General features: G+C 69.4%; 421 protein-coding genes, 2 tRNA genes and 2 pseudogenes (1 of these 425 running past the window's edge). 220 read left to right on the forward strand and 205 right to left on the reverse strand.

What is annotated here, in order from left to right:
* Positions 1-722: lytic polysaccharide monooxygenase auxiliary activity family 9 protein (locus tag AW272_RS14985; RefSeq protein WP_245657551.1), on the reverse strand; the 722-nt coding region annotated here is incomplete at its 3' end.
* 353 nt (positions 723-1,075) lie between these two features.
* Here AW272_RS14985 and ispG point away from each other — a divergent pair.
* The 3 genes from ispG to AW272_RS15000 all read left to right on the forward strand — a co-directional run bounded on the left by ispG (position 1,076) and on the right by AW272_RS15000 (position 4,895).
* Positions 1,076-2,242, forward strand: coding sequence for a flavodoxin-dependent (E)-4-hydroxy-3-methylbut-2-enyl-diphosphate synthase (gene ispG / locus AW272_RS14990; protein WP_066364814.1), 1,167 nt, complete (start codon positions 1,076-1,078; stop codon positions 2,240-2,242).
* Between the two features lie 90 nt (positions 2,243-2,332).
* Positions 2,333-4,018: an alpha/beta hydrolase gene (locus AW272_RS14995; protein WP_066364816.1), complete on the forward strand. Its 1,686-nt coding sequence runs from the start codon at positions 2,333-2,335 to the stop codon at positions 4,016-4,018.
* Between the two features lie 34 nt (positions 4,019-4,052).
* Positions 4,053-4,895 carry a GNAT family N-acetyltransferase gene (locus tag AW272_RS15000; RefSeq protein WP_066364818.1) on the forward strand — a complete coding sequence of 281 codons (843 nt, stop codon included), beginning with the start codon at positions 4,053-4,055 and terminating at the stop codon, positions 4,893-4,895.
* Positions 4,896-5,002: 107 nt separating this feature from the next.
* Here the strand turns inward: AW272_RS15000 and AW272_RS15005 are convergent, their stop codons facing one another.
* From AW272_RS15005 to AW272_RS15020, 4 genes are all read right to left on the reverse strand, one after another.
* The gene (locus AW272_RS15005) at positions 5,003-5,389 is read right to left on the reverse strand and encodes a DUF3037 domain-containing protein (RefSeq protein WP_066364819.1); all 387 of its coding nucleotides are present in this window, start codon (positions 5,387-5,389) and stop codon (positions 5,003-5,005) included.
* Positions 5,386-6,144 carry a HipA family kinase gene (locus tag AW272_RS15010; RefSeq protein WP_066364821.1) on the reverse strand — a complete coding sequence of 253 codons (759 nt, stop codon included), beginning with the start codon at positions 6,142-6,144 and terminating at the stop codon, positions 5,386-5,388. Before AW272_RS15010 ends, AW272_RS15005 begins: the two co-directional genes overlap by 4 nt.
* Before the next feature lie 189 nt (positions 6,145-6,333).
* A complete protein-coding gene (locus tag AW272_RS15015) occupies positions 6,334-7,662 on the reverse strand; it encodes an alkyl sulfatase dimerization domain-containing protein (RefSeq protein WP_066364822.1) in 1,329 nt (442 codons plus the stop codon).
* A gap of 48 nt (positions 7,663-7,710) precedes the next feature.
* A complete protein-coding gene (locus tag AW272_RS15020) occupies positions 7,711-10,314 on the reverse strand; it encodes an AAA family ATPase (protein WP_275527298.1) in 2,604 nt (867 codons plus the stop codon).
* A 253-nt stretch (positions 10,315-10,567) separates the two neighbouring features.
* Here AW272_RS15020 and AW272_RS15025 point away from each other — a divergent pair, with 253 nt between their 5' ends.
* Positions 10,568-11,446 carry a hypothetical protein gene (locus AW272_RS15025; RefSeq protein WP_066364824.1) on the forward strand — a complete coding sequence of 293 codons (879 nt, stop codon included), beginning with the start codon at positions 10,568-10,570 and terminating at the stop codon, positions 11,444-11,446.
* Here AW272_RS15025 and AW272_RS15030 read toward each other — a convergent pair.
* The gene (locus AW272_RS15030) at positions 11,434-12,816 is read right to left on the reverse strand and encodes a CHAP domain-containing protein (protein ID WP_218010905.1); all 1,383 of its coding nucleotides are present in this window, start codon (positions 12,814-12,816) and stop codon (positions 11,434-11,436) included. The genes AW272_RS15025 and AW272_RS15030 overlap by 13 nt on opposite strands.
* A 123-nt stretch (positions 12,817-12,939) precedes the next feature.
* On the reverse strand, positions 12,940-15,177 hold the full coding sequence (locus AW272_RS44155) for a serine/threonine-protein kinase (protein WP_066364827.1): 2,238 nt from the start codon (positions 15,175-15,177) through the stop codon (positions 12,940-12,942).
* A 359-nt stretch (positions 15,178-15,536) separates the two neighbouring features.
* Here AW272_RS44155 and AW272_RS15040 point away from each other — a divergent pair, with 359 nt between their 5' ends.
* From AW272_RS15040 to AW272_RS15050, 3 genes are all read left to right on the forward strand, one after another.
* A complete protein-coding gene (locus AW272_RS15040; protein ID WP_066364828.1) occupies positions 15,537-16,175 on the forward strand; it encodes a LuxR C-terminal-related transcriptional regulator in 639 nt (212 codons plus the stop codon).
* Between the two features lie 115 nt (positions 16,176-16,290).
* Positions 16,291-16,617, forward strand: coding sequence for a hypothetical protein (locus tag AW272_RS15045; RefSeq protein WP_157518567.1), 327 nt, complete (start codon positions 16,291-16,293; stop codon positions 16,615-16,617).
* Positions 16,618-16,621: 4 nt separating this feature from the next.
* A complete protein-coding gene (locus tag AW272_RS15050; protein WP_245657552.1) occupies positions 16,622-17,845 on the forward strand; it encodes an alpha/beta fold hydrolase in 1,224 nt (407 codons plus the stop codon).
* Here the strand turns inward: AW272_RS15050 and AW272_RS15055 are convergent.
* Complete coding sequence (locus AW272_RS15055) at positions 17,808-20,957, reverse strand: NACHT domain-containing protein (protein WP_066364833.1); 3,150 nt, start codon at positions 20,955-20,957, stop codon at positions 17,808-17,810. The two genes, AW272_RS15050 and AW272_RS15055, sit on opposite strands and share 38 nt — an antisense overlap.
* A gap of 36 nt (positions 20,958-20,993) precedes the next feature.
* Here AW272_RS15055 and AW272_RS15060 point away from each other — a divergent pair, with 36 nt between their 5' ends.
* A complete protein-coding gene (locus AW272_RS15060) occupies positions 20,994-21,668 on the forward strand; it encodes a ThuA domain-containing protein (RefSeq protein ID WP_066364835.1) in 675 nt (224 codons plus the stop codon).
* On the opposite strand, the gene AW272_RS15065 is transcribed toward AW272_RS15060, so the two are convergent.
* From AW272_RS15065 to AW272_RS15080, 4 genes are all read right to left on the reverse strand, one after another.
* The gene (locus tag AW272_RS15065) at positions 21,636-22,283 is read right to left on the reverse strand and encodes a MerR family transcriptional regulator (RefSeq protein WP_066364837.1); all 648 of its coding nucleotides are present in this window, start codon (positions 22,281-22,283) and stop codon (positions 21,636-21,638) included. The genes AW272_RS15060 and AW272_RS15065 overlap by 33 nt on opposite strands.
* Before the next feature lie 10 nt (positions 22,284-22,293).
* Entirely contained in the window at positions 22,294-23,112 is an 819-nt protein-coding gene (locus AW272_RS15070) for an SAM-dependent methyltransferase (RefSeq protein WP_083958339.1), read from the reverse strand.
* A gap of 209 nt (positions 23,113-23,321) precedes the next feature.
* A complete protein-coding gene (locus AW272_RS15075; protein ID WP_066364838.1) occupies positions 23,322-24,275 on the reverse strand; it encodes an SIS domain-containing protein in 954 nt (317 codons plus the stop codon).
* Between the two features lie 12 nt (positions 24,276-24,287).
* Positions 24,288-25,376, reverse strand: a complete 1,089-nt coding sequence (locus AW272_RS15080; protein ID WP_157518568.1) for an aminoglycoside phosphotransferase — start codon at positions 25,374-25,376, stop codon at positions 24,288-24,290.
* A gap of 122 nt (positions 25,377-25,498) precedes the next feature.
* Here AW272_RS15080 and AW272_RS15085 point away from each other — a divergent pair, with 122 nt between their 5' ends.
* Genes AW272_RS15085 through AW272_RS15095 form a run of 3 tightly spaced genes read left to right on the forward strand, consistent with a single transcriptional unit; the run spans position 25,499 to position 28,156 of the window.
* Entirely contained in the window at positions 25,499-26,353 is an 855-nt protein-coding gene (locus tag AW272_RS15085) for an ABC transporter permease (protein WP_066364842.1), read from the forward strand.
* On the forward strand, positions 26,346-27,125 hold the full coding sequence (locus tag AW272_RS15090; RefSeq protein ID WP_066364844.1) for an ABC transporter permease: 780 nt from the start codon (positions 26,346-26,348) through the stop codon (positions 27,123-27,125). The genes AW272_RS15085 and AW272_RS15090 overlap by 8 nt, the downstream gene beginning before the upstream one ends.
* The gene (locus AW272_RS15095) at positions 27,122-28,156 is read left to right on the forward strand and encodes an ABC transporter ATP-binding protein (protein ID WP_083958340.1); all 1,035 of its coding nucleotides are present in this window, start codon (positions 27,122-27,124) and stop codon (positions 28,154-28,156) included. The genes AW272_RS15090 and AW272_RS15095 overlap by 4 nt, the downstream gene beginning before the upstream one ends.
* A gap of 170 nt (positions 28,157-28,326) precedes the next feature.
* On the opposite strand, the gene AW272_RS15100 is transcribed toward AW272_RS15095, so the two are convergent.
* Positions 28,327-29,040: a TetR/AcrR family transcriptional regulator gene (locus AW272_RS15100; protein WP_157518569.1), complete on the reverse strand. Its 714-nt coding sequence runs from the start codon at positions 29,038-29,040 to the stop codon at positions 28,327-28,329.
* 108 nt (positions 29,041-29,148) lie between these two features.
* Between AW272_RS15100 and AW272_RS15105 the strand changes: the two genes are divergently transcribed.
* The 4 genes from AW272_RS15105 to AW272_RS15120 all read left to right on the forward strand — a co-directional run bounded on the left by AW272_RS15105 (position 29,149) and on the right by AW272_RS15120 (position 34,003).
* Positions 29,149-30,516, forward strand: coding sequence for an NAD(P)/FAD-dependent oxidoreductase (locus AW272_RS15105; protein WP_245657553.1), 1,368 nt, complete (start codon positions 29,149-29,151; stop codon positions 30,514-30,516).
* A 9-nt stretch (positions 30,517-30,525) separates the two neighbouring features.
* Positions 30,526-31,923, forward strand: a complete 1,398-nt coding sequence (locus AW272_RS15110) for an aminobutyraldehyde dehydrogenase (RefSeq protein ID WP_066364846.1) — start codon at positions 30,526-30,528, stop codon at positions 31,921-31,923.
* Between the two features lie 239 nt (positions 31,924-32,162).
* A complete protein-coding gene (locus AW272_RS15115) occupies positions 32,163-32,630 on the forward strand; it encodes a hypothetical protein (protein ID WP_066364847.1) in 468 nt (155 codons plus the stop codon).
* The gene (locus AW272_RS15120) at positions 32,627-34,003 is read left to right on the forward strand and encodes an SGNH/GDSL hydrolase family protein (protein WP_083958342.1); all 1,377 of its coding nucleotides are present in this window, start codon (positions 32,627-32,629) and stop codon (positions 34,001-34,003) included. Before AW272_RS15115 ends, AW272_RS15120 begins: the two co-directional genes overlap by 4 nt.
* Positions 34,004-34,021: 18 nt before the next feature.
* On the opposite strand, the gene AW272_RS15125 is transcribed toward AW272_RS15120, so the two are convergent.
* Entirely contained in the window at positions 34,022-34,756 is a 735-nt protein-coding gene (locus AW272_RS15125) for a GntR family transcriptional regulator (protein ID WP_245657554.1), read from the reverse strand.
* A 136-nt stretch (positions 34,757-34,892) separates the two neighbouring features.
* On the opposite strand from AW272_RS15125, the gene AW272_RS15130 reads away from it, so the two are divergent.
* The 5 genes from AW272_RS15130 (at position 34,893) to AW272_RS15150 (ending at position 40,753) form a co-directional block, all read left to right on the forward strand.
* On the forward strand, positions 34,893-36,155 hold the full coding sequence (locus AW272_RS15130; protein WP_066364849.1) for an extracellular solute-binding protein: 1,263 nt from the start codon (positions 34,893-34,895) through the stop codon (positions 36,153-36,155).
* A gap of 117 nt (positions 36,156-36,272) precedes the next feature.
* Positions 36,273-37,229 carry a carbohydrate ABC transporter permease gene (locus AW272_RS15135; protein WP_218010906.1) on the forward strand — a complete coding sequence of 319 codons (957 nt, stop codon included), beginning with the start codon at positions 36,273-36,275 and terminating at the stop codon, positions 37,227-37,229.
* The gene (locus AW272_RS15140) at positions 37,226-38,044 is read left to right on the forward strand and encodes a carbohydrate ABC transporter permease (protein WP_066364855.1); all 819 of its coding nucleotides are present in this window, start codon (positions 37,226-37,228) and stop codon (positions 38,042-38,044) included. Before AW272_RS15135 ends, AW272_RS15140 begins: the two co-directional genes overlap by 4 nt.
* A gap of 14 nt (positions 38,045-38,058) precedes the next feature.
* On the forward strand, positions 38,059-39,330 hold the full coding sequence (locus tag AW272_RS15145; RefSeq protein WP_066364857.1) for a beta-N-acetylhexosaminidase: 1,272 nt from the start codon (positions 38,059-38,061) through the stop codon (positions 39,328-39,330).
* Positions 39,331-39,343: 13 nt separating this feature from the next.
* Positions 39,344-40,753, forward strand: a complete 1,410-nt coding sequence (locus AW272_RS15150) for a cellulose binding domain-containing protein (RefSeq protein ID WP_245657555.1) — start codon at positions 39,344-39,346, stop codon at positions 40,751-40,753.
* 54 nt (positions 40,754-40,807) lie between these two features.
* Here AW272_RS15150 and AW272_RS15155 read toward each other — a convergent pair whose 3' ends face one another.
* From AW272_RS15155 to AW272_RS15170, 4 genes are read right to left on the reverse strand one after another with little or no spacing between them, the layout of a single operon-like run.
* Positions 40,808-41,071: a hypothetical protein gene (locus AW272_RS15155; protein ID WP_066364861.1), complete on the reverse strand. Its 264-nt coding sequence runs from the start codon at positions 41,069-41,071 to the stop codon at positions 40,808-40,810.
* The gene (locus AW272_RS15160) at positions 41,064-41,417 is read right to left on the reverse strand and encodes a DUF6247 family protein (RefSeq protein ID WP_066364863.1); all 354 of its coding nucleotides are present in this window, start codon (positions 41,415-41,417) and stop codon (positions 41,064-41,066) included. Before AW272_RS15160 ends, AW272_RS15155 begins: the two co-directional genes overlap by 8 nt.
* A gap of 27 nt (positions 41,418-41,444) precedes the next feature.
* A complete protein-coding gene (locus AW272_RS15165; protein WP_066364864.1) occupies positions 41,445-42,140 on the reverse strand; it encodes a DNA alkylation repair protein in 696 nt (231 codons plus the stop codon).
* Positions 42,137-42,790, reverse strand: a complete 654-nt coding sequence (locus AW272_RS15170) for a TetR/AcrR family transcriptional regulator (RefSeq protein WP_066364865.1) — start codon at positions 42,788-42,790, stop codon at positions 42,137-42,139. The genes AW272_RS15165 and AW272_RS15170 overlap by 4 nt, the downstream gene beginning before the upstream one ends.
* Before the next feature lie 65 nt (positions 42,791-42,855).
* On the opposite strand from AW272_RS15170, the gene AW272_RS15175 reads away from it, so the two are divergent.
* The 5 genes from AW272_RS15175 to AW272_RS15195 all read left to right on the forward strand — a co-directional run bounded on the left by AW272_RS15175 (position 42,856) and on the right by AW272_RS15195 (position 47,378).
* The gene (locus AW272_RS15175; RefSeq protein WP_066364866.1) at positions 42,856-44,154 is read left to right on the forward strand and encodes an alkaline phosphatase D family protein; all 1,299 of its coding nucleotides are present in this window, start codon (positions 42,856-42,858) and stop codon (positions 44,152-44,154) included.
* Between the two features lie 73 nt (positions 44,155-44,227).
* A complete protein-coding gene (locus tag AW272_RS15180) occupies positions 44,228-45,715 on the forward strand; it encodes a glycoside hydrolase family 3 protein (protein WP_066364867.1) in 1,488 nt (495 codons plus the stop codon).
* A 169-nt stretch (positions 45,716-45,884) separates the two neighbouring features.
* The gene (locus AW272_RS15185) at positions 45,885-46,142 is read left to right on the forward strand and encodes a hypothetical protein (RefSeq protein WP_030450924.1); all 258 of its coding nucleotides are present in this window, start codon (positions 45,885-45,887) and stop codon (positions 46,140-46,142) included.
* A gap of 47 nt (positions 46,143-46,189) precedes the next feature.
* Positions 46,190-46,450: a hypothetical protein gene (locus tag AW272_RS15190; protein WP_066364868.1), complete on the forward strand. Its 261-nt coding sequence runs from the start codon at positions 46,190-46,192 to the stop codon at positions 46,448-46,450.
* A 115-nt stretch (positions 46,451-46,565) separates the two neighbouring features.
* Positions 46,566-47,378, forward strand: a complete 813-nt coding sequence (locus AW272_RS15195) for an ATP-grasp domain-containing protein (protein WP_083958344.1) — start codon at positions 46,566-46,568, stop codon at positions 47,376-47,378.
* A 1-nt stretch (position 47,379) separates the two neighbouring features.
* On the opposite strand, the gene AW272_RS15200 is transcribed toward AW272_RS15195, so the two are convergent.
* Entirely contained in the window at positions 47,380-48,141 is a 762-nt protein-coding gene (locus AW272_RS15200) for a glucose 1-dehydrogenase (RefSeq protein WP_066364873.1), read from the reverse strand.
* Positions 48,142-48,468: 327 nt separating this feature from the next.
* Between AW272_RS15200 and thrS the strand changes: the two genes are divergently transcribed.
* The 3 genes from thrS to gad are packed head-to-tail and all read left to right on the forward strand — an operon-like array spanning position 48,469 to position 52,338.
* Positions 48,469-49,674 carry a threonine--tRNA ligase gene (thrS, locus tag AW272_RS15205; protein ID WP_066364874.1) on the forward strand — a complete coding sequence of 402 codons (1,206 nt, stop codon included), beginning with the start codon at positions 48,469-48,471 and terminating at the stop codon, positions 49,672-49,674.
* Positions 49,675-49,717: 43 nt separating this feature from the next.
* Positions 49,718-50,935 (forward strand): aspartate aminotransferase type Ic, encoded by a 1,218-nt coding sequence (locus AW272_RS15210; protein WP_066364875.1) that lies wholly within the window; start codon positions 49,718-49,720, stop codon positions 50,933-50,935.
* A 35-nt stretch (positions 50,936-50,970) separates the two neighbouring features.
* Complete coding sequence (gad, locus tag AW272_RS15215) at positions 50,971-52,338, forward strand: glutamate decarboxylase (protein WP_066364876.1); 1,368 nt, start codon at positions 50,971-50,973, stop codon at positions 52,336-52,338.
* Here the strand turns inward: gad and AW272_RS40600 are convergent.
* Together AW272_RS40600 and AW272_RS15220 are read right to left on the reverse strand one after the other, a co-directional pair.
* Positions 52,332-52,478, reverse strand: a complete 147-nt coding sequence (locus AW272_RS40600; RefSeq protein WP_174551821.1) for a hypothetical protein — start codon at positions 52,476-52,478, stop codon at positions 52,332-52,334. The genes gad and AW272_RS40600 overlap by 7 nt on opposite strands.
* Before the next feature lie 107 nt (positions 52,479-52,585).
* A complete protein-coding gene (locus tag AW272_RS15220; protein ID WP_066364879.1) occupies positions 52,586-53,137 on the reverse strand; it encodes a pyridoxamine 5'-phosphate oxidase family protein in 552 nt (183 codons plus the stop codon).
* Between the two features lie 400 nt (positions 53,138-53,537).
* On the opposite strand from AW272_RS15220, the gene AW272_RS15225 reads away from it, so the two are divergent.
* The 4 genes from AW272_RS15225 (at position 53,538) to AW272_RS15240 (ending at position 55,196) form a co-directional block, all read left to right on the forward strand.
* Entirely contained in the window at positions 53,538-54,059 is a 522-nt protein-coding gene (locus AW272_RS15225; RefSeq protein WP_066364881.1) for a phospholipase, read from the forward strand.
* 129 nt (positions 54,060-54,188) lie between these two features.
* The gene (locus AW272_RS15230; protein ID WP_066364883.1) at positions 54,189-54,515 is read left to right on the forward strand and encodes a PadR family transcriptional regulator; all 327 of its coding nucleotides are present in this window, start codon (positions 54,189-54,191) and stop codon (positions 54,513-54,515) included.
* Between the two features lie 14 nt (positions 54,516-54,529).
* The gene (locus tag AW272_RS15235; RefSeq protein WP_245657556.1) at positions 54,530-54,868 is read left to right on the forward strand and encodes a DUF1048 domain-containing protein; all 339 of its coding nucleotides are present in this window, start codon (positions 54,530-54,532) and stop codon (positions 54,866-54,868) included.
* 1 nt (position 54,869) lies between these two features.
* A complete protein-coding gene (locus AW272_RS15240; RefSeq protein ID WP_066364890.1) occupies positions 54,870-55,196 on the forward strand; it encodes a DUF1048 domain-containing protein in 327 nt (108 codons plus the stop codon).
* Between the two features lie 124 nt (positions 55,197-55,320).
* Here AW272_RS15240 and AW272_RS15245 read toward each other — a convergent pair whose 3' ends face one another.
* On the reverse strand, positions 55,321-55,998 hold the full coding sequence (locus AW272_RS15245; RefSeq protein ID WP_066364892.1) for a 2-phosphosulfolactate phosphatase: 678 nt from the start codon (positions 55,996-55,998) through the stop codon (positions 55,321-55,323).
* A gap of 159 nt (positions 55,999-56,157) precedes the next feature.
* Between AW272_RS15245 and AW272_RS15250 the strand changes: the two genes are divergently transcribed.
* Entirely contained in the window at positions 56,158-56,613 is a 456-nt protein-coding gene (locus AW272_RS15250) for a hypothetical protein (protein WP_157518570.1), read from the forward strand.
* Here AW272_RS15250 and AW272_RS15255 read toward each other — a convergent pair.
* Positions 56,574-56,942, reverse strand: a complete 369-nt coding sequence (locus AW272_RS15255) for a winged helix-turn-helix transcriptional regulator (protein ID WP_245657557.1) — start codon at positions 56,940-56,942, stop codon at positions 56,574-56,576. The two genes, AW272_RS15250 and AW272_RS15255, sit on opposite strands and share 40 nt — an antisense overlap.
* Before the next feature lie 114 nt (positions 56,943-57,056).
* Between AW272_RS15255 and AW272_RS15260 the strand changes: the two genes are divergently transcribed.
* Positions 57,057-57,887 (forward strand): NAD(P)H-binding protein, encoded by an 831-nt coding sequence (locus tag AW272_RS15260; protein WP_066364901.1) that lies wholly within the window; start codon positions 57,057-57,059, stop codon positions 57,885-57,887.
* A 123-nt stretch (positions 57,888-58,010) separates the two neighbouring features.
* On the opposite strand, the gene AW272_RS15265 is transcribed toward AW272_RS15260, so the two are convergent.
* The 8 genes from AW272_RS15265 to AW272_RS15300 form a co-directional block, all read right to left on the reverse strand.
* The gene (locus AW272_RS15265; RefSeq protein WP_083958346.1) at positions 58,011-58,706 is read right to left on the reverse strand and encodes a TIGR04282 family arsenosugar biosynthesis glycosyltransferase; all 696 of its coding nucleotides are present in this window, start codon (positions 58,704-58,706) and stop codon (positions 58,011-58,013) included.
* Positions 58,707-58,861: 155 nt separating this feature from the next.
* On the reverse strand, positions 58,862-59,926 hold the full coding sequence (locus AW272_RS15270) for an NAD-dependent epimerase/dehydratase family protein (RefSeq protein ID WP_066364902.1): 1,065 nt from the start codon (positions 59,924-59,926) through the stop codon (positions 58,862-58,864).
* A 48-nt stretch (positions 59,927-59,974) separates the two neighbouring features.
* Positions 59,975-61,231 (reverse strand): DUF6297 family protein, encoded by a 1,257-nt coding sequence (locus AW272_RS15275; RefSeq protein ID WP_066364903.1) that lies wholly within the window; start codon positions 61,229-61,231, stop codon positions 59,975-59,977.
* Entirely contained in the window at positions 61,228-61,833 is a 606-nt protein-coding gene (locus AW272_RS15280; protein ID WP_066364905.1) for an ABC transporter ATP-binding protein, read from the reverse strand. The genes AW272_RS15275 and AW272_RS15280 overlap by 4 nt, the downstream gene beginning before the upstream one ends.
* Positions 61,834-61,912: 79 nt before the next feature.
* A complete protein-coding gene (locus tag AW272_RS15285; RefSeq protein WP_066364906.1) occupies positions 61,913-66,004 on the reverse strand; it encodes a PQQ-dependent sugar dehydrogenase in 4,092 nt (1,363 codons plus the stop codon).
* An 11-nt stretch (positions 66,005-66,015) separates the two neighbouring features.
* A complete protein-coding gene (locus AW272_RS15290; RefSeq protein WP_083958347.1) occupies positions 66,016-67,497 on the reverse strand; it encodes a glycosyltransferase in 1,482 nt (493 codons plus the stop codon).
* A complete protein-coding gene (locus AW272_RS15295; RefSeq protein ID WP_218010907.1) occupies positions 67,494-69,737 on the reverse strand; it encodes a glycosyltransferase family 2 protein in 2,244 nt (747 codons plus the stop codon). Before AW272_RS15295 ends, AW272_RS15290 begins: the two co-directional genes overlap by 4 nt.
* Before the next feature lie 50 nt (positions 69,738-69,787).
* A complete protein-coding gene (locus AW272_RS15300) occupies positions 69,788-70,210 on the reverse strand; it encodes a GtrA family protein (protein WP_169807553.1) in 423 nt (140 codons plus the stop codon).
* Positions 70,211-71,035: 825 nt separating this feature from the next.
* Between AW272_RS15300 and AW272_RS15310 the strand changes: the two genes are divergently transcribed.
* From AW272_RS15310 to AW272_RS15320, 3 genes are all read left to right on the forward strand, one after another.
* The gene (locus AW272_RS15310) at positions 71,036-71,791 is read left to right on the forward strand and encodes a GntR family transcriptional regulator (protein ID WP_066364918.1); all 756 of its coding nucleotides are present in this window, start codon (positions 71,036-71,038) and stop codon (positions 71,789-71,791) included.
* 317 nt (positions 71,792-72,108) lie between these two features.
* Positions 72,109-72,705, forward strand: a complete 597-nt coding sequence (locus AW272_RS15315; protein WP_066364920.1) for a GNAT family N-acetyltransferase — start codon at positions 72,109-72,111, stop codon at positions 72,703-72,705.
* 32 nt (positions 72,706-72,737) lie between these two features.
* Positions 72,738-73,415, forward strand: coding sequence for a copper homeostasis protein CutC (locus tag AW272_RS15320; protein ID WP_066364927.1), 678 nt, complete (start codon positions 72,738-72,740; stop codon positions 73,413-73,415).
* Here AW272_RS15320 and AW272_RS15325 read toward each other — a convergent pair.
* Together AW272_RS15325 and AW272_RS15330 are read right to left on the reverse strand one after the other, a co-directional pair.
* Positions 73,362-74,513 (reverse strand): DUF6986 family protein, encoded by a 1,152-nt coding sequence (locus AW272_RS15325; protein ID WP_066364930.1) that lies wholly within the window; start codon positions 74,511-74,513, stop codon positions 73,362-73,364. The genes AW272_RS15320 and AW272_RS15325 overlap by 54 nt on opposite strands.
* Before the next feature lie 9 nt (positions 74,514-74,522).
* Positions 74,523-75,815 carry an FAD-dependent oxidoreductase gene (locus AW272_RS15330; RefSeq protein ID WP_083958349.1) on the reverse strand — a complete coding sequence of 431 codons (1,293 nt, stop codon included), beginning with the start codon at positions 75,813-75,815 and terminating at the stop codon, positions 74,523-74,525.
* 197 nt (positions 75,816-76,012) lie between these two features.
* Between AW272_RS15330 and AW272_RS15335 the strand changes: the two genes are divergently transcribed.
* The 3 genes from AW272_RS15335 to AW272_RS15345 are packed head-to-tail and all read left to right on the forward strand — an operon-like array spanning position 76,013 to position 78,938.
* Complete coding sequence (locus tag AW272_RS15335; RefSeq protein ID WP_245657558.1) at positions 76,013-76,435, forward strand: hypothetical protein; 423 nt, start codon at positions 76,013-76,015, stop codon at positions 76,433-76,435.
* Positions 76,436-76,494: 59 nt separating this feature from the next.
* The gene (locus tag AW272_RS15340) at positions 76,495-77,151 is read left to right on the forward strand and encodes a hypothetical protein (RefSeq protein WP_066364932.1); all 657 of its coding nucleotides are present in this window, start codon (positions 76,495-76,497) and stop codon (positions 77,149-77,151) included.
* A gap of 47 nt (positions 77,152-77,198) precedes the next feature.
* Entirely contained in the window at positions 77,199-78,938 is a 1,740-nt protein-coding gene (locus AW272_RS15345) for a proline--tRNA ligase (protein ID WP_157518571.1), read from the forward strand.
* A 216-nt stretch (positions 78,939-79,154) separates the two neighbouring features.
* On the opposite strand, the gene AW272_RS15350 is transcribed toward AW272_RS15345, so the two are convergent.
* The 3 genes from AW272_RS15350 to AW272_RS15360 form a co-directional block, all read right to left on the reverse strand.
* Entirely contained in the window at positions 79,155-79,349 is a 195-nt protein-coding gene (locus AW272_RS15350; protein ID WP_066364934.1) for a DUF4236 domain-containing protein, read from the reverse strand.
* 138 nt (positions 79,350-79,487) lie between these two features.
* Positions 79,488-80,021 carry a ferritin-like domain-containing protein gene (locus tag AW272_RS15355; protein WP_066364936.1) on the reverse strand — a complete coding sequence of 178 codons (534 nt, stop codon included), beginning with the start codon at positions 80,019-80,021 and terminating at the stop codon, positions 79,488-79,490.
* Positions 80,018-80,479 carry a hypothetical protein gene (locus AW272_RS15360; RefSeq protein WP_157518573.1) on the reverse strand — a complete coding sequence of 154 codons (462 nt, stop codon included), beginning with the start codon at positions 80,477-80,479 and terminating at the stop codon, positions 80,018-80,020. Before AW272_RS15360 ends, AW272_RS15355 begins: the two co-directional genes overlap by 4 nt.
* A 356-nt stretch (positions 80,480-80,835) precedes the next feature.
* Here AW272_RS15360 and rimP point away from each other — a divergent pair, with 356 nt between their 5' ends.
* From rimP to truB, 8 genes are all read left to right on the forward strand, one after another.
* Positions 80,836-81,336: a ribosome maturation factor RimP gene (gene rimP / locus AW272_RS15365; protein WP_066364946.1), complete on the forward strand. Its 501-nt coding sequence runs from the start codon at positions 80,836-80,838 to the stop codon at positions 81,334-81,336.
* 23 nt (positions 81,337-81,359) lie between these two features.
* Positions 81,360-82,349 carry a transcription termination factor NusA gene (gene nusA, locus AW272_RS15370; RefSeq protein WP_218010908.1) on the forward strand — a complete coding sequence of 330 codons (990 nt, stop codon included), beginning with the start codon at positions 81,360-81,362 and terminating at the stop codon, positions 82,347-82,349.
* Complete coding sequence (locus AW272_RS15375; RefSeq protein ID WP_083958392.1) at positions 82,333-82,635, forward strand: YlxR family protein; 303 nt, start codon at positions 82,333-82,335, stop codon at positions 82,633-82,635. Before nusA ends, AW272_RS15375 begins: the two co-directional genes overlap by 17 nt.
* A gap of 202 nt (positions 82,636-82,837) precedes the next feature.
* Entirely contained in the window at positions 82,838-86,026 is a 3,189-nt protein-coding gene (gene infB, locus AW272_RS40605; RefSeq protein WP_439649149.1) for a translation initiation factor IF-2, read from the forward strand.
* A 114-nt stretch (positions 86,027-86,140) separates the two neighbouring features.
* Complete coding sequence (locus AW272_RS15390; protein WP_066364957.1) at positions 86,141-86,437, forward strand: DUF503 domain-containing protein; 297 nt, start codon at positions 86,141-86,143, stop codon at positions 86,435-86,437.
* Between the two features lie 52 nt (positions 86,438-86,489).
* A complete protein-coding gene (gene rbfA / locus AW272_RS15395; protein WP_066364960.1) occupies positions 86,490-86,969 on the forward strand; it encodes a 30S ribosome-binding factor RbfA in 480 nt (159 codons plus the stop codon).
* Positions 86,966-87,952: a DHH family phosphoesterase gene (locus AW272_RS15400; protein ID WP_066364962.1), complete on the forward strand. Its 987-nt coding sequence runs from the start codon at positions 86,966-86,968 to the stop codon at positions 87,950-87,952. The genes rbfA and AW272_RS15400 overlap by 4 nt, the downstream gene beginning before the upstream one ends.
* Positions 87,949-88,833, forward strand: a complete 885-nt coding sequence (gene truB, locus AW272_RS15405) for a tRNA pseudouridine(55) synthase TruB (RefSeq protein ID WP_066364966.1) — start codon at positions 87,949-87,951, stop codon at positions 88,831-88,833. The genes AW272_RS15400 and truB overlap by 4 nt, the downstream gene beginning before the upstream one ends.
* A 105-nt stretch (positions 88,834-88,938) precedes the next feature.
* On the opposite strand, the gene AW272_RS15410 is transcribed toward truB, so the two are convergent.
* Positions 88,939-89,607, reverse strand: a complete 669-nt coding sequence (locus AW272_RS15410; RefSeq protein WP_066364968.1) for a hypothetical protein — start codon at positions 89,605-89,607, stop codon at positions 88,939-88,941.
* Entirely contained in the window at positions 89,607-90,119 is a 513-nt protein-coding gene (locus AW272_RS15415; protein WP_066364971.1) for a SigE family RNA polymerase sigma factor, read from the reverse strand. The genes AW272_RS15410 and AW272_RS15415 overlap by 1 nt, the downstream gene beginning before the upstream one ends.
* Positions 90,120-90,260: 141 nt before the next feature.
* Between AW272_RS15415 and AW272_RS15420 the strand changes: the two genes are divergently transcribed.
* From AW272_RS15420 to AW272_RS15445, 6 genes are all read left to right on the forward strand, one after another.
* Entirely contained in the window at positions 90,261-91,193 is a 933-nt protein-coding gene (locus tag AW272_RS15420; protein WP_066365857.1) for a bifunctional riboflavin kinase/FAD synthetase, read from the forward strand.
* Between the two features lie 128 nt (positions 91,194-91,321).
* A complete protein-coding gene (gene rpsO, locus AW272_RS15425; RefSeq protein WP_066364974.1) occupies positions 91,322-91,591 on the forward strand; it encodes a 30S ribosomal protein S15 in 270 nt (89 codons plus the stop codon).
* 243 nt (positions 91,592-91,834) lie between these two features.
* A complete protein-coding gene (locus tag AW272_RS15430; RefSeq protein ID WP_066364977.1) occupies positions 91,835-94,156 on the forward strand; it encodes a polyribonucleotide nucleotidyltransferase in 2,322 nt (773 codons plus the stop codon).
* On the forward strand, positions 94,156-95,463 hold the full coding sequence (locus tag AW272_RS15435) for a M16 family metallopeptidase (RefSeq protein ID WP_066365859.1): 1,308 nt from the start codon (positions 94,156-94,158) through the stop codon (positions 95,461-95,463). Before AW272_RS15430 ends, AW272_RS15435 begins: the two co-directional genes overlap by 1 nt.
* Positions 95,464-95,489: 26 nt before the next feature.
* Positions 95,490-96,230, forward strand: coding sequence for a 4-hydroxy-tetrahydrodipicolinate reductase (dapB, locus tag AW272_RS15440; protein WP_066364978.1), 741 nt, complete (start codon positions 95,490-95,492; stop codon positions 96,228-96,230).
* Between the two features lie 26 nt (positions 96,231-96,256).
* The gene (locus tag AW272_RS15445) at positions 96,257-96,655 is read left to right on the forward strand and encodes an HIT family protein (RefSeq protein ID WP_066364981.1); all 399 of its coding nucleotides are present in this window, start codon (positions 96,257-96,259) and stop codon (positions 96,653-96,655) included.
* Here the strand turns inward: AW272_RS15445 and AW272_RS15450 are convergent, their stop codons facing one another.
* The 8 genes from AW272_RS15450 to AW272_RS15480 form a co-directional block, all read right to left on the reverse strand.
* Positions 96,656-97,864, reverse strand: a complete 1,209-nt coding sequence (locus AW272_RS15450; protein WP_157518574.1) for a hypothetical protein — start codon at positions 97,862-97,864, stop codon at positions 96,656-96,658.
* Positions 97,864-98,484, reverse strand: coding sequence for an HIT family protein (locus AW272_RS42050; RefSeq protein ID WP_157518575.1), 621 nt, complete (start codon positions 98,482-98,484; stop codon positions 97,864-97,866). The genes AW272_RS15450 and AW272_RS42050 overlap by 1 nt, the downstream gene beginning before the upstream one ends.
* Positions 98,474-99,007, reverse strand: coding sequence for a nucleoside/nucleotide kinase family protein (locus tag AW272_RS15455; protein WP_157518576.1), 534 nt, complete (start codon positions 99,005-99,007; stop codon positions 98,474-98,476). Before AW272_RS15455 ends, AW272_RS42050 begins: the two co-directional genes overlap by 11 nt.
* 88 nt (positions 99,008-99,095) lie before the next feature.
* On the reverse strand, positions 99,096-99,539 hold the full coding sequence (locus AW272_RS15460) for an NUDIX domain-containing protein (RefSeq protein ID WP_066364989.1): 444 nt from the start codon (positions 99,537-99,539) through the stop codon (positions 99,096-99,098).
* 93 nt (positions 99,540-99,632) lie between these two features.
* Positions 99,633-100,502 (reverse strand): 1,4-dihydroxy-2-naphthoate polyprenyltransferase, encoded by an 870-nt coding sequence (locus AW272_RS15465; RefSeq protein WP_066364992.1) that lies wholly within the window; start codon positions 100,500-100,502, stop codon positions 99,633-99,635.
* Positions 100,499-101,116 carry a GNAT family N-acetyltransferase gene (locus AW272_RS15470; protein WP_066364995.1) on the reverse strand — a complete coding sequence of 206 codons (618 nt, stop codon included), beginning with the start codon at positions 101,114-101,116 and terminating at the stop codon, positions 100,499-100,501. The genes AW272_RS15465 and AW272_RS15470 overlap by 4 nt, the downstream gene beginning before the upstream one ends.
* Before the next feature lie 38 nt (positions 101,117-101,154).
* Positions 101,155-101,694: a CGNR zinc finger domain-containing protein gene (locus tag AW272_RS15475; RefSeq protein WP_245657559.1), complete on the reverse strand. Its 540-nt coding sequence runs from the start codon at positions 101,692-101,694 to the stop codon at positions 101,155-101,157.
* Positions 101,695-101,785: 91 nt separating this feature from the next.
* A complete protein-coding gene (locus tag AW272_RS15480) occupies positions 101,786-103,225 on the reverse strand; it encodes an aminotransferase-like domain-containing protein (RefSeq protein ID WP_066364998.1) in 1,440 nt (479 codons plus the stop codon).
* 421 nt (positions 103,226-103,646) lie between these two features.
* On the opposite strand from AW272_RS15480, the gene AW272_RS15485 reads away from it, so the two are divergent.
* Entirely contained in the window at positions 103,647-104,477 is an 831-nt protein-coding gene (locus tag AW272_RS15485; protein WP_066365000.1) for a DMT family transporter, read from the forward strand.
* 128 nt (positions 104,478-104,605) lie between these two features.
* Entirely contained in the window at positions 104,606-105,397 is a 792-nt protein-coding gene (locus tag AW272_RS15490; RefSeq protein ID WP_218010909.1) for a GNAT family N-acetyltransferase, read from the forward strand.
* Positions 105,398-105,653: 256 nt separating this feature from the next.
* Here AW272_RS15490 and AW272_RS15495 read toward each other — a convergent pair whose 3' ends face one another.
* From AW272_RS15495 to AW272_RS15505, 3 genes are all read right to left on the reverse strand, one after another.
* Complete coding sequence (locus AW272_RS15495; RefSeq protein ID WP_066365001.1) at positions 105,654-106,160, reverse strand: GntR family transcriptional regulator; 507 nt, start codon at positions 106,158-106,160, stop codon at positions 105,654-105,656.
* A 92-nt stretch (positions 106,161-106,252) separates the two neighbouring features.
* Entirely contained in the window at positions 106,253-106,912 is a 660-nt protein-coding gene (locus tag AW272_RS15500; RefSeq protein ID WP_245657560.1) for a JAB domain-containing protein, read from the reverse strand.
* A gap of 2,193 nt (positions 106,913-109,105) precedes the next feature.
* Positions 109,106-109,834, reverse strand: a complete 729-nt coding sequence (locus tag AW272_RS15505) for a GntR family transcriptional regulator (protein WP_066365004.1) — start codon at positions 109,832-109,834, stop codon at positions 109,106-109,108.
* 158 nt (positions 109,835-109,992) lie between these two features.
* Between AW272_RS15505 and AW272_RS40610 the strand changes: the two genes are divergently transcribed.
* A complete protein-coding gene (locus AW272_RS40610) occupies positions 109,993-110,502 on the forward strand; it encodes an ATP-binding protein (RefSeq protein ID WP_083958353.1) in 510 nt (169 codons plus the stop codon).
* Positions 110,503-110,914: 412 nt separating this feature from the next.
* On the opposite strand, the gene AW272_RS15515 is transcribed toward AW272_RS40610, so the two are convergent.
* Positions 110,915-111,724, reverse strand: coding sequence for an ArsR/SmtB family transcription factor (locus tag AW272_RS15515; RefSeq protein WP_245657561.1), 810 nt, complete (start codon positions 111,722-111,724; stop codon positions 110,915-110,917).
* Between the two features lie 229 nt (positions 111,725-111,953).
* Between AW272_RS15515 and dapA the strand changes: the two genes are divergently transcribed.
* Positions 111,954-112,874, forward strand: coding sequence for a 4-hydroxy-tetrahydrodipicolinate synthase (gene dapA, locus AW272_RS15520; protein ID WP_083958354.1), 921 nt, complete (start codon positions 111,954-111,956; stop codon positions 112,872-112,874).
* A 38-nt stretch (positions 112,875-112,912) separates the two neighbouring features.
* The gene (locus tag AW272_RS15525; protein ID WP_066365013.1) at positions 112,913-114,598 is read left to right on the forward strand and encodes a ribonuclease J; all 1,686 of its coding nucleotides are present in this window, start codon (positions 112,913-112,915) and stop codon (positions 114,596-114,598) included.
* Positions 114,599-114,923: 325 nt separating this feature from the next.
* On the opposite strand, the gene AW272_RS15530 is transcribed toward AW272_RS15525, so the two are convergent.
* Positions 114,924-116,486, reverse strand: coding sequence for a DHA2 family efflux MFS transporter permease subunit (locus AW272_RS15530; protein WP_066365020.1), 1,563 nt, complete (start codon positions 116,484-116,486; stop codon positions 114,924-114,926).
* A gap of 82 nt (positions 116,487-116,568) precedes the next feature.
* Complete coding sequence (locus AW272_RS15535; protein ID WP_066365022.1) at positions 116,569-119,808, reverse strand: AfsR/SARP family transcriptional regulator; 3,240 nt, start codon at positions 119,806-119,808, stop codon at positions 116,569-116,571.
* Between the two features lie 40 nt (positions 119,809-119,848).
* Here AW272_RS15535 and AW272_RS15540 point away from each other — a divergent pair, with 40 nt between their 5' ends.
* The gene (locus tag AW272_RS15540; RefSeq protein ID WP_066365025.1) at positions 119,849-120,361 is read left to right on the forward strand and encodes a DUF402 domain-containing protein; all 513 of its coding nucleotides are present in this window, start codon (positions 119,849-119,851) and stop codon (positions 120,359-120,361) included.
* Here the strand turns inward: AW272_RS15540 and AW272_RS15545 are convergent.
* From AW272_RS15545 to AW272_RS15555, 3 genes are read right to left on the reverse strand one after another with little or no spacing between them, the layout of a single operon-like run.
* Positions 120,354-121,847, reverse strand: a complete 1,494-nt coding sequence (locus AW272_RS15545; protein WP_066365028.1) for an MFS transporter — start codon at positions 121,845-121,847, stop codon at positions 120,354-120,356. The genes AW272_RS15540 and AW272_RS15545 overlap by 8 nt on opposite strands.
* 21 nt (positions 121,848-121,868) lie before the next feature.
* Positions 121,869-123,143, reverse strand: coding sequence for an RNA polymerase sigma factor (locus AW272_RS15550; RefSeq protein ID WP_083958355.1), 1,275 nt, complete (start codon positions 123,141-123,143; stop codon positions 121,869-121,871).
* On the reverse strand, positions 123,143-123,481 hold the full coding sequence (locus AW272_RS15555) for a YciI family protein (protein WP_066365030.1): 339 nt from the start codon (positions 123,479-123,481) through the stop codon (positions 123,143-123,145). Before AW272_RS15555 ends, AW272_RS15550 begins: the two co-directional genes overlap by 1 nt.
* A 120-nt stretch (positions 123,482-123,601) precedes the next feature.
* Here AW272_RS15555 and AW272_RS15560 point away from each other — a divergent pair, with 120 nt between their 5' ends.
* Positions 123,602-125,005: an aldehyde dehydrogenase (NADP(+)) gene (locus tag AW272_RS15560; RefSeq protein WP_245657562.1), complete on the forward strand. Its 1,404-nt coding sequence runs from the start codon at positions 123,602-123,604 to the stop codon at positions 125,003-125,005.
* A gap of 59 nt (positions 125,006-125,064) precedes the next feature.
* Here AW272_RS15560 and AW272_RS15565 read toward each other — a convergent pair whose 3' ends face one another.
* The 8 genes from AW272_RS15565 to AW272_RS15600 form a co-directional block, all read right to left on the reverse strand.
* Positions 125,065-126,282, reverse strand: coding sequence for a pectate lyase family protein (locus AW272_RS15565; protein WP_439649150.1), 1,218 nt, complete (start codon positions 126,280-126,282; stop codon positions 125,065-125,067).
* A 143-nt stretch (positions 126,283-126,425) separates the two neighbouring features.
* Positions 126,426-127,715 carry an ABC transporter substrate-binding protein gene (locus AW272_RS15570; protein WP_066365039.1) on the reverse strand — a complete coding sequence of 430 codons (1,290 nt, stop codon included), beginning with the start codon at positions 127,713-127,715 and terminating at the stop codon, positions 126,426-126,428.
* A 5-nt stretch (positions 127,716-127,720) separates the two neighbouring features.
* Complete coding sequence (locus AW272_RS46015) at positions 127,721-129,670, reverse strand: DUF6807 family protein (protein ID WP_066365044.1); 1,950 nt, start codon at positions 129,668-129,670, stop codon at positions 127,721-127,723.
* Positions 129,667-130,722 (reverse strand): mandelate racemase/muconate lactonizing enzyme family protein, encoded by a 1,056-nt coding sequence (locus tag AW272_RS15580; protein WP_066365046.1) that lies wholly within the window; start codon positions 130,720-130,722, stop codon positions 129,667-129,669. The genes AW272_RS46015 and AW272_RS15580 overlap by 4 nt, the downstream gene beginning before the upstream one ends.
* Entirely contained in the window at positions 130,719-131,573 is an 855-nt protein-coding gene (locus AW272_RS15585) for a 5-dehydro-4-deoxyglucarate dehydratase (RefSeq protein WP_066365050.1), read from the reverse strand. Before AW272_RS15585 ends, AW272_RS15580 begins: the two co-directional genes overlap by 4 nt.
* Position 131,574: 1 nt before the next feature.
* Positions 131,575-132,456: an NAD-dependent epimerase/dehydratase family protein gene (locus AW272_RS15590; protein WP_066365051.1), complete on the reverse strand. Its 882-nt coding sequence runs from the start codon at positions 132,454-132,456 to the stop codon at positions 131,575-131,577.
* On the reverse strand, positions 132,456-133,265 hold the full coding sequence (locus AW272_RS15595) for a carbohydrate ABC transporter permease (protein ID WP_066365052.1): 810 nt from the start codon (positions 133,263-133,265) through the stop codon (positions 132,456-132,458). Before AW272_RS15595 ends, AW272_RS15590 begins: the two co-directional genes overlap by 1 nt.
* Positions 133,262-134,143, reverse strand: coding sequence for a carbohydrate ABC transporter permease (locus AW272_RS15600; RefSeq protein WP_066365054.1), 882 nt, complete (start codon positions 134,141-134,143; stop codon positions 133,262-133,264). Before AW272_RS15600 ends, AW272_RS15595 begins: the two co-directional genes overlap by 4 nt.
* Before the next feature lie 141 nt (positions 134,144-134,284).
* Here AW272_RS15600 and AW272_RS15605 point away from each other — a divergent pair, with 141 nt between their 5' ends.
* The 3 genes from AW272_RS15605 to AW272_RS15615 are packed head-to-tail and all read left to right on the forward strand — an operon-like array spanning position 134,285 to position 137,012.
* Complete coding sequence (locus AW272_RS15605) at positions 134,285-135,280, forward strand: LacI family DNA-binding transcriptional regulator (protein WP_066365056.1); 996 nt, start codon at positions 134,285-134,287, stop codon at positions 135,278-135,280.
* Positions 135,258-136,238, forward strand: a complete 981-nt coding sequence (locus tag AW272_RS15610; RefSeq protein WP_066365058.1) for an aldose epimerase family protein — start codon at positions 135,258-135,260, stop codon at positions 136,236-136,238. Before AW272_RS15605 ends, AW272_RS15610 begins: the two co-directional genes overlap by 23 nt.
* Positions 136,239-136,250: 12 nt before the next feature.
* A complete protein-coding gene (locus tag AW272_RS15615) occupies positions 136,251-137,012 on the forward strand; it encodes an IclR family transcriptional regulator (RefSeq protein WP_083958356.1) in 762 nt (253 codons plus the stop codon).
* 52 nt (positions 137,013-137,064) lie between these two features.
* On the opposite strand, the gene AW272_RS15620 is transcribed toward AW272_RS15615, so the two are convergent.
* A complete protein-coding gene (locus AW272_RS15620; protein ID WP_218010910.1) occupies positions 137,065-138,021 on the reverse strand; it encodes a sugar kinase in 957 nt (318 codons plus the stop codon).
* A 222-nt stretch (positions 138,022-138,243) separates the two neighbouring features.
* On the opposite strand from AW272_RS15620, the gene AW272_RS15625 reads away from it, so the two are divergent.
* The gene (locus AW272_RS15625) at positions 138,244-139,707 is read left to right on the forward strand and encodes a pectate lyase family protein (protein ID WP_245657563.1); all 1,464 of its coding nucleotides are present in this window, start codon (positions 138,244-138,246) and stop codon (positions 139,705-139,707) included.
* 120 nt (positions 139,708-139,827) lie between these two features.
* Here AW272_RS15625 and AW272_RS45570 read toward each other — a convergent pair whose 3' ends face one another.
* Positions 139,828-139,962 (reverse strand): hypothetical protein, encoded by a 135-nt coding sequence (locus AW272_RS45570; RefSeq protein ID WP_275527297.1) that lies wholly within the window; start codon positions 139,960-139,962, stop codon positions 139,828-139,830.
* On the opposite strand from AW272_RS45570, the gene AW272_RS15630 reads away from it, so the two are divergent.
* From AW272_RS15630 to AW272_RS15655, 6 genes are all read left to right on the forward strand, one after another.
* Positions 139,955-142,471, forward strand: a complete 2,517-nt coding sequence (locus tag AW272_RS15630) for an FtsK/SpoIIIE family DNA translocase (RefSeq protein WP_066365876.1) — start codon at positions 139,955-139,957, stop codon at positions 142,469-142,471. The two genes, AW272_RS45570 and AW272_RS15630, sit on opposite strands and share 8 nt — an antisense overlap.
* Positions 142,472-142,530: 59 nt before the next feature.
* The gene (locus AW272_RS15635; RefSeq protein ID WP_066365060.1) at positions 142,531-143,256 is read left to right on the forward strand and encodes a helix-turn-helix domain-containing protein; all 726 of its coding nucleotides are present in this window, start codon (positions 142,531-142,533) and stop codon (positions 143,254-143,256) included.
* A gap of 29 nt (positions 143,257-143,285) precedes the next feature.
* Complete coding sequence (rimO, locus tag AW272_RS15640; RefSeq protein WP_066365878.1) at positions 143,286-144,692, forward strand: 30S ribosomal protein S12 methylthiotransferase RimO; 1,407 nt, start codon at positions 143,286-143,288, stop codon at positions 144,690-144,692.
* Positions 144,693-144,745: 53 nt separating this feature from the next.
* Positions 144,746-145,330, forward strand: coding sequence for a CDP-diacylglycerol--glycerol-3-phosphate 3-phosphatidyltransferase (gene pgsA / locus AW272_RS15645; protein ID WP_218010920.1), 585 nt, complete (start codon positions 144,746-144,748; stop codon positions 145,328-145,330).
* Positions 145,327-145,824: a CinA family protein gene (locus AW272_RS15650; RefSeq protein WP_066365062.1), complete on the forward strand. Its 498-nt coding sequence runs from the start codon at positions 145,327-145,329 to the stop codon at positions 145,822-145,824. Before pgsA ends, AW272_RS15650 begins: the two co-directional genes overlap by 4 nt.
* A 253-nt stretch (positions 145,825-146,077) precedes the next feature.
* Positions 146,078-146,434 carry a helix-turn-helix domain-containing protein gene (locus AW272_RS15655; RefSeq protein ID WP_066365064.1) on the forward strand — a complete coding sequence of 119 codons (357 nt, stop codon included), beginning with the start codon at positions 146,078-146,080 and terminating at the stop codon, positions 146,432-146,434.
* Here the strand turns inward: AW272_RS15655 and AW272_RS15660 are convergent.
* From AW272_RS15660 to AW272_RS15670, 3 genes are read right to left on the reverse strand one after another with little or no spacing between them, the layout of a single operon-like run.
* On the reverse strand, positions 146,431-147,210 hold the full coding sequence (locus AW272_RS15660) for a DNA-formamidopyrimidine glycosylase family protein (RefSeq protein WP_066365068.1): 780 nt from the start codon (positions 147,208-147,210) through the stop codon (positions 146,431-146,433). The genes AW272_RS15655 and AW272_RS15660 overlap by 4 nt on opposite strands.
* The gene (locus AW272_RS15665; protein ID WP_066365070.1) at positions 147,210-147,677 is read right to left on the reverse strand and encodes an RrF2 family transcriptional regulator; all 468 of its coding nucleotides are present in this window, start codon (positions 147,675-147,677) and stop codon (positions 147,210-147,212) included. Before AW272_RS15665 ends, AW272_RS15660 begins: the two co-directional genes overlap by 1 nt.
* A gap of 51 nt (positions 147,678-147,728) precedes the next feature.
* Complete coding sequence (locus tag AW272_RS15670) at positions 147,729-149,480, reverse strand: endonuclease/exonuclease/phosphatase family protein (protein WP_066365072.1); 1,752 nt, start codon at positions 149,478-149,480, stop codon at positions 147,729-147,731.
* Between the two features lie 127 nt (positions 149,481-149,607).
* On the opposite strand from AW272_RS15670, the gene AW272_RS15675 reads away from it, so the two are divergent.
* Positions 149,608-150,786, forward strand: a complete 1,179-nt coding sequence (locus AW272_RS15675; protein ID WP_066365074.1) for an ROK family transcriptional regulator — start codon at positions 149,608-149,610, stop codon at positions 150,784-150,786.
* A 125-nt stretch (positions 150,787-150,911) separates the two neighbouring features.
* Here the strand turns inward: AW272_RS15675 and AW272_RS15680 are convergent, their stop codons facing one another.
* The 4 genes from AW272_RS15680 to AW272_RS15695 all read right to left on the reverse strand — a co-directional run bounded on the left by AW272_RS15680 (position 150,912) and on the right by AW272_RS15695 (position 155,714).
* Positions 150,912-152,366 (reverse strand): glycoside hydrolase family 3 protein, encoded by a 1,455-nt coding sequence (locus tag AW272_RS15680; protein WP_066365076.1) that lies wholly within the window; start codon positions 152,364-152,366, stop codon positions 150,912-150,914.
* A 149-nt stretch (positions 152,367-152,515) separates the two neighbouring features.
* On the reverse strand, positions 152,516-153,397 hold the full coding sequence (locus AW272_RS15685) for a carbohydrate ABC transporter permease (protein WP_174551825.1): 882 nt from the start codon (positions 153,395-153,397) through the stop codon (positions 152,516-152,518).
* A gap of 5 nt (positions 153,398-153,402) precedes the next feature.
* Positions 153,403-154,383 (reverse strand): carbohydrate ABC transporter permease, encoded by a 981-nt coding sequence (locus tag AW272_RS15690; protein ID WP_066365082.1) that lies wholly within the window; start codon positions 154,381-154,383, stop codon positions 153,403-153,405.
* Positions 154,384-154,388: 5 nt separating this feature from the next.
* Positions 154,389-155,714: an extracellular solute-binding protein gene (locus AW272_RS15695; protein ID WP_066365084.1), complete on the reverse strand. Its 1,326-nt coding sequence runs from the start codon at positions 155,712-155,714 to the stop codon at positions 154,389-154,391.
* 204 nt (positions 155,715-155,918) lie between these two features.
* On the opposite strand from AW272_RS15695, the gene AW272_RS15700 reads away from it, so the two are divergent.
* Both AW272_RS15700 and AW272_RS15705 read left to right on the forward strand, forming a co-directional pair.
* A complete protein-coding gene (locus AW272_RS15700; protein ID WP_066365087.1) occupies positions 155,919-157,085 on the forward strand; it encodes an ROK family transcriptional regulator in 1,167 nt (388 codons plus the stop codon).
* Between the two features lie 4 nt (positions 157,086-157,089).
* Positions 157,090-157,728: a M15 family metallopeptidase gene (locus AW272_RS15705; RefSeq protein WP_066365090.1), complete on the forward strand. Its 639-nt coding sequence runs from the start codon at positions 157,090-157,092 to the stop codon at positions 157,726-157,728.
* 128 nt (positions 157,729-157,856) lie between these two features.
* On the opposite strand, the gene AW272_RS15710 is transcribed toward AW272_RS15705, so the two are convergent.
* Genes AW272_RS15710 through AW272_RS15725 form a run of 4 tightly spaced genes read right to left on the reverse strand, consistent with a single transcriptional unit; the run spans position 157,857 to position 166,306 of the window.
* Positions 157,857-159,692: a N,N-dimethylformamidase beta subunit family domain-containing protein gene (locus tag AW272_RS15710; protein ID WP_066365092.1), complete on the reverse strand. Its 1,836-nt coding sequence runs from the start codon at positions 159,690-159,692 to the stop codon at positions 157,857-157,859.
* Entirely contained in the window at positions 159,689-160,957 is a 1,269-nt protein-coding gene (locus AW272_RS15715; RefSeq protein WP_066365095.1) for a condensation domain-containing protein, read from the reverse strand. Before AW272_RS15715 ends, AW272_RS15710 begins: the two co-directional genes overlap by 4 nt.
* Positions 160,954-161,196: an acyl carrier protein gene (locus tag AW272_RS15720; protein WP_066365097.1), complete on the reverse strand. Its 243-nt coding sequence runs from the start codon at positions 161,194-161,196 to the stop codon at positions 160,954-160,956. The genes AW272_RS15715 and AW272_RS15720 overlap by 4 nt, the downstream gene beginning before the upstream one ends.
* Positions 161,156-166,306: a non-ribosomal peptide synthetase/MFS transporter gene (locus AW272_RS15725; RefSeq protein WP_066365098.1), complete on the reverse strand. Its 5,151-nt coding sequence runs from the start codon at positions 166,304-166,306 to the stop codon at positions 161,156-161,158. Before AW272_RS15725 ends, AW272_RS15720 begins: the two co-directional genes overlap by 41 nt.
* Before the next feature lie 282 nt (positions 166,307-166,588).
* Between AW272_RS15725 and AW272_RS15730 the strand changes: the two genes are divergently transcribed.
* Genes AW272_RS15730 through AW272_RS43785 form a run of 5 tightly spaced genes read left to right on the forward strand, consistent with a single transcriptional unit; the run spans position 166,589 to position 172,432 of the window.
* Entirely contained in the window at positions 166,589-167,962 is a 1,374-nt protein-coding gene (locus tag AW272_RS15730; protein ID WP_066365101.1) for a class I adenylate-forming enzyme family protein, read from the forward strand.
* Positions 167,959-169,371 carry a condensation domain-containing protein gene (locus AW272_RS15735; protein WP_066365103.1) on the forward strand — a complete coding sequence of 471 codons (1,413 nt, stop codon included), beginning with the start codon at positions 167,959-167,961 and terminating at the stop codon, positions 169,369-169,371. The genes AW272_RS15730 and AW272_RS15735 overlap by 4 nt, the downstream gene beginning before the upstream one ends.
* The gene (locus tag AW272_RS15740; protein WP_066365106.1) at positions 169,368-170,219 is read left to right on the forward strand and encodes a thiamine pyrophosphate-dependent dehydrogenase E1 component subunit alpha; all 852 of its coding nucleotides are present in this window, start codon (positions 169,368-169,370) and stop codon (positions 170,217-170,219) included. The genes AW272_RS15735 and AW272_RS15740 overlap by 4 nt, the downstream gene beginning before the upstream one ends.
* Positions 170,220-170,264: 45 nt before the next feature.
* Entirely contained in the window at positions 170,265-171,299 is a 1,035-nt protein-coding gene (locus AW272_RS43780; protein WP_245657565.1) for an alpha-ketoacid dehydrogenase subunit beta, read from the forward strand.
* The gene (locus tag AW272_RS43785) at positions 171,296-172,432 is read left to right on the forward strand and encodes a 2-oxo acid dehydrogenase subunit E2 (protein WP_066365109.1); all 1,137 of its coding nucleotides are present in this window, start codon (positions 171,296-171,298) and stop codon (positions 172,430-172,432) included. The genes AW272_RS43780 and AW272_RS43785 overlap by 4 nt, the downstream gene beginning before the upstream one ends.
* Here the strand turns inward: AW272_RS43785 and AW272_RS15755 are convergent.
* The 3 genes from AW272_RS15755 to AW272_RS15765 all read right to left on the reverse strand — a co-directional run bounded on the left by AW272_RS15755 (position 172,422) and on the right by AW272_RS15765 (position 178,610).
* Positions 172,422-172,850, reverse strand: a complete 429-nt coding sequence (locus AW272_RS15755) for a VOC family protein (protein WP_066365112.1) — start codon at positions 172,848-172,850, stop codon at positions 172,422-172,424. The genes AW272_RS43785 and AW272_RS15755 overlap by 11 nt on opposite strands.
* 205 nt (positions 172,851-173,055) lie before the next feature.
* Complete coding sequence (locus AW272_RS15760) at positions 173,056-173,982, reverse strand: oxidoreductase (protein ID WP_066365114.1); 927 nt, start codon at positions 173,980-173,982, stop codon at positions 173,056-173,058.
* Between the two features lie 47 nt (positions 173,983-174,029).
* Complete coding sequence (locus AW272_RS15765) at positions 174,030-178,610, reverse strand: ATP-dependent helicase (protein ID WP_066365117.1); 4,581 nt, start codon at positions 178,608-178,610, stop codon at positions 174,030-174,032.
* A 111-nt stretch (positions 178,611-178,721) separates the two neighbouring features.
* Between AW272_RS15765 and AW272_RS15770 the strand changes: the two genes are divergently transcribed.
* The 3 genes from AW272_RS15770 to AW272_RS15780 are packed head-to-tail and all read left to right on the forward strand — an operon-like array spanning position 178,722 to position 179,724.
* Positions 178,722-179,210, forward strand: a complete 489-nt coding sequence (locus AW272_RS15770; protein WP_066365120.1) for a VOC family protein — start codon at positions 178,722-178,724, stop codon at positions 179,208-179,210.
* 31 nt (positions 179,211-179,241) lie between these two features.
* A complete protein-coding gene (locus AW272_RS15775) occupies positions 179,242-179,436 on the forward strand; it encodes a DUF3046 domain-containing protein (protein WP_066365122.1) in 195 nt (64 codons plus the stop codon).
* Between the two features lie 12 nt (positions 179,437-179,448).
* Positions 179,449-179,724: a hypothetical protein gene (locus tag AW272_RS15780; protein WP_066365125.1), complete on the forward strand. Its 276-nt coding sequence runs from the start codon at positions 179,449-179,451 to the stop codon at positions 179,722-179,724.
* Between the two features lie 55 nt (positions 179,725-179,779).
* Here AW272_RS15780 and AW272_RS15785 read toward each other — a convergent pair whose 3' ends face one another.
* Both AW272_RS15785 and AW272_RS15790 read right to left on the reverse strand, forming a co-directional pair.
* Positions 179,780-180,532, reverse strand: coding sequence for an SDR family NAD(P)-dependent oxidoreductase (locus AW272_RS15785; protein WP_066365132.1), 753 nt, complete (start codon positions 180,530-180,532; stop codon positions 179,780-179,782).
* 68 nt (positions 180,533-180,600) lie between these two features.
* Positions 180,601-180,864, reverse strand: a complete 264-nt coding sequence (locus tag AW272_RS15790) for a hypothetical protein (RefSeq protein ID WP_066365135.1) — start codon at positions 180,862-180,864, stop codon at positions 180,601-180,603.
* A gap of 297 nt (positions 180,865-181,161) precedes the next feature.
* Here AW272_RS15790 and recA point away from each other — a divergent pair, with 297 nt between their 5' ends.
* The 4 genes from recA to AW272_RS15810 all read left to right on the forward strand — a co-directional run bounded on the left by recA (position 181,162) and on the right by AW272_RS15810 (position 187,822).
* Complete coding sequence (recA, locus tag AW272_RS15795) at positions 181,162-182,259, forward strand: recombinase RecA (RefSeq protein ID WP_066365137.1); 1,098 nt, start codon at positions 181,162-181,164, stop codon at positions 182,257-182,259.
* Positions 182,260-182,840: 581 nt separating this feature from the next.
* Positions 182,841-183,530 carry a recombination regulator RecX gene (gene recX / locus AW272_RS40620; RefSeq protein WP_218010911.1) on the forward strand — a complete coding sequence of 230 codons (690 nt, stop codon included), beginning with the start codon at positions 182,841-182,843 and terminating at the stop codon, positions 183,528-183,530.
* A gap of 1,306 nt (positions 183,531-184,836) precedes the next feature.
* Positions 184,837-186,477: a ribonuclease Y gene (gene rny, locus AW272_RS15805; RefSeq protein WP_066365139.1), complete on the forward strand. Its 1,641-nt coding sequence runs from the start codon at positions 184,837-184,839 to the stop codon at positions 186,475-186,477.
* Positions 186,478-187,027: 550 nt separating this feature from the next.
* Positions 187,028-187,822, forward strand: a complete 795-nt coding sequence (locus tag AW272_RS15810; protein ID WP_066365141.1) for an alpha/beta fold hydrolase — start codon at positions 187,028-187,030, stop codon at positions 187,820-187,822.
* 941 nt (positions 187,823-188,763) lie between these two features.
* Here the strand turns inward: AW272_RS15810 and AW272_RS15815 are convergent.
* Genes AW272_RS15815 through AW272_RS15840 form a run of 6 tightly spaced genes read right to left on the reverse strand, consistent with a single transcriptional unit; the run spans position 188,764 to position 194,560 of the window.
* Positions 188,764-190,578, reverse strand: a complete 1,815-nt coding sequence (locus tag AW272_RS15815) for a S9 family peptidase (RefSeq protein ID WP_066365149.1) — start codon at positions 190,576-190,578, stop codon at positions 188,764-188,766.
* A gap of 41 nt (positions 190,579-190,619) precedes the next feature.
* The gene (locus AW272_RS15820) at positions 190,620-191,354 is read right to left on the reverse strand and encodes a type 2 periplasmic-binding domain-containing protein (protein ID WP_066365153.1); all 735 of its coding nucleotides are present in this window, start codon (positions 191,352-191,354) and stop codon (positions 190,620-190,622) included.
* Between the two features lie 53 nt (positions 191,355-191,407).
* Positions 191,408-192,262: an amino acid ABC transporter permease gene (locus AW272_RS15825; RefSeq protein WP_066365155.1), complete on the reverse strand. Its 855-nt coding sequence runs from the start codon at positions 192,260-192,262 to the stop codon at positions 191,408-191,410.
* Positions 192,259-192,927 carry an amino acid ABC transporter permease gene (locus AW272_RS15830; RefSeq protein WP_066365163.1) on the reverse strand — a complete coding sequence of 223 codons (669 nt, stop codon included), beginning with the start codon at positions 192,925-192,927 and terminating at the stop codon, positions 192,259-192,261. The genes AW272_RS15825 and AW272_RS15830 overlap by 4 nt, the downstream gene beginning before the upstream one ends.
* A gap of 59 nt (positions 192,928-192,986) precedes the next feature.
* The gene (locus AW272_RS15835; protein ID WP_066365164.1) at positions 192,987-193,793 is read right to left on the reverse strand and encodes a glutamate ABC transporter substrate-binding protein; all 807 of its coding nucleotides are present in this window, start codon (positions 193,791-193,793) and stop codon (positions 192,987-192,989) included.
* Positions 193,794-193,804: 11 nt separating this feature from the next.
* The gene (locus AW272_RS15840; protein ID WP_066365890.1) at positions 193,805-194,560 is read right to left on the reverse strand and encodes an amino acid ABC transporter ATP-binding protein; all 756 of its coding nucleotides are present in this window, start codon (positions 194,558-194,560) and stop codon (positions 193,805-193,807) included.
* Positions 194,561-194,723: 163 nt separating this feature from the next.
* Here AW272_RS15840 and AW272_RS15845 point away from each other — a divergent pair, with 163 nt between their 5' ends.
* Positions 194,724-195,368 (forward strand): hypothetical protein, encoded by a 645-nt coding sequence (locus AW272_RS15845; protein ID WP_066365172.1) that lies wholly within the window; start codon positions 194,724-194,726, stop codon positions 195,366-195,368.
* On the opposite strand, the gene AW272_RS15850 is transcribed toward AW272_RS15845, so the two are convergent.
* Both AW272_RS15850 and AW272_RS15855 read right to left on the reverse strand, forming a co-directional pair.
* Positions 195,340-195,975 carry a response regulator transcription factor gene (locus AW272_RS15850; protein ID WP_066365176.1) on the reverse strand — a complete coding sequence of 212 codons (636 nt, stop codon included), beginning with the start codon at positions 195,973-195,975 and terminating at the stop codon, positions 195,340-195,342. The genes AW272_RS15845 and AW272_RS15850 overlap by 29 nt on opposite strands.
* Positions 195,976-197,877 carry a sensor histidine kinase gene (locus AW272_RS15855; protein ID WP_083958359.1) on the reverse strand — a complete coding sequence of 634 codons (1,902 nt, stop codon included), beginning with the start codon at positions 197,875-197,877 and terminating at the stop codon, positions 195,976-195,978. It abuts the gene before it with no gap.
* A 93-nt stretch (positions 197,878-197,970) separates the two neighbouring features.
* Here AW272_RS15855 and miaB point away from each other — a divergent pair, with 93 nt between their 5' ends.
* The 4 genes from miaB (at position 197,971) to AW272_RS15875 (ending at position 201,720) form a co-directional block, all read left to right on the forward strand.
* Positions 197,971-199,449, forward strand: a complete 1,479-nt coding sequence (miaB, locus tag AW272_RS15860) for a tRNA (N6-isopentenyl adenosine(37)-C2)-methylthiotransferase MiaB (RefSeq protein ID WP_066365180.1) — start codon at positions 197,971-197,973, stop codon at positions 199,447-199,449.
* A gap of 134 nt (positions 199,450-199,583) precedes the next feature.
* A complete protein-coding gene (locus tag AW272_RS15865) occupies positions 199,584-200,225 on the forward strand; it encodes a CAP domain-containing protein (protein ID WP_066365191.1) in 642 nt (213 codons plus the stop codon).
* An 89-nt stretch (positions 200,226-200,314) separates the two neighbouring features.
* Positions 200,315-200,809 (forward strand): hypothetical protein, encoded by a 495-nt coding sequence (locus tag AW272_RS15870; protein ID WP_066365194.1) that lies wholly within the window; start codon positions 200,315-200,317, stop codon positions 200,807-200,809.
* Between the two features lie 248 nt (positions 200,810-201,057).
* Positions 201,058-201,720, forward strand: coding sequence for a class III extradiol ring-cleavage dioxygenase family protein (locus tag AW272_RS15875; protein WP_066365197.1), 663 nt, complete (start codon positions 201,058-201,060; stop codon positions 201,718-201,720).
* 7 nt (positions 201,721-201,727) lie between these two features.
* Here AW272_RS15875 and AW272_RS15880 read toward each other — a convergent pair whose 3' ends face one another.
* On the reverse strand, positions 201,728-202,639 hold the full coding sequence (locus AW272_RS15880) for a ribonuclease Z (RefSeq protein ID WP_066365201.1): 912 nt from the start codon (positions 202,637-202,639) through the stop codon (positions 201,728-201,730).
* An 84-nt stretch (positions 202,640-202,723) separates the two neighbouring features.
* On the opposite strand from AW272_RS15880, the gene AW272_RS15885 reads away from it, so the two are divergent.
* A complete protein-coding gene (locus AW272_RS15885) occupies positions 202,724-203,263 on the forward strand; it encodes a methylated-DNA--[protein]-cysteine S-methyltransferase (protein WP_066365204.1) in 540 nt (179 codons plus the stop codon).
* A gap of 54 nt (positions 203,264-203,317) precedes the next feature.
* On the opposite strand, the gene AW272_RS15890 is transcribed toward AW272_RS15885, so the two are convergent.
* Complete coding sequence (locus AW272_RS15890) at positions 203,318-203,581, reverse strand: antitoxin (RefSeq protein WP_066365207.1); 264 nt, start codon at positions 203,579-203,581, stop codon at positions 203,318-203,320.
* Between the two features lie 11 nt (positions 203,582-203,592).
* Complete coding sequence (locus AW272_RS15895; RefSeq protein ID WP_245657566.1) at positions 203,593-203,820, reverse strand: antitoxin; 228 nt, start codon at positions 203,818-203,820, stop codon at positions 203,593-203,595.
* A gap of 40 nt (positions 203,821-203,860) precedes the next feature.
* On the opposite strand from AW272_RS15895, the gene miaA reads away from it, so the two are divergent.
* From miaA to AW272_RS15925, 6 genes are all read left to right on the forward strand, one after another.
* On the forward strand, positions 203,861-204,766 hold the full coding sequence (miaA, locus tag AW272_RS15900) for a tRNA (adenosine(37)-N6)-dimethylallyltransferase MiaA (protein ID WP_066365209.1): 906 nt from the start codon (positions 203,861-203,863) through the stop codon (positions 204,764-204,766).
* Entirely contained in the window at positions 204,754-205,560 is an 807-nt protein-coding gene (dapF, locus tag AW272_RS15905) for a diaminopimelate epimerase (RefSeq protein WP_066365212.1), read from the forward strand. Before miaA ends, dapF begins: the two co-directional genes overlap by 13 nt.
* A gap of 92 nt (positions 205,561-205,652) precedes the next feature.
* Positions 205,653-206,387: an SCO6745 family protein gene (locus AW272_RS15910; RefSeq protein ID WP_066365215.1), complete on the forward strand. Its 735-nt coding sequence runs from the start codon at positions 205,653-205,655 to the stop codon at positions 206,385-206,387.
* A 58-nt stretch (positions 206,388-206,445) separates the two neighbouring features.
* Positions 206,446-208,731: a hypothetical protein gene (locus AW272_RS15915; RefSeq protein ID WP_066365218.1), complete on the forward strand. Its 2,286-nt coding sequence runs from the start codon at positions 206,446-206,448 to the stop codon at positions 208,729-208,731.
* Between the two features lie 25 nt (positions 208,732-208,756).
* Positions 208,757-209,518 carry an SDR family NAD(P)-dependent oxidoreductase gene (locus tag AW272_RS15920; protein WP_245657567.1) on the forward strand — a complete coding sequence of 254 codons (762 nt, stop codon included), beginning with the start codon at positions 208,757-208,759 and terminating at the stop codon, positions 209,516-209,518.
* Positions 209,519-209,683: 165 nt separating this feature from the next.
* Complete coding sequence (locus AW272_RS15925) at positions 209,684-210,427, forward strand: HNH endonuclease family protein (protein WP_066365221.1); 744 nt, start codon at positions 209,684-209,686, stop codon at positions 210,425-210,427.
* 5 nt (positions 210,428-210,432) lie between these two features.
* On the opposite strand, the gene AW272_RS15930 is transcribed toward AW272_RS15925, so the two are convergent.
* Genes AW272_RS15930 through aceB form a run of 6 tightly spaced genes read right to left on the reverse strand, consistent with a single transcriptional unit; the run spans position 210,433 to position 216,769 of the window.
* A complete protein-coding gene (locus AW272_RS15930) occupies positions 210,433-210,648 on the reverse strand; it encodes a DUF2277 domain-containing protein (RefSeq protein WP_066365222.1) in 216 nt (71 codons plus the stop codon).
* Positions 210,649-210,657: 9 nt separating this feature from the next.
* Positions 210,658-211,428 carry an IclR family transcriptional regulator gene (locus tag AW272_RS15935; RefSeq protein ID WP_066365223.1) on the reverse strand — a complete coding sequence of 257 codons (771 nt, stop codon included), beginning with the start codon at positions 211,426-211,428 and terminating at the stop codon, positions 210,658-210,660.
* Positions 211,425-212,651, reverse strand: coding sequence for a (Fe-S)-binding protein (locus AW272_RS15940; RefSeq protein WP_066365230.1), 1,227 nt, complete (start codon positions 212,649-212,651; stop codon positions 211,425-211,427). The genes AW272_RS15935 and AW272_RS15940 overlap by 4 nt, the downstream gene beginning before the upstream one ends.
* A 1-nt stretch (position 212,652) precedes the next feature.
* Complete coding sequence (locus AW272_RS15945) at positions 212,653-213,765, reverse strand: FAD-binding oxidoreductase (RefSeq protein ID WP_066365233.1); 1,113 nt, start codon at positions 213,763-213,765, stop codon at positions 212,653-212,655.
* Positions 213,765-215,183, reverse strand: a complete 1,419-nt coding sequence (locus AW272_RS15950) for an FAD-linked oxidase C-terminal domain-containing protein (RefSeq protein WP_066365235.1) — start codon at positions 215,181-215,183, stop codon at positions 213,765-213,767. Before AW272_RS15950 ends, AW272_RS15945 begins: the two co-directional genes overlap by 1 nt.
* Complete coding sequence (gene aceB, locus AW272_RS15955; RefSeq protein ID WP_066365237.1) at positions 215,180-216,769, reverse strand: malate synthase A; 1,590 nt, start codon at positions 216,767-216,769, stop codon at positions 215,180-215,182. The genes AW272_RS15950 and aceB overlap by 4 nt, the downstream gene beginning before the upstream one ends.
* A gap of 139 nt (positions 216,770-216,908) precedes the next feature.
* Between aceB and AW272_RS15960 the strand changes: the two genes are divergently transcribed.
* The gene (locus tag AW272_RS15960; protein ID WP_245657568.1) at positions 216,909-217,595 is read left to right on the forward strand and encodes a DUF4097 family beta strand repeat-containing protein; all 687 of its coding nucleotides are present in this window, start codon (positions 216,909-216,911) and stop codon (positions 217,593-217,595) included.
* On the opposite strand, the gene AW272_RS15965 is transcribed toward AW272_RS15960, so the two are convergent.
* Complete coding sequence (locus tag AW272_RS15965) at positions 217,592-218,938, reverse strand: FAD-binding oxidoreductase (protein ID WP_066365250.1); 1,347 nt, start codon at positions 218,936-218,938, stop codon at positions 217,592-217,594. The two genes, AW272_RS15960 and AW272_RS15965, sit on opposite strands and share 4 nt — an antisense overlap.
* 141 nt (positions 218,939-219,079) lie before the next feature.
* Between AW272_RS15965 and AW272_RS15970 the strand changes: the two genes are divergently transcribed.
* On the forward strand, positions 219,080-222,355 hold the full coding sequence (locus AW272_RS15970) for an ATP-binding protein (RefSeq protein ID WP_066365252.1): 3,276 nt from the start codon (positions 219,080-219,082) through the stop codon (positions 222,353-222,355).
* Here AW272_RS15970 and AW272_RS15975 read toward each other — a convergent pair.
* Positions 222,337-223,671, reverse strand: coding sequence for an FAD-binding oxidoreductase (locus tag AW272_RS15975; RefSeq protein WP_066365253.1), 1,335 nt, complete (start codon positions 223,669-223,671; stop codon positions 222,337-222,339). The two genes, AW272_RS15970 and AW272_RS15975, sit on opposite strands and share 19 nt — an antisense overlap.
* Positions 223,672-223,749: 78 nt before the next feature.
* Here AW272_RS15975 and AW272_RS15980 point away from each other — a divergent pair, with 78 nt between their 5' ends.
* The 4 genes from AW272_RS15980 (at position 223,750) to AW272_RS15995 (ending at position 228,211) form a co-directional block, all read left to right on the forward strand.
* Positions 223,750-224,262, forward strand: a complete 513-nt coding sequence (locus tag AW272_RS15980) for an AfsR/SARP family transcriptional regulator (protein ID WP_066365256.1) — start codon at positions 223,750-223,752, stop codon at positions 224,260-224,262.
* Between the two features lie 84 nt (positions 224,263-224,346).
* Positions 224,347-225,744 (forward strand): GTPase HflX, encoded by a 1,398-nt coding sequence (gene hflX / locus AW272_RS15985; protein WP_245657569.1) that lies wholly within the window; start codon positions 224,347-224,349, stop codon positions 225,742-225,744.
* A gap of 418 nt (positions 225,745-226,162) precedes the next feature.
* Positions 226,163-227,371, forward strand: coding sequence for an imidazolonepropionase (gene hutI, locus AW272_RS15990; RefSeq protein ID WP_066365259.1), 1,209 nt, complete (start codon positions 226,163-226,165; stop codon positions 227,369-227,371).
* A complete protein-coding gene (locus AW272_RS15995; RefSeq protein WP_066365260.1) occupies positions 227,372-228,211 on the forward strand; it encodes a DegV family protein in 840 nt (279 codons plus the stop codon).
* 823 nt (positions 228,212-229,034) lie between these two features.
* Here the strand turns inward: AW272_RS15995 and AW272_RS16000 are convergent.
* Complete coding sequence (locus AW272_RS16000; protein WP_066365261.1) at positions 229,035-229,601, reverse strand: isochorismatase family protein; 567 nt, start codon at positions 229,599-229,601, stop codon at positions 229,035-229,037.
* A 651-nt stretch (positions 229,602-230,252) separates the two neighbouring features.
* Here AW272_RS16000 and AW272_RS16005 point away from each other — a divergent pair.
* The 4 genes from AW272_RS16005 to AW272_RS16020 all read left to right on the forward strand — a co-directional run bounded on the left by AW272_RS16005 (position 230,253) and on the right by AW272_RS16020 (position 236,135).
* Entirely contained in the window at positions 230,253-231,050 is a 798-nt protein-coding gene (locus AW272_RS16005) for a ComEA family DNA-binding protein (protein ID WP_083958397.1), read from the forward strand.
* A gap of 666 nt (positions 231,051-231,716) precedes the next feature.
* Positions 231,717-234,062, forward strand: coding sequence for a DNA internalization-related competence protein ComEC/Rec2 (locus AW272_RS16010; RefSeq protein WP_083958363.1), 2,346 nt, complete (start codon positions 231,717-231,719; stop codon positions 234,060-234,062).
* 17 nt (positions 234,063-234,079) lie between these two features.
* Positions 234,080-235,042 (forward strand): DNA polymerase III subunit delta, encoded by a 963-nt coding sequence (gene holA / locus AW272_RS16015; protein ID WP_066365270.1) that lies wholly within the window; start codon positions 234,080-234,082, stop codon positions 235,040-235,042.
* Positions 235,043-235,613: 571 nt separating this feature from the next.
* Positions 235,614-236,135, forward strand: a complete 522-nt coding sequence (locus AW272_RS16020; RefSeq protein ID WP_066365271.1) for an HAD domain-containing protein — start codon at positions 235,614-235,616, stop codon at positions 236,133-236,135.
* Here AW272_RS16020 and AW272_RS16025 read toward each other — a convergent pair.
* The 6 genes from AW272_RS16025 to AW272_RS16050 form a co-directional block, all read right to left on the reverse strand.
* Positions 236,065-236,751, reverse strand: a complete 687-nt coding sequence (locus tag AW272_RS16025; RefSeq protein ID WP_066365273.1) for an ABC transporter ATP-binding protein — start codon at positions 236,749-236,751, stop codon at positions 236,065-236,067. The two genes, AW272_RS16020 and AW272_RS16025, sit on opposite strands and share 71 nt — an antisense overlap.
* On the reverse strand, positions 236,748-237,671 hold the full coding sequence (locus AW272_RS16030) for an ABC transporter ATP-binding protein (protein WP_066365274.1): 924 nt from the start codon (positions 237,669-237,671) through the stop codon (positions 236,748-236,750). The genes AW272_RS16025 and AW272_RS16030 overlap by 4 nt, the downstream gene beginning before the upstream one ends.
* Positions 237,668-240,340 carry an ABC transporter permease family protein gene (locus tag AW272_RS16035; RefSeq protein WP_066365275.1) on the reverse strand — a complete coding sequence of 891 codons (2,673 nt, stop codon included), beginning with the start codon at positions 240,338-240,340 and terminating at the stop codon, positions 237,668-237,670. The genes AW272_RS16030 and AW272_RS16035 overlap by 4 nt, the downstream gene beginning before the upstream one ends.
* Positions 240,341-243,565, reverse strand: a complete 3,225-nt coding sequence (locus AW272_RS16040; protein ID WP_066365277.1) for an FtsX-like permease family protein — start codon at positions 243,563-243,565, stop codon at positions 240,341-240,343.
* A 229-nt stretch (positions 243,566-243,794) separates the two neighbouring features.
* Complete coding sequence (rpsT, locus tag AW272_RS16045; RefSeq protein ID WP_066365280.1) at positions 243,795-244,064, reverse strand: 30S ribosomal protein S20; 270 nt, start codon at positions 244,062-244,064, stop codon at positions 243,795-243,797.
* A 92-nt stretch (positions 244,065-244,156) separates the two neighbouring features.
* Positions 244,157-245,164: a glycoside hydrolase family 18 protein gene (locus AW272_RS16050; RefSeq protein ID WP_066365283.1), complete on the reverse strand. Its 1,008-nt coding sequence runs from the start codon at positions 245,162-245,164 to the stop codon at positions 244,157-244,159.
* A gap of 74 nt (positions 245,165-245,238) precedes the next feature.
* Between AW272_RS16050 and lepA the strand changes: the two genes are divergently transcribed.
* Together lepA and AW272_RS16060 are read left to right on the forward strand one after the other, a co-directional pair.
* On the forward strand, positions 245,239-247,068 hold the full coding sequence (lepA, locus tag AW272_RS16055) for a translation elongation factor 4 (protein WP_066365285.1): 1,830 nt from the start codon (positions 245,239-245,241) through the stop codon (positions 247,066-247,068).
* 230 nt (positions 247,069-247,298) lie between these two features.
* Positions 247,299-248,258: a methyltransferase gene (locus AW272_RS16060; RefSeq protein WP_066365287.1), complete on the forward strand. Its 960-nt coding sequence runs from the start codon at positions 247,299-247,301 to the stop codon at positions 248,256-248,258.
* A 66-nt stretch (positions 248,259-248,324) separates the two neighbouring features.
* On the opposite strand, the gene AW272_RS16065 is transcribed toward AW272_RS16060, so the two are convergent.
* The gene (locus tag AW272_RS16065; RefSeq protein ID WP_245657570.1) at positions 248,325-249,551 is read right to left on the reverse strand and encodes a glycoside hydrolase family 18 protein; all 1,227 of its coding nucleotides are present in this window, start codon (positions 249,549-249,551) and stop codon (positions 248,325-248,327) included.
* Between the two features lie 156 nt (positions 249,552-249,707).
* Between AW272_RS16065 and hemW the strand changes: the two genes are divergently transcribed.
* Positions 249,708-250,925, forward strand: coding sequence for a radical SAM family heme chaperone HemW (gene hemW, locus AW272_RS16070; RefSeq protein ID WP_066365299.1), 1,218 nt, complete (start codon positions 249,708-249,710; stop codon positions 250,923-250,925).
* On the opposite strand, the gene AW272_RS16075 is transcribed toward hemW, so the two are convergent.
* Both AW272_RS16075 and AW272_RS16080 read right to left on the reverse strand, forming a co-directional pair.
* Positions 250,909-251,715 carry a DUF3097 domain-containing protein gene (locus tag AW272_RS16075; protein ID WP_083958365.1) on the reverse strand — a complete coding sequence of 269 codons (807 nt, stop codon included), beginning with the start codon at positions 251,713-251,715 and terminating at the stop codon, positions 250,909-250,911. The genes hemW and AW272_RS16075 overlap by 17 nt on opposite strands.
* Before the next feature lie 10 nt (positions 251,716-251,725).
* Positions 251,726-252,226, reverse strand: coding sequence for a hypothetical protein (locus tag AW272_RS16080; protein WP_083958366.1), 501 nt, complete (start codon positions 252,224-252,226; stop codon positions 251,726-251,728).
* A gap of 271 nt (positions 252,227-252,497) precedes the next feature.
* Here AW272_RS16080 and hrcA point away from each other — a divergent pair, with 271 nt between their 5' ends.
* The 3 genes from hrcA to AW272_RS16095 all read left to right on the forward strand — a co-directional run bounded on the left by hrcA (position 252,498) and on the right by AW272_RS16095 (position 255,464).
* Complete coding sequence (gene hrcA / locus AW272_RS16085; RefSeq protein WP_066365307.1) at positions 252,498-253,511, forward strand: heat-inducible transcriptional repressor HrcA; 1,014 nt, start codon at positions 252,498-252,500, stop codon at positions 253,509-253,511.
* The gene (gene dnaJ / locus AW272_RS16090; protein WP_066365310.1) at positions 253,512-254,642 is read left to right on the forward strand and encodes a molecular chaperone DnaJ; all 1,131 of its coding nucleotides are present in this window, start codon (positions 253,512-253,514) and stop codon (positions 254,640-254,642) included.
* Positions 254,643-254,738: 96 nt separating this feature from the next.
* Complete coding sequence (locus tag AW272_RS16095; protein WP_066365312.1) at positions 254,739-255,464, forward strand: 16S rRNA (uracil(1498)-N(3))-methyltransferase; 726 nt, start codon at positions 254,739-254,741, stop codon at positions 255,462-255,464.
* A gap of 131 nt (positions 255,465-255,595) precedes the next feature.
* Here the strand turns inward: AW272_RS16095 and AW272_RS16100 are convergent, their stop codons facing one another.
* Positions 255,596-256,306: a hypothetical protein gene (locus AW272_RS16100; protein ID WP_066365315.1), complete on the reverse strand. Its 711-nt coding sequence runs from the start codon at positions 256,304-256,306 to the stop codon at positions 255,596-255,598.
* Complete coding sequence (locus AW272_RS16105; RefSeq protein ID WP_245657571.1) at positions 256,303-256,908, reverse strand: SigE family RNA polymerase sigma factor; 606 nt, start codon at positions 256,906-256,908, stop codon at positions 256,303-256,305. The genes AW272_RS16100 and AW272_RS16105 overlap by 4 nt, the downstream gene beginning before the upstream one ends.
* A gap of 143 nt (positions 256,909-257,051) precedes the next feature.
* Between AW272_RS16105 and AW272_RS16110 the strand changes: the two genes are divergently transcribed.
* The 4 genes from AW272_RS16110 to AW272_RS16125 are packed head-to-tail and all read left to right on the forward strand — an operon-like array spanning position 257,052 to position 260,197.
* The gene (locus AW272_RS16110; protein WP_245657572.1) at positions 257,052-257,378 is read left to right on the forward strand and encodes a histidine triad nucleotide-binding protein; all 327 of its coding nucleotides are present in this window, start codon (positions 257,052-257,054) and stop codon (positions 257,376-257,378) included.
* Between the two features lie 58 nt (positions 257,379-257,436).
* Complete coding sequence (locus AW272_RS16115; RefSeq protein WP_066365321.1) at positions 257,437-258,459, forward strand: PhoH family protein; 1,023 nt, start codon at positions 257,437-257,439, stop codon at positions 258,457-258,459.
* A complete protein-coding gene (gene ybeY / locus AW272_RS16120) occupies positions 258,456-258,920 on the forward strand; it encodes an rRNA maturation RNase YbeY (protein WP_066365323.1) in 465 nt (154 codons plus the stop codon). The genes AW272_RS16115 and ybeY overlap by 4 nt, the downstream gene beginning before the upstream one ends.
* Positions 258,921-258,925: 5 nt before the next feature.
* Complete coding sequence (locus tag AW272_RS16125) at positions 258,926-260,197, forward strand: hemolysin family protein (protein ID WP_066365325.1); 1,272 nt, start codon at positions 258,926-258,928, stop codon at positions 260,195-260,197.
* 6 nt (positions 260,198-260,203) lie between these two features.
* On the opposite strand, the gene AW272_RS16130 is transcribed toward AW272_RS16125, so the two are convergent.
* Entirely contained in the window at positions 260,204-260,593 is a 390-nt protein-coding gene (locus AW272_RS16130) for a pyridoxamine 5'-phosphate oxidase family protein (protein WP_157518577.1), read from the reverse strand.
* Positions 260,594-260,909: 316 nt separating this feature from the next.
* Here AW272_RS16130 and AW272_RS16135 point away from each other — a divergent pair, with 316 nt between their 5' ends.
* Genes AW272_RS16135 through era form a run of 3 tightly spaced genes read left to right on the forward strand, consistent with a single transcriptional unit; the run spans position 260,910 to position 262,796 of the window.
* Complete coding sequence (locus AW272_RS16135) at positions 260,910-261,563, forward strand: hypothetical protein (RefSeq protein ID WP_066365329.1); 654 nt, start codon at positions 260,910-260,912, stop codon at positions 261,561-261,563.
* The gene (locus AW272_RS16140; protein WP_066365332.1) at positions 261,560-261,889 is read left to right on the forward strand and encodes a cytidine deaminase-like protein; all 330 of its coding nucleotides are present in this window, start codon (positions 261,560-261,562) and stop codon (positions 261,887-261,889) included. The genes AW272_RS16135 and AW272_RS16140 overlap by 4 nt, the downstream gene beginning before the upstream one ends.
* Positions 261,882-262,796 carry a GTPase Era gene (gene era / locus AW272_RS16145; protein ID WP_066365334.1) on the forward strand — a complete coding sequence of 305 codons (915 nt, stop codon included), beginning with the start codon at positions 261,882-261,884 and terminating at the stop codon, positions 262,794-262,796. The genes AW272_RS16140 and era overlap by 8 nt, the downstream gene beginning before the upstream one ends.
* Here era and AW272_RS16150 read toward each other — a convergent pair.
* Genes AW272_RS16150 through AW272_RS16180 form a run of 7 tightly spaced genes read right to left on the reverse strand, consistent with a single transcriptional unit; the run spans position 262,787 to position 267,765 of the window.
* The gene (locus AW272_RS16150; RefSeq protein WP_157518578.1) at positions 262,787-263,275 is read right to left on the reverse strand and encodes a hypothetical protein; all 489 of its coding nucleotides are present in this window, start codon (positions 263,273-263,275) and stop codon (positions 262,787-262,789) included. The two genes, era and AW272_RS16150, sit on opposite strands and share 10 nt — an antisense overlap.
* A 9-nt stretch (positions 263,276-263,284) precedes the next feature.
* The gene (locus AW272_RS16155; RefSeq protein WP_066365338.1) at positions 263,285-264,058 is read right to left on the reverse strand and encodes an urease accessory protein UreD; all 774 of its coding nucleotides are present in this window, start codon (positions 264,056-264,058) and stop codon (positions 263,285-263,287) included.
* On the reverse strand, positions 264,055-264,744 hold the full coding sequence (gene ureG, locus AW272_RS16160; RefSeq protein ID WP_066365344.1) for an urease accessory protein UreG: 690 nt from the start codon (positions 264,742-264,744) through the stop codon (positions 264,055-264,057). Before ureG ends, AW272_RS16155 begins: the two co-directional genes overlap by 4 nt.
* Positions 264,734-265,402, reverse strand: coding sequence for an urease accessory protein UreF (locus tag AW272_RS16165; RefSeq protein ID WP_066365346.1), 669 nt, complete (start codon positions 265,400-265,402; stop codon positions 264,734-264,736). Before AW272_RS16165 ends, ureG begins: the two co-directional genes overlap by 11 nt.
* A 32-nt stretch (positions 265,403-265,434) precedes the next feature.
* Complete coding sequence (locus AW272_RS16170) at positions 265,435-267,147, reverse strand: urease subunit alpha (protein WP_066365351.1); 1,713 nt, start codon at positions 267,145-267,147, stop codon at positions 265,435-265,437.
* Positions 267,140-267,466 (reverse strand): urease subunit beta, encoded by a 327-nt coding sequence (locus tag AW272_RS16175; protein ID WP_066365353.1) that lies wholly within the window; start codon positions 267,464-267,466, stop codon positions 267,140-267,142. Before AW272_RS16175 ends, AW272_RS16170 begins: the two co-directional genes overlap by 8 nt.
* A complete protein-coding gene (locus AW272_RS16180) occupies positions 267,463-267,765 on the reverse strand; it encodes an urease subunit gamma (RefSeq protein ID WP_066365360.1) in 303 nt (100 codons plus the stop codon). Before AW272_RS16180 ends, AW272_RS16175 begins: the two co-directional genes overlap by 4 nt.
* A 230-nt stretch (positions 267,766-267,995) precedes the next feature.
* Here AW272_RS16180 and urtA point away from each other — a divergent pair, with 230 nt between their 5' ends.
* From urtA to urtE, 5 genes are read left to right on the forward strand one after another with little or no spacing between them, the layout of a single operon-like run.
* A complete protein-coding gene (urtA, locus tag AW272_RS16185) occupies positions 267,996-269,222 on the forward strand; it encodes an urea ABC transporter substrate-binding protein (RefSeq protein WP_066365364.1) in 1,227 nt (408 codons plus the stop codon).
* Positions 269,223-269,282: 60 nt separating this feature from the next.
* Positions 269,283-270,149 carry an urea ABC transporter permease subunit UrtB gene (gene urtB, locus AW272_RS16190; RefSeq protein WP_066365368.1) on the forward strand — a complete coding sequence of 289 codons (867 nt, stop codon included), beginning with the start codon at positions 269,283-269,285 and terminating at the stop codon, positions 270,147-270,149.
* On the forward strand, positions 270,146-271,243 hold the full coding sequence (gene urtC / locus AW272_RS16195) for an urea ABC transporter permease subunit UrtC (RefSeq protein ID WP_083958368.1): 1,098 nt from the start codon (positions 270,146-270,148) through the stop codon (positions 271,241-271,243). Before urtB ends, urtC begins: the two co-directional genes overlap by 4 nt.
* Positions 271,240-272,001, forward strand: coding sequence for an urea ABC transporter ATP-binding protein UrtD (gene urtD / locus AW272_RS16200; protein ID WP_066365369.1), 762 nt, complete (start codon positions 271,240-271,242; stop codon positions 271,999-272,001). The genes urtC and urtD overlap by 4 nt, the downstream gene beginning before the upstream one ends.
* Positions 271,988-272,677 carry an urea ABC transporter ATP-binding subunit UrtE gene (gene urtE, locus AW272_RS16205; RefSeq protein WP_066365374.1) on the forward strand — a complete coding sequence of 230 codons (690 nt, stop codon included), beginning with the start codon at positions 271,988-271,990 and terminating at the stop codon, positions 272,675-272,677. The genes urtD and urtE overlap by 14 nt, the downstream gene beginning before the upstream one ends.
* A gap of 131 nt (positions 272,678-272,808) precedes the next feature.
* Here urtE and AW272_RS16210 read toward each other — a convergent pair whose 3' ends face one another.
* The 3 genes from AW272_RS16210 to AW272_RS16220 form a co-directional block, all read right to left on the reverse strand.
* The gene (locus AW272_RS16210) at positions 272,809-273,081 is read right to left on the reverse strand and encodes a PaaI family thioesterase (RefSeq protein WP_218010912.1); all 273 of its coding nucleotides are present in this window, start codon (positions 273,079-273,081) and stop codon (positions 272,809-272,811) included.
* 92 nt (positions 273,082-273,173) lie between these two features.
* Positions 273,174-274,127 (reverse strand): GNAT family N-acetyltransferase, encoded by a 954-nt coding sequence (locus AW272_RS16215; RefSeq protein WP_066365376.1) that lies wholly within the window; start codon positions 274,125-274,127, stop codon positions 273,174-273,176.
* 41 nt (positions 274,128-274,168) lie between these two features.
* A complete protein-coding gene (locus AW272_RS16220) occupies positions 274,169-274,411 on the reverse strand; it encodes a DUF2630 family protein (protein WP_066365912.1) in 243 nt (80 codons plus the stop codon).
* Between the two features lie 191 nt (positions 274,412-274,602).
* Between AW272_RS16220 and leuA the strand changes: the two genes are divergently transcribed.
* On the forward strand, positions 274,603-276,318 hold the full coding sequence (gene leuA / locus AW272_RS16225) for a 2-isopropylmalate synthase (protein ID WP_066365381.1): 1,716 nt from the start codon (positions 274,603-274,605) through the stop codon (positions 276,316-276,318).
* A gap of 119 nt (positions 276,319-276,437) precedes the next feature.
* Here leuA and AW272_RS16230 read toward each other — a convergent pair whose 3' ends face one another.
* Positions 276,438-277,562, reverse strand: a complete 1,125-nt coding sequence (locus tag AW272_RS16230; RefSeq protein ID WP_066365386.1) for an NAD(P)/FAD-dependent oxidoreductase — start codon at positions 277,560-277,562, stop codon at positions 276,438-276,440.
* A gap of 69 nt (positions 277,563-277,631) precedes the next feature.
* On the opposite strand from AW272_RS16230, the gene AW272_RS16235 reads away from it, so the two are divergent.
* Positions 277,632-278,525, forward strand: coding sequence for a Gfo/Idh/MocA family protein (locus AW272_RS16235; RefSeq protein ID WP_066365388.1), 894 nt, complete (start codon positions 277,632-277,634; stop codon positions 278,523-278,525).
* Positions 278,526-278,540: 15 nt separating this feature from the next.
* Here the strand turns inward: AW272_RS16235 and AW272_RS16240 are convergent, their stop codons facing one another.
* Entirely contained in the window at positions 278,541-279,518 is a 978-nt protein-coding gene (locus AW272_RS16240; RefSeq protein WP_066365389.1) for a Glu/Leu/Phe/Val family dehydrogenase, read from the reverse strand.
* A 165-nt stretch (positions 279,519-279,683) separates the two neighbouring features.
* Positions 279,684-280,358: a TetR/AcrR family transcriptional regulator gene (locus tag AW272_RS16245; protein ID WP_066365395.1), complete on the reverse strand. Its 675-nt coding sequence runs from the start codon at positions 280,356-280,358 to the stop codon at positions 279,684-279,686.
* A 104-nt stretch (positions 280,359-280,462) separates the two neighbouring features.
* Here AW272_RS16245 and AW272_RS16250 point away from each other — a divergent pair, with 104 nt between their 5' ends.
* From AW272_RS16250 to AW272_RS16260, 3 genes are read left to right on the forward strand one after another with little or no spacing between them, the layout of a single operon-like run.
* Positions 280,463-280,924 (forward strand): SRPBCC family protein, encoded by a 462-nt coding sequence (locus AW272_RS16250; protein WP_066365399.1) that lies wholly within the window; start codon positions 280,463-280,465, stop codon positions 280,922-280,924.
* Complete coding sequence (locus AW272_RS16255) at positions 280,921-281,817, forward strand: NAD-dependent epimerase/dehydratase family protein (protein ID WP_066365402.1); 897 nt, start codon at positions 280,921-280,923, stop codon at positions 281,815-281,817. The genes AW272_RS16250 and AW272_RS16255 overlap by 4 nt, the downstream gene beginning before the upstream one ends.
* A gap of 17 nt (positions 281,818-281,834) precedes the next feature.
* Entirely contained in the window at positions 281,835-283,403 is a 1,569-nt protein-coding gene (locus AW272_RS16260) for an alkaline phosphatase D family protein (protein ID WP_066365410.1), read from the forward strand.
* On the opposite strand, the gene rocD is transcribed toward AW272_RS16260, so the two are convergent.
* From rocD to AW272_RS16280, 4 genes are all read right to left on the reverse strand, one after another.
* The gene (rocD, locus tag AW272_RS16265; protein WP_066365913.1) at positions 283,387-284,580 is read right to left on the reverse strand and encodes an ornithine--oxo-acid transaminase; all 1,194 of its coding nucleotides are present in this window, start codon (positions 284,578-284,580) and stop codon (positions 283,387-283,389) included. The genes AW272_RS16260 and rocD overlap by 17 nt on opposite strands.
* 11 nt (positions 284,581-284,591) lie before the next feature.
* Positions 284,592-285,365, reverse strand: coding sequence for a dimethylargininase (gene ddaH, locus AW272_RS16270; protein WP_066365411.1), 774 nt, complete (start codon positions 285,363-285,365; stop codon positions 284,592-284,594).
* A gap of 199 nt (positions 285,366-285,564) precedes the next feature.
* Entirely contained in the window at positions 285,565-285,996 is a 432-nt protein-coding gene (locus AW272_RS16275) for an Lrp/AsnC family transcriptional regulator (RefSeq protein WP_066365920.1), read from the reverse strand.
* A gap of 31 nt (positions 285,997-286,027) precedes the next feature.
* Complete coding sequence (locus AW272_RS16280) at positions 286,028-286,669, reverse strand: TetR/AcrR family transcriptional regulator (RefSeq protein WP_066365413.1); 642 nt, start codon at positions 286,667-286,669, stop codon at positions 286,028-286,030.
* A gap of 55 nt (positions 286,670-286,724) precedes the next feature.
* Here AW272_RS16280 and AW272_RS16285 point away from each other — a divergent pair, with 55 nt between their 5' ends.
* Both AW272_RS16285 and AW272_RS16290 read left to right on the forward strand, forming a co-directional pair.
* Positions 286,725-287,453 carry an ABC transporter ATP-binding protein gene (locus tag AW272_RS16285; RefSeq protein ID WP_066365415.1) on the forward strand — a complete coding sequence of 243 codons (729 nt, stop codon included), beginning with the start codon at positions 286,725-286,727 and terminating at the stop codon, positions 287,451-287,453.
* A 139-nt stretch (positions 287,454-287,592) separates the two neighbouring features.
* Positions 287,593-288,312: an ABC transporter permease gene (locus AW272_RS16290; RefSeq protein ID WP_066365417.1), complete on the forward strand. Its 720-nt coding sequence runs from the start codon at positions 287,593-287,595 to the stop codon at positions 288,310-288,312.
* On the opposite strand, the gene AW272_RS16295 is transcribed toward AW272_RS16290, so the two are convergent.
* The 4 genes from AW272_RS16295 to AW272_RS16310 form a co-directional block, all read right to left on the reverse strand.
* The gene (locus AW272_RS16295) at positions 288,309-288,491 is read right to left on the reverse strand and encodes a DUF397 domain-containing protein (protein ID WP_369408736.1); all 183 of its coding nucleotides are present in this window, start codon (positions 288,489-288,491) and stop codon (positions 288,309-288,311) included. The two genes, AW272_RS16290 and AW272_RS16295, sit on opposite strands and share 4 nt — an antisense overlap.
* A 104-nt stretch (positions 288,492-288,595) precedes the next feature.
* A complete protein-coding gene (locus tag AW272_RS16300; RefSeq protein WP_066365927.1) occupies positions 288,596-289,489 on the reverse strand; it encodes a Sco1979 family transcriptional regulator in 894 nt (297 codons plus the stop codon).
* 135 nt (positions 289,490-289,624) lie between these two features.
* Positions 289,625-291,730 carry an MMPL family transporter gene (locus AW272_RS16305; RefSeq protein WP_066365425.1) on the reverse strand — a complete coding sequence of 702 codons (2,106 nt, stop codon included), beginning with the start codon at positions 291,728-291,730 and terminating at the stop codon, positions 289,625-289,627.
* 96 nt (positions 291,731-291,826) lie between these two features.
* Positions 291,827-295,186 (reverse strand): ATP-binding protein, encoded by a 3,360-nt coding sequence (locus tag AW272_RS16310; RefSeq protein ID WP_174551822.1) that lies wholly within the window; start codon positions 295,184-295,186, stop codon positions 291,827-291,829.
* Between the two features lie 95 nt (positions 295,187-295,281).
* Between AW272_RS16310 and AW272_RS16315 the strand changes: the two genes are divergently transcribed.
* Entirely contained in the window at positions 295,282-295,794 is a 513-nt protein-coding gene (locus AW272_RS16315) for a hemerythrin domain-containing protein (protein ID WP_066365433.1), read from the forward strand.
* 34 nt (positions 295,795-295,828) lie between these two features.
* Positions 295,829-296,485, forward strand: coding sequence for a hemerythrin domain-containing protein (locus AW272_RS16320; protein WP_066365434.1), 657 nt, complete (start codon positions 295,829-295,831; stop codon positions 296,483-296,485).
* Between the two features lie 10 nt (positions 296,486-296,495).
* Here the strand turns inward: AW272_RS16320 and AW272_RS45575 are convergent, their stop codons facing one another.
* A complete protein-coding gene (locus tag AW272_RS45575; protein ID WP_066365436.1) occupies positions 296,496-297,212 on the reverse strand; it encodes a DUF5941 domain-containing protein in 717 nt (238 codons plus the stop codon).
* Positions 297,209-298,738, reverse strand: a complete 1,530-nt coding sequence (locus tag AW272_RS45580) for a CDP-alcohol phosphatidyltransferase family protein (protein ID WP_066365439.1) — start codon at positions 298,736-298,738, stop codon at positions 297,209-297,211. Before AW272_RS45580 ends, AW272_RS45575 begins: the two co-directional genes overlap by 4 nt.
* 170 nt (positions 298,739-298,908) lie before the next feature.
* Here AW272_RS45580 and recO point away from each other — a divergent pair, with 170 nt between their 5' ends.
* Both recO and AW272_RS16340 read left to right on the forward strand, forming a co-directional pair.
* Positions 298,909-299,649, forward strand: coding sequence for a DNA repair protein RecO (recO, locus tag AW272_RS16335; protein ID WP_066365929.1), 741 nt, complete (start codon positions 298,909-298,911; stop codon positions 299,647-299,649).
* A 50-nt stretch (positions 299,650-299,699) separates the two neighbouring features.
* On the forward strand, positions 299,700-300,470 hold the full coding sequence (locus AW272_RS16340) for an isoprenyl transferase (RefSeq protein ID WP_066365441.1): 771 nt from the start codon (positions 299,700-299,702) through the stop codon (positions 300,468-300,470).
* On the opposite strand, the gene AW272_RS16345 is transcribed toward AW272_RS16340, so the two are convergent.
* The 6 genes from AW272_RS16345 to AW272_RS16370 are packed head-to-tail and all read right to left on the reverse strand — an operon-like array spanning position 300,467 to position 304,397.
* Positions 300,467-300,991, reverse strand: coding sequence for a CGNR zinc finger domain-containing protein (locus AW272_RS16345; protein WP_066365443.1), 525 nt, complete (start codon positions 300,989-300,991; stop codon positions 300,467-300,469). The genes AW272_RS16340 and AW272_RS16345 overlap by 4 nt on opposite strands.
* 30 nt (positions 300,992-301,021) lie before the next feature.
* On the reverse strand, positions 301,022-301,399 hold the full coding sequence (locus AW272_RS16350; RefSeq protein WP_066365445.1) for a Fur family transcriptional regulator: 378 nt from the start codon (positions 301,397-301,399) through the stop codon (positions 301,022-301,024).
* A complete protein-coding gene (locus AW272_RS16355) occupies positions 301,396-302,226 on the reverse strand; it encodes a metal ABC transporter permease (protein WP_066365447.1) in 831 nt (276 codons plus the stop codon). The genes AW272_RS16350 and AW272_RS16355 overlap by 4 nt, the downstream gene beginning before the upstream one ends.
* Positions 302,223-303,005 carry a metal ABC transporter ATP-binding protein gene (locus AW272_RS16360; protein WP_066365450.1) on the reverse strand — a complete coding sequence of 261 codons (783 nt, stop codon included), beginning with the start codon at positions 303,003-303,005 and terminating at the stop codon, positions 302,223-302,225. The genes AW272_RS16355 and AW272_RS16360 overlap by 4 nt, the downstream gene beginning before the upstream one ends.
* Positions 303,006-303,019: 14 nt before the next feature.
* Positions 303,020-303,925: a metal ABC transporter substrate-binding protein gene (locus AW272_RS16365; protein ID WP_066365453.1), complete on the reverse strand. Its 906-nt coding sequence runs from the start codon at positions 303,923-303,925 to the stop codon at positions 303,020-303,022.
* Between the two features lie 46 nt (positions 303,926-303,971).
* The gene (locus AW272_RS16370; RefSeq protein WP_083958370.1) at positions 303,972-304,397 is read right to left on the reverse strand and encodes a DUF6703 family protein; all 426 of its coding nucleotides are present in this window, start codon (positions 304,395-304,397) and stop codon (positions 303,972-303,974) included.
* Between the two features lie 53 nt (positions 304,398-304,450).
* Between AW272_RS16370 and AW272_RS16375 the strand changes: the two genes are divergently transcribed.
* Both AW272_RS16375 and AW272_RS16380 read left to right on the forward strand, forming a co-directional pair.
* Positions 304,451-304,732, forward strand: a complete 282-nt coding sequence (locus AW272_RS16375; protein ID WP_066365456.1) for an antibiotic biosynthesis monooxygenase family protein — start codon at positions 304,451-304,453, stop codon at positions 304,730-304,732.
* 84 nt (positions 304,733-304,816) lie between these two features.
* Positions 304,817-306,181, forward strand: coding sequence for a glycine--tRNA ligase (locus tag AW272_RS16380; RefSeq protein WP_066365936.1), 1,365 nt, complete (start codon positions 304,817-304,819; stop codon positions 306,179-306,181).
* On the opposite strand, the gene AW272_RS16385 is transcribed toward AW272_RS16380, so the two are convergent.
* Entirely contained in the window at positions 306,178-307,599 is a 1,422-nt protein-coding gene (locus AW272_RS16385; RefSeq protein ID WP_066365459.1) for an alpha/beta hydrolase, read from the reverse strand. The genes AW272_RS16380 and AW272_RS16385 overlap by 4 nt on opposite strands.
* Before the next feature lie 299 nt (positions 307,600-307,898).
* Between AW272_RS16385 and ppdK the strand changes: the two genes are divergently transcribed.
* The 7 genes from ppdK (at position 307,899) to AW272_RS16420 (ending at position 317,678) form a co-directional block, all read left to right on the forward strand.
* A complete protein-coding gene (ppdK, locus tag AW272_RS16390; protein WP_066365461.1) occupies positions 307,899-310,496 on the forward strand; it encodes a pyruvate, phosphate dikinase in 2,598 nt (865 codons plus the stop codon).
* A 103-nt stretch (positions 310,497-310,599) separates the two neighbouring features.
* Positions 310,600-311,832, forward strand: coding sequence for a deoxyguanosinetriphosphate triphosphohydrolase (locus AW272_RS16395; RefSeq protein ID WP_083958371.1), 1,233 nt, complete (start codon positions 310,600-310,602; stop codon positions 311,830-311,832).
* Positions 311,833-311,843: 11 nt separating this feature from the next.
* On the forward strand, positions 311,844-313,037 hold the full coding sequence (locus AW272_RS16400; RefSeq protein WP_066365466.1) for an NAD(P)/FAD-dependent oxidoreductase: 1,194 nt from the start codon (positions 311,844-311,846) through the stop codon (positions 313,035-313,037).
* Positions 313,038-313,104: 67 nt separating this feature from the next.
* Positions 313,105-313,962: a M23 family metallopeptidase gene (locus tag AW272_RS16405; protein WP_066365939.1), complete on the forward strand. Its 858-nt coding sequence runs from the start codon at positions 313,105-313,107 to the stop codon at positions 313,960-313,962.
* A 9-nt stretch (positions 313,963-313,971) separates the two neighbouring features.
* Positions 313,972-315,810 (forward strand): DNA primase, encoded by a 1,839-nt coding sequence (dnaG, locus tag AW272_RS16410; protein WP_066365469.1) that lies wholly within the window; start codon positions 313,972-313,974, stop codon positions 315,808-315,810.
* Positions 315,811-315,987: 177 nt separating this feature from the next.
* The gene (gene rpoD, locus AW272_RS16415; protein WP_439649147.1) at positions 315,988-317,094 is read left to right on the forward strand and encodes an RNA polymerase sigma factor RpoD; all 1,107 of its coding nucleotides are present in this window, start codon (positions 315,988-315,990) and stop codon (positions 317,092-317,094) included.
* 173 nt (positions 317,095-317,267) lie between these two features.
* Positions 317,268-317,678 carry a hypothetical protein gene (locus AW272_RS16420; RefSeq protein ID WP_245657573.1) on the forward strand — a complete coding sequence of 137 codons (411 nt, stop codon included), beginning with the start codon at positions 317,268-317,270 and terminating at the stop codon, positions 317,676-317,678.
* A 68-nt stretch (positions 317,679-317,746) separates the two neighbouring features.
* Here AW272_RS16420 and AW272_RS16425 read toward each other — a convergent pair whose 3' ends face one another.
* Complete coding sequence (locus tag AW272_RS16425; protein WP_066365480.1) at positions 317,747-318,028, reverse strand: hypothetical protein; 282 nt, start codon at positions 318,026-318,028, stop codon at positions 317,747-317,749.
* 172 nt (positions 318,029-318,200) lie between these two features.
* Here AW272_RS16425 and AW272_RS16430 point away from each other — a divergent pair.
* The 4 genes from AW272_RS16430 to AW272_RS16445 all read left to right on the forward strand — a co-directional run bounded on the left by AW272_RS16430 (position 318,201) and on the right by AW272_RS16445 (position 321,411).
* Positions 318,201-318,273, forward strand: a tRNA-Asn gene (locus AW272_RS16430).
* Between the two features lie 324 nt (positions 318,274-318,597).
* Positions 318,598-319,710 (forward strand): nitric oxide synthase oxygenase, encoded by a 1,113-nt coding sequence (locus AW272_RS16435; RefSeq protein ID WP_066365483.1) that lies wholly within the window; start codon positions 318,598-318,600, stop codon positions 319,708-319,710.
* A gap of 13 nt (positions 319,711-319,723) precedes the next feature.
* Entirely contained in the window at positions 319,724-320,503 is a 780-nt protein-coding gene (locus AW272_RS16440) for an enoyl-CoA hydratase-related protein (RefSeq protein ID WP_066365485.1), read from the forward strand.
* A 23-nt stretch (positions 320,504-320,526) separates the two neighbouring features.
* Positions 320,527-321,411, forward strand: a complete 885-nt coding sequence (locus AW272_RS16445) for an alpha/beta fold hydrolase (protein ID WP_066365497.1) — start codon at positions 320,527-320,529, stop codon at positions 321,409-321,411.
* Here the strand turns inward: AW272_RS16445 and AW272_RS16450 are convergent.
* Both AW272_RS16450 and galK read right to left on the reverse strand, forming a co-directional pair.
* Positions 321,398-322,144, reverse strand: a complete 747-nt coding sequence (locus tag AW272_RS16450; protein WP_066365499.1) for an aminoglycoside 3'-phosphotransferase — start codon at positions 322,142-322,144, stop codon at positions 321,398-321,400. The genes AW272_RS16445 and AW272_RS16450 overlap by 14 nt on opposite strands.
* Positions 322,145-322,197: 53 nt before the next feature.
* Positions 322,198-323,301 carry a galactokinase gene (gene galK, locus AW272_RS16455; protein WP_066365501.1) on the reverse strand — a complete coding sequence of 368 codons (1,104 nt, stop codon included), beginning with the start codon at positions 323,299-323,301 and terminating at the stop codon, positions 322,198-322,200.
* An 18-nt stretch (positions 323,302-323,319) separates the two neighbouring features.
* Between galK and AW272_RS16460 the strand changes: the two genes are divergently transcribed.
* From AW272_RS16460 to trxA, 6 genes are read left to right on the forward strand one after another with little or no spacing between them, the layout of a single operon-like run.
* Positions 323,320-324,111, forward strand: coding sequence for a 1-aminocyclopropane-1-carboxylate deaminase/D-cysteine desulfhydrase (locus AW272_RS16460; protein WP_245657574.1), 792 nt, complete (start codon positions 323,320-323,322; stop codon positions 324,109-324,111).
* Between the two features lie 2 nt (positions 324,112-324,113).
* Complete coding sequence (gene pgeF / locus AW272_RS16465) at positions 324,114-324,827, forward strand: peptidoglycan editing factor PgeF (protein ID WP_066365506.1); 714 nt, start codon at positions 324,114-324,116, stop codon at positions 324,825-324,827.
* A 34-nt stretch (positions 324,828-324,861) separates the two neighbouring features.
* Positions 324,862-325,038: a DUF4236 domain-containing protein gene (locus tag AW272_RS40625; RefSeq protein ID WP_083958372.1), complete on the forward strand. Its 177-nt coding sequence runs from the start codon at positions 324,862-324,864 to the stop codon at positions 325,036-325,038.
* Between the two features lie 57 nt (positions 325,039-325,095).
* Positions 325,096-325,875, forward strand: a complete 780-nt coding sequence (locus AW272_RS16470; RefSeq protein ID WP_066365509.1) for a class I SAM-dependent methyltransferase — start codon at positions 325,096-325,098, stop codon at positions 325,873-325,875.
* A gap of 34 nt (positions 325,876-325,909) precedes the next feature.
* Positions 325,910-326,248 (forward strand): MerR family transcriptional regulator, encoded by a 339-nt coding sequence (locus tag AW272_RS16475; protein WP_066365512.1) that lies wholly within the window; start codon positions 325,910-325,912, stop codon positions 326,246-326,248.
* Positions 326,245-326,559 (forward strand): thioredoxin, encoded by a 315-nt coding sequence (gene trxA, locus AW272_RS16480; RefSeq protein WP_066365515.1) that lies wholly within the window; start codon positions 326,245-326,247, stop codon positions 326,557-326,559. The genes AW272_RS16475 and trxA overlap by 4 nt, the downstream gene beginning before the upstream one ends.
* Here the strand turns inward: trxA and AW272_RS16485 are convergent.
* A complete protein-coding gene (locus AW272_RS16485) occupies positions 326,550-327,053 on the reverse strand; it encodes an O-acetyl-ADP-ribose deacetylase (RefSeq protein ID WP_066365517.1) in 504 nt (167 codons plus the stop codon). The genes trxA and AW272_RS16485 overlap by 10 nt on opposite strands.
* Before the next feature lie 21 nt (positions 327,054-327,074).
* Positions 327,075-328,637, reverse strand: a complete 1,563-nt coding sequence (locus tag AW272_RS16490; RefSeq protein WP_066365518.1) for a GDSL-type esterase/lipase family protein — start codon at positions 328,635-328,637, stop codon at positions 327,075-327,077.
* 416 nt (positions 328,638-329,053) lie between these two features.
* On the opposite strand from AW272_RS16490, the gene AW272_RS16495 reads away from it, so the two are divergent.
* From AW272_RS16495 to AW272_RS16505, 3 genes are read left to right on the forward strand one after another with little or no spacing between them, the layout of a single operon-like run.
* Positions 329,054-330,091 carry an endonuclease domain-containing protein gene (locus AW272_RS16495; protein ID WP_169807555.1) on the forward strand — a complete coding sequence of 346 codons (1,038 nt, stop codon included), beginning with the start codon at positions 329,054-329,056 and terminating at the stop codon, positions 330,089-330,091.
* Positions 330,091-330,726, forward strand: a complete 636-nt coding sequence (locus AW272_RS16500; RefSeq protein WP_066365522.1) for a hypothetical protein — start codon at positions 330,091-330,093, stop codon at positions 330,724-330,726. The genes AW272_RS16495 and AW272_RS16500 overlap by 1 nt, the downstream gene beginning before the upstream one ends.
* Positions 330,726-333,941, forward strand: a complete 3,216-nt coding sequence (locus tag AW272_RS16505) for an ATP-binding protein (RefSeq protein WP_066365527.1) — start codon at positions 330,726-330,728, stop codon at positions 333,939-333,941. Before AW272_RS16500 ends, AW272_RS16505 begins: the two co-directional genes overlap by 1 nt.
* Here the strand turns inward: AW272_RS16505 and AW272_RS16510 are convergent.
* The gene (locus AW272_RS16510; RefSeq protein ID WP_245657580.1) at positions 333,919-335,598 is read right to left on the reverse strand and encodes a DUF2264 domain-containing protein; all 1,680 of its coding nucleotides are present in this window, start codon (positions 335,596-335,598) and stop codon (positions 333,919-333,921) included. The two genes, AW272_RS16505 and AW272_RS16510, sit on opposite strands and share 23 nt — an antisense overlap.
* Before the next feature lie 55 nt (positions 335,599-335,653).
* Between AW272_RS16510 and AW272_RS16515 the strand changes: the two genes are divergently transcribed.
* Positions 335,654-337,042, forward strand: coding sequence for an aldehyde dehydrogenase family protein (locus AW272_RS16515; RefSeq protein WP_066365533.1), 1,389 nt, complete (start codon positions 335,654-335,656; stop codon positions 337,040-337,042).
* Positions 337,039-337,977: a hydroxyacid dehydrogenase gene (locus AW272_RS16520; RefSeq protein ID WP_245657582.1), complete on the forward strand. Its 939-nt coding sequence runs from the start codon at positions 337,039-337,041 to the stop codon at positions 337,975-337,977. The genes AW272_RS16515 and AW272_RS16520 overlap by 4 nt, the downstream gene beginning before the upstream one ends.
* On the opposite strand, the gene AW272_RS16525 is transcribed toward AW272_RS16520, so the two are convergent.
* The 3 genes from AW272_RS16525 to AW272_RS16535 are packed head-to-tail and all read right to left on the reverse strand — an operon-like array spanning position 337,974 to position 341,042.
* Complete coding sequence (locus tag AW272_RS16525; RefSeq protein WP_083958374.1) at positions 337,974-338,819, reverse strand: carbohydrate ABC transporter permease; 846 nt, start codon at positions 338,817-338,819, stop codon at positions 337,974-337,976. The genes AW272_RS16520 and AW272_RS16525 overlap by 4 nt on opposite strands.
* On the reverse strand, positions 338,816-339,784 hold the full coding sequence (locus AW272_RS16530; protein WP_083958375.1) for a carbohydrate ABC transporter permease: 969 nt from the start codon (positions 339,782-339,784) through the stop codon (positions 338,816-338,818). The genes AW272_RS16525 and AW272_RS16530 overlap by 4 nt, the downstream gene beginning before the upstream one ends.
* A gap of 28 nt (positions 339,785-339,812) precedes the next feature.
* A complete protein-coding gene (locus tag AW272_RS16535) occupies positions 339,813-341,042 on the reverse strand; it encodes an ABC transporter substrate-binding protein (protein WP_169807556.1) in 1,230 nt (409 codons plus the stop codon).
* Between the two features lie 179 nt (positions 341,043-341,221).
* Between AW272_RS16535 and AW272_RS16540 the strand changes: the two genes are divergently transcribed.
* On the forward strand, positions 341,222-342,412 hold the full coding sequence (locus AW272_RS16540) for an ROK family protein (protein ID WP_066365536.1): 1,191 nt from the start codon (positions 341,222-341,224) through the stop codon (positions 342,410-342,412).
* 21 nt (positions 342,413-342,433) lie between these two features.
* Here AW272_RS16540 and AW272_RS16545 read toward each other — a convergent pair whose 3' ends face one another.
* Positions 342,434-343,831 carry a hypothetical protein gene (locus AW272_RS16545; RefSeq protein WP_157518579.1) on the reverse strand — a complete coding sequence of 466 codons (1,398 nt, stop codon included), beginning with the start codon at positions 343,829-343,831 and terminating at the stop codon, positions 342,434-342,436.
* 77 nt (positions 343,832-343,908) lie between these two features.
* Between AW272_RS16545 and AW272_RS16550 the strand changes: the two genes are divergently transcribed.
* Both AW272_RS16550 and AW272_RS44160 read left to right on the forward strand, forming a co-directional pair.
* Positions 343,909-344,217: an ArsR/SmtB family transcription factor gene (locus AW272_RS16550; protein WP_066365539.1), complete on the forward strand. Its 309-nt coding sequence runs from the start codon at positions 343,909-343,911 to the stop codon at positions 344,215-344,217.
* On the forward strand, positions 344,214-345,086 hold the full coding sequence (locus AW272_RS44160) for an SRPBCC domain-containing protein (protein WP_157518580.1): 873 nt from the start codon (positions 344,214-344,216) through the stop codon (positions 345,084-345,086). Before AW272_RS16550 ends, AW272_RS44160 begins: the two co-directional genes overlap by 4 nt.
* A gap of 14 nt (positions 345,087-345,100) precedes the next feature.
* Here AW272_RS44160 and AW272_RS16560 read toward each other — a convergent pair whose 3' ends face one another.
* Positions 345,101-345,307 carry a TOBE domain-containing protein gene (locus AW272_RS16560; RefSeq protein ID WP_066365542.1) on the reverse strand — a complete coding sequence of 69 codons (207 nt, stop codon included), beginning with the start codon at positions 345,305-345,307 and terminating at the stop codon, positions 345,101-345,103.
* Between the two features lie 75 nt (positions 345,308-345,382).
* On the opposite strand from AW272_RS16560, the gene AW272_RS16565 reads away from it, so the two are divergent.
* The 3 genes from AW272_RS16565 to AW272_RS16575 are packed head-to-tail and all read left to right on the forward strand — an operon-like array spanning position 345,383 to position 347,448.
* Positions 345,383-346,141 carry an SDR family NAD(P)-dependent oxidoreductase gene (locus AW272_RS16565; RefSeq protein WP_066365544.1) on the forward strand — a complete coding sequence of 253 codons (759 nt, stop codon included), beginning with the start codon at positions 345,383-345,385 and terminating at the stop codon, positions 346,139-346,141.
* Positions 346,142-346,157: 16 nt separating this feature from the next.
* Positions 346,158-347,072 carry an NADP-dependent oxidoreductase gene (locus AW272_RS16570; RefSeq protein ID WP_066365546.1) on the forward strand — a complete coding sequence of 305 codons (915 nt, stop codon included), beginning with the start codon at positions 346,158-346,160 and terminating at the stop codon, positions 347,070-347,072.
* A 19-nt stretch (positions 347,073-347,091) separates the two neighbouring features.
* Complete coding sequence (locus AW272_RS16575; protein ID WP_066365548.1) at positions 347,092-347,448, forward strand: TIGR03668 family PPOX class F420-dependent oxidoreductase; 357 nt, start codon at positions 347,092-347,094, stop codon at positions 347,446-347,448.
* On the opposite strand, the gene AW272_RS16580 is transcribed toward AW272_RS16575, so the two are convergent.
* Genes AW272_RS16580 through AW272_RS16590 form a run of 3 tightly spaced genes read right to left on the reverse strand, consistent with a single transcriptional unit; the run spans position 347,445 to position 350,319 of the window.
* Positions 347,445-347,723, reverse strand: coding sequence for a hypothetical protein (locus AW272_RS16580; protein ID WP_066365551.1), 279 nt, complete (start codon positions 347,721-347,723; stop codon positions 347,445-347,447). The two genes, AW272_RS16575 and AW272_RS16580, sit on opposite strands and share 4 nt — an antisense overlap.
* Entirely contained in the window at positions 347,720-349,342 is a 1,623-nt protein-coding gene (locus tag AW272_RS16585) for an AbeC-like domain-containing protein (protein ID WP_066365553.1), read from the reverse strand. The genes AW272_RS16580 and AW272_RS16585 overlap by 4 nt, the downstream gene beginning before the upstream one ends.
* A 41-nt stretch (positions 349,343-349,383) precedes the next feature.
* Positions 349,384-350,319, reverse strand: coding sequence for an alpha/beta hydrolase (locus tag AW272_RS16590; RefSeq protein WP_066365957.1), 936 nt, complete (start codon positions 350,317-350,319; stop codon positions 349,384-349,386).
* A 169-nt stretch (positions 350,320-350,488) separates the two neighbouring features.
* Here AW272_RS16590 and AW272_RS16595 point away from each other — a divergent pair.
* Positions 350,489-350,562, forward strand: a tRNA-Ile gene (locus AW272_RS16595).
* A 351-nt stretch (positions 350,563-350,913) separates the two neighbouring features.
* Positions 350,914-351,129 carry a hypothetical protein gene (locus AW272_RS16600; protein WP_066365557.1) on the forward strand — a complete coding sequence of 72 codons (216 nt, stop codon included), beginning with the start codon at positions 350,914-350,916 and terminating at the stop codon, positions 351,127-351,129.
* Here AW272_RS16600 and AW272_RS16605 read toward each other — a convergent pair.
* Positions 351,122-351,895, reverse strand: coding sequence for a peptidylprolyl isomerase (locus AW272_RS16605; protein WP_083958378.1), 774 nt, complete (start codon positions 351,893-351,895; stop codon positions 351,122-351,124). The genes AW272_RS16600 and AW272_RS16605 overlap by 8 nt on opposite strands.
* 144 nt (positions 351,896-352,039) lie before the next feature.
* Positions 352,040-352,567, reverse strand: coding sequence for a TetR/AcrR family transcriptional regulator (locus AW272_RS46020; RefSeq protein ID WP_083958400.1), 528 nt, complete (start codon positions 352,565-352,567; stop codon positions 352,040-352,042).
* 46 nt (positions 352,568-352,613) lie between these two features.
* On the opposite strand from AW272_RS46020, the pseudogene AW272_RS16615 reads away from it, so the two are divergent.
* From AW272_RS16615 to AW272_RS16625, 3 genes and pseudogenes are all read left to right on the forward strand, one after another.
* Positions 352,614-353,243: pseudogene (locus AW272_RS16615) on the forward strand (thiamine pyrophosphate-dependent dehydrogenase E1 component subunit alpha); the annotation flags it as partial.
* Positions 353,240-354,239 (forward strand): annotated as a pseudogene (locus AW272_RS16620) (alpha-ketoacid dehydrogenase subunit beta). The pseudogenes AW272_RS16615 and AW272_RS16620, both read left to right, overlap by 4 nt.
* Before the next feature lie 32 nt (positions 354,240-354,271).
* On the forward strand, positions 354,272-355,189 hold the full coding sequence (locus tag AW272_RS16625; protein ID WP_245657599.1) for a 2-oxo acid dehydrogenase subunit E2: 918 nt from the start codon (positions 354,272-354,274) through the stop codon (positions 355,187-355,189).
* A gap of 42 nt (positions 355,190-355,231) precedes the next feature.
* Here AW272_RS16625 and AW272_RS16630 read toward each other — a convergent pair whose 3' ends face one another.
* On the reverse strand, positions 355,232-355,771 hold the full coding sequence (locus tag AW272_RS16630; RefSeq protein ID WP_066365565.1) for a DinB family protein: 540 nt from the start codon (positions 355,769-355,771) through the stop codon (positions 355,232-355,234).
* A 77-nt stretch (positions 355,772-355,848) separates the two neighbouring features.
* Between AW272_RS16630 and AW272_RS16635 the strand changes: the two genes are divergently transcribed.
* Positions 355,849-356,220: a RidA family protein gene (locus AW272_RS16635; protein ID WP_066365960.1), complete on the forward strand. Its 372-nt coding sequence runs from the start codon at positions 355,849-355,851 to the stop codon at positions 356,218-356,220.
* Positions 356,221-356,347: 127 nt separating this feature from the next.
* Here AW272_RS16635 and AW272_RS16640 read toward each other — a convergent pair whose 3' ends face one another.
* Complete coding sequence (locus tag AW272_RS16640) at positions 356,348-356,902, reverse strand: TetR/AcrR family transcriptional regulator (RefSeq protein ID WP_083958380.1); 555 nt, start codon at positions 356,900-356,902, stop codon at positions 356,348-356,350.
* An 80-nt stretch (positions 356,903-356,982) separates the two neighbouring features.
* Between AW272_RS16640 and AW272_RS44165 the strand changes: the two genes are divergently transcribed.
* Positions 356,983-357,555 carry a VOC family protein gene (locus AW272_RS44165; RefSeq protein ID WP_218010913.1) on the forward strand — a complete coding sequence of 191 codons (573 nt, stop codon included), beginning with the start codon at positions 356,983-356,985 and terminating at the stop codon, positions 357,553-357,555.
* A gap of 4 nt (positions 357,556-357,559) precedes the next feature.
* Positions 357,560-358,114, forward strand: coding sequence for a GNAT family N-acetyltransferase (locus tag AW272_RS16650; protein WP_066365568.1), 555 nt, complete (start codon positions 357,560-357,562; stop codon positions 358,112-358,114).
* A gap of 43 nt (positions 358,115-358,157) precedes the next feature.
* Here AW272_RS16650 and AW272_RS16655 read toward each other — a convergent pair whose 3' ends face one another.
* The 3 genes from AW272_RS16655 to AW272_RS16665 all read right to left on the reverse strand — a co-directional run bounded on the left by AW272_RS16655 (position 358,158) and on the right by AW272_RS16665 (position 361,742).
* Entirely contained in the window at positions 358,158-359,144 is a 987-nt protein-coding gene (locus AW272_RS16655) for an ABC transporter permease (protein WP_066365571.1), read from the reverse strand.
* Positions 359,145-359,247: 103 nt separating this feature from the next.
* Positions 359,248-360,684 (reverse strand): S1 family peptidase, encoded by a 1,437-nt coding sequence (locus AW272_RS16660; RefSeq protein ID WP_066365574.1) that lies wholly within the window; start codon positions 360,682-360,684, stop codon positions 359,248-359,250.
* 98 nt (positions 360,685-360,782) lie between these two features.
* Positions 360,783-361,742, reverse strand: coding sequence for a LysR family transcriptional regulator (locus AW272_RS16665; protein WP_066365580.1), 960 nt, complete (start codon positions 361,740-361,742; stop codon positions 360,783-360,785).
* Positions 361,743-361,895: 153 nt separating this feature from the next.
* Here AW272_RS16665 and AW272_RS16670 point away from each other — a divergent pair, with 153 nt between their 5' ends.
* Positions 361,896-362,969 carry a sugar ABC transporter substrate-binding protein gene (locus tag AW272_RS16670; RefSeq protein ID WP_245657584.1) on the forward strand — a complete coding sequence of 358 codons (1,074 nt, stop codon included), beginning with the start codon at positions 361,896-361,898 and terminating at the stop codon, positions 362,967-362,969.
* On the opposite strand, the gene AW272_RS16675 is transcribed toward AW272_RS16670, so the two are convergent.
* The 4 genes from AW272_RS16675 to AW272_RS16690 are packed head-to-tail and all read right to left on the reverse strand — an operon-like array spanning position 362,955 to position 366,181.
* Complete coding sequence (locus AW272_RS16675; protein ID WP_066365585.1) at positions 362,955-363,188, reverse strand: hypothetical protein; 234 nt, start codon at positions 363,186-363,188, stop codon at positions 362,955-362,957. The two genes, AW272_RS16670 and AW272_RS16675, sit on opposite strands and share 15 nt — an antisense overlap.
* Before the next feature lie 10 nt (positions 363,189-363,198).
* On the reverse strand, positions 363,199-364,863 hold the full coding sequence (locus AW272_RS16680) for a sodium:solute symporter family protein (protein ID WP_066365594.1): 1,665 nt from the start codon (positions 364,861-364,863) through the stop codon (positions 363,199-363,201).
* 30 nt (positions 364,864-364,893) lie between these two features.
* On the reverse strand, positions 364,894-365,316 hold the full coding sequence (locus AW272_RS16685; RefSeq protein ID WP_066365596.1) for a nitroreductase/quinone reductase family protein: 423 nt from the start codon (positions 365,314-365,316) through the stop codon (positions 364,894-364,896).
* A 40-nt stretch (positions 365,317-365,356) separates the two neighbouring features.
* Entirely contained in the window at positions 365,357-366,181 is an 825-nt protein-coding gene (locus tag AW272_RS16690; RefSeq protein WP_066365599.1) for a patatin-like phospholipase family protein, read from the reverse strand.
* 385 nt (positions 366,182-366,566) lie between these two features.
* Between AW272_RS16690 and AW272_RS16695 the strand changes: the two genes are divergently transcribed.
* The gene (locus tag AW272_RS16695) at positions 366,567-369,302 is read left to right on the forward strand and encodes a cellulose binding domain-containing protein (RefSeq protein WP_066365602.1); all 2,736 of its coding nucleotides are present in this window, start codon (positions 366,567-366,569) and stop codon (positions 369,300-369,302) included.
* A 188-nt stretch (positions 369,303-369,490) separates the two neighbouring features.
* Here AW272_RS16695 and AW272_RS16700 read toward each other — a convergent pair whose 3' ends face one another.
* From AW272_RS16700 to AW272_RS16720, 5 genes are all read right to left on the reverse strand, one after another.
* Positions 369,491-370,096, reverse strand: a complete 606-nt coding sequence (locus AW272_RS16700) for a response regulator transcription factor (protein ID WP_066365604.1) — start codon at positions 370,094-370,096, stop codon at positions 369,491-369,493.
* Complete coding sequence (locus AW272_RS16705) at positions 370,093-371,214, reverse strand: sensor histidine kinase (RefSeq protein ID WP_083958381.1); 1,122 nt, start codon at positions 371,212-371,214, stop codon at positions 370,093-370,095. Before AW272_RS16705 ends, AW272_RS16700 begins: the two co-directional genes overlap by 4 nt.
* Positions 371,211-371,942: an ABC transporter permease gene (locus AW272_RS16710; RefSeq protein WP_066365607.1), complete on the reverse strand. Its 732-nt coding sequence runs from the start codon at positions 371,940-371,942 to the stop codon at positions 371,211-371,213. Before AW272_RS16710 ends, AW272_RS16705 begins: the two co-directional genes overlap by 4 nt.
* 11 nt (positions 371,943-371,953) lie before the next feature.
* Complete coding sequence (locus AW272_RS16715) at positions 371,954-372,838, reverse strand: ABC transporter ATP-binding protein (RefSeq protein ID WP_066365611.1); 885 nt, start codon at positions 372,836-372,838, stop codon at positions 371,954-371,956.
* 83 nt (positions 372,839-372,921) lie between these two features.
* Positions 372,922-373,893, reverse strand: coding sequence for an NAD-dependent epimerase/dehydratase family protein (locus AW272_RS16720; protein ID WP_066365615.1), 972 nt, complete (start codon positions 373,891-373,893; stop codon positions 372,922-372,924).
* A gap of 210 nt (positions 373,894-374,103) precedes the next feature.
* Here AW272_RS16720 and AW272_RS16725 point away from each other — a divergent pair, with 210 nt between their 5' ends.
* Both AW272_RS16725 and AW272_RS16730 read left to right on the forward strand, forming a co-directional pair.
* Positions 374,104-375,399 carry an enolase C-terminal domain-like protein gene (locus AW272_RS16725; protein ID WP_066365618.1) on the forward strand — a complete coding sequence of 432 codons (1,296 nt, stop codon included), beginning with the start codon at positions 374,104-374,106 and terminating at the stop codon, positions 375,397-375,399.
* A 10-nt stretch (positions 375,400-375,409) separates the two neighbouring features.
* A complete protein-coding gene (locus tag AW272_RS16730; RefSeq protein ID WP_066365620.1) occupies positions 375,410-376,135 on the forward strand; it encodes a FadR/GntR family transcriptional regulator in 726 nt (241 codons plus the stop codon).
* A gap of 30 nt (positions 376,136-376,165) precedes the next feature.
* On the opposite strand, the gene AW272_RS16735 is transcribed toward AW272_RS16730, so the two are convergent.
* From AW272_RS16735 to AW272_RS16745, 3 genes are read right to left on the reverse strand one after another with little or no spacing between them, the layout of a single operon-like run.
* Positions 376,166-377,203: an ABC transporter permease gene (locus AW272_RS16735; protein ID WP_066365622.1), complete on the reverse strand. Its 1,038-nt coding sequence runs from the start codon at positions 377,201-377,203 to the stop codon at positions 376,166-376,168.
* Positions 377,196-378,713 carry a sugar ABC transporter ATP-binding protein gene (locus AW272_RS16740; RefSeq protein WP_066365623.1) on the reverse strand — a complete coding sequence of 506 codons (1,518 nt, stop codon included), beginning with the start codon at positions 378,711-378,713 and terminating at the stop codon, positions 377,196-377,198. Before AW272_RS16740 ends, AW272_RS16735 begins: the two co-directional genes overlap by 8 nt.
* 11 nt (positions 378,714-378,724) lie before the next feature.
* Complete coding sequence (locus AW272_RS16745) at positions 378,725-379,792, reverse strand: sugar ABC transporter substrate-binding protein (protein WP_066365626.1); 1,068 nt, start codon at positions 379,790-379,792, stop codon at positions 378,725-378,727.
* A gap of 236 nt (positions 379,793-380,028) precedes the next feature.
* Here AW272_RS16745 and AW272_RS16750 point away from each other — a divergent pair, with 236 nt between their 5' ends.
* On the forward strand, positions 380,029-380,742 hold the full coding sequence (locus tag AW272_RS16750; RefSeq protein ID WP_066365629.1) for a FadR/GntR family transcriptional regulator: 714 nt from the start codon (positions 380,029-380,031) through the stop codon (positions 380,740-380,742).
* Between the two features lie 10 nt (positions 380,743-380,752).
* Here the strand turns inward: AW272_RS16750 and AW272_RS16755 are convergent, their stop codons facing one another.
* Positions 380,753-381,991: an ROK family transcriptional regulator gene (locus tag AW272_RS16755; protein ID WP_066365630.1), complete on the reverse strand. Its 1,239-nt coding sequence runs from the start codon at positions 381,989-381,991 to the stop codon at positions 380,753-380,755.
* Positions 381,992-382,173: 182 nt separating this feature from the next.
* Between AW272_RS16755 and mmsA the strand changes: the two genes are divergently transcribed.
* The 4 genes from mmsA to AW272_RS16775 all read left to right on the forward strand — a co-directional run bounded on the left by mmsA (position 382,174) and on the right by AW272_RS16775 (position 386,782).
* Entirely contained in the window at positions 382,174-383,721 is a 1,548-nt protein-coding gene (mmsA, locus tag AW272_RS16760) for a multiple monosaccharide ABC transporter ATP-binding protein (RefSeq protein ID WP_066365632.1), read from the forward strand.
* Positions 383,718-385,016: a multiple monosaccharide ABC transporter permease gene (gene mmsB, locus AW272_RS16765; RefSeq protein WP_066365634.1), complete on the forward strand. Its 1,299-nt coding sequence runs from the start codon at positions 383,718-383,720 to the stop codon at positions 385,014-385,016. Before mmsA ends, mmsB begins: the two co-directional genes overlap by 4 nt.
* A gap of 65 nt (positions 385,017-385,081) precedes the next feature.
* The gene (locus tag AW272_RS16770) at positions 385,082-386,203 is read left to right on the forward strand and encodes a substrate-binding domain-containing protein (RefSeq protein ID WP_066365635.1); all 1,122 of its coding nucleotides are present in this window, start codon (positions 385,082-385,084) and stop codon (positions 386,201-386,203) included.
* 108 nt (positions 386,204-386,311) lie between these two features.
* On the forward strand, positions 386,312-386,782 hold the full coding sequence (locus tag AW272_RS16775) for a TIGR02611 family protein (RefSeq protein WP_245657586.1): 471 nt from the start codon (positions 386,312-386,314) through the stop codon (positions 386,780-386,782).
* Here the strand turns inward: AW272_RS16775 and AW272_RS16780 are convergent.
* Positions 386,772-387,956 carry a M20 metallopeptidase family protein gene (locus AW272_RS16780; protein ID WP_066365643.1) on the reverse strand — a complete coding sequence of 395 codons (1,185 nt, stop codon included), beginning with the start codon at positions 387,954-387,956 and terminating at the stop codon, positions 386,772-386,774. The genes AW272_RS16775 and AW272_RS16780 overlap by 11 nt on opposite strands.
* Before the next feature lie 115 nt (positions 387,957-388,071).
* Here AW272_RS16780 and AW272_RS16785 point away from each other — a divergent pair, with 115 nt between their 5' ends.
* Entirely contained in the window at positions 388,072-388,590 is a 519-nt protein-coding gene (locus AW272_RS16785; RefSeq protein ID WP_066365645.1) for a hypothetical protein, read from the forward strand.
* Here AW272_RS16785 and AW272_RS16790 read toward each other — a convergent pair.
* Positions 388,544-389,395 carry a beta-keto acid cleavage family enzyme gene (locus AW272_RS16790; protein ID WP_066365648.1) on the reverse strand — a complete coding sequence of 284 codons (852 nt, stop codon included), beginning with the start codon at positions 389,393-389,395 and terminating at the stop codon, positions 388,544-388,546. The two genes, AW272_RS16785 and AW272_RS16790, sit on opposite strands and share 47 nt — an antisense overlap.
* A gap of 70 nt (positions 389,396-389,465) precedes the next feature.
* On the opposite strand from AW272_RS16790, the gene kdd reads away from it, so the two are divergent.
* From kdd to kal, 4 genes are read left to right on the forward strand one after another with little or no spacing between them, the layout of a single operon-like run.
* Positions 389,466-390,455 (forward strand): L-erythro-3,5-diaminohexanoate dehydrogenase, encoded by a 990-nt coding sequence (gene kdd, locus AW272_RS16795; protein ID WP_245657588.1) that lies wholly within the window; start codon positions 389,466-389,468, stop codon positions 390,453-390,455.
* A complete protein-coding gene (gene kamD / locus AW272_RS16800) occupies positions 390,452-391,951 on the forward strand; it encodes a lysine 5,6-aminomutase subunit alpha (protein WP_066365657.1) in 1,500 nt (499 codons plus the stop codon). Before kdd ends, kamD begins: the two co-directional genes overlap by 4 nt.
* Complete coding sequence (gene kamE, locus AW272_RS16805; RefSeq protein ID WP_066365659.1) at positions 391,948-392,712, forward strand: lysine 5,6-aminomutase subunit beta; 765 nt, start codon at positions 391,948-391,950, stop codon at positions 392,710-392,712. The genes kamD and kamE overlap by 4 nt, the downstream gene beginning before the upstream one ends.
* A complete protein-coding gene (kal, locus tag AW272_RS16810) occupies positions 392,709-393,110 on the forward strand; it encodes a 3-aminobutyryl-CoA ammonia lyase (protein WP_066365663.1) in 402 nt (133 codons plus the stop codon). The genes kamE and kal overlap by 4 nt, the downstream gene beginning before the upstream one ends.
* Here the strand turns inward: kal and AW272_RS16815 are convergent.
* Positions 393,107-393,715 carry an SHOCT domain-containing protein gene (locus tag AW272_RS16815; RefSeq protein ID WP_066365667.1) on the reverse strand — a complete coding sequence of 203 codons (609 nt, stop codon included), beginning with the start codon at positions 393,713-393,715 and terminating at the stop codon, positions 393,107-393,109. The genes kal and AW272_RS16815 overlap by 4 nt on opposite strands.
* A 132-nt stretch (positions 393,716-393,847) precedes the next feature.
* On the opposite strand from AW272_RS16815, the gene AW272_RS16820 reads away from it, so the two are divergent.
* The 4 genes from AW272_RS16820 (at position 393,848) to AW272_RS16835 (ending at position 398,338) form a co-directional block, all read left to right on the forward strand.
* Positions 393,848-394,780 (forward strand): acyl-ACP desaturase, encoded by a 933-nt coding sequence (locus tag AW272_RS16820; protein WP_066365669.1) that lies wholly within the window; start codon positions 393,848-393,850, stop codon positions 394,778-394,780.
* Positions 394,781-394,785: 5 nt separating this feature from the next.
* Positions 394,786-395,319: a DUF1349 domain-containing protein gene (locus tag AW272_RS16825; RefSeq protein ID WP_066365671.1), complete on the forward strand. Its 534-nt coding sequence runs from the start codon at positions 394,786-394,788 to the stop codon at positions 395,317-395,319.
* A 76-nt stretch (positions 395,320-395,395) separates the two neighbouring features.
* On the forward strand, positions 395,396-397,897 hold the full coding sequence (locus AW272_RS16830; RefSeq protein WP_157518583.1) for a penicillin acylase family protein: 2,502 nt from the start codon (positions 395,396-395,398) through the stop codon (positions 397,895-397,897).
* Between the two features lie 57 nt (positions 397,898-397,954).
* Positions 397,955-398,338, forward strand: coding sequence for a RidA family protein (locus tag AW272_RS16835; RefSeq protein ID WP_066365672.1), 384 nt, complete (start codon positions 397,955-397,957; stop codon positions 398,336-398,338).
* On the opposite strand, the gene AW272_RS16840 is transcribed toward AW272_RS16835, so the two are convergent.
* A complete protein-coding gene (locus tag AW272_RS16840) occupies positions 398,335-399,279 on the reverse strand; it encodes an alpha/beta hydrolase (RefSeq protein ID WP_066365674.1) in 945 nt (314 codons plus the stop codon). The genes AW272_RS16835 and AW272_RS16840 overlap by 4 nt on opposite strands.
* Positions 399,280-399,401: 122 nt before the next feature.
* A complete protein-coding gene (locus AW272_RS16845; RefSeq protein ID WP_066365679.1) occupies positions 399,402-399,719 on the reverse strand; it encodes a putative quinol monooxygenase in 318 nt (105 codons plus the stop codon).
* A gap of 122 nt (positions 399,720-399,841) precedes the next feature.
* Here AW272_RS16845 and AW272_RS16850 point away from each other — a divergent pair, with 122 nt between their 5' ends.
* Entirely contained in the window at positions 399,842-400,726 is an 885-nt protein-coding gene (locus AW272_RS16850) for an AraC family transcriptional regulator (protein ID WP_066365681.1), read from the forward strand.
* A gap of 147 nt (positions 400,727-400,873) precedes the next feature.
* On the opposite strand, the gene AW272_RS16855 is transcribed toward AW272_RS16850, so the two are convergent.
* Positions 400,874-403,249 (reverse strand): helicase-associated domain-containing protein, encoded by a 2,376-nt coding sequence (locus AW272_RS16855; protein WP_066365683.1) that lies wholly within the window; start codon positions 403,247-403,249, stop codon positions 400,874-400,876.
* A 292-nt stretch (positions 403,250-403,541) separates the two neighbouring features.
* A complete protein-coding gene (locus AW272_RS16860; protein WP_245657590.1) occupies positions 403,542-404,078 on the reverse strand; it encodes an ATP-binding protein in 537 nt (178 codons plus the stop codon).
* A gap of 151 nt (positions 404,079-404,229) precedes the next feature.
* Between AW272_RS16860 and AW272_RS16865 the strand changes: the two genes are divergently transcribed.
* The 3 genes from AW272_RS16865 (at position 404,230) to AW272_RS16875 (ending at position 405,636) form a co-directional block, all read left to right on the forward strand.
* Positions 404,230-405,066, forward strand: a complete 837-nt coding sequence (locus AW272_RS16865; RefSeq protein ID WP_066365983.1) for a Sco1979 family transcriptional regulator — start codon at positions 404,230-404,232, stop codon at positions 405,064-405,066.
* The gene (locus tag AW272_RS16870) at positions 405,053-405,286 is read left to right on the forward strand and encodes a DUF397 domain-containing protein (RefSeq protein ID WP_066365685.1); all 234 of its coding nucleotides are present in this window, start codon (positions 405,053-405,055) and stop codon (positions 405,284-405,286) included. The genes AW272_RS16865 and AW272_RS16870 overlap by 14 nt, the downstream gene beginning before the upstream one ends.
* Before the next feature lie 89 nt (positions 405,287-405,375).
* Entirely contained in the window at positions 405,376-405,636 is a 261-nt protein-coding gene (locus AW272_RS16875; RefSeq protein ID WP_245657592.1) for a hypothetical protein, read from the forward strand.
* Here the strand turns inward: AW272_RS16875 and AW272_RS16880 are convergent, their stop codons facing one another.
* Positions 405,637-406,233, reverse strand: coding sequence for a histidine phosphatase family protein (locus tag AW272_RS16880; RefSeq protein ID WP_066365985.1), 597 nt, complete (start codon positions 406,231-406,233; stop codon positions 405,637-405,639).
* A gap of 70 nt (positions 406,234-406,303) precedes the next feature.
* Here AW272_RS16880 and AW272_RS16885 point away from each other — a divergent pair, with 70 nt between their 5' ends.
* Complete coding sequence (locus AW272_RS16885; RefSeq protein WP_066365688.1) at positions 406,304-407,176, forward strand: Gfo/Idh/MocA family protein; 873 nt, start codon at positions 406,304-406,306, stop codon at positions 407,174-407,176.
* Here AW272_RS16885 and AW272_RS16890 read toward each other — a convergent pair.
* The 3 genes from AW272_RS16890 to AW272_RS16900 all read right to left on the reverse strand — a co-directional run bounded on the left by AW272_RS16890 (position 407,142) and on the right by AW272_RS16900 (position 410,348).
* Positions 407,142-408,389, reverse strand: a complete 1,248-nt coding sequence (locus tag AW272_RS16890) for an acyltransferase family protein (protein WP_066365690.1) — start codon at positions 408,387-408,389, stop codon at positions 407,142-407,144. The two genes, AW272_RS16885 and AW272_RS16890, sit on opposite strands and share 35 nt — an antisense overlap.
* 127 nt (positions 408,390-408,516) lie before the next feature.
* Positions 408,517-409,161, reverse strand: coding sequence for a response regulator (locus AW272_RS16895; RefSeq protein WP_066365691.1), 645 nt, complete (start codon positions 409,159-409,161; stop codon positions 408,517-408,519).
* On the reverse strand, positions 409,152-410,348 hold the full coding sequence (locus tag AW272_RS16900; RefSeq protein ID WP_066365694.1) for a sensor histidine kinase: 1,197 nt from the start codon (positions 410,346-410,348) through the stop codon (positions 409,152-409,154). The genes AW272_RS16895 and AW272_RS16900 overlap by 10 nt, the downstream gene beginning before the upstream one ends.
* Before the next feature lie 230 nt (positions 410,349-410,578).
* On the opposite strand from AW272_RS16900, the gene AW272_RS16905 reads away from it, so the two are divergent.
* From AW272_RS16905 to AW272_RS16915, 3 genes are all read left to right on the forward strand, one after another.
* Positions 410,579-411,511 (forward strand): ABC transporter substrate-binding protein, encoded by a 933-nt coding sequence (locus AW272_RS16905; protein ID WP_066365695.1) that lies wholly within the window; start codon positions 410,579-410,581, stop codon positions 411,509-411,511.
* 142 nt (positions 411,512-411,653) lie between these two features.
* Positions 411,654-412,661 carry a FecCD family ABC transporter permease gene (locus AW272_RS16910; RefSeq protein ID WP_066365697.1) on the forward strand — a complete coding sequence of 336 codons (1,008 nt, stop codon included), beginning with the start codon at positions 411,654-411,656 and terminating at the stop codon, positions 412,659-412,661.
* Positions 412,658-413,434, forward strand: coding sequence for an ABC transporter ATP-binding protein (locus AW272_RS16915; protein ID WP_066365698.1), 777 nt, complete (start codon positions 412,658-412,660; stop codon positions 413,432-413,434). The genes AW272_RS16910 and AW272_RS16915 overlap by 4 nt, the downstream gene beginning before the upstream one ends.
* On the opposite strand, the gene AW272_RS16920 is transcribed toward AW272_RS16915, so the two are convergent.
* Both AW272_RS16920 and AW272_RS16925 read right to left on the reverse strand, forming a co-directional pair.
* Positions 413,424-415,106 (reverse strand): serine/threonine-protein kinase, encoded by a 1,683-nt coding sequence (locus tag AW272_RS16920; protein WP_066365702.1) that lies wholly within the window; start codon positions 415,104-415,106, stop codon positions 413,424-413,426. The genes AW272_RS16915 and AW272_RS16920 overlap by 11 nt on opposite strands.
* Complete coding sequence (locus AW272_RS16925; RefSeq protein ID WP_157518584.1) at positions 415,103-416,566, reverse strand: S1C family serine protease; 1,464 nt, start codon at positions 416,564-416,566, stop codon at positions 415,103-415,105. Before AW272_RS16925 ends, AW272_RS16920 begins: the two co-directional genes overlap by 4 nt.
* A gap of 194 nt (positions 416,567-416,760) precedes the next feature.
* Here AW272_RS16925 and AW272_RS16930 point away from each other — a divergent pair, with 194 nt between their 5' ends.
* Positions 416,761-417,909: a sensor histidine kinase gene (locus AW272_RS16930; RefSeq protein WP_066365704.1), complete on the forward strand. Its 1,149-nt coding sequence runs from the start codon at positions 416,761-416,763 to the stop codon at positions 417,907-417,909.
* The gene (locus AW272_RS16935; protein WP_066365706.1) at positions 417,906-418,571 is read left to right on the forward strand and encodes a response regulator; all 666 of its coding nucleotides are present in this window, start codon (positions 417,906-417,908) and stop codon (positions 418,569-418,571) included. The genes AW272_RS16930 and AW272_RS16935 overlap by 4 nt, the downstream gene beginning before the upstream one ends.
* On the opposite strand, the gene AW272_RS16940 is transcribed toward AW272_RS16935, so the two are convergent.
* Positions 418,514-419,215: a hypothetical protein gene (locus AW272_RS16940; RefSeq protein WP_066365707.1), complete on the reverse strand. Its 702-nt coding sequence runs from the start codon at positions 419,213-419,215 to the stop codon at positions 418,514-418,516. The genes AW272_RS16935 and AW272_RS16940 overlap by 58 nt on opposite strands.
* Before the next feature lie 172 nt (positions 419,216-419,387).
* Here AW272_RS16940 and AW272_RS16945 point away from each other — a divergent pair, with 172 nt between their 5' ends.
* The 5 genes from AW272_RS16945 to AW272_RS40640 are packed head-to-tail and all read left to right on the forward strand — an operon-like array spanning position 419,388 to position 424,261.
* A complete protein-coding gene (locus tag AW272_RS16945; protein WP_066365710.1) occupies positions 419,388-421,415 on the forward strand; it encodes a DUF6421 family protein in 2,028 nt (675 codons plus the stop codon).
* A 1-nt stretch (position 421,416) separates the two neighbouring features.
* Positions 421,417-422,079: an SDR family NAD(P)-dependent oxidoreductase gene (locus AW272_RS16950; protein ID WP_066365713.1), complete on the forward strand. Its 663-nt coding sequence runs from the start codon at positions 421,417-421,419 to the stop codon at positions 422,077-422,079.
* Positions 422,069-423,121: a threonine aldolase family protein gene (locus AW272_RS16955; RefSeq protein ID WP_066365715.1), complete on the forward strand. Its 1,053-nt coding sequence runs from the start codon at positions 422,069-422,071 to the stop codon at positions 423,119-423,121. The genes AW272_RS16950 and AW272_RS16955 overlap by 11 nt, the downstream gene beginning before the upstream one ends.
* A 9-nt stretch (positions 423,122-423,130) precedes the next feature.
* Positions 423,131-423,799: a response regulator transcription factor gene (locus AW272_RS16960; protein WP_066365725.1), complete on the forward strand. Its 669-nt coding sequence runs from the start codon at positions 423,131-423,133 to the stop codon at positions 423,797-423,799.
* A gap of 42 nt (positions 423,800-423,841) precedes the next feature.
* Entirely contained in the window at positions 423,842-424,261 is a 420-nt protein-coding gene (locus tag AW272_RS40640; RefSeq protein WP_157518585.1) for a response regulator, read from the forward strand.
* Here AW272_RS40640 and AW272_RS16965 read toward each other — a convergent pair.
* The 7 genes from AW272_RS16965 to AW272_RS16995 all read right to left on the reverse strand — a co-directional run bounded on the left by AW272_RS16965 (position 424,147) and on the right by AW272_RS16995 (position 436,788).
* Positions 424,147-425,574 carry a phytoene desaturase family protein gene (locus AW272_RS16965; RefSeq protein ID WP_066365730.1) on the reverse strand — a complete coding sequence of 476 codons (1,428 nt, stop codon included), beginning with the start codon at positions 425,572-425,574 and terminating at the stop codon, positions 424,147-424,149. The genes AW272_RS40640 and AW272_RS16965 overlap by 115 nt on opposite strands.
* Positions 425,567-427,510, reverse strand: a complete 1,944-nt coding sequence (locus AW272_RS16970) for a GAF domain-containing sensor histidine kinase (protein WP_157518586.1) — start codon at positions 427,508-427,510, stop codon at positions 425,567-425,569. The genes AW272_RS16965 and AW272_RS16970 overlap by 8 nt, the downstream gene beginning before the upstream one ends.
* Positions 427,511-427,637: 127 nt before the next feature.
* The gene (locus AW272_RS45585; protein WP_066365734.1) at positions 427,638-429,968 is read right to left on the reverse strand and encodes an ABC transporter permease; all 2,331 of its coding nucleotides are present in this window, start codon (positions 429,966-429,968) and stop codon (positions 427,638-427,640) included.
* A gap of 52 nt (positions 429,969-430,020) precedes the next feature.
* A complete protein-coding gene (locus tag AW272_RS16980; RefSeq protein WP_157518587.1) occupies positions 430,021-432,414 on the reverse strand; it encodes an ABC transporter permease in 2,394 nt (797 codons plus the stop codon).
* The gene (locus AW272_RS16985; protein ID WP_066365739.1) at positions 432,411-434,816 is read right to left on the reverse strand and encodes an ABC transporter permease; all 2,406 of its coding nucleotides are present in this window, start codon (positions 434,814-434,816) and stop codon (positions 432,411-432,413) included. Before AW272_RS16985 ends, AW272_RS16980 begins: the two co-directional genes overlap by 4 nt.
* On the reverse strand, positions 434,813-435,505 hold the full coding sequence (locus AW272_RS16990) for an ABC transporter ATP-binding protein (RefSeq protein WP_066365741.1): 693 nt from the start codon (positions 435,503-435,505) through the stop codon (positions 434,813-434,815). The genes AW272_RS16985 and AW272_RS16990 overlap by 4 nt, the downstream gene beginning before the upstream one ends.
* Positions 435,505-436,788, reverse strand: a complete 1,284-nt coding sequence (locus AW272_RS16995) for an adenylate/guanylate cyclase domain-containing protein (protein ID WP_066365743.1) — start codon at positions 436,786-436,788, stop codon at positions 435,505-435,507. Before AW272_RS16995 ends, AW272_RS16990 begins: the two co-directional genes overlap by 1 nt.
* Positions 436,789-436,897: 109 nt before the next feature.
* Between AW272_RS16995 and AW272_RS17000 the strand changes: the two genes are divergently transcribed.
* Positions 436,898-437,878: a cyclic nucleotide-binding domain-containing protein gene (locus AW272_RS17000; protein WP_066365745.1), complete on the forward strand. Its 981-nt coding sequence runs from the start codon at positions 436,898-436,900 to the stop codon at positions 437,876-437,878.
* The gene (locus AW272_RS17005) at positions 437,875-438,648 is read left to right on the forward strand and encodes an MBL fold metallo-hydrolase (protein WP_066365749.1); all 774 of its coding nucleotides are present in this window, start codon (positions 437,875-437,877) and stop codon (positions 438,646-438,648) included. The genes AW272_RS17000 and AW272_RS17005 overlap by 4 nt, the downstream gene beginning before the upstream one ends.
* Positions 438,649-438,678: 30 nt before the next feature.
* Here the strand turns inward: AW272_RS17005 and AW272_RS17010 are convergent, their stop codons facing one another.
* Complete coding sequence (locus tag AW272_RS17010; protein WP_066365988.1) at positions 438,679-438,975, reverse strand: DUF3467 domain-containing protein; 297 nt, start codon at positions 438,973-438,975, stop codon at positions 438,679-438,681.
* 70 nt (positions 438,976-439,045) lie between these two features.
* A complete protein-coding gene (locus tag AW272_RS17015; protein WP_066365751.1) occupies positions 439,046-439,678 on the reverse strand; it encodes a DUF305 domain-containing protein in 633 nt (210 codons plus the stop codon).
* A gap of 97 nt (positions 439,679-439,775) precedes the next feature.
* Here AW272_RS17015 and AW272_RS17020 point away from each other — a divergent pair, with 97 nt between their 5' ends.
* Positions 439,776-440,504: a thioredoxin-like domain-containing protein gene (locus tag AW272_RS17020; RefSeq protein WP_066365753.1), complete on the forward strand. Its 729-nt coding sequence runs from the start codon at positions 439,776-439,778 to the stop codon at positions 440,502-440,504.
* A gap of 77 nt (positions 440,505-440,581) precedes the next feature.
* On the forward strand, positions 440,582-441,457 hold the full coding sequence (locus AW272_RS17025; RefSeq protein WP_083958386.1) for an excalibur calcium-binding domain-containing protein: 876 nt from the start codon (positions 440,582-440,584) through the stop codon (positions 441,455-441,457).
* 165 nt (positions 441,458-441,622) lie between these two features.
* On the opposite strand, the gene AW272_RS17030 is transcribed toward AW272_RS17025, so the two are convergent.
* A complete protein-coding gene (locus tag AW272_RS17030) occupies positions 441,623-443,836 on the reverse strand; it encodes a xanthine dehydrogenase family protein molybdopterin-binding subunit (RefSeq protein ID WP_066365758.1) in 2,214 nt (737 codons plus the stop codon).
* A 107-nt stretch (positions 443,837-443,943) separates the two neighbouring features.
* Between AW272_RS17030 and AW272_RS17035 the strand changes: the two genes are divergently transcribed.
* From AW272_RS17035 to AW272_RS17055, 5 genes are all read left to right on the forward strand, one after another.
* Positions 443,944-445,413: a PucR family transcriptional regulator gene (locus AW272_RS17035; RefSeq protein ID WP_066365760.1), complete on the forward strand. Its 1,470-nt coding sequence runs from the start codon at positions 443,944-443,946 to the stop codon at positions 445,411-445,413.
* Between the two features lie 1,178 nt (positions 445,414-446,591).
* Positions 446,592-447,866 (forward strand): helix-turn-helix domain-containing protein, encoded by a 1,275-nt coding sequence (locus AW272_RS17040; protein WP_245657602.1) that lies wholly within the window; start codon positions 446,592-446,594, stop codon positions 447,864-447,866.
* Positions 447,867-447,989: 123 nt separating this feature from the next.
* Positions 447,990-448,526: a copper resistance CopC family protein gene (locus AW272_RS17045; protein WP_066365766.1), complete on the forward strand. Its 537-nt coding sequence runs from the start codon at positions 447,990-447,992 to the stop codon at positions 448,524-448,526.
* 8 nt (positions 448,527-448,534) lie between these two features.
* On the forward strand, positions 448,535-450,553 hold the full coding sequence (locus AW272_RS17050; RefSeq protein ID WP_439649148.1) for a bifunctional copper resistance protein CopD/cytochrome c oxidase assembly protein: 2,019 nt from the start codon (positions 448,535-448,537) through the stop codon (positions 450,551-450,553).
* A 124-nt stretch (positions 450,554-450,677) separates the two neighbouring features.
* The gene (locus AW272_RS17055) at positions 450,678-451,097 is read left to right on the forward strand and encodes a sensor histidine kinase (protein WP_066365769.1); all 420 of its coding nucleotides are present in this window, start codon (positions 450,678-450,680) and stop codon (positions 451,095-451,097) included.
* 105 nt (positions 451,098-451,202) lie between these two features.
* On the opposite strand, the gene map is transcribed toward AW272_RS17055, so the two are convergent.
* On the reverse strand, positions 451,203-452,051 hold the full coding sequence (gene map, locus AW272_RS17060) for a type I methionyl aminopeptidase (RefSeq protein ID WP_066365772.1): 849 nt from the start codon (positions 452,049-452,051) through the stop codon (positions 451,203-451,205).
* 34 nt (positions 452,052-452,085) lie between these two features.
* Between map and AW272_RS17065 the strand changes: the two genes are divergently transcribed.
* Positions 452,086-452,283, forward strand: coding sequence for a hypothetical protein (locus tag AW272_RS17065; RefSeq protein WP_066365775.1), 198 nt, complete (start codon positions 452,086-452,088; stop codon positions 452,281-452,283).
* A gap of 139 nt (positions 452,284-452,422) precedes the next feature.
* On the opposite strand, the gene AW272_RS17070 is transcribed toward AW272_RS17065, so the two are convergent.
* Positions 452,423-453,052, reverse strand: a complete 630-nt coding sequence (locus tag AW272_RS17070) for a cyclase family protein (RefSeq protein ID WP_066365777.1) — start codon at positions 453,050-453,052, stop codon at positions 452,423-452,425.
* On the reverse strand, positions 453,049-453,384 hold the full coding sequence (locus tag AW272_RS17075; RefSeq protein ID WP_245657594.1) for a CBU_0592 family membrane protein: 336 nt from the start codon (positions 453,382-453,384) through the stop codon (positions 453,049-453,051). Before AW272_RS17075 ends, AW272_RS17070 begins: the two co-directional genes overlap by 4 nt.
* Here AW272_RS17075 and AW272_RS17080 point away from each other — a divergent pair.
* Positions 453,383-454,333 carry a LysR family transcriptional regulator gene (locus AW272_RS17080; RefSeq protein WP_066365780.1) on the forward strand — a complete coding sequence of 317 codons (951 nt, stop codon included), beginning with the start codon at positions 453,383-453,385 and terminating at the stop codon, positions 454,331-454,333. The two genes, AW272_RS17075 and AW272_RS17080, sit on opposite strands and share 2 nt — an antisense overlap.
* Before the next feature lie 7 nt (positions 454,334-454,340).
* Here AW272_RS17080 and AW272_RS17085 read toward each other — a convergent pair whose 3' ends face one another.
* A complete protein-coding gene (locus AW272_RS17085) occupies positions 454,341-454,916 on the reverse strand; it encodes a hypothetical protein (RefSeq protein WP_083958402.1) in 576 nt (191 codons plus the stop codon).
* A gap of 163 nt (positions 454,917-455,079) precedes the next feature.
* On the opposite strand from AW272_RS17085, the gene AW272_RS17090 reads away from it, so the two are divergent.
* A protein-coding gene (locus AW272_RS17090) for a lipase family protein (protein ID WP_066365796.1) crosses the window boundary here: on the forward strand, positions 455,080-455,550 show its 5' end (the start). It continues 672 nt past the right edge of the window; 471 of the gene's 1,143 nt are visible here — the first part of the coding sequence; its start codon is at positions 455,080-455,082; its stop codon lies beyond the right edge, outside the window.

The raw sequence follows: 455,550 nt of genomic DNA on the forward strand, positions 1-455,550 counted from the left end.
GTCGGCGTGGGGGTGGGGGTCGGCGTCGGGTTGGGCGACGGGCTCGAGGTGCCGCCGATGCCGGTCACCTGGCCGTTGCCGCCGTCGAAGACGACGTCGGAGCAGCCGTAGAACGTCTCGTTGCTGTCGGAGCGCTGCCACACCGAGTAGATGATGTGACGGCCGCTCTTGCCCGACGGCAGGTTGGCGTTCCAGTAGTAGTAGGCGTTCTCGTTGCCCGGCGAGCCGACGCTCGGCGGGTTGGTCGAGGAGTCGAACGGCGCCGACTCCAGGTCGCTCCACGCCAGCGGGCGGGTCGGGCTCCAGGAGTCCTTGGTGATGTAGAGGCGGAACGTGCCCGGGTGGGCGGCCCACTTGTTGTACCGCATCTGGAGGCTCGCACCCGAGGTCAGGTGCGTCACGGGCCAGTCGTTGCGGGCCAGGTCGAAGCCGCTGAAGTTGTAGACGACCGCCGCGCCGGAGCACAGGGAGCCGTCAGGGATGAACCCGGACATCCGGCCCGCGCCGTCGGAGCGCAGCGTCGCGAACCAGTTGTAGAGGGAGTTGGTCCCGCTCTGGTTGACCGCCGCCGCGCAGGCCGCGTTCTTGGGCTGGATGGCGCCGTTCTGGTTCAGGCCGTCCTTCCAGCACAGGTAGGTACGGCTGCCCGGCACCATCAACGCGCCGTGGGCCTGGGCGGGGCTGGAGGCCAGCACGGTCACCGCCATGGCTGCCAGCGCCACGATGGCGGTGGCTATGGCGGTGAGTCTGAATCTGATCGTTCTCTTACGCGGTCCGACCACGGATGTCCCTTTCACCTGGGCATGGCTCGCCGGGCCGGAGGCCATCCGGCCACTGCCAGCCTCTTATGGGGCGGCCAAACGCCGCATTGCCGCGGGAGCGCTCACGCGATTCGGAATGTAAACCGCGGTTTCCCGGGTGCCCAGGTCACGGCGGTCAGATGCGGCTTTTGCCCAGGTCGGGGATGAACGATTCATCGGAAGCTGGGGCAGCGGGTTGCCGCGAGGGTTTGGGTGATCCGCCGCCTGCCTAGACTGAGGGACGTCAGGGACGACCCTTAGCGCAAGGTGCTGAAATGTCTGTTGATCTCGGGATTCCCTCCCTACCGGTCAAGCCGATCTCCCCCCGGCGCCGCTCGCGTCAGATCATGGTGGGCTCGGTTCCGGTCGGCGGTGACGCCCCGATCTCCGTGCAGTCCATGACCACCACGCTGACCTCCGACGTCAACGCCACGCTCCAGCAGATCGCCGAACTGACCGCCTCGGGGTGCCAGATCGTCCGGGTCGCCGTCCCGTCGCAGGACGACGCCGACGCGCTCCCCGCGATCGCCAGGAAGTCCCAGATCCCGGTCATCGCCGACATCCACTTCCAGCCGAAATACGTCTTCGCCGCGATCGACGCCGGTTGCGCGGCGGTCCGCGTCAACCCGGGCAACATCAAGAAGTTCGACGACAAGGTCGGCGAGATCGCCAGGGCCGCCAAGGCGGCGGGCACCCCGATCCGCATCGGCGTCAACGCCGGCTCCCTCGACCCCCGCCTGCTCCAGAAATACGGCAAGGCCACCCCCGAGGCGCTCGTCGAGTCGGCCCTGTGGGAGTGCTCCCTGTTCGAGGAGCACGACTTCCGCGACATCAAGATCTCGGTCAAGCACAACGACCCGGTGGTCATGATCAAGGCCTACCGCCTGCTGGCCCAGCAGTGCGACTACCCGCTGCACCTGGGCGTGACCGAGGCCGGTCCGGCCTTCCAGGGCACGATCAAATCGGCCGTCGCGTTCGGCGCCCTGCTGGCCGAGGGCATCGGCGACACCATCCGGGTCTCGCTGTCGGCGCCGCCGGTCGAAGAGGTCAAGGTCGGCAACCAGATCCTCGAGTCGCTCAACCTGAAGACGCGCGGCCTGGAGATCGTCTCCTGCCCGTCGTGCGGCCGGGCCCAGGTCGACGTCTACACCCTGGCCGACCAGGTCACCGCCGGGCTCGACGGGCTCAAGGTGCCGCTGCGGGTGGCCGTCATGGGCTGCGTCGTCAACGGTCCCGGCGAGGCCCGCGAGGCCGACCTCGGCGTCGCCTCCGGCAACGGCAAGGGCCAGATCTTCGTGAAGGGCGTGGTCGTCAAGACCGTGCCCGAGTCGCAGATCGTCGAGACCCTGATCGAAGAGGCGCTGCGCCTGGCCGAGGAGATGGGCGTCGACGTCGACCTCGACGACGACGACGCTCCCGGTCCGCAGGTCATCGTGAGCTAATGATTCGGTAATCGCCCCTGACGACTCCGTGTAATCGCCCCATCACTTAGGGGAAGCTGGCCTCTGTCGTGTGAGCAGAGGAGAGAGCGCGTGAAGCGAGTCGTCGGGGTGGTCTCCGGTGTCGCGATCCTGTCCACCGGGCTGGTGACAGTACTGATGGCCGAGCCGGAGAAGGCCGATGCCACGCCGGCGATGCCTCCGATGCGGATCGCCTGGGGGCCGTGCGTCAGCGCGGCCGCCAAGCTGACCCCGCCTGCCACGCTGGCCGAGATCTTGAAGGAACTGACCGGGCCGGGCCTCGGGCAGACCATGCCCGCCCGGCGTGCCGGCGCCGCCGAGTGCGCGAACGTCCGGGTGCCGCTCGACCCGGCGCAGCCCGGCGGGCAGCAGATCACCCTGGCGCTGAACCGCATCAAGGGCACCGCGCCCCGCGACGGCAACCACCTGGGGCCTCTGCTGGTCAACCCGGGCGGGCCGGGGGCCTCCGGGCTCGCGCTGGCCCGCCACGTCGCGGCCTCGCTGCCGCCCGAGGTGGCCGCCCGCTACGACGTGATCGGCTTCGACCCGCGTGGCGTCGGGGCCAGCAGGCCCGCGCTGAACTGCGTCGACCCCAAGCGCTACTACGCGCCGCCGCGCGCCGACAACGTGCCGGCCGACGAGGCCGCCGAGCGGGTGCTGCTGACCAGGGCCGAGACCTACGCCGCCGGCTGCGGCAACAAGTACGCCTGGATGCTGCCGTACATGACCACCGAGAACGCGGCCCGCGACGTCGACGCCCTGCGCCGCGCCCTCGGCGAGGAGAAGATCAGCTGGCTCGGCTACTCCTACGGCACCTACCTGGGCACGGTCTACGCCACCCTGTTCCCCGACCGGGTGCGCCGTATGGTGCTCGACAGCGTGGTCGACCCCACCAAGATCTGGTACGACGCCAACCTCGACCAGAACGTCGCCTTCGACGAGCGCCACCGCGACTTCCTGGACTGGGTGTCCGACCACAACGACCTGTTCCGCCTGGGCGACACCGAGGACGAGGTCTCCTTCGCCTGGTACGGCATGCGCAAGCGCCTGGCCGAACGCCCGGCGGGCGGGATCGTCGGCCCCAGCGAGCTCGACGACACCTTCACCGTCGGCGGCTACAGCGACGCCGTCTGGGCCACGTTCGCCCGCGCCTTCTCCGACTACGTCCGCAAGGGCGACGTCACCGCCCTGGTGGCCGCCTACCGCCAGCACGGCGAGAACGACGCCGCCGACGAGAACGGCTACGCCGTCTACCTGGCCACCCAGTGCCGCGACGCCGCCTGGCCGCGCGACTGGAGCCGCTGGCGCGCCGACGCCCGCCGTCTCTACGCCAAGTCACCGTTCATGACCTGGAGCAACACCGTTTACAACCTGCCCTGCGCCTTCTGGCCGCACGCGGGCGGCCAGCCGGTGACCGTCGGCGGGGCCAAGAGCTTCGCGCCGGTCCTGATCCTCCAGTCGCGCCGCGACGCCGCCACGCCGCTGCGCGGGGCGCTGACCGTGCGCGACCGGTTCCCCTCGGCCCGGTTGCTGCTGGTCGGAGGGGGTAACCACGGGGTCAGCTTCGGCGGGAACTTCTGCGTCGACCGGCAGGTGGCGGCCTACCTGAAAGACGGGGTGCTGCCCGACCGGCGCCGCACCGGCGGCGAGGCCGACCTGACCTGTCCGGACTCCGGAGCCCGGACGGCCGTCCGCATGGCCTCCTCCGGCGGTGGTAACGATCACGCGCGGCTGACCGAAGTGCTCCTCGGTCGCTGACCAATCGGGGGGTCTGGCGTAGGCTGGGCGGGTGATGCTGCGTACGTCGGCGTCGCGCGTGCTGGACGACAACGATCGTGACGAGGTGCTCCGGATCCTCGACGCCGATCCGGTCGCCAACGTCTTCGTCGCCTCCCGGGTCAGGTCGGTCGGCCTGAATCCCTCCCGGTTGGGCGGCCAGATGTGGGGGTTCGGCCCGCGCGGCGGGCTGACCTCCCTCTGCTACGCCGGTGCGAACCTGGTGCCGGTCAACGCCTCCCGTGAGGCCGTCCACGCCTTCGCCGACAGGGCCCGCAAACAGGGCCGCCGCTGTTCCTCGATCGTCGGCCCCTCCCTCGCGGTGGAGCACCTCTGGGAAAGGCTGGAGCCCCATTGGGGTCCGGCGCGGGCGATCCGCTGGGCCCAGCCGGTCATGTCGATCAGCGCGGCCCCACAGGTCGCCACTGATCCGCTGGTCCGCCGGGTGCGCCCCGAGGAGTTCGGCACCGTCCTGCCGGCCTGCGTGGCGATGTTCACCGAAGAGGTCGGGGTCTCACCCGACAACGGCGACGGCGGCGCGCTCTACCGCTCCCGGGTGGCCGAACTGATCCGCATCGGCCGCTCCTACGCCCGCATCGACGAGGGCCGGGTGGTCTTCAAGGCCGAGGTCGGCGCGGTCACCCCGCAGGCCTGCCAGATCCAGGGCGTCTGGGTCGACCCCCTCTACCGGGGGCGCGGCCACGCGGCGGCCGGGATGGCGAGCGTGGTCGAACAGGCGCTCAAGTTCTTCGCCCCCGTGGTGACTCTCTACGTGAACGACTACAACCTGCCCGCCCGCGCGGCCTACCGCCGGGTGGGCTTCCGCGAGGTCGACACGTTCACCTCAGTGCTCTTTTAAGCCGGTTTCTGGACGAACTGGGCAAGCGGCCAGGCTGCTTCCGACTCGACGTGGCTTGATCGGGCGGCTCCGCCGCCCGACATTTCGGTATATCGACGCGGGGCGATCTACCTGGACGGGATCCTGACGAGCCGGTCGAGCAGCCGGTTGGTCGCGGCCTCCGGATCGTCGGTGAGGCCCGCGTGGACCGGGCCGGTGCGCACGATCGTCGAGCGCGGCGCGGTCAGCCAGCGGAACCGGCTGCCCAGCGATTCCTTGGTCAAGGGGCCGTCGTCGGCGGAGCAGCCGAGCTCGTAGGCGATGAGGGAATGCAGGACTCCGGCCACGTCCGCGGACGGGCAGATCGCGTTGAGGCGGCCGGCGTCCAGGTCGGTCCGGGCGCACAGGTAGTCGCGGGGCTGGCAGTAGACGATCACGCCGGCGTTGATCAGTTCGCCGCGCTCGATGTCCGGGACGACCTGGATCAGCGCGTACTCGTAGACGTCGCGGGTCATGAGCGCCAGAATCCGCCGATCGTGTTGGTCCGCACGTGAGTCTTGGGTGCCGCGGTCAGGTCGGGATGCCAGGCGGTCGAGGCGGCTCTCGTCAGCAGGTGGTCGACGTAGGCGTCGCGGGAGTCGTCGCCGAGCCACTCGTCGGGGACCTGGTCGACCGCGTGGCGCACCAACGCCTCGGTGACCGGCAGCGGGACCAGTTCCGTCGCGAAGCGGGTCATGACGTGGTCGCTCGCGTCGAACGGGCGCAGCGGGTCGGCGCGAGGCCAGTTGTGGTGGAACCAGAGGGCGGCGCCGTGGTCGATCAGCCTGATGGCGTCGTGCCAGACCAGCAGGTTCGGGTTGCGCCACGACCGGTCGACGTTGTGGATCAGGCCGTCGAACCAGATCAGCTTCCCGGCGAACTCGGGGTCGGGGTTCCAGACCGGCGGGTCGAAGCCCAGCGCGCCCGGGAGGAAGTCGATGGCCAGGTTGTCGCCCGCGCTGGCGTTGAGGAGGTCCTGGATCTCCTCGTCGGGTTCGCGGCGGCCGAGCTGCGGGTCGAGGTCGATCACCTTCAGCTCGGGGGTGGCGAAGCCCAGCCCCCTGGCCAGTTCGGCGCAGACGACCTCGGCGACCAGCACCCGACGGCCCTGCCCGGCGCCCCGGAACTTGACGACGTAGGTGCCGAGGTCATCGGCCTCCATCACGCCGGGCAGCGAGCCGCCCTCGCGTAGCGGCGTGACATAACGCGTCGCCGTGATCCGTTCCAGCACGCCGGACAGGGTAGCGGACAGGCGCGTACCGGGCGCTCGTAAGGGAGCCGATCGCCTGGACGCGCATCGTCCGGTCAGGTGCGGTGTTCCGGGCGTTCGGGGGAAGCCGATCGCCCGGGGTCGCGCAGGGGATGTGGTCGGTGGGTGGTGTGCCGGGCCGATCGCGTCGCAGCCGATCGGCCCGGGGTCTCACCGGTCCTGCTGACGGTCGTGGGCGGGGACCCACCACATGCGGCCGTCGGATACCTCGTGGTAGACGTCGAGCAGGTCGCAGCCGGTCACCTTGCTGCGCGACTCGGCGGCTGCCCAGGCGTAGACCCCCCGGGCCATCGCGCCGCGTTCCTGCTGGACGCGGAGGGCGTACACCCTCGCTCTTATCTCGTGGATCTTGTGGTCGTCGGGCTCCGCCTGGACGGCGAGTTCGGCGAGCTGGCAGGCCAGCCGAAGATCGCCCTCCGCCGCGGCGACCACCGCACGCCCCGCCACGGTTCCGGCGCCCGCCGCCAGGTCGGCGATGGCGCGGGCGAAGACGGCGTCCGGGGCGGGCTTGAGGCTCGCCGGGTTGCCGTCGTGCCAGCCGCCGTGCAGGCGCCAGATGTTGCGCACGATGAACTCGGGCTCGTCGTAGTAGGGCTGCAGATAGGGGCGCTGCGACAACTCCGGCGGTGGCTTCACGGTGTGCAGGATCTCGTCGAGGCGCGCCCCCGCGTTCATCAGGTCGAGCGTCTGCTCGACCAGACTGTCGAGGTAGTCGGCCGTGTCGATCAGGGCCCGGCGCACCCGCAGGGCGCCGGTGATCGGCAGGCCGTGGCCGGGCAGCAGGATCTCCGCGTCGAGGGTGGCCATCGTCCGCAGCGCGACGGCCCACTCGTCGGGGAAACGCTGTACCCGCTGCGGGTTGCCGGCGCTGGGCGTCACCCAGACGAACAGGTCGCCGGTCAGCAGGATGTTCCGTTCGGGGATGTGCGCCCACGTCGCGTCGTCGGTCTCGCCGCGCGCGTGGTGCAGTTCGAAGGTCAGGTCGCCGAGCGTCAGGGTCAGCCGGTCCTGGTAGGTCAGGTCGGGCACTCGGTAGGTGGCCGGCCACTGCATCTGGCCGAACCCGAACTGGCGCTGGTTGATGACCGAGTTGTATCCGGCGGTCCTGGCATATCGGGCGAACCGGTTCGCCACACCCTCATGTGCGACGACGATGGGCCGCGTCCCTTCTTCGTCGTCGAAGCACTCCATTCCCCCCACATGGTCGAAGTGCCCATGAGAAAAAACGGCGTAGCGAACCGGTTCCTCCGACCAGGCCCGGATGGCCTGGTGCATGGCTGGGGCGTCGATGGCGTTGCCCGTGTCGAACAGCGCCAGCCCCGCCTCCCCTTTGATCGCGTAGACGTTCCCGAAGGCCGGCCACATGGCCACGCCCTCGGCAACCTCCTGTACGCCGTCGGAACGGAGTTCGGCGAGCGGCACCTCGTGCGCCCGCACGGCTCCGCGCCACACTTTGTCGGCGTACTCCAGGATCCCCATGGGGCAGATCTTGTCGTGCTGGCTTCGTTTGTCGCAGTAGGGAGTTCCCTACAGCTCGCCCCGCTCGACGGCCAGGGCCACTTCGAGACGGGACCGCAGGCCCGTCTTGGCGTAGACGCGGCTCAGGTAGACCTCGACGGTCTTGCGGCTGTAGTGAAGTTCGTCGGCGATCTGCGGGTTCGACCGGCCCTCCGCGACGAGTTCGATGACGCGGCGTTCTGCCGGGGTGAGCGCGGCGGTGGGGGCGGGGGCGATGCCGGCCTCGCGCATGTGCTGGAGCGTGCGGTCGCGCCAGGGGGCGGCGCCGAGCGCGGTGAAGGCCGTGTGGGCCTTGGCGAGCTGCGCCGGGTCGGCGTACATGCCCAGGAGGAGGCGGGCGCGGGCCTCCTCGAAGGGGAGGCCGCGTGCCTTCTCCAGCGCCGCCTGGGCGCGCTCGGCGTCGCCGAAGGCCCAGGCCATACCGAGGTCGGCGGCCATCTTGCTGCGCGGGGTGCCGTTGCGGGCGGCGTCGTCGAGCCGTTCGGCGGCGGGACGGCCGCCGACCGCGTCACCCGCGACGGCGTGCCACAGGACCTCCACAGCCAGCGCCCGGTGCACGACCTCGGGGACGCCGGTGGCCTTGGCCCGCTCGATCGAGCGCAGCGAGGCGACCCGGTCACCGGTGCCGAGGAACAGCCGGGCGCTGTACATGTGGCGCAGGCCCGCCTGGGTCGCGCTCGCCGGGGGCGGGTCGGCCAGGATCGCCCGCGCCTCGTCGTAGTGGCCCTGGTCGAGCAGGATGTCGGCCTCGACGTTGCGCAGCAGCGCGTGGTTGACCAGCAGTCCGGCCTCGGTGAGGGGCCCGGCCGAGGCGCGGATGTCGGCCAGGGCCCGCTCCCACTCGCCGCTCAGCCGCCGCACCACGGCCGTGGTGCGGGCGTTCTGCCCGGCGATGTCGTGCCAGCCGAGGCCGCGGTGGATGTTCTCGGCCTCCTCGAGTAGTCGCAGCGGCCTGGCCAGTTCGCCGCCGGTCGACAGCACGTGCGCGGCAGACTCCAGCGCGGCCAGCCGGGCGCCCGGCGGCATCGCGGCGGCGAACGTCAGCAGGAACGACACGGCCCGCTCGGTCTGCGCCCAGTCGCCCTCGACCAGCGCCCACATGGCCAGCGCGCCTGCCGTGATGGCGCGGTCCTCCGGCGGGCAGCTCGGCAGGCCCGCCCACGCGCGGCGCGCGTCGTCCTCCTGCGGGCGGCCCAGCTCCGCGAGGAGCAGCGCCCGCTGGGCCTGCAGCGCGGTCGGGTCGTCGGCACGAGGGAGCTGGCGGGCCAGGATGGCGAGCGCGACGTCGTACCAGCCCATCGCGTGCGCGGCGCCGACCGCCACGTAGGAGGTCCGGGTGGCGCGGCGGCCCGGGGGGAGCAGCGCCAGCGCCCGCTGCGCGGAGTTGAGCGCCATCGCCGGGCGGGAGCCCTTCCAGAAGGACAGCGCCTGCGACGCCAGCAGTTCGCTCTTGTCCTCGCTGATCTCGATGGCCCGGCCGAACCAGTGGGCCGCCGACAGCGGGGCGGTCCAGCGGGTCACCTCGGCGGCCCGCAGCATCGCCGTGCGCGCCTCGTCGGGGGCGCCGCCCTCGGCCATGTGGGTGGCCCATTCGAGCACCCTTCTGGCGCCGCTGAGGCCCTGCCGCTGGAGCATCCCGGCGATGCGGACGTGCAGGCGGCGGCGTTCCCCGGCGTTGAGGTCGGCGTGCAGGGCCTCGGCCACCAGCGGGTGGGCGAAGGCGTAGCCGTCGCCGGTGTCGACCAGCACCTCGTCGCGCACGAGTGCGACCAGGGCGCGCTCGGCGGCGCGCTCGTCGAGCCCGGCGAGCTCGGCCACCGCCTCCAGCGTGCCCGGGGTGTCGATCGCGGTGGTGTCGCGGGTGCGGCCCAGCGTGGCCAGCACGCGGGCGAGGTCGCGGCCCGCCTTGTCGCGCTGGAAGATGCGGCTCAGGATCGCGCCCCTGCGGGCGCCCGGGTCGGGCGAGCTCACCGCTCCGCCCTGGACGAGCGCGAGCACCGCCTCCTGGACGAACCACGGGTTGCCCTGGCTGTCGGCCAGCACCCGGTCGAGCATGCTGTCGCTGGGCGCCCGGTCGAGCAGCGACGTGATCAGGTCTCTGACCTCGGCGCGGGACAGCGGGTCGAGCCCCACCGCCATGTCGACGTCGAACGCCGGCGGCCGGCGGCCGGTCACCACGATCGCGAGCCCGGGGCAGCTGCGCGGCAGCGACTTGAGCAGCCGGATGGTGTCGGCATCGGCGTGGTGCACGTCGTCGATCGCCAGCAGGGTCCGGCCCGGTAACCCGGCGATGAGCTGGGCGGCCAGCGCTCCCGGCGCGCCGACCGTGTGGCCGGTCTGCTGGCCGTGGCCCAGCGCGGCCCGGTCGATCGCGTCGTAGAGCTCCCACAGCCGCTGCTGCGCCCTCGGCTCGCGGCCGAGCGACTCCAGGGCGTCGACGAGCGGCGCGTAGGCCAGGCCCTCGTCGAGCTCGCGGGCCCTGCCTCTGAGCACGCGGAAACCCGCCGCCTGCGAGGTCAGCTCACCCAGCAGATGGGTCTTGCCGAGGCCCGCGGCACCGGTGATCAAAATGGTGCGCGGCGTTTCCCGCAGAGCCGATTCCAGCTCACGCAGGAGTTGGACACGGCCGAGGCCCCTGTCGACGGGACGTCACCCCCTTCACGTGCGTCACAGAGCTGACGCGGTGATCCGGTTGAACGTTCACCCGAGGTGTGCAGAAATCGTAGATTGCCACGCGGATCGTGACTAGCGCGAGAGGCGGGCGGCCGAAGTCCGACTGTGAATCCGTCCGAAGGAAGCGCCTCACGGTCAGATTCGGCGATTAGTGACATGGCGAACGGGTGCGCCGGAACGTACATGTCGAGACGTGGCTAACACCGATGAGCAACTCGGCCTGGCCGCCGTGGTACGGGCGGCCCTCACTCCGTTGCCGAAGGACGAATGGCTCCCAGGGTGGGCGGCCCTCGGCGCGACCGGCTTCCTCGGCTGTCTGGTGCCCAAGGTCTCAGGCGGTCTGGGGCTGCGGTTCGCCGACACGATCCCGGCGTTCACCGAGACGGGCCGCGCCGCGCTGGCGGGACCGCTGGTGGAGACCTGCGTGCTCGGCCCGCTGCTGCTGCCCGAGCGGTATCACGGCCCGCTCGCCCGCGGCGAGCTGCGGGTGTCCGCACGGATCGGAGACACCGTCTACGCGCCCGACGCCGACGCCGCCGACCTCCTCGTCGTCGAACGCCCCGGCGGCCTTCTGGAGGCCTTTCAGGCTTCCTCCGTACGGCTCACGCCCCGCCCCGGCCTCGACCCGCGGCGCCGCCTGTTCAGCGTGTCGACCGAGGCTCCCGGCATCCGCCTGGGCACCCGCGTCGCGGCCCTGCCCGCCTTGCGGATCGCGACGGTCGCGGTGGCCGCCCAGCTCGTCGGCCTGGCCCGGCACCTGTGCGCCGTGGCTGGCCTGCCACCCGGCGGGGCCGAGTGCGCGAGTGCTCTGGTGGACGAGGCCGCGACCGTTGCCGGCGACCACGAGGCCAGACCGGAGGACGAGGTCGTCAGGGCCGTCAGCGCCGCCAAGGCCGCCGCGGGAGAGGCGGCCGCGGAAGCGGCCCACGCGATCCAGCGGCAGGGAGCGCGTGGGCACGACATCTGGGTGGCAAGGGTGTGGTCACTCGGGTCGGCGTACGGAGACACCGGTCTGCACCGGGCGCGGCTGCGCGCCGCGAGCCTGGGGATTCCAGAGCTCTACCGCCGGTGACGGCCTCGATAGTCCTTCGGCGCCGAGGAGGACGCCGGGCGCCGGTGGCTCGTCAGGAAGGCCATCGCCAGGAGCACCACCAGCACGGGCGCCACCAGTCCCTGCGCGCTCAGGGCGAGCGGGGCGGGGTGGGGCGTGTGCTGGAACGCGGCCACCGGGAGGGTGCTGATCTCCGGGACCGGCTCGTCGTGGACGGATCGACTGCTGAGCGGCGACTCCGCCGCCATCTCCTTGAGAAGGATGACCTTCGGGGAGGGCAGCCGATGGAGCTTGGCGACCGGCTGGGCCACCTCGGTGCCGGCCTGGATGTCGGTCTGGATGTCGTCCTGGATGTCGGACGTGATGAGCGGACTGCGGCCGGGACAGATCCCGGTGTCGGAGCCGACACACCAGCCGACGTCGGGGCCGGTGTCCGATCCGGTGTCCGATCCGGGATCGGACCTGTTCCCCGGCCAGGAGTCGGAGCCGATGCCGGGCCGGTGCTCCGAGCCGCCACCGGACCTGGTGTCGGACCTGAGTCCCGGTCCGAGGTCGGACCGGGAGAAGAACCCGGTGCCGCTCTTGCTCTCGGATCGGGAGCCGGACTCGGTGTCGGACCTCAGCAGTGGCCCGATGTCCGATCCGGTGCCCGTTTCGCTCCCGGGCCCGGTGTCGGACCTGGTGAAAGGCCCGTGCTCGGGCCTGCTGTCCGAGCCGGTGTCGGACCTGTTCCAGGGCCCGCCGTCATCGATGCCCGGCCTGGGACCTGATTCGTCGTCCGGCCCGATTCCGGGCCTGGGGCCCGGACCATCGTGGGACCCGATGCCCGGTCTGGTGTCCGAGCCGCCGCCGGACCTGGTGTCGGACCCGGACCTGGAGTCTCTGCCGGAGTCGGTGCGTGGCGCCGCGCCGGAGTCCGTGTCGGCGGTGGTCTGCTCGAGGATCTTCTCCGGGTAGCCGAACCCGACGACCGCCCCGAGGTCGTGGGTCTGCTCCTTCACCATGTTGCCGCTGTTGCCCTCGATCGAGGTGAAATCCTCACCGTCCACCTTCGTCACGAGTCCTACGTGGTCGATGCCATCGACGCTCCCTCCGCCGTTCCAGTCGAAGAAGACGACCGCTCCCGGTTCCGGTTCGCGGCCCCAGGCCCCCTGTGCCTGAAACCACTGCGCATGCGCGACCGTGTAGGAGAACTCTCCGAACCACTTGCTGTAGCCGAGCTGGTTGGCTCCCCACGAGAGGAACATGTCGCACCAGGGCTGGTACGAGTAGTCACTGTCGGTCTCGACGGCGTTGTACCAGTCCCCGAACTTGGTGTAGCCGCCGCCTTGCTCTCGGTAACCGATCTCCTGTCTCAGCAACGTGATGATCTTCTGCATCTCTGGGGTCATATGCGACATCCATTACGCGTCGGGGTCAAACTGCGTGAAATGGATGTTCAAGTACCTTTAATGCATAGGTCAACCGACTTTACTCAAACATGACCAAACCGGACATGCGAGTGATGTGCCAGGTCAGAGGGCTCGGCCGCTCTGCGACTCCGACGGCGTAGGGGTTTCCGACTCCTCTTCCGCAGGACAGGCGGCGGAGTCGATCGTGACGGTCTGGGTGGCCGCGTCGCCACCGGGCGACGCCGTCACGCTCACCTGTCGGACATCCTTCGTCCCACAGGGAGCGGCCCGGTAGCCGGTCTGGAACTCCCGGGTGTAGTCCTTGTCGCCGCTCAGTTCCGCCGTCGAGGTGGTGACGATCGGGTTGGTCTCGCGTTCGCCGGAGCGGATCGTCCGGGTGAACGTCACCGTGAGCGTGATCGCCGTGGTGCTCCCCGAGGTCACCTTGACGGTCGCGAGTGAACCGTTCCAGCCCTGCAGGCTGACCGCCGGCGGCGCGCAGGCGGGTCCGGTGACCCGCTTCTGGCTGGTCTGCGGGCCGTTGCCCGACGCCGGTTCCGTGGTGATCTGGACCGCGTACGTCGACGTCTGGCCGCACGGCGGTTCGCCCAGGTCGGTGCGGGCGGTGAAGGAGTACTCCTGGTGCCCGGAGAGGGTCGTACGGGATGTCTTGGTGAACGCGCCGTCGCGGCCGAACCTGGCGGTCACCTTGACCGGCCCGGTGCCGGTGGTTTTGAGCTTCACGCCGGCCGCCTTGCCGTCCCAGGCGGTGATCGTCACGCCTTCGACCCCGGGAGGCGGGCACGGGGCGCCCTTGACCGAGACGGTCTTCGCCGCCGCCTTGCCCGAGGAGGGCGAGGTCTCGACGGTGACGCGGCGGTGGGAGGTCGTACCGCAGGCGGGGGCGGTGAAGGCCTGCTGCACGACGGGGGCGTAGGCGGTCGCGCCCGCGAGCGGGACCACCTGCGGCGGCAGCGAGTTCAGCGCCGACGCGTCGGGGCCCTCGGCGAACCGGACCGTCATGGTCACCGGCGCCGGGGTGTTCGTCACGATCCGGACCGTGGCCGACTGGCCGTCGAACGAGTGGATGCCCAGGCTGGAGACCTTGAGCGGCGGCGGGGGAGCGGTCGCCGTGGCGGTCGCGGTCACCGTGGGCGTGATGGTGCCCGGCGGCTGGACCGTCGACGGCTGCTCGGTGGTGGTCTCCTCCGACGGCTCCTCCGTCGTCGGCTGCTCCTCCGGGGTGGCGGGCGCGGTCGATTCCTCTGTCGGCAGGACCGGCGGCGCGGCCTCGGTGGGGGTCTGCGTGGGCGGTCGCAACGTGGTGCCGCCCGCGACCGGGGTCTGGCCGTTGGCCGCCACCACGATCGCGATCACCGCCGCCGCGACCAGCGATCCGGCGATGGCGAACCTCGGCGCGAACCGGGTCAGCCGCTGGCTCAGGATCGTGCGGGCCAGCGAGGTGTTCACCTGGGGCGGCGACGTGGGCTTGGCCAGCGGGAACATCAGCGCCATCAGCGTGGCGAGCTCGGCCAGGTGCCGCCTGCCGCGTTCCTCCCAGTCACGGCCGTAGGCCGCCAGCGCCGCGAGCTCCAGATCGGCGACGAACTGGTCGGCGGTCGGCGGCCGGGACATCGGGTCCTTGGCCATGCCCCGCCCGACCAGCGCCCGCACCGACGCCGGCACCTCCATCGTCGGGATCGGCGCCCCCTGGTGGGCCCGCCGCAGCAGCCCCACGTCGAGCGAGGTGAAAGGCCGATGGCCGGTCAGGCACTCGAAGAACACGCAGGTCGCGGCGTAGACGTCGGTCGCCGGGCTGGCCGGGTTCCCGGCCCACTGCTCCGGAGCCATGTACGGCGGCGTCCCCGTCGCCTGCCCCGCCTCGCCGACGTGGCTGGCGATGCCGAAGTCGGCCAGCTTGCTGCCGCCGTCGGCCTGCACGAGCACGTTCTCCGGCTTGTAGTCGCGGTGCACCACGCCATGGGCGTGCGCCGCGGAAAGACCTAACAGCGACCCCTTCAGCACGACCAGCGCCGCCTCGGGCGAGGTGTGGCCGTGCTCGGCCAGGATGCGCCGCAGCGACACGCCGTCGACCAGCTCCATCACGATGGCGGCGTCGCCTCGGGGGGACTGCACGTATTCGTACAGCCGTACCACGTTCGCGTTCTCCAGCTCGACCATGAGCCGGGCCTCACGCTGGAAGCTGGCCAGGAAGCCGGGGTCGCGTCGCAGCGTCTCGCTCAGGTATTTGATGGCGACGTAGGCTCCCGTCGACTCGTACGTCGCCAGCACGACCCGGCCGCCGCCCCCGGCACCGAGTTCGCGTACCTCCCGGTAACCCGGAACCGTCCACGTGCTCAACTGCGAAGCCCCCTCCATCGGGCACCCGGCGCTAAAAGTCACCTAACGCCGCGTACTCATACGAAGGTCTCACCGCATCGCCATCTTGTCACCGGACTAGAAATGTCACCTTGTCGCTGCAAACCCATTGGGCATGGGACGTAACCGACTGTGGCCGGCCGCCTGACCTGCTGCTTTGGCGCGAAGTTGACGAAGACGGCCCGAGCATTGATGTCCGATGGTGATACTGGATGACGTAGGTGACCGGTTTGCCCGGTCCGCGTCATGGACGCACGTAAATAGCCGAAAAAGTTCGTCCGGATATCCCCTTGTCCAGGGTCGTATCGCGTGTCCAGAATCTAATTTTGGGGGTGGGACACATGATCAAAGTCGCCGTTGCCGATGATCACCCGCATGCACAGGCCGGGATCCGGCGCCTGCTGGCCCGGATGCCGGAGGTGGGGTCCGTCGTCGGCGCCCCGTCCGCCGAGGCTCTGGCCCGCACCGGCGCCGAGGTCGACGTGCTCCTACTGGCTCTCTATCGCGAAGACCGGCAGCCGGCCCTCGCCGAGATCGAAGAGTGGACCGCCGGAGCCCGCGTGCTCGTCTTCTCCCACTCGCTCGGCATGACCGGCCACCCCTCCGACGTCGTCGAAGCGCTTCAGTCCGGCGCGTCCGGCTACCTCCTCAAGAACACCCAGCCCGACGAGTTCCGCGACGCGGTGCTGCACGTGGCGGCGGGCGGATTCGTCCTGGGACAAGGCCTGGCCACCGTGCTGCGCGGCGAGTTCGCCCTGGCGACCTCACTGCTCTGCCTGCGCCCCGCCCTGTCCCCGCGCGAGGCCGAGGTCCTGCGGCTGATCTCCAAGGGGTGCACGCACCCCGAGGCGGCGAAGTCGATGAACATCGAAGAGATGTCCGTCGACCAGTTGGTGGCCCGCATCCAGGTGAAACTCGGGTTCGGCCACCCCCGCGACCTGCGCCGCGTGACAGAAGACTTGGGGCTCCAGAAGCTCTGAGGGTTGCATGTGGCCTGGCACCGGAAGACGCTGGGACACAGTGACTTCGGACGAGTACGAGGAGCAGGCACGCCTGTACCTCGCGGCGATTGCACGTGGAGCGGCTGGCGCTGAGGTGGTCGACGCATTGCTGGCGCATGCCCGCGTCGCCCGGTCCCCCGCATCGGTGGACGGGGCCGTGCGCGCCGCCCGCTCCCTGTGCGAGCGTGACGCCTACGAGCATTCGGGGACGCTGGTGCGCGCCCTCCGATCGGGGGCGGACACCCTGATCCGACGCCCCGGCATCGCACTTCCCCTGGCGGAGGAGGCCGTGTCCGTCGCCCGCGGTCTCGGCGGCCCTCCCCTGATCGTGTCCCTGGCGACCCTGTCACGGGTACTCCGGGCGGCGGGACGAGTGGCCGACGCGGATGCGGCGGAGGCCGAGGCGGAGTCGCTATCGTGACGCGGTGACCGTTTCCATGCCCGGTGTCTCCCTGACGGACCACGTGTTCACCGTCCCGCTCGACCACTCCGATCTCTCTGCGGGGTTGATCGAGGTGTTCGCGCGGGAGGCGTGTGACCCCCGGCGGGTGGGCGAGGACCTGCCGTGGCTGGTGTTCCTGCAGGGCGGTCCGGGTGGGAGGTCACCCCGGCCTCTGGGCGGGGACGGCTGGCTCGGGTACGCCCTGCGCACTCACCGGGTGCTGCTGCTCGACCAGCGGGGGACGGGCCGCAGCAGCCCCGTGACGGCGAAGTCGCTGCCGCACCCTGACGGTCCCGAACTCGCCGCGTATCTGCGGCACTTCCGCGCCGACTCGATCGTGGACGACGCCGAACACATCCGCCGTTCTTTGGGCGTCGAGCGCTGGTCGACGCTGGGCCAGTCCTACGGCGGCTTCGTGACCCTGACGTATTTGTCGAAAGCACCCGACTCGCTGTCGGCCTGCTACGTGACCGGGGGACTGGCGGGTCTCCACGCCGATGCGGACGAGGTCTACTCCCGGACCTACCGGCGCGTGGAAGACAAACTCCGCCGCTACTTCATCCGCTATCCGGACGACCGCGCCCGCCTCGACGGCCTGCTCGCCTTCCTGGACCAGAACGACATCCGCCTCCCGGATGGCGACCGCCTCACGCCGCAGCGTCTCAAGTTCCTGGGTACGGAACTGGGCACCGGTACCGGTGCTGAATCCCTGCACTGGGTTCTGACCGAGGCCTGGGTCGGTGGCGAGCTCTCGGATGACTTCCTCTACCAGGTCATGGCCGCGACGTCTTTCGCCGGCAATCCCCTGTACGCGGTCATGCACGAGTCCATCTACTCGCAGGGCGCCCCGACGAACTGGGCTGCCGCCCGCCTGGCCCCGGACCTCCCTTTGACGGGGGAGATGATCTATCCGTGGATGTTCGACGAGATCAGGGCGCTGCGGCCGTTCAGGGAAACGGCGGAGTGCTTGGCCCAGATGACCTGGCCGACGTTGTATGACCCCGCTCGCCTGGCCACGAACGAGGTCCCGGTGGGAGCGGTCGTCTACTACGACGACATGTATGTGGACGAGGGATTGTCAGCCCAGACGGCACGTGAGGTCGCCAACGTGACGACGTGGGTCACGAACGAGTGGGAACACGACGGCCTGCGGGTGTCGGGCGAGACGGTCATTCGGAAGGTGCTGGGCTCGATCCAGGCCAGGTGAGGCGATAGCGACCGCCTTCGGCGCGGATGATGCGCCGGGCTCGGCGGAGGAGATGCGGGTCGGCGGACGCGATCTCGTCGAAGTCGTCGGGGCTCATCCGGCGCACCACGTCGAAGGCGAGCACCGGGGCGGCCGAGGGGTCGATCTCGAGCTCCATCAGCGTCACCGTCGCCAGGAGCGCGTCGGAGACTGTCGTGCCGTTGACCTTCATCAGCCGGTCGACCAGTTCGAGGTGGTCACGGTCCCGTGCGACCACGTACAGCACGCAGTCGAGCAGCACGCTGATGCGGGCCGAGCTGATCCGGAGCTGCCGGTCGCAGATCTCCGCGACGACCTCGATCGGCAGGTGGTGCCGATCGCTGTAGACCAGGTCGAGGAGACGGCGCTCCATCCACGGGCTGATCGTTTCGATGTTGTCGAGGGCCTGCTGGTCGGCGGGGAGCATGAGCCACGCTTCGAGCAGCGGGCCGAAGAACGAGTTAGCCGGCAGGCGCGAGCTCTTCTTGTAGGACGTCGCCAACGTCGGCTGATGGTAGAACACCATCCTGGCCAGGGCGTTGATGGGCTGGCGGCCGAGGCCGGTGTCGAGTGAGGTCTGGGCCGGACGAACATCCCAGTAGGCGTGGGCGTTCCGGGGCAGGACGTTGTGGGTCCAGGCGATGACGTCGCCGGTTCCCGAAAGGCCGTCGGCGACCGGCTGGTCGAAGCGGGTGACGGTGATCTCCCGTTGCTCGCCTTCCCACGTGCGGGCGATGGCCAGCCAGTCGTTGACGGCGGGCCATTCGTCGCCCGTGGTGCCCGCCCGCCAGAGGTCGACGAGGTTCTGCCACAACGCGATTCGCGGTTCCCGCCCGCCGAACAATTCCTTCGCCCGTGTCGGCCCGGTGAGGATGACGAGCAGCAGCACCAGATTGGCGGAGCGGCGGGCGACTCGATGCACACTGGAGACGGCGACCGGCTGATATTCGCTTTGTCCGGCCACGCTGCCGAAATAGGTGCTCTGCAGCATTCTCAGAAGGGCCGGCCGGATGCGTGGATCGTCGACCCGCATCTCTGCGAGGAATCGCAGAATCGGCGTTCGAACGGCCACGACCGCGAAGGAGAGTAATTCTTCGAGATTGGTGTGCGCCGGCGGGCGGAAGCGGCTGGGCCGGGCCTCCAGTTCCGCTTCTTCCTGCACCAGGTCCCTGATCAGCCGGGCCACGAGATACTCGCCGAAGGTCGCGTGCAGGAACTCATATGTGCTGACCGCGTCGGTGTCCTGCCGGGCCTGTGCCTGATGGACGAAGAAGAACCTGCCGAGCACTTTCTGCGCTGCGGTCAGGGGGCGCTGGAACCCTGTCGTCGTGGCCGGTGCCTCGGGCATCAGGGCGTTGAGATCGCGGTTCAGTTCGTCGTGCGTGACCCACTGCTGGCCCCGGTTGAACATGGCGAACGCGGCGACCGACAGACGCAGCAGTTCGAATTCGACGGCCGCGTCGAGGGCTTCGTGGGCAAGCCCCCGTTCGTGCTTGCGGATTTCCCGCACGGCGAATCGGCGCACCAGCCGTTCGTACAACTCCGACTGGAGCAGCCGGCCGGTCAGAACCGCTCCGTCAGAGTCGTAGAGGGCGAGCATCAGCAGGAGGAGTGGCTGCCTGGCCAGGTCGGGGTAGCAGAGCACGTCGTGGAGTGACAGATCGGCCCCGGTGCTGCGGTTCCATGAGCCGACCCACTCGGCGACCTGATCGTCGGAGAAGGGCTCAAGGCGGAGTGCCACCGATTCCGGCGGCACCCGGCAGCGGTCCGCCACGGCGGTCCGGGTGGTGATGATCACCGCGAGCGGGCGGCCCAACAAGGCCTCGCGTTCCTGGAACTCCATCGCCTGGCGCAGGTAGTCGGCCCGGTTGACGCCAGTGGCCTGGAGTAATTCGTCGAGACCGTCGAGGAGGACGACCGGCAGCGCCCCCTCGGCGGCTCGAGCCAGGTCGGGCCAGGAGAGCGTTTCACCGGTCGTCGCGTGGATGCCGGTCTCGATCTGTTCCTGGATGCCCGCGTCGGCGGGCACCTGCCGCAACGGCACTCGGATGGGCAGGAAATCGCTCTGCGGCAGCCGGGCGGCGAGCATCTGGGTCAGCACCGACTTGCCCGCGCCGGGCTGACCGAGGATGAGCAGCGGTGCCTGGACCGCCTCCGCCGAGGTCAGGTGTCCGGCCAGCACCTGTCCCAGGTCGCCGCGCGTCTCCTCCCGTTCCCAGGTGGACTCCAGGCTCAGATCGCTGCGCCCCGGATCGGCGAGTCGCCGGAAGAGCGGGACCACGTAGGCTTCGCCGAGGCTCGGCATGCCCAGGTCGCCGAGTTGGTCGTCGCTCTGGCTGATCGGCCGGATCGGCGCTGCCGCGTTGAGCGCGTGGATGCTCGCCACCTTCGCCGAAGGCGCCCGCCCGGCTGTCACCTCCATCAGCATCGACTCCAGCCCCGCGAGCCCCGCCTGAGCGGATTCGTGGGCCCGCATCTGGGCCCAGAAAGCGAATTCGGGGAAGTCGGTTGCCAGCCGGTAGTAGAGATCCTGGTAGCGGGCGACCGCGGCCTGGGGGAGGTCGTGGGAGAAGGCGTACATCAGCGCCTGCCAACGGTCGGAGTCGGCGCTGCTCTCAGGCAGAAATTCGATGATCTCCTGGAGTTGGACGCCCGCGAACGCGTAGTTCAGCATCAAGCTGTTGAGGTGTGCCGACGTCGGTGTCGTCGGATCGCTTCCGATCAGACAGCCGTGCAGCCGTCTCACTCGGCTCATCAGCTGGGCGGCAGGACCCTCGATCTTCAGATCCTTGAGGGGGACAGGGAGATCGAGGTTGTCCAGCGCCTCGAAGAACGCCGTCGTGATGATGACCTCATGGGCCGCGACCAGTCGTTCGGTCCGGGTCGCCCGGGGAACCCTGCTCACTTTCTCCCGCAGATCTCCGAAGATCTGATGCGCCAGCCGGAGCGCCTCGGTCTTCGCGTCGAACAGGCTCAACGTGATCGGTCCGCCCGCCAGCAGGCCTAATCCAAGAGCCGTATCGAGAGCCTTGATCGTGCGGGACTGCCCGCCCAGTAGCTTCACCGCGTCGGCGTAGGTCACCCGCTTGGCCATTCCCTGATCCTAGGGACCTGTGATGCAGTGGCGGGTATGGCGCGAAATCTCATTCTTTCCGGAGGGGTGGCGCATGACTTTGCGGCCACGTCACAAACCCTGGCCGAGGTCCTCCTCGAAGCGGGGATCGAGTCGGAGATCACCGAGGACATCGCGGGCGCCCTGGCCGAGCCCCCTCAGGTCGATCTGATCACGATCAACGCCCTGCGCTGGTGCCACCAGAGCGGTCACTTCGAGAGCCAGCGCGCATACTGGCACTTCGAGCTGAGCCAGGATGCGAGAGCGGTCCTGCTGGACCACCTGAACAAGGGCGGCGGAGTGCTCGCCATGCACAGCGCCTCCATCTGCTTCGACGACTGGCAGGGCTGGCCGCGTGTCCTCGGGGCGTCGTGGAAGTGGGGCAAGTCGCACCACCCGCCGATCGGCTGGACCGCCGTCCACGTCAACCGCGACCACGCGATCACCGATGGCTTACGCGACTTCGACGTCGTCGACGAGGTCTACAGCGACCTCGACATCCTCCCCGACGTCACCCCGCTGGCCACGTCGCTGGGCCAGCCGGTGCTCTGGGCCCGGAACGTCAGACGCGGGCGGCTCGTCTACGACGCGTTGGGGCACGACACGCGGTCCTACGACTCACCCGTACACAGGACGCTGCTGTGCCGGGCCGCCCAGTGGTTACTTCGGCAGCCCGTCGGGATCAGCGAGTAGCCGCGCCGACTCCGACTCCTCGGCGAGTCGCCGCACCACGTCCAGGACCCGGCCGTAGAGCACGGTCCCGATCACGTGGGCCTCGACCGCCGTCTCGCGTGGTCCGTCGAACGGTATCCTCGCCATCTCGTGGTCGCGCACCAGGCCGCCGACCGCGGCGGCGTAGGGGCGCAGGTCAGGCAGGGTCACGTCGTGGTCGAGGCGGCGGAGGGTCACGATGGTCTGGGCGAGTTCGTTCCGGCCGGGGGCGTTGGCGGCGACCCGCCAGCCGCGTTCGCGGATCAGTTCGTCGACCATGGCCCGGGCCGCGATCCACTCGTCGGTCTCCTCGGGTTCGGTCTTGGGGGACAGCGCGTAGTGCGCCGTGCCGAGCATCTCGTGGACGCCCATCTTCTCGTCCTCGACCGCCTCGATCACGGCCCGGATCGCCGAGATGGGGAGCTTGCCCACCTCCAGGAGGGCACGGATCAACCGGAGGCGTCGCACGTGCGACTGGCCGTAGACGGATCGGGTCGCGGAGGTCTGCTCGCCCGCGGGCAGGAGGCCTTCGCGCAGGTAGTACTTGATGGTCGGGATGGGTACCCCGGTGGCGTCGCTTAGCTGGGAGATGCGCACGCTGGATATGCTAGCTATCCAAGCGGCCCACTCCGGCCAGCCCGATCGCCCCGCTCGACGACTTCGTCAGCGCCTGGACCACCGGGTCGTCGGGGCGCCAGTCGGAGATCTGGACCACGCCGGGTTCGTACAGGTCGAAACCGTCGAAGAGCGACAGGACCTCGGAATGGGTGCGGAAGGTGATGCCGCCGGCCGAGCTCTTGGCGTAGACCTTCTGGCCCGCGGCCAGGTCGTCGCCGAAGGCCTCGCCGGGGCTCATGTGGCTGATCACGAGGTGGCTGCCGGGCACGACCGCGTCGCGGAACTCGGCGACCACGCGGCGGGCCTCGTCGTCGTCGGTGACGAAGTGGAGGACGGCCACCAGCAGGATCGCGATCGGCTTGGAGAAGTCCAGGTGGGCGCGCACTTCCGGGTGGCCGGTGATCCAGCCGGGCTCGCGCAGGTCGCCGTCGGTCACGACGGTGCTCGGGTTGTCCGCCAGGATCGCGCGGGCGTGGACCAGGACCATGGGGTCGTTGTCGACGTACACGACCTTGGAATCGGGTGCGTGCCGCAGGGCCACCTCGTGGACGTTGTCCCGGGTGGGCAGGCCCGCGCCGACGTCGAGGAACTGGGTCACGCCCTGGTCGATCAGGTGGCGGACGGCCCGGCCGAGGAACTCGCGGTTGGCGCGGGCCAGTTCCTTCGCGTCGGGCGAGATGGCGTTGATCGCCTCCGCGGCCTCGCGGTCGACGGCGAAATGGTCTTTGCCGCCCAGGAAGTAGTCGTACATCCGGGCGACACTCGGCGTGAGAGGGTCGACGCCGGGAGGTGCCTTTTCGAGGGTCACAGCGTGATCCTAAACCGCACCAGACTGGCCGGTATGCGAAAAAACGGATCACTCAACCCGTGCTTGAGTGTGAAATCGTCCGGGATTAGCGTGATTTGTGCCCGCCGGGACGGATCGCGCCCCGCCCCGGTGGGCCTCAGTTAATTGGTGCGGAATGTCACTATTGAGGGACTTATGGCCCGAGCGACTCCGGAACACCGGTAGCTTTCCTACCCGTGCGCCCACCACGACGCGGCGACCAGCTCGGCGACGAGCGTCTCCGTGAGGAGCGCGACGCCGGGATCGTCGTCATGCCTGTAACGCACGCCTCCGGCCTGCCCGGCCACCTCGCCGCCGACGGTGACGACAGTCGAACCCCGTTCGCGGACCCATTCCATCGCCTGCCCGTCGTAGGGCGAGCCGGGGAACAGCAGGGCGCGGTAGTCGTAGGTCTTGGTGAGGTAGACGTCGACGTGAGCCCAGTCGCCGGTCTCGCAGGCGGTGGCCTGGCGGCGCGGGCCCTCGCGGACCATGAGCGCCGACTGGTCGGCCGACGAGAGGCGTTCGGCGGGGGCGATCGTGTAGACGCCGTGGGGGCCGTCGAGCAGTTCCAGGACTCCGGGCAGCCAGTCGCTCCGCCGGTCGAGCAGGTCCTGCGTCGCCTCGGCGGCGCGTCTGACCAGGGCGCCGTCGACGCCCTGGCCGACCCTCTGATCGAACAGGGCGAGCAGCAGGGCGAGGGTGTGCTGGAAGGTGCGGCAGGCCACGCCGCCCTCCTCGGGGCCGGCCAGCATCGGGATGACGTGGTCGGCGCCCTTCGTGATGGGCGAGCCGTCCTTGTTGGTGAGCGCGGCCACGAAGGAGACGCCGTGGTGACGCGCCACCGCTTCGAGCGTCTCGCGGCTGCCCCCGGTGGCGGAGATCGCCACCACCAGGGTCGCCGGGTCGGGCGGGTAGCCCAGACTCGTCGAGGCGTAGTCGGCGGCGGCGTCGATCCCGGCGGCGCGCAGGCGCAGGGCGGCGACGCGGGCGGCGTACCGGGAACTGCCCATGCCCAGGAACAGCACCCGCCGCACGGTTGTCGGCAGGCCGTCGAACAGGCCGCCCGCGTCGAGCGCGGTGGCCAGCCGATCGAGCGACTCGGGCTTCTTCAGCAGGTCGTCGAGGAACTTTCCGGCGTCCATTCCAGCAGCCTCTCAGAACCAGGTGCGCAGCACGCCCATGGGGGCGTAACGCCAGCGGGCCAGGAACCGGCCCGCGTAGATGAGCTCCCGGCAGAGCTGCTCGACCTCGAACGGCCGCAGGAGCGAACGGTCGAGCAGGTCACCCCGGCCGGCGTCGTCGAGTCGTTTCGTGTACGCGTTCTCCAGGCCCTCCCGCGCGCCCCACACCCAGGCCGAGATCGCCTGGGGATCGGCGCCGCGCCGCTTGATCGCGACCTGTCCGGCGTTCTCGATGCTGATCCCGAGCTGGGCCAGGTCGCGGGCCGCCGGCTGGTAGGGCGAGGCGCCGGTCACGGTCGGGTTGCCGTCGAAGTCGATCAGCGCGAAGCCCTCGTCCCATTCGAGGATCTGGCCCACGTGGAGGTCGCCGTGGACGCGCATCACCGAGGTCTCACCGGCCACCTGCAGCGGCGCGAGCTCCCGCCTCAGGTCGGCGACGTGATCGGCGAGCCAGCGCGCGTCGGTCTCGTCGGTCGTCAGGGCCAGCGCCTCGCCGAGGGCGTGTTCGGCCCGATCCGACCAGTCGTCGGTGGGAGGCACCAGGCGTACCGGATCGGCGATGACCCCGGACGGCCTGGCCATCGCCAGGTGCAGATCCGCGGCCAGGATGCCGATCTCCGCCGCGAAGGCGGTGCGCCCGGCCACGGCCTCGTCGGCGCACCACTCCCAGCCGTCGCGGGCCCCCGGCAGGTACGCCGTGGCCAGCCCGGCCAGAGCGGTGCCGCAGAAGATCGCCGCGTAGGGTTCCGCCGTGCGGGTGAACCCCGTATCGGACAGATGGGTCAGCATCTCCAGACCGGGATGCGGCCCCTCCGCCGGACGGGGGAACCACTTCACGATCACCTTCTCGCCCACGACGACCGACCGGTAGGTCTGGTCGACGGTGATCGGGCGTTCTCCGGCCGGGAAGTCGGGCAGCGGGCGCAGCTCGCGCACCGTGAAGGGCGCCGGTGCGGCACCCAGGTTCCGGAGGACCTGCTCGGTCACTCCGGGACCCGCCTCAAGCTCGTCGCTGAGACGCAAGACGACGTTCCCCGGCAACGTCCAGTCTGCGGTAGCCACCGCGCTCTCCTGAATGTCGATTCAACTGGAAGCACAAACTCAAAGCTCACCCCGTACGGCACAGTCTTGTCTAATTTGATGTCTCCTGCAACACTCGCCAAACATCAGAAGGGGGGCCCGATATGTCGCGTGGGCGAGGTTCGTTCCTCGCGCGGTTGATCTTCCTCGGACCTGGGCTGATCATGTTGACGCTGCTGGCCGTGGTGCCGATGCTGCTGATGCTCAGCACCATGTTCTTCCAGCGCGGTCGTTTTGGTGGGGTGGTCTACGAATTCACCACCGCCAACTTCAGCAGGCTGTTCCAACCGCTCTACCTGAACGTGATCCAGGACAGCCTGGTCGTCGCGGGCGTGGTGACGGTGCTGGCACTGCTGATCGGCTATCCGACGGCATATGCCATCGCGCTGCTTCCGGCGAAGTGGAAGACGATCGCGCTTCTGGCCATCATGCTGCCGTTCTGGACGAACTTCCTGATCCGGATGTACGCCTGGACGATCCTGCTCAGTGGTCCGGGCCTGGTCAACGAGTCGCTCACAGGCATCGGCCTGATCGACGAGCCGCTCGAACTGCTCTACAACAGGGGCACGGTCGTCGTCGGCCTGCTCTACGGATATCTTTCGCTCATGATCCTGCCGATCTACTCGGCGGTGGAGCGGCTCGACCCGCGCCTGCGGGAGGCCAGCGCCAACCTGGGCGCCTCCCCGATCCGCACGTTCTTCAGCGTCACGCTGCCGTTGACGCTGCCGTCCGCGCTGATCGGCGCCGTGCTCGTGTTCGTGCCCAGCTTCGGGAACTTCGTGGTGCCGGAGATCCTCGGCGGCGGAAAAGCGATCATGGTCGGCAACCTGATCCGCGACCAGTTCCTCAAGGCCCGCGACTGGCCCTTCGGCGCCACGCTCGCGCTCGCGATGATCGTGGTGACGCTGGTCCTGCTGCTGGCCCAGTCGATCGTCTCGCGGAGGACGCGGAGTGCGTAAGAGGTCGTCGCGTATCGTCTTCCTGCCCCTGTGGCTGGTCTATCTGTTCTTCTACGTGCCCATCGCGGTCGTGGTCTTCATGTCGTTCAACGCCGGCGACAACCCGTACATCTTCGAGGGCTTCAGCCTCGACTGGTACGGCAAGCTGGCCGGCGACGCCACCATCCTCGAAGGGCTCGGCAACACCCTGATCGTCGCGATCGGCACCTGCCTGATCTCGACGGTCGTCGGCACGTTGCTGGCGGTCGGCCTGGCCCGGCACACCCGGTCCAAGGTGCTGGAGGCCATCGCCACCCTGCCGGCCATCCTGCCGGAGCTGATGCTGGCCATCGGCCTGCTCATCTTCTACAGCGCGGTGAACTTCACGCTGGGCCTGACCTCGATCCTGCTGGCCCACCTGACCTTCGGCATCCCGTTGGTCGCGGTGGTCGTCAGGGTGCGGCTGGCCTCGATGGACACCTCGCTCGAAGAGGCCTCGACCGATCTCGGCGCGAGCCCGATCCAGACGTTCTTCCGCATCACCATGCCCGGTCTGGCCCCCGGCATCGCGGCGGGCGCGCTGCTGGCGTTCACCTTCTCGCTCGACGAGTTCGTGCTGGCCTTCTTCTCGGCCGGCCCGACCGACCCGACGCTGCCCATCGTGATCTACTCGATGGTCAGGTTCGGCGTGACCCCCGACATCAACGCTCTGGCCACCATCCTGCTGACCATCAGCGTGGTCGCGGTGCTCGCCGTCCAGCGCATGACCCGACTCACGGAGTCCCTCAAATGACACTGCTTTCCATCGAGGGGGTATCCCGTAAGTTCGGGAACGTCACGGCCCTCGAGGACGTCTCCATCGACATCAAGCAGGGGGAGTTCTTCGCCCTGCTCGGCCCGTCGGGCTGCGGCAAGACGACACTGCTGCGCATCCTGGCCGGGTTCGAGACGCCCGACCAGGGAGGGGTCCGCCTCGACGGCGCCGACCTGCTGAAGTTCGCCCCGCACAAGCGCCCGGTCAACCTGATGTTCCAGTCGTACGCGCTGTTCCCCCACATGACCGTGGCCAAGAACGTCGCCTACGGCCTGGAGCGCGAGAACCTCCCCAGGGCCGAGATCAAGGCCCGGGTGGGCGAGGTCCTGGAGAAGGTCGGCCTCGACTCGATGGCGAGCCGCCGCCCCGCCCAGATGTCCGGCGGCCAGCAGCAGCGCGTCGCCCTGGCCCGCGCGATCGTGAAGCGCCCCCGGCTGCTGCTGCTCGACGAGCCGCTGTCCGCGCTGGACAAGAAGGTCCGCGCGGAGATGCAACTCGAGCTCAAGCGCCTCCAGAACGAGGTCGGCATCACCTTCGTCGTGGTCACCCACGACCAGGAGGAGGCCATGTCCCTGGCCGACCGCATCGCGGTCATGGACCAGGGCCGGGTCGAGCAGATCGACGCCCCCGTGACCCTCTACGACCGCCCGCGCACCTACTTCGTGGCCGACTTCATCGGCGCGAACAACCTGTTCACGGGCGCGATCCGCGGCGGCGTCTTCTCCGCCGACGGCCTCGGCCCGCTGCCCTCCAAGGCGACGACCGCCGACGCGCCCGCCGCGCTGGCGATCCGCCCCGAGCGGGTCCGCCTGACCGAGCCCGCCCCCGGGATGGTCCAGGGCGTGGTCGTGGACGTGAGCTTCTACGGCGGCGTGTCACACATCGCAGTCGAGGTGCGGGGGCTGGGCCGCAAGCTCCTGGCGGCGACCCAGGGCTCGGCCAGGATCACGCCGGGGACCGTGGTCGGCGTGACGTGGCGGCCGGAGGACGCGGTCCTGATCCCCAACTGAGCACAGCGTCAGAATCGGCACCGCATCCCGTGAGGTTTCCAGGGTGCGGTGCCGATTCGCGTTGACCGGGCCTTCCCCGGGCGGTCACGGGGGCGCCGGTCGCGCCCTTTGAGCCGCGGGGGCATTCCTGCCGGCTGGACGCATCTTCGCGCCGGATCCCGTCCTCGGGGTCAGCCGGCGTCCTGCGGTTGTGCGGTCGAGCCGTCGGCTGTTCCGGTGCTCTTCCTCGGGCGGGTCGTCCGCGTCGTGCGGGTCGCCTTCGGGCGGGGCGGGGCCGGGGTCTCCTTCAGCGGGTGGCCGGTGGCCATGCGGGCGAAGTCGAGGATGAGGCCGACGGCCTCGTCGGGGCCGATCGAGTGGTGCCGGGCGATGATGCGGTAGCCGTAGGCGTCTTCGAGGGCGACGAGGTTGCGGGCGATCTGCTCGGAGTCGCCCGCGAGCTTGAACACCCCTTGGGCGGCGCCGACCTCCAGGATCATCTGGTACATCGCCACCTGGCGGTCGTAGAGCGTGGTCAGCAGGGTGCCGTAGACGCGGTTGCGGCCGGCGGCGCCGCCGAGTTCGCACAGCAGTCGCACGCCCGCGTCGTCGGGGCTCTCGGGCAGGCCCGACCGGATCGTCGTGATCAGCTTCTGGGCCGGGTCGGCCATGCCACTGATCTTCTTGACGCGCTGCTCGTAGAACCGCTCCATGCCCGCGTGGTGGGCCTCGATCAGCAGGTCGCGCAGATCGGGATAGTGGTAGAGCACCGCGCCTGAGGTGAGGCCCGCTTCTTCTGCGATCTGGTTCAGATGCACGCCCTCGGCGCCGTGCTGGATCATCGCGCGCCTGGCCGCGTCGATCAGTTCGACCCGTCGATCTGCCCTGCTCTTCCGCTGAGTCACCGCACCCCGCCCCGTATGGAGGATCTCACAACAAGTGTCGCAGGTCTTGACGTGGTTGCTCGATAAGTATTTGAATCACGATTCAACAAATATCGGTCGGAGGGGATCGTGATTACGGACGCACTGCCGCGGGTCTTTTGGACCGACCGGCCCGGTCCGGCCGCGTACCCGGCGCTGACGGAGGCGACGACGGCCGACCTGCTGATCGTGGGAGGCGGCTTCACCGGCCTCTGGGCTGCTGTGCTGGCCAAACAAGAAAACCCCGCCTGCGACGTCGTTCTGGTGGAAGCCGAACGTATCGCGTTCGGCGCCACCGGCCGAAACGGGGGTTTCATCGCCGATTCGATCACCCACGGCCTGACCCACGGCGCACACCGCTGGCCTGGGGAGATCGATCTTCTCCTGGCGATCGGCCGGGAGAATCTGGCCGCCATCGCCGCTTTCGTGGCTGAAAACAACATCGACGCCGATCTCCGCCTCTGCGGCAAGACCACGGCGGCCGTCGCACCCCATCAGGTGGCCGAATTGCGGGCCGCCGAAAAGCGCCACCGGGATCATGGCGAAGACGCCACATTCCTGGACGCCGGGGAGATGCGGACCGACGTCCACTCGCCGACCTACCTGGGCGGACTGCGGCTGCGCGGCACCGGCGGTCTCGTCGACCCGGTGAAGCTGGCCTGGGGAATGCTCCGCGTCGCCGAGGACCTCGGCGTGCGGTTCTACGAGCACACGCGGGTCACCGGTATGGAGCGATCCGGATCTTCGGTACGGGTTCCGACCGTCCACGGCATGATCAACGCCGGCCAGGTCCTCGTCGCGACCAACGCGTTCCCGTCGCCGCTGCGGCGCCTGAACAACTTCGTCCTGCCGGTGTGGGACTACGTCCTGATGACCGAACCGCTCGACGCCGGGCAACGCGCGTCGCTGGGCTGGGCGGAGGCGCAAGGCATCACCGACGGCGGGAACCAGTTCCACTACTACCGCCTGACGGCCGACGACCGGCTGCTGTTCGGCGGGTACGACGCTGTCTACAACTTCCGGGGCGGCGGCAGCGACCAGCGTCCCGAGTCCCACGCGCTGCTGGCCCGCCACCTGCTGGAGACCTTCCCGCAGCTCGAAGGGGTCAGGGCGACCCACCGCTGGGGCGGCCTGATCGACTCGACGAGCCGCTTCACCCCGTTCTTCGGCACCGCGATGGGCGGCCGCGTCGCCTACGCCCTCGGCTACACCGGCCTCGGTGTGGGCGCCTCGCGCTTCGGCGCCCTGGCCGGGCTCGATCTGCTGGCGCGGCGGGAGACCAGACGTACCGGACTGAAGATGGTGCGCCGCCCCCCGGTGCCGTTCCCACCTGAGCCGATCCGCTGGCCGGTGGTCGAGTTCACCCGCCGGGCCCTGGCTCGCGCCGACGCGAACGAGGGCAGGCGCGGGCCGTGGCTCCGCCTGCTCGATCGCTTCGGCATCGGTTTCGACAGTTAGAAGACGCAGATGACGACTTTGATCAATCCCGCGACCGGCCAGGTCATCGAGGATGTGGCGGACAGCTCACTGACCGATGTCGCGGTGAAGGTGGCCGAGGCGCGGGCGGCCTTCGAGCAGTGGCGCGACGCCACCCCGGGGGAGCGGGCCCGGGTGCTGCTGCGACTGGCCGACCTGGTCGAACGCGACGCCGACGAACTGACCCGCCTGGAGGTCGAGGAGACCGGTAAGCCGGCCGCGGTGTTCCGCGACGGCGAACTCCCCTTCGCCGCCGACAACCTGCGCTTCTTCGCCGGGGCCGCCCGATCCCTGGACGGGACCGGCGCCGGAATGCTGAGCGCCGGTTACACCTCGATGCTGATCCGCCGGCCCATCGGGGTCGTGGGATCGATCGCGCCGTGGAACTTCCCGTTCATCATGGCGATCTGGAAGGTCGGCCCGGCCATCGCGGCCGGGAACGGCGTGGTCATCAAGCCGGCCCCCCGCACTCCCCGCACGACCCTGCGCCTGGCCGAACTGATGGCCGAGGCGGGCGCCCCCGCGGGCCTGCTCGGCGTAGTGACCGGCGGGGGCGACGTGGGCCAGGCCCTCGTGACCGACCCCGGCGTGGACATGGTCAGCGTGACCGGCTCGACCGCGACCGGCAAGGCCGTGATGCGCGGCGCCGTCGACGGTCTCAAGCGCGTGCACCTGGAACTCGGCGGCAAGGCCCCCGCCCTGGTGTTCGCCGACGCCGACCTGGAGGCGATGGCCTTCGGCGTCACGATGGGCGCGACCTACAACACCGGGCAGGACTGCACCGCCGCCACCCGGGTCTACATCGAACGTTCCCGCTACGCCGAGGCCGTCGAAGCGCTCGCGGCGACGCTGGAAAAGGTACGTCCAGGCGATCCCTGGGCCGACGGGACCGACATCGGCCCGTTGATCTCCGCCGAGCACCGGGACAGGGTGCACGGCTACGTCGCGCGCGCGTCGGGCCGGATCGTCCGTGGGGGCGACCCGCTCGACGCGCCCGGCTACTACTACGCGCCGACCCTCGTCGCGGACGCGGAGCAGGGGAGCGAGATCGTGCAGGGGGAGGTGTTCGGGCCGGTGCTGGTCGCGCTGCCGTTCGCCGGGGAGGACGAGGCGGTGCGGCTGGCCAACGACACGCCTTACGGTCTGGCGTCGTCTGTGTGGTCTTCCGACGTGTCCCGGGCGCTGCGGGTGTCGCACCGGCTGGACGTCGGGGTGACGTGGGTGAACGACCACCTGCCGATCGCGTCCGAGGCGCCGCATGGCGGGGTGAAGGGGAGCGGGTTCGGCAAGGACATGAGCCAGGAGGCGGTCGGCGAGTATTCGGTGACGCGACACCTGATGATCAAGCACGCGGCCCCGGCCGAACGAGACTCCTTCCGCCCGGCCTGAGCTTCATCGGAAATCCCGGAAATTCTTGAAAGCCGACGTTAGTCGAATATGACCGTGCCGGATGGCGGGGGCTTCTGTTCATGGCATCTCCTTCGTAGGATCAATGCTGTGCCCCCCAATAAGCTCATTCTTCATCTCGAAGTGGACGATTGGCATAAAAGGGAAGAACTGTCTGAAATTGGCATAAGTACTTGCTTGTGGATCGTCGGTTGAGCTTGCCTAGATGGATCCTGGCTGGCGTGGTCATCGCGGTAGCGGCCGCGATACTCGCTTTCTTCCTTGTCAAGAATCAGGATTCCGGCTCGCCGGCTCTCCAGCAGGCGAGGAAAGACTCAGCAGGAGACGCGGCTCAGTTCCCCTCTCCCGCGGGTGACAGCGAAAGCGCCGTTTTCCTCGCGGATCAAGGAAAAGCACTGGTCGACGTACTTCATGATTCTGCGATAGAGCAGATCTCCCCACCGGGAGATCAACCCGGGGAGTGCGCCAGGAGGATAGAGCGGCTGACATCCGAACTCCCGATGGACGCCGCCGCCGACCTCATAGAGAGAATTCCGGACGAGGTGGCACGCGAGCTGTTCCACAAGGAGCGCCGTGCCCTGTCGGCCGCCCTCGCGGAATGCCCTGGATCTGAGGACACGCACGACGAACTGGCGGATGCGGTCGGCCTTGTCGATCTTCGCCTGGACGCGTTGGGGGTGCCGCGATGAGAAGTCGTCCCGTCCTGCTGCTCGTCGCGACAGCGATGTTCTCGTTACTCCTGCCAGCTCATTCGGCCTCCCCCCTCGGTCACGCGGAAGATCTCTCGTGGCTCGCGCTGGGCGACAGCTACTCCTCTGGAGAGGGCATTCCCGGGACGACGAGAATCCGCGACCAGCACGGCCGCGAATGCGCCAGAGCCACCGGGATGATTTCCGCGACGAAGAAAAGCGATGCCCGTGCGTGGGGTGTGGTGGCCTTCGAACGGGTCAAGCGGCCAAAATTCGCCACCCAGGAATTCGTGGCCTGTACGGGGGCCATAACGGATGACTGGAACGAGCAGGTGGTGGAGGCGGAGGGCTGGGGCAGATCGAAATGGGATCTGATCACCTTCAGCCTCGGAGGAAACAATATCGGCTTCGCCAACGTCATCACCCGTTGTCTCGGCCTGGACGTGTGGGGGTATCCCAAACTACCTGGATGCGGCATCAGCCTGAAGACGCTCAAGTCACGAGTGGACATGCTGACGGGAAGCGCTCCGAAAGGAAAAGGGTATAAGGGAAGTGTCAATCTTCCCGCGCTCTACGATGGGCTGGCCAGCCGGGTGAACCCTGGTGGAAACATCATCGTGGCCGGATATCCGCAGGTGATCGAGGAGGTCGGTCGATGGGCCCTGTGGCGACGTGCGGTCGGCAGCTGTGCGGGAATTTACGCCGACGATATCAAGATGCTCAGGCGGCTCGGCACCTACCTAAACGACGAGATAGCCGGCGCCGTCAGAAAAGCCGATGATCGATGGGCCTCCAGGGGAGTGAGGTTCCACTTCCTGGATATCGCGAACAATGTCTATGAGAAATCAGGCGACTCGGCCGACCGGCATGGCCTGTGTTCCAAGGACCCATGGCTGAACGGCCTGACGCTCTCCCTGACCTCGGGCGATATGCGGAAGCAGCGATCGTTTCACCCGACCAGAAAGGGGCACCTCCAGACGGGGGTACATTTGGCAGAATATATCGAAAGCAGTGTTACCTTTAACGTCGAGCCCAGAGGTGTCAATGTCGTCATGGCCGCCCGGGATGCGATCCTGGGAATCGTCGACGGCACCCACGGAACCAAGGTTACCGATTACGGCGACGATTGGATTCGTTACGAATCCGGAGGGAAATCCGAATCGGTTAAGGTTGACTGCAATGGCTACGGCGTAGAGCAGGCCGGAACCACCGTCCTGTGCGGCCATACACCCACTCTGTTTCAGGGCGCCGCGATCGCCGTTCGAGTGATCGGCCGGCCACCGACAGCCGAGACGGTCGTCCTGACTGGCGACTACTCCGCCGCCTGTGGCAAGCCTTGGGTGCTGGAGCTCATCAGAAGAGCGAACTGCTGACTCTTCAGACCCGCCGCCTCAGCCCGATTCGGCGTCGAAGTACAGCTCCGACGTCACCCGATACCGATCCCCTCGGTAGATCGACCGGGTGAACTCGACGATCCGCTGGTTCACGTCGCGGGTCGTCCGCTCGACCAGCAGCGCCGGGAAGTGTTCCGGCACGCCCAGCAGCTCGGCCTCCGTCTCGTCGGTGACCGTCGCCTCGATGGTCTGCACCGCGCTGCGCACGTCCACCCCGAAGCGCTCCCGCAGGACCTTGTAGAACGACCCCGTCTCCATGTCGGCCGGGACGAGCCCCGGCACCAGTTCGTGGGGCAGGTGCAGCCGTTCGATCGCCATCGGTTCGTCGTCGACGACGCGGAGGCGGACCACCCGGAGCACGGGGGTCGCGGGGGCCAGTTGCAGCCGGCTGGTCAGTTGCGGGCCGGCGGGGGAGGAGCCGAACTCCAGGATCGCGCTCAGCCATTTTCCCTCGGCGGGCGGCGCGTAGAACGATCCACTCGGGGTCGCGGCCAAAGCCTGGGTGACGCGTTGCGGGCCGGTGAAGGTGCCCCGGCCGTGTTCGCGGACCAGGACGCCCGAGCGCACCAGGTCGTCTATGGCCGCCCGCAGGGTCGGGCGGGAAACGCCCAGTTCCTTGCACAGGTCGCGCTCCGACGGGATGGCCTCGCCGGGCTTCTTGTCGGCCACGTAGTCGAGCAGGAAGTCGCGTACCCGGTCGCGCTTCAGGCCTGCTCGCATGTTGACAGTCACGCCTCCGACCTTACCAGCGTCTTACCAGTTGTCGAATGTAAACACTGAATAACGGGTCTTGACGGGTCAACTGGTTAAGACCACTCTAGCGCCAGCAGGCAGATTGCTTACCAATATCTGACCACTGGGAGAACCAATGGCCCCCCGGTTCCTCGCCGCGGCAGCGGTCCTGGCGCTCGCCGCCGGGCTCACCGCATGCGGCTCTTCGTCCACGGAAAGCACCGCTCCCGAAGCACCCGCCGCCACTGCGCTCACCGTCTGGATCATGCGCGACAGCATGTCCGAGACCTTGCTCACCAACTTCGAGCGCGACTTCGAGGCCGCGCACCAAGGGGTCACCCTCGACGTCCAGATCCAGGAGTGGGACGGCATCGGGCAGAAGGTGACCAGTGCCCTGGCCAGCAACGACGCCCCTGACGTGATCGAGGTGGGCAACACCCAGGTCGCCGAGTACGCCGCCAGCGGCGGCGTGAAGGATCTCACCGACAAGGTGACCGAACTCCAGGGCGCCGACTGGCTCCCCGGCCTCGCCGATCCCGGCAAGATCGACAATAAGCAGTTCGGGGTGCCCTGGTACGCCGCCAACCGCGTCGTCATCTACAACAAGGACCTGTTCGGCAAGGCCGGCGTGACCCCGCCGACCACGCGGGACGAGTGGATCGACGTCACCACCAAGCTCAACGCCGACGGCACGCAGGGCATCTACCTGCCCGGACAGAACTGGTACACCCTCGCCGGGTTCATCTGGGACGAGGGCGGCGACCTGGCACTCAACGAGGGCGGCACCTGGAAGGGCGGCCTCGACACGCCGCAGGCGCTCGCCGGGATCGACTTCTACAAGAAACTCCAGGCGCTCGGCGAGGGGCCGAAGGACTCCGACGAGGCCAACCCGCCGCAGGCCGACGTGTTCGCCAAGGGCGACGTGGCGCAGCTCATCTCGGCTCCCGGCGGCGCGGTGGCGATCGAGAAGGCCAACCCCGACCTGGCCGGGAAGCTCGGCTTCTTCCCGATCCCCGGCAAGACCGCCGACACCCCGGGCGCCGTCTTCACCGGCGGCAGCGACCTGATCGTGCCCGAGGCGTCCAAGAACCCCGATCTCGCGTACGAGGTCGTCAAGGCCCTCGCCGGCGAGAAGTTCCAGACGGCCATGGCCACGGAGATGTCCTACGTGCCCAACCGGGTCTCCCTCGGCGGCGTGCTGACCAGTGAGGGCGCGGCCGCGATGGCGAAGGGCGCGGCGAACGGCCACGCGACGCCGAACTCGGCGAACTGGGCGGCGGTCGAGGCCAAGAACGTCATCAAGGAATTCATGACGACCTACCTGACCGGCACGGACGGCGCAGCCGAAGCGGCCAAGGCGTCCCAGGTCATCGCGGACATCCTCAACACCAAGTCCTAGCCGCCTCAGGTCCCGGGTCCGCCCGTGCCGGCCGCGTTTCCCCATCCCGGGGTCGCACGGGTGGGCCCGTCCCTCAGAGGGATCTCGCCCAGTTCGTACAGAGAAGAAAGGACACCCGTGGTCACGCAGGCTCCCGAGCGGCCCGTCGCCACAGCGGTGCCGCCGCCATCGCGGCGGAGACGCGCCCTCCCGGCCCTGTGGCCCTACCTGCTGGTGATCCCGACCGTCGCCGGCACCGCCTACCTGCTGTTCTATCCGCTGATCCGCAGCGTGATCATCTCGTTCCAGCACTTCAGGACCGGCGAGCTCATCCGGGGCGGCGCCGCGTTCGTCGGGCTGGACAACTACTACGACGCGCTCGGGTCGGCGGAGTTCTGGGCCGTCGTCAGAAGGACCCTCGTCTGGACGGCCATCAACGTCGTCCTCATCATGGTCATCTCCACCCTGATCGCCCTGATGGTGGCCAGGCTGGGCAAGAAGCTGCGGCTGGCGGTTCTCGCGGGGCTGGTGCTGACCTGGGCCACCCCGGTCCTGGCGGCGACCACGATCTTTCAGTGGCTCTTCCAGTCGAAGCTGGGAGTGGTCAACTGGCTGCTGACCAGCATCGGGTTCGCACAGTTCGACGGCTACACCTGGTTCGCCGACGGCACCTCCACGTTCGCCATCATGGTGCTGCTCGTCGTCTGGCAGTCGGTGCCGTTCGCGGCGCTCACGCTCTACGCCGGTCTCACCACCATCCCGGGTGAGCTCTTCGAGGCGGCGAAGATCGACGGTGCCACTCAGAAGCAGGTCTTCCGCGACGTCACCTTCCCGATGCTGCGGCCCCTCTTCGGCCTCATCACGTCGCTGGAGATCATCTGGGTCTTCAAGTGCTTCGCCCAGATCTGGGCCATCAGCCAGGGCGGCCCGGACGGCGCGACCACGACCCTCCCGGTGTACGCCTTCCAGGTCGCCCAGTCGCTGCACAAATACGACCTCGGCTCGGCCATCTCGACCCTGACGGTCCTGATCCTGCTGGCCGTGCTGATCCCGCACCTGCGCCGCATGTACAAGCACGAAGGAGAGGGCCGGTGAGACGCATCCCCCTCACGCTGGCCGCCCTCAGCGTGATCGCCTTCTCGGTCTTCCCCGTCTACTGGATGGTCGTCACGGCCTTCAAGCCGACCCGCGACATCCAGGCCGACACCCCGCAGTTCCTCCCGCTGCACCCCACGCTCGAACACTTCGAGACCGCCATCAACTCCGATGGCTTCGGGCTGTTCTGGCGCAACTCGTTGCTGGTGTCGCTCGGCGCGGTCCTGCTCAGCCTGGTCGTCGCGCTCCTGGCCGCCTTCGCGGTGGCGAGGATGCGGTGGCGGGGACGCAAGGCGTTCATCCTCATGGTCTTCATCGCGCAGATGGCGCCATGGGAGGCGCTGCTCATCCCGATGTTCATCATCGCCCGCGACACCGGCATGCTCGACAAGCTCTCGATGCTGACGCTGATCTACTTCATGGGCACGCTGCCCTTCACGATCGTCACCCTGCGGGGCTTCCTCGCCGCCATCCCGGAGGAGCTCGAAGAAGCCGCTCAGATGGACGGCGCCAGCAGGGCCGCGGCCTTCAGGAAGGTCGTTTTCCCGCTGCTCGCGCCCGGTCTGATGTCGACCTCGCTGTTCGGCTTCATCACCGCGTGGAACGAGTTCGCGTTCGCCAACGCGCTGATCATCAAGAACCAGGACGACCGCACGCTCCCCGTCTGGCTCTCGTCCTTCTCCAACGTCTTCGGCACCGACTGGGGCGCCACCATGGCCGCCGCCACGCTCTTCATGCTGCCGGTCCTGCTGATCTTCCTGATCCTTCAGCGCCGGGTGACCTCCGGGATCATCGCCGGCGCCGTCAAGGGCTGAGAAAGGAATCCAACGTGATCATTCCGCGGCCACGTGACCTGGCCGTCCTCGGGGGTTCGGTCAAATACTCCGAGGATCTTGTACGGCTGACGCCCGACTCCGGCCTCCCCGACGAGGGCTACCGCCTGACCGTCGGCGAGAGCGGCGTCGAGCTGGCCTCCGGCGGGCCCGCCGGCGCCTACTACGGCCGTCAGACGCTGCGCCAGCTCGGCGAGCGGCTCCCGGAGGGGGTGATCGAGGACGCGCCCCGGTTCGGGTGGCGCGGGGTGATGCTCGACGTGGCCCGGCACTTCATGCCGAAGGCGTTCATCCTGCGGCTGATCGACCTGATCGCCGAGCTGAAGCTGAACGTGCTGCAACTGCACCTCACCGACGACCAGGGCTGGCGGCTGGAGATCCGCCGTTACCCGCGTCTCACCGAGGTTTCGGGCGACCACTACACCCAGGAGGACATCCGGGAGATCGTCGCCTACGCCGCCGCACGGTTCGTCCGCGTCGTTCCGGAGATCGGCCTCCCGGGGCACGTCCAGGCGGCACTGGCGGCGTATCCGGAACTCGGCAACGACCCGGCCGGCCCCTACGAGGTCTGGACGACCTGGGGCATCAGCGAGCACACCCTCAACCTGGAAGAGGAGACCATCACCTTCTTCCACCATGTCCTCGACGAGGTCTGCGAGCTGTTCCCGAGCGAGTACATCCACGTCGGCGGCGACGAGTGCCGCAACACCGAGTGGGAACGCACCCCGCGCGCCCAGGAGCGCATCGCCGAACTCGGCCTCCCCGGCGCCCACGCGGCGAGGGCGTGGATCACCGGCCGGATGGCCGAGCACCTGGCCGGGAAGAACAGAAAACTCGTCTATTGGTACGAGAAGCCTGACGGCCCCCCCGGCGCGACCACCATGACGTGGCTCGACGAGGAGAGCGGCACCCTGGCGGCTCTGGAGGGCCGCGACGTCGTGCTGGCCCCGCATCTGCGCACGTACCTGGACTATCCCCCCGAGCAGGAGGCCGGCCCGTTCTTCCCCGACCGGGTCCTGTCGCTGTCGAACACCTACCACTTCGTCCCGCCGTCGGCGCCGGGGATCATCGGCGTCCAGGCCCAGCTGTGGACCGAGTACATGCCGACCCCGGCCGACGTCGAACGCCAGGCCTTCCCCCGGCTGCTCGCGTTCGCCGAGGTCGCCTGGGGTTCCGCGGACGACTACTCCGACTTCCTGCGCCGTCTAGACCCCCACCTGACCCGTCTCGCCGCACGGGGCGTGTCGGTGGGTCCGCTCATCCCTTAAGGAAAGGAACGATGTGTCCAGAAAGAAGTGGTTAGCCGGCGGGCTGATGTCCGCCCTCGCCGTGGTCGGACTCGTGGCGCTGCCGGCCGAGGCCGCGACCGCCCTCAAGGTGCAGTACAAGACCAGCGCGTCCGGAGCCACGGCCGACCAGGTCGAACCCTGGCTGAAGGTGGTCAACACCGGCACCACCACGGTGCCGCTCAACACCGTCAAGGTCCGCTACTACTTCAAGGCCGACTCGGCGTCGCAGCAGTACCGGTTCGCCTGCTCGTGGGCGGTCGTCGGCTGCTCGACGATCACCGGTTCGTTCGGCGCGATCTCTCCCGGCACGGCCACCGCCGACCGCTACCTGGAGATCGGCTTCACCAGCGGGTCGCTCGCCCCGGGCGCCTCGACCAGCGACATGCAGCTGCGGTTCTACCGGGCCGACTGGCAGACCATCACCCAGAGCGACGACTACTCGTTCGCCGCGCAGGCGTCGTACGCCGACTGGAACAAGATCACCGTCTACCAGTCGGGCGCCCTGCTCTGGGGCGTGGCGCCGACCGGCGGCAACCCCAGCCCCTCGCCGTCGGCCTCGCCTTCGCCGAGCACCTCACCGCCGCCCGGCGGCAACAACGGCGTCGTGTTCGACGACTTCAGCTACGCGTCGCACACCGACCCGAACATCAACGCGCACAACTGGACGATCCGCACGAACCAGGGCGGCCCCGGCATCCCGGGCGCGTCGTGGCCGGCGTCCAACGTCACCTTCCCGACCGTGAGCGGCGCCAACAAGGCCCTCCAGCTCAAGTCGGTCACCGACGGCACCGGGGCGGGCACCCAGCAGTCGGAGGTCCTCCACCAGCGCAAGTTCCTGGAGGGCACCTACGCCGCCCGGGTGCTCTTCACCGACGCCCCGACGACCGGCCCCGACGGCGACCACATCGTGCAGACCTTCTTCACGATCACCCCGCTCAACCAGGACCTCGACCCCAACTACAGCGAGCAGGACTTCGAGTATCTGCCGAACGGCGGCTGGGGCGAGCCCGCCAACATCATGTACGCCACCTCATGGGAGACCTACCGCAACGAGCCCTGGCTCGCGGTCAACACCCACACCGAGAACCGCATCAGCTACGCGGGCTGGCACGACCTGGTTCTCCAGGTCTCCGGCGGCGAGATCAAGTACTACATCGACGGCAACCTGTTCGCCACCCACGGCGGCGACTACTACCCCGAGACCGTGCAGTCGGTGAACTTCAACCTGTGGTTCATCAGCGGCGGCCTGGTCGGCAGCAGCACCCAGCGCCAGTGGATCCAGCAGATCGACTGGTTCTACCACGCCAAGAACGAGGTGGTCGCGCCCGCCACCGTCATCCAGCGAGTGAACACCTACCGCACCGGCGGCACGAGCTGGGTCGACACCGTACCCAACAGCTGAGACTGACATGACGGCTCGCGCGCATTCGGGGCGCGCGAGCCGTTCGCCGTCGTCTCAATCCAGCCAGGTGACTCGGACCACCAGGACGAGGCGCAAGTGGTCGGCGACGATGAAGTGCATGTAGCCCCGGCCGCCGAAGAGATCGAGCGTTCGGAGCCCGCCTCCGTGCAGCGAACCTCTGCCCGCGCCGGCCGCGTCGCGCCCCAGGATCGCCAACTGGTCGGCCAGTCGTTCCACTTCCGCGATGACCTGGGCCGGCAGCCCTGAGGCGACGTGTTCTTCGTCTGGGTCGTACTCCCAGATCCAGGTGTCACTCACCGGTGGCGTCACGATGGGCTGTGTCGAGGATCTCCCGGATCTCGGCCATGGCCACCGTCACCGCCTGCCGGTCGGTGGCCGTCGCGACTCGCTGCTCCAGTTCGCGCAGGCGGTTGGCCATGGCGGGGTGGCGGTGGATCGCCACGAACTCGCCCCACTGCGTCAGGAACGCGTGCAGCGGGGCGACGGTACTCTGCCGCGCGGCCTGCTCCGTCGCCTGGTCGAGGTGCTCGATGAACTGCCCCAGGTATGCCGGTGCGATCTGGGCCAACGCGGCCCGCAACGCGGCCGTCGTCAGCGGCGGACGGGGGATGATCGCCTCGCCGTCGTGATGCGGGGTGGACACCGGTTGCCTCCTGCCTGATGCGTAACCTCACCGTACCGGCGGGTCGCCGCCCGGTACGTTCTTCAGCGCCTCGCGGCGCGACAGCCCGCTCAACCCCTGGTGCTCGACGTAGCGCACGACCTCGCGGGGCTCGGTCTTCGCGTACTCCCGTAACGCCCAGCCGATCGCTTTGCGGGCGAAGAAGTCGGTGTCGGACAGGCTGGGTTCGATGCACGCGTAGAGCAGCGCGCTGTCGGTGCGTTCCTGGAAGGTGTTCTGCGACAGGATCGCCGTGCGGCGTTTCCACAGGTTCTGGTCGTGGGCCCACTCGAGCATCGTCGGGCGCATCGTCTCGGGGAACTGGCGCAGCAGCGTGCCCACCCGGTGGACGGCGAGTTCGTCGACCAGGTCCCACCAGGCGCCGGTGACGATCATCTCCTCGTACATGGGCAGCGTGTAGAGGGTCTGCCAGGTGCGGTAGAGGCGGAAGCCCGCCAGGTCGATCGCCGCGTAGCGTTCCTCGCGGTATTTCGCCTCGCGCCACAGTTCGAGGACGGTGCGGCGCCACACCGGCGCCGACTCCAGGCGGTGTTCGGCGAACACCTTCTTCAGCGCCAGCCGCCGGGGCCCGGTCTGCACGCCGAGGAACGGCATCTCGGACTTCATGTAAGCCCGCATCGCCGGTGCCTTCTCCGGGTCGGCGAGGTCGCCTAGGGCGGCCCGGGCCGCGTCGACGAGGCTCATCCCGGCTGGCTGGTCCGGTCTCCGGTCGCCAGGCCGTCGAACAGCACCGTGATGTAGTGGTCGGCGAGGGCGCCCGTGTTGAGCCGCCCGCCGGGACGGAACCAGCGGACCGCCACCCAGATCGAGTCGCGGATCATGCGGTAGGTCAGCTTCGGGTCGACGTCGGCCCGCAACGCCCCGGTGGCCTGGCCCTTCTTGATCTGCTCCAGCCACATGCGCTCGATCTCGTCTTCGGCCTTCACGAGGTAGTCGAACCGGTGGTGCTCCAGGGAGCGCAGATAGTTCCAGTCGTTCTGCATGACGGTGATGGCCGCGCGGTGGGGTTCGAGCGTCGCGAACCCTATGCGGATCATCTGGGCCAGCACCTCGGTCGGGCCCTTCCCCGAATCGAGGATCACCCGGTAGCGCGCGGTCAGGTCGTCGAGGAACGTGCGCAGGACCTCGTCGACGATCGACTCCTTGGAGTCGAAGTGGTGGTAGAGGCTGCCGGACAGGATGCCGGCCTCGTCGGCGATGTTCCGGACGGTGGTGGCCTGAAAGCCCTTGCGCGCGAACAGTTCCGCCGCCAGTTTGACCAGGTGGTCGCGGCGCTCGGAGGCGGGCCCCACGTGGGTTCTGCGCGCCGTCGCGGTGTTCTTGCGCTGGTTCACCCACCCATTATGAGCCGTACGGCCGAACGGGCCATTCACAGTCGCGAATCGGGCGATGATCGAGGATGGCGAAAATCAAATTCCCGTTCACATTGGGCGTCGCCTCGGGGGAGCCCGCGCCCGACGGCGTCATCCTCTGGACCCGCCTCGCGCCCGATCCCCTGAACGGCGGCGGCATGCCCAAGAGCGCGTTCGACGTGCGGTGGGAGCTGGCAGAAGACGACACGTTCCTGAAGCTCACGGCCTCGGGCACCACCAGGGCCCAACCGGCCGGAGCGCACAGCGTGCACGTGAAGGTCTCAGGCTTACGGTCGTCTTCGGTGTACTTCTACCGGTTCCGCGTGGAGGGCCACACGTCGCGCGTGGGCCGTACGAAAACAGCTCCGGCGCCGACCTCGACGGCGCCGCTGCGGATCGCGGTGGCGAGCTGCCAGCGCTACGAGCACGGGCACTTCACCGCCTACAAGCACCTGGCCGCCGAGAACCCCGACGTCATCCTGCACCTCGGCGACTACATCTATGAATACGGCAAACCAGCCGACCCCGCGTTGGGTCGTTATGTACGACCCCTCAAAGACTCCGCCGCCGCCTGCAGCACCCTGGCCGCCTACCGCGAGCGCTACGCCCTCTACCGTCTCGACCCCGACCTGCAGGCCGCCCACGCCGCCGCGCCCTGGCTGACCATCCCCGACGACCACGAGGTCGTGAACAACTACGGCAAGACGGTCGACCTGAAGCGCCGCAAGGCCGCCTATCAGGCCAACTACGAGCACCTGCCCTACCGCGTCAAACCCGGCGCCGACGCGATGCAGTTCAGCCGCTGGCGGCCGCTCGGCAAGGTGGTCGACCTGCTGCTGGCCGACGTGCGCCAGTACCGGACCCCGGGCGACATGCTCGGCCCGGCCCAGACGACGTGGCTGCTCGACCGCCTCAAGGGGTCCACCGCGCGCTGGACCGTCCTCGCCCAGCCGCTGTTCTTCGCCCCGAGGAACCCCCCGAGCACCGACTCGTGGGACGCCTACCCGGCCAGCCGGAGCAAGATCCTCCAGGCCGCCCCCGACAGCTTCGTGGTGCTGAGCGGTGACGTCCACAACGCCTGGGCGGCCGAACTTGACAGGGGCGTGGAATTCGTCGCGACCGCGATCACGAGCGCCCCGCCCGCCGTGCGCGACGACGCGCTGGAGCGCAACCCGCACCTCGGCTTCTTCGACGGCCACCGCGGCTACCTGGTCGCCAACGCCTCGATGGACGAGTTCACCGTCGACTACCGGACCGTCGCGTACGTCGACCGGCCCGGCGCCCCGGTGTCCACGGCAGCCTCGTTTCGAGCCGTCGGTAACAAGCTCGAACGAATCGACTTGTGAAATTGCAGGTAAGACCTCTAGCGAATAGGAAACTTTCCTATTAGATTTCGGGCATGCCCAAGTGCGGTGCCGCATGACGCGAAGCACGGAGCTGCTGCGTCTGGCTGATTCGGTCATCCTCCCCGGCTTCGTCGGGACCTCGCCTCCCGACTGGTTGCGCAGGCGTCTCGCCGACGGCCTCGCCGGGGTGGTCTTGTTCTCCCGGAACGTCGACACGCCGGACCAGCTCGCGGCCCTCACGGCCGCACTGCGGGTGGACAACCCCGCGCTGCTGGTCGGCATCGACGAGGAGGCGGGCGACGTCACCCGGCTGGAGGCCCGTACGGGCAGCTCCCGCCCCGGCAACTACGCCCTCGGCGTGGTCGACGACGTGCATCTCACCGAGGAGGTGGCCAGAGACGTCGGACACGACCTGGCCGCCGCCGGCGTGACGATCAACTTCGCGCCGGCCGCCGACGTCAACTCCAACCCCGACAACCCGGTGATCGGGCTGCGCTCCTTCGGTGCGGACCCGGGCCTGGTGGCCCGCCACACGGCGGCCTGGATCAGGGGGTTGCAGTCGACCGGCGTGGCGGCCTGCGCCAAGCACTTCCCCGGTCACGGCGACACGGCGGTCGACTCCCACCACGGCCTCCCGGTCGTCGCGGTCAGCCGCGACGAGCTGCACGAGGTGGAACTGTGGCCGTTCCGCGCCGCCATCCAGGAGGGCGTGCGGGCGATCATGACGGGACACCTGGTCGTCCCCGCCTACGACGGCGAGATGCCCGCCACCCTCAGCCCCCGCATCCTCACCGACCTGCTCCGCGGTGAACTGGGCTTCGACGGCGTGGTGATCACCGACGCCATCGAGATGGCCGCCGTCTCCGCGTCCTACGGCATCGGCGGAGCCAGCGTCCGCGCGGTGGCCGCAGGGGCCGACTCGGTCTGCGTCGGGGGCGAGCACGCCGACGAGGCGACCTTCGACCACATCCGTGAGTCGATCGCCGACGCGGTGGTGAGCGGCCGGCTGTCCGAGGGCAGGCTGCACGAGGCGTGCGCCCGGGTGGCCAAGCTGGCCGCCTGGCGGTTCGCGCCGGGAGATCGTGTGCTGAACGGCGGCCCGGTCGGCCTGGCCGCCGCCCGCCGCGCGATCAGGGTCAGCCACCACGACGGCGCCCGCCTGCCGCTGAGCACCGCCCCGCACGTCGTCGAGCTGTCCCCGGACACGAACCTGGCCATCGACAAGGGCCAGCCCTGGGGCGTCGCCGATCCCTTGGGAGCGCTCCTCCCCGGCACCACGGTCACCCGCCTGGGCGAGGCCGAACTGGCCGACGGCATCCCCGCCGACCTCCTAAGCCGCGCCGCCGACCGCCCGCTGGTCGTCGTGGTGCGCGACGCCCACCGCCACGCCTGGCAGATGGACGCCCTCGGCCACATGCTGGCCGCTCGTCCCGACGGCGTGGTGGTCGAGATGGGCCTGCCGGGACGCACCGATCTGGGCTCCGTGCACATCGCGACACACGGCGCGTCGCGGGTCTGTGGCCAGGCGGCTGCCGAGACCTTGACCGGCCGTTTGCCCTGAAATCCCAATAAGCACGGCCCCGCGGGCGCAGCCGCGGGGCCGTTTCCATGTCTAGACTAAAATTCTGATCACAGAGTGCTATCAAACAACTACGCAGAGCTATATGCTCGGCAGTGCTTTGACCGGCCAGTCAAACAGACCGTCAAGGAAAGCGCGAGAAGGAGCCGTAGTGATCAAGAAGATCTGCGTGACCAGTGCGATGCTCGCCGCCGCCGCCGGTGCGAGCCTCATCGCCACCCCGGCCCACGCCGACACGTGGTCCGACAACTGGAGCGCCAACATCGGTTCGGCGCAGTCGGGCAACAACTTCGGCTGGGTCGCGGCGCGCAACGCCGGCTCTGGCCGTTCGACCAACGTCAACACGATCAACGGCATCTCCGCTACCGCCACCGGCGGCAGCGTGACCGTGGTCTACATCTTCAAGTAAACCGCCCGGTCGCGTCCCCAGCACTCACCCCACCCGAAGGAGAGAACATGTTCAAGAAGCTTGCCGTGACCGGTGCCGTCCTCGCCGCCGCCTGTGGTGCGAGCCTGATGGCCGCCCCCGCCCACGCCGACACCTGGGTCAGCAACAGCAGCGTGAATCGCGGTTCCGCCCAGTCCGGCAATGTGTTCGGCAATGTGGCCGCCACCAACATCGGCAGTGGCTCGTCCACCAACTCGAACACCATCAACGGCATCTCGGTGACCGCGCGGAACAGCGTCGCGGGCCTCGCCTACCGCTTCGGCCGCTAGTCAGCGGTCTCCGGCGCGCGCCGGGCCCTCCTTCCGGGCCCGGCGCGCGCCGCCGTGCGTTGCGGCCATGATGGGCGCTGTACGTCATCACCGCACCACGCAAGGGGAAAGCTCGATGAAGGCCGCATATGTCACCTGGGACGGCCCCGATCCGGAACGCGAGGTCGTGCTGACGGCGTGGCTCGCCGAGGGGATCGAGGGCGCGCCCGTCCGCTGGGACGACCCCGAGGCCGACTGGTCGTCCTTCGACGCGGCCGTGGTCCGCTCACCGTGGGACTACGTGGGCCGGCGCGACGAGTTCATCGACTGGGCCTGGCAGGCCGAACAGCACACCAGGCTGCTCAACCCGGCGTCGGTGCTGGCGTGGAACACCGACAAGACCTATCTGAAGTACCTGGGCGTGCCGACCGTGCCGACCCACTGGAGCTCGCTCGCCCTGCCCGACTGGCCCGAATATGTCGTCAAGCCGACCATCTCGGCCGGGGCCCGCGACACGATCCGCACCGCCTCCGTGGAGGAGGCCTCGGCGTTCGCCGCCTCTCTTGAGGCGCAGGGCCGCCCGATCATGGTGCAGCCCTACGTCGAGAGCGTCGAGCACGAGGGCGAGATGTCGCTCCACTACTTCAACGGCCAGTTCAGCCACGCCGTGCGGCGCACGCCCCTGTTGATTCCCGGCGTCGGCGACCTCAACGACGCCGGGGCGAAGGCCACCCTGCGCGACCCCGACGACGACCAGTTCGATCTGGCCGAGGAGGTCCTGGGCAAGGTGGCCGAACCGCTCCTCTACGCCCGCGTCGACCTGGTCCGGATGCCCGGCGGCGAGCCGGTGCTGATCGAGCTCGAGCTCACCGAGCCCTTCCTCTACCTCGACACCGAGCTTGAGGCTCCCGGGCTGTTCGCGCGGTCGCTGAAGGAGATGCTGGCCTAGCTCATCCGTGCGCCGTGATCCCGCCGTCCACGGGGATGACGGTGCCGGTCAGGTAGGAGCCGGCCCTCGACGCGAGGAAGATCGCCGTCCCGGCCATGTCGTCGGGGCGGCCGATCCGTCCCAGAGGGACGCTGTCGGCGACCATCTGGCGGGCCTGGGGGTCGTCGAGGACGAACGACATCATCTTGGAGTCGAACGGGCCGGGGGCGATGGCGTTGACGGTGATCGACTCTTTCGCGAGGCGGTCGGCGAGGTGCCGGGTCAGCATGTGGACCGCCGACTTCGTGGCCGAGTAGGCGTAGCTCTCCATCGCGGGGGTTCTGAGGCCGTCGACCGAGCCGATGTTGATGACCCTGGCCGGGTCGTCCGTGGTCGCCGACTTTCTGAGCATCGGCAGGAAACGCTGCGTCAGGGCGAAGACGCCCTTGACGTTGATGCTCCAGAGCTTGTCGAAGGCCGACTCGGGATAGTCGTCGAGAGGGGCGCCCCAGGCGGCGCCGGCGTTGTTGACCAGGACGTCCAGCGAATCGTGGCGGGCGGCGACGAAGTCGTGCACGGCCTCGACGCCTTCGCGGGTCGAGAGATCGGCCTGGACGGCGCCGCAGCCCAGTGCGGCGGCGGCCTCGTCGAGCTGGTCTTTCTTCCGGGCGGTGAGATAGACGGTCGCGCCCGCGTCCACGAAGCCCTGAGCGATCATCCGCCCGATCCCACGCGACCCGCCGGTCACCACGACGGTCTTGCCTTCGACGGAGAAGAGAGTCATGGGCCGAGGGTACCGACCGGTCGGTCTGCTGAAAACGTCCCCGGGCGGCTCGCGGGTTGTCCACAGGGCGTGGCCGGCGCGACGAGAATGTCGGTCGCGGTCGGCACGATGGCCTCACCCCCGGGCGGGAGGGGCTTTGGGTGACGTGGATTTCCGGAAGACCTTCCGGCGGCCCGCGTGTTAGCGTTTGCGGTATGCAGCGCGCCCATCTGACGACGACGCCGGAATCCGTCCCGGCGCGCTGATCACTGCCTTACTTCGAAGCCCGGGGCCACACGCCCCGGGCTTCGGTGTGTTGTGCGCCCCTTTCCACCAGGGAGACGCATCGTGTACGACCACCGCAAGCTCGGCCGTGAGCTCGATCTGTTCGACGGCGATCCGCTGATCGGCGCGGGATTGCCCTTCTGGCTGCCTGACGGCGCCGCCGTGCGGCTGGCGCTGGAGGACTACGTCCGGGACGTCGAGAGACGCAACGGCTACCAGCACGTCTACTCGCCGATCATGGGCAAGCGCGAGCTCTACGAGATCTCCGGCCACTGGGACCACTACCGGGACGACATGTATCCGCCGATGTCGATCGGCGGGGAACAGGTCGTGCTGCGGCCCAGCCTGTGTCCGCACCACGCGCTGATCTACCGCTCGCGGGGGCGCAGTTACCGTGAGCTGCCGCTGCGGCTGGCCGAGCTCGGCGGGATGTACCGCTCGGAGCTGTCCGGGGTGCTGGGCGGGCTGACCCGGGTGCGGGCCATCCAGCTCAACGACGCGCACATCTTCTGCACCGCCGACCAGGCCGTCGAGGAGGCCCGCGCGGCCCTGGAGCTGATCGGCGCGGCCCATGCGGCGATGGGGATCAAGCCGGTGCGGTACCGGCTCTCCCTGCCGGGGTCATCGGGGAAGTACGTGGCGGTCCCCGGGCTGTGGGAGCGGGCGGGGGAGATGCTGCGCGAAGTGCTCGACGGGGTGCCGTACGAGGCCGTCGAGGGGGAGGCCGCCTTCTACGGGCCGAAGATCGACATTCAGATCGCCGACAACCTCGGGCGGGAGTCGACCCTGTCGACCGTCCAGATCGACCTCTATCAGCCCTCGCGGTTCGACCTCGAATACACCGGGCCCGACGGGGCCAGGCACCGGCCGGTCATGGTGCACCGGAGCATCGTCGGGAGCGTCGAGCGGGCGGTCGCGCATCTGATCGAGGTGCACGGGGGCGCCTTCCCGGCCTGGCTGGCGCCGGTGCAGGTGGCGGTGCTGCCGCTGGGGGAGGACGAGGTGGCGTTCGCCGGGTCGGTGGTGGCGCGCTGCGTGGATCAAGGGCTGCGGGTGAGGCTCGCCGGGCCGGAGAAGGGCAGCCTGGGGGCGCGGATCCGGGAGGCGCGGCTGGTGCCGTACCAACTGATCGTGGGTTCTCGCGAGGTGGCCGCCGGTGAGGTGTCCGTGCGGCTGCGGGACGGGCGGAAACTCGCTGGTATGGCGGTGGCCGAGGCGCTGGGGAAGATCGGGGAGTTCACCTCGCGGCGGGAGACCGGGCTGTGGTGACTAAGCTTTCGATGTCCGGCCATTACTACCGAGGGAACCCGCGATGAGCGACGTGCGTGCCGAGTATGAGGAGCTGAAGGCAAGGGGATTGAAGCTCGATCTGACCCGGGGCAAGCCCGCCTCCGCTCAGCTCGATCTGTCGACCCCGATGCTCTCCCTGCCCGGAACGTCCTTCCGCGCCGCCGACGGCACCGACACCCGCAACTACGGCGGCCTCAACGGGCTGGCCGAGCTGCGGTCCCTGTTCAGCGGCTTCCTGCAGGTGCCGGCGTCGCAGATCATCGTCGGGGGCAACTCAAGCCTGGCCCTCATGCACGACACGGTCGTCTACTGCCTGCTGGGAGTCCCTCTCGGCGGCGCCCGCAAGTGGGCCGACGAGGAGCGGGTGGCGTTCCTGGCCCCCGTCCCCGGATACGACCGGCACTTCGCGCTGTGCGAGCGGTTCGGGATCGAGCTCATCCCGGTGCCGATGACCCCGGCAGGGCCGGACATGGACGAGGTCGAGCGGCTCGTCGCCGCCGACCCGGCCATCAAGGGCATCTGGTGCGTGCCCAAGTACTCCAACCCCGACGGGACGACCTACTCGCCCGAGACCGTCGCCCGGCTGGCCGCCATGCCCACCGCCGCGGCTGATTTCCGGATCTTCTGGGACAACGCCTACGCCATCCACCACCTCTTCGACGAGGAGGCGGAGCTGGCCGACATCCTCACGCTGGCGACCGAGGCCGGGAACGCCAACCGGGTGTTCGTGTTCGGGTCGACGTCGAAGGTGACCCTGGCCGGGTCCGGGGTGTCGTTCTTCGGCGGGTCGCCCGAGACGATCGCCTGGTTCCTCGGCTACATGGGCAAGGGCACGATCGGCGCCGACAAGGTCAACCAGCTCCGGCACGTCGAGTTCCTCCGCGACGAAGACGGGGTGCGGGCCCACATGCGCGCGCACGCCTCTCTCATCAGGCCCAAGTTCGAGGCCGTCGACGCGATCCTGTCCAAGGAGCTGTCCGGGCTGGCCACCTGGTCGTCGCCGCTGGGCGGATACTTCATCTCGCTGACGGTGCCTGAGGGGTGTGCCAAGGAAGTCGTCCGGCGGGCCGCCGAGGCGGGAATCGCGCTGACGCCCGCCGGCGCGACGCACCCCTACGGGCAGGACCCGTCCGACTCGGTCATCCGGATCGCGCCCACCTTCCCTGACATGGCGGAGCTGGAGGCGGCGATCAGCGGACTGGCCGTCTGCGTGCGACTGGTCGCGGCCGAGCGCGGCTGACCTCGTACGGAGTGTGTGCCTGATAGATATCGATCATGGCGTTGCACTCCGGACATTCACACAAGCACCCGGCGTCGCGATCGGTCAATCCGGTCACGGCGCTGGGGCTTGATCTGACCGCTCCCACGCATCGGCTCTTCGACTCGCCGGTGCCCGCCGAGGCGGCGTGGCAGTTCGTCCACGACGAACTGATGCTGGACGGGAACGCCCGGCTGAACCTTGCCACGTTCGTGACGACGTGGATGGAGCCGCAGGCGGCCCGGTTGATGGCCGAGTGCGCCGACAAGAACATGATCGACAAGGATGAATATCCGCAGACCGCCGAATTCGAGCGGCGGTGCGTCTGCATCCTTGCCGACCTGTGGAACGCCCCTTCTCCTTCAGACGTGATCGGGACGTCCACCACCGGATCGAGTGAGGCCTGCATGCTGGCCGGGATGGCGCTCAAGCGGCGCTGGTCCGGGACGGGGCGGCCCAACCTCGTCATGGGGGCCAACGTCCAGGTGTGCTGGGAGAAGTTCTGCAATTACTGGGAGGTCGAGCCCCGGCTTGTGCCCATGTCGGGGGAGCGCTTTCATCTCACGGCCGAGGAGGCCGTCAAGTACTGCGACGAGAACACCATCGGGGTGGTGGCGGTCCTCGGGTCGACGTTCGACGGCAGTTACGAGCCCGTCGCGGAGATCTGCGCGGCGCTGGACGCATTGCAGGCCTCCCGGGGGTGGGACATTCCCGTGCATGTGGACGGGGCGTCCGGGGCGATGATCGCGCCCTTCCTCGATCCCGAGCTCGTCTGGGATTTCCGGCTGCCTCGGGTGGCTTCCATCAATACGTCCGGGCACAAGTACGGGCTGGTCTATCCCGGGGTGGGGTGGGTGCTGTGGCGGCACACGTCCTGCCTGCCGGAGGAGCTCGTCTTTCGGGTCAACTACCTGGGCGGGGACATGCCCACCTTCGCGCTGAACTTCTCCCGGCCCGGGGCTGAGGTGGTGGCGCAGTATTACAACTTCCTGCGGCTGGGGCACCAGGGGTATGCGGAGGTTCAGGGGATGTCACGTGCGGTGGCCACCCATTTGGCACGGCGGATCGACGACTTCGGGGTGTTCCGGCTGATCTCCCGGGGGGACGAGCTGCCGGTGTTCGCCTTCACCACCGCTGACACGGTCACGGCTTTTGACGTGTTCGATGTGTCGCGGCGGTTGCGGGAGCGGGGGTGGCTGGTGCCTGCCTATACGTTCCCGAAGGATCGGGAGGATCTGGCGGTGCTGCGGATCGTGGTGCGGAACGGGTTCACCCACGACCTGGCGGATCTGCTGCTGGACGATCTGGGGCGGGTGCTGCCGGAGCTGGAGGCGCAGCCGCATCCCATGCATCGGGACATGAAGGCGACGGGGTTCCATCACTGAGATTCGGTGAGAAGGGCTTCCCGCTGCTTGTCCAGGGCCTGATGGATGCGGTGGTCGCGGGCGGTGGCCTCTTTGAACCAGGCGATGGTGGCGGGCGCCACGGCGAGAATCTGGTTGTAGCTGAGGGCGGCCGGGTTCATTCCGAACACCAGGCCGGTCTTGAGAAGCGTGCCTGAGGATGACCCCGCTGGCCAACGCGGCCACGGAAGCTCCCGTCACGATCGGATCACCGCCGCCCCCCGGCCCCCTACTGGGGGCGGGTGACGCGGAGTCGCGCGTCGGTGACGTTGTCGAAGCGGGAATCGCCGCCCCGGATCAGGACGAAGTGCGTTCGCACGTCGGCGCTGTAGGCCAGCAAGGTGCCGGACGGTGCGAGGTCGTCGCCGGTGAGCTCCTTGCCGGTGGGGAGGCGGGCGTTGAGCGCCGCGAGGGCCGCGACGGGATCGTCGGCGGGACCGGCGGTCGCCTCGAGATAGAGCGCCTCGGCGCCGCCTACGGGCGCGTGGGAGTCGAAGACCGTGATGGCCACGTCGGGGCGTTCGGCGAGGTTACGGGAATGCCTGCTGTCCGGTGACGACACCCAGTAGAGCCGGTCCTCGTCATGGGGGGCGAAGAAGACGGGAGTGGCCCACGGCAGCCCCTGGTGATCGGCGGTGGCGAGCACGAGGTAGCGGCTGTCGGCGAGCAGTCGGGGGACCATCTCCCACATGCCGGTCACCGACGGTGGAGCCCCCGTGGTGAGGTCCTCGATCGGTGCGGTCCCGTGCTCGTCCGAGGGTGCCGCGCTCGAGCCCGCCATTGTTCCTCCTGTGATCGTCGGTGTACGTCACATCCTCGCGTCCGTCGCAGGGAGTGCCCGCTCTCTAATGGTCCATGCGATGACGGGTGGCGTCGCGCTCTTTGAGTCGCGGTAGCACCGTTTCCGGGTTCTGAAGAGGTCGTGAAATCGAGCCCACTGTCTGATAGCAGGCACGGCGGGCCGGCCCTGTGTCGCGGTCTCAAAGCTCTGCGGCTTGTGACATCACCATCACAAAGAGTGTCGACAGTGGAGTTGTCAGATTGTAAAGAGTGATGTTTGGCGAATCTTGGGGCTGATCTTGATGTAGATCTGTTCCGGCGTCGGCGGTTGTTTCGCCTCATTGTTATGCAGTGGCAGGCCACTGCCGTCGAGGTTTCCCCACGGACAAAGGAAGAGCACCATGGTCAAGCGCGCCCTTGCGATCGTCGCCCCTTCCCTCGCCACATTACTCGGATTAACACTCCCTGCATACGCGGTAACGCCGCAGCAAAAGCTCGCCACACTTTCCAGTTTCAGCCAGCCCACCTCCGCCAGCGCCAACAGCTGGCGGGCCGCCTGGCAGAACCAGGGCGCCTGGGCCGACTACGGATTCGACTGGTCGACCGACCTGTGCTCCACCAGCCCCGACCAGCCGCTCGGCTTCGACTTCAGAATGCCGTGCCGCCGGCACGACTTCGGTTACCGCAATTACAAGGCCGTGGGACAGTTCCCGGCGAACAAATCGCGTATCGACGACGCGTTCTACTACGACATGAAGCAGATCTGTGCGCCGTATTCCACCATTCCCCGCGGCACCTGCAACAGTCTCGCCTGGACCTATTACCAGGCCGTGAAGCAGTTCGGCGCCCTCAATGTCACCGAAACGCAGATCGAGCGCATCCGTCAGACCTCCGAGCAGGCGGCGCAGCCCGCCGAGAGCTGATCTGAGCCATGAGCCCGTGACCTGCGGATCGGCAGGGTCGCGGGCTTTTTCTTTGCGACCACTACTCCGTGGTACTGTATAGCGGTACTCGGTACTACAGAGTACTTGGAGGACGGAAGAGGGTCCGCGATGGACGACCTGACGGAGATGCTGAAGGGCACGCTTGAGGGCTGTGTGCTGGAGATCCTCGGCGGCGAGGAGACCTACGGATACGCCATCACGCGTCGGCTGAACGAACTCGGCTTCGCCGATGTCGTCGAGGGGACGGTTTACACCATCCTGCTGCGGCTGGAGAAGAACAGGCTGGTCCAGGTGACGAAACGACCGTCGGGGCTGGGGCCGCCGCGAAAGTTCTATGCGCTCAATGACGCGGGGCGGGCGGAACTCGCGGCGTTCTGGGCGAAGTGGGAGTACATCACTTCACGGATCGAGAAGCTCAAGGAGGGTGGGAGATGAACTTGTGGGAGACCATGACCGGCAGTGATCTCACCAGGGATTTCAAGGCGTTCGAAGGTCGGGCCGCAGCATTGCCGGCCGACTATCGGGCGGCATGGGAACAGATCAAGTGCCATCTCTTTCCTTATGGGGATTTCACGGGCCGGAACCTGATGCCGATTCTCGACGGCGCTCTGGGGCTGCTCGAAGAGACGGCGGCCGACGGGCGGAGCGTTCACGAGGTGCTGGGCGACGACATCGCGGGCTTCTGCGCGGCGCTGGCCGGAGGGGAAGGCGCCCGGAGTTTTCGCGACCGGTGGCGCGAGCAGTTGAACAGGAACGTCGCCAGGAAATTGGGCCGGCTGGGAGGCTGACGTGGGCATCCAGGACATCATCGAAGGCAAGAAACAGTGGCGGGCGCACATGGCGCGGGTCAAGGCGCTGCCGCCGGATTATCAGATCGTCTACAAGGAGATTCAGCGATACTTCTTCAAGATCGGGCCTGTCGATCTGCATGACGGGACCCTGCTCTCGGGAATCCTCGATTTCTTCGAGGAGGGTGTCGCGGGCGGCAAGGGAGTCCTGGAACTCATCGGCGACGACGTCGCGGCCTTCTGCGACGACCTGGTCAAAGACTCGCGCACCTACGCGGAGGTCTACCAGGAGTCCATCAGAGGGGAATCCGGCCCGGCCGCGAAGTGACCCCGGGCGCCGGTGGCTCGATGATCTGAAAGTCGCGCCCCTGCGAAAATCCATGCGTGCGGCAGCATCCGGGTGCCTTTGTCGGTGCCTGCATACTTGCCGCGTGTCGGAAACGCCTGTCGTTTCAGATCGAGGGATACGGGCGCAGGACCATGAGCGAGTCTTCCGAGCCCGCCACCATGGCGAAGGGAAACGCGTCGAGCTCAAGGCAGAGCGCGACGTCATCAGGATGAGTTCCCTGGCGCACACCCTCCGTCAGTTCGGCGGCGGCGCGTGACGTGCGGGCGCGGTGGAGGAACTCGGCGGCGTCCGTCTCGGCCCCGATGGCTCGGCGGGCGATGTATTGAGCACACGCCAGGTCTTCCTCGGCCTCACCGTCTTCGCCGGTGACGACGAAGGTGACGCTGTCGCTCTCGTGTGTCCGCAGGAGCCGGGCGGTGGCCTCCGCCACCACGAAACTGGCGCACAGCACCAGCGGGGTCTCCTTGACCGCGAGGACGCCGACCGTCCCCGCCGTGGTCTTCTGCACGACGGTACGTCCGCCGAGGTCGGCGGACCGGAGCAGGCCCGGCGAATTGACCAGGTCGAACCCGGGCGTGGGCGGACCGTCCTTGAGTGCCAGCCAGTCCGGGTGGGAGGCCTTGAGCGCCAGGGCTTCGTCCAGTGACCCGGCAAGAACGATCTTCTCCGCCCCTTGGGCGAAGGCCCAGGCGGCCACGGTGAAGGCGCGCATGACGTCGACCACGACCGCCACGGGCGGGGCTTCGGCCAGATCGGCGATGCCGAGGAAGTGAGTGTCCATTCCGGTTATGGTCGCGCATGTCCGCCCGGGGAGAGAGCGCGACTTCAGCGCCACAACCGGACCGGCGAATTCGTCGATGCCCACGGTGCGACGTGGCTCCCAGCGATGCTCCTCAGGCCCGTTAAGGTGGCGCCAATCGAAGGGGAGGACGCGCTCGCCATGAGGCTGACAGCCGTCACGGTATTTGCCGGTATTGCGGGCTTGTCGGCCTGCGGCGCCGCCGATTCCGCCGTTCGCATTCCGGTTGAACGCCCAAATGCGGAAATATCCTGCGTGTCATTCTTCTGCAAGATCGGCGATGAACCGGCCATTCTCGTCCACGACCTGGAACCTGCGGATCTGGGGTCGCTGAACGCGCGGCTGTCCTGGCTCGAGAAGGAATCCTGCCTGGTCGCCGTCACCAAGGACAGAACCGTCGTCCCCATCTGGCCTCAGGGCACCACGCCCGTCCACACGCCTGAGGGAAGGCACGGCGTGAAGCCCCCGGGCAGAAGCGAGATCCTCGAGGGCGACGCCTTCAAGCAGGCGGGATCGTGGGTCGCAGGGGCCGAGGCGCCGCCGTCGGGCTGCGGCGGTCATGACGGGTTCTTCGCCGTCGACAGCTTCGAGTCGTAGGCGTCGCGGGCGGTCAGCACGTCGGCGATGTGCGTGTCGGCCCACGTCGTGATCGCGTCGACCACGCCTTCGAGGCTGCGGCCCAGCGGCGTGAGCTCGTAGTCGACCCGTGGCGGCACCACCGCGTGGACCGTGCGGGTCACCAGCCCGTCGCGCTCCAGATTGCGAAGCGTCTGCGTCATCATCTTCGGGGTCACTCCCAGCATCTTCCGCGACAGTTCGGTGAACCGCAGCGGCCCGCCGCGCAGGTTCATCACGATCAGCGCGCTCCAGCTGTCGCCGATACGGTCGAGCAGCTGTCGGCTCGCGCAGTCTCTCAGGCTCTCCACCTGCTCACTATCCTCCAGGTGAGTACTGCACTTCAAGGTGCCCTCTATCGATCGGGAAGTAAGCTCTGACCTGGTCTGTTCCCTCGGTTACCTGAACTACGAGAGGAACCAGAGATGACCTACCTCGTCACCGGCGCCACCGGACCCTTCGGTCGGCTCGCCATCGAGAGTCTGCTCCGCCGCGGCGTCCCCGCCGATCAGATCAGGGGAATCGGGCGGCAGATCGAGAAGGCCGCCGACCTGGGTGTGGAGATCCGCCAGGTCGACTACGAGGACAAGGAGACGCTCCGCCGCGCTTTCGACGGGGTGTCGAAGGTGCTGTTCGTGTCCGGGTCGGACCTGGCCCGGCGGCGCGGGCAGCATGAGAACGTCGTGGCCGCCGCCGTCGACGCGGGGGTGGAGCTGGTCGCGTACACGAGCGTTCTCAACGCGCCTGCTTCCACGATGCTGCTGGCCGAAGACCACCAGGCCACCGAGAAGCTGCTGACCGAGTCGGGGCTGCGGTCGGTGTTCCTGCGGAACGGCTGGTACTACGAGGTGTACACCGGCCAGCTGGCCACCTATCTCGAACACGGGATCGCGGGCGCGGCCGGTGACGGGCTGGTCAGCGCGGCCGCTCGCGCCGACTTCGCCGACGCGGCCGCGGTGGTTCTCACCCAGGAACCCGAGAAGGGGGTGTACGAACTCGCGGCCGAGGTCTTCACCCTGGCGACCCTGGCCGATGAGGTCGCCAAGGCCTCCGGTAAGCCGGTCGAGTACGCGTCGCTGAGCGCCGACCAGTATCGGGAGGTCCTCAAGGGCGCCGGGCTGCCCGCCGACATCGCCGACTTCGTGGTCGACATCGACCTCGGGATCGCGAGGGGCGACCTGGAGACCTCCAGCGACGACCTGGCGAAACTGCTGGGCCGTCCGCCCGTCTCGCTGCGGGACGCGCTCGCTCGGTAGACGAGAACCGGGCTGGTTCCGCACCAGGTAGGCGGCGGTGCCCAGCCCGGTCACATGGGCCACCGCCCCGGCGGCGGCCCCGCCGAGCCACTCCCACCGCCCGTCGAGGGCATGAGCACCCCGTCAGTGCCACCAGGTCGGCGAGCTGTGCCTGGCGATCGTGGCGGTGGTGGTCGTGCTGGTACTGCTGGGCCGTCGTCGCTGAGCCCTGAGCGCCAGCCGGGTGTGGAGGCCGGCGAAGACGCTCCACGGCGCCGATGCGGCCACCGCCTCGGCGTCGGCGGCGGTGTCCACGTCGCGCAGGCCAGGCAGCTCGCCGACCACCAGTCCCTTGTCGCGCAGCCGTGCGAGCTGGACCGCCCCGGTCTCCGGCACCGACATGGGTACGCCGAGCAGCAGCGCCGGATCGGGCTCGGCCAGGCCGAGCGCCCAGAACCCGCCGTCGTCGGCCGGCCCGAACCAGGCGTCGTGCCGGCTGAAGTCGAGCGCCGGTACCAGCAGGTTTGGCGAGACCTGCGGGGTGTCCATCCCGATCAGCAGCGCCGGCCCTCCGCAGTCCGCGAACGCGGCGGCCAGGCGCTCGTCCAGGCCGCCTTCACACTGGGCCCGGACCTCGAACCCGGCCGGCAGCCACGCTCCGGGCGACCCCGCCAGCACCAGCACATGCCGGTCGGCGGGGGTGCGCAGCGCCGCGGCGAGGGTGTCGGCCAGCGCCGCCTCGGCCAGCGCGGCGGCCTCGACCGGGGTGAACGGCGGGGTCAGCCGGGTCTTCACCCGTCCCGGCAGCGGTTCCTTGGCGATCACGAGAAGAGTCGTCACTCGCCCGGCACCCGCCGCATGTCACGAACGGCCTGGAGGACCCTCCGGCCCGGCGGGGCCTCGGCCTCGTTCCGACAGGGCAGCACGACGTCCACGGTTGTCACACCTGCCACCGTAGGAAGCCAGACCCCCTTTGACCTGCGGGAAACGCGGGATCACACCGCCATTCCGGCCGACGCCCGCAGCGGCGCGTGCGCGAACTCGGCCATACCCGCCGTGAACCCCACCCGCGGCGCCCAGCTCAGCTCGCGCCGCAGCCGCGCCGAGTCGGCCGTGATGTGCCGCACGTCCCCGAGCCTGAACTCCCCGGTCACCACCGGCAGTGGCCCGCCGAACGCGGTGGCCAGCGCCGTCGCCATCTCCCCGACCGTCCGGGGTTCACCACTTCCGGTGTTGTACGCCGCATGGGTGCCCTCCGGCCTTTCCGCGATGGCGTCCAACGCGCGCAGATTCGCCGCCGCCACATCGGTGACGTGCACGAAGTCGCGCCGCTGGCCGCCGTCCTCGAACACCCGAGGCGCCTCACCCCTGGACAGCGCGGACCGGAAGAACGACGCGACCCCGGCGTAGGGGGTGTCACGCGGCATGCCCGGCCCGTAGACGTTGTGATAGCGCAGCGAGATCGCGGTGCCACCGGTCGCGCGGGCCCATGAGGCGGCCAGATGCTCCTGGGCGAGTTTGGTGGACGCGTACACATTGCGCGGGTCGACGGGGGAGTCCTCGCCGACCAGACCGGGCTCCAGTTCCGCTCCGCACCACGAACACCTCGGCTCGAAGCGCCCCGCCTCCAGGTCGGCGACGTCCCGGGGGCCGGGGCGGACCACGCCGTGGGACGGGCACGAGTAGCGGCCTTCGCCGTACACGACCATCGATCCGGCCTGGACCAGCCGGTTCTTCTTCATCCGCGCCATCACCGCCAGCAGAACCGCCGTGCCCTGGTCGTTGCAGGAGACGTAGTCGGGCGCGTCCGCGAAGTCCTTGCCCAGGCCCACCATCGCGGCCTGGTGACAGACGGCGTCGACCCCTCTCAACGCCTCTCCGAGGGTGTCGGCGTCGCGGACGTCGCCGTGGATGAACTCGGCGTCGGGGGGCGATGGGTCACCGGGGTGGGCGGCGGGCAGCAGGGCGTCGTACACGACCGGCTCGTGACCGGCGGAGGTCAGTGCGGTGACGATGTGCGAGCCGATGAAACCGGCTCCTCCTGTGACGAGAACTCGCATGTCAGAGACGCTACGGAACCACCGGACGCGGGACGGGTTCCCGCGCCGTCAACCCACCGCCGTCTGCACCAGCGCCAGCCCCGCCAGCAGCGCGGGGCCACGCGACAGTTGCAGGATCAACCCGAGCGGGGTGGGCCCGAACAGCCCGACATCGATCACCGGGGTCGGGTAGTCGAGCGGCGGCCGGGTCGCGACCCGGTAGACGACCGCGAGCGCCCCGAACGTGGTGATCGCCGCCATCAGCGGGGTGACACCTGGCACCACCAGCAGGGTCACCAGCGACCAGACGACCGCGCCGACGCCGGGGATCGCCAGGTGGGCGAGGGCCAGCTCACGGTCGGACCCGCCCAGCGCACGCCGCAACGCCGGCGCCCGCGAGACGACCCGCAGCCCGGCCGCCAGCCGGTCGACGGCGACGAACCCCGCCACCACGTGGATGGCGGGGAGGAACGGAGTGACGGCCGCGCCGTAGGGCACCGCCAGCAGGGCGGCCCAGAAGAGCAGGGCGGTCGGGGTGCGCCGGATCCTGGCCAGGTCGGCCCTGATCAGAGCAGTGAAGCGGGTGCCGTGGATGGCGGCCGGGCGGACCCGACCGAGGGAGCGGGCGCGGCGTTCCAGCACGATCGTCCAGAAGAGGGTGACGTCGAGGGACAGTGCCGACGCCTGCGTCGCCGTGGCCAGCTCGGCGCCCGACGACAGCCGGCCGCGCGTCATCGTCCCCAGCCGCTGACGCGCCAGCCAGACCGCCGCGACCGCACAGGTCAGCGCGACGGGAACGGGCACCACGAGGTCCAGACCGGAATCGGCGACCATGGCGGTCCCCGCCAGCAGCCACGCGGTGACGGCCAATCCTCTCTGGACGAGGGGCACGCTGCCGTACCTCGACTGGATCAGCACGCACGCGCAGGCCACCACCACGCCCACCGCCGCCCAGACCGCGAACCAGGGCGCGACCGCCACGGTCAGCCGGGTCACCGCGACGAAGGCGAAACCCAGGCACAGGCACCCGCCCACGCCCGCCGCCACCGCGCCCGCCAGATGTTTGCGCAGCAGCCGTCCCCGGTCGGCCGGGGTGCTCAGGACCCAGGTCCGGGCGGGCGCACCGGCGTACAGGGGACCGAACCCCAGCAGCCCTTTGGCCAGCAGGACCAAGCAGAGCGCCGTGAGGGCCGCCGCGACACCCTCGGCGATCGGGGGAGCGGAGCCGCCCGACAGACCCGACGCCACGGCCTCCGCGCCGATCGCGCCGAGAACGACCAGGTAGACGGCTCGTTCGGCGAGGGCGGCGAGGCTGAACCTGGTCATGCGGAGATCTGACGGTCGGCGACGGCCGCGATCAGGTCGGGGTCGTGGGAGGTGAACAGGACGGCTGTACCGGACGCCTTCTCCTTGGTCAGGCGGTCGGCCAGCCATGACCTTCCGGCGTGGTCGAGGCGCTGTTCGGGCTCGTCGAGGAGCAGGAGGCGGCGGGGGCGCACCAGGCAGGAGGCGAGGCCGAGGCGGTGGCGCTGGCCGCTGGACAGGGTGACGGGGAGCTGGTCGGCGGGGAGGTCGAGCTCTTGCAGAACGGAGGCCACGGTGCCGGGTACGTCAGGGGTGCCGTGGGCGTGGGCGTACAGGGTGAGATGGTCGACGACCGACAGGTCGGGGAAGTAGTCGGCGTCGTCGAGGAGGCATGCCATCGCGGCCCGGACGGCCGGGTCGGACTCGCGCAGGGGGGCGCCGTCGAGTTCGACCAGGCCGGAGTCGGGTTCCTCCAGGCCTGCCACGCATTTGAGGAGCGTGGTCTTTCCCGCGCCGTTCGGGCCGACGACGGCCACCGCTTCGCCGGGGAACAGCGTGAAGGTGACGTCTGTCAGCACGGCGAGGCCGGCGTAGGACTTGCACAGGCCGGAGACGGTCAGCACACGCCCAGTATCGACCCGGCGGAAAGGAGCCGGGCGCCTCCCCCGAAGGGGAGACGCCCGGCTATATACGACAAGCGGTTCAGCTCACCAGCACCTGGTCGAAGACCGTCGTGTTGAGCTGGCCCGCCTCATGCGAACAGACGAACAACCCGATGGTCGCCGCTCCGGCGATGGTCGCCGTCCCGATGGCCGTCCAGTCCTCGCCGTTCGCGGACCTGTACGTCGTCACGGTGGATCCGACCCGCGATACCCGCAGCCACACGGGCGCGGTAGCGGCCCCACCGTCGACGTCGGAGTTGAAGTTGGCCTGCTGATGGATCCCGTTCGCCGGCGTGAGCATCACCCCGGAGTACGGCGAGAGAGCCGTAGCCGCCGACTTGATCATCAGCCCCGACTTGGCCCAGTTGTCGGTGTTCTCCTGGCTGATCACCCGCGCCACGATCGTCCCGTTCGCCGGAAGCGTCCGGTACACGTAGTGCATCTGGTCAGCGGTCCCCCACACGTCCCCACCCGCGCCGGAGATCGTGAAGGTCCGCCCGTTGACACTCGCGGTCCCCGCCAGCGCGGGAGTCCCCACGTCGACGGAGTTCCACCCGGAGGGCAGCCCGGTCGTGTTGGCGGGCGTCACCGTCACGTCCGAGAACGTCGCGGTCGTCCGCTGGCTCCCGTCGTGGGAGACCGCGAACAGGCCGACCTGCGCCGCGGCCGCCATGGCGACCGTCCGTGCCCCGATCCGGGTCCAGGTCACCCCGTCGTCGGAGTCGAAGGCCGTGAACGTGTTCCCGGCCCGCACCAGCTTCAGCCACACCGGTGCTTCCACGTCAGACCCGGTCACGTCCTGTTCCCCGGTCGTCTGCAGGTGCACGCCGTGGTCGGCGCTGATCAGCAGGGAGGCGTACGGAGACCCCGCGATGGTCGTCTCCTTGAACATGACGCCGGCCTTCGTCCACGCCTCGGCCCGGGTCAGTGAGTTCACCCGGGCGACGATGGTCCCGTCGCCCGTGAGCGACCGGCGCACGAAGTGCATCTGGTCGGTCGTGCCCCAGACGTCGTCTCCGGCGGCGGTGATGGAGAAGACGCCGCCCAGTTCCCCGGAAGACCCGGCCAGGACGGGGTTGCCCACGTCCCCGCCCGTCCACAGCGCGGGAAGGCCGTTGTCGTCGGCCGACTCGAAGGCCACGTGGTCGAACGTCGCCGTGCCGAGGACGGTTCCGTCCCGGTGGGCGGTGACGAACATGCCGGCGGAGACCGTCTCCGGCAGACCGGGCAGGGTGTGCTGTCCGACCAGTGTCCAGTTCGTTCCGTCGGGTGACCGGAACGCCTTGATCACGTCGCCCTCGCGGGTGAGGCGGGCCCACGCGTCCGGGAACGTGAACGGGCCGCCGACCACCGAAGACGGATCGGAGGTCTGGAAGTGCATCCCGTTCTCGGGGGTGACGAACAGGTCCGCGTACGAGGTGGGGCCCTTGATCATGAGGCCCGCCTTGGCCCACGGAGCCGTCTCCGACTGCGAGGTGATCCTGGCGGTGATGGAGCCGTCCCCGGTCAGCGGGCGGTTGAGGAACGAGTGTTCCTCGGTGTCGGCCCACACGTCGGTGCCGCCGCCGTTGACCGTGTACGTCCCGGTCGCGGTGTCGTAGGTGGCGGAGCCCGCCGGGGTGGCGCCGTCGACGTCCGCGCGGGTCCACGGGCTGGGCACGGGGCCGACCGTCGAGCCCTGGGTGACCTGGACGTTCTCGAAGACCGCCTCGCTCAGCGCGGTCATGTCGTGGGAGCTGACCCACAGCCCGATCGTCGCCTGGGCGGCCATCGGCAGGGTGGTGGTCCCGATCGCGGTCCACACGACGCCGTCCGCGGAGCGGTAGGCGGTGAAGACGTTGCCGGTCCTGGACAGTTTCATCCAGCCGCCGAGGGAGGCGTATCCGCCGCCGTCGCCCTGGAAGTCGTACTGGAAGTGCATCCCGTTCTCTGGGGTCAGCGCCACCGCCGCGTACGCGGCCATCGGTGTCGCCGACGCCTTGATCATGATGCCGGCCTTGGCCCACGGGTGGGTGTTGCTCTGCTCCGCGAGCTTGGCGATGATCATGCCGTCGCCCTGGAGGGGCTGGAAGACGTACCGGAACTCGTCGGTCTGGTCCCAGACGTCGTTGCCGCCGCCCTTGATCGTGAACGAGCCGGCGTCGTAGTACGTCGTCCCGGCGACGGTGCGCGGGCCGATGTCGGCGCTGGCCCAGGGCGCGGGCGGCTGGGTCAGCTCCAGGAAGCCGGCCTCGTACGCGGTGTCCTCGTCGGGGGTGACGATCGTGTGGGTGATCTCGCCCTCGTCCGACCAGCCCTGCCAGGCGTACTGCCTGCCGTTCCAGAACTGGGTGCCGGGGGCGCTCAGCACGCGTTCGACGCCCACGACCGCCTGCTCGACCTTGGTCCCGGTGAACGGCACGCCGTCGACCGTGTACGTCGGCCCGAGCGGATCGGAGGTGAAGGTCAGCTCGACCAGGTTGGGCTTCACGTCCACGAACGACGTGTGCTGCAGCCCGCCCGCGTCGGTCACCGTCAACTGCACGCGGTACCACGTCGTGGCCACGTTGTCGGAGACGCGGGGGATGGTGAACGTCCCGCCGCGCACGCCGTTGACCGGCCCGAGGAACGGGTGCACGTGGTCGGCGTGGTGGAAGATCACCGACCACGAGAACGCCGAGGCCGGCAGGGTGCCGTCTTCGGGGTCGGTGCCCGTGGCCGCGTAGGTGATGGTGTCACCGGCGTCGTACTTGGCATTGTTGACGGGCGCGGTGATCGTGCCCGTCGGCCTCCGGTTGCCGACGGTGACCTTCACCGTCGCCTGCGTGGACTTCTCGCCGTCGCTGACCGTCAGCGTCACGTTGTAGGTGCCGTTGGTCGTGTACGTCTTGGTCGGGCTCGCCTGCGTCGAGGTCGTGCCGTCCTTGAAGTCCCACAGATAGGTCACGTCGTCGCCCTCGTCGGGGTCGCCCGAGCCGAGAGACGAGAAGTGGACCTCCAGCGGCCCGAGGCCGTCGGTCGGCGTGGCCGCCGCCTTGGCGATCGGGGCGCGGTTGCCGCCCGAGGGGGCGATCTTGTAGAACGCGCCGGGGAAGATGTTGAGCTGGTACAGGTTCCCGTCGGGGCCGGTCGAGATCTGGACCGGGGTGCCGGCGTTCAGGTCGAAGTCGTTGACCGAGATGACGCTCTTGTACTCCGCGTCCATCTTCAGGTACTTGATGAACCCGAGCGTGTAGTCGGCGAAGAAGACCGCGTTCTGATACTCCGCCGGGAAGGTGCTCCCGGTGTAGATCTCCAGCGAGGTCACCGAACCGGCCGCGGCCGGGGGAGCGGTGTGCGGGTAGGTGTAGACCGGGTTGGCGTAGCCGCATCCGGCGCAGAAGCCCTCCGTGAGGGGCCAGCCGTAGTTGGCGCCCTTCTCGACGAGGTTGATCTCCTCCCACTCCGAGCCGCCGACGTCACCGGTCAGGATCTTCCCGGCGTTGGGGCCGTTCGGCACGACGTCCCAGCGGAACGGGTTGCGCAGGCCGTAGGCCCAGATCGACCGCTCTGCGCCCGGAGTGCCGGCGAACGGGTTGTCCGGCGGGATCGAGCCGTCCTTGTTGACGCGCAGGATCTTGCCGTGCGGCGTGCCGAGGTTCTGCGAGTTCGGGTTGTACGTGTTCATCCCCAGCGACCAGTAGAGCTTGCCGTCGGGGAGGAAGCGCAGCTCGCCGCCGTGGTGGAACACGTTCGACGGCTGGTTCGACTGGACCAGCACCAGTTCGGAGGCCGCCGCGATGGTGTCGCCGGTGACGGTGAAGCGGCTCAGCCGGTTGAAGTTGTCGCTGCGGGTGTAGGCGACGTAGATGTAGTGGTTGGTCGCGAAGTCGGGGTCGATCTCGAGCCCGAGCAGGCCGCGCTCGTCGGCGTTGGCGGTCGGCACGGTGATCATCGGCGCGGTCTGCAGCGCGCCGTTCTTGATCAGCCGGATCGCGCCGTTCTTCTCGCCGATGAAGACGCGCCCGTCCGGCGCGAACCGGAAGGCCGTCGGGGTGTCCAGGCCCTCGGCGAGCAGGGTCTTGTCGAACTCCACCGGCGGCGCGGCGTGCGCCGCCGTGGCGGGGACGAAGAGGAGGGCGGCCAGGAGGAGTAACGCGGTGAGGATGCGCATGGTGGTGCTACCTAGTCGGTCAGGGCAGGCATGGGGGCGGGGGCCTTCTTCTCCTCGACGACGGTCTCCTCGTCGTGCGAGGTGGCGTGGTCGACCAGACCGTGCTCGGTGAGCTCCCAGTAGTGGCGTCGCGACGGACGCAGGAGCTGGAAGAAGGCCTTGTAGGCCGCGACGCTCATGAGGCCCCAGTAGAGGGGCACCGTCAGCATGGCCCTCACGGCACGATGGAGCCCCCGCTCCATGCAGCCGGTCATGAGGCAGTACATCATCAGGAAGTTGCCGAGGATCATCGTGAGCACGCCGAGATAGAGCACGACGGCCGGGAAGAGCGCCTCGATGTACTGCGTGCCGGTGAAGATGTAGATCAGCGTCATGACCCAGAAGAACGGGTTGACCAGCGTGGTGAACGTGGAGAACCCGAGCGTCAGGTGGAAGGCGATCCAGCGGCGGGTGCCGAGCTCACGCCACAGCTTGACCGGGTGGCGGGTGTGCACCAGCCACGTCTGGATGTAGCCCTTGATCCACCGCGACCGCTGCCGCACCCAGTTGCCCAGGTGGCTGTTGGCCTCCTCCTCGGTGACCGACACCATCATGCGCACGTCCCAGCCGCGCCGGGCGATGCGGATGCCGAGGTCGGCGTCCTCCGTCACGTTGTACGGGTCCCAGCCGCCCAGCGCCCGCAGGGCGTCGGTGCGGAAGTGGTTGGACGTGCCGCCCAGCGGGATGGCCAGCCGGTGCCGGTCCAGGCCCCGCAGGGACAGGGAGAAGTTGGTGGCGTACTCGGCCGCGAAGCACTGGGTCAGCCAGTTGGTCCACGGGTTCCAGTACTGCAGTTCGGCCTGCACGCACACCACGCGGTCGGCCAGCAGCCGGAAGGCCAGCACCGACTTGCGGAGCTGGTCGGGGTCGGGCCGGTCCTCGGCGTCGTAGATGACGCAGAACTCGCCGCGCGCCATCTGCAGGCCGTAGTTGCACGCCTTGGGCTTGGTCTTGGGCATCGAGTGCGGGACCAGCACGACCTCGAACTGCGGCAGCAGCTCGATGTGCTCCAGGGCGCCCCGGGTGGCCTCGTCGTCCTCCTCGATGAGCAGGAGGATCTGCAGCTTGTCCTGGGGGTAGTCCATCTGGGACAGCCGCTTGACCAGGAACGGCAGCACCTCGGCCTCCCGGTGCAGCGGCACCAGGACGGTGTAGAGGGGCAGCGCGTCCCACGGGATGGTGTCGATGTCGTGGGGCTCGAAGCGGAGCACCGCGGAGCCCCAGGCGCCGAACACCATGGCCAGCTTGAACGCGATGACCGCGACGTAGATCGCGGTCACGAAGGCGACGGCGGCCTGGCCGTACCAGATGGGGCCGGGGCCCCAGCCGGTGAAGATGTGGAGCGTCACGGCTCCGACCAGCAGGGCGATCACCAGGGTGCCGGCGACCGCCTGGCCCCTGCTGAGCAGGCGGCGCGCGCTCAGTTCGTCGGGAATTTCGGCGGTGGTGTTCATCGCGCGGTCTCCGTTCCGATGGCGCGGTAGATCAGCCGGTCGGCGTCCTGGTAGAGCAGCTGGTAGTTCTCGTTGAGGATCGGGGTGTTGTGGAGTGACTTGTGGACGCCGTCCTCGGAGCCCGCCGACGAGCGCATGTAGATCCAGCGGACCTTGCTCTCGACGGGGTCCACCAGCGCCGGTTCCCACATCCGGAACGAACCCTCGTAGATGACCTCTCCGAGCGGCAGCTGCGACTGGAAGGTGACGAGCTCGTTGCCGAAGTTCTGCATGAGCACCCGGCCGCCGTCGTAGTTCTCCTTCAGCCAGTTGGCCGAGCCGACGTCGATCCGGCCGCCGGGGGAGGCGAGGTAGGCCATCGGCTCCTCCAGCGTCTTGGTGCCCGGCACCGCCAGGACCGTCGCCGCCAGCGCCACCGCGACGAGCGGCGCCGCCTTCTTGATGTACGTGACCAGGAACCCCATGAACACCGCCGCGCCCAGCGCCATGACCATGCCGAACCGCACGTTGTAGAGGTCGCCGTGGATCTCCGTGACGTGCAGCGGGCGCTGCCCGGCGTACAGCGTGAAGATGTAGAACGGCAGGAACCCCAGCAGCGCGTACGGCGCCAGCGTGGCCGCGTGGATGCGGTGGCGGACGAAGTAGAGGACCACGCCAAGCGCGGCGAGGCCGAGCGTCACCCAGCCGATGTCGTCGCCCATGGCGATCAGGTAGGTCTGGGCCGAGACGACGATGTCGCCGACCGTCTGGTCGCCGGCGGTCACCCAGAGAGACGGCTTGGCGTACTCGCCGACCTGCCAATACAGCGGATTGCCGAAGATGAGCCAGTTCCAGCCGCACCAGGCCGCGATGCCGCTGTAGGCGATCACCGAGAAGAAGATCAGGTTCGCCTCGATGTGGGTGTAACCCCGCCATCTCCGCAGCGCCGTGTAGCCGACGACGCAGGTCACCGCGAGGCAGAGGATCCAGCCTTCGTACCTGGTCAGCGTCGCGAGAACGGTCCACATCGAGGAGAGGGCGATCTGGCCGTAGCGCCCGGTCCGGCACCACTCCTGCAGGTGGTAGACCGCGCCCGCGATGCAGGCGAACAGCAGCGACTCGGTCATCGGGGTGGCCTGCAGGTAGAGCGCGTTGGTGTTCAGCGCGAACACCGCGGCCGCCGCGACGCCGGCCCAGCGGTTGTCGGCCATGCCGCTGGCGATCTTGTACAGGTATCGGACCGTGATGACGTACGAGGCCATCGAGACGATGCTCGACGCCATGCCGGTCGTGTAGAACCACTCGATCCACACGAACGGCACGGCGAGGACGTGGGGCAAGGGAAGCCACACGCCACCGAGCTGGGCGACGCCCGCGGTCGGGCTGTCCACCACGCGCGCGGCGATCAGGACGTGCGAGACCGCATCCTTATAGCTGAGGACGACGCCCTCGTTGAAGTAATAGATTGCCGCCACGACGGAGAGAACGGCGGCGAGGCCGGTCACCACCGCCAGCAGCGGGTCGTCCGGGGTGAGCGCACGACGGGTGCGACGCCACTTGAGGCCGTCCCTGACCAGGTCGCGGTAGACGCTGGCGAGGCTGGTGAGCGACCGCAGGATGACCCGCATCGACGCGCCGGTCTGGTGGCCGTGCTGGCGCGGATAGTGGTTGACCGGGTGTTCGACGATGCGCGTGTACCCCGCGCCGATCTTGGCCAGCAGCTCCGGGGAGATCGCGGCGGCCTCACCCGTCAGCGTCAGGTGGTCCAGGAGCTTGCGGTCGAGCAGCTTGTAGGCGCAGTCGACGTCACGGCTGCGGGTGCGCAGCAGCACCCGGTTCATCTGGGTCCAGATCCACGCGTTGACCTTGCGCATGAACGGGTCGGCCCGGTGCTTGCGGTAGCCGATCACTCCGTCGGCGCGCTCGTCGCGCTGCACCTGGAGGAAGGTCAGCAGATCTTCCGCCCTGAACTGACCGTCGGAGTCGGTCAGCAGGATCCGCCGCATGTCGGTCTGGTCGAGGGCGGCCGCGATACCGGTGCGGACGGCCCCGCCATAACCCTGGTTGACCTGGTGGTGAACGGCGATGACGCGGCCGGGGTAGAGCTCGGCGAGCTCGTCGAGCACCCGTCCGGTCCCGTCGGGGGAGCCGTCGTTGACGACGACCACCTTGTGCTCCATGTCGGCGAGCGTGGTGAGGAAGTCCTCAACTGTTGCCCGCAGGTTCTCTTCTTCGTTGTACGCGGGCATGACGACGGTCACGCCCTCGGTGTATAAGCGCGCGGCTCGGGGCGCGCTGGATATTTCGAGGGTCACGCGAGGGCCTCGGCCTTCTCTGGGGCCTTCTCACGGGTGGCGAATACGAACTTGTCACATATGAGATACGTGACAATCGTGCCGATTAGGACACCGGTCGCAGCAGAAATGAGAGTGGGCAGGTATGGGTGTACGAGGGCGAAAACGCCCGTATTGACCGCAAGTGACAGCAGCGCGGTGCCGTTGTAGCTCGACCATCGTCTGAAGGTGAGCGGGAAACGGCGGTCCCCCCAGGTGAACTTGGAGCTCAACACGAAGTTGAGCTGCGCAGACAGGAGAAAACCGATGGCATCGGCGGCGACCCAGGGGGTGCCGGCCGATGCCATTGCTTCCATCGCGAGGTACTGGACTCCGAAGCAGAAACCACCCACCAGGAGAAATCGAACCACACGTAAGTGATAATCCGGAACAATCGCCACTCGTCCCCCACGGCTCGTGCTCGTGATCGCGGATTGGTACGTGCCAAGCGTCATGAAGTTTAGTGACATGCACGGAATGGCGACGTTATCGCGGCGTGAACTATACCTAGCGATAACCTCTGCAGAGAAGTTAAGTTTGTGAACCTCTGACACGGCCTGATGACATAGGCCCGTTGTGTCCCTGCCCCGTTTGGAACGGTCCCGGCAGGTCAGGCGGATCTTTCAGATATCCGCGGAGTCAGGGTTCACATGAAAACGATGGCGTGTCCTGGCGGGCGTGGGGGACCCGCCAGGACACGCACCGCTCCGAGCGACGCGGCGAGGATGCCGACGACCCCGGCGAGGGATGGGGTCGTAGGCGCCGCTAATCGCGCGGAGTCACTGGGGCACCGTCTGGGGCACCGTCGTCTTCGCCGAGCGGTGCGCGGTAGTGGCTCTCGATCAACCGGGCCGCGCCCACCGGGTCGTCTGAGGGATGGGTCATCTCGCGACCATCCTCGTTCCAGACGAACAACCCGTGTTTGCACCAAACGGTCACATCGGCCGATACCGACAGAACGGACATGCCATTTCCGTTGCTCTGGTAGGTGTGGGTGAAGCCCTGGCGGTGCAGCGCGTACCTCAGGAGTCGCGTCGCCTCGCAGGGATCGCGCCAGGGCAGGTAGGGCCTACCCGCACGGACCGCCAACACCGTCCCACCCCCATTGGATGGATTTGTACCAACGTTTGGATAATGCGGCGCACGCACCGCCAGGTCAAGTAGTTGTTCCAAGTTAGATCGAGATCGTCTAGATTTGTTGGCACAAAAGGGTGGATTGAGGAAAGATGGCACGATCGTCGCTCTACCAGCAGGTGGCCGCCGAACTTCGTCGGGCCATCTACTCTGGCGAGTTCCTCCCGGGTGATCAGATCCCCACTGAGACCGAGCTCATGGACGGCCACCAGGTCAGCCGGAACACGGTCCGCCTGGCCTTGGGCGAACTGGAGAACGAGGGCCTCATCCTCCGCATGCGCAGGCGCGGCACCTTCGTACGGGAACGCCGTCCCCTGCTCATGCGCCCGCAGGACGAGTTGTTACCCCTGGGTGGCGATCTGCCGCGCTTCGACGCCTTCGTGCACGCCGTCACCTCCGAGGGGCGCGTGGCCGACCAGAACATAGAGGTGCAGATCGTCAGGCCGCCGGCCGACGTCGCCACCCGCCTCGCGCTGATCGAGGACGACGACCTCACCGTGGTGCGCCGCCGCCTGCGTTACGTGGACGGCCAGCCGTACAACACGAACGACTCCTTCTATCCCCTCAGGCTGGTCACCGACTCCGAGATCGTGCGTCCCGGGAACATCACCCGGGGGGCCAATCGGGTCCTGGAGGAGCTCGGCCACCCACAGGTCCGCTTTGTCGACGATATTTCGGCACGTATGCCGACTCCAGATGAAACCTCGCGTCTGCAGCTCGAACCCGGTACACCAGTTGTCGTGTATGTCCGAGTTGGGTACGACCTCGAAGAAGCGCCCGTCCGGGTCGCCGTGTCGGTTCTGCCAGCCGACAAGCATTTGATCAGGTACGAGCTGGAACGCCATTGACCGAACTCAGGCCGTCCTTCTAGGACCGCCTCCCCTGTGGTCGCGCCGCGAGCGCCCCCCGGGCCGTGCCCGGGGTGGCGTCGGCCTGTGCGTCAAACGCCGCCGCCGCAGGTATCAGGCCTGCACTCATGCCCGGGGCCGTAGCGAGACGCGGGCGGCCTTGGCCCGCGCCGTGAATCTGCCTCGAAGACGCGCGGGCTGTTAGCTCCCCATTTTCGTCCAATCAGGTCGCGCTTTAGGGGCGACGGATGCCCTGCGGCACTAATTGGTCACTCTCAGTAATCACATGTAAACCCGCAGCAACGAAGGGATCCCCCATGCGCTCTGACACCCTCAACCTCTCCGCAGAACTTGTGCTCCGGCGAGCGGGCGGCAGCGACCTGCCCGACGTGCTCACCCTCCTCGCCGAGGCGGCCCGGTGGCTCAACGGCCTCGGCGTTCGCCAGTGGCCGGTCGGCGGATTCCCCGCCGCCAGGATCGAACCCCTCATCGACGAAGGAGTCCTCTACGTTCTGATCGACGGTGAGGAAACGGCCGCCGTGATGGCCCTCGACGAGCACGCCGATCCCGAGTTCTGGGCACCCGCCGACCGTCCGGAATCGGCCTTCTATGTCCACAAGCTCGCCGTGAACCGCGCCCACTCGGGCCAGGGCCTCGGCGAGACCATGCTCGACTGGGCCGGCCTGCGGGCCCTGGCGGCCGGCCGGCGGCACGTGCGGCTGGACTGTTCCAAGGAGAACGCCCGCCTCCAGGGCTACTACCTCGGACAGCGCTTCCGCCACGTCCGTACGGTCGACCTCCCGCACCGCGCCTCGGGTGCGCTGTTCGAGCGCCCGGCCGGACTGCGCGGCGGCCGGCCGGAGGTCAAGGTGCGCGATCTGACGGCGCCCATCAAGGTGCTGCAGTCTCTCTGAGGTGGTGCGATGGGACCCGCTACTGTTCCCCCATGACCGGACCATTGCTTGAAGTCATCGCGCTCGACGTGCGCGACGCCGTGGCCGCTGAAGAGGGCGGCGCGGATCGCCTTGAGGTCGTGGCCGACATGTCCGCCGGCGGGCTCACCCCGCCGGCGGAGACGGTCGCCGCGATCGCCGAGAAGTGCACGTTGCCGCAGATGGTGATGGTCCGGCTGGCGGCCGGATTCACCGCGGACGACGAGGAACTGGCCCGGTTGCGCACCCAGGTGCGGGAGATGTCCGAGGCGGGCGCGGCCGGCTTCGTCTTCGGCTTCCTCAACGACGAGGGAGCCGTCGACCTGGTGGCCACCGAGGCGCTGATCCACGCGGCCGCGCCGCTGCCGTGGACGTTCCACCGCGCGGTCGACCACGCGGCCGACGTCCAGGCGGGCTGGCGGGCGGTGCGGCTGCTGCCGAACCTGGCCACGATCCTGACGTCCGGCTCGCCGCGCGGAGTGGGCGACGGGCTGGCCGTCCTGCGGACCCGCGCCGAGGCCGGCGACGCCGCGTTGATCATGGCCGGCGGAGGCCTGTCGTTCGACCACGTGCCGGTGCTGCTCGACTACGGCATCAAGGCCTTCCATATCGGCAGCGCGGCCCGCGAGTCGTGGCTGTCAGCCGTCGACCCGCGCAGAGTGGCCCGCTGGCGCGCTCTTCTCGACGCCTAGGGCGAGGTCGGCTCTGCGCAGGGCCGCGACGAGGGTTTTGACGGTGGCGGGTTCGTCGAGCACGCCGCCTTCCTGGCGTCTCTGCCTCCAGGCGTCCACCCGGGCCGCGTATTCCGCGTAGGTCGCCAGGTGGAAGGCGTAGACGACGGCGTAGCGGCTGACCAGGTGTGACGGGTGCATGTCCCAGCCCTGGTAGAAGCCGTGCGACAGCGAGTGGCGGACCGTCTCGGCATGCCGGCGCCACAGGGCCAGCACATCTTCTCTGGACGTCGAGGCGGGGGCCGCGGCCAGAGATCCGTCGGAGAGCTCGATGCCCTCCGGGAGCAGGACCGTCTGCATGACGTGGCGGGCGTGGTCGCAGGCCGGGTGGTCGAGACGCTGCTCGTGGGGCGGCAGGCCGCAGGCCGCGGTGTAGTCGAAGACGCCGAAGTGGGCCGCTTTGAGCCGCCCCCGCAGATTGGCCACCAGGTCGGGGGAGCGCTGGAGGAACAGGATCGTCTGCGGCGCCTCGACCTGCATCTCGAAGCTCAGCGGCGGCAGGCGGAGGTCGCGCTCCAGCTCGGCCAGCGAGCGCGCGAACATGCCCAGGTAGGACTCCATCAACACCTTGGGAAAGGTGATCACGAAGCCGTCCGGTAGAGCGCCCCTGCGGTCGATGATCGTGGCCAGGAAGCCGTGCAGGGTCCTGAGCGACCGCCCGGGGTCGCCGTCGGCGAACGACTTGATCCGCAGGCCCCAGCGACGGGGGAGCGTCTCCATGGCGGCCACCGCTTCGGCGGCCCTGACCATGTCGGCGTCTTCGTCGGTGCCCGTGTAGCCGTCTTCGAAGTCGACCCGCAGGTCCTGAATCGGCTCCCGGGCGAGGGTCGCGGCGACACGGTCGTAGACGTCGCCACCGAAGAGCTCGGCGAACTCCTCCTCGGTGATCAGCTCAAGGAGCTTGGCGGCCTCGGCTCCCCAGTCGGAGACCGTCGAGGCCGTCAGCAGGTTCGCCGGCACGTAAACGGTGTGGATCGGCTGCCAGGCGATCTCCCGTACCGGAAAACGCGCCTGCTGGATGCGGTGGACGCTTTCGAAACCCGCGACGCTGATCTCCACGAATCGACCTTATCCCCGGCCGATCGCCTCCAGCATGGCCGCCCTGCTCACCAGCTTGACCCGCTCACCCCGATCGAGGGTGCGGGCCAGCTTCTCCTCGGCCTGCTCGATCGCCAGCCAGTCGGGGTAGGTCACCGGCCGCACGCCGCGTTCGGCCAGGAGCGCGTCGACGCGGTGCGGTCGCGGGCTCTCGGTCACGGAGGCCAGCAGGGTGCGCACGGTCTCGGCCGCGTCGGACTTGTTGGTGCCGATCACCCCGGTCGGGCCACGCTTCAGCCACCCGGCCACGAACTCGCGGTCGCGGACCTGCCCGGCCACGTTGGGCACGGTCATGGTCTCCTCCGAGAAGGGCACGCTCGGCAGCGCGATGCTCTGGTAGCCGACCGAGCGCAGCACCATGTCGGCGGGGATCGTCTCGAACTCGCCCGTTCCCACGACGCGCCTGCCGTCGAGGCGGGTGCGCTCCAGTCGTACACCCTCGACGTGGGAGACCCCGAGGATCTCCACGGGCCGCAGCCAGAAGCGGACCTCCAGCCGGCGCGGCCGGTTCTGCGGCTCCCGGGTCGACCACGACTGGAGCACGTCGACGTTGCCCTTGATCTGCCGGGTCAGCTCGGTCAGGTCTTCGCAGGTCACCTCGTGGGGGAAGGTCAGGATGTCGGCGTGCAGCAGGTCGCCGAGCTCGCGCAGCTCCTTGAGGGTGAACTTGGCGTGTTGGGCGCCCCGGCGGCCGACCATGTGGACCCGCTTGACCTTCGAGGCGGCCAGCGTGGTCAGCACGTCGTGCGGCACGTCGGTGGACCGCAGCTCGTCGGCCGACTTGGCCAGGATCCGGACCACGTCGACCGCGACGTTGCCGACCCCGATCACCACGACGTCTTCGGCGTCGAGGGTGAAGTCGGGGGCGTCGGGGTGGCCGCAGTACCAGTTCACGAAGTCGGTGGCCGCCACGCTGCCGGGAAGATCCTCCCCCGGTACGCCCATCTTCCGGTCGACCATCGCCCCGGTGCAGTAGACCACCGCGTCGTAGCAGCTCAGAAGGTCGTCCACAGAAAGATCGAGACCCAGTTCGACCCCGCCCAGGAACCGCACCCCCGGCGCCTCCAGCACCCGGCGCAGGTAGGTCGCGATCGACTTGATCGAGGTGTGGTCGGGCGCCACGCCGTATCGGACCAGCCCATAGGGCGTGGGGAGACGTTCCAGGACGTCTACCTCCACGGGACCGGGAGCCTGCTTGGTCAGAGCTTCGGCGGTGTAGATCCCGGCCGGGCCCGAGCCCACAACAGCCACACGCAACGCCACCAGATGCCTCCTAGACAGGAAAGCCGCTCCTTGGATTCTTCACCCTTCCGGCACCACCTAGCCAGTGCGATATTGGGGCTTGCGCCACATCTGTTCCCCGATCACAGTTGGTCCTCGTGGGCGGATCGGGGAAACGGCGGCGACGCACCGGCGAAAATCCGGGTGCGAACGGCACGGGAGATGAAACGCTCCCGGACATGAGATTCCACCGCGACGAGATCGGCGCGCGGCGCTACGAGGCCTTCGGCCGCGTGATGGCCGCCTTCGCGACCGAGCCCGAGATGATGGAGACCTGCCGCGACCTGGGCTGGTGGCCCGGGACCGACGGCTGGGAGATCGAGTGGCGCGAGGGCCCCTACGCCACCGAGGTCGCCGACCTGCTCATCGAGCGGGTCCGTGAGCCCGGGTTCCCCGGCCCGCTGGTCGGCCCGCTGGCCCCCGTCACCCCGCTGTGCGCCCGCCTCGACGTGATGGGCGTCAGCTTCGACCTCCGGGCCATCGACCCGATGGGGCTGGAGCGGATGCGCAACCGCGCGGGCGTGTGGCGCCTGTCGGAGGCGATCGACCCGGCCCGCCGCGCGGGGTCGCGCCAGCCGTGGGAGGAACTCCTGGGCGGGTGATCCTTTTTGTCCGCTTATAGACTGAAGGCGCCGCACGCGGACATCGCTCGGGGGGAACGATGGTCTGGGCTTTCAGTAGGAGCAGACACGGCCCACTCGGCCCTGAACAGGAATTCATCGCACTCGACCGGCGGGACAGGCGCAGCCAGTGGTATCTGCTGGTCGCGCTGGCCGGTGGCGCCCTGGTGGGTTTCATCGGGGCGGGGCTTTCCGGTTTCGCGCCCATCTGGATGATGGCGATCTACGATCCGGCCGTCATCATGTCGCTGGCCGTGATCGTCGGAGCCGGGGCGGCTGGATTTCGCTGGGCCCTGGTCAACAGCGGCCTGGCCGCCTTCGGGGCGCTGGTCGGCCAGATCACCGCCTCTTCGGCGATCCACCACGACCTGCCCTTCGACGGGCTCGGCTCCGCGCCCGGCGGCCTGGCCGTCGGTCTGACGATCATCACCCTGCTGGGCCCACTCGGCTACGGCGCGACCCGATGCGACCGCGCCGGCGGGGTCTGTTACGGCCTCACCGCGGGCCTGCTGCTGTCGGTGTGCGCGGACGAGATGCTGGCACTGTCGGACCAATGGCCCTACGCTCTGGCCACCTCGTTGGCGCTGTGGGTGGCGTTCCTGGTGCTGTTCCGGCGCCGGTTCGTCGACCGGCTGATCGGCGCCGCGGTCGGACTCGCCTACAGCGTCGGATACGGGTTGGTGCTGCAGGCGCTGTAATTCTCGATAGCCTTTTACGACTACAGCAGCCCAATCAAGGAGTAGCCGTGCTTCTGCGGATGTCGACCCTGTTCCTGCGCACCCTGCGTGAGGATCCGGCAGACGCCGAGGTCCCGAGCCACAAGCTCCTGGTCAGGGCCGGGTACGTCCGTCGCGTCGCGCCCGGCATCTACTCGTGGCTGCCGCTCGGCAAGATCGTTCTGGAGAACGTCGCCCGGGTCGTGCGCGAGGAGATGAACGCCATGGGCGGCCAGGAGGTGCTCTTCCCCGCTCTGCTGCCCCGCGACTTCTACGAGGCCACCGGCCGCTGGACCGAATACGGCGACACGCTGTTCCGGCTCAAGGACCGCAAGGGCAACGACTACCTCCTCGGGCCCACGCACGAGGAGATGTTCACCGACATGGTGAAGGGCGAATACTCCTCCTACAAGGACTATCCGGTCACGCTCTACCAGATCCAGACCAAATACCGCGACGAGGCCCGTCCCCGCGCCGGCATCCTGCGCGGCCGTGAGTTCGTCATGAAGGACTCCTACTCCTTCGACCTCGACGACGAGGGCCTCAAGCGCAGCTACGAGAACCACCGGGCCGCCTACATCCGGATCTTCGAGCGGCTCAACATCGACGTGAAGATCTGCTTCGCGACCTCCGGCGCCATGGGCGGCTCGGCCTCCGAGGAGTTCCTCGCCCCCGCCCCGACCGGCGAAGACACCTTCGTGGCCTGCCGCACCTGCGGCTACGCCGCCAACGCCGAGGCCGTCACCACCCCGGCCCCCGACGCGTTCACCGGCGAGCGCGAGGCCATGAAGGTCCTCGACACCCCGGGCACCCCGACCATCGAGACGCTCGTCGCCTACATGAACGAGCACCACGGCCTGAAGATCACCGGCGCTGACACCCTCAAGAACGTCGTCGTCAAGGTCGTCACGCCCGGCGTGAAAGACCCTGAGACCCTCGTCATCGGCGTGCCCGGCGACCGCGAGGTCGACTTCAAGCGCCTGGAGGCCGCACTGGCCCCCGGCGAGCCGGCCATCTTCGAGGCCGGCGACTTCGCCAGGCACCCCGGTCTCGTACGCGGCTACATCGGCCCCCAGGTCCTCAAGGGCCTCGGCATCCGCTACCTCGTCGACCCCCGCGTGGTCGACGGCAGCGAGTGGGTGACCGGCGCCAACGAGCCCGGCAAGCACGCCGCCCACGTGGTCGCGGGCCGCGACTTCGTCGCCGACGGCACGATCGAGGCCGCCGAGATCCGGGCCGGCGACTCCTGCCCCGTCTGCGGCAACGACCTGTCGATCGACCGGGGCATCGAGATCGGCCACATCTTCCAGCTCGGCCGCAAATACGCCGACGCCGCCGGCCTCGACGCCCTCGGCCCCGACGGCAAGCCGGTCCGCATCACGATGGGCTCCTACGGCGTCGGGGTCTCCCGCGCGGTGGCCGTGATCGCCGAGCAGCGCCACGACGCCCTCGGGCTGGCCTGGCCGCGCGAGGTGGCGCCCGCCGACGTGCACATCGTCGGCACGGGCAAGGAGAACCAGATCGAGATCGCCACGAAGATCGCCGAGGAGCTGGAGGCCAAGGGCCTGCGCGTGCTCCTCGACGACCGCGCCCAGGTCTCGCCGGGCGTGAAGTTCAAGGACAGCGAGCTGCTCGGCCTGCCGACCGTGCTGATCGTCGGCCGGGGCGTCTCGGGCGGCGTGGTCGAACTGCGCGACCGGGCGTCGGGCGAGCGCTCCGAGATCCCGCTGGCCGAGGCCGTGGACCGGGTCGTCGCGGCCTGCGCCTGAGGTTGGCCTTAGAGGTGGCGGGGCCGCGTCCGTGCCTGGGCTGAGGAACGCAGGAGAGCGAAGCGAGCCGGAGTGACGAGGAAGGCGCGGACTGAAAGCGGCCACGCCCGCCGCGCCGGAGGCGCGGCCATTCAACGCAGAGAGGGGCGGTTCGTCACCACGGGGGGAGTGTGACGAACCGCCCGCTCTTGCCCCCTTCCGCGAACGGAAGGGGAGCTATCTGGATGAGCGGCGCCGAAGCGACCGCCGCCAGGAGAAACCGCCGGGCAGGTCGACGCTGACCTGCTTTCCACCGTCGGCGCGCTTGGTGTATCGCACGCCGCCCTTGCCGACGCTGTGGCCGACTCCACCGCGCGAGAAGTTGATCCGGAACGGACCGATCTTGATCGATTTACGGAAGCCCCAACTCATGACGATCTGAACTACCCGCCGATTCGGGAATAAACAGAAGTCGTCGATCGCCTGGCGAGCCGGGAGCCGGGAGCCGGGAGCCGGGAGCCGGGCCTCGCGGTCGATCGGTGTGATCGGTGCGATCGGTCTGTCGTCGGGTCAGCTGTCCGCGGGTGCCGGAAGGGTCGACGGCACCGGGGATGACGAGACCGAGTCCCGCGGCGCGGCCGGGTCGCCGGAGGCCGGTGGCATGGGCATCGGCTCACTCACCGCCGGGCTGGCGACGGTCTTCACCTGGCCGGGCATGCCGGGGAAGGCGACGATCTCCGGCTGCCAGCCGAAGCCCCGCACCGCCGACTCCTGGGTCGCCAGGACGGCCAGCCGCCGCAGCGCCGGGTCGGTGTCGGCCGACAGCTCCACGTAGGCCGCGCAGACCCGCTCCTCGACATAGGCGGCCAGCCGGACCGCCTGGGCGGCCGTGGTCACCACGAAGGGCAGCTGGTAGTTGCCCGGCTCGGCGGGGGTCTCGCCCCGGCGGCGCATCAGGTTGCGCAGCTGGTCGCGGCGGGCCCGGTGGGCGTCGAACCCGGTCGTCGCGCGGACCCGCAGGGCCCCGCTCGTCTTGGCGCCGATGACACCGTAGGCGTAGACGGCGGCGTGCTCGGCGGCCAGCGCCTTCGACAGCGCGGTCACTTGAACCGTCCCAGAGCCTGGGCGTGGACGGCCTCGCAGGCCCCGATGCTGGCCACCAGCTGGGCCACGACGGGCACCGCGGCGGCGGCCTGCTCCGGCCGGGCCGACGCGGCGGCCCGCTCGGCCTCTTTCAGCGCTTCCACGGTCACCTCCGGATTGACCACGGGGGTCGGGGTCGCGGCGGGGGAGCCGGGCTTGGGCAGATGGCGGCGCAGGGCGGCGAGATGGGCCAGGTGGCGCTGCTGGAACGGCTGCAACGCGGGCGCCAGCTTCACGTCGGACAGGGCGGCCTGCTGATAGAGCGCGACCAGCTTCTCCTTGCCCTCGATGAGCCCGGCGAGCAACACCGCCTGCGGATCAGGGGAGGGCGAAGCGGGCGCCGAGGCGGGCTCTTGGCCCTTCGCGCATCCCACCAGCACCAGGCCGGCCCCGGCACCCAGAAGGGTACGCCGGGACATGTTCATACCGGACTCTCCCACAGGCACCCAGCCATGGTAGAGCGCTCCAGACCCCATCCGGCCATGCGCCACACGGGGGTCCGCGCTCTCGCTGTGCGTAGAGCGCTCCAGACCCCATCCAGCCACGCCACGGGCGGCCCGCGCTCTCGCTGCGCGTAGAGCGCTCCAGCCTCCATCCGGCCCACGTACCACATGGGGCCCGTGTTCTCGCGAGAGTAGAGCGCTCCGGAGCCGTCAAGGCCGCACCACACGGGAGGTCCGCGTTCGCGCGGCGCGGCGAGGGGTGCCGCGCTGTCGATAGGCTGTGGGCACGTTGGGCGAGGTACGCCCCGATGGCCATTGGTAAGGAGGTCACCATGGGCGAATCCGCCCGACGCGACCGCCTCGTGGCGCTGCTCGCCCCGGTCGTCGAGGCCGAAGGTCTCGACCTCGAAGACGTGACGGTCACCCCCGCCGGCAAGCGCCGGCTCGTGCGGGTGGTCGTCGACCGTGACGGCGGCATCAGCCTCGACGACGTCTCAGAAGTCAGCCGATCGGTTTCCGAGCGGCTCGACGCGAGTGACGCGCTCGGCAACAGCCCCTACGTGCTGGAGGTCAGCTCCCCCGGCGTCGACCGTCCGCTGACCGAGCCGCGCCACTGGCGCCGCGCGCGAGGCAGGCTGGTCAAGGCGGCGCTGACCGACGGCACCGAAATCGAGGGCCGCCTCGCCGAGGCCGACGGCGAAGGCGTGGAGATCGAGGCCGCGGGCCGTTTCGCGTACGCGAATCTGGCAAAGGGCAAGGTCCAGGTGGAGTTCAAGCGCCTGGACGACGAGGACGATGATGAAGATGACGTCGCAGACGGCGATGAGGGCTGAGGGGAAGCCTTGTGGACATTGACATGAGCGTCCTGCGCAGCCTCGAACGGGAGAAGGACATCTCGTTCGACTTGGTCGTGAAAGCGATCGAAGACGCGCTGCTGATCGCCTACTTCCGCACGGAAGGGGCCGCGCAGAAGGCCCGCGCCGAGCTCGACCGGGTTTCGGGCCACGTCTCGATCCTGGCCGTCGAACTCGGCGAAGACGGCGAGATCCTCCGGGAATACGACGACACCCCGGGCAACTTCAGCCGCATCGCCGCGACCACCGCCAAGCAGGTGATCCTGCAGCAGCTCCGCGACGCCGAAGACGAGATCAACTTCGGCGAGTTCGCGAGCCGCGAGGGCGAGCTGGTGGCGGGTGTCATCCAGCAGGGCAAGGATCCGCGCGTCGTGCTGGTCGACCTCGGCAAGATCGAGGCCATCCTGCCGCACAACGAGCAGGTCCCCGGTGAGGACTACGTCCACGGAGATCGCATCCGCTGTTACGTGGTGCAGGTCAAGAAGGGCAACAAGGGCCCTTCGGTGACGCTGAGCCGAACCCACCCGAACCTGGTGAAGAAGCTGTTCGCGCTGGAGGTCCCGGAGATCGCCGACGGCAGCGTCGAGATCGCCGCCATCGCCCGCGAGGCCGGTCACCGCACCAAGATCGCGGTTCGCTCCCGCAAGCCCGGAGTCAACGCCAAGGGCGCCTGCATCGGCCCGATGGGCTCGCGGGTACGCAACGTGATGACCGAGCTGCACGGCGAGAAGATCGACATCATCGACTGGTCGGAGGAGCCTGCCAACTTCGTCGGCAACGCGCTGTCTCCGGCGAGGGTCTCCCGGGTCGAGGTCGTCGACGCCGACGGCCGGGTCGCCCGGGTCACGGTGCCCGACTACCAGCTGTCGCTGGCGATCGGGAAAGAAGGGCAGAACGCCCGGCTGGCCGCACGGCTGACGGGGTGGCGCATCGACATCAAGCCGGATACTCATGAGGCACCGGCCGATCCTGCAGATGCGTCGGCAAGGTAAGCTGGAATATGGTGGCCAGGCCGCCCCGCTGAGAACGTGCGTGGGCTGCCGGGTTCGCACGGCCAAGTCCGAGCTACTCCGACTGGTGGTGGCCGGGGATGTGATCATCCCTGACCTGCAGAAACGGCTCCCGGGACGCGGTGCTTCACTGCACCCCTCCCTGCCCTGTCTGCAGCTCGCAGAACGTCGCCGGGCGTTCATCCGCGCTTTCCGCGCGGAGGGAACGCTCGATCAGGCGCGCTTGCGGGCCTACCTCGAGGACTTGACGGAGAAAGGCACCGGGTGAATGGTTACCAACTGTTTTGTAAGAAGCCGAGTTGATGGGCGGAGTCAGATTGCTATGAGCGCCTGATGAGCACGCGGCAATGAGTACGTCCAGGTAGCGACGGTCCGGCGGCACAGCCTCCCGGGCCGAGTTAGGGAGTGCAGTGGCGAAGGTCCGGGTTTACGAGCTCGCCAAGGAGTTCGGGGTAGAGAGCAAGGTCGTGATGGCCAAGCTCACCGAAATGGGCGAGTTCGTTCGATCGGCATCCTCAACGATTGAGGCACCGGTTGTCCGCAAACTGACGGAGGCGTTCGGTAAGGGCGACTCCAAGGGGGGCAAAGCCCCTCGTCCGGCCCCACGGCCGGCACCCCGGCCGGTCGGCAACGACCAGGCCGGCAATGGCGCGTCCGCGCCTGTCTCACCCACGGAATTCGGCAACCGGCCGATTCCCAAGCCCGGCCCGCGGCCCGCGCCGCGACCGGTTCCCATGCCGCATCCGGCGCCGCAGCAGCCCGCTCCCCAGAGCGAGCCGACTCCGCGCCCGGCGACTCCGCCCGCTCCGGCTCCGCGTCCTGACGCGCCCCGTCCGGCTGCGGCTGCGGCCAACCCGCCTGCGGCTCCTGCCGTTCCGCCCGCGCCCAGCGGGCCCGCGACGGCTCCTTCGGGTCCCGGCCCGCGTCCCGGCCCCAAGCCGGGTCCCCGGCCCGCTCCCGCGCAGCGTCCGGCTGCCGGCCCCGCGGCCGGTGGCGGCGGTTCGCCGCGTCCGGGTGGCGGCGGCGGTGGGGCCAACTCGCCCAAGCCGGGTCCGCGTGGCCCGCGTCCGGGCAACAACCCGTTCTCTTCCAACGCCAGTGGCATGGGCCAGCGGCCCGCCCGTCCGGGTGGCCCTGGCGACCGTCCCGACCGTGGTGACCGGCCCGCCGGTGACCGTCCCGAGCGGGCCGGCGAACACCGTGGCGACCGTCCCGACCGTGGTCCTCGTGAGGACCGTGGCGATCGCGGGCCCCGCGAGCCGCGCCGTGAGGGCAGCGGCCCGCGTCCCGGTGGTGGCGGTCCCCGTCCGGGTCCCGCCGGCGCCGGCGGTCCTCGTCCGGGTCCCGGCGGTGCGCGTCCTGGTGGCGCTCCCGGTGCGGGCGGTCCTCGTCCGCCGGCGGGTGCCGGTGGACCTCGTCCGGGTGGTCCCCGGCCCAACCCGTCGATGATGCCGCAGGGCCGGCCCGCCGGTCCCGGTGGCGGTCCCGGCGGTGGCGGCGGTGGCCGTGGTCCCGGTGGTGGCGGCGGTCGTCCCGGTGGGGGCGGCGGCGGTGGCCGTCCGGGTGGCGGCGGTGGTGGCGGCGGTCGTCCCGGTGGCGGTGGCGGTTTCGCTCCGCGCGCCGGTGCGGCCGGTGGCGGTGGCGGCGGTCGTCCCGGTGGCGGCGGTCCCGGTGGTGGTGGCGGTGGCTTCGGCGGCCGTCCCGGTCCCGGTGGCCGTGGTCGTGGCGGCGGCACGGCGGGTGCCTTCGGGCGTCCCGGTGGCCGTCCTACGCGTGGCCGCAAGTCCAAGCGTCAGAGGCGCCAGGAGTTCGACAACATGTCGGCCCCGGCGATCGGCGGCGTGCAGGCTCCCCGTGGTGGCGGTCAGACGATCCGTCTGCCCCGCGGCGCCTCGCTGTCCGACTTCGCCGACCGCATCGGTGCGAACCCGGCGGCGCTGGTCCAGATCATGCTCCACCTCGGTGAGATGGTGACCGCGACCCAGTCGGTGAACGAGGAGACGTTGCAGCTCCTCGGCGCCGAACTGGACTACGTCGTCCAGGTCGTCTCCCCCGAGGAGGAGGACCGTGAGCTGCTCGAGTCCTTCAAGATCGAGTTCGGTGAAGACGAGGGCGACGAGGCAGACCTCGCGCCGCGTCCGCCGGTCGTGACCGTCATGGGTCACGTCGACCACGGTAAGACCAAGCTCCTCGACGCCATCCGCAACACCAACGTGGTGGCGCGTGAGGCCGGTGGCATCACCCAGCACATCGGTGCCTACCAGGTCCACACCGAGCACGAAGGCCAGGATCGCAAGATCACCTTCATCGACACCCCGGGTCACGAGGCGTTCACCGCCATGCGAGCCCGTGGTGCGCAGGCCACCGACATCGCGGTGCTGGTGGTCGCGGCCGACGACGGTGTGAAGCCGCAGACGATCGAGGCGCTCAACCACGCCCAGGCCGCCGCGGTGCCGATCGTGGTCGCGGTGAACAAGATCGACAAGGAGGGCGCAGACCCGACCAAGGTCCGTGCCCAGCTCACCGAATACGGCCTGGTGGCCGAGGAGTTCGGTGGCTCGACCATGTTCGTCGACATCTCGGCCAAGCAGGGCGTCGGCATCGACAGCCTGCTCGAGGCGATCCTGCTGACGGCTGACGCGGAGCTCGACCTTCGTGCCAACCCCGACATGGACGCCCAGGGCCTGGCGATCGAAGCCCACCTCGACAAGGGCCGTGGCCCCGTGGCGACCGTGCTGGTTCAGCGCGGCACCCTGCGGGTCGGCGAGTCGATCGTCTGTGGCGAGGCCTTCGGCCGCGTCCGGGCGATGCTCGACGACAACATGCAGCCGGTCGAAGTGGCCGACCCGTCGCGTCCGGTGCGAGTGCTCGGCCTCACGGCCGTGCCCCGTGCGGGTGACAACTTCCTGGTCGTCTCCGACGACCGGATGGCCCGCCAGATCGCCCAGGAGCGGGCGGCTCGTCAGCGCATCGCGGAGATGGCCAAGGCCGGTCGCCGCCGTACGCTCGAGGAGCTGTTCAGCGACTACGAGAAGGGCAAGATCGACGAGCTCAAGCTCATCATCAAGGGCGACGTGTCCGGTTCGGTGGAAGCACTGGAAGACGCGCTGCTCAAGATCGATGTGGGCGAGGAGGTCAACCTCCGCGTGCTGCACCGCGCCGTCGGTGCGATCACGGAGTACGACGTCAACCTGGCGATCGCCGACGACAACGCGGTCATCATCGGCTTCAACGTGCGGCCGGAAGTCCGGGCGCGCGACCTCGCCGAGCGCGAGGGCGTCGACATCCGCTACTACTCGGTCATCTACCAGGCGATCGAGGAGATCGAGGCGGCCCTCAAGGGCATGCTCAAGCCTGAGTTCGAGGAGATCCAGACCGGCACCGCCGAAGTCCGCGAGGTCTTCAAGGTGCCGAAGATCGGCAACATCGCCGGCACGCTGGTTCGTTCGGGCATCATCACCCGTAACAGCAAGGCGCGGATCATCCGTGATGGTGTCGTCATCGCCGACAACCTCACCGTTTCGTCGCTGCGCCGGTTCAAGGACGACGCGACCGAGGTCCGCGAGGGCTTCGAGTGTGGTATCGGTGTCGGCTACAGCGACATCAAGATCGACGACGTCATCGAGACGTTCGAGATGCGGGAGAAGCCCCGCGCGTAAGGGCTGATCCAGCCGGTTCCCGGCCCTTGAAGAAGGGCCGGGAACCGGTTTCTCTCATCAGGTACATCACTCTCACGACCCACGCGCCAGGGTCTATTGGCGCCACAACATCACATGTATGTCGGTGCTCTGACGTTGGACATCATCCTCGGCGACATTCACTCGCTGAAGGAGAAACGGTCCGTTGTCCGTCCCCTCATCGCCGAGCTGCGCCGGCGGTTCCCCGCGGTCGCGGTGGCCGAGACCGGTCATCACGACCTTCACCGAAGAGCTGAGATCGGCGTCGCCGTCGTCTCAGGCTCGGCCGGGAACGTCGATGAGGTCTTGAACGCGTGCGAGCGGGCCGTCGCCTTCCGCCCGGAGATCGAGCTGCTCTCAGCTCGGCACCGTTTGTTCAACGACGAGGAATAGACCGCCAGGTCGCAGCGTCAGCCGTACATCTGGAAGAAGGGGGAGCGCGCCCATGGACGCCGCGCGAGCCAGGAAGCTGGCGGACCGAATCCAGCAGATCGTCGCCGAGATGCTGGAACGGCGGATCAAGGATCCGCGACTGGGGTTCGTCACCATCACCGACACCCGGGTCACCAACGACCTGAGTGCCGCGACGGTTTTCTACACCGTCTTCGGGTCGGACGCCGAACGCAAGGACACCGCCGCGGCGCTGGAGAGCGCCAAGGGGATCATCCGTTCGGAGGTCGGCCGGCAGACCGGGCTTCGGCACACGCCCACCCTGACCTTCACCCACGACCCCCTCCCCGACAGCGCCCGTCAGCTCGACGGACTGCTCGCCGAGGCCAAGGCGCGGGACCTGGAGATCGCCAAGAAGGCCGAGGGTGCCGCCTACGCGGGCGACGCCGACCCGTACAAGAAGGACGAAGAAGAGTTCGACGAGGACTCCTTCGAGGACGACACCGATGAGGTGTCCGGGCGTAGCGCGAAGTGACGCTGCCGCCAGAGGCCGAGTGGGGGCGCGCGGTCGCGCTCATCGGTTCGCACGACTCGATCGCCCTGGCCTGTCACGTCAACCCCGACGGCGACGCCCTCGGTTCGATGCTCGCCGTCGGGCAGGCCCTGCGGCAGGCCGGTAAGCACGTGGTCGCCTCTTTCGGCGACCACGTGCTGGCGGTTCCCCGGCTGCTGCGCTTCCTGCCCGGCCAGGACCTGCTCGTCGACTCCGCGCGCTTCCCTGCCGAGCCGGACCTGATGATCACCTTCGACGCCGCCACGATCGAGCGGCTCGGCCTGCTCGTCCCGTCGGCCAAGGGGGCGCGGGATCTGGTGGTCCTCGACCACCACGCGTCCAACACCGGGTTCGGCACCGTCCCGCTGGTCGACGCGTCGGCGGCGGCCACGGCCGTGCTGGCCGAGGAGCTGATCCAGCGCCTGGGGCTCCATGTCGACAGAGCCATCGCGACCTGCCTCTACACCGCGCTGGTGACCGACACCGGGTCCTTCCGCTACAGCTCGACCACCCCGGCCGTGCACGCCCTGGCCGGGCGGCTGCTCGACGCGGGCCTCAACCCCGACGCCATCGCCCGCGAACTGTGGGACCGCTCTCCGTTCGGCTACCTGCGTGTTCTCGGCGCGGCGCTGTCCAGGGCCGAACTCGACCGGTCGGCCGTGAAGGGGGCGGGCCTGGTCTGGACGACCGTGACCCGGCAGGATCGGGTCCTCAACGCCCTGCCCTACGACGAGGTCGAAGGGGTCATCGACGTCCTGCGCAAAGTCGACGACGCCGAGGTGGCCGTGGTCTTCAAGGAAGACGACGAAGGCGCCTGGAACGTCTCGACCCGATCGAAGGGCACGGTCGACGTGGGCCGTGCCTGCACCGCTCTGGGGGGTGGCGGGCACCCCGGCGCGGCCGGGTTCTCCTCCCGCGAGACCCCCGAAGAGACCGTCGCCCGCCTCACGGAGCTGCTCGCGTGACCAGACGCCCCCCGCCCCCGAGCGGAATCATCATCATCGACAAGCCCTCGGGCTGGACCTCCCACGATGTCGTGGCCAAGATGCGCGGCATCGCCGGCACCCGCAAGGTCGGCCACGCCGGCACCCTCGACCCGATGGCCACCGGCGTGCTGGTGGTCGGGGTCGAGAAGGCGACCCGCCTGCTGGGCCACCTGGCGCTGACCGAGAAGGTCTACGAGGCCACGATGCGCCTCGGCGTCTCCACGAACACCGACGACGCCGAGGGCGAGGAGATCGGCCGGACCTCCGCATCGAAGGTCACCGAGGAAGACGTCCACAAGGGCATCGAGGCCCTCACCGGGCTGATCATGCAGGTCCCACCGCAGGTCAGCGCGATCAAGGTGAACGGTGAGCGGGCCTACAAGCTGGCCCGGCAGGGCGAAGAGGTGGAGCTCCAGGCGCGGCCGATCACGGTCCACGCCTTCGAGGTCACCTCTGTGGTCCTGGGCGAACACGTCGACGTGGAAGCCGTCATCACCTGCTCTTCCGGTACGTACATCCGCTCCCTCGCCAGGGATCTGGGCGCCGGTCTGGGGGTCGGCGGGCACCTCACGGCGCTCCGGCGGACCCGCGTCGGGCCCTATCCGGTGGAGCGGGCGCGGACCCTGGACCAGCTCCAGAAGGACTGCGTCATCCTGCCCATCGCCGACGCCGTCACCCAGGCCTTCCCCCGCAGGGACGTCACCGAGGACGAGGCGCGGCTGGTCTCCCACGGCGGTCGCCTGACGGCGGCCGGGCTGGGGGAGGGGCCGATCGGGGTGTTCGCCCCCGGCGGCGAGCTCCTGGCGCTGGTCGAGGAGAAGGGCGGGACGGCCAAGCCGCTCGCCGTCTTCGTGTCCTGACGGGGTCTTTTTTCTTCCGTTACGGCTCCCGCCTACCCCGGCACCGCCCGCCGCTCCCGGTTGGCGCCGTATCCGGCGCCAACCGGCCGAGCGCGGCAGGGGCGGTCACAGGGCGATCCGCTGCAGGGTCTCCCCTTTCGCACCGGTGAAGACGAGGCTCCGCATGGCGGCTCCCGGGGGATACTCGACGGACCAGAGCCCGATCCCCGGACTGACGCCCCGGGTGAGGACGCCGGGAACCTTCCGTCCATCCCTGGTGACAGCCGTCACCGCGTGCACGGCGTCCTTGGCCACCCCGAACCAGACGTCCACGCGGCGAAGCTTGCCCTGCGTGCGGGCGAACTCCTTGGCGGGGATGGGCCTGAATCCGGAGCAGGAACTACCGTTCGGCCCGATCTCGCACAGGAAGAGCTGGTTCTTGACGGGCGCGTCGCTCACCCACATCAGCAGCGGCGGCACATAGGCGATCTTCCCCTTCGGCGGGGTCTGCTTCTTCCTCTCCGCGAATCCCTCATAGGTGGGCCACGGCGTGGCGGAAGGTGTGGCGGAAGGGGTTACCGAGGGCGTGGCGGATACGGCGACGTCGTCCTTCCGCACCCACGGGTGGACCATCCCGGCCGCGACGACGGCCGTGATCACGGCTGTGGTCCCGGCGACGGCGGCCCGGCGACGTCCGCGCACGGCACGTCCCGCCGCCATGGCCCGGTTCACGTCCACCGTGGTGGGCGGCTGCTCTTGCGTGGCCAGCGAGCCGAACATCTGCTTGGCGTCCATCAGCGGTCCTCCGTGGGTGCGAGACGGGACTTCGGCGTGTCGAGCATCGAACGCAGGGTGGCGAGACCGTCGGAGGTCTGGCTCTTGACGGTTCCGGTGGAGCAGCCGAGCGCCTGGGCGGTCTGTTCCACGCTCAGGTCGCAGTGGAAGCGGAGCACGAGGGTGGCGCGCTGGCGCGGAGGGACGGCGGCGAGGGCTCGGTTGACGTCCATCGCCAGGTCCCGGTCGCCGGATTCGACCGGGACCTGGTGGGATATCGCGGACGTCAGGCGTACCCGGGAGAACCAGCCCCCTCGCTGTTCGGCGAGGAAGACCCGGATCAGCATCACCCGTACGTAGGCGTCGAGATCATCGGCGGCCCGCGCCTGGCGCCATTTGACGTAGAGCCGCGTTATCGCCGTCTGCACCAGGTCATCGGCGCGGTGCCAGTCCTGGCACAGCGGATAGGCGATCTTCCGTAACCAGGACAACCGGCCAGTCACGTAGGCGGTGTATTCCTCGTCAGGGCTCATGGGTCTCCCGGGTCGGTGGCTTCACACTCTTGGAGATGCTTCCGGCCCGCGGTCCGGTTGGGTGGAGCCCTCGCCGTCTTCGCGTCCTGACGTGTGTGGGACGCTTAGGGCTACTTCGCTTATCGCCTGTTGGGGGTCGACGTGCGCGGCTGGCTCGGACTTGACGACGTGCCTTCGGACTGGGGCCGGTCCGTTGTCACGATCGGGGTGTTCGACGGCGTTCACCGGGGTCACCAGACGCTGGTGCGCCAGGCCGTCGATCTCGCCCGGGAGCTCGGGGTCGCCTCGGTCGCGGTGACCTTCGACCCGCACCCCGACGAGGTGGTGCGGCCCGGCAGCCACCCGTCGCAGCTGTCCACCCCCCATCGGCGCATCGAGCTGCTCGGCGCCCTCGGGGTCGACGCTGTCCTGATCCTGCCGTTCACGCTGGAGTTCTCGCGCACCTCGCCCGAGGAGTTCGTGCAGATCGCCCTGGTCGACCGGCTGCACGCCGCCGGGGTCGTGGTGGGGGAGAACTTCCGGTTCGGCCACAAGGCCGCCGGCAACCTGGCCACCCTGCGCGAACTGGGCGAGAAGTACGACTTCGTCGCCGTCGGCGTGCCTCTGGTGAGCAGCCTTGAGGACATCACGTCCTCGCTGATCCGCCAGCACCTGATCGACGGCGACGTCGCGGCCGCAGCCGACGAGCTGGGCCGCCTCCACCGGGTCGAGGGCGTGGTGGTCCGTGGTCACCAGCGCGGCCGGGCCCTCGGGTTCCCGACGGCCAACGTCGAGTCGGCGCCCCACACGGCCATCCCGGCCGACGGCGTCTACGCCGGCTGGCTCGAGTCGCCCGCCGAGCGCTGGCCCGCCGCGATCTCCATCGGTACCAACCCCACCTTCGAGGGCGTCACCCGGACCGTCGAGGCCTACGCCCTCGACCGCGACGATCTCGATCTCTACGGCCTCCATGTAGGGGTCGACTTTCTGTTTCGGCTGCGCGACACCCTGAAATTCGACTCGGTCGAGGCTCTGATCGAACAGATGCGCGCCGACGTCGACGAGGCCCGGCGACTGACCGTCTCGGCTGGTTAACGGGCGGTGGTACCTTTGAATGTCGGCTGAGCAATCACCGGCTTCTCGTCACGGCGACTGTAGGCACGCACGGTCGTTCGCGGGATTTGGAACCATTTTGCGCGTGCCCATGGAACAAAGGAGAAGCAGTGTCGCTCGACACCGCCACGACCAAGGCCATCGTCGTTGAATACGGCGCGACCGAGGGCGACACCGGGTCCCCCGAGGTGCAGATCGCTCTGCTGAGCAAGCGCATCAGCGACCTGACCGAGCACCTCAAGACCCACAAGCACGACCACCACAGCCGTCGCGGCCTGCTGCTGCTCGTCGGCCGCCGTCGCCGTCTGCTCAAGTACCTGCAGGCGAAGGACATCACCCGCTACCGCACGCTGATCGAGCGGCTGGGTCTGCGCCGATAACGCGCCTGAAGGGGGCGGCGAGGGCTTCGCCGCTCCCTTCCATGTAATGACAACCGAATAAAGAACCACACCCGTGAACCCAGTGCCCCGCGTCCATCCCGCGGAAAAAGAGGGCCGGTCCTCGGTAGTGGCCCCCGGTCGACGCGACCGGGCGCTTCGATCGAAGACCGGCGCCGCACCTCCGGGGAGCCGGCGAAACACCAGAAGGACGTGGGGTGACCGACCCGACCAAGGAGGTCCCCCGTGGAGGGTGTCCACAGCTCAGAAGCCGTTATCGATAACGGCTCCTTCGGCACGCGTACGATCCGGTTTGAGACCGGTCGTCTCGCGCAGCAGGCGGCAGGATCCGCCGTCGTCTATCTCGACGACGAGACGATGATTCTTTCGGCGACCACCGCCTCGAAGAACCCCAAGGAAAACCTCGACTTCTTCCCGCTGACGGTCGACGTCGAGGAGCGCATGTACGCCGCGGGCCGCATTCCCGGCTCGTTCTTCCGCCGTGAGGGCCGTCCGTCCGAAGACGCGGTCCTGACCTGCCGACTGATCGACCGGCCGCTGCGTCCGTCGTTCGTCAAGGGTCTGCGCAACGAGATCCAGGTCGTCGCCACCGTGCTGGCGCTCCAGCCGGAGCACCTCTACGACGTCGTCGCGATCAACGCCGCCAGCCTCTCGACCCAGCTCGCCGGGCTGCCCTTCTCGGGCCCCATCGGCGGCGTCCGGGTCGCGCTGATCAGCGGCCAGTGGGTGGCGTTCCCGACCCACACCGAGCTCGAGGGCGCGACCTTCGACATGGTCGTGGCCGGTCGCGTGCTCGCCGACGGCGATGTCGCGATCATGATGGTCGAGGCCGAGTCGACGCGTGACACGCTGAAGCTGGTCGCCGAGGGCGCCGTGGCTCCCACCGAGGAGACCATCGCCCAGGGTCTCGACGCGGCCAAGCCGTTCATCAAGGTCCTGTGCGAGGCGCAGTCGCAGATCGCCCGGGTCGCCGCCAAGGAGACCCGCGAGTTCCCGCTCTTCCTCGACTACCAGGAAGACGCCCTGCAGGCCGTCGAGGGCGCCGTGCGCTCCGAGCTGGCCGCCGCCCTCACCATCGCGGGCAAGCAGGAGCGCGAGACCGAGATCGACCGGGTCAAGGGCCTGGTCGGCGAGAAGCTGCTGGCCACCTTCGAGGGCCGCGAGAAGGAACTGTCGGCCGCCTACCGCAGCCTGACCAAGAAGCTCATGCGCGAGCGCGTCATCAGCGAGGGCATCCGCATCGACGGCCGCGGCCCGAAGGACATCCGGCAGCTCAGCGCCGAGGTCCACGTCGTGCCCCGTGTCCACGGCTCGGCCCTGTTCGAGCGCGGCGAGACCCAGATCCTGGGCATCACCACGCTGAACATGCTCCGCATGGAGCAGATGATCGACACGCTCAACCCCGAGCGCACCAAGCGCTACATGCACAACTACAACTTCCCGCCCTACTCGACCGGTGAGACCGGCCGCGTGGGCTCGCCCAAGCGCCGCGAGATCGGTCACGGCGCGCTGGCCGAGCGGGCGCTCCTCCCGGTTCTCCCGAGCCGCGAGGAGTTCCCCTACGCCATCCGCCAGGTCTCCGAGGCCCTCAGCTCCAACGGGTCGACCTCGATGGGCTCGGTCTGCGCGTCCACGATGGCGCTGCTCGACGCCGGTGTGCCGCTGCGCGAGATGGTGGCCGGCATCGCGATGGGCCTGATCGGTGAGGGCGACACGTTCGTCACCCTGACCGACATCCTGGGCGCCGAAGACGCCATGGGCGACATGGACTTCAAGGTCGCCGGCACCAAGGACGTCATCACCGCCCTGCAGCTCGACACCAAGCTCGACGGCATTCCCGCGTCGGTCCTGGCCGCCGCGCTCAAGCAGGCGCGTGGCGCCCGCCTGGCCATCCTCGACGTGATGCAGGAGGCGATCGACTCTCCGGCGGAGATGAACCCGACCGCGCCGCGCATCATCACGATCAAGGTCCCCGTAGACAAGATCGGCGAAGTCATCGGCCCGAAGGGCAAGATGATCAACCAGATCCAGGACGACACGGGCGCCGAGATCACCATCGAGGACGACGGCACGATCTACATCGGCGCCACCGACGGCCCCTCGGCCGAGGCGGCCCGGAGCGCGATCAACGCCATCGCCAACCCGCACATGCCGGAGGTCGGCGAGCGCTACCTGGGCACGGTCGTCAAGATCGCCGCCTTCGGTGCCTTCGTCAGCCTGATGCCCGGCAAGGACGGTCTCCTCCACGTCTCCCAGATCCGCAAGCTGCACGGCGGCAAGCGCATCGAGAACGTGGAAGACGTGATGGGCGTCGGCGAGAAGGTCCAGGTGGAGATCGCCGAGATCGACTCGCGTGGCAAGCTGTCCCTGGTTCCGGTCGAGGTCGTGGAGAAGGAAGCGGCCGACAAGGCCGCCCGCGTCGAGTCCGGTGAGCCCGAGCCGGCGGCCGCCGCGGCCGATTCGTCCGACGACGCCCGTGGCGACGACGACGAGCCCCGCCGCCGCCGCACCCGCAGCCGTTCCGGACGGGACGACCGCAACTCGTGATAACGACAACGCTGTTCCCCGGAAAGGACGGTGCGGGCGTCATCCGCCGCACCGTCCTGCCCGGTGGGCTCCGCGTGGTGACCGAGACGATGCCGACCGTGCGCTCCGTCGCGGTCGGCGCGTGGGTCGGCATCGGCTCACGTGACGAGGACCCCGAGCACACCGGCGCCACCCACTTCCTCGAACACCTGCTGTTCAAGGGCACTCCCACGCGCGACGCGATGGAGATCTCCGCGTCGATCGAGGGCATCGGCGGCGAGATCAACGCGTTCACCGCCAAGGAGTACACCTGCTACTACGCGCGGGTCCTCGACGAGGATCTGCCGCTGGCGATCGACGTGCTGGCCGACGTGGTCACCTCGTCCCTGATCACGCCTGACGACGTCGAGTCGGAGCGCGGCGTGATCCTGGAGGAGATCGCCATGCACGACGACGACCCCTCCGACGTGGTCCACGAGGCGTTCTCCGAGGAGCTCTACGGCGACACGCCGATCGGGCGCCCGATCCTCGGCAACGAGGACACGATCAACGCCCTCACGCGTGACCGCATCCACGAGTACTACCAGCGCTTCTACCTGCCCACCCACACCGTGATCTCGGTCGCGGGCAACGTGTCCCACGAACACGTGGTGGAACTGGTCGCCCGCGCCTACGAGCGCGCCGGGGCCCTGGGCGGCGACGCCGCGCCGATCCCGCCCCGCGTGGGCGGCGTCGGGCTACCCGCCCACCAGGGCGTGAAGGTCGTCGACCGGCCGACCGAGCAGGCCAACCTCGTGCTGGGCACCACCGGCGTGAGCCGTACCGACGAACGCAGGTTCGCCCTCGGGGTCCTGAACGCGGCGCTGGGCGGCGGCATGTCATCGCGCCTGTTCCAGGAGATCCGGGAGAAGCGCGGCCTGGCCTACAGCGCCTACAGCTACACCTCGCAGTACGCCGACACCGGCCAGTTCGGGGTGTACGTCGGCTGCCTGCCCGCCAAGATCGACGACGTCCTCAAGATCTGCCGCGACGAGATCGCCCGCGTGGTCTCCGACGGCTTCACCGAGGAGGAGATCGTCCGCGGCAAGGGCCAGATGCGCGGCGGCCTCGTGCTGGGCCTGGAGGACACCGGCTCCCGCATGTCGAGAATCGGCAAGAGCGAGCTCGTCTACGACCGGCTGATGTCCGTCGACGAGGTCCTGGAGCGCATCGACGCCGTCACGGCCGACCAAATCACCGAGATCGCGTCCGACGTGCTGACCCGCCCCCTCACCCTGGCCGTGATCGGCCCGTTCGAGGGCAAGGACTTCACCGCGGCGGTGAGCTGACCTGAGGGCCGCGCTAGCCTGAGCACGTGATCAAAGTAGGTGTGCTGGGCGCGCGCGGCCGCGTCGGGGTGGAAGTGTGCAAGGCCGTCCACGCGGCCGAAGACCTGGAGCTCGTGGGCGCCGTCGACAAGGACGACGCCCTCGACCCGATCGCGACCGCCGACGTGGTGGTCGACTTCACCCACCCCGACGTGGTGATGGGCAACCTCCGGTGGTGCATCGAACGCGGCGTCCACCCGGTCGTCGGCACGACCGGCTTCGACCCCACCCGGCTCGACGAGGTCCGGGCCCTCCTGGCCGCCAACCCCGGCACCAACGCGCTGATCGCGCCGAACTTCGGCATCGCGGCGGTGCTGATGATGCACTTCGCCCAGCAGGCGGCCCGCTTCTTCGAGTCCGTCGAGATCATGGAACTCCACCACCCGAACAAGGCCGACGCCCCTTCGGGCACCGCCCGACGGACTGCCGAACTGGTGGCCGCCGCCCGCGCCGAGGCCGGGCTCGGTCCTATGCCGGATGCGACCTCGCAGGAGCTTCCCGGGGCGCGGGGGGCGAACGTCGACGGGGTTCATGTGCACGCGGTGCGGCTGGCCGGGCTGATCGCCCACCAGGAGGTCATCCTGGGCGGCGACGGCGAGATCCTGACGATCCGCCACGACACCATGAACCGGGCCTCGTTCACGCCTGGCGTGCTGCTGGGGGTCCGCCGGGTGCGCGATCTGCCTGCTGGGCTGACCGTCGGTCTGGACGCGCTGCTCGACCTGTGAGCGCTTTTCCTGGGTACAGGAAAGTCATGAACTGCCCCTTCTGCGATCTCATCGCCGGTGGTGTCGCAACCTGCCACGGCAGCGTCGCGGTCATCCCGGACGCCTTCCCGGTGACCGAGGGGCACACCATGATCACCCCGGTTCGCCACGTCGCCGACATCTTCGAGCTGACCGGGCGGGAGGTGGCCGATGTCCACCGGCTGCTGCGGGACCTCCGCGAGCAACTCCGGCGCGGAGACTCGGCCATCGAGGGGTTCAACATCGGGGTCAACTGCGGAACGTCGGCTGGGCAGACCGTGCCGCACGCACATGTGCACCTCATCCCGAGGCGGCCGGGTGACACTCCGCATCCGGAGGGTGGGGTGCGCGGGGTGATCCCGGGGCGGATGCGCTGGGAGGCCGTCGCCGACGCGGCGGCAGAGTAGTCAGCGCCCCCAGACACGACGGACGAGGAAGCCGAGAAACGCCAGCAAGGCGGTGGCTGCAACGTTCCCGCCGACCGAACCCAACGGGCCCTCCTCGCCTTGGGCCCATCCCCAGAGCGAGAGCCCCGCGAGCCCGGCGGCGGCGGTCAGCCCGGTCCAGGAGAGAGCCTGCACCCAGTTGCGCAGCCGGGGCCCCCGCCGCAGCGCGGGCGGCTGCGGCAGCGGAACGCCGGCGAGCGCACTCTGCACCTGCCACAAGGTGTCCATGAGGATGCCGTACGTCCGGGTGGAGCGTTTCCTCGGCTGTCGGTAGGAGTAGACATAGCCCTCTTTGGTCTTCAGCGCCTCAAGGATGTCTCTCAGCAGCGACTGCAGTCTATGGTCTGAGGTGAGCAGGGCGGGGTTGTGCCGCGCCGCACAACAGAGCAGGTAGAGCTGCCACGGGACACCGACCTCCTCATGGTGATTGACCAGCGGGAACTCATGGAAGGACTCGGCCCGCACGGAGGGGTCGAGCTGGGTCAGGAACTCGGTGAGGAGATCGTCCGCGCCGGGAACGGTCCCAGGCAGTTCAAGCAAAACGAGCAGGCTCAGCACTCGTACAGGCAGATCTGAGTCCGGGTCCGTGGCCACTTCGCGGATCAGTGCGACGTCCTTCGGATCCGTGTGCAGGCCGGCGGCGTTCCGGGCGCGCACCACCGCGGCCGTGGCCACCTGGTCGACGTTCTGTCTGGCGAGATCGCCCGGCCAGCCCCCCGACGGGTTGCGGGCGATCTCGATGCGCTCGACCAGCTTTCGGCTCAGCCGATCTCTGCCGTCTGCCAGAGGGGCCGCCGACAGGGCGTAGAGCAGGTCGGCGCACTTGAAGGCGGTCCGCACCTCGGCTACCAACCGTGCCTGCAGCGCCGCCTTCTCACCGGGACCTCGGACCAGCCGCCGCTCGGCCTTCTCACGATGGCCGAGGTAGCGGAGGATGCCGGTGATGTGCTCGTTCCTGTCGTCGTCCGGGTTGGCTCTGGAGAGGGCCAGGAGGGCGGCGGAGGTGCCGTAAAGCCCACGCTGGTTCATGCTGTCGGGGTTGAGGAACTGCCCGGCGGCATAGTCTCCGGGCAGGAGGCCGACCGCCTGCTTGCCGGTCTTGAGGAGGTCGCGGAATTCGCCCTCTATGGCGGCCATGCCCGCGATGAGCCCATCCCGGGTGATTTGCATCACCATGTGGATGAAAAGAATGAATTGATGGTTCGCATGGTGTTTGTGCCGTCTTCCGTGACCAGGTAGTCCCAATGATCTGGCTTCCCTAGTATTTTGGCCCACTCGCGGCGGTAGTACTGACTTCTACCGATGTCCTGACCGACATGACATGGTCCTTTGTGGTGGCCCAATAACAGGTATGGAGCTCCGTCCATTTGGCCGTCGGACAAAGCCGAGGCCAGGTCGGGAAACGTTCGACAGGCCGGTGGCCTGGGCAGATCGTGGAAGCCTGGCACGATGTGCAGGTGGGCGTGCTCGATGCAGGCCGACCTTGGCAGCGTGTTTTCGGTCGAAGGTCCGCCATGTTCCCAATAGGTAAGGTCTCCGTGGCGACGTACCAGAAAATCGAGAACCTCAGCCACGAACTCGCGGAAGTCGCGTTCACTTCGGTCACTGGCGACAGCGGTTCGCAAACTGTGCACATGTCGAATAGGCGCTAATAACAGATAGCCGGGCGACAGGCCACCCATTCCGGGCAGCACCACCCCGCAGCGTGGGTCGAGCCACAAGGGCCGGTCGGTCCAGGGGATGTCGTCCGCCCCTGCGGCCGACCGGCACAGGAAGCAGTCAGCGATCATGCAGCAGCCCCGTGACCAGTTCGTAGAGGACCGGGCCGAACCCGGCGATGCCCTGGTCGCTGCTCTCGACCGTAGGGCGGGAGATGAAGGTGGAGTTATCGACGATCAGGTCGAACAGCCCCGGATCGGGCCCGAACCGCACCCCGTGGACCCGGCGGAAGTGCCGCACCGAGAACGCGTCCTTCGCCGCGATCTCCCGGCGCGTCAGTGGGGACGCGCGCGCTCCCGAACGTATTCGGCTGACCTGGGCCTTGGCCACCCGGGAGGGGAAACTGGACTCCAGCCAGACCCGGACGGCCCCCGGATGCGCGCACAACCAGGGCTGCAACCAGGCATCGACCACCACAGGCGAATCGGTGGTCGCGATGGCGCTGCCCATGAGCCGGTCCATCTCCCGGTCGACGTCGGTGTCGGCCGCCCGTAGCCGGTCGCCCTCCGGCAGCCATTCCTCGGCCACCGAACCCGACTCGGGCAATATTTGCCTTCTGATCGCCGACATTCCGAGGTATTTCCATTCCAGCATTTCGGCTAGGAGTCTGGAATGCGTGGTTTTACCTGCAGCGGTGAATCCGGAGACGATGACCATTGCGGGCGGCGCCACCTCGGCGGCCTCATCCCGAAAGGGCCAGGATGAAATCGGGAAGACGCTCCATAGTGGGGCGCTGGGACTTTATGACGGCCAGTCTCGGCAACTGGTCGAACGGGTACCAGGCCAGTTCGTCGAGGAAGTCGCCCGGCGCGCGATGGGGCTTCCCAGGCTCCCCCATGACGTTGCAGAGCCGCGAGACCGCGATGACGCGCACGGACGCCCGCCCGACCATCATCTGCCAGTCCCACATGTCGACGATGGTGGGCTTCGGCACGACGTGGAAGCCCGTCTCCTCTCTCACCTCACGGGTGATCTGGTCGTCGAGCGGTTCCAGGACGGTCTTGAGGCGCCCGCCGGGCAGTTCCCACAGACCGGGATTGTGCGGGTCGGCGGCCGATTTCCGCACCAACAGGATGCGATCGTGATCGACGATCACGGCCTTCTGAGCGAATGTCAGTTGAGGCATACTCTTCTCTCAGGTTAAGGGAATTGTCTCCACTATCGCGGAGCCGGCTTAACCTGTCGAGCAATACCTGATTATGCGTGCCCAATAATGGATTTACGCGAGTGCAAGGCCCACTGCGAACAACACGCCGAAAGCGATTTGCAGCCGGCCGGTCTGCTGAAGGGTGGCGATGAGCGCGCGCCCCTGGAGGCCGCCCAAGACCTCGCGGACCGGCGGCACGGCCAGCGGGAGCGCCAGCAGCCCCAGCGCCGCGAACGGGCGGACGAACAGCAGCGGCAGCACACACGCGAACGGGACCAGCAGGCAGGCCGCGTAGAGGACCCGGGTCCTGCGGTCGCCGAGGACCACCGCGAGGGTGCGTTTCCCGGCGGGTTCGTCGGTCTGGATGTCGCGCAGGTTGTTCACCACGAGCAGCGCCATGGCCAGCAGGCCGACCGGGACGGCCACCCACACCGACAGCCACGACCACCCGGTCTGCACATAGGCCGTGCCGATGACGGCGACCAGGCCGAAGAAGAAGAACACCGACAACTCGCCGAGCGCGCGGTAGCCGTAGGGCCGCGAACCGCCCGTGTAGAACCAGGCCGCCAGGATCGACAGCGCGCCGAACGCGAGCATCCACCAGGCCGAGGTCGCCACCACGAGCGCCAGCCCGACCACTGCGGCGGCGGCGAAACAGCCGAGCGCCGCGGTGAGGACCGCCTTGGGGGTGGCCGCCTTCGAGCCGACCAGGCGCATCGGTCCGACGCGGCCGTCGTCGGTGCCGCGCACGCCGTCGCTGTAGTCGTTGGCGTAGTTGACGCCCACCTGGAGGACCAGCGCCACGAAGAGGGCGGCCAGGGCGGCCCACCAGACGAAGGATCCGTCACCGATGGCGACGCCGGTGCCGGCCGCGACCGGGACGACCGCGGCGGGGAGAGTGCGGGGGCGCGCGCCGGCGACCCATTGAGCGGGGGTGGTCACGAGCGTGAGATGTCCGTGGTCATGCGGACCATCCGGATCGGGCGGCCCATGTCGAGCACCCGCTCGGCCATGTCTTCGCCCCAGCCGGCCGACTCGAGGAACCCGAGCATCGCGTAGTTCTCCGCGAACACCCAGGTCACCACCGAGGAGTAGTTGTCGTCGCGCAGGTGGTCGACGGTCGCGTTGAGCAGCCGGCTGCCGTGACCGCGCCGGATGTGATTGGGGTCGACCAGTAGCGTGAGCAGTTCGGCGGTGAAGCCGGGGTGCAGATCAGGGTCTTCCGCGGGGCCGTGGGAGGCGAGCCCGACGACCCGGTCGCTGGCCCGCTCGTTGGCCGTCGGCAGCGCCGCGAGCACGCCGCCCGGACCGAGCGCGCGCCATTCTTCGGTGTCGGGAACGACACGTTCCACGGCGACGAGAACCCGGTGCCGAGGGGAGGGAGGCGACATGATCGCCTCGTCCCACTGACGCCGCCACATCTTCTCGGCGGCGGGGCCGGTCATCTGCTGCAGCGGGCCGGGGGGCAGGAAGTCGCGGTAACCGTGCTTCCACGCCCTGATCTGGGTGCTCGTCACCGCGTCGACATCTTCGAGACGGGCAGGTCTGACACCCATTTAGCCGGCTCCTTTCTGTGCCAATGACACCGTACTGGTCAGGCGGGCATCTCCGGACCTTCAGCCTGACGCCGTGCCCTATATGTCCGAGTTTTCGTGCGATTTCCACACACGCGCATCGAGCACCACGCGCGCGAGCGGTTCTTCGACGCGTCGATGAAGGCCACCTGGCAGGTGCTCTCGACGCACACCTTAAGGCGTGGCCACGTGCCGTCGGCGTGCGCCGCAGCGATCATCGCGACGAGTCCCGCGAGACCGCGATGTGGCGTGTCGCCCGCCGGCACGAGCCTGGGCATCCCGCCGTCGATGGTGACGCGCAGCGGGATAGCGGCCAGCGCCGTCTCCAGAGGTTCAGGGGTCGTGTACGTCACCGCGTCGTGGTTGTGCCGCAGACTCGCCCTCAGACCTTCGCGCAGGTCTCTCGCCAGTGCGAGATCGTCTTCGGCGGGTTCGAGGCCGTGGCTCTTCAGCCAGTCGGACAACGCGTGGTCGGACGTGAGGTCGTCGGTATCGGTCTCGACGTCGTAGGTGTTGACGAAGTCGCGCAGCAGTTCAGCCGGACCGGACACGGTGATCACCTCTTCCGGGGCACTCTAGCCGGGAATAAACAGACACCCTCATAACGCTTTAGCTGGTGTCGAGATTCCATTGAGGAGAACACCATGCACGTCAGCTACCTCGCCTACCTGGCCTTCCAGCAGAAGAAGCGCCGGGAGCGCCTGTCCCCGGTCCCCCGTAAGCCCGCGCGAGGCGAATGACCCCCTCGGCCAACTCGGCCCGATGAGACGCGGCCGTATGAGTGAGCCGCAGCCACGGCCCCGGTGGCTCGGCGGCGTGATAGATCGTCCCGGGGCTGACCAGCACGCCCGCCCGCTGGGCGCGTTCGACGAGAGCCGATTCGTCCAGCGCGGGCGGCAGCCGTACCCACACATGAAGCCCTCCCTTCGGCACCAGTTCGGTCTGGACCTCCGGAAGATGGCGGTGCAGGCTCTCCAGCAGGATGTGACGCCGCTCGTCGATCTCCGCCGCGACGGCCGCCCGGTGACGACGCCAGGCCGGCGCGGAGACGAACTCCAGCGCCGTCTCCTGCAGCGGCCGGGCGACGAAGAACGACTCGACGATCTGCGCGGCCCGTAGCCGGGCGGCGGCGGGCCCCCTGGCGATCAGCCCCGCTACCCGGAGGCTCGGGGCCGTGATCTTGCTGAGCGACAGGACGTGGACGACCGTGCCATGCGTGTCGAGCGCCACCAGCGGAGGCGGCGGGGGAGTGGTGGCGAGATACCGGGCGAAGTCGTCTTCGACGACGAACGCGTTGGCCGCCCTGGCGATGTCGAGGACCTGCCGGCGTCGCTCCAGCGACTGGGTCGCGCCGGTCGGGTTCTGCAGGGTCGGCTGGCAGTAGAAGACCCTGGCCCTCGTCCGCGCGAACGCCTCCGCGAGGTGGTCGGGGCGGACTCCCTGTTCGTCCGCCGGTACGGGGACGATGCGCAGCCCCGCGGTCCGCGCGGTGGCCAGCGCGCCGGGGTAGGTCGGGGTTTCGACCAGCAGCGGGTCGCCCGGCGCGGCCAGGGCGCGGAAGGCGTGGGTGAGTGCCGCCTGGCCGCCGCTGACGATCAGGACGTCGTTCTGCGTGGTCTCCGTCTCGCCGGCGAACCAGGTGCGCAGCTCGGGGATGCCCGAACGTGGGGGCATCGACCAGGCGTCCGGCCTTTTGACCGCTCTGATGGCGGCGGCGCTGAGTTCCTTGGTCGGTCTGAGCACGGGGTTGAGATAGCCGCCGGTCAGCGGGATCACGCCGTCCGCGGGCTGCTGGAGGATCGACGTGAGCGGCGCCTCGTCGATGACCCGGTCGCTCAGGGCGACGGTCTGCCAGGAGGGGTCCGTCTCATGGCGTCGCGGGGGGCTCGCGACGAACGCGCCCGCACCAGGACGGGTGACGACGACGCCCTCGGCCACCAGCTTGGCGATGGCCTTGGAGACGGTGCCGGGGGAGACGCTGTGGGCTTGGACGATCTCCCGGCTGGAGGGGAGCCGGTCACCTGGGCGGAGGGCTGCTGCGCGGGCCCGCAGGGTATCGGCCAGACGAGCGATACTGCTATCGTCGATCATGAGGAGTAAGGATAGCGCTACTGACCCGATCGGCGTAGTGGATGACAGGGCCCTGGCTGAGGATCGGAAGCTGAGAACTGCTTTCCATCATCCAGAGGCGGTTGGTAGCGCTGCTGAGGGTGAAGCGGATGATCGCCCAGGATCTGTGGCGGGCGGGGCAGCTTCCATCGTCGATGACCGAGGCTCTTCCGTCGTAGCGGATGCCACGGAGCTTTCCGGAGGTCGGCCGGGCACTCCGGGATCTCCGAAAAGCGCTGTAGCGGTTGTGACGGATAACGGAGATTCCGACGTTCTCGCTGATTCGGCAGGCACTACGGGGAGCCCTGGATCCCCGAAAGATGCTTCCGCTGCGGATCCTCCTCAGGAGGTCGCCGCGGCGAGGTCGCGGGCTCGCATCGGGACGGCGCTCGCCGCCGTCGGCGTGCTCGCCTTCTCCGGCTCGTTTCCCGCCACCGTGTACGCCATGCGCGGCCTCGACCCCTTCCTGGTCTCCATCGGCCGAGCGGTACTCGCCCTGGTCGTGGCGGTCGGCTTCCTGCTGATCGCCCGCGCACCGCTGCTCCCGCCCCGCCGTGACCTGTGGTCCTACGTGGTCATCGCCGTCGGCGTGGTCTTCGGGTTCCCCGTGTTCAGCGGCCTGGCCCTGCACGGAGGCGCGTCCGCGTCCCACTCCGCCGTCGTCATCGGCCTGCTACCGGCCGCGACCGCGGTCTTCGCGGTCCTGCGCGCGGGCGAACGCCCCCGGATCGTCTTCTGGATCGCGTCAGCCCTGGGGGCGCTCTCGATCACCGTGTTCACCCTCGCCCGCGGCGGCGGCCACGTCACCCCGGCCGACCTGCTGCTCGTCCTCGCCCTGGTCTCCGCCGCCGTCGGCTACACCGAAGGCGCCCGGCTGACCCGCACCACCCCCGGCTGGCGCGTCGTCTCCTACGCCCTCGTCGTGGCCGCCCCGCTGACCGTCCCGATCACCGTGTGGCTGGCGATGACGACAGAGGTCACCCTCGACGGGGAGTCGGTCTCCGGTCTCCTGTACGTCGGCCTCGTGTCCATGTACCTGGGCTTCATCCCCTGGTACGCGGGCCTCGCCCAGGGCGGCATCGCCCGAGCCGGCCAGACCCAGTTGGCCCAGCCGCTGCTCACTTTGGCCTGGGCGTGGTTACTGCTCAGCGAGCCGTTCGACCCGTGGATGATCGTGGCGGCGGCAGCCGTGCTGATCTGCGTCGCCGCGACCCAACGCTCCAGGGCCAGATGACGAGACGCTCGTACCGTGTTTTCTGCCGCCTCACCGGCTAGGTGTCTACTGCCCTGTGAGGAGGGTGTCGAAGGCGAGACCGCCTGGGGAAGCCCTCCGATGGTCCGAGAGCGGAAAGGCCTTGCAACTTGAGCCAGTTCGGTAATGCTGCGGACCTCCTCGCCGGTCTCGATGACGACCGTCGGGCCGATGGCGAGGCCGCCGGACGCGGCGGCGTGGTCCGCGAATCGTCAGCGGACGGCGCTGAGTGCCGAATCGTCTACAGCCGCTGCGCAGAGGAAGAGGTCGACGAGGTCATCGCCGCGGAGGTCGCCCTGGCCCGATCCGGCGGCTACACGCTGGAGTGGAAGACCTACGGACACGACGAGCCATCCGATCTGGGCGCTCGCCTGGTCGCGGCCGGTTTCGCACCCGAGGCCCCGGAAAGCGTCCTCGCGCTGAGGCTTGACGACACAGCCCTCACCGCCTTCGACCCCACCGGCTTCGACGTCAGGCGTATCGCCGACCCGCGAGGTCTGGCCGATTACGCGGCCATCTCCCGGGAGATCGGCCGGCGGAACGCGGAGGAGGAGAGGGAACGGCTCGCGCGCATCCTGCGTGAGACACCCGGGGCGATGAGTGTCCACGTCGCCTACGTCGACGGCGAGCCGGTCGCGGCGGGACGTGTCTACTTCAAGGAAGGCAGCCGCTTTGCCGAACTGGCCGGTGCCAGGACCAAGACCACACATCGTCGGCAAGGCCTGTTCATCGCAGCCGTTGGCGCCCGACTGCGCGAGGCCCGCGACCGGGACCGCACCCATGTCTTCGTCGACGCGTTGCCGACGTCAGAGTCGACGCTCCGGAAACGGGGCTTCGAGCTGGTGACCCGCACCCAGCCGTACATATACGAGCCCGAGGTCCGCGCCGCGTCGAACCCGTGAACACAGGCCTGAACCGCAGACACCAACGGTCCAACAGTCCCGGGATGTGTTGAACATCTCGAAGCGGATGATCACCCTGCCGGAGTGCGAGAGAAGCAACGACAGCTGGGCCGAGAGTTACGAAGTACGAAGCTGAATGACCCACGGTGGGTGCCGAAGCGGGCGCGCCGACCCGGAGCAGGTGCTTGTCTGCCCCGCGTCGGCGCATTCCGACTTGTTGACCCACGCGACCCGGACCACGCTGGAGGGCCCGACGTCACCGCCCGTTGAGGCGGTTCGCCGGTGGGCGCTTCGGCTTGGGCCACTTCTCGCGGGCCGTCGCGTATGTCCCGCGATAGGGGACCGTGAACACGTATCCCTGTTTGCGCAGGGTCGCGATCGCCTGGCGAACGGTGGCCTTGGCCACGCCGTGTTCGGCCATCAGGGTCTTCTCGCTGGGCAGCGCGCGGTTCGCGGGGAACTCGCCTGAGCGGATCTTCTCCGCCAGGACCTTCGCGATCTGCTGGTAGACCGGAAGCTCCGATCGCGGGGTGTCAGGGGTGCCCACGAAGGTGCCCTCGCCCTGGATCGTGTAGGCGAGCCCCTGGTCGCGGAGCTCACGCGCGACCCGGCGGGCGGTCATGCGCGCGACGTTGTATTCGGCTTCGAGTTCCGCCTCGCTGGGGATGGCGTCGCCGGGGCTCAGCTCGCCGTCGGCGATCTTCCGCCGGAGCTCCTCGGCTATCTGCTTGTAGACCGGCACAGGTCCCTCTCGGTCGAGCATCTTCGTATCCTAGACCAAACAGTACGTACACCCAGAAACCAGACACTTGCTAAGTCTCTATAGACGGTGACTAGACCTATATGTAGATTGGCTTACGCAACCCGGCGCCACCTGGTGTCGGTGACAACGAGGTGATCGAGGAAGGTGAGGCCAACGATGTCGGAAGCTCGTCGTAGGTGGTCGGTCGAGGCCACGTCGGCAGGACTCGGCTCGATGGAGCCGCTCGGGTGGTTGTGTGCCACCCCGAACGCCGCTCCTCCCGAGGTCAGAACCGCGGTGATCACGTCGCGGACCGGAAGTGAGGTGTGGTCGCTTCCACCCTCCGTGATCACCGATTGGCGCAGCACCCCGCCGCCGGTGTCGCAGACCACCAGAACCAGCCGCTCCTTCGCCTGCTCCCGCAGCAGCGGAGCCACCAGGGCGGCGAGATCGGCCGAGGTGGTGATGCGCAATGGGCCGGGGCTGCTCTGCGAGCGACGTACAAGATGAAACGCGGCGGCGACACGGGCGGCCTTCGCCGGCCCGACCCCCGGAACGCTGAGCAGCCGATGTGGTTCGGAACGCGCGAGTTCCCCGAGATCGCCGCAGTGGGAGATCACCCGCGAGGCGAGCTCGACGGCGCTCATGCCACGGCTGCCCGATCCGAGGAGAATGGCCAGTAATTCACGATCGGCCAGGGCGTTTCCTCCTTTCTCCAGTAAACGCTCACGTGGCTGATCGCCCGCCGCCATGTCCTTGACCCGCAACCCCATGACGCACGTTTTACCACCACCCGCCGACGTTCTTGCGGTGCCCGCATTTGTCCATCCGGTATACAGCCGAAAGTGGTTTATGTCCCAGGCGTGGCTGTGACGCGATTCCCCTGATTAGAACTGCTTGTTCTGCCGGGATGTCCTGTTGCCTCGTTCGCGAGAGTATGTCTGCGTCATTGCCGTCTGGGCATGTTCGTACCGTTCTCTGGAAGTTCCTGTACGACCTGGCCAAGGCCGGGAAGCCTGCCGTGCGCCCGCGTCGAGAGTGTGTGATCGCTTTCCGTGAGCTGAATTGACCGCCATCCCTGACCGACGGGGATGCTGGCTGGTCTCGAGCGGCGGGTTCTGTAGACCTCGGAGAATGGTTGCCGCACGGTTTGTGCCGAATGGTCATGTTGTGCTGCACTTCGATTCCGGCCGTACCCGTAGAGGGTGTCGGAATCGCTTACGTGGCCAAGTGGAAAGGGCGGCCAGCACAATGTGCCGCAACGTCTCAAAAGCGCTCGCCGCCCCACATCGCCCCCACTTGTGGGGTGGCGAGGGGCCGGTCGCTGGAACTCCATATCAGGACGAGGGAGGGTTCCAGCGACCGGCAGATCTCACACGACGTTGGCCCAGATGGACATCCAGGCTCACCGTTTGCCCGATTCGAGGTTGCCGGAGTCAGAGATCCCACAAGCACTCGCCGCCTGCCTTGCCTTGCCTTGCCGGGTAGCGAGGGGGCCGGCCGCTGGAACGCATCGGCAGCTTCCAGCGGCTGGTTGACCTCCACTCAGGTGACACTGATGCCGTCTGCGCCCGACTGGGTGACGGCATGCTGTGAGGCACTGGGTGCTTTTGCGTGCGCAGTCGGCGGTGAGCCACCCGACCGGGCATTGGTCTGCCGATCTCGTCCTGAGTAAGCCTGACCTGCTGGCTCGGTCAGAAGGACTCGATCCGGGAGTACGTCTCCGGGACGATCGCTGGCTGACTTTCGCGATGCGTGTCATCCATGGGCGCTGGTGATGAGAACCCGCCAGGTGCGGCACCGCGACGGTTATTGCGAAAAGCACTTTTCGTGTACGCCCTGCTGCCGAGCCGATGCCCATCAATCTCCCTCCGCAGGGGGATCTGTGCTCTTGAGTGGCGAGGCCGGTCGCTGGAGTCTGTCGGGAGGCACCGGTGACCGGTTGCAGCAAAGCGCGCCGGCGAATCGCGACCTACACCGGAATGCCCGAAGCCGCAGACTCCCGAGCCGTGGTCCCGGCAGAGCGAGGGACGGAAGGGCCCAAGGCGACCTACAAGCGTTCGCTGGGCATGCGCCGCTGACAGAACATGCTCGGTGAGCACTACGCACGCATGCCTGAGTGCCCGTCTGTTGAGGGGCGACCGAGAGTTGAGACGTTCGTGGTGGGCTTGTGCGCGGTCATCGCGGGCCAAGTACGGGTAGTTGAACGAAGCGAGGCCAGCGAGAGCCCGCGCGTCTAGGGGTCGAGTAGCCCAGGTGACCTGCAATTGTTTGCGACCTATTGGGGACGCGCGGCTGGGTGGGCTGAGGTGGCGAGCGCTCGTCGCAGGGGCTATGCGCGCCAAAAGCGGAGACGCCCATGACGAGCTTGCGATTGATCGCGGCTTGTTGGGCATGCGCACCTGGGCGGACCGTGGTCGGTATCCGTGGTTCGTGCACTGTGAGGTGTGCGCATCGAGGGGTTGAGACGCCCATGGCGAGCTTGTGCTTGTAGTGCATACGCGGACGAGCGGACCCAGATCGGCCAGTGCTCGTTGCGAGGGGCTGTTGTCTGCGCACGCAGTCAGTCTCTGGGCGCACGCGAGGTGAGCCCGTGGAGAGATCGGACGCCAAAGGCGAACTCGATCGTTGTTGCGACTCATTGGGTGTGCGCCTCGAACGCACAAAGGAGCCTCGTAGCCCCGGCCTGGGTGCCGCCGCACGGCACGACGGTTTCGCCGACTCCGCCAGTGCGGTGGCCGGCGAAGATTCGCCGGCGTTCGGTGAGGGCCGGTCGCTGGAGTCCGTTGGAGGGAGGGCTTCAGCGACCGGAAAGGTCAGGTGATCTTGAGACAGGACATACCGAAGTGTTGGAAAGCCCCGCACGCCACCACCCGCAACCGCAAAGCGGATCGCGGGAACCTCGCCGACAGCAGGTTCCCGCGATCCGGTCGTACACAGAACAGAAGCCCGTTGGAAGGAGGGCCTCAGCGGGTGGGGCTGGTCTGGTCTCCGTAGGGAGCAGGGAGGGTGTAGACGAGCCGGAACTGGTCGCACGGAATGATCACGTCGCTGGTCTCCACGGGTTTGTCGCCCGCCCAGTGGGTGCGTTCCACGTGGAGCACGTGAACACCGGCGGGGAGGTCCAGTACGTCGCTTTCCACGGGTTGGGGGACCCGTGCGTACACGTGTTCGGTCACCTCGGTCAGCTTCAGGCCGTTGCCGCCGAGGCGGTGGGCGACCTGGGTGATGTCGTCGGTGCCGTCGTTGTAGACGACGGGTTCGTACGACACCGCCAGCTGCACGGGCTTGCCGTCGCTGCGATAGACGATGCGCGTTCTCGTGACGGGGGATTGGGCGGCGATGCGCAGGCGTATGGCGATGTCGGGCCTGGCCTCGGCGGAATCGGTCTTGACGTCACACGTCGGGCGGCGCCCGATGGCGTGCATGTCGGTCGAGAAGTGGGCCTGTGCACGGTGGAGCGGGAGCAGGTCCGGCCGTTGGCGGACCCGATGGCCCGACCCGACGCGGCCGATGATCAACCCTTCTTGGGCCAGCACTCGAAGCGCGTGGCGGGCGGCGGTTTCGCCCACTCCGTACTTCCTAGTGATCTGGTGCCGCGAGGGAATCGGCGCTCCGGGTTGCAACAGGCCCTCCGTTATCTGACGGCGGAGGTCTTCGACAACACGCAGGTAAACCGGATCGGAGTTGGCCACTTATCCATCCTTGGACTGTAAAGCGTTAATTCCGATCCTCCCGTATCCGATGCACAACCCAGAGTAATGGCCATCAGTTGTGATTCCAACTTTACTCACGACCTGTGGAGGATCCTGTCGTGGATCGTCATACTTTGTCCCTGCCTGGACGGCCCTCGATGGCAGCCGTGGCCAGGGCATTCGTCCGGCGCTACCTCGATGGGCACCCACTCGCCCATGATGCCGAGGTCATCGTTTCCGAGTTCTTCTCGAATGCCATTCGCTATAGCAAAAGCCTCGATGGCGGTATTGTCCGCATTTGCGTTATTAAGATGGAACGCTCCATTCGTATAGAAGTGACTGATTCTGGCGGTGGGGTTGACGTACCGAGGGAGAAACGCCCTTTGCCCGGCGACGAACACGGCCGCGGCCTCGGGATCGTCCGCTCGATGGCCACGGCCTGGGGACATGAGGGTCTGGGAGATGTGTACGTCACCTCGTGGGCGCAGCTCGACGATCCTGCGGCCTGGCTTCGTCCACTCCCGCAGATCGGGCCCGGCTGGTGCCCGTCCGTGTCGGATCCCCTGCGCGACCTTTCGCTGGGCGTCGTCGGAGCGATCTCGCCGGGCGACTTACTGAGGGGTGTGCGGCCGGCGTCGTCCACCGAATTCCACCGGCGTGACCAGTAGGAGGCGCGCCCGATTCAGCATGGCCGTATCCAGTACACGGAGGACGGGTTTCGGGCCCCTTATTCGACCGATTTTGGACTACTCGCACAGCCGGATGTGGTGTCCCGGAGGAGTTCCGGATGGCCGTTTCTCGCGTCCCGAATGTAGGCGGGATCTGGGCCATGCCCGTTTCTTGAAATTCCGGATCCAGTGGGTGGCTCGCTGGACTCCAACTCATGTCCCGAAATTTCGGTACGGAAGGATGCGCGTGGGTGCCGCCTCGCCTGTGGATGTCACGAAATTTCGGGCGTGGTGAGGCTGATTGGGCGGCCGTCGCGGCACGGGTTCGTACCCGACGGCTCAAAGCCTGGAGGAATCAGGCTCCAAGGCGTCGCGGGTCTCCCTGGTGGTCGCGAAGATCGAGCAGGTCAGGTCAGGTCAGGTTCGGGAGGGGCTCGCCTGTTTCCAGGAGGGTCTTCAGGTTGGAGAGGATCGAGGGCCAGCCCTGGCTGATCTCCGGGAGGATGGCGCTGCCCTTCATGAAGTCGTCATGGATGACCGTGAGTTTCACCAGTTCACCCATCGGTTCCAGGGTGAAGGTCACCTTCGAGCGCGGCTCCGCGCGCCAGGCGGTCAGTTGCTCTCCGCCCAGGTCGACGGCCTTGGCGAAGTCGTCGGTGAGGGTGTGCCAGGCGTAGGCGAGCCGTTCGAACGGCTTGGACTCCAAGACCACCTGGTGGTCCGGATCGTCCATGATCACATCGCCCATTCCCCACACGACGGGCGCGCCGACCTCCCATGTCGATTCGAGTGAGATGCCCCAGTACTGCCTGGTGAACTCCGGTGTCGTGAGGGCCTCCCACAGGCGCTCGGGGGTCGTTTTGATGTACGTCGTGTAGGCGAACTCGGTTGAGGTCATGGGCGCCTGCTCCAATGCGGTTTTGAGGTCGGCCAGGGCGCTCGCCCTGGCTCTCGCGTACCGGCCGAGCCAGCGGTCGGCGATTGCGTTGACGGGTTCGGCGTTCAGGTAGTGGAGTTTTTCGCGGCCTCGCCTGGTCGTGGTGATCAGGCCGGCCGACTCCAGGACGGCCAGGTGCTTGCTCACCGACTGGCGGGCCATCGTCAGGCCGTCACACAACTGACGCAGGGTCTGGCCGTTCACGGCGTTGAGCCGGTCGAGCAACTTCCGGCGGCTGGGGTCGGCCAGAGCTCGGAAAACACCGTCGAAGGCCTCGTCGTCCACGCCATCGAACGATAGGCAGCCATCTGGCTGCATGTCAACGCGGGAAAATATCTTCCAAGAGTCTGTAACGCGGCCGTAAGACAGCTCGATTGAGGGATAGAGGCCGCTGATGTGTGTACCCCCGAGCACATATCGGCGGCCTCTTTCGCGCCCTCATATCCGCGCCGGGTTATCCACAGGCGGGGTGGCGGGGTCCACCGTTTGGGCGGATCCAGGTACCGTTCGGTCTATGGCATCGCCAACTGGAACCTCTGACGCCCCCTTCGGCCGCATGCTGACCGCGATGGTGACCCCTTTCACCGTCGACGGAGCCGTCGACTACGACGCGGCAGGGCGGCTCGCCGGCTATCTCGTCGACGAGCAGCGCAATGACGGCCTCGTTGTGAGCGGGACCACGGGTGAGAGTCCCACCACCACCGACGAGGAGAAAGAGCTTCTCGTCCGGGCCGTGGTCGAGGCTGTTGGAGACCGGGCCTTCGTCGTGGCGGGTGTCGGCACTTATGACACCGCCCACAGTGTGAAGGCGGCGAAGGCGGCCGAGCGGGCCGGTGCTCACGGGCTGCTCGCGGTGACGCCTTACTACAGCCGTCCGCCCCAGGAGGGGCTCTACCGGCACTTCGTGGCCATCGCCGATGCGACCGAGTTGCCGGTGATGCTCTACGACATTCCGGGGCGGTCCGTCATCCCGATCGCACGGGAGACGCTCATCCGGCTGGCCCAGCATCCGCGGATCGTCGCGGTGAAGGATGCCAAGGCAGACTTCCAGACGACGGCCGAAGTCATGCTCGCGGCCGAGTCGCTTGCCGTCTATTCGGGCGACGACGCGGTCAACCTGCCATGGTTGTCGGTCGGGGCGGCCGGTTTCGTGAGCGTGATCGGCCACGTCGCGGGGGCAGACCTCGCAGAGATGATCAATCGTTTTCGCCAGGGTGACGTCGCGGGAGCCCGCGAGATCCACCTGCGTCTGGTGCCCGTCGTTTCGGGGATCATGAACCAGGCCGGTGGGGCGATCATGGCGAAGGCGGCTCTGAGACTTGTCGGCCAGGAAGCCGGTCCAATGCGGCTGCCGCTGGTCGAGGCAACACCTGAACAGAACTCGCTGCTCCGCGCCGACCTCGTCGCGGGCGGCCTGAAGGTCATAGGAGATTGAGTGCTGCTGGTTACACCCCATGATCTCGGGGTGCGTGTATGAGTCATCCCCATCCGGAACTGGGTCCGCCTCCGGCCCTACCCGAAGGAGGCTTGCGGATCGTCGCCCTGGGCGGGCTCGGGGAGATCGGCCGCAACATGGCGGTCTTCGAATACGAAGGCCGGTTGCTGATCGTCGACTGCGGGGTCTTGTTCCCCGAGGTCGACCAGCCCGGGGTCGACCTGATCCTGCCCGACTTCGAATACATCCGCGATCGCCTCGACAAGATCGAGGCCGTCGTCCTGACCCACGCCCATGAAGACCACATCGGCGCGGTGCCCTACCTGCTTCGCGAGCGGCGTGACATCCCGCTCGTCGGGGCCAAGCTGACGCTTGGGCTGATCGAGGCCAAGCTGACCGAGCACCGCATCCAGCCGGTCACGGTGGAAGTGGTCGAGGGGGAGCGGCGCCGGTTCGGGCCGTTCGAGCTGGAGTTCTTCGCGGTCAACCACTCGATCCCCGACGCGCTCGCGGTCGCCGTGCGGACCCCCGCCGGCATCGTCCTGCACACCGGCGACTTCAAGATGGACCAGCTGCCGATGGACGGCCGCCTCACCGACCTGGGCGGATTCGCCCGGCTCGGGGCCGAGGGCGTCGACCTGCTGATGTCCGACTCGACCAACGCCGAGGTGTCCGGGTTCGTCACCAGCGAGCGTGACATCGCGCCGGTGATCGACGACGTGATCCGGGTCGCGGACAAGCGCATCATCGTGGCCTGCTTCGCGTCCCACATCCACCGCGTGCAGCAGGTCGTCGACGCGGCCCAGAAGCACGGCCGCAAGATCGCCCTGGTCGGGCGGTCGATGGTCCGGAACATGGGGGTGGCCCGAGAGCTGGGTTACCTCAAGGTCCCGGCCGGGCTGCTGGTCGACTCGCGGGAGATCGAGGAGTGGCCGCCGGAAGACGTCGTCCTCATCTGCACCGGTTCGCAGGGCGAGCCGATGGCGGCGCTGTCCCGCATGGCCAACCGCGACCACCCGATCCGCATCGCCGAGGGCGACACGGTGCTGCTGGCATCGTCGCTGGTCCCCGGCAACGAGACGGCGGTCAACAAGGTCATCAACGGCCTGACCCGGTGGGGCGCCAAGGTCGTGCACAAGGGCAACGCCCTGGTGCACGTGTCCGGCCACGCCGCCGCCGGCGAGCTGATGTATGTGCTCAACGCCACCAAGCCGTCGAACTTCATGCCCGTCCACGGGGAGTGGCGCCACCTGCGCGCCCACGCGAAGCTCGCGCGGCTGACCGGCGTGCCCGAGGAGAACATCGTCATCGCCGAAGACGGGGTCGTGGTCGACCTGGTCGACGGTCAGGCGAAGGTGACCGGTGCGGTTCCGGCCGGATACGTCTTCGTCGACGGCACCTCGGTCGGCGACATCACCGAGGTGGCGCTGAAAGACCGGCGCATCCTGGGTGACGAGGGCTTCATCTCGATCGTGGTGGTCGTCGACTCGACCACCGGCCGCCTCACCGGCGGTCCGGAGATCACGGCGCGCGGCTCGGGCATCGACCCCGACTCGCTCGACGCGGTGATCCCCCAGATCGAAAAGGCGCTGCAGGAGACCGCGGCGGCCGGCGTGGCCGACGTACAGCAGATCCGTCGCATCCTGCGCCGCACCGTCGGCCGCTGGGTGAGCGACACCTACCGCAGGCGTCCGATGATCATCCCGGTGGTCGTGGAAGCCTGACCCGAACGCCACAGTGGCCCTTTCCCGAAAGGGAAGGGCCACTGTGTTGTCACGTCGAGAGCCGGGCGAGAGCTCCAGCCCTTCCACGGGCCGCGATGGATGCGGCGAGGCGCCCGCTTTAAAAGCCAAAGCCTCTTCATCCGTTACGGCTCCGCCTGGCCGGCACCGCCCACCACCGCCTGCCCCCACCGCATCCGGCGCCAAGCGGCCGCGATCCATCCCGCCGCAACGACGGCTTTCCGGGGCGGCACATCAAGGCGTCACCGAACTTCCGGCAAGACACGGAGAACGGCCCTTCCCCCGTGGGAGGGCCGTTTCCTCGTGATCAGTGGACGGGCTGCTCGACGTGGCCGGTGTCGTCGAGGATGACCTCGGGGATCTCCTTCGGGGTGCCGCGCAGGGCCCACAGGCAGGCGAGGGCCAGGACGATCATGGTGATTCCGCCGACCATGAGGGTCGAGTGCATCGAGTCGACGTAGGTGCGCTGGGCGGCCTCCAGGAGTTGGGCGCCGATCGAGGTGGGGAGCAGGGACGCCACGTGGACGGCGCCGCCGAGCGACTCGCCTGCCACGGTGGCGGCGTCGGCGGGGACTCCGCTCGGGATGATCAGGTTTCCGGTGTAGAGGCCGCCGAGGATGCTGCCCAGGATGGCGATGCCGAGTGCGCCGCCGACCTCGGTCGCGGTCTCGGAGATGGCGGACGCCGCTCCGGCGCGCTCCCGTGGCACCGATGCGATGATCGTGTCGTTCGTCACGGCGAAGGTGAAGCCCATGCCGAGGCCGGCGATCGCCATCGGGATGAGCATGAAGCCGTAGCTGGTGTCGACGTCGATCAGGCCGTAGAGGAAGAATCCGATCGAGGTCAGGGCGAGGCCCAGCGCGACCATCTTGGCCCGGCCCAGGGCCATGACCAGGGCGCCGGCGAAGCCGCCGGCGATCGCGGCGCCGATGCCGCCCGGGAGGCCCGCCAGGCCGGCGATCAGCGGGGACCAGCCACGGACGAGCTGGAAGTACTGGGCGAAGGCCACCGAGATCGACAGCATGCCGAAGATGATCGCCACGTTGGCGCCGACGGCGCCGGAGAAGGCGCGGACCTTGAACAGCCGCACGTCGATCAGGGGCTCGGACAGCTTGGTCTGACGGCGGACGAACACGACGAAGGCGATCAGGCCGAGCGCGGCGGAGATCCAGACTGCCGGGTCGGCGATGCCGTCGTGGGCGGCGACCTTGATGGCGTACACGATCGAGATGACGCCGACGATCGACAGCGGGACGCTGACGATGTCCAGGCGGCCGGGGCGGGGGTTGCGCGATTCGGGCAGGACGAGCGCGCCGCCGATGACCAGGGCGATCGTGATCGGGACGTTGATCAGGAAGACCGAACCCCACCAGAAGTGGGCGAGCAGGGCGCCGCCGGCCACCGGGCCGATGGCGAAACCGAGAGCCGAGACGCTGCTCCAGATGCCGACGGCGGAGGTGCGCTCCTTCGGGTCGGTGAAGACGTTGCGGATGATCGACAAAGTGGACGGCATGATGGTCGCGCCGGCCACGCCCAGCAGCGCCCTGGCGGCGATCAGCAACTCGGGAGTGGGGGCGTAGGCGGTCACTGCGGACGCGGCGCCGAAAGCGACGGTGCCGATCAGCAGGAGCTTCTTGCGGCCGATGCGGTCACCGATGTTGCCGAACGTGATCAGCAGGCCGGCCAGGGCGAAACCGTAGGCGTCCAGGATCCAGAGCAACTGGGTCGCGGACGGGGTCATGTCCTCGACCAGTCGCGGGGTGGCCATGTGGAGAACGGTCATGTCAAGGGCGAGCAGCAGCATCGCGAGGCACGAGATGACCAGCGTGCCCCACTTCTTCCCGGCGGTGACGGGGGTGGTGGAAGTCATGGCCCCAGCCTCAAGGAGGCCGCTGACCTGCGGCTGACTGCGCACTGACGCCGCTGACAGAACGCTGACGGAGTCCTGACGGTCAGCTGGGTGGGGAGAGTTCCAGGACGACGGGGATGAGGCGGTCTTTCGGCATGGACAGGCCTCTCGCGTGGGCGGCGGCGAACGTCGCTTCGCCCAAGATCGCGCGGCAGCGGGAGACCAGTCTCATCGGGTCGGGTTCGTCGCTGGGGAGGCCCTCGCGGAGGGCGGTGCTGATGCCGAGGAGGGCCGCCGCGCCTGTCGGGTCGTCGCGGAGGAGGACGGCGCCGGCCAGGCCTTCGGTGACGCGGGCGGCCTGGAGGCGGTTGCGCTGGACGTACACCGAGGAGAGGGCCTGGCGGTGGTGGTGTTCGGCGCTGTCGGGGTCGCCTTCGCCGTAGGCGGTCCAGCCCAGGGTGAGGTGGGCGGCGACGCGGATCTCGTCGAGGCTGAACCAGTCGCCGCCGCTCTCGGTCAGGTCGGTGAGGACCTGTTCGGTGAGTTTCCTGGCCTCGGACAGGGAGCCGTGCAGGCGGGCCAGGTCGGCCAGGCCGATGTGGGCGCGGCCGATCAGCTCGATCGCGCCGGCGTGGCGGGCGAGTTCGGCGGCGTGGGAGAAGTCGGTGTGGGCGCGGGCGCGCATCTCCGGGGCCGCCGCGCCCGATCGTTCGGACAGGACCAGGGTGTTCTGCGCCCGGCGGCAGAGCAGGTCGGCGATGTCGACGGTGGTGCCCAGGGTCTGGACCAGGTCGAGGGCCTGGCTGATGAGGTCGAGGGACTCCTGGCGGCGGCCGGTCCACTCGGCGATGTCGGCCAGGCCCGTGAGGGCCATGGCCATGCCCCAGCGGTCGCCGATCTTGGTGAATCCCGTCAGCGACGGGAGGAGGTGTTCCTCGGCCCGGCCGGGATCGCCGTCGAACAGGGCCAGCAGACCCCAGCCGAACCGGGACAGGGCGCGCGTCCACGGGTCGAGGTCGAAGGTGGCCTGGATGGCGATCAGTTCCTCGGCCATGGCCGGATCGGGCGGGCCGACGGCCTGGGACCAGAGCACCCAGAGCAGCGGCTGGCGGTTGGGCGCCCGGAATCCTTCCATCCAGGCGGCGACGCGCTCGACCTGGGGGCGCAACTCGGGGGTGGGGCCACCGCCGACGATCGCGCTGAGGACGCACAGGGCGAGCTCTTCGGACATCTCGGGTTCCGGGCCCAGACGGGTCAGGAGTTCGCGGGCGCAGGCGTCCGACTCGCTGCGCAGGCCGCGCAGCCACCAGAAGCCGGTCAGGCCGGAGAACAGCAGCAGCGCGTCGCCGGGGTCGGCCCGGCGGAAGGCGGCCAGCAGGTTCTCGTGGTCGGCGTCCATCCGGCGCAGCCAGTCGAGTTGGCCGCCCGTGCGCAGGTGGGGGTCGGCGGTCGTGACGAAGTCGAGGAAGTAGGCGACGTGGGCCTGGCGGAGCCGTTCCACCTCGCCCGCTTCGGCGAGTTGTTCGGCGCAGAACGCCCGGATCGTGTCGAGCATCCGGTAGTGGGTTCCGGCGACCTCGATGAGCGACTTGTCGGCCAGGCCCGCGAGCAGGTCGAGGACATCGTGCGCGGGCAGGCCGCAGACCTCCTGCGCCGCTTTCAGCGTCGCGCCGCCGCGGAAGACGGTCAGGCGGCGGGCGAGGGTCCGTTCGTCGTCGTCGAGCAGGTCCCAGCTCCAGGCGATCACGGCGCGCAGGGTGCGGTGTCTGGGTTCTGCGGTACGGCTGCCGCGGGCCAGCACGGCGAACGGGTCGGTCGCGTCGGCTATGTCCGTCACCGGGAGCGTGCGGACCCTGGCCGCGGCGAGTTCGATCGCCAGCGGCAGCCCGTCGAGGGCGCGGCAGATCCTGACCACGGCGTCGAGTTCGCTCGCGTGGGCCGTCTCCCAGAAGCCCGGTTTCACGGCGGCGGCGCGGTCGGCGAACAGACGTACAGAGGGGTAGGAGAGGGCGTCGGCGGGGTCGATGCCCGACGGCGGGAGGGCCAGCGGCGGGATCGGGCGCAGGCGCTCGCCGGTGATGGCGAGGGGTTCGCGGCTGGTGGCCAGGATCCGCAGGCCGGGACAGGCGGCCAGCAGGCGTCCGGCGAAGGCGGCGGCGGCCTCGACGAGGTGTTCGCAGTTGTCCAGGACGATGAGGATCGGGCGGTCGCCGATGCCGGCCGCGATGCGGTGGAACGGGTCGGTGACCGGCTGCGCGTCCTGCCGTAGCAGGCGTCCTTCCCGCAGGCCGAGCGTGCTGAGGACGGCCTGGGGAAGCTCGGCGCCGTCGGCCAGGGCGGAGAGTTCGACGAAGTAGACGGGGGTGTCGACGTGGGCGCAGGCCTCGGCGGCAAGGCGGGTCTTGCCGGTGCCGCCGGGGCCGGTCAGGGTGACCAGACGGGCGGTGGAGACCAGTTCGCGGATCGCGGCGAGTTCGGTGTCCCGGCCGACCAGGTCGGTCAGCAGAGTGGGGACGCCGACGCGCTCGTGAGATTTCGGGCTGTGCGGGGACGAGCCTGACGAGTCGGCCGTCTGTCCGGAGGCGACACGCGTGTCCCCGGCAAGGGCGGTAAGCGCGGATCCGTGCGGCGTCGTATCGAAGGGGGCCGACTGGCCTTCGCCGCGTAGGACAGCCATGTAGGCGGCCGTCAGTTCCGGTGAGGGCGTCGTGCCGAGTTCCTCGTCGAGGAGACGTCGGGCCTCTTCGTAGGCGGTCAGGGCCTCGGCGGGGCGGCCCAGGGCGGCCAGCACTCTGATGTGGCGGGCGCGCAGGCCCTCGTGGAGGGGGTGGCGGGAGATCATCTCGGGCAGGCCGGGGATGATCTCCGTGCCGGTGAGAAGGGCGGGGATCGCCTCCTGGGCGTCGATCATCCCGAGGAAGCTGGTCAGGTGGAGTTCGGTCAGGCGGGCCGCGGCGGGGGCCAGGGTGTCGGGGAGGCCGTCGAGGGCGGGGCCGCGCCACAGGGACAGGGCCTCGGTGAAGTGGCCCGCGGCGGCCAGGCGTTCGAAGCGGTGGGCGTCGACGTCGTCGGGGGCGGCGTCGAGGCGGTAGCCCGACGGGGTGTGGGTGATGTGGCCGCCCAGTGCGGTTCGGAGCCGGCTGACCTGGGCCTGGAGGGCGTTGACCGCTCCGGCGGGAGGCGCGCTGCCGTAGAGGACGTCGATGAGGCGGGTGGTGGTGACGACCTTGCCGGCGTCGAGGGCGAGGGTGGCGAGGAGGGCGCGTCCGCGCGGGCCGCTCAGCTCGACGGGGGTGCCGTCGTCGCGGCGCACGTCGAGGGGGCCCAGAATGGCGAAACGCATACCTCTGATTCTGTCCCACCTTCGGTTAAGGTCGGATGACGTGACGGACCTGGCGATCGTTTACCGCAAATACGACGGTTCCCTGCACTGGAACTTCCCGGGTGTCCTCCTCGGTGAAGACGAGCACGGCGTCTGGACCGGCCACCGCAAAGGCATAGTGGGCCGCAAGGGGAACGTGCCGAAGTTCACCTACGAGTTCCCCTTCGTGATGCTGTTCCCCCGGGACGCGTGGTGGACGGCCTCCTTCAACGCCTGGCCGCACGAGACGGCCGTCTACGTCGATGTGACCACCCTCCCGGACATCACGGACACCGAGATCACCATGATCGATCTCGATCTCGACGTGATCCGCAAGACCGACGGGCGGATCTTCCTCGACGACGCCGACGAGTTCGAGGAGCACCAGGTCCTGTTCGGCTATCCGCTCGACGTCATCGAGCAGGCCGAACAGGCCGCCGAATGGCTGATGGACGCGGTGACCAACCGGCGGGAGCCGTTCGGCCGCGTCCATCAAGACTGGCTGGACAAGCTGGAGGGGCTCGTCATCAGCTGATCAGGACCGGTTCCTCCTCGGTGACGGAGACGACAGGGACGTCCCGGAACGCCAGCCACACCAGCAGGGCCAACCCGGCGAAGACGACCGTCCCGACCGTGGCCACCACGACCAGCCCCGAGGTGAAGGCCGTCCGGGCGGCTTCCATCAGCTGTTCGCCGGCCGCGCCGCCGAGCCGCTGGGCGGCGACCGACGCTTCGGCGATGCCCTGCCTGGCCGCCTCGTCGGGGACGGTGAACGACGAACGGTAGACGTAGACGGCCAGGCTGCCCAGGGTCGCGATGCCCATGGCCACGCCGAACTCGCCGCCGGTCTCCGACAGGGACGCCGCGGAACCGGCCTTCTCCGGCGGGGCCGAGGCCATGATCAGGTTCATCGTCAGAGCCATCGTGGGGGCGATGCCGATCCCGGCCAGGCTCAGGCCGACGACCACGGTCGCCACGCTGGTCTGGGTCTGGACGAACATCCCGATCGCCGCCACGACCAGCCCGGCCGTCATCAGAGTGGCGGGCCGGATCCTGGCGGCCAGGCGTGGGGCGGTCATCAGGCCGGCGGCCATCGCGACGGCCTGCGGGACCATCCACAGCCCGGCCTCGAGCGGCGACAGACCGGCCACGCTCTGCAGGTAGAGGGAGGTGACCAGGGTGATCCCGGCCATCACCACGCCCAGGGTCATCGAGGTGCCGAGGGCGCGGCCGAACGAGCGGTTCCCGAACAGCTTCAGGTCGAGCAGCGGGCTGGTGAGGCGTGCTTGGCGGCGTACGAAACAGAATCCCGCCAGGAGCCCTGCGGCGACCGCCGCCAGTGCCGTCACGTGGACACCGGTCCGGGCGATCTCTTTCAGGCCGTAGATGACCGGCAGGATCGCGGCCAGCGACAGCGCGACGCTGGTCAGGTCGAGGCGACCGGCCTGCGGGTCGCGGTATTCGGGCAGCAGCACCGGGCCCACGACCAGCAGCAGCACCATCACCGGCACGCCGAGCAGGAAGGCCGAACCCCACCAGAAGTGGTCGAGCAGGGCGCCGCCGACCAGCGGGCCGAGGGTCATGCCGGCCATGAAGCAGGAGAACCAGATGCCGATCGCCCCGGCCATCTCCTTCGGATCGTGGAACATGTTCCTGATCAGCGCCATCGTCGACGGCATCAGCGTCGCGCCGGCCACCCCGAGCAGCGCGCGGGCCGCGATCAGCGTCTCGGCGCTGGTCGCGTAGGCCGCCGCCACCGAGCAGACCCCGAAGGCCGCCGCGCCGATCAGCAGGAGCCTGCGGCGGCCGATCCGGTCTCCCAAAGTGCCCATGGTGACCAGGAATCCGGCCAGCATGAACGAGTAGATGTCCAGGATCCAGAGCTGCTCGGTGCCGGTGACTCCCAAGTCGCGGCTCAGGTGGGGGAGAGCCAGGAACAGGACGCTGACGTCCAGGGACAGCAGCAGGGTCGGCAGGGCCAGCACCGTCAGGCCGAGCCATTCGCGGCGGGTCGCCTTCATCGGAGGTCTCCTTCGTGTCGTCTAACCTCCCGACGAGCGCCCTGCGGCCGAATCGACAACTTCGGCGAGACGACTTTCGAGGAATTCCCTTTCCGCCGCGTTGTCGGCCAGCGCGATGGCGGCGCGGTAGGCCTCGGCGGCGTCTTCGAAGCGCTTCAGACGGCGCAGGAGATCGGCCCGGATCGCCGGAAGGTACTGATAACCGGCAAGCCGGTCGTCTTCCCCCAGCCTTTGGACCTCGTCAAGTGCCGTCGAAGGGCCGTCGACCATGGCGACCGCCACCGCCCGGTTCAGCGCCACCACGGGGGAGGGCCAGATTCTCAGCAGTACGTCATACAGCGCGACCACCTGTTTCCAGTCGGTCGTGGCGGTGCTCGCGGCGATCGCGTGCAGCGAGGCGATGGCCGCCTGCACCGCGTAACGTCCCACCCGGCCGGTCCGGAACGCCCCGACGGCCAGATCGCGGCCTTCGGCGATCGCGGCCCGGTCCCAGAGCGAGCGATCCTGATCTTCGAGGATCACCAGCCGCCCGTCGGCATCCGTGCGTGACGCGCGCCGGGCGTCGGTGAGCAGCAGCAACGCCAGCAGCCCGCGCACTTCCGGCTCGTCGGGCATCAGAGCCAGCAGCATGCGGGTCAGCGCGATCGCGCGGTCGACCAGGTCGGCGCGCACCAGTTCGCCGCCCGAGGGGGCGGTGTGGCCGGTCGTGTAGAGAAGGTGGATCACCGACAGCACGGCGTCGAGCCGCTCGGGGAGGTCGGCGGCGCCCGGCACCCGGTAGGGGATCCGGGCCGCCGTGATCTTCTTCTTGGCCCGGGTGAGCCGGGCGGCCATGGTCGGCTCGGGCACCAGGAAGGCCCTGGCGATGTCGGGTGTGGTCACGCCGCACACCAGCCGCAGGGTCAGCGCCACCTGGGCCTCGCGGGCGAGGGCGGGGTGGCAGCAGGTGAAGATCAGCCGGAGTCGGTCGTCGGGGATCGCGTCCTCGTCGTCGGTCAGGTGCATCTCGGTCCCGTCCGGTTCGGAGTCGGGTTCGACGAGCAGGGGCATCTTCGAGCGGAAGACCTTGTCCCTGCGCAACAGGTCGAGCGCCTTGCGTCTGGCCGTCTGGGTCAGCCAGGCACCCGGTTTGCGGGGGACGCCGTCGCGCGTCCAGGCGTCGAGGGCGGCGATGTAGGCGTCCTGGACGCATTCCTCGGCGAGGTCGAAGTCGCCGGTGACGCGCGCCGTCGCGGCGAGCACGAAGGCCCACTCGCGACGGTGCGCGTCGGCCACCGCCTGTTCGATTTCCTCCATCAGGCGGGCGGGTTGAACAGCGGCCGGACCTCGACGCCGCCGTCGATGCAGGCCGGGTTGAGCTTGGCGATGGCCAGGGCGACGTCCAGGTCGGGGGCCTCCAGGACGAAGAATCCGGCCACGACCTCCTTGGCCTCGGTGAACGGGCCGTCGGTGACGACGTCGCCGCGGATCGAGGTGGCGGTGGTGCTGGGCTCCAGCGCGAACCCGGTGACGATGGTGCCGCCGAGTTCGGCGACCTTCGGGCCGTAGCCTTCGAGGAGGGCCACGTAGTCGGGAGTGAGGTCCATCGGGTCGGCCGGGGCGGGCGAGTGGATGATGACCGCGTACTGGGGCATTTGACGTCTCCTTGATTCGTTTCGTTCCTCTGCCTACCCGACGCTCAGGGTCCAGCGGAATCGACAACCGGCCGAGAAGATCTTTGTAAAAATGTCATATATTACTAAATGGAGGTCTCGATGATCAATGAAGCTGCCCGCGCCGGCGAGATCTGGCGTACCCGCCCCGCCGCCGAACGGGCCGAGGTTCTCGACCGCGTCGCCGACGCGCTGCTCGCCGCCGAGAACGACCTGTGGCCGGTGGCACGGGAGGAGACCTCCCTCCCCGAGGCGCGGCTGCGCGGTGAGATCACCCGGTCGGCGGTCCAGTTCCGGCTGTTCGCCGACGTCCTGCGCGACGGCGGGCACGTGGAGGCGATCATCGACCACGCCGACGCGTCGGCGGCTCCGCCCAAGCCCGACGTGCGGCGGATGTTCCAGCCGGTGCCTGGCGTGGTCGGGGTGTTCGCGGCGTCCAACTTCCCGTTCGCTTTCTCGGTCGCGGGCGGCGACGTGGCCTCCGCGCTGGCCGCCGGGTGCGCGGTCGTGGTGAAGGCCCACCCGGGCCACCCGGCCCTGTCCAGGCTGGTCGCCGAAGTCATCAAGAGCGCGCTGCCCGACCCCGACCTGCTCGGACTGCTCGAAGGGTTCGAGGCGGGGCGTGAGCTGGTCCAGCATCCGCTCGTCTCGGCGGTCGGGTTCACCGGGTCGCTGCGGGGCGGGAAGGCGATCCAGGCGCTGATCAATGAGCGGCCCGACCCGATTCCGTTCTACGGCGAGCTCGGCAGCGTGAACCCGGTCGTCGTGCTTCCGTCGGCCATCGCGGATCCCGCACGCGTCGCGGAGGGTTTCGCCGCCTCCCTCACGCTCGGGGTGGGGCAGTTCTGCACCAACCCCGGGCTGCTGTTCGTGCCCGACGACGCCGAACTGCTGAAGGCCATCACGGCCGCGGTGGCGGCGACGACCGGTGGGACGATGCTGACGCCCGCGATCCGGGAGGGGTTCGAGACCGGCGCCTCCTCTCTCGACGGGAAGCTGACCGAGCTCGCTCGCGGGCTGGCCGGGCCTGCCGAGGGGGCCGCCGCGCCGCGTGTCTACACCGCCGACCTGACGACCTTCTCCATGGGGCTGCCCGAGCTGGCCGAGGAGTGCTTCGGGCCGTCGGCGATCGTGGTGACGTACACAGAGATCTCGGATCTGCCCGAGGTGCTCCGGAACCTGCCCGGCTCGCTGACGGCGACCATCCACTCGACCGACCCCGTCGAGGCGGCGCCGCTGGTGCCGGAGCTTTCGCGGCTGGCCGGGCGCGTGATCTGGAACGGGTGGCCGACCGGCGTCGCGGTGACGTGGGCGATGCACCACGGCGGACCGTGGCCTGCGAGCACCACCCCGATGCACACGTCGGTGGGGGCCACCGCGATCCGGCGCTGGCAGACGCCGGTCGCCTATCAGGACCTGCCCGACGCGCTGCTGCCCGCTGAGCTGCAGGAAGACAATCCGCTGGGGGTCGCGCGCCGGGTGGACGGGGTTCTGTCGGTGGCGTAGGGCACGGCGGACCGGTGACGGTTCCACGCCTCCCGCAAGTCGAAGCGTGGAACCGCCGGTCAGGGGAGCTTGCCCGCGCCCGCGTGCCGGGAGACGTCCTTGTGCACCTCGGAGGCGGGGTCGACGCCGGTGTGCAGCGTCGGGGTCCAGCCCGCGTCGGTGCCCAGGTCGGGGTCGTTGACCGCGTTGTAGGCGGCGATCGGGTCGAACGGAGTGACCTTGCCGCCGACCCGCAACAGGTCGCCCTTGGCCGTCAGCGTGGTGCCGCCCCAGTTGTAAAGGATCTTGGCCGGGTCGATGCCCCGGCCGAGCCGGTAGAAGTTGTTCTCGCTGTAGATCTGGGACTGCACGCCGACCCCGAGGGCGTAGACGAAGGCCGCCGGGTCGTACACCTCGTAGTAGTTGTTGTAGACGTGCACCTGGCCGAAGCGCACGCGCGGCAGCCGCTGCAGGGTGTTCTCGAAGTGGTTGTGGTGGACGGTCACCCGGAGTTTGCCCAGGTCCTGGGCGGGGTTGTTGGTCGAGCCGATCAGCATCGTCTTGTCGTGGCCGGTGAAGCGGTTCCACGACGCGGTCACGTAGTCGCTGCCGTTGGTGATGTCGAGCTGGCCGTCGTGCACCTGCCACGGGCGGCCGAAGTAGACCGGCTGCGCGCTGTCGGGGTTGGCGCCGTCGGTGAAGGTGTTGTGGTCGGCCCACACGTGGGTCGAGCCGGTCACCGAGATGTTGTCGTAGAGGGAGTTCCAGTTGCCCGTCGCGCCGTCGAGCGGGTCCCACTGCGGGAAGCAGTCGTGGGCGTCCTCGAAGGTGATGTTGCGGATGATGACGTTGTCGGCCTTGTCGACGTGCAGGTTCACCCCCTTGATAGAGGCGGACTTCCCTTCGCCGATGATCGTGGTGTTCGAGCCGACCTTGAGCTTGATCCGGGCGGTCTGGCGGGCGGCCGAGGCCGCGCGGGCGTCCTCCTGCGGGCCCGCCGGGTCGACGCGGCCCCACGTGGCGGGGTCGTAGGCGCTGAGGTAGGCCTCCAGCGAGTAGCCGCCGGTCACGTACGAGGAACAGGGCAGGTTGCCGTCGATGGCGCCCCTGACCTTGATGATCTTCGGGCTGGGGGCGGCGAGGGCCGCCACGAGCTGGTCGCGGGTCGAGACGGTGTGGACGGCGCCGCCGGACCCTCCGGTCGTGCCGGTTCCATGGGACGCCCAGCCGTCGTTCGGAGGGAGCCCCACGTCGGGGCCGGGCCCTGTCAGCGAAGAGATCAGGGCGAAAATGAGCATGCTGCGCATACGCGTGTCTCCTGGAAAGCGAGACGCGGACGGCCGAAGGCCGGCCGTGGCTCGCGTTGTGAATCTGCCTCAGAGATGGGAGCCCGTACGGCTCCCGCCAGGTCAGGAGGCGGGAGACGTACGGGAGAACGGGTTCAGCCGCCGTTGCGCTGCTTCCACTTGGCCTGAGCCTCGGTCAGTGCGGTCGCCATGCCGTCGAGGAAGTCCTTGGCCGGCAGGTCGCCGAGGAGGACCTTCTGGAAGTTCGGCTCGGCGTCCGTCTTGGTGATGGCGTTGAACTCCGGCAGGTAGTAGGGCATCTGCACCACGGTGGTCGCCGGATCGTTGAGCACCTCCAGGGCCGCCGAGATGTGCGGACGTTCCTTGATCCACGGTTCGGAGTTCACCTCGGTGTTGGCGGGCAGCACGCCCGTCTTGTCGGACCAGTAGCTGTTCATCGCCTTGCCCGCGGCGAACTTCGCGAACGCGAGCGCCGCGTCCTTCTTCTCACCGCTCGCGAACAGGCCGATCCCGGCGATGGGGTTGGACAGCACCGCGCGCGGCGCGCCGTCGGCGGGGCGGAACACGGGCAGCGCGGCCACCTTGTCGGCGCCGAGCGTGTTGACGTGGTCGTTGTAGGACCCCAGGTTGTGCTGCATGACCGCGATCGAGCCGCCGTCGAACTGGGCGACCATCTTGGCGTAGTCGTTGGTCGCGTCGGCCTCGGGCGTGGCGGTCTTGAACAGGCCGGCCAGGCGTTCCAGCGCGGCCACGTTCTTGGGGTCGTTCACCGTCGAGACGCCGGCGCCGGTGAACATCTCCTTGACACCCGACTGGCCGTACATGACCTCCAGCGCCTGGGCGATCGACCCCGCCCCACCACGGATCGTGAAGCCGTAGCGGTTCTGCGCCTTGTCGGTGAGCTTGCCCACGGCGTCGAAGAACTGGTCCCAGGTCTCCGGCGGGGTGATGGACTTCTCCTTGAACCAGTCGGTCCGATACCAGAAGACGCCCATGTTGGTGGACATCGGGACCATGTACGTCTTCCCGTCGGGCACCGTCCCCTTGACCGAGTTCACCACCTTCTCGTTCAGGGACAGTCCGGCCAGGTCGACCGGGTCGAGGGCCTTCTGGGCGACCAGGTTGGCGAGCATCGCCGTCGACACGCCGCCCGCGTCGGGCAGGCCGCCGCCGGCGATGGCGGTGTCGTATTTCTGCTGGACCTGGGCGATGGGGATGCCCACGTACTGGACCTTGATCTTCGGGTTGGCCTTCTCGAACTCGGCGATGATGTGCTGCCACACCGGCGTGCGGGCGGGCCCGCCGTTGTCGTCCCAGAAGGTGATGGTGGTCGTGCCGTCGCCGGCGGGAGCGGACTCGCCGCCGCATCCGGTCATGGTCAGACCGGCGCCTATCAACAGGGCACACAGCAGGCGTCTGGCCATCGTGTCTACCTTTCTCGTTGGATGTCCCCGATGTCTGCGGCCAAGGCGGCGGCCTCACCCGGGGTGAGGCGGCCGTCGGCTATCACGGTGACGACCCGGCGGGTCAGCTCGCGCTCGATGACGAGCGGGGTGTCCCAGGCCAGGGCCGGTCCGACGCCCGGATATTCGTCCACCCGGACGAACCACGGGTCGTCGTTCTGGATGAAAATCAATGTCCAGAGATCGCTGGACAATGCGAGCCAGGGCGCGCGGCTGCCGTGGGGCGCGTCGCCGTGGGCGGTGAACGCGGTGCGGTTGGCCGACTCACCTGGCGCTCGCCAGAAGAAGCCGCCGTATCCGGCGCCGGGGCGGCCCTTGGTGGCCGAGCTCTCGACCGTGAGCGGTTCGGCGGTGAGGTTCCGCAGGACGAACTCCACGTCGAGGGCCCAGCCCCGGCTCAGCGGGCGGGCCGTGACCGAGCGGTGTTCCTCGATGAGGTCGAGGCCGTCGACGCCCGTCCAGCGCAGCGTCTCGGTGAAGCCGTGGTCGTCGCGGCGGGTGAAGGCGATGTGGTTCTGCACGCCGTGGTTGTTCAGCCAGGTCGGGCCGCTGTCCCGGACGTAGGTGCGGCCGCCCCAGAAGTTGCGTCCGGAGACGTCGGCGACCGCGATCGAGGCGCCCAGGTGGTGGACGTGGTCGGCGGGGTTGACCTCGGTCACCGGCACACCATTCAAAGTGCGCACCGGGTGGAGGTAGGGACGGGGCGAGAGCGTGGTGGCCAGTTCGGGCCGCCAGTTGTACTCGGCGACCGGCCGGCCCGCCACTTCGAGGACCGCGCGCGCGGCCGCCCAGGGGACGTCCAGTTCGGAGAACAGCGCCAGGTGTTCGGCGCTGCGCGCGGTCAGGTTGGCGACTCCGGGAATCGTCCGCCGGTCGGGGCCGATCTCCTGGTATTCGTCCGGGATCGGCAGCGGGTCGGGGGCCAGCCGGATCTCCTCCAGCACCCGCATGAACGCGCCCGTCCTGCTGAGGGGGACCAGCAGCGGCACGTCGTCCCGCACGTGGGAGACGAGGTTCTCCAGCAGGTCGGCGCGGGCGTAGGTGGTGGTGGACACGCCGCGCGCCCGGCTCTCCACCCGCACCTTGTCCAGCGTGTACGTCAGCGTGATCCGCCCCTCGGTGCCGTGCACGGTCACGTAGGGCTCGTGCCTGCGGTCGGCCGTCAGGGTCACCGCGATGGTGATCGGCGGGCCGTCGGTTAATCGGATGCGCAGGCAGGAGGTGTCGTCGGCCTCGATCGGGTTGGCGTGGAACAGTTCGGCGTCGATCCCGGCGACGTCGCCCGCGAGCCCGGCGCCCGCCACGGCGAGCGCGGTCGCGACGGCGTGCGCGAATGGGTTGGTGAGGGCGCCGTCCATGACGTCGACCCGCCCGGCGCGGCGTTTGCCGGCCCACGCCGAGCGGGTGAAATAGGCCGAGGGGCGCTCCCAGGCGCCGGCGACGCCGATGCCACGCACCCGGCCGATGACGCCCTCGGAGACCAGGCGGCGGATCGCGGGGATCGCCGCCGAGCCGAGACTCTGGAACCCCACCTGACAGGCCAGGCCCGTGTTCCGTACGACCGTCTCGATCTCCCGGAACCCGGCCAGGGTCGCGGCCGGCGGCTTCTCCAGCAGCACGTGCGACCCCGCTTCCAGGGCGCGGATCGCCAGGTCGCGGTGGGTGTGGATGGGGGTGACCAGGACGGTCACCTCGGCCCCGGTCCGCTCGATCAGCTCGCCGAGGTCGGCCGACTGCTCGGGGCGGCCGAGCCCGCGCAGCAGGTCGGGTTCGATCTCCCGTACGTCGCAGACGCCCGCCAGCCGGACCAGCCCGCCGTCGGTCAGCCGCCGCAGGTTCTCCAGGTGCCACCAGCCGTGGCCGTACGCCCCGGCCAGGACCACCGGGACGGTGCGCGTGGTGGTGCCGTTCATCATCGGCCCTCCAAAGTGGGAAAACGCAGGCCATGGCCAAGATGCGCGCCCACCCGGACCCCGTCGGGGCCCAGCTCGACCGGCGGCGGACCGCCGAGGAGGCCGAGCGCGGCCAGGGACGCGTCCTCGACGTCCTCGACCATGCACGGCAGCGGGAGCGCCAGCGCGAGCTGCGCGGACAGGTCCGGCAGCAGATGGGGGAACGTGGGAACGCCGTGGATCCGGGCCAGTTCGGCGATCCGCAGCAGAGGCGTGATCCCGCCGACCCGGACGACATTGGGCTGGACGACGTCGACGGCGTCCAGAAGCCTTCTGAATTCGTGGATCGTGGAGAGGCTCTCACCGGCGGCGATCGGGACACCGACGGATTCGCGCAGTCTTCGAAGCCCCGTGATGTCATCGGCGGGGAGCGGCTCCTCGACCCAGTACAGACCGAAGGGCTCCAGTTCCCTGATTGCCGTACGTGCCTGGAACAGGTCCCACCGCTGGTTCGCGTCGACCATCAACAGGGTTTCCGGCCCGATGACCTCACGAACGGCGGCCACCCGCTCGACGTCGTCGTCCCGGCCGACCTTCATCTTGACCGCCGGGTAGCCGATCCACCGGTGAGCCTGCTCGACCAGCTCTTCGAGCGAGTAGTGCCGATTGACTCCGCTCGCGTAGACCGGCACGGTGTCTCGCCGCCGCCCGATCGTGTCGGCCAGCCCGAGACCCATCTCCTGCGCGCGAAGGTCCCACAAAGCGATGTCGACGGCGGCCATCGCGATGGTCGTGATGCCACCGCCACCGGCCTCACGCAGGTGCTTCCACAGCTGGTCCCAGACGACTTCCGGATGCGGCGGCAACCCTTTCACGAAGGCGGAGATGTCGTGATCCAGCAGGGCGGCCACCGCCGCCGCCCCGATCGAGGGGGTCCAGGAGAAACCGGTGCCGGTGCGCCCGTCGTCCAGGACGAGCGCGCAGGCGATCACGTGGTTGTACGGCACGTCGGGCCCCCACGGCCGGGGCAGCGCTGCCCGCAGCGGGAGCGTGTGCAGGCCCGCGATCCGCGTCATATCAACTCAAGCCCAATCTTGATGAGACGGTCGAGCTCGGTCAGATCGTCGGGAGCGAGGTCGGCCAGCGGCGGCCGGACCGCCCCGACGTCGAGGCCGCGCAGCCGGACCCCGGCCTTGACCAGCGAGACGGCATAGCCGGCCACCTTGGACCTGAGCTCGACCAGCGGCACGTAGAACTCCTGGAGCAGCCGCTCGTTCCCCCGGGCGTACGCCACCGCGATCTCCGGCGCGAACGCGAAGACGGCCGACGAATACAGTTCGACCCCGATCGCCCGGTACGCCGGCATGGTCAGCTCGGCCGTCGGCAGCCCGTTGAAGAACGTGAAGTCACGCCCGTCCATCGCCCGCACGATCCGCTGCATCCGGTCGATGTCGCCGACGCCGTCCTTCAACCCGACGACACCGGGGATCCCTGACAGGGCGAGCACGTCGGCGGGCGAAAGAACGAGCTGATCACGGGCGTAGAGGATGACCGGCAGTCCTTCGGCCGCGACCGCTCTCACGTAGTCGGCGTAGCGAGGGCCCTTGGTGTGAGGCGGCAACAGCAGCAGACCGTCGGCCCCGGCCTCCCCGGCGTTGCGGGCGTGCCGGAGAGCCGCCCCGAGGGGACCGCCGGCTCCGGCGAAAAGAGGGGTTCGACCTGCGGTGATCTCGGCCGCTGTCAGCACCACCCGCGCGTGCTCCGCCTCGGACAGAGAGGTGAACTCGCCGGTTCCACACGCTGCGAACACCCCGCCCGGCCCATGGGCCAGGCCGCTCGCGACGTGCTCGGCCAGCACGTCCTCCGCCACCCGCCCCTGAGCGTCGAAGGGGGTGACGGGGAAGAAGAGAACCCCGCTGAGGTTCATCTCAGATGTCTCCCATCTCGGTGCGCCAGCTGCGTTTGGCCTGCCAGCCGAGCAGCCGCCCGGCCTTGGCGGCGGAGAAGGCGGGGGAGGTGCCCGTCAGACCGGCCGCGTACGGCGCGGTCGACGGGATCACCCCCGGAAGCAGATCGGCCAGCGGCTCCCGGGCCAGCGCGTCGGCCGCCCCGGCGAAGAACACCTCGCCGCTGGGCACCTCGTGCATCCGGTCGACGAGGGTCAGCACCAGGTCGGCGGCGTCCCGCGCGTCGACGTAGTTGAACAGCGAGACCCCGGCGATGTCCGGCCGGTCGAGCCGCTCCCTGATCGTGTGCCCCGACTGGGTCGGCGCGCCCTCCCACTCCTCGGGGGCGACCACGAAACACGGCCTCATCGCCGCGAAATGTGTCGTCGAGGCACGGGCGAACGACGCCATCACCTGCTCGGCCACCAGCTTGGACACCGAATAGGCGTTCCAGGGCTCCGTCGGGTGGTCTTCGTCGATCGGCAGGTAGGAGGGCGCCCACCCGCCCGGCGCGCCGTAGCCGATGACCGTCGGGCTCGACGCCACGACCACCTTCGACACCCCGGTCATCGCCGCCGCCTCGCAGACGTTGAAGGCCAGTTGCGTGTTCACCCGGAAGGTCAGGTTGTCCGTTCGGGAGAAGGGCGTCGCGACGGCGGCGAGGTGGACGACGGCGTCGGGCCGGAACCGGGTCATCACCCCGAACGCCTCACCCAGGTCGGTGAGGTCGGCCGGGAGGAACGACGCCTGCGCGGGGGTCCCCGCCGCCGTGTCGATCCCGATCACCTCGTGGCCCGCGTCGACCAGCGCCACCACCACGCTGCGCCCGAACCGTCCGGAGCTACCGGTCACCAGTACTCTCATCAGCCCTTCACCGCCCCCGCCGACAGGCCCTGCACGAGATAGCGCTGGATGACCGCGAAGACGAGCACGACCGGCACCGCCGCGACCACGCCGCCGGCCGCGAGCGCCCCGAAGTCGGCGCTGAACTCGCCGATCGTGAACGCCAGCCCGACCGGCAGGGTGAACTTGTCCTGCTCGTTCACGAACATCAGCGCGAAAAGGAAGTTGTTCCATGAGTGGATGAACGCGAACGACCCGACCGCGACGAGCGCGGGCCGCAGCAGCGGCAGCACCACCACGAAGAAGCCGCGCAGCCGCGAGCATCCGTCGACCCAGGCCGCCTGTTCCAGCTCGACCGGGACGTTCTTGACGAACCCGCTGATCAGGATGAGTGACAGCGGGAGTTGGAAGACGGTCTCGGCGATCACCAGCGCCCAGAGCGAGTTGACCAGGCCGAGCGTCCGGAAGATCTCGAACAGCGGGATCAGCATCATCGCGCCCGGGATGAACTGGGTGCACAGCATGCCGACCAGGAACGCCTGCCGGCCCCGGAAGTCGTAGCGGGCCAGGGCGTAGCCGCCCGCCAGGGCGATCACCGTGGTGGAGATCAGCGAGACCACGCCGACCAGCAGCGAGTTCTGGAAGAAGATCGAGAACCCCATGCCGTTCCACACGTGGTCGAAGTGCTCGAACGTGATCGGCCACGGCAGCAGCGAGTTCGAGCCGCGCGGCCGGAACGCGAAGACCACCATCCAGTAGAAGGGGACCAGCGTGAACAGCAGATACAGGCCCAGCGGCACGTAGATCTGCCAGCGACCGACCCGGTTCATGAGCGCGCTCCGAACTTGCTCAGCCTCAGATAGGCGATCGAGAAGAAGGTCAGCACCACGAACGCGGCCGTGGTCAGCGCCGAGCCGTAGCCGAAGTCGTGCGACTGCACGGCCTTGGCCGCCACGTAGAGCGGCAGGGTCGTCGTCTGGTGGGCGGGGCCGCCGCCGGTCAGCGTGTAGAGCAGGTCGACGTTGTTGAACTCCCACACCGCCCTGAGCAGGGTGGACAGGATGATCGCGTCCTTGAGGTGGGGCAGCGTGATGTGGAAGAAGCGCCGGATGCGGCTGGCGCCGTCGACGGACGCGGCTTCGTACAGCTCCCCTGAGACCGTTTGCAGGTCGGCGAGCAGCAGGATCGCGAAGAACGGCACCCCGCGCCACAGTTCCGCGACCACAGCGGCCGCGAACACGGTCGACGGGTCGGCCAGCGGCGCGGTGTCGTAGGTGCCGATGCCGATGTCGGCCAGGTAGCGGAAGATGCCGGTCGAGGGGTTGTAGAGCAGAATCCAGATGCCTGTGGTGAGCACCCCCGACACGGCCCACGGTGAGAAGACGAGAGCGCGCGAGATCGCCCTTCCGATGAAGGATTCATTGACGATGAGCGCCAGCGCGAGTCCGAACAGCAGTTGCAGGACGACCTCGACGACCACCCATTTCACGCTGAAGCCGAGGCTCTGCCAGAAGAGCGGGTCCTCGAACAGCAGGACCCGGAAGTTCTCCAGGCCGGCGAAGCCGTTGTCCCAGGGCTGGGTGACGTCGTAGTGCTGCAGGCTGTAATAGATCACGCTGCCCATCGGGTAGACGAGGAACCCGAGCATCGCGACGACCGCCGGGGCGATCAGGACATAGGGGGTGCGCGGCGACCGTGCGACACGCATGGCCGTGACTCCTTAGCAGGGGGCCGAGGGGGGAGCGACACTGCAACCGGTTGCACGAAACATTCCCTTCACTCGCCAGAAACGTCAAGGGGTCAATTTCTGCGGGTTGACAGCAGTGCAACCGTTTGCATTAATTTCCCCGTGGCAGCAACGATCCGTGATGTAGCGCAGATGTCCGGAGTCCATGTATCGACCGTCTCGCGCACGTTCTCGGCGCCGCACCTGGTCAACACCGAGACCAGGAACAGGGTCCTGGCGGCGGCGGAGGATCTCGGCTATCGCCCCAACCGGGCCGCCCGCGCCCTGACCACGGGCCGCACCCACAACCTCGGCCTGATCGTGGCCGACATCGCCAACCCGTTCTTCTCCCACCTGATCAAGGGCGCCCAGGCCCACGCCCGGACCCGCGACTACCACGTGTTCGTCGCCGACACCGATGAGGATCCGCAGGTCGAGGAGGAGCTCATCCAGACGCTGGCCAAACAGGTCGACGGCGTCCTGCTGTGCTCCCCGCGTCTGTCGAACCGGGTGATCGAGAAGCTGCGCGAGGACGTGCCGTTCGTCGTGGTCAACCGGCGGATGAAGGGGATGTCCAACGTCCTGATGGACGTCGGCAGCGGCGCCCGCGAGGCCATCGCCCACCTGGTGTCGCTCGGCCATTCCCGGATCGCCCTGCTGGCGGGCCCGGCCGGGTCGTGGACGTCCAAGGAGATCACCGACGCGGCCCGATCGGTGCCCGGCATCGACCTCACGGTCTTCGGCCCCAACTCCCCGACCGAACACGGCGGCCTGGCGCTGGCCGAAGCCGTCGCCTCGGCCGACGTGACGGGCGTACTGGCCTACAACGACCTGATGGCGATCGGCCTGGTCGAGGGCCTGACCTCGCTCGGCGTCGACGTGCCGACGCAGGTCAGCGTGGTCGGCATAGACGACATCGTGGCCGGTCGGGTCAGCCGGCCCAAGCTGACCACGGTCGCGATGCCCGCCGAGGCCGCCGGGCGCACCGCCGTCGACCTGCTGCTCCAGCTCGTCGGCGCCGGAGAGACGGCCACCCCGGCGCTCGCCACCCTGGCCACCAACCTGATCATCCGCGACTCGACGGGACCGGTGAGGCATGAACTTCGGACAGACCCCTGAGGGCGAGAAGGTCGAACGCCATGTCCTGACCAGCGGCGGCCTGACCGCCGCCGTGCTCACCTACGGCTGCGTGATCCAGTCGCTGCACGTCGACGGCGTCAACGTGGTGCTGGGCTGCGACACCCTCGACGACTACCGCACCAGGAGCCGCTACTTCGGCGCGGTCGTCGGCCGCTACGGCAACCGCATCGGCGACGGCCGCTTCGACCTCGACGGCACGACCTACGAGCTCGCCCGCAACAACGGCACGGCCGCGCTGCACGGTGGCGTGCGCGGCTTCGACAAACGCGTCTGGGCCGCCCACGCGTCGGGAGACTCGATCACCCTGCGCCACGTCAGCCCCGACGGCGAAGAGGGCTACCCGGGCACACTGTCGGTCGCGGTCACCTACACCCTGGCCGACCGCGCCCTCCAGATCCTGTACGTCGCCACGACCGACGCCCCGACCGTGCTCAACCTGACGAACCACAGCTACTTCAACCTGGCAGGCGGCGGCGACGTGCTCGGCCACGTGGTCACGATCGACGCCGACACCTACACCCCGGTCGACGAACACAAGATCCCCACCGGGGAACTCGCACCGGTGGAGGGCACCCCGTTCGACTTCCGGCGACCGCACGCGATCGGATCGCGGATGGGCGGCGCGTACGACCACAACTACGTGCTCAACCCCGGCGGCCGGATGCGGGTCGCGTGCGGCGACCGGGTCATGGAGGTGACCACCGACCAGCCGGGCGTGCAGTTCTACGCGGGCGGCATGCTCTCTCCCGAACTGACCCCCTACGGCCCGCACGCCGGGCTCTGCCTGGAGACCCAGCACTTCCCCGACTCGCCCAACCGGCCGGGGTTCCCACCGGTCGTGCTCCGGCCGGGCGAGGAGTTCCGGTCCTCGACGGAGTACCGCTTCCCCTTCCCCTCCGGGGATGCCGGTGTGGATGGCGGCCGAGCGGCCCGCTAGTAGGCTCGGGGCGTGGTCAGGGAAGGCAGTTCCATCGACAAGGCGCTCGCGGTTCTCGAAGCGATCGCCGAGCATCACCGGATCACCGACATCGCGGCCACCACCGGCGTTTCGAAGTCGACGGTGCACCGGATCCTCCAGTCGTTGGTCGAGTGGGGCTTCGCCCGCACCGACGGCAACGGCGGCTACGAACCGGGCCCCCGCATCCTCACCCTGGCCGGGCGCGTGATGAGCCGTTTCGACCCGGCCCGCCAGGCCGCCGGGGCGCTGCGCTCGCTTCACGAACGCACCGGCTTCACCACGCATTTCGCCATCCGCAGCGGCGACGAGGCCGTCTACGTCGAGAAGCTGGAGGGCCGCCGGCCCTACCAGATGCCGTCGCGGGTCGGCATGAGCCTGCGCCTCCACTCGACCGCCATCGGCAAGGCCGTGCTGGCCCAGCTCGACGACGACGAGGTCCGCGCCATCGTGGCCCGCACCCAGCCCACCAAGCTCACCCCCAACACGCTCACGGGCGAAGACCTGCTCGCCCACCTGGTGGAGGTCCGCGCGGCGGGCTACGCGGTCGACGACGAGGAGAACGTGCCCGGCATCCGCTGCGTGGGCGCGGCCGTGTTCGACCACACGGGCCAGGTGCTGGGCGGCATCTCCATCTCCACGCTGGCGATGGACCTCGATCCCGACGCCTTCCGCGAACTCGCCCCCGAGATCGTCTCGGCCGCCCGCGAGGTCTCCCTGGCGCTGGGCGCTCCGACCACTCTGACGCGCCGCTGACGACCCGGCCGCCGGCCCGGCGGAGTCACCGCCGCCGGGCCGCGGACGCGGTTCATCCACCGCTGACGGGGTCTCCCAGCAGGTCCTCGATCTCGGCCGCCGCCGCGACCCGGCCGGTCCCGCCCCGTCCCGCCAGCGACAACGACGCCGCGGCCGTGCCCGCCCTGACCGCCTCGGGCAGTGACGCGCCCCGGGCCAGCCACGCCGCCAGCGCCCCGGTGAAGTTGTCGCCCGCCCCCGTCTGGTCGACCACGACCGGGGCCGGCACGGCGGGGATCTCGTGGAGCGTGTCTCCCTCGGCGAGCAGAACCCCCTCGGCGCCCAGGGTCACGGCCACCGAGGCGGCCCCCAGCCGCCTCATCCGGCGGACGGTCTCCTCCGGATCGCCGGTGCCGAGCAGGGCCAGACTGTCGGCGGGGGCTGAAAGTTTCACGAGCGCGGCACACGGCGCGACCGCGCGCAGGGTGTCGGCCGCCGCTTCCGGACCGGTCAGGCGGGCCCGGAAATTGGCGTCGTAGACGACCTGTCCCGTCGCCGTCGCGGCGGCGGCGCGCACCGCCCGGTCGCAGCTCACCGAGAGCGCGGCGGTGATGCCGCTCAGCACCAGGACGCGGGCGTCTCCAGCGGGGCCGGCGGCCAGGTCCTCCGGGGTCAGGCGGGAGGCGGCGCTGCCCTGCCGGAGGTAGGCGAAGGCGCGTTCCCCGGAGGGGTCGGCGCCGACGACGTACGCGCCGGTCGGTCCTGGGCCCACGGTGAGCCAGCGGGTGTCCACTCCGTGCCCGGCGGCGAAGCGTTTCAGGCGTTCGCCGAACTCGTCGGCCCCCAACAGCGCCACCAGCGCGGTGCGCGCCCCGGCCGCGGCGGCGGCCACCGCCACGTTGAGCGCGTCGCCGGAGAAGGACAACCGGAAGGTCTCGGCCTCGGTCAGCGGGCGGTCGGCGGAGAATTCGACCAGCGGTTCGCCTGCCACGACCACATCCATGCGCACCTTCTTCTTCTGCTGTTTCATGTAGTGAAATATGGTCTTATTTTACGCAACGCCTCTGGCGACGTCATGTGCCGAACAGGGGAACGGGAGCGCTGGAGCCGAAGCGTCCCGCTACATGAAAAATGAAACGTTCACGAGGCTCGGTGCTTAGCCCCATTTCAGGGAGGTCACCACCGCCGCACCGTTCCACTACATGGAACGCGGACTTATGTTGTGCTCCACCTTGAGAGAGGAGCACAACAAGTGTCCAGAATTTCTGTCAGAGGACGGATCCTCGCCGCCGTCGGCGCCGCGATCCTCGCCGTGGCAGGCGTCGTGGTCCCCATGGCCACGAGCGCCCAGGCCGCACCGGGGGCGGGGACCTACTCCGTCGTCAACCGGGGCAGCAACCTGTGCCTGGACGTGCTGAACTTCAGCACCGCCGACAACGCGGGGCTGATCCAGTACGCCTGCGCCGGCACCACCAACCAGCGGTTCACCCTGACCGCCCAGGGCTCCGGCTACCGCATCACGGCCGGTCACAGCGGTAAGTGCCTGGGCGTCCAGGACAACAGCAGCAGTGCGGGCAAGGCCGTCGTCCAGCAGACCTGCAACGGCTCCGCCTCCCAGACGTGGACGTTCTCCGACGCCTCCAACGGCACCCGGATCATCAACGGCAACGGCGCCAAGTGCGTCAACACCCGCGACAACTCCACCGCCTCCAATGCCGTCATCCAGCAGAACTCCTGCGACAACGTGGTGACCAAGCACTGGACCTTCACCCCGTCGAGCGGCCCGCAGCCCACCCCGACGATCACCCCGACCGTCGGCCCGACCCCGACCCCGACGCCCACTCCCACGGTCGGCCCGCCGCCCGGCGGACTGGTCGGCTGGGCCACCCAGGGCGGCGGCACCACCGGCGGCGGCAGCTCCTCCGCCACCACCGTCACCGACTCCTCGGGCCTGAGCAGCGCCCTTTCGGGCACCACCGCCCGCGTGGTGCGCGTCTCCGGGACGATCTCCTGCTCCGGCATGATCTCGGTCGGCTCGAATAAGTCGGTCATCGGCAACTCCGGCGCGGTGATCCAGGGCTGCGGCCTGAACGTCTCCAACGCGTCCAATGTGATCATCCGTAACCTGACGTTCCGGAACTGGAACGACGACGGCATCAACGTCCAGTACTCCACCCGGGTCTGGATCGACCACAACACCCTGTCCAACGGCTACGACGGCGCCATCGACATCAAGCGCGCCAGCGACTACGTGACCGTCTCGTGGAACCGCATCTACGACCATGACAAGTCGATGCTGCTCGGACACGACGACGGCAACGGCTCCGAGGACCGCGGCCACCTGCGCGTCACCTACCACCACAACTGGTTCGACGGCACCGGCCAGCGCCACCCGCGCGTCCGGTTCGGCAACCCGGTCCACGTCTACAACAACTACTACGGCGGCGTGAGCAGCTACGGCGTGGCCTCCACCGAGGGCGCGGGCGTGCTCGTCGAGGGCAACTACTTCGAGAACACCGAAGACCCCTACCACCTGGGCGAGGGCGACTCCGGCCCTGGCACCCTGGTGGCCCGCAACAACCACTTCGTCAACTCGGGCGCGGGCCAGGCCGGCGGCAGCGTCGCCTCCATCCCGTACTCCTACTCCCTGGAAACGGCCTCCAACGTCAAGTCGTCCGTGACCAGCGGCGCGGGCGCCGGGCGGATCAGCGTCTAGCCCGTCACCCGGTCCCCTGACCTGACCGGGCGGCAGAACAAAGGAGGCGCCGGCCCTCACGGGGGCCGGCGTCTTCCTGTGTACGACCGCGAGGCCGCCAAGTGGTCATATGGCCGGACGTCACGCGAAGCCGTAACCGAAAATGGCTTTTCGACCAACGGCGGCGAGAGGGTCGGCGCGGCGCGGTCCGCCCGACACGCGTGGGAAATCCCGGGCAATGTCGCGGTTGCGCAATACCGTGACCATCATGGCCACCCGTGCGTCCTCCGGTGGGAAGCGGCCGACGTCTCGGCAGACGCCTCGACCCGCCCCCCGCCCGCCCGTCAAGAAGAAGGCGCCACCGCCCCGCCGGAAACCGGCGCCGCCCAAGCGGCCGATCGGCACCGGGAACGATCCCCTCTCGTGGGTGTTCCTGATGATCGGCAAGCTCGTCGTCGGCATCTGGACACTGGTCGCGGGCGCCATCGGCACCGCCGCGCGGGCCGTCGGCAACGGCGCCCGCGACCTCGACCCGGCCCACCGGCGCGACGGCCTCGGCCTGGCCGTGCTGGCGGGCGCGATCGTGCTGGCGGCGATGACGTGGCGGACCACCAAGGGCTCGGTGGCCATGGTGGTCGACGCGGTCGTGCGGGGCACGGTCGGGTCGCTCTTCTGGTCGGTGCCGCTGCTGATGGGCCTGATCGCGTGGCGGCTGCTGCGCCATCCGGACCAGAACGGCGAGACGGGCCGCATGCTGATCGGCTTCACCGCTCTGGCGGCCGGGATCCTGGGCATCGTGCACGTCGCGCACGGCACCCCCTACCCGGCGGGCACCGCCACCGACGGGATGGACAAGGTCTCCGCCGCCGGCGGCATGCTCGGGTTCATCGTGTCGGCGCCGCCCGACAGCATCCTGCCGTCGTTCATCACGATCCCGCTGCTGCTGATGCTGGGCGGGTTCGGCGCGCTGGTGATCACCGCCACGCCGATCCACCGGGTGCCCGAGCGGCTGGGCGAGATCAAGGTCCTGCTGTTCCAGAAGCCCTTCGAGGGCTCCGCCGACCGGAAGTCGAAGAAGAAGCCGCCGCGCCCGGCGCCGGGCGAGCACGTCAAGCCCTACGACACGCCGATCCTGCGCGAGCCGCCGAAGGACCACTCGCCGGAGATCGTGCCGGGCCTGGTCGACGACGAGCCGCTGCCGCCCCCGCCCCTCGACGAGCCGCCGATCCCGCAGCAGACGATCCCGCCCGAGCCGACCCCGGCGCCGCGCAAGGTCGAGCAGCTCATGCTGTCGCCGCAGGCCGGCCCCTACACGCTCCCGGACGCCCAGATGCTCCGCTCGGGCAGCGCGCCGAAGGCGGAGACCAAGGCCAACAAGATCGTGGTGAACGCGCTGACCAGCGTGCTGGAGCAGTTCGCCATCGACGCCCAGGTGACCGGCTTCACCCGCGGCCCGACGGTGACCCGCTACGAGATCGAGCTCGGCCCGTCCGTCAAGGTCGAGAAGGTCACCGCGCTCACCAAGAACATCGCCTACGCGGTGAAATCGGCCGACGTGCGCATCCTGTCGCCGATCCCCGGCAAGTCGGCGATCGGCGTGGAGATCCCCAACGTCGACAAGGACCTGGTGTCGCTGGGCGACGTGCTGCGCTCGCAGGTGGCCCAGGCCGACGAGCACCCGATGATCGTCGGCCTCGGCAAGGACGTCGAGGGCCGCACCATCGTGGCCAACCTGGCCAAGATGCCGCACATATTGATCGCGGGCGCCACCGGCGCGGGCAAGTCGACCTGCATCAACGGCCTGATCACCTCGGTCCTGATGCGCGCCACGCCCGACGAGGTCCGGATGGTCCTGGTCGACCCCAAGCGGGTCGAACTGAGCGCGTACGAGGGGATCCCCCACCTCATCACGCCCATCATCACCAACCCGAAGAAGGCCGCCGAGGCCCTCGACTGGGTGGTGGGGGAGATGGACCGCCGCTACGACGACCTGGCCGCCAGCGGCTTCCGCCACGTCGACGACTTCAACAAGGCCGTCAGGGCCGGGGCCCTGGTCCCGCCGCCGGGCAGCGAGCGGGTCTACCAGCCCTATCCCTACCTGCTGGTGATCGTCGACGAGCTGGCCGACCTGATGATGGTCGCCCCCCGCGACGTCGAAGACTCGATCGTGCGGATCACCCAGCTCGCCCGCGCGGCCGGCATCCACCTGGTGATCGCCACCCAGCGGCCCTCGGTCGACGTCGTGACCGGCCTGATCAAGGCCAACGTGCCCTCGCGGCTGGCGTTCGCCACCTCGTCGCTGGCCGACTCGCGGGTCATCCTCGACCAGCCCGGCGCCGAGAAGCTGGTCGGCCAGGGCGACTCCCTGTTCCTGCCGATGGGCCAGAGCAAGCCGATCCGGCTGCAGAACGCGTTCGTCTCCGAGAAGGAGATCGCCGAGGTCGTCGGCCACTGCAAGACCCAGATGCAGGTCGAATACCGCCCGGACGTCGCCGCCACGGTCGCCGCGAAGAAGGAGGTCGACGAGGAGATCGGCGACGACCTCGACCTGCTGATCCAGGCCGCCGAGCTGATCGTGACGACCCAGTTCGGCTCGACGTCGATGCTCCAGCGCAAGCTGCGGGTCGGTTTCGCCAAGGCGGGCCGCCTGATGGACCTGCTCGAGTCGCGCAACGTGGTCGGCCCGAGCGAGGGCTCCAAGGCCCGAGACGTGATGGTGAAGCCCGACGAACTCGCCGGTCTGCTCGCGGATCTCCGCGGAGGTGGCCCCGACGCCACATCATAGTGTTGTTACTGATTGAATGTGACTCACTACACAGCGTCGGGACGGGCGGGGGGCCGCAGATGTCCATCGGTGGAACGATCTCGGAGGCGCGGGAGCAGAGAGGGCTGTCCGTAGCCGACCTGAGCCAGCGCACCCGGATCCGCGAGGCGATCATCGCCGCGATCGAGCGAGACGATTTCTCCGCCTGCAACGGAGACTTCTACGCCCGGGGTCACCTGCGGGCGCTGGCCCGCGAACTGGGCCTGGAGGGCGATGCCCTGGTCCGCGAGTACGACGCCCTGACGGGCGGTCCACGCCCCGGCGTGGGCGCGATGTATCCGATCGACAAGGGCATCAAGCTGCGTGAACGCCGGGCGCCCAACTGGACGCTCGCGATGGCGGTAGCACTCGCCATCGTGGCCGTCTTCGGCATCGGGCGGATCATGGGCAGCGCGATCAAGTCGCCCGAGCAGCAGGCCGTCAAGGTCAAGTCGGCCCCGGCGGCGGCCAAGGCCGCACCCGCGGCTCCGGCGGCCCCGGTCAAGGCGACCCACGTGACCGTCAAGATCAAGGCTCTCAGCGAGGCCTGGATCCAGGTGCGTGACGCCAAGAACAAGCGCGTCTTCATGGGGATGATCCCGAGCGGCGACACCCGCAGCTTCCGGATCAAGGACAAGGCGCGCCTGACCTTCGGCAACGCGGGATCGGTGCAGCTGAACGTGAACGGTCAGGACCTGGGCAGCCCCGGCCGGGCGGGGGAGACGGTCCGCAAGACGTACGGGCTGGACATCCCGCGTCCCCGGTAGTGGCCGATCCCCGATACCGTAGCTTCATCATGTCTGCACGCCGAACCGTATCGATGATCACGCTGGGTTGCGCCCGCAACGAGGTCGACTCCGAGGAGCTCGCCGCTCGCCTCGAGGCCTCGGGCTGGGCGCTGGGCGACGACGACCCAGACGTGATCGTGGTCAACACCTGCGGCTTCATCGAGTCGGCGAAGAAAGACTCGATCGACACCATGCTCGCCGCGGCCGACTCCGGCGCCAAGGTCGTCGCGGCCGGCTGCATGGCCGAGCGCTACGGCGCGGAGCTGGCCGGAGCGCTGCCCGAAGCCGCGGCGGTGCTGTCGTTCGACGACTACACCGACATCGGCGCCCGCCTCGACGACGTGCTCGAAGGGCGGGCGCTGACCCCCCACACGCCACGAGATCGGCGCACCCTGCTGCCCATCAGCCCGGTGGAGCGCCACGCGGCGCCCATCTCCGTTCCCGGCCACGGCGACCTGCCGAGCGGGCTCGCGCCCGCCTCGGGGCCGCGCACGCTGCGCAGGCGGCTGACCGGTGGCCCGGTCGCCTCGCTGAAGCTGGCCTCGGGCTGCGACCGGCGCTGCACCTTCTGCGCCATCCCGGCCTTCCGCGGCGCCTATGTGTCGCGGCACCCGGAGGATCTGCTCGCCGAGGCCTTCTGGCTGGCCGATCAGGGCGTCAAGGAGCTCGTCCTGGTCAGCGAGAACTCCACGTCCTACGGCAAGGACCTGGGCGACCTGAGGGCGCTGGAGAAGCTGCTGCCGCAGCTCGCCGCGATCGAGGGCATCGACCGGGTGCGGGTCAGCTACCTGCAGCCCGCCGAGCTGCGCCCCGGCCTGCTCGACGTCATCGCCGGGACCGAGGGCGTCGCGCCCTATTTCGACCTGTCGTTCCAGCACGCCAGCAACGCCGTCCTGCGGCGCATGCGGCGCTTCGGCGACCCCGACCAGTTCCTCGGGCTGCTGAAGCAGATCCGCGATCGGGCTCCCGAGGCGGGTGTGCGCTCCAACTTCATCGTCGGCTTCCCGGGTGAGACCGAGGAGCAGTTCGGCGAGCTGATCGACTTCCTGACGGAGGCCCGGCTCGACGTCATCGGCGTCTTCGGCTACTCCGACGAAGACGGCACCGAGGCCGCCGGGTTCGAGGGCAAGCTCGACCCCGACGTCGTCGACGAGCGGGTCGCGGCCCTCAGCGAGCTGGCCGAGGAGCTCACCAGCCAGCGCGCCGAAGAACGCATCGGCACCGAGCTCTCGGTGCTCGTGGAAGACGACCTGGGCGACGGCGGCTACGAGGGCCGCGCCGCCCACCAGGGTCCCGAGGTCGATGGGTCGGTCACCGTCCGCGGCATCGGGCTCGTACCGGGGCAGATCGTGCGCGCCGTCGCGGTCGACTCGGAAGGGGTTGACCTGATCGCGAGGATCAAGGCCTCGACGTGAGCCAGAGCAACGACCCGCCGCCGTCGGTCGTGGCCGACGACGCCCCGGAAAGACTGGTGGTCACCGACCCCGTCGAACCGGCCGTGCCCCCCGTGAGCGCCTGGAACATCGCCAACGCGCTCACGGTCGCGCGGCTGCTGGTCGTACCCGCGTTCATCGTCTTCCTCTTCGTCGAGGGCACCGGCTGGCGGCTGGCCGCCCTCGGCGTCTTCATGTTCGCCTCGATCACCGACCAGCTCGACGGTTTCCTGGCCCGCAAATACGGCCTGATCACCGACTTCGGCAAGATGGCCGACCCGATCGCCGACAAGGCCCTCATCGGGTCGGCGCTGGTCTGCCTGTCCATTTTGGGTGAGATCCCGTGGTGGGTGACCGTGGTGATCATCGCCAGGGAGCTGGGCGTGACGCTGCTGCGGTTCGCGGTGATCCGCTTCGGCGTCATCCCGGCCAGCACCGGCGGCAAGATCAAGACAGTGCTGCAGATCTTCGCGATCGGCTTCTTCCTCGCGCCGGGCCTGCCCGACATCATCCGCTGGGCCACCATGGGCACCGCGATCCTCGTGACGGTGGCCACCGGCGTCGACTACGTTGTCCGGGCAGTACGGCTGCGCCAAGTGGCCCGGAGGGAACAGGTGTGACCCATTCGACCGCAGCGAAGATCGTTTCCCTGCTCGCGGAGCGGGGTGAGACTTTCGCCGTGGCCGAATCGCTGACCGGTGGGCTCATCGGGGCCACCGTGACCGGCGTGCCCGGGGCGTCGGCCGCCTTCGTCGGCGGGGTGATCAGTTACGCCACCGACCTGAAGCGCAGACTGCTCGGCGTCCCCGGCGACCTGCTGGCCGCGCAGGGCGCCGTCCACCCCGACGTGGCGGCCGCTATGGCCACCGGGGTCCGGAGCCTCACCGGCGCGACCTGGGCCGTCGCGGTGACCGGCGTGGCCGGCCCCGATCCTCAGGACGGCAGACCAGTGGGCACGGTGTTCTGCGGAGTGAGTGGTCCCGGCGGCTCCTTGAAAGTCGTTGACCTGCGGTTGACCGGAGACCGCCATGCCATCCGTATCCATACATGTGAGATGGCTTTGGATCTACTTCTAGGTGTTGTGCTGGCCAATTCGGGGGAACATTCGGGGTGATTACCGCGTTACGTCCCCAGCGAACATGCTCACCATGGTCTGCCGTGGTGTCGCTCGATACAGGTACGGTGGAGCTGTGAGTGAGGTCCGTGAGCCATCGGCGAGGAGTAAGTCCACCGCGCGCCCGGCGCAGGGGCCGAGCGACCCAATGATGACGGCGAGGAGTATGTACGAAGGGCGTGGAAAGAACGGGCGATATGAACCGAAAGCGCGGAGCGTCGTGACGCCTCCCGCGCCGGGGAGGGAGCGACAGATGGTTTTGCTGCGTCAGCTTCTCGGCGACGTCCTGCGGCGGCTACGTGTGCGGCAGAGTCGCACGCTGCGCGAGGTCTCCACGCTGGCCCGTGTTTCCCTCGGTTATCTGTCCGAGGTGGAGCGCGGTCAGAAGGAGGCGTCGTCCGAGCTGCTCGCCTCGATCTGTGGTGCGCTGGGCGTGCCGCTGTCGCAGGTGCTGCGGGAAGTCTCCGACCAGTTCGCTCTTGCCGAGCTTCAGCACGCGCCTGTCATGGCCGACGTGCCCGAGCGTGAGCGTCTGCCCATTCCGGAGACCGTGCCCTCCGGGCCGGAGTTCGACGGTTTCCCCGAAGTCAAGGACATGGTGGCCGCCTAGCCCCGCTGGCAGCGCGGGCACCAGTAGATCAGCCGTTCCTGCGGCTGTGATCCCATCTCTCCACGTTCGATGCTCGATCCGCACACGCGGCAGGGGCGGTGTTCCCTGCCGTAGACGAACAGCTCACGACCCGGTCTCGGGTCGCCGGTGGTGACCGGTCCACGTTCGTCCTTGCCCTCGTTCATGAGGCGGTGCGCCGTCTCAGTCAGCCCCACCGCATCTGCCACGTCTTCGGCGCGCCTCCATGGCCAGACGCCGGCGACGAAGAGCGTCTCCGCACGCCATATCGTGCCGATCCCCGCGAGATTGCGCTGATCGAGCAGCGCCTCCCCGATGGTGCGATCCGGATCTCCGGCCAGATTCGCCGCCGCCCTTCCGGCATCCCAGTCGACGCCGAGCAGGTCGGGGCCGAGATGGCCGACGACCTCGTCTTCTCTGGACGTCGGCAGCAGGCCGACCACGCCGAGCTTCACCCCGGTCGCCTGCCAAACGGTGTTGGCCAGCACGACCCGCACCACGTCGCCGCCCCGGACGGGCGCGCCGGTGCGGGTGATCCGCCAGCGGCCGTCCATGCGCAGATGGGTGTGCAGAGTCACGCCGCCCTCGACCCGGGTGAGCAGGTGTTTCCCCCGGCTCACCGTGGTCAGCACCCGCCGCCCCCGCAGGTCGGCCGTGGCGAATCGGGGCACCCGGAAGTCGGAGCGCGTGAGCTCCTGATCGTCGAGGGCCGCCCGCAACCGGCCGGCCGTCCGCCAGACGGCATCGCCCTCAGGCATCAGACTGGGGCGTTGGGGGAGTCCCAGGCTGAGGGGTCGTCGGACAGGTCGGTCACCCGCTTGGGCAGGTCGCCGCTGGCGATCTGGTCAAGGGTGACCTCTTCGAGGATGGCCCGCTCGCTGGCCCGCAGCGCGATCCAGACCTGCTGGAGCGACTGGGCCGCGCCGGTGTAACCGACGTGTTCGGGGCGTTCGCCTCGGACGTTGGCCAACGGCCCGTCGACCGCCCGGATCACGTCGGCCAGGGAGATCTGGCTGGCCGGACGGGCCAGCACGTAACCGCCCTCGGGGCCGCGCTGGCCGCGGACCAGGCCGGCCCGGCGCATCTGGAGAAGGATGTTCTCCAGGTATTTGGGCGGCATCTCCTGGCCCTTGGCGAGCTCGCCCACCGTAGTCGGGCCGTCGCCGGACGCGGCCAGCTCGGCCGCTGCCCGCAGGGCGTAGTCGACACGCGCAGAAAGTCGCATGTAAACGATTATCCCGCCTGGTTGGGACTGGTTGACCTGGGTCCCCTATCTTCAGCCCACCCGGATGCGCATCACGACGGGCAGATGATCGGAGAACGGCACTTTCGGAACCTCCGCGGAGACCGCCGTGAGCCCTTCGGTGAGCAGGATGTGATCGATCCGCTTGACCGGACCGTCAGCGGGCGACGTCGGCGGATCACCGAAATTCTTCAGCGGATCGGTCAGGCCGATGTCGGTGAGCAGGCGCTGGAAGGCGGGGTCGTCAGGAGTGAGGTTGAGGTCGCCCGCCAGCAGAGCCGGGGGACGGGGCGTGACGCTGCGCAGCGCGGCGCTCTGGAGTTCGGGCTCCTGGAGGTGGGTGTTGACGATGCCGACCTGCCTGCCGCCGACCTCGACCACCACCGTCTGGGCCTGCGCGCCGGTCGGATATCCCTCGGTGACCAGCGGCATCGACTGGGCGCCGCGGACCGGCAGGTTGGTCAGCACGGCGTCGCCCCAGAGTTCGTCGGCGGCCGGCGCGAACCGGTAGTGCATGCCCAGGCGGGTGGCGATGCGGTCGAGGTCGTCGTGGCCGCCGTTGAGGAACCAGCCGCGGTCGACCTCGCTGAGCAGCACGACATCGGGCTTCCTGGACGCGGCCCAGTCGGCGATGTCGTCGAGGTCGAGGGTGCCGGAGGTGCCGAAACCCATGCGGATGTTGTAGGCGATCAGCGTGAACTCGTCGCGGTCGACGGCCTGGCCGGGACCTTCGGTGCCCCGCGGCTGGGGGAAAGCCCACAGGGCGGCCACCGCCAGCGCGGCGGCCACGGCGGGAAGAATATTGGGCAGGTCGGGCAGTCGCACGGCCGTCGCGGCGACCACGAGGCCGAGGGCCAGCGGGACGTACGCGTTGTCGAAGCCGAGGACCATGTCGTAGGCGGCGTAGTAGACGAACGTGCCGACGAAGAACACGATCATCCCGCCGAGCAGCGCGCCGCCCGCACGGCGGCCCGCCGGGCCGTCCCCGGCCACGCGCAGGCACCACCCCAGGCCCAGCGCGAAGACCGGCAGGGTGGCCACCTGGAGGTGCCCCTCGTCGTGCGCGATCCAGACGCCGACGACCATCAGGATCGGCGCGAGCTGGGCCGGATGGCCCGCCGTCCCGGCCAGGGCCAGCACGATCAGGGCGGCCAGCAGCGCCAGCGTCGGCCAGAGGCGGTCGCCGGGGGTGCCGCCCTCGCCGATCAGCGCCGACGGGCCCAGGTACATCCCGGCCAGCAGGATCGCGGGGCCGAGGGCGAACCAGAGACGGCCGGAGGCGGGTTCGGTCGTCTCGGTGACGCCGAGGACCGCCCAGGCGAACGCCACGGCGACCAACACCGTTGGGATCCAGGGCAGGAGGCCGTCCCGCCAGACCAAATCCATGTGGCCGATCGACAGGTGGAGGGCCTGGGAGAGCGCCAGCCCGAGGGGAAGGGCCGGCCGGATGTGGGATCCGGCCACGAGCTTCGCGGCGCCGTACAGAAAGAAGATGCCGGCGGTGACGGAGACAGCGCTCACATAGAGCTGAGGGAAACCGCCGTCGGTGGCTTGGAGAAGAAGGCGGCCGATCGCCAGAACTCCGGCGCCGCCTATCAATGCCCATCTCGCCGGAATGAGGAGTGCCGATAACGGCAGGACGAACCACAGCGCCGCGAAGAGGCCGAGTTGTTCCGGCGGGGTGTCGCCGGCCTGGCCGTAGATGGTGATCAGGGAAGGGAACAGGACGCGGACGGCGTCCATGAACAGGAGCAGGCCCAGAGTCACTGCCGCTACGGGGCGCATGGAAATGATCCTTACGTCCTTATGGGAGCGGTATCAAGGTCCAATTTCCGGGAGCCCGTATAGTCGCTAAGCTGGCCGGAAAAGTTTGTTGACAGTTTTCGCGGGGGCGACCATCGAAAGCAGGAACATGGAGCGACGTCCTGGCGTGCCCAGGTTGCTCCGGGAGATCAACGACCGGGCCGCCCTCGAACTACTACTGTCGTCCGGCCCGCTGACGCGCGGCCAGATCGGCGACCTGACGGGTCTGTCGAAGGTGACCGCGTCGCAGACGCTGTCGCGCCTTGAGGAGCGGGGGCTCGTCGAGGTCGTGGGCGAGCAGGCCGGGAACCGGGGGCCCAACGCGGCCCTCTACGGCGTGATCGCCTCGTGCGCCTACGTGGCGGGGCTCGACGTCGGGCCCGAACACGTCACGGCGGCCATCGCCGACATCAAGGGCGACGTGGTGGCCGAGGTCACCTTGTCGCCGAACGGCGCCGACGACCCCGTCTCGATGGTCCACAACGCGGTCGTGAAGGCCTGCCGGTCGGCCAAGGTCGCGCTGTCGCGGCTGAAGGGCGTCACGATCGGCACCCCGGGAGTGGTCGATCCGCGCACGGGCGACGTGCAGTTCTCCTTCGACCTGCCTCACTGGCACGAGGGCATCCACGAGGCGCTGGCACGCGATCTGAAGCGGGCCGTGCGGATCGAGAACGACGTGAATCTGGCGGCCATCGCCGAGCGCTCGAAGGGCGCGGCGCGGCAGGCCGACGACTTCGTGCTGCTCTGGGTCGGGCGCGGCATCGGCCTGGCCGTCGTGCTCGGCGGTCGGCTGCATCGCGGCCGGTCCGGCAGCGCCGGGGAGATCGGCTACCTGCCGGTGCCCGGGGTGCCGCTGGCGGAGGACGTCCGGTCGGAGCCGGGGCGGCTGCCCTCCCTCGCGGGCGGTCTGCAGTCGCTGGTGAGCTCCGTGGCGGTGCTCGACCTGGCACGTGACCTCGGTTTCGAAGGAGCCACGGCGGCCGAGTGCGTGACCGCCGCGGTCGACGCCGGCGACCAGGGCGACCGGCTGCTCGACGAGATCGCCTCCCGGCTCGCGCTGGGCGTGGCGTCGGTGTGCGTGGTCCTCGACCCGGGGCTGATCGTGCTCGCCGGAGAGGTCGGGCTGGCCGGGGGAGTGTCCCTGACCGGCCGGGTCGAACAGGCGGTGGCCCGCATCTGCCCGATCCGGCCGCAGGTCGTGACCTCCACCGTGACGGGTAACCCGGTCCTGCGCGGCGCGGTGATCGCCGCACTGGATCAGGCCCGCGAAGAGATCTTCTTGTCGTAGGGTCCTCGCCGCTTTCCAACGACCCGCCGCCCCGGCGAAAACGGGGACGGCGGGACTGGTGCGTCAGGCCTCGGGCAACTCGGCCGCCGCTTTGGCAGCGGACCGGGGCGGCGGGACGCGTGCGTTCAGGCCGTGAGTAGTTCGACCGCCGCCTGGGCGTTGGCGCGGGCCGCGCCGTAGGTGGCGATGTGGACGCCGTGGTCGGGGCGCCAGATCGGGAGGCCCATCTCCATGACCACGCCGTCGGGGCGGGCCGCGAGGAGTTCGGTGACCAGGGCGCGGGCCGCGGGGTAGCGGTGGGCGTCCTTGACGACCACGACCAGCGACCGGCCCTGCGCCCGTGCGAGCAGGTCGGCGGCGTGGGCGTCCTCGGGCTTGACCCTGACGATCTCCGCTTCCGGCAGCCACGGCGCCACGCCCCACGGCACGTCGCCGACGGCGATCGTGGGCGGGGTGTCGACCTCGACGACGAACGGGTTCTTGAATTCCGTCCGGGTGCCGGTCAGCCGGACCGCGCGGCGGGCCGCCTGCAGGCCGATCACGGTGTCCTGGGTGTGCCGGCCGCGGGTCTCGCGGGCCCAGTCACGCAGGCGCTGGGCGCGGGAGACGGCCTCCTCCAGCCGTTCGACCGGCAGGTCGCCCTGGCGGACCGCGGTGACGATCGCGGCGATGACGGCCTCGGTGTCCTCGTACGTGGGGATCGCCCCCAGGCAGAGCAGGTCGGCCCCGGCCTTCAGGGAGAGCACCGCGCCGCCGCCGAGGCCCACGCTCTTGGTGATGGCGTGCATGTCGAGGGCGTCGGAGATGACCACGCCGTCGTAGCCGAGTTCGCCGCGCAGCAGCGTGGTGAGCGCGGCCGGGCTGAGCGTGGCGGGGGTGCTGCCCGTCAGCGCCGGGACGGCCACGTGGGCGGTCATGATCGACTGGGTGCCCGCCGCGATCGCGGCCCGGAAGGGGGCCAGCTCGCGTTCGCGCAGCAGCTCCAGACTCGCGTCCACGACCGGGATGGACAGGTGGGAGTCCTCCGTGGTCGCGCCGTGGCCCGGGAAGTGCTTCACGCAGGCGGCGACGCCGAGCGACTGCAGGCCGCGCACGGCCGCGACCGTGTGGCGCGAGACCAGCGCCGGGTCGGAGCCGAAGGAGCGGGTGCCGATCACCGGGTTGTCGGCGGCGGTGTTCACGTCGGCCGACGGGGCCATGTCGAGGTTCACCCCGGCGTCGACGAGGTCGCCCGCGATCGAGCGGAAGACCCGCTCGGTCAGTTCGACGTCGTCGACCGCGCCCAGGGCCGCGTTGCCCGGATATTCGCTGCCCACGTGGTAGGCCAGCCGGGTGACGTCGCCGCCCTCCTCGTCGAGCGAGATCACCGGGTCGCCGGCGCTCGTCAGGACCGACGTGAGCCTGGCCACCTGGCCGGGGGTTTCGACGTTGAAGCCGAAGAGGCAGACGCCGCCGAGACCGTCGGCCAGCCCGTCCAGCACCCAGTCAGGTGCGGTCAGGCCTTTGAAGGTCACGAGCAGCGTGCCGGCCGCGAGACGGCGCAGCCCCCGATCGCTGTGGCTCGCGGGTACTCCAGGCATGGGAATTCATGACTCCGATCATGGACATGGGAAGGTACGGCCCCCAGGGATGCCCGGGGGCCGTACCCGCTCAGGGAAGCGAGACGCGGACGGCCGGAGGCCGGTCGTGGCTCGCGCTGGGAATCTGCCTTGAAGACAGGGCCGGGCGGTCAGCCCTTGACGGCGCCCGCGACGAGGCCGGAGACCATGCGCCGCTGCACCAGCAGGAAGAACACGATGACGGGGATCGTCATCAGGGTGGAGCTCGCCATGATGGCGCCCCAGTCGGTGCCCCGCTGCCCGAAGAAGTACTGCAACGCGACGGGCATCGTGTAACCCGATGGGTCGCTCATCAGCACCAGCGCGAAGATCAGTTCATTCCACGCGGTGATGAAGGAGAAGATGCTGGTCGCCACGAGACCCGGCGCGACCAGCGGGAAGAGCACCTTCCAGAACGTGGTGAACCGGCTCGCGCCGTCGATCCACGCGGCCTCCTCCAGCGACTTCGGCACGGCCGCCACGAATGTGCGCAGCATCCAGATGCCGAAGGGCAGGGTCAGGCCGACGTTGACCACGATGAGGCCGAGCAACTGGTCGTACAGACCCAGCCGCTTCACGCTCAGGAAGAGGGGGATGAGCAGCGCCTCCGCCGGCACCATCTGCACGATCAGCAGGGTGATGAGGAAGGAGGTGCGGCCCTTGAAGCGGAACCGCGAGACCGCCGTGGCGGCCAGCAGCGAGAAGACCGCGCCCACCGCGACCGTGCCCAGGGCGACGATCGCGCTGTTGCGCAGGTAGAGCCAGATGGAGTTGCCCGCCACGCCCTCGCTGAGCACCCGGTCGAGGTGCTCGAAGGTGAAGCTCGTCGGGAACGGGATGAACTCCGTGGTGAAGATCTGGTCGTTGGTCTTGAACGCGGTCGTGACCATCCAGTACACGGGGAAGATCGTCGCGATGAACAGCACCACGGCGGTCCCGTTGAGCGCGATCTTGCGCAGCGTCTTGCGGGTCTTGGCCTTGTCGCGCCCGCGCTTGACCTGAGGGTTCGTCAGAGTGGTCACTGCACGTCCTCCGACTTCACCATCTGGCGGACGTAGAACGCGGTGACGACCAAGAGGATGATCGTGAGGATCACCGCGATGGCCGCGCCGGAGCCCATCTTGGGTGGCGCCCGGAAGGCCTCCGCGTACGAGAACATGGACAGGTTGAACGCCCCGCGGTTGGTCGGGCCGTTCAGCAGGACGTACAGCTGCGAGAAGACCTTGAAGTCCCAGATGATCGACAGGATCGTCAGGACCGCGAAGACCGGCTTCAGCAGCGGGAAGGTGACCGACCGGAAGGTTCTCCAGGGGCCCGACCCGTCGACCCTGGCGGCTTCGTAGAGTTCGCTGGGGATGCTCTTGAGTCCGGCCAGGACCGAGACCGCGACGAACGGGAACGACGCCCAGACCACCGTCATGATCAGCGCGATGTAGACGGTGTACGCCTCGTTGAGCCAGGGCACGCCGGTCCAGTCGGCCCGTCCGAAGAGGGCGGTGGCCAGGAAGTCGGGCAGCAGATTGAGCGCCCAGTTGACGATTCCGGCCTCGGCGTCGAACAGCCAGCGCCAGATCACGCCCTGCGCGACCGGCGGGACCGCCCAGGCGAACATGATGCCGACGATCAGGATGGTGGACATGCGCTTGCTGAGCTGCTGCAACAGCACCCCGACGCCCGTACCCACGATCAGGGTGAGCGAGACGGTCACGAAGGCGAAGACGAGGGTGTTGCGGAGAGACGACCAGAAGATGTCGTTCTCGAAGATCTTGGTGTAGTTCTCCCAGCCCACCCAGTCGGCGGGCTTGGGGTTGACCTCGCGGATCTGCGGGATCCCGACCTTCTGGAAGGACATGATGATCGCTTGGATCATCGGGTAGAGCAGCAGAGCCACCATCACCAGTACGCCCGGGATCAGCAGGACGTACGGGATGTATTTCGGGTTCAGGCCGGAGGCCTTCTGCGGACGGTGTGAGCGGCGGGCGATCGACGTGTCAGTCATCGTCGCTACTGGTTGAGGATCTCTTCGAGTTCCTTGTTGGCCGCCGCGAGCGCCTCATCGGCCGAAGCCTTGCCCTCGATGACCGAACGGGCCGCGTTCTGCAGCACCGCCTTGGTCTCGCCCGCCTCGGTCCAGTTCGGGTCGGCCGGGAACGAGCGGGCCTTGGCGAAGGCCGCCGCGAACGGCGCCTGGACCGGGTCGCTGGCCAGCGCGGCCAGAGTGTCCGGGTAGACCGGGAGCAGCCCGCCGTCCTTGGCGTAACGGTCGGCCCACTGCTTGCTCGTGGCGAGCTTGATGTACTCGCTGGAGAGCTCGGCGTTCTTGGTGGTGCCCCAGACGGCGATGTCGTTGCCGCCGAAGAACGCGGGGGCCTCGCCACCGGTCTTGGCCGGGAGCGGGAAGAAGGCGAGCTGGTCGGCCTTCACCTTGCCCTTGGAGTCCTGCTCGATGCCGGGGATGTCCCACGACGCGGTCAGGTACATGCCGACCTTGTCGTTGGCGAAGCGGGTGCGGATGTCCGTGGTGTTTTGGGTCAGCCGCGCCTTGCCGGACAGACCGCCGGTCACCAGGCCCGTGTACGTCTCGAAGCCGGCCTTGAAGGTCGGGTCGGCGAGCTTGCCCACCCACTTGTCGCCTTCCTTGACGGCGTAGTCGCCGCCCTCGGACCAGGCCATGGCGCCGAGGAGGTGGTTGGCGTCGGAGCCGCCGTTGAAGGCGAAGCCGTCGACGTCCTTGCCCTTCTCGTCCTGGATCTTCTTGGCGGCGGCGACGACGTCGTCCCAGGTCTTCGGGACTTCGATCTTCAGCTCGTCGAACCAGTCCTTGCGGAACAGGACCGCACGGGTGCCGGCGCCCCACGGCACGGCGTAGACCTCGCCGTCGATGGTCTCGAGGCCGAACAGGTTCTTGGGGATCTGCGCCAGCTCACCGGCGGAGGTGAGGGGGGTGATCGGCGACAGCGCTTCCTGGCTGACCCACAGCGGCACCTGGTCGTTGCCGATTTCGGTGACGTCGGGGCCGGCGCCACCCGCGGCGGCGGCGGTGAACTTGTCGTTCACCTGCGGCCACGGGATCCACTCCAGCTTGACCGTCGCGCCGGTCTGCTTCTGGAACTCGGCGTTGAGGTCGTCCATGTAGGCCTGGGCCGGCGGGTTCGAGTCGCCGAGACGCCACATCGTCAGCGTCTGACCGGCGAACTTGGGCCCGGAAGCAGCGGGGGCCGAGGCGGCGTCGGTGGCGGCGGGGGCCGATTCGGTGGTCTCGCCACCACCACAAGCGGCGACACCCAGGGCGAGGGCGGCGGTGAGGCCGACGATCTTCACGATCTTCACGTTGGGGGTTCTCCCTTCCCGGCTTCGCGTCGAGGCAAGTTGTGAGGTGTCGGCGGGCCGCGCACCTGAGGTTTGCTGACGGTCGGCGTTTGTGGCACCTCAGAGGCTTGATCGCTTGCCTATGGGGTGACTGCCGTTAAACTAACAAGAAACTTTCTTAAAAAAAACCCGCGTTAGCGGATCGTGACGAGAAGGGAGAGAGCGGTGGCCCGACGCCCCGGAACACCCCGGTTGCTCCGGCAGATCAATGACCGATCAGCCCTGGAGCTCCTTCTCCTGCAGGGCCCGCTCACCCGGGCTGAGCTGGGCGAACTCACCGGATTGAGCAAGGTCACCTCAGGTCAGCTGCTGGCCCGTCTGGAGGATCGCGGCCTGGTCACCACTGCCGGGGAACGGGCCGGCGGACGCGGACCGAACGCCGCGCTCTACGCCGTCAATCCCCAATCGGCCTACGTCGCCGGACTGGAGGTGTCCCCCGACAGCGTCACCGCAGGCGTCGCCGACATCACCGGCCGAGCCATCGCCGAGGTGACCGTCGACCCGAGCGAGGCGCGAGATCCGGTCAAACTCGTCCACAACGCGCTCTTCCGCGCCTGCGAGAGCGCCGGGATCGGCCTCGACCAGCTCAGCGGCCTGGTGATCGGCACCCGTGGCGTGGTCGACCCCCGCAGCGGGGACGTCCGCTACTCCTTCGACCTGCCCGCATGGCACTTCGGAGTGCTGGCCGAGCTCCGCGCCGATTTGGGGCGGGCGGTACGCATAGAGAACGACGTCAACCTCGCCGCCCTGGCCGAACAGGCCCACGGAGCGGCGTACGGCCTCGACGACTTCGTCATCATGTGGGCCGGAATAGGGCAGGGCCTCGGCGTCATGCTCGGCGGCCGGCTCCATCGCGGCATCACCGGCGGAGCGGGCGAGATCGGCTGGCTGCCCGTACCGGGAGAACCGCTTCCCTCGGATGTACGAGATCCGCAGTCCGGCTCCTTCCAGCGCCTGGTCGGCGGGGACGCGGTTTATGGAATGGCGCTGGCCCACGGGATGCATCCACAGGACGCGCCCGTCGCCGAGCTGGTCGCCAAGGCCGTCGCCGAGGGGAACGGGAGCTTCCTCGACGAGCTCGCCGGCCGGCTGGCCGTCGGGGTCGCGGCCGTCGCCGTCGTGCTGGACCCCGGTCTCATCGTGCTGAGCGGCGACGTCGGCCGGGCCGGGGGCCGGGAGCTGGCGGCCAGGGTCGAGGACGAGGTGGCGCGGGTCTGCCCCTCGCGCCCGAAGGTGGCGGTGACCGAGGTGGAGGGGAACCCGGTGCTCCAGGGAGCCCTGGTGGCCGCCCTGGAGGAGGCGAGGGAACAGGTCTTCTCGGATACGGTCTGACTTCATGGGCGACGTCATTCTGATCTCCGACCCCCGGGTGACCTCCATACCGGTGACCGAATGCCTGGAGCCGCTCGTCGATGTGCGGGATTTCCTGCGTGTTGACGAGCGCTTGGCCGACCCGGCCGGGGCCTTCGCGCACCTGCGGGCCGGGCTGGTGGAGCGGCTGCGGCGGGTGGTGCTGCCTCTCGGGGTTCACCTCGTCGTGGTCGAGGGGTATCGGCCGGTGTCTCTCCAGCGGAAGTGGTTCGAGGAGTATCGGGAGACGCTGCGGACGACATTTCCGGAAATGTCGGGGGATGAGCTGCACGTGGCGGCCAGCCGGTTCGTGTCGCCTGTCGAGGTCGCGCCCCATACGGCCGGGGCGGCTGTCGACCTGACGTTGTGCGACGACGACGGCGTGGAACTCGACATGGGGACCGAGGTCAACGCGACACCTGAGCAGAGCTCCGGGAGCTGTTACACCGCTTCTACCGATATTTCGGCAGAAGCCATGCAGAACCGGAAGGTTCTGGTGACGGCGCTGGAGGGCGTCGGGCTGGTGAACTATCCGACGGAGTGGTGGCACTGGTCCTATGGCGACCGCTACTGGGCCATGACGCGGGGACGCGGGTCGGCCGTTTACGGGCCGGTCGAATTCTGACCTGAGAGGCCAGGTCCTCACCGTTATGTGGCGTCGACAACGCAGGTGACGCCGAGCGCAGCCGACTGGTGTCAGAGCCTGCACCGATCCCCGCGGCTCTGGCTGTTCTCGCGCATCTGCGTGATGTCTTAGAGGTTCCTCGCTCTGCGGGCCTCCCGCCAATGGAGCGGCCGGCCCGGGGCGGTGGCGATGAAGCGGCCCGCGTGGGCGGTGAACGTCGTGGTTCCCTCGGGGAGGTCGCCCGCCGGGTGCCACTCGTCTGCCGCGTCGGGGCGGCGGGTCACCAGTTCGCCGGTGCCGGTCAGGGCGTAGAGGCGGCCGTTCATGCCGGTCATGGCCACCGCGTCGCACGCGCCTCGGTCCAGCCAGGTGTCGCCGGTGAAGGGCATCGCCCACAGGCGGCCCTCCGAGGTCGCCGTCCAGAAGGTGCAGTCGGCGATGGCGAAGGCCACGGTGCCCTTCGGGCACACCGCCTCGTCGGTCCAAGGGGCGGGGATCTCCACCGCCGCCCTCGATCTCAGGACGCCGTCTTGAGTCACCCCGTACAGGAGGACTCCTCGGGTTCCCGCCGCCTCGCGCGGGGTGTCGAGGCAGATCACGTCGCCGGCCCAGCCGATGGGGCGCCACGGCAGGTTCTGGGCGCAGAGTTCGCGGCTCATCAGGGCGCCGCCTGCGCTGACGCCGTAGAGGACGCGGGCGTCGGCGGCCAGGGCGCGGATGTCGGCGGGTTCTCCGATCGCGTCCCAGCCTTCATACGGAGAGCTGAGGCGGGTCAGGACGTTCCGGGTGATGCGGTCGACGACGGGGTCGTGGAGGGTGTTGCCCCAGTTCACTGTGGCGGCGTTGAAGACGGTGCCCCGGCCTGAGGTGAACACGCCCATCGTGGCCCAGCCGCCCTGGCCGCCGCTGCGCCAGTGGCGGAGGTCCGCCGTCGCGAGGACGGTGAACGACGACGGGGTGCCGTCCCGTGAGGTCACTCGCGGCACGCCGCCCACCTCGACGAATTCGGCCGCGTCGGTTTCGTAGCCCAGAGCGCCTTGGGCGAACTTGTCGCCTTCTGTCAGGCCGGTGCCTTCGAAGGCCCAGTGGCCGGCGAAGCGGGTGACGTACGACTCCTCGTTCATGAGAGGCATCGACGGGCCCCAGGTTCCCGCGCCCGCCCGGAAACTGACGCCCGTCAGCCAGTTCTCCGGACGGCCGACGGTCGACCACTCGGCGGTGACCAGGGCCGGGTCGTCGATCGGGTCGGTGAAGGGGTCGCGGTGGCAGACCAGGGTGCGGCCCTCCATCCGGGCCTGCCACCAGGCCGTGTTCCCGGCGAAGATGGCCATGTTGCCGCCGCGCCGGACGAAGGCCTCACAGGCGTCGCGCATCTCGCGGGTCCAGTATTCGTCGTGGCCGTTGACGACCAGAAGCCGGTAGCCGTCGAGCAGTTCCGCCGAGAGGTCGAGGCCGTCGCAGAAGTCGGCGTCGTAGCCCGCGGGGCGCAGCCAGCGGAGGAAGCCGTCCTCCCAGCGTTCGGGGGAGGGGCCACCGCCCGGACGGTCGAAGGTCACTTCGGTCGCGCGGCCCGGGTCCTCGGTCCAGTAGAGGCCCTCGCCCGCGATCCCGGCGCGGTTGTAGGCCTGCCAGGTGCCGAACGGGATGGACACCAGGATGTCCTTCTTCTGGCCGGACGCGGTCACGACGAAGTAGACCTCGTCGTCGCCGGAGACGTTCGTGCCGGGCAGTTCGCCGGTCGCTTTCGGGACCTCTGACTTCAAGGCATCCGTGAAGTGGGCGCGGTAGAGCGAACTCGGCCAGTCTTCCGGGATGTCCAGAGTCCAGGCCGGGCCGGTCGCGCGGGTGGTCAGCACGGGGGCGCCCGTGGTGGCGTCGTGGATGTGGACGCCGCTGTCACAGCTCAGGTGGAAGGTCAGCGGACGGCCCTGGGGGCACGACGTCGCGGTCGCGTAGGCGATCACCGCAGGGCCGCTTCGACCAGCATCGTCTCCAGGCCGTGCAGGAAACGCTCCATGTCGGCCTTGGACAGCCAGCGGGTGTCGGCGGTCACCGAGACGTCCATGGTTCCGCTCAGATGGACGCAGAACCGGCAGTTCAGCTGATCCTGCGACATCGGCCAGCTCAGCGTGCTCTCGCCGAGCGCCCGGCGGATCAGTGTCTCGTCGCGGTAGACGGGGTTGTCGGCGAAGCGCATGTCGTTGAAGCAGCACCACGGATGGACGGTCGTGCCCCGGTCGGCCGCGACCCGGGCCAGCGCCGCGGAACGGTCGGCGGGGTCGTGATAGGCGCTCCGGTACGCCCGCAGCGCCGCCACCCCCGCGAGGCCGAGCAGCTCGTCGAACCGCACCTTCTCCACGTCGAGGACGAACAGCCCCTCCTGCGACATCGTGGTCACGGCGGTCCGGGTGTCGGCCCGGAACCGGTTCCCGACGATCGGCAGCATGGCCACGGTCTCGTGGCCGGTCATCTCGGAGACCAGCGCGGTCACCGCCGTCAGCAGCACGGTCGAGGTGCTCGTGCCGTGCCGGACCGCGAGGCGCTGCGCGGCCAGGTCGACGGCGGGGGAGCGCAGGGACGCGCGCCAGATCGGCGGCGACTCCCCGGCGCCCGACGGCACGTGGAACATGGTCGGCGGGATCCGCCGGTGCTCCCGCTCCCAGTGGGCCGCCGCCTCGTCGGCGATCCGGCGTCCGGCGGGGGACTCCTGCCAGCGGGCGATGTCCATCGGCTGCGGCGGGCGCGTCGCGGGGGTGCCGCCGCGGAGCAGCAGCAGGCGCAGGTCGCGGATGGCCTGCTCGGCGCCCAGGCCGTCGGCGGCCAGGTGGCAGAAGACCAGGACCAGGTGGGTGACCTCGTTGTTGTCCGAGAGCACCAGACCGGCCCGCAGCGGCCAATCGTTCTCGTAGTCGAACACGGTCGCCGCCATCTCGGCCAGCAGCGCGTCGGGGTCGTCGCCGGTCCGCACGGTCAGCTCGCCGCCGGACTTCAGCAGCTGGCCGCCGTCGCCGACCACGGTGCGCAGCGACTCGTGCCGTTCGACCAGGCGGCCCAGCGCCCACAGCGCCGACGACACCGACGCCGGGCGCGCGCCCAGGGGCAGCACCCGGCCGAAGTTGAAGTAGTGGTCGTCCGGACGGGTCCGCTCGATCGCCTCCCAGATCGCGCGCTGGCCCCACGTGAACGACGCCGTCCCCGTTCGCCCGCCGGAGAAAACGACCCGGGTCATGCCGGAGCCCGGGCGGCCTCGACCCAGGCGGCCAGCCCGTCGACGCTGTCGAGGAACGTGACGTCGCCGCTCAGGTCGACCTCGACGTCGTATTCGCGTTCGATGGCGTCGATCAGCCGCATCTGCGCCAGCGAGGTCACGCCGAGGTAGGCCAGCGGCACGGTCGCCGCCAGCACGTCGGCCGGGGTGAGCTCGCCGTCACACGACTCCGACACCAGTTCGGCCAGTCTTTCCTTCATTCCGCACCTTCCGTTCCAGCCCGACCAGGTCGTCGGGGGTGGCGTCGGGGACCGCGTCGTCGAAACGGGCCAGCCTCCTGGTGAGCAACGCTCCCACGACGACCAGCAGGATGAATCCGGCGAAGACGGCGTACATCAATGACACGTCACCGAGCAGTTCGGTGCCCACGGGAGCGATGATCCCGACGCCGATGGGGATGGTCGACCAGGCGACCATCTGGTTGAGCGCGAACACCCGGCCGTGGAACCGCTGCGGGACCTTGACCTGGATGATCGTGTTGTAGACGCCGTTGACCAGGGCGAGACCGAAGCTGACGCCGAACGCGCCGACGCCGATGACGGTCAGGTCGTCGCGCAGCGCCACGACGCCGCACGACACCGCGATGATCAACGTGAGGAACAGCATGCCGCGCATCCGCCGCCTGGACGGGCCACCCCACAGGCCCATCGTCAGACCGCCCACGACCGCGCCCGATCCGGCCGCCAGGGCGATCACCCCGGCGTCCTGGATGGTGCCGAACTCCAGGACGAGCGGCGAGTACATCATGAAGACCGGCGACAGGCCGAGCGACAGGAACGCGAAGAAGATGACCATCGCCCGGAAGTAGGGGTTGCCGAAGGAGATCTTGAACCCTTCGGCGATCTCGCGTCCGACGCTCTCCCTGCGGCGCAGCGCCAGGGCCGCCGGGAACGCCACCAGGGCCAGGACGACGATGGTGAAGACGTGGCCGACGACGTCCAGGACCAGGATGCCGCTCAGGCCCCAGACCGACATCAGGCCGACCGCTGCGAGCGGGGCGACGAACTGGGCCATGCCGAGGGCCATCTGGGCGATGCCGTTGGCGTGGCCGAGATACCGCTTGGGAACCAGCTGCGGTACGGCCGCCGTGAAGGCCAGCCGCTGGGTGGTCAGCGCGACCGACAGCAGCGGAAGCAGGATGTAGAGGGTCCAGACGTGCAGGTTGCCGGTCCAGACGAGGATGCCGGTGGCCGTCTGCACGGCCAGGGCCGCCGCGTTGCCGGCGATCATCACGCCGCGCTTCGACGACCGGTCGACCAGAGCGCCGGCCAGCGGGGCGGCCAGGACGCCGGGGATGATCGCGAGGACCTGGAGGATGGCGAGCTGGATCATCGACTGGTGCTGGAGATAGACCCAGAGCGGCAGTGCGAACTCGGTCAGCGTGGATCCGGCCAGGCAGACCATTTGTCCAAAGGCGATCAGCAGGAACCTGGTGACCGAGGGAGCCGGTTTGGACAATCCGGTGGTGGACGAACCGGCTTTGGACAATGCGGCTTTGGACAATGTGGCTTGAGGTGATCCGGCCGAGCCGGATGCGGGCGGCTCGGCCGGATCTGCATCGGTGCGCGAGGCGAGGTCAGGGTCGCTCGCGCCCGAAGCGGTCCCCGTGGGGGTGGTGACGATCTGGGCCAGTTCGTCTGGGCGATATTTCAGGAAGTAGTGGCCTGCCTCGTCCAGAACGACCAACCGGGTCTGTTCCGTGATGAAGCCCCACTCCAGGAAGCGTTCCTCGTAGTAGTCCGTCGCGGGGTCGTACTCGCCGACGACCGAGACGATCGGGGCCCGCAGTTTCGGAGCGCCGCTGTCCATCAGCGCGGTGAAGTAGTCCTCGGCGGCGCGGGCGTCGTGGCGCATGTTCCCGATGACGAACGCCTTCTGGGCGTCGTCCAGGTCCGACAGGTCGGCGCCGAGCGCGGTCAGCCAGTTGAGCTGGCCTTTGTCGCTGCGGAACCGCTCCAGCCGCGCCAGCTTGGCCCAGCGCCCGAGCACCCCCTTGGTGGGGCGGGCGAACGGGAAGATTCCGCCGAGGAAGACGGTGTCGATCGGGCGTCCTGCCGCTTCGAGGCGGCGGGCGATCTCGACGGTCAGCGCGCCACCGACGCCGCAGTGGCCGTACAGGGTGATGGGCGCCTGGATGCGGAGGATCTCCTCGACGCAACGCTGGGCCACCACTTCGAGCGGCTGCGACTCTTCGGCCAACCCCAGGTCGTGGCCGGGGACGGCGACCGACCAGAGTTCCCACTCGGCGGGCAGGGCGTCGGCGAGCGGCTGGTAGACGACCGCGCTGCCACCGCCGTAGGGCAGGCAGACCAGGGCTTTGGTGCCCTGCCTCGTCAGGCGGTAGAGAAGCGGGCGAGGGCCGTCGTCTCCGGATCGTGCGACGGCGGCCAGGGCGCGGACCGTCGGATGCTGGAACAGGTCCATGAGGGCGATCGGCGACGAACCCTCCGGCAGGGTCTTGCGCAGCCGGGCCACCACTCGCGTCGCGAGCAGGGAGTGGCCGCCGAGGTCGAAGAAGTCGTCCAATACGCCCACGCGTTGGAGCCCCAGCACCTCGCACCAGGCGGCGGCGATGGCCTCTTCAAAAGGGTCGGCCGGGGGTTCGAACGGCACGTCCTGGTCGGGGCGGGCGTCCTCCGGCGCGGGAAGCGAGGCGCGGTCGACCTTGCCGTGGCCCTTCAGCGGGAGTTCGCCGAGGAACACCCAGCGGGTCGGGACCATGTACTCCGGGAGCCGTTCGGACAAATCTCTGCGCAGGTCACCGATGGTAGGCCGGGGGTCGGCGACGAGGTAGCCGACCAGTTCGCCGTCGCGGGCGTCGGTGACGGCGTGGGAGACGCCGGGCAGGACGCGCAGCGCCTCGTCGATCTCACCGAGTTCCACCCGGTAGCCGCGGATCTTGACCTGGAGGTCGCGGCGGCCCAGGAACTCCAGGTCACCCGTCGGGAGCCAGCGGGCCAGGTCGCCGGATCGGTAGAGACGGCCATACGCGGGGTGGTCGACGAACTTCTCGGCGGTCAGATCGGGACGGCCCAGGTATTCGCGGGCCAACCGGCCACCGATGCACAACTCGCCCGCCACGCCGGCCGGTGCCGGGCGGAGGTGCTGATCCAGCACGTACAGACGAGCGTGACCGAGCGGTTTCCCGATCGGGGTGATCGGACCTGTCGGCGTCACGTCGGGGGAGACGCGGTAGGTCGAGACGCCGACGATGGCCTCGGTCGGGCCGTAGTGGTTGACGACCGCGACCCGTCTGGCCAGGTCACGGGCGAAGTCCCAGCTCGATCCCTCGCCGCCGAAGATGAGGAGCTTGCGGGGGAGGAGGTCGGCGACGTCCTCGGTGTCGGCGGCGAGCGCGCCCAGGTGCGAGGGCGTGAGCTTGACGTAGTCGATGCCGCGCATGTGCTCGGCCAGTTCGGGGCCGGAGATGCGTCCGGGCAGCAGGTGCAGGGTGCCGCCGGTGCTCAGGCACAGGTAGAGGATCGTGATGCCGAAGTCGAAGGCGAGCGACTGGAGAAGGGCGTACTCGGCGTCGTCCGTGATGTCGAAGCGTTGTCCGGCGTCGGCCAGATAGCGCAGGATCTCCCGGTTCTGCACCGCGACGCCCTTGGGCCTCCCGGTCGAGCCCGAGGTGTAGATGACGTAGGCGAGGTCGTCGCCGGTGCCGAGCGGTTCGAGGTCGTCGGCCTCGGCGTCGTCGATCTCGGTGAGCAGCACCGCCGCGCCGGAGTCCGCCAGCATGAAGGCACGGCGTTCCTCGGGATATTCGGGGTCGATCGGTACGTATGCCCCGCCCGCCTTCAGCACCGCGAGCAGCGCGATGGCCAGATCGATCGACTGGTCCATGCAGACCGCCACCCGGACACCCGGACCCACACCCTGTTCCCGCAGCCCGCGAGCGGTCCCGGCGACCCTTCGGTGCAGTTTCCCGTACGAGATCGCATCGTCCCCATGCCGGATCGCGACCCGTTCGGGGGACCTGGTGGAGATGACCTCGGCGAGAGTCTCCTGAGCAGGCGTGACCGGCTCGTCGGGAGCTCCCGACCACGTGGCGAGAAGAGCTGTTTCGCCAGGTGAGACCAGGTCGAGCCGGGAGATCCGCTGCCCCGGGTCGTCGACGATCGACCGGAGCAGCGTCTCGAAGTTCGCCGCGAACCGTTCGATCGTCTCGTGGTTGAACAGGTCGGCCGAGTAGACGAAGAAGGCGTCCAGACCGTCCTTCGTCGGGGTGATCTCCAGAGAGAGGTCGAACTTGGCCTGGTGGAAGTCGGGGTCGACCGGCTCGGCGACGAGTCCGGCCAGGTGGAAGCGGGTCCCGGCCTCGCTGCGCATGCTGAACTGCGTCTGGAAGACCGGAGTCCGGCTGAGGTCGCGGGCCACGCCGAGATCCTGCACGACCCGGTCGAACGGAGTGTCGGCGTGGGTGAAAGCGTCGATCGCGGCCCTGCGGGTGCGCCTCAGCAACTCGCGGAAGGTCGGATCTTCTTCGAGGTCCGCGCGCAGCACGACCGTGTTGAGGAAGAACCCGATGAGCTTCTCGGTGTCCTCGTCGGGCCGGGCCGCGACGGGGGTGCCGACGGCGAAGTCGACGGCGCCGGTGTACCGGTGCAGCTGCGTCTGGAAAGCCGCCATGAGCAGCATGAACAGGGTGACGCGCTCCTTGCGGGAGAGCGCGTCGACCCGGTCGGTGAGCTCTTTCGGCAACCGTCGCGTGACGACGGCGCCGTTGGAGGTGCGTGTCCGGGGGCGGGGCAGATCGGCGGGCAGGTCGAGCACCGGCACCCGGTCGAGCCGGTCGCGCCAGAAGGACGTGTCCACTGGCTGTCCGCGCTGTTCACGGGCGTGATCGCCATACTGCATCGGCAGGTCGGGCAGGTCGCCGCCGGAGTAGAGGGTGGCGATCTCGTCGTACAGGAGCCCGAGAGACCAGCCGTCGCCGGCGATGTGGTGGAGCACGATGACGAGCGTCTGGTCGGCGGTGAGATAGGCCCTGATAACCGGCCCGCCCGCCAGGTCGAACGGCCGGTTGGTGAGTTCGCCGAGCTCCGCTTCGACGCGTTCGAGCGGGACCGTACGGTTCTCGACCACCGCGACCGGCTCGCCGTCGACGGCCGGATAGCGCGTCCGCAGCACCTCGTGCCGCCGCACCACCGTGTTCAGCGCCCGCTCCAGTGCGGCCACGTCGAGATCCCCGACGAGCCGTTCGGTCACGCAGATGTTGTACGACGCGTCATCGGGGTTGAGCTCGTGCAGGAACCAGAGCCGTTCCTGTCCGAGCGAGAGTGGATTGGCCGGGGTGACGGCGAGCATCTTCCCTCAAGTGATCGGACGACTGCAGCACAAAGAGGCGAAACGCCTCAGCCGGGGAAGCTAACTGGAAAGGTTCTTTGCAATTAGCGGACGGCGTCAGTCTGGCACGCCCCGGGCCCGCTCACAAGCCTGAAACTGGCCAAGCCTATTGGGCTGGCGGAGTCCGGGACCCCTTGTGACGAGCCTCCGCGCCGTGTCAGACTGGCGACAGGCCTAACTGGAAAGAATGTTTTCAGTAACGTAACGCCTGGGCAGTATTCATCCGATCTTTGGGGAAGTCCAATGACGCTCTCGGATCTGCTGGCGGCCCGCGCCGCCGCCGAGCCTGACGGCGTCGCCATGATCGTTCACGGGGTCGGGGAACTGACCTACTCCGCGTGGGACGCCCGCGCCGACGGTGTGGCGAACCACCTGATCAACGAGGGTGCGCGGCCGGGGGAACCGGTGGGGCTGGTGTTCCCCCACGCGGCCTGGCTCGACTACGCGGTGGCCTTCATGGGGGTGCTCCGGTCAGGCGCCGTCGCGGTGCCGATGCCGGACCGGATGCCCGAGGGAGAGATCCGACATCTTGCGGAACGCACCGGAATGAGCCGGATTCTGCGGGACGTTCCGGTGGGTCCTGAGGGCTCCGCGCCGATGAAACTTTCAGGATCGGACCCCGCTCAGATTCTTTTCACCTCCGGGACCACGGGCGTGGCCAAGGGGGTCACCGCCACCCACGCCAACCTGGCGTTCGGCCTGCACCAGGACCCGCGCCGCCGGGCGTTCCGGCACTCCAGGCACCTCGCGCACGCGTTCCCCATCGGGACCAACGCCGGGCAGATGATGCTGGTGAACGCCATCGCGGCCCACCCGACGGTGGTGACGACCCCCCTCTTCACCCCCGGCCGGTTCGCCTCGCTCATCGCGAAATATCAGGCCGGGACGGTGTTCCTGGTGCCCACCATGGCCATCGAGCTGGTGTCGGCGGGGAACGGTCCGCTCGACAGTGTGCTGCTCCTGGGGTCGGCCGCCGCGCCGCTGCCCTCCGCCGTGGCGGTGAAGCTGGGAGAGCTGTTCCCGGAGGCGATGATCACGAATTACTACACCTCCACCGAGGCCGCGCCCGCTCAGACGATCATGGTGTTCGATCCCGAACGTCCGGGATCGGTGGGCCGGGCGGCGGCGGGCGGGTCCGTCCGGATCACCTCGGCCGACGGGACCGCGGCCGCCGCCGGCGAGACCGGTGAGGTGTGGATGCGGTCGCCCGCCGCGCCCCGCTCCTATCTCGGCGAGCCCGAGTCGGACACGTTCCGGAACGGGTGGGTGCGGATGGGGGACCTCGGCTACCTCGACGACGAGGGGTACCTGTTCCTGGTCGACCGGACCGGTGACGTCATCAAGTCGGGCGCCCACAAGGTCTCGACGTTGAAGGTCGAGGAGGCGCTGCACGCGCATCCGCTGGTCAAGGAGGCCGCCGCCTACGGCGTGCCCCATCCGGTGCTCGGGACGGTGGTGGCGGCGGCTCTGGTCGTACAGGACGAGGTTTCGACCGCGGATCTGCGGGCGTTCCTGATCGAGAGGCTCGCGCCGCACGAGCTGCCGGCCAAGGTGACCACGATGGACGCGCTGCCGCGCAACCGGGGCGGCAAGGTCGACAAGCGGGCGCTGCCATGACCGAGGCGTCGTTCGCGCAGACCGGGATGTGGATCACCGAGCGCATGGGGCGGGCGCGGACCGCCTACCACATGCCGCTCGTCATCGATTTCGAAGGACCACTCGACGCGTGCGCGCTGGCTCAGGCGTGTGAGGCGGTGATCAGGCGGCACGCCGTGCTGTCGTCGGCGGTGGCCGAGGACGACGGGCTGCCGGTGATGGTGCGCGGGGAGCGGCCCGCGGTCCGGCAGACCATCGCCGCGGATCTCGCCGAGCTCGTCCGGGAGGAGACCCTGCGGCCCTTCGACGTCGAGAACGGGCCGCTGGCCCGGTTCACGCTGGCCAAGCTGGGGCTTGAGCGGTACGCGCTGGTGTTCGTGGCGCACCACCTCGTGTTCGACGGCGAGTCGAAGGACATCCTGGTCAGAGACCTGGCCGACTTCTACAACGGCGAGTCGCGGCCCCGCCTGGCGATGTCCTACGCGAGCTTCGCCGAGGGGGAGCGCGAACGGGTCGGGAACGACCTCGCCGACGCGAAGGCCTACTGGTCGCCCCGGCCGGTGACGGAGACCACGCTGCCGGGGCTGAAGGCGACCGGCCTGGGCGCGGCCGAGGGTTCGGTGTACACGTTCCGGGCTCTGATGCCCGACTTACCCGACGTCTCGCGATTCGAGCTCTTCCTCGCCTCCGTGCACACCCTGCTCCACCGCTACGGCAACGCCACCCCGACCGTCGCCGTCGACCTCTCCACCCGCATCCCCGACGTGCGCGACAACATCGGCCTGTTCGTCAACGAACTCCCCGTCTCCGCCGCCGTCGAGGGCACCGTCGCCGACGTCGCCAGGACCCTCCACCGCGATCTGCGCGAGCTGTACCGATTCCGGCACGTCCCCTACGCCCGAGCCGTCAGGGGAGTGCGGCCGCGCACCGCGCTGGCGCAGGTCTCGGTCAGCTACCGCAAACGCCGGCCCGACCCCGTCTTCGCCGACGTGAAGACCACCATCGACTGGGCCGTTTTCAACCATTCCGTACGCAGCGTCCTGCACCTCCAGGCCGTCGACCACCCCGACGGCCTTTACGTGATCATGCAATACGGCGCCGGCTCCGGCACGGAGACCGACGTCGCCCGGATAGCGGAGGACCTTCTCACCATCATGAACAACCCCGAAGCCCCTGTGGACGGCACCCCACAGGCGACCGGCCTGGACGACGCCATCCGTGAGATCTGGCAGGAAGTCCTGGGCATCGACGAGATCGGCGACGACGAGGACCTGTTCGACCTCGGCGGGCACTCCCTGACCATCACCCAGATCATCGCCCGCATGCGCAAACGCCTCGGCGTCGAGGTCCCTCTCGACGTCTTCTTCGACACCCCGACGATCGCGGGCGTCGTCGAGGCGATCCGCGAGGCGGAACCGGCCGTCAGGTGACCACCGACCTCGACCGGTTGTTGCTCATCCGCCATTTCGAACGCGCCCTGCTGGACCTGTTCGCGAGGGGCGAGCTCAACGGCACGACCCACACGTGTCTGGGCCAGGAGATCGTGCCCGTGGCCCTGGCGCCCCTGCTCGGCCCTGACGACCACATCTTCAGCAACCATCGAGGTCACGGCCACTATCTGGCCCGCTTCGACGATCCCGCCGGCCTGCTGGCGGAGATCATGGGCCGCGAGGGCGCGGTCTGCGGGGGAGTCGGCGGCAGCCAGCACATCCTGCGCGACAAGTACCTGTCGACGGGCATCCAGGGCGAGAGCCTTCCGGTGGCCTCCGGCGTGGCCCTTCATTTGAGGGGCTCCGGCGCCTTGGCCTGCGCGTACATCGGGGACGGGACGTGGGGAGAGGGCTCGGTCTACGAGTCCCTGAACCTGGCCGGGTTGTGGGGGCTCCCGCTGCTGGTCGTGGTCGAACACAACGGCATCGCGCAGACGACGCCGACGGAGCTCGCCATGTCCGGAAATATCGGGACTCGGTGTGCGGCCTTCGGTGTCCGGCACATCGCCTTGCCCACCGACGACATCTCCGAGATCCGAGCCGTTCTCACTCCTTTGATCTCTTCTGTACGTCTTGGCGCACCCCTCGTGGTGGAGTTCGCGGTGAACCGCCTGGGCCCCCACAGCAAGGGCGACGACACCAGGTCGGGGGTGTCATCGCTGCGTGACTGGTATCGCGACATGTCGGGCGATCCCGGTTTCGCCGAAGCGGATGGCCGGGCTCTCGAACTGGTCGACTCCGTGGTACGAGACGTGAAAGCCCGCCCCCTGTCCGGGTGGGACCGATGAACCGGCGGCATGCGTCGCCCTGGTGTCAGGGTGTGCGGAGCCGTAATGAAAACAGCTCTGACCCGCACTTCCGGCGCGGTGACCAGCGATGAGGTGGAACGCATGCGCGTAGTAGAGAACCTCAACCTGGCCCTCCACGAGGTGCTCGCCGCCGACCCGAGGGCCCGCCTCCTCGGCGAGGACCTCCTCGACCCCTACGGCGGCGCCTTCAAGGCCACCCGAGGCCTGTCGACCGCCTTCCCCGCGCAGGTCATCACGACCCCCATCAGCGAATCGGCCATCACCGGCGTGGGCGCGGGCCTGGCGCTGTGCGGCGACACCGCGATCGTCGAGATCATGTTCAGCGACTTCGTCACGCTGGCGTTCGACCAGATCGTGAACTTCGCCGCGAAATCCGTCTCGATGTACGGCTCCCGCGTCCCGATGCGCCTCATCGTCCGCCTGCCCACCGGCGGCGGCCGCGGCTACGGCCCCACCCACAGCCAGAGCCTGCAGAAACACTTCATCGGCGTACCCGGCCTGGACGTCTACGAGATGTCCCCCCTGCACGACAACCGCGCCGTCTTCACCCGGATGATCGCCTCGCAGCGCCCCTGCGTCTTCTTCGAGGACAAGATCCTCTACACCAAGCGCATGCACCAGATCGACGACCTGTTCACCTGGGACCTGACCGACGGCCTCGCCCGCGTCCACGTGGACGCGCCCCCCGACTGCGTGATCATCGCCCCCGGCGGAGTGACCCATCGGGCGATGGCGGCGATGCGCCGCCTCCTGATCGAGCAGGAGATCATCTGCACCCTGCTCGTGCCCTCCCGCCTCCATCCCGTCGACGTGGCCCCGCTGGTCGCAGCGGTGCGAGGCGCGAAGTCGGTGGTCGTCGCCGAGGAGAGCACCGCCGGCGGGACGTGGGGCGCCGAGGTGGCCCACGTGCTGCACCGGGAGCTGTGGGGCGTGCTCCGGAACCCGGTCGCCCTGGCCCATTCGGCCGACAGCATCATCCCCACGGCGTCGCACCTGGAACGTGCCGTCCTGCTGACCGAAACCACCATCCACGACACGGTGCTGGAGTCCCTCAAGTGAAGGTCCCCAAGCTCAACAACAACGACGACTCCTACGTCCTGGTCGAATGGCTGGTCGCCACGGGGACCGAGGTCAAGGAGGGCGACCCGGTGGCCGTACTGGAGACCTCGAAGTCGGCCGAAGAGGTCACGGCCGACGCGACGGGGGTGCTACGGCAGGAAGTGGCCCTGATGGCCGAATGCGCCCCGGGCGACCTCCTCGCGACCATCGGCTCCGGGGTCGCCGTGACGGTGGTGATCGCGAACGAGGTGCACCACTCGGCCGAAGCGGACGCCTTCGCGATCGGAGCCCTGTCGGCGGCGGGCGTGACTCCGGCCATACGCTCCGGCCCCGTGATCACCGCACCCGCGCGGACGGCCATGGACGAACTGGGCGTGACCGAAGACCAGGTCGCCGCTCTCGGCATCCCCGTGATCCGGCGGACGGACGTCGAGCAGCTGGCGGCGGCCAACTCCGTCCCCACCGCGCCGCTGTCCAAGGTGCAGCAGGCGGTCGGCCGGGCCGTCTCGCTCTCGCACTCCACGATCCCCGCCGCCTACGCCGTCCTCGACATGCCTCTCGACGAGGAACTGGCCGCGACCCGCCGACTGACGAAACAAGTCCGCCGCCCGGTCGGGCTACCCGAACTCTTCGTCGTGGCCGTGGCGAGACTCCACGAGGAATTCCCCCACTTCTTCGCGACCCTCAGCGAGGATCGCACCGCGGCCGTGCTCTCGGAGACGGCCAACGTGGGCGTGACCTTCGACACCGGAGATGGTCTGTACGTCCCGGTCGTCCACGACGCCGGGGCGAAATCCCTCCAGGAGGTGGCGACCAAGCTGATGGAATATCGCGTCGCCGCGATGAAGGGCGACTTCAAGGCGTCCGACCTGGCCGGCGCGAACATCGCCGTCACCCTGCACCACGACGGCGGCATCAGCCTGGCGATCCCCTTCATCTTCCCCGGCACCGCCTGCGCCCTGGCCATCACCGCACCCCAGCAGACCCTCTATCTGGACGGCGTCGAAGTGAAATCGCGCCAGGTATCGCACATCGGCCTGGCCTACGACCACCGGCTGATCAACGGCCGCGGCGCGGCACGATTCCTGCACGCGCTCCAGCGGGAGACGAAGGCCCTGGTCGCTACGGACTGACAGTCTCCCCGCCCCATTCCTCGGGAGCGACGTCGTCGAGCGTCTCGGAGAAGGTCCAGTGGTGCCCGGCGAAATCCTCGACGGAGTACTGCCGTTCGCCGAACTCGAAATCGGTGGGCTCCATGAGAATGGCGGCGCCGAAGGCGCGGGCACGCTTGCAGTGCGCCCGCGCGTCGTCGACCCGCACAGTGATCGAATGCGTGATCTCACCTCGGCGCGGCGGCTGCTTGGCACCCCGCACATCCCCGATGATCAGCGCGCCGTCACCGAACTGAAGCTGAGACCGGTGATTCTCACCGATCCGCACCCGCTCCACGAACCCGAACGCCCCCGTCAGCCAGGCGACGGCCTCACGGACGTCGGGATAAATCAATACGGGAATCACCGTGGCGGTCGGAACGGACCGATTGGATTTCACCTGATCCAGTCAACCACCCACTCACGCCGGCAGACCGCCCCAACCTCGACGAACACATATGGGTCGCCCAGACCGGCACCCCTCCTCGTGTGCGCGGGGAGCACATTCGGCATCTGTTCGAGTGGGTCTGGGCTGAGGCGCCATCTCCCGCGTGCGTGCGGAGCACCCTCGACGGCCTGGCCTAGGGAAAGCGTCATCCCCGCTCTCACGCCGCGAAGCTGTAGCGCACCCCTGTCATCTGCTCCGACTCGTCCCAGAGTCGCCGGGCCACCGCCTCGTCATGTGACGCCGGACTGCTCGCCACCAGCTTCGGATAGCCCCGCAGCTCCCCGCGCCCATCAGGCCCGAAGAATCCCGCCGCCGGCACTCCCGGCGCGGTGGCCGCGTAAAGCTGCGGCAGGACCCCCATCTCCGGCCGCTGCGCCATGACCGTGTTCGCCACCCGCATCATCAGCCCGCGCGCGGCGCTCCCGGTCATCCGGGGCCCCGCCTCCTGCAGCCCGGTCGCCGTATATCCGGGATGCGCGGCCAAGGACAGCAGCGAAGTGGCCGCGGCGCGACGCTGTAGTTCATAGGTGAAGAGCAGGTTCGCCAGTTTCGACTGCGAGTAGGCATCGAAAGGCGAGTAGCGCTTGTTCCCGTTCAGGTCGTTGAAGTCGATCCGCCCCCGCGAATGGAGACTCGAACTCACCGTCACCACCCGAGGAGAACGCCGCAGCAGCAGAGAAGGCATCAGCAACCCGGTGAGCGCGAAATGCCCCAGGTGATTGGTGGCGAACTGGAGCTCGTATCCGTCAGCGGAGGCCCGCTTGGGCAGCGCCATGACTCCGGCGTTGTTCATCAGGATGTCGAGCCCGTGGGGAAAGATCTCGGGGATCTCCGCGGCGAACTCGCGTACTGACGAAAGGTCGGACAGGTCCAGCCGCGACACCACGATCTCGGCCTTGGGGGCCGCCGACCGCACCCGAGTCGCCGCCGCCTCGCCTTTGCCCACGTCGCGGACCGCGAAGACGACTTTCGCCCCCCGCCGGGCGAGTTCACCCGCCGCGAGAAGCCCGAGCCCGTTGCTGGCGCCGGTCACGATCGCGCCCTTGCCTGACAGATCGGCGATGTCCGCCGCAGTCCATGCCATTACGCCTCCTGGCCTCAGCCCGCATCATTCCTCACCATAAGCGCCGATCAACCCCTTATACGCAGGCCTCGCGGCGTCGGATGGAAACCCGCCGCCTCCAGCGCCGCGCCCAGCGGGGAGTCGTTGATCGCGGTCCCGTCGGCCCGTTCGACGGTCAACCGCCCGAGGGCTCCTTCGCGTACGGCTCCCGCCAGCGCTCCCACCGCCACGGTCAGATGCTCCTCCTCCCCGAAGGTCAGCAGCGTCTTCCCGCCTCGCTCGACGTAGAGAACCAGCTTCCCCGCCACGGTCACCACCAACGCCCCGGCCTTGCGCCCCGGCCGATGCCCGGCATCCCCGCCCCGGTCAGGCCACGGCAGCGCCGCCCCGAACGGATTGGCCGGATCGGCCGCGGCCATCACGGTCGCCTTGGGCGCCTCGCGCTCGGGCCCCTGGGGACGCCAGGCCGTCCACGGATCGACGTATTCACCCTCAGCCGGGGGTGGCGCCGCCACTTCCTTCTTGTCGGACTTGTTGTCGAGGGCCCGCAGCCGGTCAACGGCCCCCGGCAGCGCGAACTGCGCCCCGCCCAGCCCTTCGACGAAGTAGCCGCGCCGGCACCGGCCGCTCTCCTCGAACGCCCGCAGCACCTGGTAGACGGCGGCGAACCCGCCCGGCAGCCGCTCGGCCATCACCCCGCCGCGCGTCACCACGCCATGGCGTTCGAGCAGCATCTCGGCCTGCGCCTGGGCCCGCATCGTCACCTCACCCGAGGGCTCAGGCAGCAACCACCACCGCCCCCCGACCGTCGGCGGCCCCGAACGCGTCGGCAGCACGGCCCGCCGCCGCCGCGACGGAGCAGCGGGACGATGCGCCGGTTTCCCCGTGCCGAGCGTGGCCCGCAGCGGCGCGAGCGTGTCACCGGTCACCCGCCCCGACCAGACCAGATCCCACAACGCCGCCGAGAGCGTGGCGTCGTCGGGTATCCCGCCGTGGACCACCCGGTTCGACAGATCGCGGAAGAACAGCGCCCCGCCACCCGCGAGCACCTCAAGGACGGCCTCATGAACCGGCGTCATGGTGATCTCACCCGGCAGAGGCATCAGCAACGGCGCCGTGTCGGCGAAGTAGAGCGACACCCACCCGTCGCCGCCGGGCAGCGCCCCCTGCCCCACCCACAGCACCTCACCAGAGGAGGTCAGCTCGTCGAGCAGCGCGGGCGAATATCCAGGCACCCGCCCCGGCAGCACGAGCGTCTCCAAGGCCGAGGCGGGCACCGCCGCCCCCTGCAGCCGCTCGATGACCGCGACCAGGGAATCCATCGCACGATAAGACGCGACCGACCCCGATGGGCTCGCCGGTGGTTCATAGGCCGTGATCCCGTGCCAGCGGGGCAGGAACATCGCCAGTGCCTCCGGCGGCACCGGCTCGACCTCCTTGCGCAGCCGGGCCAGCGACCGTCGCCGCAGCAGCCGCAGCACCCCGGCGTCGCACCACTCCTCGCCGCGACCGCCCGGCCGGAACTCGCCCGACACCACCCGCCCGGATGCCGCCAGCCGCGCCAGCCCATCGGACACCACCGCGACCCCCACCCCGAACCGCGCGGCGGCGGTGGAAGCCGGGAAGGGCCCTCGTGTCCGGGCGTGCCGGGACAGCAGGTCGCCCAAGGGATCAGGCCGGGAAGAGGTCTCCGGCGCGTCGAGGAACTCCAGCGGCACCCCCACCGGCAGGGGAGCCCCCAGCGCGTCGCGCAGCCGCCAGGCGTCTTCGATCGCCGCCCACTGCGGCACCCCCGCGACCCGCACCTGGATGGCCCGCCGGGAAAGCTCCAATTCGGTCAGCCAGCCGGGGTCACCCTCGCGAATGGCCACGTCTTCGACGAGCAGCGGCCCGTGGGACCGCAGCAGGTCGGCCAGGTCCTCCAGGTCACGCAACGGCCGATCGAGCCGGGCCAGTTCGCGTTCGGTCTCGGCGATCACGTCAGGGTCGAGGAGTTCGCGCAGGTCGGCCTGGCCCATCAGCTCGGCCAGGAGAGAGGTGTCGAGGGCGAGCGCCTGGGCCCGGCGTTCGGCCAGGGGCGCGTCGCCTTCGTACATGAACTCGCCGATGTAGTTGAACAGCAGCGACGCCGCGAACGGCGACGCCTGCCGGGTCTCCACCTCGACCACCCGCAGCCGCCGCGCCGAGATGTCGCGCATCAGCTGCACCAGACCCGGGACGTCGAAGACGTCTTGCAGGCACTCGCGCATCGTCTCGAGCACGACCGGGAACCCGGCGTATTTGGCGGCCACGCCCAGCAGATGAGCCGACCGCTGCCGCTGCTGCCACAGCGGGCTGCGCTTCCCCGGGGTGCGGCGCGGGAGCAGCAGCGAACGCCCGGCGCATTCGCGGAACCGCGCCGCGAACAGGGCGGACCCGCCGAGCTCCTCGGTGACGATCTGCTCGATCTCCTCGGGGTCGAACGCCGCGACATCGGTCGGCGCCTCGTCGAGGGTGTCGGGGACGCGGAGAATGATCCCGTCGTCGGAATGCACGGCCTGGACGTCGACCCCGTAGCGCTCCCGCAGCCGCCGCCCGATGGCCAGCGCCCAGGGCGCGTGGACCCGCGCGCCGAAGGGGGAGTGGATGATCACCCGCCAGTCGCCCAGCTCGTCGTGGAACCGCTCGACCAGCAGGGTTCGATCGTCCGGTACGTATCCCGTCGCCTCCCGCTGCTCCGCGAGGTAGCCGATGAGGTTCCCGGTCGCGAACTCGTCGAGCCCGGCGGCGCGGACACGCTCCTCGGCGGCCGGACCGGCCCCGGCCAGCTCCCGGACGAACGCGCCGATCGCCCGGCCCAGCTCGGCCGGACGGCCCTGCGGGTCGCCCTTCCAGAACGGCAGCTTCCCCGGCAACCCGGGCGCGGGGGAGACGAGGACCCGGTCGGCCGTGATGTCTTCGATCCGCCACGACGAGGCGCCGAGCACGAACACATCGCCGACGCGGGATTCGTACACCATCTCCTCATCGAGCTCCCCGACCCGGGACGCCTTCTCACCGACGAGGAACACGCCGAACAGGCCCCGGTCGGGGATGGTGCCGCCGTTGGTGACCGCGAGCCGCTGGGCACCCGGACGGCCGCGCAGCGTGCCGGTCACCCGATCCCACACCAGCCGGGGACGCAGCTCGGCGAACTCCTCGCTCGGGTAGCGCCCGGCCAGCATGTCGAGCGTGGCCTCCAGAGCCGATCGCGGCAGCGTGGCATAGGGTGCGGCCCGGCGGACCACGGTCTCGAGCTCGTCGACGGTCCACTCGTCGAGCGCGGTCATCGCGACGATCTGCTGGGCCAGCACGTCGAGCGCGTTGCGGGGATAACGCAGCTCCTCGATCTGGCCGCCTTTCATCCGCTCGGCCACCACCGCCGTCTGGACGAGATCGCCCCGATATTTCGGGAAGATCACCCCACGCGACACCGCCCCCACCTGGTGCCCGGCCCGGCCGACCCGCTGCAGCCCACTGGCCACACTCGGCGGCGCTTCGACGCAGGCCACCAGGTCGACCGCCCCCATGTCGATGCCCAGTTCGAGACTGGACGTCGCCACCACAGCCGGAAGCCGCCCTGACTTCAGCGCCTCCTCGATCTGCGACCGCTCCTCTTTGGACACCGACCCGTGATGAGCCCGCACGACCTCGGGAATCGCCCCCTTGGACGCCCCCGCCTGCGCCATCAGCTCGGCAGGCACCCCCGCCTGCATCGATTCTGCGGTGCTCCGCTCATAGGCCAGCTCGTTGAGCCGGCTGCACAACCGCTCGGACAGCCGCCGCGAGTTGGCGAAGATGATCGTCGACCGATGGGCCTCGATCAGATCGAGCAGATGCTCTTCGACATGAGGCCAGATGCTGCGCTGGTTGGGTTGCCCGTCGTCGCGCGAGGTGATCTCGGCCATGTCTTCGACCGGGACGACCACCTCGATCTCGATCAGCTTCTCCGACGGCGGCTGGACGACCTTCGCCGGCCGCGACCCCCCGAGGAACGCCGCCACCTCGGAGGCCGGCCGCACGGTCGCCGACAGCCCCACCCGCTGCGCCGGCTTCGGCAGCAGCGCGTCGAGACGTTCGAGCGTGAGCGCCAGATGGGCCCCCCGCTTGGTGCCCGCCACCGCGTGGACCTCGTCGACGATCACCGTCTCGACCCCGCGCAACGCCTCTCGCGCCTGCGAGGTGAGCAGCAGGAACAGCGACTCGGGCGTCGTGATCAGAATGTCGGACGGCTTGGACGCGAACCGCCGCCGCTCATCGGCGGGGGTGTCGCCCGACCGGATCGCCACCGAGATCTCCGGCACGGCCACCCCCATGCGCCGCGCCGTCTGCCGGACCCCCGTCAGCGGCGCCCGCAGGTTGCGCTCGACGTCGACCGCCAGCGCCTTCAGCGGCGACACGTAGATCACCCGGCACTTCTTCTCGGGATCCTCCCGGGCGGCCAGCCGGTCGATCGACCACAGGAACGCCGCCAGCGTCTTGCCCGACCCCGTCGGCGCCACGACCAGCGTGTTGTCACCGTCGGCGATGGAGTTCCAGGCGCCTTCCTGCGCGGCCGTCGGCGCCGCGAAGGCGCCGGTGAACCACTCGCGCGTCACCGCCCCGAACCTGCTCAGCGCGCCTTTCGCCATCGGGCCCACCTCCTCCGCACATCATGCCCTCGGCCACCGACAGTTCCGGTCCGCAGAATGTGTTACCCCTCATTGGGTTGATCTGCGGTTAAAGCGACAATCATGTGAACCATGGACATCGACTACGAGGCCATAGAAGCCACCAGGGCCGTCATAAAAGAGCGTCACCTCAACGAGCGCCGACCCCCGAGCAGCGCGCGCGGCCTGCACCACTTCGCACTGCTGTCGTCTAATGTCGAACGCACGATCGAATTCTACCAGGACCTTCTGGAGTTCCCTCTCACCGAGATCTTCGAGAACCGCGACTACAAGGGCTCCAACCACTTCTTCTTCGACATCGGCAACGGCAACCTGCTGGCCTTCTTCGACTTCCCCGGCCTCGACCTCGGCCCCTACCAGGAGGTGCTCGGCGGCCTCCACCACATCGCGATCTCCGTCGAGCCGGTCGTGTGGGAGCGCCTGCGCGGCAAGCTGGAGGCGGCGGGAGTGCCCTACGTCATGGAGAGCGGCGCCTCCATCTACTTCCGCGACCCCGACGGCGCCCGCCTGGAACTTCTCGCCGACCCCCTCGGCGAGATGTACGGCTCCCGGGTGCTCTGACCACCCTCACGACCCGGCCATACTGGGGGCCATGCGACTCACGGAATTCTGGAACCGCATGTCCCGCCATTTCGGCGAGGCGTACGCCGAGTCCTGGGCGAAGGACTACGTGATCGCAGGACTCGGCGGCCGGACCGTGGAACAGGCTTTCGCCGACGGCATCGCGGCGAAACAGATCTGGCAGGCGGTCTGCCAGGTCGTCGACGTCGACCCCAGGCTCCGCTAGCAAGGAGAGAACATGTCCGGGCGTACCCCCCTCACGTCTGAGGAGAAGATCCGCGCCGAGGCGAACTTCGTCCCCCTGGTCGCCGAACACCTGGCCGCGAGCGGGCGGTTCAGGGTCAGCGCCGACACCCCCGAACTGGTGGAACTGTTCCAGGGCGTGGCCCATACCGTGGGCGAGCGGCTGGGGCGTCCGGTGGTCAGCTACGCCAACGGCAGATACATGGTGATCACGTTCGCCGAGGCGGAGCGCCTGGGAACAGGTCCGGAGAGGCACCCGCTGGGCGGGTGAAGCGTCTTTCTCTGAGGCTGATTCGACTGGCCTTCGGTCTTCCGCGTCCTGCTTCTCAGACGATGAGCCCGCCGGTCGCGCGCAGGTTCTGGCCGGTGATCCACTGGGAGTCGGGCCCGGCCAGGAACGCCACCACGTTGGCGATGTCGGCCGGTTCGCCCAGTCGCCGCAGCGCGGTCTTGGCGGTGATCCCGTCGAACGTCTCGTCGGCGCTCACCCCCGTCGACTCGCGCATCAGCTCGGTGTCGGTCACCCCGGGGGAGACCGCGTTGACGGTGATCCCGCGCGCGCCCAGCTCCCGGGCGGCGACGGCGGTCAGTAACTCCAGCGCGGCCTTGCTGGCCAGATAGAGCGACAGCCCCTCGGCGGGCGCGCGGGTGCCGAACGAGGAGATGTTCACGATCCGCCCGCCCGCGCGCAGAATGCGGGACGCCGCCTGGATCGCCAGGAACGGGCCCCTGGCGTTGACGCCCATGACCCGGTCGAAGTCTTCGGCGGTGGCGTCGATGATGCGCCGGATCGGGTTGATCGCCGCGTTGTTGACGAGGATGTCGAGGGTGCCGAGCTGGCGTACGACCTGCTCGAAAAGCAGTTTCACGTCGTCAGGACAGCCCATGTCGGCACGCACGGCGTGAGCGACGCCGCCGAACCTGGCCACATGGGCGACGACCTCTTCGGCCGCCGACCGGTTCTCGTTGAAGCTGAAGACCACGTGGGCGCCTTCGCGAGCCAGTTTCTGTACGACGGCTCGCCCGATCCCCCGCGAACCACCCGTCACCAGAGCCGCCTTCGCCTCCAGTGCGCCCATCTGTCATCTCCTCAACACGGCTGCGGGCCCAACGGATCAGCGTGCCACACATTTGTGGAGATGGGGTGTCAAGCCGCTTGAGAGAGGAGCTTCTCCAGCGTGTCGGCGGCGACTTCGGGATCGTCGGCGTTCTCCTGGCCGTCGGGCGACCAGAGGAACAGCCACCCGCCGCCCGACTGGGTGGCCAGGACGATGGTCTGCCGGCTCGTGCGGGGATGCCAGATCCACAGGACGGGCTCGGCCCCGCCCAGCATCCGGCCTTGGAGCCCGCGTTCGGGAAGCCGCTCGGCGAGCGTCTCCAGGAGGGCACGGCGTTCGTTTTCTGTCGACACGGCGCCGCCTTCTCACTCGCGGGTTCTGGTCTGGCTGATTCGCCCGTCTCCTCCAGGATCGCCGCAGGTCAGCGGCATGGCAACAGTCTGATCACAATGCCCGGGAATGTGACCTTCCGGATGGGTTCTCTTTCCTTCTCCGTACGCGAACTCATAGGCCGTTCCGGGTGTCATCGAACAGTCGTTCGGCTATATTTGGACCGCCGCCCTGGAGGCAGCGTCTCCAGAAAATGTCAGTGGCACCCCATAGCGTTCCGGTAACAGGAACAACCCACGACCCTCACAGGGGGCACCCCAATGGCAGTGAACGACCGCGACAAGGCCCTCGAAACAGCCCTCGCCCAGATCGAGCGGCAGTTCGGCAAGGGCTCCGTCATGCGCCTCGGTGAGGAGGCGCGCGCCCCCGTCGAGGTCATCCCGACCGGCTCGATCGCCCTCGACGTCGCCCTGGGCATCGGCGGCTTCCCCCGCGGCCGGATCGTTGAGGTCTACGGCCCCGAGTCGTCAGGTAAGACGACCGTCGCCCTCCACGCCGTGGCCAACGCCCAGCGCCAGGGCGGCATCGCCGCCTTCATCGACGCCGAGCACGCCCTCGACCCCGAATACGCCAGGAAGCTCGGCGTCGACGTCGACGCGCTGCTCGTCTCCCAGCCCGACACGGGTGAGCAGGCGCTGGAGATCGCCGACATGCTGATCCGCTCCGGCGCGGTCGAGATCATCGTCATCGACTCGGTCGCGGCCCTGGTGCCCAAGGCCGAAATCGAGGGCGAGATGGGCGACAGCCACGTGGGTCTCCAGGCCCGCCTGATGTCCCAGGCCCTCCGCAAGGTCGCCGGCGCCCTCAACAACACGGGCACCACCGCAATATTCATCAACCAGCTGCGCGAGAAGATCGGCGTCATGTTCGGCTCGCCCGAGACCACCACGGGCGGTAAGGCGCTGAAGTTCTACGCGTCGGTCCGTCTCGACGTGCGCCGCATCGAGACCCTGAAAGACGGCACCGAGCCCGTCGGCAACCGCACCCGCGTGAAGGTCGTCAAGAACAAGATGGCCCCGCCCTTCCGCACGGCCGACTTCGACATCCTCTACGGCTTCGGCATCAGCCGCGAGGGCGGCCTGATCGACATGGGCGTGGAGCAAGGCTTCGTCCGCAAGGCCGGCGCCTGGTACACCTACGAGGGCGACCAGCTCGGCCAGGGCAAGGAGAACGCCCGCAACTTCCTGAAGAACAACCCCGACATCGCCAACGAGATCGAGAAGAAGATCAAGGAGAAGCTCGGCATCGGCCCCCGCCTCGACGCCAAGCCCGAGACTCCCGCCGCCCCCGTGGCCGCCCCGGCCCCGACCGGCCGAGGTTCCAAGGCCGCCGCCACCCCGAAGCCGGGTGACGTCTAACCGATCCGGTGCAACCTTCCGACTCCTGGGACGACGACGACCGGGGCGCCCGGGGCCGCTCCGGGTGGCCCTACGACGACGAGCGCGAGTCCGACCCCGTATGGGGCTCCGCCGATTCGCGCTCGGGCTGGTCCTCCAGCGGCTCAACGTGGTCGGAGATCGACCCTGAGACGGTACGAGGCGGCGGATGGCCGGGCGAAGAGCCGGATCCCGCCGTTGACGACCCCGCTGTCAGTGATGATCAGGGGAACTCCGGCGGGTCGCCTGGTAGGGCTGTCCGGAAAGGGCGAGGCCGGCCTTCTGGAGACGATGATCAGGAGCGGGTGACCCGATCTTCTAGGGGTGGGCGATCCCCCACTGGGGAACGACCGGAGCCCGCCTTCCTGATCGCGGAGCCTGATGCCCCGAAGTCCGCCGGTGGCCTCTCCGATGACGAAGGACGGGGCCGCCGTGCCTCAGGCGGCGGTGGGCGGAAGCGCGCGGGCCGGTTCGACGGCGGCGATGGGCAGGACAGCCCGGAGGGCTCCCAGGGGCTCCGTGAAGCACCGGATGATCACTCGAATCCTCATGACTGGGGTGCGGTGCCGGATGAGGAACCCGATGGCCGTGGGCGCCGCAGGCGTGCGGGTAAGACGGGCCGCCGTGCGTCCCGTCGTGGCGACGCCGACGGCGGCGCTCCTGAAGGTGGTGGGCTCTTCGGCGGTGGTGACGACGCGGGTGGTCGGTCGAAACGGCGTGGGTCCTCTTCCGAGGAGCACAGTTCCGATCCCGAAGCGCGGGCGCGGGGGATCTGCCTGCGGCTGCTCACTCTCGCCCCTCGGACACGGGCCCAGCTCGCCGAGGCGCTGCGGAAGAAGGAGATCCCCGAGGAGGTGGCCGAACGGGTCCTCGAACGCTACTCCGAGGTCGGGCTGATCGACGATCAGGCGTTCGCGGCCGCATGGGTCAGTTCGCGCCACCACGGGCGGGGGCTCGCGCGCCGGGCGCTGGCCCAGGAGCTGCGGCATCGCGGGGTGGAGGAGGAGACCGTCAAAGAGGCCGTAGAGCAACTCGACCCCGACGAGGAGGTCGAGACGGCCCGGCGGCTCGTCGCCCGGAAGCTACGCTCGACCAGCGGCGCCGATCCTCGTGTCCGGACCCGGAAACTGGTCGGGATGCTGGCGCGGAAGGGCTATTCAGCGGGTCTGGCGTTCCGGATCGTGAAAGAAGCGCTGGAGGCTGAGGGGGAAGAGACCGAGGGCGCCGAGGGCGGCTATTTGGACTCTTTGTGATTGCCGTGGAGGCTGTGCGGCCGCCTTCACAGTGACGCCCTGGTGCTGATGGCGGCTGCCTGGATTCTCTGTGATTGCCGTGGAGGCTCTACGGCTGTCTTCACGGCGATGCTCTGGTGCTGGAGGCGGCTGCCTGGATTTTCTGCGATCGCCTTGGAGGCTGCAGAGGGTTCGGCCATCAAGGCCGAGCTCGTGGCTCTTCGGGTTCGGTGAACTGGAGTTCGGCGGTGGGGCCATGCCCTTGGCGTGGCCGAGCGATCCGGGCGCGGCCGGTTGGCGCCGGTTACTGGGCGATCCGGAGGCGGCGGGCGGGGCCGGCCAGGCGGAGCCGTAACGGAAGAAAGAAGATCCACCGGTCCGCGGCCGGCTGACGGGGACCTTCGCGCTGGTGCGGACCTCGAACAGTTCGTTTGGCCGCACGCGTAGGCCGACAACCTGCGCGCCTGTGCGGAGGTGCGCATCCTGAACAGCGACCATGTGGCTGCGCGGGCACGAGTCCAGGGGCCTCGACGTGGGCAAATTGGCTCGGTGGCCTGAGAGCGGGTGCCATTGAGTCGGTGGCCTTGGCGGCTCAGCTCGGTGGCCCTGAACGTGGCCGACCCTGGCATGCGTCCGAGCGGTCCGGAGCTTTGCGGCTCGAGTTTAGTGACTCGGGTTCAGCGGCTTAGGTCCTGGCGGCTCTGGAGTCTGTGACCTTGGGTCTGGCAGCTTGAGCCTGGTGGCCCTCGAACCCGCCGATCTGACGAACCCGCCGATCTGAGTCAGTAGCTGGGGTGCGGGTGGGGTGAGACAGAGGGGCCGGGAGTTCGGCGGCTCTGAAATCGGGGGGCTGGTTTCAGAGCGTGGCTTGTCTCGTTCGGGGGATCTGGGGGGATCCGGTCGCCGCGTGTCTTGACGCCGAGTATGACCGTCCCTGTGCTCAAATGATCCTGATCGTGGTTGTTAGCCGTCTCTGGTCCCGTGTCGTAACGGTGTCTTCGTGGCATCTCGGGCTCATCGGTCATGACGTACGGAAGCGGGTTCAATTCGCTCCGTGCTCGGGTGCCCCGTCCGGCTCGTCCGGAAACCGGGAAATGATGATCGAGAAAAACTCGCCACCTGCCGCGTCTTTGCTTGCTCGTTACCCGAATGACGCTTAACCTCGACCGCAGTGAGGAGTTACTCCGCGCAGCGCGGATTGCCATAACGGTGAACCACGGGCCTCGATCTTTTCGGGGTACGAATATATGTCCTGGTGGTGCCACCAGGTGTCTTCGTGCTGTGCTGGTGACCCCTTGTCGGCTTGACGTAGAAGGGGTGGGTGCGCATGGACATGACGATCGTGATCGTGCTTGCAGTGGCGGTGCTGCTGCTGGCGTTCGCGGCGATTGCGGCCCTCCTGATCATTTTGCTCCGTCGTACCGCCCCGAAAGAGCTCGGTCCGAGTCAGGAGCAGCTTGACCAGATCCGCGTGGAGCTCAGCGAGAGCGTCCGGGAGAAGGAGATGGAGAGGGCCCGCGAAGAGGCCGCGGAGATCCGCGACAAGGCCGAGAACGACGCCGGCGAGATCATCCGCAAGTCTGAGGCCCTCATCGAGGGCGCGGCGGTGATGCGGCGGGAGGTCGAGGAGGAGTCGCGCGTACTGAAGAACGAACTGAAGGAGCTGCGCGCCGACCTCGAGCGGCGGGAAGGCCGGCTGGCGGAGCGTGAGCGGCGGCTCGACGAAGAGGGGCGGCTGCACACCGAGCGGGTCGGGAAGCTGGCCGAGACCGAGAGTGATCTTGCCGGTCGGCGGGCCGAGCTCGACAAGATGGGCGAGCAGCGGCGGGAGATCCTCGAACGGCTGGCCGGGTTGACCGCCGACCAGGCCAAGGGCGAGCTGGTCAAGGATATCGAGAACCAGGCGAAGCGCGAGGCGGCGCTGATCGTCCGGGAGATCGAGGGCGACGCGCGCAAGGAAGGCGAGAAGCGGGCCTGCAAGATCGTGACGCTGGCGGTCCAGCGCGTCGCGACCGAGCAGACGGCCGAGTCGGTCGTCAGCGTGCTGCATCTTCCCGGCGACGAGATGAAGGGGCGCATCATCGGGCGCGAGGGCCGCAACATCCGGGCCTTCGAGTCGACGACGGGCGTGAACCTGATCATCGACGACACGCCTGAGGCGGTGCTGCTGTCCTGTTTCGATCCGGTGCGCCGCGAGACCGCCCGGTTGACGCTGGAGAAGCTGGTCCTCGACGGGCGCATCCATCCGCAACGGATCGAAGAGGCCTACGAGCGCAGCAAGGCCGAGGTCCGGGACCTCTGTGTGCGGGCCGGGGAAGACGCCCTCGTCGAGCTCGGCATCACCGAGATGCACCCCGAGCTGATCACGCTGCTGGGCCAGCTCCGTTACCGGACCTCCTACGGGCAGAACGTCCTGAAGCACCTCATCGAGTCGGCTCACATCGCCGGCATCATGGCCTCCGAGCTGCGGCTCGACCGCGACCTGGTCAAGCGCTGCGCGCTGCTCCACGACATCGGCAAGGCCCTCACCCACGAGGTCGAAGGCAGCCACGCCCTCATCGGCGCCGAGATCGCCCGCCGTTACGGCGAGCACGAAGATGTCGTCCACGCCATCGAGGCCCACCACAACGAGGTCGAGGTGCGTACCGTCGAAGCGGTTCTCACCCAGGCCGCCGACGCGATCAGCGGCAGCAGGCCCGGGGCGCGACGGGAGAGCCTGGAGGCCTACGTGAAGCGGCTGGAGCGGCTCGAGGAGATCGCCCAGGCACACGAGGGCGTGGAGAAGGTCTTCGCCATGCAGGCGGGGCGTGAGATCCGCGTGATGGTGCGGCCCGACAACGTCGACGACATCCAGGCGCAGGTGATCGCGCGTGACGTGGCCAAGCAGGTCGAGGAGGAGCTGACCTACCCGGGCCAGATCCGCATCACGGTGGTACGCGAGTCGCGCGCCACCGAGTTCGCGCGTTAGCCACTCACCGCGTTTGCGCGCGAGCCCCCGGCTTCGTTCGTGCCCGGCGTCGGCGGGCCGGGGATCCTGCCGGTTTGGGTCCCTGGCCACCCGAAGGCCTGCTGGGAGCGCGAGAGCGCCCAGAGCTGCCAGGTCGCCGCCGGTCCCTGCCACACGAGGGCCTGCCGAGAGGCACTGCGCAGGCGACCGGTTTCATCGGCCGCCTGCGTCGAGACGTGAATCGGCGGAAGGCCTTCTTAGAGCTGGATGAGGTTGAGGGTCGGGAATGCGCCGCCGGTGGCCAGGTCGCCCAGATCGATGCCGAGGCGTTTCCCCGGTCGTCCCCGGAGTACAAGAGGACGCGTCGGCCACCCGCCTGGTGCGGACCGCCGCAAGGATGTCGTTTCCCGCCAGACTCGCAACGGGACGAGCACGCCGAACCGCAAGGCGGCGGGCCTCCGCGCACCAGCCGTTGACACGGAAAGCACGTGACGACACCGGGACATCTGGCGCAAAGACTACGAAGACCACATGATTCGCGGGTAGTGCGGCCCAGCCGACGATGAGTGGCATGACCCGCTTATTCAAGACCCTTTTCGCCGCTTGCCTCCTCGCCGGCCTGACCCTCGCCGGTCCGGCCCAGGCCGCCGGAACCCCCAAGCCGAAGCCCACCATCGTGCTGGTGCACGGTGCGTTCGCCGACTCCAGCGGCTGGAACGACGTCGCCGGTCAGCTGATCCGCAAGGGCTACGAGGTGACCGCCTTCTCCAACCCGCTGCGCGGCCCGCACTCCGACGCCGAGTACCTGCGTCAGTTCCTGTCCACCATCACCGGCCCGGTCGTCCTGGTCGGCCACTCCTACGGCGGCGCCGTCATCAGCAACGCCGCCACCGGAAACGCCAACATCAAGTCGCTGGTGTACGTCGCCGCCTACGCCCTCGACGAGGGCGAGAGCGTCAGCGACGCCAACCACCTGGCCGGCGGCGAGACCGAGGTCACCAACCACCTGAAGGTCAAGCCGTTCCCCGGCGCCCAGGGGGGCGACGCCGACGCCTACATCGACCCGGCCCACTTCCACCGCCTGTTCTCCCAGGACCTGCCCCGCAGCACCAGCGCGGTCATGGCCGCCACCCAGCGTCCCGGCGCGCTCGCCGCACTGGTGACCCCGTCGGGTCCGGCCGCCTGGAAGACGATCCCGAGCTACTTCGTGGTCGCCAAGCAGGACAACATCATCCCGACCGTGGCCGAGCGCGCGATGGCCAAGCGCGCCAAGGGCTTCATCGTCGAGATCAACAGCTCCCACGTGCCGATGATGAGCCACCCCGAGGTGGTGACCTCGCTGATCGTCAAGGCCGCGAGCCGCTAGTACCTAGGTGAGGAGGGCCCGCCTGCCAGGCGGGCCTTTCTGGCTGGAAATGATCGTTGTACGCCATACTTCCCCGAAGCTTTCAGGCTGGGGATCGGTGGCGTGATCGGATGTTATGTCTCAGCTGTCATACGGACACGGTTCCCGACTGGGTCAAGTGCCCGGTCTGCGAAAAGGCCGACGCCGCTCCGGCTCCGGAGCCGCCCACCGTCGAGCGGCGGCCGATCAGGTGGGGCGACTACCTCGCCGCGCTTCTCCTGGCCGGCCTGAACGCCTATTGGCTCTGGGTGATGTCGACGTGGTGGGGATCACCCGGGTTCTGGCGCATCTTCTGGTCTGAGCTGACCTTCCATCTTGTGCTGATTCCCACTGCGGTTCTGCTGCTGTTCCGCCGTACGGCGATGTTCGGGGCGGGCGTCGCGCTCGGAAATCTGGCGATGTGGACCTCTGTGAGCGTGCCCACCGTGGTCGACGTGATCTGGAGAGAGCCCTATCAGGACGACTGGTGGAACAGCTTCGTGCTGGCGATGACGGCGGCATTGCTGTTCTTCGGAATCGTGTGGCGGGATCGGCTGGTCTTCCGGGTGACCCGGCGGAACGGGAGCCTGGCGATGGCGGCGGTGGCGATCTTCGTGGTCTTGGTGTCGGCCGGGAACTTCCCGACGCGAATAGATGAGCGATGGGACGGAACCACGTTCGAATGCTGCACCACCGCGCTGGTCGACGCGGTCGACCTCATCAGTTTCGCAGCGAGCAACGCCTTGATCGTGCTTTACCTCGTCCTCGGTGCGTTCAGCAGGTCGGGGGCCTTCGGCGCCGGGATGTTCGCCGCATTCCTGCAGGGCGTGGCCCCGAACATCGCCTTGGTGGCGGTCAGCAAGGGGCCGCTGCCCGCCTTCTGGATCATGCCGGTGATCTGTGCCGCGGTGGTCGCGCTCGCGCTAGCCAAATATCTGCAGGTAGAACGAGAGCTCGGCGGCGAGGGCGGCGGTTCTGGTCTCGATGCGGCGGAACCCGTGGCTCTCGCCCTCGAAGGCCAGGTAGGTGCAGGGCACCCCGCGAGCCGTGAGGGCGGCGACGAACGTCTCGGCCTGTGACGGCGGCACGACCGGGTCGTTCTGGCCCTGCAGCAGCAGCACGGGACAGTCGATCTCGCCGACCCGGGCCAGTGGTTCGTGACGGACACCGTCAGGCCCGGCGAGCCACCCGGCGTACTGGGACTCGTAGTCGTGTGTCGCCTCCGGCAGGGGCCCCAGCGACGTGACACCGGCGATCGACACACCCCCCGCGAACACGTCGGAGGCCGCGCAGGCCGCCAGCACGGTCCAGCCCCCGGCGCTGCCACCCCGGATCGCGATCTGATCGGGGTCGGCGTGGCCGGAGAAGGCGAGCCACTCGGCCGCCGCGACCACGTCGTCGACGTCGACCACGCCCCACTGGCCGCTCAGCTTCTCCCGGTAGGCCCGCCCGTACCCGGTCGACCCTCCGTAGTTCACGTCGAGCACCCCGATGCCCCGCGTGGTGAAGAAGGCCCGCGCCAGGCTGAGCTCCGTCGTGACGTGCCCGGTGGGCCCGCCGTGGGCGAACACCACGAAGGGCGAAGGACCATTCGCGTCGAGCGGGGGATACAGATAGGCCGGCACGCGGTGGTCGATCATCACCGCCGAAGGGCGGGGCAGGTAGGCCACGTCGGGCAGCTCCGCGATGTCCCGCCGCAGAGCTTCCACCCGCCCGGTCACGGTGTCGACGCGCACCACGGAACGCGGCAGATCCCACCCGTAGCCGATCCCGACCAGCATCCGCCCGTCGGCCGACAGCACCGGCTGGAACCCGTCGTAGGGCACGTCGAGGTCGTCGAGCAGGCCCGACTCCACGTCGAGCAGGCCCAGCCGCAGGTTCCCCTGCCCGTGCAGCACCCCGAGCCGCCCGTCGCCCAGCACCACGTAGGGCCGCCCGCCGAGCTGCCACAGGGGCCCGGCGAACTCCTCCTCGGAGGGGAAGAGCGCCCGGGGCGAGGTGCCGAACATGCCGATCTGGTAGAGGTTCCACCAGCCCGACCAGTCGGACACCAGGTAGAGGTTGCGGTCGTCCTTCCAGGTCGGCGCGAGCACCGACTCGGTCGGTCCGCCCTTGACCGTCCACGACGAGCCGTCGTCGATCCGGGTGATCCGCAGCTCGGTTCCGACCCACGGCATCCGGGGGTGGTTCCAGCAGATGTACGCCACATGCTCCCCATTAGGAGAAACCGTGGGCGAGGCGTAGAAATCCGACCCGGACGCGATCACGGAGACGGAACCGTCCAGCGAGACGGCGACAACGGCGCGTTCCACTTTTCCGTCGTCGTGATGCTTCTCCTGTACGCCGAAGATGCGCCCGCAGGACCAGGAGAGGTCGGCGTACCGGCAGCCGGGTTCATCCGTGATGGGCCGTGGCTGCTCCCCGTGGGAGACCAGGTAAAGCCTCTGGTCGGAGTGTTCGGCGAAGACGACGCCGTGTTCGGGGATGACGAGATAGGACCGTCCGCCGTATTCGTGTACCCGCGTCCGCGCGTCCCAGGGGGCCGGCAGGATCTCGCGCCGCTGCCCGTCGGAGGCGCGGTGGACGATGGTCCGGCGGCCGTGCTGGGCGGGCCGGTCCTCCTCCCACCACACCTCGTCGCCGATCACGGTGGGGAAGCCGAGGTCCAGTCCGGAACGGGCGACGTCGGCGGTGGATATGCGGGCGGCGTACGGCAGAGGCGCGCGCTCGGGGAGCATGCACGGCATCCTGCCCGAACCCGGCTGATGATGTCGTGCGGTTACCGCTTTTCCAGGGCGGGCGGCATCTCGTACTGGGTGGCGAGCTCGCCCAGGTAGTCGATGACGGCCCGGTGCCACGACCCGTCGTCGAACATCTGGCGCAGCGCGTCCTCGATCTCCCCGCGCCACGACTCGGTCCGCTCCGACAGGCCGATGCCGTACCGTTCCTGCGCGAGAGCGCGTCCGACCAGGCGGAACCGGCCCGGATACTGCGCCGACAGACCGGCGAGCACGGGGGCGTCCGCGATGATCGCGTCGGTGCGCCGGTCGGCCAGCAGCGGACCGCACGCGGCGGGCACGTTGGCCTCCGCCAGGTGCGTGGCCCGCCATTCGGCGCCGAAGCGGCCGCTCAGGCCGAGGGTGTCGGCCCGGGTGCCGCAGACCAGGCCCGCGGCCAGGTCTTTCAGCGTCCGGTCGCGGTCGCGGACCCGGACCAGGATGTCCTTGGTCGCGACCAGGTAGGGGCCGACATACGGTTCCCGCGCGGGCCCCATGACCAGGTCGGCCGAGGCCAGGTCGGTGGTGTACCGGATCTGGTCGTTCCGGTAACCGAGTTGCCGGGCCACGTAATGGGCCACGGCGATGTCGAAGCCGGACCAGCCGCCGCTGGGCTGCCGTTCGGCCAGGCCGGGCTGGCCCGCGCGGACACCGATCAGAAGGCCGGTGCCCGAACAGCCCGCGAGCCCGGCCGCGATCGAGAGGGCCGCGATACCCGCAGCCAGGACGCGCCACACCCGATCAGGATCAGATCTTGATCGCCTGTGACGCCGATACGACACGTAAAGGCTTACCCCACGCCGACCGACTGGGGAGCCTCGATGGGCTTGACCGTGGTCTTCCTACTGCGGCGGGAGCGGCGTTCCAGCCAGTTGGCGACCAGTCCGACCAGAACGTTGATGAAGATGTAAATGATCGCCACGACGATGACCGCGGGGATCAGGTTGCGGAAGTTCGCCGGGAGAATTCGGGCACCCGCGTTGAGCAGGTCCTCGAACGCGACGATGAACCCGAGCGCGGTGTCCTTGAGCAGCACGATGAGCTGGCTGACGATGGCCGGCATCATCACCGTCACCGCCTGCGGCAGCAGGATGAGCCGCATGACCTGGCCCTTGCGCAGCCCGACGGCCAGCGCGGCCTCGCTCTGGCCACGCGGCAGCGACTGGATCCCGGCCCGGACGATCTCCGCCAGCACCGACCCGTTGTAGAGCACCAGCCCGAACACCACGGCGGTGAACGACGTCACGGTGAGCCCGAGCACGGCCGAGCCGCCGTATTGGGCGAAGAAGATCATGATGAGCAGCGGGATGGCGCGGAAGAACTCCACGACGGCCCCGGCGGGCACCCTGATCCACCGGTGCTCCGACAGCCGGGCGATGCCGAACACGAACCCGAAGGGCACCGCGATCAGCGTGGCCACGGCGGCGGCCGACAGCGTGTTGAGCAGCCCAGGGATGATGAGGTTCACCCAGACGTCGGCCTGCAGGAACGGCTCCCACAGGGCCGCGTCGAACTGGCCCTTCTCGTCGAACTTCAGGTAGACGAACCACGCGGCCACGATCACCGCGGCGGCGAACACGAACGTCAGGATCCGGTTGCGCAGGATCCCACGGGGGCCCGGAGTGTCGTACAGGACGGAGCTCATCGGGCCACCTTCAGCCGTCGGGACAGCCAGCCGAACGCCAGGCCGGTGGGGAGGGTGAGCACGAGGAAGGCCAGCGCGAACCCGAAGAAGATCGCGACGACCGAGTCCTGGTGCTGCTCGAACATGGACTTCATGGTCAGTGACGCCTCGCCGACCCCGATGGCGGCGGCGACCGTGGTGTTCTTGGTCAGCGCGATCAGCAGGCTGCCCAGCGGCGCGATGATCGCCCGGAACGCCTGCGGCAGCACCACGAACCGCAGGTTCTGCGTGAACGTCAGGCCGAGCGCCCGAGCCGCCTCGGCCTGCCCGACCGGCACGGTGTTGATGCCCGACCTGATGGCCTCACAGACGAACGCGGCGGTGTACGCCGACAGCCCGATGATCGACAGCCACAGGTAGTTGGTCGACAGGGACTCGGAAAACGAGACGTCGAGCACGGTCCCGAGCCCGAGCCCGCAGAACACGATCACCAGGGTCAGCGGGGTGTTGCGCAGCGTGTTGACGTACGCGGTGGCCACCCCACGCAGCACACCGAACGGGCTGACCTTCATGGCGGCCAGGACGGTGCCCAGCACCAGCGCCACCACGGCACTGGCCAGCGTGAGCCGTACGGTCAGCCAGAACGCGCCCAGGATGACCGGGAACTCTTCGACGAGGGCACCCACGGCCCCACCTCCCAAAAGAGCACGGCCCTCCCCGAGGGGAGGGCCGCGAGCCGGTCAGATCAGTACTTCTCCAGCGCCGGCGGGGTGGCGAAGGCGGTGGCGAACTCGCCGAAGTTGGCGTCCACGGCCTTCTTCCACGAGCCGTCGCCGAACATCTTCTCGATCGCCGCGTTGACCTTGTCGCGGGTCTCCTTGTCGTCCTTCTTGAGGCCGACGCCGTACTTCTCCTCGGAGAAGGGCTTGCCGACCAGGCGGAACTTGCCGGGCTGCTGCGCGGCGAAGCCGGCCAGGATGGTGGCGTCGGTGGAGATCGCGTCGACCTGGCTCTGCTCCAGCAGCGGCAGGCAGGCGCCGTAGCCCTGCTGCTCGGTCAGGTACTGGCCCTTCCAGGGCTCACCGAACTTGTCGACCAGTCGCTTGGGGGAGCTGGAGCCCTGGGCGCCGCAGACCTTCTTGGCCGAGAGGCCCTCGACGTCGGCGATCGTGGTGTCGTCGGCGCGCGTCAGGATGTCCTGCCCGGTGACCAGGTAGGGACCGGCGAAGGAGACGAGCTCCTTGCGGGCGTCGGTGATCGAGTAGGTCGCCAGCACCATGTCGACCTGGCCCTGCTGGATGAAGGGCTCGCGGTTGGCCGACACGGTCTCCTTCCACTCGATCTTGTCCTCCGAGTAGCCAAGCTCCTTGGCGATGTACTTGGCCACATCGACGTCAAAGCCCGTCGGCTTGCCGTCGGTCCCCTTCAGGCCCAGTCCGGGCTGGTCGAACTTCACGCCGATGACGAACTTGTCGTCGCCACCGCACGCGGTCAGGCTCGCCGCCAACGCGGCTGCGGTCAAAAGGAGAGCACCGATACGACGGACACGCATGACAGCCACCTTCAGTGTGTGAGGATCTTGCTGAGAAAATCGCGGGCACGATCGGTGCCCGGATTCGTGAAGAACTCGTCGGGGGTGTTCTGCTCGACGACGGCGCCGTCGGCCATGAAGACCACCCGGTGGGCCGCCCGGCGGGCGAACCCCATCTCGTGGGTCACGACGAGCATGGTCATGCCGTCCCTGGCCAGCGAGATCATGACGTCGAGCACCTCCTGGACCATTTCGGGGTCCAGTGCCGAGGTGGGCTCGTCGAAGAGGATCATCTTCGGATCCATGGCCAGGGCGCGGGCGATGGCCACGCGCTGCTGCTGGCCGCCGGAGAGCTGGGCGGGGTACTTCTCCGCCTGTGAGGCGATGCCGACCCGCTCCAGGAGCTCCATGCCGCGCTTCTCGGCCTCGGCACGCGCGATCTTGCGGACCTTGATGGGTCCGAGGGTGACGTTCTCGAGGATCGTCTTGTGCGCGAACAGGTTGAACGACTGGAACACCATGCCGACCTCGGAGCGCAGCTGCGCCAGCGCGCGCCCCTCCACGGCGAGACTCTTCCCGTCGAAGGTGATGGTGCCCGTGTCGATGGTCTCCAGGCGGTTGATCACCCGGCAGAGCGTCGACTTACCGGCACCCGAAGGGCCGATGGCGACCACGACCTCACCCCGTGCGATGTCTAGGTCGATGTCCTTCAGCACATGCAAGGCGCCGAAGTGCTTGTTGACGCCCTCGAGCCTGACAAGAGAAGTCGATCCCTTGGCTTCCGTCATGGCCTTCAAAGTAAAGGGGCCGATATCTCCAAGTCAGCAGCGGAGTTATACCGATCACATCACGGACTCACATCACGACTGTCCTGGTCATCCCGGCTGGTCGGGACATTCTTCCCGAGCTGGACTCATGAGATTTGGGGCAAGTAGTCGCTTGGGTGAAGGCATGACCGATAAATACCGGCGCACCGTCGCCGCGGGGGCGCTCGTCGCCTGGCCCGTCCTGCTCTTCGCCGCCTTCCTCACCTCGCCGCCCAGCGAGGAGCACGATCCGGCCCTGTTCGCCTCCATGCCGGGCCAGGTGCAGATCAGCGGGCTTCTTTTCCTGTACGCCACTCTCGCCATGATCCCGGCGCTGTTCGGCCTGGCCGCGCCCCTCTACGCGAGGGCCCGAGGGCTCGCCAACACCGGCCTCACCCTGGGGCTCTTCGGCGCTGCCACGGCCTGCACCCTGTTCATGACCGACTTCTACGACCTGGCGCTGGCCCAGAGCGTGCCCGCGGAGACCGCCAAGCAGGTCACCGCGGCGGCGGGTGAGCTGCCGGGCTTCCTGTTCGGCATGCTCCTCCCCGGCTTCCTCACCCACGTCGGCACGTTGATCCTGGTCGTCGGCCTGGCGGCCAAGAAGGCCGCGCCCTGGTGGGTGCCGGTCGCCGTGATCGCCGGCATCGTGTGGCCGTTCGTGGTGATGAGCACGTCGCCCGCGACGCAGTCGATCGGCTCGCTGCTGGAGCTGGCCGCTCTCGCCTGGGTGGCGCGGATCGTGCTCAGGACCCCGCTGCTCAGAACCCCGACTCCCGTGCCCGCGTGACCGCCTGGGCGCGGTCGGCGACGTGGAGCTTGGCGAAGATGTTCGACACGTGGTTGCGGACGGTCTTGCCGCTCAGCGCGAGCCGCTCGGCGATGTGCGGGTTGGTCATGTGGGCGGCCATCAGTGAGAGGATCTCCCGCTCGCGGACGGTCAGCTCGGGGAACCCCTGCTCGCGCTTGGCCAGCCCGGTGAAGTAGCCGGACAGCCGGGACGCGATCGACGGCCCGAAGAGCGCCTCGCCGCCGTGGACGGCCAGGATCGCCCGCACCAGCTCGGCCTTCCTGGACCCCTTCAACACGTAACCCCGGGCGCCGGCCCGCAGGGCGGCGAAGACCGTTTCGTCGTCGTCGGCCATGCTCAGCACCAGCACCCGGATGTGCGGGTGGTCGCGGACCAGCCGTTCGGTCGTCTCCACGCCGCCCATGCCGGGCATCGCCAGGTCCATCAGCACGACGTCGGGCTGGACCTGGGGGACGAGGGCCAGGGCCTGCTCGCCCGAGGACGCCTGGTCGACGATCTGGACGCCCATGACCGGCTTGAGCAGCGCCAGCAGGCCCGCCCGGAAGGAGGGGTGGTCGTCGACCAGCAGTACTCGGATCTGTTCCATTCAGGCTCCTATAGGCAACTGGGCGCGCACGGTGGTGCCGTGCGCAGTGATGATCACAAAGGAGCCGCCCAGTTCGGTGGCCCGTTCGCGCATGGAGGTCAGGCCGACCCCCGGAGGCCCTTCGGCCCCGAGGCCGTCGTCGACGACTTCGACCAGCAGGTTCTTCCAGGGGACAAGCCGGAGCGTGATGGTGCCGGCGCCGGAGTGGCGGCGGGCGTTATTAATCGCCTCGACAGCAATATGGTATGCCGCCACTTCGGTAGCCGCCGACAGTTCCGGCAGCTCGACAGGCAGATCGAGACCTACCCGTGGCTCTCCGGGCAGCCCCGCCACATGGGTCCGGAGCGCCCCGAGGAGCCCGAGGGTGTCGAGCGCGGGCGGCCGCAGCCCGTCGATGAGGGCCCGTACATCGGCGGTGGCCGCCTGGGCCGCCCCGATCATCTCCTCCAGCAGCGCCCGCGCCCTCTGGTCTGCGACCAGGTCCTGGACCGCCTCGGCCCGCATGGTCAGCGCGGCCAGCGTCGGCCCGAGCCCGTCGTGCAGATCCCTTCTCAGCCGTCGCCGCTCCTCCTCGCGGGCCACCACCAGGCGCTCCCGCGAGGCCCGCAGATCGGTCGCCAGCCGTTCGGCGTGCACGACGGGACCCATCTGCCGGGCCAGGTCCTCCAGCAGCCGCAGGTCCCTGGCGCCGAACTCCCGCTGCCCCGGTCGCGGCGCGAGGGCGAGGTGCCCGACAAGCTCGTTCCGGTACGTCAGGGGCAGGCGCACCAGCCCGGGATCCGCGGCCGTGCCGAGAGGCTCCACCGCGGCGTGGGGGAGTTTCAGCGCCTCGGCCACCGACCCGGCCGCGGCCTGGGCGTCGGGCCGGACCTCCAGGCTGCGCCCAAGGTGGGCGAGGGCGGCGTAGGGGTCGTCGCGGCGGCCGTACATGAGCACGTTGACGGCGCGCTGCACCCGCGCCCGCAGCGGGGCGAAGACGACCGCGACCAGACCGGCGGCGGCTACGGCCAGCGGAAGCCCCCGACTCTGGAAGACCGCGCCGAGGTAGCCCACGATCGCGACGTATCCGCCGGTCACGAACGCGGTGAGGACGGCGTAGACGAGCGTGCGGTTGATGACGAGCTCGATGTCGAACAGGCCGTGCCGCACGATCGCGATGCCGATGGCGGCCATCACGAGGGTGATCCCGACCGTCCCGGCGATCTCCCAGAAGCCGCTGTCGATCGGCCACAGGGTGTCCGGCAGATCGTCGGTCAGGCCGGCGGCCAGCCGGAGCACGATCACCAGGCCGGCGATCGAGACGGCGTACACGAGCCACTGGACCTGGGCCCGCTCGATCCGCCGGGACCGGCGGGCGAGGTCGGCGGCCCCGAACAGGAAGATCAGCCCCGCGACCACGGTGATCGCGCTCTCCGTGAACTTCGCGGTGCCCGCCAGGGCCTCGATCCCGAACGGGTTGCGCATCGCGGTGCCGTACCCGAGCTGCTGGTTGGTCCCCGGCGCGAACGCGCACGGGAGCGCGGCGAGCGCCACGAGGGCGGCGACGATCTTCGGTGCGGGCAGGCGGCGGTCCGGGAAGCAAAACGGGATCGCGGCCAACGCCAGGTTCGCGGGCACCCAGAGGAAGTTCTGCGGCCAGGCCAGCAGTGACAGTTCCGGCCGCCAGAGCGCGAGTTGCCCGAAGAAGTCGAGCGCCGTGAACGAGAGCCCGGCGATCAGCAGCAGCACGCCGACGGCGTTGTCCGGCCGCCTGACCCCGATCACCGTGCCGATCACGACGCACGCCGCCACGAACAGCAGATGGCTGAGCGTGACCACACCCAGGCCGTTGACCAGCCCGAGAACGAGAGCCACGGCCGCCGCCGCGAGCCCGATCACGCACACGGCCCACCTGGTTGTCATCGGACGCCAGGATATCGACCCCTATGCCCGATTAGGCGGGACAATGTCCCGGGCTTGTTGGGCTCGCCGGAGCGCCTAGGCTTGTCGATTGAGATGACTGCGACAGAGGAGAGCACCCGCACGTACGAAGTACGGACCTACGGGTGCCAGATGAACGTCCACGACTCCGAGCGCCTGTCGGGCCTGCTGGAGAACGCCGGGTATGTCCGCGCCCCCGAGGGCGACACCCCGGATGTGCTCGTGTTCAACACCTGCGCCGTGCGCGAGAACGCCGACAACCGCCTCTACGGCAACCTCGGCCACCTGCGCCCGATCAAGGCCGCCCGCGCAGGCATGCAGATCGCCGTCGGCGGCTGCATGGCGCAGAAGGACCAGGGCGAGATCGTGCGCCGGGCCCCGTGGGTCGACGTCGTGTTCGGCACCCACAACATCGGCTCCCTGCCGGCCCTGCTCGAACGCGCCCGCGTGGCCGAGGAGTCGCAGGTCGAGCTGGAGGAGTCGCTGACGGTCTTCCCGTCGACGCTGCCGACCAAGCGCGAGTCCGCCTACGCCGCCTGGGTCGCCATCTCGGTGGGCTGCAACAACACCTGCACGTTCTGCATCGTCCCCGCCCTGCGTGGCAAGGAGAAGGACCGCCGGCCCGGCGACGTCCTGGGCGAGATCCAGGCCCTGGTCGACCAGGGCGTCATGGAGGTCACCCTCCTCGGGCAGAACGTGAACACCTACGGCGTCGAGTTCGGCGACAAGCTGGCGTTCGGGAAGCTGCTGCGGGCCTGCGGAGACATCTCCGGGCTCGAGCGCGTGCGGTTCACCTCGCCTCATCCCGCCGCCTTCACCGACGACGTGATCGCGGCGATGGCCGAGACGCCCAACGTCATGCACCAGCTGCACATGCCGCTGCAGTCGGGCTCCGACCGGGTGCTGAAGGCGATGCGGCGGTCCTACCGGGCCGAGAAATACCTGGGGATCATCTCCCGGGTCCGCGCCGCGATGCCCGACGCCGCCATCTCCACCGACATCATCGTCGGGTTCCCCGGCGAGACCGAGGAAGACTTCCAGGCCACGCTCGACGTGGTGCGGGAGTCGCGGTTCGCCAACGCCTTCACGTTCCAATATTCGATCCGGCCCGGAACTCCGGCGGCCACCATGCCCGACCAGGTGCCGAAGGAGGTCGTCCGGGAGCGGTACGACCGCCTCATCGCCGTCCAGGAGGAGATCGCCTGGGCCGAGAACACCGCGCAGACCGGGCGGGTCCTCGAGGTGCTGATCGCCGAGGGCGAGGGCCGCAAGGACGGCGCGACCCAGCGTCTCTCAGGGCGGGCGCCGGACAACCGTCTCGTCCACGTGGCCTGGGCCGACGCCCGGCCCGGTGACATGGTCACCGCCGAGGTGACCTACGCGGCGCCGCACCACCTGGTGGCCGACAAGGTCGTCGGGGTGCGGCGGACGCGGTCGGGCGACGCGTGGGAGGCCCGGCAGGGCCGGCCCGCCTCCACGGGGGTCAGCCTCGGGATGCCGACGATCGGACGTCCGGCGCCGTTGCCGGTGGCCACCGGCTGTGAGGTTTCCTAGCCTCCCTGCAGGGCTTCGCCACCTGCGACGACTTGATTCCGGTCTGTCGTGATTCTTTCGTGATTCGCGTGCGGCGAATTCGTTACTGGGATTAGTGTGGCACCCGTTCGCGGAGTGACACAGGAAGGTCCCGGATGCCCTCGTTCCGGCAGCGTGGCTGGCTTCTTCTGGTGCCCGCGCTCCTGACCGCCTGCGGAAGCGGGCAGACCGGGGCGTTCGACATGGCCAGCGAGCCCCCCGTGCCGGTCGACTCGTATACGGTCCCGAGCGCGGAACCCAGTCCGCCGCCGAAGCAGAAGCCCACGGTGCGGGTCAAGACCAACAAGCCCGCCCGCAAGACGACCAAGGAACGCGCCGGCACCGCTCCGGTCGCCGCCACCGCGCCGGCCAGCGCTCTGAAGGTGGCCGAAGACGAGGTCGTCCGGCTGACCAACGTGGCCCGCCGGGCCGAGGGGTGCAGGGCGCTGCGGATCGACGAGCGCCTCCGCAAGGCGGCCCGGCTCCACTCCGGCGACATGGCCGCCCGCGACTACTTCAGCCACGACTCCCTCGACGGGCGTTCCCCGTGGGACCGCATCGAGGCGGCCGGCTACGACTACCCGGCGGCGGAGAACATCGCGCGGGGGCAGACGACGCCGCGCGAGGTCGTGCAGGCGTGGCTCGACAGCCCTGGTCACCGGGCCAACATCCTCAACTGCGATCTCGCGGCGATCGGGGTCGGCCTGAAGCAGGGGGCCGAGGGGCCGTGGTGGACCCAGGACTTCGGCTACCGCTGATTTGTACCTAAATCTGCATTTATGAGCCTAGATTCGGGATTGTGGCTAGGCTGCTGGGACCCTCAACCAAGCAGCCTGGAGTCACCCTCATGAACCGATCCGCGCCACCAGGCCGGGCACGATCAGGCGGCAACACCAAGACGATCGCGATCGTCGCCGGCGCGCTGGTGGCGGTCGTCGGCGGAGCCGGCATCGGCCTCGCCCTGAACGGCGACACATCCACCCCGGCCTCAGGCCCCGCCCCCGCGGCGACCTCGGCCGCACCTCCGGCGGCCGACACCGAAGTGGCCGAAGCCCCCGAGGCGGAGTCGCCGCCCGACTTCCCCGCGGAGGACGGCGAGGCTCCCGCGGTGCAGGACGACGTCCAGGAGGACACCCCGGTCGCTTCCGGCGACTCCTCGGGCGAATCGTCGGAGGAGGAGCAGGGCAGCGGCGGGACCAGCGGACAGCAGAAGCCCGCGGCGAAGCCGACCAAGAAGCCGGCCGCCAAGCCGACCCAGCCGGCCCAGAGCGACCCCGACGAGATCGACCGGACGGGCGACGCGGGCGCGATCGAGCCGGGCGGGCCGATCGGCGGGTATTAAGCGGGCCTGGTCCTTCAGCGGCGTTCGGCAAGGGCCGGTGGGGTTGGGAGAACCAACCGCTTGAGGATTCGGCGGGCTCGCGGGCGGGTCACAGCGATGTCGGTTCGGACTGAGGCCCCGCTGAGTGTGTCCGGTCAGCGGAAGCTGATGCGTGGCGGCTGTTCGCCGCCCGAAATTTCGTGACATCTGCTGGACGCTCGTCACCGATCGGGGGCCGATGGACAGATCAGCGGTGGATACGCTGGGGCGTGCTCGTCGCCGCTGCCGTGTGCCCGAATCCACCGCTGATCGTTCCCTCTCTCGCCGGGGCCGCGTCGGCTGAGCTCGACTCCCTCAGGGCCGCGTGCTTCGCGGCCGTGGCGGTGCTCCATGCCGCGTCCCCCGACCTGATCGCGGTCGTGGGAGGCGCGGAGACCGGGCGTGCCTACCCCGCGTCCGCCGCCGGGACGCTGCGGCCGTGGGGTGGCGACGTGACCGTCGGGAGCGGGACGCCGGTTCTGCCGCTGTCGCTGACGATCGGCCGGTGGTTGCTGTCCTCCTCCGAGGTGCCGCTCCATCTCGAATCCCTTCCGTACGACACCACTCCCGCCGACTGCCACGCCCTGCGTTCACGGGTGGGGGAGCTGGCCGAACGGGTGGCGTTGCTGGTCATGGGCGATGGCTCGGCGCGGCTGACCGAGAAGTCCCCGGGATACCTGCATCCGGGTGCGGCGGCCTATTCCGAGCGGGTGGCGGCCGCCCTCGTCGACGGGCGGGCCTCATCGCTCGACCCGGACGAGGCGGCGGAGATGTGGGCGGCCGGGCGGGCGGCCTTCCAGACGCTGCCCGACTGGCCCGCTGAGCTGCTCTGTTCGGATGCGCCTTACGGGGTGGCCTACTACGTCACGGCGGCATCGGCGCCGCAGGCGTAGTCGCAGGTCAGCGGCGGCGTTTCGGCACCGGCACGCGCATCAGGTCGCGGGCCACCACGATGTCGCCCGAATAGGCCTTCGCCGCCTCCTCGCCGAAGCGACGTTCGTCGTCGTGGACGTAGCGTTCGGAGAAGTGGGTCAGGACGAGTTTCCGGACGCCCGCCGCCGCCGCGACCTGCCCGGCCTGGGCTGCGGTGAGATGGCCGTACTCACGGGCGACGGCCGCCTCGGAGGACAGGAACGTCGACTCGATGACCAGCAGGTCGACGCCCTCGGCCAGGGCGTGGACGTTGTCGCACATCCGCGTGTCCATGATGAACGCCATGCTCTGGCCCACGCGAGGCTCGCTGACCTGGTCGAGGGTGACCTCGCCGAGGCGGCCCTCACGATGGAGCCGGCCGACCTGGGCGCCGCTGATTCCGTACCGGGAGAGTTCCGAAGGGATCATCCGGCGGCCCGACGGCTCGTCGAGACGGTAACCGTAGGCGTCGACCGGGTGGGACAGCGGGCGGGCGGTCAGCGTGAGGCCCGGGAGCGGCAGGGTCGCGACGGCGCCCTGGACCGGGTGGGGAGTGATGACCGAGGTGTCGGCGAAGGCGGTGGCGTGGCGCAGCCGCAGCCAGTAGTCCTCGCCGCTCGCCGGGTAGACCGCGCCGACCTCGTGGGGCACGCCGTCGCGGGCGATCCGCTGGATGATCCCCGGGAGGCCCAGGCAGTGGTCGCCGTGGAAGTGGGTGACGCACATCCAGGTGATGTCGTGGGCGCTGACCCCGGCCAGCCGCATCTGCCGCTGGGTGCCTTCGCCGGGGTCGAAGAGGACGCCCTGGTCGTCCCAGCGGAGGAAGTAGCCGTTGTGGTTGCGCGAGCGCGTCGGCACCGCACTCGACGTGCCGAGAACGATCAGCTCACGGTTGGACACCGCCTCATGGTAGGAGGTCCGGTTATGTCGGTGGCGCGGACTAGGGTCGGGAGGTGTCCGCTACGAGCTGCAGGGAGGCTGCGGATGGGGCTGAGTTTCGTGTCCGTGCAGACCGATGTCGGTCTCGTCGTGGCCGCGGTGACCCCGGAAGGGGTGGTGGCCACCTCGTTCGAGGACACTCCGGAGTTCCGGGAGCGGGTCCAAGAGCGGTTGCGGCCGTTTCTCGACGACCCGGAGTCCGGTGACGGACCGGGCGGCTCCGAGGCCGCTGTTCGTGATGACGTCGGTGATCAGCTTGCCGCCTATTTCGGCGGGGAGCTGAAGGAGTTCACGATCCCCATCGACTGGCGGCTGATGTCCAAGACGCAGCGGCGGGTGCTGGGGTTGCTCTTCGAGAGCGTGCCCTACGGGCGGGCCGTGACTTACGGCGACCTGGCCAACGAGACCGGCATCCCGGCACGGGCGATCGGGTCGATCATGGGCAGCAACCCGATCCCGATCATCGTCCCGTGCCATCGGGTCGTGGCGGGCGGCGGGCTGGGCGGGTTCTCCGGGGGCACGGGCGTGGAGTCGAAGAGGTGGCTGCTGACGATGGAGGGCCACCTGCCGCCGACCCTCTTCTGAGGCCCCGAGGGGCCGCCCGCCCCCACGCGAGAGGGCGGGCGGGGTCTGAGGAGCCTAGTCAGGCTTGCCGTCGATCTTGTCGGCGGCGTTTCTGGCGGAGCCCGCGGAACGGTTGATCTGGTCGCGGTACTTGCCCTTGGTCATGTCGTCGGCCTTGCGTGCCGCGGTGTCGATGCCGCTCTTCACGGAATCCTCCACCTTGTCACGGAAGCCGTCCTGCTCGGTTCCGGGCATGCGCTGGGGTCGCGGAGACGTCGTGGCGGACTGGGTGTGGTGGTGTCCGCCGAACATGTCCCTGACCTTGTCGAAGAACGACATCAGAGTTCCCCCTACCGCTGGTCGTCGATCTTGTCGGCCGCGTCCTTGGCCTTGTCGGCGACCTTGTCGATCTTGTCGTCATATTTGCCGCCGGTCTTGTGGCGGGCGGCTTCCGAGGCCTTGTCGACGCCCTTCTTCGTGGCGTCCTCGACCTTGTCGGAGTGTTCGCCGAGCTTGTCCTTGGCCTTGTCGAACATGGACATGTCGTATCCCCCGATCGTGACGCTGACGGGCGCCACTCGTCCCATTGTTACCCGGGAGCTTGGGACACTGGATGGCGTGGGGCAGCTACCAGTCATCGCCGTCGTGGGTCCCACGGCGGCCGGAAAGTCCGATCTCGCCGTGGAATTGGCGATCCGTCTCGGCGGCGAGGCGGTGAACGCCGACTCGATGCAGCTTTACCGAGGAATGGATATCGGTACGGCCAAATTGACCATCCCCGAACGGAAAGGTGTGACCCACCATTTGTTCGACATCTGGGACGTGGATCAGACGGCCAGTGTCGCCGAATACCAGGGCATCGCCCGTCCCCTGATCGACGGGCTGCTGGTCAGAGGGGTCACCCCGGTGATCGTGGGAGGTTCCGGGCTGTACGTCCGGGCGATCCTCGACGATCTCGAGTTCCCCGGCACCGACAGCGTGATCCGGGCGCGGCTGGAGGAGGAACTGGCCGAAAACGGGATCGCCCCCCTCTACGCCCGGCTCCAGACGCTCGATCCGGTGGCCGCCGCCGCGATCCTGCCCAGCAACGGCCGCCGGGTGGTGCGCGCCCTGGAGGTCATCGAGCTGTCCGGACGCCCCTTCTCGGCCACCCTGCCGTCCTATGAGTCGGTGTACAGATCCGTACAGATAGGACTGCTGATTCCCCGGCCGGTGCTCGACGAGCGCATCGAGCTCCGGGTTCACCGCATGTGGGCGGCCGGTTTCGTGGAAGAGACACGGAAACTGCACGAGGGCGGCCTGGGCACCACCGCGGCGCGGGCGCTCGGATACGCCCAGGTGATCAAATACCTCGACGGCGAGTGGACCGAAAAGCAGGCCATGGACGAGACGATCAGGGCGACCAGACGCTTCGCGCGCCGCCAGGAGTCGTGGTTCCGGCGCGATCCACGGGTGGTCTGGCTGCCCTACGACGCCCCGGACCTGCCTGCTCAAGCGATTAGAGTTGTCTCATGCGCTTCGTGAAGGGTCATGGGACCGAGAACGATTTCGTCCTACTCCCCGACCCGGAGGGGCGTCTCGATCTTCCCGCCCCACTGGTCGCCCAGATCTGTGACCGCCGGGCCGGAATCGGCGGCGACGGCGTGCTGCACGTGGTGCCGACCAAGCTGGTCCCCGAGGTGGAGTCCCAGGCGCCGGATGCCGAGTGGTTCATGGACTACCGCAACGCCGACGGCAGCGTCGCCGAGATGTGCGGCAACGGCGTCCGCGTGTTCTCCCGCTACCTGGTCGACGCAGGCCTGGCCGACCCGGGCGAGTTCGGCGTGGCGACCCGGGCCGGGGTCCGGAAGGTCCGATTGGGCGCTACCGGCGACGTCCAGGTCGACATGGGCAAGCCGGTCGTCTCCGGCGAAAGCCGGACCGTGCTGAACGGCCGCGAATACCGGGGCCTGCGGGTGAACGTCGGCAACCCCCACCTGGCCTGCGTCATCACCGACCCCGTGACCGAACTCGACCTCTCCGCCCAGCCCTCTTTCGACCGCCGCGCCTTCCCCGAGGGGGTCAACATCGAGTTGATCAACCCGATCGGCGACCACTCGGTCTCCATGCGCGTCTATGAGCGCGGCTCCGGCGAGACCCGCTCCTGCGGCACCGGCGCTGTGGCCACGGCGGTCGCGGCGGCTCACGCGGCCGGAGAGGAAGAGGGGGTCTGGTCCGTACGCGTCCTCGGCGGCACCCTGACGATCACCCTCGACGCGGAGACGAGCTACCTGGCCGGCCCGGCCGAGCTGGTGGCCAGCGGCGACTACCACGGCTGAACCCAGGGCGGAAATCCCCACTCGGTCGCTAGGTTGCAGAATATTGTTCGGCCTCTCATGCTGGGTTCGTTGTGTAGACCTAGGAGGCGGACATGTACAAAAAGGCGATCGGCTCGCTCGGGGGCAGGTTCATGATCTCCAGGGAGGTCAAGGCCCTCTGCGACGAGCACGGGTTCGGGCGGTGGGAGATGTACTTCCGCGGCCGCTGCGGTGTCCTCGGTGAGGTCGACGCCGAGGTCGTCATCGCCGGCGCGCCGTTCTTCGAGCCTGGCTTCGTCCGCGCGATGTGGGAAGGCGGCCGGTCGCTTCCGGCGGAGAAGGGCGCTTTCCTGTACGCCAACGCGTGCGCCGCCTGGGGCCGCCGCAACCTGGCCTTCGACGGCGCCGGACGCCTCGCCGACCTGCTCACGAAGGCCACGTCGGCCGCCTCCCCGCTGGCCGCGCCGCTGTTCGCGGGCTGGCGGGCGCTCCCGCTCCCTGACGACGCGCCCGGGCGGGCGGCCCACGCACTTCAGGTGGCGCGGGAGCATCGGGGCAGCATGCACGCCATCGCGGTGGCCGCCGCGCTGATCGATCCCCTCATGGCCACACTCGTCGGGCACTACGAGTCGGGCGCGCCGCGTAGTTACACGAGCACTGCCGAGGTCGCCAGGTTTATGTCGTGGCCGGAGCCCTATCCCGTACCCGCGGATGAGGACATGGAGAAGCGCGCCCGCGCCGAGGAGCTGACCGACGTGCTGGTCGCGCCCGCTTACGCGGTGCTCACGGACGGCGAGGCGCGGGAGCTGGGCGAGCTGCTGAGGGACGCGCAAGCCAGTGTGAATTAGTGCGCGTAGCCGTGCGGACGTTTGGGGCAGCCCCGGTGACCTGGCAGACTGGCTGCCCATGGACGTGGACATCTGGTCGTGGGTCGGTGGCACCCAGCGGCAACTGCATGAAGCGGGAAATGTCGGGCTGGCGATGGCGCTGGGCGACGTTCCGGCGCAGGCGCTCGAAGGTCGCTACGGCCAGCTCGACGTTGTCGCTCCGGCGATCGCGCAGCAGGCGGAGACCATGGAGCAGCCCTGGCTTGAACTCTTCGCCCGCTATTGGCATCTGATGGGCCGGGTCGGCGACCGGGCGAACGGGTCCGTCGCCGTCGACGACGCCCGTGAGCTCGTGAGTTTCGCCGCCCGTAGCGACGTGGCCGACTGCCCGGCGGCCTCCTGCGCCGTCGAGGTGCTGGCGATCGCGCAGGCCAACACCGACGGGCCCGGCTACGCCGACGAGCGGCTCGGGTCGCTCGGGCGCGCGCTGCAGACGGGGGGGCCCGACTCGCTGGCCTTCTCCGGGCTGACCACTCAATATGTGCTGGCGCTGCTCGACGCGGGCAAGCCCGCCGAGGCCGTGGCCTACGCCGAGGCCGCCGTCGAGCGGCTGAAGGGCGCCGGGCGCGAGGCGTCGTGGGAACTCGCCGCGATGTCCGCACGGGCGCTGCTGGCCACGGGGCGGGCGCAAGACGCGCTCAACGCCCTGCACGCCGCCAACGCCTTCAAGCCCGACGACCCGGTGGCCAAGGCCCGCCGCGAGGGCATCCTGCACTCCCGCATCCTGGTCGAGCTCGGCCAGATCCAGCACGCCGTGGAGTCGCTGCCCGACCTCGACGTGGTGGGCGAGCACCCGCGCGACTGGGTCGAGTGGGCGCAGGTCGTCTTCCGGCTCTCCGAGCAGGATGCGATCCAGAACTCCTGGCAGCTGGGCCGGATCGTCCGTCAGTGGATGAGCTACTTCGAGACCATGGGGTCCCCGCGCGCCCGCGTCGACCTGGCCTTCACCGGCGCCCGGCTGGCGCTGCGCCGGAAGGGCATCTGGCAGGCGCGGCTGCTGGCCGACCTCGCCGAGGTGGCGTCCCGCGAGCTGAAGTCGGCCGACGGCGTCGCCGAGCGGATCGCCGCGCTGCGCGCCGAGTGTGACGCCGCCGTCGAGACGCCCGCGCCCGGCCCCGAGGCCGAGCTGGTCGCCTACTTCGACGCGGCCGACGGCCGCACCGCCGACCCCGAGCGCTGGGTCGGCTGGCTCTGGCCGCTGTCCGGCAAGGACCTGGAGGCGACCCGCCGTCACACGACGACGCTCGGTTTCCTCGGCTACGCCCCCGCCGGCGCCGACATCTACTGGCAGATGGCCGCCGTCGAGGGCAACCCGGCCGAGGCCGACCTCGAAGACGTCGCCTACCTGACCGGCCTGCTCATCGAGGCCGAGCAGGACGAACGCGTACACGACCTCGCGGGCCGTCTCAAGGCTCCCGGTTCCCACCTGGCGCTGGCCCGTCTCCACCGTGCGCGTGAGCGCTGGGAGGAGACCGCCGACGAGGGCGAGAAGGCAGCCAAGGGCGGTGCCGGGCTCGAGGCGCTGCGCTTGTGGTCGGGCGCGGTGCAGCAGCTCGGCGACAACGTCCGGGCGGCTGAGATCCTCCGTCCGATCATCGACGGCGACGTCCAGGGCGAAGAAGAAGACATCTGGCGCGTCATCGTGCTGGCCACGGCCGCCGAAGACTGGGTGACCGTCCGCAAGGGCGCCGCCAAGCTCGGCATGCCGATCCAGTCGGCCGAGGGTCCGATCGAGGAGGAGTGGCACCTCATCCGGACCATTCTCCCCGCGCCCGACGGCAGCCAGCGCGAGGTCCTCGCGGTCCGCACCGGCCCGGCGACCGCCAGGCTGGCGATCCCGCAGCCGCGCGGCATGGAATACAACGCCGGCGACATCGTCGTCATCGACCCCCGCCCGCTGGAGCCGGTCCCGGAGAGCGAGGAGGAGAAGGAGAACTTCGTCATCCCGTTCGCCGGGGTCACGATGCTCCGTCCCGGCGGCTACACCAGCTGGTTCTTCGACGGCGCGGCCCCGACCGACGAAGAGTGGTCGGAGTTCGACGAGCTGATGGCCGAGCGCGGCTGGCCGATGTGGGTCTACTCCGACAAGGGCTACGAGGTCACCCACCCCGGCACGGGCGACCAGCTCCCGGGCGTGTTCGGCTGGATCGCGATCCCGCCGGACGCCAGCGCGACCGAGCTCGACGCCGTCCTCGACGACGTGACCGAGACGTGGGTCCACCCGCTGGCCTGGCTCGACCTGGCCCGCGAGGTCGGCGTCGAGGCCGAGCGCCACGAGCACATCGTGAAGGAGTACGGCCTCTAGAACTTGGTTCGGTATCGTGGCGGCCGTGATTCTTGAACGTTTTCGTCTCAACGGGAAAGTCGCGGTCGTCACGGGGGCCTCATCCGGCCTGGGTGTCGCCTTCGCGCGAGGGCTCGCCGAGGCCGGGGCCGACGTGGCCATCGGCGCACGCCGGGCCGAACGGCTGGAGGAAACGCGGCGGCTGGTCGAGGAGACCGGCCGCCGTTGCGTTGCGGTGCCCACCGACGTGACCTCGCCCGCCGACTGCGAAGCTCTCGTGGCCGCGGCCGTCGAGGAGCTGGGCGGGGTCGACATCCTGATCAACAACGCCGGGGTCGGGACTGCGGTGCCCGCGTTGAAGGAGCGGCCCGAAGACTTCCGGGCGGTCGTCGACATCAACCTTCACGGGGCCTTCTACATGGCGCAGGCCTGCGCCCGGGTGATGAAGCCCGGCTCCTCGATCGTGAACATCGGGAGCATCCTCGGCGAGACGACCGGCGGGTTGCCGCAGGCCGCCTACTCGGCGTCGAAGGCGGCGATCACCGGGCTGACCAGGGATCTGGCGCAGCAGTGGACGGGACGTCGAGGGATCCGGGTGAACTGCCTGGAACCGGGGTTCTTCGCCTCGGAGATGACCGAGCAGTATCCGGCGAGCTACCTGGAGACGATGCTCAAGCTCCGCGTCCCGGCCGGACGGGTGGGGGAGGCGGAGGAACTGGTCTGCGCGGCGATCTTCCTGGCCTCGGACGCGGGCTCCTACGTGACGGGGGCCGTGCTGCCGGTAGACGGCGGGATCCTGATCACCTGAAGGCCGGCCGGGACCGGACATTTCGCCCATCTCTGACCTCATGTGAGGGATCGGCGGGGTCGTTCACGCCACTCAAGGTCAACTTGCCGCCCCCGACCTCTTAAAGCCCGAAATTTGGGCATTTGCTATACCTGGGCAGGCAATTACATGACCTGGGGGTGAGCGGTGCTGCGCAAGACAGGCGCCGGGTTCGTGCTGGCGGGATTACTCGTGTCAGGCTGCGCTGCGATCGATGCGGCGGCGCCTCCGGGCGACTCCGCCGGGGGAGGGGCTTCGTCGTCCGGGACGAACCCCCTGAACAACCCCGAGGGCACCAAGCCCGGTCTGGCGGTGATCGGGTCCAACGCCGACCGCAAGGAAGCCCGTGAGCTGATCGACAAGGTGGAGACCAAGGGCCGAGGGCCGAAGACCGGATATGACCGTGACGAGTTCGGCTACGCGTGGGCGGACAACGCCGACGACATCCCCCTCGCCCGGAACGGCTGCGACACCCGCAACGACCTGCTCCAGCGCGACGGCGAGGAGATCGAGTTCCGGAGCGGCTCCGACTGCGTGGTCGTGTCGATGACCTTGGACGACCCGTACACGGGAAAGACCATCGACTGGCGGAAAGAGGACGCGTCGGAGGTCCAGATCGACCATGTGATCCCGCTGTCGTACAGCTGGCAGATGGGCTCCGCGCGCTGGACCGACGCCGAGCGCAAGCGGCTGGCCAACGATCCCCTCAACCTGCTCCCGGTCGACGGGTCGACCAACTCCTCGAAGAGCGACTCCGGACCGGCGTCGTGGTTACCGCCGGTGGGGAAGATCCGCTGCTCCTACGTGGTCAGGTTCGCCCAGGTCGCGCTGAAGTATGACCTTCCGGTCACCACGGCCGACAAGGAGATCATGCTGACGCAGTGCGCCTGAAGCGTTCAGGCCTTCGCGCCCCGGACCTCCAGCGCCGCCAGCAGTTTCGCGCTGGCGGCGGTGATCTCCGCGACCGCCTCGTTGAAGGCCGCCGCGTTGTGAGCCGCGGGTGTCCGGAAGCCGCTGATCTTGCGGACGTATTGGAGCGCCGCGGCCTCGACGTCGTTCTCGGTCACGTCCTCGGCGAACGGCGGGCGCAGGGTCTTGATGCTTCGGCACATGCCTTCAACCTAGCCGCGCATCCTGACATTCTCAGCAGGCCGGCTCCGGGCGCCGAACACCTCCGCGCCGAAGTCGCCGGCGATCTTTCGCAGGCCCCGGGCCAGCTCGTCGCGGTCGAGGGCGGAGACCCGCTCGACGGGTCCGGAGACGGACATGGCCGCCACCACGCGTGAGCCGTCGGCCACCGGGACGGCCAGGCAGTGGACGCCCGATTCCTCCTCGCCCAGGTCCATCGCGTATCCCTGCCGGGCGACGACCGACAGTTCCGTCATCATCGTGGCGATCGACGTGATGGTCTGTTCGGTCCGCCGGGGGAGCCCCGTGCGTTCGAAGACGGCCGCCGCGTTGGGATGGCCGGCCAGCAGGACCTTCCCGACCGCCGTGCTGTGGGGGAGCACCCGACGCCCGACCTCGGCGAACATGCGCAATCGCCGGGGTGACGGCACCTGGGCCACGTACACCACGAAGTCGCCTTCGAGGACCGCCATGTTGGCCGTCTCGCCGGAGAGTTCCACCATTTTGGTCAGGTAGGGCTCCGCCCAGGCTCCGACCAGCCGCTCGGCCGCACCGCCGATCCGCACCAGGGCCCCGCCCAGCGCGTACCGCCGGTCGGACTCCTGCCGGACGTACCCGCGCGTCAAGAGTGTCTGCAGCAGACGGTGGATGGTGCCGTAGGGGAGGCCGGTCCGGGCGGCGATCTCCGACAGCCCGGCCTCGCCGCCGTGATCGGCCAGGGCTTCGAGCACGTCGAGCGCCCGCTCGACCGACTGGACGCTCACCGCACCGCCCCGAGCCCCCGCAGCGAGGCGTCGAGCACCTGGGCGGTGTGGGCGACCGGCATCACCGGGCGTCCCATCCGCCGCATCGCGGCGGTGATCTGCATGGTGCAGCCAGGATTGGCGGAGACCAGCAGGTCGGCCCCGGTGTCCTCGACCCGGCCTGCCTTCCGCTCGCCCAGTTCCCGGGCGGGCTGGGGCTGGAACAGGTTGTACGTCCCCGCCGACCCGCAGCAGATGGCCGACTCGGCGATCTCCCGCACCTTGAGTTCGGGGATCTGGTCGAGCAGTTCACGAGGCTGCGACCGCACCCCCTGAGCATGGGCCAGATGGCAGGCGTCGTGGTAGGCCACGGTCACCGGCAGCGGATGCCGCACCGCCACGGGCCCCAGTTCGACCAGGAATTCCGCCAGGTCGCGCACCTTCAGGCACTCGGCCCGCCGCTGCCACCCGGGATCGTCGGCCAGCACGTCGGCGTAGTCCTTCATCGACGACCCGCACCCGGCCGCGTTCACCACGACCGTGTCTACCCCGGCCTTCTCGAAGGTCTCGATGGTCCGCCGGGCGAACCGATGGGCGTCGTACCCGGAATGCAGGGAAAGCGCCCCGCAACACCCCTGACCAGGCGGAATGACGACGTCACACCCTTCGAGCGCCAGCACCCGCGCGGTGGCCCGGTTCACGTCGGGGAAGAACGCCCCCTGCACACACCCGGTCAGCAACCCGACCCGGGCCCGCAGCGGCCCCCGCGCCCGGACGAGCGGCGGCAGGGGACGAGAGCGTGACCGGGGCGGCGTCAGCTCGGCCAGCGCCCCCAACGTCGGATGCACCCGATCGAGGAACGGCGCCAGCCGGCGGTTCAACCGGGTGAAGGGCTTGATCAGGCGCAGTCGCCGGGGATAGGGGAACAGCGCGAACACCAGAGCCCGGACCGCCCGGTCACGCGGCGTCCGCGCGTGTTCCCGTTCGACGACCGGCCGCGTGTGCTCGATGAGCTTGTCGTACTGAACCCCCGAAGGGCACGCCGTCACACACGCCATGCAGCCGAGGCAGGCGTCGAAATGCCCCGCCATCTCGGGCGTCATCTCGGCGCCCTCGTTGTATTGGGCCATCAGGTGGATGCGGCCACGCGGGGAGTCCATCTCCTCGCCCCACAGCACATAGGTCGGACACGTCGGCAGGCAGAACCCGCAGTGCACGCAGTCTTTGATCAGCTCTGGGTCCATGTCAGAGTCCTCCCGCGAGCCGTCCGGGCGACATTCGCCGCTCGGGGTCGAACCGCTCCTTGACCCGCCGCATCAACGGCAGCGACGGGATCGGGCCCCACCGGTCCCCGGTGAGATCGCCGGACAGTCCGACCAGGCGGGCATGGTCGGGCAGCGCCGAGCGCCACGCGTCCAGGTCGGTGGAGCCGGAGGCCAGGTAGACACCGGTGGCGAGCGAGCCGCGTACCGAGATCCCGTCTGGAACAGAAGGAGCCACGCGGCACCGCAGCGAGTGGAGCGGCGAACCGGGCGGCTGACCCCACCACGCCGGAGCCTCGGTATGGACGTCGCCACCCTCGAACAGCTCCCGCGCCGCCAGAGCGCGTTGCTCGGCGGCGGGGCCCTCGAACAGCGCGGCCACCGTCGACAGCCCCTCGGCGGGGTGGTCGATCTCGACCGCGCTCGGTTCCAGCTGGGATCTGAGCAGGTCCCCGGCGTCTTCCCAGCCCTCACACTCGAACGACAGCCAGCGGCGGTCGGCCGGGATCGGGTGGAGCCGGAACGTCGCCTCGGCGATCACGCCGAGGGTTCCGTAGGAGCCGGTGAACAGCTTGCCGAGGTCGTATCCGGCGACGTTCTTCACGACCTTGCCGCCGGCCCGCGCGATCGTCCCGTCGGCCAGCACGACCGTGACGCCGATCAGCAGGTCGCGCGCGTTGCCGTAGCGGAACGCGCGGGGGCCCGGCGAAGGAGCCGCCAACGTCCCGCCGATGGTGGCATCCGGGAACGGGACGTCGAGCGCGAGTGCCTGCCCGGCCTTGGCCAGGACCTCGGCCAGCCGGGTCACCGGGATGCCCGCCTGGACCCGGACCACCAGGTCACCGGCCACGTGTTCGAGCACGTCGTGCATCGAGGACAGGTCGAGCAGCACGTCGACCCGCTCCGGAGGGGCCGCCCAGCCGAGCTTGGTGCGGCCCCCGGCCGGGGTCACGGCCAGGCCGCCGTCGGCGCAGGCGCCCATGACGACGGCGATCTCCTCGACGCTCTCGGGTTGGGCGACCCAGCGCGGCGTCACGCCGCCGACCGCGTCGAGCGGGCCGCCGTCGCGGATCATCACTCCCGTGTGGCCGAGCATCAGAAGATCTCCCCGGGTGAGCCCTTGTGGACGCGGGGCACCTCGCCGCACAGCCTCGGCGTCGGGAAGACCTTGCCGGGGTTGGACCGGCCGCCGGGGTCGAAGGCGCAACGCAGGAGCTGCATGGTGTCGAGGTCGTCGTCGGTGAACATTCTCGGCATGTAGCGGGCCTTGTCGACCCCGACGCCGTGTTCGCCGGTGATCGAGCCGCCGTGCAGGATGCACAGGTCGAGGATCCGGCCGCTGACGATCTCGGCCCGTTCGCCCTCGCCGGGCGCGGTGTCGTCGAAGAGCACCAGAGGATGCAGGTTCCCGTCGCCCGCGTGGAAGACGTTGGCGACCCGGATGCCGAACTCGTCCTGCAGCGCGTCGATCCCGGCCAGCACCTCGCCGAGCGAGGTCCGGGGCACGACGCCGTCCTGGACGATGTAGGCGGGGCTGATCCGGCCCACGGCCGCGAAAGCCGACTTGCGGCCCTTCCAGATCTTGGCCCGCTCGTCGGCCGAGGCGGCCACCCGCTGCTCGAACGAGCCGGTGCCCACGCAGATCGCGATCACCTCGGCCAGCTGGGCCTCCACCTCGGACGAGGGGCCGTCGAGCTCGACGATCAGCACCGCTCCGGCGGCGGCCGGATAGCCGCAGGCCACGGCTGCTTCGGCGGCTTCGATCGCGAGGGCGTCCATCATCTCGATCGCGGCCGGCATGATGCCGGCGCCGATGATCGCCGAGACCGCCTGACCGCCGGCCTCGATGGTCTGGAAGGCGGCCAGCAGGGTCGTCACCGATTCGGGGGCCCGCATCAGCCTCACGGTGATCTTGGTGGCGATGCCCAGCGTGCCCTCCGACCCGACGAACGCGCCGAGCAGGTCGTAGCCGAAGTCGTCTTCGGAGATCTCGATGATCTCCCCTTCCGGGGTCACGATCTCCAGGGCCAGTACGTGGTTCACGGTGAACCCGTATTTCAGGCAGTGGGCCCCGCCCGAGTTCTCGGCCACGTTGCCGCCGATCGAGCAGATCTGCTGGCTCGACGGGTCGGGCGCGTAGTAGTAGCCCCGGTCGCGGACCGCCTCGGTGATCGCCAGGTTGGTGACCCCCGGCTCCACCACGGCCCTGCGCTGGTCGAGGTCGATCGAGAGGATCCGCCGCATCCGCGACGTCACGATGAGAACCCCGTCGGATCGGGGGAGCGCGCCCCCGGACAGCCCCGTGCCCGAGCCGCGCGCCACGAACGGCACGCCGAACTCGGCGCAGACCCGGACCACCGCCGCGATCTCCTCCGTGGTCTCCGGCAGGACCACGACCATCGGGGTCGCGCGGTGGTAGGTGAGGCCGTCGCACTCGTAGGTCCGCAGCCGGACCGGGTCAGTGATGACCCGGTCGGGCGGGAAGAGAGCGTCGAGCCGGTCGAACACCGTCACGGCATCTGAGAATACGCCGGAAGGGTCAAAAACTCGGCGAAGTCATCGTCAAGAGCGACTTGCTTGAACAGCGCCGTGGCCTGGGTGAACAGGGTCTCGTCCCAGATCGGTTCTTTCCTGATCTTGTCGAGCTCCTCGTCGATGATCCGCTCGACGAGCTCCTTGGTGACCACCTCGTGGGTGTCGGCCAGCTCGATGTCGTTGTGGATCCACTGCCAGATCTGCGAGCGGGAGATCTCGGCCGTGGCGGCGTCTTCCATCAGGTTGTGGATCGCCACCGCGCCGCTGCCGCCCATCCAGGCCGCGAGATATCTGAGCGCGACGTCGACGTTGCTCCGCAGGCCCTTCTCGGTGATCTCGCCCGGGGTCTTGGAGACCGACAGCAGGTCTTCGGCGGTGACCGACACCTCTTCGCGCTTGCGGTCGATCTGGTTCGGCCGGTCGCCGAGGACGTCGTCGAAGACCTCCTCGCAGATCGCGACCAGGTCGGGGTGGGCCACCCACGAGCCGTCGAAGCCGTCGCCCGACTCGCGGGTCTTGTCGGCCCGCACCTTCTCCAGGGCGACCGCGTTCACCTCGGGGTCACGGCGCGAGGGGATGAAGGCGGCCATCCCGCCGATGGCGTGGGCGCCGCGCTTGTGGCAGGTCCGCACCAGGAGTTCCGTGTACGCCCTCATGAAGGGCGCCGTCATCGTCACGGTGTTGCGTTCGGGGAGCAGGAACTCGCGGCCACGCGTGCGGAACTTCTTGATCACGCTGAACAGGTAGTCCCACCGGCCGGCGTTGAGACCGGCGGAGTGGTCGCGCAACTCGTAGAGGATCTCTTCCATCTCGAAGGCCGCCGGGTAGGTCTCGATCAGGACCGTGGCCCGGACGGTGCCCAGGGGCAGGCCGACCGCGTTCTGGGCGGCGACGAAGACGTCGTTCCAGAGGCGGGCCTCCAGGTGGGACTCGATCTTCGGGAGGTAGAAGTAGGGGCCCTTGCCCTTGGCCAGCAGGCGGCGGGCGTTGTGGAAGAAGTAGAGCGCGAAGTCGAAGAGTGAGGCGGAGACCGGCTGCCCGTCGACCGTGAGGTGCTTCTCGTCGAGGTGCCAGCCGCGCGGGCGGACCACGATCGTGGCCAGCTTCTCGTCGGGCTTGAGCGCGTAGGACTTGCCGCCGCTCTCGAAGTCGATCTCGCGGTCGAGGGCCGCGCGCAGGTTGAGCTGCCCGTTGAGGTTGTTCTCCCAGGTGGGGGAGTTGGCGTCTTCGAAGTCGGCCAGCCACACCCGGGCGCCGGAGTTGAGCGCGTTGATGGTCATCTTGCGGTCGACCGGGCCGGTGATCTCGACCCGGCGGTCTTCCAGACCGAACGCCGGAGGAGCCACCTGCCAGTCGCTCTGCCTGATTTCTTCCGTTTCGGGAAGGAATCCGAGCGTGCCCCCCGCCGACAGTTCGGCCTGGCGGGTCTGGCGGGCGGCCAGGAGGTCGCGGCGGCGGTCGTCGAAGGCCCGGTGGAGTTCCGCCACGAAGGCGAGGGCCTCGGGGGTGAGGATCTCGTCGAATCGGTCGGACATCGGGCCGTTGATCTCAACGCCGTTCGTCATCGCCCACTCTTTTCCACTCTGCGGAAAACTGATTCTGTCTAATGGAAGATTATCAGAGGGCGTTCCTGAGGGTCCTCTCAGGGAGCGGTGGGGGCCATCCCCGATGGGATCGGGGCTCCGCGGCTCCCAGACTGATGACATGAGAATGAAGAGCCTCGCGGCCGTGGGTCTGCTCGCCGGATCCGCGCTGGTCTTGACCGCATGCGGCGACCTCGACTTCGACTTCGGTCCCCGCAACGAGGCCGTCGAGAAGTACGACATCAAAGACGCCGTCACCACGCTGCGCATCGAGGCGGGGTCGGGTGACGTGGTCGTCAACGAGTCGGCCCGCACCGGCATCGCGGTGACCGAGACGCTCCACTACCGGGGCGACAAGCCGACCGACGGCCACGAGGTCGGCGGCGGCACCCTGACCCTCTCCTACACATGCGCCAACTGCGCGATCGACTACAACGTCGAGGTCCCGAAGGGCCTGAACGTCAAGGTCGAGACGGGCTCCGGCGAGATCACGCTGCGCGCGCTCAGCGGCCCGGTCGACGTGTCGACCGGCTCGGGCGAGGTCGACGCCAGCGGCCTGCTGGCCAAGACGTTCGTCGCCGAGGCCGGTTCCGGCAGCATCGAGGCCAAGTTCAGCGCCGCCCCCGACTCGGTCACGATCGAGACCGGCTCGGGCGACGGCATCGCATGGGTCCCCGGTGGCACCTACAACGCCACCCTCCACACCGGCTCGGGCGAGCGGGCCGTCGAGGTCACCAACGACCCGGCCGCCCCCAAGAAGATCGTCATCCAGACCGGCTCGGGTGACAGCAAGGTGCTGAAGCTCTAGCGCACGGGGTGGTTCGACCGGAACGTGCCCAGGGGGTCGCGTCGGATCTTGATCCGGCGCAGGCGGGCGAACGTCTCGGCGGGGAAGGCGGTGTCGGCCGGTTCGTCGTGGCCGAGGAACGTGAAGACCTTGCGGTCGGACGTGCAGGGCGAGAGTGCCCGCGCGATCGAGGCCTGCCGTTCCCTGATCGGCCCGGCCATCTCGGGCCACAGCAGCATGCCGCCCGCGTGGACCTGGTACTTCTCGGTCAGGTGACCGCAGGCGCCCGCGTCGGGACGCGGAACGGCCAGCGCGCCGCCGAGGTGGCGGATCATGACGAAGGCGAGCGGGGCGACCGTGCCGGGGCCGGTCGCGGCGAGCAGCGTGGTGGCGGCCCGGTCGTCGAGGTCGGTCAGCAGGTGTGAGGTGACCAGCGCGGGGGTGGGGTCGGTCGGCTCCATGCAGATCTCGCCGAGCCGGTCGACCGGCAGCATGCCGCGGGTGTCCATGACCGCGCCGGGGATCGCGTCGAAGTGGGCCAGCAGCTCGCGGGCCTTCTCCTCGCCGCCCAGATAGGTGACGTCCAGGCAGACCGCCGACAGGCCGCGCAGCGGCTCGGGCAGCTCGGGGAGCGGCGGGAGCTGGAGCAGGGTGAACCACAGGGTGAGGTCGTCGGGGGCGGTGCGGGTGGCCTCGCGGAAGGCGGTCAGCACCTCGGCGGCGCGGGCGGCGGGCCACATGAGGCGGCCGCCGAACAGCTCGGGGGCGGGGAACAGACTGATCTCGACGGCGGTGACGACGGCGTAGTCGCCGCCGCCTCCGCGCAGCGCCCAGAACAGGTCGGGGTCGCTGCCGGCGGTCACCCGCCGGTGTTCGCCCTGGGCGTCCACCAGTTCGAAGGCCACCACGTGGTTGGCGGCGAAACCGTGCTTGCGGCCGAACCAGCTCAGCCCGCCGCCCAGCACGAACCCGGTCACGCTGACGGCGCCGGTGCTCCCGGCCAGACCGGTCAGGTCGTGCTTGGCGGCGGCGGTCAGCACCTCCTGCCACGACGCGCCCGCCTCCACCCGGGCCACCCGCTCCTCGGGGCGCACGTGCACCGCGCGCATCCGGGAGGTGCGCAGCAGGATCGTCCCCTCGAACCCGGCCGACGGCGCGTGGCCGTTGGGCTGGGTGGCGACGGCCAGGCCGTAGAGGCTCGCGTGGCGGACCACGGCGGCCACGTCGGCGGCGTCCTCGGCCTCCACGACGGCCAGCACGCGCTGGTCGACGGCGCCGTCCCACGGCTCCCTGGCCCGCTCGAAACCCTCGTCGCCGTCGGTCAGCACCCGGCCGCGGATGACCTGACGCAAGTCGTTGATCATGATTTCTCCTCGTTCGTCTGGATCGAGGATCCGTGGGGGGATTTGGTGCCGGGTTGGTGTGCGGTTGGAGAGTGACTTGAAGCCGCTTTGAAGGGGTGTCGTTCGGTCGTAGTGTTGGCGTCGATCGACGCAAGGAGAACCGTGGAACCGCTGTTCTTTCGCCTGTTCGGGCCTTTGGAGGTCCGGCCGGGGAACGGCGGGCCGCTCGATTTGGGCCCGCCCAAGCAGCGGGCCGTCCTGGCGCTGCTGGCCCTGGAGGCCGGCCGCATCGTGCCGCTCGACCGGCTCATCGACGAACTGTGGGCCGACGAGGCACCCTCCAGCGCGACGGGGACGCTGCAGGCGTACATCTCGCACCTGCGAAGGGCCCTGGAACCCGGTCGTCCGCCGCGCACGCCGCCGAAGACGCTGCTGACGAAGGAGCCCGGTTACCTGCTGGCGGTGCCGCCGGGGCAGATCGACCTGGCCAGGTTCACCCGGCTGGCCGAAGATGGCCGCCGGATGCTGGTCCGGGGCGATCACCGGGGCGCGCGGGAGACGCTCGACAAGGCGCTCGACACCTGGCGCGGGGAGCCGCTGGCCGAGTTCGCCGACTACGAGTTCGCCCGGCCCGTCGCCGCCCGGCTCTCCGAGGTGCACGCCTCGGCGTCGGAGGACCGGCTCGACGCCCGGCTCGCGCTCGGCGACGCCGCCTCCTGTGTGGCGGACCTGGAGCGACTCGTCCAGGCTCATCCCTATCGCGAGCGGATGTGGGGGCTGCTGGTGCTGGCCCTTTACAGGTCAGGCAGGCAGGCCGACGCGCTGGCCGCCATCCGGCGGGTGCGCGCCCTGCTGGCCGACGAGCTCGGCATCGAGCCAGGGCCCGACCTGCGGCGGATCGAGAAGGCCGTCTTCGACCAGTCGGCCGATCTGGCTTTTGTACCGGAGACTCCCCTCGCGGTCGCCGCCGCCGCGCCCGCCGCGGCACCGCGGCTGATCGCACGCGGACCGCAGCTCGCCCGGGTGGCCGAGCGGGTCATGGACGCCCGGCGCGGCCGGGGCGGGATCGTGCTGATCACCGGCGAGGCCGGGATCGGCAAGACATTGTTCGTGCGGACCGCCGGTGAGGAGGCCCGTGCCCTCGGGCTGCGGGTGGTCTGGGGCCGCTGTTCGGAAGGTGACACCGCGCCCGCGTTCTGGCCGTGGCTCCAGGCGGTGCGCGAGCTGGGCGAGCCGGGCCTGGAGGCGGCCGGGCTGCTGTCGGGCGAGGTCGCCGAGCCGACCGTCGACCCGGGCGCGGCCCTCTACGACCTGCACGACAAGGTGTTCGGCGCGCTCGTGGCGGGCGGGCCGACGGTGGTCGTCCTCGACGACCTGCACGCCGCCGACATCGCCTCACTCCGCCTGCTGGCCTTCGCGGCCGGGCAGCTCCACCGGCGCTCGGTGCTGATCCTGGCCACCATGCGCCCCGAACCCGGCCGGGAGCCCGAGCAGCTCAGCGGCGCGCTGGCGCAACTGGCCCGCGAGCCCGGCGTCGAACGCCTCCCGCTGCCGCCCTTCGGCCTGGCCGACGTCGCCGCCTTCCTCGGCCGCGACGACCCCGCGCTGGCCGAAACCCTCTACCAGCGTACCGGCGGCAACCCCTTCTACCTGGGCGAACTCCTGCGCCTGGCCAACAGCGAGCACGGCCTGACCGAGGTGCCCGACGGCGTGCGCGAGGTCATCGGCCGCCGGGTCGCCCGGCTGCCCGACCGCACCAGGGAACTCCTGCAGGTCGCCTCGGCGCTCGGCCGCGACGTGTCGCTCGACGTGCTGTCGATCGCCGCCGGCGACTCGGCCGAGGAGATCATGTCCGGCCTCGAACCCGCGGTCGCGGTCGGCCTGCTGTCCGAGTCCGACGGGTTCGACTACCGCTTCAGCCACGTGCTGGTCTGCGAGTCGCTCTACTCCGGTCTGCCCCGGGTGGCCAGGGCGCGCCTCCATCTGAAGGTGGGCGAGGCGATGGAGTCGCTGCCCGGCGGCGACGTCACCGCCCGCCTGCCGGTGCTGGCCCACCACTTCGCCATGGCCGCCCGCGTCGGTGGCGCCAGAAGAGCCGTCGAGTACGCCGCCCGCGCCGCCCGCCGCGCCTGCGCCCAGCGTGCCTACGACGAGGCGGTCGAGCTCTACCGCAGGGCGGTGGCCGCCCTCGGCACCTCAGACCCCGCCAAACGGGTCGAACTGCTCACCGAGCTCGGCCGCGCCCAGCGCGCCACCGGCGACGTCTCGGGCGCCCACGCGATCCTGGAGGAGGCCATCGAGCTGGCCGAGACCCTCGGCGACCGCAGCGCGATGGCCGGGGCCGCCATGGTCTACGGCGGCGTCACCGTCTGGAACTGGCGCTTCTACGGCGTCGTCGACGACCGCATGGTCGCCCTGCTCGAAGACCTGCTGGCCGGGCCTCTGGAGGACTACCAGCGAGCCGCCCTCCTGGGCGCCCTCAGCCTGGAGCTCCACTACAGCCCGCGCGTGCTGGAGGGCCGGGCGCACGCCGTCGAGGCCGTCGAGATCGCCCGCCGTCTCGGTGACCCCGACCTGCTGGCCCAGACGCTGAACAACGCGCTCACCGCTTTCTGGCTGAACGACGGTCTCGCCCGGCGGATGGCCTACTGCGACGAGATGCTGGCGCTGCCCGGCCTGCCCAGGTCGACCGAGCTCGTCGCCCGCATCATGCGCATGGTCGTCACCCTCCAGACCGGCGACCTCGCCGCCTGGGAGGCCGACCTCGGCCGCTGCCGCCGCCTGCTCACCGAGGTCCATCGGCCCGACCTGGCCGCCATGGTGTGGGTGGCCGAGTCGACCGGCGCCGCCCTCGCGGGGCGCTTCGACGAGGCGATGGGCTACTACGCCGACATCGCCCGGCTCCTGGGCGCCACCACCATGTGGGGCCTCGAAGACTGCCGGCTGCTCGCCCTGTACGCCGTGAAGGAGTCCATCGGCCGGATCGGCGACCTGGCCGACGAACTGATCGCCGCTGCCCACGACCCGGTCCACTCCGTGCTGCGCACCTTGGCCGTGCTCGCCGCGATCGACGCCGGACGCCTCGACGACGCCCGGCGGCTGGCCGGACGCTGGAGCGGCTGGACCCCGCTCGACTGGAGTGGCGACTTCGTCACGGCCGGCTGGGGCCTGGTGGCGGCCCGGATCGGGATCCCCGACCCGGCCGCCGCCTACGCCGCGCTCGAACCGCGCGCCGACCAGTTCGTCGTGATGGGCAGTTCCGTCACCTGCTGGGGATCGATGCGGCTGGTGCTGGCCGAACTGGCCGCCGCTCTCGGGCGGCCCGATCTGGCCGGAGAACACGCCGTCGCAGCGCTCGAGACCCATGTCCGTCTGGGCCTCCCGCACCTGGAGCAGCGCAGCCGCGCCCTGCTCGAGCGCTACGCCAGCACCGGGTAGTTGCTGCGGAAGGTCCCGTGCGGGTCGCGCCGCCGCTTGATCTCCCGCAGCCGGGCCAGGGCGTCGGCCGGGAACGCCGCCGCCTTCTCACCGGGGGAGAGATACGTGAACGGCTTGCGACCGGTCGTGTACGGAACCAGCGCCCGCGAGATCTCGGCCTGCCTGGCCCTGACCGTCGCGGCGACGTGCGTCGCCGGGGCCACCCCGAGGAGACCGAGCAGGTAGGGCTCGGCGATGTGGCCGTGCGCGCCGTGGGCGTCCGACGGCCGGGCGATGGCCCCGCCGAGGTGCCGGACCTGCACCGACACCATCGGTCCTCCGGGGGCGGACAGGATCGTCGTGGCCGCCTCGTCGGTCAGCCCGGTGAGGACCTGGCCGGTGAAGATCGACGCGCCGGGCTCGGTCGGCTCGTCGCAGATCGTGCCCATCTCGTCGGCCCGCAGCGGCCGCCGCGAGTCGATCATCAGGCCGGGGATCGCCGCCAGCCGGTCGGTGAGGGCCCGACCTTCGGTCTCGGCGCCCAGAAAGGCCAGGTCCAGGACGACCGCCGACAGACCGCGGATCGGCTCCGGCACCTCCGGGAAGGTCGGGAACTCCAGCAGGTCGAACCACAGGGTGAGCTCGTCGGGGGCCGCCTGGGTGGCCTCGCGGAAGGCGTCGAGGACGTCGGGGGCGTGCCGCGAGGGCCAGAGCAGCCGCCCGCCGAAGATCGACGGTGCCGGGAACAGCTCGATCTCCACGGCTGTGACCAGCGCGAAGTCCCCGCCGCCGCCCCGCAGCGCCCAGAACAGGTCCGGATCATCGTCGCCGGTCACCCTGGCCGGGTGCCCGTCGGCGTCGACCACCTCGAAGGCCCGCACGCTCGACGCGCCGAACCCGTGCCGCCGCCCGAACCAGCTCAGCTCGCCGCCGAGCAGGAACCCGGTCGCGCTGACGACGGGGGAGCTGCCGCACAGCCCGGTCAGGCCGTACTTGGCCGCCGCGGCCTGCACCTCGCCCCAGTTCGCGCCCGCCTCGACGCGGGCGGTCCGGCGGACCGGGTCGACCTCCACGTTCCGCAGCAGGTGGGTGCGCAGCAGCACCTCGCCGTCGAGGCCGCCGCCCGCGCCGTGCCCGCTGGGCTGGGTCGCCACCGCCAGCCCGGCCATCCGCGCGCACCGCACGGCCGCCGCGGCGTCGGCAGCGTCCTCGGGGACCACGACGACCCGTACGCCGCCCTGGTCGACGGCCCGGTTCCAGGGCGACCTGGCCGTCTCGAAACTCTCGTGGCCGGGGACCAGCACCCGGCCCCTGATCGCAGTGCTGAAGTCATCCATGGCCACACAGTGGGCGAAGGGGTTTGCGGTGGGACTGGGGGTGACTAGTGGCCCACTAGTGGTCGTACTGTGACGCTCATGGACGTTCGGGACGCCGACGGACGCCAGGTCGAGATCGGCACTCCCAAGCAGCGTGCCGTGCTCGCCATGCTCGCGATCGAACTTGGCCGGGTGGTCTCCCTCGACCGGCTGATCGACGAACTCTGGTCGGGCGAGGCGCCGTCGCGTGCGACCGGAACGCTCCAGGCGTACATCTCCCAGCTCAGACGGCCCTCGACTCATCCCGCGCCGCGCCCAGGGCCGCAGCGCCGAGGTAATCCCCGAACTGGTCGAGTACGCCTCCCGCCCCGACATGACCCCGCTTGGCTGTACGGGAGGCTCAAGCCGTACAGCGAGAGAATCGTGGTGAGCGGGACGGGCACGGCCGCGCTCGGCAGCACCCACCTCCCCCTGGCCCGGCTGGCCCGCGCGATGGGCGACCACGACCTGGCCAGGCGGCACGCCGAGGCCGCGCTGACCCTCCACGAACGCCTCGGTCTGGCCCACTGGGCGGGGGAGAGTCGTACGATCCTCACCGAGCTGGGAGCTTAACGTGATGCGCGGGATTCCCGTGTCATGCCACCATCGATGGGAAGACACGGTGGTGTCGCATTGTTAACAAGGGAAATGACATATATGACTAACGAGCCCGAAGACATCGGCGATTACGAACTCGAAGAGCGTCAGGCGCTACGGAGGGTCGCGGGTCTTTCGACAGAGCTCGAAGATGTCACCGAAGTCGAATACCGCCAGCTCCGTCTGGAGCGGGTCGTGCTGATCGGGGTGTGGACCTCCGGCACCGCCTTCGACGCCGAGAACTCCCTCCAGGAACTCAAGCTGCTGTCCGAGACGGCCGGCTCCGAGGTCCTCGAAGGCCTCATGCAGCGGCGTGACAAGCCCGACCCCGCCACCTACATCGGTTCCGGCAAGGCCGTCGAACTGCGCGACATCGTCGCCTCGACCGGCGCCGACACCGTGATCTGCGACGGTGAGCTGAGCCCCGGCCAGCTCCGCCAGCTCGAAGAGATCGTCAAGGTCAAGGTGATCGACCGCACCGCCCTGATCCTCGACATCTTCGCCCAGCACGCCAAGAGCCGCGAGGGCAAGGCCCAGGTCGAACTGGCCCAGCTCTCCTACCTCCTGCCGCGCCTGCGAGGCTGGGGTGGCAACCTGTCCCGTCAGGTCGGCGGCCGCGCCGCCGGCGGCGTCGGCATCGGTGGCCGCGGCCCCGGTGAGACGAAGATCGAGCTTGACCGCCGCCGCATCCGCGAGCGCATGTCCAAGCTCCGCCGCCAGATCAAGGAGATGTCCACCGCCCGCGACACCAAGCGCAGCCGTCGTCAGCGCCGGGAGGTCCCGGCCGTCGCGATCGCCGGCTATACCAACGCCGGCAAGTCGTCGCTCCTGAACCGTCTGACGGGTGCGGGTGTGCTGGTCGAGGACTCCCTGTTCGCCACGCTCGATCCGACGGTACGCCGCGCGCGCACGCCCGAAGGCCGCCTGTTCACCCTGGCCGACACGGTGGGCTTCGTGCGCCACCTGCCCCACCAGCTCGTCGAGGCGTTCCGCTCGACCCTGGAGGAGGTCGGCGACGCCGACCTGATCCTCCACGTGGTCGACGGCTCCCACCCCGACCCCGAGTCGCAGCTCGCGGCGGTCCGCGAGGTCTTCTCGGAGATCGAGGGCGCCCGCGACATCCCCGAGATCGTCGTGATCAACAAGGCCGACGCCGCCAGCCGCGAGGTGCTCGACCGCCTGACGCTGCGCGAGCGCCACAGCATCGTGGTCAGCGCCCGCACCGGCCAGGGCATCAGCGAGCTGATGGACCTCATCGAACAGGAGCTCCCGCACCTCGACCACGAGATCCACATGCTCATCCCCTACGACCGGGGCGACCTGGTGGCACGGGCCCACAAGGAGGGCGAGGTCCTGTCGGTCGACCACACGGGCGAGGGCACGGTCCTGCACGCCCGCGTCCCGTCGGCTCTGCTCCACGAACTCGACCGCGTGGCCAAGCCGGTAGAAACCGTCTAATTTCGTACCTTTTCCGTAAATTGGCAGGAAAGCGGCGGTAGCTAGCAAGCTTCGCCGTTGGTACGATATGCCGAACTCACGGCGACATTCGTGGTGAGTACCGTTACGCGTGGGGGACGCGCGCTTTACCGGGCCCAACCAGGGGGAATGGGCTCCGGCGTGACAGGAGAGCAGGACGGGCCAACCGGATGCCCAGGAGGCGAACCGGCGTTCTTCTCAATAACCCTGTACAGCGAGCCGACCTGTGAAATAACGTAACTGGACTGAAATCGCCGAGGTGACCCCCCCGGCGATTGGTCCATCGCACAACCCGGTGCGCGATGAGAGCAGGAGACCCCCCAATGACGTCCGGACACGTAGCGGACCCAGCGGGTCCAGCGGTGACGACGTCATTGGCGTCCTCATTGGTGGTGGTCGGATGACCGTTCGGCTGCTCACGAACATCGGCCGTCTCTGGACCGGCCACGATGTCTGCAGCAACGCCTCAATCCTCGTCCACAACGACCGAATCGCCTGGGTGGGCCGTGCGGCCGACCTGCCGCAGTCGGTCCCCGGAGTCGTCGACGACATCACCGACGTCGACCAAGTGGAGAACCTGGGCGGCGCCCTGGTCACCCCCGGCCTCATCGACGCGCACACCCACCCCGTCTACGCGGGCAACCGGTACGCGGAACTCGCGATGCGGTCCGGCGGCTCCTCGGCCTCCGCGATCACCGCCGCCGGTGGCGGCATCGGCTCCACCGTCACCGTCACCCGCGGCACCGACCCCTGGACACTGTGCAACGGCGTCCGGGAACGACTGCGTGAATGGCTCCTCAGCGGCACCACGACCGTCGAGGCCAAGACGGGCTACCACCTGACGCGCGACGGCGAACTCGCCGACGTGCGCCTTCTCCGTGAGCTGGAGAAGGAACCGATGATGCCGCGTGTCCACGTGACGTTCATGGCGGCTCACGTCGTACCGCCCGAATACTTCGGCCGCCAGCGCGACTACGTCGAGGCGGTGGCCGCATGGTGCGGCGACGCCGCCGCGGCCGGCGCCGACTCGGTCGACGTCTACTGCGACGACGGCCACTTCTCCACCGAAGAGGCCCGCTGGGTGCTCGCCTCCGGCCGGAACGTCGGCCTGCTGCCGCGCGTCCACGCCGGCGCCTACGCCAAGCGCGGCGCGGTGCAACTCGCGGCCGAGATGGGCTGCGCCTCCGCCGACCTGCTGCACCACGTGACCGACGAGGACATCGCCCTGATGGCCCGCTACGGCGTGCCCGCGGTCGTCTGCCCCGGCACCGCGCTCCAGCAGGGCTCGCTGCCCCCGGTCCGTCGCCTGCTCTCGCAGCACGTGCCGGTCGCGCTCGGGAGTGACCACAACCCCGGGCACTGCGGCATCACGTCCATGTCCCTCGTCATCAGCCTCGCCGTCGCCGCCTTCGGAATGAGCGTCGGCGACGCCCTCCGCGCCGCGACCCTAGGCGGAGCGCAGGTGCTGGGCGCCCCCGACCGGGGGATCCTGGCGCCCGGACGCCTCGCCGACATCGTTCAGTGGGACGCCGACCACGAGGGCGCCTTCGCCTGGGCCTTCGGACTGAAGCCGCGCCGCGTCTGGCGTGGCGGCGTGCCCGTGCAGTAGATGACGGTCGCCGTCGTCACCGATTCGACCGCCTACCTCCCGCCTGGGGAGGCCTCCCGGTACGGGATCTCCGTGGTGCCGGTGACCGTTGTCATCGGCGGACAGGAGTTTCTGGACGGTGCCCAGATCTCCCCTGAGGCGGTTCTGGGGGCTCTACGAGGTCCTGGGGCGGTGACCACCTCCCGTCCTGCTCCCTCGCGGTTCGCGGACGTCTACGAGGCTGCGGCTGCTCGTGGGGCCACTGAGGTGGTGTCCATGCATCTGTCTGGGGCCATGTCGGGGACGGTGGAGGCGGCGCGACTGGCCGCCCAGTCGGCCTCCGTGCCTGTCGAGGTGGTCGACAGCCGGTCCGTGGGGATGGGGCTCGGGTTCTCGGTGCTCGCCGCGGCCGTTTCCGCCGCCCGGGGGGATTCGCTTTCCGCTGTGGTGTCGTCGGCTCGGTGGTGCGCTTATGGGACGCGGTCGTTCTTCTACGTCGACACGCTGGAGTATCTGCGGCGGAGCGGGCGGATCGGGGCTGCTGCGAACCTGTTCGGGACGGCGCTCGCTGTGAAGCCGTTGTTGTATGTGAACAACGGGGCTGTTTCTCTTCTTGAGAAGGTGCGAACCGCTTCGCGGGCGCTTTCGCGGCTGGAGGACCTGGCCGTGGTGGCGGCGGGGTCGGAGTTCGTGAACGTGGGGGTGCAGCATATGGGGGCTGCTGAACGGGCAGAGGGGCTGGTCGGGCGGTTGCGGGGGCGGGTGCCCAAGCTGAGTGAGGTCTGGGTGGGGGAGATCGGGGCGGCTATCGGGGTCCATACGGGGCCCGGGGTGGTGGGGGTTACGGTGTCGCCGGCTTGAGCGGGGTGTCGTGGCCGCTTTCAGCAGCTGACAGGCCTGGTTGGCGGCAGCTGGGTATTCGCACGACTCACGGATGGTGAGTTCGATGCTCTGAACGTTTTCGCGCCCTGCGTCTATGGGTACTCGACCTTTCCGCGCGAGATGGATATTCAACGCAGGTGAGGTGCATTCATCGGGCCTGCTTGTGGAGGATCATTTTCGTGTCGACATTTTCGCGTCGACGGAGAGCAGTCCGTCTCGGCTTTCCCGTCGGCGGGGGTGCGACCGTCTCGCGTGTGGGGGAACCCACGGCGCGGTTCGGCTGGAGGGCAGAGCGAGAGGGACCAGTCGCGCGTGTGCGCGAGCACGATGACCTGCTTGACACGGCCAGGGCTGTGGCCGAATCATCCCCGGCGCGCGCGGAGAACACCTGATAGCGGAGCGGTCTCATCCGCCGGCCCGGGACACTCCCCTCGCGGGGCACTCAACACCAGGTAAGTGCCCCACACGGCCGGGACCATCCTCACGCGCAGAGAGTGCATCGGGCTCGGTCACACGGAACGCGCTAGGGACAATCCCTGCCGTGGTGGGTGGAAGACGACAGGTGCGCGCGGACCATCTCCCCGTGGGTAGGGAGCCTGGCGATCCCCGGATCCTGGAGACCTGCGCCCGGATCATCCCCGCGTGTCCGGAGAACCCAAGGTCTAAGCGCGACGCCGAATCACCAAGAAGATCATCCCCGTGTGTGCGGAGAGAACTCTCGATGACCTGCGGATTTATCTGCCGCGCACTCCCGTCTTGGGCGCTTCACAGGTTCCGGCACTCGGCACTGCCTCTGTTTCGATCACTTCTCTTCGGTCTGGGTGAAGGTCACTTCGGCTGCGTCGACGACGGCTGCTTCGCGGCCGGGGGCGGACTGGAACTTCCAGTACAGGTTCGTGTGGGCGATGACCTGGTCGACCGGCGGGGCGCCGTAGGCGGTGAGGTCTTCGGTTGTGTGGGCGTCGCTGACGAGGGTGACGTCGTAGCCGCGGGTGAAGGCGCCGTGCATGGTGGAGCGGATGCATGCGTCGGTTTGGGCGCCAGTGACGATCACGCGGCCCACGCCGCGTTCGGCGAGCAGCGATTCCAGGTCGGTGTCCTCGAACGAGTCACCGTAGAGCTTGTGGACCAGGGGCTCGGAGGGTTCCCGGATCAGCTCGGGGACGTACTCCCAGATCTCGCTGCCGTATTTGAGACCGTCGTCCGAGTGCTGGACCCAGACGACCGGCGCTTCTTCCACGCGGGCCTTGCCGATCAGGGTGTTGATGTTGGCGATCACCTCGTCGCGGCGGAACGCGTCGCCCACCACGCCGTTCTGCACATCGATGATGAGTAGCGCGGTGTTCGGACGGTTGGGCAGAGTCGTCATGGGACCTCCTGATGCTCCGTATGAGCGGTGGCGCACACGCGGTTTGGGGGCAGTCTGGCCGGGCTTCTGTAGCTGGCACGGCACGTATCCACCCTAGGACGGGCCACCGACAAAAATCGGACGCGGCCGTCGAGGCCGGCCCTCTGTTGGAGAGGCGCGGACGGTGGCAGCTGTCATCAGGCCTCCGTCGGGCCGCCACGGTCATCGGGTCTCGGCAGGGCTGCCATACCTCTTTCGAGGAGATGATTCGAGCCGGTGCCGGTCCATGAGCATGCCTACTGACGACTGTCTGACCAGGATTGGGGTGACCCAGGTGATCATCCTCCCAGCCTTGGTCGCCTGATGGTGGCAGTCCGTGCTTCGGGCCGATTTGATGGGGTTTCTCCGCCGCCACAGCTAAGGCTTTATTCGGGGTTGTGGAATCACAGGTGAGGAAAACGGGAGCATAAAGTCCGGGTTGGCTCTGGATTTCGGCATTTGCTCTGCGTGGGTTATCCACAGAATCGCGTTGCATGTCAGCGGGATCATCGAGCCAGGCTTTACCTTCTCGGGGTGCGTAGCAGGGAGCGGGATAGTCGCCAGGCGGTGGCGCAGGCGCGTCTCAATCAGATCGTCGATCGGCCGCCGCCTTCTTTCGGGGTCGATCAGCCCATGCCGAAATACCCGGTGCAGTCGGAGTCCAGGGTGCCGAGGCCGGCACGCCCTCACGGGCGCGCTCCTTACCGGGCCGAGCCGTCACGGGATCTCCAGGACGGCGCGTCGCCGTTCTCAACTGGTGGCGTTCCGCCTTCGTTCGGTAAGGCGCCGCCGCTACCCAGGTGGCCGCTCCCCGAGGAAGACGAACTGGGCGACGATATCGACGGTCCGCTCGATCCCGGTCGCCGGGGCATCAAGGGGCTGATCGTGGTGGGCATCGTGGCGGCTCTGGTCGCGGTGGCCATCGCGATCTGGACGCGTCCACGCGAGGAACCGCTGGCACCTCCCGCCCCTGTGGCGGGGTCGTCAGTGGCTCCGAGCCCGTCGAAGTCGGCTCCCGCCGGCGAGGTGACGATCTACGTGACCGGCAAGGTCAGGCGTCCGGGAGTGATCGCGCTGCCCTTGGGCTCACGTGTGGTCGACGCGATCATGGCGGCGGGCGGGCTGAAGCAGGGCGCCGATCCCGGAGGGCTCAACCTCGCCCGCCGGGTGATCGACGGCGAACAGATCGCGGTGGGAGAACCCGGTTCGGCGGCCCCGCCGTCCGCAGTCACGGAGTCCGGCGTGGTCAGCCTCAACTCGGCCACCGCCGATCAGCTCGACCAGTTACCCGGCGTGGGCGAGGTGCTGGCGCAACGGATCGTCGAATACCGGGACACCAACGGAGGGTTCCAGAGCATCGAGCAGCTACGCGAAGTGGAGGGGATCGGCGAGGCGAAATTCGCCGACCTGAAGGACCAGGTGACGCTCTGACAAGCCGAACCATCGCCTCAAGGGCTGGATCGAGTCTCCCAGACTCGCGTTGAGCGCTCGTCGGCGACCGCGCGCCCGGGCGCCACACTTCGGCAGCACCCTCATCACGATTCGCCGTATCGGTACCGAGGACAAACGGCCGACCTCATGTGTGAGGGACCGGAGGTGCCTCGTGCGGTGGTGGCCTCAAGCGGTGGGTCTGTTAGGGCGAGCGGCTCTGGTGGGATGGCTCGGCCTGATTCCTTCCCACGCGGTGGCGGCCAGGTGCGGGCAGCCGAGGAACCGCGATCAACTCATGACAAGTGACTTGCGATCGCGATAGCCGGTGCTCGCGCGGACCTCGATCTGCTGGGTCGCGTTCGTCTCGTGCGGCGAGCGCCGTCGCTTGACGAGCGGAGTTGTCTGCGGCCATGGCCCGCTTAGTAGACAGCGGTTCGTTCGACGCACCGGACCCGGGTCGAACAGTGAGTTGGCATCTGGGCCCCGAGGTTTTCGCAGAGGCTCGGTTCCGGGGCGGGCATGCGCCACCGGCGCCGCTCTGTGGGGGTGTGGGAGGTGTCGGCTTTGGCTCAGTGAAGTGAAGGGAGTTCCAGTGAGTTGCCGGGTCTGCCGGGTTCAGGGGTGGCGATTGGTTGCTCTCTCGTTGAGCGGTCAGGTCGGTCTCTGATGAGCAGTCGGATGGGCGGGCTCAAGCTGGGTGATGAGCTGAAAGCTCGCGTCCAGCGGCGGAGGGATCGGTACCGTCCCAAGCGGCCGAGCAGCGACGACGAGGTCATCGCTCCGCCCGCCAACGTCTGGCAGGGTCACTCCGTCGAGTTGGTCGCCCCGGTCGTGGTCGGCTGGCTGGCCGCGCTCCTCCTGGTCGGGCTCCCGGCCTGGGCGTCGTTCCTCGCCGCAGGTGTCTTCTGTCTGGTCGCTCTGGCCAGGAAGAGGGTGCTGGTCGCGATCGCCATCGCAGGTTGTGCGGTGTCGGTCGTCGTCGGGATCAAGGTCCACGGCGTCACCTCGGGTCCGCTGGCGCAGATGGCCGAGAAGAACGCCACGGTCTCGGCCGAGTTGGTCATCTCCACAGACCCGAGGGTCAAAGAAGACCTCGTCTTCGTCGAGGCCCGGGTCGTCGCCGTCGATCGGCTCAGGCTCGACGCCCCCGTGCTCGTCTTCGCCCGTGGCGACACCTGGTCAACTCTGCTCCCCAGCCAACACGTCAAGGTCTCCGGCCGTCTCGGCGAAGCCGAACCGGGAGAGTTGCTCGCGGCCGTGTTCATGGCCCGAGGCGACCCGGAAATCCTCACCCCACCGTCGACCTCACATGGACTCGCGGGCGTCATCAGGGCCGGTCTCCGCGAGGCCAGCTCAGTGCTCGGCCCGGCCGAGCGCGGCCTACTGCCAGGGCTGGTCGTCGGTGATGTCACCAACCTCAGCGAAGACGTCAAAGCCGACTTCAAAACCGCCGGGCTGTCACATTTGACGGCAGTCAGCGGGGCGAATTTGGCCATCATGGGTGGCGCGGTCCTGCTGTTGGGCCGGGCCGTCGGGCTGACGCTCGTCTGGCGGGCCGTGCTCGTCGTGGTCGCCATGGTCGCGTTCGCGTTCGTCGCCCGGTTCTCGCCCAGTGTGCTGCGGGCCCTCGTCATGGGAACGGTCGCCGCGCTCGCCCTCGGCACCGGACGGCAACGGGACGGCGTCTCCGCCCTCTCGGTGGCCGTGCTGCTGTTGCTGCTGTTCAACCCGGGGCTGGCCAGGGAATACGGCTTCGCCCTCTCGGTGTGCGCCACCGCCGGCATCATCCTGCTCGCGCCGCTCTGGCGAGATCGGATGGCCACCCGGATGCCCCTCTGGTGCGCGGAGGCGCTGGCGGTGCCGGCGGCGGCGCAGGTGGCGGTCACGCCGGTGCTGGTGCTCATGTCGGGGCAGATCGGGCTCGTCGCCATCCCCGCCAACCTGTTCGCCGGGCCGGCCGTCGCTCCGGCCACGATCGTCGGGTTCATCGCCGCGATCACCGCACCGATCAGCATGGACCTCGCCCAGCTCGTCACCCGCCCGGCCGGGCTCGCCGTCGGGTGGATCATCCTGGTCGCCGACCGTGCGGCCGACGTACCGGCCGCGACCATCGGCTGGCCGGGGGGCCTGGCAGGGGTCGCGTTACTCGTACCGATCGGAATCGCCCTGTGGCATCGAGGGGCCAGGCGCGTCAGTCTCGCCGTCGCGGCGGGGGTGCTGGTCGCGACGCTCGTGGCGGGGCCGGTGGTGTCGGGGTGGCCGCCGAGTGGGTGGCTCATGGTCATGTGTGACGTCGGGCAGGGGGATGCGATCGTGCTCAACGCGGGTGACGGGAAGGGCATCGTCGTGGACGCGGGACCGGAGCCCGACCTCGTCGACGCCTGTCTCGACCGCTTGGAGATCGAGGCGGTGCCGTTGCTCGTGCTGACCCATCCTCACGCCGACCACACCGGCGGCCTCACCGGGGTCTTACGCGACCGGCAGGTGGGGGCGGTCGTGGTCAGTCCGCGAAGGGTCGTCAATCCGGAGTTGGCCGCGCGGCGGGTCCCCGAATGGGTCGTCACGCCGGGCACCACGTGGAAGTTCGGCGATCTCGTCGTCACCGTCGTCGCGCCCGCGCCGGACGCGCCGCCCAAGGGGGCGGGGGAGGGGTCGGTGCTGAACAACGCCAGCGTGGTGCTCCATGCCAAGTGGCCGGAGACGTCGGCGCTGCTCGCGGGTGACCTGGAGACCGAGGCGGAGTCCGCTCTCGTACGGAGTCTCCCCCAAGCCGACATCCTGAAAGTCCCCCACCACGGAAGTGCTCGGCAGGACCCCGCCTTCCTGGCCGCCGCCCGCTCCCGGCTGGCGCTGATCAGCGTGGGCGACGGCAACGACTACGGCCATCCGGCGGCATCGACGGTCACCACGCTGACCATGCTCGGCAACCGGATCCACCGCACTGACCTCCAGGGCGACATCGCGGTCGTGACCAGGGAGGGAACGCTGGCCGTGGTCGCGCGGGGGCCGTGATGTGGCATGCTGCCGGGATGGGGAACGCGCCGGTGACGCTCGTGTCGGGTGACGAGGAACTGCTCGCCGACCGGGCGGTCGCGTCGGTCGTCTCGGCCGTACGTGTCGCGGAGCCCAACGCCGAAGTCCATGACCTCACCGGCGGGAAGGTAGAGCCCGGCGAGCTGACTCGGTTGATGTCGCCCTCGCTGTTCGGCGACCGTGCGGTCGTGGTGATCCGCAACGCCCAGGACCTGACGAAAGACGTCGTCACCGAGACGGTCAGATACGCCGCCCATCCTTCCGACGACATGACCCTCATCCTGGTCCATCCGGGCGGGGTGAAGGGCAAGGCGCTGGTCGACGGGCTGAAGAAGTCCGGCGCGCAGGTGGTCACGGTCACCAAGCTCACCAAGGCGGGCGAACGCATCGACTTCATCCGCAACGAGTTCCGCAGTCTCGGCCGTACGATCGCGCCCGCCGCCGCCCACGCCCTGCTCGACGCGGTCGGCAGCGACCTGCGCGAACTGGCGGCGGCCTGCAGCCAGCTGGCCTTCGACACCCAGGAGAAGACGGTCGGTGAGGCCGCCGTGGCCCGCTACCACCGGGGCCGGGCCGAGGTGAGCGGCTTCAACGTCGCCGACATGGCGATCGAGGGCAAACTCGCCGAAGCCCTGGAGCAACTGCGCTGGGCCCTGTCGACCGGCGTGGCCCCGGTGCTGATCGTCAGCGCCCTGGCAGGCGGCCTGCGCGGCCTCGGGAAGGTGTCGGGCGCCCCCAGGAACGCCAACGAGAACCAGCTCGCGGGCCGTCTGGGCATGCCCCCCTGGAAGATCCGCAACGCCCGCCGCCAGCTGAACGGATGGGGCCCGGAAGGTCTGACCCGGGCGATCCAGGCGGTGGCGTCGGCAGACGAACAGGTCAAGGGTGGCGGCACCGACGCGGCCTACGCGTTGGAGAACACCGTCCAGACCATCGTCCGCAGCCGAAACGGCCGCTGACGCCCGGCAGCAGCCGCGGGCGAGACGGGAACGATCTCCGACGTATGACCGCCTGACCGAACATGGCTGGATGCTGATCAGCTGAGGGCCGTCTCCTACTCTCTTCGGACCTTCCATGCAGGCAAGACCCGGACATGCCGCAGTGTCCGATCAAGGTGGTCGACTCGACCTGGGACGGCCGCTGACGGTTCCACCGCCAAGTCGCCGGCCTACTCAGGGCGGACCCTGCGATCAGCGGGGGAAGACCTGAGTGACTGCCGACGCATCTCGGACCTCCAGGCCGACGGAGGGGAGAGGGAACGGCGGTGGACGCCGTTCGGGTTCCGGTTGTTGTCCGGACCCGAGGGGTCGCGAGGACCTGCTGTTTTCGATGGGGGTACGCCGACCAGCATCCGGAGGTGTTCGGGGGACGCTCGGGCGGTACCCCTGGTCAACATCGGCGGTGTGACCATCATGCGCGGCGGTGCCGAGATCCGCTCAGCCGAGAAGGGTCACGCCCGAAAGGCCATTGACGGCCCGCGCTTCAGGTCACAATGGCCGGCACTCGCGATTTGCCGCGTATGCTCCGGAAATGCCCGGCGATCTGCCGATTCTCTTTCTGGACGTAGATGGCCCGCTCATCCCCTTCGGGAGTCAGCACGCCACGAGGAACGCCCATGTCCTCTCAGGCGTGAGCCCGTTGCTCGCCCGGCTCGACCCCGCCCTGGGCCCCAAGCTCGCCGCCCTCCCGTGCGAACTCGTCTGGGCCACCACCTGGACCTCCCACGCCAACGACGTCATCGCGCCCATCCTCGGCCTTCCCGATCTCCCCTACGTCGACTGGTCCGACGCCGACGAATGGGGGGAACTCCACTGGAAGACCCGGCACCTGGTCGCGTGGACCGAAGGCCGCCCCTTCGTCTGGGTGGACGACGAGATGACCGACGTCGACGTCACCTGGGTGGCCCGCCACCACGACGCCGAGGCCCTGCTTCTCAAGGTCAACCCCGAACACGGTCTCACCGACGCCGATCTCGACGTCATCAGGACGTGGCTGGCTCCACCTCGAGAAAGACACCGTCCCGTAGCTCCAGAACCCGGTCCGCCAGGGTGATCAGGCTCGGGTCGTGGGTCGCCACCACCGCGGTGACCCCCTCACTCCGCACCAGAGCGCGGATGAGCTGCATGATCTGCCGGGCCGTCTGAGAGTCGAGCTGCCCCGTGGGCTCGTCCGCGATCAGCAGCTTCGGCCGGTTCGCCAGCGACCGCGCGATCGCCACCCGCTGCTGCTGACCGCCCGACAGCTCGTAGGGCCGCTGGTTGGCGTGCGCCTCCAGCCCGACCAGGGCGAGCAGCGCTTTGACGCGTTCGTCCCGCTCGGCGGGGGCCGTCCGGCTCAGCCGCATCGGCACGCCGACGTTCTCCGCGGCCGACAGCACCGGGATGAGGCCGAACGACTGGAAGACGAACCCGACCACGTCTCGCCGCAGGGCCAGCAGGCCCGCCTCGGGAAGCGAGGTCACCTCTTTCCCGTCGACGACGACCCGGCCCTCCGTGGGGGCGTCGAGGCCGCCGAGCAGGTTCAGCAGGGTCGTCTTGCCCGACCCCGACCGGCCCCGGACGGCGATCAGTTCGCCGGGGAAGGCCTCGAAGGACACGCCGCGCAGCGCCTCGACTCCGCGCGGGTAGACCTTGCGCAGGCCGTCCACCACCACCAGTGGTTCGCTCATTCGCCGTTCTCCTCACCAGCGCCGGCCGGCCACACCCCGATGTGGTCGCGCTCGAGTTCGAGCCGTACGCGCCGCTCCATCTCCAGCGCGTTCGTGAAGTCACGGGGGAGCTGCAGGCGGCCCACCCGGTCGAGGACCGCGTACTCCTCGGCGATCACGTCGCCGTCTTCGGACGTGCGGCGCAGCGTCTCGCTGGAGGTCCGGCCGTCGCGGATGCCTACCGTGCGGTCGACCTGCTCCGACACCAGGGGGTCGTGGGTCACGATCACGGCGGTCACGCCCAGTTCCCGGTTGGCCCGCCGCAGCGCGCCGAACACCTCTTCGGAGGTGTCGCTGTCGAGTTCGCCCGTGGGCTCGTCGGCCAGGATCACCTCGGGGGAGTTGGCCAGAGCGACCGCGATGGCGACCCGCTGCTGCTCGCCGCCGGACATCTGGCCCGGCCGCCGGGGCGCGCAGTCGGCCACGCCGAGCAGTTCCAGCAGTTCGTCGGCGCGGTCGCGACCGGCCTTCTTGCCGGCCAGTTTCATCGGCAGCATGACGTTCTCGCGCGCGGTCAGATAGGGGAGCAGGTTGCGCGCGGTCTGCTGCCAGATGAAGCCGACCACCGAGCGCCGGTAGTGCAGCCGGTCCTTGGCCGTCATCGACAGCAGGTCCATCCCGGCCACCCGCGCCAGCCCGGCGGTGGGGATGTCCAGGCCCGAGAGCACGTTAAGCAGGGTCGACTTGCCCGAGCCCGACGCCCCCACGATGGCGATCAGCTCGCCCTTCTCGATCAGGAGGTCGAGGCCCTGGAGGGCGACCACTTCCACGCCCTCGGTCTTGTAGATGCGGACCAGGTTGTCGCACAGGATGTGGGCGTGCTCGCCGAACGCGGGCTTGTGCCGCGTCGCCTGGGCCTCCAGATCGGACAGTGTGGTCATGAGGATTCCCCCACTCGGAGTGCGGTGGTCACGCGGCGGCCGGCGGTCGCGTGGGCGAAGGCGCCGAGGATGGAGACGGCGGCCAGCCCTGCCGCCAGCAGGGCGGGCGTGGTGAAGGTCAGCGGGAAGTCGGTGACGGTCAGGCCCGCGAACGCCGACAGGTCGAGTCCGGGGCCGAGCACCAGGGGCAGTGTCAGGCCGAGCGCGAGACCGGCCACGGCGGTCAGGACGATCAGCGGAGCCACCTCCAGCACGGTCAGCGTGCGGGCCTGCTGCTGGGACAGACCCAGCGTACGCAGGAACGACAGCGCCTTGGTGCGGTCGGCGGCACCGATGACCAGGGCCACGATCACCGCGACCAGTGCGTAGACGCCCATGGCCAGGGTCGCGATGGTGAAGGCGACCGTGATGGCGCCGGCCAGCGGGGCGTTCTGGACGTCGGTCAGCGAGGTCGCGTAGGTCTCGATCTCCGTGTCGGAAAGGCCCACCGTGCGCTCCAGGGTCGCGCGGTCGACGTCGCCGTCGATGAGAAGCATGTTCGTGTACGTCCGCAGCCCCGCCCGCTTCGGCCCGTCGAACGGCATCACGATGAGGTTGTCATTGGGGAACGACAACCCGGGAAGCTCGTCGAGCCGGCCCATGTTGCGGAGCTTCATCCGGGTGTGCCACCCGATCTCGAGCTCCGTGTACGGCGTCAGCGTCTTCGACATCAACGCCGGGATGCCGAGTCCACGAGGGGCATCGGGCACCGTCAGCGGCGAGTCGGCGACGAGTTCGCGGTAGTCCTTCAGGTCGATGGAGACCACGGTGGCCCGGAGCCCGCCGACCTCGACCTGGACGTTGCCCTTGCCGGCCCGCACCACCGAGTTCACCCCGGGCAGCGCCTCGACCCTGGCGACCACGTCCTCGGGGATCTCGGCGGACCTTTCGACCCGGGCGGACGCGCCGACGTCCTGCCAGGCGGCCCGGCTCTGCGTGTCGGAGATCGCGCCCGACACCAGCGCCCCGAACACCGACACGGCCAGCGCGGGCAGCAGGATCAGCACCGGCAGCGCCGCCCCGCCGCGCGACCGGGCGGCCAGCGTGAGGCCGAGGAACGGGACCGCCCCCGGACGCCGTCCGGCGATCTTCGTGAACAGCTTCAGCGGCAGGGGGTAGAGCCGCAGGGTCAGGATCCCGGCCGCCAGGGCGAGCCCGGCGGGCGCCAGCATCAGCAACGGGTCGGCGCCCAGCTCTTGGGCGTCGCTCGCCACTCCCCGCGTGCGCAGCAGGTAGGCCCCGCCCGCGCCGAGCAGCACCACGAGGAACTCCAGGGCGATGCGGCGGGGAGAGGGGCGTACCGACACGAGATCTGAACGGGCGTCCTTCAGGGGACGCCGATGCGCCAGCGCGAGCCGGCCGGTCGCGAACAGGATCGTCGTCAGGCTCAGCACGACCGGGACGAGGTGCCCGAGCAGCGACGACGGGCCGGTCACCAGGTAGGACAGGCCGTAGCCGAGCAGGGCGGCGGGCGCCACGCCCAGCGCGATCACCCCGACCCCGGTCCTGACGACCTGGCCGAGGGAGGCGCCGCGGGCGCGTACCAGGGAAAGGGCCGTGCGCATCCGCTCGGTGAGCAACTGGACGGCGAGGGCCAGCACCCCGATCGACACCACCGCGAGCCCGCCGAGCAGCAGGTAGAGCAGGGTCTCGGCGGTGCGCAGCACGGTCAGGAAGTTGGTCAGGACCAGATCGAGACCGGTCTCGAGGCCGAAGCGCAGGTCGAACGGGCTGCCGGCGCGGCCCCCCGACAGGTCGGTCAGGATCCGCTTGTAGTCGTCGACCTGGGCGACCATCGCCTTCACGTCGGCGGAGCTGACCGTGTCGCGGTTCAGCCCGTAGACCCACGAGTAGCCGAGCTCGCGCCGCTCGTCGAGGCTCGCCAGGCCCTCGTCGCTCACCAGGCCCGTGGTCAGCCACTCGCTCTCGGTGTCCCCGGGGATCGGCCGGATGACCGCGCGGGTGACCTCGTAGTTGTGCTCCCAGAACCGGTCGGCGCGGTCGGTGACCTCGTAGATTCCGGTGACGCGGGCCACGACCGGGTAGCTGTTGCCGAGGAGCAGGGTCGCGCCGACCTTGATGTTCATCTTGTCGCGGGCCTCGGCGACGAGCCCGATCTCGATCACTTTCAGGTCCCGCAGTTCGGGTTGCCCCGGCACCCGGGCGAGCGTCGACGAGGGGCCGGGCGGCGTGCCCTCGACCCACTTCACCCGGTTCGCCGCGCCGGGCAGCCAGGCGAAGTCGACGTACTCGTGGGAGGGCCCCGTGGAGCCGTCGAGACGGATGTCGACCGGGGTGCCGTTGGTCTTGGCGGAGAAGTGGGAGGTGCCCTGACCGAGCGGGACGACGACCTTGCGGAGGTTCGGCGGAAGGCTCCGGCCGAGCTCCGCATAGCGGGTCTCGAAGTCGCCCGGCTGGGAGACCAGCGACTCGGGCGCGTTCGGGCGCGCGGTCACGGCCAGGTCGGTCTGCTGGGCGGAGACGTCGCCGAGCATGCCGCGCACGGCCTCGTCGTAGGCCTTCTCGAACCCCCTCGGCAACGCCGCGAGCAGCAACGACGCCGACAGCGCCAGCAGCGCCAGCACCAGCGCGGCGGCCCGGTGCACCTTGACGAGCTGCCAGACGTTCACTCAGTCCTCCCCGATGCGCAGCGCGCGGCCGAGACCCTGGCGGCGGAGCGTGCGGGCCAGGCCCGCGACCACCGCGAACAGCAACAGCGCCACCGCCGCCAGCAGGGCGGTCGTCGCGCCCCACGGGATGTCCAGCAGCACCCCCGGCGTCACCGCGGTCGCCTGACCGGTGAGCACGATGTGCGGCACGACGAGGGTGGCCACGGCGACCGCGAGAGCCGTACCGCCCAGCAGGGAAAGGCCGATGATGAAGGTCTGCTCGACGGCGAGCAGCCCGAAGACCTGGTTGAAGCTCACCCCGAGCGCGCGCAGCAGCGCGAACTCGGTGGCGCGTTCGCGGGCCGCGACGGCCGCGTTGACGAGGAAGCCGAGCACCGCGAAGACCAGCGCCGCCGCGAAGCCCAGGATGAGCGCGCCCTGCAGGCCGCTGGCCAGCGGGTCGTCCTGGAGCTGGGTGGTCAGCGCGGCCCGCGAGACGATCGTCTGGTCCCATTCGAGGTGCCTGGCCATCTCCGCCTCGGCCCTCGGGCCGTCGGTGGCGAGCCACCACTCCGTGGCCTGGTGGGGGCTGTACGCCCCGGCCAGGTCCCGGGCCTGGACGGTCTCCAGATCGGCGAGCACGGCCGGCTGGTCGCCCTCGGTCCCCGGCATCGCGTCCAGGAAGGCGATCGGCGTGACCGGGGTCGGCGTGCCGTCGATCGCCATGGTCGTCGTCTTGCCGATCACGAGCTTGGCCTCGGCGGCCAGATCGGCGGTGACCGCGACGGGCAGCGTCGGCGGGGCCGCCGGACTGGGCGCCAGCGCGAAGTGCTCCGACTCGACCGGGACGTCGGCGGGGTGCGCGACCGGCTGGTCGGTCTTCAGCGTCAGGAACCCGCCGGGGGTGACGGCCGGTTTGCCCAGGTTCTGCTTGCCGCGCTGCGCGACCGTCCAGGACGGCGTGGCCAGCGCGGTCCCCGCGTCGGTGGTGACCGCGTCGACGGCCACCGTGATCGGCGTCCCCACGGGCGGGATCGGCACGTCGAGCAGCACGCCCTCGATCGTCAGCGGGTAGGCGATCGTGCCGGCGCGCCCGGCCAGCGTCTTCAGGTCGGCGGTGAGCTGGTGGGCCCGGCCGTCGGGGGTGAGCAGACCGGTCCGCGCCTCGGCGCGGGTGCCGAGGCTGTCGCGGACCACCAGGCGCAGCGCCAGGCCCGTGTAGCCGTCCGAGCGGGCCGGGTCGTCGAGCGTGAGCCGGACCCCCAGCTTCAGCGCGGCGGGCTCGCCGGGCACCTCGATCGAGGCGGCGTCGGGGCGGGACGATGAGAGCTCGCCCGCGAGTTCCGGCACGGTCAGCGCGGTCAGGTCGGGGCGCAGGTGCAGCAGCCCGTCGAGGCGGCCCGCGTCGGCGGCCAGGAACACCGCGTCGTCGTCGCCCGTCTCGATCGTGCCCCGGTAGACCGGGCTGATCCTGGTGACGCCCGGCAGCGCGGCGTAGGTGCCCGCTCGTCCGAGCGAGCCGAGTTCGGTGCCCGCGACCGGCCCGGCGACCCGCAGGTCGGCGGCGGCGATGTGGCGGGCCTGGTCGAGCTGGGAGCCGCGCCAGGTCGCTGCGGTCGCGATCGACACGACGCCGATCGCGATGGCCATGGTCAGCAGCAGCACCGGCCCCGAATAACGCAGCGGGCGGCGGCTGACCTGCCAGGCGCCCAGCGCCGGCGCGAGACTGGACCTGCGGCTCGTCCACCGTTCGGCGATGCCCGAGACGATAGGGACGAGCCGCAGGCCCAGCATGCCCCCGCACAGAAGGGCCAGTGCCGGTCCCGTCACGATCAGCGGGTCGATACCGAGCCCGCCGCTCGACGTGGACGTGACCGGAGCGCCGTACCTCTGGAGCTGCCAGACCGCGATGGCCGCGACGACGAGCAGGACCAGGTCGCCACCGGCGCGCTGGATGATGCCCTGCTTGTCACCGCGTCCACGCGAAGACTGTTCTTCTATGTACGTCCGCCGCGCCCCCCGCAACGCCGGCAGCGCCAGCAGCACCGCACACGCGATCGCGACCCCCGCCGCGATCAGGAAGGTCGACAGATCGGGCGTGGGAGTGAGCCGCACCCCGGTCGCCTGCAACCACGGCAGCGACCCGATGAGCGTCAGCACCGGCGGCGCCAGGAACGGCGCCACGATCGCGCACGGCAGCGCCACCAGCAGCGACTCGGCCCCCGCCAGCAGCCCGAGGCGCAGCGACCCGGCGCCGCGCGAGCGCAGCAGCGCCACTTCCATCCGCCGGTGGTCGGCCAGCAGCCGCGCCGTCAGCATCAGCGCGTACGCCGCCAGCACCAGCAGCTGCAGCACCGGCACCAGCATCGTCGACCTGGCCACGAGCGCGGCCTGGTCGAGCTGGCCCAGCATCTCGGGCAGGTTGCTGTTCGCCGAGCAGGCCGAGCACTCCTTCTTGAGCTCGTTGTTCAGCCCCGCGACCGACTCGGCGAAGGGCCGCAGCTCCTCGCGCGGCAGGTTCCGCAGGTCGGGCACCGCGAACCAGGTCGCCGTCACGTTCGTCGCGAACCGCTGCACGAACGTCTCCGGCGCGGTCATCATCGGCCCGAACGTCGTGTAGTTGCGGATCTCCGAACCCCGCCGCAGCAGCTCGTCGCCGTTCCACCGGTCGCTGTAGGGGTCGTTCAGCTGGTAGATCCCGCTGACCAGCACGTCGACCGGCTTGGAGTCGAGCCGCCCCGTGATCGTGAAGGTCGCGCCGGTGGCCAGGTTCATCGTCTGCGCGGCCGGCTGCGACAGCGCGACCTGCACCGCGCCCGACGGCGAAGCGGTCGGCCAGGCTCCGGAGACGAGGTGGGCGTGCCGGTCGAAGTTCTGGTAGGTCGCGAACCGGGTCAGCTCGGGCTGCTCCAGCTTCTCCTGGCCCGGCATGGCGTAGGAGTCGGAGCGGATGCTGAGCGTGACGTCGGCGGGCACGTCACCGTAGGTCTTCGCGAGCTCGCCGCGGACGAGTGCGTCGCGCTCGGGATAGGTCTTCGCGTCGACCGGTGAGGTGACCCTGGCCGAGGTGGTCTTGATCGGGGCCGTCTCCATGGTCCGGCGCACACCGACCTCGGCGACGGTGCCGGCGTACATGATCAGCGCCACGAGCGACGTGGTGGCCAGCAGGATCGAGCCGAACGCGGCGACGAGGAGGAGCGGCTGGCTGAGAGCGCGCCGCAGGACCAGCGGAATACGCCCCCGCATGAACCGACTCCTTCGTTTTTGCCGATGTGCGGCACACGATAGGGGAGTCGGAACCCTTGACGACGGGTCAGGTGAGACGGTGACCTAGCCGGTACGCTGCGGCGATGCCAATGTGATATTAAAAACGTGACATATCACGGGTTGAATCGCGGCATCGGCCTCGGTAACGGCGGAAGCCGTGTCCCAAGGTTCTGGGACACGGCTTCCGGAAGCGTCGAGAACGCAGTGCCTAGCTGGCCGCGAGAGCGGCGGTGCGCTTGGCGATCGCCGACTTGCGGTTGGCGGCCTGGTTCTTGTGGATGACACCCTTGCTCACAGCCTTGTCGAGCTGACGGCTGGCCGCCAGCATCGCCGCGGTCGCCGCGGCGGCGTCGCCGGTCTCGGCGGCCTCACGGAACTTGCGGACGGCCGTCTTCAGGGACGACTTGACCGCCTTGTTACGCATCCGGGCCTTTTCGTTCTGCCGGTTACGCTTGATCTGGGACTTGATGTTCGCCACGAAGAAGCCTCAAAAATGAAGTCTGGGATGGTATGGGTCGCGCTGGCTCGATGAGAGGGCGTGCCATACGCAGTTCTCTAGGTTACCAGGCCTCAGTTCCCCGGGCGGACCCATGAGCTTTCGTACTCGCGCCAATCCTGCTCCGTGGCGGCGAAGTCGACGTACAGGGCGAGGCCCGTGTCCTTGCGCGGAGTCTCGCTGATCACCAGCCGCATCCCCTCCGCGGCCATCTCCACACTCTCGGCGTAGTCGCTCACGCCGACCTTGTGATCATGGTACGCAGGGGCTCCCATCAGCACATTCGTCGATTCGGGGGCCAGTTCGAAGGCCATCCGGGCCTGCCGGGCGACCCAGCCGCCGTAGACGGTCTGGAGGGGCGTCCAGGAGTCGTAGGTCATGACCGCGATCTGGTCGACCAGGTCGGCCACCGTCTTGAAATACGACTCCGACCAGTATTTTCCGTGCCCGACCACGACGTTCCAGCCGGTCAGCGTCCCGGGGAAGGGCTCGATCTGGTGGCTGGAGACGGAGATGCGCGCGTTCGGGATGGCCACCCGCGTCTCCTCGAGCAGTTTCAGGTACGCGGCGTCGCCGTCCAGGACCGGCTCGAAGTTGTAGTGCACCCCGTCGTAGCCGAGAGCGACGATCTCCTTGGCGCCCGCGATGATGTTGGCCCGGGTGGCCGGGTCGTCGAGGTCGAGGAACCCCTCGTCGTCCTCGTTGACCGTCTGCCCCAGCCACGGCAGCACCCGCACGCCGGGCAGCTGGGTGCGTGCCCAGTTCAGGAAATCTCGTGATTTGGGGTGCAGATTCGGATCGAGCCGCCCGTCGGGGCCGTAGGGCCCGCTGTGCACGAACAGATCCCGCATGTGGGTCAGCCGGGGTTTGAGCTCTTCAAGATCCTTCTCTGTACGCCGCCCGTCCACCCACATGTGCCCCATCCACAACGCGTCGTTCCCCGAGGAACGCGCCGTGGCCGAGGGAGTGCCCAGGTAGTCGAGCCGCAGAACGGCCATACCGGTCACCGCGAGCACCAGCGGAACAGCCACGACGATCAATAAGCCGAGCAGCGCACGGCGGCGCGTGGTCGAGGCAAGCATGGGGACATGCCACCATGGAGGGTGGCTGCCCCGCCAGCCGACGACCGCCTCAAACCCTGCTGAAACGGACCTCGGTGCGCACTCAGACCGGCCAGACCGACCCCGCGTTGATTCGCAACTTCTGCATCATCGCGCACATCGACCATGGCAAGTCAACGCTTGCCGACCGGATGTTGCAGATCACCGGTGTCGTCGACGACCGATCCATGCGCGCCCAATACCTCGACCGCATGGACATCGAGCGCGAGCGCGGCATCACCATCAAGTCGCAGGCGGTCCGGCTGCCGTGGAACGGCCACGTCCTCAACATGATCGACACGCCCGGCCACGTCGACTTCACCTATGAGGTGTCGCGGTCGCTGCAGGCGTGCGAGGGCGCGGTCCTGCTGGTCGACGCGGCCCAGGGCATCGAGGCCCAGACGCTGGCCAACCTCTACCTGGCCATGAACAACGACCTCAACATCATCCCGGTCCTCAACAAGATCGACCTGCCGGCCGCCCAGCCGGAGAAATACGCCGAAGAGCTGGCCAACCTGATCGGCTGCGAGCCGTCCGACGTGCTGCGCGTCTCCGGCAAGACCGGCATCGGCGTGAAGGAACTGCTCGACCACGTGGTCGACACGGTCCCCGCCCCCGTCGGCGACGCCAACGCCCCCGCGCGGGCGCTCATCTTCGACTCGGTCTACGACACCTACCGGGGTGTGGTCACCTACGTCCGGGTGATCGACGGTCACCTGTCCAAGCGCGAGCGCATCCTCATGATGTCGACCAAGGCCCACCACGAGACGCTGGAGATCGGGGTCATCAGCCCCGAGCCGCTCCCGTCCGAGCGTGGCCTCGGCGTCGGCGAGGTGGGCTACCTGATCACCGGTGTGAAGGACGTCCGCCAGTCGCGGGTCGGCGACACCGTCACCTCGGCGGTCAAGCCCGCCGAGAAGGCGCTCGAGGGCTACGCCCACCCGAGGCCGATGGTCTACTCGGGCCTCTACCCGATCGATGGCGACGAGTTCCCCGAGCTCCGCGAGGCCCTCGACAAGCTGCGCCTCAACGACGCCGCCCTGGTCTACGAGCCCGAGTCGTCGGCCGCGCTGGGCTTCGGCTTCCGCTGCGGCTTCCTCGGCCTGCTCCACATGGAGATCGTGCGCGAGCGCCTGGAGCGCGAGTTCAACCTGGCCCTGATCTCGACCGCGCCCAACGTCATCTACCGCGTGATCATGGAAGACGGCACCAAGCACGTGGTGACCAACCCGTCGGAGTTCCCCGAGGGCAAGATCGCCGAGATCTACGAGCCGGTCGTCAAGGCGACCGTCCTCGCGCCCTCCGAATTCATCGGCGTCATCATGGAGCTCTGCCAGGGCCGCCGAGGCTCCCTCCAGGGCATGGACTATCTGAGCGAAGACCGCGTCGAGATCCGCTACACGCTCCCGCTCGGCGAGATCATCTTCGACTTCTTCGACCAGCTGAAGTCGAAGACCCGTGGCTACGCCTCCCTCGACTACGAGCCCTCCGGCGAGCAGGACGCCGACCTGGTCAAGGTCGACATCCTCCTGCAGGGCGAGGCGGTCGACGCCTTCTCGGCGATCGTCCACCGCGAGAAGTCCTACGCCTACGGCGTCGACATGGCCAAGAAGCTCAAGGAACTGATCCCCCGCCAGCAGTTCGAGGTCCCGATCCAGGCGGCCATCGGCGCCCGCGTCATCGCGCGTGAGAACATCCGGGCGATCCGCAAAGACGTTCTGGCCAAGTGCTACGGCGGCGACATCTCCCGAAAGCGCAAGCTCCTCGAAAAGCAGAAAGAGGGCAAGAAGCGCATGAAGATGGTCGGCCGTGTGGAAGTCCCCCAGGAAGCTTTCGTGGCGGCGCTCAGCACCGACACGAGCGCCGTGGAAAAGGCCAAGAAGTAGCCTGCGACGACGGCTGACGCTCGGGGATGTGACCTCTGAGAAGGGCGAACTCCCCGAGCCTGAACCGCTCGAAGTCCGGCATTCGCCGTTCATCGGGATGCTCGAAGCGGGCCGGATCGCTCCGAGGACATCCTCGAGTTCGAGTGTCGCCATCGGGAATTCGATCGCGACGCGGGAGATCTGCCCAGTAATGTCCCTCCTTCGCCCCCGCGACGAAGAGAGGCCGACCCATGCCCGGAATCTGGGAACTCGCCGACCTGATCACCCCGATGGCCATCAGGACCGCCGCCCACCTGCGCCTCGCCGACCACCTCGCCAAGGCCCCGCGCGCCGCATCTGACCTGGCCGAACTCACCGCCACAGACGAAGACGCGCTGACCCGGCTCCTCGCGCATCTCGTGCACATCGGTGTCCTGGAGAGATCCGGCGACCGCTACCACCTGACCGACCTCGGCGATCCGCTGCGCGACGACCACCCCGACGGCTTCCGCGCCTTCGCCGACCCCGCATCCATGATCGGCCGGGGAGACCTGGCCCTCATCCACCTCCCGCACAGCGTCAAGACCGGCGAGGCCGCCTACCCCCGGCTCTACGGCGCGGACTTCTGGGCCGACGCCCGCGCTCAGGCCGCCGACTACGACCACCAGATGGGCCTGGACGTGTCGGCCGACGCCCCCGACATCGCCGACGCCTTCGACTGGGGCTCGCTGGGACACGTCGTCGACGTCGGAGGTGGGGACGGCACTCTTCTGGAGGTTCTCCTCGACCGGTTCCCCGAGCTCACCGGCCAGGTCTTCGACCAGCCCGCCACCGCTGCCACGGCGGCCCGGCGCCTGGAGAGATTCGGCCCCCGCGCCTCGGCGGTCGCGGGCTCCTTCTTCGAGAAGGTCCCGGCGAAGGCGGGTGGTTATCTGCTGACCGCGATCGTCCACGACTGGGACGAACCGAAGTCCATCGCCATCCTCCGCACGGTCGCCGAGGCCGCCGGGCCGGGCGGGCGGGTGTTCGTCATCGAGAAGGTCACCGGCGACCAGGTCGGCACCCGGATGAACCTTCGCATCCTCGTTTACATGACGGGCAAGGAACGCGGCGTCACCGAACTCGCCGCACTGGGTACCACAGCGGGCCTCGACCACGTCGCCACCCACGCCTCAGGCAGCATGTCCGTCGTCGAGTTCCGCGTGCCGTAACCGCCGTACACGGGCAAAGGAAAGGGCCGGAGCGCGACCCAGTGCGCTCCGGCCCTCGTCAGTGGGTCAGCGCAGCACCTTGTAGAGCGCGGTGGTCAGGGACGCCTTGTTGTCGTCCTGGTCGATCGACCACATCATCGAGCCGCCGAGGCCCTTCAGCCTGATGTAGGCCGCCTTCTCGACCAGCGAGATCGGGTCGTCGTAGGACCAGAACTCGTTGCCGTCGTAGAGCCACAGCGCGCCGGTCAGCAGGTCGCGGTGGCGCTTGCCGGGCTTGTTCACCAGGTCCTTGTAGTCTTCGGTGCCGGCGGCCCACTTGCCGGGGGCGGCGCCGGTGGCGGGCTTCCAGAGGCCGTTGCCGCCGGTCACGCCGGTCCAGCCCTGGCCGTAGGCGGGCACGCCGACGACGATCTTCTTCTTCGGGGCGCCGCGCGAGATGAAGTCACGCACCGTCTGGTCGACGCTGTACTTGACCGGGTTCGGGTCCTTGCGGTCGTTGAACAGGTTGCCGTTGTGGCCGGTCACGGGCTCCCACGGGCCGTGCAGGTCGTAGCCCTGGACGGTGGCGAAGTCGAGGTAGGAGAAGACCTTCTTGACCTCGAAGCCGGCGTCGATCTTCGCGGCGGCGGCGGGGAGGAAGGCGGTCAGCTCGTGCTTCTTGTTGTAGGCGTTCATCTGGCTGCGCAGCTCGGCCAGGAACAGGGTGAAGTTCTGCTTGTCCTCGGGGCGGATGATGTTGCCGACCTCGCCGGAGGAACCGGGCCACTCCCAGTCGAGGTCGATGCCGTCGAAGACGCCGGCGCCCGCGCCGGGGGCGGCGCCGGGCAGGTTGCCCTTCAGCCACAGGTCGATGCAAGAGGTGGCCAGCTTGGTGCGGGCCGCGGGGGTGAGGACGGCGTCCGAGAAGAACTTGGAGCCGGTCCAGCCGCCCAGCGAGATCAGGACCTTGAGGCCCGGGTGCTTGGCCTTCAGCTTCTTGAGCTGGTTGAGGTTGCCGGCGATGGCGCCGGTGCCGTCGTCGGCCACGCCGTCGACGCTCTGCTCGGCCGCGACCGGGCGCTGCCAGTCGGCCCACGGGTCGGCCGAGTAGCACTCGCTCTGCTGGTTGACGAAGCCGAAGGCGTAGTTGATGTGGGTGATCTTGGCGGCGGCTCCGCTGGTGTCCACGTCCTTGACGTGGTAATTGCGGCCGTAGATGCCCCACTGGATGAAGTAGGCCACCCGCTTGTATCCGGAAGAACCGGTGGAGGCCTGGGCCGGGGCGGGCGCGGCGGTGGCGACGAGGGCGGCCACCAGGGCTAACAGTAGGGGGGTGCGTAGTCTCGGCACTGTTGTCTCCGCTGCTAGGAGGCACTTCTTATAGGAAAGTTTCCTGTAAGTTTGCCGGGATCATAAAGCGGTCCCGGTGACCCCGTCAATGAACCTCCGGGCATCGGGCAGACTGGGCGGGTGCCCTCCGTGTCGCTCGACGGCGAAACCGTCCCCACGTCAGGTGAGCTGCCGTCCGCGGCGCTCACCACGCTCGGCGTGCGCCCCTTCGGTTTCTATGTGCACGTCCCCTTCTGCGCGTCCCGCTGCGGCTACTGCGACTTCAACACCTACACGGCGTCGGAGCTAGGGTCGGGAGCCTCACAAAGCGCTTACGCCGGCACCGTGATCGAGGAGATCCGGCTGGCCCGCCGGGTGCTGGGCGACGTCGATCTGCCGGTCTCGACGGTGTTCTTCGGCGGCGGCACCCCGACACTGCTGCCTCCCACTGATCTCGTACGCATCCTCAAGGCCCTCCACGAGGAGTTCGGCCTCGACCACGACGCCGAGGTCACCACGGAGGCCAACCCCGAGTCGGTCGGCCCGCGTGAGCTGGCGATCCTCCGCGAGGGCGGCCTCAACCGCATCTCCTTCGGCATGCAGAGCGCGCGCAGCCACGTGCTGCAGGTGCTCGACCGCAAACACACCCCCGGGCGGGCGGCGCAGGCCGTCCAGGAGGCGAAGGAGGCGGGGTTCGGCCACGTCAACCTCGATCTGATCTACGGCACCCCGGGGGAGACCGACGACGACTGGCGGGCCTCGCTGGAGGCGGCCATCGCGACCGGCCCCGACCACGTGTCGGCCTACTCGCTGATCGTCGAGACCGGCACCCGCCTGGCCGGCCGCATCCGGCGCGGCGACCTCCCGATGCCCGACGACGACGTGGCCGCCGACCGCTACCTGATCGCCGACGAACTCCTGGAGAAGGCCGGCTTCTCCTGGTACGAGGTCTCCAACTGGGCCACGAGCGAGCAGGCCCGCTGCCGCCACAACCTGCTCTACTGGTCGGGCGCCGACTGGTGGGGCGCCGGCCCCGGCGCGCACAGCCACGTCGGCGGCGTGCGCTGGTGGAACGTCAAACACCCGTCCGCCTACGCCGCCCGCCTGGCGGAGGGCCACTCACCCGCCCACGCCCGCGAGCGCACCTCGGCGGAGGAACGCACCCTGGAGCGGGTCATGCTCGAACTGCGCCTGCGCGACGGCTTCCCCCTCGACGACCTGGCCAAAGAGGTCAGACCCGCGGCGGCCAAGGCACTGGCCACGGGGCTGCTCGACGTCGAGGCCTTCAAGAAGGGCCGGGCCGCGCTCACCCTCCAGGGGCGGCTGCTGGCCGACGCGGTGGTCAGGGACCTGACGTGACGAAGTCGATGAGCTCCTCGACCCGGCCGAGCAGTTCGGGCTCCAGGTCGGCGTAGCTGTTCACCCGGCCGAGGATGTGCCGCCAGGCGTCGGCGGGCTCCATCCGCCAGCCGAGCGCGGCGATCACGCCCTCTTTCCACGGGATCCCACGCGGCACGTCCGGCCACCTCTTGATGCCCAGCACCGACGGCTTGACGGCCTGCCAGACGTCCACGAACGGGTGGCCCGCCACCAGCACGTGGGGGCCCGTCACCTGGGCCGCGATGCGGCTCTCCTTGGAGCCGGGCACGAGATGGTCGACCAGCACGCCGAGCCGGCGGCCGGGCTCCGGCGCGAACTCGGCGACGATCTCCGGCAGGTGGTCGACCCCTTCGAGGTATTCGACGACCACGCCCTCCACCCGGAGGTCGTGGCCCCAGATCTTCTCCACGAGCGCGGCGTCGTGGACGCCCTCGACGTAGATCCGGCTCTGCTTGGCCACCTGGGCCTTCAGGCCCTCGACCGCGATCGAACCCGAGGCGCTGCGCCTCGGGCCCTGGGGCTTCTGCTGGGGGCGTACCAGCGTGACGGGCTTGCCGTCGAGGAGGAAGGCGGCGGGTTCCAGGGGGAACAGCCGCCTTCGGCCGAACCGGTCCTCCAGGGTGACGGCCTCCTTGTCGCAGACCACAACCGCCCCGCAGAACCCGTCGTCGGCCCACTCGACCACGAGGTCGAGCTCGGCTGGGATCTGCGGGATCGTCCCCTTCTTGGGGCGCCGCCAGTCTCCGGAGAGCACGTCCCGCTCGTACATGCCGAAAACGTTAGTACATCCCCATCATCCGGCGGCGGGCCCGGCCGCGCCGCACCAGCACGACGATCGTGGTGATCAGGGCGAGCAGGAAACCGAAGCCGGGCACGAGGATGAGCGCGGCCAGCCCGGCCACCAGACCGCCCGCCACGTCGCCCGCGGCCGACAGGAGCTGCTTGCCGACGCCGAACTTCACGCCCTCGCCGTCACAGGCGACCTGATACTGACCGGACGCCGGGACGCCGATTGTGAACAGCATCTCCCACTTGGTGCCGTCGAGGGTGAGGGTCTGCGTGCCGACCGCCTTGTCCAGGGTGATCTTCTGGCTGGCGTCGGTACCGGTGACCTGGCACGACACGTCGGTCGGCTGGCCCGCGGCGGCCCAGATGGCGGGGCTGTCGGCCGGGTTGAGGTCGACCTTGACGGTCTCGCCGCCGGTGAAGGTGGTCTTGGGGGCGATGGCCGAGCCGGCGAAGATCACGCCGCCCACCACGAGCGTGACGACGAAGAACACCCAGGAGAGAACGATCCAGAGGACCCGCGGGCGGATGGGACCCTGAGGGGGCGGAGCGCCGTAGGGAGACTGGGGGGCGCCGTACTAAGGGTGGGGCTGCTGGCCATAGCTCTGGCCATAAGGAGCGGTCATGGGGGACATTGTGGGATAGACGACTTGCGACGTATTTGCAGTCGGCTTGTTCCGCCCGTCCCGGCCGTGTCATCGCACCTTGGGAGTGGTGGCCGTACACTTGGCACTCGGGAACACAGAGTGCCAGGGAGGTGAGACCGTGCTTGACGACCGGAAGCTGGCGGTGTTGCGGGCGATCGTCGAAGACTACGTCTCCACCCACGAGCCCGTGGGTTCCAAAGCACTCGCCGACCGGCACAACCTCGGCGTCTCGCCGGCGACCATCCGCAACGACATGGCGGCCCTCGAAGACGGGGGCTACATCCACCAGCCCCACACCAGCGCGGGGCGGGTCCCGACCGACAAGGGCTACCGGCTGTTCGTCGACCGGCTGTCCCAGGTCAAGCCCCTGTCCGGCGCCGAACGGCGGGCCATCGAGACCTTCCTGGCCGGCACGCTCGACCTCGACGAGATCGTCACCCGGACCGTCCGGCTGCTCGCGCAGCTGACCCGGCATGTCGCGGTCGTCCAGTATCCTTCCCTGACCCGCTCGACGGTCCGCCACGTGGAGATCGTGCCGCTGGCCGACACGCGGGTCATGTTGGTCCTGATCACCAACACCGGCCGTGTCGAGCAGCGGGTGGTCGATCTGCCCGAAGTGATCGCCGACGACCGGGTGTCCCATCTGCGCGCCGTGCTCAACGCGGCGCTCGACGGCTGTGGTCTGGCCAAGGTCCCCGAGACCGTGGCCGCCCTGCCCGAACATCTGTCCCCCGAAGACCGGCCGGTGGCCGCCACGATCCTTTCTGTGATCCTGGAGACCCTGGTCGAACGGCATGAAGAGAAGATCGTGTTCGCCGGGGCCGCCAACCTCGCCGCCGCCGATTTCACCATCGGGCTGCGCGACGTCCTGGAGGCTCTGGAGGAGCAGGTCGTCCTGATGCGTCTCCTCGGCGAGACCGACGATCTGTCCGAGCTGACCGTCCGGATCGGCTCGGAGAACCCCTACACCGGTCTGCGCGGCACCTCGATCGTGGCCGCCGGATACGGTTCGGGCGACAAGGAACTGGCCCGGCTCGGAGTGCTGGGCCCGACGCGAATGGATTATCCGGTGACGATGGGTGCGGTGCGCGCGGTCGCGCGCTATGTCGGCCAGATCCTGGCGGGGTCATAAGTGGCCAAGGACTATTACGCCACCCTCGGCGTACGCCGCGACGCCAGCCAGGAAGAGATCAAGAAGGCATACCGCCGTCTTGCCCGTGAGCTGCATCCCGACGTCAACCCCGACCCGGCGACGCAGGAACGCTTCAAGGACATCACCGCGGCCTACGAGGTGCTCTCCGACCCCCAGAAGCGCCAGATGCACGACATGGGCGGCGACCCCTTCGGCGGCGCCGGCGGCGGCGCGGCGGGCTTCGGCGCGGGTTTCCCCTTCAGCGACATCATGGACGCCTTCTTCGGTACGGCTTCCGCCGCCCGAGGCCCCCGTTCGAGGGCGCGGCGCGGCCGTAACGCGACGATCCGGGTCGAACTCGACCTGGCCGAGTCGGGCTTCGGCACGACCCGCGAGCTCGTGGTCGACACCGCGATCCTCTGCGAGGTCTGCACCGGCTCCGGCGCGGCGGCCGGCACCCACCCCGACACCTGCGACATGTGCCACGGCCGGGGTGAGGTCTCCCAGGTGACCCGCTCCTTCCTGGGCCAGGTCATGACGTCGCGGCCCTGCCCCCAGTGCGGCGGCTTCGGCAGCGTCATCCGCCACCCCTGCCAGGAGTGCTCCGGCGACGGCCGGGTCCGCACCCGCCGGACCATCAAGGTCCGCATCCCGGCGGGCGTCGAAGACGGCACCCACATCCAGCTCGCCGGTGAGGGCGAGGTCGGCCCCGGTGGCGGGCCGCCCGGCGACCTGTTCCTGGAGATCGTCGAGCGTCCCCACGCGACCTTCGAACGTCGCGGCGACGACCTCCACTGCACCGTCCAGATCCCCATGACGGCGGCCGCTCTGGGCACCTCCCTGACCATGGAGACCCTCGACGGCGCCGAGCAGATCGACGTCCGTCCCGGCACCCAGTCGGGCCAGGTCATCCCCCTCTACGCGCGGGGCGTGCAGCGCCTCAACGAGACCGGCCGGGGCGACCTGCTGATCCACGTGAGCGTCGAGACGCCGATGAAGCTCGACGTCGAGCAGGAAGAACTTCTCCGCAAACTGTCGCAGCTGCGGGGAGAGGAACGCCCGCCCGGCAAGTTCGCACCGGGGCAACAGGGTTTTTTCTCCCGCCTAAAAGACGCCTTTAACGGCCGCTGACCTGACCCCCTCCCTTTTCGGGGAGGGGGTTCTCGTTCTCAACGTCGGCCGCCCGCCAAACTTCGACGGCGGGGTTTCCACGCTCCGGGAGTTCCGATGACCGTTCCCGTCTTCCTGGGCGAGATCTCGCCGGGCCCGCGTCTCGTGCTGGGCGGGCCCGAGGGCCGTCACGCCGCCGCCGTGCGCCGCATCACGGCCGGAGAACGCGTCGACGTGACCGACGGCGCCGGCACGGTGGCCGAGTGCACGGTCGAGACGGCCGGCAAGGACCACCTCGACCTCACGGTCCTGCGCGTGTACGAGATCCCGCCGCCCTCCCCGCGCCTGGTGGTCGTGCAGGGCCTGCCGAAGGGCGACCGGGGCGAACTGGCCGTGGAGATGATGACCGAGGCCGGAGTCGACGCGATCGTCCCGTGGTCGGCCTCCCGGTCGATCACCCAGTGGAAGGGCGACCGCGCGGCGAAGTCGCTGGCCCGGTGGCGCTCGACGGCCCGTGAGGCGGGCAAACAGGCCCGCCGCTTCCACCTGCCGGAGGTTCTCGACCTGGCGTCCACGAACCAGGTGGCGGCCCTGCTGGAGTCCGCGGCCCTGGCGGTCGTCCTCCACGAGGAGTCGGCCGAGCCTCTTTCGCGCCTGGATCTGCCGGAGAAGGGCGACATCGTCGTGGTGGTCGGGCCGGAGGGCGGCGTCTCCGACGAGGAGATCACCCGCTTCCAGGCCGCCGGCGCGGTGCCGGCCCTCCTGGGGCCCACGGTCCTGCGCACCTCGACGGCGGGCGTCGCGGCGGCGGCGGTCCTGCTGACCCGAACCGGCCGCTGGTAGCCCGCGCCCGGCAATTCGGAAACAGCGTTGTTCACCGGAAAGGCATTCATTCACGTCCGCGGAAAACGAAAGCGGGCCCTTCGGGTGCGCTTGGCACGTTCCGAGGGGCCCGCTCCGATGAAGCCTGAGACTTAGGACGCCGGGGTCGAGACCTCCACCGTCGTCGACGGTGTCTCCGTGGGGGTCGGGTCGGCCGTCGGGGTCTCGCAGGTGTCTCCGCAGCCCGTGGGGGTCGGGGAGGGCGCATCGGCCGTCGGTGTCGGGGACGGCTTGCTGGGGGTCTTGGTCGCGCTCGGTTTCGGCTTCGGACCGGTGCCCGCGGTCGGGTTGGCCTCTTCCGTCGGGCACTTGGCCGTGGCGTTCTGGCCCGGGGTCGGCGTCGGCTCGTGCGTGAGGCACGGGTCGGACGACGGCTCGGCCGAGGGGACGACGGCGGGCTGAGACGGGACGATCGACGAAGCGGGCGCCGGCGTCTCGGGTGGCCGGGTCGGATTCTGGGTGGTGATCGAGATGCCGGGCTCCGACTGTGCCGGCGGGGGTTGGAAGGTCGAGTCGGACGAGGGCAGCTCGCCCGCCGGGGTCGACTGCCCGGGTTCGTTGCCGACGGTTTCGACGCCCACGCTCTCCCGGAACTGGGGGACGGAGACGACGACGATTCCGGCCACCAGGGCGGCGGCGGCCACGGACGCACCTATGCGCCACCACAGGAGACCGCGCAGACCGCGGTTCTCGATGCGGTGACGGATGATCTCCAGTCCGTCGGGAGACGGCACGACCGAGTCCGCCTCCGCGCGCATCACACGGCGGAGGAGGTCGCCGTGCTCGTCGGGGGGGATGGTCATGAGAACTTCTCCAGCACTGAACGTAGTGAGGCCATGCCTCTGGCGGTGTGACTCTTCACCGCGCCTTTGGAGATGCCCATGGCGTGGGCGATCTCGGCCTCGGAAAGGTCGCCGTAGTAGCGCAGGACCAGAGCTTCGCGCTGCCGCTGGGGCAGGTTGCGTAGCCCATCGATCACCGCGCTGCGCTCAAGCTCGCCAATGGCGCCGTTCTCGGCACTCGGAGCGTCGGGGAGGCCCTTGGGGGCGTACTTCTCCACGACGGCTCGATGACGCAGCACGGAGCGCGAACGGTTGACGACCGACTGTCGCAGGTAGGCAAGTGCCTTGTCGGGGTCGCGCAGCCTGCGCCAGGCGCCATGAATGGCGACGAACGCGTCTTGAACGACTTCCTCGGCGCTGGCCACATCACGGACCAGCAGCACGGCGAGACGCACAAGTGACCGATAATGGGCGCTGTAAAGCGCCGTTACGGCCACGTCGGCATCCCACCCGACGGGCACCGTGCCCAGCGACCTGTCGGCCACGAGGGTCTCGGTGGTCACATCAGTAGGACGCTCGTCCTTGCCAGAGGGTTTACGTTCTTCCGAATCATTAGGGGGCATGACCCAGTTGTGTCCTCGCCCGACACAGGGATTGGTTGACGGTGCAGTGTCGCACATAAACCCTATCCGGGCAGATCTTTGCCCGGGACAATCCGGGGATTACCGATTGGCAACGCTAGGCTTCCCCCGTGAAGAATGATTGCTTGTTCTGCGCAATCGTGGCCGGTGAGATACCCGCGACGGTCGTTCACGAGACGGACACCACCCTTGCCTTCCGTGACATCAACCCCCACGCCCCCACGCATGTTCTGGTCGTACCGAAAAACCATGTGCGCGACGCCGGTGAGTTGGCGGAGGCTGGGCTCGCCGACGACGTGATCAAAACGGCCAAGGCCGTCGCGGTCGCCGAGGGCATCGCCGATTCGGGTTACCGGCTGATCCTGAACACCGGGCCCGATTCGGGGCAGAGCGTGTTCCACGCCCATCTCCACCTGCTGGGCGGGGCACCGCTCACGCTCCAGATGGGATAGCGGAGGGCTACCATTGACAGCGGAAATAGGGAGGCGAGCAGGCCCGACGAGGCCGCCCATGTCCGAGACGCGCGCAACACAGAAGACCCACGCCAAGGTCGTGATCCCCGACGAGCACTCGATGATCAGCATCCTGGGCTCGCGTGACGAGCTCCTCAGGGTCATCGAGAAGAGCTTCCGGGCCGACATCCATGTGCGGGGCAACGAGATCACCATCACCGGGTCCCCCGACGAGAGCGGTGTCGTGGTCCGGCTGTTCGAGGAGCTGGTCGAACTCGTCCGGGCCGGGGCGCAGCTGACCCCCGACGCGGTCGAGCGCAGCGTGTCCATGCTGCGCAAGAGCAACGGCCGGCCGGCCGAGGTGCTCTCGCTCGACATCATCTCCTCACGCGGGCGCACAATCCGCCCGAAGACGGTCAACCAGAAGAACTACGTCGACATGATCGACAAGCACACGGTCGTGTTCGGCATCGGCCCCGCCGGAACGGGCAAGACCTACCTGGCGATGGCCAAGGCCGTGAAGGCCCTGCAAGACAAACTGGTCAACCGCATCATCCTGACCCGTCCGGCCGTGGAGGCCGGTGAGCGGCTGGGCTTCCTGCCCGGAACGCTCTACGAGAAGATCGACCCTTATCTGCGGCCGCTCTACGACGCCCTCCACGACATGCTCGACCCCGACTCGATCCCGCGCCTGATGGCGGCGGGCACGATCGAGGTCGCGCCGCTGGCCTACATGCGCGGCCGCACGCTCAACGACGCCTTCATCATCCTCGACGAGGCCCAGAACACCTCGCCCGAGCAGATGAAGATGTTCCTGACCCGCCTCGGCTTCAACTCCAAGATCGTGGTCACCGGTGACGTCACCCAGATCGACCTCCCCGGCGGCACCGACAGCGGCCTCAAGGTGGTCCAGGGCATCCTCGACGGCATCGACGACATCCACTTCAGTCGTCTGACCAGCGCCGACGTGGTCCGCCACAAGCTGGTGGGCCAGATTGTCGACGCCTACGGGCGCTACGACGCCGCGGTCGCGTCCGACCCGCGCGCGGTCACCGGCAACCGGCCCAGGGGGCGACGATGACGATCGAGGTCAACAACGAGTCCGGCGCCGAGGTCGACGAGAACCGTCTCGTCGCCCTGGCCGCCCATGTGCTCGGCCAGATGGGCATCAACTCCCTCGCGGAGCTGTCGATCCTGGTCGTCGACGAGGCCGCGATGACCGCCCTCCACGAACAGTGGATGGGCGAGCCCGGCCCCACCGACGTGCTGGCCTTCCCCATGGACGAACTCCGGCCCGGCCAGGGCCGCAGCGACGACACCTCGCCCGACCCCGCCCTGCTGGGCGACGTCGTGCTGTGCCCGACGGTGGCGGCCAGGCAGGCCGCCGAGGCGGGCCACTCCACGCAAGACGAACTCGACCTGCTGTGCACCCACGGCATCCTCCACCTGTTGGGTTACGACCACGCCGAGCCGGAGGAGCACGCCGAGATGTTCGGCCTCCAGGGTGAGTTGCTCGAGTCGTGGCGTAAGTCAGCCCCCTAAGGATCATGAGTAACGGCTGGTTGATCTCGGCCGTCGCCCTTATCGTCGGCGGCGGCCTGCTCGCGAGCGCGGAGACCGCGCTCACCCGAATCTCTCGCGTGCGCGCCGAGGAGTTCGTCAAAGACGGACGCCGCGGCGCGAACCGCCTCCAGGCCATCGTGGCCGACCCCCCTCGCTACCTGAACCTGCTGCTGCTCCTGCGGATGAGCTGTGAGCTGGGCGCGACCGTCGTCGCGACCCTGCTGTTCATCGACTGGCTGGGCGACACGGGCCAGGCCTACGCGGCGGCGGCCGGGGCCATGATCGTCATCGCCTACGTCATCGTCGGCGTCTCCCCGCGCACCCTCGGCCGGCAGCACGCCGAGCACATCGCGCTGGCCGGGGCGCCCATCGTCTACGGGCTGACCCGGATCCTCGGGCCGCTGCCCACTCTGCTGATCCTGCTCGGCAACGCGGTCACCCCCGGCAAGGGTTTCCGCGAAGGGCCGTTCACCTCCGAGGCCGAACTGCGCGACCTGGTCGACCTGGCCGAAGAACGGCGGGTGATCGAACCCGACGAACGGGAGATGATCCACTCGGTGTTCGAGCTGGGCGACACGCTCGTGCGCGAGGTCATGGTGCCGCGCACCGACATGGTCTTCATCGAACGCCACAAGTCCCTGGAACAGGCGCTGTCCCTGGCACTGCGCAGCGGGTTCTCCCGCGTTCCGGTGACGGGCGAGAACGAGGACGACGTCATCGGCATCGCCTACCTGAAAGACATCGTCCGCCGCATCCAGGAGACCGGCGACGACGAGGGCGCGGTCGAGGAGCTGATGCGCCCGGCGACCTACGTCCCCGAGAGCAAGCCCATCGACGACCTGCTGCGCGAGATGCAGGCCCGGCAGATCCACCTGGCCGTCGTGATCGACGAATACGGCGGCACCGCCGGACTCGTCACGATCGAAGACGTCATCGAGGAGATCGTCGGTGAGATCGCCGACGAATACGACCAGGAGGCCCCCCGCGTCGAGCACCTCGACGACGGCGCCGTCCGGGTCACCGCGCGGCTGGCGGTGTGGGAGCTGGAGGAGCTGTTCGATACCGAGATCGAGTCGGAGGACGTCGACACCGTCGGCGGCCTGCTGGCCCAGTCGCTCGGCCGGGTGCCGATCGCGGGCTCCGAGGCGACGGTGGCCGGGCTACGGCTCACCGCCGACGAACTGGCCGGCCGCCGCAACCGGATCAGCACGGTGGTGGTCCGGCGGGTCGACGACGAGGCGGTGGCGCGGCACTGACCGGGTCTAACTCCTGACTGGGTGGACGCGGAATTCGGCCGCGTTCTCGTCGAAGAGTAACCACTCGGTGACGTCGATCCGGTAGAGCTGCTCGCCCGGGGCCAGGCGCCCCGGGCCCGGTGATTCCGCGACAGTGGTGAGGCCGGCGAAGGTCACGCCCTGCCCGGGGCCTGCGATGATCGAGCCGGCCACTTTCGGTCGTGCGGCCAGACCGGCGACCAGGGGGCGCTCCCGGTGGGCGATGAACATGAGCCGATCCGGCGCGAAGGCCGCGCGGAAGGGCAGGGGGAGGATCGCCGGTGCCCCGTCGCCGTCGACGGCGGACAGGGACATGAGACGGGCGTTGCCGACGTACTCAAGAAGGAGGCGGCGGCCGTGAGTTGGTGCGGATGTCACGTGCCAAGAATGCTCTCACCTGCTTGGGTGTGTCTTGCATCCGACACGGCGATTCTCCGCAAGCGTTCTTTAAGCGACTTGCAAGTCATCCGGTGCATTCTTCTCTCAAGGCGCTCGGGAGGGGTTCGGGGCGCCGAACAAAGGGGTCGATCGGTGCGCCGGGAGGGGTTCGCGGCGCACCGGCTGGTCCGAGGGGGATCATCGATTAGGGGGCTCTCGTCCGGCGAGAGCCCCCTAATGATGTTTTCGGCCAGGTGGTTGTCGTATTTCTGGCCCGGGAATGAAGCCCGGGGGAGATCGACGAGGGGAACCTGGAATGCGCCTGGCGAGACTCACGGTCGCCTGTTGTCTGCTCACCGCCGCGGCCGCCTGTGGCTCCGCGCCCATTGGCGACGCCCGCACCACTCCACAGGCGCTCAAGATCAAGGCGGTGCTCGCCGATCTCGACGAGATCCCGCGCGGGTTCGCCACCCGCTCGCGGCCCGGCTGGGAGGAACCGTTCAAACCGGTCGTCCAGGAGTGCCGCCGCCTGTTCAACCTGATGTCCGGCCGCCCGGCCCGCAAGGGCCTGACCGCCACGGCCACCGCGACCTACCTGGGTGAAGGCGTCGGCCAGACGGCCGCCGTCTCCCTCGCCCTGTACGGCGCCCGCGAGGCCGCCGACCAGATGGACGCCCTGGTCAAGGCCTCTCGCAAGTGCACCACCGCCCGTGACCAGACCGCCGGGGAGGTCAACCGGCTCACCGTGGCCCCGCTCGCGGTGCCGGAGAAACTCCTCGAAGGCGGCGGGATCGCGCGCCGCCTGGTCGGGCGGGTCGGCGGCTATCCGTACGAGATGCATCTGATCGTGGCCCGTCAGGGCGGGGCCGTGATCGGGCTGGTGAACGCGGGGATGAGCGGGCCCGACGCCAGGACCACCGAGGAACTGGCCCGATTGGTGTCCCGCAAGGTCGCTACCCTTGACCTGTGACGCTCGACCCTGAAGACGAAAAGATTCTCACCCTGGCCCGGTCGGCCCGGGCCAGGAACGGCACCGCCGAAGGCGCTGCCGTCCGTGACGAGACCGGCCGGACCTATGTGGCGACCGACGTGAACCTGCCCTCGCTGCGGCTGACCGCCGTGCAGGTCGCGGTGGCGATGGCGGTGTCGAGCGGAGCCCAGGGCCTGGAGGCCGCCGCGCTGGTCAACGACGCGGAGGAACCGTCCCAAGAGGATCTGGGCGCGGTGGGAGACCTCGGCAACGCCATCCTGTTCCACGCGAGCGGCGACGGTTCCCTGAAAGGCCGCTATGTCTGACAAGCGGGTGTCCGAGTTCCGCGCGGGGTTCGCCGCGTTCGTGGGGCGGCCCAACGTGGGCAAGTCGACCTTGATGAACGCCCTGGTCGGCACCAAGGTCGCCATCACCTCATCCAAGCCCCAGACGACCCGCCGGGTGATCCGCGGCATCGTCCACCGGCCCGACGCCCAGCTCGTCATCGTCGACACCCCCGGTCTGCACCGGCCCCGCACCCTGCTGGGGGAGCGGCTCGACAGCCTGGTGCTCGCCACGCTGACCGAGGTCGACGTGCTCGGGTTCTGCATCCCGGCCAACGAGCCGATCGGGAAGGGCGACCGGTTCATCGCCGAGAAGCTCGCCGCGGTCAAGAAGACGCCGGTGATCGCCGTGGTCACCAAGTGTGACCTGGCCTCGCGCGAGCAGGTGGCCATGCAGTTGCTCGCGGTGTCGCAGATCGCGGAGTTCGCCGAGATCATCCCGGTCTCGGCGGTCGGAAACGACCAGCTCGACCTGCTGGCCGACCTGCTGATCGCCCGGCTGCCCAAGTCGCCGCCCCTCTACGCCGACGGCGACCTGACCGACGAGCCCGAACAGATCCTGGTCGGCGAGCTGATCCGCGAGGCGGCGCTCGAGGGCGTGCGCGACGAACTGCCCCACTCGATCGCCGTGGTGGTCGACGAGATGGGCCCCCGTGAGGGTCGCGACGATCTTCTCGATGTCTACGCCCACCTGTTCGTCGAGCGGGACTCCCAGAAGTCCATCATCATCGGTCCCAAGGGCAGCCGGCTGAAAGACGTGGGCAGCAGGGCCCGCCACCAGATCGAGGCGCTGCTCGGCAGCCGCGTCTACCTCGACCTGCGGGTATCGGTCGCCAAGGAGTGGCAGCGCGACCCCAAGCAGCTGCGCCGGCTGGGCTTCTACGACTGATCGGGCCGGCCCTTGACGCGGCGCCCGGCGAGCGCGAGGCAGGCCAGCGCCGCCACCACGACCGAGGCACCGAGACCGGCGAACCAGCCGTAGAAGATCGTGGGTTCGACCTCGACGAGGCCCGGAATGGCCATCGTCAGCCGGTCGAACCCATGGGGTCTGGCCAGGAACATGGCCAGCGAGAACGCCGCGATCGCGCCCGGCAGAATGGCCATGCCGGTGATGATCCGGCTGCGCGATATCCCCAGCGCGCCGAGCCCGGCGGCGACGACGCCCGAGCCCATCACCCACCAGCCGGCCCCGTCTTCGGTTCCGTGGACGGTGGTCAGGTCGGCGTTGATGACCCCGAAGGTGGCGCTGATCCCGGCCCAGGGCAGTACGCCCGTGACGGCGAGGGCGAGCCCCGCGACGACCAAGGCCAGACCCAGTAAGGCGCTTGTCCCGCTTCGCTCCGGTGTGGGGGGATGTGCGGCTGCCACCTCTCCACCTTAGGGGAGAACGCGGCTCTCGCCCCACGAGAGCCGCTGACGGAGTTCGACCGCGTCGCGGCCGAGCGCGGAGACGAGAGTGCCGGGACCGGCGAGTGGGAGCACCGCGACCCCCTCGGCCACTTCGGCCTCTCTGAGTTCGGTCTTCGGTTCGGCCGGCGTCGTTTCGGCCGAGGACGTGTCGTGGGCGCGGCCGGCCGTAATCAGGGTGCTGCCGACGCAGCGGGCGTCGCCGAACACCGCTGGGCTGCCGTCGATGTCCGGGTCGCCGACGACGAACTCCTGGCGGAGCAGGGGGCGGCCGTCGATCGACGCGTCGAAGCGTGAGTGGCAGCGGCCGGGCTTCTCGCCGTGGCGGCCGAAGACGATCTCCTCGCGCCAGAACAGGGCGGCGTCTTCGGCCAGGTGGACGGTGGTCGTCATCATGTGGTCGCAGCCCGCCGCCAGGACCGTCGGTTCGGGGGCGAAGACGAGGGTGGCGCCGGAGGCCACGTACGCATGGATCTCCATCAGTGAGCGGCCGGTGCCGGGGAGCACCAGCGTGCTAGCGATGGAGCGGACGGTCAGGGAGGTTTTCTCGGCCACCTCGACGTCGAGGCGGAGGTGGTCGCCGCCCAGGGGGCCGGCGCCGGTGGAGACCAGGTGGATCTCGCCCCGGGCCGTCTGGCGCAGGGTCAGCGGGGGGGCGGAGCGCATGGTTTCGAGCCGGGTGAGGCCACGGTCGTCCAGACCCGTGCGGAGGACCGCACGGGCCCGGACCAGCGCTTTGGTCACGATAGGTAGCTGTGCGAGTGGGGGGTGCCGTGTTCGTGCTGCCAGGAGCCGACGATGCCGACGACCCATTCGGCGACCGAGTGGGCGCCCTTGTCCTCGCGGATGGAGGTGAACAGAACCGGTTTGCCGTCGCGGACCTTGGCCGCGTCGCGGGACATGACCGTCAGGTCGGCGCCCACCATGGGCGCCAGATCGGTCTTGTTGACCACGAGCAGGTCGGCCGAGGTGACTCCGGGGCCACCCTTGCGGGGGACCTTGTCGCCGCCCGAGACGTCCAGGACGAAGATCTGCTTGTCGGCCAGACCCCGGCTGAACGTCGCGGTCAGGTTGTCGCCGCCCGACTCGACGATCACCAGGTCGAGAGGGCCGAAGCGTTCCTCCAGGGTTTCCACGGCGTCGATGTTGGCGGCGATGTCGTCACGGATCGCGGTGTGCGGGCAGCAGCCCGTCTGCACGGCCGTGATCCTGGCGGGGTCGATGACGCCTGCCCTGCGCAGGAAGTCGGCGTCCTCGGTCGTGTAGATGTCGTTCGTCACCACACCCAGCCGCAGCGAGGGGCCGAGGCTCCGGCAGAGCGCCGCGACGAGAGCGGTCTTGCCACTCCCGACCGGGCCGCCGATGCCCAGGCGCAGCGCCCGGTTGTGCCCGTCGGGCGCCTCGTGGTGGTCATCGTGGTTAGCTGACAAAGAGCCTTACCTCCGTACGTAGGTGCTGTTCAGCCAGCAGATCGAGAGCGGGGGCGGCGTGCGCGGGTAGCGCTGACCAGTCGTGCTGTTCGGCGATGACCGAGTCGTAGGGCAGCTCGGCCAGGACCCGGTGGACGGTCACGGGGTCGAGCCCCAGCAACCGCACCGCGGCCGTGGCCGCGCCGGTGACGGACGTGTACGCGGCCGCCATCGCGGCCTGGTCTGGTGTGCACCCGGCGGCCTGGGCGGCGACGCCGAGCGCGATCGGATGGTGGGAGCCTTCGGGTAGGGCCTTCGCGAGGTCATTGAGCGTTGCGGACGGCCAGATCCTCCGAGCGGTTCTGACCAGCAGGCGGCCCTGAGTGCGACTGGCCTGCCGCTGTGCGGGAGACGCGATCCGGGCGTCGGCCTCGGCGTCCAGGAGCTCCCAGGAAGCCGATGCCGAGCAGGCGGACCAAGCCAAGGCGGCCGCCACCCGGCCCGCAGTGGCCAGGCGGCCCCGGAGGAACCGCGACAGGTCGTCGGCACCGGTGATCAGGCCGGCGCGGCAGGCTTCCTCGGCGCCGCCCGAGTGGGCGTGGCCGCCCGCGGGCAGCCGCGAGTCGGCGAGCAGCAGGAGGGCGGCCAGGCCATGCGTCGCCGCGCCCTGGTTCGGCATCCCACCTGTCGGCGACCCGTGCATCGGCATCCTTAGAAGAGAAAGTAGCGCTGGGCCATGGGCAGGACCTCGGCCGGGGCCGGTTCGATCAGTTCGCCGTCGATCTTCACGGCGAAGGTGTCGGGGTTGACGTCGATGTCGGGGAGGGCGTCGTTGAGGGGCATCGACTCCTTGCCCCGTGACCGCACGTCGGCCACGGCGGCGAAGCGCCGGTTGACCCTCAGCCGGTCGGCGAGGTCGCCTTCGAGGGCCAGCGGGGCGACGAAGTGGACCGAGGTCTGCGAGGGCGCCGCGCCGTAGGCGCCGAACATGGGGCGCGGCAGGACCGGCTGCGGGGTCGGGATGGACGCGTTGGCGTCGCCCATCTGGGCGTAGGCGATCATGCCGCCCTTGACGACCAGGTCGGGCTTCACGCCGAAGAACGCGGGGCTCCACAGCACCAGGTCGGCCAGTTTGCCCACCTCGACCGAGCCGACCTCGGCGTCGAGGCCGTGGGCGATCGCCGGGTTGATGGTGTATTTGGCGACGTACCGGCGGGCTCTGAGGTTGTCGGCCGGGCCCGCAAGGGCGCCTCGGCGCTTCTTCATGACGTGGGCGGTCTGCCAGGTCCGGATGATCGTCTCGCCGACGCGGCCCATCGCCTGGGAGTCGGAGCCGATCATCGAGATGGCGCCCAGGTCGTGCAGGACGTCTTCGGCGGCCATCGTCGTCGGGCGGATGCGGGACTCGGCGAAGGCCAGGTCTTCGGGGATCGACGGGTTCAGGTGGTGGCAGACCATGAGCATGTCGAGATGCTCGTGGTGGGTGTTGACGGTGTGGGGGCGCGTCGGGTTGGTCGACGAGGGGAGGATGTTGCGCTCCCCGGCGACCTTGATGATGTCGGGTGCGTGCCCGCCTCCGGCGCCTTCGGTGTGGTAGGCGTGGATGCTGCGACCGGCGATGGCGGCCAGGGTCGACTCGACGAAACCGGCCTCGTTGAGGGTGTCGGTGTGGATGGCGACCTGCACGCCGGTCGCGTCGCAGACCTTCAGACAGGCGTCGATCGCGGCGGGGGTGGTGCCCCAGTCCTCGTGCAGTTTGAAGCCCGACGCGCCCGCTCTGAGCTGCTCCAGCAGCGCCTCTTCGCTGACGGTGTTGCCCTTGCCGAGCAGGGCGACGTTGACGGGCATGCCGTCCATCGCCTCCAGGATGCGGGCCAGGTACCAGACCCCGGTGACGGTGGTCGCCTTGGTGCCCTCGGCCGGGCCGGTGCCGCCACCGATGATCGTGGTGACGCCGCTGGCCAGGGCCTCGTCGACGATCTGCGGGCAGATCAGGTGGACGTGGGAGTCGACCGCCCCGGCTGTGATGATCTTGCCGTTCCCGGCCAGGATCTCGGTCGACGGGCCGATGACCAGGTCGGGGTGGACGCCGTCCATCGTGTCGGGGTTGCCGGCCTTGCCGATGGCGACGATGCGCCCGTCCCGGACGCCGATGTCGGCCTTGACGATGCCCCAGTGGTCGAGGATCACCGCCCCGGTGATCACGAGGTCGGGGGCGCCCTCGGCGCGGGTGGCGCGGGCCTGGCCCATCGACTCGCGGATGACCTTGCCGCCGCCGAAGACCGCCTCGTCGCCCGACCCGGCCGGGCCCATGGCCAGGTCTTCGGTGACCTCGATGAACAGGTCGGTGTCGGCCAGGCGGATCTGGTCGCCGACCGTCGGGCCGTAGAGGGCGGCGTAGCGCGCTCTGGTGATCTCAGGCATGCGGGCTCCCGTCGAGAGGGCCGGCCCATTCGGAGCGCAGGCCCGGCACGACCCGGTTCCCGCCGATGGGCACCAGGGTGACGTCGCGCTCGATGCCCGGCTCGAACCGGACGGCGGTGCCCGCCGCGATGTCGAGGCGGTGACCCCAGGCGGCCTTGCGGTCGAACTCCAGCCCCGGGTTGGCGGCGGCGAAATGGTAGTGGGAGCCCACCTGGATGGGCCGGTCGGCGGTGTTCACCACGCGCACGGTCACCCGCTCGCGCCCCGGGTTCAGCGGGACGGGCACGGTGCCGGGAACGATCTCTCCGGGAACCGTCATGAGATCGGGTGGTGGACGGTGACGAGCTTGGTGCCGTCGGGGAAGGTCGCCTCTATCTGGACGGAGTCCAGCATCTCCGGCACCCCTTCCATGACGTCCTGACGGCGCAGCACCTTGCGGCCGGCGTCCATGAGATCGGCGACGGTCTGTCCGTCGCGGGCTCCCTCGAGCAGGAAGGAGGCGATGATCGCGGTGGCCTCCGGATGGTTCAGCCGAAGACCGCGGTCCATCCGGTCGCGCGCGACGCCCGCCGCGACGTGAATCAGCAGGCGTTCCTGCTCGTGTGGGGTGAGCCGCATGGCCGGACCCTAAGAAAGATCGGTTTCAATGGCGTTTCCGCACGATGACGGCAGCGTTTCCGAACTTTCTGGCCCTCAGATCGATGATAGCGCGATCCGGCTCGTTCATTGATTGGGTGAAGTTTCGGTAATCGGCTATTAACCTTCCCGATTTTCCCGGGAAATCGCACTCGATCACCTTTGCGGCAGATGGGTCGGTGCGGGGGCCGTACTGGCAAGGAGGAAATGCATTGAGCTACGCATTCTTACGGACTGCCGCAGCCGCGGGCCTGGTGCTTGTTCTCGCGGCCTGTGGTGGTGAGGCGACCGAGAGCGCGACCGGTGGCGATGCCGCGAGCGGCAGCACCATCAAGGTCGGTCTGCTGCACTCGCTGAGCGGCACGATGGCCATCAGCGAGGTCACGGTCCGCGACGCCGAGCTGCTCGCGATCGAGGAGATCAACGCCGCGGGCGGCGTGCTCGGCAAGAAGCTCGAACCGGTGGTCGAGGACGGTGCCTCCGACTGGCCCACCTTCGCCGAGAAGGCGAACAAGCTGATCAGCCAGGACAAGGTCGCCACCGTCTTCGGCGGCTGGACCTCCGCCTCGCGTAAGGCGATGCTCCCGGTCTTCGAACGGCACAAGGCGCTGCTCTGGTATCCGGTTCAGTACGAGGGCCTGGAGTCGTCCCCGTACATCTTCTACACCGGCGCCACCACCAACCAGCAGATCATCCCGGGTCTGGACTACCTGAAGGAACAGGGCAAGACCAAGATCTTCCTGGTCGGCAGCGACTACGTCTTCCCGCGGACCGCCAACAAAATCATCAAGGCCTACGCCGCCGCCAACGGAATGACGGTCCTCGGTGAGGAATACACCCCGCTGGGCCACACCGAATACTCGACTTTGACCAACAAGGTCGTTCAGGCGAAGCCGGACGCGGTCTTCAACACGTTGAACGGCGACAGCAACGTGGCCTTCTTCAAGCAATTGAAGAGCGCCGGCGTGACCGCCGAATCGATGCCCGTGCTCTCCGTCTCGGTCGCGGAGGAGGAGGTCACCGGAATCGGCATCGACAACATCGTCGGCCACCCGGTGGCCTGGAACTACTACCAGACCACCGAGAACGCGGCGAACTCGAAGTTCGTCGCCGCCTTCAAGGCCAAGTACGGCGCCGCCAAGGTCACCTCCGACCCGATGGAGGCCGGCTACAACGCGGTCTACCTGTGGGCCGAGGCGGCCAAGAAGGCCGGCACCGTCGAGGTCGAGGCGGTCAAGAAGGCGTCCGGCGGCATCGCGCTGGAGCGTCCCGAGGGCCTGGTGACCATCGACGGCGAGACGCAGCACATGTACAAGACGGCCCGGATCGGGATCATCCAGCCCGACGGCCTGATCAAGGAGGTCTGGAACTCGGGTGAGCCGATCAAGCCCGACCCCTACCTGAAGACGTATCCGTGGGCCGGGAGCCTCGCCTCCTGACAACGCTTCCCGGGGCGCCGGCGCGGCGCCCCGGGACCGTACTTCCAGAAAGGGGGCAGGGTGGAGGGAATCCTCAACCAGCTGCCGATCGGGCTGTCGATCGCGGCGGTTCTGCTGCTCATCGCGCTCGGCCTGACGTTCACGTTCGGCCAGATGGGCGTGATCAACATGGCCCACGGCGAGTTCATCATGGCCGGGGCGTACACGGCCTATCTGCTGCAGGACTTCGCCGGCCGCAACGCGGTGCTGGTGGCGCTGCCGGTGGCGTTCGTGGTGGCCGGGCTGATGGGGCTGATCCTCGAACGGGCGGCGATCCGGCACTTCTACGGACGGCCGCTCGACACACTCCTGCTGACCTGGGGTGTCTCCCTCGTCCTGCAGCAGGTGGCACGTGACCTGTTCGGGGCGCCGAACGTGCAGGTGCTCTCGCCTACCTGGCTGCAGGGGACGTTCGGGCCGATGCCGTACAACCGGATGTTCATCCTGTTGCTCGCGGTCGGCTCGGTGGTGGGGATCTGGGTCTACATGAACCGGACCGCCCTCGGGCGGCGGATGCAGGCCGTGATGCAGAACCGGCAGCTCGCCGCGACCAGCGGGATCAACACCGGGCAGGTCGACCAGCTCACCTTCTTCATCGGATCCGGGCTCGCCGGGATCGCCGGCGTCGCGCTGACGCTGATCGGGCCGGTCGGGCCGACGCTCGGGACCTACTACATCGTCGACGCGTTCCTGGTGGTCGTCGCGGGCGGGCTCGGGCAGCTGCGCGGCGCGGTCATCGCGGCCGCGGCGCTGGGGCTGCTGAACTCGTACGCGGAGTTCTGGACCAACGCCAGCCTGGCCAAGGTCATCGTGTTCGCGGTGATCATCGCCTTCCTCCAGTTCCGGCCGCAGGGCCTGTTCGTTCTCCGATCTAGGGCGCTGACATGACAGCCACGCTCGAGAAGCCTCCCGTCACCGAGGCCCCCGTCAAGGAGCCGCGCGACTGGCGCGGGCCCGCCCTGTTCGCCGTGGTCGCGATCATCGGCCTGGTGGTCATGCCGCTGGTGCTGGAGCCGTTCCGGCTGGGGCTGCTGGCCAAATACCTCACGTACGCGATCGTCGCCCTCGGCATCGGCCTGGCCTGGGGCCAGGGCGGCATGCTGACCCTCGGGCAGGGGGTGTTCTTCGGCCTCGGCGGCTACGCGATGGGCATGCACCTCAAGCTCAACGACGCCGGGGACGGCCTGCCCGACTTCATGGTCTGGAGCGGCGTCGAGACGCTGCCCGCCCTGTGGGAGCCGTTCCGCAACCCGGTGTTCGCGATAGCCATGGTGGTGATCGTGCCCGGGGCGGTGGCCTGGCTGCTGGGCACGCTCGTGTTCCGGCAACGGGTGCGGGGCGCCTACTTCGCGATCCTGACCCAGGCCCTGGCCGCCGCGATGGTCATCCTGCTGGTCGGCCAGCAGGGGCTCACCGGCGGGACCAACGGCCTCACCAACTTCTTCGAGGTCTTCGGCCAGGACGTCGCGGCCGACTCGACCCAGCGCGGGCTCTACTTCACCGTGGCGATCGTGCTCGGGATCCTGTTCATCGCGGTCTGGCAGCTCCAGCGCTCCCGGTTCGGGCGGCTCCTTCTCGCGGTACGGGACGGCGAGGACCGGGTGCGGTTCCTCGGCTACAACCCGGCCACCGTGAAGACGATCACGTTCACCCTCTCGGCGGTCATGGCGGGCATCGCGGGGGCGCTGTTCGTGCCGATCGTCGGGATCATCTCGCCGGCGCTGCTGGGGGTCGTACCGTCACTCGAACTGGTGGTCGCGGTCGCGGTCGGCGGGCGGTTCGTGCTCGTCGGCGCGGTGCTCGGCGCGGTGCTGATGGGGTACGCCAAGACCTACTTCAGCGAGGAACTGCCCGACGCCTGGCTCTACCTCCAGGGCGCGCTGTTCATCCTGGTCATCGGTCTCGCGCCGAAGGGCATCGTCGGCATCATCTCGTCGGTGCGCGAGTCGGTCGCGGGCCGGAAGAAGGAGGTGGCGGCATGACGGCGCTGCTGGAGGTCCGCGACGTCTCGGTCGTCTTCGACGGGTTCCGGGCGCTCGACGGGGTGAACTTCACCGTCGACCACGGCGAACTCCGCTTCCTGATCGGCCCGAACGGCGCCGGGAAGACGACCCTGATCGACATCATCACCGGGCTGACCAAGCCGACCACGGGGACCGTGAGCTTCGACGGCACGGTCGTCAACGGCAAGCGGGAGCACCAGCGGGTGCGGCTCGGGATCGGGCGCACCTTCCAGACCTCGGTGGTCTTCGAGGAGCTGACCGTCCTGGAGAACCTCGACCTGGCCGCGTCGTTCCGCAAGCCGCTGGTCTCGCTGCTGACCCGGCGCAAGGGCGTGACGGAGAAGGTCGAGCAGGCGCTGGAGACGACTCAGCTCACCGATCTCGCGTCGCGCAAGGCGGGAGTGCTCTCGCACGGGCAGCGGCAGTGGCTGGAGATCGGCATGCTGATCGCCCAGGGTCCCCGGCTCCTGCTGCTGGACGAACCCGTCGCCGGCATGTCGTCGGAGGAGCGCGTCAGGACCGGCGACCTGCTGACCGAGATCGCCAAGGACCACACGGTCATCGTGATCGAGCACGACATGGACTTCCTCAGACGTTATGCCTCGACCGTTACCGTGCTTCACGAGGGAAAACTCCTGATAGAGGGCTCGGTGGACGAGGTGCGCGCCGATCCGCGGGTACAAGAGGTCTATCTGGGTCGCGCGCGCGAGGAGGCCGCACACGATGTTGTCGGTTGACAGTCTGGAGGCCGGCTACGGCCGTGCCCGGGTGCTCTTCGGCGTCGGCCTCACGGTCGAACCGGGGCAGCTCGTCTGCGTCATGGGGCGCAACGGGGTCGGCAAGACCACCCTGCTCAACACGATCATGGGCGTCATCCCGGCGACCGCCGGGACGGTCACCTTCGAAGACCGCGACGTCACGAAGATGAAGCCCCACGAGAGGGTCAAGCTCGGCATGGGGTACGTCCCCCAGGGCCACGAGACCTTCCCCCAGCTCAGCGTCCTCGGCAATCTGCTGGTGACGCTGGAGGCGTCCGGGAACCCGCAGTCGGCGCTCGATGAGGCGCTCGACGTGTTCCCCCGCCTCAAACCGCTGCTGAAACGCAAGGCAGGTTTCCTGTCCGGCGGTCAGCAGCAGCAACTCGCCATCGCACGGGCCCTGGTGACCAGGCCGAAGCTCCTGATCCTCGACGAGCCGACCGAGGGCATCCAGCCGTCGATCATCATCGAGATCGAGGAGTCGATCGAGGCGCTGCACGCGTCCGGGATCGCGGTCCTGCTCGTGGAGCAGTACCTGGACCTGGCCATGCGACTGGCCGATCGCTACGTGATCCTCGACGGAGGTCATGTCGTCCACGCAGGGACGGCCGCCGACCTCCAGGGAGAGGAGGCCCGCAAACTCCTGGCCGTCTGACCGTTCTTGACAGTTCTCAGTAACGGGCCAGCTCAAAGGCTGGAAGCGGGGTAGCGTCTAAGTCAGGACCCGTCGGGACTCTCCCGGACTTGGTGGCACAGTCCGGGCCGTCCCGACGGGTCCGTTTTTTTTCACCGGCCGGTCGCCTGCTCGCCGCGCAGCGTCAGCACGGTGCTGGTGACCATGGCGGCGGGTTCGCCGTCGGCCCGCAGGATCTCGCACGAGTCATGCGTGATCGTCCGCCCCCGGTGCGCGGGCCGGGCGGTGGCGACGAGACGACCGCTCCACACCGGCCGCAGGAACGCCGCCCGGATGTCGATGCCGGTGAACGTCTCGCCCGGCTCCATGAGCGTCGAGTGGGCGGTGCCGATGGCCGCGTCGGCCAGTTCGCGCCCGACGAGCACCTACCGGCGCTCACGAGCCTGCTACGCCGCCAGCGGCCTGCGGCTGGCCCTGACCAACCCTCGTACAGAGGAACTTCCGGAGATCCTCCGGGTCATACGCGGAGTTCCCACTCGTGCCACACGTCGAGGAACTCGTAGCCCAGCCGTTCGTTGATGGCGACCATCGGGCCGTTCGCCACCGCGTTCCAGGTGATCACCCGCTGGAGTTCCGGGCGGGCGCGCTTCAGCCAGGCCGTGTTGGCCTCCTTGACCCACATTCCGAGGCCGCGACCCCGGTGGGCGCGGATCACGGCGGTGTCGGTCTGCCGGGCCCAGCCGCCCGGCTCCACGGAGTCGGCGAACAGGCGGGTGAAGGCGGCAGGGGAGCCGTCGTCGGCACGGGCGATCACGGTGAAGACGTCTTGGCGGGTCTCGTCCCACGGGTCTTCCATCGCCTCGACGTCGGCGGGGGTCCAGCGTTCCTCGTTGACCGACAGGTCGTCGAGCGGCGCGTCGTTCATCGTCTCCAGGAACATGATCATTTCCGTGATCAGCGGCTCCGGAGTGCGGCCACGCAGGAACTCCAGCCGGTAGCCGGGGACCTCCCGCTCCGGCGGGGCGAAACGGGCGAGGTCAAGCACTCTCCGGGCCAGGGTGGCGACCTCTCGCATGCCCTTGGCCTGTGCGAAGGCCTCGCCGGGACCCGCCTCGACGACCTCGACGAGCAGCATCTCGCGGTTGGCGGCGCGGGCCCGTTCGGCGGCATGGGCCAGCAGGGCGCCGCCCACACCCCGCCGCCGGTGACCGGACGCCACCTGAAGGAACCGGATCAGCGCCAGGTGGGTGTTGTCGCGGTCGGGCAGGTGCAGCGTCACCCCGCCGATCACCCGGTCGTCGTCGATCGCGAGCCACGTCTCGGCGGGCATCGCGCGCCAGCCGCGTTCGGCGAGCAGGCGGAACAGGTGGGCGGGCAGCCGCGGACCGGGCGCCGCCCAGTCGGCCGCGAGCGCGTGGAATTCGGCCAGCCTGACGGGCTCGGCCGCGAAGTCGAGGGGGACGATGTCCATGGGCCCAGTCCACCCCCGTGACCGCTCGAAAGCGACCGGATTTACTGCTGGTAGCCCTCGACCTCGGAGACCGGGCGGGGCACCGCGCCGTCGGGGTTCTCCCCGATGCCGCGCCGGGCGCGACGCTGGCGGAGCAGGTCCCAGCACTGGTCGAGGGACTCTTCCAGGTTCTTGATGCGGCCGTGGTCGTCGGTGCCGGCCTCCCCGCTGGTGATGCGGGAGCGGAGCTGGTGCTCCTCGTCGATCAGTTCGCCGATGCGGCCGAGAATCTCGTTGTCCTGCATGATCCCCACTCTATTGCCGCTCTCGCGGAGGTCACTCCGGGGGCTCTGGTAGCCTCAAACCTATGCTGCGCGGGCTGCTCCTCCTTAGCCGCCGCGTCGAGGGCCTGTAACAGGCCGGCTCCCTCGTCGCGGTGCGAGTCATGCGCGTCGGCCACGTCCTGTGATGTGACCACTTACGAGGAGCCCCAGAAATGTACCCCCGGCAACAGCCCAGTCCCATGCCCTTCCGGCGCTACGCGCCGTTCACGCCGGTCGCCCTGCATGACCGCACCTGGCCCTCGAAGGTCATCGACCAGGCGCCCCGCTGGTGCGCGGTCGACCTGCGCGACGGGAACCAGGCGCTGATCGACCCGATGGACTCCACCCGCAAGCTGAAGATGTTCGAGCTGCTGGTGCAGATGGGCTACAAGGAGATCGAGGTCGGGTTCCCGGCCGCGTCCCAGACCGACTTCGACTTCGTCCGCAAGATCATCGAAGAGGGCCGCATCCCCGATGACGTCGTCATCCAGGTGCTGACCCAGGCGCGGCCCGAGTTGATCGAGCGCACCTACGAGTCGCTGCGGGGGGCCAAGCAGGCCATCGTGCACCTCTACAACTCCACGTCCACCCTGCAGCGCCGGGTCGTGTTCGGGCTGGAGAAGGAGGGCATCACCGCCATCGCGGTCGAGGGCGCCAAGCTGTGCAAGAAGCTGGCCGACGACATGGCGGGCGAGACCGAGATCTACTTCGAATACTCGCCGGAGTCCTACACGGGCACCGAGCTCGAATACGCCGTCGAGGTCTGCGACGCCGTCAACGACGTCTGGCAGCCGACCCCCGACCGCAAGGTGATCATCAACCTGCCGGCCACGGTCGAGATGGCCACGCCCAACGTCTACGCCGACTCGATCGAGTGGATGCACCGCAACCTGCGCTACCGCGACTCGATCGTGCTGTCGCTGCACCCCCACAACGACCGGGGCACCGCCGTGGCCGCCGCCGAGCTGGGCTACATGGCCGGGGCCGACCGGATCGAGGGCTGCCTGTTCGGCAACGGCGAGCGCACCGGCAACGTCTGCCTGGTGACCCTGGGGATGAACCTGTTCTCGCAGGGCATCGACCCCGAGGTCGACATCTCCGACATCGACGAAGTACGCCGGATCGTCGAATACTGCAACCAGCTGCCCGTCCACCCGCGTCACCCGTGGGGCGGCGAGCTCGTCTACACCGCGTTCTCCGGCTCCCACCAAGACGCGATCAAAAAGGGCTTCGACCACCTGGAGCGCGACGCCGCAGCGGCCGGGGTGCCGGTCGACGAGTTCACGTGGGCGGTGCCCTACCTGCCGATCGACCCGAAGGACATCGGCCGCACCTACGAGGCGGTCATCCGGGTCAACAGCCAGTCGGGCAAGGGCGGCGTGGCCTACATCATGAAGGCCGACCACCAGCTCGACCTGCCCCGCCGGCTGCAGATCGAGTTCTCCCGGGCCGTCCAGGCCCGCACCGACGCCCAGGGCGGCGAGGTCACCCCCGCGCAGATGTGGGAGGCGTTCACCGACGAATACCTCCCGAACCCGGCCAACCCGTGGGGCCGCGTCGGCCTGCTGGCCCACCGCAACTCCGCCGCCGTCGACGACAAGGACGCGATCAGCGTCGACGTCCGGCTGGAGGGCCAGATCCGGGAGATCCACGGCACCGGCAACGGCCCGATCTCGGCGTTCTGCGACGCGCTGGGCTCGCTGGGGATCGACGTGCGGGTCCTCGACTACACCGAGCACGCCATGTCCGGCGGCGCCGACGCCAAGGCGGCCTCCTACGTGGAGACCGAGATCGACGGCCAGGTCCTGTGGGGCGTCGGCATCGACGCCAACACCACGACCGCGTCGCTCAAGGCGATCATCTCGGCCGTGAACCGGGCGAACCGCTAAATCCGGATAAGCGCGGGGCCGCTCCGGTCCCGCGCTTTTTCTTTTCCGTTACGGCTCCGCCCACCACGGCACCGCCCGCCGCCCCGGGCCCGCGCCGCATCCGGCGCCGACCGGCCGCGTCAGGGCGTCGGCGTCACGAGTGATGCTTGTCCAGTGAAGCGTGCCGGGCTGAAATCCGGTGGGGGAGGCTCCAGGCCCAGGACCATCTCGGCGCAGATCCTGCCCACCGCCGGGGCGATGGCGAAGCCGTGGCCGCTGAATCCGGCCGCCACGTGGAGGCCCTCGGGGCCGGCCGGGCCGATCACCGGGGTCAGGTCGGGGGTGATGTCGTAGCAGGCCGCGTAGGACTGGGGGAAGACGACGTCGGGGAAGGCAGGGAACCTCGTCGTGAACTTGGCCGCCGCGCGTTCCAGTTCCACGTCGGTGGCCTTGTTGAGGTAGCCGTCGGGGGTGGTGAGTTCGGCGCCCGTGTGGGAGCCGATGAGCAGGCGGCCGTGGCGTTCGTGACGGACGTACTGCATGCCGACCAGGTCGGTGAAGGCCGGGACCGGGCCGACGGGGGCGCCGGGGGCGGCGATGACGATGGGTTCGCGGGTCGCGCCGATCGGGAGGGTCACGCCCACCTGGGCGGCCAGATCGGCGGTCCAGGCTCCGGCGGCGACGATCACGGTGCGGGCGCCGATGATGCGGCCGTCGACCAGACGTACACCCGAGATCCGGGTGGAGTCGCCCAGGAGGGCGGCGACCTTCGTGTGCTCCAGGATGCGGGCGCCGCCGCGCTGGGCCGCCTGGGCGAAGTGGCGGCAGGTCGCGACCGGGTCGCCGTGGCCGCCGCGTGGTTCGAAGGCGAAGGCGGCGAAGTCCTTGGTCTCCAGGCCCGGCCACAGGGCCGCGATGTCGTCGTGGGTGACCGCGGCGACGTCGACGCCCAGGCCCTGGCGCATGGCCACGTTGTCGCGCAGGGCGGACGCACCCTGCTCGCCGACGCCGACGATGTGGCCGGTCTGGTGGAAGCCCAGGCCGGGGTGGCGTTCGAAGAAGCGGGTGCCCTCCCAGGCCATCTCGGTCAGGGTGGCGCAGTCGTAGTGGCAGCGGACCAGGCCGCTCGATTTGGCGGTTCCGCCGGAGCCGGTGGTCCGGCGCTCCAGTACCAGCACGTCGCGCTGCCCTCGGGCGGTCAGCGCGGCGGCGATCGACAGGCCTTCCAGCCCGCCCCCAATGATCACCACTGCGTGGGAGCTCATGGCGGGAAGTGAACCCTTGCCACATTGCCCACATGTGGCCCGCCGGTTTCCGATGGGTAACCTTCGGCCATGAAGATCGCAATGATCGGTCTCGGGTCGATCGCGCGCAAGGCGTATCTGCCCGTGCTCAGCGCCATCGACGGGGCCGAGTTGGTGTTCTGCACCCGCGACCCGGCGACCCTGCTTGAGCTGGGCGACGCCTACCGGGTGCCCCGGCGGCACACGTCGGTGGCCGAGACGATCGCCGGGGGCGTGGACGCGGCGTTCGTGCACACCGCCACCGACGCCCATCCGGCGATCGTGACCGAGCTGCTGGAGGCCGGTGTGCCGGTCTTCGTGGACAAGCCGCTCGCCTACCGGCTGGACGACGCCGAACGCCTGGTCGAGCTGGCCCGCGAGCGCGGGGTCCCGCTCATGGTGGGCTTCAACCGGCGGTACGCGCCCGGCATCGTCCGGCTGAAGGACCTGCCGCGCGATCTGGTCATCCTGCAGAAGAACCGGCACACCCAGCCGGAGGACCCCCGCAGGATGGTGTTCGACGACTTCATCCACGTGGCCGACACGCTGCGGTTCCTGGCGCCGGGGGAGGTCACCGACGTCTCGGTGAGAATCCGCCTTCAGGGAAGCCTGCTGGAGCATGTCGTGCTCGAACTGTCCGGCGACGGGTTCACCGCCCTCGGGATGATGTCGCGGGTGAGCGGCCAGACCGAGGAGACCTGCGAGGTCATCGGGCGCGGCGAGAAGCACAAGGTGCTCGACCTCGGTGCGGAGATCGCCTTCACCGAGGCCGGCGAGCTGAGCGGGCGGCGTCCCGACTGGGTCTCGGTCGGGACGCAGCGTGGATTCTCCGGGGCCTGCCTCGCCTTCCTGACGGCGGTCGGCGAGGGCAGGCTGCTCGACGCGGGCGACGCGCTGGAGACGCACCGCCTGTGCGAGCGGATCCTCGACGAGGTCGATCGGTAGACGCGCGGCCCTGCGTCAGATGCTTCTCGACTGGCAGGCGTCGGCCACTCTGCCGACGGCGATCGCGTAGGCCGCCTGCCGCAGGGTCAGGCCCTGCTCGCGCGACAGCGCGGTGACCGCCCGGAAGGCGGGCTCCAGATGCGCGCGCAGCCGGGAGCCGAGATCGCCGACCGTCCATTCGCTGTGCGAGGCGATCGTGCCGCCGGCGTTCGCGAGAAGATCGGGGACGACCACACACCCCCGCCCGGTCAGCAGCGCGTCGGCCTCCGGGGTGATCGGGCCGTTGGCGGCCTCGACGACCATCGGGGCCCGGACCTCGGTGGCGTCGTGGGCGGTGATCGTGCCCTGCGTCAGAACGAGTACGTCGGCGTCGGCGTTCAGCGCGTCGCGCCTCACCACGAAGCCCGCCGCGCCGAGCGTGGTGACGATCGCGGTCGCGACCGCGCCTTCGCCGTGGACGGCCACGGTCCGCGTGTTGTCAGTGAGCAGGACCCGCACGCCGAGCGCGACGGCCTCGGTCAGGTCGGGCCGCTGCCGTTGGGTCGGGACCGGCATGTCCCGGCCGATCAGCGGCTGGATCTCGTGCGTGTAGCGGCGGGTGAGCCGCTCGAGTTCACGCTCGGACAGGCTGGCCGGGTCGACGGCGACGCCGCCCTTCGCGCCGCCGTAGGGCAGCCCGGCCAGGGCGCACTTCCAGGTCAGGCCCATGGCCAGGGCGGTGACCTCGTCGAGGTCGGTGCCGGGATGGAACCGCACACCGCCCTTCGCCGGGCCGCGGGACAGGTTGTGCTGGACCCGGTAGCCCTCGATCACGTCGATCCGGCCGTCTTCGCGGCGGACCGGGACCGAGACGGTCAGAGAGCGGCGGGGTGTGGCGAGCAGGTGGTGCAGGCCCTCGTCGAGGGCGAGAAACCGGGCGGCCTCGGCGAGGTGGTGCTGGGCCGAGGCCAGCGGTTTTGCCGACGACACTGTCGGGATTTCCGTGACGGTCATAGGTGGTGCCTCTCGGATTGATCATCCGTCGCCGTTGACGGGTGATGTCCACCATTGTCCAGAGATTCGATCACGGCGATGTCCCATTTACGGGCTTGTCGCCGTTGTTTCGCGGAACGTGGTTCCACTATCGCACCACTGATGTCACCGGCCGTGAACGGGGTGTTACAAGCCGAGGTATCTCGCCAGCGACCGCATTCCGTGGTCGAAGAACTCGCGGCGGTGCGTGATCGTGTTGTCGAACTGGCCGAACAGTTCGAAGCTGATCGCGCCGAACAGGGCCGTCCAGGCGGTGACCGCGCGGGTGACGGCGTCGTCGGAGACGCCGGGCATGACGGCCCGGATCGCCTCGATGTCCGGGCTGATCACGGCCGGTGGTGGCGGGGCGAGGTCGGGCGGGGTGGGCCGGGCGTCGGCGATGATCCGGCCGCAGACGAGGGTCGTGCGCAGGGCGGGCCCGACGGTGTCGGGAGGCGCCTGGTAGCCGGGCACGGGGGAGCCGTAGAGCAGGGCGTATTCGTGCGGGCGGGCCACGGCGAAGTCGCGGACGGCATGGCATAGGGCCAGCCAGCGGTCGGCGGGGGCGTCGGTGTCTTTCTGGGAGGCCTCGGCCGCCTCGCCCAGCGCGGTGTAGCCGTCGATGATCAAGGCGGTGAGCAGGTCGTCCTTGGTCGGGAAGTAGCGGTGGATGGCTGAGGATGCCATGCCCATCTCGCGCGCGATCGCCCGGAGCGACAGGCCCGCGGCGCTCTCTCTGGCCAGGTGGGCGCGGGCGATGTCGGTGATCTCCCGGACCATCTCCGCTCTGACGCGTTCCCGTGCGGTTCGTGCTGCGCTCATTTCCGCAGCTTAACAGAGCGGCGTACAGAAAAGAGAGCAGTGCTCTTGACGAGCGGCGCTCTCAAGAGAGAGCATTGCTCTCAGAAGAGAGAAGGAGTCTGAAAATGAGCGACCTGCACACCGACTTCGCGATGAAGGGCCGCATCGACGAGCGCGCCCCGGTCCGCAACACCTCGTCGATCGAGATCGACGCGCCGGCCGCGGAGGTCTGGGCGCTGCTGTTCGACCTGCGGGGCTGGGAGCGCTGGTGGCCCGAGCACAAGGTGCTCGAACTCGGCGAGATCGCCCCCGGCGAGGGGTACCGCTGGCGGCTGGGCGGCGTGAAGATCAGCAGCCGGTTCGCCGTGGTGACCGAGGGCCGCGAGCTGACCTGGAGCGGGGTGGTGCTCGGCGTCTACAAGGCCGTCGACCGCAACCTCGTCGAGCCGCTGCCCGACGGGCGCACCCGCGTGACCATCTCCGAATCGCTGGCCGGACCGCTGGCCGCGCTGCTCTACCCGGCCGCGAAGCTGCGCGTCGGCCATGAACGTTTCCTGAGCGCGATCAAGAAAGAGGCGGAGAAATGAGACACGTCATCATCGGGGCCGGCCAGGTCGGCGGCCAGCTCGCCGAATTGCTGCACGCGCTGGGGCACCAGGTCGTCCAGATCTCCCGGTCGGGCCGCGGCGCCCCCGGCGTCGAGAAGATCGCGCTGGACGCGTCCGACGCCGAAGCCCTGGTCAGGGCCGCCGACGGCGCCGACGTCATCTACAACTGCGTCAACCCGCCCTACCACCGCTGGCCGATCGACTGGCCGCCGATGCACGCCGCGATGATCCGCGCCGCGCAGGAGTCGGGCGCCGTGCTGGTGATCCTGGGGAATCTGTACGCCTACGGCCCCGTCACCGGCCCCATGACCGAAGACCTCCCGCTGGCCGCCACCCACGTCAAGGGCCGGGTCAGGGCCGAGATGTGGGAGCAGGCCCTGGCCGCCGGGATCCGCACCACCGAGATCCGCGGCTCCGACTACTTCGGCCCGGGGTCGACCGGCGAGGCCTACCTGACCATGCAGGTCATCCGGCCCGCCGCCGAGAACCGGCCGGTCGTCGTGCTGTCCGACCCCGACGTGCCGCACTCCTGGACCTACCTGCCCGACGTCGCCCGCGCCCTGGCCGTCGCGGGCACCGACGAGCGGGCCTGGGGGCGGCCCTGGCACGTCCCGACGTCGGCCCCGCTGACCTTCCGGGAGGTCGCCGAACGCGTCGCGCTGCTGACCGGCGGCCGGAAGCCGAGGATCGTGAAGGTGCCCAGAGCGGCGTTCCACGCCCTGGGCTGGACCTCGCCGAAGATGAAGGGGCTGCGGGAGACGCTTTACCAGTTCGAGGCCCCGTTCGTGCTCGACTCCACCGATTTCGAGAAGACGTTCGGCCTGTCTCCGACCCCTGTCGACGAGGCCCTGGTGGCGTCCATCGTGAGATAGCCGGTATGACTAGGTGCGTGGCACAACTAGTGATCGGGCCCCTCCTCCGCCACGTCGACGCGTCCACCGCGTCCATATGGGTGGAGACCAGCGACCCCTGCGCGGTCACCATCACCGCGGGCACCGAGCAGACGACAGAGCGCACTTTCACGGTGCACGGGCACCACTACGCGATCGTGGACGTGCCCGTGACCGAACCCGTCCCCTATGAGATATGCCTCGACGACGAGGCGGTGTGGCCGCTGGACACGATGGACCCCAGCGTCATCCGTCCCGTCGCCCGACTGAACAAGGTCGTCTTCGGATCGTGCCGGACCAGCGTCCCCAATGACGCGGCCCACACCTTCTCCCACGGCGTCGACACCCTCTTCGCCTTCGGGCACGCCCTGACCGTCCACGACGACCTGCCCGACCTGCTGATCATGCTGGGCGACCAGGTCTACGCCGACGAGCCGTCGGGCGAGATGCTCGACTACATCAAGGAGCGCCGGGGCGACCAGGAACCCCTGCGCGAGATCGCCGACTTCGAGGAGTACGCCGAGCTCTACCGCCAGGCCTGGAACGACCCGGAGATCCGGTGGCTGCTGTCGACCGTGCCGACCGCCATGATCTTCGACGACCACGACCTGCGCGACGACTGGAACACCTCCAAAGACTGGCGCGCCAAGATGGCGAAGGTGCCGTGGTGGCCGCGCCGGGTCGTGGCTGGGCTCGGCGCCTACTGGGTCTACCAGCACCTGGGCAACCTGTCTCCGGCCGAACGCGCCGTCGACGAGGTCTACACCAAGCTCAAGGCGGGTGAGGGCGACGGCGCGGCGGTCCTCGACGCGTTCGCCGAGCAGGCCGACGCCGATCCGACGACCAGCCGGTGGAGCTACGCCCGCGACTTCGGCGACACCCGGCTGATCATGCTCGACTCGCGGTGCGCCCGGCACCTGGAGCCCCGCAACCGGTCGATACTCGACGCGACCGAGTGGGCCTGGCTGGAGGAGACGATGATCGACCCGCCCGAGCGGGTGCTGATCGGCTCGTCGGTGCCGATCCTGCTCCCGGCCGGGATTCATCACATCGAGACCTGGAACGAGGCCCTGTGCGACGGGGCCTGGGGCAAGACGGTGGCCCGATACGCCGAGAAGATCCGGCAGGGCGTCGACCTGGAGCACTGGGCGGCCTTCCGGCGCTCCTTCGACCGCCTGCTGAAGATGCTGGCCGCCTCGGGCACCACGGTCATGCTGATGTCGGGCGACGTGCACTACTCCTACGTCGCCCGGGTCAAGGGGCTGCCGATCTACCAGCTCGTCTGCTCGCCGATCCGCAACCCGCTCAGCCGCACCCTGCGCCTGGCCAACGTCATCGCCCAGTTCGGCGTGGCCACGCTGGTCGGCGGCCTGATCGCCCGGACGGCGAAACTACCGAAGCCGCCGGTGAAGTGGCGCATCACCGACGGCCCCTGGTTCCCCAACGCGCTGGCCACCCTCACTCAGGAGGACGGCAAGCACGTGGTCCGGTGGGAGACGCCGACCGTCCTCGACGACCCACCGAAACTCAAGGAGGTCTCCCGGGTGGAGCTCACGCCGATTCGCTGAGCGCCGGTCCGGTGAGCACGGCCTCCAGTTGCTCCAGCGCCCACTCGATCTCGGCTGCCTCGACCACCAGGGGCGGGGCCAGCCGGATCGTGCTCCCGTGGGTGTCCTTGGCCAGCACGCCCCGCGTCATCAGGGCCTCGCAGATCCGCCGGCCGGAGGCCAGCGACGGGTCGATGTCGACCCCCGCCCACAGGCCCCGGCCGCGTACGGCGGTGACCCCGGGCAGCGCCCGCAGGCCGCCGAACAGGACCGGCTCCAGCTCGCGGGCGCGGGCCTGGTACTCCCCGCTCTTCAGCAGGTTGACCACGGTCTCGCCGACCGCGCAGGCCAGCGGGTTGCCGCCGAACGTCGAACCGTGCTGGCCGGGCTTGATCACACCCAGCACGCCGGCGTCCGCGGCGACGGCCGACACCGGCACGATCCCGCCGCCGAGCGCCTTGCCGAGCACGTACATGTCCGGGACGACGTTCTCGTGGTCACTGGCGAAGGTCTCGCCGGTGCGGCCCAGGCCTGACTGGATCTCGTCGGCGATCATCAGGATGCCGCGCTCGGTGCACAGGTCGCGCACCTGGCGCAGGTAGCCGTCCGGCGGCACCAGGACCCCGGCCTCGCCCTGGATGGGCTCCAGCAGCACGGCGACGGTGTTCTCGTCGATCGCGTCGGCGATGGCCTCGGCGGAGCCGTACTTCACGATCCGGAACCCGGGCGTGTACGGGCCGAAGCCGTCGTGCGCGTCGGGGTCGGTGCTGAAGCTGATGATCGTGGTGGTGCGGCCGTGGAAGTTGTCCTCCATCACGACGATGTTGGGGTCGGTGATCCCCTTCACGTCGCGGCCCCACTTGCGGGCGACCTTGATCGCCGTCTCCACGGCCTCGGCGCCGGTGTTCATCGGCAGGATCATGTCCTTGCCGCACAGCTCGGCCAGCCCGGCCGCGAACGCGGGGAACCGGTCGTTGAAGAACGCGCGGCTCGTCAGGGTGACCCGGTCGAGCTGGGCGTGGGCCGCCGCGAGGATCACGGGGTTGCCGTGGCCGAAGTTCAGCGACGAATATCCGGCCAGGCAGTCGAGGTAACGCCTGCCGTCGACGTCGGTGACCCAGGCGCCCTCGGCCGAGGCGATCACCACCGGCAGCGGGTGGTAGTTGTGCGCGCTGCGGCTCTCGGCCAGCTCGATCATCTCTCGCGTGTTCAAAGGCGGATCTCCAGAGTGCAGCACTTGGGGCCGCCGCCGGCCTTGCGCAGTTCCGACAGGTCGACCGGGATGACCGAGTAACCGCCCCGCGCCAGTTCGGCGCTGAGCCCGGTGGCCTCGGCGTTGATGATCACATTCTTGCCGTCGGAGACCGCGTTGAGCCCCAGCACGAGCGCGTCCTCCTCCGAGGCGATGATCGCGTCGGGGAACATCCGCCGCAGCACCCGCAGGCTGCCCTCGGAGAAGGCGCCCGGGTAGTAGGCGACGTTACGCCCGTCGAGCGCGAACAGCGCGGTGTCGAGGTGGTAGAAACGAGGGTCGACCAGCCGCAGCGTGATCACCGGGCGGCCCAGGAACTCCTGCGCCTCCATATGGGCGGCCACGTCGGTCCGGAAGCCGGTGCCGGCCAGGATCACCTCGTCGAGCGTGAGGAAGTCGCCCTCGCCCTCGTTGGTGAAGTTCGCCTCCTTGACCGGCAGGCCCAGCTCGGCGAACCACTTGGCGTAAGCGGGCCCCTCGTCGGCCCGCTCGGCGTGCGCGAACCTGGCGCCGTAGACCTGCGCGTCGACCACGAGGGCGCCGTTGGCGGCGAACACCATGTCGGGCAGCCCGTCGATCGGATCGATCACGCTCACCCGGTGGCCCTGCGACTCATAAGCGGCCTTCAGGCTGTCCCACTGCTCAAGGGCCTTCTCGGCGCTGGCGCCGGCGACCGGGTCCATCCACGGGTTGATGGAGTAGGTGACGGCGAAGAATTCCGGGCGGCACATAAGGAAATGACGCGGCGTGGCCACCCGCTCGCGGGCGGTGGTCGTCGTCTCGTAAGTGGATGCGTTCACGCACGTCTCCGACGGTGAGCTGGGGTAGTGCTCTCAGACTAGGAAGCGGCGGCCCCTGCTCCAATGCGGCGACATTGCGTCCATAACGAGGTCTCTTGCGTTGTTGGGCCCGTTGGCGGTGATTTGTTGCTCAGGTGATCAAACGGGTGAGGACGATCGCGCTTTTGGTCCTGGTCACGAAGGGCTCGGCCGCGATGCGCTCGATGACCTGCTCGACGTGCCGGACGTCGGTGGCGCGGATGTGCAGCAGCGCGTCGGCCTCGCCGGTCACGGTGCAGGCGCTGACCACTTCGGGGTGCCGGGAGACGGCCAGGCCGATCTCGGCGGGGGAGGTCTTGCCCCGGCAGAACAGTTCGACGTAGGCCTCGGTGGTCCAGCCGAGGGCGGAGGGTTCGACGCGGGCGGAGAATCCGGTGATGGCCCCCTGCTGGACCAGTCGGTCGACCCGCCTTTTCACCGCAGGGGCCGACAGGCCGACCTGTCCGCCGATCTCCGCATATGTCGACCGGGCGTCGTCTACGAGGGCCCCGATGATCGCCCGGTCTAGCTCGTCCAACTTCACGAGCATCTGTATACCGCCTGGCGGTGCCCGCTCACCGGGCGGGACGCGCCCGCGCGAAGTCGGGTGCGGCGCGGTCGAGCAGGTCGAAGGCTCTGACCACTTCCCTTCTGAGGTCGGGCAGGATCGTTTCGGGGGTCTCGCCGGCCGTGCGGCGGGCGTAGTAGGACGAGGCCGTGATGCGGACCACGGCGCAGGTGACGGCGGCGATGATCCGGGGCGTGATGTCGCCGGGTTCGGTGCCGGCCTCGTCGGCCAGGACCTCGGCGAGGATCTGCTCTCTTCGCTCGTGGAGTTCCCGGGTGCGGGAGAGCAGTGACGGCGAGTCGTTGATCATCTTCGCGACGAGCTCGCTGCCCTCGGAGGTGCCGTAACGCCAGTCGCCGGTGTCGACGGCGTCGAGGAGGTCACGGCGGATCGCGTCGACGGCCGACTCGCCCGGGTTCCGGTTCCGGACCACGACGGCGAGGAGCTGCTCTGCCTCGTCCATGCGGTCGAGGCAGAGGTCCTCCTTGGTCTTGAAGTAGTTGAAGACCGTGTTGACCGACACGTCGGCGACCCTGGCGACCTCGGCGACGGTGACGTTGTCGAAGCCGTGGTGCAGGAACAGGCCGGTCGCGATGTCCGAAATCCTGAGCCGGGTCTCCCGCTTCTTGCGCTCACGGAGGGTCTCCATGCCGGGAATCCTACCAAACTTGTAGTGACACCAAATTTGGGGTTACTCTAAAAATATGATCGAAGCGAGAGCGCTGAGAAGGACCTTCAAGGGTGTGGAGGCGGTGCGGGGCATCGACCTCGACGTCCACGAAAGAGAGATCGTCGGGTTCCTGGGGCCGAACGGGGCCGGGAAGACGACCACGTTGCGGATGCTGACCACCCTCCTCAAGCCGACGTCAGGCACCGCCACCGTGGCGGGGCACGACCTCGTCTCCGACCCCTCGGGGGTCCGCAAATCCATCGGGTACGTCGCCCAGGGCGGGATGTTCACGCCCCTGTCGCTCATCGGCGCGGAGTTGCGGTTGCAGGCCCGCCTCTACGGACACTCCGCCCGGGAGGCCCGGCGGCGGGTGGGGGAGGTGCTGGAGCGGGTCGACCTGGCCGGGTTCGAGAACCGTTCGCCCGCCTCGCTGTCGGGCGGGCAGGCGCGGCGGGCCGACCTGGCGCTGGGGCTGGTGCACACGCCGCGGGTGCTGTTCCTCGACGAACCCACCAACGGGCTCGACCCCCGGGCGCGGGCCGAATTGTGGTCCTACATCCGCGGGCTGAAGACCACGATCTTCCTCAGCACCCACTATCTCGACGAGGCCGACGCGCTGTGCGACCGGGTGCTGATCATCGACGGCGGCCGGATCGTGGCGTCGGGGTCACCGGCCGAACTCAAGCGCGACCATGCGGTGGGAACCCTCGACGAGGTGTTCCTGACGGTGACGGGGCGGCCGATGGAACAGGTCGCGGCTTGACCGGGAAATGGTCAGCGGATTTGTGCGGAAGTAGGTTTTCGGATTTCTCCGGACGCCTTCGTCGGAGGGGTGCCGGCGGTCAAACGATCAACGGCGGGAAACGCCCCCCAATTTCGGCTGACTCGAAGGAGGTCATCGGATGACTGCGTTTGTTGTGGCGGCGCATTATCTCCGCGAAACGTACCGACACAAGTTTGTTATCTTTTTCGGTGTCGTTCAGCCCGCGCTCTATCTGGTCTTCTTCGGGCCGGTGTTCACCGGCGCCGGGATCGGCGACTGGGACGTGCTCGTCCCCGGGCTGCTGATGCAACTCGCGCTGCTGACCTGCGGGCTCACCGGATTCAACATCGTGTTCGACCACCGGTTCGGGGTCCTCGAACGGCTCCGGGTCACGCCGGCCAGCCGGTTCGCGCTGCTCGTGGGCCGGGTCATGAAGGACGCCGTGCTGCTGCTGGTGCAGGCGGTCATCCTGCTCGTGCTGGCCGCCGCCTTCGGGCTGCGGGCGTCGCTGCCGGGCATGGTCGCCGGGCTCGTGCTGGTGGTGGCGATGGCGCTGGGGCTGGCGGCCCTGTCGTACGCGGCGGCTCTGACGTTGGGAGACGAGCTGTTCGCGCCGGTCGTCGGCACTGCGGTGGTGCCGCTCCTGCTGCTGTCGGGAGCGCTGCTCCCGATGGGTGGAGCTCCAACTTGGCTGGACGTCGCCTCGCAGGCCACCCCGTTCCGGCACGTCGTGGATGCGTTGAGGGCGCTGTTCGCCGGCTCGGTGGAGGGCCTCGGGTGGGCGGTCGTCGGGGTGGGGCTGTTCCTCGCGGTCGCGCTTCCGCTGGCGACCCGGGTGTTCAACCGGGAGAACGCCTAGCCCATCAGGTGATCGAACCGCCCCGACTTGATTTCGGTCAGCATCGCGGTCAGCGCCTCGGCGCCGAAGACCAGGGCCGGGCCCTCCGGGTCACGCGAGTTGCGCAGCGCCGTGGTGCCGTCGGGCAGGCGGGCGAACTCCACACAGCTGCCGTTCGGGTTGCTGTGACTGCTCTTCACCCAGTCTGCATGCCGCAGCTGACCTGAATTCGGGACGTATCCCATCGCGCCTCCCATGTGTTGAGAGGGCCACCCTATTGGGTCATCTGCACGTGCATCGGAGATTACAGCGAGGCTCTGATCTCCATCAGCAGATCGCGGGTCTGGCGGGCCTGGTGGGCCTCCACGCACAGGCTGTTCATGACCTGCATGTAGCGGTCGACCTCATCCAGTTTCTCCAGGTAGAGGGCACTGGTGAGCTGCTCGAGGTAGACCACGTCGGGCAGTTCGCGCTCGTCGAAGCGCAGGATCGTGAACGGGCCGCCGGCGGCCGCGTGGCCACCCCGGTCGAACGGCACGATCTGCAGCGTGACGTGCGGGTGGTCGGTCATCTCCAGCAGGTGGTCGATCTGGGCCTTCATGACCGCGCGCCCGCCGAGCGGGCGGCGCAGGGCGGCCTCGTCGATGACGGTCCAGAGCTTCACCGCGTCGCCGCCCTGGAGGCGGGCCTGCCGGGTCATCCGGAGCGCGACCCGGCGGTCGATCTCCTCGTCGGGGGCGCCGCCGTTGCCGAGCAGGATGACGGCGCGGGCGTAGTCGGGGGTCTGCAGGAGGCCGTGGACGAACTGGACCTCATAGGCCCTGATCACCGACGCGGCCTCTTCCAGGCCGACGTACATCTCGAACCAGGAGGGGAGCAGGTCGCTGTACTTGTGCCACCAGCCCGGCGAGTTGGCCTGCCGGGCCAGGGCGATCATCGCGTCGCGGTCGGCCGAGTTGGTGACGCCGTAGAGGGTGAGCAGGTCGGCGACGTCGCGCTCCTTGAAGCTGACCCGGCCGAGCTCCAGGCGGCTGATCTTCGCGTGGGAGGCCCGGATGACGTGCCCGGCGTCTTCGGGGGAGATGCCCTTGGCCCGTCGCAGCCGCCGGAGCTGGGCGCCCAGCAGGATGCGGAGCACCGTGGGACCACCACGGGAGTACGACAGTACGCCGGCGGCGGGATCCGGATCAGCGGTCACGACAGTCTCCAGCACGAGTCAGCACGAGTAGGGCATTTCCTTAGCCAGTGCATCATTGTCGCATCAGCGGCTCTTGGCAAACAGTCACCATTCATAGGAAAACACCAAGAGCCGCCATTGCACGTGCATATGAGATTATTTGTGGATTAGTGCAGATTCCTTGTGAACCGACGTGGCGGGTAGCGCGTCGTGGTGTTTCACCTCGGGCAGCAGCCGGTCGAGCCAGCCCGGCAGCCACCAGTTGGCCCGCCCGAGCAGCGCCATCGTGGCCGGGACCAGCACCAGCCGGACCAGCGTCGCGTCGATCAGCACCGCCACCGCCATGCCCACGCCGGTCGTCTTCACGGTGACGTCAGGGTCGAGCGCGAAGCCGACGAACACCGCCACCATGATCGCGGCGGCGCTGGAGATGACCCGGCCGGTCGAGGACAGGCCGCGGATCACGCTGCCCTTGGCGTCGCCGGTGGCCAGGTAGTCCTCCCGGACCCGGGAGAGCAGGAACACCTCGTAGTCCATCGACAGGCCGAACAGCACGGCGAACATCAGGATCGGCACCCAGCTCGACACCGAGGCGCCGTGCGGCAGACCGACCAGGGCGGCCCCGGCATCGGTCTGGAACACCACAGTGATCACGCCGTACGCCGCCGCGACCGACAGCAGGTTCATCACCGCGGCCTTGAGGGCGACGACGGGGGCCCTGAACATCACGGTCAGCAGGAGCAGCGACAGGACCACCACGAACGCGACCACGACCCAGAGGCGTTCGGCCAGCCGGTCGGAGATGTCGCCGAAGACCGCGACCACTCCGGTGACCATGACGCCGTCGGGGAGGGTGGCGCGCAGATGACGTACGAGATCGGTGGTCCTCTCGTCCTGCGGCCCGGTCGTGGGCTCGACGGTGATCACGGCGGCCTCGCCCTGAGTGATCGGCGGCGCCACGGCCTTGATCCCCTCGGCATCGCGCAGTTGTGAGCCGACGGTGTTGGTGAGGGAGGCGTTCATCGCCAGCACGATCGGGCCGTTGGCCCCCGGACCGAACTCCTCGGCGACCAGGTCGTAGGCGACGCGGGTGGTCTTGCTCTCGGGCTGGGTGCCGGCGTCCTGCGGCCAGGTGCGCATGCCCAGCATCGGCGCGGCCAGCGCCAGCAGCACCACGATCGCGACCAGCGCCGACCGCTTCGGGCGGTTGCCCACCCACTCGGCCCAACGGGCGGTGCGCGTGGTCTTGCGTGAGGGAGGCTGGACCAGGCCCAGGCGCTCCCTGCGGGGGAGCACCCGGCGGCCCGCCAGGCCCAGCATCGCCGGGACCAGCGTGATCGAGGCGATCATGACCGCGCCGACGGTGGCGAAGGTGGCGTACGCGAACGAGGCGTAGACCGGCAGCGTGGACAGGTTCAGCCCGAACAGCGAGACCAGCACGGTCAGGCCCGCCATCAGCACCGAGGTCCCAGCGGTCGCGGTCGCGTGGGCCGCCGCCTCCTTCGGCGACAGGCCCGCCCGCAGCGCCTCGACGTGCCGGCTGACCAGGAACAGGGCGTAGTCGATGCCGACCCCGAGGCCGACCATCGTGGCGATCGTCGGGGCGATCGTGGAGATCTCGATCAGCCCGGCCAGCAGGGTGACGATCGCGGTGCCGACGCCCAGGCCCATCATCGCGACCAGGAGCGGCAGCCCGGCCGCGACCAGCGAGCCCAGCCCGACGAGCAGGATGATCAGAGCGGCCACGATGCCGGCGGCCTCGGCGACGCCGCTCGGCACCGAGACGTTCTCCGGCATCTCACCGCCGAACGCGACGGTGTAACCGGCGTCCTTCGCGGGGGCGGCGGCCTCGGTGAGCGCGTCCACGCCCTCGGAGCCCTGGAAGTCGGTGACCGGGACGCGGTAGCCGATCTCGATGAGCGCGGTGTCGCCGTCGGCCGAGATGTGCGGTGGGGCGACCCGGGAGACGTGGGGCATCGCGGTGAGCCGGCCGGTCAGGGTGGCGAGCAGGTCCTGCGGCACCTTCTCCGTGCCGTGGACGACCACCCGCGAGCCGGCCCCGGCCATGTCGGGGAAGTGCTCCTCCAGGAAGTCCTTGCCCGCCTGGGAGGGGACGCCGGGGACGTCGTAGTTGTCGTGGGGGGTGCCGCCCGCCGCCAGCGACAGGCCGGTCACCGCGACGAGCGCGACCAGCCAGGCGGCGAGAGTGCGCCACGGGTGGGCGGCGGCCGCGCCACCGAGGCGGCCGAGCAAGCGTGACATGGGGGATCGTCCTCTCCTGAAGCTCCATTTCTGCCTGTCCAGAGTCGGCCGGACCGCTTGGCCGCCTCTTGGGGCGGGCTTGGAGAGAGGACGTTCCTAACCTGCGGGCAGGGCCGCCAGGGCTTTCTCCGCGTCGGCGGCCCAGATCGGGGCGCCCCAGAACCGGGCCCTGTCGATGGCGTGCCGATAGTGTCCGGCGGCCTCGTCGAGGTCGCCGAGCCGGACCGCCAGGTCGCCGAGGATGTGGGCGACCGGGCGCAGCGTGACCGACATCGAGGCCGCGCCCGGCAGGATGTCGCGCAGCGGGAGCAGCAGCTCGCGGATGTCGCGCACCTGCTCCGGCGTGCCGACCCGGGCCACCGCGAGACCGCGCAGGCCCAGGTAGAGGGAGTAGTAGAAGTCGACCCTGATGACGCCGAGCTGGTGTCGGATGTCGGCGGCCTCCTTCATCCGGCCCTCCCGGCTGAGCGCCAGCGACAGCAGGTCGGCGACGATCGCGCCGTACTGCTCGTAGAGGACGTAGGCGACGTCGGCGTACTCGCCGTGGCGGTCCTGGCTGACCCGCAGGGAGAACAGGGCCAGCGCGTGCGCGCCTTCGGCGTTGGGGGAGCCCTTCCTGGCCAGCAGGCTGAAGGAGGCGGCGTAGGCGGCCTCGGCGGCCTCCAGGTCGCCCGCGACGTGAGCCAGGGTCGCGTAGGCGACGTTGACGACCTCGCGGGCCTCGATCATCTGGTACGCGGTGGCGATGTCCCCGGCCGACTTGAGGTGGCGGTGCACGCCCGGCAGGTCGGCGAGGATCCAGCAGGCACGGGCGGAGATGAACTCGGCGTACCACCGGTAGGCGACCATGTCGTCGCGGTGGCGGCTGACCTCCGACAGCTGCGCGGCCAGGTCGTGGACCCGCTGCGGCTCGAGCTCGAAGGGGGTCTCCTTCAGCTGCACGGTCAGGCTGAGCGCCTGCACCGCGGGGTCGCCGAGCGTGGCGGCCAGCGCGGTGAGTTCCTCGGCGGCCTCGGCGGCGCGCGGGTCGCCCTCGTTCTCCAGTTCCGCCACGACCATCTCCAGCAACCGGCTGCGGGTCACCGGCTCCAGGTCGTCGCGCCGCAGCAGGCCCCGGATCATGCCGACCACCCGCTCGTCGACGTAGGCGTAGGGGCGGATCAGCCACGGGGTGGCCTCGGTCCAGCAGGAGAACGCGGCGATCAGCAGGTCGTCGCGCCCGGCCGCCTGGGCGACGTCGGCGGCGCGCTGGCGGGTCTCCCTGGCCGGGCCGACCGCGCCGCCCAGCACCTGGACCCGGATGAGCGCGCTCAGCAGTTCGACCAGCCGGGCGTCCCGGTCGCCGATCGACTGGGCGGGCAACCGCTCGAACGCCGTCAGGGCCTGCTCGTAGAGTTCGATGGCGGTGTCGTAGGCGTACCGCCGGGTGGCCAGTTCGGCGGCCTTGACCGAGTAGGCGACCGCGCGTTCGGCGGTGGCCGAGGTGCCCGCGCGGGCGTAGTGGTGGGCCAGCGCGGCGTGGTCGTCGGGGTGCAGGGCGGCCAGGGCGTCGGCGACGCGGGCGTGCATACGGGTGAGCCGCACCTGTGACAGGTCGTGGTAGAGGGTGTCGCGGACCAGCGCGTGGGTGAACCGCACCCGGCCCGGCGACGGCTCGGTGAGCAGGCCGGTCAGCACGCCCGCCTCCAGGGCGTCGAGCACGCCGTCCTCGTCGGCGTCGGCGGCGCCCACCAGCACCTCGACCTGGGCCTCCCGGCCGACGGCGGCGGCGAGCCGGAGCACGGTGACGGCCGGGGCGGGCAGCCGGGCCAGCCGGCGGCGCAGTACGTCGCGCACCCCCTCGGGGACGCTCCTGGCCACGCCCGCCAGGCTGCCCTCGGAGGCCAGGAGGCGGGCGCTCTCCCGTACGTAGAAGGGGTTTCCGCCGGTGCGCTCCGCGATCCAGGCGACCGTCCCGGCCTCGACCTCGCGTCCGCAGACCGAGGTGACCAGGCGTTCGACGTCGCCTTCGGACAGGCCGTCGAGGTGGAGCCGGGTGGGGGAGCGGGCGGCGAGGGCGGCCAGCGCGTCTTCCTGGGCGTCGGTCACGTCGGAGGGCCGGAAGGCGGCCACCAGCAGCACCCGCGCGTTCGTCAGCTCCTCGGCCACCGCGACCAGCAGGCCGAGCGTCTCGGTGTCGGCCCGGTGGAGGTCGTCGAGCACGATCGCCAGCGCCCGGCCCTGGGTGACGGCGCGCAGCCAGGCACAGGCGGCGCGGTGCATGCGGAACCGGCCGGTGGCGGCGTTGTCGGCGTCCGGGCGCGCGTCGCCGAGCAGCGGGGCGAGGGCCTCGGCGTGCTCGTTCAGCGGGGTGATCTCGGTCAGCGGCGCGAGCGCCTCGATCCAGGCCCAGGCGGGCGGCGCGCCCTCGGTCTCGGGGCAGCGCCCGGTCGCGATCAGCCAGGTGGCCGGGTCGAGGTCGTCGGCGATGCGGGCCATCAGGGTCGACTTGCCGGCGCCCGGCTCGCCGCTGATCAGCACCACCTCGGCGTCTCCGGCGGCGGCGCGGGCGGCGGCCTCGGTGATCTCGGCCAGTTCCAGGTCGCGGCCCACGAACAACGGCCCGGCGGGATCGGTCCAGTTCTCGGCCTGGGGCATGGCGATCGTGGCCGGCGCGCGGTCGGCCGGTTCGGGCGCGCGGGTGGCGGCGTGCAGCGGGCCGAGCCGCTGCGCCAGCACCGCCTCTTCCAGTTCGACCAGGGCGGGGCCGGGGTCCAGGCCCAGTTCGTCGACGAGGGTGGCGCGGGCCCGGCGCAGCGCGGCGAGCGCGTCGGCCTGGCGTCCGCTGCCCCACAGGGCCAGCGCCAGCAGCCGCCACCCCTCCTCACGCAGGGGTTCGCGCCGCGTCAGCATCTCGGCCGCCGGTACGGCGTCCGCCGGCGGCGCCGACCGGAGGGTCGTGTCGACCAGCAGTTCCTGTGCGACCAGGCGGAGCTCGGTCAGCCGGGCGGCTTCGGCGACGGCCCACTCCTCGTCGGCGAACTCGGCGAACGCCGCGCCCTGCCAGTTGCCCAGGGCGTCGCTCAGCAGCGACCGGGCGGCGGACGGGTCACGCGCGCTCAGATCACGGGCCTCGGAGGCGGCGCGCTCGAACCGCCAGGCGTCGACGGCCTCGGAGTCGAGCCGGACGGCGTATCCGGGGGCGGCGCTGACCAGAACCGACGCGGGCGCGCGGGGCGGGCGGCCGGGTTCGAGGAGGCGGCGCAGGTTGGCCACATACGACTGCAGCGACGCGATGGCCTTGGCGGGGGGCTCCCCGCGCCAGAGGTCCTCGATCATGCGATCGACGGAGACGACGTCTCCACGCGCGGCGACCAGAAGGGCGAGGACGGCGCGTTGTCTCGGTCCGCCGAGGAGCACGGAACGCCCGTCGACATCCGCTTCGAGCGGTCCGAGGACCCGCACGCGAACAGTCACGCAGTAATGCTATACACCCAGAACATCCCAAGAGACCTACAAGCCGTATGGCAGACATTCAATGCCTGACCTCGATAGATAGGGCATAAAAGATCATGTCTGCCGATCGGCCCGACACCCACGACATGCTCGTGGTCCACCGGGTGTTCCGCCGCGAGTCCCAAGTGCTCGCCGAACTCGTGCCCGCCGTCGCCGCCGGCGACGTCATGCGGGCCAGGATCCTGGCCGCCCACTACCGCGACCACGCGATGGGCCTGCACCACCATCACAGCGCCGAAGACGACCTCATCTGGCCGAAACTGCTGGCCAGGGTCGACATGGAGGCCGACATGGTGATCCGGATGGAGCACCAGCACGAACGGGTCTCCTCCGGCCTCGACCGTATCGAGACGGTGCTGCCCGAATGGGAGCGCACCGCCGACCCAGCCCTGGGCGACCGCCTGGCCGGCCTGTTCGCCGACCACCGGGCCGCCCTGGTCGAACACCTCGACGACGAGGAGGAACACATCCTGGGCCTGATCGAGGAGCACCTGTCGGTCGCCGAATGGGCCGCCGCCGGTATACGCGGCGGGTGGGCCTCATACGCGGGGCTTCAAGAGGCTGACTAATCATCTCCAAGTGGGTCGATCCACCCTGGAGCCCATGACGAACGAACGCCCTTACGTCCAAGAGATGGTCATGATCCACCGGCTCTTCCGGCGCGAGTCGAAGCTGATGCCCGAGCTGTTCCGCCGGGTCAGGGCCGGGGACGTCGCCCGCGCCGCCCTCATGGTCGAGCACTACCGGGGCTACGCCGACGGCCTGCACGGCCACCACACCAACGAGGACGACCTGCTCTGGCCGAAGCTGCTCGCCCGGGTCACGCTGGAGGCCGACCTGGTCAAGCGGATGGAGCACCAGCACGACTACATCGCCGACACCATGCGCCGCATCGGGGAACTGCTGCCCGGGTTCGAGCGCACCGCCGACCCCGTCCTGCGCGACCGCCTCGCCGACCTGCTCACCGACCACCACCAGGCGCTCGTGGAGCACCTCGGCGAGGAGGAGACGCACATCCTGCCGCTGGTCTCCGAGCACATCACGGTGGCCGAGTGGAAGGAACTCGGCGAGCGCGGCATGAAGGAGTCGTCAGGCGGCTCGATGAAGCAGCAGCTCATCGTGCTCGGCGCGATCCTGGAGGACGCCACCCCCGAGGAACGCGCCCACTTCATGGGCAACCTGCCCGTCCCCGCCAAGATCGCCTGGAACCTGGCGGGGAGGCGTCTCTACGTGAAGCGTTCGGCCCTGATCAGGGCCTAGTCATCAGGGCCTAGTTCGGCTCGGCGTCGCCGGTGGCCGCCTCGACCGCGTCCTCGGGGCTCGCCTCGAGGTCCTGCTCGGCGTTGGCCACCGCGAGCGCCGACTGCTTGTCGAGCCGCACCCAGCTGGTGACGCTCTCGACCGAGAACAGCACCACCAGATAAAGGGTGAGCGCGCCCGCCACCCAGGTCAGCGTGCCGGTGGCCGCGCCCACACCGAGAACCAGCAGCCGCACCTCCCAGCCGAGACCCGCCTGGAAGATCCACGCCGGGGGCCAGATGCTCTGCCGGGTCCGGTAGACGGTGTCGTAGGTGTGGTAGCCCACGATGTAGAGCAGCACGAACAGCAGCCACTTGGGAGTGTCGACGGCCAGCCCGACCAGGATGATCGTCAGGAACTCGGTCGCCCGCAGCAGCGGCGGCGTCAGCCAGTCGAACCGCCCCAGGTGGTCGTGCGCCGCGCTCGGCGCCACCAGCAGCGTCAGCACCACCGCCGGCACCAGCAGGATCGGCCCCTCGGTCAGCGACCCGGTCACCGCCAGCGCGATGATCGCCAGCAGCGCCGCCAGCGTCGTCGGCACCGGCGGCAGGCCGCGGCCCATCCGGGGCTTCAGCAGTGCGACCAGCGGGCCGTCGTCGCGGTAGGCCACCAGGCGCGCGGTCTGCACGCGCAGCCGCTCCAAGTGGGGGTCGACGACCTCGGGCTCGGGCTGGGGGTGCGTGATCATGCCATCGACCTCAGGAGACGTCCGGTCAGGGTGTACGTGGCCGCGATGCCGCCCCAGGTGATCAGCACCAGGAACGTGATCCGGGGATCGAAGAACGCGGTCACGATGGCGATCGCGGCGAACCGCTCGCCGATGGGGAAGACGATCATCTTGCGGGCCCAGTAGACCGACTTGAACCGGCCGGCCTTCGTCCACATGCGCAGCAGCGCCTTGACGGGCGTGGTGCTGCCGGTCTTGCGGACCTCGAGGGCGTCGCGCAGCTGCCGGTCGTCGGCCACCGCCAGGTCGAGCGTCGGCAGCGGGTTCGGCGGCTTGCGGCGGTTGGCCGCGCCGAAGGAGAAGTCGAGCAGGTGCTTGACCGACTGCAGCGACAGGGCGATCAGCGCGAGCGTCCAGATCTCGTCACTGTCCTGGCCGGCCACGGTCGCGCCGACGGCCAGCCCGACGAAGACGGCGTACTCCTTGAACCGGTCGAACGTCGCGTCGAGCCAGGCCCCGAGCACCCCGAACTGGCGGGCGTACCGGGCGACCTGCCCGTCGACGCAGTCGAACACGAACGCGAAGTAGATGAGGATCCCACCCACGACGTATCCGGGCCGCCCGCCGGTCGCGAACGCGCCCGCGGCCAGCAGCCCCAGCGCGATCGAGATCAGCGTGACCTGGTTGGGGGTCAGCCCCCGTCGCGCCGCCCAGCGCGCGATGAAGCGGGAGTACGTGCTGACGAAATACGTCGTGAAGAAGCCGTCGGCCCCCTTCACGGCGTTGTCGAGCCGCGCCCGGTCCTCGTCGAAGGTCAGGAACTCCTGAACCGCCTCGAGCTGGTTGTCCGGCGTGATCCGCCGGTAGAACAGGTCACGGCGGCCCCGGATGCCGAGCGACACCCCGCGCCGCACCAGGCCGAGGGCCAGCAACTCGGTCAGACCGTCTTCAGGACCGCTCAGGGACGAGAGCTCGGCCAGATCGGTCGCCGCCTCGGCGAGGGTCGGGACGTGCCGGGCCTTGATGTAGAGCGGTCCGAGCAGCGCCGCGTTCGGCCGGGTCACCTGGTGGAAGGCGGTGCCGACGGAGATCACCCGGGTCTTGCTGATGCGGGTGCGTTGGGGACGCCCTTCCAGGACGTTCATCCCGATCTCGGGAACCGCCTCCTCGATGGGCGCCGGCTCGGGCGCATCGGGATCGCGCTCCTCGCGGACGACCAGCGCGACGGCGCCCTTCTTGGACTTCACCAGCTGATAGATCAGCTCGTCGTGGAGGAGCGAGTCGGCCGGCAGGACCAGCAGATCCTCGTCCAACCCGGCGGCCAGCTCGCCGATGGCCCGCAGATCCCCGGCCCGGTCGGCGCTCTCGACCGTTCGAGCCCCCGGGTAAAGGGAGGCTTGACCTGGCCGGACGATCACCACAGGCTCGGGGTCGTACGAAGCGGCCTGATCGATCAGCCGCTGGAAGGCCATGGGGGAGCCCGGCAGGCCGGTGAGCGGCAGTGGGGGAGCTCCGGATTCGGAGCCCAGCAGCACCACGCGGGTCATGGCACCCTTTCTCTGGTTCATGCGGCGGGGGGAGGAAACCCACGCAGAGGCCAAAGCTTAGTGACCTTTCGGTTAACCCGTCGCACCCCAGGTTTACCGGACGTACAGACATCGCCATCAGGTTACTTACCGAAATTTGGCTAAATGTGACCCGGAGTAGCATGGCCGCCGTGAGCCTCTACCGTGACGAGGGCGTCGTCCTGCGCACCCACAAATTGGGCGAGGCCGACCGAATCATCACAATCCTGACCAGACGCACAGGAAAGGTCAGGGCGGTCGCCCGAGGCGTCCGCAAGACCAAGTCCCGCTTCGGCGCCCGCCTCGAACCCTTCACCCACGTCGACGTCCAGTTCCACACCGGCCGGACCCTCGACATGGTCACCCAGTGCGAGACCATCCGCCCGTACGGCGAGCCCCTGGTCTCCGACTACCCCCGCTACACGGCCGGAACAGCCATGCTGGAGACGGCAGACCGCCTGACCGTGGCGGAGAAGGAACCCGCCCTGCGGCAGTTCCTCCTGCTCGTCGGGGCATTGCGGACCCTGGTCGACGGCTCCCACGAACCCCGCCTCGTCCTGGACGCGTTCTTCCTGCGGTCACTCGCCGTCGCCGGATACGCCCCCGCCCTGTCCGAATGCGCCCGCTGCGGCGCCGAGGCGGTCCGGGCCTTCGCGATCGTGGCCGGGGGCGTGGTGTGCGGGACGTGCCGCCCGTCGGGGGCTGCGGTGCCCGCGGCGGAGACGATCGCGCTGATGATCGCGCTGCTGCGGGGCGACTGGGAGACGGCCGACACATCGGAGCAGCGGAACCGGGTGGAGTGCAGCGGTCTGGTGGCGGCCTATCTGCAGTGGCACCTGGAACACGGCATCCGCTCCTTGAAGCACGTCGAACGCGGCCTGCCGTCATCCTGAAAACGGTCGTGGGTCTGACCGCTGACCGGGACCGAATACGCTCAGGGACCATGGTTCGTCCCCCGTCGCCCCACCCTTCCGGGGCCACCCCGCCCGCCCTGCCCGCGGACCTGGTCCCCAAGCACGTGGCGATCGTCATGGACGGCAACGGCCGCTGGGCCAAGCAGCGCGGCCTGCCGCGCACCAAGGGCCACGAGATGGGTGAGGCGTCGCTGTTCGACGTCATCGAGGGGGCCATCGAACTCGGCGTCCCCTACCTGTCGGCCTACGCCTTCTCGACGGAGAACTGGAAGCGGTCCCCGGACGAGGTCCGTTTCCTGATGGGCTTCAACCGCGACGTCATCCGCCGCCGCCGCGACGACCTCAACGACATGGGAGTGCGGGTCCGCTGGTCGGGCCGGCCCGGCCGGCTGTGGAAGTCGGTGATCCAGGAGCTCAGCGACGCCGAGGCGATGACCACCGGGAACAAGACCCTGACGCTGCAGTTCTGCGTCAACTACGGCGGGCGGGCCGAGATCGTCGACGCGGCGCTGAAGCTGGCCGCCGACATTGAGGCCGGCCGGATCAAGCCCGGCAAGGTCAACGAGAAGACCTTCGGCCGCTATCTCCACCAGCCCGAGATCCCCGACGTCGACCTGTTCGTCCGCTCATCGGGCGAACAGCGCACCAGCAACTTCCTGCTCTGGCAGTCGGCGTACGCCGAAATGGTCTTCCTGAACCGCCTGTGGCCCGACTTCGACCGGCGCGACCTGTGGCAGGCCTGCGAGATCTACGCCAGCCGCGACCGCCGCTACGGCGGCGCGATCCCCAACCAGGTCTAAGCTCTGCGCCGGGCCCGGTAGGCCGCCACGTGCATCCGGTTCCCGCAGGTGCGGGAGTCGCAGTAGACGCGTGACCGGTTCCGCGACTCGTCGACGAAGACGTTGGCGCAGTCGGGGGCCGAGCAGGTGCGCAGGCGGTCGCGTTCGCCCTCGACCAGCACATGGGCCAGGGCCACCCCGCAGTCGGCGGACAGGTGCTCCGCCAGCGACGCCCCCGGTGCGAAGTAGTGGACGTGCAGCGGGAAGCCGTCGTGCCGGGTCAGGCTGGGCGTGATCCGGGTGCGGCCGAGCAGCGTGTTCAGGCGCGACACGGCGGAGTCTTCGTCGGGGGCGGTGAACACCTCGTGGAAGGCCTTGGAGAGGGTCTGCACTTCGGCCAGGTCGGTGGCGTTGACGAATTCGATCCCGCTGACCTGGCGTCTAACCACTAATGACCCGAGTTCCTCGAGGTCGGTGGGCGGGGTGTTCACCAAGTCGACCACTGTGGCCAGTGAGTGCACCATGTCGTGACTGAACGGCATCGCAGCTCCTCTGGATTCTGTCCCGGAACTCTAACCCTTCGCGCAGGGCGCGCAGGTGCCGAACACCTCGACCGTGTGGGTTATCGCGGTGAAGCCGTGTTCCGCCCCGACCCGTTCTGCCCACACCTCGACGTCGGGGCCGTCGACCTCGACCGTGCGGCCGCAGGTCTGGCAGACCAGGTGATGGTGGTGGGTGTCGGTGGCGCAGGCGCGGTAGACGGTCTCGCCCTGGTCGGTGTGCAGGACGTCGACCCTGCCGTCGCTGTTGAGGGCCTGGAGAGCCCGGTAGATCGTGGTCAGGCCGATCTTCGAGCCGTCGGCGCGCATCGCGGTGAAGATGTCCTGGGCGCTGCGGAACGCCTCGCTCTGCCGAAGTATCTCGTGCACCGCGTCGCGGCTTCTGCTCATGCTGTCGACTCCCCTGTACGGCTCCGCCTCACGAATCTACCGACCCCGAGCGCGACCGCGAACCCGGCGAGCGCGAGCAGCACGATCGTGGCCCCGGAGGGCACGTCGAGGTAGAACGACGACGTCAGGCCGCCGACGGTGGCGAGGACGCCGAAGACCATCGACAGCGCCATCGTCGTCCGGAAGCTCCGGGTGAGCTGCTGTGAGGTGGCCACCGGCACAACCATAAGCGCGCTGACGAGCAGCAGCCCCACGGCCCGCATCGCGACGACCACCGTCACCGAGGCGATCACCGCGATGAGCAGGCCCAGGAACCTGACCGGCAGGCCGCTGGCCTTGGCGACCTCCTCGTCCTGGCACAGGACGAAGAGCTCCCGGCCGAAGATCGTCAGCAACGCCAGAACGGCCACCGCGAGGCTCGCGATGACCCACAGATCGGTGGAGGTGACGCTGGTGATGGCGCCGAACAGGTAGGAGTTCAGGGACGCGGTGCTCTCGCCGGGCGTCAGATAGATGATCATCACTCCGCCGGCCAGGCCGCCGTAGAACAGCAGCGCCAGCGCGACGTCGCCGCTCGTCTTGCCCCGCGCCCGGACCATCTCGATCGCCACCGCCCCCAGCGCGGCCACCACCACGGCCGTCGCGACCGGGGCGGTGCCGGTCAGGAAACCGAGCGCCACCCCCGTCAGCGCCACATGGCCGATGCCGTCGCCCAGCAGGGCCAGCCGCCGCTGCACGATGAACGTGCCCACGGCCGGGGCGGTGAGCCCCACCATGACGGCGGCGATCAGGGCGTACCGCATGAAGTCGAGATCGAAGATGGTCATGCCTTCTCCTGCGCCAGCGCCCAACCCGGCAGGCTGCTCTCGGCGGGAGCCGGTTCGTGGGGGTGGACGTGGTCGTGGCCGGGCAGCGCGTGGGTTCCCACGGGGGAGGGCGGGGCTCCGTCGTGGACCTTGCAGCCCTGGTTCAGCACGACCGCCCTGCTGATCAGCGGTTCCATCGCGCCGAGCTCGTGGGCGACCAGAACCACCGTCTTGCCGCGTTCGACCAGGCCCGCCATGGTCTTTGCGAGCATCCGCTGGCTGGCCGCGTCGACCCCGGCCGTCGGCTCGTCCATGACGAACGCGTCGGGTTCGCCGGCCAGGGCGCGGGCGATCAGGACCCGCTGCTGCTGGCCGCCCGACAGCGACGACACGGGATCGCCGGCGCGATCGGACAACCCGACCTCGTCGAGAGCCGCCGAGACGGCCTGCCTGTCGGCCGCACTCGTCCACCGGCCGCGACGCTGGCGGGCGATCCGGCCGGAGGCGACGACCTCGCGGACCGTCGCGGGGACGCCGCCGCCCACCGACAGACGCTGGGGCACGTAGCCGATCCGCCGCCACTCACGGAAGCGGGCGGGCGGGTGGCCGTACAGGAGGATGGAACCGCCGGACAGGGGCTGGACCCCGAGCAGGGAGCGGACGAGGGTCGACTTGCCGGAGCCGTTGGCGCCGAGCACGGCCACGACCTCGCCGTCGTCGACGCGGAGGTCGATGCCGCGCAGGATCTTCCTGCCGTCGATCGTCACCTGACCGCCGGTCATCTCGAAAGCCGTGCTCATGGGTCGCCTTCCGGTTACTGGCAGCCGAGTGCGGTGCGGAGCTCGGTGAGGTTGGCGGTCATCCCGGAGATGTAGTCACCACCCTGGGGAGGGCTCTCCAGCGGATTGAGCACCGCCGTCTTGGCCCCGACCTCGCTCGCGAGGACCTCGGCGACCTTGGGGCTGACGAGTTCCTCGGTGAAAATGGTAGTCACCTTCTTATCCTTCGCGATCCGGGCGGCCTCGGCCAAACGGGCAGGAGACGGTTCGCCGTCGGGGTCGATGCCGCTGATTCCGACCTGTTCGAGCTTGTAGCGGTCGGCCAGATAGCCGAAGGCGGTGTGAGCGGTCACGATGACCCGGCTCGTGCAGTTCTCCAACCCGGCGGCCATCTGGGCGTCGAGGTCGCCGAGCTGACCCGCGACCTGCTTGGCCCGTTCCTTGTACGCCGCCGCGTGGGCCGGATCGGCCTCGGCGAGGCGTCCGCCCAGTGCCGTCGCGAGCGTGGCCATCCGGGAGGGGTCGAGCCAGAGGTGCGGGTCGTAGGCGACCTCTTCCCCCTCATGGCCATGATCTTCTTCTTCGTGTACGGCGGCCAGGGTGGGCACCGTCGAGGCCGCGTCGAACGCGCGATCCGCCGCGTGCTGGGCCACCGCCTCGTCGATGGCGGGCTGCACGCCCTTGACGTACACGACCAAAGAGGCTTTGGCGACCCCGGCCACCTGCTGGGGGGTCAGCTCCAGGTCGTGGGGTTCGACTCCGGGCTTGGTCAGGCCCTCGACCGTGATGTCGGCGCCGCCGACCTTCTCGGCGAGCCACTGAAGGGGGAAGAAGGCCGCGTCCACCACGGGTTCGCCCGACTCGGCCGCTGTCGTTCCACTACAGGCGGCGGTCAGGGCAAGGGCGGAGCCGGCGATGAAACGCGCAACATTTCCGGGCATCACCCCACTGAGTGTGCCAGAAAATGAAAATGATTGTCAAAACGGTTCAGAAGCCTCCGAACCGGGTCACCGCCACCGCGACCAGGAACGCCACGACCGCCAGCCGCAGCAACCGGCCGCCCGTGCCCAGCGACGGCCACGACAGGTAGGCGAGCCCTCCGACGAAGGCGATCACCGGCAGTGTCGCCAGGCCACCACGCCAGTCGGTGACCGCGAACCCGATCAGCAGGAAGACGACCAGCACGATCGGCAGGATCACCTTGGGCAGCTGGTAGAAGAAGACGAGCAGCGGCGCGGCGCGGGTCTCGACGGTCTTGCGCAGCCCGGTCGCACCGGGAGTGAAGAACTGCTCGCCGGGCGGCAGCGGCCGCGGCGGCTTCCGGCGCGCCTGGCCACTCTGCGGCCGGTTCTTCTGGGCCAGCGGATGAGGTGTACGGCGGGACCCGTCGTTGCGGGGGCGGTTGTCGGCCACCTGTCGAGGTTACTCGCAGGTGGAGTACCCCCGGCTGATGGCATGCTGGGCTCATGCTGGCCGTGATCCGCTATTCCGTGCCCGAAGCCAGGGCCGAGGAGTTCGAACTCCACGCCCGCGAGGTGATCGACCTGTTCTCGGCCCAGAGCGGCTTCCTGCGCGGGCAGGTCGGCCGCTCGGTCGACGAGCCCAACCTGTGGGCGCTGGTCAGCGAGTGGGAGGGCGCCGGTTTCTACCGCCGCGCCCTGTCGGCGGCCCGCATGACGATGTATCCGCTGATGACCCTGATGATCAATGAGCCCGGCGCGTTCGAGCAGGTCTATCCCAAGGCCTGAGACCACTAGGCTTGTCCCATCCCATTTCCCATCGCCGACACCCAGCCGGATGGAGCACCACTCATGGCACGTCGCACCGACGTCATGGAAACCATCGTCAGTCTCGCCAAACGCCGCGGGCTGGTCTACCCGTCGAGCGAGATCTACGGCGGTCTGCGGGCGTCCTGGGACTACGGGCCACTGGGTGTCGAGCTCAAGAACAACGTGAAGCGCGAGTGGTGGAAGTCCATGGTGCAGGGCCGCGACGACGTCGTCGGCCTCGACTCCTGTGTGATCCTGGCGCGTGAGGTCTGGCAGGCCAGCGGCCACGTCGAGACCTTCTCCGACCCGCTGACCGAGTGCCAGTCGTGCCACAAGCGCTACCGCGCCGACCACCTCGAAGAGGGCTACGCCGAGAAGCACGGCAACCCGCCCGCGAACGGCCTGGCCGACATCACCTGCCCCAACTGCGGCAACAAGGGCACCTTCACCCAGCCCAAGCAGTTCAGCGGTCTGCTGAAGACCTACCTCGGCCCGGTCGAAGACGAGTCGGGCCTGGCCTACCTGCGCCCCGAGACCGCGCAGGGCATCTTCATCAACTACCTGAACGTGCAGCAGTCGGCCCGTAAGAAGATCCCGTTCGGCATCGGCCAGCAGGGCAAGTCGTTCCGCAACGAGATCACCCCGGGCAACTTCATCTTCCGCACCCGCGAGTTCGAGCAGATGGAGATGGAGTTCTTCGTCAAGCCCGGCACCGACGAGGAGTGGCACCAGTACTGGATCGACGAGCGCCTGCGCTGGTACGTCGACCTGGGCATCTCCAAGGACAACCTGCGTCTTTACGAGCACCCCAAGGAGAAGCTGTCCCACTACTCCAAGCGGACCGTCGACATCGAATACCGCTTCAACTTCACCGGCTCCGAGTGGGGTGAGCTGGAGGGCATCGCCAACCGCACCGACTACGACCTGTCGAGCCACGGCAAGGCCTCCGGCACCGATCTGTCGTTCTTCGAGCAGGACTCGGGCGAGCGTTACGTGCCCTACGTCATCGAGCCGGCCGCGGGCGTCGACCGCGCCACGCTGACGTTCCTGCTCGACGCCTACACGGTCGACTCGGCCCCCAACGCCAAGGGCGTCATGGAAGACCGCACGGTCATGCGCCTCGACCACCGGCTCGCGCCGGTCAAGGTCGCGGTGCTGCCGCTGTCGCGCAACGCCGACCTCACCCCGAAGGCCAAAGACCTGGCCGCGCAGCTGCGCCGCCGCTGGAACGTCGACTTCGACGACGCCGCCGCGATCGGCCGCCGCTACCGTCGCCAGGACGAGATCGGCACCCCGTTCTGCATCACCGTCGACTTCGACACCCTCGACGACCACGCGGTGACGATCCGCGAGCGCGACACGATGGCGCAGCAGCGCATCGCGCTCGACCAGGTCGAGTCCTTCCTGCGTCAGCACCTCAACGACTAAGTGGCAGGGCAGACGGTGCCCTTCTTGGGCACCGTCCCGTTGATCAAATAGGCGTCCACGGTCCCAGTGGTGCACGTCGTCTGGCCGTAGGCCCCGTGGCCCTCGCCCTCGAACGTCAGCAGCACCGCGTTGCCGAGCTCCGAGGTGAGCTTCGGGGCCCAGACGTAGGGCGTGGCCGGGTCGTTGATCGCCCCGACCACCAGGATCGGCAGCGCCGTGCCCCGGGCGTCGACCCGCTTGTTGGAGTCCTCGCCCGGCGTCGGCCAGATGCTGCAGATGCCGGCGCTGGCCGCGTCCGGGCCGAAGATCGGCGAGACCTTCGACAGGTCCTTGGCCAGCGCCTCCGACTGCGCGAAGGTCGGGCGCTCGGTGGTGTCGGCGCAGAGCACCGCGTTCAGCGACGACAGCAGGGTGTTGTAGGTCCCGTCGGGCTGGCGGCCGGCGTAGGCGTCGGCGAGCGACTGGACCCCCGTGCCGTCGCCCTTCATGGCGGCGGACAGCGCCTGGGTCAGCAGCGGCCAGGAGGTCTTGCTGTAGAGCGCCTCGCCGATGGCCGACCTCGCGGTGTCGTCGGTCACCTTGCGGCCGTTCACGACCAGCGGTTTCTTGCCGAGCTGGGCCAGCAGGTCCACCACGGCCGCGTTCCCGGCGAACGGGCAGGTCTGCTTCTGGCAGTCGGCCAGATAGTTCTCGTACGCCTTCTGGAAGCCCAGCACCTGTGTCTTCGACTGGTCGAGCAGACCGACCGTCGGGTCGAGGGCGGCGTCCAGCACCATCCGGCCGGTCTTGCCCGGGAAGAGGGTGGCGTAGGTGGCGCCCAGGTGGGTGCCGTACGAGAAGCCCAGGTAGTTGAGCTTGGGGTCGCCGATGCCCTGCCGGAGCAGCTCCATGTCCTTGGCGGCGTTCACCGTGCCGACGTAGGGGAGGACGCGCGCGGCGTTGCGCTCGCAGCCCTGGACGAACTCGACCGACAGGTTCCGCTCGGTGGCGATGTCCAGTGACGGCTCGGCCTCCAGGAACTCCTCGAACTCCTTGGGCGGCAGGCACTGGATGCCGCTGCTGCGCTCGACGCCGCGTGGGTCGAAGCTGACCAGGTCGTAGTTGCGGTTCAGCGTCCCGAACGCGGTGCCGGAGTCGATCAGGGTGGTCACCCCAGAACCGCCGGGGCCGCCGAAGTTGAGGACCAGCGACCCGATGCGCGGCCCGGTCGCCCGCTTGCGGACCACCGCCAGGTCGAGGGTGCCCTTCGCCGCGTCGGCGTAGTCGAGCGGCACCGTCAGCGTCGCGCACTCGTAGGACGCCATCGGCGTCTCGGCGCAGGCCGCCCACTTCAGGCCGGGCACGTCGGCGGGGCCGCCGCCACCGCCGACCCCGGTCATCGCCACCAGGGCGATCGCGACCAACTTCGCTCGGCTCATCCGTCACCCTCCGAAATGGGATCTTGTCGGAGGGTGATTCCACGATAACAGGGCATTGGTCTGAACCAATTAACGGGGTCGAAACAAAGGTCGTCGGCGAATTGGTTCAGACCAATTTGAGTCTTGTGAAAAAACGGCCGATCTTTACGTTTCGGCGAATTGGATTAGACCGGTTCTACCCGGTCCACCTGCGGGAACACTTATGGATGACAGGTGTGACGTTTCGTGTTGTGCTTATTCGGTAGTGTCCCGCACGCGGGGTGGTTCCGCGATTGAATGGACCCCTGGAGGAGACTGTCGTGCCGAAACTTGTCTATGACTTCACCGAAGGAAACAAAGACCTGAAGGACCTCCTCGGGGGCAAGGGCGCCAATCTCGCGGAAATGACCAACCTCGGCCTGCCGGTCCCGCCCGGGTTCACGATCACCACCGACGCCTGCCGCACGTACATGAAGGACGGTTCCGTACCCGCCGAGGAGATCGGCACGCACCTGGCGAAGCTCGAGGCGGCCATGGGCAAGCAGCTCGGCGATCCCGACGACCCGCTCCTGGTCTCGGTGCGGTCGGGAGCCAAGTTCTCGATGCCGGGGATGATGGAGACGGTTCTCAACATCGGCCTCAACGACCGTTCCGTTCTCGGTCTTGTACGTCAGGCCGGAGACGAGCGGTTCGCCTGGGACTCTTACCGGCGGCTGATCCAGATGTTCGGCAAGACCGTCCTGGACATCGACGGCGACCTGTTCGAAGCGGCCATCGACGAGCTCAAGGCCGGCCGCACCGACCTCGACCTGACGGCCGAGGACTTCAGGGCGCTGGTGGGGACCTACAAGGAGATCGTGCGCCGGGAGAAGGGGCGCGACTTCCCCGAAGACCCCAAAGAGCAGATGGAGCTGGCCATCAAGGCCGTCTTCGACTCCTGGAACGCCGACCGCGCGATCCTCTACCGGCGCCAGGAGCGCATTCCGGGCGACCGCGGCACGGCGGTCAACGTGGTGGCGATGGTCTTCGGCAACCTCGGCATGGACTCGGGCACCGGCGTCGCCTTCACCCGCGACCCGGCCAGCGGCCACCAGGGCGTCTACGGCGACTACCTCCAGAACGCCCAGGGCGAGGACGTCGTGGCCGGCGTCCGCAACACCGTCCCCCTGCAGAACCTGGAGCGGATCGACCCCCACTCCTACACCGAGCTCATGGAGATCATGGCCAAGCTCGAAGGCCACTACCGCGACCTGTGCGACATCGAGTTCACCATCGAGCGCGGCAAGCTCTGGATGCTGCAGACCCGCGTGGGCAAGCGCACCGCCGGCGCCGCCTTCTGCATCGCGACCCAGCTCGTGGACGAGGGCCTGATCGACCTGGATGAGGCTTTGAGAAGAGTCACCGGAGACCAGCTGGCCCAGCTGATGTTCCCCCGCTTCGCGGCCGACCACGGCAACACCGTGCTGACCAAGGGCATGAACGCCTCCCCGGGCGCGGCCGTCGGCAAGGTCGTTTTCTCCTCGTCCCGGGCCAAGGAACTGGCCGCCCGGGGTGAGGCCGTCATCCTGGTCCGCCGGGAGACCAATCCCGACGACCTGGCCGGCATGATCGCCGCCCAGGGCGTGCTGACCTCGCGGGGCGGCAAGACCTCCCACGCCGCCGTCGTCGCCCGGGGTATGGGCAAGACCTGCGTCTGCGGCGCAGAGGAGATCGAGGTCGACGCCCAGGGCAACCGGTTCACCGTCCGCGACGTCGTCGTCGAGGAGGGCGACGTCATCTCCATCGACGGCGGCACCGGCTGCGTCTACCTGGGCGAGGTGCCCGTGGTGGCCTCCCCGGTCGTGGAGTACTTCGAGGGTTCGCGCGACAGCGACGAGCTCGTCAGGGCCGTCGACACGATCATGAGACACGCCGACGAGCGTCGGCGCCTGGGCGTGCGGGCCAACGCCGACACCCCCGAAGACGCCGGGCGGGCCCGCCGGTTCGGCGCCAGCGGCATCGGCCTGTGCCGGACCGAGCACATGTTCCTCGGCGACCGCCGGGTGCTCATCGAGGACCTGATCCTGGCCCACACCCCCGAGGAGCGGCAGGCCGCGCTCGACGCGCTGGAGCCGCTGCAGAAGGCCGACTTCGCCGGGCTGTTCACGGCGATGGAGGGCCTGCCCGTCACGATCCGGCTGATCGACCCGCCGCTGCACGAGTTCCTGCCCGACATCATCGACCTGTCGGTCAAGGTCGCCACCGGCAAGGGGAGCAAGAAGGACCGCCGCCTGCTGGAGGCCGTGCAGCGCCTCCACGAGCAGAACCCGATGCTCGGGCTGCGCGGGGTCCGGCTCGGGCTGGTCGTGCCGGGGCTGTTCGCCATGCAGGTGCGGGCCATCGCCGAGGCCGCCAAGGCCGCCCCGAACGCCAGGCCCGAGATCATGATTCCGCTCGTGGGGGCCGTACAGGAACTGGAGAGCGTGCGTGAGGAGGCCAGGCGGATCCTCGGCGAGGTCGGGGTGGACGCGCTCATCGGCACCATGATCGAGGTGCCGCGCGCCGCGCTGACCGCAGGGCAGATCGCCGAGGCGGCCGAGTTCTTCTCCTTCGGCACCAACGACCTGACCCAGATGACCTGGGGATTCTCCCGCGACGACGTGGAATCGGCGTTCTTCGGCACCTACCTCGACAAGGGCATCTTCGGCGTCTCGCCGTTCGAGTCGCTCGACCGCGACGGCGTCGGCCGCCTGATGAGGGTCGCCGTCGAGGAGGGCCGCAAGGCTCGTCCCGGCATCAAGATGGGCATCTGCGGCGAGCACGGCGGCGACCCCGACTCGGTCCGGTTCTGCGACGAGATCGGCCTCGACTACGTCTCCTGCTCACCGTTCCGGGTGCCGGTCGCCCGGCTGGAGGCGGGCCGGGCCACCGTCCTGTAACAAGCCGCGGGCTTGGGCAATCCAATGTTTCCAACGCGTTTGTCGTGAAGCCCGATATTTGGGGGTACCTTCTAGCTCCCTCGCCGCGACGAAAGGGGGAGCCGTGAGGCCATATGACCAGCACGACGAGGCACGCTGGGTTCCCGAGCCGCCGGGGAATCCGGAGAGAAGCCCATTTGAGCGCGACCGTGCCAGGGTGCTCCACAGTGACGCCCTGCGCAGGCTGGCCAGCAAAACCCAAGTGGTGGCGCCGGTCGACCAGATGATGCACAGCCCGCGCACCCGCCTGACCCATTCCCTGGAGTGCGCCCAGATCGGCCGCGAGATGGGCAAGGCCCTGAACCGCGACCCCGACCTGGTGGAGACCGCCTGCCTGGCCCACGACCTGGGCCACCCGCCGTTCGGCCACAACGGCGAGTTCGCGCTGAACCAGATCGCCGAACGGGCCGGCGGCTTCGAGGGCAACGCCCAGAGCCTGCGCCTGCTCTCACGTCTGGAGGCCAAGGTCATCACCGAGGACGGCGTCAACGCCGGCCTCAACCTGACCAGGGCCACCCTGGATTCCGCGATCAAATACCCGTGGGACCGCTCCTGCGGGGAGAAATACTGCGTCTACCCCGACGACATGCCGATCTTCGAGTGGGTCCGCCAGGGCGCCCCGCCCGGCTCGGTGAGCTTCGAGGCCCAGGTCATGGACTGGGCCGACGACGTCGCCTACTCCGTCCACGACCTGGAAGACGCCCTGCACAGCGGCTACGTCACACCCACCATGCTCCGCGACCCGCAGGAGCGCCTGGAGGTCTGCAAGCTCACCCAGGAGTGGTACCTGCCCGACGCCGACCTGAACGAGCTCGAGGAGACCTTCACCCGCCTGATCGGCGAGCCCCTGTGGCCCGGCCGGTTCGACGGCGGTTTCCCCGACCTGGCCGCCCTGAAGCAGCTCACCAGCACGCTCATCGGCCGCTTCTGCCGCCGCGCCCAGGACGCCACCCGCCAGGCGTACATCCTGGACGAGATCGGCCGCCACGACGCCGACCTGGTCGTGCCCCACGTCACCCGGCTGGAGTGCGCCCTGCTCAAGGGCGTCACCGTCCGGTTCGTGATCGGGGAGGCCGACAACCAGACCGTCCGGGCCCGCCAGCGGGAACTGCTGGCCGAGCTGACCTCGCTCACCATGCTGGGCGCCCCGCACACGCTCCAGCCCGCGCTGCGACCCGCCTTCGAGAACGCCAAAGACGACGCCGCACGGCTGCGGGCGGTGATAGACCAGATCGCGTCGCTGACCGACGCGTCCGCCACGGCGATGCATCGAATGCTGTCCGCCCGAAGCGCGTAGAAGGAGCATCCATGTTCGTCATCATCGGAGCCGGCCTGGCCGGAGCCAAAGCCGCCACCACTCTCCGCGAGGAGGGCCACCAGGGCGGCGTCACGCTCATCGGCGCCGAGCACGAACGCCCCTACGAACGCCCCCCGCTGTCCAAGGGCTACCTCCAGGGTTCCTCCGAACTCGAGAAGGTGTACGTCCATCCCGAGGGCTGGTACCGGGACAACGACGTCGACCTGCGCCTCGGCACCGCCGCGACCCGGATCGACCGGGCGGCCAAAGAGGTCGTGCTGGGGACCGGCGAGCGGGTGGCGTACGAGAAGCTCCTGATCGCGACCGGCGCCACCCCGCGCCCGCTCCCGTTCGAGGGCGCCGACCTCGACGGCGTCCACTACCTGCGCACCGTCGCCGACAGCCAGGCCCTGCGGGCCGCCTTCGCCCACGGCGGCAACGTCGTGGTCATCGGCGGCGGCTGGATCGGCCTGGAGACCGCCGCCGCGGCCCGCAAGGCCGGCTGCGACGTGACCGTGGTCGAGCCCATGGCGACCCCCCTGCTCAAGACGCTGGGCGCCGAGATGGGCGAGATCTTCGCGGGCGTCCACCGCCGCAACGGCGTCGACCTGCGCCTGAACACCAAGGTCGCCCGCCTGGCCGGCGACGGCCACGTGCGCGAGGTCGTGTTGGAGAACGGCGAGACCATCGCCGCCGACGACGTGATCGGCGGCATCGGCGCCGCCCCCAACGTCGAACTGGCCCGCGACGCCGGGCTGGAGATCGGCGGCGGCATCCTCGTCGACGCCTCGCTGCGCTCGAGCGACCCCGACATCTACGCGGCCGGCGACGTCGCCGAGGCGTTCCACCCGCTGCTCGGCCGCCGGATCCGGGTCGAACACTGGGCCAACGCCCTCAACCAGGGCCCCGTGGCCGCCAAGGCGATGCTCGGCCAGGACGTCGTCTACGACCGGGTGCCCTACTTCTACACCGACCAGTTCGAGATCGGCATGGAGTTCTCGGGCGACATCACCGGGGCCGACGACCTGGTCGTCAGGGGCTCCGACCTGGAGTTCATCGCGTTCTGGCTGCGCGAGGGCAAGGTGGTCGCGGGCATGAACGTCAACGTCTGGGACGTCGTCGGCGACATCCAGAAACTGATCCGCTCCGGCGAGACCGCCGACCCGAAGCGACTGGCCGACACCGAGACGCCTTTGGCAGGATGACCTCACCTTCGGTTCAAAGCGGCCGTTGGGTCATCTCGCGTCAGATAACGTCATCAGGGTGGAGATCATGCGACCGGGGATCCTGGCCCTCGTACTGGTCGGCCTGACCGCGGCCTGTAGTGCCCCGGCGGGCGTCGCGGGCGTGAGCACTCATCCTCCCGAGCCCGTCGCCGACGTGGTGGCGCTCGACGATCCGGCGACCCCCGCGCCGGCTTTCATCTCGGCGGCGGTGCCGCCCACCGGTGACGAGCCGGTGCTGCTGCCGCCGCCGAAGCTGTCGAAGTTCGAATACATCTTCCCGGTCAAGGGGTGTGAGGTCAGCTACGCGCGCAAGCTCCTCGTGCTGCCCAAGACGACGATCTGGGCCGACAAGGGGTGCGCGTTCGTGGCGCCTGTGTCGGGGACGGTCCGTGAGGTGAACGTCCAGAACCGGTGGGTGCCCTCGACCGACAAGGGGGGCGACCGGGAGGGCCGGTTCGTCAGCCTGCTGGGCGACGACGGGGTGCTCTACCTGGGTGGCCACCTCGACACGGTGGCCGAAGGGCTCGCACCGGGGACGAAGGTGAAGGCCGGGCAGAAGCTCGGCACGGTCGGGAACACCGGCAACGCCCGGAACACCGCCAGCAACCTCTACTTCGCGATGACCTGGAAGACCGACGCCAACGAGTGGTGGATCCGGCGCGGCATGGTTGAGCCGTGGGACTTCCTCGACGCCTGGAAGAACGGCAACCGCACCTACTCTCCCTTCGCGGAGATGAGGGGCGTCCGGAAGAAGACCGGGCCGCTCCCGGCGTGCTCGGTGGCCTGCGCGTCGAAGCCCGAGGTGAAGGGCGTCGAACGGCCGCGGCCGAAGCCGACGCGCAAGCCGGTCCAGCCGGTCGAGGTGGGGCCGGTGGGCGTCGAGCTGCTCGGCGTGGGTGACTAGACTCACGGCGTGGCAGGCCGGATTGGCGATGAAGACATCGCCCTCGTCAGGGAGCGTTCCCCGATCGCCGACGTGGTCGGTGAATACGTCCAGCTCCGCAACGCCGGAGGCGGCAACCTCAAGGGCCTGTGCCCGTTCCACGACGAGAAGTCGCCCTCCTTCAACGTGACCCCCGCGCGGGGGATGTACTACTGCTTCGGGTGCTCCGAGGGCGGCGACGTCATCTCCTTCCTCCAGCGGATCGACGCGCTGACCTTCGCCGAGTCGGTCGAGCGCCTGGCGGGGCGGGCGGGCATCCAGCTCCGCTACGAGCAGGGCGGCTACGTGCCCGGCCGGCAGCAGGGCGAGCGGTCGCGGCTGATCGACGCCCACAAGGCGGCCGCCGAGTTCTACGTCTCCAACCTCGTCTCGCCCGAGGCCGCCGTCGCCCGCAAGTTCCTGTCGGAGCGCGGGTTCGAGCGCGCCGACGCCGACCACTTCGGGGTCGGTTACGCCCCCAACGAGTGGGAGGCGCTGTCACGTCACCTGCTGGGGCGCGGTTACTCCATCCAGGAGCTGATCAAGGGCGGGCTGGCCCGCGAGGGCCGCCGGGGCCCGATCGACCGGTTCCGTGGCCGCCTGATCTGGCCGATCCGCGACATCACCGGCGACGTCATCGGCTTCGGCGCCCGCAAGCTCCTGGAGAGCGACGACGGCCCGAAATACCTCAACACCCCCGACAGCCCGATCTACCACAAGAGCTCGGTCCTGTACGGCGTCGACCTGGCCAAACGCGAGATCTCCAAGCGTTCCCAGGCGGTCGTGGTCGAGGGCTACACCGACGTGATGGCCCTCCACCTGGCCGGGGTCCCGACCGCCGTGGCGACCTGCGGCACCTCCTTCGGCGAAGACCACATCAAGGTGCTGCGCCGGATCCTGTTCGACCAGGGCCAGGGCGAGGTCATCTTCACCTTCGACGGCGACTCGGCCGGGCAGAAGGCCGCCCTGCGGGCCTTCCAGGACGAGCAGAAGTTCGTCACCCAGACCTTCGTGGCGGTTCAGCCCGACGGGCTCGACCCGTGCGACCTGCGCGTCCAGAAGGGCGACGCGGCCGTCCGCGACCTGGTGGCCAGCCGCGAGCCCCTGTTCGCCTTCGCCATCCGCAGCATGATCGGCCGCTACGACACCAGCACCAACGAGGGCCGCCTGTCCGCCCTCGACGCCGCCGCCCCCGTGGTCGCGTCGATCAAGGACAAGGCCCTGCGCCACATGTACGCCGTCGACCTCGACCGCTGGCTCGGCTTCATGAACGAGCGCCTGGTCGTCGAGCGGGTCACCGAGATCGCGGCCCGGCCGGCCGAGAGCCGCGGCGAGAAGGTGAAAAGGAAAGAGGCGCCGCTCGAGCCGATCGTGCGTTATGAGGTCGAGGCGCTTCAACTGGCGATCCAGCGCCCGGCACTGCTGGGCCCCCAATTCGATGTCCTGGGGGCCGCCGCTTTCACTCGCCCGGAACACGCCGCCCTCTATGAGTTGATCGTCTCATGCGGCGGCACGGTCGCCGGTGGCGCCGGTGGGAGGGAGTGGGTCGAACGCCTGCTCGCGGGCGTCTCCGACGAACTCAGGCCCCTGGTGACCCGTTTGGCGGTCGAGCCCCTGAGGGTGGAGACGAACAGCGAGGAGCGCCATGGGGTCGGGCTTCTGGCCAGGCTCCAAGAGGTTACGGTCGGTCGTCAACTCGACATGCTGAAGGCCACCATGCAGCGCCTGAACCCGGTCGACCAAGCTCAGGACTACAACCGGATGTTCGGCGAACTGGCCGCGCTCGAACAGCAGCGACGGACGTTGAGAGAACGTCTCGGCGGGGCGTGAATATCAAATCCTTTCCGCCCCTCACAGAGGCGAAACACGGGTTTGATATCGATTCGGTAATGACACAGATCTAACCTTCGGTGACAAAAATAGGCCTGCCGTTTTGTTGTGGTTATACCGCAGACTGTGTCCGTGGGTGCATCGGTGCTGCCAAGCGGGCCGCCATCGGTAGACCAGGTGGCGGAGCTCGTCGTTAAGGGAAAGGAGCGCGGAAGCGTCACGGTTGACGACGTGGCCGCCGCGCTCGACCGATCCGAGCTGCCGGCCGACGCGCTGGAACGCGTCGTGCGCATGCTCGCCGAGAACGGAGTGGAGGTCCGCGAGCCCCAGGGCGATGAGGAGACATCCAAACCAGACGAGGAAGACGTCACCAAGAGGGCGCCGACCAGCGACCTGGTAAGGATCTACCTCAGGGAGATCGGCCGGGTTCCGCTGCTCACCGCCGAGGAGGAGGTGGAACTCGCCAAGGCCATAGAGGCCGGCCTCTTCGCGGAGGACAAGCTCTGTGAGAGCCCCGCGATCAGGGTGGCCCGGCCCGAGTTCGAAGATCTTGTCTGGGAGGGCGTACGCGCCAAGCAGCGTCTCATCGAGGCGAACCTGCGGCTCGTCGTCTCCATCGCGAAAAGATATGTCGGCCGTGGAATGTTATTCCTGGATCTGATTCAGGAAGGCAATCTCGGATTGATCCGTGCGGTCGAGAAATTCGACTACACCAAGGGCTACAAGTTCTCTACTTATGCCACGTGGTGGATTCGGCAGGCGATCACCAGAGCCATTGCCGATCAGGCGCGGACGATTCGAATTCCCGTCCACATGGTTGAGACGATCAACAAACTGGTGCGGGTGCAGCGGCAGTTGCACCAGGACCTCGGCCGGGAGCCGGCGCCCGAGGAGATCGCCGCCGAGATGGACCTGCCGATCGACCGGGTCATCGAGATCCAGCGGATCGCGCAGGAGCCCGTCTCCCTGCAGTCGCCCATCGGCGAGGAGGACTCCGACCTCGGAGACTTCATCGAAGACGCCGACGCGGTGGTGCCGATCGAGGCCGCCGCGTTCATCATGCTGCAAGATCAGCTCGACGACATCCTGGCGACGTTGTCGGAGCGTGAACAGCGCATCATCCAGCTCAGGTTCGGCTTGGCCGACGGCCATCCGCGCACGCTGGAGGAGGTCGGCCGCGAGTTCGGGGTGACCCGGGAGCGCATCCGCCAGATCGAGTCCAAGACGCTCGCGAAGCTGCGTCACCCGACGCGCGCCCAGATGCTCCGCGACTACCTGGACTGACCCGTTTTTCGCCGCCCGCCTCGACGCTCTGAGCCGAGGTACGGCGGGCCGTTCTCGGAAACGGCCCGTGCCCCGCAGCCGGGGCACGGGCCGTCCGCTTGTAGGTTTCCGCTATGCCTCTGTTCGGGAACCGCCTGCCCGCCGACGTCCGCGCCCGCCTCGCGGGGGAGCGGGTGCTGAGTTTCGCCCGCACGCCGTCCGGCGACTTCTCCGTCGCGACCTTCGTGGCGCTGCACCTTCCCGGCGGGGAACGGGTGCCCTGGCACACCGTCGACAAGGCCTCGTGGGACGAAACCGGGGTAACCATTACAACCGTGACGGGCGGCGTTTATCGGGTCAATTTGGAAGAGCCTGGCTTCTTGCCTGAAACCATCCGGGAAAGAGTGCAGAACTCCATCGTCGCCAGCCGCTATGTGAAACTCACCACAAACGCGGGGGTCCGCTTCATCGCCCGGCGGATCGCGGACACCGATGTCATCGAATGGGAACTGGCGTTCGACGACGGGATCGACGGCGGAGACCCGGGCGTGCTGGCCGCCGCGGAACAGGCCTTGGAACAGGTCCGCAGGAGCCTCGGCGTCTGATCCTTTTCAAGGGTGCCCCGGCATGAGCGAGGGCCCACCGATTCCGGCGGGCCCTCGTCGTCTCGTTGTCAGGTGATCCGGTTGACCTCTGGGTCTGGCCAGCCTGTCGGGCCGGCTGTGGTCTCCCCGTCCCAGGGGTCAGGCCTACGCAGGAACGGGACTCTGTCCTTGGCCGCCACGGTCATCTTCGACATGCGGGCACCCACCAGACCGGCCGCCTCCTGGACGGCGGGGCTGTCGGACACCCTCTTCGTTGCGCGCACGATCTGCTCGTAGCGCTCACGCCCGGCGCGGGTGCCCAGGACGTATCCAAGACCCAGCCCGGCGGCGAACATCACCTTGTACCGCATCTTCCACCTCCGCGCTTCGCTACCTCGGCCCCTACCCAACGGGTCCACATCTATCCAAACCGGGCCGACTCAAAGGCTGGATCAATGGATGTGACAGACCACCCCCCGAGTGCGCTAATCTAGTTCCGCGCCGCAAGAAAAGCCGCAAGGCAGGAAGCGGGGCACCGCACGATCCCGTGTAGCTCAATCGGCAGAGCAGCCGGCTGTTAACCGGCAGGTTATAGGTTCGAGTCCTATCGCGGGAGCTGCCAGAAGCCCCGGCCTGAGACGTCAGGCCGGGGCTTCTTCGTGTGCGTACACCCCGAGGGCCCTGTCTTTAGGGCAGATTCCGAGCGCGAGCCACGATCGGCCTTCGGCCGCCCGCGTCTCGTTTGACGCTCTGTGGCCGTTGATGCACAGATACAGATGACAAATCTGGGACAACCACCGAAAATGTGATCCGCGCTGTGAAAACAGGCGTGGTCGCCGCGGACCAAAATACGCACCGGCGGTGAGGAGAGGGTCACCGCCACGAGGGTCGTCGTCGCCGCCCGGAACGGCCACCGGCGATCCGCGAGGGGACATTCGCGATGCGGACGTGGTGGAAGAGACCCGACGAGGAAAGAAGCGGCGAGGGGGTCGACTGGGGAGCGGCGGAGGAGTTCGTCCGGCTGCACCATGCCGAGGTGCCCACCGCCGGGCCGGTGGAGGCGCGGCTGCGGGAGATCGCGGCCGAGATCGAGCAGACCGGTGGCTACACCCACACGCTCGACGAACTGACGTTCGGCGCGCGCGTGGCCTGGCGCAACAGTGGCCGGTGCATCGGGCGGCTCTACTGGCAGTCGCTGCGCGTCCGCGACCGGCGCCAGGTCGACACGGCCGACTCGATCGCCGACGAGTGCGTGGCCCATCTGCGGGAGGCGACCAACGGCGGCCGCATCCGGCCGACGATCACCGTGTTCGCCCCCGACCGTCCCGGGCAGCGCGCGGCCCGGATCCGCAACGACCAGCTCATCCGGTACGCCGGCTACGAACGCAACGGCGAGGTCGTCGGCGACCCCGTCCATCTGGAGTTCACCCGGGCGGCCCAGGGGCTCGGCTGGGAGGGCGGCGGCGGCCGGTTCGACGTGCTGCCGCTGCTGATCGACGTCAAAGATCACGTGGAGATGCGGGAGCTGCCGCCGGACGTGATCCTCGAGGTGCCGCTGAGCCATCCGCACTACCCCTGGTTCGCGGAGCTGGGGCTGCGCTGGCACGCCGTCCCGGTGATCTCCAGCATGTGCCTGGAGATCGGCGGGGTCTGCTATCCGGCGGCGCCGTTCAACGGGTGGTACATGGGCACCGAGATCGGCGCCCGCAATCTCGCCGACGCCGGCCGCTACGACCAGCTTCCGGTGATCGCGCGGCGGCTCGGCATGGACACCTCGAGCGACCGCACGCTCTGGCGCGACCACACGCTCGTCGAGCTCAACGTGGCCGTGCTCCACTCCTTCGCCGAGGCGGGGGTGACGATGACCGACCACCACACCGAGGCCAGGCGGTTCATGACCCACGTGGAGAGGGAGGAGCGCTCGGGCCGGGTCTGCCCGGCCGACTGGTCGTGGATCGTCCCGCCCCTGTCGGGGGCGCTGACGCCCGTCTTCCATCGCTACTACGACAACGTGGTTCTGCGCCCGTCCTTCACTCACCATCGGGGGCTGTAGTAGAACATTGTTCGTGAGTGACTTGGTGCTGAGCGACCTCGCCGACGGCGTGCTGACGCTGACCTTCAACCGCCCCGAACGGCTCAACGCCTGGACCGAGGCGCTCGGGGCGCGCTACTTCGACCTGCTCACCGAGGCCGAGGCCGATCCGGCGGTGCGGGTGATCGTGGTGACCGGGGCAGGGCGGGGGTTCTGCGCCGGGGCCGACTTCCAGACGCTCACGGCCCTTCAGGAGGGGACGCTCGAAAGCTTCACCGAGAAACGCGCCAACACCTTCCCCACGACGATCAAGAAGCCGATCATCGCGGCGGTGAACGGCGCCTGCGCCGGTCTGGGCATGGTCCACGCCCTCGTCTGCGACCTCGTCTTCACGGCCGCCGAGGCGAAGTGGACCACCGCCTTCTCCCGGCGGGGCCTCATCGCCGAATACGGCCTCGCCTGGGTGCTGCCGAAACTGGTCGGCCAGGCGCGGGCCCTCGATCTGCTGCTGTCCGGCCGCACCTTCACGGGGGAGGAGGCGGCCGGGCTGGGCCTGGCGCTGCGGTCGGTGCCCGGGTCCGCGCTGCCGGGCGTGGTCGGTGACTACGCCCGCGACCTGGCCCGGCACAGCTCGCCGACGTCGATGGCGGTGATCAAGCAGCAGGTCTGGGGCGACTGGGAGCTGTCGCTGGACTCCTCCCGGACGAAAGCCGAGAAGCTGATGGCCGCGTCGTTCGGCCGGGCCGACTTCGCCGAGGGGGTGGCCAGCTTCCTGGAGAAACGCCCGCCGGAGTTCCCGCCCTTCACTGGGTAGGGGCCCTGACGAGGTGATGCGAAATGGCGTTCCCAATCGTCACACGAACCCTGCACCGTCACGTCGACATCGATGGGCTGCGGGTCTTCTACCGCGAATCCGTACCGGAGACCGAGCAGGCGCCGGTGCTGCTCCTGCTGCACGGCTTCCCGTCGGCCTCGCATCAGTACCGCCGGCTCATCGACGCCCTCGGCGCCCACTACCGGCTGATCGCGCCGGACATGCCGGGCTTCGGCCACAGCGACGCGCCTGAGGGCCCGCTGACCTTCGACCGGCTCGCCGGCGTCATGGCGGGCTTCGTCGAGAGGCTCCGCCTCGATCATTTCGTTCTGTACGTCTTCGACTACGGCGCCCCGGTCGGCTTCCGCCTGGCCCTGCGTCACCCGGAACGGATCGCCGGTCTGGTGGTCCAGAACGGCAACGCCTACGAGGAGGGCCTGTCGCCGATCATGCGGAACCTGATCGCCCTGCAGCCCGGCCCCGACGGCGAGAAGACGGCCCGCGAGATGCTGACCCTGCCGACGACCCGCCACCAGTACGAGGCGGGGACGACCGACGTCCAGCTCGTCTCGCCGGACAGCTGGGTGCTCGACCAGTACTTCCTGGACAAGCCCGAACGGGCCCGTCCGCAGATCGAGCTCCTGATGGACTACCGGCACAACGTCGACCACTACCCGGAGTGGCAGGAATGGCTCCGGACCCAGGCGCCGCCGACGCTGATCACGTGGGGACGGGACGACATGTTCTTCCCGGAACCCGGCGCACGGGCCTACCTGCGCGACCTGCCGCACGCGGAGCTGCACGTGTTCCCGACCGGGCACTTCGCGCTGGAGGAGTATCTGCCGGAGATCGCGCCGCTGATCGCCGGGTTCCTCGACTCGGCGTGGAAGCTGGTCAGCCCCAGGTGAGCGCGTCGAGGTGCAGGTAGAACCTGATCCTGTCGGGGTCGACCTCGAATCCGAAGAGGTCTCCGCCCGGCTCCGGCCAGATCTCCCCGGCGGTGGCGAACAGCAGGGCGAGATCGGCGTGGGGGTCGGCCAGGCCGAGCCTGCCGAGGTCGACGAAGCCGGAGACCGTCAGGGTCTCCGGGTCGAGGATGATGTTCGGCAGGGTCAGGTCGCCGTGGCAGACGACGCTCCGCTCGGCCTCCTGCTTGTGGCGTAGGTCCAGTTCCGGCGCCAGGCGGGCCAGGAGCTCGGCCGGCGGGGTGGCGATCTGGTCTTCCGGCAGGAAGTCGGGGGTGACCGCGTCACGGGCGACGACGTCGGTGGCCAGGGCGAACATCTGGCCGAGGTCGCGCGAGAAGGGGCAGCCGGGGAGGTCGTGGAGGCGGCGTACCGCGCCGGCGATCGACGGCCAGGCCTGTTCGAGCTGGGCGCGGGACATCTGGTCGGCGGGGACGCCCTCGACGGCCGAGGTCACCAGGCGGGCGCCGTCATCGGTGATCTGCCAGTCGAGGGTGCGCTGGCCCGGGAAGCCCTGCGTGGCGAGCCAGTCGATGCGGTCGCGTTCGGCCGCCAGTTCGGCGGCGGGCCCGCTTTTGGCGTAGCGGGCGCCGTCGGCGGACCGGAACACCGCAGCGCCCGATTCGCCGTGGTTGACGGGCGTCCAGCCGTCGGGGCCGAGCAGGTCGTGGGACATCGCGCCTTCCGGTGAGTTGTCGATCGGGACCCGTTTTGCCCCCGCTCAGCTTCCTAAACGAGCCGGCGCGCTCCGGCCGACGGGATGGCGGTGCGGAAGACCGGGGCCTTCCAGCCCCTCGCCTCGTAGGCCTCGGCCACGTGCCGGCGCAGGGTGTCGGCGCGGTCGGTCGCCACCAGGGCGATGGCCGAGCCGCCGAAGCCGCCGCCGGTCATCCGGGCGCCCCTCGCGCCGCCCTTGATCGCCGATTCGACCGCCACGTCGAGTTCGGGGCAGCTCACCTCGAACTGGTCGCGGAGGGACAGGTGGGAGGCGTTCAGGAGGGCGCCGACCTCGGCGACCGCACCGGCCCGCAGGAGGCCGATGACGGCCTCGACGCGGTGGTTCTCGGTCACCACGTGCTGGGTGCGTTTGCGCTCGTCTCCGCTCAATCTGGACAGGGCATCGGCGAGGTCGGTGACGTCTCGCAGGGACTCCACGCCGAGCCTCTCGGCGGCGTTCTCGCAGTCGCGGCGCCTCTTGGCGTATTGGCCGTCGGCGAGTTCGTGGTGGACGCCGGTGTCGATGATGACCAGTTCGAGGCCGTGGGACGGCAGGTCGAAGGGGATCGCGCGGCTGCCGAGGGTGCGGCAGTCGAGCAGGAGGGCGTGGCCCTCTTTCGACAGGGCCGAGGCGGCCTGGTCCATGATGCCGCAGGGCATGCCGACGACCTCGTTCTCCGCCCGCTGGCCCAATCGCGCCAGGTCGAGCGGGCTCTGGCCCAGGTCGTAGAGGTCGTTGAGCGCCAGCGCGACGGAGATCTCCAGAGCGGCGCTGGACGACAGGCCCGCGCCCCGGGGGACGTCGCCGTCGACCGCGATGTCGGCGCCGCCGACCGGGAGACCGGCCGCGCGCATCGTCAGCGCCACTCCGATCGGGTAGGCCGCCCAGCCTTCGATCTCTTCGACCGGGCCGCCCGCCTGCACCGACACGACCCGCACGCGATCGTCGGACCGCCTGCTGACCGCCGCCGTCACACCCCACGGAACAGCGAAGGGGAGCACCAGACCGTCGTTGTAGTCGGTGTGCTCGCCGATCAGATTGACCCGGCCCGGGGCGTGCCAGACGCCTTCGGGAGTGCCGCCGAAGGCGGTTTCGAAAGAGGAGACGACCTGCATGGCCGTTAGATTATCGCTGTGGTCTCGCCTCTCATCCCGGCCGACGGGGTCCTGCTGAAGCGTGACGATCTCCTCCATCCCGACATTCCCGGCAACAAATGGCGGAAGCTCAAATACAACGTCACAGGCGAACCGCTGGTGACCTTCGGAGGGGCGTACTCGAACCACATCCGCGCCGTCGCGGCGGCCGGGCGCGAGTTCGGGTTCCCCACCGGAGGGGTGATCCGGGGCGAGCCGGTCTCCAACGAGGTGCTCGACTTCGCGGTGGCGTGCGGGATGCGGCTGATGTTCCTGGATCGCACGCGCTATCGGGCGAAGAACTCGCCTGAGGTGCTGGGACTCGTACAGAAGGAGTTTCCCGGCTACCGGGTGCTGCCCGAGGGCGGGTCGAACGCCGAGGCGGTGCGGGGGTGCATGGAGATCGGGCCTGAGCTGGCCCATCTCGGCGAGGCGGTCGTCTGCTGTCCCGTGGGGACCGGCGGGACGCTGGCCGGGCTCGCGGCCGGGCTGCCGCCGGGGTTCAGCGCGGTCGGGTTCTCGGTGCTCAAGGGCGGCGAGTTCCTCAACGACGAGGTGGCCCGGCTGCAGACCGAGGCGCTCGGTCACGTCACGCCGAACTGGCGCATCGAGACCGGGTTCCATTTCGGGGGCTATGCCCGGACCACTCCGGAACTGAGCGCGTTCATCCGTGATTTCGAGACGCGTCATGGGCTCCGGCTCGACCACATCTACACGGCCAAGATGATGTACGGGATCCGCGCGCTCGCGATGGCTCCCCCGGTGGTCGCGTTGATCACCGGTAGGGTGTGAGGGTGCTGCTGGGCGAGGGCGTACACGCCGTGATCACCGACCGTCATGGGGGCGTGAGCGCGGCGCCGTTCGGCAGCCGGAACCTCGGCGGGGCCGTCGGCGACGACCCCGGCGCCGTCGAGACGAACCGCCGGATGACCGCCTCCGAGTTCGGCGTCGACCCTTCTCGCGTCGTTCTCATGCGGCAGGTCCACGGGCGCGACGTCGCCTATGTCGAGAAGCCGTTCGGCGACGAGCCGCCGGGGGTCGACGCGATCTTCACCGCAGAAGAGGGGCTCGCGCTGGTGTCGCTGGCCGCCGACTGCGCGCAGGTGCTCGTGGCCGATCCCGTTGCCAGGCTCGTCGGCGCCGCCCATTCGGGGCGGCCGGGGACCCTCGCCGGAGTGGTGCCCGCGCTGGTCGAGGCCATGACCGGTCGTGGGGGAGACCCGGGGCGGATGGTCGCGCTGGTCGGGCCGGCCGCCTGCGGGCGGTGCTACGAGGTGCCCGCCGAGATGCGCGACGAGGTGGCGGCCGTCGTTCCCGAGGCCTGGGCGACCACGTCCCGGGACACTCCGTCGGTCGACCTGCGGGCGGCCATCGCGGCGCAGCTCACGCGGGCCGGGGTTCCCGATGTGAAGCACGACGACCGGTGCACCATCGAATCCGGTGATCTGTATTCATACCGCCGGGAAGGGCGTACCGGGCGCTTCGGGGCCTATATCTGGCTCGGCTAGGAACTTTCCGCCCGAATCCGCTCGTTCACCGGGCATGGGATGGGACTACCGGAAGTCTGTAAAAGTCGGACCGATGCGCTTTCACCTTTCACGTCACGGCGTCTCCCGCAGCTACGGGGGCCGTCGTTTCCACGTCTACCGCACGCCTGACGGACGCCGCCACGTGAGCGTGCGGCTGCCCGGTGGGTTCCACATCGGCAAGACGTTCTAATCTCACCATCTGATACGTATCCTCTCGTATCGCGAGACAGGGGTTACTCTCGTGCCCATGCACTACACGCATGGGCACCATGAGAGCGTGCTGCGGTCCCACCGCTGGCGCACCGCTGAGAACTCCGCGGCCTACCTGCTGCCGCACCTGACCCCCGAGACCACCCTGCTCGACGTGGGCTGTGGCCCCGGCACCATCACCGCCGACCTGGCGGGGCGGGTCGCCCACGTCACCGCCACCGAGATCGGCCCCGACGAGCTCGACCTCGCCCGCGCCGAGGCGGAGCGACGGGGGACGCCGAACATCTCCTTCGCGGTGGCCGACGTGCACGCGTTGCCGTACGGAGACCAGGAATTCGACGTCGTGCACGCCCACCAGGTGCTGCAGCACGTCGCCGACCCGGTGCGCGCGCTGCGCGAGATGGGCCGCGTCGCCGGCCTGGTCGCCGTCCGCGACAGCGACTACGGCGCGTTCACCTGGTTCCCGGCGATGCCGGAACTCGACGAGTGGCTCGCGCTCTACTACGCCGTGGCCGCCTTCAACGACGGCGAGCCCCAAGCGGGCCGGCGGCTGCTCTCGTGGGCCCGCGCGGCAGGCTTCACCGACATCGAGGTGTCCACCTCCACCTGGACGTACGCGAACCCCGACGACCGCGCCTTCTGGGGCGGCATGTGGGCCGACCGCGTCATGAAGTCGTCGCTGGGCCGCCAGGCCCTGGCCACCGGCCTGGCCACAGAACACGACCTGCGGCGCATCGCCGACGGCTGGCTGACCTGGGCCGCCGACCCCGACGGCTTCCTGTCGATCGTGCACGGCGAACTGCTCTGCCGTGCTTGACCTTGTCGCTGATGTCAAGGTTTAACCTGCGGATATGCGGATCGGTGAGCTGGCGCTGCGATCGGGAGTGAGCACCCGTTCGCTGCGCCATTACGAGCAGAAGGGGCTGCTGGTCGCCCGCCGGAGCGCCAACGGATACCGCGAGTACGACGAGACCCACGTCAAGCTCGTGCAGGAGATCCGGGCGCTGATGGCGGTCGGCTTCACCCTGGAGGACGCGCGCCCGTTCGTCGCCTGCCTGCAGGCGGGCAACGACTCGGGCGGCGTCTGCCCCGAGTCGGTGGAAGTGGTCCGCCGCAAGCTCATCGAGATCGACACCGAGATCCGGGACCTGATGGCCCGCCGCGACGAGATGCTACGGAGGAACACATGATCGAGGTCACCGCCGAGACGTTCGAGCGAGACGTGCTGCACAGCGACCGCCCGGTGCTGCTCGACTTCTGGGCCGAGTGGTGCCCGCCGTGCAAGATGATCTCCCCCATCCTGGACGAGATCGAGCGCGAACACGGCGACAAGGTGGTCATCGCGAAGATCAACGCCGACGACCACCCGTCGATCGCGCTGCGCTACAACGTCATCGGCCTGCCCACCCTGAACCTCTATCGGGACGGCGAGGTCGTCCACCAGATCAAGGGCGCCCGCCCCAAGCGCGCCATCCTCGACGGGATCGCCCCTCACATCTGAGCTTGGAACTGTGCGAACGCCTCATCGGTGAACAGCACGAACCGCACCTCCTCCACTTTGGTGGGAGTGGCCCGGACGGTCCCGATCGCGATCCGCGCCGCGTCGTCCATCGGCCACCGGTAGACCCCCGTCGACACCGCGGGGAAGGCGACCGTCGAGGCCCCCAGCTCGTCGGCCACGTGCAGCGACTCGCGGTAACACGATTTGAGCACGTGTGACCGGTTCTCGGTCGCGCTGTAGACCGGCCCGACGGTGTGGATCACCCATTTCGCCGGCAGCATCCCGGCGGTCGTCGCCACCGCCTGGCCCGGCGGCAGCCCTTTGCCGTAGGCGGAGGCCCGCAGTTTCCGGCAGGCCTCCAGGATCTCGCTGCCGCCCTTCCGGTGGATCGCGCCGTCGACGCCGCCCCCTCCCAGCAACGAGGAGTTGGCGGCGTTGACGATCGCGTCGGCCCGCTGATCGGTGATGTCACCCTGAACCACAATGATCCGCATGGCCGGATTGTGCCCGGTGGGTCAGACGTTCACCACGTCGAACTGCTCCCATGGCCCGACGGCCGTCCGGTTCGCGATGAGCGGTTGCGCGCCGCCGCCGTCGGCGCAGACGAGGTTGCCGTTGGCCTGGGCGCGGAGGCTGATCGTCCCGTTGGGATTGTTGATGACCTGGAAGGTCTCCCACGGTCCGATTGCGGCCCGGTTGGCGATGAGCGGCTGGGCGCCGGCCGCTTCGGCGGCGACGTACTGGTTGTTGGCGCGCGAGCGCAACGCGATGTTGTCGTTGCCCAGGTCGACGCGGTCGAACGTGGTGGCGCTGCCGTTCGCGATCAGGGTCGGGCCGGCGTTGACGAGCTGGTTGTTGGCCCGCGACCTGAGCTGGATGCCCGGCGTGCCGCTCGACGAGCCGAACCACGCGAGGTCGAAGGCGTTGGCCATGGTCTGGAACCCGGCGTCGTTGGGGTGCAGGTGGTCGCCCGGGTCGTAGGCGGGCAGGAAGCGGTTCGGGTTGGCGGGGTCGCGGGTGGCGGCGTCGAAGTCGACGACCCGGTCACAGCCGTTGCCCGCGGTGCGCACCCACGCGTTGTAGGCGGCGCGGCTGTTCTCGCCGTCCTGGCTCCAGTAGTTCGCGCCCTGGAACGGGGTCGCGGTCGCGCAGACGAACTGGATGCCGCGCTGGTGAGCGCGGTTGATCAGATTCTGGGTGGCGGCGATGATCTCCGTCGCCGTGGGGACGGGCCGGTTGGAGCCGATGTCGTTGATGGGGAAGTCAGCGAAGACGACCCACTTCACGCCCGTCTGATTGAGGACGTCACGCTCGAACCGGTTGATGGCACTCTGCCCCGCACCGTCGCGGAGGAGCTGGTTGCCGCTGATCCCCTGGTTGACGACGCCGATCGTCCGCCCGGAGGCGTTGAGCCGGTTGGAGAGCAGGTTCGGCCAGCGGCGGTTGGCGTTGTGACTGGACGCGACGCCGTCGACGATCGAGGCCCCCACTGCGACGATGGTGCCGGTCCCGGCGGCGTTGTCGACGTCGACCCCCGACAGGATGAAGTTGTCACCCGTCTCACCCGTCGGCGTGATGGAGGCGTTCCCCGCGACGTTGCCGCTCGCGATGTAGCTGGTCTGCAACGCCGTCTGGTGATAGGTCGCCGGCCCGGTGGCCGAGGGCAGATGGAAACTGACCGCGAGATCGGAGGAGGCCGCGACCGGCAGGCTCGCCGCATCGCTGATGGCCAGCCCCCCGACGGGGATCGTCACCGACTGCTGCCCCCCGAACGTCACCACCCGGTCGGTGGCAGAGTCGATCGACGACCCACTGGTCCGGCGCGCCACGTGCACGTTGGCGACGGTGAGCGCACGGGTGCCGAACGCGTTCGACAGCTGCACCCGAACCGCGGTGCCGCCGATGCTGGTGCGGACGATCTGGCGCAGCGTCTGGTTGTTGAACTCGCGGTTCGAACCGCTTTGCGGAGAGGCGGCCCAGGTGCCGTTCCAGGTGGCGGCGAAGGCCGGGGCGGGGAGGTTGGTCGCGACGAGAACCGCGACGAGAGCGGCGACGAGCGCCCGGGTTAACCGTTGCATTCTGTCCTTCTGCCTGTACGAGACCACAGGGGACCCCAGGGGTCGTGATCAGGCCGAGATTAAGCTGACAGGTCTTTGTCGTCAACAGATAGGTTGGATGTATGGTGCCCGGGAACGGTGCAAAGTGGTCGTTCGAGTGCCTCGAAAACGGACATAGGTCGGATCTGAGGCGGCGTGAGGGTGCTTGGTTTTTCGGTACGAGGTGCGCATGGCCGGATAAGTTCGGATATGCGGGGATTTGAAAGATTGTCAGGATGGCCGTTTGGTTAGTTTTGTAACTCCGGAAACAGGGATATCTCTAGAATTCCTGCGCATCAAGTGGTGTGCCCTATACCCTCTGCGACGTCACGTTTCTATATGAGTGTCCAGAGGGAACCGGCATGCCATTCTTGTGGGGCGATCTCCCGGTGGGGAGGGTGCTCCGCATTGCCGGAGTTGATTCCAGCATTGACGCCAATGTCATGGAATTGTTGCTGGACCCGCTGCCGGAGACCGGCCCCGCCGTCATCACGTATGCGGCGGCGGAGTGTGACTCGGTCCCTGAGCTGGTCGGATCCATCCTCGGCGAACTGGAAAAGCTGGCCATCGAGCTCTTTCCCATCTGGCTGCCCGAAGGAGACAAACTCGATGGCCCGGGTGGTGCCGGAATAGCGGCGGCGCGCGTTCTCGCTATGCGCATGGCCTCCGGCACTCGTCATTTCGGACCGTTCCTGGCAGAACTCGCCGCCCGTGCGATCCAGCACCAAGGGCAGTTCGCGACTGGGCTCAAGCCCATGCCTGGCCGCAAATTCCCCGCCGAGGTCCGGGCGGTCGGACTCGCCCGGGTCATCGCCGGCACGTTTCGGCGGCAGGACGCGGCGCTCGTCGTCCATGTCCCCGAGAAACTGACCTCCCACGGGGAGACGGTTCTGGTCGCCGGATGCGAGTGGCTGGCACACCAGAGCGGAATGGGTGTCTGGCTGATCGGCCCCGAGGTCAAACGGGTCGAGACCGTCGCCTTGAAAGTGCCCCAGCCGGTCACTCGACTGGCCGAGAAATTACCGCCATCGGAGACGACGCCCACCCGGATCCTCCGGGTGCCGCCGATCTGCGGCGAACCCGCCCGCTACAGCGAGGTCGAGCAGGCGGTGGAGAAGGCCTTGTGCGAAAGCTCCTGGGCCCACGGGCGGACCTGGAACCAGATCTACCCGTCGAGCGACTCCCTGTTCGTGCCGATCCGCACGGATCTCATGTGGGCCGAAGAGAAATGCGTCGTGGAGCTCGACGGTCCCGAACACAGGGCCCCCGCCAAGGCCGAGATGGACCGGCTTCGGGATCGGCATTTGGAACGTGACGGGTTCACGGTCCTGCGCTTCACCAACGAGCAAGTGCTCGACGATCTGCCGGCGGTTCTCCGCCGGATCAAGCGATTTCTCCTGGGGCGTCGCCTCAGGCTGAGCGAAGGAGCGGTCTGATGTCCGAAGAAAAGCTGACTTACCAGCAGGTTGCGGCTCTGCTTGTCCTCAAGACGTTAGGGACCGAGGTTGCGCGCCAGGAACTGGCGGACACATGGGGTCTTGATCTCAAGTCCAAGAACCGCGATGGGCTGGTCGACGCCAAGCTGATCGAAGTGGAGAAGCGGGAGCGAGGCTCGCTTTGGTATTCGATCACGGCCGCCGGTGAGGAGCGGGCGCTGGAAGAGGTTCAGAAGGGCGTGACGGTGACCTCGCGGTCGGGCAAGACCCTTGCTCTGCTTTACTTGCGTACTCTCCTCCACCCCGTGACGCCGGGTGCCTTGGTGGAAGTGCCGGAGGCGCCAGTTTCTCCGGCGGACCTCACGGATGACGAGGTTGAGGAGCGCATCCGGGTGGCCTACACGAAGATCTCTCCTGGGGTGGGGGAGTGGGTGTCGCTGACGAAACTGCGACCCCTCCTCGATGACATCGATCGTGAGCAGCAGGACGATGTCCTGCGCCGGATGCTGCTGGGCTGCCCTGAAGTGCATATTCTCGCTGCGGCGATCGTCGGCCAACTCACGCCTGAGGATCACGCCGCCGCCATCGTGATCGGCAACGAGCCCAACCATCAGCTGCGGATCGGGGCCCGCTGATGATCACCGAGTGGTACGCGCTCAGCTCGCTGAACTTCATTTCGACGGTCAACGGCGAGGATGACGTCTGGCAGCCGGTGCCCTTCCACGTGGAGGGGATGCACCCCCAGGCGTCACTGGCCCTCACTGCGGGCCTGGACGCCGCAGCGCGCAGCGTGGGTATCACCAGCCCTGTCGGGGTGGTCCTCGAAGGGACTTCCGGAAGCGGCAAGACCCACCTGATGAGCTGGCTGCGGGAGCAGGCCATCCAGCGCGACGGATACTTCTTCCTGATGAGCGTGCTCGACGCGCGCAACTTCTGGGAAAGCGCCCTGGTGTCCATCCAAGACGGCCTGGCCAGAGTCGGGGCCGATGAGGAGAGCCAGCTCAAGCGCTTTCTCCGCAACCTGACAGAGCCGATGTCGCTGCCGCGCCGAACTCAGCAGGCCATCATCGGTAACCAACCCTTGGAGAAGGAGTACCTCAAGGAGTTCATGCAGGGGCTCTACAAGAGAAACTCCAAGGTGTTCATGGAGGCCCAGGACACCGCGCGTGCGCTGGTCCTACTGGCGGCGAACGACTACAACCTCGCCAGCCTGGGCGACAGCTACATGTATGGCTTGGACGACATCGACAATGGACGCCGCGACTGGGGATTCCGCCCGGTCACGCGGACTTCCCAGGAACTGGTCCGGGACATTTCGCGGCTGCTGGCGATGACCGGGCCGAGCGTCATGGCATTCGACCAACTCGATCCGCTGATCAGCTCGATGGCGCTGTTCGGCGATGGTGAGGTCGACCCCCGCACCAGAGCTACGACACTTCAGATCGCCCACGGGCTGACCTCCCTGCGCGAGGTGACGAGCAGGACCCTGTCGGTCGTCTCCTGCCTGCCGGACACCTGGATGCTGCTCAAGCAACTCGCGGTGTCGAGCTTCAAGGACCGGTTCGAGCAGACCACGATTCTCAAGCGCATCCCGTCTCCTGAGGTGGGCCGGGAGCTCGTGATTCGTCGGTTGGCGGAGCACTTCAAGAACATCGATTTCGAGCCGCCCTACCCCACCTGGCCGGTCAGGCCGGAGGCATTCGCCGAGGCGCCCTATTACACGCCCCGGGTGGTTCTGAAAGCTCTCACCGACCACATCAAGGGGTGTGTGGCACGCGGAGAAGTCAAGGAACTGCTGCGTATCGACAGGGTCGACACGCACACGGAGCCGATCAGCCCGCTGGGGACGACGCTCAGCGAGATCCACGGCATAGAAACGACGTTCGCCCTGATCGAAGACGCCGCTCATGTCTCGGGGGCCCTCGACGCGACGCGGGAAGACGCGATCCTTCCCGGGCTGCTCGCCGCGGGGCTGCAGGCCTGGGTCATCGAACAGGGCGAGCAGGCGCAGGCGTTCCGCGTCGATCCGACATTCGGGCAGAAGACCTCACTGCACGCGCGTCTTCGTCAGGCCCTCGACGAGTCCAGGGAAGACGAGATCCACTGGGCGGTCCGCGGCATCAGTGCCAAGCATCCGAACGCGGCGCTGACCCGGCTCAAGAGGGCGGCCATCGCGGCGGGACTGGAAGCGGAAACGCCCAAGCGCAGGCTCGTCGTCATCAGGAACATCCCGTGGGCGGCCGGTCCGAAGACCCGGCAAGCCCTGGAGGACTTCCGGGCGCGAGGCGGCCGTATCGTCACGGTCGACGAAGAGGACCTGAAAACCCTCAGCGCCCTGCGGGACCTCATGGCGCAGAATCCGCCCAGCCTCAACAAGTGGCTGACCCTGAAGAAGCCCGCCAGTGCGATCAAGCTGCTCAAGGACATCGTTGAGGGCTGGTCGGATGAGCCGCAGGCCGCCTCATCTCTGATCGTTGAGGCGGAACCGACTCCGCCGCAGGTGCCGCAAGTCCCAAAAGCGCCTGAGGGTGACGTGCTGGAGGAGCCCCCCGCGCGGGTGAACCCCTTACCGACGCGGGAGTCCGGAACCTCGGGCCACAGCCCGCAGAACTTCCCGGTCGGCGCGCCGTCGCTGATCGTGGGGCGTTCCTACGAGCGCGGGCTTCCGGTCTCCGTTGAGCTGGAGGCACTGCGGAAGCACGTTGCGATCTTCGCGGGGTCCGGTTCCGGGAAGACCGTTCTGATCAGGCGCATCATCGAGGAGTGCGCCATTCAGGGCGTCTCTTCGATTGTGCTCGACACGAACAACGACCTTGCTCGTCTCGGTGACGCCTGGCCGGAGGAGCCTTCGGCCTGGGGTTCAGGTGACGCCGCTCGGGCCGCGCGCTACATCGCGGACACCGATGTCGTGGTGTGGACTCCGCGCCGGGAGAAAGGGCGGCCGCTGGCCTTTCAGCCGTTGCCTGACTTCGCCAGTGTTCGGGACGACGTCGACGAGTTCAACGAAGCCGTCGACGCCGCTGTTGCCGCGCTGGTTCCGAGGGCCAAGATCGAAGGAAACACTGCCAAGGCCGAAATGTCGCGGGCTGTGCTCAAGGCGGCTGTAGTCCACTTCGGAAAGTACAAGAGCGGCGGCCTCAACGGTCTGATCAATCTGCTTGAGGACTTCCCCGAGGACATCAGTCAGATCAGCGACTCGGTGAAGATCGCGCATGGGCTTTCCCAGGTGCTGCACGCGGCGAAGGTCAACGATCCGCTGTTCGGTGGGGAGGGTCATCCGGTCGACCCCGGATTGCTGCTCACCCCGCCTGCCGGGAAGCGGGCCCGCGTGTCGGTCATCTCGTTCGTGGGGCTGCAGAGCAACGCTGAGCGGCAGAGCTTCGTCAACCAGCTTCAGATGGCCCTCTTCGCTTGGATCAAGAAGAACCCCGCTGGTGATCGGCCACTCGGTGGGCTCTTCGTCATGGATGAAGCGCAGAACTTCGCCCCGTCTGGTGCCACCACGGTGTGCACCAAGAGCACGCTCGCTCTTGCCTCGCAGGCGCGGAAATATGGCCTGGGGCTGGTCTTCGCGACTCAGGCGCCGAAGGGTCTGCACAACCAGATTCCTGGCAACGCCGCCACCCAGTTCTTCGGCCTGCTCAATGCTCAGGTGCAGATTGACGCAGCCAAGGAGATGGCCCGCGCCAAAGGTGGCAGCGCCAATGACATCAGCTCACTGATCACAGGTCAGTTCTACGTGGCACCTGAAGGGTCGGGGTTCGCGAAGGTGCGTACACCGCTCTGTCTGAGCCACCACCCTCGGGCGCCGCTGACGACCGAGGAGGTCATCGAGCGAGCGAGCCGGTGACCTTGCAGGTCAGCCAGAACTCGCCCGGGTCGTGTTCGCCCCGCAGGGTGGGGAGGATCGTGCGCGGCACCAGGACGTTGGTTCCCGGGTGCGGCTGCACGACCTCCCCCTCCCGCCGGACCCCCGTCGGCCATTCGGTGTCCACGTGATCTTCGATGCGTGACAGGCCCTGGTCGGAGCTTGCCCAGGCGTAGCCGGGGCCGCGGTCCCGGCCGGTCTCGGTGTCTCGGTTGACCGCGAAGGCGGCTTCGGCGGTGAAGAGTCTGCGGGCTGAGACGATGCGGTGGATGCGCAGGTGTCCGGGTGGGTGGGGGACCAGCCACGTTTCTATGGCCACGTCGTCCCACGGTGACCAGCGCAGGTGGAGTTCTCCGTCACCGACAGGGACCTCGCAGCAGCGCCAGTGCTGTCCGTCCTCGCTCAACGCCAGGGTGCTGTCGTAGGCGCCCTGCTCAAGGCCATAACTCCCGGCGGGGACGCTGAAGCCGAACACCGTCGAATAGGCGAACTTCGCGTACTTCGCCGCGCCGCCGCGGGCCCACATGTTGTGCTGCGCCGAACTGAGCATCACGACGTGCCGGCCCTCGTCCGAGCGCATGAGGGTGACTCCGGCTTCGGGCTGGTGGACTGCTCCGTCCACGACGGGAGCGGGGGTTTCCTGGGTGGTCCAGAAGGGGTGGCTTTCGGGGAGGGCCAGAGGGAGGAACGCCTTCATGGCCCAGTAGGGCGACCCGGGGGCGTTGTACTGCTCGGCCAGCAGTGGTTGCGGGTAGCTGTAGCCGATCGTCAGGAGGCCGTCTCGGTCGGCTGTGTTCCGGCCTTCCCACCAGCGGAGATGCCGGAGCAGGTAGCCCTTCGTCTCGGCCCACGGCAGTGCTTCGACCTCGGCGAAGGCCAGGGCGGACCAGAACGCGGCCTGTGCGTAGCGGTAGGTCAGGGATCGGCCGAACGGGACTGCCGCGCCGTCGGCGGCGAACCAGTGGCGGAAGTCGAGGGCGAACTCGCCGGCTCGCTCGCGGAAGCGCTCAGCTCGGGCGTCTTCGCTCAGACCGGCGTAGATGAGGCCGTAGTAGTGCATGGCGAACGGCACGTAGTAGTCGCGCTGGGCGCTGGGGCCGTCTGAATACCAGCCTCGGCCCAGGGCGAATGTCTCCAGGCGGTCGAGCCGGGCCTCGTTGGCCTTCTCGTCGAAGGGGACGCCCACCCGCCGTAGGCCGAGGCCGACCATCACGGGGAAGAACTGCCAGTTGTTGTCGACGCCCGTGCGGTCGAGCGCCTGGGAGAGCCAGGTCGCCACCCGGTCGCGTTCGATTCCGGTCAGGTCGTCCCACAGCTGCGCCGGGGCCAGGGCCAGGGCGAAGCCCAGGGCCGCTGTTTCGACCAGGCGCTGGTCGACCTCGGCGATGTCGCCCCAGTATTCGGGGTGGGCCGGGTTCGTGCCGGCGGCCAGGCCTTCGCGCCACAACGCCATTCCTTCGCCCAAGGGGGCCAGGCCCCACAGCGGGCGGGCGAAGGCTTCCAGTTCGGCGGCCGTGTCGTCGTAGTGGGCGGTGTTCACGCCCAGGCGCAGGCGGGCTCGGCCGGGGCTGAAGAAAGGGGGGAGCGGAGCTACGAGATCCCGTACGAGCTGGGCCATCGCCGAACGATCCGTTGCCATCTCGCTCCTGTCAATACTTATTTTTATATATACACTTAAGGCTAGAATATAGCCCATGCACTACATCGATGGGGCTTTTGTTCCGGCCGTGCACACGGCCCCCGTGCATGAGAAGGCGACCGGTGCCGAGATCGGCAGGTATGCCCTCGGAGATGCCGCCGACGTCGATCGCGCCGTCGAGGCGGCGCGCAGGGCGCAGCCGGGATGGGCCGCGCTGGGGGCGCCTGAGAGGGCCGCCTATCTGACCGGCTTCCAAGATCACCTCAGGGCCCGTTACGACGAGCTCGTCGAGTTGTCGATGAAGGAGACCGGGGGAGTCCGGGCCAAGGCCGTCGACGAGGTGTCAGCCGGGTTGAAGCAGCTCGGGATCTCGGCTGTGGAGGCGTGCGGGACGGCGGGGGACGTGCTCCAGCCGTACAAGGCAGGGAAGTTGTCGCTGTCCCGGGCGGTGCCGCTCGGGGTGCTCGGGATCATCACGCCCTGGAACTATCCGGTCAATCTGGCCATGCGGGCGGTCGCGCCGGGGCTGGCGTTCGGGAACACGATCGTTCTCAAACCGGCTGAGCTCACTCCGATCATCGGGGGGCAGGTGCTGGCCGAGGCCGCCGACGCGGCGGGGTTGCCGCCCGGTGTGTTCAATGTCGTCCAGGGGGACGGGGCCTCGGCGGGGCATGCGCTGGCTGAGCATCGGGGGCTTGACCTGCTTGATTTCACCGGGTCGCGGGAAGTCGGGACGGCCATCGCGCTCTCGGCGGCGGCCGATCTGCGGCCGGTGCGGCTGGAGCTGGGGGGAAGCAACGCGTTCGTGGTGCTCGACGACGCGGACGTCGAGCTGGCCGCGTCGTGTGCGCTGATCGCGTCGCTGGAGTTCCAGGGGCAGACGTGTATCAGCGCCAGCCGGCACATCGTGCTCGAATCGGTCGCCGACGAGTACATCGCGGCGCTCACCCGCAAGGTCGCGGCGCTGAAGGTCGGGGATCCGTTCGATCCGGAAAGCGACCTCGGGCCGCTGATCAGCGAGGTGCAGAGAGACAGGGTGCACGAGCGGATCGTGCTGCCGTCCGTCGCGAAGGGGGCGGTCGTCGCCACCGGGGGCACCTACGACGGGCTGTTCTACCGGCCCACCGTGCTCACGGGCGTCACCCCGGACATGCCGGCGTTCGCCGAGGAGATCTTCGGGCCGGTGCTGCCGGTCACCGTCGCGCGGTCTGAGGAGGAGGCGATCGACCTGGTCAACGGCTATCCGATGCTGATGAACTCCGTCTTCAGCCGGGATCTCATCAGGGGGCTGGCCGTCGCCGAACGGCTGCACGCCGGGGAGGTGCACGTCAACGACGCGCACGCCCGGCACGGCGCCGAGAACCAGATGCCGGGGTTCACCCGCCGTCAGTGGATCGGGCTGCAGCGCGGGCCGCTCGACCTGCCGGGGTGGACCCGGGGGTGATCGTCGACTACGCGATGCACCCGGAGCTGCCGGCCCGCCTGTTCGGGCGGGCCGAGGCTCCGCTGACGGAGTTCACCAGCCAGGCCTCGCGGCGCAGACTGAAGACCACCGAGATCCTGATCACCGGCTGGGGCTGCCCGGTCCTCGACGCCGAGGCGCTCGACGCCGCGCCGCTGCTGAAGGCCGTCGTGCACGCCGCCGGGAGTGTGAAGGGCCATGTCACGCCCGAGGTCTTCGCCCGGGGGATCGTGGTCAGTTCGGCCGCCGACGCCAACGCGATTCCGGTCGCGGAGTTCACGCTCGCCATGATCCTGCTGGCCAACAAGGCTGTGCCACGGTTGGTCCGTGAGTACCACGCCGCCAGAGAAGATCTTGGTCTGCTGACGCAGCACAACGATCTCGGCAACTATCGCAAGGTCGTCGGGATCGTCGGGGCCTCGCGCATCGGGCGACGGGTCATCGAGCTGCTCCGGCCCTTCGACCTGCAGGTTCTCGTCGCCGATCCCTACGCGACCGATCTGGTCACGCACGATCTCGACGAGGTCGTCGGGCGCAGTGACGTGGTGTCGATTCACGCTCCGGCGACGCGGGAGACGTACAGGATGATGGGCGCGGAGCGCCTGAGGGCCCTCAAGGACGGAGCGACCCTCATCAACACCGCGCGGGGTTCTCTCGTCGACGAGGCCGCGCTGATCGCGGAGCTCCAGAAGCGGCGGATCTTCGCGATTCTGGACGTCACCGACCCCGAACCCCCGGCGGCGGACTCGCCGTTGTGGACACTGCCCAACGTCGTGCTGACGCCGCACGTCGCGGGGGCGCTGGGGTCGGAGGTCGCGCGGCTCGGGGCCGCCGCTCTCGATGAAGTTGTACGACTGACGCGCGGCGCCCCCCTCAAATACGAGGTGGACCCGCGCGTCCTGTCGTACCAGGCTTAACTCTTGAGGCCCGAGAACGCGATGCCCTGCATGATGCGCCGCTGGAAGATCAGCAGCACCACCATGACCGGGATCACCGCGAGCGCCGCGCCCGCCATGATGTAGTAGGCCCGGCCCGACTCCGTGCTCGCGAGCTGCTGCAACGCCAGCGGCAGCGTGTAGAGCTCGGGGTCGTTGAGCACGATCAGCGGCCACACCAGGTCGTTCCAGTGGAAGATGAAACTGGTGATCGTCACGACGGCCAGCACCGGCTTGGACAGCGGCAGGATCACCCGCCAGAAGATCTGCATGCGGCCGGCGCCGTCGATTCGGGCGGCTTCCTCCAGTTCGACCGGAAGCGTGCGGAAGAACTGCCGCATGAGGAAGATGTCCAGGACCGAGGCCACGTTGGGCAGGATGATGCCCCACGGCGAGTCGTAGACGCCCAGCACCTGCGTGACGTGCAGACGCGGGACCAGCAGCGTGATCGTCGGCACCATCATGCCGGCCAGCATCAGGACGAAGATCTTGTCCCGGCCGGGGAACGGGATGCGGGCGAACGAGTAGGCCGCGAGCGCGTCGATCAGGAGTTTCACCGGGACCAGGAAACAGGTGATCCAGACGCTGTTCCAGAACGCGGTGCCCAGGCCGCTGATGGTGAAGACGTACTCGTAGTTCTCGAGCGTCGGGCTCCACTCGCCGGTCTTCTTGTCCAGCGGGAGGAGTTGCGGCACCTGCGTGTAGACGTCGGGGCCGTTCTTGAACGACGTCGCGAGCATCCACACGAACGGGACGACCGACACCAGCGCCAGCAGGATCAGCGCGATGTAGATGGGCAGGCGGCGCACCGTCTTCTGGGTCACGATGCCTCCTGCTTCATGAACTTGAACTGGATGAACGTGATGATCATGATGAAGACCAGCAGGATGAACGACATCGCGCAGGCCGCGCCCATCGCGTTGTAACGGAACGCGTAGAGGTAGATGTGCAGCACGTACGCCAGACCCGACTGCTCGGGTCCGCCGGTGACGCTCCTGTTGCCGCCGCCGGAGAAGATGACGTACACCAGACCGAAGACCTGGAGCGCGGCGATGATGCCGGTCACGACGAGGTAGAAGGTCGTCGGGCGGAGCATCGGCACGATCACCTTGAAGAAGCGCTGCACCGGGCTCGCGCCGTCGATGACGGCGGCCTCCTTGATGGACTCCGGGATGCTCTTCAGGCCCGCCAGGTAGATGATCATCGAGATGCCGCACTGCCAGGCCGCGATGAAGGCCAGCGCCGGGATGACCAGCTCCGGGGTGTTCAGCCAGTTCTGCCGCGGGATGCCGACCAGGCCGATCACCGCGTTGATGACGCCGTACTGCGGGTCGTAGAGCCAGCGCCAGATGGCGCCGACCGCCGCCTCCGCGGTCACGACGGGCAGGAACAGCAGCAGGCGGAACAGGTTGGAGCCGCGCCTGATGGAGTTGATCAGCAGCGCCTGGGCCAGCGCCGTGACCAGCGTCAGCGGCACCGCGACCAGGGTGTACTGCAGGGTGACCTGGACCGACTTCCAGAAGTGCGGATATTTCACGTCGTCGAAGAACAGGTCGATGTAGTTCTGCAGGCCCACCCAGATCGGCGCGGAGTGCAGGTCCCACTCGGTGAAGCTGTAGTACAGGGCCGCCAGGGCCGGATAGAGCAGGAAGATGATGAAGTACACCATCGCGGGGGCGATGAGCAGCCACCCGATCAGATGGTCGCGCCTGCCGATGCCCGGACGGCGGCGCCGTCCGGGCCTGGCGGGCGTCTCGGCGGGCCGCTGGGCCACGACCGGAGATGCCACGGTTGCCTCGCTTCCGTGAAGGGCTGGGCTAGCTGTTCCAGCCGAGCAGGGCGCGGGTCTTGCCTGCCGCGTCGGTGAGGGACTCCTGAGCGGTCATCTTGCCGCTCAGCGCCGACTCCAGAGCCGGGGCGATGATCTCGTCGTTGATCTGGATCCACTGCGGGAGCGCCGGGCGCGCCTGCGCGACCTTGAGCTGCTCGAGGAAGGCCTGCTGCTGCTCGCCGAAGGTGGCGGCGTCGCGGTCGGCGGCCACCTTGTTGACGGGGAAGCCGCCCAGGGCCTGGGCCAGGGTGGTGTTGTTGGTGGAGTTGGTCAGGTGCTGCAGCCACTTCCAGGCCAGGGCCTCGTTCTTGCCCTTGCTGAACACGACCGCGTTCTCGCCGCCGATGTTGCCCGCCGGAGTGGTCTTGTACGGCAGCGGAGCCACATTGAAGTCGAGGTCGGGGAACTGGTCCTTGATCGTGGCGACGTCCCACGGGCCGGAGATCATCATGCCGGCGAGGCCGTTGGCGAAGGCCTGGTCGGAGTCGGTGATCTCACGCGGCGACGACGGCAGCAGGTCGACCCAGAGCTGCAGCGCCTCCACGGCCGGGGGCTGGTCGAACAGGATCTTCTTGCCCGCCTCGTCGACCATCGAGCCACCGGCCCCGCCCACGACGCCGGGCCACATCCAGGCGCCGTAGCCGTCGCCCTTCGGCACGACGATGCCGGCGACCTTGGCGTCCTTGGCGTGGATGGCGGCGCTGATCGTCTTGAGCTCGTCCCACGTCTTCGGCGGGGTCGGGACCAGCGCCTTGTTGTAGAAGAGGGCGACCGCGGTGTGGTCGATCGGGAAGCCGTAGAGCTTGCCGCCGACCTTGTTGGTGTTGAGCGCGCCCTCCCAGAAGTCGGCCTCGTTGAGAGTGCCGGCCGGGACCTCCTTGATGGTGCCCTCTTGGGCGAAACGCGAGACCAGCGGCTGGTCGAGGATTCCGACGTCGGGAACGGTGTTCCCCGCGAGGGCGGAGCCGAGCTTGGTGTTGTAGTCGTCCTTGGGAATCTTGACGATCTTCACCGTGACGCCGGGGTTGGCCTTCTCGAAGTCCGTCCGGATCTTCTCGACCACTTCGCCGGCCTGAGGGGTGCGGTCTTGGAACATCCAGTAGGTCAACTCCGTCGTGGCAGACCCCGCGCCGCCCTCCTCGGAGCCGCCGCCGCAGGCGGTGAGCCCGGCGAGCAGCAATGCTGCGGCAGCCGCCCCAGTGACTCTCCTGATCATTTCCTTCTCCTTCTCGGGGGGTTGAACAGACGATAATGTAAGACGCAAAAAAAGATCAGTCCCTCGTCGGAAACGCTTTGGTAACGCGGCACCCGCTACCCTGTGCGGCGGCATGTGCCTGGTAACCCTTTTGTTCACGCATTGAACTAACATGTCGGCAGAAAACGGGAGGACAGGCCATGGCTAGGCCGGAGCGTAAGACGGTCAGGGATGTCCGGAAGGGGAACCGCGGCATGCTGCTGCGGACCCTGTACTTCGGCGGCGCCCGGAGCCGTCACGAGCTGACCGGGCTCACCGGCCTGTCCGCCGCGACCATCAGCACGATGACCGGCGACCTGCTGTCGGAGAAGATCCTGATGGAGGCCGGCCAGGTCGAGAGCGACGGCGGGCGTCCGCGCGTGCTGCTGCGGGTCAATCCCGTGTACGCCTACGTCATCGGCGTGGACGTCGCCGAGACCCATGTCCGGGTCGAGCTCTTCGACCTCGAGATGAAGGAGAAGGCGCGGGTCGACTACACACTCCGGCCCTCCCACCACGACATCGAGCTGGTCGCGCGGCGGATCTTAGCCGGGATCGATGTGGTTTTAGCCGACGGGCAGGTGACCTCCGAGCAGGTGCTCGGCGTGGGGATCGGGGTGCCGGGGATCGTCGAGCGGGGGTCTGCCGACACGCTCATCCACGCGAAGACCTTCGGCTGGGACGGGGTGCCGCTGGGGGCGCTCATGCGCGCGGGGACCTCGCTGCCCGTCTTCATCGACAACGGGGCCAAGACGATGGGGCAGGCGGAGCTCTGGTTCGGGGCCGGCCGGGGGGCCGACCACGCGGTGATCGTGCTGATCGGGTCGGGTGTGGGGGCCACGGTGGTGGCCGACGGGCTGGCGGTGCGGGGGACGTCCAACAGCGCCGGTGAATGGGGTCATACCAAGATCGAGATGAACGGGCGGCTGTGCCGGTGCGGGTCCCGGGGATGCCTGGAGGCCTACATCGGGGCTGAAGGATTGCTGGCCAGGGCGGGGGTGCCGACGCAGACGACCGACTGGCCGTCGGCGCTGGGACGGGTGCTCGACGCGGGCGGCGACGTGGTCAGGGAGACCGTGACCTATCTGGGGACGGGGCTGGCGAACCTCATCAACATGCTGAATCCGGAGCGGATCCTGATCGGCGGGTGGGCCGGGCTGATGATCGGCGAACGGCACCTCGACGAGATCCGCGTGGTGGTGGGCGAGAATTCACTGACCCAGCCCTACAACGCTACGTCGATCGTGCTGGGGGAGCTCGGGCCGGACGCGGTGGCCATGGGGGCGGCGACGCTGGTGCTGGAGGAGTTCCTTGACACGAGCGCTCCACTGCGGCTGTCCGCTGTCAGTTGATGCTTAGTTCAAAGGGTTGAACTAAGGTCCGCCGACATACGTCCTGCGCCGGTCGCCTTCGCCCGGGAAGATCATCAGTAGCAGGGTCTGCGGGTTGTAAAAGTCGCCTTCCGGCTCGCGCAGGTGGGCTCTGACGCGGTAGTCGCCGCGCCGCAGGCCGGGCACCTCCAGCCCGTTGTCCGCGTACATCGGGTCGTACAGTTCCATGTGGCCGGTGAGGCTCCGGTAGCCGACCTCGACGACGTGGTCCCAGCCCTTCGTCTCGACCGGAGGGCGCTCGCGGTAGACCTCGGCCGTCAGGCAGACGTCGAAGTCGGGGTGGACGTTCAGGGCGAGCAGGCCGGGGTCGGTGGCGATGAGCGGCGCCTCCGGCACGTCCCAGTTCTCCTCCTCCAGGCCGGGGTCCCATGACTCGATGGCGCCGTAGTCGGTCCATTTCACGGCGTCGACCACGTGGGCCGGGCGGATCAGGGGCCGGTGGCGGTTCAGGTCGCAGAAGACCTCGTCGGCGGCGTCGGACAGTGCGTACGTCACCTCCTCGGCGGCGATCATCGCGGTGTCGTCGCGGTGGACGATCGGGCAGATCGGCGCGAGGGCGTATCCCCGGGCCTCCTGGCCGGGATAGAGCGCGCAGGCCGCCCGTCCGTAGGCGATCACGTCACGGTCGGGGATCCCGGTGAAGAGGTCGCCGCCGCGTATCCCGCACAGGAACGCGTCCTCGCCGACCGGGATGCCGTCGCCGTACCTGAACGTCTCGCAGTCGAGGGCGGCGATCTCGCCCCGGTTCCCGTCGGTCGCCACGAGGCCGACGACCAGGCCGGTCACCACCAGCCGGGTGAGGGCGCGGCGCACGGGCCGCCAGGCGAGCAGCCGCCTGGTCAGCCCGGGTGGCCGCCGGACGGACATCAGCAGCAGGAATCCCACCAGCAGTCCCGGCACCGACGGCAGCATGGTGAAGCGCATCCCGATCCAGCCGAACCACCCGCCCTCGAAGCACTCCGTGTCCCGCACCAGGTCGAAGGAGAGGAGCAGGGGCTGGTATCCGTGGACGACCAGCAGCCAGCCGGCCATGATCCGCACCGTGACGCGGCCGGTCCGCTCCCGCCGCGTTCCCCCGGTCAGGGACAGCACCAGCGCGGCCAGCATGATCAGCGGGACCGCGCCCGTGGCGGCTGCCGTGAGGAGGGTCTCGCCGACCAGTCCGAGCCCGAACAGCCGGGGGCCGCCGCGAGCCGCTTCGGGCACGTCGGAGAAGCGGGCGAGGAAGTAGGTGATCTCGTCGGAGAGATCGCTCCCGAGGCAGTGGGAGAAGACGAATCCGCCGTACCCGTATCGGCCGGGCAGCGTCGTGAGGTAGACGAGGTAGGCCGCCGCGACCACGGACGCGAGAACCAGGCAGATCGATGCTCTTCGGGACACGAGCGGTCACGCTAGCGGGACGCACCGACAAAGTGGTATAAAACCATCCTGTTACATAACTGGAGGGTTATCTACCCATGTTGGACGCCACGTTCGCGGCCCTGGCCGACCCCACCCGCCGGGCGATCCTGGCCCGGCTGACCGAGGGTGAGGCCTCGGTGACCGAACTGGCCGCCCCGTTCGCGATGAGCCAGCCGGCCATCTCCAAACACCTCAAGGTCCTGGAGAAGGCGGGGTTGATCACCCGGGGGAGGGATGCCCAGCGCCGCCCCTGCCGCCTGGCCGCCGAACCGCTGCGCGAGGCGACGGAGTGGCTGGCGACCTACCGGGACTACTGGGAGGCGCGCTACCGGAAGCTCGACGCGCTGCTGGAGGGCATGGAATGACCGATGTCGTCACCCGGGGCGATCGGGAGATCATCGTCACCCGGCGCTTCGCCGCGGCCCAGGCCAAGGTGTACGCCGCGCTGACCACGCCTGACCTGCTCGTTCAGTGGTACGGCGCGCAGGGGTGGCGGCTGGTTGAGTGTTCCTTCGAGGCGTCGCCGGGCGGTTCGTATGAGTTCGTCTCGGAGGGGCCCGGCGGGGAGCGGATGGTTCAGCGCGGGGAGGTGCGGGCCGTCGAGCCGCCTTCGTCGATCACCCTCAGCGAGGTCTTCGACGAGCAGTCGTATCCCGGGGTCACCCTGATCACCCACGATCTCACCGCCGAGGGCGCGGGCACCCTGCTCACCACCACTATCCGCTACGCCACCCCCGGCGGCCGGGCGACCGCGCTGCGGTATCCGATGGGCAGGGGCATGGCGGAGGCGTACACGAAACTCGATCTTCTGTTGGAAAGGACCCGCATGAACTGGACCCTCGAAGTGGTCGTCGTACCCGTGTCGGACATCGACCGGGCCAAGGCCTTCTACGCCGGCAAGCTGGGCTTCAACGTCGATCACGACACGACGTTCGGCGACGACGTCAGGATCGTGCAGCTCACCCCGCCCGGGTCGGGCTGTTCGGTCGTGATCGGCAAGGGGGCGGTGCCGGTGATGGAGCCGGGGTCGCTTCGGGGGCTCCAGCTTGTGGTGCCGGACATCCGGAAGGCGCACGCGCTGCTGGTGGAGCGGGGGGTCGACGTGTCCGACGTACAGAAAATGGGGGAGAACCCCCAGCCGATGCCAGATCCCCTCGACAACGTCGGGTTCGTGTTCTTCGACGACCCCGACGGGAACGGGTGGGCGGTGCAGCAGATCTCGTCGCGAGGCTGACCGCCCACGCGTGGTCAGTCGACGGCGAGGATCATGTCCGACGCCTTCACGAACGCCGTGACCTGGCTGCCGACGTTCAGCTTCAGCTCATCGGCAGCCTCGGTGGTGACCGACGCGACCAGCCGGAGGCCGCCCGCCGACAGTTCGACGTTGGCGGTCGCCTCGCCGCGTGTGATCCCGGTGACCTCGGCCGGGATCGCGTTCCGCGCACTCAGTTTCATGATCGTCCTGTGCCCGGGAATCTCGCCGGCCGAACCGTCTGCCTAGAGTGGAAGCCTGGACATAGGGGGTTCATCATGCGCCTTGACGGAACGGTCGCCTTGGTCACAGGGGCGTCGAGTGGAATCGGCGAGGCCGCGGCGATATCGCTGGCGCAGCAGGGCGCGGCGGTCGCGGTGGTCGCGCGGCGGCGGGAGCGGCTGGAGGATCTGGCCGCCCGGATCGGCAAGGACGGCGGGAAGGTGCTGGTCATCGAGGCCGACATCACCCAGGAGGCGCAGGCCGCCGAGGCGGTCGCCCGGACCGCCACCGAGCTCGGGCGGATCGACACGCTCGTCAACAACGCCGGGGTCATGCTCCTCGGGCCGATCGAGCGGGCGCCGCTCACCGAGTGGCAGCGGATGGTCGAGACCAACGTCCTCGGCCTGCTCTACTGCGCCCACGCGGCGCTCCCGCACCTGATCAGGGCCGCGGAAGACGGGCCCCGATACGTCGCCGACATGGTCAACATCTCCTCGGTCGCCGGGCGGATCGCCCGCAACGGGAGCGGCGTCTACAACCTGACCAAGCACGGCGTCGGCGCGTTCAGCGAGTCGCTGCGGCAGGAGGTCGCCGGTCGGCACGTGCGGATCTCGCTGGTCGAGCCGGGTGCGGTGGAGACCGAGCTGGCCGGGCACAACCGGCCCGAGGTGCTGGAGTCGATCAGGGACAACTTCTCCGGCGTCGAGCGGATGCAGCCGGAGGACATCGCCGACGCGATCACCTACGTCGTCACCCGGCCCCGTCACGTCGCGATCAACGAGGTGCTGATCCGGCCGACCGAGCAGGAACGGTAACTCTGAGGAGGTCGAGATGCCGAAAGCCTACGTGTATCGCGAATACGGAGGCCCCGAGGTCGAGGAGTTCGCCGACCTGCCCAAACCGACCGCCGGGCCCGGCCAGGTCGTCGTCCGCGTCAGGGCCGCCGGGGTCAACCCGGCAGACTGGAAACGCCGCACCGGCTGGCGCGGCCCCGGCACCAACCCCGACCACTTCCCGGCCGTCTTCGGCAACGAGGTCGCCGGGGTCATCGCCGAGATCGGTCCGGGCGTGACCGGTCTCAAGCCCGGAGAGGCCGTCTTCGGCAGCCCGCTGAAGGGCGGATACGCCGAATACGCCGTCCTCCCGGCGGCCGGCGTCGCCCACAAACCCGACATGGTGTCGTTCGAGGACGCCGCCACCCTCCCCGTGGCCGCCGCCACGGCCTACGACGGGCTCCGCCAGCTCGGCCTGCCGGCCGGCGACACCCTGCTGATCACCGGCATCGGCGGCGGCGTCGGCACGGCCGCCGCCCAGATCGCCCGCAACGCCGGGGTGCGCGTCGTCGGAACCGCCGACCCGGGTAAGCGCGAGTTCGTGGAATCGCTCGGCGCGACGTATGTCGAACCCGGTCCCGGTGTCGCCGAGCGGGTGCGCGCGGTGGCCCCGAAGGGCGTCGACGGGATCTACGACCTGGTCGGCGGCGAAGCCCTGCGCGAGGTCGCCACCGTATTGAGCGACCACTCGAAGCTGATCTCGGCCGGTGACCAGACGACGGCCAAGGACCTCGGCGGCCAGCCGGTCGCCCGGCTCCGCACCAAGGAGGTGCTCGGCGCCGTCGCCGAGATGGTGGCCGACGGGGTGCTGGACCCCCACGTCACCGCGACCTATCCGCTCGACCAGGCCGACCGCGCCCTGAGGGAGGTCGAGAACGGACACGCCCGAGGCAAGATCGTCATCACTGCGTGAGCGGTTCGCCTCGGCCCGGGTGGCCCGGCTCGCCACCTGCGGCCCTCATGTGGTTCCGGTGACGTTCGCCCTCGAGGGGGACGTCATCGTGACCGCGGTCGATCACAAGCCCAAGACGACCCGGCGGCTGCGGCGGCTCGACAACATCGCGGCCGATCCCCGGGTGAGCCTGCTCGTCGACCACTACGAGGAGAACTGGGAGAAACTCTGGTGGGTACGGGCTGACGGGGCGGCCCGGGTGGTCGATGAATGGCCGTCAGAGGTGTTGGTGGCGAAGTATCCCCAATATCGGGAAATGCCGCCTGACGGGCCGTTCATCGTGATCGACGTTCATCTGTGGCGGGGCTGGTCGGCGCTGCGCCAGGACGGCTTCTAACCGAAGATCGCCGTGGCCAGCGCAGCCGCCGATTCGGCCAGCACCGCGTAGGAGGCCAGCCGCTCCAACCTGACCTTGAGCACCGTCCGGTCGGGTTCCGGCTGGGCCAGTTCCTCGTCGAGGGCGGCCAGGTCGGCCCGGGCCTCCGGTGGCAGGTCGTGCTTCTTGATGAGGCCGGCGAGATGGTTGACTTGTACGGCCTTCGCGTTCGACCCGGCTGCCATCGGCCCCGACACGGTGCCGCCCGAGATGTTGATGCCGTAGTTGTCGTTCACGAAGCCCCCTGCTGAGTCGCCTGCGCCTGATTGCCGGCCGCGATCGGCCCGTTGACCGTCCCGCCGCTCACCCACGCGCCGTAGTTGACGATCGCCTGCTGACGGTAGGACGTGGTGTCGATGTCGCGAGACTCCAGGTAGTCGAGGACCGCCTCATTGAGGCGCTGTGAGATGAGCTTGCTGTACTTGCTGATGTCCAGGACCTGCATGAACGACGTCGGCTCGGGCTCGGCGCCGAGTTCCCGGACGCTGGCACGGGCGCCGTAGGCGTACGCGAGATAACGGCCGGGACGCTGCTGCCGGTTCTGCTCGAACACCATCTTCACCAGACGAACCGGAGCGAACAGCACCTCCTCGAACAGCCGCAGTCGCAGCGCCGCCAGCGCCTTGCCCGCGACGGCGATCGGTGACAGCGCCGGCAGCACGTCGATCACGTGGAAGGTCCGCTTGCACGGCGGCAGTGCGGTGATCAGGCACTGGGTGTACATCATGCGGCCCTCGACGGCCAAGTGGATGAACGCCGAGATGTCGATCTCCCGATCGGAGGCGGGTACGACCAGCGTCCCCAGGTCGGAGATGATGGGCGGCCCCTCGGTGCCCACGGTGACCCGCTGGAAGTAGCGCATCGCGCCCTGCGGGTTCTGCTTGACCGCGTCGATGGACACCGGGTCGAGCGAGAAGATCGGCAGGCCGCTGTGCCCGAGCAGCGGATGGGTTCCGCCGTCCAGATGGAGCGTTCCCGGAACGGTGAGATGATCGCTGACGGTGAGCTTGGCGATGCTCTCCCGCGCGTTGAGCACCCCGAAGCGCATCTGCTCCAGCCGTGCGCGGATGAAGCTGTGCAGTTCTATCGGGTCGACGGTGGCATTCCTGCGCTCACCGGCCGCAGCGCCGGGGGTGGGCGGCCTACGGTCCAGTTCGACCACGATCGACCAGGCATGCTGGGCCGGCCCCGACCCGATGAAGGGGTCCTCACCGCCGTACATTGCGAGGTTTCCCTGCTGGGCCTGGCTGATGTACCCGTCGCGACGGGCCGGGACGGACTCCTGCGGGATCTTGTGGGGACGCCCGAAGGCGAAGGTGGTGGAGAGCTGGACGTACTGGAAGATCCAGTAGGCGATCGCCACGGCAAAGGAGAGCAGCAGCAGGACGTAGGCCGGCTGGACGACGCTCACGCCTGTGGGCTGCCGTACGCCGAGGCTCGTCAGGATCAGCTGGGAGAGCAGGATGAACATCAGTTGGGCCAGAAAGGCGAACACGACCAGGGCGGCCCAGACCGTCAGGAGCGCCCGTAAGACCGGTTTGTTCCGGGTGGACGGCCGCGACAGCAGAGCCAACGGCACCATGGCGATCAGCAGCCCGGTCGTCCCGAAGAAATCGAGCCCCAGCCCCACGATGATCAGCAGTGTGATCGCCGCGTCTCTGGCCACGGTGACCCGGCGTGCCCGAAGACAGTGCATCAGCACTGTGCGGACGTCGGTGCGGCCGTGTGACGGTGCGACGGCGCGGTGCTGGTCGCCGAGGAGTTCGTCGATGACGGCGTCCCGGAACTCGGCGTCGATGTACGCGCCCGCAGACAGATAGCGCGTGCTGTTGGACAGAATGGTTGGAGCCGACATGGGATCACGTTAAAGGCAAATGTCATGCCGTAACGGGACAATCACCAGCTGGAGTCACTACTTTGGAACGCTTCCCGCAGGTTCCGGGCGAGGTGCTCCCTGGCCTCGTCGGCGGCGTCGAAGAAACCGGGGTAGGTGAAGAAGCCGTGCAGTGCGCCGGGGAAGTCGCGGTGGTCGACCGGCACTCCGGCCGCCTTCAGAGCGTTTGCGTACGCCATTCCCTCGTCCCGCAGCGGGTCGTATTCGGCGGTGATGAGGGTCGCGGGGGCCAGGCCCGACTTGTCCTTCAGGTGATGAGGGGACAGGCGGGGGTCTTCCGGGTCGGCGCCGGGGGCGTACTTCCGGATGACCCAGGCCATGTCGGCGGCGCTCAGGCCGTAGCCGGAGGCGAAGTCCGTGTAGCTCGGGGTGTTCATGGCCACGTCGGTCACCGGGTAGACGAGGGCCTGGTGGGCGAGGGGCAGTCCGGCGTCCCGGGCCAGCCAGGCGGTCACGGCGGCCAGGTTGCCGCCGGCGCTGTCGCCCGCGACGGCGACCTTTCCGGGTGCGGCGTCGTAGAAGGCGGGACGGTCGAAGACGTCGCGGACGACCGCCCAGGCGTCGTCGACGGCGGCCGGGAAGACGTGGTGCGGCGCGAGGCGGTAGTCGACCATGGCGATGATCGCTCCGGTGCGAATCGCCAGGTCACGGCCCATAGGGTCGTGTTGGGGGAGGGTACCGTAGACCCAGCCGCCACCGTGGAGGTAGACCACCACGGGGAGCTCGGGCTCGTCGGTGGGGCGATAGAGACGTACGGGCACATTCGCGACCGTCGTCCCGGTCACGGAGAAGACCTCGGCGGGGGCGCCCCGCTCGGCGGTTTTGTTGTCGAGCCGGCGGAGCAGGAGCACCTCGTCGTCGGTGATCGCGTCGAGGTCGGCGCCGGGGATCGGCGGGAAGCGGTCTAGGAACGTCTTGGACTGCGGATGGAGCGGCATGCGCGAGAACATACTCGACTTCGCGGGACGAATACCTCTAACCGTGAGCAACCGACCCGACACCAAGGGTTCGTCAACGGAAGGTAAGTGGACCCTAACGAACGAGCTGATCACAAGTGCACTTCGGTGGGTCCCCAGGAAGAAGAACTGTGAGAGACTGCGGCATTGCGGGGCGGTAGCTCAGCCGGTCAGAGCATCGGACTCATAATCCGTGGGTCGTGGGTTCAAGTCCCACCCGCCCTACTCAAAACCCCAGGCTAATAGCCTTTCTCGGTGCCACGCATCGACGCCTGGCAGGGCAGATGACAGGGCCGAACGCCGTCGCCTGTCCAAGGATATCCAGAGATCGCGCCAAGATGATCATTTGCGAACGCCCGGATCGAGGGGCGAGCACCCCTCAGAGCCGTCGGTGCGTCGTTCAGCAGCGCTCGGTGAGGATCAGCCGGCCTGGGCGCCTGGGGCCACCCTGCTGTGGTCGAGGGATCAATCCGGCAATTAATCACATAGGGGACCGCGTCGCTGACGAATCTGTTTCACTGGCACCGGAATCTTGCGGCAACGTGTGGAGGAGTCAGATGGTGGCGCCACTGGCTGATGGCCGTGTCGGGATTGGCTTTGGTCGTCGTGGTGGGAGTCCATATGGCCGATGATCCGGAGAAGACGAGTCGGCCGGCTGTCACACCGGTTGATGACGACGATGTGCCGAATGCGAAGGTCATCGACAAAGACCAGATCATCGATATCGACACCTTCGATCAGAAGGATAATCCGCTGTGGCCGCTGATCGAAGAGTCGCGGAATGCTAATTGACGGTGACGTCTTCGATGAGCACCTTTAATTTGGGTGCGTTGGAGCCGCCGGTTTCGGAGGTGATGTCGATGCCGTCCACTGCGGTGTTCACGCCGCCGGCGGCGATTTTGTCCACCACGTCGAGGCCCTTCACCACGACACCGAACGGCGTGTAGTCGGCGGGGAGCTGGGCCGCCTCATTGCTGTAGGAGATGACGAACTGGCTGCCGTTGGAGTTGGCGGCGTCGGAGTTCTGGGCCATGAAGACGACACCACGGTTGTACGCGGGGCCGAGGTTCTCGTCGGGGAACAGATAGCCGGGCCCGCCGGTGCCGTCGGTCTTGTTCTTCCCGTCGCCCTTGGCCTGCGGATCACCGCATTGCAGCAGGTCGAGGGCGTTGCTCTTGACGGTGGTCAGCCGGTGGCAGACGGTGCTGTCGAAGTAATTCTTCTTCGCCAGGAAATGGAATGAGTTGACCGTGCACGGAGTCGAATCGGGGGTCAGTTCGATGACGATCGAGCCCTGGTTGGTGGCCAGTGTCATGGTCTTGGCCGCCATCGCCGCCGCCGAAGGTTTGGCAGGGGGCATTCCGACGAATTTGGCCGGGGCGCCGGAGTCGTCTTTGCGGTAATCGCACGTGACGTTCTTCGGGTCGATCGGTGGCGCCTTACTCGGGGGCGGCAGCTGCGAGGGGATCGCGGAAGGCGCGGCCTCGGCGGCGCCGGGGGGAGGGTTCTCTGCGTCATCGCCGGAGCAGCCCGTCATCGCGACGATCGAGAGAATCATCGCACCGGCACTTAATCGGAGCCTCGAAGTTGTGGTGGTCACGCTTTATGCCTGTCGTTAGTCGTCGATTTTCCCAAGACTGTACGACCCTATCCAGGCGCCTGTGTGATTTTTGTAAGACCAGTCCCACGCGTTCCATGAGTATCAATTCGCCGCGTCGTTTCCATCGCTGATGCCGAGGTGGCGCAGGGCGGTCCGGGCCTGCGTGGCGGCCTCCTCGTGGGTGGGTGCTGAGCGGAGGCTGAGGAGGCGCTGCCGGTGGGATTCGCCCAGCAACAGGGTGAACAGGGAGCGCGCCAGGTCGAGGTCGTGTTCGGGGAGTCGCGCGCTGAGGGCCTCGATGTAGGCCTGGGGGCCATCGCGGTAGAAGCCCTCGGCCAGGTCGGGGAAGCTGTGCGCTTCGGTGACCATCAGGCGGTGCAGGCCGATCGCCTCGTCGGAGTGGAGCGCCGAGACGATCGTGGACGCCAGGTCCTCCAGGCTGCCGCCCTGGATCGGCTGGCCGAGGGTGCGGTTCCGCCGCCGCTCGACCGCCGCCAGGAAGATGTCGGTGCGGTCGCCGAAGTAGCTGTAGATGGTGCGCTTCGTGACGCGGGCCTCGGCGACGATGTCGTCGAGGGTGACCTGCCGGAAGCCGCCGGCGACGAACAGACGTACAGCCGCGTCGAGGATGTCGTCGCGGCGCTGGACGCGCTCCGCCTCCGTCGGCCGACCCCGCTACCGCGGCGGCACCGAAGCGGTGATGTGCCTGATGGGTGACGGCACGACCAACATCGGGGCGTTCCACGAGTCGCTGAACATCGCCGCCCTGTGGGACCTGCCGATCGTGTACGTGGTGGTCAACAACGGCCTCGGCATGGGCACCCCGGTGGAGCGTTCCTCCGCCGAACCCGAACTGCACAAGCGCGCCTCCTCCTACCGGATGGCCTCCGCCCGCGTCGACGGCAACGACCCCGCCGCGGTGTTCGACGCCGCCCGGGTGGCTCTGGACAGCGCGCGTGCGGGGCGGCCCTACCTGCTGGAGGCCGTGTCGGCCCGGCTCAAGGGGCACTCCGTGGTCGACCCGGCCCGCTATCGCAGCCGGGAGGAGGCCGAGGCGCTCAAGGCCGCCGACCCCGTGGCCGCCTATGCCGTCCACCTGCACGAACAGGGGCTGCTCACCGATGAGCTCATTGCTCAGATCGACGCCGAGGCCACCGCGATCGTCGCGGATGCGGCCCGGTTCGCCGACGCGAGTCCACATCCTGACGTGACGACGTTGTTCGACTACACGTATGCGACTCCCGTACCGAACGACTCCCGCCGTCTGCCGGGCGATGCGCTGTTCCCGGCGGGGGTGTCGGTATGAGCGTCATCAGCTACCGGCAGGCTCTGCACGACGCGCTGCGCGGTGAGATGCTGCGGGACGAGAACGTCTTCCTGATCGGCGAGGAGATCGGGCTCTTCGAGGGGTCGTACAAGATCACTGTCGGCATGCTCGCCGAGTTCGGGCCCAAGCGGGTCAGGGACACCCCGATCGCCGAAGAGGGCTTCACCGGTGCGGCCATCGGCGCCGCGATGCTCGGGCTGCGGCCGGTCGTGGAGATCATGACGATCAACTTCTCGCTGCTGGCGCTGGACCAGATCGTCAATCACGCCGCCAAGATCTACGGGATGTTCGGCGGGCAGGCCCGGGTGCCGATGGTGATCCGCACTCCCGGCGGCGGCGGGCAGCAGCTCGGCGCCACCCACTCGCAGAACATCGAGCTGTACTACGCCTTCGTGCCCGGGATGAAGGTCGTCGCGCCCTCCAGCCCGGCCGACGCGAAGGCGCTCATGCTCGCGGCGATCCGCGACGACGATCCGGTGCTCGTGCTGGAGAACCTCGCCCTCTACAACACGACCGGCGAGGTGCCCGACCACGACGAGCCCGCCGAGATCGGCAAGGCGGCCGTGACCCGCCCGGGCGCCGACATCACCGTGGTCGCCTACTCCCGGATGGCGGCTGTGGCCCTTCAGGTCGCTTCTCGGCTCGAAGACGAAGGCATCGACGTCGAGGTCGTCGACCTGCGGAGTCTTCGTCCCCTCGACCGGGACACGATCGTCGCCTCGGTGCGGAAGACCAACTGCGCGGTCGTCTTGGAGGACGACTGGCTGACGTATGGGATCGGGGCCGAGATCGCGGCGACCATCTCCGACGGCGCGTTCGACTGGCTCGACGCGCCTGTTCGCCGCGTGGCGATGGCCGAGGTTCCTCTTCCGTACGCCAAACCGCTGGAGACCGCCGCCCTGCCCCTCCGCGGCCGACGCGATCACCGCCATCCGCCAGACCCTCGACGCCGTCGCCCGGAGGACATCCTCATGATCGACATCCTGATGCCGCGCCTGTCCGACACGATGACCGAAGGCGCCATCTCGACCTGGCACAAGAAGCCCGGTGACCACGTCGTACCGGGGGATGTCCTGGTCGACATCGAGACGGACAAGGCTCTCATGGAGTACGAGGCCTACGAAGCCGGGACCCTGGCCGAGATCCTCATCACCGAAGGCCAGAACGCGCCCATCGGGGCTCCGATCGCCCGCCTCGACAACGGAGTCGACGACACGACCACGCCTGTCGGGAGCGCTGAGACCGGTGCGTCGGTCGCCGACGATCGTGCTGATCGGCGGGCGGCGAGTCCGTTGGTCCGCAGGCTCGCCCGGGAGCGCGGCATCGACTTGGCCACCGTGGCGGGGACCGGTCCGGGTGGACGCATCGTCCGCGCTGACCTCGACGGGTTGCCCGCCGATGTCGGTGTGCCGGGTGCGGGAGGGTGCGTCGTCCGCGCGGACTCCGACGCCTTGCCGACTGATATCGACGTGCGCGGCACGGGCTCTCGTCCGGGCGTGGAAGAGTCCTTTGCCGCGTCCGTTTCTGGGGGATCGGACCTGCGTGAGCCGCGGCCGGTGCCGTTCGACCCTCTTCGCCGGGCCGTCGCGGCCCGGCTGACCGAGAGCGGCACGACCGTTCCCACCTTCACCGCGACCGCCTCGGCCGACGTCGAAGATCTGCTGGCGCTACGCGTCCAGATCAACCAGGCCTGCACGGGCGCTGATGTGAAGGTCAGCGTCAACGACCTGCTGGTCCGTGCCGTCGCGCTCGCTGTCGGCGCCGCACGAGCGGAACTGTCCCTGGCGGGAGAGACCGTCATCGCGCGCAGGCGCATCCACTACACGATCACCGCCGACCACCGGATCATCGACGGCGCTCTCGCCGCCCGATTCCTCGCCACCCTCACCGAACTGCTCGAACACCCACTGCGAATCGTGGCATGACCGTCGTCACGGCGGGCGTGGGCCATCGAACCGACAGCGCCTTCAGGCGGTGCGCAACCGGCGGAGCAGCCCGATCTCCCCCGCGTTCTTCATCAGCTCGATGTTCACCCAGGCGAGCACATGTCCCAGCGGCAGGCCCCCACCGGCGAACCAGTCGCTGCGCGAGGTGGCGTCGAGGTCGTCATCGGTCAGCGAGTCCAAAGCCTCGATCCAGCGCTGACGGCACGCCGTCAGCCAGGCGACCCCGGCCTCCGCGTCGCCCGGCCACGGGGTCACCGCCGCGCTCTCGGCGAAGTCGAGGGTCTTCCCCGAGGTGTAGGCGTCGCCGAAGGTGTGGCTGTAGGCGTGGTCCCACCAGAAGCCGACGTGCCACATCACCCATCCGACGCTGGTCATCGGGGCGGGGTCGGGCTCCGGCATGGCCCAGTCGGCGGACCAGGTGCCGTCCGGGCGGGGGCGTACCGACCAGGAGCCGGGGGCGGGCTCCCACACGCACTCCTCATCGGTCAGTTTCTCCAGGTTGAGCTCCGTGAGCGACCAGGAGACGTCGAACTGCCAGCGCAGCAGGGGAAGCGTGTTCACCGGGACAACCTACGGCTCGGCCAGGGTGATCCACTATCGAGTTGTCGCCGATCCGTCGCGCTGTCACGATCTCGCACATGATCACCCCTGGCTCGATCGTTCCTGATGGCGGCGGCTACCGCCACACGTACGAGGTCGTCGCCCCCGCGCGCCTGGTCCATGTCTCGGGGCAGATTCCGGTGGCGCCGGACGGCACCCTCCCGGACGGCTTCGCCGCGCAGTGCCGGCAGGTCTGGGCCAACGTGGCGGCCGCGCTGGCTCATCACGGGATGGGCCTGTCGGACCTGGTGAAGGTGACCACGTTCCTGTCGGACAGGGCGTATCGGGGAGAGAACTCCGCCATCCGGCGCGAGGTGCTCGGCGATCACGCCCCGGCTCTGACGGTCATCATCACGGGCATCTACGACGAGGCATGGCTGCTGGAAATCGAGGCCGTCGCCGCCCAGTAGAGACCACCGGCCCGCGTTCGCGTTTCACGGGCCGCGTCTGTCTGGACTTCTGCTCCCGCTTCACGGGGCCCCTGCCTTGGCCTGCGTCTCGCTTCACGGGGAGGCCCGCCTGGGTCTGCGCTCGCGATCATCCACCTGGAGTCGCGCCGTAGCGCAGCCCGTCGTACAGGATCGTGCAGATGCGTACCGCGTCGTCCTCCCAGCCCTTGGCGCGCATCCCGCAGATGCCGCCGAGGGCGCGCAGGACCACGCGCCCGCTGACGCCCCCGCGCAGGAGGCCGGCCGCGATGCCTGCGGCGAGCAGGTCGTCGAGGGCGCGGGCCATCTCCTCGCGGGTGTCGTCGAAGACGGGGGAGTCGGTCGCCGTGATGCTCTCCAGCGCCTCACCCATCCCCTTGCTCATCGCCGAGTGCTCCACGAGGAGCAGCAGGAAGATGCGCAGGGCTTCGTCAGGGGCGTGCCGCGCGAGCAGTTGTCCGGAGGTCGCGCAGAGGTCGGCGACCTCCTGGCGGTAGACCTCCGCGACGAGCGCTTCGCGGGTGTCGAAGTGGCGGTAGAGGGTGCCGACGGCCACGCCGGCTCGGCGGGCGATCTCCTCCACGTGCGCGTCGTCGTCGGCGAGGAACGCTTCCCGCGCCGCCGCCAGAAGCGCTTCACGGTTGCGGCGGGCATCGGCGCGCAACGGTCTCTCCCTAAAGTGTCTGGTTCCGTTTATGTGTACAGTTTCCGGAGTCCGGTTCACCTTATCGAAGGAGTACCCCCGTGACGACCGAGAACGAAAGCCTGGCCGGCCTCCGAGTGCTGGTCACCGGCGGTAGCCGAGGCCTGGGAGCCGCGACGGCCCGCCGCTTCGCCGCCGCCGGCGCCACCGTACTGACGGCCTCGCGAACCGCGCCCACGGAGGTCCTGCCCGCCGTATTCATCCCCGCCGGCCTCCGGCCCGACGCGCGGACGGCGGCATCATCCCCGTTGTCTGAGCCGCCCCATACCGAAGGAGCCCTGATGAACTTCAGCCTGACCTCACTGATCGTGGACGCCGCCGACCTGGAGAGCGAGAGTTCCTTCTGGCACGGACTGCTCGGCGGCTCGATCACGAAGACGGCCACCCACCACTTCCTGCGGATCGACGGTTTCCCCGTGATCGTCATCCAGCACGCCCCCGGGCACGCACCCGGTGCCTCCCAGCAGATGCACTTCGACCTCGCCACCGACGACGTGGACACCGCACACCAACGGGTGCTCACCGCAGGCGGCCGACGACTGCGACCGACGGGTGACGCCGCAGGGGTGTACGCCAGCCCGGCCGGCCACCCCTTCTGCATCCGCCCGGCCTGAGACCATGACCGTCGTGCTCCATACTCCGCCCCACGAACCGGGGCCGCCTCTGACGCTCCGCCCCTGGGCGGAAGAGGACATCCCCGACCTGATCGACGCCTATCGCGACCCGGTGATGCGCCAATGGACCAGGTCCCACGTCGACGACGAGCGAACCGCCCGGCGCTGGATCGACACGCAGGAGAGGGGCTGGAGCGAGGGCACCCGGCTCAGCTTCGCCGTGCTGGAGCCGGAGGCCGATCGCGCCCGCCTGGTGGCCAATGTGGTCGTGAAGGGAGTCACGGTCGGAGGGGCGTCCGCCGAGGTGGGCTACTGGACCACTCGCGCCGCACGGGGGCGGGGCATCGCCGGCCGGGCTCTTGAGGTGGTGACGATCTGGGCTTTCGCCGCGCGGGGGCTGCGAACGCTGCGGCTGCTGCACCAGGTGGACAACCAGGCTTCGTGCCGGGTGGCGCAGAAGTGCGGATACGCGCTGGAAGCGGTTCTTCCCCCTCTTTCGCCGTACCCCCGCGACGGGCACCTTCACGCCAGACACGCTCCTCAGGTGCCACCGGCATGACGAACGGCCCGGTGCGATGCACCAGGCCGTCCAGAGGACATTCTCAGCCGATGTGGGCCAGTACCCTCGGCCGCATCACCATCGCCGCCATGGACGCCACCGCGGTCAACACCGCCACGACCAGGATCGGGATCGTCGAGATCTCCACCCCGGCGGAGGCCACGATCACCGCCGCCGTCGCCGTCAGGCTGAGGACCGTCGTCGCGAGCAGGAGGCTCGTGGTGATCGTCGTCTGCCGGCCCATGTACGCCGTCAGCGCCGCCCCCACCACCAGAAGTGATCCCACCACGCCCAGCACCGGCGGCAGCGTCTCGGTGGTCACGTCGCCGGAGGCCAGCATTTCCGCGTGGGTCATCACGTCGTAGTCGCTGCCCAGGGCCGCGCGCAGCCGCTCCCGCAGCTCACCCGGGTCGACGCCGGCGTCGCCCTGGATGTGTACGGACTCGATCTCCAGCTCCCCGACCAGGTCGGCCGCCGACATCGGCAGCACGCCCAGCGTTCCCCGTACATCGAAATTGGGGTTTCCCCCTGAGTCGGTCACGCCGGTGATCTCGAACGATCGGTTCGCCCCGTTCCCGTGGACCGTGATCGTCTCGCCGACCTCCAGATGGAGCTGCTCGGCGGTGCGCCGGTCGAGGACGGCGTCGGAGGCGCCCTTGGGGGCCTCGCCCTCCATACCGGGAGTGGAGGCCAGCAGTTCCATGTCGAGGGCGACGGCCTCCAGCGGTACCAGCGAACCGAAGCCCACCAGGCCGACACCGCCTCCCTGGACGGGGATGGCCTCGGCCACGCCCGGGACGGCCCTTATCTCGGTCAGGGTCGTCTGTGGCAGGGAGGGGATCGAATCGACGCCAGGGTAGCCCGCGGGCAGAACGGCCGCGTCAATCGGAGAATCGTCGCCGGACAGGAAGCGGGCGACGTGCCAGCCCGCTCCCGAGAGGTGGAGCCCCGTGCCGATCAGGAGCAGACCGGCGACGGCTGCGACGATGCAGACCGCCAGCGCCCTGAGATGGCGGCTGGTGCCCGACATGAACTTCCCCCATACGAGTCATCTGAAAAGGTCTCAAATGGGTCAACACCGCCGGGCTGTAAATAAAGCCCGACGGTGCTGATTCAGCCGAAAACTTTACGGTCTACGGACGGGTGTAGGCGAGGGTGAAGCTGCCCGAGCCGCTGTAGGCGTGGACGCGGTACCGGTAGGTGCCCGCGCTGCCGTTGTAGGTGAACGCCTCATCCGGGGCGGAGCTGGTGCCGCTGGCGACGTTGGTCCAGGTCGAGCCGCTCAGGCGCTGGAGGTAGAGGTCGAAGTCGACCCCGTTCGGGCCGTCGAGGCACAGGCGGTGGGTGCCGGCGCTGGCGCTGAACTGGGCGCTGTAGACGTTGCCGCCGCTGCTGACCGTGCCGGAGGAGGTGCTGGCGTAGCCGGAGCAGGTGGAGCCGCCGCCACCGCCGCCCGAGGTGGTCAGGGTCAGGCCGTAGACCGACAGGATCTCGTTGACGGGCTGGAAGTAGGTGGTGCCGCCGCTGCTGCAGTTGCCGCTGCCGCCGGAGGTGACGCCCTGGGCCTGGGTGCCGGAGATCCACCCGCCGCCCGAGTCGCCGGGCTCGGCGCAGACGTTGGTACGGGTGACGCCCGAGACGGTGCCCTGGGAGTAGGTCACGCTCGTGCCGATCTGCTGGACGGTGCCGCAGTGCCAGCCGGTGGTGGAGCCGGAGCGGCAGATCGAGCCGCCGACGACCTGCGCCGTCGAGCCCGCCACGTTCGCGGAAGTGCCGGCGATGGTCGGGGTCGAGACCCAGTTCGCGTTGGTGGCGACCCAGGCGTAGTCGTTGCCGGGGAACGAGGACCCCTGGAAGGTGCCCTGCGCGACCTGGTTGTAGCCCGTCGTCGAGTTGCCGACGTTGCCACAGTGACCGGCGGTGACGAACCCGTTGGTGGTACCGCGGGTGATCGCGAAGCCGACGGAGCAGCGGCCGCCGCCGATGTAGTAGGCGTCACCACCGCGGATGTTGTAGAAGGGCACGGGCTGCTCGCTGGTCGCGACGAAGCGCACGGCCGACTTGTCGACCCCGGCGGCGGCCACGAACGCCTCGGCGGCGGCCTGGTCGCGGGTCTCGACGACGACCGAGTTGGTCTTCACGTCCACGTAGTAGACGGGCACCGTCTGCGGGGCCGCGGCGGCGTCGAGCTTGTCCTTGAGCGCGGTCAGGTCGCCCAGGGAACGGGTCACGAGCTGCGCCTTGGCGCCGCCGGCGATGATGGCGGGAACCTTGGCGGCGTCCGCGGTGGCCACCGTCAGAGAGTTCGCGGTGTCGCCGCTGAGCCAGGAGCCGCCGAACGAGGCGCCGAGGTCGGTGCGGACCTTGCCTTCGAGCTTGCCGAGCCGCGCCTCGTTGATGAGGCGGAGTTCGGCCTGCTCGGCCGAGAGGTGCAGGTCGCGCTGGAGGGCCTCCAGCATCGAGGGTGCCGGTTTCGCCGGCGCCGCGACTGCGGCCGGAGCGGAGGACAGGACGAGGGCGAAGCCCATGGTGAGGGCGCTCGCCGCGCTCAGGATGTGCCTGCTGCGCATCGATTCTCCTTGGGGGCTGGGAGTGCCCTGAACGTAATCTCCAGAACCACTCCCAGAGGAGCCGTCGTTTGCCCCCCTATCATCGTGTTATGTCCCGCTTATGACATGGTTCCGTACCCCGGGTTTCGAGCCAGCCAGTTCGAGTAGGGCGCGCTCTGCCGGACCGCGTCCAGGTGGGAGAACTTGGCGTGGCTGACCACGGCGGGCGCCGACGGGGCGGCCGGGGTCTCCGGGTGCCAGCCGAGGAGCTGCCGCCAGTGCAGCGGCGCGCCCTTCACGGGGAGTGCCACCATCCCCTCGCTCGTGCGGAACGTGGCCTGGCACAGCGCGACCGCACGGCCGACCCGGACCAGGTGGATGCAGGTGGCGACGTCGGTCTCGTAAATGGTCTCCGGGGCGAAGCCGGCCCGTGAGGCGGCCACGGCGAAGCACTCGCCGAAGCAGCCGTCGCCGGGGGTGACCGCCCACTGCTCCTTGGCGAAGTCGCCGAGCTCGACCTCTCGCTCCCCGGCCAGCGGATGGGTGGCCGCGACCAGCACGAACACCGGATCTTTGGCGACCAGCGCCCACGACAGCGCCTCGTCGCCGGGCGGCCGGGAGTCGCCGCAGACACCCATGAGGGCGTAGTCGAGCCGGCCGAGCATCACCTTGGTGGACAGCTCCCCGGTCGACCACGAGGTGGCGGTGGTGATGACGGCGGCGGGTTCGGCGGCGGCCAGCCGGTCGACGAGACCGCCCAGGATCGGGCCGTTGGTGGCGCCGATCCGGTAGCGGCGGCCGACGGGTTCGCCGTTGGCGAGCCGGGCGGCCTCCTCCTGTAACTGCTGCACCGCGGGCAGCAGCACCTGCGCGCGGGCGAGCACCAGTTCGCCGAGCGGGGTCGGGCGGGAACCGGTGTGGTCCCGCTCGAACAGGCTGCCGCCGAGCGCCCGTTCGATCCGCTTCAACTGTGCGGTGAGCGCGGGCTGGGCGAGCCCGAGCGCACTGGCCGCCTTGGTGACGCTGCCGGTCTCGGCGACCATACGCACGATTCTGAGATGGCGGAGCTCGAGGTCCATAACGCGACGGTATGACCCTCGAATAACTCCAGCAATGATGATTTGTCACACAGTCTGACTAGTCATGTCGGAAAAGGTCTATCAAGACTGGACCGCGACTGTTACCCCATGGGAACCCACAGGGTAGGCCCTCCCAAAAGAACGGGGGCGTAGGTGAGGACCTTTCTCGCGCTGGCGATGGTTGTCGGCGTGGCCGCCTGCGGTTCCGAGAGTCCGCCGGCGGCGGGCCCGGCTCAGATCATCTCGCGCGGGTTCAAGATCGGGCTGATGCTGCCGGACCAGACGACCCCACGCTGGGAGAAGTTCGACCGCCCGTACATCACCTCTTCCGTGGCCCAGCTCTGCCCCAACTGCGAGATCGTCCCCGTCAACGCCGAGGGCGACCCCGCCGCGCAGCGCGGTCAGCTCGACCAGCTGACCGCCCAGGGCGTCAAGGTCGTCATCCTCACCCCGGTGGACGCCGGCGGCATCCAGCCGGCGGTCGACCGCGCGGCCGCGCGGGCCGTCAAGATCGTCTCGTACGACCGCCTCGCGGAGGGCGCCATCGAGGCCTACACCTCCTTCGACAACTTCGACGTGGGCCGCCTGCAGGGCCAGGCCCTCGTCGAGGCGGTGAAGGCGAGCGGCCGCCGGGGCGAGATCATCATGCTCAACGGCCCGACCACCGACCCCAACTCGTACGAGTTCAAGGCCGGCGCCCACTCGATGATCGACGGCAGGCTCCGCATCGGCGCCGAATACGACACCCCGGCCTGGAGCGCCGAGGAGGCCGAGCGCGAGTCCGAGATGGCGATGGACCGGATCGGCCTCGAGAACATCATCGGCGTCTACGCCGCCAACGACGGCCTGGCCGGCGGCGCCGCCGCCTCGATCCGCGACTCGGGCCTGCCCCCGAACACCCCGCTGACCGGCATGGACGCCGATCTGGACGCCATCCAGCGCATCATGCTCGGCACCCAGACCATGACCGTCTACAAACCGATCAAGCCCGAGGCCCAGAACGCCGCCCAGCTGGCGGTCGATCTGGGCGCCGGCCGTCAGATCCGGGGCACCAGCACGGTGAGCAACGACACGAAGAAGGACATCCCGGCCATGATCTCGAAGGCGATCGTGGTGGTCCGCTCGACGATCAAGGACACGGTCGTCAAAGACGGCTTCTGGACGGTCAACGAGATCTGCGGCCCGGCCAACCTCAAGCCGATCTGCCAGCAGCTAGGCATCACCTGACGTCTCGTCGGACGGGTCGGGCACGTCCTTGGGCCGTAGCCGCTCCCAGACCAGGAAGATCGCCGCGATGACCAGCATCCCGATCCCGGTCCACAGATTGATGCGCACCCCCTCGGCCTTCGCGATCTCCTCGGCCCCGTCGAGGACGCCGACGATGACCAGGATCACGCCGTAGACGGCGAACAGGCCGCCCAGGATGCGGCGGATGTCGAACAGCATCGCGTACCCCTTACAGGAATGGCAGGTAGAAGGCGGCGGCCAGGATCAGCGCGCCGGAGCCGAGGACCACGGGGGAGCGGTACCACTTCTTGTCACCGGCGATGGAGTCGTCCTTGAGGTCGACGTCGGTCAGCCCCCACACGAGACCCCGAAGTTCCTCGTCGGGTTTCGGCGTGGTGACCAGCGTGATCGCGACCGACACGACGGCGTCGACCAGGAAGGCCGCCCCCGCCGCGACGAACGAGGCGTTCAGGTCGGTGCCCAGGTCCAGAAGCTCCGCCCGGTACGGGATGTAGACCGCGAACGCCGCCAGAGTGCCCGCGATGATGCCCCAGAACCCGGCCCACGGGGTCATCCGCTTCCAGAACAGGCCGATGATGAACGTCGCGAACAGGGGCGCGTTGAAGAACGCGAACAGCGCCTGCAGGTAGTTCATGATGTTGGAGAACCCGGCCGCGATGAAGGCGGTGCCGATCCCGGCCACCACACCGCCGATGGTGGCGATGCGCCCCAGACGTACATAGAACTCATCGGGGTGGTCCCCGTTCACGTGACCCTTCCAGATGTCATACGTGAACACGGTGTTGAACCCCGAGATGTTCGCCGCCATGCCGGCCATGAACGACGCGAGCAGACCGGTGACCGCGACGCCGAGCACGCCGTTGGGCAGGAACTCGTTCATGAGCAGCGGAATCGCGTAGTTGTAGGCGGGCCCGTCGTCCTTGCCGAGGTTCGAGAACAGCACCAGGGCGATCAGACCGGGGATCACGGTGACGACCGGGATCAGCAGCTTCGGATAGGCCGCCACGATCGGCGTCAGCCGCGCCGCGTTGGTGTTCCGCGCCGACAGACCGCGCTGGACCTCGGCGAAGTTGGTCGTCCAGTACCCGAACGAGAGCACGAACCCGAGCCCGAAAACGATCCCGATCCAGTTCGCGCCGAGCGGATTGTCCGCCGTCGCGGTGGTCGACCACGTGTGCAGCCCGCCCTCGCCGAGCACGCTCTCCCGCACCTTCTGCCCGAGCCCCTCGAACCCGCCGACCCGGATCAGCCCCAGGATCACCACGGGGACGAGGCCCGCGATGATCACGAAGAACTGCATGACCTCGTTGTAGATGGCCGAGGACAGCCCGCCGAGGGTGATGTACGCCAGCACGATCGCCGCCGACACGATCACCGACAGCCACAGGGGCCAGCCGAGCAGCGCCTCCATCACGAGGGCCAGGGCGTAGAGGTTGATCCCCGCGATCAGCACCTGCGCCACGGCGAACGCGATGGCGTTGAACAGCTGCGTGGCCGGGTTGAACCTTCTGCGGAGGAACTCCGGGACGCTGTGCACCTTCGACCGGTAGTAGAACGGCATCATCACGATGCCGAGGAACACCATGGCCGGGATGGCGCCGATCCAGTAGTAGTGGACGGTCATGAGACCGTACTGGGCTCCGTTGGCGGCCATGCCAAGGATCTCGATCGCCCCGAGGTTGGCGGAGACGAACGCGAGACCCGTGATCCAGGCGGGCAGGGAACGCCCGGCGAGGAAGAAGTCGCTGGAGGAGCGGATGGCGCGGCGGGCGGCGAAGCCGATGCCCACCACGACGGCGAAGTAGAGCGCCAGGATCAGATAGTCCAGCGCGTTGACATCCAGGCGGAGGTCCTGGGGAGCAAGTGCGAACACGGCCAGCCGCTACCCCAGAACCTCACCGTTTCACGTGCGTTCCAGTGCGACGACGGGGATCTTCCGGCCCGCCTGCTGCTCGTGTTCGACGAAGAAGGGGTAGTTCTTCTTGATCTGCGACCAGACCGCGTCGTATTCGGCGCCCTCGGTCGGGCGGGCGTTGGCGATGTAGGTCTGGTCGCCGACCTCGACGGTCACGTCGGGGGTGATGAGGAGGTTGCGGAACCACTCGGGGTCGTGCGGCGCCCCGGCCGCCGACGCCATGACCAGCAGGTGGTCGCCCTCGATGACGTACATCATCGGGGTGGTGTGGGGACGGCCGGTGACGCGGCCGCGAGTGGTGAGGATCAGCAGGGCGCGGCCCTCGAAGGGGCCGCCGCCCTTGTGGGCTCGGAAGTCCTCGATCGTCTTACGGTTGATCTCGCGGATGTCTTCGCCAATCGGGTTGCTCATGCGCCTCATACTTGCCGAGAAGGCTGCCAGTATGTGTCAGCTAGTTCCAAACCTCGCCGACCTGCGCGGCCACCGACGGCGCCTGGGCTAGCCCGGCCTTGAACGCCGGCGCCCACAGCCCCGGGTCGAGCACGTCGGTGCCGAACACGGCCTTCGCCGCGGCGTCGGGCCCGACGGTCGTCGTCCTGGCCGCCCCGGTCTTCTCCAGCTCCCGCGCCAGCCGCTCCGGCGGGACCATGCCGATCAGCGGCTCCAGCACGACGACCGTCTCGGCGCCCTTGGCCAGGTCGGCGTTGGTGCCGCTGCGGACGCCGCCGTCCATGTAACGCGCGCCGTTGATCTCGACCGGCGGATAGACGCACGGCACCGCGCAACTCGACGCGACGGCCAGCGGGAGGTCCACGCCCGACTCGTGGGTCCAGACGACGAACTGCCCGGTGGCGGCGTCGACGGCGGTGACCTGGAGGTCCCGGTCGGGCCACACCTTCACCGGCAGCCGGCTCCCGACCGACTCGATCCGCGCCATGCCCTCGACGATCGGCAGCGCGAGGGCGAGTTCGCCCACCCGGCGCCGCGCCTCCTTGGGGTCGACACGGGGATCGAAGAGGATCCCGAACGCCTGCATGACCGGCGCCATGTCCACGGGCGGCCGGGGCCCGTGATCGGTCGTGCTCTGCTTCGCCACGGCCTGCTCCAGATCGGCGCCGGTGGCGATGAGGGTGCCGACGACGGAACCGGCGGACGTCCCGATGATCGTGTCCGCGGTCCCCAGGTCGAGGCCTTCACGGCGCAGGCCGGTGACAATCCCCGCTTCCCAGGCGATGCCGGCGATGCCCCCGCCGCCCAGAACCAATGCTCTCGTCATGTACCGAATTATGTTCTATCGACGGCCGCTATGGGAGGGCGACCACGGCGTATCTCTCGTCATGAATGGGGCGGCCCCACAGCACGGGGTCGGGCAAGGGCTCGACCGCGATCTCCTTGACCACGGGGCGAAGGGTTCTGGCCAGCTCCTCCGCCGTCAGACCGGCGGCGCCCCAGCGGCCCTCGACGAGGCCCGCACGTCAGGGTCGCGCAGGCCGTGGTCGGGTGCGTCGTCGAAGGTGTCGGCCTGGTCATCCCAGATAGTTGGTTTGTACATCAAACTATTGTTACCCTCTCACTAGTTCCATGCACGCGCTGGGCGGACGGTCAGGGTCCCCACCTGATCGTGCATGGCCGGTTATCCATTCACGGAGGAGAAACCGTCCATGCGAAGAAAGATCGTCAGCATGCTCGCGATCCTCGCCCTGGTCCTGGTCGCGGCGGTGGTGAGGATGGCCCCCGCGGGGGCGGTCGCCTCCGATCCGTACGTGTACAAGAACGTGCGGATCGACGGGGGCGGATTCGTCCCGGGCATCGTTTTCAACCAGACCGAGCGGAATCTGATCTACGCCCGTACCGACATCGGCGGGATGTACCGCTGGGACCAGTCGGGCTCGTCGTGGAAACCCCTGCTCGACTGGGTCGGGTTCACGAACTGGGGCTACAACGGCGTCGACAGCATCGCGACCGACCCCGTCCAGACCAATCGGGTGTACGCCGCCGTCGGCATGTACACCAACTCGTGGGACCCCAGCAACGGGGCCATCCTCAGGTCCACCAACAAGGGGGACTCCTGGGCGGTCACCCCGCTGCCGTTCAAGATGGGCGGCAACATGCCCGGCCGGGGCATGGGGGAGCGGCTCGCCGTCGACCCCAACCGGAACGGCACCCTCTATCTGGGGGCGCCGATGGGGAACGGGCTCTGGCGGAGCACCGACTTCGGCGCGACCTGGGCCAAGGTGACGAGCTTCCCGAACGCCGGCAACTACAGCGACGACCCGAGTGACCCCAACGGCTACACCAGCCACCAGCCCGGCGTCGTGTGGGTCACCTTCGACAAGCGCACCGGCACGTCCGGCAACGCCACTCAGACGATCTACGTCGGCGTGGCCGACAAGGCCAACACCGTCTACCGGACGACCAACGGCGGCACCACGTGGGAGCGGCTCCCGGGCACCCCCACCGGCTACATCGCCCACAAGGGCGTCCTCGACCACGTCAACGGCTACCTCTACCTCGCCACGTCCGACACCGCCGGACCCTACTCCGGTGCCAAGGGCGACGTCTGGCGCTACGCCACCGCGACCGGGACCTGGACGCAGATCTCGCCCGTCCCCTCCAGCAGCGCGGACGACTACTTCGGCTACTCGGGCCTGACCATCGACCGGACCAATCCGAGCACGATCATGGTGGCCACCCAGACCTCCTGGTGGCCGGACGTGATCTTCTGGCGGTCCACCGACTCGGGGGCCACCTGGACGCGGATCTGGGACTTCACGTCGTACCCGAACCGTAGTTTCCGCTACAAGATGGACATCAGCTCTTCTCCATGGCTCAGCTGGGGAGCCAATCCGCAGCCGCCGGAGGTCACGCCCAAGCTGGGCTGGATGACCGAATCGCTGGAGATCGACCCCTTCGACGGGAACCGGTTCATGTACGGCACCGGCGCCACCCTCTACGGATCGACCGACCTGAAACTCTGGGACACCGGTGGCCAGCTCACCATCAAACCCATGGTCAAGGGCCTGGAGGAGACCGCCGTCCTCGACCTGGTCAGCCCGCCCACCGGCAGTGCGCCGCTGATCTCGGGCCTGGGCGACGTCGGCGGGTTCCGGCACACCAACCTCGACGCCGTGCCGCCGATGATGTTCGTGCAGCCCAACTTCACCTCGACGACCTCGCTCGACTACGCCGAGCTGAACCCGTCGACGATGGTCCGGGCCGGCAACTTCACCGAGTCCGACCGGCCGAACGACAACCACGTCGCCTTCTCCACCGACGGCGGCGCGAACTGGTTCCAGGGCCAGGAGCCCGGCGGGATCAACAACGGCGGCACCGTCGCGGCCGCCGCCGACGGCAGCCGGTTCGTCTGGGCCCCCGCCGACAGCGGTGCCTCGGTCGTCTATTCGGTCGGGTACGGCAACTCGTGGTCGGCCGCAAGCGGTGTGCCGTCGGGCGCGAGGATCGAATCCGACCGGGTGAACCCGCAGAAGTTCTACGCCTTCAGCAACGGCCGGTTCTACGTCTCCACCAACGGCGGCCAGACCTTCACCGCCTCCGCCGCGACCGGGCTGCCGACGACCGCGCGGTTCAAGGCCGTCCCCGGACGAGAGGGTGACATCTGGCTGGCCGGAGGGGCCGGGTTGTGGCGGTCGACGAACTCGGGGACGTCGTTCACCAAGCTCTCCAACGTGGAGGAGTCGGACAACGTCGGGTTCGGCAAGGCGGCGCCCGGACAGTCGTACCAGGCGATCTTCCTGATCGCGAAGATCGACGGGGTCCGGGGCGTCTTCCGCTCCGACGACACCGGCGCGACGTGGGTCCGCATCAACGACGACCAGCACCAATACGGCAACATCGGCGAAGCCATCACCGGCGACCCGAGGATCTACGGCCGCGTCTACCTGGGCACCAACGGCAGAGGCATCCTGTACGCCGATCGCACCGGCCCCAACCCGTCGCCGTCACCGTCCGCGAGCCCGTCGCCCAGCCCTTCACCAAGCCCGTCCCCGTCCCCCTCACCCTCACCCTCCCCCTCGCCTTCGCCTTCGCCTTCGCCTTCGCCCAGTCCGAGCCCATCCCCGTCTCCCAGCCCGGGTAAGGCCTGTGCGGCGACGTACACGATCACGAATTCCTGGCCCGGTGGGTTCGGCGGGAGCGTGACCGTCAGGAACAGCGGCACGACCGCGATCACCGGCTGGACCGTGCGCTGGACCTGGGCCAACGGACAGACCGTCAGCCAGTTTTGGAACGGCGTGCACACCGCGAGCGGCGCGAGCCAGACCGTGGTGAACGCCGGCTACAACGGCAATCTGAACGCCAACGGCACGACGACGTTCGGCTTCAACGCCGGCCAGTCCGGCACGAACCCGATCCCCGCCGTCACCTGCACCCCAGCCTGACCCGTTCGAGGCCGACCGGCCGGGGTGGTCCTCACCCTGGCCGGTCGGGCGGGTCGTCCGCCCCGCACTCGACTCGGCCCTGGAGGCCGTGGCTGCCGGACCCGGCGAGGCCGTCACCGCGCACGAGCGCATGGAAAGCCGGGACGTCGCCGGCCGTATCGTCCTGACCCCGTGAACGGTGAATCCCTCTAGAGCCAGCCGTTCCGGTCCGCGGCCTGGGCGGCCTCGATGCGGTTGCGTACGCCGATCTTGGTGATGGCCGACGACAGGTAGTTGCGGACGGTGCCCTCCGACAGGTGCAGCCGGGCGGCGATGTCGGCGATCGTCGCGCCGCCCGCGCCGGCTGCCAGGACGTCGCGCTCGCGCGGTGACAGCGGGTTGGGGCCGGTGCTGAGCGCGGTCGCCGCCAAAGCCGGATCGATGACGCGTTCCCCGGCCATCACGCGGCGGATCGCGGCGGCCAGTTGCTCGGCCGGGCCGTCCTTGATGAGGAAGGCCGAGGCGCCCGCCTCCATCGCCCGGCGCAGGTAGCCGGGGCGGCCGAACGTCGTCAGGATCATCACGTGGCAGCCGGGGACCGCCGCCCGTATCTCGGCTGCCGCGGTCAGGCCGTCGGTGCCGGGCATCTCGATGTCCAGCAGGGCCACGTCGGGGCGGACCCGCCGGGCCGAGGCCACCGCCTCGTCGCCGTCCGCCGCCTCGGCGACGATCTCCAGGTCTTCCTCCAGGCCGAGCAGTGCCGCCAGGGCGCCGCGCACCAGGTTCTGGTCTTCCGCCAGCATGACCCTGATCATGAGGGTGACCCTACGGGCACGCGTACCGCGACGCGGAAGCCGCCGCCGGGCAGCGGACCCGACTCCAGCGTGCCGCCCTCGGCCGAGACCCGTTCGGACAGGCCGGTGAGGCCGTTGCCCGGGACGTGGCCCTTCGCGGCCCGGCCGTCGTCGCGGACCTCCAGGGTCGCCGCGCCCCCGCCGTGGGCGACCTCGATGACGCAGCGGGAGGCGCGGGCGTGCCGGACGACGTTGGTGACCGACTCGCGGACCGCCCAGCCGAACACGCCGTCGGCCACCTCCGGCAGCGGGCCGCCCGCCATCCGGACCGTCGCGTCGACCCCGGCCGCCGCCAGGACCGCCCGCGCGCCGTCGAGCTCCTCGCTCAGCGCGCGCCTGCGGTAGCCGGAGACGACCTCGCGGACGTTGGCCAGCGCCGACCGCGCCGCCGTCTCGATGTCCCCGATCTCGCCGATGGCCCGGTCGAGGTCGCGGCCGGCCATCCGCCGCGCGAGCTCGCTCTTCAGCACGATCAGCGACAGGCTCTGGCCGAGCAGGTCGTGCAGGTCGCGGGCGATGCGCAGCCGCTCGTCGGTGGCGGCCAGCCGGGCGACCTCGTCGCGTGCCTCCTGGAGTTGGAGCACCAGCGTCCGCGTGTGCCGGAGCGCGACCATCATCATGCCGAGCGCCAGCAGCACCGCCGCGATCCCGCCGTACATGGCGGGGTGGGCCCCTGTGACCACCCCGTCCACGACGGTGACCGCCGTCGCGGCCAGCACCCCCGCCGCCGCCCACCGAAGCGGCAGCGCCATCGAGCACACGAACGCCAGGTAGACCGGCAGCCCCAGCCAGTCTGGCCCGAACACCAGCGGCAGCCCCGCCGCCAGCAGCGCGAACACCACCAGCACCAGCACCGCCCGCCCGGTGAACGGGTCGTCCCAGCGCCGCCGCACGAACGTCACCGCGTAGTACGTCAGCGCGAACACCACCAGGGCCGCCCACCCCAGCCACTGCCGCGTCCCCTCGTACCGGGCCACCGCCACCGCGACCGGGGTGAGGAACAGCAGCCCGAACGACGTCCAGAATGCTCGTTGCAGCAGTTCCGGCCCCTGGACGTCGCCGATGAACAGTCGCTTCACCAGGCCCGCCGATACGCGACGACGGCGAGCGCCCCCAGCGCCACCGTCCAGGCGGCCAGCACCAGCCCGGCGGACAGGGGCGGCGCGTGCCCGGCGGCCACGGCCCGCCCCAGCTCGGCGAACCGGGTCGAGGGCAGCGCGGCGGCGACGTCCCTGATCACCTGCGGCAGCACCGACAGCGGCACCCACATCCCTCCGGCGATCGCCAGCCCGAAGTAGGCCCCCAGGGTGATCGGCTGGGCGGCGTCCGGCCCGGTCAGCGACCCGATCAGGGTGCCGAGCGCGGCGAACGGCAGCGTGCCGACCCACAGCAGCGCCGTGATCGCGACCCACTGCAGAAGGTCCAGCCGCACGCCCTGCCAGAGCACCGACGCCAGCCCGACCAGGATCACGGCGGGCAACCCCAGCGACATGGCGGCGAGGGTCTTCACCACGATCACCGTCGTAGGCGTGAGCGGGGTCACCCGTAACTGCCGCAACCACCCGCTGCGACGTTCGGCGGCCAGCCGCACGCCGGTGCTCATCAGCGTCGCGCCGAGCGCGCCGTAGGAGGCCATGGAGACCATGATGTCCACCGAATACGGCAGCCCGGTAACGGGATCGGGCCGGTCCCCGGCGAAGATGCTCGACCAGAGCAGGTAGAAGGCGACGGGGAGGGCCAGCGCGAAGGACAGGTAGTAGCGGTCGCGCAGGACCTGGAGAAGTTCGAGACGCAGATAGCTCAGCATGCCGGGATCTTTCAGCGCTCGGTCACGGTCAGGGAGAGGAAGGCGTCTTCGAGCGCGGGGGTGGTGATCTCCAGGTCGCGGATCGTCAGCCCGGTCGAGTACAGGGAGGCGACCACGATGTCGGGGTCTGCGGTGTGCAGGGTGGCGAAGCCCCCGCTGACCTCGACGGCGGTCACCTCGGGGAGTCGTTCGAGCCCGGCGGCGGGCTGGGCGCCCAGGCGGAACCGGACCGTGCGGCCACCGGCTCGCCGCTTGATCTCGGCGGGTGTGCCGTCGGCGACGATCCGGCCGCGTGAGAGGACGACCACCCGGTCGGCGTTCTCGTCGGCCTCTTCCAGGTGGTGGGTGGCGAAAAGGATCGTGCGGCCGCCCGCCGCGTAACGGCGGATGGCCGTCCAGAAGGCCCGCCGGGTCTCCACGTCGAGCGCGGCGGTCGGCTCGTCGAGGACGAGCACCTTCGGCGCCCCCGCGACGGCCATCGCGAACCGCACCCGCTGCACCTGTCCGCCGGACAACCGGCCGGTGCGCCGCCTGGCCAGGTCGGTCAGGCCGGCGAGCTCCAGCACGTCGTCCAGCGGCATCGGGTCGGGGTAGAGGCCGCCCACGAAACCGACGACCTCCCGCACGGTCAGGTTCGGGACCAGTTCCCCTTGCTGGATCATGGCGCCGACCAGCCCGTGCGCGGCGGCCTCGGCCGGGGCCTTCCCGAGCAGCTCGACCCGACCGGCATCGGGGGTGACGAGGCCGAGCATCATGCCGATCATGGTGCTCTTCCCCGCCCCGTTGGGGCCGAGCACCGCGACGACCTGCCCGGCAGGCACCCGCAGGCTCACGTGTTCCACGGCCCGGACGTCCCCGAACCTCTTGGCCACGCCCTCAACGCTGATCGCATCCATGGCGACAACGGTAGAAAAGCCGGATGTGCGGGAGTAGTGAAGCTTGTCGGGTGATCATGCTGACAAAAGTCACATGGGTCGTCTCAGACGATGAGCGGGCCGGCCACCTTCAGTTCGTCGTGATCGATCAGCCGGCGGACGGACTCCAGCACGGCGTCCTGCGGCTGGTGGTTCGGTGCGTAGCCGAGGAGGGTCCTCGCCTTCCCGATGGAGCAGACGTGACTGCGGTGCAGGTGCTCCCAGCTCGCCTCCGCGTGCTCCGCGGGTGTGTCGCGGCGGAACTCCTCCCAGGTCACTGATTCCAGCGACGCGGTCTGCCCGAACCACGCCGCCGCCTGGCGCGCGTACCCGCGGACGTTGAGAGCGGTGGGGGCGACGACGTTGAAGTCCTGGCCCGCCGCCGCGTCCCGGTTGTGGACGGCCAGTTCGAAGGCCTGGGCGACGTCGTCGGCGTGGACGTGGTGCATGAGTTCGGCGCCGATTCCGGGGATGCGCAGCGGCTGCCCGGCTGACAGCGTGGTCCACACCGAGGGGTCGAGGTTGCCCAGCGGGCCGATCGGGTGCCAGCCGGGGCCGACGATGTGCCCCGGGTGCAGGGACGTGGTGACCAGTCCGCCGTCGGCGGTCTCCTGCTTCAGCATCCGCGCGATCCGGTCTTTCTGGATGCCGTACTCCCCGGCAGGGGCGGTGCCGGTGTCCTCGGAGATCGGCAGTGAGTCGCTGGGGCCGTACCGCCAGATGGAACCGCAGTGCAGCAGGTGGCCGGTCTCGCCCCGCAGCCGCTCGACCAGCGCGGTGGCCGATTCCAGCGTGAAGCAGACGAGGTCGACGACCACGTCGGGGTTCAGCCCGGCCACCGTGTCCCCGAAGGTGCCCTCGCGGTCCTGTCGCTCGCGGTCGGCGGCGACCTGGCGCACCTGCCCCCATTCGGGAGCGTCGGTGTAGGCGGTGCGGGAGCCCCGGCTGATGGTGACGACCTCATGTCCGGCCCGCACCAGCCGGGGGACGAGGTAGGTGCCGATGTGCCCGCTTCCGCCGATGACAACGATGCGCATGCGTGTCTCCATTCGTGTTAGATGCCCCACTCTGTCCTACCTTGACGTCCTGCCGTCCCGCGCACAGGACGGCCGAGCCGTCCGCCGAGCGGGGTAGATTCATCGGGTTAAGCAAAGCCGAGAAGTGGCTGATTCGCTGATTTGTTGACGTCGGGCGGGTCCCGTCCTACCGTTCAATCCATATTCATCGGATCAATTGGAGCTGGTCTTATGCCGACGATCACCTCAGTGGACGTGATCGACGTCAGGTTCCCCACCTCCGCCACCCTCGACGGCTCCGACGCGATGAACCCGGACGGCGACTACTCCGCCGCCTACGTGGTCCTCGCGACCGATGACGACGACCTGGCGGGATACGGCCTGACCTTCACCATCGGACGCGGAAACGACCTCTGCGTGGCCGCCGCCCGCCAGATCGGGGCACGACTGGCCGGGCGGGACGTGGACGAGACGGCCGCCGACCTGGGCGGTCTCTACCGGGAGATCATGGCCGACAGCCAGATGCGCTGGCTGGGACCAGAGAAGGGCGTGGTGCACCTCGCCGCGGCCGCCGTGCTGAACGCCGCCTGGGACCTGGCCGCCCGCCGGGCCGGCAAGCCCTTGTGGCGTCTGGTGGCGGACATGTCGCCGGAGGAGATCGTCGCCGCGTGCGACTTCCGCTATCTGTCCGACGTGCTCACCCCTGCCGAGGCCGTCGAGATGCTCGCGCGGCTGCGGCCCACCCGCGAGGAACGCGTCGCCGAACTGGCCGAGCACGGCTATCCCGCCTACACCACCTCGCCCGGCTGGCTGGGCTACGACGACGACAAGCTGCGGCGTCTGCTCCGGGAGGGGGTCGCCGAGGGCTGGACGCACGTCAAGCTCAAGGTCGGCGCGGACATCGACGACGACCTGCGGCGGCTGGCGATCGCGCGCGAGGAGCTCGGCGACCGCCACCTGATGATCGACGCCAACCAGGTGTGGGACGTGCCCGAGGCCATCACCTGGGTGAACCGGCTGGCGGCCTACGAGCCGCTGTGGATCGAGGAACCGACGAGCCCTGACGACGTCCTGGGTCACGCCGCCATCCGCAAGGCGATCACCCCCGTCGGCGTCGCGACGGGCGAACACTGCCACAACAGGGTGATGTTCAAGCAGCTCCTGCAGGCGGAGGCGATCGACTACTGCCAGATCGACTCCTGCCGCCTGGCCTCGGTCAACGAGATCATCCCCATCCTGCTGATGGCCGCCAAGTTCGGTGTGCCGGTGTGCCCGCACGCCGGGGGCGTCGGCCTGTGCGAGATCGTCCAGCACCTGTCGGTGATCGACTACGTCTGTGTGAGCGGCAGCCTGGAAGGCCGGGTCCTCGAGTACGTCGACCACCTGCACGAGCACTTCACCGACCCGGTCCGGGTGGAACGGGGACGCTACCGCCTTCCCGGGCAGCCGGGCTACAGCGCCCGCATGCACCCGGATTCCGTCGACGCCTACCGCTACCCTGATGGCCCGCAGTGGGCCCGGCAGTAGGGATGGCGAAGTGGGAGTCATCGAGACCGCGATCGACACGATCAAGCAGATGATCGTCGACGGCGAGCTGCGTCCCGGCCAGAAACTCCCCATCGAGAAGGAACTCGCCGACCAGCTCGGCATCGCCCGCAACACCCTGCGCGAGGCCGTGCGCGCGCTGATCGCCATGAGGGTCCTGCAGACGCGCCAGGGCGACGGCACCTACGTCACCAGCCTCTCCCCGGCGCTGCTGCTCGACGGAATGAGTTTCGTCGCCGACATCCACCAGCACGCCGGTGCAGGGGAGTTCCTGCACGTGCGCCGGATCCTGGAGGCGGAGGCGACGGCTCTGGCGGCCGTCCGCATCCCCGACGAGCACCTCGTCGTGCTGGGCAACCTGCTGGAGGAGGCCGAGCGCCTCGCCGCGGCACCCGAGATCGACCACGGCAAACTCGTCGCCCTCGACCAGGACTTCCACTCGCTGATCACCTCCCACTGCGGCAACGCCGTGCTGGCCGCCGTCATCCAGAACATGTCCGGCCGCACGATCCGGGCCAGGATCTGGCGGGGCATGACCGACCCGCAGGCCGTGCAGCGCACGCTGGGGGAGCACCGCGCCGTCTATCAGGCCCTGCTCGCCCGCGATCCCGAGCGAGCTCGCATCCACGCCGCCATGCACGTCCTGGGCGTCGAAGAGAGCCTGCCGGATTTCGCGTCCGGGAGCCTCGGCACGACGGCGCCCCCGCTGCCCTCGTAGGCACCCGGACGCGAGTCCCGGGACAGAGCGTCACTCCTGCGTCTTGCCCCCGGTGAGCCGGGAGAGGGCGAGCGCGGTGAGGATGATCGCTCCGTTGAGCGCCTCGATCCACTGCGCCGGCACGCCGGCGAGGGTGAGGACGTTCTGGATCATGTAGAGCAGCAGGATGCCGGTGAACGCGCCGAACACCGTGCCCTTGCCGCCGTTGAGGCTGACGCCGCCGATGACGGCGGCGGCGAACACCGTGAAGATCGCCCCGTCGCCCTGCGAGGCGGCCACCGAGGCCAGCCTGCCGGTCAGCAGCAGGCCGCCGACCGCGGCCAGCACGCTGGCGGTGATCAACGTGATCCACAGCACCCGGTCGGTGCGGATGCCCGCGGCCTTCGCGGCGTCGACGTTGCCGCCGATGGCGTACAGCGAGCGGCCGAACCCGGTGAAGCCCATGACCAGGACGCCGGCCGCGAACAGCAGCAGGCAGATCCAGATCGAGGCGGGCACGCCGAACCACATCGCCGAACCCAGATAGATCATGGACTCCGGGAGGTTGAAGAAGGTCTGCCCGCCGGAGATGCCCGTGAGCAGGCCCCGCAGCACGATGAGCATGCCCAGGGTGACAATGAACCCGTTGAGCCCGAAGCGGACGATGAACAGGGCGTTCACCACCCCGATCAGCACCCCGACCGCCAGGGTGATGGGGATCGCCCAGAAGCCGGACAGCAGCCCGAGTCCGGACCCGGTCCCCACCGCGACCGTCAGCCAGGCGGCCACGCCGGGCGCCAGGCCGAAGGTCGACTCCAGCGACAGGTCCATCTTGCCGACGATCAGCACGAGCGCCTGCGCCAGGACGAGCAGCGAGATCTCCGACATGGTCTGCAGGATGTTGATCAGGTTGTCGGCCCGCAGGAAGATCGGGTGCACGATCTGCCCGACGATCGCGATCGCGATGATCGCCGGTACGAGCGCCAGGTCCCGCAACCGGGCCAGGCGCAGCCCGGCCGGTGTCCTCCTCCCCGGCCCCTTCGGCGCGGGCCGGCCGGTCTCCGCGGGGGCGGCGGTGGTCTCAGGCATCGAGGTCGACTCCTTCCATGGCCGCCACCATGTCGTGGTCGTGCCAGCCGGCGGCCAGTTCGGTGGTGACCCGGCCGTGGAACATCACCAGCACCCGGTCGCACAGCCGCAGATCGTCCAGTTCGTCGGAGGCGATCACGACGCCGGTGCCCTTCCCGGCGATCTCCTCGACCTTGGCGAGCAGGAACTCCTTCGACCGCACGTCGACGCCCGCAGTCGGGGTGATCAGCACGAGCAGGCGGGGGTCGCTCGCCAGGGCACGGGCCATCACCACCTTCTGCTGGTTGCCGCCGGACAGGCCGTTGACGGGCAGCTCCGGGCCGGGGGTCTTGATGGCCAGATTCGTGATCATCTCGCGGGCGAGCCCGTCCCTCCTGCGTCCGCTCACGAGTCCCGCGGTGCCGAGCCGCTCCGGCACGGTCATGGTGGTGTTGTCGGCGATCGACATCAGCGGGATGAGGCCCTGGTGATGACGGTCCCGGGGGACCAGCCCCACTCCCGCCGCCAGCGAGTCGGGCACGCTGCCGGCGCGCGGACGCCGCCCGGCGACCTCGACCGTGCCCTCACCGGGAGCCCGCAGCCCCGCGATGGTCTCGGCCAGTTCGGTCTTCCCGCTGCCGCCGAGACCGGCCAGGCCGACGATCTCGCCTGCCTGGACGCGCAGGTCCACGCCGACGTACACCTCGCCGTCGGTCAGGCCGCGGGCGTCCAGGATCACGGGGGCCTCGGCGGGGACGGGAGAACGTGCTTGCCTGTCCCGCAGGCCGGCCGCCTCACCGGTCATCGCCGCGACCAGGTCGCCCTGGGGCAGCTCCCCGACCGGGGCGGTGAGGATGTGCCGGGCGTCCCGGAAGACCGTGACGGTGTCGCAGATCTCGTAGATCTCCTGCAGGTGGTGACTGATGAACAGGAAGGTGACCCCCTGCTCCCGCATCGCCCGCATCCGGTCGAAGAGCCGGGAGATCGCCGCTCCGTCGAGCTGCGCGGTCGGTTCGTCCAGGATGATGAACCGCGCACCGAACGACAGAGCCCTGGCGATCTCCACGAACTGCCGCTGTTCCACGCCCAGTTCACCGGCCGACCGGCGGACGTCGACGTCCACCGACCAGGCCTCCAGGAGGTCGGCCGCCTTCCGCCACATGCTCTTCCAGCTCACCAGGCCGAGGCCGTTGTGGTCGTGCCGGTTCAGATACAGGTTCTCGGCCACGGTCAGCTCAGGGATGATCGTGGACTTCTGGTAGACGCAGGCGACCCGCTCCCGCCAGGCGTCCCGTTCCGACGAGCGGGGCGCCGGCCGCCCGGCGAACCGCACCTCACCTTCGTCGGGTTCCTGCAGGCCGGTCAGGATGGAGACGAGGGTGGACTTGCCCGCGCCGTTGCGCCCGACGAGGGCATGGGTCTCGCCCGGCGTGATCGTGATGTGGGCGCCGTCCAGCGCCACGGTCTCGCCGTACCTCTTGGTGATGCGCGCCGCCTCGCAGACGGCGGACGGGTTCGCGGAAGCGTCCATCGCCGTGCCTCTCAGCTGAGGTTGTTGCCCCAGAGCGACTTGTCGTCGTGCTTGACGCTGGGGATGCCTCCGTAGGTGCCGCCGTCGAGTGTGACGAGCGGCGCGGAGAGCTGGTCCTCCAGCAGACCAGGGCGGACCTCGATGATGGTGCTGTCGTGGTCGGTCTTCCCCGGGGCGAAGGTCTTGCCGTCGATCGCCGCCTTGGTGTACTCCAGCGCCCACTTGGCGTAGAGGTCGGCGGGCTGGGAGACGGTCGCGTCGATGTTGCCCGCGGCGATGTCCTTGAGCTCCTGCGGGATGCCGTCGTTGGAGACCACGAAGACGTGCTTGGGGTCGTCCGGCGCGACCAGCAGGCCACGCTGCTTGAGCACTTGGAGGGTGCCGGACAGGGCGAAGCTCGACTGCATGTAGACGCCCTTGACGTCCGGATTGGCGGTGAGCACCGTCGACAGCTTCTGCGAGGCGACCGCGCCGTCCCAGTTCGTGGCCTCGCCGAAGACCTTGATGCCGGCGTAGTTCTGCGCCATGCACTCGTTGAAGGCCTCGGTCCGGTCCCGGCCGTTGATGGAGGCCAGGTCGCCCTGCAGCATGACGACCTTGCCCGCGCCCTTCAGCTTCTCGCCGAGGTAACGGCAGGCCTTCTCCCCGTACGCGCGGTTGTCTGCGCGTACGACCATGAAGGCGTTGCCCTGGTCGGGTCGGGTGTCGACCAGGACGACGGGGATCTTCTTGCCTTCGAGCTGCTGAAGCGTGGGAGCCACCGCCGCGGTGTCCTGCGGCGCCATGACCAGCCCGCGGATGCCCTGGCTCACCAGGCTCTGCACGTTCGCCGTGAGCTTCGCGATGTCGTTCTGGGAGTTGGTGGTCTTCAGGTCGGCGCCGATCTCACCGGCGAACTTCGGCACATAACTGATGTAGGAATTCCAGAAGTCGGTGTCGGAACGGGGATAGTCCACGCCGATGACCGGTTGCGCCGGGGCGTTGGCCGTCTGCCCGTTCGTGTCGTCCCCGCCGCACGCCGCCAACAGACAGGCCGTCATTGACAACGCCACGGCGAAGGGTAAGCGTCTGATTCTCATCTTCACTCCTTCTGATGCTCTTCACGGTCGAGCCCGTCAGAGCACAGGACATGGGATGTCTTTCTACGACCGAAACCCAGTCGATGTCTAGAGCCTGTCGCCGACAGGGCGACGGCCTGCACATTCGAGAGTGCCGCAGACTGGAGAGATGCTGAGACATCACATGTCTATCTCGGACGGTGTCCTGGGTGAATGAGTGATTCACGGGCGCCGGGCATTGGGTGCAGGATGCACCTATGTCTTTGACCGAGCAGGCCATCGTGCGCATCCGCCAGCTCATCAAGGACGGAATGCTCCCTCCCGGAGCGCGGCTGCCTCCCGAGCAGGACCTGGCGACCTCGCTGGGCCTGTCCCGCAACCTCCTCCGTGAGGCCGTCCGCTCCCTCGTCACGACGCGGGTGCTGGAAGTACGCCGGGGGGACGGCACGTATGTCACCTCGCTGGAACCCGCGCTCCTGCTCGAGGGGGTCGGCGTCGCGGTCGAGATGATGCAGGGGGACGACCTCCTGGAGATCACCGAGGTGCGGCGGCTGTTCGAGCCGGTGGCCACGGGCCTGGCGGCCAGCCGCATCTCAGCGGTCCAGCTGGCCGAGGTCCACCGTCATCTCAACGCCATGATCGGCGCGCAGGACGACGTCGAGATGCTCACCCACCACGACGACGCCTTCCACCGCGCCGTCTTCGAGGCGACGGGCAACCAGTCCCTGTGCGCCCTGCTCACCGGCATCGCCAGCCGCACGGTCCGGGCGCGCGTCTGGCGAGGACTCCTGGAAGGCAACGTGGCCGGCCGCACGGTCGCCGAGCACGTCTCCATCTACCGGGCGCTGGAAGCGGGGGACGTGGCACTCGCCCAAGCGGCGGCGCTCATGCACGTGAGCACGACCGAGACCTGGCTCCGGGAGAACCTCGTGCGCTCCTCGGCCCCGGACCCCGACGAACGGGTCATCTGATCACGATCGGTCAGTGCGACAGGAAGGCCGACAGCTGCGGCGAGTACGTGGTGTGCAGGACGAGCGTCGCCGCTCCGACCACGGCGGCGTCCGCGCCCAGGGGAGAGGCGGCCACGTCGACGATCCGGATGTGCCGTGACAGCGGCCGGGTCGCCAGCGCGGCCGCGACGGCCGCGACGAACCGGTCTTCGACGTGCTCGATGCCGTGGCCGCCCAGGACGATGAGGTCCACGTCGATGAAGTTGGCGACGCTGACGGCGACCGAGGCCACGTGCCGGGCGGCCTCGTCGATGACCTCGACGGCGAGTGCGTCTCCGGCCGCGGCCGCGAGCAGGATCGCGGGGTGGTCGACGGTGGCCGGGTCGAGGCCGAAGGGCACGGAGAGCACGCTGCCGCGCCCGGTGGCGAGCCTCTCGTGCACCTGGGCCACCAGCGCCGACGGATTGACGAGACGTTCGAGGCAGCCGTGGTTGCCGCAGTAGCACGCGGGTCCGTCGGCGAGCACGGTGGAGTGGCCGAACTCGCCGGCGTTCAGCGAACCGCCCCGGTAGACCTGATGGTTGAGGATGAGGCCGCCGCCGATGCCGGTGCCGAAGAAGAGGTACGCGAAGTGCGCCACGCCCCTGCCCGCGCCCGACCATCGTTCCCCGACGGCGGCGGCGGTGGCGTCGTTGTCGAGTGTCACGGGCAGCCCGGTGGCTTCGGCGAGCATGCGCTGCACGGGCACGCGCGTCCAGTTGGCGAGCTGGGGCGGGGCGACGACCAGGCCGCGGTTCTGATCCAGCGGGCCCGGTGCGGCCAGGCCCACGCCCAGCACCCGGCCGGGAGGGACCTGCGACTCGGCCAGCACCTCCTCGACGAGCGCGGCCATCGCGGCGACGACGTCGGCCGGGTCGGTGCCGGGGGTGACCGGCTGGCGCCGGACGGCCAGCGGCCTGCCCAGTAAGTCGATCACCGTGCAGGTGAGCTTCACCGGATCGAAGTGCACCCCGATCGCCGCCCGAGCGTCGGGGTTGAGCCGGAGTGTGGTGCGCGGCTTGCCGCCGTTCAGGACCCGGCTGGCGCCGTCTTCCCGCACCATGCCCTCGTCGATGAGGCGGCGGACGATTCCGGAGATCGTCTGCGGGGTGAGACCGGTGCGCTCGGCGATCTCGACCCTGCTGATCCCGTCGGCGAGCTGGATCTGGTCCAGCACCACAGCCTGGTTGTATCGCCCGATCTTGGGCAGATTCGTGCCTGCTTGCCGCACCCAGCGTCCTTCCTGCTAGTTCGCCGGGTCACAGTCTGCACCAGAGCGTTGACCTAGTAAATCAAATGGATTTATTGTCCTTCGGATAGCTCTAACACCTAAGTCATGAATCAAGTGAGGGTCAACCGGAGGCAAGCAGTGTCCACCACATGCCGTGGTCCGCGAGGTGCGGAGACTCGTCCATGACGAGTGCCCCGGTCCTGCTGGAGATGCGGTCGATCACCAAGACCTTCCCCGGCGTCACCGCGCTGGCCGACGTCAATCTTGAGGTCCGGCAGGGCGAGATCCACGCGATCTGCGGGGAGAACGGCGCCGGCAAGTCGACGCTCATGAAGGTGCTCAGCGGCGTCCATCCCCACGGGACCTACACCGGCGACATCGTCTACCAGGGCGAGCAGGTGCGGTTCTCCGACATCCGCGCGAGCGAGCACGCGGGCATCGTCATCATCCACCAGGAGCTCGCGCTGGTGCCGGGCATGTCGATCACCGAGAACATCTTCCTCGGCAACGAACCGCGCAAGCGGGGCGGGATCGACTGGAAGGCGGCGCAGCGCCGGGCGCTGGAACTGATGGCGGAGGTCGGGCTCCAGGAGGACCCCGACACCCTCATCAAGGACATCGGCGTCGGCAAGCAGCAACTCGTCGAGATCGCCAAGGCGTTCGCCAAGGACGTGAAGCTGCTCATCCTCGACGAGCCGACCGCGGCGCTCAACGAGGCCGACTCGCGGCACCTGCTCGACCTGCTGCGCGGCATCCGCGAGCGGGGTGTGACCTCGATCATCATCTCGCACAAGCTGAACGAGATCGAGGCCGTCGCCGACACCATCACCATCCTGCGCGACGGCCACACGATCGAGAGCCTCGACGTCAAGGCCGACGGCGTCAACGAGGACCGCATCGTGCGCGGCATGGTGGGCCGTGAGCTGCACAGCCGCTTCCCCGAGCACACGCCCGACATCGGCGAGGTCTTCTTCGAGGTCCGCGACTGGACGGTCCGCCACCCCATCTCCGCCGACCGGCTGGTCTGCAAGGGGTCGAGCTTCGACGTCCGGCGCGGGGAGATCGTCGGGTTCGCCGGCCTCATGGGCGCCGGGCGCACCGAGCTGGCGATGAGCCTGTTCGGCCGTTCCTACGGCGTCTACCTGAGCGGCCAGATCTTCAAGGACGGCGAAGAGGTCCAGCTGCGCACGGTGTCGGACGCCATCGACCACGGCCTCGCCTACGTCAGCGAGGACCGCAAGGCGATCGGGCTCAACCTGCTCGACGACATCAAGACCTCGATGGTCGCGGCCAAGCTGTCCAAGGTCTCCACCCGCGGCGTCGTCGACCCGGTCCGCGAATACCGCTACGCCGAGGAGTACCGCCAGAGCCTGCGGGTCAAGACCCCCAGCGTCGACGAGGGCGTGACGAAGCTGTCGGGCGGCAACCAGCAGAAGGTCGTGCTGGCCAAATGGATGTTCACCGACCCCGACCTGCTGATCCTCGACGAGCCCACCCGGGGCATCGACGTGGGCGCCAAGTATGAGATCTACGGGATCATCCAGCGCCTGGCCGACCAGGGCAAGGGCGTCATCATCATCTCCTCCGAGCTGCCCGAGCTCATCGGCCTGTGCGACCGCATCTACACGGTCTTCGAAGGCACGGTCACCGGTGAGGTCACCCGCGCCGAGGCCGATCCGGAACACCTCATGAAACAGATGACCTCTACGAAGAAGACGCCGATCCGATGAGCCGAATCAAAGACCTCCAGAAGAACCTGTTCGGGGGCACGACCTCCAACGCCCGCCAGTTCGGCATGATCTTCACGCTCGTCGCCATCGTGCTGCTGTTCCAGATCTGGACCAACGGCCTGACGCTGACCTCGGGCAACCTGATCGCCGTCGTCAGCCAGTACTCCTACATCCTCATCCTGGCCATCGGCATGCTGATGGTGATCGTGGCCGGGCACATCGACCTGTCGGTCGGCTCCGTCGCCGCCTTCACCGGCATCGTGGTGGCCAAGACCATGCAGGAGTTCGCCCTGCCCTGGCCGGTGGGCATCCTGATCGGCCTGGCCGTCGGCGCGCTGATCGGCGCCTGGCAGGGTTTCTGGGTCGCCTACGTCGGGGTGCCGGCGTTCATCGTGACGCTGGCCGGCATGCTGCTGTTCCGCGGCGGCAACCAGTACATCGGCAACGCCGACACGGTCCCGGTGCCGGAGGGCTTCCGTACGATCGGCGCCGGGTTCCTGCCCGAGGTGGGCCCGGACACCGGCTACAACAACCTGACGCTGCTGCTCGGCCTGGCCGCGTGCGCGGCCGTGGTGTGGCGGGAGCTGAAGTCCCGGCAGACCCGGCGCGAGATGAACGCCGACCCGGCGCCGATGTGGATCTCGGTGCTGCGGATGGCGGTCATGGTCGGCGTCATCGTGTTCGCCACGCTGCGCTTCGCCGGGGGCCGGGTGGGCACCAGCCTGCCGATCTCCGGCATCATCCTGATCGCCCTGGTGCTGGCGTACTCCCACTACACCCGCAACACCATCGGCGGCCGGCACATCTACGCGGTGGGCGGCAACGCCCGCGCCGCCGAGCTGTCGGGTGTGAAGCTCAAGCGGGTCAACTTCCTCGTCATGATGAACATGTCCGTCCTGGCCGCTCTGGCCGGGATGATCTTCGTGGCGCGGTCGTCGGCCTCCGGTCCCCAAGACGGCCTGAGCTGGGAGCTCGACGCCATCGCGGCCGTCTTCATCGGCGGCGCGGCCGTCTCCGGCGGCTTGGGCACCATCAGCGGGTCGATCGTCGGCGGCCTGGTCATGGCCCTGCTGAACAACGGCCTGCAGCTCGAAGGCGTCGGTTCGGACATGGTCCAGATCATCAAGGGCCTGGTCCTGCTCCTCGCGGTGGCCTTCGACGTCTACAACAAGAGTCAGGGGCGGTTCTCGATCATCGGGTCGCTGACGCGTCCCTTCCGCCGGGACGATCCGTCCCCGCCGACCGATCGACCATCGCCGGCATCGGACTCCGACAAGGCTCCGGTCGCCGGCTGACCATCCCCCGGGCGCGTTCCCCACGCCGCCTGTGACATCACATCCGAAGAAGGGTTCGTTTCACCATGCGGAAATATCTGACCAGGAGTGCCGCGTTGATCGGCGTCGCGGCGCTGCTCACCCTGAGCGCGTGCGGCTCCGAGCGTGAGGGCACCGCCGCTCCCACCGCCGGCGGCAGCGCCGCGCCGGCCAAGGGCTTCGCCGCCGACGGCCTCATCGGGGTGGCCCTGCCGTCCAAGACCTCGGAGAACTGGGTGCTCGCGGGCGACCTGTTCACCAACGGCCTCAAGGAGGCCGGCTTCACCTCCGACGTCCAGTACGCGGGCGCCTCCACCACCGTCGCCGACCAGCAGGCCCAGATCTCGGCCATGGTCACCAAGGGCGCCAAGGTCATCGTGATCGGCGCCACCGACGCCGCCCAGCTCACCACCCAGGTCAAGCAGGCCAAGGAGGCCGGCGCGGTCGTCATCGCCTACGACCGGCTGATCACCAACACCCCGGACGTCGACTACTACATCGCCTTCGACAACTTCAAGGTCGGCCAGCTCCAGGGCCAGGCGCTCCTGGACGGCATGAAGGCCAAGAAGCCCGAGGCCCCGTGGACGATCGAGCTGTTCTCCGGCTCGCCCGACGACAACAACGCGGGCGTGTTCTTCAACGGCGCGATGGACGTGCTCAAGCCCCTGATCGACAAGGGTGACGTCGTCGTCGGCTCCGGCCAGACCGACGTCAAGCAGACCGCCATCCAGGGCTGGAAGGCCGAGGGCGCCCAGCAGCGCATGGACTCCCTCATCACCTCCACCTACAACGGCGACAAGAAGCTCGACGGCGTCCTGTCCCCGAACGACACCCTCGCCCGCGCGATCATCACCTCGGTCAAGGGCGCCGGCAAGGACATCCCCGTCGTGACCGGCCAGGACTCGGAGGTCGAGTCGGTCAAGTCGATCATGGCCGGTGAGCAGTACTCGACGATCAACAAGGACACCCGCAAGCTGGTCGCCGAGACCATCGCCATGGTCAAGTCCCTCCAGGCCGGCACCGAGCCGACGATCAACGACAAGGACACGTACGACAACGGCGTCAAGGTCGTCCCGTCCTACCTGCTCCCGCCGGTCATCGTGACCAAGGACAACGCCGCCGAGTCGTACGCCAACGACCCGAAGCTGGCCCCGCTGACCCAGGGCTGATCCCCGCAGCGACACATCCCTGGGTCGGAGTATGAAATTTCGTTCTACGACCTAGGGATCAGGTCAAATGGTCCATCTGGTTGAAAGGCGCTCGCAAGGGCCGTGGCTATGCTGGCCGTTGGGGGTGACACCTATATGGCTATGGCCGGGCCCACCGACCCCGACGTCAATCCGAAGACGCCGGTCGCGGTGGACAACAGTGGAATCAAGGGGCGGCTCGACCGTTTCCGTGCGACCCGTACGGGCGCCCTGACCCTGAAGATCGCGGTCGGCGTGATCGGCGGGGCCATGGTGATCGGCGGGTTGATCATGGTGCCGTTCCCGGGGCCGGGATGGCTGGTGGTGTTCGGAGGGCTGGCGCTGCTGGCGACCGAGTTCAGCTGGGCGCATCGGGTGCTGGAGTTCGCCAAGCGCTATGTGACCATGGCGACCGACTGGCTGAAGCGGCAGAACTGGGCGGTGCGCATCCTCGCCGGGGTCCTGACGTTCGCGGTCGCCTTCGTGATCGTCTGGGCCTGCCTCAGACTGACGCTGGGCTTCGACATGATCGAATACGGCCTCAACTTCTTCAAACGTTAAGAAGGCGCCGCTCCGCGAGGGCGGCCAGCACGTGTGACCCGTCGGCCATGACCGAGTCGTCGAACTCGGTCTCGGGGGAGTGGTTGGTCGGACAGGTCGCCGGGTCGGCCCCCTTCGCGTGGGCGCCCAGCACGAGAAACGCGCCCGGCACCTCGTCGAGGACGAACGAGAAGTCCTCCGACCCGGTGGCCGGGCGCGGCATCGTCAGATAGCGGTCGGCCCCGACGACCTCGGCCGCGACCTCCCCGGCGAACGCGGCCTCACCCGCGTCGTTGACCGTCACGGGATAGCCGATGCCGAACGAGCACTCGGCGCGCAGCCCATGAGCCTCCGCGATGCCGGTCGCCAGCCGGACCACCCCTTCTTTGAGCCTCGCGCGGGTCTCCGGCGAGAAGGCCCGGAGCGTCGCCTGGAAGAACGCCTCGTCGGGGATGATGTTGTCGGCCGTGCCGGCGTGGAACTGCCCGACAGTGATCACCACCGGGTCGAACACGTCAAAGGCCCTGGTCGTGTACGTCTGGAGCTGGCTCACGATCTCGCACCCCACCTGCACCGGGTCGAGCGCCCGATGCGGGGTCGACCCGTGGCCGCCCCGCCCCTTCACGGTCACGTTGAACGTGTCGGCGGCGGCCAGAATCGGCCCGCCCTTGGTGACGAACCAGCCGCTGGGCACGATCGCCGAGAAGACGTGCATGCCGTACGCGGCGACGACGCGGCTGCCCGAGGCGTCCAGGACGCCTTCGTCGATCATGAGTTTGGCGCCCTCGTGGCCCTCCTCGCCGGGCTGGAACATGAAGACGACGTCCCCGGCCAGCTGGTCGCGGCGCTCGGACAGCAGCCGGGCCGCGCCGACGAGCATGGCGGTGTGCAGGTCGTGGCCGCAGGCGTGCATCGCGCCGTCGACGGTCGAGCGGTAGTCGACGGGGACGCGTTCCTGGATCGGCAGGGCGTCCATGTCCGCTCTGAGCAGCACGCTCGGGCCGGGCTTGCCACCTGATTTCCCGCCGCGCAGCACGGCGGTGACCGAAGTGAGGCGTTCGCCGGTGGTGACCTCCAGGGGCAGCCCGTCGAGGGCGGCCAGAACCTTCTCCTGCGTGCGCGGTAGATCGAGGCCGATCTCGGGTTCCCGGTGGATGTCTCGCCGCAGTTTTTCCAGCTCGTCCTGAAAAGTCATGCCCCATCCTCCGCCGGTTCGCGGGCCGTGTTCAACGCGGCGCGCCTTTTGGCCCGCGCTCCGTCACGGACTGCGATCCTTGGTCACTCACTGTCACCATCATGGGAGGGGAATCATGATTCTTTCGCTTGCCCTCGCGGCGCTGCTCTCGGGCGGTGTCTCCGTCACCATCGACAACGGCGTGACCGAGCTGTCGGGCCGGGTGGAGTACACGGTCGAGGTGATCAACCGGGAGCCCCGGCCGGTCAAGGCCGACGTGCGGATCGCCTTCCCCGTCGCGCTGACCGGGCTGCGCGCTGAGGGCGCCACCCTGTCGGCCGACTACGCCGCCTGGGAGGCCCTGCTGCCGACCGGGACCAGCACGTTCCGGCTGAGCGGCAAGGCCGCCGCCGGCCGCCCGACCGACGCGGTGGCCGCCACGGCCTGCGTCTACCTGGAGAATCCGACTCGGCCCGAGGTGTGCGCGAGCGACATCGACACGTTGGGGCCCAAAGGTGACTGGAGCGTGCTCGGGGTGGTGGCGCTGCTGATGGCGCTGATCGGGGCCGGCGGCGCGGCCTACCTGCTGCTGCGGACCCGGCGTACCGTCACGGAACTCGACGCGCCGTCGGACCGGGAGCCGGAGCGGGTCTGATCCCCAGGAACGCGCGGGCCTGCGCCGTCGTCATCGGGGGCCGCTGGGCCAGCCGGGCCGCCTCGGCGGCGCGGGCGACGAGTTCCTCGTTGCCGCGCACGGGGCGGCCTTTCGCGTAGGTGAGGGTGTCCTCCATGCCGACGCGCAGGTGGCCGCCGCCGGCGAGGGCGGCGAACATGACCCGGAGCGACTCGCGGCCGATCCCGGTCGCCGACCAGGTCGCCTCCGCCGGGAGCAGGCTGACCGCCGCGGCGATCGTGCGCAGGTCGCCGGTGAAGCCGCCCGGGACGCCCATCACCAAATCGCAGTGCACCCGGCCGCCGGCGGGCGGGCCGTAGCGGTCGAGCAGGCGGTTCATGGTGGCGACATGGCCGAGGTCGAACAGCTCGAACTCGGGGACGACGCCGCGCGCCTGGGTCTCCCGGTAGAGCTCGGCCACGAACCCCCACGGGTTCATGAAGACGTCGTCGCCGAAGTTCACGGTGCCGCAGGTGAGGGAGCAGGCGTCCGGTTCGGCGTCCAGAACCTTCAGGCGATCCGTGTACGGATCGTGCACCGACCCGCCGGTGGAGAGCTGGACGACCAGATCGGTCTCCCTCAGCGCGGCCACCGTCTCCCGCAGCAGCCCCAGGTCCAGCGTGGGCTTCGCGCCCGAGTCCCTGATGTGTACGTGGACCACCGCCGCCCCCGCCGCCTCGCAGGCCCTGGCGGTGGTGACCAGTTCGTCCAGAGTCACCGGCAGGGCGGGCACGTCGGCCTTGGCCGACTCGGCCCCGGTCGGGGCGACGGTGATGAGGGTGCTCATAGCCGGATATTGCCCCCTTGTTCTGGGCCGGTACAAGATGCTTTCCTGAGTCGGGACTCAGGGAAGGGTGGTGGGACCATTGCGGACGGCCTCTCCGATCGGGCTGCACCGGGTGCTGTCGCCACCGGGCGTGCTCCCTCAGGCGGCCCATCGGCTGGACGCCTCGCCGGGGCTGACTCCGGGGGAGACCAGGATCCGGGTCGAACGGCTGAACCTCGACGCGGCGTCGTACCGGCAACTGCGCGACAAACACCACGGCGACGGCGCGGCGGTGCGCGGCGAGGTGCTGGACATCATCAGGACGCGCGGCAAGATGCACAATCCGGTCACCGGGTCGGGCGGGATGCTGGTCGGCTTGGTCGAGGAAGGTCCGGCCTTCCCGGTCGGGACCCGGGTGACCACGCTCGTCTCCCTGACCTTGACCCCGCTGGTGCTCACGTCGACGACGTGGGACGGGCTGTCGGAGCAGGTGCCGTGCGACGGCCACGCGATCCTGTTCGAGCGGTCACCCGCCGCCGAACTGCCCGCCGACCTGCCGGTCCCGCTGGCGCTCGCGGTGATGGACGTCTGCGGCGCCCCCGCCCTGACGCAGCGCGTGGTCCGGAGATACCAGGACCCGGCGGTGGCCGTGCTGGGCGCGGCCGGGAAGAGCGGCACGCTGTCGCTGGCCGCCGCCCGCCGCGCCGGGGCCCGCACGATCGGCGTGGTCCTCGACTCGCGGGAAGCCGAGACGATCAAGGATCTGGCCGACGAGGTGCTGATCGCCGACGCCCGCGACGCGATCGGGCTCTCGGACCTGAAGGCCGACGTCACGGTCGTCTGCGTCGACGTGCCCGGCTGCGAGCACGCCGCCATCCTGGCCACCCGCGACGGCGGCACGGTCATTTTCTTCTCGATGGCGACCTCGTTCTCCGCCGCCGCCCTGGGCGCGGAAGGCCTCGGCGCGGACGTCACGATGCTCATCGGCAACGGCTACGCCCCCGGCCACGCCGCGCTGGCGCTCGCGCTGCTGCGCGAGGAACCCGCCGTCCGGGCCGCGTTCGAGGAGCGGCTGCGATGAAGCTCGGCCTCGACCCCGCGGTGGTCCGCAAGGCCCGTGAGCTGGCCGCTCGTGCCGCCGAGCCGGTCATCGAGATGGCGAAGACGCACACGACGGTCTCGGTCGAACGGGCCGTGCTCCGGCTCGCGGGCGTCACCGGGGCGGACGCCGACGGCATTCCGTGGGTCAACCGGATCGTGGACGCCGTACGGGACCAGGTGGGCCTGGAACACGGTGTGGCGCTGCCGTTCTTCGCGGCCGGGAACTGGCGCTCCATGAACTTCGAGATGCCGACCGGAGCCGCCCGGGACCTGGCCCTGATGAGAGCGAGGGAAGCGGTCGGCCGGGGCGTCGCCCGGATCGACCGCAGCCGCGCCGACCGCGACCGGCTGCTCGACAAGCACGGCGACCCCGAGAAGCCCTGGATCTATCTGATCGTCGCGACCGGCGACATCTACGAGGACATCCCGCAGGCCCAGGCGGCGGCGCGCGAGGGCGCCGACGTCATCGCGGTGATCCGCTCGACCGGGCAGTCGCTGCTCGACTACGTGCCGGAGGGCGCGACCCGCCAGGGGTACGCCGGGACGTACGCGACCCAGGAGAACTTCCGGCTCATGCGGGCCGCGCTCGACGAGGTGTCCGGGGAGCTGGGGCGGTATGTCCGGCTGACGAACTACGCCAGCGGCCTGTGCATGCCCGAGATCGCGACGCTGGCCGGGCTGGAACGGCTCGACATGATGCTGAACGACTGCATGTACGGCATCATCTTCCGCGACATCAACCCCCGCCGCACCTTCATCGACCAGCGCTTCTCCCGCCAGATCCACGCCCGCGCCGGGATCGTCATCAACACCGGCGAGGACAACTACCTCACCACCGCCGACGCGATCGACGCGGCCCACACGGTCGTGGCCTCGCAACTGCTCAACGAGCGCTTCGGCCACGAGGCGGGCCTCGCCGATGGGCAGCTCGGCCTGGGCCACGCCTTCGAGATCAACCCGCAGGTCCCCGACTCGTTCCGGCTGGAACTGGCGCACGCGCAGCTCGTGCGGGAGCTGTTCCCGGCCGCGCCGCTGAAGTACATGCCGCCGACCAAGCACATGACCGGCAACATCTTCGCCGGCTACCTGCTCGACGCCTTCTTCAACCTGGCCGGGCTGATGACCGGCCAGTCGATCATCCTCATCGGCATGATGACCGAGGGCATCCACACGCCCTGGCTCTCCGACCGCGACCTCGCGCTGGAGAACGTCCGCTACGTCCGCAGGGCGGCCGGTGATCTCTCGGACGACTTCCTGCCCGGCCCCTTCATCCGCGACCGGGCGGCGCGGGTGCTGTCGGAGACCGTCGACCTCCTGCACCGGGTAGCCGACGACGGCCTGCTCGACGCCATCGCCGACGGCGTGTTCGGCGTCACGAAGAGGCCCTCCGACCGGGGCAGAGGTCTCGACGGCGTGATCGAGAAGGCCGACGACTACGTGAACCCCGCGACCGAGATCCTGGAGGCGGCCCCGTGACGGTCGAGACGTTGAAACAGATCATCCGCCCGTACGGCGACACGACCGGCGACGCGATGATCCAGGTCAGCTTCACCCTGCCCGTCCCGCACGGGCCGCGGGCCGAGCTGGCGGCGCTGCAACTGGCCGGGAAGATGGGCCTGTCCCCGGCGAGCGTGGTGCACAGCAAGGCGATGGGCCCCGACTTCACCTTCTTCATCGTGTACGGCAAGGCGACCCACCTCATCGACTACGCCGGGATCGAGGTGCCGGAGGGCCGCGAGTTCGAGCTGCTGACCCCTGCCGAGGTCAACGCCGCCGTGAAGGCCTCGCTGGGCCGGCGGCTGGTCGTGGTCGGGGCCTGCATCGGGACCGACGCCCACACGGTCGGCATCGACGCGATCCTGAACGTGAAGGGGTTCGCGGGCGAGAAGGGCCTGGAGTACTACCGCGAGATCGAGGTCCACAACATGGGCGCCCAGGTGGCGGTCGACGAACTCGTCGACCGCGCGAAGTCGGTGAACGCCGACGCGGTCCTGGTCTCGCAGGTGGTGACCCAGAAGAGCGCCCACATCCACAACACCAAGCAGATGGCGGCGGCCTTCACCGAGGCCTACCCGACCTCGCTGACCGGCGGCCTGGGCCGCCCGCTGCTGATCGTGGGCGGCCCGCGCTTCGACACGGTGACCCCGTCGGACCTCGGGGTCGACCGCGTCTTCGGCAAGGGCACGACTCCGGGCGAGGTGGCGAGCTACCTCGTCCACGCGCTGGTGCGGGAGTGAGGGTCACCCACCGGCGCTATGTGCCCGCCTCCCACGCCCACTACGGCGGTGCACTGGTCGACGGCGCCTACGTGCTCGGGCTGTTCGGCGACGTGGCGACCGAGGTCTGCATCCGGATGGACGGCGACGAGGGCCTGTTCGCGTCGTATCAGGACGTGCAGTTCAGAGCACCGGTCATCGCGGGCGACGTGCTGGAGATAACCGCCGAGGTGACCCGGGTGGGCAACCGGAGCAGGACGCTGGCGTTCGAGGCGCGCGTGGTCTGCCGGGCCCGGCCGGACGTGTCGCCGTCGGCGAGCGAGGTGCTCGACCCGCCTTTGGTCGTGACGACGGCGGTGGGCACAGTCGTGGTCCCGCCGCGCGCTCATGATGCGGACCTTGAGAAAGGCGGTCTCTAGCGCCCGTCGATGACGTCGGCCTTGAGGCGTTCGAACTCCTCGTCGGAGATGGCCCCCGACTGCCGGAGCTGGTCGAGCTGGGTCAGCCGCTGGATGACCGCGTCGGCCCCCGTCGGCAGGGGCGGCACCGGGCCCATGCGCATCCGGGCGGCCACCGACTTGAGGTCGTCCAGGACCAGCGGCTTGCTGCCCGGACGGGCGGGGTCGTAGGCGATGGTCAGCCGGGTTCCCGGCGGCACCGGCCACATGGTCGAGTGCTTGAGTTCCATCCCGGGCACCTCGGCGACGTGCCCGACCAGCCGGTACATCAGCCGGTCGTTGATCCGCACGCCGGTGGGGACCACGTCGGTCACGACGGCCTCGGCGCGCAGCCCGTTCTCCCGCAGGGCGCGCTCGCGCGCGTCGGTCCGCCGCCAGGCGGTGATCATCCAGACCAGGGCCACGACGATGACGAGGGAGAGCGTTCCAAAGACGATGGACAGGGTCAGCCCGGCCGTCTCCGCGTCGTTGGTCCACAGGATGTACATGAAGACCGCCAGGGGCAGGCTCCAGATCAGTTGCAGGCCGACCGACAGGCCGATCCAGATACGGGCACCTTTGGGCATGGGCCGCACATTACCTCGGCAAGCATCGGTATCTACAAGATCTGGGGTGTTGGCTTGTGTGAGCACCCGCACCTATCTTCAAAAAGCTACGGTAGCGTAGGTTACGAAAACGTAGGTATGTGGGGAGCTGAGATGGCGCGCGCACTGACGCAGACGGAATTCCTCGTCGAGCTGGAACCCGTGGTCGAGGAGAATCTCAACCGGCACATGAGTGTCGCCAAAGAGTGGTTCCCCCACGAGTACGTTCCGTGGGACGACGCCCGCACCTTCGACGGGATCCTCGGCGGCACCGCCTGGCAGCCCGAAGACTCCACGATCCCGGCGGTCGCCCGCACCTCCCTGCTGGTCAACCTGCTGACCGAGGACAACCTGCCGAGCTACCACCACGAGATCGCGACGACCTTCGGGCGCGACGGCGCGTGGGGCACCTGGGTGGGTCGCTGGACGGCCGAGGAGGGCCGCCACGCGATCGTGATCCGCGACTACCTGATCGCCTCGCGCGCGCTCGACCCGAAGGCGCTGGAGCGGGCCCGCATGCAGCACATGGAGGCCGGGTTCCAGACCGAATACGGCACCATGCTCGGGCAGCTCGCCTACGTCTCCTTCCAGGAGCTGGCGACCCGCATCGCCCACCGCAACACCGGCAAGGCGTCGGAGGACGAGACGTGTGAGCGCATCCTGGCCCGCGTCGCCGCCGACGAGAACCTGCACATGCTCTTCTACCGCAACCTGCTCGCCGCGGCGCTCGACCTCGACCCGAACCAGACCATGCGCGCCATCACCGACGTGGTGAAGTCGTTCCAGATGCCGGGCGCCGGCATGCCCGGGTTCGCCCGCATGTCGATGGCCATCGCCCACGCCGGCATCTACGACCTGCGTTCGCACAAGGACGAGGTGCTCATGCCGGTGCTGCGGCAGTGGAAGGTCTTCGAGAGGGAGGGCCTCGACCCCGAGGGCGAGAAGGCCCGCCAGGAGCTCGCCGAGTTCCTCGACAACCTCGAAGTCACCACGAAGCGATTCGAGGAGCGGCGGGAGGCCCGAAAGGCCCGCGAAGCAGCAAAATAGACCCTATGTGGATCAATGAGCCTTCGGGCTGGACCGCCGACGGAGACGCCCTGACCTTCTCCGTCACCGGCGAGACCGATCTGTGGCGGCAGACGCACTACGGCTACACCTACGACACCGCGCCGATGTACGGCCGCACCGTCGAGGGCGACGCCACCGTGCGGGTCACCTTCACAGCCGACTACGCCGAGCAGTACGACCAGGCCGGGGCCATCCTCCGCGCCGACGAGAACAACTGGATCAAGGCCGGGGTGGAGTTCGTCGACGGCGCGCTGCAGATCAGCGCCGTCGTGACCCGCGACTTCTCCGACTGGTCGGTCATGCTCGCCCCTGAGGGCACCACCTCGGTCACGTTCGAACTCGTCCGCGAAGGCGACTCCGTTCACATCAACTGGGGCGTCAACGGCGGCGAGCCCGCCACGCTGCTCCGGCTCGCCTACTTCCCGCCCGGAGTGCCCGCGCTGGCCGGGGCGATGGCGGCGGCGCCGGTCGGCAAGGGCTTCCAGGTGAACTTCTCCGAGGTCCTCATCACCGGCTGACAGCCGATCTTGAGGGTGTCGGTCACCCCGTTCCAGCCCGCATACTGTGATCGCACATGAGCGGGAAGGTCCGGGAATGGTGAGATTCGCTCCGTACAAAGGGTTCTCGTGGCCGGTCCGCTGGCTGTTCCGGATCCTGACCACGGTGCTGGTGCTCGCGCTGGTCGCGGCGGGCGCGGTCGTCTGGGTCGTCCGGGCCTCGTTCCCGCAAGTCGACGGTGAACTGCGGCTGCCGGGGCTCGCCAAGCCGGTCACCGTGCTCCGCGACGAACACGGTGTGCCGCAGATCTACGCCGACACTGCCGCCGACCTCTTCGCGGCGCAGGGCTACGTCCACGCCCAGGACCGGTTCTGGGAGATGGACTTCCGCCGCAAGACCACGGCCGGGCGTCTGTCGGAGATCTTCGGCGACTCCACTCTGGAGATCGACAAGGTCGTCCGCACGCTCGGCTGGCGCCGGGTGGCCGAGCAGGAGATCAACCTCCTCACCCCGGAGGCGAAAGCGGGTCTCGACTCCTACGCCTCCGGGGTGAACGCCTGGATGAAGGCCAACGACGGCTTCGCCGCGCGGAGTCTCGAGTACGCCGTCCTGAAGCTCACCAACGCCGACTACGAACCCGAGCCGTGGACACCGGTCGACTCGCTGGCCTGGCTGAAGGCGATGGCCTGGGACCTGCGCTCCAACCTCGACGACGAGATCGAACGCTCGGTCGACGCCGCGACCGTCCCTCGCGAACGAGTGGACGAGCTCTTCCCTTCCTATCCTTATGACCTGCACAAGCCCATCGTCACGACGGGCGGTGTGAGCGACGGGGAGTTCACCTCAGGCGAGGGCGACCAAGCCACCGCCGCGGCGGATGCCTTGAAGAGGGTGTCCGCCACGCTGAACGCGGTGCCGTCGCTGCTGGGCAGCGAGGGTGACCCGAAGGGGATCGGCTCCAACTCGTGGGTGGTGTCCGGGAGGTTCACCGACACCGGCAAGCCGCTGCTGGCCAACGACCCGCACCTCGGGCCGAAGATGCCCTCGATCTGGTACCAGGCCGGGCTGCACTGCCGGACCCTCTCCGACGCCTGCCCGTACGACGTCTCCGGCTTCACGTTCTCGGGTCTGCCGGGCGTCGTCATCGGCCACAACCGCACGATCGCGTGGGGCTTCACCAACCTCGCCCCCGACGTGGCCGACCTCTATCTGGAGCGGGTGCGCGAGAACACGTACGAGATCTCCGGCACCTGGGCGCCACTGGAGACCCGCACCGAGCGCATCGAGGTGGCGGGCGGGCAGCCGGTCGACCTGACCGTGCGCACCACCCGGCACGGCCCGATCGTGTCCGACGTCTTCGCCCCGGTCGACCCGCTCACGTCGGGCGGGGTCGAGGTCGCGCTGCGCTGGACCGCCCTGGACCCCGGCATGACCGGCAACGCCATCTTCATGCTCGGCAGAGCCACCGACTGGGACGAGTTCCGCAAGGCCGCCGCCCAGTTCGAGGTCCCGTCGCAGAATCTCGTGTACGCCGACACCTCCGGCAACATCGGCTACCAGGCCCCCGGGAAGATCCCGGTCAGATCGGGCGGCGACGGGAAGTGGCCCGCCGAGGGCTGGAGCGGCGCGCAGGAGTGGACGGGGTTCATCCCGTTCGACGAGCTGCCGATGGCGTTCAACCCGGAAGAGGGCTTCATCGCGACCGCCAACAACGCGGCCGTCGGCCCGGACTACACCCACTTCCTCACCGACGACTGGGCCTACGGCTACCGTTCGCAGCGGATCAGGGATCGCCTCACCCAGGCCATCGCGGTCGGCAAGATCACCAAGAACGTCATGTCGGACATCCACCAGGACACTTTCAACGGCCTGGCCCCGATCCTGGTCCCGCACCTGGCGAAGCTCGGCGGCGCCGACAGTGGTCTGTTCACCGGCTGGGATTTCGGCCAGGAGAAGGACAGCGCCCCGGCCGCCTACTTCAACGCCGTCTGGCGCAACCTGCTGACGCTGACGTTCCACGACGAACTCGGCGAAGATCAGCGCCCCGGCGGCAACGACCGCTGGTGGGAGGTGGTCCGCAAGCTGCTCGACGACCACTCCAACGCCTGGTGGGACGACGTGAGGACGCCGAAGGCCGAACAGCGCGACGACATCCTGCGCGCCGCGCTCGACGCCGCCTCCAAGGAACTCCGGGAGAGACTCGGCGACGACCCGAAGAGCTGGGCGTGGGGTGACCTGCACACCCTCGAACTCACCAACGAGACCTTCGGCACCAGCGGCATCGCCCCCATCGAGTGGCTGTTCAACCGCGGCCCCTACCCCCTCGCGGGCGGCAAGGACGCCGTCGACGCGACCGGCTGGGACGCCGCGTCGGGCACCTACGAGGTCAACTGGGTCCCGTCGATGCGGATGGTCGCCGACATGGCCGACCTCGACGCCTCGACGTGGGTCAACCTGACCGGCGCCTCGGGCCACGCCTTCAACGGCCATTACGCCGACCAGGCCGACCTGTGGGCCGAGGGCCGGACGACACCGTGGCCCTTCACCGAGGCGGCGGTCCGCGAGGCGGCGACCGACGAACTGACGCTCACCCCGTAGAGGCTGCGCCGGGCGCGGTGTGGCTTTGCGGCGTCCGGTCGCGCGTAGAACGGACTCATGACCAGGGAAGTGATCCGCGCCGACGGCGTGCCCGCGCCCGGTGGCGCCTACTCGCAGGCCGTCGTCGCCCGCGGGTTCCTCTACACCGCGGGCACGGGACCCCACGATCCCGTCACCGGTGCGGTCGTCGGCGACGACGTCGCCGGTCAGACCCGGCAGGTGCTGAGCAACCTGCGCGCGCTGCTCGCCGCGCGCGGTCTCGACTTCTCCGACGTCGTCAAGGTCACCGTCCACCTCGCCGACCTGGGGCGTGACTACGAGGCGTACAACACCGTCTACGAGCAGACGATGACCCTCCCCTATCCGGCCAGGACCACCGTCGGCTCGACGCTCGACCACAAGCTCGTGGAGATCGACATGGTGGCCGCGCTCCGCGACTAGCCGAGGAGCCGGCTGAGCCAGTCGGAGCGGGTGCGGCGGGCCTCCACCGACAGGCCCGCGTCCGGGTAGAGGGCGTCGAAGCCGTGGAAGCCGCCGTCCCACACGTGCAGGTCGGCGCGGCCGCCCGCCGCCCAGATGCGGGTGGCGTAGGCGACGTCCTCGTCCCTGAAGACCTCGGCGGAGCCCGCGTCGAGGTAGGTGGGCGGGAGGCCGGAGAGGTCTTCGGCGACGGCCGGGGAGACGTAGGCCGGGACGTCGTCGCCCGTCAGATCGCCGAGGACGGCCCGCCAGCCGTAGGCGTTCATCTCGCGGCTCCACACCCCCGGGCCGGTGAACTGGAGGGTGGACGTGGTGGCGTCGCGGTGGTCGAGCATGGGGCAGATCAGCACCTGGGCGGCGAGCGAGGGCGCGCCCCGGTCGCGGGCCATCAGGGCGACCCCGGCGGCCAGCCCGCCTCCGGCGCTGATGCCCGCGATGACGATCTTCGCCGGGTCGACGCCCAGGTCGGCGGCGTTCTCGGCGGTCCAGGTCAGGGCCCGGTAGCAGTCTTCGGCGAGGGTGGTGCCGGTGACGTCGGGCGCCAGCCGGTAGTCGACGGTGACGACGACCGCCCCGAGCCGGTCGAGCCACTCCAGCGGGATGTCGAGATTGGCGAACCGGTCGCCCATGATCATGCCGCCGCCGTGGATCCAGAAGACACAGGGCGCATCGGTCGCCCGGTCGGCCGGGCTGATGACCGTGACCGGGATCGCCGCACCGTCGTCGGCGGTCACGATGACCTCACGCCGTTCGACCTGCCGTTCCCCGAGCAGGGTGTCGAGCGGGGGAGACGGAAAACCGCGCAGCATCGTGACGACCTCGGGGGTCAGTTCCGGCATGAGCGGCATGTCAGCGGACAGGGTGCGGAGTTCGGCATCGAGGGCGGGGCGGACGGGGGTCATGGGGGTCCTTTCAACAGGTGCTTGATCGCGGGAGGGCAGGTGCCCGGTCATGGGCACCCAGGTTGTAGAACCGAAGGGCTTGGCGGGGCGTCGTGCGGCCGGGTCAGTGATAGGCCGGTGGTTCAGAAGGTGGCCTTTCCGTTCACCGGCACCAGGTCCGTGTACGTGGACTCGCCCGACACCAGGGGAGCGATCTTGGCCACGAGCGCCTTGGCGGCCTCGCCGGCGAAGAGGCGGTGGTGGTCCTCCTCGGTGGTCCAGCCCTCGGTGACCTGGATGACGTCGGGGTCGGCGGCCGAGCGGCTGACCAGGTAGAGCACGCAGTGCTCGCTCGAAGCCGGGCTGCCCGGCTCGAGGCCGGTCAGGAGGAGGTCCGCCAGGGCGTCGCCCCGGCCGGGGAGGGCGGTCATGGTGGCGGTGAATCCGTAGGTGGCGTTCATGCTCGTTCCTTCTTTTCGGAGGATTTTCCGTTGCCTCAATTACACTGCCTCTGACCTGCTCAGAGGTAGAACGATGCTCGTCACCCCTTGCCTGATCCTCTCAAGAGCGCTGTAATCGTGCCATGGAAGAGCTTCGCGCCCTGCTGAACCGGCACGCCCGTCCCGACTGGACCACCCCCATCGACGGGGTGCTCATCTCCAAGGTCGATCGGTCAGATCCGCCCGAGACGTCCATGTCCGGCATGGTGCTGGCGCTCATCGCGCAGGGGGAGAAGCGGCTCGCGCTCGGCGACCGGGTCTACGACTACCGCGCCGGCCAATACCTCGTCGCCTCCGTCGACCTGCCGGTCACCGGCCGGTTCGTGGGTGCGAGCAGGGACGAACCCGCGCTCGGGTTCGGGCTGGTGCTGAAACCCGAGGCGGTGGCCGAGCTGCTGCTGGCTGCCGGGCCGGGCGACCTCCCGCGCGAGCCGGGCGGCGCTCCCTCGGGGCTGGCGGTCAGTGACGCGTCACCCGAACTGCTCGACGCCGTGGTGCGGCTGCTGCGGCTGATCGACCGGCCGCGTGACCGGGCGGTGCTGGCGCCGCTGGTCATCAGGGAGATCCTCTGGCTGGTGGCGACCGGGCCGCAGGGCGGCGTGGTGCGGCAGCTCGGGCTGGCCGACAGCGGGCTCAGCCACGTCGCGCGGGCGGTGCGGTGGATCAGGGACCACTACGCGCAGCCGTTCCGGGTCGAGGAGGTGGCGCGGCTGTCCGGGATGAGCGTGTCGGCGTTCTACCGCAACTTCCAGGCGGTCACCGCGATGAGCCCCATCCAGTTCCAGAAGCAGATCCGTCTCCAGGAGGCCCGGCTGCTGCTGACCACCAGCCCCGGCGACATCGCCGGGGTGGGGCACCGCGTGGGCTACGACAGCCCGTCACAGTTCAGCCGGGAGTACCGGCGCCAGTTCGGCACCCCGCCCAGCCAGGACACCACGCTGCCGCGTCTGGCCGCCGCCCTGCCGTGAGCGGATATGGCCACGCTGCCGCGTTCCGCGCCCCCTGATCCGTCGTTGCGGGGGTCCGGGCGCGCGGCCGGTTGGCGCCGGAAACGGCGAGTTCCCGGGCGGTGGGCGGGGCCGGGGTAGGCGGAGCCGTAACGGAGAAAAGGGCTTTTAAGAGGCGGTTACGGACGCTATCTCGTTGAGGGGGAACTCCAGGTAGTCGCCGGCTTCCTCGCACCAGGCGTCGAGGAAACCGCTGTGCAGTTCGCCGTGGCTGACGGTTGCCGTGACCCCGTCGGACAGGGTGATCAGCGCGCGGACGCCGCGGTCGACGACGAAGCCCAGGAGCGACTGCTGCGCGGTCGGCAGGCGGCTGGCCATGCGGCCTATCAGGGCCCAGGTCTGGACGATCTGGCGCTCGTCTTCACGGTTCTTGATCAGGCGTTTGGCGTGTTCGTGGGGGTCGGGCGGGGGCTCGGTCAGCATGGGCGGCGGGTCGAGTTCGGCGACCCGGCCGCCCGGCAGCAGGATCAACCGGCCGCCCTGCGGCTCGCGCCGTATCTCGATGTCACCGGTGTCGTTGACGGGGACGGGGGCGTAGCCCGCTTCGCGCAGGGCGTGGAGGGTGCGGTCGGCGGGGGCGGAGCTGGCCAGCACGGTCGGGGCGAGCTGCCGCAGGCCCAGTTTGGCCAGCTTGCGGTGCCCGGCGATCTCGGCCAGCAGACCGGGGTCGGAGCCCTGGACGATGCAGCCGACCGAGGTCACGGTCACCTCGCCGTGGCGGCGGGCGACGTCGTTGATCAGGTAGGTGAGCGGCTGGGGGAGGGTGCCGACCTGGGCGAGCTCGTCGAGCAGCTCGTCGGCGGTCGACCCGGCGTCGAGGGCCCGGCGGACGGTCGCGGCGCTGAACCGCCAGATCGATGCGGCGCCCTTGGCCTCGCGGGTGGCCACCCGGTCGAGCAGCGAGGCCAGCTCGACCGCAGGGGGGCCGGTGACCACGGCGGTCAGGTCGGCGCCGAACAGCGCGGTGCGCTGCGCGCTGGCCAGCGCCCGGGTGGACGTCTCGGCCAGCGCCGGGTCATGTTCGACCTCGGGCGCGGTGTCGTCGTTCTCGTCGCCGGAGACCGGGCCGAGCGAGGCGAGCGCGCGGCCGAGGTCGGTGAGGGAGTCGAGGGCGGTCAGGCCGAGCACCCGCGACTCCTCCAGGATGCCGGGCGTGCACTCGGCGAGCAGTTCGCGGTCGAGCAGCGGGGCCCGCCAGTGCACCGACTGCACGAGTTCCTGGAGCGTGGCGAAGCCCTGACCGGGCTCGACGTCGGTCAGGGCGCCGAGTACGGCCCGGCGGATGCGGGCGATGGTCTCTCCGGCCGGGTCGTCGCCCAGGACGACCGGGTAGCGGCCGTCGGTGCGGCGCAGCGACGAGCGCTCCATCCGCCACCACGCGGCCAGCAGCACGCGCAGCCGGTGGGGGGCGTCTTCGAGCCGCCAGGAGTCGAAGCGCTCGGTCGGCGCCAGGCCGCCGGCCTTCTCGTCGAGGGCGAGCAGCCGGGCGACCGCGCAGACCTCGATGAGCAGCCGGATCTCCTCTTCGGAGGTGCCGGTCTCCTTGGCGACGCGGCGGATCTCGCGCACGCCGACGCCGCCGTTCTTCAGCAGCGGGAGCGTGGTCTTGTCGGTGTTCTCCAGCAGGGCGGTGGCGCGGTCGAGCAGATGCGGGGCGGCCAGCGCCATCGCCATGTCGACGGCGTCGCGGTCGACCGGGATCGTGGCGAGGTCGGGCGGATAGGGGGTGAACGGGCCGTGGTATTCGGGGCCGCGCAGGCCGAGGGCGACCTCGCGGGGCATCTCGGCGACGTCCCACTGGGTGCGGAACAGCAGGCCCCGATCCTGGGCCCACTTCTCCGGGGTGCCGGGGTTGACGAAGCGGTTGCCGTCGACGCTGCGGACCGGGCCGTCCCAGGCGAAGTCGTCGAGCAGGCCGACGGTTCCCTCGGGGGCGGAGGCCAGCAGGTCGCCGAGCTTGTCGGAGTCGCTGAGCAGGGCGGTCACCCGGGCCACCATCTGGCGTTTGCCGCCCGCCGGGGCGATGCCCAGGGTCCGGCACATGCGCCGCAGCCCTTCGGCGTTCAGCGCCCACGACTCCAGGTAGCCATGGAGAGGTTCACCGAGGCCGCACGGGGCGGTCCACCAGCGGGCCACCGCCTCGGCCAGGTGGATGCGACCGTCGGAGGCGGGCCAGGCCAGCGCGCAGTCGTAGAGCCGGTCGAGCCACGGGATCACCTCGGATGTGGACACGCCGAGGAACCGGGCCAGTTCGTCTTCCGTCGGGCGGCCGCCGATGACCAGGCACGCCTGCAGAAGTTCCAGAGGGGGCAGAGGGAGGCCGCGCATGACCTCCATGACCGCGAACGTGTTGCCGAGTCGCTGCGCGAGGGCATCGATCCGCCGGGGCCAGGGCGGGGCGATCGCGTCCGGGCGGTTGGCCAGGACGCGCGCGAGCCGGTCTTCGTCGAGATTTGTCAGCCAGGCGATTAGGTGATCGTCCATCACAGATCTCTCAGGGCCTCGGGAAGCCGCGGTGGTGGAGACGCACGTGAGATCAAGATATTCGGCACCCTGGGCGACGAAAAGGTCATTCTCCTGTTCTCCCCCCTCCCCGCGAGCGTGCTGGACTCCACCTCAGCACAGGATCACGCGATAGGAAGGCGATCCCGGATACTCAATGGGGAATTCCTGGCCGTGCGTTAACACTCGTCCCAAAGGCATCAAAGATCGTCGGCCAAGGGGTGCTCCCGCATGGTCCGGGCCACACGGGAGCACCCCTCAGCCGGCGAGCGATTCACCCGAGGACGGCCCAGACGGCCTTTCCCTGGGGGGCGAGCGGCGACCAGCCCCACCGCATGCTGATCGATTCGACGATGTGCAGACCGAGCCCGCCCGGTTCGAACGGGGCCGCCTCGCGCAGCACCGGCGTGGCCGAGCCCGGGTCGGTGAGCGCGCACGCGACGAAGGCACCGCGCCGGATCAACGCCAGCCTGATCACTTCGCGCCGGTGACGGCCGCAGATCTCCAGACCGTGACGCAGCGCGTTCGTGGCGAGCTCGGAGACGACCAACTCCATTCCGTCACACAGGTCGCCCAGGTCCCATCCGGTGAGCGTCCCGGTCGCGAAGCTGCGGGCGCTGTGGACCGAGTCGGCCCGTGGCGGAAGGACGAAAGTGGCGGCCTGAGAAGGGGAAAAGGCAGGCAGGAGGTCACGCGCGGGTTCGGGCCACCAACCGACGGGGGGCCACCAATCGAGTGCCGACCATTCGAGGACCGTGTGCACGAGATCATGATGGGGCACGGTCTCGTGCATGTGCAACAGCGGATGCACGTGCAGATGGTCGTTGCAGGCGCTACCGTTACCCAAAACGACCCTGGGACGAAAGGGGCGATCTTTGACAGACTGTAGTTCAGTCCACATACCGGAGGAATGACTCGTGTCCATCGACCCGCCAGGTTCCGGCTCCACCGTCCGGCGCATCATGCTCGGCGCCAGTCTCCGGAGACTGCGCGAGGACCGGGACCTCACCCGAGAAGAGGCCGGATTCCACATCCGGGCCTCTGAATCGAAGATCAGCCGAATGGAACTCGGCCGGGTCGGATTCAAGACACGAGATGTCGAAGACCTGCTCACCCTGTACGGCGTCAGCGACGACGCCGAACGGCGGCAGCTTCTGGAGATGGTCCGGGAGGCCAACACCCCTGGTTGGTGGCACAAGTTCGGCGAGGTGTTGCCGGGCTGGTTCGTCACCTTCATCGGGTTGGAAGAGGCCGCCAGCGTGATCCGCACCTACGAGGTGCAGTTCGTGCCCGGTCTGCTCCAGACGCACCAGTACGCGCGCGCGGTCATCCGGCTCGGGTTCCCCGACGCCCCCGATGACGAGATCGAACGCCGCGTGCATGTGCGGATGCAGCGACAGGAGCGGCTGGCCCATGCGGGCGGCCCGCGCCTGTGGGCGGTCATCGACGAGGCCGCACTCCGCCGGCCGATCGGGGGGCCCAAGATCATGCGCGAGCAGATCGAGCATCTGCTCGACGTGGCGCGGCTGCCCAACATCACTCTGCAGGTGATGCCGTTCCGCTTCGGCATGCACGCCGCCGAGGGCGGGGCCTTCACCATCCTGCGGTTTCCGGAGTCCGACCTTTCGGACGTGGTCTACGTCGAGCAACTCTGGGGCGCTCTGTACCTCGACAAACGCGAGGACATCGATCCTTACCTGACGGCCATGGAACAGCTCTGTGTGGAGAGCACCACGCCGGGCGGGACCAGGGACCTGCTCGATGATCTTCTCAGAGAGAAAGTGTATGCAGACTTATAACGGGATGCCCGCCCACGCCCTCAACGGTGTCCAGTGGCGGAAGAGCCTGCACAGCAACTCCACGGGCAACTGTGTCGAGCTCGCCGAGCTGCCCGACGGCGGGGTCGCCGTCCGCAACTCCCGGTTCCCCGAGGGGCCGGCGCTCATTTACACGCGGGACGAGATCCGCGCACTCGTGCTGGGGGTCAAGGACGGGGAGTTCGACGGCCTGGTCGCGTAACGTTCTTTTAACACGAGGTTCGTTCACTTAACGGCTTTGGGCCGGGGGTGTAACACGGGTCAGGCAGCATGGTTCCCATGCTGGACCAGATGACCCTGTACCCCGTCGCTGACGACGTGCTCTTCGCACCCGGCGGCCGGGTCGTGATCAGGACCTACGGCGTCGCCTCCGCGGCCGATCCCACCGACGGCCGGCCGAGGTCGGTGGCCTACCGGACCTGGGTCACCGGAGTCCGCGACCAGCCCCGATATTGGCGCTGGGGACATTTCGAAGACGCCCGCCGGGGACACCGCAAGGTCCTCGAATGGCTCACGGGGCGCGGGCCGCAGCCCGCGCCCGTCAATCCCTAGTCAGCGGACCGGGGAGTTCCAGCTCAGGATCACACGTTCGCCATGCTCGAAACCCAGCGAGCAGTAGGTGCCGGTGTCGAGCCGGAGCAGCCGCCCCTCGGAGGCGGGCAGGCCGAGCCAGCGGGCCGCCAGCACCCGCAGGAGATGGCCGTGGGCCACGAGCAGCACCGAACTGTCTTCTCCGGTGAGCGCGCCGACGGCCCGGGTGATCGCCCGGTCGGCGCGTTCACCCACGTGGTCGACGCTCTCGCCCGGGTGGGCCGAGTCGCCCGGGATGACGCCGTCACGCCAGATGTACCACCCGGGGATCGTCTCCCTGATGGTGGCCGTGGTGACGCCCTCGTAGCCGCCGTAGTCCCATTCCCACAGGTCGGGGTCGGTCTCCCAGTGGGCGAGCCCGGCCAGCTCGGCCGTTCTGGCCGCCCGCTGGGCCGGGCTGACCAGGGTCAGCGCGAAGTCGTGGCCCTTGACGACGGCATCGAGGGCCCGCGCCTGCGCCTCGCCGTGAGGCGTCAGGGGGATGTCGGTCCGCCCGGTGTGGCGGCCGATTCTGCTCCATTCGGTCTCGCCGTGGCGCAGCAGGATGATGTTCACCAGCCCCATGATGGCCGCTACACCATCGATAGTCTCTGATCGAGGACGTGTCGCGACAAAAGGGGGCAGGCTTGTGGAACCGGTATCTGTGGGGCTGATCGGGGCCGGGCCGTGGGCGGACATGATCCACGCGCCGAAACTCGCCGCGGGCCCCGACACCCGGTTGGCCGGGATCTGGGCCCGCCGTCCCGATGCCGCGCGCGAACTGGCCGCCAAGAACGGCACCCGCGCGTTCGAGCTGCTCGACGAACTCTTCGACCACTGCGACGCGGTGGCGTTCTGCGTGCCCCCGGGCGTCCAGGCCGAGCTGGGGGTGCTGGCCGCGCGGGCCGGGAAGGCCCTGCTGCTGGAGAAGCCCCTGGCCGACAGTCTCGACGGCGCGCTGCGGCTGGCCGAGGCGGTCGCCGAGTCGGGCGTGGCCACGCAGATGGTCTTCTCCTTCCGGTACGCCGCCGCGACCGAGTCGTTCCTCGCCCAGGTCGCCGGGATCGAGCCGTTCGGCGGTTACGCGGCCAACATCGGCGGCGCGCTGCACGGCGGCCCGTTCGCCACGCCGTGGCGGCTGGAGCGTGGCGCGATCCTCGACGTCGGGCCGCACATGATCGACCTGCTCGACGCGGCGCTGGGGCCGATCTCCGGGGTGCGGGCCCACGGCAACTCCCTCGGCTGGGTCGGGCTGCTGCTGGAACACGAGACGGGCGCGGTCAGCGAGGCGTCGCTGACCATGGCCGCGACCGGCGACCTGCCCGACGCGCGGGTCGAGGTGTTCGGCAGGCACGGGTCGGCCACCCTGTTCGGGGCCATGCTGGGCGACGACGCCTTCAGCCGGATGGTGGCCCAGTTCGCCCAGACGGTCAGGAGCGGCGGCGGCCACCCGCTCGACGCGGCCCACGGGCTGCGCCTGCAGCGGGTCATCGCGGAAGCGGAGCGGCAGCTCTCCGCCTGAGCAGCAGGGCCATCCCCAGAGCGAGCGCGGCGCTGCCGGCGGCCGGGACGAACGTGCCCGGGGTGAACCCGGTGACGGTCAGGGTGAGCAGCCCCGCCGCCGACAGCCCGACCGCCGTGACCGTTCTGAGCGGGGTCGAACTCGTGGGGGGCGCGGCCTCGAACCGGCCGAACAGGGCGGTCAGCACGGTCAGGACCAGCGCCAGCCAGCCCAGCCAGATCGGCAGCAGCATCCACCAGGTCGCCGACCACGGCTCGGGGGTCTGCGCGCCGAAGCCGAGGAACGCGACGCCGCCGACGGTGATGAGCGCGGTCATGTGCCACAGGTAGAAGGTCATCATGCGGGGCGCCAGCCAGCGCAGCACCGGCGCGGGCAGCGCCCGGTTCAGCCGTTCCCGCGCCCACAGCGCCAGGCCGAGCTGACCGGCGAACACCGCGAGCATCACCGCGCTGGGCGGGGCCATGTTGCTGGGGCTTCCCGGCATCCCGATCATGCTGGCCGGGTAGGGGCCGGCGATCACCATGGCCGCCGTCAGGCCGAACCCGGCCGCCGCCAGCGTCAGGGCCCGCCTGCCGGTGAGGGCGCCGAGTCTGCCCTGGGCGTAGAGGAACCCGATCTGGTGGACGGCGAGCCAGACGAACGCGACGTTCAGATATCCGGCGGCCTCGAACCCGGAGAAGCGCACCCAGTCGACGGCGAACGCGCCGGCGGCGAGCAGCGGGAGCAGGACCCTGGCGTCGAGGCGGGCGAGCAGCGGCGTGGTGACGACGGCGAGCAGGTAGACGGCGAGGAACCAGAGGAGCTGGCCGACCAGCCTCGAAGCGACGTCGAGGGGCTGAGCCGGGATGCCGAGCGCGCCCAGCAGGTAGGGCAGCGGCAGCCACACCGCGATCAGCGGCAGCACCGGCCAGCCGAGCCGGACCACCCGTTTGCCGATCCACTTCTCGGCGCTCTGCGGCTTCGACACCCAGCTCAGGTAGTTGGCGGCGCCCCCGGCGAAGAACACCAGCGGCATCACCTGGCTGATCCACGTGACCAGCGGCACCGACGCCAGCGCGTTGCCGGTGACCAGGTCGCCGCCCCGGTCGATGAGCACCGGCATCGTCCAGTGCTGGACCACGACGAGCACCATGCCGAGCACCCGCAGCACATCGACGAACGGGTCACGCGGCGAGGCCACGGGTGGGACCGGATGGGGGAGCGTCATCGACATCGGGGGGCCGCCTTAGGGGAGGATCACGTCCCCTTCAGCGTTCCGGGAACGCCTCCCGAAGTCGGTCCCGCGAGCACCCGTCTCGGCAGACGGCTTTCCGTACCCCGATGGTGTAGCCCGCACTACCTCAGACGCCGGAAAGGTAGGTCAGGACAGCCAGTACCCGGCGGTGGCCGCTGTCGCTCGGGGGGAGGCTGAGCTTGGCGAAGATGTTGCCGACGTGCTTGTGGACCGCGCGTTCGGTGACCACCAGGGTGGTCGCGATGTCGGTGTTGGAGTGGCCCTCGGCCATCAGCGACAGGACCTCGCGCTCGCGCGGGGTGAGGGTGTCGATCGGGTGGGCGTGGCGGCGGGTGAGTAGCTGGGCGATGACCTCGGGGTCCATCGCGGTGCCGCCCCTGGCCACGCGTTCCAGCGCGTCGACGAACTCCGACACCCGGGCCACCCGGTCTTTCAGCAGGTAGCCGATGCCGCCGCCGCCACCGGCGAGCAACTCGGTCGCGTAGGTCTGCTCGACGTACTGGGAGAGGACCAGGATCGGCTGGCCGGGGTGGTCGCGGCGGACCTGGACGGCCGCCCGCACCCCCTCGTCGCGGTAGGTCGGGGGCAGCCGGATGTCGACCACGGCGATGTCGGGGCGGTGCTTGCCGACCGCCGTGTGGAACTCGTCGGCGGTGCCGACGGTGGCGACCACCTCGTGGCCCTCGGTGTTCAGCAGCAGCGTCAGGCCCTCGGCCAGCAGGACGCTGTCCTCCACGATGATCACTCGCACGGCAGCTCCACCCGCAGCGTCGTCGGCCCGCCGGGCGGGCTGGTCAGTGTGGTCTCCCCGTCGAAGGCGCTGACCCGGCGGCGGATCCCGGCCAGGCCGGAGCCGCCGTTCTCGTCGGCGCCGCCCTTTCCGTCGTCGGCGACCTCGGCTTCGAGCCTGCTTTCCGTACGTCTGATGCGGATCTTCACCCCGGAGGCCCCGCTGTGCCTGGCCACGTTCGTCAGCGCCTCGGCGATCACGAAGTAGGCCGCCGCCTCGACCGCCGCCGGCAGCCGCCCCACATCGTCCATCTCGACGTCGACCGGCACCGGCGACCGGCCGGCCAGGGCCGCGACCGCGCCGGGCAGGCCGCGGTCGGCCAGGATCGGCGGATACATGCCGCGGATGATGTCGCGCAGCTCGGTCATCGTCTCCTCGGTGCTTAGCCGGGCCTCGGTGATCAGCGCGGCGGCCTTGCCTGGATCGGCGGCCAGCACGCGTTCGGCGATGCCGAGCCGCATGGCGATGGAGACCAGCCGGGCCTGCGCGCCGTCGTGGAGGTCGCGTTCGATGCGGCGCAGTTCGTAGCCGTGCGCGTCGAGCGCCTCGGTGACCCGTTCGGCGAGCCGGACGTGCCGCGGGGCCAAGATGGCCTTGGCGAGCCGGAACAGCCCCTCGGCGATCGACGGCAGCACCCGGAACCCGACCGTCGCGACCAGGCCGAGGAACAGCGGCACGGTGACCACCACCCGCGCCCACGAGTCGAGCGCCCACGGCAGGTAGATCGCGTGTTCGGGCAGCGGCGCCCACCACCAGATCGGGATCGACAAGCCCCAGCCGAGCGCACCCCACAAGCCGATCGCCAGGATCCCGCCGAGCGTGCCGGTGAACGCGTGCAGGACCAGGAAACCGAGGTCCCGCCAGGTCTGCGGGTCGCCCGTGACCACGCGCACGCGCGCGAGGGGCCCGCCCGCGACGGGGCGGTAGGAGGCCGTCACCCGCTCCCCGAGCCACGCCCCCGCGTTCCGCCGGGCCAGCGACGCGACGGCCCGGTTGAACCGGATCGCGAACGGCAGCAGCAGCAGCCCGAGATAGGTCGCCGAGAGGACCATCGTGACCACGGTGCCGAGGAGGGCGAAGAAGCCGAGGGGGACCAGCAGCAGGTTCAGCACGAGCCGCCCGGTCGCCCTGACGGCCCGCCACACCATGGGGGTCAGCCTAGCCTCACGTTCGCGTCAAAAAGCCTGTTGGTACGGTATGGGACGCGTGACGCCGCAGCGAAGTCCGGTGTGAACCCGGCGCTGTTCCCGCAACTGTGAATCCCGTCCCGGACGGGTGAGCCAGGTCGCCTGCGTCGTCACCGACGCCATCCGCCCTCGTGGAAAGGGTGATCCGTCCCCGGGTCTCTCGTTCCGGCAACCCCCTTCGGAGGAACCTCGTGAGGCCCTTGCGTACGGCTCTCGCGGGCGTGTTGCTGGGTGTCACCCTGCTGTCCGGCTGCGGCAGCAGTGACACCGCCACCCCCGCCCCCGCTGTTTCCGCCGCTCCGAGCGGCCCCTTCCCGGTGACCGTCGAGGCTGCCAACGGCGCGGTCACGATCGCGGCCAGGCCGCAGCGCGTCGTGTCGCTGTCGCCCACGGCCACCGAGTCGCTGTTCGCGATCGGCGCCGGGCCGCAGGTCGTCGCGGTCGACGACCAGTCGAACTTCCCGCCCGAGGCGCCCAAGACGGCGCTGTCGGGCTTCAAGCCCAACGTCGAGGCCATCACCGCCGAGAAGCCCGACCTGGTGATCGTCTCCAACGACCTGGAGGGCGTCGTCGCCGGTCTCGGCAAGGTCGGCGTGCCGGTGCTGGTGCTGTCCGCCGCCACCAAGATCGACGACGCGTACGCCGAGATCGAGAACCTCGGCACCGCCACCGGCAACCGCGCCAAGGCCGACGAGGTCGTCACGGGGATGAAGCAGAAGCTGGCCGACCTGGCCGCCAAGGCCCCGCAGGCCAAGCTGACCTATTACCACGAGCTCGACGTCACCCCGTACGCGGCGACCTCGACCACCTTCATCGGCCAGATCTACGCCCTGTTCGGCCTGGTCAACATCGCCGACGAGGCGCCGGACGCGGCGGGCGGCTACCCCAAGCTCTCGGCCGAGTTCGTCGCCAAGGCCGACCCTGACCTGATCTTCCTGGCGGACGTGAAGTGCTGCCGGCAGAACGCGGCGGCGCTCGCCAAGCGACCCGGCTGGGGCGGCCTGAAGTCCGTCAAGAACGGTGACGTCGTCGAACTCGACGACGACATCGCCTCCCGCTGGGGCCCGCGCGTGGTCGACCTGGCGGAGGCCATCGGCGCCGGGGTGGCCAAGGCCGCGGGCTGATGTCCGGGAGCTCGTTCCGCGCCCGGCAGCCGAGCGGCTTCACGCCAGGGCATCGGCCTGACATCCCGAAGTTGAACCGAGCCGGTTCACGTCAGAGTCGCGGGCTGATGTGCCCGCGCGGCTCCGGCAAGGCGGTGGGCTGATGTCCCGAAATTTCTGGATCCTTGCCGCCGCCGTCGTGTTGGCCGCCTTCATGACCGCCGGGCTGATGATCGGTGCGGCCGGGCTGCCCCTGAAGGGGGTCGTGCTCGCCCTGGTCGACCGGCTGCCCTTCGTCGAGGTCCACTCCGGGCTGACGCCCCTGGAGGCCGGGGTGCTGTTCGAGCTGCGGTTGCCCCGGGTGCTGCTCGGGGCGATGGTCGGTGGGCTGCTGGCCGTCGCGGGGGCCGGGTATCAGGGGGTGTTCCGCAATCCGCTGGCCGATCCCTACCTGCTGGGGGCCGCCGCCGGGGCCGGGCTCACCGTCACGCTGGTCATCGTGGTCGTGGGAGACGGCGTGGGGGTGCCGCTGGCGGCGTTCTGCGGGGCGGTCGGCGGGGTGCTGCTGGCCTACGGGCTCGGGCACAGCGCGACCCGGGGCGGCGGCACCGCCACGCTCGTGCTCGCGGGTGTCGCGGTGACCTCGTTCCTCACCGCGATCCAGACCTTCCTCCAGCAGCTCAAGGTCGAGGAGCTGCAGCGCGTCTACGCGTGGATCCTCGGCGACGTCGGCGGCGGCTGGGATCAGGTGATCATGTGCGCGCCCTACGCCGTCGTGGCCGCCGCGATCCTGCTGCTGCACGGGCGGCTGCTCGACGTGCTGTCGGTCGGTGACGACGAGGCGTCCGCGCTGGGGGTGCGGGCCGGGCGGGTGCGGCTGGTCGTGCTGGTCGCGGCCTCGCTGGCGACCGCCGCCGCGGTGTCGGCCGGAGGGCTGATCGGGTTCGTCGGCGTCGTGGTGCCGCACGCGGTCCGGCGGCTCGCCGGGGGCTCCTACCGCGTCGTCCTGCCGCTGTCGCTGCTGGCGGGGGGCGCGTTCCTGGTGGGCGCCGACCTGATCGCGCGGACCGTGCTGGCCCCGGCCGAACTGCCGATCGGGGTGGTCACCGCGTTCGTCGGGGCGCCGTTCTTCGTCACCATCCTGCGGGCCACCCGGAAGGTGGAGACATGACGGTCGAGATCACCGGCGTCGGGGTGGAACTCGGCGGGCGTCCGGTCCTGCGAGGGGTGACCGCCAAGGCCCGCGAGGGCCGCTGGCTGGCCGTCATCGGACCCAATGGGGCCGGGAAGTCGACCCTGCTCAAAGCCGTCATGGGGCTGCTCCCGTTCACCGGGGTGATCACTGTGGGAGGTCGTCCGGTACGCGGCCTCGCGCCTCGCGACCGCGCCAGGGCCCTGGCCTACGCGCCGCAGAGCCCGCTCCTGCCACCGGACATGACCGTCGGCGAGTACGCCCTGCTGGGGCGGACGCCGTACATCCCCTATTGGGGGCGCGAGAGCGCCCGCGACACCGAGGTGGCCCGCGCGGTGCTCGACCGCCTCGACCTCACGGCCCTGGCCGCGCGCCCGCTGGAACGGCTCAGCGGCGGTGAGCGTCAGCGGGTCGTGCTGGCCCGCGCGCTCACCCAGCAGGCGCCCGTGCTGCTGCTCGACGAGCCGACCACCGCGCTCGACCTCGGCCACCAGCAGCAGGTGCTGGAACTCGTCGACACGCTGCGCCGCGACGACGGCCTCACCGTCGTGAGCACCCTGCACGACCTCACCCTGGCCGCCCAGTACGCCGACGACCTGCTCCTGATGAGCGACGGCGAGGCGGTCGCGGCCGGCCGCCCCGGCGAGGTGCTCACCGAGGACCTCGTCACCCGCCACTTCGGCGCCCGCGTGAGCATCGGCGCCGGACCGGCCGGGCGGCCGGTCGTCCACCTGCGCCGGCCTACGGGATGAATTTGATGCTGTTCACGATCGTCGAGATCACCGTGTCGTCACACTTGGACGACGGGCAGAAGAACGTCATCAGCGCCGACGGCTTGCCGGCCCGCGACACCAGATAGCTGCGGAAGTCGAGCCGCCCGGCCCCGGTCGAGTCGCTCAGGAAGCCGCTGACCTTCAGGCTGGGCTGCCCGCCTACCGTCGCGGCCTCCGCGACCCCCGGGATCGACACCGTCCCGGGAAGCGTCGCCTGGAGCCCGGCCTGGACCGACTCCAGCGCGTCGCTGGCCGAGATCGTGTCGGTCGTCTGGGCGACCACGCCGCTCGACTTGTCGGGCGAACTCGTGATGATCGGGTTGACCGCCGACCAGTCGGGGTTGCCGGGCACGCTGAACAGCGCGTCGAAGGCGTCGGCCGAGGCCGCGACCGTGACATGCTGGTCGGAGTAGTCCTTCCGGGTCCAGGTCGACGGGTAGGCGAAGCTGTAGGGGGCCGCGACGTTGCCCGGGAAGGTGTCCCACGACGCCTGGGCGTCACCGCCGCTCTGGCTCACCACGTAGACCGCGCCCCCCGCGATCAGCGCGAGCCCCAGCACCCCGCCGATCACCGGGGCCAGCGAGAGCTTCTTCTTCTGCTGGACGCCCACCGGAGAGGTCGCCGCATGCGAAACCTGCGACGGGTGTGAGGGGTGCGAAGGATAGGTGTACGGCGGATTGGTCATCGGGTTCGGATAGACCGGCGGCGTCGACGGCCACGAGCCGCGCGGCCCCGAGACCGGTCCTGACGTCGGCCCCGACCTTGGACCCGACATCGGACCCGACACCGGGCTGGGGTGGTCGCCCTCCATGCCGCTGATCGCGTCGCGCAGCGCCGACACGAAGGCCGTGCACGTCGGGTAGCGGTCGAGCGGCGACTTGGACAGCGCCCGCGCCATCACCTGGTTGACCACGTGGGGCAGGTCGGGCCGATAGGGGGTCAGCGGCGGCGGGTCGTGCGAGACGTGCGCGTAGAGCAGCGCGAGTTCGGTGTCGCGCTGGAACGGCGGCAGGCCCGCCAGCGCCTCGTAGACGACGCACGCGAAGGAGTAGCCGTCGGCGCGGCCGTCGACCGGCAGGCCCCGGATCTGCTCGGGCGCCACGTAGCGCGGGGTGCCCATGAAGTGGCCGTGGCTGGTCAGGCCGCTGTCGGCCGACGAGCTCTTGGTGAGGCCGAAGTCGGTCAGGTAGACGTGGTCGTTGCCGGTCACCAGGATGTTGGCCGGTTTGACGTCGCGGTGCACCAGCCCGTTCGCGTGCGCCTCGTCGAGCGCCGAGGCGATCTGCGAGAACAGGTGGTTGGCCCGCGCCACCGGCAGCGGGCCGTTCGACTGCACGAGCTTGCGCATGTCGCTGCCGCCGTCGACGTAGCGCATCGCGATGAAGAGCATCCCGTCGTGCTCGCTGGCCTCGAAGATCGGGATGATGTGCGGGTGGTCGATCGAGGCCACCAGCCGTGACTCGCGGACGAACCGGTCGCGGAACCGGCTGTCCTCGGCGAGCTGCGGGGCCAGCACCTTGAGCGCGACCGCGCGGCCGAGCCGCTGGTCGCGCGCGCGGTAGACGGTGGCCATGCCGCCCCGGCCGACCACCGCCTCGATCGTGTAGTCACCGAGCCGCTGCCCCACCAGCGCCGGCATCTCACTGCTCATGGCGTGTCCGACGGGTGACCGCAGAACCCGCAGAACCGGTGGGCGTGGCCCAGTCGCATGCCGCACTGGGTGCAGAACTTCTTCGAGACGCCCGGGTTGGACGCCCCGGGGTTGGAGATGTGCGGCTGACCCTGCGGCGGCGACATGTCCACGACCGGCTGCCCCGGGTTCGGTGTCCGGTAGACCTCGGTCTGGGCCGGCCATGAGGTGACCATTGCGTGTTCCCCCGATGTGTCCTGCAGGCCGTCCTGCTCGTTACGGCGGCGCCGCAGCAGGAACGGTACCGAACCGGCCGCGACGGCCCCGACCAGGACGACGCCGCCGGTGATCCAGATCCACGTCGCCACCCCCGACGAGGGCGCCGGGACGGGGACGGGCGTGGACTTCTTCAGCGCGGCGTCCTCGGCGGTGTTCGCCTTGGCCTTGGAGATGCGCAGGTAGTCGAGCGCCACCGCGTGGTCCTGCCGCAGTGTCAGCACCTGCTGCAGCACCGGCGCCGCGTTGCCGTAGAGCTTGTTGTGGTAGGCGGCGAGCGCCTGTTCGTAGACGACGTCGACGGGTCCCCGGCGGGGCGTCACCCCGGCCGCCACCAGGGCGGTGCGGATCTCGTCGGCGGGCGTCACCGTCGCGGGCAGGCTGCCGCCCCCGGACAGCAGGCCGACGACCTCGCTCTTGACGTCGTCGATCACGGCGGCGCCGACCGCGCCCGCCTCGACGAGCTTGTCGACCTTGTCACGTTCGTCCGCTTTGAAGTTGCGGCTGCCCGGCGGGTCGAAGTGGGCGGTGTCCATCTTCGGCGGCGTCTTCGCCGACGGGCGGGCGGTGAGCGTCATGATGTCGACCGGTTCGACCTGGGCGCTGATCGTGGTGCCCATCGGGACGGTCGGCAGGTTGTTCTTCGGACCCGCGCTGACCTTCAGCACCGCCGGGGCCGACGGCGCGTCGCCCGAGGAGAGCACCTCGGCCTCGAGCCCCTCGGGCAGCGCCGGGTCGAGGAAGGGGAACACGGTCACCTTCGTCGCGACGGTGGCGTTGCAGGTCGAGTTCTGGGAGCGCGGCGGGTAGCAGGCCTGGAGGCGGATGTTCAGGTCGGGGTCGTCGACCGTGTGACGCTCGAAGTCGGCCGGGACGTCGACCTTGAAGTATTCGGCGAAGACCCGGTTGGCGGCGTACACCTGCAGGTCCTTGTCGGGCTTGACGACCTGGGTCGCGGTCACGATCACACCGTCGGGGGTGACCGTGAAGCCGCTGCCGGTCGCCAGCTCGACCTCGTATTCGCGCTCGAAACGCTGGAGGCGGCTGCGGTCGTCGATGAGGGTGACGGAGACGGTGGACTCGGACTCCACTCGGACCGCCCCCGGAGTCACCCGGTCGGTCGAGCCGCTGGGGTGGGGATGCAAAAGGGGCATACCCAGAGCACTCAGGACACCGAGCCCCGCGATGATTGCCAGGCGGGGCATGTCCGCCTCCTAACCGTGAAACGTCGATTTCCAGCGTCTCAGCGCCCGGAAACCCCGGCAAGGGCTTATAAGGCCACTGACACTCATCTGATATCGGCCAATGATCACGCTTAGGCTTGCAATTCGCTTGTAATCAGATTGAACCTGGAGACCTGTCGCTTCGCGGGGCGAGCGGGACACACTAATCTGCCAGCATGGCCCTCCGCTTTCCCGTGCCCTCTCGGAGCGACCTCCTCATCGGCGCCGCCGTGGCGGCCGTCGGTACGCTCGAGGCCTTCACCACCGCCACCTCCTACGGAGCCGCCCAGAACCCCGAGCTCTGGTGGATCCCCCAGGCGCTGCTCGCCGGGGGTCTGCTCTGCTTCCTCCGCAAAGCGCCGGTCGTGGTCTTCGTCGGAACCGTCGTCCTCCAGTTCCTGTGGCACCGCCAGGGATTCGAGCAGTGCCAGGTCCACCAGATCATCGCCCTCCTCATCGGATTCCACGGTCTGGGCGCCTTCCTGCCGCGCGACCGCGGCCCGTGGTGGGGGCTCGGCGGAATCCTGATCTTCGACATCGGCGCGGTCGACATGCGGGTGCTGCCGTTCGACGAGGCGATCTATCTCACGGTCATGTTCGGCTTCGCCTACCTGACCGGTGTGGGCCTGCGCGCCTGGCTGATCCGGGCCCAGAAGGCCGCCACACAGGCTGCGCTGGCCGAGGTCGAGCGGGAGCGCCGGGCCGCCGAGGCGGTCGCCGCCGAGCGCAGCCGCATCGCCCGCGAACTGCACGACGTGGTCGCCCACAGCGTCAGCATGATGGTCATGCAGGCCGCCGGGCTGCGCCGGGCGCAGGGCGGCGACAACCCCGTGCTGACGGGGATCGAGCAGGCCGGCCGCGACGCCGTCAACGAGCTGCGGGTCATGCTGGGCGCGCTGCGGATGCCGCAGGACGAGGCGCTGCCGCAGCCCGGCCTCGACATGGTCGGGAACCTGATCTCCACGGTCAGCAACACCCCCCTGCGGATCACCCTGACGGTCACCGGTGAGCCGGTGCGGCTGGCGCCGGGTCTCGACCTGTCGGCGTACCGGATCGTGCAGGAGGCGCTCACCAACGCGGTGAAGTACGCCGGTGAGGCCGACGTACAGATCAAGATCGTTTACCATCCGCTCTCGGTCACGCTCGAAGTGACCGACAACGGGAAGGCCGCCGGTTCCGACGTGTTGTCGACCGGCAACGGCCTCATCGGCATGCGCGAGCGGGCCGAGCTGTTCGGCGGCACCCTCGACGCGGGGCCGCGTGAAGAAGGCGGGTTCCGCGTCGTCGCGGTGCTGCCGACGTCTCCGGGGGTTGTCCTGGTATGAGAGAGAACATCAGGATCGTGCTGGCCGACGACCAGGCCATGATCCGGGCCGGTCTCCGCATGGTGGTGGAGAGCGAGCCGGGCATGGACGTCGTGGGCGAGGCCGCCGACGGCATCGAAGCCGTCGCGGTGGCCCGCCGGGTGCAGCCGGACGTCGTCCTGATGGACATCTCGATGCCCCGCATGGACGGCCTGACCGCCGCCAGGCAGCTCCTCGACACCCCGAACCCGCCCAAGATCATCATGCTCACCACCTTCGACACCGACGAGAACCTCTACGCCGCCCTCCGGGCCGGGACCAGCGGCTTCCTGCTCAAGGTGTCGCCCCCCGAGCAGCTCGTGGAGGCGATCCGGGTGGTCGCCGCCGGCGACGGGCTGCTCGACCCCGCTGTCACCACGCGGGTGATCGCCTCCTTCGCCGGCCGGCACGAGCCGGTCCGGCCGCCCCAGCTCGGCGATCTGACGCCCCGTGAGCTGGAGGTCCTGCGGATGCTCGCGAAGGGCCTCACCAACGCCGAGATCGCCACCGCGCTCTTCGTCGGTGAGGCCACCGTCAAGACCCACGTGGCGAGGGTCCTGATGAAACTGAACCTGCGCGACCGCGCTCAGGCGGTCGTCTTCGCGTACGAGTCGGGCGTGGTCACGCCCGGCGCCGTCGGGTAGTACGAGATCCACTCCGCGTCGCCCATGCGCAGGATCTTGACGCCCCAGTAGCCGAAGGCGAACACCGGCACACCCCAGGTGAACAGGGTGATCGGGCCGTACTCCACGATGAAGCCGACCCACCAGCCGATCAGGATCAGGACGGTCGTCCAGAGCGGGGCGAACTTCGCCCGCCACAGGGCGATGGCGACCAGGCCGGCGCCGATCGGGCCGAAGAACAGCCACGGCATCTGGAAACCGAAGACCACACCGGGCAGGTTGAAGATCTCGTCGAAGATCTTCGCGGCCTGCTCGGGCGTGTTGTGCTGCCCCAGGTACCACTCGACCGGGTCGATCAGCAGCAGGCACGACAGCGACAGAAAGCCGACCACGGCCATGGCGCCGCCGATGTGGGCGAGCACCGCGCCGCGCCTGCGGGCGAAGTGCAGCACGCCGATCAGACCGACCGGCAGCAGTATCCACGACCAGTGGTACAGCGCCGACTGGAGTTGCGCGAGTGCCGGGTTGTCCTGGTAGCTGACGGACTCACGGATGTCGCCCCACGTGCCGGGGTCGACCACGACCGCGATGAACTGCAGCAACGGCGAAACGATCAGGATGAGGCCGGTGACCCAGCGCCGGAAGCCGGTTGAACTCTTGAACATCTCTCGTATCCCCCTCGGGTATCTCTCAACGCGGCGGACGTTACGGATCCGGAGCCGGGGACGACGTCCCCACACCGGGTGATTCGCTGTCACTCCGGAGAGTGACTTGCGGTCACATGGGTGTTTTCGCATATATTTTTCGTCAAGAGGTATCGATAGCAGGAGAATTTCTATGACTGCGTTCCCTAAGGTGCTGTTCGACGAGAGCCACAGCGAGGCATGGACGATCCGGCGCGACGTCGCGCAGGCCATGAACCCCGGACATCCCGACGACAACTCCTACGCCCGAGCCGCCGACTCACTCCGTCGGCTGGGGTACCAGGTAGCCGCCCACACGGACGGGACACTTGTCCTGGAGGGCCAGGACCTGCTGGTCATCGCCCATCCGTCGGAGCGGCGCTGGGAACGCACCACCGGTCTCGGCAGTCCCGAGTTCACTCCTGAGGAGATCGACGCCATCGAGGCCTTCGTCGCGGACGGGGGAGGGCTCGTCGTCCTCGCGGAGGAGGAGCAGGACAAGTACGGCACCAATCTGGGTGACCTGCTGTCCCGGTTCGGCGTGACGGTCGTGCACACGACCGTCCAGGATCCGGCCAACCGGTTCAACAACGTCGCCTCCTGGGTGCTCGGCGAGCCGGGGCACGCCTCGGTCGACGGGGCCGACGTCCTGGCCGGCGTCCAGCGGGCCTGCTTCTACCGGGCCGGCGTGCTGAAGGCCCCCGGCGCCACCACCCTGTTCCAGACCTCGGGGAGCGCCACCCCCGCCCACGCGGCGCTCGCCGTCGCCCAGCCCTTCAAGCGGGGCCGGGTCGTCGTGGTCGCCGACTCCGACCTGTTCGGCGACGACTCGATCGGCGACCTCGACCACGCGCGCCTGTGGAACAACCTGGTGACCTGGGCGGCGCGGTCGCCCCGGGCCGACTCCGCCTCAGGCGACGGCAAGCCGGAGTTCGCCGCTCTCAAGGACGCGGTGGAGGCGCTCAGGCCGTACACGGAGAAGGACGGCACCTTCACCGGCGACACCGCGCTCATCCGCACGGTGGCCGGCCACGTGAAGGAGCTGGCGCCCCGGTTCCCCCATGACGAGGTCTACCTGCAGGCCGTGGAGAGCGACCTGGCGAAGTGGGCCGAGGCCGGCGGCAAGCCCGACTTCCTCGACTCGCTGAACGTCTTCCACCCCGACGAGCAGCGCGTCGACGGCCTGGAGCACCTCGTGGTGTTCCCGATGTACACCCAGAACGGCAACCCGAACCGGAACCTGGAGGCGGTCTGGATCAGGACCGTCTGGCCGCAGTGGCTGGCCGACCTGGAGGCCGGGGGCTATGACAACCCGATGTTCGTGCCCATCGCCTTCGAGGACTTCACCGCCGGTTACGACACCAACTCCGCCGTCCTGTTCCCGGAGACCGTGGTCGTGCGGGAGACCCCGCCGCGCTTCACCTGGGGCGGTATCTTCTGCGACCGTGAGGCCGCCCGGTTCCGGATGGTGACCGACGCCGCCGCCAAGACCCTGAAGCTCGACCTGCCGCCGGACGCCGCCCGTCTGGTCGCCTCGCAGGAGCTCGCCCAGGAGACCTTCACGATGTGGGACCTGGTGCACGACCGCACCCACTCCCACGGCGACCTGCCGTTCGACCCGTTCATGATCAAGCAGCGGATGCCCTACTGGCTCTACTCGCTGGAGGAGCTGCGCTGTGACCTGACCGCCTTCGGCGAGGCCGTGAAGCTGGAGGCCGACGGGGTCCCGCACGCCCGTTACGTGCAGCTGGCGATCCTGTTCGACCGGCTGTTCCGCTTCCCGGTCACCGGTGAGCGGGTGCGCAACTACGACGGGCTCGGCGGCCAGCTGCTGTTCGCCTACCTGCACCGCAACGACATCGTCCGGTGGACCGACAACCGCCTGACGATCGCCTGGGACCGGGTCGCGGGCGGCGTCGCGGACCTGCGGGCCGAGGTGGAGAAGCTCTACCGCGACGGCATCGACCGCTCGAAGCTGGCCCACTGGCTGGCCGCCCACGACCTGGTCGCCGCCTACGTCGCGCCCCACCCGGCGTCGAAGTGGGCCAAGCGCGACCTGCCGGAGGAGCAGAAGGCCATGGTCGACGCCGTGCTGCCGGACGAGTTCCCCCTGAGCATGTTCTACGAGGCGCTGCGCCGTAAGCTCGCCGACGTGATCGAATCCACGAAGGGTGTTCGCTGACATGGGCCGCGTCATTCTCGTCCTGGGCGCGGGCGGACCGGCCGGGCGGGCGGTGGTGAAGAGGTTCACCGACCTCGGTGACACCGTCATCGGCGTCGACCGCTCGGGCGCCGAGGGCTGTATCAAGGTCGACCTGCTCGACATCGCGCAGGTGCGCGACCTCGAGGCCCGCATCAGGGCCGAGCACGGCCGGGTCGACGGGATCTTCCACCTGGTCGGCGGCTGGCGCGGGTCCAAGACGTTCGCCGAGACCAGCCTCAAGGACTGGGCCGACCTCAACGACATGCTGGTCCGCACGCTCCAGCACGTCACGCTCGCCTTCGAGTCGCTGCTGAAGGCCAGCGAAAACGGCCGGTTCGCGATCGTGTCGGCCAAGGCCGCCGAGGCCCCGACGCAGGGCAACGCCTGCTACGCCGCCGCCAAGGCCGCCGCCGAGGCGTGGACGCTGGCCTTCGCCGACGCGCTGAAGAGCAGTAACAGCGCCGCCTCGATCGTGGTCGTGATGGCGCTGGTGCACCAGGCGATGCGCGACGCCGCGCCTGAGAAGCCGTTCCGCAACTTCACCGACGTCGACGACCTCGCGGCGGGCCTGGCGGACCTGTGGAACCTGCCGGTGACCGAGGCCAACGGCCTCAGGCTGGATCTGACGGCCCATGGGAACTGACGCCGTCCAGCGCCACGACCCGGCGCTGAAGGGGTTCGCCAGCGACAACTACGCCGGCGTCCACCCGGAGATCCTCGAGGCGATCGCCCTCGCCAACGGCGGCCACCAGGTGTCGTACGGCGACGACGTCTACACCTCCGCGCTGCGGAACGTGTTCCGGCGGCACTTCGGCGAGCGGGCCGAGGCCTACCCCGTGTTCAACGGCACGGCGGCCAACGTCGTCTCGCTGCGGGCGATGTGCCAGCCATGGGAGTCGGTCATCTGCGCCGACACCGCCCATGTGCACGTCGACGAGGGCGGGGCGCCCGAGGTCGTGGGGTCGCTGAAGCTGCACACGGTCAGAACGCCCGACGGGAAGCTGACGCCCGACCTGATCGACACGCAGGCGTGGGGGTTCGGCGACGTCCACCGGGCCCAGCCCCGGGTCGTGACGATCACTCAGTCGACCGAGCTCGGCACCGTCTACACGCCCGACGAGATCGCGGCCATCACCGAGCACGCCCACGCGCGCGGGATGCTCGTGCACCTCGACGGGGCCCGGCTGTGCAACGCCGCCGCCGCGCTCGACGTGCCGCTGCGGGAGCTGACCACCGAGGCGGGGGTCGACGTGGTGTCGTTCGGCGGCACCAAGCTCGGCCTGATGCTGGGTGAGGCCGTGGTGGTGCTGAACCCCGACGCGGTGCGCGGGCTGCCGTACATCAGGAAGACGAGCATGCAGCTCGCCTCCAAGATGCGGTTCGTCTCGGCGCAGTTCGAGGCGCTGCTCGCCGGTGACCTGTGGCTGCGCAACGCCCGGAACGCCAACGCGATGGCCTTGAGACTGGCTGACAAGGCGGAGAACATCCCCCATGTCACGCTGTCGCGGCGGCCCCAGGCCAACGCGGTCTTCGCGACCCTGCCCGTCGAGGTGGCCGATCGGGTCCGCAAGGACTACCCGTTCTACACCTGGAACAACGAGACGGGCGAGGTGCGGTGGATGTGCGCCTACGACACCACCGAGCAGGATGTGGACGCTTTCGTCGCCGCCCTCGCCGAGGGGTAGCCTGTCCCCGTGCAATTACGGGTCGTGATCGCCGAAGACAACCTGCTGATGCGCGAGGGCGTGGACCGCGTGCTCTCCCGCGATCCCGATCTGACGGTCGTGGCCGCGTGCGCCGACCTCGGTGAGCTGCTCGCCGCGGTCGAGGAGCACCGGCCCGACGTCGTCGTCACCGATGTGCGCATGCCGCCGACGTCGACCGACGAGGGCATCCAGGCCGCCATGAAACTGCGCGCCGGATCGCCCTCGACGGGCGTGGTGGTCCTGTCCCAGTACGCCGAGCCGTCCTACGCCACGATGCTGCTGGCGGGCGGCAGCGCGGGGCGGGCCTATCTGCTCAAGGAGCGGGTGGGCGAGCCCGGCCAGCTCGTCGACGCGGTCCGCGCGGTGGCGCGCGGCGGGTCGATCATCGACCCCGTCGTCGTCGAGGGGATCCTGGCCGACTCGCTGCGCCGGCGCTCCTCTCCGCTCGCCCTGCTCACTCCCCGTGAGCGAGATGTGCTGGGCCAGATCGCCCAGGGCAAGAGCAACGTGGCCGTCGGCGAGACGCTCTTCCTGAGCGAGAAATCGGTGGAGAAGCACATCAGCGTGGTCTTCGCCAAGCTCGGGCTGGAGGCCACCCCCGAGGTGAACCGCCGGGTGCTGGCCGTCCTGCTCTACCTGTCCGAACAGGAGGGATAACACCCTTAGCGACCGGCGCCCCATGGGCCACCATGGGTTGCCATGGGGTCCGTCGAAGTTCTCATCGTCGACGACCAGGCGCCGTTCCGGGCCGTCGCGCGACGGCTGGTCGCTCTGGTCGCCGGATGGCGCGTGGTCGCCGAGGCGGAGTCCGGTGAGGCCGCCGTCGCCGAGGCCGCCCGCACCCGTCCCCACGTGATCGTGATGGACATCAACCTGCCCGGGATCAGCGGCATCGAGGCCACCCGGCGCATCCTGGCCGGGCAGCCCGGCGTCACGGTGGTGCTGGTGTCCACCTACGCGGCCGAAGACCTGCCGCCCGACGCCTACGACTGCGGGGCGGCCGGTTACATCCGCAAGGAGGACCTGACGCCCGCCCGGCTGAGGGCGCACCTCGCCGCCATGAGACCGCCCATGCCGTGGACGCCCGCTCCCGGCGGGGTCGACGACGAGCACAGGTAGACGCCCTCGATCGGGGTGCGCCAGGGCTGGAACGACAGGACCGGGCGGCCGAGGAACTGGAACAGGTCGGCCGCGCCGCCGCCGATGTCCCCGCCGACGTAGTTGGCGTCGTGGGCCTCCAGCGCCCGCGGGCCCATGACGTGGCGGGCCAGCACGACGTCCTTGAAACCCGGGGCGAAACGCTCGATCTGCGCCTCGATCGCCTGGGTCATGTCGCCGTCGTAGCCGTTCGGGACGTGACAGTACGCCCAGAGGGTGTGCTTGCCCTCGGGGGCGCGCGTGAGGTCGGGCGGCTGGACCAGCAGGACATAGGGCCGGTCGCTGACCTGCCCCCGGACAGCGGCCCGCTCACCGGCCGCGATCTCCTCCAGGGTGCCGCCCAGGTGGACCGTCCCGGCCTTCGCCACCTCGGGATCACGCCACGGGACCGGCCCGTCGAGGGCCCAGTCGACCTTGAAGACGCCGGGGCCGTAGCGGAACTTCAGAAGCTTCTTCGTGTACGAACCGGGCAGGTCCGCCATCTCCAGGAACTGGCGCGGGGTGACGTTGAGCAGGATCGTCTCGGCGTCGGGGAGTTCCTTCAGCGCGGTGACCCTGAAGTCTGAAACGGCTTCGCCGCCGAGTTCCCGCACCCGGGCCACCATCGCGTCGGCCATGACCTGCGAGCCGCCCTTCACGACCGGCCAGCCGACCAGGTGGGCCATCGCGGCCAGCATGACGCCGTAACCGGCGGAGATGGGGCTGTGCAGGTCGAGCATCGAGTGGGCGGACATCCCGGCCAGGGCGGCGCGGGCCCGGGGCTCGCGGAAGAGCAGCCGGGCGGCGGTCGTGGCGGGGAGGGCGGCGGTGAGGCCGTACCGGAGCAGGGAGAAAGGAGCCTTCGGGAAGCCGATGGGCGCGAGCAGGGAGTCGGCCAGCGGGAAGCCCGCTCGCGCGGTGGCGCCCACGGTCGCCAGATAGGCCGCGCCGTCGCGGCCCAGGCCCGCCGCGGTCCGCTCCGCCGAGCGGTGGATCAGCACGGCGGGGCCGTCGTCGAGCGGGTGGGCGGCCGGGATCTCCGGGTGGACGGCCTCGACGCCCATGCCGGGCAGGCGGTCCCGTAGCGCGGGGGAGGCCAGCGCGGTGGCGATCACGGTCGCGCAGATGTCGTGGGTGAAGCCGGGCAGGGTGAGCTCATCGCTGCTGCGGAGCCCGCCGCCGAAGGTCCCGGCCGCCTCCAGCAGGAGGACCTTCCGTCCCGACTCGGCCAGTTCCAGCGCGCCGGTCAGGCCGTTCGGCCCCGATCCGACGACGACGGCATCGAACTCAGGCATGTGGGATCTCCCCGCGGATCGTGGTGCCGGCGCCGAGCGCGGAGACGACGGTCAGGGTGCCGCCGATCGCGCCGAGCCGGTCGCGCATGTTGACGAAGCCGTGCCCCTCGCCTCCCGGTTCGAACCCGCCCCCGTCGTCGGCCACCGTGAAACGTAACGCCTGGTCATCGGCGGTGATCTCCACCTCGATGGCCGCCTCGGCCCCGGCGTGCTTCCCGGCGTTCTGGATCGCCTCCAGGCAGCAGAAGTACACCGCGGCCTCGGTCTCCTCGGAGAACCTCCGGGGCAGTTCGACCTCGACCACACACGGCAACGGCGACCTCCTGGCCGCCGAGCGCATCGCCTGGGCGAGGCCGTGGTTGCGCAGCAGCGGCGGATAGACGCCGTGGGCCAGCTCCCGGACGGCCGTGATGGTGCCCTGCACGTCCTCCCGCAGCTCGGACATCATCGTGCGGGCGACGGCGGGCTCGTCGGAGATGATCTCCCCGGCCAGGCTGAGCTTGACCGACAGGGCGACCAGGTGCTGCTGCGCGCCGTCGTGCAGGTCGCGCTCGATCGCGCGGCGGGCGGCGTCGGCGGCGGTCACGATGCGGAGCCTGGACGCCTGGAGTTCCTCGTTGCGGCGGCGCAGCTCGTCGAGGCTGGCCTGGAGCGCCGAGTCGAGCCGCATGTTGTGCAGGGCCAGGCCGACCTGGCGGGCGAGCTGCACGAGCACCTGGTCGTCGTTCTCGGAGAAGGGCGACGCGTCCTGCGGGCGGCGCACCACGATCATGCCGAGGAGCTCGCCCAGGTGGGCGGCCGGGGCGACGCGCACCAGGCCGCCGCTCTCCGGGAGCATGCCGGGCAGCCAGATGGCCAGCCACGACGGGCCGCCGATCCGGGTGCGGCCGACGATGACGCGTTCGCGGTCGTTCAGGGTGATGCGTTCCGGCGGCAGGTCGGGCACGCTGACCGTCCTTTGGAGGACGCCGTCGGAACCGACCCAGATCTCCGCGCCCGCCGGGGCCATCGCCGCCTTCAGCGACTCGGCGAGCTGGAGCAGGAGCTCGTCGAAGGGGACCGCACGGCTCATGCGGGCGCCGAAGGTGGCCAGGATCTCCTCCGGCGGGACGCCGCCCCGGCCGGTGATGGCGCGGGCGGTGTGGAGGAGGCGGTGGCGTACCGGAATGGCCAGGATCGCCACCACCAGCGCCGCGGCCATCGACGAGACCAGCAGATCGCGCTCGCTCTCCGCCGGAAGGCGGCCCAGCCCCAGCACCACCACGAGATAGACGCTCGCGATCAGCACCGCGAACCCGGCGACCACCACCGCCTCCAGCAGCGCCTTCTCCCCGACGTGCGCGGTCGGCGGCAGATGCCCGAACAGCGCGCCGACGGGCACGACCACCAGCGCCGCCACCAGCCAGGCCATCGGATTCCCCGGTACGCCCAGCAGCAGATACAGCCCCATGATCACGGCCCCCGCGGCGGCGGCGAGCAGCAGCGCGGCCCCCGTCCACTGCAGCGCGGCGCGCTGCCGGGGCGAGGCCGGCCCGCACCGGACCACGATCGCGATCGTCCCGGTCCCGGCCGCCACGACGGCGGCCGTGGCGTAACCGCCCGGCGACACCTCGAGCAGCGTCAGCGCGAGCCCGCCCAGCGCCCCCAGCCCGGTGATGATCCGTCGCGGCAGGCTGCGCAGGTCGCCGTCGGGCAGCGCGAGCGCGAACCCGAGCCACCCCGCGATGGCCAGCGGCACCGCCTGCGGCCAGAGCGCCGCCGCCCCCTGAAGGACCGCCACGACCCCGGCCCACCGGGCGACGGCGGGCCGCCCGGAGGCCAGGCACCCGGCGGCGGCGATCACCCACCCGGCCGCCACCACGGCACTCGCGGTGCCGGCGCCCAACGTCACCAGCGCGGCGACACCCCCGACCGTGGCGGTAAGGACGCGGTTCATGATCACTCCACTCGCAGGGGCCCGGCCGGCGGCCAGGCGGTGATCCGACCCGGCCGGACGACCGGAGTGGTGAGGACGTGGTGCGGGGGGATCGCGTCGCGCGCGGTCGCGATGGGGGTCATGTTGATCATTCCGATCTCAGCAGCAGCCCGGCCGGCAGCCGCGAGGCGGTCCGGCCCGGCCAGGCGGCCAGCAGGTTGGCGATCAGCAGGGTGAGGGGCCCGACCAGGAGCAGCGCCCAGCCCGCCACCGGTGGGACGTGGAGCAGGGGCGTGACGTCGGCGGTGACCCGCCAGACCACCCGCCCGGCGGCCAGGCCCAGCGGCACCCCGAACGCCAGCCCCGCCACGGCCAGCAGCGTCGCCTGGGTGACGACGATGAGGCGGGCCTGGACGCGGGTCAGGCCGATGGCCCGCAGGACGGCCAGTTCGTGCGCCCGCCGCCGGACCGCCGTGGCCAGGGCGTGGCCGACCGCGCCGACGCCGAGGATCGCCAGGAAGGCGGCCAGCGCGATCGGCAGCACGCGGTGCTCCTGGAGTTCGCCGAGCTGGAACGGCGGCCCGACCGGTTCGAGCGGCACGTCGGGTTCGCCGACCGCGGCGGCGATCCGGGTCCGCAGGGCGCCGGGGTCGGTGCCGGGGCGGGCCGAGATCAGGATCGCGTGGAGCTTGAACCCGTCGAACAGCGCGTCGTAGGTGGCGTCGGTGACCCAGCCGCCGGACGCGTAGGTGTTGTGGCTGGCCTCCGGCACGAACCCGATGCCGGTCACGGTCAGCGCGGCCGTGCGGGTGCCGGTGAGGGTGATCCGGTCGCCGACCCCGGCGCCGAGGGCGCGGGCGCTGTGCGGGGCCAGCATGACCTCTCCGGTCCGCTTCGGCAGGGCCCCCTCCATCGTCACCACCCGGATCCCGGTGGCCTCACGGGAGAACAGGGAGACGGCCGTGCCGCCCGAGACCGCCACGCCGAGGCGGGTGTCGGTCAGCCCGGTGACGTCGGGGTCGGCGGCGATGCTCCTGCGCCCGGCGTCGATCGCGTCCTGGGGGAGCGGGTCCTCTCCGCCGACGCCCAGGGGTAAGACGAACTGGTGGGTCTGGCCGAAGGCCTCCGGGTTGTGCCCCGTCTCCTCGACCCCGGCGGCGAACGTGAACGCCGCCAGCACCCCGAGCACGCCGGTGACCGCGCCCAGCAGCGCGGGCCTGACGGGCACCCCGTCGCGGCCCGGCTCCAGCGCGAACCGGGCCCCGATCGCGATCGGCACGGGCAGGCCGAGCCGGGCCATGCGGGACGGCCGCTGTGACCCCCGCAGTGACCCCCCCAGCGACCCCCGCCCGGTCATGAACGCGGCGAGCACACCCCAGCCGAACACGAACAGCGGCGCCGACACCATCCCCGGGATCAGCACGAGCGCGTCGAAATGCCGCCCCGGATCGGGCTCCCGGAGCCCGGCCGCCCCGAGCGGCATCAGCCCGGACGCGAGATAAGCGCCCAGCCCGCCCGACAGTGCCCCCGCGAGTGCGGCCAGTGCCGGAGCGACCGCCGCCGTCACGGCCGCCTGGCGCGGGGCCAGCCCGGCCGCCCGCAGCGGGCGCAGCGCCGCCGCCGAGGCCGCGACGGAGCGGCTCACCGACTGGCCGACCAGCACCAGCGCCGCCGCCAGCGCGGCCAGCCCGAACGTCAGCAGCACCGCCGCGCCGAACCGGACCACCTCACGGTCGTGGTCGGCGATGCGCGAGGACATGTCCCACATGTCGATGTCCTGCCGCCCGGTCACCCTGGCCAGCCCCTCCCGGAACCCGGCCGGGTCGCCTTTCAGCCGGACCAGGGCGTTGGCATAGGAGCCGCCGGGCATCTCGAGGTTGGCCCGATGGGCCGCCAGGAACCCGGGACCCGGGTGCAGGTAACCCGGATGGCCGACCTCGTCGCGGAACCAGTTCGACCGCACGACGCCCACCACCCGGACGGCCACCACGGGTCCCCGCGCCGCCGTCGTCATATCGGAGGCGAACTGCTCGGGCGCGTAGAGCCGCACGTCGACCACGTCACCCGGGTGGTGGCCGGTCGCGGCGGTGACGACCATCTCGTCGGGGGCGGCCGGATCCCACATGCGTCCCTCGAGGACGACGGGCCGCTCGACCGTCAGCCCATATTGGTCGTCGATCGCCGGGAACCAGCCGAGCCCGCGACCCCGGACCTCGAACGAGGTGATCAGGAAGGCGCCCAGCGCCTCGACCTGCGGCAGCGCCCTGACCGCCGCCCAGTCGAGACCGGGCATGTTGGGCAGCACGCCGTAGGTCGCCGGGGTCGACGCCGCCCACAGCCGGTCGACGGCCGAGTCGGCCCGCCGGGCCCCGGCCAGCGCCGTCAGCACGGTCGTCACGGCCAGTGCCACCAGCAGGGCCAGAGCGACCAGGGAACGCCCCCGATTGCGCAGCTCCAGCCTGATCCAGAGACCCGTCATCGCGCCGCCCTCACGACGCCGCCGGCCCGCAGCCGGGTCAGGAACGTGATCATCATTCGGCCCTCAGGGTGTCGGCGACCCGGAGCCGGGTCAGTGTGCGGCCCGGCCAGACGGCCAGCAGGGTCGCGGTCAGCAGGGCGATCGGGGCGGCCAGGACCAGGGCCCAGAACGCCACCGGCGGCTGGTAGTGGATCGGCCACAGGTCGGCCACCAGCCGCCACAGCGCCCGGCCGAGCGCGACGCCGAGCGGCACGCCGAAGACCAGCCCGGTGACGGCCAGCACCCCCGCCTGGGTGACCACGATCCGGCGGGCCTCGCGCGGAGTCAGCCCGAGCGCCCGCAGCACCGCCACCTCGTGGGAGCGACGGCGGACCGCCGTGGTCAGCACGTGGCCGATCGCGCCGACCGCCAGCAGCGCCAGGAACCCGGCCAGGGCGACCGGGAGGATGGCCAGCTGGGTGATCTCGGCCACCTCGGGAGGCGTCACGGCGGGCTGGGCGTACAGGCCCGCGGCGTCGAGGGCGGCGGGGTCGGTGCCGGGCCGCAGGCCGATCAGGATCGAGCGGAACTTGTAGCCGGTGCCGAAGAGCCGGGTGAAGCCCTCGTGGGTGACCGCGCCGCCCCGGTCGTAGGAGTTGTGCGCGCCGATCGTGGTGAACCCGATGCCGGTCACCGTGAAGGTGGCCGTGCCGGGCTCACCGGAGAGGGGGAGCCGGTCGCCCACTCGCACGCCCAGGTCCTGGGCGGTGCCGAGGGCCAGCATCATCTCGTCGGGGGCGCGCGGGGCCCGTCCGTCCAGGGTGATCAGCGGCAGGTCGCCCGTGGTGTGCAGGGCCACGCGGGTCTCGCCGTTTCCGTGGGGAAGGTTCACCGCGGAAGCCGCGGCCGGACTGCGGCCGTCCGCGTCCCGCGTCTCCGCGACGGCGGTCCGGTCGTCGGTCAGCCCGGTCACCCCCGGGCTCTTCCGCAGTGCGGCGAGCACCGGGGCGGGGTCGGCGGCCTCACCGTTGGCGCCGAGGTAGATCTCCGCCTGGTGGGTCTGGCCGAACCGCTCCGGATGCGTTCCGGCGTCGGTGACCCCGGCGAGGAAGGTGAACGCCGCCAGCACGCCCAGCACCCCGACCACCGAGCCGAGCAGCGCGGGCCTGGTGGGGACGGCCGGTCCGCGTTCCAGCGCGAACCGGGCGCCGGTCACGACGGCGGGTGGCAGATCGGCCCGCGCGGCGGCGGTCGCGACCACGCTGGGCCTGGCCACCCGGACCCCGCGGGGCGACAGCGTCAGCCAGGCCGAGAAGGCCGCCGCCAGTCCGGCCGCCACGACCGTCAGCAGTGCGCCGGGGGCGAGCACCGGCCAGTCGGCGTCCAGGCCGGGGGCGGGCTCGATGAGCGCGGCGGTGCCGATGGGCAGCAGCGGTGAGAGGGCGATCGCCGCCGCCACCCCGAGCAGCGCCCCGGCGGTCGCCGCGAGCGACGGCCCGGCCGTCGCGGCCAGCACGCCCTGGGCGCGGGTCAGGCCGAGTGGCCGCAGCACCGCCAGCGCGGCGGCCGAGGCGGCGGCGTGGCGGGAGATCGTCTGCCCGATGAGCACCGCCGACGCGGCGAGGATCGCCATCCCGAACGCCAGCAGCGACCACGCCTCGAACCGGATCAGCTCCTGCTGGTGGTCGATGAAGCGGTTCATGTCCCAGACGTCGATGTCGGTCCGCCCGGTCGCCTCCGCCAGTTCCCTCGTGAACTGCGGCAGCGAGGCCCGCAGCCGGACCATCGCGTTGTAGTTGGCCAGGTCCCGCCCCCCGGCGACGCTGTGCTCGTGGGCCCGGAAGAACGCGGGGGAGGGGAAGACGTCCCCGGCCCGCGTCTCCAGCGAGTCGGAGAACCAGCCCGACCGGATGATCGCGGTGATCCGGACCACCAGGCGGGGCCCGGTCGCGGTGATCGTCTCCCGGATGGTCGGGTCGGTGATGCCGCGGTCGACCTCTTCCGGGGTGAACAGGCGCATGGTGACGGTGGCGCCGACGCCCTTGTCCCAGGTCTCGGCGAACCCCGAGGTCACGGCCGCCTCGTCGGCGGCCGTCGGCAGCCGGCCCTCCAGGACCACCGGCTTCTCGATGGTGTTCCAGATCTGGTCGTCGGCGGGTGGCGGCTTGGCGCCCATCAGCCCGGGCGGGTCCTCGAAGAACCACTGGCCGGTGACCGGGAAGGTCGCCAGCGCCTCCACCGACGGCAGCGCGCGGATCTTCGCCCAGTCGAACCCCGGCCGGTTGGGCAGCACCATCGCCTCCGCCGGCAGGGTGATCGCCAGCATCCGGTCGCCCGCGCTTCCTCCTCGCCTGGCCCCGGCCACCGCCGCCAGGACGGCGGCCAGCGCGATCGCGACGAGCAGGGCGAGTGCCGTCAGCGCCCGCCAGCGGGAGCGGGTCTCCAGCCGGAGCCAGTGGCCGGTCACCATTCGGTCCGCAGGACGTGGCCGACCCGGACGCGGGTGGAGGCGTGCGCCGGCCAGACCGCGAGCAGGACGGCGGCCAGCAGCGTGACCGGGCCGATCAGCAGCAGCGCCATCAGCGCCAGCGGCGGTTGGTAGAAGAACGGCATCGTGTCGGCGACGATCCTCCAGAGCACCCGGCCGAGAAGGAAACCGAGAGGCACCCCGAGCGCCACCCCGGTCAGCGCCAGGATGCTCGCCTGGGTGATCACCACCCAGCGCCCCTGACGGCGGGTCATACCGCAGGCCCGCAGCACCGCCATGTCGTGCTTGCGGCGGCGGATCGCGGTGACCAGGGCGTGTGCGACCGCGCCGAGCGCCAGCAGGCCGAGGAAGGCGCCCAGGGCGATCGGCAGCACCTCCACGCCGCGCATCTGGTCGAGTTGCTCCGGCGGGTCGGGCGGGCCGACGCCCCCGCCGGTGGGGAATCCGCTGTTGATCCGGGCCATGACGGCCGACGGGTCGGCGGCGCCGGTCACCGAGACCAGGCCGAGCAGGAACTTGAACGTCCCCGGCGGGAACAGCCGGTCATAACCGGCATGGCCGACCACGCCACCCTCGTCGTAGTCGTTGTGCGGCCCGGCCGGAACGAAACCGACGCCGGAGACGCGGAAGGTCTGCCGCCCGAGCGGCCCGGTCAGGATGAGGTCGTCGCCGACGTCCGCGCCGATCCGGTCGGCGGTGGAGACGGCCAGCATGACCTCCCGGTCGCTTTCCGGAGCCGCGCCCTCGGTGAGGACCGGCCGCCAGGGCCTGTCGTGGGAGCGGATTCCCCACAGGGTCACCGAGACCGGCCCGGCCTGCGCCACTCCGACCGTGGCCGAACTCGCCGTGTCCACCTGAGGGTCGGCCGCGATGGCGGCGATGACGGCCGCCGGGTCCCCGAAGGACTGGCCGCCCAGGCCCAGGAAGGCGGTGAGCTGGAAGTTCTGGCCGTATCTCTCGGGGTTGGTGCCGGCGTCCTGTACGCCGCTGGAGAACATGAACGCCGCCGTCACGCCGAGCACCCCGACGACCGCGCTCAGCAGGGCGGGCCGCACCGGCAGCGCGTCGGCGCCCCGGCCGCGCTCCAGCGCGAACCTGATCCCCACCACGACCGGCACCGGCAGACCGGCCCGCGCGGCCGTGGCGACCAGAGGCGACGGGTTCCCCGGACGCCCGGACGCGCCCGGCCGCAGGGCGATCCACGCCGATCCCGCCGCCCCGGCCACGACCAGCAGCACCGTCAGCGCGGCGCCCGCGCCGAGCGCCGGCCAGTCGGCGTCGAACCCCGGGGAGGGCTCGACACCGGCCGCCGCGCCCATGGGCATCAGGCGGGAGGCGAGGACGGCCCCGGCGACCCCGATGACCGCGCCACCGGCGGCGGACAGCAGCGGAAGGCTCACGGCGGTCCACACCGCCTGGCGCGGGGTCATCCCGACGGCCCGGAGGGTGCGCAGCGCTCCCGCGGCCGCCGCTGTGTACCGCGCCAGGGCCTGGCCGATCAGCACCACCGCCACGACGAACGCCGCCAGGCCGAACGCCAGCAGGCAGGCCGCCTCGAAGGCGATCAGCTGGTCCGTGTGGCGGCCTCGTTCGGCTTCGTCCCACATGTCGATGTCGGTGCGGCCGGTCACTTTCGCGAAGCTCTCCTTGAACGCCGCGATCCCGCTCTCGCCGTCACGCAGCCGCACGAACCCGTTCACGTAGCCGTCGCGTGCCACGCCCAGGAAGGTGTCCGGATAGCGCCGGACCAGTTCGGGGCTGGGCAGCACCCCACCTTCACCCGATCCGGACTTGTCGAGGAACCAGGGGGTCCGGAACACCCCGACGATCGTGGCCCGGACCCGCGGGCCGGTGTAGGGCACCTCCCCCGAGGAGGGCGTCGTCTCCTCGGGGGTGCCCAGCCGCAACGTGATCCGGTCGCCGACGCCCCGCCCGAAACGCTCGGCGAACATGGGCGAGACCATGACCTCGTCGATCCGGCTCCGGTCGAACACGCGTCCGTCGAGGAGCACCGGTATCTCCAGGGCGCTGAAGATCCCGTCGTCGCCGGGGGCGAAGGTGGACGCCAGCGGGGCATCCGGGTCCTCCACCGAGAAGGCGGGCAGGACGAACGTGGTGACCGCCTCCACCTCGGGCATCGCCCTGACCCGCTCCCAGTCGAAGCCGCCCTGGTTGGGCAGCACCGTGAGCGTCGCCGGCCTGGTGACCGCCTCCAGCCGTTCGTAGGCCGACAGCCCCCGCCGTGCCCCCGCGACGGCGGTCAGCACGGTCGCCAGCGCGAACGCGATCAACAGCGCCAGCACCACCGCCGAGCGCCCCCGGCGGCGCCACTCCAGGCGCAGCCACACGGTGGTCACGGCGCTGGTCACGGCGCCGGTCATGTCGGCTCGATCCGCCCGTCCCGCATCCGGATCGACCGCGACGCCCCGGCCGCGACCTCGGCGGCGTGGGTCACCATGATGATCGTCTGACCGTCTTCGTGCAGCCGCCGGAACAACTCCAGCACCTCCAGGCCGCCCTCGCTGTCGAGCGCCCCGGTCGGCTCGTCGGCCAGCAGCAGGCTCGGCTGGTTGACCAGCGCCCGCGCGATGGCCAGCCGCTGCCGCTGGCCTCCGGACAGCACGGCCGGCACCTGCTGCAACCGGTCACCCAGACCCAGCAGGTCGAGCAGGTCGCGGGCGCGCGCCTCGGCGGCCCGCCGCTTCATCCCGCCCAGCACGCCCGGCAGCACCAGGTTGTCGAGCGCGGACACGCCGTCGAGCAGGTTGAAGAACTGGAACACGAACCCGATGTGGTGGCGGCGGAACTTGGCCAGCCAGTCTTCGTCGCGGCCGTCGACGCGTTCCCCGGCGACCTCGATGGTGCCGTCGTCGACGCCGTCGAGCCCGGCGATGACGTTCAGCAGGGTCGACTTGCCGCAGCCCGAAGGCCCCATGACGGCCACGAACTCGCCCTGGGCGACGTCGAAGTCGACGCCCCGGAGCGCGCGGACGGGAGCGAGTTCGGCTTCGAAGGTCCGGCGGGCGCCCCGCACCCGGACGGCGGTGTCGCCGGGAATCTCGGTGGGCATCAGTGTTCCTCCGGGAGGTGGAAGGCGGTGACGGGGGTGGACCGGCCCTTGACGAGGCGCGGTCCGAGGGGGATCCAGGGCGGCCCGGCGGGCAGCGCGTCCAAAGTGCTGGCGGCGGCGACGGTGCCGGAAGGCCGGGCCAGGTCCTGCATCCGCGCCGCCAGGTTCACCGTGTCGCCGACCAGCGTGTATTCGACCCGTTCCTCGCTGCCGAGCAGCGCGGCGGCGACCTCGCCCGTGCACAGCCCGATGCCGAGCGTGAACGGCGTCCTCCACTCGGTGTTGAGCAGCCGTTGGCGGGCGTGCATCTGGCGGGCCGCCGCGATCCCCGAGGCGGCGTGGCCGGGGCGCGGGTCGGGGGCGCCGAAGACGGCCATCACGGCGTCGCCGACGTACTGCATCACGGTGCCGCCCTCGCGGAGGATGGCCGCGTTCATGGCCCGCCGGTGGGAGTTGAGCTGCCCGGCCAGCACGGCCGGGTCGGTGTGCTCGGCGATGGCCGAATATCCGCGCACGTCGCTCATCAGCACGGTCACCGTGAGCCGTTCGGTGCGGTCGAACCGGTCGGCCAGCAGCTTGTCGGCCAGCCCGCTGGGCAACAGGCGGGAGAGGCGCTCGCCCTGCTCGTCGCGGCGCAGGATGGCGGTGTGCAGCATCCGCAGGCGCTTCAGCGCGCCCTGCCGCCCGGCGGAGGCACCCCGCGCCAGCTTGAGGAACAACTGCTCGACGAGCGCGTTCACCTTCTCCGGGCTGTCGCCGGCCGCCGCCGCGATGGCCTTCACCGACCGCCCCTCGGCGACCTGCCGCAGCAGGGCCTCCTCGGCCGGCGTCAGCTCCGGCGACCGCGCCGGTGACAGAAGATCCTGGACGATCTGGGGATCGATCATCGACCCGCCCGCGGCCACCTCACGAATGGCCCGGCCGAGTAATCGCGCGTCCGCGATCCGGTCCTTCAGCAGGTACGCGTACCCGTCGGCCCCCTCGGACAGGAGCTTCACCGCGTAGTCGGGGTCGTCGTACTGGCTCAGCACCACGACGCCGGTGCCCGGGAGGCGCCCTCGAACCTCCCGGGCGGCGTCGATGCCCTCGTCCTGGAAGGTCGGCGGCATCCGGATGTCGGTGACGAGCACCTGCGGCCGCAGTTCCTCGGCACGCGCGACGAGCTCGTCGTAGTCGGCGGCCACGCCGACCACCTCCAGGGCGGGATCCCCGGCCAGCAGCGCGCGCACGCCCTCGCGGACGATCAGGTTGTCGTCGGCGAGTAACACGGTGATGCGGTCCACGCCGCAAATGTCCCCCCTGACGGCGGGCCCGGTACAGAGGGTTAGCCCTCCTGCACCCCGATGGACACCTCCCTGTGGACGAACCCAGCGGATTTCTACCGTCGAAAGCATGCGTGCAGAGACACAGGCGACATCCCTGTCCTGGATCCCGTCCGAGGCGGTCAAGGGGTACACCCGGCCGATGTTCGACGCGGGGATCTCCCACTACGACGACCCACCCCCCGGACGCGTCGACGACCTGGAGGCGCTGCGCCGCGCCGATCGGTTCCGGTTCGCCAATGTCCTTCGCGTCTGGGCCGATTTCGGCGACGATGGCCGGGTGCTCGCCCACGGCGCCGGAGGAGGCGGAGTGATGGGCTCCACCACAGTCCGCTTAGGCCCGCTCGGCCTCACCCTGGCCGCCATCAGCCTGCCGGACCTGCGCACCGAGACCGTGGGAGACGGCTTCGTCACCGTCACCCAGTCGGCCGGCGGCCGCACGTCGATCCCGTTCCCGCGCGCCACCGCCGGGATCCCGCGCTGGCGCTCCCCGCTGGTGTGGACGACGATCGCGGTCACCGTACGCGCCGACGGCACCTCTGACGTCACGCTGTCGGGTGCCAGCCCGTTCCCCCGGCACTGGGTCTACGACGCGTCCGGCCTGCTGATCCTCAAAGCGGGCGTGACCGACTTCAAGGCCTGGGCCGCCCAGCGCGCCACCCCCTGGGGCGCCGAGGACTCCCCGGTCGTCGTCACGGCCGCCGAGACCGCCCTCGAACGCGAGCTGTCCCGGCTGATCATGCGGGGGACGCGCAAGCCGGTCGTACGGGAACTGAAGGAAGGCGACGCCCTGGTGCGCCAGGGCGAGCCCGGAGCATCGCTGTTCCTGCTCCTCGACGGCGTCGTCACGGTCGACGTCGACGGCCGCGAACTGGGCCGGGTCGGTCCGGGCGCGGTGCTGGGGGAGCGGGCCCTGCTGGAGAACGGCCACCGCACCGCCACGCTGACCGCGCTCACCCCCATCAGGGTGGCCGAGGCCGGCGCCGACATCATCGACCGGGCCGCCCTGGAACACCTGGCCCAGGGCCACCGCCGCGAGGAGTTCGCGTGAAACTGCACTTCCTGGGGGTACGCGGGTCGACGCCCGCTCCCGGCGCCGAGTTCACCCGGTGGGGCGGCCACACCTCGTGTGTGGCGGTCCTCCCCGACGGCCTGTCGGCGCCGCCCCTGGTCCTCGACGCGGGGACCGGGATCAGGAACCTGGCCCCGGCGCCCTTCCGGGGGGTGATCGCCCTGTCGCACCTGCACTGGGACCACGTGCAGGGCCTGCCGTTCAGCCGGGCGGTCGACCACCCGGAGGCCTCGCTGGAGTTGGTCGTGCCCGGCCCGGAGCCCCTGGAGCTGCTCACCCGGGCGTTCTCGCCGCCGCACTTCCCGATCGAGCCGCAGGGTCTGCGCGGAGCCGTGTCGGTGACGTCTTCCGGCGGGAGCCGTAACGAAGAATCTTTTGTCCTGAGACAGGCCGAAGTGACCCACAAGGGGGGGATCACGGTCGGGACGCGGGTCGAGTGCGACGGCGTCGCGGTCGTGTACCTGCCCGACCACGCGCCGCAGCTCGGCTCTTCAGCGGCCGAGGAGCTGTGCCGGGGCGCCGACCTCATCGTGCACGACGGGCAGTTCCTGCCCGAGGAGCAGGCGCTGGCCGACGACTACGGGCACGCGACCATCACCGACGCCGTGGCGTTCGCGGAGCGGTGCGGGGTGGCCCGGCTGCTGCTGACGCACCACGCGCCGAACCGCACCGACGACCAGCTCGACGCCGTCGCCAAGGAGTGGCCGGACGTGGTGTTCGCGCGCGAGGGCGACACCGTGACCGTCTGAGCCCCGACGACCAGCCGGGGCCCCGACGGGTCAGACGATCTTGTGGCCCTGCTCGTTCTCGTAGGCCGTGAGCTGTTGCTCCAGCGCCTTCATCAGCTCGAAGACCTGGGCCGGGGGAATCCGGACCCGGCTCGTGATCCGGGTCGGGACGCTGATGTACTGCTGACCGTCTCCGGCGTCGGCCAGCCCCGGCGGGCGGGTGATCACCGCGAAGTCGAGCACGAACCCATCCTGGGTATGCCAGACAGAGGCGAAGTTGGCGTACTGCCCCGCCTCCACTTCAGGCGTGATGCTGACTTCTAGACGGCTCTCGGGCTCGTTGGTCAAATCCTCATCCCTCCGGGTCGCCTCCATGGTGCCCTGTCTGAGGACCGTTCCCGCGTCCGACACGTCCTGTTTATTTGAGGATTGACGGGAGCGGCTGCGCGCCGCGCGTCGCCAGCATCTCTTTCATCAGGTCGATCTCCGCGGTCTGTCCGTCGACGATGTGCTGGGCCAGGGTGCGCACTTCCGAGCGTTCGGCCAGCTCAAGTGCGCCCTTGGCCATTTCGACGCCGCCCTCGTGGTGGCGGATCATCAGTTGCAGGAACAGCACCTCGGACGCCGGGCCCTTCGCGTCGGCGAGTTGCTTCATCTCGTCGGCGGTGGCCATTCCGGGCATCACGCCCGGCGTCACCGCCCCGGCGGTGTGGCCGTGACCGGCCATCCACGTCATCGGTTTCACTCTGGAGGCCTGCGACAGGTCCCACTGCTGCAGCCAGCCGATGAACATTCCACGCTGCGCCGACTGGGTCGTGATGATGTCGTAGGCCAGCGTGCGGACCCCGTCGTCGGTGCTCTCGTCGCGCACCGCGAACGCCATCTCGACCGCCTGCGCGTGGTGAACCCCCATGTCACGGGCGAAACCGGCCTCGGGCGACAGGTCGCCGGGGGCGCCAGGGCGGGTCAGATTGACCAGCAGCAGCACGACCGCGACGACCACGACGAGGGCCGCGGCGACCGGGAGCAGGAGGGAACGGGGGTTCTTCATCGCCCTCAGATTACTTCGCGTCGGGACGTGGTGGGCCAAACGGCTATCTATACCCACTATTCTCCTTGTCCATATGTGACCGCGTGATGGAGGGTCGATGACCAAGGAGAAATCGCAGGCACGGCGTGATCGCGTCGCCCAGATGCGGGCGGAGCAGCGGGCCAAGGAACGGCGAGCCGCGGTCGTCATGTGGGGCATCGGTGGCTTGGTCATCCTGCTTCTGGTCGGAAGCGTCGCGTTCTACATCGTCCGCCAGGAGATGGACAAGTCGGAGGCCGAGAAGGTCGCGACCGCCGCTCAAGAGGCGATGCTGCCGAAGGTCAAGAACTACGAGTACAAGGGCGCGGGCCACGTCCAGACCCAGGTCGCCTACAAGGAGGTTCCGCCGGTCGGCGGCGAGCACAACCCGACCTGGCAGACCTGTGGCATCTACGACCAGCCGATCAACAGCGAGAACGCGGTCCACTCGATGGAGCACGGCGCTGTGTGGATCACCTACCAGCCCGACCTGCCGGCCGCCGAGGTCGACAAGCTGAAGGCGCTGGCGGGCGAGCCCTACATGGTGCTCAGCCCCTACCCCAACCTCCCGTCGAAGATCGTCGCGTCGTCCTGGAACCACCAGATCCAGATCGACAGCGCGTCGTCCCCCGACCTGAGCGCGTTCATCCTCAAGTTCCGCCAGGGCGAGGACACCCCCGAACTCGGCGCGAGCTGCGACGGCGGCCAGACCGGTTCGGCCGCCGACGCCCCGCTGCCGCCGGCCGGTTCGGTCCCGGCCCCGGCGCCGACGGGCTCGCCCATGGGCAGCGACACGCCCGCCCAGTAACAACTGATTTGTCATCCGGAACGGCCCGTGCGCCCATTTGGCCACGGGCCGTCCCATGTCGATAGGCTCTGCGGGCGATGTCAGGGATTGAGGCCGGGATGCAGAACACCCCCGTTGCGGAGGACCCGGGTCCGCCGCAGCCGCCCCAGGCGACCAGGGGCGCCACGATCGCCCTCAGTGCGGCGCTGGTCTTCGTTGTGATCATGTCCGGCGTGCTGGCCACGGTCGCGGTGCTGATGACCAACAACCAGGACTCCCCGCCGCTGACCCAGCCGGTTCTGGTCAAGCTGGCCGTGCCCATCCACTTCGCGCCCGTCGAGACGCACGGCGCCGCCCCCTGCCAGCCCGAGACCGAGGCCGTCATCGACGACGCCGGCACGACCTGCTACCAGCTCGAACCCGGTGTGACCCTGACGTCGGTGCAGAAGATCGAGACCTTCACCGAGTCCGACGGGACCTACTCGATCAGGCTCGTGCTCGCCCCCGACAACCGCGCCCAGATCGAGGGCCTGACCCGCGACACGGTCAAGCGCCTACTCGCCATCGTGGTCGGCGACAAGGTGGTGTCCACCCCGAGGGTGGCCCAGGAGGTCACCCAAGACAGCCTGAGCATCGTCGGCGGCTTCACCAAGGACGAGGCCGACGCCCTGCTGGCCCGCCTGAAGGGCACCGGCGCCCCGCCCGCGCCACCGGCGGCCCAGCCCACCGGCGACCCCGACGCGACCCAGCCGGGAGTGGACCAGCCCGCCGTCACCGACCCGGCCCAGCCGCCCGCCGGGGCGACCACGCCGCCCGAGGGCGGCGCGCAGGCGACGTCGAAGCGCTACGCGACCTGCGCGGAGGCCTTCGCGGCGAGCGCGGGTCCCTACACCAAGGGCGTCCACCCCGAATACGAGTGGTACATCGACGTGAACAACGACGGCATCGCCTGCGACCGCGGCGACATCTCCTGATTTCGGTTCTGTACGACTAGACGGCGCGGTCCGGCGGATCGCCGGGTCCGCGCGACGGGCAGTCTGATGGTGCTCGCCGGGTTCGCCGGTTGGGCGGCCTGATCGCGCGCCCGTCGTGCGGGGCCGGCCGGTTTCCGTTGGGGAAACCGGCCGTTGTGGCGGGCCTTATGCGAGAGCCGTGAGCGCGATGTCGTCCGGCCGGATCGGGACCCTGGACAGCGGCAGCCCCGTCGCCGCCCGGACCGCCGCCGCGATGGCCGGGGTCGACGACAGCGTCGGCGGCTCGCCGGCGCCCCGCAGGCCGTAGGGCGCGTGCGGGTCGGCGTTCTCCAGGATCGACAGCTTCATGGGCGGCATGTCGAGGATGGTGGGGATCAGGTAGTCGGTGAACGACGGGTTGAGCACCTTGCCGTCCCGTACCTGGATCTCCTCCATCAGCGCCAGCCCGAGTCCCTGCGCCGTCCCGCCGTGGATCTGCCCTTCGAGGGCGAGCGGGTTGAGGATCTTCCCGACGTCCTGCACCGCGGCCAGTTCGACGACCTTCACCAGGCCGAGTTCCACGTCGACGTCCACCACCGCCCGGTGCACGCACAGCGCGAGCTGGGTGTGCGAGTCGCCCTGCCCGGTGAGCGGGTCCATCGGATAGGTCTTGCGGTGCCGGTATTCGCGGGTCTCCTCGACCGCCCCCTCTTCGGCCAGCACCTCGACGAGGCTGCGCCCGTCAGCCATCAGCAGGTCGAGCCGCTCGCGCACCGCGATGCTCGCGGCGCGGACCGCGCCTCCGGTCACATATGACTGGCGCGACGCCGACGACGATCCGGCCGACCCGACCGTGGTGTCCGCGGGCACGATGGTGACCTGGTCGATGCCGAGCTCGGTCTGGGCGATCTGGGTCTTGACCATGATGAGGCCCTGCCCGACCTCGGCCGCCGCCGTGTGCACGAGCACGTGCGGCTCGTCGCCGAGCAGCTCCACCCGCACCCGGGCGGTCGAGTAGTCGTCGAACCCCTCGGAGAAGCAGATGTTCTTGATCCCGACGCCGTAGCCGACGCCCCGGCGGACCCCCTCACCGTGGGTGGTCTGACCCAGCGCGCCCGGGAGCTCCCGCAGGTCCGGTGACGACGGGTCGGGCATCGGCATCGCGGCGAGCTCGATCAGCATCTCCGCGAGCGGCGCCGGGGTGTCGATCACCTGGCCGGTGGCCAGCAGCGACCCCTGGGACACCGCGTTGCGGACGCGGATCTCGACCGGCGAGAGCCCGCAGGCCTCGGCCAGCCGGTCCATCTGCGACTCGTAGGCGTAGCAGGCCTGGACCGCGCCGAACCCGCGCATCGCCCCGCAGGGCGGATTGTTGGTGTATGTCCCGTAGGCATCGATCTCGACGTTCGGCACCTCGTAGGGCCCGACGCCGAGCGAGGCGGCGTTCCCGACGACGGCGGGCGAGCTCGACGTGTACGCGCCCCCGTCGAGCACGATCTCCGCCTTGACGTAGACGATCTTCCCGTCGCGGGTGGCGCCGTGTTCGTAGCGCATCCAGGCCGGGTGGCGGTGCACGTGCCCGAAGAACGACTCCTCGCGGCCGTAGACGAACTTGACCGGCTTGCCGGTCCGCAGCGCCAGCATCGAGGCGTGGATCTGCATCGACAGGTCCTCGCGCGCGCCGAACGCGCCGCCGACGCCCGCCAGCGTGAGCCGGACCTTGTCCTTCGGCAGGTTCAGGCAGGGCGCGATCTGGTCCTGGTCGACGTGCAGCCACTGGGTGGCGACGAAGAGGTCGACGCCGCCGTCCTCGGCCGGGACCGCCAGGCCCGACTCGGGGCCGAGGAAGGCCTGGTCCTGCATGCCGACCTCGTATTCGCCCGTGACGACCACGTCGGCGGTGAAGGTCGACCCGACGCGGACGGGCTGGTGACGCACCAGGTTCCCGTGCACGCTCGCCGGGGGGATCGTGAGGTCGAAGGCGGCCTTGCGCGGGTCGGTGACGGCCTCGCGGACCTCGTACACGACCTCGATCAGGTCGGCGGCCCGCCGGGCCGTCTCGGGATGGTCGGCGGCCACCAGCGCGACCGGTTCTCCCTGGTAGCGGACCTGGTCGATGGCGAGGACCGGCTGGTCCTTGTGCTCCAGGCCGTAGAACTTCTCACCCGGCACGTCCTCGTGGGTCAGCACCGCGAACACCCCCGGCACCTTGAGGGCGGGGCCGATGTCGATGGACCTGATCCAGGCCGACGGATGCGGGCTGCGCAGCGTGGCGCCCCAGAGCATGCCGTCGAGCCACAGGTCGGACGAGTAGGCGAACTCTCCGGTGACCTTCAACGTGCCGTCGGGGCGGAGCAGGCTCTGCCCGATTCCCTGGGACCGTCCGGTGGCGATGCTCATAACCGTCCAGTAGACCAACCTTTTGTTTCCGGTCCTATCGGCTCCCCGATGAAACGCCGGAGCCGGAGGGGGCGTCGATTGTAGATTCATCCAAATAAGGTGGTCTTGTGCTGATAAGTGAGCTGCTGGCCCATGAGACGCTGCGGCTCATCCTCCTGACCGGCGAACCGGTGGGCACGATCACCGGCGTCGTCGTCACCGACCTGCCCAAACCCGGCCGCTACCTGAACGGCGGCGAGCTGGTCCTGACCGGCCTGATGTGGCGCCACCGTCCGGCCGATTCCGCGGTCTTCGTCGACTATCTGGTCCAGGCCGGCGTCACCGCCCTCGCCGCCGGAGACGCCCGGCTGGGGCACGTGCCCGACGATCTCGTGGACGCCTGCCGCGACCGGGGCCTGACCCTCCTGGAAGTGCCGATCGAGGTGTCGTTCGGCGCGATCATCGACGTCGTCGACCGGCGGGTGGCCGGCGAACAGCGGCTGGCCCTCGGACGCCACCGGCGCATCTTCACCGCCGTGGCCGAGGGAGCGGGCCTCCCCGAGCTGTTCGAGATGGCCCGCGACGAGCTCGGCGTGACCGGCGGCGTGGTCGCCGCGACCGGCAGGGTGATCGCCGGAGAGGTCTCCGACCCCTCCCGGATGGCCGCCGAGTTCCTCCGCGCCGTCCGGCTGCCCCACGTGACCGCCGACCCCTGCACGATCTTCACCGTCGACCGCAGCCACCGCGTCGCGGGCTGGGCCCTGGTCCTGGACGGCGACGTGAACCCCGAGATCGGCTACGAACTGGCCTCGTGCGTGGCGCTCGAACGCACCCGCGCGGAAGAGGGCCGCCGCGTCGAACGGCGACTGCTGGAACAGCTCATCGGCCTGGCCGGAAGTGCGGACCTGCCGGAACTGTCGGCCCGCATGCGCACGTGCGGCCTCGACGTCGCGGCCCCCTACGCGATCGTCGCCGCCACCGCCCTGCGGACCGGCGCCTCCGCCGGCCCCGACGCCGCCACCCTGGGCGGACTCGTGCTGGAGGAGATGCTCGACCGCTCGGTCGTCGCGGTCGCCGCCGCGGACGCCGGTCTGGCGCTGGTCCCGCTGCACGATTCCGCCGAGGCGCTGTCGGGCCTGCTCAAAGCACGTCTCGCCTCGCTGGCCGCACCAGGGATCCGGCTCTCGTTCGGCGTCAGCGCCGCCCTCACCGGTCCCGGCGCGATCCGGGGCGGCATCGAGGAGGCCGGGTACGCCCGCCGCATGGCCGATGCCCGCGACGGCGGCCTCGTGACCAGCGACGAGATCTACACCCACGCATTGTTGCTGGCTACGGTGCCCGGCGACATCCGCAGGGGCTTCGCCTCACGCCTGCTCGACCCGCTGTTCGGCTACGACCGCAAGCACCAGGCCGACCTGGTCCGGACCCTGTCGACCTTCCTCGACTGTGCAGGATCGTGGAACGTTTGCGCCGAGCGGTTGCACGTGCACGTGAACACGGTGCGTTATCGGATCAAGCGCGTGGAAGAGCTGACCGGCAAGAACCTCACGACGATGGCCGACCGCGTGGATTTGTATTTGGCGCTCCGGGCATCCTGACCAGCTGATTTCTCGCGGGTACGGCCGCTTCTGGCGCTGTCACGCTTGGTGAGACCCTTGATCGAATACTTCCGCGGCCGAGGGCATTCGTGATCGGCGCGAATAGCCGACGTGTTTTCGGCGCGCGTGGCGTGGACGCCGTCAACCGAAATCGACGGGCGGCCCAGCACCTCGTTCATACGGCCGGATGCGATACGCCGATTTTCGGCCAGGCCCTGGAGACGCCGACCGCGATATATTCGGTGGGCATTCTTTTCGAATGATTTCGTCGGCTCTTCGCATTAATGTTAATTCGGGGTGGCGGCCATTCTCGGGAGCGGAATTCAATGGCAGTGCGGGATGAAAGATTCACCTGCGATGTGGCATTGGGGATCGCCGCATTCTCCTCTGATCGCGATGAGCTCCGGTCCGGCCGGGAACCCGTTTCCGGGGCGGCCGGTGCGGTCGGCGCGGCTCCGGAACGATCTGGACAGAACGGTCTTCGTGGGCGATTTCTCGCGTGGGCCCGGCGGCTTTCATGTGCACGTGCATCTGTGCCGTTCGGGGCTCGTGGGGCAGGACGTGATCGTGAGGTCGGCGGCCTGCCGCTCTCCGGGCGACTGCGGACATGGCGGGCGGCCATCGTGACCGTCTTCGGCGAGATGTCCGGGATTGTTCTGCCTGCTCGCGGCTATTGGAGGTGGCTTCACTGGCGCGCCGGTCGCCGAGTTGCCCGGACTCCGATGCCGGACTTCAGCCGGCGGCCTTCCGCCGGTGCGCGCGGGGATTACCGCCTGGCCCTATCCACCGTCCGTATCGGGAAGGGAACGGAAAGTGAAAACGGGTGGTGAAACGAAAAAGAATCGCGGCACTGGTGCGTGCCGCGATTCTGGGTCGTGCTGTGGCCGGGGACCCGGCCCCGGTGCCTGGGGCTGGTGGGGGAGGCTCACATGGGGTTCACGCTAGGAAATTTCCCTTGACTTTCCTGACTCACGTAACGAGTCAGCAGCATTCCAGGCTGTAAGGGCGCAGCGGGGACGAAGTGGCGCTTGCGGCCGTAACATTGATCCCTGCGGCGGTGATTGTCGCAACAAGGGTCGTGAAGGCGATCATGATCAGGCGGCGTCGCACGGTGGGGCTCCCGTCGGGTTAAGAGGTCCTTCATCTTTCAGGGGGTGCTGGTGACCGGTCAAGATCTAGTGGGTCAGCGCATCAAGACCATCCGCCGACAGCGGGGGCTCTCTCAAGCGCAGCTCGCACATCCTGAGCTGTCCGACAGCTATGTTTCCCTAATTGAGAGCGGTAAGCGTACTCCTACTCCGGCAGTTCTGGAGCTCCTGGCTCAGAAACTCGACTGTTCGCTGACTTATCTGGTCAATGGAGTAACCGCCGAGCAGATGGATGAGATCGAAGTCGGGCTGCGATTCGCCCGCCTCGCTCTGGAGAATGGCGAGGCCCAAGAGGCCCGCCGCCGCTACACCGAGCTACTGACCGACACCAGCCTCACCGGTCTGGCCCAGCTCCGCCAGGAAGCCGAATACGGCTGCGCCCTGGCGACCGAGGCGTGCGGCGACCGGGCCGAGGCGATCCGGCTCCTGAAGGGCCTGCGCGCCGACACCGAGCGGCCCATGACGGTCGAGTGGCAGGTGGCCGTCGCGGTCGCGCTCTGCCGCTGCCACCGCGACGAGGGCGAACTCGGCGAGGCCGTCCGCGTCGGCGAGGCGCTGCTCGGCGGCACCTCCCGCCCCGCCTGGACCGACGCCCTGATCGAGCTCGGCTCGACCCTGCTCTCGGTCTACCGCACCCGCGGCGACCTGCTGCGCGCCCGCAACTTCGCGTCGGAGCTGCTGTCGGCCGCCGAACTGCTCGGCACCCCCCGCGCCCTCGTGGCCGCGTCGTGGAACGCCGCGTTCGTCGCCCAGGAGACCGGCAGGGGCGAAGAAGGCATGAGCCTGCTGGAGCGGGCCATGGCCATCCAGTCCGAGAACGGCGGCGACCCCCGCAACCTGGCCCGCCTCCGGGTGGCCTACGCGACCATGATCGTGCGCACCCGCGCGACCGACGTCGAGGCCGGGCGCGACCTGCTGCTGCGGGCGCTGCGCGAGCTCGGCGAATCGTCGGCCTCCGTGCTCGACAAGGCCCGTTGCAACATCGAGCTGGCCCGTGCCGAGCTGGCCCTCGGCCGCCCCCGGGAGGCCGTTCAGCACGCCCGCACCGCCGACGACATGCTGCGCGAGTCGAAGGGCGAACACTGGGCCGACGCGAACCTCGTCCAGGGGCAGGCGCTGCTGGTGCTCCACGAAGACGAGGAGGCCGCCGCCGCCCTGGGCAACGCCTCCGAGTCCTTCGACCCGGCCCCGATGCGCCGCCGCGCCCAGAACTGGATGACCGTCGCCGAGGCCTACGACCGCCTCCACGACCACGACCAGAGCATCATCGCCGCCCAGAAGGCCCTCGCCTGCGTCGGTCTGTGACACCACGGTAGGAATCGATGGCGAGGACCAGAATCGGGTCCTCGCCACCGGAAAAGGGCCTTTCTGCTCCCCGGAGGGCCTCACGGTGAGACCACGGCCTCGCGTCGGTAGCCTTAGGGCGCCATGAAGAGTTCACCGATCGTCGCCGTTCTGGCCGTCGTCGCGGCGCTTCTTTTTCCCTCCGCGCCGGCCGCCGCGCACACCTCTCTGCGCGGGAGCGATCCTGCGGAGAACACCCAGGTCGCCGTGCTGTCCAAGGTGACGCTCGAGTTCAGCGAATCGGTCCGGTTCCCGGCCATCGTGCTGACCGGGCCCGACGGCGAGCGCTACGAGAACGGCAAGCCGCGCGTGGAGGGCCGCAGGGTGCTTCAAGACGTCGGTCCGGCGGCGGCGCTGCCTCCGGGGAAGTACACGATCGCCTATCGGGTCGTCTCCAAGGACGGGCACCCCGTCGAAGGGGAGATCCCGTTCGCCTACGCCCCGGTGGACGCCCAGCCGTCGATCACCCAGCAGGCCGCCGTCCAGGCCGCGCCGGCCGAACCGTCGAAGGCGCCGGAGCTGGCTGAGGACAAGCAGATTCCTGCGTGGATTTGGGTGGTTATCTTCGGTATCGCCGGTATCGGGATCGGCATGGCCTTCAGTATGCGTAAGAAGCCATAATGGCCGGATTGTCCGATGGGAAGGCCGCCCGGATGAACAGGACCGTCCGGCTCGCGATCGCGGGCGGGTGCGCCGCCGCCGGGGCGCTGGTGGTCGGCATGGTGGCGGGCGGCGCGGCCACGCCGCGGGTCATCCCGGGGCTGCCCGACGAGGGCACGCTCACCCGGTGGATGGTGCCGGTCTCCAAGCTCGGCATGGACGTCGCGGGGCTGCTCACCGTCGGGCTCCTGCTGATGGCGGCCGCGCTGCTGCCCTCCGACAAGGGGCTGCTGGGCAAGACCGCCCTCGGCTACGTCAAAGCGGCCAGCTGGGCCTCGCTGATCTGGGCCGGGGCCGCCGCGCTCAACCTGGTCTTCGGCCTGTCGCAGTCGCTCGGCCAGCCGGTCGACGTCGTGCTCGACGGCAACCAGCTGACCAGCTACGCCGGGCAGACCCCGCAGGGCATCGCGCTGACGCTCGTCGTGCTGTTCTCGGTGTCGATCGCGCTGTTCGCCCGGGGCGCCATCACCGTCGGCGCGGCCGGTGGGCTGCTGGTGTTCGCGCTGGGCACGCTGCTGCCGCCCGCGCTCACGGGACACTCGTCCAGTTCGCCCAACCACGGCCTGGCCACCACGTCGGTCGCCTTCCACCTGCTGTTCCTGGCCTTGTGGGTCGGCGGGCTCGGGCTGCTCTGCTACCACGCGCTGCGCGGCCACGACCGGCTCTCGCTCGCCGCCGACCGGTTCTCCCGCATGGCGTTCTGGTGTTTCGTCGGGGTCGGTCTGTCGGGGCTGGCGTCCGTTGCGGCCCGGATCACGTCGATCACCGTTCTCTTCACCTCCGCGTACGGGCTGATCCTGCTCCTCAAGATCGTCGCCTACTTCGTGCTGGGCGGCATCGGCTGGTGGCACCGCAAGCGCACGCTGCCCGATCTGGCCGCCGGCCGGGCGATGGCGTTCGTCAAGCTCGTCCTCGGCGAGATCATGCTGATGGCCGGGACGGTCGGCATCGCCGTCGCGCTCGCGCAGACCGCGCCGCCGCCCCCGGACAACCTGCCCACCGACCGGGCGTTCGACCTGCTCGGCTATGTCATGCCGCCGCAGATCTCGTTCACGAACCTGCTCACGCTCTGGTGGTTCGATCTCTTCTTCGCCGTGATCGCCGCCGTCCTCGGGGGTCTGTACGCCGCGGGGGTCGTCCGCCTCGTCCGTCGCGGTGACAAGTGGCCCGTCGGGCGGTCGATCGCGTGGGGTCTCGGGGTCCTGATCCTCGTCCTGACCACCCAGACAGGCGTCGCCCGCTACGCGCCGGTGCTGTTCAGCGTCCACATGACCGAACACATGATCCTGTCGATGCTGGTGCCGATCTTCCTGGTGCTCGGCGCCCCGGTGACGCTGGCGCTCCGGGCTCTGAAGCCGGCCGTCCGGCGGGGCGACCGGGGGCCGCGCGAGTGGATCACCGTCATCCTGCACAGCCGGGTCGCCAAGTTCGTCGCCCACCCGGCGATCGCGACGGCGCTGTTCGTCGTGTCGACGTACGCGCTCTATTTCACCCCGCTGTTCGCCTCGGCCATGGAGGAGCACCTCGGGCACATCGCCATGTCGCTGCACTTCCTGCTGACCGGGACGCTGTTCTTCTGGGTGATCGTCGGGGTCGACCCGGCGCCGAACAAGCTGCCCTACTTCGGCCGGCTGCTCCTGCTGTTCGTGACGATGCCCTTCCACGCGTTCTTCGCCATGGCGATCATGAGCATGGGCAGCGTCCTGGCCGCCGACTGGTATGACCAGCTCGGCCGGACCTGGGGGGCATCGTCGCTGTCCGACCAGAACACCGGTGGCGCCATCGCCTGGGGCTTCGGCGAGATCCCCACGCTGATCGTGCTGATCGCGCTGGCCATCCAGTGGTGGCGGGCCGACGAGCGGATCGCGAAGCGGCAGGACCGCAAGGCCGACCTGATCGCGGCCCGGACGGGCGGCTCCGGGGACAACGAGCTCGATGAATACAACGACTATCTGGCGAAGCTCAACAAGCGCGATCAAAAGCGGTAAAGGCTTCTCAGCCCGCGTTTCCGGGCATCATCTTCAGGGTTCGGCAAACCCTAAGCAAACGGCAACCGTTCCTTGAGCATCACCCGTTAGCGTCGCCGGTGAAGATCAGGGGAGTTGGAGAGCTTTGTCCGAGGAACTGCGGCTGCGCGAGGGCACCGGGCTGAAGCCCGCCCTCGAGGGATACCTGAGCGACTGGTCGGTCAGAACCGGCATCGCGGTCGAGACGTGGGCGCTGCCCGACGCACCGCTCCCGCCCGCCGTCGTGCGCGGCGTCTACGCCGTCGTCACCGAGGCGCTCACCAACGTCGAACGCCACAGCGGCGCACGCCACGTGGCCATCGCCATCACGGTCGGCCCCACCGGCCTCCGCATGACGATCAGCGACGAGGGCGTCGGCTTCTCCGAAGGCACCACGGGCCGGGGCCTGACCACGATGAAGGCCAACTTCGTGGAGATCGGCGGCACGCTGTCGATCAACAGCGTCCTGGGCTCCGGGACCACGCTGAGCGGGGTCGTCCCGAAACGAGCACTCAGGGGAGCGTAGTTTCTCGGCGGGCCTTCAGGGGAGCCACGAGGATCTTCGGCCGCCTCACCGGAGCAAGCCGATGAAGGGCCCGGCGTCCGCAGGGAATGCGCCGGGCCGGGCGGGCTAGGGAAGCGTGAGGATTTCCACGCCCGTGTCGGTGACCACCACGGTGTGCTCGAACTGGGCGGTGCGCTTGCGGTCCTTGGTCACGGCGGTCCAGCCGTCGGACCAGACGTCGTAGTCGATCGTGCCGAGGGTCAGCATCGGCTCGATGGTGAAGGTCATGCCCGGGACCAGGGTCACCGCGAGCGACGGGTCGTCGTAGTGGGGGACGATCAGGCCGCTGTGGAAGGAGTAGGCGATGCCGTGGCCGGTGAAGTCGCGGACCACGCCGTAGCCGAACCGCTTCGCGTAGGCCTCGATCACGCGGCCGACGATGTTGAGCTGCCGGCCGGGGGCCACGGCCTTGATCGCGCGGTGGGTGGCCTCGCGGGTGCGCTCGACGAGCAGGCGCGACTCCTCGTCGACGTCGCCGACCAGGAAGGTCGCGTCGGTGTCGCCGTGGACGCCGCCGATGAAGGCGGTGATGTCGATGTTGATGATGTCGCCGTCGTTCAGGACGGTGTCGTCGGGGATGCCGTGGCAGATGACCTCGTTGAGCGAGGTGCACAGCGACTTGGGGTAGCCGCGGTAGCCGAGGGTCGAGGGGTAGGCGTCGTGGTCGAGCAGGAACTCGTGGCCGATGCGGTCGAGTTCGTCGGTGGTCACACCCGGCACGCAGTGCTTGCCGACCTCTTCCAGCGCCTGGGCGGCGATGCGCCCGGCGACCCGCATCTTCTCGATCGTCTCAGGGGTCTGCACGTCTGACGCGCCACGTTTCGGCTCCTTTTTCCCCACGTATTCCGGACGCTCGATGTGCGCGGGAACCTTGCGGGTGGGCGAGATCCGCCCGGGCCGGAGCAGTGTCGTCATGCGCGCAAGTCTATGTGCGCGCGGACGGGGCAAGATGGCCGATGTGAGCGAGCAAAGCGGACACTGGTGGTTCTGTCTCAAGCACATGCGGGTCGAGGGCGAGCAGGGGTGCCCCAACAAGGATCGCATGGGCCCCTACGACACGGAGGCCGAGGCGTCCAACGCGCTGGCGACGGCCTCGGCCCGCAACAAGTCCTGGAAAGACCAGGACAAGGACTGGGACGACGACTAACCCTTTCGAAAGATCAAATCCTCTTTCTCCACCTCGTCGCGGGGCGCGGCCGGCGCGGCCGGTTGGCGCCGGGTACGGCGGCCGGCCGGGGTGCGGCGGGCGGTGCCAGGGTGGGCGGAGCCGTAACGGAAGAAAGCTTTCAGAGCACCGCGTAGGCCCGTACCGGGAAGGTGCCCATCCCCACGACCAGTGGTGGTGCCGCGTGGAAGCGGAAGCCCGCCGGCGGGAGCGCGCCCAGGTTGGTGAGGTGCTCCACGATCGGGATGCCCGCCGCGAGCAGGGTCGTGTGGGCCGGGCGGTCGCCCTTCGGGGGCGTGGCGTCGATGTTGAGTGAGTCGATGCCCACCAGGACCGCGCCCCGGGCGACGAGCGCGGCGGCCGTTTCGCCGGTGATGGACGGATGCCCGGTGAAGTAGGCCTCGGTGCCCCAGTGTGTGTCCCAGCCCGTGTGGAACAGCACGGCCTTGCCCGCGACGTCGAGATCGTCGGGCAGGTCGGTGCCGTCGACGACCACGCCGTCGAGGTTCGCCAGTTTCTCCAGCGGCAGGCCCGACAGGTCGGCGCCGTCGGGGAAGCGGTGGTTGGGGCTGTCGAGGTAGGTCCCGGTGTTGGCCGCCATGGTGATGGTGCCGATGAAGAACTCGGTCCCCTCGGCGTAGAGGTCGCGGGAGGCCTCCCGGCTCAGGTGGACGCCCAGGACCGGCCCCGGGATGCCCGGATAGGTCGTCATCCCTTCGATGACGGGATGGCTGAGTTCGATGAGGGTCATGGTGTCCGGGCTGCCTTTCGCGCGACGAATCGGCCGACGGTGAACACGCCGATGGCGGTCCACACGATATTGAGGATCGCAGAGGGCCAGGCTCCGTGATATCCGCTGTTGACCGCCAGGGCGAGCGCGCCGCCGAGGTTGATGGCCTGGTAGGCGAGGCTGTCCCCGGTCATTTTCGCGGTGGAGACCAGGCCGTAGGCGATGAGGAGGGCGATCGCGCCGAGTGTGCCGATCACCGTGATGAACGTAGACATTTGCCCCTTATGTTCGCGGTATGTCCATTTGAAGGGCAAGTGAAGAAAACTAAAGCCGGACATTAAGGTGTGCTTCATGGACATTGACCCGCGACGATTGCGGATCCTCCATGAGGTCGCCCGTCGTGGTGGCGTGATGAAGGCCGCCGAAGCGCTCCACCTCACCCCGTCGGCCGTCTCCCAGCAACTGGCCCAGCTCGAACGCGAGGTCGGCCTGGCCCTGCTCGACCGCTCCCAGCGCCGCATCTCCCTGACTCCGGCGGGGCGGGTGCTCTCGGCCTACGGGGAGAGGATCGAGGAGCAGCTCGTCGAGGCCCGCAACGAACTGAGCCGCTTCGCCGACCGCCTGTCCGGGCCGGTGACCATCGCGGCGTTCCCGACGGTGATTCGCCATCTGCTGGTTCCGGCGCTCCGGGTCCTCGCCGAGCGGCACCCCCGGATCGTGCCGGTGATCAACGAGGTGTACGGCAGCGACGCCCTCCAGGAGCTTCGACTGGGCGCCGTGGATCTGGTGGTGACCGAGCGCGACATGAGCACGCCGGCGCAGTCACTCCCGTCGATGACGAGACACCGGCTCTACGACGACGAATACCGGATCGTGGCTCCGCCCAGCCTGGAGCACATCCCCGCCGACGTGAGTGAGCTCGCCGACCTGCCGTGGGTGGCGGGGGTGTCTTTCCAGGCGTGCGGGGCGGCGCTGGAGCGGCTCAGCCAGCTGCACGGGTTCGAGCCCCGGCGCAAGCACGTCATCTCGGAGTTCCCGCCCGTGCTGAGCCTGGTGGCGGCGGGTCACGGGGTGGCGATCGTGCCGTCTTTGGCGTTGCTGGACTTTCCTCGCGGCGAGGTGGTGGTGACCGGGATCCACGGCGTGGGGTCCCGGCGGATCGAAGCCCTCACCCGGGTCAGCCGGACGCGGTCAGGCGAGCCTGATCCGGTCCAGGCGGTGGTGATCGAGGTGCTGCGCGAGGCGGCCGAGGAACTGACCGAACGGGTGGCCCTCCTCAGCGCTTCCCTGGAAGCTCACTGAAGGATCGTCAGTCCGGTACCCGGGGGCCGCTGATGCGGTCGGCCAGGCGGGCTAAGCGTTCGCGCAGGCCCTTGCGGGCTTCGCCCGCCGCCATGCTGACCAGGTGTTGCGCTCCGTCGAAGGTCAGGGGGGCGGTCAGCCGGGGGACCGCGAAGGCGTCGTGGGCCAGGGACTCCAGTTCCGGGTCGCCGCCGTCGATGGCCAGGATGGTCGCGCCCGTCTTGCGCGCGTCGCTGACGCGTTCCAGCAGGGAGATCGGGGCCTCGGTCTCCGACACGACCACCAGGGTCTCGCCGCGACGCGCCTCCAGCAGGCGGTCGACGCCCACCCGCAGGTGCGGGGGAGCCGACAGGTCGGGGGACCAGCGCAGGAGGGTCGGGGTGAGCTGGGGCAGGCCCGCCAGGCGGGCCTCGTCGGCCAGATGGGCGGTCAGGTGCCACGGTTCGTCGTCGGGGGTGCCGGCGATCAGCAGGCCGCCCGGGGAGCGGGTGGTGCGCATCGCTCTGCCCAAGGCGCGGGCCCGGTCGGGCCATTCGGTGGAGTCGAGGGCCTCGCGCAGGAGGCTGACCGCTTCGGCGTCCATGGCGCCATCGTGCCTCAGCGGCTGGGAGCGCATCCGGCGCTTGAGTTTTTCCAACCCCGGACAATTCGCCTGACTCAGGACTTGACTCGCGTCTACTGGCGGGTAACCATCGGCTCACGGCGCCGTCCCCCGAGAAGTGATCCCGTGAAGGGCGGCTTGTCCCATGCGTCTTCGAGTCCGTGCCACCGTGCTCGCGATCGTGGCTCTCCTCCCGTTCGGCGGAATGTCCGTCGCCCAGGCCGCCGCGCCAGGTGACGTCGTCGAGGCCACTCCGACCACCGTCTATCTCGCCCCCGGCAAACTGCTGGAGGTGCCGGCCAGGGCCTGGCACCTCCGCTATCGGTCGACGTCGGCCGTCGGTGGGTCGAACATCGTCTCCGGTACGTTGCTCGTCCCCAAGTCCGGATATATCGGCAAAAGGCCCATCGTCGGGTACGCCGTCGGCACCCACGGGCTCGGCGACCAGTGCGCACCCAGCGCCGCGATGGCCAACGGCACCGAACTCGAACTCGCCTTCGTCAGCCTGATGCTGCTCAAGGGCTGGGCCGTGGCGGTCACCGACTACGAGGGGCTGGGGACGCCGGGAGACCACACGTACATGGCGGGCAAGGCCCAGGCGCACGCGGTGCTCGAC

It is taken from the genome of Herbidospora mongoliensis (assembly GCF_001570545.1).
Taxonomy (GTDB): Bacteria; Actinomycetota; Actinomycetes; order Streptosporangiales; family Streptosporangiaceae; genus Herbidospora; species Herbidospora mongoliensis.

Bases quoted from the DNA above. Each gene is read 5' to 3' on its own strand.
- ispG (WP_066364814.1), top strand. From the start codon at position 1,076: ATGTCTGTTGATCTCGGGATTCCCTCCCTACCGGTCAAGCCGATCTCC.
- AW272_RS15000 (WP_066364818.1), top strand. From the start codon at position 4,053: ATGCTGCGTACGTCGGCGTCGCGCGTGCTGGACGACAACGATCGTGAC.
- AW272_RS15005 (WP_066364819.1), bottom strand. From the start codon at position 5,389: ATGACCCGCGACGTCTACGAGTACGCGCTGATCCAGGTCGTCCCGGAC.
- AW272_RS15015 (WP_066364822.1), bottom strand. From the start codon at position 7,662: ATGGGGATCCTGGAGTACGCCGACAAAGTGTGGCGCGGAGCCGTGCGG.
- AW272_RS15030 (WP_218010905.1), bottom strand. From the start codon at position 12,816: ATGACCCCAGAGATGCAGAAGATCATCACGTTGCTGAGACAGGAGATC.
- AW272_RS15040 (WP_066364828.1), top strand. From the start codon at position 15,537: ATGATCAAAGTCGCCGTTGCCGATGATCACCCGCATGCACAGGCCGGG.
- AW272_RS15055 (WP_066364833.1), bottom strand. From the start codon at position 20,957: ATGGCCAAGCGGGTGACCTACGCCGACGCGGTGAAGCTACTGGGCGGG.
- AW272_RS15060 (WP_066364835.1), top strand. From the start codon at position 20,994: ATGGCGCGAAATCTCATTCTTTCCGGAGGGGTGGCGCATGACTTTGCG.
- AW272_RS15075 (WP_066364838.1), bottom strand. From the start codon at position 24,275: ATGGACGCCGGAAAGTTCCTCGACGACCTGCTGAAGAAGCCCGAGTCG.
- AW272_RS15085 (WP_066364842.1), top strand. From the start codon at position 25,499: ATGTCGCGTGGGCGAGGTTCGTTCCTCGCGCGGTTGATCTTCCTCGGA.
- AW272_RS15095 (WP_083958340.1), top strand. From the start codon at position 27,122: ATGACACTGCTTTCCATCGAGGGGGTATCCCGTAAGTTCGGGAACGTC.
- AW272_RS15110 (WP_066364846.1), top strand. From the start codon at position 30,526: ATGACGACTTTGATCAATCCCGCGACCGGCCAGGTCATCGAGGATGTG.
- AW272_RS15120 (WP_083958342.1), top strand. From the start codon at position 32,627: ATGAGAAGTCGTCCCGTCCTGCTGCTCGTCGCGACAGCGATGTTCTCG.
- AW272_RS15130 (WP_066364849.1), top strand. From the start codon at position 34,893: ATGGCCCCCCGGTTCCTCGCCGCGGCAGCGGTCCTGGCGCTCGCCGCC.
- AW272_RS15165 (WP_066364864.1), bottom strand. From the start codon at position 42,140: ATGAGCCTCGTCGACGCGGCCCGGGCCGCCCTAGGCGACCTCGCCGAC.
- AW272_RS15175 (WP_066364866.1), top strand. From the start codon at position 42,856: ATGGCGAAAATCAAATTCCCGTTCACATTGGGCGTCGCCTCGGGGGAG.
- AW272_RS15180 (WP_066364867.1), top strand. From the start codon at position 44,228: ATGACGCGAAGCACGGAGCTGCTGCGTCTGGCTGATTCGGTCATCCTC.
- AW272_RS15190 (WP_066364868.1), top strand. From the start codon at position 46,190: ATGTTCAAGAAGCTTGCCGTGACCGGTGCCGTCCTCGCCGCCGCCTGT.
- AW272_RS15195 (WP_083958344.1), top strand. From the start codon at position 46,566: ATGAAGGCCGCATATGTCACCTGGGACGGCCCCGATCCGGAACGCGAG.
- AW272_RS15200 (WP_066364873.1), bottom strand. From the start codon at position 48,141: ATGACTCTCTTCTCCGTCGAAGGCAAGACCGTCGTGGTGACCGGCGGG.
- AW272_RS15210 (WP_066364875.1), top strand. From the start codon at position 49,718: ATGAGCGACGTGCGTGCCGAGTATGAGGAGCTGAAGGCAAGGGGATTG.
- gad (WP_066364876.1), top strand. From the start codon at position 50,971: ATGGCGTTGCACTCCGGACATTCACACAAGCACCCGGCGTCGCGATCG.
- AW272_RS40600 (WP_174551821.1), bottom strand. From the start codon at position 52,478: ATGAACCCGGCCGCCCTCAGCTACAACCAGATTCTCGCCGTGGCGCCC.
- AW272_RS15220 (WP_066364879.1), bottom strand. From the start codon at position 53,137: ATGGCGGGCTCGAGCGCGGCACCCTCGGACGAGCACGGGACCGCACCG.
- AW272_RS15225 (WP_066364881.1), top strand. From the start codon at position 53,538: ATGGTCAAGCGCGCCCTTGCGATCGTCGCCCCTTCCCTCGCCACATTA.
- AW272_RS15230 (WP_066364883.1), top strand. From the start codon at position 54,189: ATGGACGACCTGACGGAGATGCTGAAGGGCACGCTTGAGGGCTGTGTG.
- AW272_RS15235 (WP_245657556.1), top strand. From the start codon at position 54,530: ATGACCGGCAGTGATCTCACCAGGGATTTCAAGGCGTTCGAAGGTCGG.
- AW272_RS15245 (WP_066364892.1), bottom strand. From the start codon at position 55,998: ATGGACACTCACTTCCTCGGCATCGCCGATCTGGCCGAAGCCCCGCCC.
- AW272_RS15250 (WP_157518570.1), top strand. From the start codon at position 56,158: ATGAGGCTGACAGCCGTCACGGTATTTGCCGGTATTGCGGGCTTGTCG.
- AW272_RS15260 (WP_066364901.1), top strand. From the start codon at position 57,057: ATGACCTACCTCGTCACCGGCGCCACCGGACCCTTCGGTCGGCTCGCC.
- AW272_RS15270 (WP_066364902.1), bottom strand. From the start codon at position 59,926: ATGCGAGTTCTCGTCACAGGAGGAGCCGGTTTCATCGGCTCGCACATC.
- AW272_RS15275 (WP_066364903.1), bottom strand. From the start codon at position 61,231: ATGACCAGGTTCAGCCTCGCCGCCCTCGCCGAACGAGCCGTCTACCTG.
- AW272_RS15285 (WP_066364906.1), bottom strand. From the start codon at position 66,004: ATGCGCATCCTCACCGCGTTACTCCTCCTGGCCGCCCTCCTCTTCGTC.
- AW272_RS15290 (WP_083958347.1), bottom strand. From the start codon at position 67,497: ATGAACACCACCGCCGAAATTCCCGACGAACTGAGCGCGCGCCGCCTG.
- AW272_RS15310 (WP_066364918.1), top strand. From the start codon at position 71,036: ATGGCACGATCGTCGCTCTACCAGCAGGTGGCCGCCGAACTTCGTCGG.
- AW272_RS15315 (WP_066364920.1), top strand. From the start codon at position 72,109: ATGCGCTCTGACACCCTCAACCTCTCCGCAGAACTTGTGCTCCGGCGA.
- AW272_RS15320 (WP_066364927.1), top strand. From the start codon at position 72,738: ATGACCGGACCATTGCTTGAAGTCATCGCGCTCGACGTGCGCGACGCC.
- AW272_RS15335 (WP_245657558.1), top strand. From the start codon at position 76,013: ATGAGATTCCACCGCGACGAGATCGGCGCGCGGCGCTACGAGGCCTTC.
- AW272_RS15340 (WP_066364932.1), top strand. From the start codon at position 76,495: ATGGTCTGGGCTTTCAGTAGGAGCAGACACGGCCCACTCGGCCCTGAA.
- AW272_RS15350 (WP_066364934.1), bottom strand. From the start codon at position 79,349: ATGAGTTGGGGCTTCCGTAAATCGATCAAGATCGGTCCGTTCCGGATC.
- AW272_RS15360 (WP_157518573.1), bottom strand. From the start codon at position 80,479: ATGTCCCGGCGTACCCTTCTGGGTGCCGGGGCCGGCCTGGTGCTGGTG.
- rimP (WP_066364946.1), top strand. From the start codon at position 80,836: ATGGGCGAATCCGCCCGACGCGACCGCCTCGTGGCGCTGCTCGCCCCG.
- nusA (WP_218010908.1), top strand. From the start codon at position 81,360: ATGAGCGTCCTGCGCAGCCTCGAACGGGAGAAGGACATCTCGTTCGAC.
- AW272_RS15375 (WP_083958392.1), top strand. From the start codon at position 82,333: ATGCGTCGGCAAGGTAAGCTGGAATATGGTGGCCAGGCCGCCCCGCTG.
- infB (WP_439649149.1), top strand. From the start codon at position 82,838: ATGGCCAAGCTCACCGAAATGGGCGAGTTCGTTCGATCGGCATCCTCA.
- AW272_RS15390 (WP_066364957.1), top strand. From the start codon at position 86,141: ATGTATGTCGGTGCTCTGACGTTGGACATCATCCTCGGCGACATTCAC.
- rbfA (WP_066364960.1), top strand. From the start codon at position 86,490: ATGGACGCCGCGCGAGCCAGGAAGCTGGCGGACCGAATCCAGCAGATC.
- AW272_RS15410 (WP_066364968.1), bottom strand. From the start codon at position 89,607: ATGGACGCCAAGCAGATGTTCGGCTCGCTGGCCACGCAAGAGCAGCCG.
- AW272_RS15415 (WP_066364971.1), bottom strand. From the start codon at position 90,119: ATGAGCCCTGACGAGGAATACACCGCCTACGTGACTGGCCGGTTGTCC.
- AW272_RS15445 (WP_066364981.1), top strand. From the start codon at position 96,257: ATGAACTGCCCCTTCTGCGATCTCATCGCCGGTGGTGTCGCAACCTGC.
- AW272_RS15450 (WP_157518574.1), bottom strand. From the start codon at position 97,864: ATGCAAATCACCCGGGATGGGCTCATCGCGGGCATGGCCGCCATAGAG.
- AW272_RS42050 (WP_157518575.1), bottom strand. From the start codon at position 98,484: ATGATCGCTGACTGCTTCCTGTGCCGGTCGGCCGCAGGGGCGGACGAC.
- AW272_RS15455 (WP_157518576.1), bottom strand. From the start codon at position 99,007: ATGCTGGAATGGAAATACCTCGGAATGTCGGCGATCAGAAGGCAAATA.
- AW272_RS15460 (WP_066364989.1), bottom strand. From the start codon at position 99,539: ATGCCTCAACTGACATTCGCTCAGAAGGCCGTGATCGTCGATCACGAT.
- AW272_RS15470 (WP_066364995.1), bottom strand. From the start codon at position 101,116: ATGGGTGTCAGACCTGCCCGTCTCGAAGATGTCGACGCGGTGACGAGC.
- AW272_RS15480 (WP_066364998.1), bottom strand. From the start codon at position 103,225: ATGATCGACGATAGCAGTATCGCTCGTCTGGCCGATACCCTGCGGGCC.
- AW272_RS15495 (WP_066365001.1), bottom strand. From the start codon at position 106,160: ATGCTCGACCGAGAGGGACCTGTGCCGGTCTACAAGCAGATAGCCGAG.
- AW272_RS15500 (WP_245657560.1), bottom strand. From the start codon at position 106,912: ATGGGGTTGCGGGTCAAGGACATGGCGGCGGGCGATCAGCCACGTGAG.
- AW272_RS40610 (WP_083958353.1), top strand. From the start codon at position 109,993: ATGGCAGCCGTGGCCAGGGCATTCGTCCGGCGCTACCTCGATGGGCAC.
- dapA (WP_083958354.1), top strand. From the start codon at position 111,954: ATGGCATCGCCAACTGGAACCTCTGACGCCCCCTTCGGCCGCATGCTG.
- AW272_RS15525 (WP_066365013.1), top strand. From the start codon at position 112,913: ATGAGTCATCCCCATCCGGAACTGGGTCCGCCTCCGGCCCTACCCGAA.
- AW272_RS15530 (WP_066365020.1), bottom strand. From the start codon at position 116,486: ATGACTTCCACCACCCCCGTCACCGCCGGGAAGAAGTGGGGCACGCTG.
- AW272_RS15535 (WP_066365022.1), bottom strand. From the start codon at position 119,808: ATGCGTTTCGCCATTCTGGGCCCCCTCGACGTGCGCCGCGACGACGGC.
- AW272_RS15545 (WP_066365028.1), bottom strand. From the start codon at position 121,847: ATGAAGGCGACCCGCCGCGAATGGCTCGGCCTGACGGTGCTGGCCCTG.
- AW272_RS15550 (WP_083958355.1), bottom strand. From the start codon at position 123,143: ATGGAGGAAATCGAACAGGCGGTGGCCGACGCGCACCGTCGCGAGTGG.
- AW272_RS15555 (WP_066365030.1), bottom strand. From the start codon at position 123,481: ATGCCCCAGTACGCGGTCATCATCCACTCGCCCGCCCCGGCCGACCCG.
- AW272_RS15560 (WP_245657562.1), top strand. From the start codon at position 123,602: ATGATCAATGAAGCTGCCCGCGCCGGCGAGATCTGGCGTACCCGCCCC.
- AW272_RS15565 (WP_439649150.1), bottom strand. From the start codon at position 126,282: ATGCTCATTTTCGCCCTGATCTCTTCGCTGACAGGGCCCGGCCCCGAC.
- AW272_RS15570 (WP_066365039.1), bottom strand. From the start codon at position 127,715: ATGGCCAGACGCCTGCTGTGTGCCCTGTTGATAGGCGCCGGTCTGACC.
- AW272_RS46015 (WP_066365044.1), bottom strand. From the start codon at position 129,670: ATGATGAACGGCACCACCACGCGCACCGTCCCGGTGGTCCTGGCCGGG.
- AW272_RS15580 (WP_066365046.1), bottom strand. From the start codon at position 130,722: ATGACGCGGATCGCGGGCCTGCACACGCTCCCGCTGCGGGCAGCGCTG.
- AW272_RS15585 (WP_066365050.1), bottom strand. From the start codon at position 131,573: ATGAACCTCAGCGGGGTTCTCTTCTTCCCCGTCACCCCCTTCGACGCT.
- AW272_RS15590 (WP_066365051.1), bottom strand. From the start codon at position 132,456: ATGAGAGTACTGGTGACCGGTAGCTCCGGACGGTTCGGGCGCAGCGTG.
- AW272_RS15595 (WP_066365052.1), bottom strand. From the start codon at position 133,265: ATGAACCGGGTCGGTCGCTGGCAGATCTACGTGCCGCTGGGCCTGTAT.
- AW272_RS15600 (WP_066365054.1), bottom strand. From the start codon at position 134,143: ATGCGTGTCGCACGGTCGCCGCGCACCCCCTATGTCCTGATCGCCCCG.
- AW272_RS15610 (WP_066365058.1), top strand. From the start codon at position 135,258: ATGAACTTCGGACAGACCCCTGAGGGCGAGAAGGTCGAACGCCATGTC.
- AW272_RS15620 (WP_218010910.1), bottom strand. From the start codon at position 138,021: ATGAAACAGCAGAAGAAGAAGGTGCGCATGGATGTGGTCGTGGCAGGC.
- AW272_RS15630 (WP_066365876.1), top strand. From the start codon at position 139,955: ATGGCCACCCGTGCGTCCTCCGGTGGGAAGCGGCCGACGTCTCGGCAG.
- AW272_RS15635 (WP_066365060.1), top strand. From the start codon at position 142,531: ATGTCCATCGGTGGAACGATCTCGGAGGCGCGGGAGCAGAGAGGGCTG.
- rimO (WP_066365878.1), top strand. From the start codon at position 143,286: ATGTCTGCACGCCGAACCGTATCGATGATCACGCTGGGTTGCGCCCGC.
- AW272_RS15655 (WP_066365064.1), top strand. From the start codon at position 146,078: ATGGTTTTGCTGCGTCAGCTTCTCGGCGACGTCCTGCGGCGGCTACGT.
- AW272_RS15660 (WP_066365068.1), bottom strand. From the start codon at position 147,210: ATGCCTGAGGGCGATGCCGTCTGGCGGACGGCCGGCCGGTTGCGGGCG.
- AW272_RS15665 (WP_066365070.1), bottom strand. From the start codon at position 147,677: ATGCGACTTTCTGCGCGTGTCGACTACGCCCTGCGGGCAGCGGCCGAG.
- AW272_RS15670 (WP_066365072.1), bottom strand. From the start codon at position 149,480: ATGCGCCCCGTAGCGGCAGTGACTCTGGGCCTGCTCCTGTTCATGGAC.
- AW272_RS15675 (WP_066365074.1), top strand. From the start codon at position 149,608: ATGGAGCGACGTCCTGGCGTGCCCAGGTTGCTCCGGGAGATCAACGAC.
- AW272_RS15680 (WP_066365076.1), bottom strand. From the start codon at position 152,366: ATGCCTGGAGTACCCGCGAGCCACAGCGATCGGGGGCTGCGCCGTCTC.
- AW272_RS15690 (WP_066365082.1), bottom strand. From the start codon at position 154,383: ATGACTGACACGTCGATCGCCCGCCGCTCACACCGTCCGCAGAAGGCC.
- AW272_RS15705 (WP_066365090.1), top strand. From the start codon at position 157,090: ATGGGCGACGTCATTCTGATCTCCGACCCCCGGGTGACCTCCATACCG.
- AW272_RS15715 (WP_066365095.1), bottom strand. From the start codon at position 160,957: ATGACCCGGGTCGTTTTCTCCGGCGGGCGAACGGGGACGGCGTCGTTC.
- AW272_RS15720 (WP_066365097.1), bottom strand. From the start codon at position 161,196: ATGAAGGAAAGACTGGCCGAACTGGTGTCGGAGTCGTGTGACGGCGAG.
- AW272_RS15725 (WP_066365098.1), bottom strand. From the start codon at position 166,306: ATGCTCGCCGTCACCCCGGCCAATCCACTCTCGCTCGGACAGGAACGG.
- AW272_RS15730 (WP_066365101.1), top strand. From the start codon at position 166,589: ATGACGCTCTCGGATCTGCTGGCGGCCCGCGCCGCCGCCGAGCCTGAC.
- AW272_RS15735 (WP_066365103.1), top strand. From the start codon at position 167,959: ATGACCGAGGCGTCGTTCGCGCAGACCGGGATGTGGATCACCGAGCGC.
- AW272_RS43780 (WP_245657565.1), top strand. From the start codon at position 170,265: ATGAAAACAGCTCTGACCCGCACTTCCGGCGCGGTGACCAGCGATGAG.
- AW272_RS15760 (WP_066365114.1), bottom strand. From the start codon at position 173,982: ATGGCATGGACTGCGGCGGACATCGCCGATCTGTCAGGCAAGGGCGCG.
- AW272_RS15765 (WP_066365117.1), bottom strand. From the start codon at position 178,610: ATGGCGAAAGGCGCGCTGAGCAGGTTCGGGGCGGTGACGCGCGAGTGG.
- AW272_RS15770 (WP_066365120.1), top strand. From the start codon at position 178,722: ATGGACATCGACTACGAGGCCATAGAAGCCACCAGGGCCGTCATAAAA.
- AW272_RS15775 (WP_066365122.1), top strand. From the start codon at position 179,242: ATGCGACTCACGGAATTCTGGAACCGCATGTCCCGCCATTTCGGCGAG.
- AW272_RS15780 (WP_066365125.1), top strand. From the start codon at position 179,449: ATGTCCGGGCGTACCCCCCTCACGTCTGAGGAGAAGATCCGCGCCGAG.
- AW272_RS15785 (WP_066365132.1), bottom strand. From the start codon at position 180,532: ATGGGCGCACTGGAGGCGAAGGCGGCTCTGGTGACGGGTGGTTCGCGG.
- recA (WP_066365137.1), top strand. From the start codon at position 181,162: ATGGCAGTGAACGACCGCGACAAGGCCCTCGAAACAGCCCTCGCCCAG.
- rny (WP_066365139.1), top strand. From the start codon at position 184,837: ATGGACATGACGATCGTGATCGTGCTTGCAGTGGCGGTGCTGCTGCTG.
- AW272_RS15810 (WP_066365141.1), top strand. From the start codon at position 187,028: ATGACCCGCTTATTCAAGACCCTTTTCGCCGCTTGCCTCCTCGCCGGC.
- AW272_RS15815 (WP_066365149.1), bottom strand. From the start codon at position 190,578: ATGCTCCCCGAGCGCGCGCCTCTGCCGTACGCCGCCCGCATATCCACC.
- AW272_RS15825 (WP_066365155.1), bottom strand. From the start codon at position 192,262: ATGAGCTCCGTCCTGTACGACACTCCGGGCCCCCGTGGGATCCTGCGC.
- AW272_RS15835 (WP_066365164.1), bottom strand. From the start codon at position 193,793: ATGCGTGTCCGTCGTATCGGTGCTCTCCTTTTGACCGCAGCCGCGTTG.
- AW272_RS15840 (WP_066365890.1), bottom strand. From the start codon at position 194,560: ATGACGGAAGCCAAGGGATCGACTTCTCTTGTCAGGCTCGAGGGCGTC.
- AW272_RS15845 (WP_066365172.1), top strand. From the start codon at position 194,724: ATGACCGATAAATACCGGCGCACCGTCGCCGCGGGGGCGCTCGTCGCC.
- AW272_RS15850 (WP_066365176.1), bottom strand. From the start codon at position 195,975: ATGGAACAGATCCGAGTACTGCTGGTCGACGACCACCCCTCCTTCCGG.
- AW272_RS15855 (WP_083958359.1), bottom strand. From the start codon at position 197,877: ATGACAACCAGGTGGGCCGTGTGCGTGATCGGGCTCGCGGCGGCGGCC.
- miaB (WP_066365180.1), top strand. From the start codon at position 197,971: ATGACTGCGACAGAGGAGAGCACCCGCACGTACGAAGTACGGACCTAC.
- AW272_RS15865 (WP_066365191.1), top strand. From the start codon at position 199,584: ATGCCCTCGTTCCGGCAGCGTGGCTGGCTTCTTCTGGTGCCCGCGCTC.
- AW272_RS15870 (WP_066365194.1), top strand. From the start codon at position 200,315: ATGAACCGATCCGCGCCACCAGGCCGGGCACGATCAGGCGGCAACACC.
- AW272_RS15885 (WP_066365204.1), top strand. From the start codon at position 202,724: ATGGGGCTGAGTTTCGTGTCCGTGCAGACCGATGTCGGTCTCGTCGTG.
- AW272_RS15890 (WP_066365207.1), bottom strand. From the start codon at position 203,581: ATGTCGTTCTTCGACAAGGTCAGGGACATGTTCGGCGGACACCACCAC.
- dapF (WP_066365212.1), top strand. From the start codon at position 204,754: ATGCGCTTCGTGAAGGGTCATGGGACCGAGAACGATTTCGTCCTACTC.
- AW272_RS15910 (WP_066365215.1), top strand. From the start codon at position 205,653: ATGTACAAAAAGGCGATCGGCTCGCTCGGGGGCAGGTTCATGATCTCC.
- AW272_RS15915 (WP_066365218.1), top strand. From the start codon at position 206,446: ATGGACGTGGACATCTGGTCGTGGGTCGGTGGCACCCAGCGGCAACTG.
- AW272_RS15930 (WP_066365222.1), bottom strand. From the start codon at position 210,648: ATGTGCCGAAGCATCAAGACCCTGCGCCCGCCGTTCGCCGAGGACGTG.
- AW272_RS15940 (WP_066365230.1), bottom strand. From the start codon at position 212,651: ATGGACCCAGAGCTGATCAAAGACTGCGTGCACTGCGGGTTCTGCCTG.
- AW272_RS15945 (WP_066365233.1), bottom strand. From the start codon at position 213,765: ATGCTCGGCCACACGGGAGTGATGATCCGCGACGGCGGCCCGCTCGAC.
- aceB (WP_066365237.1), bottom strand. From the start codon at position 216,769: ATGACGAACGGCGTTGAGATCAACGGCCCGATGTCCGACCGATTCGAC.
- AW272_RS15960 (WP_245657568.1), top strand. From the start codon at position 216,909: ATGAGAATGAAGAGCCTCGCGGCCGTGGGTCTGCTCGCCGGATCCGCG.
- AW272_RS15965 (WP_066365250.1), bottom strand. From the start codon at position 218,938: ATGATCAACGACTTGCGTCAGGTCATCCGCGGCCGGGTGCTGACCGAC.
- AW272_RS15975 (WP_066365253.1), bottom strand. From the start codon at position 223,671: ATGGATGACTTCAGCACTGCGATCAGGGGCCGGGTGCTGGTCCCCGGC.
- AW272_RS15980 (WP_066365256.1), top strand. From the start codon at position 223,750: ATGGACGTTCGGGACGCCGACGGACGCCAGGTCGAGATCGGCACTCCC.
- hflX (WP_245657569.1), top strand. From the start codon at position 224,347: ATGACTAACGAGCCCGAAGACATCGGCGATTACGAACTCGAAGAGCGT.
- hutI (WP_066365259.1), top strand. From the start codon at position 226,163: ATGACCGTTCGGCTGCTCACGAACATCGGCCGTCTCTGGACCGGCCAC.
- AW272_RS15995 (WP_066365260.1), top strand. From the start codon at position 227,372: ATGACGGTCGCCGTCGTCACCGATTCGACCGCCTACCTCCCGCCTGGG.
- AW272_RS16000 (WP_066365261.1), bottom strand. From the start codon at position 229,601: ATGACGACTCTGCCCAACCGTCCGAACACCGCGCTACTCATCATCGAT.
- AW272_RS16005 (WP_083958397.1), top strand. From the start codon at position 230,253: ATGCCGAAATACCCGGTGCAGTCGGAGTCCAGGGTGCCGAGGCCGGCA.
- AW272_RS16010 (WP_083958363.1), top strand. From the start codon at position 231,717: ATGAGCAGTCGGATGGGCGGGCTCAAGCTGGGTGATGAGCTGAAAGCT.
- holA (WP_066365270.1), top strand. From the start codon at position 234,080: ATGGGGAACGCGCCGGTGACGCTCGTGTCGGGTGACGAGGAACTGCTC.
- AW272_RS16020 (WP_066365271.1), top strand. From the start codon at position 235,614: ATGCCCGGCGATCTGCCGATTCTCTTTCTGGACGTAGATGGCCCGCTC.
- AW272_RS16025 (WP_066365273.1), bottom strand. From the start codon at position 236,751: ATGAGCGAACCACTGGTGGTGGTGGACGGCCTGCGCAAGGTCTACCCG.
- AW272_RS16030 (WP_066365274.1), bottom strand. From the start codon at position 237,671: ATGACCACACTGTCCGATCTGGAGGCCCAGGCGACGCGGCACAAGCCC.
- AW272_RS16040 (WP_066365277.1), bottom strand. From the start codon at position 243,565: ATGCGGGGGCGTATTCCGCTGGTCCTGCGGCGCGCTCTCAGCCAGCCG.
- AW272_RS16050 (WP_066365283.1), bottom strand. From the start codon at position 245,164: ATGCTTGCCTCGACCACGCGCCGCCGTGCGCTGCTCGGCTTATTGATC.
- AW272_RS16060 (WP_066365287.1), top strand. From the start codon at position 247,299: ATGCCCGGAATCTGGGAACTCGCCGACCTGATCACCCCGATGGCCATC.
- AW272_RS16075 (WP_083958365.1), bottom strand. From the start codon at position 251,715: ATGTACGAGCGGGACGTGCTCTCCGGAGACTGGCGGCGCCCCAAGAAG.
- AW272_RS16095 (WP_066365312.1), top strand. From the start codon at position 254,739: ATGACCGTTCCCGTCTTCCTGGGCGAGATCTCGCCGGGCCCGCGTCTC.
- AW272_RS16100 (WP_066365315.1), bottom strand. From the start codon at position 256,306: ATGACCATCCCCCCCGACGAGCACGGCGACCTCCTCCGCCGTGTGATG.
- AW272_RS16105 (WP_245657571.1), bottom strand. From the start codon at position 256,908: ATGCCCCCTAATGATTCGGAAGAACGTAAACCCTCTGGCAAGGACGAG.
- AW272_RS16115 (WP_066365321.1), top strand. From the start codon at position 257,437: ATGTCCGAGACGCGCGCAACACAGAAGACCCACGCCAAGGTCGTGATC.
- ybeY (WP_066365323.1), top strand. From the start codon at position 258,456: ATGACGATCGAGGTCAACAACGAGTCCGGCGCCGAGGTCGACGAGAAC.
- AW272_RS16125 (WP_066365325.1), top strand. From the start codon at position 258,926: ATGAGTAACGGCTGGTTGATCTCGGCCGTCGCCCTTATCGTCGGCGGC.
- AW272_RS16135 (WP_066365329.1), top strand. From the start codon at position 260,910: ATGCGCCTGGCGAGACTCACGGTCGCCTGTTGTCTGCTCACCGCCGCG.
- era (WP_066365334.1), top strand. From the start codon at position 261,882: ATGTCTGACAAGCGGGTGTCCGAGTTCCGCGCGGGGTTCGCCGCGTTC.
- AW272_RS16165 (WP_066365346.1), bottom strand. From the start codon at position 265,402: ATGCCGAACCAGGGCGCGGCGACGCATGGCCTGGCCGCCCTCCTGCTG.
- AW272_RS16170 (WP_066365351.1), bottom strand. From the start codon at position 267,147: ATGCCTGAGATCACCAGAGCGCGCTACGCCGCCCTCTACGGCCCGACG.
- AW272_RS16175 (WP_066365353.1), bottom strand. From the start codon at position 267,466: ATGACGGTTCCCGGAGAGATCGTTCCCGGCACCGTGCCCGTCCCGCTG.
- AW272_RS16180 (WP_066365360.1), bottom strand. From the start codon at position 267,765: ATGCGGCTCACCCCACACGAGCAGGAACGCCTGCTGATTCACGTCGCG.
- urtC (WP_083958368.1), top strand. From the start codon at position 270,146: ATGACAGCCACGCTCGAGAAGCCTCCCGTCACCGAGGCCCCCGTCAAG.
- urtD (WP_066365369.1), top strand. From the start codon at position 271,240: ATGACGGCGCTGCTGGAGGTCCGCGACGTCTCGGTCGTCTTCGACGGG.
- urtE (WP_066365374.1), top strand. From the start codon at position 271,988: ATGTTGTCGGTTGACAGTCTGGAGGCCGGCTACGGCCGTGCCCGGGTG.
- AW272_RS16215 (WP_066365376.1), bottom strand. From the start codon at position 274,127: ATGGACATCGTCCCCCTCGACTTCGCGGCCGAGCCCGTCAGGCTGGCC.
- AW272_RS16220 (WP_066365912.1), bottom strand. From the start codon at position 274,411: ATGCAGGACAACGAGATTCTCGGCCGCATCGGCGAACTGATCGACGAG.
- leuA (WP_066365381.1), top strand. From the start codon at position 274,603: ATGTACCCCCGGCAACAGCCCAGTCCCATGCCCTTCCGGCGCTACGCG.
- AW272_RS16230 (WP_066365386.1), bottom strand. From the start codon at position 277,562: ATGAGCTCCCACGCAGTGGTGATCATTGGGGGCGGGCTGGAAGGCCTG.
- AW272_RS16235 (WP_066365388.1), top strand. From the start codon at position 277,632: ATGAAGATCGCAATGATCGGTCTCGGGTCGATCGCGCGCAAGGCGTAT.
- AW272_RS16240 (WP_066365389.1), bottom strand. From the start codon at position 279,518: ATGACCGTCACGGAAATCCCGACAGTGTCGTCGGCAAAACCGCTGGCC.
- AW272_RS16245 (WP_066365395.1), bottom strand. From the start codon at position 280,358: ATGAGCGCAGCACGAACCGCACGGGAACGCGTCAGAGCGGAGATGGTC.
- AW272_RS16250 (WP_066365399.1), top strand. From the start codon at position 280,463: ATGAGCGACCTGCACACCGACTTCGCGATGAAGGGCCGCATCGACGAG.
- AW272_RS16255 (WP_066365402.1), top strand. From the start codon at position 280,921: ATGAGACACGTCATCATCGGGGCCGGCCAGGTCGGCGGCCAGCTCGCC.
- rocD (WP_066365913.1), bottom strand. From the start codon at position 284,580: ATGATCGAGCTGGCCGAGAGCCGCAGCGCGCACAACTACCACCCGCTG.
- ddaH (WP_066365411.1), bottom strand. From the start codon at position 285,365: ATGTGCCGCCCGGAATTCTTCGCCGTCACCTACTCCATCAACCCGTGG.
- AW272_RS16280 (WP_066365413.1), bottom strand. From the start codon at position 286,669: ATGGAGACCCTCCGTGAGCGCAAGAAGCGGGAGACCCGGCTCAGGATT.
- AW272_RS16285 (WP_066365415.1), top strand. From the start codon at position 286,725: ATGATCGAAGCGAGAGCGCTGAGAAGGACCTTCAAGGGTGTGGAGGCG.
- AW272_RS16290 (WP_066365417.1), top strand. From the start codon at position 287,593: ATGACTGCGTTTGTTGTGGCGGCGCATTATCTCCGCGAAACGTACCGA.
- AW272_RS16305 (WP_066365425.1), bottom strand. From the start codon at position 291,730: ATGTCACGCTTGCTCGGCCGCCTCGGTGGCGCGGCCGCCGCCCACCCG.
- AW272_RS16315 (WP_066365433.1), top strand. From the start codon at position 295,282: ATGTCTGCCGATCGGCCCGACACCCACGACATGCTCGTGGTCCACCGG.
- AW272_RS16320 (WP_066365434.1), top strand. From the start codon at position 295,829: ATGACGAACGAACGCCCTTACGTCCAAGAGATGGTCATGATCCACCGG.
- AW272_RS45575 (WP_066365436.1), bottom strand. From the start codon at position 297,212: ATGATCACGCACCCCCAGCCCGAGCCCGAGGTCGTCGACCCCCACTTG.
- AW272_RS45580 (WP_066365439.1), bottom strand. From the start codon at position 298,738: ATGACCCGCGTGGTGCTGCTGGGCTCCGAATCCGGAGCTCCCCCACTG.
- AW272_RS16340 (WP_066365441.1), top strand. From the start codon at position 299,700: ATGGTTCGTCCCCCGTCGCCCCACCCTTCCGGGGCCACCCCGCCCGCC.
- AW272_RS16345 (WP_066365443.1), bottom strand. From the start codon at position 300,991: ATGCCGTTCAGTCACGACATGGTGCACTCACTGGCCACAGTGGTCGAC.
- AW272_RS16350 (WP_066365445.1), bottom strand. From the start codon at position 301,399: ATGAGCAGAAGCCGCGACGCGGTGCACGAGATACTTCGGCAGAGCGAG.
- AW272_RS16355 (WP_066365447.1), bottom strand. From the start codon at position 302,226: ATGACCATCTTCGATCTCGACTTCATGCGGTACGCCCTGATCGCCGCC.
- AW272_RS16360 (WP_066365450.1), bottom strand. From the start codon at position 303,005: ATGAGCACGGCTTTCGAGATGACCGGCGGTCAGGTGACGATCGACGGC.
- AW272_RS16365 (WP_066365453.1), bottom strand. From the start codon at position 303,925: ATGCCCGGAAATGTTGCGCGTTTCATCGCCGGCTCCGCCCTTGCCCTG.
- AW272_RS16375 (WP_066365456.1), top strand. From the start codon at position 304,451: ATGCTGGCCGTGATCCGCTATTCCGTGCCCGAAGCCAGGGCCGAGGAG.
- AW272_RS16380 (WP_066365936.1), top strand. From the start codon at position 304,817: ATGGAAACCATCGTCAGTCTCGCCAAACGCCGCGGGCTGGTCTACCCG.
- AW272_RS16385 (WP_066365459.1), bottom strand. From the start codon at position 307,599: ATGAGCCGAGCGAAGTTGGTCGCGATCGCCCTGGTGGCGATGACCGGG.
- AW272_RS16400 (WP_066365466.1), top strand. From the start codon at position 311,844: ATGTTCGTCATCATCGGAGCCGGCCTGGCCGGAGCCAAAGCCGCCACC.
- AW272_RS16405 (WP_066365939.1), top strand. From the start codon at position 313,105: ATGCGACCGGGGATCCTGGCCCTCGTACTGGTCGGCCTGACCGCGGCC.
- AW272_RS16425 (WP_066365480.1), bottom strand. From the start codon at position 318,028: ATGCGGTACAAGGTGATGTTCGCCGCCGGGCTGGGTCTTGGATACGTC.
- AW272_RS16435 (WP_066365483.1), top strand. From the start codon at position 318,598: ATGCGGACGTGGTGGAAGAGACCCGACGAGGAAAGAAGCGGCGAGGGG.
- AW272_RS16445 (WP_066365497.1), top strand. From the start codon at position 320,527: ATGGCGTTCCCAATCGTCACACGAACCCTGCACCGTCACGTCGACATC.
- AW272_RS16450 (WP_066365499.1), bottom strand. From the start codon at position 322,144: ATGTCCCACGACCTGCTCGGCCCCGACGGCTGGACGCCCGTCAACCAC.
- galK (WP_066365501.1), bottom strand. From the start codon at position 323,301: ATGCAGGTCGTCTCCTCTTTCGAAACCGCCTTCGGCGGCACTCCCGAA.
- AW272_RS40625 (WP_083958372.1), top strand. From the start codon at position 324,862: ATGGGATGGGACTACCGGAAGTCTGTAAAAGTCGGACCGATGCGCTTT.
- AW272_RS16470 (WP_066365509.1), top strand. From the start codon at position 325,096: ATGCACTACACGCATGGGCACCATGAGAGCGTGCTGCGGTCCCACCGC.
- AW272_RS16475 (WP_066365512.1), top strand. From the start codon at position 325,910: ATGCGGATCGGTGAGCTGGCGCTGCGATCGGGAGTGAGCACCCGTTCG.
- trxA (WP_066365515.1), top strand. From the start codon at position 326,245: ATGATCGAGGTCACCGCCGAGACGTTCGAGCGAGACGTGCTGCACAGC.
- AW272_RS16485 (WP_066365517.1), bottom strand. From the start codon at position 327,053: ATGCGGATCATTGTGGTTCAGGGTGACATCACCGATCAGCGGGCCGAC.
- AW272_RS16490 (WP_066365518.1), bottom strand. From the start codon at position 328,637: ATGCAACGGTTAACCCGGGCGCTCGTCGCCGCTCTCGTCGCGGTTCTC.
- AW272_RS16500 (WP_066365522.1), top strand. From the start codon at position 330,091: ATGTCCGAAGAAAAGCTGACTTACCAGCAGGTTGCGGCTCTGCTTGTC.
- AW272_RS16505 (WP_066365527.1), top strand. From the start codon at position 330,726: ATGATCACCGAGTGGTACGCGCTCAGCTCGCTGAACTTCATTTCGACG.
- AW272_RS16510 (WP_245657580.1), bottom strand. From the start codon at position 335,598: ATGGCAACGGATCGTTCGGCGATGGCCCAGCTCGTACGGGATCTCGTA.
- AW272_RS16515 (WP_066365533.1), top strand. From the start codon at position 335,654: ATGCACTACATCGATGGGGCTTTTGTTCCGGCCGTGCACACGGCCCCC.
- AW272_RS16535 (WP_169807556.1), bottom strand. From the start codon at position 341,042: ATGATCAGGAGAGTCACTGGGGCGGCTGCCGCAGCATTGCTGCTCGCC.
- AW272_RS16540 (WP_066365536.1), top strand. From the start codon at position 341,222: ATGGCTAGGCCGGAGCGTAAGACGGTCAGGGATGTCCGGAAGGGGAAC.
- AW272_RS16550 (WP_066365539.1), top strand. From the start codon at position 343,909: ATGTTGGACGCCACGTTCGCGGCCCTGGCCGACCCCACCCGCCGGGCG.
- AW272_RS44160 (WP_157518580.1), top strand. From the start codon at position 344,214: ATGACCGATGTCGTCACCCGGGGCGATCGGGAGATCATCGTCACCCGG.
- AW272_RS16560 (WP_066365542.1), bottom strand. From the start codon at position 345,307: ATGAAACTGAGTGCGCGGAACGCGATCCCGGCCGAGGTCACCGGGATC.
- AW272_RS16565 (WP_066365544.1), top strand. From the start codon at position 345,383: ATGCGCCTTGACGGAACGGTCGCCTTGGTCACAGGGGCGTCGAGTGGA.
- AW272_RS16570 (WP_066365546.1), top strand. From the start codon at position 346,158: ATGCCGAAAGCCTACGTGTATCGCGAATACGGAGGCCCCGAGGTCGAG.
- AW272_RS16585 (WP_066365553.1), bottom strand. From the start codon at position 349,342: ATGTCGGCTCCAACCATTCTGTCCAACAGCACGCGCTATCTGTCTGCG.
- AW272_RS16590 (WP_066365957.1), bottom strand. From the start codon at position 350,319: ATGCCGCTCCATCCGCAGTCCAAGACGTTCCTAGACCGCTTCCCGCCG.
- AW272_RS16600 (WP_066365557.1), top strand. From the start codon at position 350,914: ATGGCCGTGTCGGGATTGGCTTTGGTCGTCGTGGTGGGAGTCCATATG.
- AW272_RS16605 (WP_083958378.1), bottom strand. From the start codon at position 351,895: ATGATTCTCTCGATCGTCGCGATGACGGGCTGCTCCGGCGATGACGCA.
- AW272_RS16625 (WP_245657599.1), top strand. From the start codon at position 354,272: ATGACCGAAGGCGCCATCTCGACCTGGCACAAGAAGCCCGGTGACCAC.
- AW272_RS16635 (WP_066365960.1), top strand. From the start codon at position 355,849: ATGATCACCCCTGGCTCGATCGTTCCTGATGGCGGCGGCTACCGCCAC.
- AW272_RS16650 (WP_066365568.1), top strand. From the start codon at position 357,560: ATGACCGTCGTGCTCCATACTCCGCCCCACGAACCGGGGCCGCCTCTG.
- AW272_RS16655 (WP_066365571.1), bottom strand. From the start codon at position 359,144: ATGTCGGGCACCAGCCGCCATCTCAGGGCGCTGGCGGTCTGCATCGTC.
- AW272_RS16660 (WP_066365574.1), bottom strand. From the start codon at position 360,684: ATGCGCAGCAGGCACATCCTGAGCGCGGCGAGCGCCCTCACCATGGGC.
- AW272_RS16665 (WP_066365580.1), bottom strand. From the start codon at position 361,742: ATGGACCTCGAGCTCCGCCATCTCAGAATCGTGCGTATGGTCGCCGAG.
- AW272_RS16675 (WP_066365585.1), bottom strand. From the start codon at position 363,188: ATGCTGTTCGACATCCGCCGCATCCTGGGCGGCCTGTTCGCCGTCTAC.
- AW272_RS16685 (WP_066365596.1), bottom strand. From the start codon at position 365,316: ATGAGCAACCCGATTGGCGAAGACATCCGCGAGATCAACCGTAAGACG.
- AW272_RS16690 (WP_066365599.1), bottom strand. From the start codon at position 366,181: ATGACGAGAGCATTGGTTCTGGGCGGCGGGGGCATCGCCGGCATCGCC.
- AW272_RS16695 (WP_066365602.1), top strand. From the start codon at position 366,567: ATGCGAAGAAAGATCGTCAGCATGCTCGCGATCCTCGCCCTGGTCCTG.
- AW272_RS16700 (WP_066365604.1), bottom strand. From the start codon at position 370,096: ATGATCAGGGTCATGCTGGCGGAAGACCAGAACCTGGTGCGCGGCGCC.
- AW272_RS16710 (WP_066365607.1), bottom strand. From the start codon at position 371,942: ATGCTGAGCTATCTGCGTCTCGAACTTCTCCAGGTCCTGCGCGACCGC.
- AW272_RS16715 (WP_066365611.1), bottom strand. From the start codon at position 372,838: ATGGATGCGATCAGCGTTGAGGGCGTGGCCAAGAGGTTCGGGGACGTC.
- AW272_RS16720 (WP_066365615.1), bottom strand. From the start codon at position 373,893: ATGCGCATCGTTGTCATCGGCGGAAGCGGGCACATCGGCACCTACCTC.
- AW272_RS16725 (WP_066365618.1), top strand. From the start codon at position 374,104: ATGCCGACGATCACCTCAGTGGACGTGATCGACGTCAGGTTCCCCACC.
- AW272_RS16735 (WP_066365622.1), bottom strand. From the start codon at position 377,203: ATGCCTGAGACCACCGCCGCCCCCGCGGAGACCGGCCGGCCCGCGCCG.
- AW272_RS16740 (WP_066365623.1), bottom strand. From the start codon at position 378,713: ATGGACGCTTCCGCGAACCCGTCCGCCGTCTGCGAGGCGGCGCGCATC.
- AW272_RS16745 (WP_066365626.1), bottom strand. From the start codon at position 379,792: ATGAGAATCAGACGCTTACCCTTCGCCGTGGCGTTGTCAATGACGGCC.
- AW272_RS16750 (WP_066365629.1), top strand. From the start codon at position 380,029: ATGTCTTTGACCGAGCAGGCCATCGTGCGCATCCGCCAGCTCATCAAG.
- mmsA (WP_066365632.1), top strand. From the start codon at position 382,174: ATGACGAGTGCCCCGGTCCTGCTGGAGATGCGGTCGATCACCAAGACC.
- mmsB (WP_066365634.1), top strand. From the start codon at position 383,718: ATGAGCCGAATCAAAGACCTCCAGAAGAACCTGTTCGGGGGCACGACC.
- AW272_RS16770 (WP_066365635.1), top strand. From the start codon at position 385,082: ATGCGGAAATATCTGACCAGGAGTGCCGCGTTGATCGGCGTCGCGGCG.
- AW272_RS16775 (WP_245657586.1), top strand. From the start codon at position 386,312: ATGCTGGCCGTTGGGGGTGACACCTATATGGCTATGGCCGGGCCCACC.
- AW272_RS16780 (WP_066365643.1), bottom strand. From the start codon at position 387,956: ATGACTTTTCAGGACGAGCTGGAAAAACTGCGGCGAGACATCCACCGG.
- AW272_RS16785 (WP_066365645.1), top strand. From the start codon at position 388,072: ATGATTCTTTCGCTTGCCCTCGCGGCGCTGCTCTCGGGCGGTGTCTCC.
- AW272_RS16790 (WP_066365648.1), bottom strand. From the start codon at position 389,395: ATGAGCACCCTCATCACCGTCGCCCCGACCGGGGCCGAGTCGGCCAAG.
- kamD (WP_066365657.1), top strand. From the start codon at position 390,452: ATGAAGCTCGGCCTCGACCCCGCGGTGGTCCGCAAGGCCCGTGAGCTG.
- AW272_RS16815 (WP_066365667.1), bottom strand. From the start codon at position 393,715: ATGCCCAAAGGTGCCCGTATCTGGATCGGCCTGTCGGTCGGCCTGCAA.
- AW272_RS16820 (WP_066365669.1), top strand. From the start codon at position 393,848: ATGGCGCGCGCACTGACGCAGACGGAATTCCTCGTCGAGCTGGAACCC.
- AW272_RS16825 (WP_066365671.1), top strand. From the start codon at position 394,786: ATGTGGATCAATGAGCCTTCGGGCTGGACCGCCGACGGAGACGCCCTG.
- AW272_RS16830 (WP_157518583.1), top strand. From the start codon at position 395,396: ATGGTGAGATTCGCTCCGTACAAAGGGTTCTCGTGGCCGGTCCGCTGG.
- AW272_RS16835 (WP_066365672.1), top strand. From the start codon at position 397,955: ATGACCAGGGAAGTGATCCGCGCCGACGGCGTGCCCGCGCCCGGTGGC.
- AW272_RS16840 (WP_066365674.1), bottom strand. From the start codon at position 399,279: ATGACCCCCGTCCGCCCCGCCCTCGATGCCGAACTCCGCACCCTGTCC.
- AW272_RS16845 (WP_066365679.1), bottom strand. From the start codon at position 399,719: ATGAACGCCACCTACGGATTCACCGCCACCATGACCGCCCTCCCCGGC.
- AW272_RS16850 (WP_066365681.1), top strand. From the start codon at position 399,842: ATGGAAGAGCTTCGCGCCCTGCTGAACCGGCACGCCCGTCCCGACTGG.
- AW272_RS16855 (WP_066365683.1), bottom strand. From the start codon at position 403,249: ATGGACGATCACCTAATCGCCTGGCTGACAAATCTCGACGAAGACCGG.
- AW272_RS16865 (WP_066365983.1), top strand. From the start codon at position 404,230: ATGCTCGGCGCCAGTCTCCGGAGACTGCGCGAGGACCGGGACCTCACC.
- AW272_RS16870 (WP_066365685.1), top strand. From the start codon at position 405,053: ATGCAGACTTATAACGGGATGCCCGCCCACGCCCTCAACGGTGTCCAG.
- AW272_RS16875 (WP_245657592.1), top strand. From the start codon at position 405,376: ATGACCCTGTACCCCGTCGCTGACGACGTGCTCTTCGCACCCGGCGGC.
- AW272_RS16890 (WP_066365690.1), bottom strand. From the start codon at position 408,389: ATGTCGATGACGCTCCCCCATCCGGTCCCACCCGTGGCCTCGCCGCGT.
- AW272_RS16900 (WP_066365694.1), bottom strand. From the start codon at position 410,348: ATGGTGTGGCGGGCCGTCAGGGCGACCGGGCGGCTCGTGCTGAACCTG.
- AW272_RS16910 (WP_066365697.1), top strand. From the start codon at position 411,654: ATGTCCCGAAATTTCTGGATCCTTGCCGCCGCCGTCGTGTTGGCCGCC.
- AW272_RS16915 (WP_066365698.1), top strand. From the start codon at position 412,658: ATGACGGTCGAGATCACCGGCGTCGGGGTGGAACTCGGCGGGCGTCCG.
- AW272_RS16920 (WP_066365702.1), bottom strand. From the start codon at position 415,106: ATGAGCAGTGAGATGCCGGCGCTGGTGGGGCAGCGGCTCGGTGACTAC.
- AW272_RS16925 (WP_157518584.1), bottom strand. From the start codon at position 416,566: ATGCCCCGCCTGGCAATCATCGCGGGGCTCGGTGTCCTGAGTGCTCTG.
- AW272_RS16930 (WP_066365704.1), top strand. From the start codon at position 416,761: ATGGCCCTCCGCTTTCCCGTGCCCTCTCGGAGCGACCTCCTCATCGGC.
- AW272_RS16935 (WP_066365706.1), top strand. From the start codon at position 417,906: ATGAGAGAGAACATCAGGATCGTGCTGGCCGACGACCAGGCCATGATC.
- AW272_RS16940 (WP_066365707.1), bottom strand. From the start codon at position 419,215: ATGTTCAAGAGTTCAACCGGCTTCCGGCGCTGGGTCACCGGCCTCATC.
- AW272_RS16945 (WP_066365710.1), top strand. From the start codon at position 419,388: ATGACTGCGTTCCCTAAGGTGCTGTTCGACGAGAGCCACAGCGAGGCA.
- AW272_RS16950 (WP_066365713.1), top strand. From the start codon at position 421,417: ATGGGCCGCGTCATTCTCGTCCTGGGCGCGGGCGGACCGGCCGGGCGG.
- AW272_RS16955 (WP_066365715.1), top strand. From the start codon at position 422,069: ATGGGAACTGACGCCGTCCAGCGCCACGACCCGGCGCTGAAGGGGTTC.
- AW272_RS40640 (WP_157518585.1), top strand. From the start codon at position 423,842: ATGGGGTCCGTCGAAGTTCTCATCGTCGACGACCAGGCGCCGTTCCGG.
- AW272_RS16965 (WP_066365730.1), bottom strand. From the start codon at position 425,574: ATGCCTGAGTTCGATGCCGTCGTCGTCGGATCGGGGCCGAACGGCCTG.
- AW272_RS16970 (WP_157518586.1), bottom strand. From the start codon at position 427,510: ATGAACCGCGTCCTTACCGCCACGGTCGGGGGTGTCGCCGCGCTGGTG.
- AW272_RS45585 (WP_066365734.1), bottom strand. From the start codon at position 429,968: ATGACGGGTCTCTGGATCAGGCTGGAGCTGCGCAATCGGGGGCGTTCC.
- AW272_RS16985 (WP_066365739.1), bottom strand. From the start codon at position 434,816: ATGACCGGCGCCGTGACCAGCGCCGTGACCACCGTGTGGCTGCGCCTG.
- AW272_RS16990 (WP_066365741.1), bottom strand. From the start codon at position 435,505: ATGCCCACCGAGATTCCCGGCGACACCGCCGTCCGGGTGCGGGGCGCC.
- AW272_RS17000 (WP_066365745.1), top strand. From the start codon at position 436,898: ATGCGTGCAGAGACACAGGCGACATCCCTGTCCTGGATCCCGTCCGAG.
- AW272_RS17015 (WP_066365751.1), bottom strand. From the start codon at position 439,678: ATGAAGAACCCCCGTTCCCTCCTGCTCCCGGTCGCCGCGGCCCTCGTC.
- AW272_RS17020 (WP_066365753.1), top strand. From the start codon at position 439,776: ATGACCAAGGAGAAATCGCAGGCACGGCGTGATCGCGTCGCCCAGATG.
- AW272_RS17025 (WP_083958386.1), top strand. From the start codon at position 440,582: ATGTCAGGGATTGAGGCCGGGATGCAGAACACCCCCGTTGCGGAGGAC.
- AW272_RS17030 (WP_066365758.1), bottom strand. From the start codon at position 443,836: ATGAGCATCGCCACCGGACGGTCCCAGGGAATCGGGCAGAGCCTGCTC.
- AW272_RS17045 (WP_066365766.1), top strand. From the start codon at position 447,990: ATGAAGAGTTCACCGATCGTCGCCGTTCTGGCCGTCGTCGCGGCGCTT.
- map (WP_066365772.1), bottom strand. From the start codon at position 452,051: ATGACGACACTGCTCCGGCCCGGGCGGATCTCGCCCACCCGCAAGGTT.
- AW272_RS17065 (WP_066365775.1), top strand. From the start codon at position 452,086: ATGGCCGATGTGAGCGAGCAAAGCGGACACTGGTGGTTCTGTCTCAAG.
- AW272_RS17070 (WP_066365777.1), bottom strand. From the start codon at position 453,052: ATGACCCTCATCGAACTCAGCCATCCCGTCATCGAAGGGATGACGACC.
- AW272_RS17080 (WP_066365780.1), top strand. From the start codon at position 453,383: ATGGACATTGACCCGCGACGATTGCGGATCCTCCATGAGGTCGCCCGT.
- AW272_RS17075 (WP_245657594.1), bottom strand. From the start codon at position 453,384: ATGAAGCACACCTTAATGTCCGGCTTTAGTTTTCTTCACTTGCCCTTC.
- AW272_RS17085 (WP_083958402.1), bottom strand. From the start codon at position 454,916: ATGGACGCCGAAGCGGTCAGCCTCCTGCGCGAGGCCCTCGACTCCACC.